The organism is Pseudomonas yamanorum, from assembly GCF_900105735.1.
Classification (GTDB): Bacteria; Pseudomonadota; Gammaproteobacteria; order Pseudomonadales; family Pseudomonadaceae; genus Aquipseudomonas; species Aquipseudomonas yamanorum.
In genome coordinates this window covers 6,315,703-6,777,075 of the sequence record NZ_LT629793.1, presented here as the reverse complement: position 1 = coordinate 6,777,075, position 461,373 = coordinate 6,315,703, and the positions used below count along the sequence as shown (strand labels likewise).

General features: G+C 61.2%; 412 protein-coding genes, 4 pseudogenes and 2 riboswitches (2 of these 418 cut by a window edge). Of the genes and pseudogenes, 197 read left to right on the top strand and 219 right to left on the bottom strand.

The window, feature by feature from the left end; all coding sequences use genetic code 11:
* On the top strand, positions 1-920 hold the 3' portion of the coding sequence (ligD, locus tag BLU46_RS31530; protein WP_093209686.1) for a DNA ligase D. 1,579 nt of this gene lie to the left of the window's left edge; only the last 920 of its 2,499 coding nucleotides appear in the window; the start codon falls outside the window, past its left edge; its stop codon occupies positions 918-920.
* A gap of 18 nt (positions 921-938) precedes the next feature.
* Here the strand turns inward: ligD and lpxO are convergent, their stop codons facing one another.
* On the bottom strand, positions 939-1,838 hold the full coding sequence (gene lpxO / locus BLU46_RS31525; protein ID WP_063033960.1) for a lipid A hydroxylase LpxO: 900 nt from the start codon (positions 1,836-1,838) through the stop codon (positions 939-941).
* A 262-nt stretch (positions 1,839-2,100) separates the two neighbouring features.
* A complete protein-coding gene (locus tag BLU46_RS31520) occupies positions 2,101-3,444 on the bottom strand; it encodes a Wzz/FepE/Etk N-terminal domain-containing protein (RefSeq protein ID WP_063029899.1) in 1,344 nt (447 codons plus the stop codon).
* A gap of 396 nt (positions 3,445-3,840) precedes the next feature.
* Here BLU46_RS31520 and BLU46_RS31515 point away from each other — a divergent pair, with 396 nt between their 5' ends.
* Complete coding sequence (locus tag BLU46_RS31515; RefSeq protein WP_063029898.1) at positions 3,841-4,227, top strand: TIGR03067 domain-containing protein; 387 nt, start codon at positions 3,841-3,843, stop codon at positions 4,225-4,227.
* Between the two features lie 138 nt (positions 4,228-4,365).
* Here the strand turns inward: BLU46_RS31515 and BLU46_RS31510 are convergent, their stop codons facing one another.
* Complete coding sequence (locus tag BLU46_RS31510; protein ID WP_093209683.1) at positions 4,366-5,178, bottom strand: class I SAM-dependent methyltransferase; 813 nt, start codon at positions 5,176-5,178, stop codon at positions 4,366-4,368.
* Between the two features lie 302 nt (positions 5,179-5,480).
* Here BLU46_RS31510 and BLU46_RS31505 point away from each other — a divergent pair, with 302 nt between their 5' ends.
* The 3 genes from BLU46_RS31505 (at position 5,481) to BLU46_RS31495 (ending at position 11,244) form a co-directional block, all read left to right on the top strand.
* Positions 5,481-6,719: an MFS transporter gene (locus BLU46_RS31505; RefSeq protein WP_093209681.1), complete on the top strand. Its 1,239-nt coding sequence runs from the start codon at positions 5,481-5,483 to the stop codon at positions 6,717-6,719.
* A 162-nt stretch (positions 6,720-6,881) separates the two neighbouring features.
* On the top strand, positions 6,882-8,471 hold the full coding sequence (locus BLU46_RS31500) for an ABC-F family ATPase (RefSeq protein ID WP_008436174.1): 1,590 nt from the start codon (positions 6,882-6,884) through the stop codon (positions 8,469-8,471).
* A 1,588-nt stretch (positions 8,472-10,059) separates the two neighbouring features.
* Positions 10,060-11,244: an MFS transporter gene (locus tag BLU46_RS31495; RefSeq protein ID WP_093209678.1), complete on the top strand. Its 1,185-nt coding sequence runs from the start codon at positions 10,060-10,062 to the stop codon at positions 11,242-11,244.
* Here BLU46_RS31495 and BLU46_RS31490 read toward each other — a convergent pair.
* From BLU46_RS31490 to BLU46_RS31480, 3 genes are all read right to left on the bottom strand, one after another.
* Complete coding sequence (locus BLU46_RS31490; protein WP_026077749.1) at positions 11,238-12,275, bottom strand: alpha/beta hydrolase family protein; 1,038 nt, start codon at positions 12,273-12,275, stop codon at positions 11,238-11,240. The genes BLU46_RS31495 and BLU46_RS31490 overlap by 7 nt on opposite strands.
* Before the next feature lie 227 nt (positions 12,276-12,502).
* Positions 12,503-13,114: an FMN-dependent NADH-azoreductase gene (locus tag BLU46_RS31485; protein ID WP_063029889.1), complete on the bottom strand. Its 612-nt coding sequence runs from the start codon at positions 13,112-13,114 to the stop codon at positions 12,503-12,505.
* 120 nt (positions 13,115-13,234) lie between these two features.
* Positions 13,235-14,173, bottom strand: coding sequence for an AraC family transcriptional regulator (locus BLU46_RS31480; RefSeq protein WP_093209676.1), 939 nt, complete (start codon positions 14,171-14,173; stop codon positions 13,235-13,237).
* 157 nt (positions 14,174-14,330) lie between these two features.
* Between BLU46_RS31480 and BLU46_RS31475 the strand changes: the two genes are divergently transcribed.
* Together BLU46_RS31475 and BLU46_RS31470 are read left to right on the top strand one after the other, a co-directional pair.
* Positions 14,331-15,239: a LysR substrate-binding domain-containing protein gene (locus BLU46_RS31475; protein WP_063029885.1), complete on the top strand. Its 909-nt coding sequence runs from the start codon at positions 14,331-14,333 to the stop codon at positions 15,237-15,239.
* Complete coding sequence (locus tag BLU46_RS31470; RefSeq protein WP_063029883.1) at positions 15,236-15,592, top strand: MmcQ/YjbR family DNA-binding protein; 357 nt, start codon at positions 15,236-15,238, stop codon at positions 15,590-15,592. Before BLU46_RS31475 ends, BLU46_RS31470 begins: the two co-directional genes overlap by 4 nt.
* A gap of 133 nt (positions 15,593-15,725) precedes the next feature.
* Here the strand turns inward: BLU46_RS31470 and BLU46_RS31465 are convergent, their stop codons facing one another.
* Positions 15,726-16,865 (bottom strand): M20 aminoacylase family protein, encoded by a 1,140-nt coding sequence (locus BLU46_RS31465; RefSeq protein ID WP_408003257.1) that lies wholly within the window; start codon positions 16,863-16,865, stop codon positions 15,726-15,728.
* Between the two features lie 132 nt (positions 16,866-16,997).
* The gene (locus BLU46_RS31460) at positions 16,998-18,293 is read right to left on the bottom strand and encodes a carboxylesterase family protein (RefSeq protein ID WP_093209671.1); all 1,296 of its coding nucleotides are present in this window, start codon (positions 18,291-18,293) and stop codon (positions 16,998-17,000) included.
* Between the two features lie 82 nt (positions 18,294-18,375).
* On the opposite strand from BLU46_RS31460, the gene BLU46_RS33300 reads away from it, so the two are divergent.
* Positions 18,376-18,597: a hypothetical protein gene (locus BLU46_RS33300; RefSeq protein WP_231988841.1), complete on the top strand. Its 222-nt coding sequence runs from the start codon at positions 18,376-18,378 to the stop codon at positions 18,595-18,597.
* A 212-nt stretch (positions 18,598-18,809) separates the two neighbouring features.
* On the opposite strand, the gene BLU46_RS31450 is transcribed toward BLU46_RS33300, so the two are convergent.
* The 3 genes from BLU46_RS31450 to BLU46_RS31440 form a co-directional block, all read right to left on the bottom strand.
* On the bottom strand, positions 18,810-19,712 hold the full coding sequence (locus BLU46_RS31450) for a HoxN/HupN/NixA family nickel/cobalt transporter (protein ID WP_093209666.1): 903 nt from the start codon (positions 19,710-19,712) through the stop codon (positions 18,810-18,812).
* A gap of 419 nt (positions 19,713-20,131) precedes the next feature.
* Positions 20,132-20,515: a DUF1294 domain-containing protein gene (locus tag BLU46_RS31445; RefSeq protein ID WP_063029875.1), complete on the bottom strand. Its 384-nt coding sequence runs from the start codon at positions 20,513-20,515 to the stop codon at positions 20,132-20,134.
* Positions 20,512-21,342 carry an undecaprenyl-diphosphate phosphatase gene (locus tag BLU46_RS31440; RefSeq protein ID WP_063029873.1) on the bottom strand — a complete coding sequence of 277 codons (831 nt, stop codon included), beginning with the start codon at positions 21,340-21,342 and terminating at the stop codon, positions 20,512-20,514. Before BLU46_RS31440 ends, BLU46_RS31445 begins: the two co-directional genes overlap by 4 nt.
* 229 nt (positions 21,343-21,571) lie before the next feature.
* On the opposite strand from BLU46_RS31440, the pseudogene BLU46_RS33665 reads away from it, so the two are divergent.
* The 6 genes and pseudogenes from BLU46_RS33665 to BLU46_RS31415 form a co-directional block, all read left to right on the top strand.
* A pseudogene (locus tag BLU46_RS33665) lies at positions 21,572-22,351 on the top strand (cache domain-containing protein); the annotation flags it as partial.
* 120 nt (positions 22,352-22,471) lie between these two features.
* A complete protein-coding gene (locus BLU46_RS33660; protein WP_408003280.1) occupies positions 22,472-23,206 on the top strand; it encodes a methyl-accepting chemotaxis protein in 735 nt (244 codons plus the stop codon).
* Between the two features lie 101 nt (positions 23,207-23,307).
* Positions 23,308-23,871, top strand: a complete 564-nt coding sequence (gene pnuC, locus BLU46_RS31430) for a nicotinamide riboside transporter PnuC (RefSeq protein ID WP_063029869.1) — start codon at positions 23,308-23,310, stop codon at positions 23,869-23,871.
* Positions 23,868-24,389, top strand: a complete 522-nt coding sequence (locus BLU46_RS31425) for an AAA family ATPase (RefSeq protein WP_093209660.1) — start codon at positions 23,868-23,870, stop codon at positions 24,387-24,389. Before pnuC ends, BLU46_RS31425 begins: the two co-directional genes overlap by 4 nt.
* 18 nt (positions 24,390-24,407) lie before the next feature.
* Positions 24,408-25,550 (top strand): FAD-dependent oxidoreductase, encoded by a 1,143-nt coding sequence (locus tag BLU46_RS31420; protein ID WP_093209657.1) that lies wholly within the window; start codon positions 24,408-24,410, stop codon positions 25,548-25,550.
* Positions 25,551-25,619: 69 nt separating this feature from the next.
* Positions 25,620-27,137: an FAD-dependent oxidoreductase gene (locus tag BLU46_RS31415; protein ID WP_093209654.1), complete on the top strand. Its 1,518-nt coding sequence runs from the start codon at positions 25,620-25,622 to the stop codon at positions 27,135-27,137.
* Here BLU46_RS31415 and xth read toward each other — a convergent pair.
* Positions 27,134-27,917: pseudogene (gene xth, locus BLU46_RS31410) on the bottom strand (exodeoxyribonuclease III). The gene BLU46_RS31415 and the pseudogene xth sit on opposite strands and share 4 nt — an antisense overlap.
* A gap of 76 nt (positions 27,918-27,993) precedes the next feature.
* Positions 27,994-29,718: a gamma-glutamyltransferase gene (gene ggt / locus BLU46_RS31405; RefSeq protein ID WP_003215346.1), complete on the bottom strand. Its 1,725-nt coding sequence runs from the start codon at positions 29,716-29,718 to the stop codon at positions 27,994-27,996.
* A 153-nt stretch (positions 29,719-29,871) separates the two neighbouring features.
* On the opposite strand from ggt, the gene BLU46_RS31400 reads away from it, so the two are divergent.
* Entirely contained in the window at positions 29,872-30,528 is a 657-nt protein-coding gene (locus tag BLU46_RS31400; RefSeq protein WP_093209652.1) for a TetR/AcrR family transcriptional regulator, read from the top strand.
* 120 nt (positions 30,529-30,648) lie between these two features.
* On the opposite strand, the gene BLU46_RS31395 is transcribed toward BLU46_RS31400, so the two are convergent.
* The 4 genes from BLU46_RS31395 to BLU46_RS31380 all read right to left on the bottom strand — a co-directional run bounded on the left by BLU46_RS31395 (position 30,649) and on the right by BLU46_RS31380 (position 36,668).
* The gene (locus BLU46_RS31395) at positions 30,649-34,185 is read right to left on the bottom strand and encodes a molybdopterin cofactor-binding domain-containing protein (RefSeq protein ID WP_093209650.1); all 3,537 of its coding nucleotides are present in this window, start codon (positions 34,183-34,185) and stop codon (positions 30,649-30,651) included.
* 16 nt (positions 34,186-34,201) lie between these two features.
* A complete protein-coding gene (locus tag BLU46_RS31390) occupies positions 34,202-34,678 on the bottom strand; it encodes a (2Fe-2S)-binding protein (protein WP_093209648.1) in 477 nt (158 codons plus the stop codon).
* A gap of 310 nt (positions 34,679-34,988) precedes the next feature.
* Positions 34,989-35,426 (bottom strand): MarR family winged helix-turn-helix transcriptional regulator, encoded by a 438-nt coding sequence (locus tag BLU46_RS31385; protein WP_063029853.1) that lies wholly within the window; start codon positions 35,424-35,426, stop codon positions 34,989-34,991.
* Positions 35,427-35,615: 189 nt separating this feature from the next.
* Positions 35,616-36,668 (bottom strand): 2,5-dihydroxypyridine 5,6-dioxygenase, encoded by a 1,053-nt coding sequence (locus BLU46_RS31380; RefSeq protein ID WP_093209646.1) that lies wholly within the window; start codon positions 36,666-36,668, stop codon positions 35,616-35,618.
* Positions 36,669-36,976: 308 nt separating this feature from the next.
* Between BLU46_RS31380 and BLU46_RS31375 the strand changes: the two genes are divergently transcribed.
* From BLU46_RS31375 to BLU46_RS31300, 16 genes and pseudogenes are all read left to right on the top strand, one after another.
* Positions 36,977-38,110 carry an FAD-dependent monooxygenase gene (locus BLU46_RS31375; RefSeq protein WP_093209643.1) on the top strand — a complete coding sequence of 378 codons (1,134 nt, stop codon included), beginning with the start codon at positions 36,977-36,979 and terminating at the stop codon, positions 38,108-38,110.
* Positions 38,107-38,916, top strand: a complete 810-nt coding sequence (locus BLU46_RS31370) for an alpha/beta fold hydrolase (protein ID WP_093209640.1) — start codon at positions 38,107-38,109, stop codon at positions 38,914-38,916. Before BLU46_RS31375 ends, BLU46_RS31370 begins: the two co-directional genes overlap by 4 nt.
* Before the next feature lie 11 nt (positions 38,917-38,927).
* A complete protein-coding gene (locus BLU46_RS31365; protein WP_063029845.1) occupies positions 38,928-39,680 on the top strand; it encodes a maleate cis-trans isomerase family protein in 753 nt (250 codons plus the stop codon).
* A 74-nt stretch (positions 39,681-39,754) separates the two neighbouring features.
* Entirely contained in the window at positions 39,755-40,387 is a 633-nt protein-coding gene (locus BLU46_RS31360) for an N-carbamoylsarcosine amidohydrolase (RefSeq protein WP_063029843.1), read from the top strand.
* A gap of 139 nt (positions 40,388-40,526) precedes the next feature.
* The gene (locus tag BLU46_RS31355) at positions 40,527-41,837 is read left to right on the top strand and encodes an MFS transporter (protein WP_063029841.1); all 1,311 of its coding nucleotides are present in this window, start codon (positions 40,527-40,529) and stop codon (positions 41,835-41,837) included.
* A gap of 24 nt (positions 41,838-41,861) precedes the next feature.
* Complete coding sequence (locus BLU46_RS31350; protein WP_093209638.1) at positions 41,862-42,944, top strand: nucleoside hydrolase; 1,083 nt, start codon at positions 41,862-41,864, stop codon at positions 42,942-42,944.
* A gap of 70 nt (positions 42,945-43,014) precedes the next feature.
* Positions 43,015-44,298, top strand: coding sequence for a glycosyltransferase (locus tag BLU46_RS31345; protein ID WP_093209635.1), 1,284 nt, complete (start codon positions 43,015-43,017; stop codon positions 44,296-44,298).
* Positions 44,299-44,371: 73 nt separating this feature from the next.
* Positions 44,372-45,277, top strand: a complete 906-nt coding sequence (locus tag BLU46_RS31340; protein WP_063029835.1) for an AraC family transcriptional regulator — start codon at positions 44,372-44,374, stop codon at positions 45,275-45,277.
* A 329-nt stretch (positions 45,278-45,606) separates the two neighbouring features.
* Positions 45,607-46,917: an ABC transporter substrate-binding protein gene (locus BLU46_RS31335; protein WP_063029833.1), complete on the top strand. Its 1,311-nt coding sequence runs from the start codon at positions 45,607-45,609 to the stop codon at positions 46,915-46,917.
* A gap of 206 nt (positions 46,918-47,123) precedes the next feature.
* Entirely contained in the window at positions 47,124-48,050 is a 927-nt protein-coding gene (locus BLU46_RS31330; RefSeq protein WP_017475596.1) for a carbohydrate ABC transporter permease, read from the top strand.
* Positions 48,051-48,060: 10 nt separating this feature from the next.
* Positions 48,061-48,891, top strand: coding sequence for a carbohydrate ABC transporter permease (locus BLU46_RS31325; protein ID WP_003215312.1), 831 nt, complete (start codon positions 48,061-48,063; stop codon positions 48,889-48,891).
* 37 nt (positions 48,892-48,928) lie between these two features.
* Positions 48,929-50,032, top strand: coding sequence for an ABC transporter ATP-binding protein (locus BLU46_RS31320; protein WP_063029831.1), 1,104 nt, complete (start codon positions 48,929-48,931; stop codon positions 50,030-50,032).
* An 18-nt stretch (positions 50,033-50,050) separates the two neighbouring features.
* A complete protein-coding gene (locus BLU46_RS31315) occupies positions 50,051-51,532 on the top strand; it encodes a mannitol dehydrogenase family protein (RefSeq protein WP_093209632.1) in 1,482 nt (493 codons plus the stop codon).
* A gap of 146 nt (positions 51,533-51,678) precedes the next feature.
* The gene (gene xylB / locus BLU46_RS31310; protein ID WP_093209630.1) at positions 51,679-53,160 is read left to right on the top strand and encodes a xylulokinase; all 1,482 of its coding nucleotides are present in this window, start codon (positions 51,679-51,681) and stop codon (positions 53,158-53,160) included.
* A gap of 12 nt (positions 53,161-53,172) precedes the next feature.
* A complete protein-coding gene (locus BLU46_RS31305) occupies positions 53,173-54,111 on the top strand; it encodes a carbohydrate kinase family protein (protein ID WP_093209627.1) in 939 nt (312 codons plus the stop codon).
* 158 nt (positions 54,112-54,269) lie between these two features.
* Positions 54,270-56,935: pseudogene (locus BLU46_RS31300) on the top strand (autotransporter family protein).
* A 2-nt stretch (positions 56,936-56,937) separates the two neighbouring features.
* Here the strand turns inward: BLU46_RS31300 and aqpZ are convergent.
* Positions 56,938-57,630: an aquaporin Z gene (gene aqpZ, locus BLU46_RS31295; protein ID WP_093209624.1), complete on the bottom strand. Its 693-nt coding sequence runs from the start codon at positions 57,628-57,630 to the stop codon at positions 56,938-56,940.
* A gap of 280 nt (positions 57,631-57,910) precedes the next feature.
* Here aqpZ and BLU46_RS31290 point away from each other — a divergent pair, with 280 nt between their 5' ends.
* Entirely contained in the window at positions 57,911-58,171 is a 261-nt protein-coding gene (locus BLU46_RS31290; RefSeq protein WP_063029819.1) for a DUF2790 domain-containing protein, read from the top strand.
* A gap of 146 nt (positions 58,172-58,317) precedes the next feature.
* A complete protein-coding gene (locus tag BLU46_RS31285) occupies positions 58,318-58,716 on the top strand; it encodes a hypothetical protein (protein ID WP_093209622.1) in 399 nt (132 codons plus the stop codon).
* Here BLU46_RS31285 and BLU46_RS31280 read toward each other — a convergent pair.
* Both BLU46_RS31280 and ilvA read right to left on the bottom strand, forming a co-directional pair.
* Positions 58,713-58,988: a DUF1652 domain-containing protein gene (locus tag BLU46_RS31280; protein ID WP_093209620.1), complete on the bottom strand. Its 276-nt coding sequence runs from the start codon at positions 58,986-58,988 to the stop codon at positions 58,713-58,715. The two genes, BLU46_RS31285 and BLU46_RS31280, sit on opposite strands and share 4 nt — an antisense overlap.
* Before the next feature lie 503 nt (positions 58,989-59,491).
* A complete protein-coding gene (gene ilvA / locus BLU46_RS31275; RefSeq protein WP_093209617.1) occupies positions 59,492-60,511 on the bottom strand; it encodes a threonine ammonia-lyase, biosynthetic in 1,020 nt (339 codons plus the stop codon).
* Between the two features lie 258 nt (positions 60,512-60,769).
* Between ilvA and BLU46_RS31270 the strand changes: the two genes are divergently transcribed.
* Both BLU46_RS31270 and map read left to right on the top strand, forming a co-directional pair.
* Positions 60,770-60,973, top strand: a complete 204-nt coding sequence (locus tag BLU46_RS31270) for a ParD-like family protein (protein ID WP_017475587.1) — start codon at positions 60,770-60,772, stop codon at positions 60,971-60,973.
* The gene (gene map / locus BLU46_RS31265) at positions 60,970-61,725 is read left to right on the top strand and encodes a type I methionyl aminopeptidase (RefSeq protein WP_093209615.1); all 756 of its coding nucleotides are present in this window, start codon (positions 60,970-60,972) and stop codon (positions 61,723-61,725) included. The genes BLU46_RS31270 and map overlap by 4 nt, the downstream gene beginning before the upstream one ends.
* A gap of 135 nt (positions 61,726-61,860) precedes the next feature.
* Here the strand turns inward: map and BLU46_RS31260 are convergent, their stop codons facing one another.
* Together BLU46_RS31260 and BLU46_RS31255 are read right to left on the bottom strand one after the other, a co-directional pair.
* Positions 61,861-62,802 (bottom strand): magnesium transporter CorA family protein, encoded by a 942-nt coding sequence (locus tag BLU46_RS31260; protein ID WP_063029811.1) that lies wholly within the window; start codon positions 62,800-62,802, stop codon positions 61,861-61,863.
* A 6-nt stretch (positions 62,803-62,808) separates the two neighbouring features.
* The gene (locus tag BLU46_RS31255; protein ID WP_063029809.1) at positions 62,809-64,395 is read right to left on the bottom strand and encodes a RimK family protein; all 1,587 of its coding nucleotides are present in this window, start codon (positions 64,393-64,395) and stop codon (positions 62,809-62,811) included.
* Between the two features lie 94 nt (positions 64,396-64,489).
* On the opposite strand from BLU46_RS31255, the gene BLU46_RS31250 reads away from it, so the two are divergent.
* Positions 64,490-65,590, top strand: a complete 1,101-nt coding sequence (locus BLU46_RS31250) for a GNAT family N-acetyltransferase/peptidase C39 family protein (protein ID WP_093209613.1) — start codon at positions 64,490-64,492, stop codon at positions 65,588-65,590.
* Here BLU46_RS31250 and sfnG read toward each other — a convergent pair.
* Entirely contained in the window at positions 65,574-66,665 is a 1,092-nt protein-coding gene (gene sfnG, locus BLU46_RS31245; RefSeq protein ID WP_093209610.1) for a dimethylsulfone monooxygenase SfnG, read from the bottom strand. The two genes, BLU46_RS31250 and sfnG, sit on opposite strands and share 17 nt — an antisense overlap.
* 263 nt (positions 66,666-66,928) lie before the next feature.
* On the opposite strand from sfnG, the gene BLU46_RS31240 reads away from it, so the two are divergent.
* Positions 66,929-68,164, top strand: coding sequence for an acyl-CoA dehydrogenase family protein (locus BLU46_RS31240; protein ID WP_093209607.1), 1,236 nt, complete (start codon positions 66,929-66,931; stop codon positions 68,162-68,164).
* Here BLU46_RS31240 and BLU46_RS31235 read toward each other — a convergent pair.
* Positions 68,161-68,946 carry a sulfite exporter TauE/SafE family protein gene (locus tag BLU46_RS31235; protein ID WP_063029803.1) on the bottom strand — a complete coding sequence of 262 codons (786 nt, stop codon included), beginning with the start codon at positions 68,944-68,946 and terminating at the stop codon, positions 68,161-68,163. The genes BLU46_RS31240 and BLU46_RS31235 overlap by 4 nt on opposite strands.
* Before the next feature lie 82 nt (positions 68,947-69,028).
* Entirely contained in the window at positions 69,029-69,808 is a 780-nt protein-coding gene (locus BLU46_RS31230) for a class I SAM-dependent methyltransferase (RefSeq protein WP_093209604.1), read from the bottom strand.
* Positions 69,809-69,945: 137 nt separating this feature from the next.
* Between BLU46_RS31230 and BLU46_RS31225 the strand changes: the two genes are divergently transcribed.
* From BLU46_RS31225 to BLU46_RS31205, 5 genes are all read left to right on the top strand, one after another.
* Positions 69,946-70,467 (top strand): DUF3455 domain-containing protein, encoded by a 522-nt coding sequence (locus BLU46_RS31225; protein WP_017475578.1) that lies wholly within the window; start codon positions 69,946-69,948, stop codon positions 70,465-70,467.
* A 70-nt stretch (positions 70,468-70,537) separates the two neighbouring features.
* Positions 70,538-71,065, top strand: coding sequence for a sigma-70 family RNA polymerase sigma factor (locus tag BLU46_RS31220; RefSeq protein ID WP_093209601.1), 528 nt, complete (start codon positions 70,538-70,540; stop codon positions 71,063-71,065).
* Positions 71,062-71,745, top strand: a complete 684-nt coding sequence (locus BLU46_RS31215; RefSeq protein WP_093209598.1) for an anti-sigma factor — start codon at positions 71,062-71,064, stop codon at positions 71,743-71,745. The genes BLU46_RS31220 and BLU46_RS31215 overlap by 4 nt, the downstream gene beginning before the upstream one ends.
* 114 nt (positions 71,746-71,859) lie before the next feature.
* Positions 71,860-73,113, top strand: a complete 1,254-nt coding sequence (locus BLU46_RS31210; RefSeq protein ID WP_093209595.1) for a chloride channel protein — start codon at positions 71,860-71,862, stop codon at positions 73,111-73,113.
* 87 nt (positions 73,114-73,200) lie between these two features.
* On the top strand, positions 73,201-73,755 hold the full coding sequence (locus BLU46_RS31205; RefSeq protein ID WP_063029794.1) for a UPF0149 family protein: 555 nt from the start codon (positions 73,201-73,203) through the stop codon (positions 73,753-73,755).
* An 85-nt stretch (positions 73,756-73,840) separates the two neighbouring features.
* Here BLU46_RS31205 and BLU46_RS31200 read toward each other — a convergent pair whose 3' ends face one another.
* Positions 73,841-74,470, bottom strand: coding sequence for a lytic polysaccharide monooxygenase auxiliary activity family 9 protein (locus tag BLU46_RS31200; RefSeq protein WP_063029793.1), 630 nt, complete (start codon positions 74,468-74,470; stop codon positions 73,841-73,843).
* 212 nt (positions 74,471-74,682) lie between these two features.
* On the bottom strand, positions 74,683-75,036 hold the full coding sequence (locus BLU46_RS31195; protein WP_093209593.1) for a DUF1428 domain-containing protein: 354 nt from the start codon (positions 75,034-75,036) through the stop codon (positions 74,683-74,685).
* 174 nt (positions 75,037-75,210) lie between these two features.
* Here BLU46_RS31195 and BLU46_RS31190 point away from each other — a divergent pair, with 174 nt between their 5' ends.
* Complete coding sequence (locus BLU46_RS31190; RefSeq protein WP_093209590.1) at positions 75,211-76,011, top strand: isocitrate lyase/PEP mutase family protein; 801 nt, start codon at positions 75,211-75,213, stop codon at positions 76,009-76,011.
* Here BLU46_RS31190 and BLU46_RS31185 read toward each other — a convergent pair.
* A complete protein-coding gene (locus BLU46_RS31185; RefSeq protein WP_063029787.1) occupies positions 76,008-76,907 on the bottom strand; it encodes a LysR family transcriptional regulator in 900 nt (299 codons plus the stop codon). The genes BLU46_RS31190 and BLU46_RS31185 overlap by 4 nt on opposite strands.
* Positions 76,908-77,021: 114 nt before the next feature.
* Here BLU46_RS31185 and BLU46_RS31180 point away from each other — a divergent pair, with 114 nt between their 5' ends.
* The 5 genes from BLU46_RS31180 to BLU46_RS31160 all read left to right on the top strand — a co-directional run bounded on the left by BLU46_RS31180 (position 77,022) and on the right by BLU46_RS31160 (position 80,981).
* Positions 77,022-77,921, top strand: coding sequence for an NAD-dependent epimerase/dehydratase family protein (locus BLU46_RS31180; protein WP_093209587.1), 900 nt, complete (start codon positions 77,022-77,024; stop codon positions 77,919-77,921).
* Entirely contained in the window at positions 77,918-78,748 is an 831-nt protein-coding gene (locus BLU46_RS31175) for an SDR family NAD(P)-dependent oxidoreductase (RefSeq protein ID WP_172834564.1), read from the top strand. The genes BLU46_RS31180 and BLU46_RS31175 overlap by 4 nt, the downstream gene beginning before the upstream one ends.
* An 11-nt stretch (positions 78,749-78,759) precedes the next feature.
* A complete protein-coding gene (locus tag BLU46_RS31170) occupies positions 78,760-79,218 on the top strand; it encodes a nuclear transport factor 2 family protein (RefSeq protein WP_093209585.1) in 459 nt (152 codons plus the stop codon).
* Between the two features lie 84 nt (positions 79,219-79,302).
* The gene (gene aroA / locus BLU46_RS31165) at positions 79,303-80,559 is read left to right on the top strand and encodes a 3-phosphoshikimate 1-carboxyvinyltransferase (RefSeq protein ID WP_093209582.1); all 1,257 of its coding nucleotides are present in this window, start codon (positions 79,303-79,305) and stop codon (positions 80,557-80,559) included.
* A gap of 32 nt (positions 80,560-80,591) precedes the next feature.
* Positions 80,592-80,981: a hypothetical protein gene (locus BLU46_RS31160; RefSeq protein ID WP_093209579.1), complete on the top strand. Its 390-nt coding sequence runs from the start codon at positions 80,592-80,594 to the stop codon at positions 80,979-80,981.
* Here the strand turns inward: BLU46_RS31160 and BLU46_RS31155 are convergent, their stop codons facing one another.
* Complete coding sequence (locus tag BLU46_RS31155; protein ID WP_063029775.1) at positions 80,982-81,356, bottom strand: tautomerase family protein; 375 nt, start codon at positions 81,354-81,356, stop codon at positions 80,982-80,984. It abuts the gene before it with no gap.
* Positions 81,357-81,394: 38 nt separating this feature from the next.
* A pseudogene (locus tag BLU46_RS31150) lies at positions 81,395-81,502 on the bottom strand (carboxymuconolactone decarboxylase family protein); the annotation flags it as partial.
* A 107-nt stretch (positions 81,503-81,609) separates the two neighbouring features.
* Between BLU46_RS31150 and BLU46_RS31145 the strand changes: the two are divergent.
* Complete coding sequence (locus BLU46_RS31145) at positions 81,610-82,467, top strand: LysR substrate-binding domain-containing protein (RefSeq protein ID WP_093209577.1); 858 nt, start codon at positions 81,610-81,612, stop codon at positions 82,465-82,467.
* Here the strand turns inward: BLU46_RS31145 and BLU46_RS31140 are convergent.
* Complete coding sequence (locus BLU46_RS31140; protein WP_093209575.1) at positions 82,464-83,069, bottom strand: NAD(P)H-dependent oxidoreductase; 606 nt, start codon at positions 83,067-83,069, stop codon at positions 82,464-82,466. The genes BLU46_RS31145 and BLU46_RS31140 overlap by 4 nt on opposite strands.
* A 90-nt stretch (positions 83,070-83,159) precedes the next feature.
* Between BLU46_RS31140 and BLU46_RS31135 the strand changes: the two genes are divergently transcribed.
* Positions 83,160-83,762, top strand: a complete 603-nt coding sequence (locus BLU46_RS31135; RefSeq protein ID WP_063029769.1) for a TetR/AcrR family transcriptional regulator — start codon at positions 83,160-83,162, stop codon at positions 83,760-83,762.
* Here BLU46_RS31135 and BLU46_RS31130 read toward each other — a convergent pair.
* The gene (locus tag BLU46_RS31130) at positions 83,759-84,433 is read right to left on the bottom strand and encodes a GNAT family N-acetyltransferase (RefSeq protein WP_093209572.1); all 675 of its coding nucleotides are present in this window, start codon (positions 84,431-84,433) and stop codon (positions 83,759-83,761) included. The genes BLU46_RS31135 and BLU46_RS31130 overlap by 4 nt on opposite strands.
* Before the next feature lie 112 nt (positions 84,434-84,545).
* The gene (locus tag BLU46_RS31125; protein WP_093209569.1) at positions 84,546-85,436 is read right to left on the bottom strand and encodes a LysR family transcriptional regulator; all 891 of its coding nucleotides are present in this window, start codon (positions 85,434-85,436) and stop codon (positions 84,546-84,548) included.
* A gap of 111 nt (positions 85,437-85,547) precedes the next feature.
* Between BLU46_RS31125 and BLU46_RS31120 the strand changes: the two genes are divergently transcribed.
* The 7 genes from BLU46_RS31120 to BLU46_RS31090 all read left to right on the top strand — a co-directional run bounded on the left by BLU46_RS31120 (position 85,548) and on the right by BLU46_RS31090 (position 93,528).
* Positions 85,548-86,774, top strand: coding sequence for an MFS transporter (locus BLU46_RS31120; protein ID WP_093209567.1), 1,227 nt, complete (start codon positions 85,548-85,550; stop codon positions 86,772-86,774).
* Positions 86,775-86,820: 46 nt separating this feature from the next.
* Positions 86,821-87,531, top strand: coding sequence for a FadR/GntR family transcriptional regulator (locus BLU46_RS31115; RefSeq protein WP_063029761.1), 711 nt, complete (start codon positions 86,821-86,823; stop codon positions 87,529-87,531).
* A 107-nt stretch (positions 87,532-87,638) separates the two neighbouring features.
* Positions 87,639-88,832: an L-2-hydroxyglutarate oxidase gene (gene lhgO, locus BLU46_RS31110; RefSeq protein WP_093209564.1), complete on the top strand. Its 1,194-nt coding sequence runs from the start codon at positions 87,639-87,641 to the stop codon at positions 88,830-88,832.
* Between the two features lie 57 nt (positions 88,833-88,889).
* Entirely contained in the window at positions 88,890-90,215 is a 1,326-nt protein-coding gene (locus BLU46_RS31105) for an MFS transporter (RefSeq protein ID WP_063029757.1), read from the top strand.
* Positions 90,216-90,296: 81 nt separating this feature from the next.
* Positions 90,297-91,151, top strand: a complete 855-nt coding sequence (locus BLU46_RS31100; RefSeq protein ID WP_063029755.1) for a CAP domain-containing protein — start codon at positions 90,297-90,299, stop codon at positions 91,149-91,151.
* Positions 91,152-91,291: 140 nt separating this feature from the next.
* Positions 91,292-91,711: an organic hydroperoxide resistance protein gene (locus BLU46_RS31095; protein WP_093209561.1), complete on the top strand. Its 420-nt coding sequence runs from the start codon at positions 91,292-91,294 to the stop codon at positions 91,709-91,711.
* Between the two features lie 140 nt (positions 91,712-91,851).
* The gene (locus BLU46_RS31090) at positions 91,852-93,528 is read left to right on the top strand and encodes an ATP-binding protein (protein ID WP_063029750.1); all 1,677 of its coding nucleotides are present in this window, start codon (positions 91,852-91,854) and stop codon (positions 93,526-93,528) included.
* A gap of 3 nt (positions 93,529-93,531) precedes the next feature.
* On the opposite strand, the gene BLU46_RS31085 is transcribed toward BLU46_RS31090, so the two are convergent.
* A complete protein-coding gene (locus tag BLU46_RS31085) occupies positions 93,532-94,659 on the bottom strand; it encodes a GGDEF domain-containing protein (RefSeq protein ID WP_063029748.1) in 1,128 nt (375 codons plus the stop codon).
* 150 nt (positions 94,660-94,809) lie between these two features.
* On the opposite strand from BLU46_RS31085, the gene BLU46_RS31080 reads away from it, so the two are divergent.
* Positions 94,810-95,337, top strand: a complete 528-nt coding sequence (locus BLU46_RS31080; RefSeq protein WP_063029746.1) for a GNAT family N-acetyltransferase — start codon at positions 94,810-94,812, stop codon at positions 95,335-95,337.
* On the opposite strand, the gene BLU46_RS31075 is transcribed toward BLU46_RS31080, so the two are convergent.
* Positions 95,334-95,720, bottom strand: a complete 387-nt coding sequence (locus tag BLU46_RS31075; RefSeq protein WP_063029744.1) for a MerR family transcriptional regulator — start codon at positions 95,718-95,720, stop codon at positions 95,334-95,336. The genes BLU46_RS31080 and BLU46_RS31075 overlap by 4 nt on opposite strands.
* A gap of 90 nt (positions 95,721-95,810) precedes the next feature.
* Between BLU46_RS31075 and BLU46_RS31070 the strand changes: the two genes are divergently transcribed.
* The 3 genes from BLU46_RS31070 (at position 95,811) to BLU46_RS31060 (ending at position 98,426) form a co-directional block, all read left to right on the top strand.
* On the top strand, positions 95,811-96,728 hold the full coding sequence (locus BLU46_RS31070; protein WP_093209558.1) for an alpha/beta fold hydrolase: 918 nt from the start codon (positions 95,811-95,813) through the stop codon (positions 96,726-96,728).
* A gap of 136 nt (positions 96,729-96,864) precedes the next feature.
* Positions 96,865-97,917 (top strand): alpha/beta fold hydrolase, encoded by a 1,053-nt coding sequence (locus BLU46_RS31065; protein ID WP_093209555.1) that lies wholly within the window; start codon positions 96,865-96,867, stop codon positions 97,915-97,917.
* Positions 97,917-98,426 (top strand): cytochrome P460 family protein, encoded by a 510-nt coding sequence (locus BLU46_RS31060; protein ID WP_063029738.1) that lies wholly within the window; start codon positions 97,917-97,919, stop codon positions 98,424-98,426. The genes BLU46_RS31065 and BLU46_RS31060 overlap by 1 nt, the downstream gene beginning before the upstream one ends.
* A 152-nt stretch (positions 98,427-98,578) precedes the next feature.
* Here the strand turns inward: BLU46_RS31060 and BLU46_RS31055 are convergent, their stop codons facing one another.
* The 4 genes from BLU46_RS31055 to BLU46_RS31040 form a co-directional block, all read right to left on the bottom strand.
* A complete protein-coding gene (locus BLU46_RS31055) occupies positions 98,579-99,007 on the bottom strand; it encodes a TOBE domain-containing protein (protein WP_063029736.1) in 429 nt (142 codons plus the stop codon).
* 162 nt (positions 99,008-99,169) lie between these two features.
* Positions 99,170-100,579, bottom strand: a complete 1,410-nt coding sequence (locus BLU46_RS31050; protein ID WP_063029734.1) for an OprD family outer membrane porin — start codon at positions 100,577-100,579, stop codon at positions 99,170-99,172.
* Between the two features lie 204 nt (positions 100,580-100,783).
* Positions 100,784-102,193: an amino acid permease gene (locus tag BLU46_RS31045; RefSeq protein WP_093209552.1), complete on the bottom strand. Its 1,410-nt coding sequence runs from the start codon at positions 102,191-102,193 to the stop codon at positions 100,784-100,786.
* Positions 102,194-102,270: 77 nt separating this feature from the next.
* A complete protein-coding gene (locus BLU46_RS31040) occupies positions 102,271-103,305 on the bottom strand; it encodes a histone deacetylase family protein (protein ID WP_093209550.1) in 1,035 nt (344 codons plus the stop codon).
* Between the two features lie 118 nt (positions 103,306-103,423).
* Here BLU46_RS31040 and BLU46_RS31035 point away from each other — a divergent pair, with 118 nt between their 5' ends.
* Positions 103,424-103,930, top strand: coding sequence for an Lrp/AsnC family transcriptional regulator (locus BLU46_RS31035; RefSeq protein ID WP_063029728.1), 507 nt, complete (start codon positions 103,424-103,426; stop codon positions 103,928-103,930).
* Between the two features lie 26 nt (positions 103,931-103,956).
* On the opposite strand, the gene BLU46_RS31030 is transcribed toward BLU46_RS31035, so the two are convergent.
* On the bottom strand, positions 103,957-104,994 hold the full coding sequence (locus BLU46_RS31030; protein ID WP_093209547.1) for an alpha/beta hydrolase family protein: 1,038 nt from the start codon (positions 104,992-104,994) through the stop codon (positions 103,957-103,959).
* A gap of 114 nt (positions 104,995-105,108) precedes the next feature.
* On the opposite strand from BLU46_RS31030, the gene BLU46_RS32955 reads away from it, so the two are divergent.
* Both BLU46_RS32955 and BLU46_RS31025 read left to right on the top strand, forming a co-directional pair.
* Positions 105,109-105,261, top strand: a complete 153-nt coding sequence (locus tag BLU46_RS32955; protein WP_157721320.1) for a hypothetical protein — start codon at positions 105,109-105,111, stop codon at positions 105,259-105,261.
* A 6-nt stretch (positions 105,262-105,267) separates the two neighbouring features.
* Complete coding sequence (locus tag BLU46_RS31025; RefSeq protein WP_017475541.1) at positions 105,268-105,888, top strand: LysE family translocator; 621 nt, start codon at positions 105,268-105,270, stop codon at positions 105,886-105,888.
* A gap of 2 nt (positions 105,889-105,890) precedes the next feature.
* Here BLU46_RS31025 and BLU46_RS31020 read toward each other — a convergent pair whose 3' ends face one another.
* The gene (locus tag BLU46_RS31020) at positions 105,891-106,595 is read right to left on the bottom strand and encodes a CerR family C-terminal domain-containing protein (protein ID WP_017475540.1); all 705 of its coding nucleotides are present in this window, start codon (positions 106,593-106,595) and stop codon (positions 105,891-105,893) included.
* 99 nt (positions 106,596-106,694) lie between these two features.
* On the opposite strand from BLU46_RS31020, the gene BLU46_RS31015 reads away from it, so the two are divergent.
* From BLU46_RS31015 to BLU46_RS31005, 3 genes are read left to right on the top strand one after another with little or no spacing between them, the layout of a single operon-like run.
* The gene (locus tag BLU46_RS31015) at positions 106,695-107,807 is read left to right on the top strand and encodes an HlyD family secretion protein (RefSeq protein ID WP_093209544.1); all 1,113 of its coding nucleotides are present in this window, start codon (positions 106,695-106,697) and stop codon (positions 107,805-107,807) included.
* Positions 107,800-109,380, top strand: coding sequence for a DHA2 family efflux MFS transporter permease subunit (locus BLU46_RS31010; protein WP_093209542.1), 1,581 nt, complete (start codon positions 107,800-107,802; stop codon positions 109,378-109,380). The genes BLU46_RS31015 and BLU46_RS31010 overlap by 8 nt, the downstream gene beginning before the upstream one ends.
* On the top strand, positions 109,377-110,795 hold the full coding sequence (locus tag BLU46_RS31005) for an efflux transporter outer membrane subunit (RefSeq protein ID WP_093209540.1): 1,419 nt from the start codon (positions 109,377-109,379) through the stop codon (positions 110,793-110,795). The genes BLU46_RS31010 and BLU46_RS31005 overlap by 4 nt, the downstream gene beginning before the upstream one ends.
* Positions 110,796-110,925: 130 nt before the next feature.
* Here the strand turns inward: BLU46_RS31005 and BLU46_RS31000 are convergent, their stop codons facing one another.
* From BLU46_RS31000 to BLU46_RS30980, 6 genes are all read right to left on the bottom strand, one after another.
* Positions 110,926-113,121 carry an OsmC domain/YcaO domain-containing protein gene (locus tag BLU46_RS31000; protein ID WP_093209537.1) on the bottom strand — a complete coding sequence of 732 codons (2,196 nt, stop codon included), beginning with the start codon at positions 113,119-113,121 and terminating at the stop codon, positions 110,926-110,928.
* Between the two features lie 101 nt (positions 113,122-113,222).
* Complete coding sequence (locus BLU46_RS30995; protein WP_093209534.1) at positions 113,223-114,029, bottom strand: alpha/beta fold hydrolase; 807 nt, start codon at positions 114,027-114,029, stop codon at positions 113,223-113,225.
* A gap of 128 nt (positions 114,030-114,157) precedes the next feature.
* Entirely contained in the window at positions 114,158-114,469 is a 312-nt protein-coding gene (locus BLU46_RS33295) for a hypothetical protein (RefSeq protein ID WP_231988840.1), read from the bottom strand.
* 111 nt (positions 114,470-114,580) lie between these two features.
* Positions 114,581-114,784 carry a hypothetical protein gene (locus tag BLU46_RS33290; RefSeq protein ID WP_231988839.1) on the bottom strand — a complete coding sequence of 68 codons (204 nt, stop codon included), beginning with the start codon at positions 114,782-114,784 and terminating at the stop codon, positions 114,581-114,583.
* Positions 114,785-114,825: 41 nt separating this feature from the next.
* Positions 114,826-115,158 carry a DUF2388 domain-containing protein gene (locus BLU46_RS30985; RefSeq protein WP_408003256.1) on the bottom strand — a complete coding sequence of 111 codons (333 nt, stop codon included), beginning with the start codon at positions 115,156-115,158 and terminating at the stop codon, positions 114,826-114,828.
* Between the two features lie 81 nt (positions 115,159-115,239).
* The gene (locus tag BLU46_RS30980; RefSeq protein WP_063029709.1) at positions 115,240-116,124 is read right to left on the bottom strand and encodes a LysR family transcriptional regulator; all 885 of its coding nucleotides are present in this window, start codon (positions 116,122-116,124) and stop codon (positions 115,240-115,242) included.
* A 112-nt stretch (positions 116,125-116,236) separates the two neighbouring features.
* On the opposite strand from BLU46_RS30980, the gene argC reads away from it, so the two are divergent.
* The gene (gene argC / locus BLU46_RS30975) at positions 116,237-117,169 is read left to right on the top strand and encodes an N-acetyl-gamma-glutamyl-phosphate reductase (protein ID WP_093209531.1); all 933 of its coding nucleotides are present in this window, start codon (positions 116,237-116,239) and stop codon (positions 117,167-117,169) included.
* On the opposite strand, the gene BLU46_RS30970 is transcribed toward argC, so the two are convergent.
* Positions 117,153-118,283 (bottom strand): epoxide hydrolase family protein, encoded by a 1,131-nt coding sequence (locus BLU46_RS30970; protein ID WP_093209528.1) that lies wholly within the window; start codon positions 118,281-118,283, stop codon positions 117,153-117,155. The genes argC and BLU46_RS30970 overlap by 17 nt on opposite strands.
* A 45-nt stretch (positions 118,284-118,328) precedes the next feature.
* The gene (locus BLU46_RS30965) at positions 118,329-118,700 is read right to left on the bottom strand and encodes a hypothetical protein (RefSeq protein ID WP_063029703.1); all 372 of its coding nucleotides are present in this window, start codon (positions 118,698-118,700) and stop codon (positions 118,329-118,331) included.
* 121 nt (positions 118,701-118,821) lie between these two features.
* Between BLU46_RS30965 and BLU46_RS30960 the strand changes: the two genes are divergently transcribed.
* Positions 118,822-119,367 carry a P-loop NTPase family protein gene (locus BLU46_RS30960; protein ID WP_063029701.1) on the top strand — a complete coding sequence of 182 codons (546 nt, stop codon included), beginning with the start codon at positions 118,822-118,824 and terminating at the stop codon, positions 119,365-119,367.
* Here BLU46_RS30960 and BLU46_RS30955 read toward each other — a convergent pair.
* Positions 119,359-119,922, bottom strand: a complete 564-nt coding sequence (locus BLU46_RS30955) for a recombinase family protein (RefSeq protein ID WP_063029699.1) — start codon at positions 119,920-119,922, stop codon at positions 119,359-119,361. The two genes, BLU46_RS30960 and BLU46_RS30955, sit on opposite strands and share 9 nt — an antisense overlap.
* A 316-nt stretch (positions 119,923-120,238) precedes the next feature.
* On the opposite strand from BLU46_RS30955, the gene BLU46_RS30950 reads away from it, so the two are divergent.
* Both BLU46_RS30950 and BLU46_RS30945 read left to right on the top strand, forming a co-directional pair.
* Positions 120,239-121,306 (top strand): fatty acid desaturase, encoded by a 1,068-nt coding sequence (locus tag BLU46_RS30950; RefSeq protein ID WP_093209526.1) that lies wholly within the window; start codon positions 120,239-120,241, stop codon positions 121,304-121,306.
* A 71-nt stretch (positions 121,307-121,377) separates the two neighbouring features.
* Positions 121,378-122,523 (top strand): serine hydrolase domain-containing protein, encoded by a 1,146-nt coding sequence (locus tag BLU46_RS30945; protein WP_093209524.1) that lies wholly within the window; start codon positions 121,378-121,380, stop codon positions 122,521-122,523.
* Positions 122,524-122,699: 176 nt separating this feature from the next.
* On the opposite strand, the gene BLU46_RS30940 is transcribed toward BLU46_RS30945, so the two are convergent.
* Positions 122,700-123,266 (bottom strand): hypothetical protein, encoded by a 567-nt coding sequence (locus tag BLU46_RS30940; RefSeq protein WP_093209521.1) that lies wholly within the window; start codon positions 123,264-123,266, stop codon positions 122,700-122,702.
* A gap of 240 nt (positions 123,267-123,506) precedes the next feature.
* Here BLU46_RS30940 and BLU46_RS30935 point away from each other — a divergent pair, with 240 nt between their 5' ends.
* Together BLU46_RS30935 and BLU46_RS30930 are read left to right on the top strand one after the other, a co-directional pair.
* Positions 123,507-124,127 (top strand): LysE family translocator, encoded by a 621-nt coding sequence (locus BLU46_RS30935; protein WP_063029691.1) that lies wholly within the window; start codon positions 123,507-123,509, stop codon positions 124,125-124,127.
* Positions 124,128-124,197: 70 nt separating this feature from the next.
* Positions 124,198-125,361, top strand: coding sequence for a GGDEF domain-containing protein (locus BLU46_RS30930; protein ID WP_093209518.1), 1,164 nt, complete (start codon positions 124,198-124,200; stop codon positions 125,359-125,361).
* A 13-nt stretch (positions 125,362-125,374) separates the two neighbouring features.
* Here BLU46_RS30930 and BLU46_RS30925 read toward each other — a convergent pair whose 3' ends face one another.
* Positions 125,375-125,854, bottom strand: a complete 480-nt coding sequence (locus BLU46_RS30925) for a VOC family protein (RefSeq protein WP_093209515.1) — start codon at positions 125,852-125,854, stop codon at positions 125,375-125,377.
* A 106-nt stretch (positions 125,855-125,960) separates the two neighbouring features.
* Here BLU46_RS30925 and BLU46_RS30920 point away from each other — a divergent pair, with 106 nt between their 5' ends.
* Together BLU46_RS30920 and dapA are read left to right on the top strand one after the other, a co-directional pair.
* The gene (locus tag BLU46_RS30920) at positions 125,961-126,929 is read left to right on the top strand and encodes an alpha/beta hydrolase (protein ID WP_063029684.1); all 969 of its coding nucleotides are present in this window, start codon (positions 125,961-125,963) and stop codon (positions 126,927-126,929) included.
* A 292-nt stretch (positions 126,930-127,221) separates the two neighbouring features.
* On the top strand, positions 127,222-128,085 hold the full coding sequence (gene dapA, locus BLU46_RS30915) for a 4-hydroxy-tetrahydrodipicolinate synthase (RefSeq protein ID WP_063029682.1): 864 nt from the start codon (positions 127,222-127,224) through the stop codon (positions 128,083-128,085).
* Between the two features lie 17 nt (positions 128,086-128,102).
* Here dapA and BLU46_RS30910 read toward each other — a convergent pair whose 3' ends face one another.
* Together BLU46_RS30910 and atzF are read right to left on the bottom strand one after the other, a co-directional pair.
* A complete protein-coding gene (locus tag BLU46_RS30910) occupies positions 128,103-128,789 on the bottom strand; it encodes a GntR family transcriptional regulator (RefSeq protein ID WP_093209513.1) in 687 nt (228 codons plus the stop codon).
* Between the two features lie 2 nt (positions 128,790-128,791).
* On the bottom strand, positions 128,792-130,591 hold the full coding sequence (atzF, locus tag BLU46_RS30905) for an allophanate hydrolase (RefSeq protein ID WP_093209510.1): 1,800 nt from the start codon (positions 130,589-130,591) through the stop codon (positions 128,792-128,794).
* A gap of 264 nt (positions 130,592-130,855) precedes the next feature.
* Here atzF and BLU46_RS30900 point away from each other — a divergent pair, with 264 nt between their 5' ends.
* A complete protein-coding gene (locus tag BLU46_RS30900) occupies positions 130,856-132,232 on the top strand; it encodes a pyridoxal-phosphate dependent enzyme (RefSeq protein ID WP_063029676.1) in 1,377 nt (458 codons plus the stop codon).
* Complete coding sequence (locus BLU46_RS30895; protein WP_093209507.1) at positions 132,229-133,395, top strand: cystathionine gamma-synthase; 1,167 nt, start codon at positions 132,229-132,231, stop codon at positions 133,393-133,395. The genes BLU46_RS30900 and BLU46_RS30895 overlap by 4 nt, the downstream gene beginning before the upstream one ends.
* Positions 133,396-133,437: 42 nt before the next feature.
* Here the strand turns inward: BLU46_RS30895 and iolG are convergent, their stop codons facing one another.
* Both iolG and BLU46_RS30885 read right to left on the bottom strand, forming a co-directional pair.
* Entirely contained in the window at positions 133,438-134,442 is a 1,005-nt protein-coding gene (gene iolG / locus BLU46_RS30890; RefSeq protein WP_093209504.1) for an inositol 2-dehydrogenase, read from the bottom strand.
* Between the two features lie 36 nt (positions 134,443-134,478).
* Positions 134,479-135,504 carry a LacI family DNA-binding transcriptional regulator gene (locus BLU46_RS30885; protein ID WP_093209502.1) on the bottom strand — a complete coding sequence of 342 codons (1,026 nt, stop codon included), beginning with the start codon at positions 135,502-135,504 and terminating at the stop codon, positions 134,479-134,481.
* A gap of 123 nt (positions 135,505-135,627) precedes the next feature.
* On the opposite strand from BLU46_RS30885, the gene BLU46_RS30880 reads away from it, so the two are divergent.
* From BLU46_RS30880 to BLU46_RS30870, 3 genes are read left to right on the top strand one after another with little or no spacing between them, the layout of a single operon-like run.
* Complete coding sequence (locus BLU46_RS30880) at positions 135,628-136,473, top strand: SDR family oxidoreductase (RefSeq protein ID WP_063029668.1); 846 nt, start codon at positions 135,628-135,630, stop codon at positions 136,471-136,473.
* Complete coding sequence (locus tag BLU46_RS30875) at positions 136,473-137,615, top strand: phytanoyl-CoA dioxygenase family protein (protein WP_093209499.1); 1,143 nt, start codon at positions 136,473-136,475, stop codon at positions 137,613-137,615. The genes BLU46_RS30880 and BLU46_RS30875 overlap by 1 nt, the downstream gene beginning before the upstream one ends.
* A 47-nt stretch (positions 137,616-137,662) precedes the next feature.
* Positions 137,663-138,586, top strand: coding sequence for a sugar ABC transporter substrate-binding protein (locus BLU46_RS30870; protein ID WP_008436286.1), 924 nt, complete (start codon positions 137,663-137,665; stop codon positions 138,584-138,586).
* Here BLU46_RS30870 and BLU46_RS30865 read toward each other — a convergent pair.
* Both BLU46_RS30865 and BLU46_RS30860 read right to left on the bottom strand, forming a co-directional pair.
* Positions 138,576-138,998 (bottom strand): MAPEG family protein, encoded by a 423-nt coding sequence (locus tag BLU46_RS30865; RefSeq protein WP_093209496.1) that lies wholly within the window; start codon positions 138,996-138,998, stop codon positions 138,576-138,578. The two genes, BLU46_RS30870 and BLU46_RS30865, sit on opposite strands and share 11 nt — an antisense overlap.
* Positions 138,998-139,315, bottom strand: coding sequence for a DUF2834 domain-containing protein (locus tag BLU46_RS30860; RefSeq protein ID WP_093209493.1), 318 nt, complete (start codon positions 139,313-139,315; stop codon positions 138,998-139,000). The genes BLU46_RS30865 and BLU46_RS30860 overlap by 1 nt, the downstream gene beginning before the upstream one ends.
* Positions 139,316-139,431: 116 nt before the next feature.
* On the opposite strand from BLU46_RS30860, the gene BLU46_RS30855 reads away from it, so the two are divergent.
* Positions 139,432-140,241, top strand: coding sequence for a helix-turn-helix domain-containing protein (locus BLU46_RS30855; RefSeq protein WP_172834563.1), 810 nt, complete (start codon positions 139,432-139,434; stop codon positions 140,239-140,241).
* Between the two features lie 18 nt (positions 140,242-140,259).
* Here BLU46_RS30855 and BLU46_RS30850 read toward each other — a convergent pair whose 3' ends face one another.
* Entirely contained in the window at positions 140,260-140,676 is a 417-nt protein-coding gene (locus BLU46_RS30850; RefSeq protein ID WP_003215097.1) for a hypothetical protein, read from the bottom strand.
* 288 nt (positions 140,677-140,964) lie between these two features.
* Here BLU46_RS30850 and BLU46_RS30845 point away from each other — a divergent pair, with 288 nt between their 5' ends.
* Positions 140,965-141,330 (top strand): hypothetical protein, encoded by a 366-nt coding sequence (locus BLU46_RS30845; RefSeq protein ID WP_093209488.1) that lies wholly within the window; start codon positions 140,965-140,967, stop codon positions 141,328-141,330.
* Between the two features lie 6 nt (positions 141,331-141,336).
* Here the strand turns inward: BLU46_RS30845 and BLU46_RS30840 are convergent, their stop codons facing one another.
* Positions 141,337-142,071 (bottom strand): CPBP family intramembrane glutamic endopeptidase, encoded by a 735-nt coding sequence (locus tag BLU46_RS30840; protein ID WP_093209486.1) that lies wholly within the window; start codon positions 142,069-142,071, stop codon positions 141,337-141,339.
* A gap of 6 nt (positions 142,072-142,077) precedes the next feature.
* A complete protein-coding gene (locus BLU46_RS30835) occupies positions 142,078-142,548 on the bottom strand; it encodes a RidA family protein (protein ID WP_093209483.1) in 471 nt (156 codons plus the stop codon).
* Between the two features lie 256 nt (positions 142,549-142,804).
* Between BLU46_RS30835 and BLU46_RS30830 the strand changes: the two genes are divergently transcribed.
* Positions 142,805-143,236, top strand: a complete 432-nt coding sequence (locus BLU46_RS30830; protein WP_063029654.1) for a nuclear transport factor 2 family protein — start codon at positions 142,805-142,807, stop codon at positions 143,234-143,236.
* A gap of 144 nt (positions 143,237-143,380) precedes the next feature.
* Here BLU46_RS30830 and BLU46_RS30825 read toward each other — a convergent pair whose 3' ends face one another.
* Positions 143,381-144,709: an aminotransferase-like domain-containing protein gene (locus BLU46_RS30825; RefSeq protein ID WP_093209481.1), complete on the bottom strand. Its 1,329-nt coding sequence runs from the start codon at positions 144,707-144,709 to the stop codon at positions 143,381-143,383.
* A gap of 91 nt (positions 144,710-144,800) precedes the next feature.
* Between BLU46_RS30825 and BLU46_RS30820 the strand changes: the two genes are divergently transcribed.
* Positions 144,801-145,691, top strand: a complete 891-nt coding sequence (locus tag BLU46_RS30820) for a DMT family transporter (protein ID WP_093209479.1) — start codon at positions 144,801-144,803, stop codon at positions 145,689-145,691.
* Here the strand turns inward: BLU46_RS30820 and BLU46_RS30815 are convergent.
* The gene (locus tag BLU46_RS30815) at positions 145,688-146,842 is read right to left on the bottom strand and encodes an MFS transporter (protein WP_093209475.1); all 1,155 of its coding nucleotides are present in this window, start codon (positions 146,840-146,842) and stop codon (positions 145,688-145,690) included. The two genes, BLU46_RS30820 and BLU46_RS30815, sit on opposite strands and share 4 nt — an antisense overlap.
* 42 nt (positions 146,843-146,884) lie before the next feature.
* The gene (locus BLU46_RS30810; protein WP_093209472.1) at positions 146,885-147,439 is read right to left on the bottom strand and encodes a YceI family protein; all 555 of its coding nucleotides are present in this window, start codon (positions 147,437-147,439) and stop codon (positions 146,885-146,887) included.
* A 118-nt stretch (positions 147,440-147,557) separates the two neighbouring features.
* On the opposite strand from BLU46_RS30810, the gene BLU46_RS30805 reads away from it, so the two are divergent.
* Together BLU46_RS30805 and yghX are read left to right on the top strand one after the other, a co-directional pair.
* Positions 147,558-148,052 (top strand): PaaI family thioesterase, encoded by a 495-nt coding sequence (locus BLU46_RS30805; RefSeq protein ID WP_093209469.1) that lies wholly within the window; start codon positions 147,558-147,560, stop codon positions 148,050-148,052.
* Positions 148,053-148,096: 44 nt separating this feature from the next.
* Positions 148,097-148,984, top strand: coding sequence for a YghX family hydrolase (yghX, locus tag BLU46_RS30800; protein WP_093209466.1), 888 nt, complete (start codon positions 148,097-148,099; stop codon positions 148,982-148,984).
* Between the two features lie 40 nt (positions 148,985-149,024).
* Here the strand turns inward: yghX and phzG are convergent, their stop codons facing one another.
* The 7 genes from phzG to BLU46_RS30765 are packed head-to-tail and all read right to left on the bottom strand — an operon-like array spanning position 149,025 to position 155,312.
* Positions 149,025-149,693 carry a phenazine biosynthesis FMN-dependent oxidase PhzG gene (gene phzG, locus BLU46_RS30795; protein WP_063029642.1) on the bottom strand — a complete coding sequence of 223 codons (669 nt, stop codon included), beginning with the start codon at positions 149,691-149,693 and terminating at the stop codon, positions 149,025-149,027.
* Positions 149,690-150,526, bottom strand: coding sequence for a PhzF family phenazine biosynthesis protein (locus tag BLU46_RS30790; RefSeq protein WP_063029640.1), 837 nt, complete (start codon positions 150,524-150,526; stop codon positions 149,690-149,692). The genes phzG and BLU46_RS30790 overlap by 4 nt, the downstream gene beginning before the upstream one ends.
* Before the next feature lie 2 nt (positions 150,527-150,528).
* Positions 150,529-152,418 carry an anthranilate synthase family protein gene (locus tag BLU46_RS30785; protein ID WP_374106801.1) on the bottom strand — a complete coding sequence of 630 codons (1,890 nt, stop codon included), beginning with the start codon at positions 152,416-152,418 and terminating at the stop codon, positions 150,529-150,531.
* Positions 152,419-152,438: 20 nt separating this feature from the next.
* Entirely contained in the window at positions 152,439-153,062 is a 624-nt protein-coding gene (locus tag BLU46_RS30780) for an isochorismatase family protein (RefSeq protein WP_093209460.1), read from the bottom strand.
* Between the two features lie 15 nt (positions 153,063-153,077).
* The gene (locus BLU46_RS30775) at positions 153,078-154,280 is read right to left on the bottom strand and encodes a 3-deoxy-7-phosphoheptulonate synthase (RefSeq protein ID WP_063029634.1); all 1,203 of its coding nucleotides are present in this window, start codon (positions 154,278-154,280) and stop codon (positions 153,078-153,080) included.
* Positions 154,281-154,303: 23 nt separating this feature from the next.
* A complete protein-coding gene (locus tag BLU46_RS30770; protein ID WP_063029632.1) occupies positions 154,304-154,795 on the bottom strand; it encodes a PhzA/PhzB family protein in 492 nt (163 codons plus the stop codon).
* A gap of 25 nt (positions 154,796-154,820) precedes the next feature.
* Positions 154,821-155,312, bottom strand: a complete 492-nt coding sequence (locus BLU46_RS30765) for a PhzA/PhzB family protein (protein WP_093209457.1) — start codon at positions 155,310-155,312, stop codon at positions 154,821-154,823.
* 432 nt (positions 155,313-155,744) lie between these two features.
* On the opposite strand from BLU46_RS30765, the gene BLU46_RS30760 reads away from it, so the two are divergent.
* Positions 155,745-156,470, top strand: a complete 726-nt coding sequence (locus tag BLU46_RS30760) for an autoinducer binding domain-containing protein (RefSeq protein ID WP_063029628.1) — start codon at positions 155,745-155,747, stop codon at positions 156,468-156,470.
* Between the two features lie 48 nt (positions 156,471-156,518).
* Here BLU46_RS30760 and BLU46_RS30755 read toward each other — a convergent pair whose 3' ends face one another.
* Complete coding sequence (locus tag BLU46_RS30755; protein ID WP_093209454.1) at positions 156,519-157,109, bottom strand: acyl-homoserine-lactone synthase; 591 nt, start codon at positions 157,107-157,109, stop codon at positions 156,519-156,521.
* A 125-nt stretch (positions 157,110-157,234) separates the two neighbouring features.
* Complete coding sequence (locus BLU46_RS30750) at positions 157,235-158,428, bottom strand: DUF2252 family protein (RefSeq protein ID WP_063029623.1); 1,194 nt, start codon at positions 158,426-158,428, stop codon at positions 157,235-157,237.
* 224 nt (positions 158,429-158,652) lie between these two features.
* Here BLU46_RS30750 and BLU46_RS30745 point away from each other — a divergent pair, with 224 nt between their 5' ends.
* The 3 genes from BLU46_RS30745 (at position 158,653) to BLU46_RS30735 (ending at position 162,062) form a co-directional block, all read left to right on the top strand.
* On the top strand, positions 158,653-159,915 hold the full coding sequence (locus tag BLU46_RS30745; protein ID WP_063029621.1) for an aspartate aminotransferase family protein: 1,263 nt from the start codon (positions 158,653-158,655) through the stop codon (positions 159,913-159,915).
* A complete protein-coding gene (locus BLU46_RS30740) occupies positions 159,912-161,414 on the top strand; it encodes an APC family permease (protein ID WP_093209452.1) in 1,503 nt (500 codons plus the stop codon). The genes BLU46_RS30745 and BLU46_RS30740 overlap by 4 nt, the downstream gene beginning before the upstream one ends.
* A 72-nt stretch (positions 161,415-161,486) precedes the next feature.
* Positions 161,487-162,062: a DUF1349 domain-containing protein gene (locus BLU46_RS30735; RefSeq protein ID WP_093209449.1), complete on the top strand. Its 576-nt coding sequence runs from the start codon at positions 161,487-161,489 to the stop codon at positions 162,060-162,062.
* Here BLU46_RS30735 and BLU46_RS30730 read toward each other — a convergent pair whose 3' ends face one another.
* Positions 162,063-162,956, bottom strand: coding sequence for a LysR family transcriptional regulator (locus tag BLU46_RS30730; protein WP_063029615.1), 894 nt, complete (start codon positions 162,954-162,956; stop codon positions 162,063-162,065). It lies immediately after the preceding gene.
* 57 nt (positions 162,957-163,013) lie between these two features.
* On the bottom strand, positions 163,014-163,889 hold the full coding sequence (locus tag BLU46_RS30725; protein ID WP_093209446.1) for a LysR family transcriptional regulator: 876 nt from the start codon (positions 163,887-163,889) through the stop codon (positions 163,014-163,016).
* Between the two features lie 133 nt (positions 163,890-164,022).
* On the opposite strand from BLU46_RS30725, the gene ampC reads away from it, so the two are divergent.
* Positions 164,023-165,177, top strand: a complete 1,155-nt coding sequence (gene ampC, locus BLU46_RS30720; RefSeq protein WP_093209444.1) for a class C beta-lactamase — start codon at positions 164,023-164,025, stop codon at positions 165,175-165,177.
* Between the two features lie 137 nt (positions 165,178-165,314).
* On the opposite strand, the gene dctM is transcribed toward ampC, so the two are convergent.
* The 8 genes from dctM to BLU46_RS30680 all read right to left on the bottom strand — a co-directional run bounded on the left by dctM (position 165,315) and on the right by BLU46_RS30680 (position 174,016).
* Positions 165,315-166,595, bottom strand: coding sequence for a C4-dicarboxylate TRAP transporter large permease protein DctM (dctM, locus tag BLU46_RS30715; RefSeq protein WP_010169752.1), 1,281 nt, complete (start codon positions 166,593-166,595; stop codon positions 165,315-165,317).
* Complete coding sequence (locus BLU46_RS30710; RefSeq protein WP_003215060.1) at positions 166,595-167,227, bottom strand: TRAP transporter small permease; 633 nt, start codon at positions 167,225-167,227, stop codon at positions 166,595-166,597. The genes dctM and BLU46_RS30710 overlap by 1 nt, the downstream gene beginning before the upstream one ends.
* Before the next feature lie 175 nt (positions 167,228-167,402).
* The gene (gene dctP, locus BLU46_RS30705) at positions 167,403-168,386 is read right to left on the bottom strand and encodes a C4-dicarboxylate TRAP substrate-binding protein DctP (RefSeq protein WP_017475173.1); all 984 of its coding nucleotides are present in this window, start codon (positions 168,384-168,386) and stop codon (positions 167,403-167,405) included.
* Between the two features lie 220 nt (positions 168,387-168,606).
* Positions 168,607-169,422 carry an HpcH/HpaI aldolase/citrate lyase family protein gene (locus tag BLU46_RS30700; RefSeq protein ID WP_093209441.1) on the bottom strand — a complete coding sequence of 272 codons (816 nt, stop codon included), beginning with the start codon at positions 169,420-169,422 and terminating at the stop codon, positions 168,607-168,609.
* 14 nt (positions 169,423-169,436) lie between these two features.
* Positions 169,437-170,633, bottom strand: coding sequence for a CaiB/BaiF CoA transferase family protein (locus BLU46_RS30695; RefSeq protein WP_093209438.1), 1,197 nt, complete (start codon positions 170,631-170,633; stop codon positions 169,437-169,439).
* A 9-nt stretch (positions 170,634-170,642) separates the two neighbouring features.
* Positions 170,643-171,992, bottom strand: a complete 1,350-nt coding sequence (locus BLU46_RS30690) for an MmgE/PrpD family protein (RefSeq protein WP_093209435.1) — start codon at positions 171,990-171,992, stop codon at positions 170,643-170,645.
* Between the two features lie 10 nt (positions 171,993-172,002).
* Positions 172,003-173,166 (bottom strand): acyl-CoA dehydrogenase family protein, encoded by a 1,164-nt coding sequence (locus tag BLU46_RS30685; protein WP_087694986.1) that lies wholly within the window; start codon positions 173,164-173,166, stop codon positions 172,003-172,005.
* 31 nt (positions 173,167-173,197) lie between these two features.
* A complete protein-coding gene (locus tag BLU46_RS30680; protein ID WP_093210221.1) occupies positions 173,198-174,016 on the bottom strand; it encodes an FAS1-like dehydratase domain-containing protein in 819 nt (272 codons plus the stop codon).
* Between the two features lie 264 nt (positions 174,017-174,280).
* Between BLU46_RS30680 and BLU46_RS30675 the strand changes: the two genes are divergently transcribed.
* Positions 174,281-175,192: a LysR family transcriptional regulator gene (locus BLU46_RS30675; RefSeq protein WP_008436234.1), complete on the top strand. Its 912-nt coding sequence runs from the start codon at positions 174,281-174,283 to the stop codon at positions 175,190-175,192.
* Positions 175,193-175,226: 34 nt separating this feature from the next.
* Complete coding sequence (locus BLU46_RS30670) at positions 175,227-175,712, top strand: GFA family protein (RefSeq protein WP_093209432.1); 486 nt, start codon at positions 175,227-175,229, stop codon at positions 175,710-175,712.
* 828 nt (positions 175,713-176,540) lie between these two features.
* Here BLU46_RS30670 and BLU46_RS30660 read toward each other — a convergent pair.
* Positions 176,541-177,470 (bottom strand): LysR substrate-binding domain-containing protein, encoded by a 930-nt coding sequence (locus tag BLU46_RS30660; RefSeq protein WP_003218560.1) that lies wholly within the window; start codon positions 177,468-177,470, stop codon positions 176,541-176,543.
* A 280-nt stretch (positions 177,471-177,750) separates the two neighbouring features.
* On the opposite strand from BLU46_RS30660, the gene BLU46_RS30655 reads away from it, so the two are divergent.
* Positions 177,751-178,983 carry an MFS transporter gene (locus tag BLU46_RS30655; RefSeq protein WP_093209429.1) on the top strand — a complete coding sequence of 411 codons (1,233 nt, stop codon included), beginning with the start codon at positions 177,751-177,753 and terminating at the stop codon, positions 178,981-178,983.
* On the opposite strand, the gene BLU46_RS30650 is transcribed toward BLU46_RS30655, so the two are convergent.
* Positions 178,921-179,835 (bottom strand): LysR family transcriptional regulator, encoded by a 915-nt coding sequence (locus BLU46_RS30650; RefSeq protein WP_093209426.1) that lies wholly within the window; start codon positions 179,833-179,835, stop codon positions 178,921-178,923. The genes BLU46_RS30655 and BLU46_RS30650 overlap by 63 nt on opposite strands.
* A 114-nt stretch (positions 179,836-179,949) precedes the next feature.
* Between BLU46_RS30650 and BLU46_RS30645 the strand changes: the two genes are divergently transcribed.
* The 8 genes from BLU46_RS30645 to BLU46_RS30610 all read left to right on the top strand — a co-directional run bounded on the left by BLU46_RS30645 (position 179,950) and on the right by BLU46_RS30610 (position 189,939).
* Positions 179,950-180,831: a HalD/BesD family halogenase gene (locus BLU46_RS30645; RefSeq protein WP_093209423.1), complete on the top strand. Its 882-nt coding sequence runs from the start codon at positions 179,950-179,952 to the stop codon at positions 180,829-180,831.
* 52 nt (positions 180,832-180,883) lie between these two features.
* The gene (locus BLU46_RS30640; RefSeq protein ID WP_093209420.1) at positions 180,884-182,107 is read left to right on the top strand and encodes a M24 family metallopeptidase; all 1,224 of its coding nucleotides are present in this window, start codon (positions 180,884-180,886) and stop codon (positions 182,105-182,107) included.
* A gap of 434 nt (positions 182,108-182,541) precedes the next feature.
* Entirely contained in the window at positions 182,542-184,167 is a 1,626-nt protein-coding gene (locus BLU46_RS30635) for an ABC transporter substrate-binding protein (protein WP_093209417.1), read from the top strand.
* 67 nt (positions 184,168-184,234) lie between these two features.
* Entirely contained in the window at positions 184,235-185,188 is a 954-nt protein-coding gene (locus tag BLU46_RS30630) for an ABC transporter permease (protein ID WP_093209416.1), read from the top strand.
* A complete protein-coding gene (locus BLU46_RS30625; protein WP_063029586.1) occupies positions 185,185-186,021 on the top strand; it encodes an ABC transporter permease in 837 nt (278 codons plus the stop codon). The genes BLU46_RS30630 and BLU46_RS30625 overlap by 4 nt, the downstream gene beginning before the upstream one ends.
* Positions 186,022-186,023: 2 nt before the next feature.
* Positions 186,024-187,661: a dipeptide ABC transporter ATP-binding protein gene (locus BLU46_RS30620; protein WP_093209413.1), complete on the top strand. Its 1,638-nt coding sequence runs from the start codon at positions 186,024-186,026 to the stop codon at positions 187,659-187,661.
* Positions 187,662-187,745: 84 nt separating this feature from the next.
* Positions 187,746-188,915 (top strand): hypothetical protein, encoded by a 1,170-nt coding sequence (locus BLU46_RS30615; RefSeq protein WP_093209411.1) that lies wholly within the window; start codon positions 187,746-187,748, stop codon positions 188,913-188,915.
* 148 nt (positions 188,916-189,063) lie between these two features.
* Positions 189,064-189,939, top strand: a complete 876-nt coding sequence (locus tag BLU46_RS30610) for a LysR substrate-binding domain-containing protein (protein ID WP_093209408.1) — start codon at positions 189,064-189,066, stop codon at positions 189,937-189,939.
* On the opposite strand, the gene BLU46_RS30605 is transcribed toward BLU46_RS30610, so the two are convergent.
* The 5 genes from BLU46_RS30605 to BLU46_RS30585 form a co-directional block, all read right to left on the bottom strand.
* Positions 189,886-191,259 (bottom strand): MFS transporter, encoded by a 1,374-nt coding sequence (locus tag BLU46_RS30605; RefSeq protein WP_093210220.1) that lies wholly within the window; start codon positions 191,257-191,259, stop codon positions 189,886-189,888. The two genes, BLU46_RS30610 and BLU46_RS30605, sit on opposite strands and share 54 nt — an antisense overlap.
* 187 nt (positions 191,260-191,446) lie before the next feature.
* Positions 191,447-192,880, bottom strand: a complete 1,434-nt coding sequence (locus BLU46_RS30600) for an NAD-dependent succinate-semialdehyde dehydrogenase (protein ID WP_063029578.1) — start codon at positions 192,878-192,880, stop codon at positions 191,447-191,449.
* Positions 192,877-193,911 (bottom strand): aldo/keto reductase, encoded by a 1,035-nt coding sequence (locus BLU46_RS30595; protein ID WP_093209405.1) that lies wholly within the window; start codon positions 193,909-193,911, stop codon positions 192,877-192,879. The genes BLU46_RS30600 and BLU46_RS30595 overlap by 4 nt, the downstream gene beginning before the upstream one ends.
* 10 nt (positions 193,912-193,921) lie before the next feature.
* A complete protein-coding gene (gene fae, locus BLU46_RS30590; protein ID WP_093209402.1) occupies positions 193,922-194,434 on the bottom strand; it encodes a formaldehyde-activating enzyme in 513 nt (170 codons plus the stop codon).
* A gap of 104 nt (positions 194,435-194,538) precedes the next feature.
* Complete coding sequence (locus tag BLU46_RS30585; protein WP_093209400.1) at positions 194,539-195,015, bottom strand: GNAT family N-acetyltransferase; 477 nt, start codon at positions 195,013-195,015, stop codon at positions 194,539-194,541.
* Between the two features lie 283 nt (positions 195,016-195,298).
* Between BLU46_RS30585 and BLU46_RS30580 the strand changes: the two genes are divergently transcribed.
* A complete protein-coding gene (locus tag BLU46_RS30580) occupies positions 195,299-196,549 on the top strand; it encodes a ribonucleotide-diphosphate reductase subunit beta (protein WP_008432895.1) in 1,251 nt (416 codons plus the stop codon).
* 44 nt (positions 196,550-196,593) lie between these two features.
* Here BLU46_RS30580 and BLU46_RS30575 read toward each other — a convergent pair whose 3' ends face one another.
* Complete coding sequence (locus BLU46_RS30575; protein WP_093209397.1) at positions 196,594-196,893, bottom strand: putative quinol monooxygenase; 300 nt, start codon at positions 196,891-196,893, stop codon at positions 196,594-196,596.
* Between the two features lie 238 nt (positions 196,894-197,131).
* Between BLU46_RS30575 and BLU46_RS30570 the strand changes: the two genes are divergently transcribed.
* Positions 197,132-197,620 carry a DUF1289 domain-containing protein gene (locus tag BLU46_RS30570; protein WP_093209394.1) on the top strand — a complete coding sequence of 163 codons (489 nt, stop codon included), beginning with the start codon at positions 197,132-197,134 and terminating at the stop codon, positions 197,618-197,620.
* Between the two features lie 122 nt (positions 197,621-197,742).
* On the opposite strand, the gene mdeB is transcribed toward BLU46_RS30570, so the two are convergent.
* Positions 197,743-200,421 (bottom strand): alpha-ketoglutarate dehydrogenase, encoded by a 2,679-nt coding sequence (gene mdeB / locus BLU46_RS30565; RefSeq protein ID WP_093209391.1) that lies wholly within the window; start codon positions 200,419-200,421, stop codon positions 197,743-197,745.
* A gap of 191 nt (positions 200,422-200,612) precedes the next feature.
* On the opposite strand from mdeB, the gene BLU46_RS30560 reads away from it, so the two are divergent.
* From BLU46_RS30560 to BLU46_RS30550, 3 genes are all read left to right on the top strand, one after another.
* Positions 200,613-201,539, top strand: a complete 927-nt coding sequence (locus BLU46_RS30560) for a class I SAM-dependent methyltransferase (RefSeq protein WP_093209388.1) — start codon at positions 200,613-200,615, stop codon at positions 201,537-201,539.
* Positions 201,540-201,689: 150 nt separating this feature from the next.
* On the top strand, positions 201,690-202,406 hold the full coding sequence (gene pcsA, locus BLU46_RS30555; RefSeq protein ID WP_063029564.1) for a phosphatidylcholine synthase: 717 nt from the start codon (positions 201,690-201,692) through the stop codon (positions 202,404-202,406).
* A 288-nt stretch (positions 202,407-202,694) separates the two neighbouring features.
* Positions 202,695-203,474, top strand: a complete 780-nt coding sequence (locus BLU46_RS30550) for a TSUP family transporter (protein WP_093209385.1) — start codon at positions 202,695-202,697, stop codon at positions 203,472-203,474.
* Here the strand turns inward: BLU46_RS30550 and nudC are convergent.
* The 4 genes from nudC to BLU46_RS30530 form a co-directional block, all read right to left on the bottom strand.
* On the bottom strand, positions 203,442-204,275 hold the full coding sequence (gene nudC, locus BLU46_RS30545) for an NAD(+) diphosphatase (RefSeq protein WP_063029560.1): 834 nt from the start codon (positions 204,273-204,275) through the stop codon (positions 203,442-203,444). The two genes, BLU46_RS30550 and nudC, sit on opposite strands and share 33 nt — an antisense overlap.
* Positions 204,276-204,281: 6 nt before the next feature.
* A complete protein-coding gene (locus BLU46_RS30540) occupies positions 204,282-205,094 on the bottom strand; it encodes a crotonase/enoyl-CoA hydratase family protein (protein WP_093209382.1) in 813 nt (270 codons plus the stop codon).
* A gap of 135 nt (positions 205,095-205,229) precedes the next feature.
* Positions 205,230-206,525 (bottom strand): ATP-binding protein, encoded by a 1,296-nt coding sequence (locus tag BLU46_RS30535; RefSeq protein ID WP_093209379.1) that lies wholly within the window; start codon positions 206,523-206,525, stop codon positions 205,230-205,232.
* Between the two features lie 3 nt (positions 206,526-206,528).
* Complete coding sequence (locus tag BLU46_RS30530) at positions 206,529-207,230, bottom strand: response regulator transcription factor (RefSeq protein WP_003214048.1); 702 nt, start codon at positions 207,228-207,230, stop codon at positions 206,529-206,531.
* Positions 207,231-207,535: 305 nt separating this feature from the next.
* Here BLU46_RS30530 and BLU46_RS30525 point away from each other — a divergent pair, with 305 nt between their 5' ends.
* The 7 genes from BLU46_RS30525 (at position 207,536) to BLU46_RS30495 (ending at position 215,561) form a co-directional block, all read left to right on the top strand.
* A complete protein-coding gene (locus BLU46_RS30525; RefSeq protein WP_063033955.1) occupies positions 207,536-208,693 on the top strand; it encodes an efflux RND transporter periplasmic adaptor subunit in 1,158 nt (385 codons plus the stop codon).
* Between the two features lie 17 nt (positions 208,694-208,710).
* On the top strand, positions 208,711-211,809 hold the full coding sequence (locus tag BLU46_RS30520; protein ID WP_093209376.1) for an efflux RND transporter permease subunit: 3,099 nt from the start codon (positions 208,711-208,713) through the stop codon (positions 211,807-211,809).
* Between the two features lie 53 nt (positions 211,810-211,862).
* Positions 211,863-212,504, top strand: coding sequence for a DUF1345 domain-containing protein (locus BLU46_RS30515; protein ID WP_017477410.1), 642 nt, complete (start codon positions 211,863-211,865; stop codon positions 212,502-212,504).
* A 76-nt stretch (positions 212,505-212,580) separates the two neighbouring features.
* Positions 212,581-213,420, top strand: coding sequence for an AraC family transcriptional regulator (locus BLU46_RS30510; RefSeq protein WP_093209373.1), 840 nt, complete (start codon positions 212,581-212,583; stop codon positions 213,418-213,420).
* 54 nt (positions 213,421-213,474) lie between these two features.
* On the top strand, positions 213,475-214,080 hold the full coding sequence (locus BLU46_RS30505; protein ID WP_093209370.1) for a LysE family translocator: 606 nt from the start codon (positions 213,475-213,477) through the stop codon (positions 214,078-214,080).
* Positions 214,081-214,209: 129 nt separating this feature from the next.
* Positions 214,210-215,010, top strand: coding sequence for a hypothetical protein (locus tag BLU46_RS30500; RefSeq protein ID WP_093209367.1), 801 nt, complete (start codon positions 214,210-214,212; stop codon positions 215,008-215,010).
* Between the two features lie 110 nt (positions 215,011-215,120).
* Positions 215,121-215,561 carry a hypothetical protein gene (locus tag BLU46_RS30495; protein WP_093209364.1) on the top strand — a complete coding sequence of 147 codons (441 nt, stop codon included), beginning with the start codon at positions 215,121-215,123 and terminating at the stop codon, positions 215,559-215,561.
* Between the two features lie 62 nt (positions 215,562-215,623).
* On the opposite strand, the gene BLU46_RS30490 is transcribed toward BLU46_RS30495, so the two are convergent.
* From BLU46_RS30490 to BLU46_RS30480, 3 genes are all read right to left on the bottom strand, one after another.
* Positions 215,624-217,879 (bottom strand): autotransporter outer membrane beta-barrel domain-containing protein, encoded by a 2,256-nt coding sequence (locus tag BLU46_RS30490; protein WP_172834562.1) that lies wholly within the window; start codon positions 217,877-217,879, stop codon positions 215,624-215,626.
* Positions 217,880-218,123: 244 nt separating this feature from the next.
* Entirely contained in the window at positions 218,124-220,118 is a 1,995-nt protein-coding gene (locus BLU46_RS30485) for a hypothetical protein (RefSeq protein WP_093209361.1), read from the bottom strand.
* Between the two features lie 166 nt (positions 220,119-220,284).
* Complete coding sequence (locus BLU46_RS30480) at positions 220,285-222,234, bottom strand: hypothetical protein (protein WP_093209358.1); 1,950 nt, start codon at positions 222,232-222,234, stop codon at positions 220,285-220,287.
* A gap of 238 nt (positions 222,235-222,472) precedes the next feature.
* Between BLU46_RS30480 and BLU46_RS30475 the strand changes: the two genes are divergently transcribed.
* The 5 genes from BLU46_RS30475 to BLU46_RS30455 all read left to right on the top strand — a co-directional run bounded on the left by BLU46_RS30475 (position 222,473) and on the right by BLU46_RS30455 (position 227,679).
* Positions 222,473-223,486 (top strand): LacI family DNA-binding transcriptional regulator, encoded by a 1,014-nt coding sequence (locus BLU46_RS30475; RefSeq protein WP_063029540.1) that lies wholly within the window; start codon positions 222,473-222,475, stop codon positions 223,484-223,486.
* Positions 223,487-223,631: 145 nt separating this feature from the next.
* Positions 223,632-224,414, top strand: a complete 783-nt coding sequence (locus BLU46_RS30470) for a sugar phosphate isomerase/epimerase family protein (protein ID WP_093209355.1) — start codon at positions 223,632-223,634, stop codon at positions 224,412-224,414.
* Positions 224,407-225,351, top strand: a complete 945-nt coding sequence (locus BLU46_RS30465; RefSeq protein ID WP_063029538.1) for a sugar kinase — start codon at positions 224,407-224,409, stop codon at positions 225,349-225,351. The genes BLU46_RS30470 and BLU46_RS30465 overlap by 8 nt, the downstream gene beginning before the upstream one ends.
* Positions 225,352-225,406: 55 nt before the next feature.
* Positions 225,407-226,702, top strand: coding sequence for an MFS transporter (locus BLU46_RS30460; RefSeq protein WP_063029537.1), 1,296 nt, complete (start codon positions 225,407-225,409; stop codon positions 226,700-226,702).
* The gene (locus BLU46_RS30455) at positions 226,702-227,679 is read left to right on the top strand and encodes an NAD(P)-dependent oxidoreductase (RefSeq protein ID WP_093209352.1); all 978 of its coding nucleotides are present in this window, start codon (positions 226,702-226,704) and stop codon (positions 227,677-227,679) included. The genes BLU46_RS30460 and BLU46_RS30455 overlap by 1 nt, the downstream gene beginning before the upstream one ends.
* Positions 227,680-227,789: 110 nt before the next feature.
* Here the strand turns inward: BLU46_RS30455 and BLU46_RS30450 are convergent, their stop codons facing one another.
* The gene (locus BLU46_RS30450) at positions 227,790-229,415 is read right to left on the bottom strand and encodes a methyl-accepting chemotaxis protein (protein WP_093209349.1); all 1,626 of its coding nucleotides are present in this window, start codon (positions 229,413-229,415) and stop codon (positions 227,790-227,792) included.
* Positions 229,416-229,650: 235 nt separating this feature from the next.
* Here BLU46_RS30450 and BLU46_RS30445 point away from each other — a divergent pair, with 235 nt between their 5' ends.
* The 3 genes from BLU46_RS30445 to BLU46_RS30435 are packed head-to-tail and all read left to right on the top strand — an operon-like array spanning position 229,651 to position 232,109.
* On the top strand, positions 229,651-231,078 hold the full coding sequence (locus BLU46_RS30445; RefSeq protein WP_093209346.1) for a nucleobase:cation symporter-2 family protein: 1,428 nt from the start codon (positions 229,651-229,653) through the stop codon (positions 231,076-231,078).
* Positions 231,079-231,091: 13 nt separating this feature from the next.
* Positions 231,092-231,553 carry an LEA type 2 family protein gene (locus BLU46_RS30440; RefSeq protein WP_093209342.1) on the top strand — a complete coding sequence of 154 codons (462 nt, stop codon included), beginning with the start codon at positions 231,092-231,094 and terminating at the stop codon, positions 231,551-231,553.
* A gap of 4 nt (positions 231,554-231,557) precedes the next feature.
* On the top strand, positions 231,558-232,109 hold the full coding sequence (locus BLU46_RS30435; protein ID WP_093209334.1) for a GNAT family N-acetyltransferase: 552 nt from the start codon (positions 231,558-231,560) through the stop codon (positions 232,107-232,109).
* An 825-nt stretch (positions 232,110-232,934) separates the two neighbouring features.
* On the opposite strand, the gene BLU46_RS30425 is transcribed toward BLU46_RS30435, so the two are convergent.
* Both BLU46_RS30425 and BLU46_RS30420 read right to left on the bottom strand, forming a co-directional pair.
* Entirely contained in the window at positions 232,935-233,858 is a 924-nt protein-coding gene (locus BLU46_RS30425; protein ID WP_063033954.1) for a carbon-nitrogen hydrolase family protein, read from the bottom strand.
* Between the two features lie 109 nt (positions 233,859-233,967).
* Complete coding sequence (locus BLU46_RS30420) at positions 233,968-234,852, bottom strand: LysR family transcriptional regulator (protein ID WP_063029529.1); 885 nt, start codon at positions 234,850-234,852, stop codon at positions 233,968-233,970.
* 119 nt (positions 234,853-234,971) lie between these two features.
* Here BLU46_RS30420 and BLU46_RS30415 point away from each other — a divergent pair, with 119 nt between their 5' ends.
* From BLU46_RS30415 to BLU46_RS30405, 3 genes are all read left to right on the top strand, one after another.
* A complete protein-coding gene (locus tag BLU46_RS30415) occupies positions 234,972-236,360 on the top strand; it encodes a M20 family metallopeptidase (RefSeq protein WP_093209329.1) in 1,389 nt (462 codons plus the stop codon).
* A gap of 68 nt (positions 236,361-236,428) precedes the next feature.
* The gene (locus BLU46_RS30410; protein ID WP_063029525.1) at positions 236,429-237,718 is read left to right on the top strand and encodes an MFS transporter; all 1,290 of its coding nucleotides are present in this window, start codon (positions 236,429-236,431) and stop codon (positions 237,716-237,718) included.
* A gap of 56 nt (positions 237,719-237,774) precedes the next feature.
* Positions 237,775-238,698 carry a LysR family transcriptional regulator gene (locus BLU46_RS30405; protein ID WP_172834561.1) on the top strand — a complete coding sequence of 308 codons (924 nt, stop codon included), beginning with the start codon at positions 237,775-237,777 and terminating at the stop codon, positions 238,696-238,698.
* Here the strand turns inward: BLU46_RS30405 and BLU46_RS30400 are convergent.
* The gene (locus tag BLU46_RS30400) at positions 238,673-238,924 is read right to left on the bottom strand and encodes a hypothetical protein (protein ID WP_003217960.1); all 252 of its coding nucleotides are present in this window, start codon (positions 238,922-238,924) and stop codon (positions 238,673-238,675) included. The genes BLU46_RS30405 and BLU46_RS30400 overlap by 26 nt on opposite strands.
* Before the next feature lie 175 nt (positions 238,925-239,099).
* Here BLU46_RS30400 and BLU46_RS30395 point away from each other — a divergent pair, with 175 nt between their 5' ends.
* On the top strand, positions 239,100-239,420 hold the full coding sequence (locus BLU46_RS30395; protein ID WP_003217958.1) for a DUF883 family protein: 321 nt from the start codon (positions 239,100-239,102) through the stop codon (positions 239,418-239,420).
* A 40-nt stretch (positions 239,421-239,460) separates the two neighbouring features.
* Here BLU46_RS30395 and BLU46_RS30390 read toward each other — a convergent pair whose 3' ends face one another.
* Positions 239,461-240,498, bottom strand: a complete 1,038-nt coding sequence (locus BLU46_RS30390) for an Ldh family oxidoreductase (RefSeq protein WP_063029522.1) — start codon at positions 240,496-240,498, stop codon at positions 239,461-239,463.
* Positions 240,499-240,668: 170 nt separating this feature from the next.
* Here BLU46_RS30390 and BLU46_RS30385 point away from each other — a divergent pair, with 170 nt between their 5' ends.
* Positions 240,669-245,789 carry a DUF6543 domain-containing protein gene (locus BLU46_RS30385; RefSeq protein ID WP_093209321.1) on the top strand — a complete coding sequence of 1,707 codons (5,121 nt, stop codon included), beginning with the start codon at positions 240,669-240,671 and terminating at the stop codon, positions 245,787-245,789.
* Between the two features lie 41 nt (positions 245,790-245,830).
* On the opposite strand, the gene BLU46_RS30380 is transcribed toward BLU46_RS30385, so the two are convergent.
* Positions 245,831-246,100, bottom strand: a complete 270-nt coding sequence (locus BLU46_RS30380; RefSeq protein ID WP_063029520.1) for a PepSY domain-containing protein — start codon at positions 246,098-246,100, stop codon at positions 245,831-245,833.
* Positions 246,101-246,250: 150 nt separating this feature from the next.
* Between BLU46_RS30380 and BLU46_RS30375 the strand changes: the two genes are divergently transcribed.
* The 7 genes from BLU46_RS30375 (at position 246,251) to BLU46_RS30345 (ending at position 252,247) form a co-directional block, all read left to right on the top strand.
* Entirely contained in the window at positions 246,251-247,246 is a 996-nt protein-coding gene (locus BLU46_RS30375) for a FecR family protein (RefSeq protein WP_063029518.1), read from the top strand.
* 319 nt (positions 247,247-247,565) lie between these two features.
* Positions 247,566-248,012: a hypothetical protein gene (locus BLU46_RS30370; RefSeq protein WP_063029516.1), complete on the top strand. Its 447-nt coding sequence runs from the start codon at positions 247,566-247,568 to the stop codon at positions 248,010-248,012.
* Between the two features lies 1 nt (position 248,013).
* Positions 248,014-248,571, top strand: a complete 558-nt coding sequence (locus BLU46_RS30365; protein ID WP_093209316.1) for an adhesin — start codon at positions 248,014-248,016, stop codon at positions 248,569-248,571.
* Between the two features lie 79 nt (positions 248,572-248,650).
* Positions 248,651-249,355 carry a hypothetical protein gene (locus BLU46_RS30360; protein ID WP_093209312.1) on the top strand — a complete coding sequence of 235 codons (705 nt, stop codon included), beginning with the start codon at positions 248,651-248,653 and terminating at the stop codon, positions 249,353-249,355.
* Positions 249,356-249,416: 61 nt separating this feature from the next.
* Complete coding sequence (locus BLU46_RS30355; RefSeq protein WP_017477050.1) at positions 249,417-250,097, top strand: C39 family peptidase; 681 nt, start codon at positions 249,417-249,419, stop codon at positions 250,095-250,097.
* Between the two features lie 37 nt (positions 250,098-250,134).
* Positions 250,135-250,884 (top strand): hypothetical protein, encoded by a 750-nt coding sequence (locus BLU46_RS30350; protein WP_093209307.1) that lies wholly within the window; start codon positions 250,135-250,137, stop codon positions 250,882-250,884.
* A 49-nt stretch (positions 250,885-250,933) separates the two neighbouring features.
* Positions 250,934-252,247, top strand: coding sequence for a hypothetical protein (locus BLU46_RS30345; protein WP_063029509.1), 1,314 nt, complete (start codon positions 250,934-250,936; stop codon positions 252,245-252,247).
* A gap of 65 nt (positions 252,248-252,312) precedes the next feature.
* Here BLU46_RS30345 and BLU46_RS30340 read toward each other — a convergent pair whose 3' ends face one another.
* Positions 252,313-253,641, bottom strand: a complete 1,329-nt coding sequence (locus BLU46_RS30340; protein WP_063029507.1) for a sigma-54 dependent transcriptional regulator — start codon at positions 253,639-253,641, stop codon at positions 252,313-252,315.
* A 342-nt stretch (positions 253,642-253,983) separates the two neighbouring features.
* Between BLU46_RS30340 and BLU46_RS30335 the strand changes: the two genes are divergently transcribed.
* Positions 253,984-254,244 (top strand): hypothetical protein, encoded by a 261-nt coding sequence (locus BLU46_RS30335; protein ID WP_063029505.1) that lies wholly within the window; start codon positions 253,984-253,986, stop codon positions 254,242-254,244.
* A 137-nt stretch (positions 254,245-254,381) separates the two neighbouring features.
* Here BLU46_RS30335 and BLU46_RS30330 read toward each other — a convergent pair whose 3' ends face one another.
* The 3 genes from BLU46_RS30330 to gnd are packed head-to-tail and all read right to left on the bottom strand — an operon-like array spanning position 254,382 to position 257,730.
* Entirely contained in the window at positions 254,382-255,206 is an 825-nt protein-coding gene (locus BLU46_RS30330) for an HAD family hydrolase (RefSeq protein ID WP_093209303.1), read from the bottom strand.
* Complete coding sequence (zwf, locus tag BLU46_RS30325; RefSeq protein ID WP_093209298.1) at positions 255,203-256,726, bottom strand: glucose-6-phosphate dehydrogenase; 1,524 nt, start codon at positions 256,724-256,726, stop codon at positions 255,203-255,205. The genes BLU46_RS30330 and zwf overlap by 4 nt, the downstream gene beginning before the upstream one ends.
* Positions 256,723-257,730 carry a phosphogluconate dehydrogenase (NAD(+)-dependent, decarboxylating) gene (gnd, locus tag BLU46_RS30320; protein WP_269458737.1) on the bottom strand — a complete coding sequence of 336 codons (1,008 nt, stop codon included), beginning with the start codon at positions 257,728-257,730 and terminating at the stop codon, positions 256,723-256,725. Before gnd ends, zwf begins: the two co-directional genes overlap by 4 nt.
* A gap of 244 nt (positions 257,731-257,974) precedes the next feature.
* Between gnd and BLU46_RS33110 the strand changes: the two genes are divergently transcribed.
* The 4 genes from BLU46_RS33110 to BLU46_RS30305 all read left to right on the top strand — a co-directional run bounded on the left by BLU46_RS33110 (position 257,975) and on the right by BLU46_RS30305 (position 262,823).
* Positions 257,975-258,151, top strand: a complete 177-nt coding sequence (locus tag BLU46_RS33110) for a DUF6026 family protein (protein WP_256124662.1) — start codon at positions 257,975-257,977, stop codon at positions 258,149-258,151.
* Between the two features lie 156 nt (positions 258,152-258,307).
* Positions 258,308-260,050, top strand: a complete 1,743-nt coding sequence (locus BLU46_RS30315) for a phosphoethanolamine transferase CptA (protein WP_063029497.1) — start codon at positions 258,308-258,310, stop codon at positions 260,048-260,050.
* A 157-nt stretch (positions 260,051-260,207) separates the two neighbouring features.
* Complete coding sequence (locus BLU46_RS30310; RefSeq protein WP_093209293.1) at positions 260,208-262,457, top strand: TonB-dependent siderophore receptor; 2,250 nt, start codon at positions 260,208-260,210, stop codon at positions 262,455-262,457.
* Between the two features lie 150 nt (positions 262,458-262,607).
* Positions 262,608-262,823 (top strand): hypothetical protein, encoded by a 216-nt coding sequence (locus BLU46_RS30305; RefSeq protein WP_063029493.1) that lies wholly within the window; start codon positions 262,608-262,610, stop codon positions 262,821-262,823.
* Between the two features lie 97 nt (positions 262,824-262,920).
* Here BLU46_RS30305 and BLU46_RS30300 read toward each other — a convergent pair whose 3' ends face one another.
* From BLU46_RS30300 to BLU46_RS30285, 4 genes are all read right to left on the bottom strand, one after another.
* The gene (locus tag BLU46_RS30300; protein WP_063029491.1) at positions 262,921-263,412 is read right to left on the bottom strand and encodes a GNAT family N-acetyltransferase; all 492 of its coding nucleotides are present in this window, start codon (positions 263,410-263,412) and stop codon (positions 262,921-262,923) included.
* Positions 263,413-263,509: 97 nt separating this feature from the next.
* On the bottom strand, positions 263,510-264,637 hold the full coding sequence (zapE, locus tag BLU46_RS30295) for a cell division protein ZapE (RefSeq protein WP_093209288.1): 1,128 nt from the start codon (positions 264,635-264,637) through the stop codon (positions 263,510-263,512).
* 22 nt (positions 264,638-264,659) lie between these two features.
* The gene (locus tag BLU46_RS30290; protein WP_063029487.1) at positions 264,660-265,001 is read right to left on the bottom strand and encodes a nuclear transport factor 2 family protein; all 342 of its coding nucleotides are present in this window, start codon (positions 264,999-265,001) and stop codon (positions 264,660-264,662) included.
* Between the two features lie 52 nt (positions 265,002-265,053).
* Positions 265,054-265,770, bottom strand: a complete 717-nt coding sequence (locus BLU46_RS30285) for a helix-turn-helix transcriptional regulator (RefSeq protein WP_026077906.1) — start codon at positions 265,768-265,770, stop codon at positions 265,054-265,056.
* A gap of 184 nt (positions 265,771-265,954) precedes the next feature.
* Here BLU46_RS30285 and BLU46_RS30280 point away from each other — a divergent pair, with 184 nt between their 5' ends.
* Positions 265,955-267,010, top strand: coding sequence for an aldo/keto reductase (locus BLU46_RS30280; protein ID WP_093209283.1), 1,056 nt, complete (start codon positions 265,955-265,957; stop codon positions 267,008-267,010).
* Between the two features lie 139 nt (positions 267,011-267,149).
* Here the strand turns inward: BLU46_RS30280 and pepN are convergent, their stop codons facing one another.
* Genes pepN through BLU46_RS30250 form a run of 6 tightly spaced genes read right to left on the bottom strand, consistent with a single transcriptional unit; the run spans position 267,150 to position 273,657 of the window.
* Positions 267,150-269,807 (bottom strand): aminopeptidase N, encoded by a 2,658-nt coding sequence (gene pepN, locus BLU46_RS30275; RefSeq protein WP_093209279.1) that lies wholly within the window; start codon positions 269,805-269,807, stop codon positions 267,150-267,152.
* Positions 269,808-269,820: 13 nt separating this feature from the next.
* The gene (locus BLU46_RS30270) at positions 269,821-270,651 is read right to left on the bottom strand and encodes a DUF2797 domain-containing protein (RefSeq protein ID WP_093209274.1); all 831 of its coding nucleotides are present in this window, start codon (positions 270,649-270,651) and stop codon (positions 269,821-269,823) included.
* Positions 270,648-270,908 (bottom strand): YeaC family protein, encoded by a 261-nt coding sequence (locus BLU46_RS30265; RefSeq protein ID WP_003217900.1) that lies wholly within the window; start codon positions 270,906-270,908, stop codon positions 270,648-270,650. Before BLU46_RS30265 ends, BLU46_RS30270 begins: the two co-directional genes overlap by 4 nt.
* Positions 270,909-270,923: 15 nt before the next feature.
* Entirely contained in the window at positions 270,924-271,799 is an 876-nt protein-coding gene (locus BLU46_RS30260; protein WP_063029480.1) for a rhomboid family intramembrane serine protease, read from the bottom strand.
* The gene (locus tag BLU46_RS30255; protein WP_172834610.1) at positions 271,796-272,770 is read right to left on the bottom strand and encodes a metallophosphoesterase; all 975 of its coding nucleotides are present in this window, start codon (positions 272,768-272,770) and stop codon (positions 271,796-271,798) included. The genes BLU46_RS30260 and BLU46_RS30255 overlap by 4 nt, the downstream gene beginning before the upstream one ends.
* On the bottom strand, positions 272,767-273,657 hold the full coding sequence (locus BLU46_RS30250; protein ID WP_003217892.1) for an NAD(+) kinase: 891 nt from the start codon (positions 273,655-273,657) through the stop codon (positions 272,767-272,769). Before BLU46_RS30250 ends, BLU46_RS30255 begins: the two co-directional genes overlap by 4 nt.
* 144 nt (positions 273,658-273,801) lie before the next feature.
* Between BLU46_RS30250 and BLU46_RS30245 the strand changes: the two genes are divergently transcribed.
* Positions 273,802-274,845, top strand: a complete 1,044-nt coding sequence (locus BLU46_RS30245) for a DUF1853 family protein (RefSeq protein WP_093209270.1) — start codon at positions 273,802-273,804, stop codon at positions 274,843-274,845.
* 39 nt (positions 274,846-274,884) lie between these two features.
* On the opposite strand, the gene BLU46_RS30240 is transcribed toward BLU46_RS30245, so the two are convergent.
* The 5 genes from BLU46_RS30240 to BLU46_RS30220 form a co-directional block, all read right to left on the bottom strand.
* Positions 274,885-275,616, bottom strand: a complete 732-nt coding sequence (locus BLU46_RS30240; protein ID WP_408003255.1) for a vWA domain-containing protein — start codon at positions 275,614-275,616, stop codon at positions 274,885-274,887.
* Complete coding sequence (locus tag BLU46_RS30235; protein WP_093209266.1) at positions 275,541-276,539, bottom strand: ATP-binding protein; 999 nt, start codon at positions 276,537-276,539, stop codon at positions 275,541-275,543. The genes BLU46_RS30240 and BLU46_RS30235 overlap by 76 nt, the downstream gene beginning before the upstream one ends.
* Complete coding sequence (gene cobN, locus BLU46_RS30230) at positions 276,539-280,312, bottom strand: cobaltochelatase subunit CobN (RefSeq protein ID WP_093209261.1); 3,774 nt, start codon at positions 280,310-280,312, stop codon at positions 276,539-276,541. The genes BLU46_RS30235 and cobN overlap by 1 nt, the downstream gene beginning before the upstream one ends.
* 3 nt (positions 280,313-280,315) lie before the next feature.
* On the bottom strand, positions 280,316-281,377 hold the full coding sequence (cobW, locus tag BLU46_RS30225) for a cobalamin biosynthesis protein CobW (protein WP_003217887.1): 1,062 nt from the start codon (positions 281,375-281,377) through the stop codon (positions 280,316-280,318).
* A gap of 93 nt (positions 281,378-281,470) precedes the next feature.
* Positions 281,471-281,672: riboswitch (cobalamin riboswitch) on the bottom strand.
* The gene (locus tag BLU46_RS30220) at positions 281,669-282,187 is read right to left on the bottom strand and encodes a winged helix-turn-helix transcriptional regulator (RefSeq protein WP_063029464.1); all 519 of its coding nucleotides are present in this window, start codon (positions 282,185-282,187) and stop codon (positions 281,669-281,671) included. (Overlaps the previous riboswitch by 4 nt.)
* Before the next feature lie 113 nt (positions 282,188-282,300).
* On the opposite strand from BLU46_RS30220, the gene fabF reads away from it, so the two are divergent.
* The 5 genes from fabF to cobM all read left to right on the top strand — a co-directional run bounded on the left by fabF (position 282,301) and on the right by cobM (position 286,034).
* Positions 282,301-283,569 (top strand): beta-ketoacyl-ACP synthase II, encoded by a 1,269-nt coding sequence (gene fabF, locus BLU46_RS30215; RefSeq protein ID WP_093209256.1) that lies wholly within the window; start codon positions 282,301-282,303, stop codon positions 283,567-283,569.
* Positions 283,570-283,605: 36 nt separating this feature from the next.
* Positions 283,606-283,821: riboswitch (cobalamin riboswitch) on the top strand.
* 95 nt (positions 283,822-283,916) lie between these two features.
* Entirely contained in the window at positions 283,917-284,105 is a 189-nt protein-coding gene (locus tag BLU46_RS30210) for a CbtB domain-containing protein (protein ID WP_003217883.1), read from the top strand.
* Between the two features lie 11 nt (positions 284,106-284,116).
* Entirely contained in the window at positions 284,117-284,815 is a 699-nt protein-coding gene (locus tag BLU46_RS30205; RefSeq protein WP_093209253.1) for a CbtA family protein, read from the top strand.
* Entirely contained in the window at positions 284,812-285,204 is a 393-nt protein-coding gene (locus BLU46_RS30200; protein ID WP_063029458.1) for a cobalamin biosynthesis protein, read from the top strand. The genes BLU46_RS30205 and BLU46_RS30200 overlap by 4 nt, the downstream gene beginning before the upstream one ends.
* 83 nt (positions 285,205-285,287) lie before the next feature.
* The gene (gene cobM, locus BLU46_RS30195) at positions 285,288-286,034 is read left to right on the top strand and encodes a precorrin-4 C(11)-methyltransferase (RefSeq protein ID WP_093209248.1); all 747 of its coding nucleotides are present in this window, start codon (positions 285,288-285,290) and stop codon (positions 286,032-286,034) included.
* Between the two features lie 909 nt (positions 286,035-286,943).
* On the opposite strand, the gene nfuA is transcribed toward cobM, so the two are convergent.
* From nfuA to BLU46_RS30170, 3 genes are all read right to left on the bottom strand, one after another.
* A complete protein-coding gene (gene nfuA / locus BLU46_RS30180; RefSeq protein ID WP_003210817.1) occupies positions 286,944-287,528 on the bottom strand; it encodes a Fe-S biogenesis protein NfuA in 585 nt (194 codons plus the stop codon).
* Between the two features lie 59 nt (positions 287,529-287,587).
* On the bottom strand, positions 287,588-288,610 hold the full coding sequence (locus BLU46_RS30175) for an acyltransferase family protein (RefSeq protein WP_093209239.1): 1,023 nt from the start codon (positions 288,608-288,610) through the stop codon (positions 287,588-287,590).
* Between the two features lie 81 nt (positions 288,611-288,691).
* On the bottom strand, positions 288,692-290,983 hold the full coding sequence (locus tag BLU46_RS30170) for a fatty acid cis/trans isomerase (RefSeq protein ID WP_093209230.1): 2,292 nt from the start codon (positions 290,981-290,983) through the stop codon (positions 288,692-288,694).
* Between the two features lie 164 nt (positions 290,984-291,147).
* Between BLU46_RS30170 and metH the strand changes: the two genes are divergently transcribed.
* On the top strand, positions 291,148-294,858 hold the full coding sequence (metH, locus tag BLU46_RS30165) for a methionine synthase (RefSeq protein WP_093209225.1): 3,711 nt from the start codon (positions 291,148-291,150) through the stop codon (positions 294,856-294,858).
* Positions 294,859-294,897: 39 nt separating this feature from the next.
* On the opposite strand, the gene BLU46_RS30160 is transcribed toward metH, so the two are convergent.
* Positions 294,898-301,530: an NEL-type E3 ubiquitin ligase domain-containing protein gene (locus BLU46_RS30160; RefSeq protein WP_231988838.1), complete on the bottom strand. Its 6,633-nt coding sequence runs from the start codon at positions 301,528-301,530 to the stop codon at positions 294,898-294,900.
* Between the two features lie 141 nt (positions 301,531-301,671).
* Between BLU46_RS30160 and BLU46_RS30155 the strand changes: the two genes are divergently transcribed.
* On the top strand, positions 301,672-301,887 hold the full coding sequence (locus tag BLU46_RS30155; protein ID WP_008432997.1) for a DUF2970 domain-containing protein: 216 nt from the start codon (positions 301,672-301,674) through the stop codon (positions 301,885-301,887).
* 6 nt (positions 301,888-301,893) lie between these two features.
* Here BLU46_RS30155 and BLU46_RS30150 read toward each other — a convergent pair whose 3' ends face one another.
* A complete protein-coding gene (locus BLU46_RS30150) occupies positions 301,894-302,973 on the bottom strand; it encodes an ABC transporter substrate-binding protein (RefSeq protein WP_093209220.1) in 1,080 nt (359 codons plus the stop codon).
* Positions 302,974-303,423: 450 nt separating this feature from the next.
* Here BLU46_RS30150 and BLU46_RS30145 point away from each other — a divergent pair, with 450 nt between their 5' ends.
* Positions 303,424-305,082, top strand: a complete 1,659-nt coding sequence (locus BLU46_RS30145) for a nitrite/sulfite reductase (protein ID WP_093209215.1) — start codon at positions 303,424-303,426, stop codon at positions 305,080-305,082.
* Positions 305,066-305,560 (top strand): DUF934 domain-containing protein, encoded by a 495-nt coding sequence (locus tag BLU46_RS30140; RefSeq protein ID WP_063029443.1) that lies wholly within the window; start codon positions 305,066-305,068, stop codon positions 305,558-305,560. Before BLU46_RS30145 ends, BLU46_RS30140 begins: the two co-directional genes overlap by 17 nt.
* A gap of 45 nt (positions 305,561-305,605) precedes the next feature.
* Here the strand turns inward: BLU46_RS30140 and BLU46_RS30135 are convergent, their stop codons facing one another.
* From BLU46_RS30135 to BLU46_RS30125, 3 genes are all read right to left on the bottom strand, one after another.
* The gene (locus tag BLU46_RS30135) at positions 305,606-307,240 is read right to left on the bottom strand and encodes a SulP family inorganic anion transporter (RefSeq protein ID WP_063029442.1); all 1,635 of its coding nucleotides are present in this window, start codon (positions 307,238-307,240) and stop codon (positions 305,606-305,608) included.
* Entirely contained in the window at positions 307,230-307,847 is a 618-nt protein-coding gene (locus tag BLU46_RS30130; RefSeq protein ID WP_093209210.1) for a ParB-like protein, read from the bottom strand. Before BLU46_RS30130 ends, BLU46_RS30135 begins: the two co-directional genes overlap by 11 nt.
* A 167-nt stretch (positions 307,848-308,014) precedes the next feature.
* Positions 308,015-309,292, bottom strand: a complete 1,278-nt coding sequence (locus BLU46_RS30125) for a serine/threonine transporter (RefSeq protein ID WP_008433015.1) — start codon at positions 309,290-309,292, stop codon at positions 308,015-308,017.
* Between the two features lie 253 nt (positions 309,293-309,545).
* Between BLU46_RS30125 and BLU46_RS30120 the strand changes: the two genes are divergently transcribed.
* From BLU46_RS30120 to BLU46_RS30080, 9 genes are all read left to right on the top strand, one after another.
* Positions 309,546-309,929, top strand: coding sequence for a tautomerase family protein (locus BLU46_RS30120; protein ID WP_063029436.1), 384 nt, complete (start codon positions 309,546-309,548; stop codon positions 309,927-309,929).
* 52 nt (positions 309,930-309,981) lie between these two features.
* Positions 309,982-310,578 carry a TetR/AcrR family transcriptional regulator gene (locus BLU46_RS30115; RefSeq protein WP_093209205.1) on the top strand — a complete coding sequence of 199 codons (597 nt, stop codon included), beginning with the start codon at positions 309,982-309,984 and terminating at the stop codon, positions 310,576-310,578.
* A 215-nt stretch (positions 310,579-310,793) separates the two neighbouring features.
* Complete coding sequence (locus BLU46_RS30110; RefSeq protein ID WP_093209200.1) at positions 310,794-311,330, top strand: cysteine hydrolase family protein; 537 nt, start codon at positions 310,794-310,796, stop codon at positions 311,328-311,330.
* Between the two features lie 131 nt (positions 311,331-311,461).
* Positions 311,462-312,412 (top strand): 2-hydroxyacid dehydrogenase, encoded by a 951-nt coding sequence (locus tag BLU46_RS30105; protein ID WP_093209196.1) that lies wholly within the window; start codon positions 311,462-311,464, stop codon positions 312,410-312,412.
* 90 nt (positions 312,413-312,502) lie between these two features.
* Positions 312,503-314,359 (top strand): pilus assembly protein TadG-related protein, encoded by a 1,857-nt coding sequence (locus tag BLU46_RS30100; RefSeq protein WP_063029428.1) that lies wholly within the window; start codon positions 312,503-312,505, stop codon positions 314,357-314,359.
* A gap of 130 nt (positions 314,360-314,489) precedes the next feature.
* Complete coding sequence (locus BLU46_RS30095; RefSeq protein ID WP_093209192.1) at positions 314,490-315,557, top strand: phosphotransferase family protein; 1,068 nt, start codon at positions 314,490-314,492, stop codon at positions 315,555-315,557.
* Between the two features lie 19 nt (positions 315,558-315,576).
* Entirely contained in the window at positions 315,577-316,344 is a 768-nt protein-coding gene (locus tag BLU46_RS30090; protein WP_093209187.1) for an SDR family oxidoreductase, read from the top strand.
* Between the two features lie 59 nt (positions 316,345-316,403).
* Positions 316,404-317,837 carry a MocR-like pyridoxine biosynthesis transcription factor PdxR gene (gene pdxR, locus BLU46_RS30085; protein WP_093209182.1) on the top strand — a complete coding sequence of 478 codons (1,434 nt, stop codon included), beginning with the start codon at positions 316,404-316,406 and terminating at the stop codon, positions 317,835-317,837.
* Positions 317,838-317,920: 83 nt separating this feature from the next.
* The gene (locus tag BLU46_RS30080; RefSeq protein WP_003210770.1) at positions 317,921-318,322 is read left to right on the top strand and encodes a cupin domain-containing protein; all 402 of its coding nucleotides are present in this window, start codon (positions 317,921-317,923) and stop codon (positions 318,320-318,322) included.
* Positions 318,323-318,395: 73 nt separating this feature from the next.
* Here the strand turns inward: BLU46_RS30080 and BLU46_RS30075 are convergent, their stop codons facing one another.
* Positions 318,396-319,025, bottom strand: coding sequence for a DNA-3-methyladenine glycosylase I (locus BLU46_RS30075; RefSeq protein ID WP_093209177.1), 630 nt, complete (start codon positions 319,023-319,025; stop codon positions 318,396-318,398).
* 232 nt (positions 319,026-319,257) lie between these two features.
* Here BLU46_RS30075 and BLU46_RS30070 point away from each other — a divergent pair, with 232 nt between their 5' ends.
* The 3 genes from BLU46_RS30070 (at position 319,258) to BLU46_RS30060 (ending at position 322,132) form a co-directional block, all read left to right on the top strand.
* Positions 319,258-320,568 (top strand): C4-dicarboxylate transporter DctA, encoded by a 1,311-nt coding sequence (locus tag BLU46_RS30070; RefSeq protein ID WP_093209172.1) that lies wholly within the window; start codon positions 319,258-319,260, stop codon positions 320,566-320,568.
* 158 nt (positions 320,569-320,726) lie between these two features.
* Positions 320,727-321,431 (top strand): FadR/GntR family transcriptional regulator, encoded by a 705-nt coding sequence (locus BLU46_RS30065; RefSeq protein ID WP_063029417.1) that lies wholly within the window; start codon positions 320,727-320,729, stop codon positions 321,429-321,431.
* A gap of 17 nt (positions 321,432-321,448) precedes the next feature.
* The gene (locus BLU46_RS30060) at positions 321,449-322,132 is read left to right on the top strand and encodes a GntR family transcriptional regulator (protein WP_093209168.1); all 684 of its coding nucleotides are present in this window, start codon (positions 321,449-321,451) and stop codon (positions 322,130-322,132) included.
* An 87-nt stretch (positions 322,133-322,219) separates the two neighbouring features.
* Here BLU46_RS30060 and BLU46_RS30055 read toward each other — a convergent pair whose 3' ends face one another.
* Positions 322,220-327,079: an NAD-glutamate dehydrogenase gene (locus tag BLU46_RS30055; RefSeq protein WP_093209156.1), complete on the bottom strand. Its 4,860-nt coding sequence runs from the start codon at positions 327,077-327,079 to the stop codon at positions 322,220-322,222.
* Between the two features lie 469 nt (positions 327,080-327,548).
* Between BLU46_RS30055 and BLU46_RS30050 the strand changes: the two genes are divergently transcribed.
* The 7 genes from BLU46_RS30050 to BLU46_RS30020 all read left to right on the top strand — a co-directional run bounded on the left by BLU46_RS30050 (position 327,549) and on the right by BLU46_RS30020 (position 334,959).
* The gene (locus BLU46_RS30050; protein ID WP_093209152.1) at positions 327,549-327,905 is read left to right on the top strand and encodes a hypothetical protein; all 357 of its coding nucleotides are present in this window, start codon (positions 327,549-327,551) and stop codon (positions 327,903-327,905) included.
* 208 nt (positions 327,906-328,113) lie between these two features.
* Positions 328,114-329,073 (top strand): AAA family ATPase, encoded by a 960-nt coding sequence (locus tag BLU46_RS30045; protein ID WP_003218556.1) that lies wholly within the window; start codon positions 328,114-328,116, stop codon positions 329,071-329,073.
* Positions 329,074-329,078: 5 nt separating this feature from the next.
* Positions 329,079-330,011, top strand: a complete 933-nt coding sequence (locus BLU46_RS30040; RefSeq protein ID WP_003218540.1) for a DUF58 domain-containing protein — start codon at positions 329,079-329,081, stop codon at positions 330,009-330,011.
* A complete protein-coding gene (locus tag BLU46_RS30035) occupies positions 330,008-330,502 on the top strand; it encodes a DUF4381 domain-containing protein (RefSeq protein WP_003218539.1) in 495 nt (164 codons plus the stop codon). The genes BLU46_RS30040 and BLU46_RS30035 overlap by 4 nt, the downstream gene beginning before the upstream one ends.
* Positions 330,495-331,583, top strand: coding sequence for a vWA domain-containing protein (locus BLU46_RS30030; protein ID WP_063029404.1), 1,089 nt, complete (start codon positions 330,495-330,497; stop codon positions 331,581-331,583). The genes BLU46_RS30035 and BLU46_RS30030 overlap by 8 nt, the downstream gene beginning before the upstream one ends.
* Positions 331,580-333,322 (top strand): tetratricopeptide repeat protein, encoded by a 1,743-nt coding sequence (locus BLU46_RS30025; RefSeq protein WP_093209148.1) that lies wholly within the window; start codon positions 331,580-331,582, stop codon positions 333,320-333,322. The genes BLU46_RS30030 and BLU46_RS30025 overlap by 4 nt, the downstream gene beginning before the upstream one ends.
* Positions 333,319-334,959, top strand: coding sequence for a BatD family protein (locus BLU46_RS30020; RefSeq protein ID WP_093209145.1), 1,641 nt, complete (start codon positions 333,319-333,321; stop codon positions 334,957-334,959). Before BLU46_RS30025 ends, BLU46_RS30020 begins: the two co-directional genes overlap by 4 nt.
* Positions 334,960-335,132: 173 nt before the next feature.
* Here the strand turns inward: BLU46_RS30020 and BLU46_RS30015 are convergent, their stop codons facing one another.
* From BLU46_RS30015 to BLU46_RS29990, 6 genes are read right to left on the bottom strand one after another with little or no spacing between them, the layout of a single operon-like run.
* Positions 335,133-336,875, bottom strand: coding sequence for an ABC transporter substrate-binding protein (locus BLU46_RS30015; protein WP_063029401.1), 1,743 nt, complete (start codon positions 336,873-336,875; stop codon positions 335,133-335,135).
* A 35-nt stretch (positions 336,876-336,910) separates the two neighbouring features.
* Positions 336,911-337,183, bottom strand: coding sequence for a DUF2160 domain-containing protein (locus BLU46_RS30010; RefSeq protein WP_010173082.1), 273 nt, complete (start codon positions 337,181-337,183; stop codon positions 336,911-336,913).
* A gap of 10 nt (positions 337,184-337,193) precedes the next feature.
* Positions 337,194-337,994, bottom strand: coding sequence for a carbohydrate ABC transporter permease (locus BLU46_RS30005; protein WP_003218530.1), 801 nt, complete (start codon positions 337,992-337,994; stop codon positions 337,194-337,196).
* A gap of 10 nt (positions 337,995-338,004) precedes the next feature.
* Positions 338,005-338,871, bottom strand: coding sequence for a carbohydrate ABC transporter permease (locus BLU46_RS30000; protein WP_003218527.1), 867 nt, complete (start codon positions 338,869-338,871; stop codon positions 338,005-338,007).
* Entirely contained in the window at positions 338,868-339,965 is a 1,098-nt protein-coding gene (locus BLU46_RS29995) for an ABC transporter ATP-binding protein (RefSeq protein WP_093209140.1), read from the bottom strand. The genes BLU46_RS30000 and BLU46_RS29995 overlap by 4 nt, the downstream gene beginning before the upstream one ends.
* Positions 339,965-341,059, bottom strand: coding sequence for an ABC transporter ATP-binding protein (locus tag BLU46_RS29990; protein WP_003218524.1), 1,095 nt, complete (start codon positions 341,057-341,059; stop codon positions 339,965-339,967). The genes BLU46_RS29995 and BLU46_RS29990 overlap by 1 nt, the downstream gene beginning before the upstream one ends.
* Before the next feature lie 237 nt (positions 341,060-341,296).
* Between BLU46_RS29990 and BLU46_RS29985 the strand changes: the two genes are divergently transcribed.
* Positions 341,297-343,117, top strand: a complete 1,821-nt coding sequence (locus BLU46_RS29985; protein WP_093209136.1) for a sigma-54-dependent Fis family transcriptional regulator — start codon at positions 341,297-341,299, stop codon at positions 343,115-343,117.
* A 147-nt stretch (positions 343,118-343,264) separates the two neighbouring features.
* Here the strand turns inward: BLU46_RS29985 and BLU46_RS29980 are convergent, their stop codons facing one another.
* The 8 genes from BLU46_RS29980 to BLU46_RS29945 form a co-directional block, all read right to left on the bottom strand.
* Positions 343,265-344,797: a sodium:solute symporter family protein gene (locus tag BLU46_RS29980; RefSeq protein WP_093209133.1), complete on the bottom strand. Its 1,533-nt coding sequence runs from the start codon at positions 344,795-344,797 to the stop codon at positions 343,265-343,267.
* Entirely contained in the window at positions 344,794-345,048 is a 255-nt protein-coding gene (locus BLU46_RS29975) for a hypothetical protein (protein WP_017479920.1), read from the bottom strand. Before BLU46_RS29975 ends, BLU46_RS29980 begins: the two co-directional genes overlap by 4 nt.
* Before the next feature lie 130 nt (positions 345,049-345,178).
* Positions 345,179-346,114, bottom strand: a complete 936-nt coding sequence (locus BLU46_RS29970) for a choline kinase family protein (RefSeq protein WP_063029397.1) — start codon at positions 346,112-346,114, stop codon at positions 345,179-345,181.
* Positions 346,111-347,067, bottom strand: a complete 957-nt coding sequence (locus BLU46_RS29965; RefSeq protein WP_093209129.1) for an aminoglycoside phosphotransferase family protein — start codon at positions 347,065-347,067, stop codon at positions 346,111-346,113. The genes BLU46_RS29970 and BLU46_RS29965 overlap by 4 nt, the downstream gene beginning before the upstream one ends.
* An 8-nt stretch (positions 347,068-347,075) precedes the next feature.
* Positions 347,076-348,356 (bottom strand): M20 family metallo-hydrolase, encoded by a 1,281-nt coding sequence (locus BLU46_RS29960; RefSeq protein ID WP_093209125.1) that lies wholly within the window; start codon positions 348,354-348,356, stop codon positions 347,076-347,078.
* Positions 348,334-349,092 (bottom strand): DeoR/GlpR family DNA-binding transcription regulator, encoded by a 759-nt coding sequence (locus BLU46_RS29955; protein ID WP_063029391.1) that lies wholly within the window; start codon positions 349,090-349,092, stop codon positions 348,334-348,336. Before BLU46_RS29955 ends, BLU46_RS29960 begins: the two co-directional genes overlap by 23 nt.
* A gap of 213 nt (positions 349,093-349,305) precedes the next feature.
* Positions 349,306-350,736 carry an amidase gene (locus tag BLU46_RS29950; RefSeq protein WP_172834560.1) on the bottom strand — a complete coding sequence of 477 codons (1,431 nt, stop codon included), beginning with the start codon at positions 350,734-350,736 and terminating at the stop codon, positions 349,306-349,308.
* Between the two features lie 119 nt (positions 350,737-350,855).
* On the bottom strand, positions 350,856-351,293 hold the full coding sequence (locus BLU46_RS29945) for a DUF3995 domain-containing protein (protein ID WP_063029387.1): 438 nt from the start codon (positions 351,291-351,293) through the stop codon (positions 350,856-350,858).
* A 93-nt stretch (positions 351,294-351,386) separates the two neighbouring features.
* Between BLU46_RS29945 and BLU46_RS29940 the strand changes: the two genes are divergently transcribed.
* The gene (locus BLU46_RS29940) at positions 351,387-351,776 is read left to right on the top strand and encodes a DUF2946 domain-containing protein (protein WP_093209121.1); all 390 of its coding nucleotides are present in this window, start codon (positions 351,387-351,389) and stop codon (positions 351,774-351,776) included.
* Between the two features lie 95 nt (positions 351,777-351,871).
* Entirely contained in the window at positions 351,872-353,998 is a 2,127-nt protein-coding gene (locus BLU46_RS29935) for a TonB-dependent receptor (protein ID WP_063029383.1), read from the top strand.
* 156 nt (positions 353,999-354,154) lie between these two features.
* Here BLU46_RS29935 and BLU46_RS29930 read toward each other — a convergent pair whose 3' ends face one another.
* From BLU46_RS29930 to BLU46_RS29920, 3 genes are all read right to left on the bottom strand, one after another.
* A complete protein-coding gene (locus BLU46_RS29930; protein WP_093209117.1) occupies positions 354,155-355,168 on the bottom strand; it encodes an ABC transporter substrate-binding protein in 1,014 nt (337 codons plus the stop codon).
* A 121-nt stretch (positions 355,169-355,289) separates the two neighbouring features.
* Positions 355,290-355,487 carry a hypothetical protein gene (locus tag BLU46_RS29925; protein WP_063029380.1) on the bottom strand — a complete coding sequence of 66 codons (198 nt, stop codon included), beginning with the start codon at positions 355,485-355,487 and terminating at the stop codon, positions 355,290-355,292.
* Entirely contained in the window at positions 355,487-355,936 is a 450-nt protein-coding gene (locus BLU46_RS29920; protein WP_017479909.1) for a hypothetical protein, read from the bottom strand. Before BLU46_RS29920 ends, BLU46_RS29925 begins: the two co-directional genes overlap by 1 nt.
* 414 nt (positions 355,937-356,350) lie before the next feature.
* On the opposite strand from BLU46_RS29920, the gene BLU46_RS29915 reads away from it, so the two are divergent.
* From BLU46_RS29915 to BLU46_RS29905, 3 genes are all read left to right on the top strand, one after another.
* Positions 356,351-356,605: a hypothetical protein gene (locus BLU46_RS29915; RefSeq protein ID WP_063029378.1), complete on the top strand. Its 255-nt coding sequence runs from the start codon at positions 356,351-356,353 to the stop codon at positions 356,603-356,605.
* Between the two features lie 143 nt (positions 356,606-356,748).
* A complete protein-coding gene (locus BLU46_RS29910; protein ID WP_017479907.1) occupies positions 356,749-356,979 on the top strand; it encodes a hypothetical protein in 231 nt (76 codons plus the stop codon).
* A gap of 83 nt (positions 356,980-357,062) precedes the next feature.
* On the top strand, positions 357,063-357,299 hold the full coding sequence (locus tag BLU46_RS29905; RefSeq protein ID WP_017479906.1) for a DUF2789 domain-containing protein: 237 nt from the start codon (positions 357,063-357,065) through the stop codon (positions 357,297-357,299).
* Between the two features lie 4 nt (positions 357,300-357,303).
* On the opposite strand, the gene BLU46_RS29900 is transcribed toward BLU46_RS29905, so the two are convergent.
* The 16 genes from BLU46_RS29900 to BLU46_RS29825 all read right to left on the bottom strand — a co-directional run bounded on the left by BLU46_RS29900 (position 357,304) and on the right by BLU46_RS29825 (position 375,566).
* On the bottom strand, positions 357,304-357,507 hold the full coding sequence (locus tag BLU46_RS29900) for a hypothetical protein (protein ID WP_003214710.1): 204 nt from the start codon (positions 357,505-357,507) through the stop codon (positions 357,304-357,306).
* Positions 357,508-357,632: 125 nt separating this feature from the next.
* The gene (locus BLU46_RS29895; RefSeq protein ID WP_373568928.1) at positions 357,633-358,853 is read right to left on the bottom strand and encodes a methyl-accepting chemotaxis protein; all 1,221 of its coding nucleotides are present in this window, start codon (positions 358,851-358,853) and stop codon (positions 357,633-357,635) included.
* A gap of 547 nt (positions 358,854-359,400) precedes the next feature.
* Positions 359,401-359,805, bottom strand: a complete 405-nt coding sequence (locus tag BLU46_RS29890; protein ID WP_003214706.1) for a TraR/DksA family transcriptional regulator — start codon at positions 359,803-359,805, stop codon at positions 359,401-359,403.
* Positions 359,806-360,226: 421 nt separating this feature from the next.
* A complete protein-coding gene (locus BLU46_RS29885; protein WP_003214704.1) occupies positions 360,227-361,264 on the bottom strand; it encodes an ABC transporter permease in 1,038 nt (345 codons plus the stop codon).
* Positions 361,265-361,324: 60 nt separating this feature from the next.
* Positions 361,325-362,884: a sugar ABC transporter ATP-binding protein gene (locus BLU46_RS29880; protein ID WP_093209108.1), complete on the bottom strand. Its 1,560-nt coding sequence runs from the start codon at positions 362,882-362,884 to the stop codon at positions 361,325-361,327.
* A 63-nt stretch (positions 362,885-362,947) separates the two neighbouring features.
* Positions 362,948-363,883, bottom strand: a complete 936-nt coding sequence (locus BLU46_RS29875) for a sugar ABC transporter substrate-binding protein (protein WP_010173158.1) — start codon at positions 363,881-363,883, stop codon at positions 362,948-362,950.
* Between the two features lie 48 nt (positions 363,884-363,931).
* Positions 363,932-364,111: a hypothetical protein gene (locus BLU46_RS29870; protein WP_093209105.1), complete on the bottom strand. Its 180-nt coding sequence runs from the start codon at positions 364,109-364,111 to the stop codon at positions 363,932-363,934.
* Positions 364,112-364,249: 138 nt separating this feature from the next.
* Positions 364,250-365,290 carry a Gfo/Idh/MocA family protein gene (locus BLU46_RS29865; protein WP_093209101.1) on the bottom strand — a complete coding sequence of 347 codons (1,041 nt, stop codon included), beginning with the start codon at positions 365,288-365,290 and terminating at the stop codon, positions 364,250-364,252.
* Between the two features lie 126 nt (positions 365,291-365,416).
* Entirely contained in the window at positions 365,417-366,277 is an 861-nt protein-coding gene (locus BLU46_RS29860) for a sugar phosphate isomerase/epimerase family protein (protein ID WP_063029368.1), read from the bottom strand.
* Between the two features lie 161 nt (positions 366,278-366,438).
* On the bottom strand, positions 366,439-367,449 hold the full coding sequence (locus tag BLU46_RS29855) for a Gfo/Idh/MocA family protein (RefSeq protein WP_093209097.1): 1,011 nt from the start codon (positions 367,447-367,449) through the stop codon (positions 366,439-366,441).
* Positions 367,450-367,468: 19 nt separating this feature from the next.
* A complete protein-coding gene (gene iolD, locus BLU46_RS29850; RefSeq protein ID WP_093209093.1) occupies positions 367,469-369,400 on the bottom strand; it encodes a 3D-(3,5/4)-trihydroxycyclohexane-1,2-dione acylhydrolase (decyclizing) in 1,932 nt (643 codons plus the stop codon).
* Positions 369,401-369,410: 10 nt separating this feature from the next.
* Positions 369,411-370,226 carry a TIM barrel protein gene (locus BLU46_RS29845; protein ID WP_093209089.1) on the bottom strand — a complete coding sequence of 272 codons (816 nt, stop codon included), beginning with the start codon at positions 370,224-370,226 and terminating at the stop codon, positions 369,411-369,413.
* 28 nt (positions 370,227-370,254) lie between these two features.
* A complete protein-coding gene (locus tag BLU46_RS29840) occupies positions 370,255-371,757 on the bottom strand; it encodes a CoA-acylating methylmalonate-semialdehyde dehydrogenase (RefSeq protein WP_093209085.1) in 1,503 nt (500 codons plus the stop codon).
* Between the two features lie 22 nt (positions 371,758-371,779).
* Positions 371,780-372,574: a 5-deoxy-glucuronate isomerase gene (gene iolB / locus BLU46_RS29835; RefSeq protein WP_003214687.1), complete on the bottom strand. Its 795-nt coding sequence runs from the start codon at positions 372,572-372,574 to the stop codon at positions 371,780-371,782.
* Entirely contained in the window at positions 372,571-373,464 is an 894-nt protein-coding gene (iolE, locus tag BLU46_RS29830; RefSeq protein WP_093209081.1) for a myo-inosose-2 dehydratase, read from the bottom strand. Before iolE ends, iolB begins: the two co-directional genes overlap by 4 nt.
* Before the next feature lie 164 nt (positions 373,465-373,628).
* Positions 373,629-375,566, bottom strand: a complete 1,938-nt coding sequence (locus BLU46_RS29825; protein ID WP_093209078.1) for a bifunctional 5-dehydro-2-deoxygluconokinase/5-dehydro-2-deoxyphosphogluconate aldolase — start codon at positions 375,564-375,566, stop codon at positions 373,629-373,631.
* Positions 375,567-375,870: 304 nt separating this feature from the next.
* Between BLU46_RS29825 and BLU46_RS29820 the strand changes: the two genes are divergently transcribed.
* Positions 375,871-376,767 carry a MurR/RpiR family transcriptional regulator gene (locus BLU46_RS29820; RefSeq protein ID WP_093209074.1) on the top strand — a complete coding sequence of 299 codons (897 nt, stop codon included), beginning with the start codon at positions 375,871-375,873 and terminating at the stop codon, positions 376,765-376,767.
* Positions 376,768-376,909: 142 nt separating this feature from the next.
* Here the strand turns inward: BLU46_RS29820 and BLU46_RS29810 are convergent, their stop codons facing one another.
* From BLU46_RS29810 to BLU46_RS29765, 10 genes are all read right to left on the bottom strand, one after another.
* Positions 376,910-378,613 (bottom strand): AMP-binding protein, encoded by a 1,704-nt coding sequence (locus tag BLU46_RS29810; RefSeq protein ID WP_093209067.1) that lies wholly within the window; start codon positions 378,611-378,613, stop codon positions 376,910-376,912.
* A gap of 31 nt (positions 378,614-378,644) precedes the next feature.
* Positions 378,645-379,943 carry an acetyl-CoA C-acetyltransferase gene (locus BLU46_RS29805; RefSeq protein ID WP_093209063.1) on the bottom strand — a complete coding sequence of 433 codons (1,299 nt, stop codon included), beginning with the start codon at positions 379,941-379,943 and terminating at the stop codon, positions 378,645-378,647.
* Complete coding sequence (locus BLU46_RS29800) at positions 379,940-380,830, bottom strand: MaoC/PaaZ C-terminal domain-containing protein (protein WP_093209059.1); 891 nt, start codon at positions 380,828-380,830, stop codon at positions 379,940-379,942. The genes BLU46_RS29805 and BLU46_RS29800 overlap by 4 nt, the downstream gene beginning before the upstream one ends.
* Positions 380,831-380,833: 3 nt before the next feature.
* On the bottom strand, positions 380,834-382,177 hold the full coding sequence (locus tag BLU46_RS29795; RefSeq protein ID WP_093209055.1) for a 3-oxoacyl-ACP reductase: 1,344 nt from the start codon (positions 382,175-382,177) through the stop codon (positions 380,834-380,836).
* Between the two features lie 159 nt (positions 382,178-382,336).
* Complete coding sequence (locus BLU46_RS29790) at positions 382,337-384,874, bottom strand: acyl-CoA dehydrogenase (protein WP_093209052.1); 2,538 nt, start codon at positions 384,872-384,874, stop codon at positions 382,337-382,339.
* A gap of 288 nt (positions 384,875-385,162) precedes the next feature.
* The gene (locus tag BLU46_RS29785; RefSeq protein WP_017479888.1) at positions 385,163-386,569 is read right to left on the bottom strand and encodes an outer membrane protein transport protein; all 1,407 of its coding nucleotides are present in this window, start codon (positions 386,567-386,569) and stop codon (positions 385,163-385,165) included.
* A 126-nt stretch (positions 386,570-386,695) separates the two neighbouring features.
* A complete protein-coding gene (gene praB, locus BLU46_RS29780; protein ID WP_017479887.1) occupies positions 386,696-387,199 on the bottom strand; it encodes an alkane oxidation protein activator PraB in 504 nt (167 codons plus the stop codon).
* Positions 387,200-387,330: 131 nt separating this feature from the next.
* The gene (gene praA / locus BLU46_RS29775; protein ID WP_017479886.1) at positions 387,331-387,825 is read right to left on the bottom strand and encodes an alkane oxidation protein activator PraA; all 495 of its coding nucleotides are present in this window, start codon (positions 387,823-387,825) and stop codon (positions 387,331-387,333) included.
* 147 nt (positions 387,826-387,972) lie between these two features.
* Positions 387,973-389,253 carry an alkane 1-monooxygenase gene (locus tag BLU46_RS29770; protein ID WP_063029341.1) on the bottom strand — a complete coding sequence of 427 codons (1,281 nt, stop codon included), beginning with the start codon at positions 389,251-389,253 and terminating at the stop codon, positions 387,973-387,975.
* A 318-nt stretch (positions 389,254-389,571) separates the two neighbouring features.
* Positions 389,572-390,570: an alpha/beta fold hydrolase gene (locus BLU46_RS29765; protein ID WP_093209048.1), complete on the bottom strand. Its 999-nt coding sequence runs from the start codon at positions 390,568-390,570 to the stop codon at positions 389,572-389,574.
* 303 nt (positions 390,571-390,873) lie between these two features.
* Between BLU46_RS29765 and BLU46_RS29760 the strand changes: the two genes are divergently transcribed.
* Genes BLU46_RS29760 through BLU46_RS29750 form a run of 3 tightly spaced genes read left to right on the top strand, consistent with a single transcriptional unit; the run spans position 390,874 to position 394,163 of the window.
* Positions 390,874-392,409 carry a flavin-containing monooxygenase gene (locus BLU46_RS29760; RefSeq protein ID WP_093209043.1) on the top strand — a complete coding sequence of 512 codons (1,536 nt, stop codon included), beginning with the start codon at positions 390,874-390,876 and terminating at the stop codon, positions 392,407-392,409.
* Complete coding sequence (locus BLU46_RS29755) at positions 392,406-393,305, top strand: SDR family NAD(P)-dependent oxidoreductase (protein ID WP_093209039.1); 900 nt, start codon at positions 392,406-392,408, stop codon at positions 393,303-393,305. Before BLU46_RS29760 ends, BLU46_RS29755 begins: the two co-directional genes overlap by 4 nt.
* 15 nt (positions 393,306-393,320) lie before the next feature.
* On the top strand, positions 393,321-394,163 hold the full coding sequence (locus tag BLU46_RS29750) for a metal-dependent hydrolase (RefSeq protein ID WP_093209036.1): 843 nt from the start codon (positions 393,321-393,323) through the stop codon (positions 394,161-394,163).
* A gap of 6 nt (positions 394,164-394,169) precedes the next feature.
* Here the strand turns inward: BLU46_RS29750 and BLU46_RS29745 are convergent, their stop codons facing one another.
* On the bottom strand, positions 394,170-394,808 hold the full coding sequence (locus tag BLU46_RS29745; protein ID WP_408003254.1) for a ribonuclease T2 family protein: 639 nt from the start codon (positions 394,806-394,808) through the stop codon (positions 394,170-394,172).
* Between the two features lie 36 nt (positions 394,809-394,844).
* Complete coding sequence (locus tag BLU46_RS29740; protein WP_063029336.1) at positions 394,845-395,825, bottom strand: Gfo/Idh/MocA family protein; 981 nt, start codon at positions 395,823-395,825, stop codon at positions 394,845-394,847.
* A gap of 140 nt (positions 395,826-395,965) precedes the next feature.
* Here BLU46_RS29740 and BLU46_RS29735 point away from each other — a divergent pair, with 140 nt between their 5' ends.
* Positions 395,966-396,328, top strand: coding sequence for an NUDIX hydrolase (locus BLU46_RS29735; protein ID WP_063029335.1), 363 nt, complete (start codon positions 395,966-395,968; stop codon positions 396,326-396,328).
* On the opposite strand, the gene nadE is transcribed toward BLU46_RS29735, so the two are convergent.
* The 3 genes from nadE to BLU46_RS29720 are packed head-to-tail and all read right to left on the bottom strand — an operon-like array spanning position 396,325 to position 399,026.
* On the bottom strand, positions 396,325-397,140 hold the full coding sequence (gene nadE, locus BLU46_RS29730; RefSeq protein WP_093209032.1) for an ammonia-dependent NAD(+) synthetase: 816 nt from the start codon (positions 397,138-397,140) through the stop codon (positions 396,325-396,327). The two genes, BLU46_RS29735 and nadE, sit on opposite strands and share 4 nt — an antisense overlap.
* Before the next feature lies 1 nt (position 397,141).
* Complete coding sequence (gene pncB / locus BLU46_RS29725; protein WP_093209028.1) at positions 397,142-398,368, bottom strand: nicotinate phosphoribosyltransferase; 1,227 nt, start codon at positions 398,366-398,368, stop codon at positions 397,142-397,144.
* Positions 398,369-398,378: 10 nt separating this feature from the next.
* Complete coding sequence (locus tag BLU46_RS29720) at positions 398,379-399,026, bottom strand: nicotinamidase (RefSeq protein ID WP_093209025.1); 648 nt, start codon at positions 399,024-399,026, stop codon at positions 398,379-398,381.
* A 147-nt stretch (positions 399,027-399,173) separates the two neighbouring features.
* On the opposite strand from BLU46_RS29720, the gene BLU46_RS29715 reads away from it, so the two are divergent.
* Positions 399,174-399,881: an NUDIX hydrolase gene (locus BLU46_RS29715; RefSeq protein ID WP_093209021.1), complete on the top strand. Its 708-nt coding sequence runs from the start codon at positions 399,174-399,176 to the stop codon at positions 399,879-399,881.
* A 164-nt stretch (positions 399,882-400,045) separates the two neighbouring features.
* Here BLU46_RS29715 and BLU46_RS29710 read toward each other — a convergent pair whose 3' ends face one another.
* Both BLU46_RS29710 and BLU46_RS29705 read right to left on the bottom strand, forming a co-directional pair.
* On the bottom strand, positions 400,046-400,819 hold the full coding sequence (locus tag BLU46_RS29710; RefSeq protein ID WP_093209017.1) for an L-iditol 2-dehydrogenase: 774 nt from the start codon (positions 400,817-400,819) through the stop codon (positions 400,046-400,048).
* A gap of 22 nt (positions 400,820-400,841) precedes the next feature.
* Positions 400,842-402,152 carry an ABC transporter substrate-binding protein gene (locus tag BLU46_RS29705; RefSeq protein WP_093209013.1) on the bottom strand — a complete coding sequence of 437 codons (1,311 nt, stop codon included), beginning with the start codon at positions 402,150-402,152 and terminating at the stop codon, positions 400,842-400,844.
* A gap of 214 nt (positions 402,153-402,366) precedes the next feature.
* Here BLU46_RS29705 and BLU46_RS29700 point away from each other — a divergent pair, with 214 nt between their 5' ends.
* The gene (locus BLU46_RS29700) at positions 402,367-403,314 is read left to right on the top strand and encodes a helix-turn-helix domain-containing protein (protein ID WP_063029323.1); all 948 of its coding nucleotides are present in this window, start codon (positions 402,367-402,369) and stop codon (positions 403,312-403,314) included.
* On the opposite strand, the gene BLU46_RS29695 is transcribed toward BLU46_RS29700, so the two are convergent.
* Positions 403,284-404,093 (bottom strand): aminoglycoside phosphotransferase family protein, encoded by an 810-nt coding sequence (locus tag BLU46_RS29695; protein ID WP_093209009.1) that lies wholly within the window; start codon positions 404,091-404,093, stop codon positions 403,284-403,286. The two genes, BLU46_RS29700 and BLU46_RS29695, sit on opposite strands and share 31 nt — an antisense overlap.
* A gap of 224 nt (positions 404,094-404,317) precedes the next feature.
* On the opposite strand from BLU46_RS29695, the gene BLU46_RS29690 reads away from it, so the two are divergent.
* Both BLU46_RS29690 and BLU46_RS29685 read left to right on the top strand, forming a co-directional pair.
* Complete coding sequence (locus BLU46_RS29690) at positions 404,318-405,274, top strand: nucleoside-specific channel-forming protein Tsx (protein ID WP_093209005.1); 957 nt, start codon at positions 404,318-404,320, stop codon at positions 405,272-405,274.
* 20 nt (positions 405,275-405,294) lie between these two features.
* Positions 405,295-406,332 carry a purine-nucleoside phosphorylase gene (locus BLU46_RS29685; protein WP_063029317.1) on the top strand — a complete coding sequence of 346 codons (1,038 nt, stop codon included), beginning with the start codon at positions 405,295-405,297 and terminating at the stop codon, positions 406,330-406,332.
* 126 nt (positions 406,333-406,458) lie between these two features.
* Here BLU46_RS29685 and BLU46_RS29680 read toward each other — a convergent pair whose 3' ends face one another.
* From BLU46_RS29680 to BLU46_RS29670, 3 genes are all read right to left on the bottom strand, one after another.
* Positions 406,459-407,418, bottom strand: coding sequence for a quinone oxidoreductase family protein (locus tag BLU46_RS29680; protein ID WP_063029315.1), 960 nt, complete (start codon positions 407,416-407,418; stop codon positions 406,459-406,461).
* A gap of 30 nt (positions 407,419-407,448) precedes the next feature.
* Positions 407,449-407,622 carry a DUF1427 family protein gene (locus BLU46_RS29675; protein ID WP_081253131.1) on the bottom strand — a complete coding sequence of 58 codons (174 nt, stop codon included), beginning with the start codon at positions 407,620-407,622 and terminating at the stop codon, positions 407,449-407,451.
* An 89-nt stretch (positions 407,623-407,711) separates the two neighbouring features.
* Positions 407,712-408,476, bottom strand: a complete 765-nt coding sequence (locus BLU46_RS29670) for an AraC family transcriptional regulator (protein WP_093209001.1) — start codon at positions 408,474-408,476, stop codon at positions 407,712-407,714.
* 116 nt (positions 408,477-408,592) lie between these two features.
* Between BLU46_RS29670 and BLU46_RS29665 the strand changes: the two genes are divergently transcribed.
* Positions 408,593-408,835: a DUF6555 family protein gene (locus BLU46_RS29665; RefSeq protein ID WP_017479865.1), complete on the top strand. Its 243-nt coding sequence runs from the start codon at positions 408,593-408,595 to the stop codon at positions 408,833-408,835.
* A gap of 126 nt (positions 408,836-408,961) precedes the next feature.
* On the opposite strand, the gene BLU46_RS29660 is transcribed toward BLU46_RS29665, so the two are convergent.
* The 3 genes from BLU46_RS29660 to BLU46_RS29650 all read right to left on the bottom strand — a co-directional run bounded on the left by BLU46_RS29660 (position 408,962) and on the right by BLU46_RS29650 (position 410,170).
* Positions 408,962-409,132: a metallothionein gene (locus tag BLU46_RS29660; RefSeq protein WP_008437063.1), complete on the bottom strand. Its 171-nt coding sequence runs from the start codon at positions 409,130-409,132 to the stop codon at positions 408,962-408,964.
* 92 nt (positions 409,133-409,224) lie between these two features.
* Positions 409,225-409,680, bottom strand: coding sequence for a DMT family transporter (locus tag BLU46_RS29655; protein ID WP_003208100.1), 456 nt, complete (start codon positions 409,678-409,680; stop codon positions 409,225-409,227).
* Positions 409,681-409,684: 4 nt separating this feature from the next.
* Positions 409,685-410,170 carry a DMT family transporter gene (locus BLU46_RS29650; RefSeq protein WP_076016275.1) on the bottom strand — a complete coding sequence of 162 codons (486 nt, stop codon included), beginning with the start codon at positions 410,168-410,170 and terminating at the stop codon, positions 409,685-409,687.
* Between the two features lie 118 nt (positions 410,171-410,288).
* Between BLU46_RS29650 and BLU46_RS29645 the strand changes: the two genes are divergently transcribed.
* The 3 genes from BLU46_RS29645 to BLU46_RS29635 all read left to right on the top strand — a co-directional run bounded on the left by BLU46_RS29645 (position 410,289) and on the right by BLU46_RS29635 (position 412,105).
* Positions 410,289-411,221, top strand: coding sequence for a LysR family transcriptional regulator (locus BLU46_RS29645; RefSeq protein WP_017479862.1), 933 nt, complete (start codon positions 410,289-410,291; stop codon positions 411,219-411,221).
* A 138-nt stretch (positions 411,222-411,359) separates the two neighbouring features.
* Entirely contained in the window at positions 411,360-411,731 is a 372-nt protein-coding gene (locus tag BLU46_RS33285) for a type II toxin-antitoxin system Phd/YefM family antitoxin (RefSeq protein WP_231988837.1), read from the top strand.
* Positions 411,728-412,105, top strand: coding sequence for a type II toxin-antitoxin system VapC family toxin (locus BLU46_RS29635; protein WP_063029307.1), 378 nt, complete (start codon positions 411,728-411,730; stop codon positions 412,103-412,105). Before BLU46_RS33285 ends, BLU46_RS29635 begins: the two co-directional genes overlap by 4 nt.
* A 10-nt stretch (positions 412,106-412,115) precedes the next feature.
* On the opposite strand, the gene BLU46_RS29630 is transcribed toward BLU46_RS29635, so the two are convergent.
* On the bottom strand, positions 412,116-413,435 hold the full coding sequence (locus tag BLU46_RS29630) for an Nramp family divalent metal transporter (protein ID WP_093208997.1): 1,320 nt from the start codon (positions 413,433-413,435) through the stop codon (positions 412,116-412,118).
* A 41-nt stretch (positions 413,436-413,476) separates the two neighbouring features.
* Positions 413,477-415,030 (bottom strand): DUF726 domain-containing protein, encoded by a 1,554-nt coding sequence (locus BLU46_RS29625; protein ID WP_093208993.1) that lies wholly within the window; start codon positions 415,028-415,030, stop codon positions 413,477-413,479.
* A 181-nt stretch (positions 415,031-415,211) separates the two neighbouring features.
* On the opposite strand from BLU46_RS29625, the gene BLU46_RS29620 reads away from it, so the two are divergent.
* Positions 415,212-415,613 (top strand): RidA family protein, encoded by a 402-nt coding sequence (locus BLU46_RS29620; protein ID WP_093208988.1) that lies wholly within the window; start codon positions 415,212-415,214, stop codon positions 415,611-415,613.
* On the opposite strand, the gene BLU46_RS29615 is transcribed toward BLU46_RS29620, so the two are convergent.
* The 4 genes from BLU46_RS29615 to BLU46_RS29600 all read right to left on the bottom strand — a co-directional run bounded on the left by BLU46_RS29615 (position 415,603) and on the right by BLU46_RS29600 (position 428,008).
* Complete coding sequence (locus tag BLU46_RS29615) at positions 415,603-416,499, bottom strand: LysR family transcriptional regulator (RefSeq protein ID WP_231988836.1); 897 nt, start codon at positions 416,497-416,499, stop codon at positions 415,603-415,605. The genes BLU46_RS29620 and BLU46_RS29615 overlap by 11 nt on opposite strands.
* Positions 416,500-416,615: 116 nt before the next feature.
* Positions 416,616-416,921 (bottom strand): XRE family transcriptional regulator, encoded by a 306-nt coding sequence (locus tag BLU46_RS29610; RefSeq protein WP_093208979.1) that lies wholly within the window; start codon positions 416,919-416,921, stop codon positions 416,616-416,618.
* Positions 416,914-417,279, bottom strand: coding sequence for a type II toxin-antitoxin system RelE/ParE family toxin (locus tag BLU46_RS29605; protein WP_093208975.1), 366 nt, complete (start codon positions 417,277-417,279; stop codon positions 416,914-416,916). The genes BLU46_RS29610 and BLU46_RS29605 overlap by 8 nt, the downstream gene beginning before the upstream one ends.
* A gap of 166 nt (positions 417,280-417,445) precedes the next feature.
* Positions 417,446-428,008: an autotransporter-associated beta strand repeat-containing protein gene (locus BLU46_RS29600; RefSeq protein ID WP_093208971.1), complete on the bottom strand. Its 10,563-nt coding sequence runs from the start codon at positions 428,006-428,008 to the stop codon at positions 417,446-417,448.
* 284 nt (positions 428,009-428,292) lie between these two features.
* On the opposite strand from BLU46_RS29600, the gene BLU46_RS29595 reads away from it, so the two are divergent.
* Positions 428,293-430,101: a monovalent cation:proton antiporter-2 (CPA2) family protein gene (locus BLU46_RS29595; RefSeq protein WP_093208968.1), complete on the top strand. Its 1,809-nt coding sequence runs from the start codon at positions 428,293-428,295 to the stop codon at positions 430,099-430,101.
* Between the two features lie 72 nt (positions 430,102-430,173).
* Positions 430,174-430,752: a DcrB/PsbP domain-containing protein gene (locus BLU46_RS29590; RefSeq protein WP_063029292.1), complete on the top strand. Its 579-nt coding sequence runs from the start codon at positions 430,174-430,176 to the stop codon at positions 430,750-430,752.
* A 145-nt stretch (positions 430,753-430,897) separates the two neighbouring features.
* Here BLU46_RS29590 and BLU46_RS29585 read toward each other — a convergent pair whose 3' ends face one another.
* From BLU46_RS29585 to BLU46_RS29575, 3 genes are read right to left on the bottom strand one after another with little or no spacing between them, the layout of a single operon-like run.
* Positions 430,898-431,617, bottom strand: coding sequence for an alpha/beta hydrolase (locus BLU46_RS29585; RefSeq protein WP_093210214.1), 720 nt, complete (start codon positions 431,615-431,617; stop codon positions 430,898-430,900).
* A gap of 12 nt (positions 431,618-431,629) precedes the next feature.
* Complete coding sequence (cobF, locus tag BLU46_RS29580) at positions 431,630-432,385, bottom strand: precorrin-6A synthase (deacetylating) (protein WP_003208076.1); 756 nt, start codon at positions 432,383-432,385, stop codon at positions 431,630-431,632.
* 58 nt (positions 432,386-432,443) lie between these two features.
* Positions 432,444-433,007: a histidine phosphatase family protein gene (locus tag BLU46_RS29575; RefSeq protein WP_063029289.1), complete on the bottom strand. Its 564-nt coding sequence runs from the start codon at positions 433,005-433,007 to the stop codon at positions 432,444-432,446.
* Between the two features lie 198 nt (positions 433,008-433,205).
* Here BLU46_RS29575 and BLU46_RS29570 point away from each other — a divergent pair, with 198 nt between their 5' ends.
* Together BLU46_RS29570 and BLU46_RS29565 are read left to right on the top strand one after the other, a co-directional pair.
* Positions 433,206-433,418, top strand: a complete 213-nt coding sequence (locus BLU46_RS29570) for a CbtB domain-containing protein (protein ID WP_063029287.1) — start codon at positions 433,206-433,208, stop codon at positions 433,416-433,418.
* Between the two features lie 15 nt (positions 433,419-433,433).
* Positions 433,434-434,162, top strand: coding sequence for a CbtA family protein (locus tag BLU46_RS29565; protein WP_093208963.1), 729 nt, complete (start codon positions 433,434-433,436; stop codon positions 434,160-434,162).
* A gap of 40 nt (positions 434,163-434,202) precedes the next feature.
* Here BLU46_RS29565 and BLU46_RS29560 read toward each other — a convergent pair whose 3' ends face one another.
* A complete protein-coding gene (locus BLU46_RS29560) occupies positions 434,203-434,757 on the bottom strand; it encodes a DUF4865 family protein (protein ID WP_093208959.1) in 555 nt (184 codons plus the stop codon).
* A 92-nt stretch (positions 434,758-434,849) separates the two neighbouring features.
* On the opposite strand from BLU46_RS29560, the gene BLU46_RS29555 reads away from it, so the two are divergent.
* Positions 434,850-435,716 (top strand): LysR family transcriptional regulator, encoded by an 867-nt coding sequence (locus BLU46_RS29555; RefSeq protein WP_093208954.1) that lies wholly within the window; start codon positions 434,850-434,852, stop codon positions 435,714-435,716.
* Here BLU46_RS29555 and BLU46_RS29550 read toward each other — a convergent pair.
* Positions 435,694-437,787, bottom strand: a complete 2,094-nt coding sequence (locus tag BLU46_RS29550) for an EAL domain-containing protein (RefSeq protein ID WP_063029280.1) — start codon at positions 437,785-437,787, stop codon at positions 435,694-435,696. The two genes, BLU46_RS29555 and BLU46_RS29550, sit on opposite strands and share 23 nt — an antisense overlap.
* Before the next feature lie 247 nt (positions 437,788-438,034).
* On the opposite strand from BLU46_RS29550, the gene BLU46_RS29545 reads away from it, so the two are divergent.
* Positions 438,035-439,351, top strand: coding sequence for a serine hydrolase domain-containing protein (locus BLU46_RS29545; protein ID WP_093208950.1), 1,317 nt, complete (start codon positions 438,035-438,037; stop codon positions 439,349-439,351).
* A gap of 27 nt (positions 439,352-439,378) precedes the next feature.
* Complete coding sequence (locus tag BLU46_RS29540; protein WP_063029276.1) at positions 439,379-439,708, top strand: DUF6388 family protein; 330 nt, start codon at positions 439,379-439,381, stop codon at positions 439,706-439,708.
* Here BLU46_RS29540 and BLU46_RS29535 read toward each other — a convergent pair.
* Genes BLU46_RS29535 through tssA form a run of 16 tightly spaced genes read right to left on the bottom strand, consistent with a single transcriptional unit; the run spans position 439,705 to position 459,610 of the window.
* A complete protein-coding gene (locus BLU46_RS29535) occupies positions 439,705-440,583 on the bottom strand; it encodes a serine/threonine-protein kinase (protein WP_093208945.1) in 879 nt (292 codons plus the stop codon). The two genes, BLU46_RS29540 and BLU46_RS29535, sit on opposite strands and share 4 nt — an antisense overlap.
* Positions 440,580-441,308 (bottom strand): PP2C family protein-serine/threonine phosphatase, encoded by a 729-nt coding sequence (locus tag BLU46_RS29530; RefSeq protein WP_093208940.1) that lies wholly within the window; start codon positions 441,306-441,308, stop codon positions 440,580-440,582. The genes BLU46_RS29535 and BLU46_RS29530 overlap by 4 nt, the downstream gene beginning before the upstream one ends.
* On the bottom strand, positions 441,305-444,694 hold the full coding sequence (tssM, locus tag BLU46_RS29525; protein WP_093208935.1) for a type VI secretion system membrane subunit TssM: 3,390 nt from the start codon (positions 444,692-444,694) through the stop codon (positions 441,305-441,307). Before tssM ends, BLU46_RS29530 begins: the two co-directional genes overlap by 4 nt.
* Before the next feature lie 15 nt (positions 444,695-444,709).
* Positions 444,710-445,570, bottom strand: coding sequence for a type IVB secretion system protein IcmH/DotU (gene icmH, locus BLU46_RS29520; RefSeq protein WP_093208930.1), 861 nt, complete (start codon positions 445,568-445,570; stop codon positions 444,710-444,712).
* Positions 445,571-445,574: 4 nt separating this feature from the next.
* Positions 445,575-446,903 carry a type VI secretion system baseplate subunit TssK gene (tssK, locus tag BLU46_RS29515; protein WP_093208925.1) on the bottom strand — a complete coding sequence of 443 codons (1,329 nt, stop codon included), beginning with the start codon at positions 446,901-446,903 and terminating at the stop codon, positions 445,575-445,577.
* A 1-nt stretch (position 446,904) separates the two neighbouring features.
* Entirely contained in the window at positions 446,905-447,387 is a 483-nt protein-coding gene (gene tssJ / locus BLU46_RS29510; protein ID WP_063029264.1) for a type VI secretion system lipoprotein TssJ, read from the bottom strand.
* A 5-nt stretch (positions 447,388-447,392) separates the two neighbouring features.
* Complete coding sequence (tagH, locus tag BLU46_RS29505) at positions 447,393-448,574, bottom strand: type VI secretion system-associated FHA domain protein TagH (RefSeq protein WP_093208921.1); 1,182 nt, start codon at positions 448,572-448,574, stop codon at positions 447,393-447,395.
* A 17-nt stretch (positions 448,575-448,591) separates the two neighbouring features.
* On the bottom strand, positions 448,592-448,723 hold the full coding sequence (locus BLU46_RS29500; RefSeq protein WP_063029260.1) for a hypothetical protein: 132 nt from the start codon (positions 448,721-448,723) through the stop codon (positions 448,592-448,594).
* Positions 448,724-448,756: 33 nt separating this feature from the next.
* A complete protein-coding gene (locus BLU46_RS29495) occupies positions 448,757-450,289 on the bottom strand; it encodes a sigma-54 interaction domain-containing protein (protein ID WP_093208916.1) in 1,533 nt (510 codons plus the stop codon).
* The gene (gene tssH, locus BLU46_RS29490) at positions 450,289-452,853 is read right to left on the bottom strand and encodes a type VI secretion system ATPase TssH (protein WP_093208912.1); all 2,565 of its coding nucleotides are present in this window, start codon (positions 452,851-452,853) and stop codon (positions 450,289-450,291) included. Before tssH ends, BLU46_RS29495 begins: the two co-directional genes overlap by 1 nt.
* 12 nt (positions 452,854-452,865) lie before the next feature.
* A complete protein-coding gene (gene tssG, locus BLU46_RS29485; RefSeq protein ID WP_093208908.1) occupies positions 452,866-453,873 on the bottom strand; it encodes a type VI secretion system baseplate subunit TssG in 1,008 nt (335 codons plus the stop codon).
* On the bottom strand, positions 453,837-455,612 hold the full coding sequence (gene tssF / locus BLU46_RS29480; protein WP_093208905.1) for a type VI secretion system baseplate subunit TssF: 1,776 nt from the start codon (positions 455,610-455,612) through the stop codon (positions 453,837-453,839). Before tssF ends, tssG begins: the two co-directional genes overlap by 37 nt.
* Positions 455,602-456,027, bottom strand: a complete 426-nt coding sequence (tssE, locus tag BLU46_RS29475) for a type VI secretion system baseplate subunit TssE (protein WP_093208900.1) — start codon at positions 456,025-456,027, stop codon at positions 455,602-455,604. The genes tssF and tssE overlap by 11 nt, the downstream gene beginning before the upstream one ends.
* Complete coding sequence (gene tssC, locus BLU46_RS29470) at positions 456,024-457,499, bottom strand: type VI secretion system contractile sheath large subunit (RefSeq protein WP_063029249.1); 1,476 nt, start codon at positions 457,497-457,499, stop codon at positions 456,024-456,026. Before tssC ends, tssE begins: the two co-directional genes overlap by 4 nt.
* Positions 457,500-457,526: 27 nt before the next feature.
* Positions 457,527-458,024 (bottom strand): type VI secretion system contractile sheath small subunit, encoded by a 498-nt coding sequence (gene tssB, locus BLU46_RS29465; protein WP_093208895.1) that lies wholly within the window; start codon positions 458,022-458,024, stop codon positions 457,527-457,529.
* Between the two features lie 32 nt (positions 458,025-458,056).
* Positions 458,057-459,610, bottom strand: coding sequence for a type VI secretion system protein TssA (gene tssA / locus BLU46_RS29460; RefSeq protein WP_093208890.1), 1,554 nt, complete (start codon positions 459,608-459,610; stop codon positions 458,057-458,059).
* A gap of 476 nt (positions 459,611-460,086) precedes the next feature.
* Here tssA and BLU46_RS29455 point away from each other — a divergent pair, with 476 nt between their 5' ends.
* Positions 460,087-460,602: an Hcp family type VI secretion system effector gene (locus BLU46_RS29455; RefSeq protein WP_093208885.1), complete on the top strand. Its 516-nt coding sequence runs from the start codon at positions 460,087-460,089 to the stop codon at positions 460,600-460,602.
* Positions 460,603-460,657: 55 nt separating this feature from the next.
* Here the strand turns inward: BLU46_RS29455 and BLU46_RS29450 are convergent, their stop codons facing one another.
* A protein-coding gene (locus tag BLU46_RS29450; protein WP_063029243.1) for an aldo/keto reductase crosses the window boundary here: on the bottom strand, positions 460,658-461,373 show its 3' portion. It continues 106 nt past the right edge of the window; 716 of the gene's 822 nt are visible here — the last part of the coding sequence; the start codon falls outside the window, past its right edge; the stop codon is at positions 460,658-460,660.

The window sequence follows — 461,373 nt, the reverse complement described above, 5'->3', positions numbered from 1 at the left end:
CCCGTAAAAAGGCAACTGAGCCCGGTGCCGTGGTCGGGGTCAAGATCACCCATCCCGACCGAGTCATCGACACCCAAAGCGGTACACAGAAACTACAACTGGCGCAGTTCTACGAGGGCATCAGCGAATGGATCCTGCCCTTCTTGCGTAACCGTCCTGTGTCTTTGCTCAGGGCACCGGAAGGCATTGCGGGTGAACAGTTTTTTCAGAAGCACTCCGAACACCTGGCGATCCCGAATGTCAAGCAACTGGATCAGGCCCTGGATCCGGGTCATGCGCGGCTGATGGAAATCGACAGCCCCGCCGCGCTGATCGGTGCGGTGCAAATGGGCACCGTCGAGTTGCACACTTGGGGCGCCACCGCGGACAAAATCGAAACCCCGGACCTGTTTGTGCTCGACCTTGACCCGGACCCGGCCCTGCCATGGAAAAGCATGCTTGAAGCGGCGCAACTAACTCTGTCGGTGCTGGATGAGCTGGGACTTGAAGCGTTCGTCAAGACCAGCGGTGGCAAGGGCCTGCACCTGGTGATACCGCTGGCGCGCAAGGATGACTGGGATACGGTAAAGGCCTTCGCCAAGGCGATTGCCCAGTTCATGACGCAGCAGTTGCCCGAGCGTTTTACCGCGACCTCAGGCCCAAAAAATCGCATCGGCAAGATCTTTATCGATTACCTGCGAAACGCGCGGGGCGCCAGTACGGTGGCGGCCTACTCGGTGCGCGCGCGGCCCGGCCTGCCGGTGTCGGTGCCGGTGAGTCGTGACGAGTTGAAGGGTTTGCACGGCGCCCAGCAATGGACCGTGGCCAACCTGCACAAGCGGTTGCAGAATTTGAAGAAGGACCCGTGGGCGGGTTATGCCAATCGGCAGAAGATCAGCAAGAAGATGTGGGAGAAGCTGGGCGCGCATCCGCCAGGCTGATGCGCTCCCCGGCCAGGTTCAGATCAGGATGAAGATCAGCGCCAAACCGGCGAAGATCGCCCACTTCTCCAGGTAGTAGCGGGTGCGATTGCGCTTTTTCAGCTCTTTGCCCCGCAGACGGATCTTGTACAGGCGGGTAAAGGCACGATTCAGGCCACCGGTCTTGTCCCCGGCATCGTTGGGCGAGCCGGCCGCAGCCATTACGTTGCGGCTGAACCAACGGTTGAACGCCGCCGCCCAGCGATACTTCATCGGGCGTTCGATATCGCAGAACAGAATGATTCGGTTCTGCTCCGTAGTGTTTTCGGCGTAGTGGATGAAGGTCTCATCAAACATCACCGGTTCGCCGTCGCGCCAGTAATAGCTTTCACCGTCAACATTGATGTAGCAGCCCGGGTCATTCGGCGTGTCCAGGCCCAGGTGGTAACGGTAGGAACCGGCATACGGATCGCGATGGCGTACCAACTTGGAACCCGGCGGCAGCTCGGCAAACATCGCAGCCTTGATCGACCCGATGCTTTGCACCAACTCAGTGGTGCGCGGGCACAGCTTCATCGCGGAAGGATGGCTGTCGCCGTACCACTTCAAATAGAAACGCTTCCAGCCCGACTTGAAGAACGAGTTGAATCCCACGTCGTTGTATTGGTCGGAACGCTTGATCTCGCCCGCACGCAGCAAGTTCTGGCCTTCCTGGCGGATCTCCTCCCAATGCTCCTGGAGCGGACTCAAGTCGGGAAAGTCGCTGGGAGCCAGGTACGGCCGGCTGGGCAGTTTGGAGAAGAGGTACAGAAAGCAGTTCACCGGAGCCAGGAAGGTCGAGTGATCGCTGAGCTGGCGGCCCAGCTTGTGCCGCACACGGCCACGCAGATGGACGTAGGCAATGGAGGCAACGTAGAGAGCAACAATGATGAGTTTCAAGGTATTCGTCACAAGTCAGAAGAGAACAGGCTGCTCCTGCGTGCCCACGACGGCCGAGGATTGAAGATGCAGCACCTGAAATCACAATTCACAAACAGGCAACACGACCGGCTGGGTGACAATCCGGTCATGGCCATTGGCAGCTATTTTAGCCACACTTTGTAACCAAAGGTTAATCAAGAATTGTGAAAAGGTGTCCACTGAGTGTGCTGGGAAGCGCGGAAGCGGGCTTGCCAGACGGCAAGCCCGAGGGCAGCCGGCCTTAAACGTGCGGTTCATCATCCTTGCGTGGACGCTGGGAAAGCCGATGGTCATCCAACTGCGAATAGGGCACAGACTCGCGTCGCGCCAAGATAAAATGGCGACCCAGCGCAATCAGCACACCCAGCACCAATCCTCCAACCAGACTCAGCGCAATCACCAAGCCTTTTTTAGGCTTGATCGGGCTCAGCGGCTCTTGGGCGCGTCGGTCAATGGTGACCAGTTTCAGGCCACTCATGTCGATATTAAGGCCCTTCAACCGCGCGACTTCAGCTCGCAATGGTTCAACATCCTGCAAGAAGATGTCTTCATTCCCACGCTTTTTCAGCACTTCCACTTCGCGGTTGACCTGCAACATCTGCAACTCTTTGCCAATTTCTGCAATGCGGCTGTTGGTAAAGTCGTCGTTGGTTCGCGCCTGCAAGGCTGTGCGTTCCGCCTCAAGCGCCTCTGTACCCAGGAAGTACAGCGGGATTTTCTGATTATTGACCTCAGTGCGCATGACTTGATTCGAGCCGCTGCGCGAGGCATCCGCCATAGACGAAGGCGTGGTCGGCGTCTTGATGCCCATCGACTTGGCGATGGAAATGGCCTCGGCCAGCTCCGCCAGCCGATCCGTTCGCTCCATTTTCATCTGTAAGCGCAGGGCGCCCAACTCGTCTTCCAGCTGGGCTCGCTTGAGCCTGTCGGCCTCAAGCAACTTGGCAATCTTCGACTCCTTATCGGTGTCGTAGTTGGCGCGTGCCGCGTCAATCTTGCCCTTGAGTTCGTTCAGGCGGTTATTGACGATCACCTTCAGGTCTGCACCGACCTGGGCACGTTCCATATCAATGGCGTAGTCCACAAAGCCGTTGAGAATAGCCACCCCGTCGATGTCTCTGGGGTACTGCAATTCGAGGCGGATATAACTGCTCAGGGAGTCGGCTTTTTTCGGGTCAGGCAGGATCAGGTTGATGGAGTTTCGGTTGAACTCCTCAAAACTCTGCTCAAGGCTTTGGCCGGATTTCTGGAACGCCTTGAACAGCTCTTCATGGGACTTGAAGAACCCCAGGCGGGCTTCGTAGGAGTCCAGTTGTGCTCCCACTTTGTTCAAGGCATCAGCCGGGGGCAGCTTATAGACTTCGGAACGGTTCAGTGCATCGAGTTCATTGATGGCGGCGGGACGCAGCACGCTACTGACCTGATACTCCCTGGGTGCCAGAAATGCGTAGCCTACCCCCAGGACACCCGCCAGGATCGTACACCCCAGCACTAATTTTTTTTGTCGCCAGATCCCGTGGCACAGTTCAATCAGGTCAATTTCGTCCGATGCCGCATGAGCTTGGAACCGAGGAGTTTTATTCAAAACTGATGCACCTTAAAAAGTCGACAGTCAACGGCCATACCGATTCATGAAATACTGAACAGCCGCTTGAAAATCAGGGACAACGCCCTGCACACGAGACACACGGTCTACCGATGGTCATCGGACCACCCACGTTGCGGAAAAGTCCCACACGACAGGAGATTGTTTTCGCTCAGATACTTAGGTGTCAGTCCCGCTGCGCTGAGCGTAGACGAACTTGTAAGGACACGTTTCCAAATCAGGACATAAAATAGCGCTAAATGCCCGGGATTATTGGGAAATTTCATACGCGTCCGTAAGAAATCAGACAATTCTCACAAAATCGTTTCAGTAGATCCGTCAGACATAGGTAAACCGGCGTCTTGACGATCATTTTTCAACCAAAAAGGAGTTTGTATGACATCTGTTTCAAGAGAGGATTTCCAAGCGCTTCAAGGAGCCTGGGAACAAACGGCACTGGAAGACAGCGGCGTACTCAACCCAGCCGATGAGCACAGCGCACCGGGGGCCATCACCACCATCAGCGGTGACCAGTTCAAAGTAGTAACACCCGACGGCGAGGTGTTACTGGCAGGCAGCTTTACCCTCGATGCCAGCACGGCACCCAAAAGCATTACCTGGATTGATTCGATGGGTGAAGACGCTGGCAAGCAGTTACCCGCGAGTTACCAGCTGGAAGGTGATCACTTCGTGTTTATCGCGGCAGATGAAGGCATGCCCCGCCCTACCCGCTTCAGCACGGGCCCGGGGCAAACCATGCGCACTTTTGTTCGCAGGCCCTGACAAGACGGTACATCCGTCCTTGCGACACGGTTTTCACATGGCCTTCACTTATCGAGCGATAGGGTGGAGGCTACCTACTCCAGTGAACACCTTGGCCCGCCTTCCTCGCGGGCTTTTTTTTGCCTGCGCGGCCGTCAGTCAGCCTGGGCGCTTGATTGCGGTGAGGGTGTAGCACAGAGGCAGTTGCGCGCGCTGGTGTTCATACTGGTCGTAGAGTTCCTCGCGATTGGAGTGCGCGAACTCCTGCAGATGAGTGATCTGTAACCCGGCGGCGATGGCACCGCTGACGATCGCGCCCAAGGTGTGCACGAACCAATAGGAGGCAGCCGCAACACTTTCGGTCTCACCTTCGTAGACGATGGCTTCCTGCTGCACGAAAGGCTCACGTTGAAAGTACGAACTGACCGGCAGCATCGGGTTAGACGCTGTTGGGTCAAACACTTCCAGGAACGGATGGGTTTCGTAAATCACCAGGCTGCCGCCGGGCTTCAAGGTGCTGGCGACATGGGCCATGAACAACGCGATGTCCGGCATCCAGTTCAGCACGCCGATGGTGATCAAGGCGACATCAAAGCGCTCGGTGAGCCCACGGGGGAGATGGTGAATGTCAGCTTCGATGAATTCAGCCTCGTGAGACGAAGCGTCGGCCAGCTCGCGAGCCTGCTGCAGAAAGGCTTCGGACTGATCAATCCCCACCACCGTGCGCGCGCCCAGCCCGAACAGCGACAGGCATTCCCGGCCATTGTTGCAGCCCAGTTGCACCACGTCCTTGCCATCGACACCGACCTTGCGCAGCAATGCGGTCAACGTCGGGTCCAGGCGTGAAAAGCCGGGCTTGGCGACGTCCTCAAGCAAGGCGTTCCAGTTGGCGGTGTTTTTATGCAACCTGGCGGATTCGTTCCAGGCGTCCTTGTTGCTGGAAATAGCCTCTTGGGCTGACAGCATGTCCATTGCGTCTCCAGAATTTTTCAGTCATTGCGACAAAAGAGGTCCGCCCTACACCAAAAGCCTCGCCATCCCTGAACCGGTAAAGAGCCTTCACTGTAGGGCGAACGGACGGAAAATAAGCCAGGCTTATGGGATGTTCAACTGTTAACAATAAAATTCCCTGAAAAAATCCCCACCAGCGCTATATTTCGATGCAATAGGCGCCACTTTGTAAATGTTTGTGCCTGTGCGGCGCCTGCGCCAGAAACTATCCCCTCGTGCCATGGGTCACTATCGCTACCGACCTCTCGCCTGAAGACCGTGCCATGGCCACTCGCTCTGACCTGCGCAGCACACTGTCCCTGGACAGCCTGAACTTCTTCCTGGCGGATGTCCGTGACGGGCTGGGGCCTTACCTGGCGATTTATCTGCTGGCCGTGCACCACTGGGACCCCGCCAGCATCGGGGTGGTCATGACCCTTGCCGGCATTGCGGCGTTGCTCACCCAGACGCCGGCCGGCGCGTTGATTGACCGAACCCGCAGCAAGCGCGCGGTGATTGTGATCGCGGCCCTGTTGGTCACCGCGAGTTGCCTGCTCCTGCCCTTCGTCAGTTCCTTCAGCCTGGTGGCGCTGACCCAGGCAGCCAGTGCAGCAGCAGCCTCGGTGTTCGCGCCAGCCATCTCGGCGATTTCCCTTGGCATTACCGGGCCGCGCGCATTCACCCGCCGCACCGGCCGCAACGAAACCTTCAACCACGCCGGTAACGCGGTGGCCGCCCTGCTCGCTGGCGGGTTCGCCTACCTGTTCGGTCCGGTGGCGGTGTTCTATCTGATGGCGGTCATGGCAGCGGCCAGTGTCATCGCGGTCAGTTGCGTTTCAGCCAAGGCAATCGACCACGAGGTTGCGCGGGGCTTCGACCCTGCCCACAGCGTCGAACACGAACAGCCGTCGGGGATGACCGTGCTTCTGGCAAACAAGCCTTTAATGCTGTTCGCCATCTGCTGCGCCCTGTTTCACTTGGCCAATGCGGCGATGTTGCCGCTGGTCAGCCAAAAGCTGTCCCAGATCAACCTGCAGATGGCCACGCCGCTGACCTCGGCCTGCATCGTCGCGGCCCAGTTGGTGATGGTGCCGGTGGCCTGGCTGGTGGGCGTGAAGGCCGATGTGTGGGGACGCAAGCCGCTGCTGCTCGCCGGCTTCATGATCCTGCCGCTGCGGGGCGTACTGTATACGCTGTCCAGTGATCCCTATTGGCTGGTGGCAGTACAGATGCTCGACGGGGTTGGCGCCGGGGTGTTCGGCGCGCTGTTTCCGGTGATCGTCAAAGACCTCACCCAGGGCACCGGGCGCTTCAATGTCAGCCTGGGGGCGCTGTCCACGGCATTCGGCCTCGGCGCGGCCCTGAGCAGCAGCCTGGCGGGTTTTGTCGTGCAGTGGGCGGGTTACAACGCCGCGTTCCTGACCCTGGCGGGTGTGGCCGCGGTTGCATTGGGGTTGTTGTGGGTGGCGATGCCCGAGACCCAGGCAAATCCATCCTTGCACCGCCATACAACTCCCGCCTGACATATGCGACAATGCGCGCCAAATTCCAACATGCACCCATTTTTCTGCTCAGCGACTGGGCCTCAAGCCTTGATGTCGCTGCCGACGTATGCCCGTTGGCCTGGGCCACAAAATGGGCCCGGCTCACATTAGCGCACTCCAAGCTATTGATAGGTAAAGTAATTGATCTCCACAGCTAACATCACCATGCAGTTCGGCGCCAAGCCGCTATTTGAGAACGTTTCGGTCAAGTTCGGCGCAGGCAACCGCTATGGCCTGATCGGTGCCAACGGTTGCGGCAAGTCGACTTTCATGAAAATCCTCGGTGGCGACCTCGATCCGTCGGGTGGCCAGGTCATGCTCGAGCCGAACGTACGCCTGGGTAAACTGCGCCAGGACCAGTTCGCCTACGAAGAATTCACCGTACTCGACACCGTGATCATGGGTCACGAAGAGCTGTGGAAGGTCAAGGCCGAGCGCGACCGCATTTACTCGCTGCCGGAAATGACCGAAGACGACGGCATGGCCGTGGCCGAGCTGGAAACCGACTTCGCCGAGATGGACGGCTACACCGCCGAATCCCGCGCCGGTGAATTGCTGCTGGGCCTGGGTATCGGCATCGAGCAGCACAATGGCCCGATGAGCGAAGTGTCACCCGGCTGGAAGCTGCGTGTACTGCTGGCCCAGGCGCTGTTTTCCGATCCGGAAGTGTTGCTGCTCGACGAGCCAACCAACCACCTGGACATCAACACCATCCGCTGGCTGGAAAACATCCTGACCCAGCGTAACAGCCTGATGATCATCATCTCTCACGACCGTCACTTCTTGAACAGCGTCTGCACCCACATGGCCGACCTGGACTACGGCGAGCTGCGTCTGTTCCCGGGCAACTACGACGAATACATGACCGTGGCGACCCAGTCCCGCGAGCAGTTGCTGTCGGACAACGCCAAGAAGAAAGCGCAGATCTCCGAGCTGCAATCCTTCGTCAGCCGCTTCTCGGCCAACGCCTCGAAAGCCAAGCAGGCCACTTCCCGCGCCAAGGCGATCGACAAGATCCAGCTGGCCGAAGTCAAGCCATCGAGCCGCGTGAGCCCGTTCATTCGCTTTGACCAGACCAAGAAGCTGCACCGCCAGGCGGTCATCGTTGATCGCATGGCCAAAGGCTTTGACGGCAAGACGCTGTTCAAGGACTTCAGCTTCCAGGTTGAAGCCGGCGAGCGCGTGGCAATCATCGGCCCGAACGGTATCGGCAAGACCACCCTGCTGCGTACCCTGGTCAACGAACTGACCCCGGATGCCGGCACCGTCAAGTGGACCGACGCGGCTGAACTGGGCTACTACGCCCAGGACCACGCTTCGGACTTCGAAGACGAGTCCAACCTGTTCGACTGGATGGGCCGCTGGACCAAGGAAGGCGAACAAGTCGTTCGCGGCACCCTGGGTCGCATGCTGTTCTCCAACGACGAGATCCTGAAGTCGGTGAAGGTGATTTCCGGTGGTGAGCAAGGCCGCATGCTGTTCGGCAAGCTGATCCTGCAAAAGCCGAACGTGCTGATCATGGACGAACCGACCAACCACTTGGACATGGAATCCATCGAGGCGCTGAACCTGGCGCTGGAGAACTATCCGGGTACGCTGATCTTCGTCAGCCATGACCGTGAGTTCGTATCGTCCCTGGCCACTCGCATCATCGAGCTAAGCCCGAGTGGTGTGATCGACTTCAGCGGTACTTATGACGATTACCTGCGTAGTCAGGGTGTGGTTTTCTAAGGACCGCTGGTTGTTTGAAATGCAAAAGCCCCGTCCAGTGTGATGGGGCTTTTTTTGCGGTTGGGATTGGGGATCAAACACCCAACTCCCAGACTTCCCCCGCCCCCTGTGGGAGCCGTCGAGCCCCAGCGAGGCCGCGATGGCGGTGTGTCAGGCAACCTCTTTATCAACCATGCCGCCGCCTTCGCAGCCTCGCTAAAGCTCGACAGCTCTCACATTCGATTTGCGCAACCCGAGTGCTTGCGATCAAACACCTAACCCCCAGACTTCCCCCGCCCCCTGTGGGAGCCGTCGAGCCTCAGCGAGGCCGCGATGGCGGTGTGTCAGGCAACCTCTTTATCAACCATGCCGCCGCCATCGCAGCCTCGCTAAAGCTCGACAGCTCCCACATTTGATTTGTGCAGCCCGAGTGGTTGCGACCGAACACACAATTCCCAGACTTCCCCCAAACCCTGTGGGAGCTGTCGAGCCCTGGCGAGGCTGCGATAGCGGTGTGTCAGGTAACCTCTTTATCAACCATGCCGCCGCCTTCGCAGCCTCGCTAAAGCTCGACAGCTCCCACATTTGATTTGTGCAGCCCGAGTGGTTGCGACCGAACACACAATTCCCAGACTTCCCCCAAACCCTGTGGGAGCTGTCGAGCCCTGGCGAGGCTGCGATAGCGGTGTGTCAGGTAACCTCTTTATCAACCATGCCGCCGCCTTCGCAGCCTCGCTAAAGCTCGACAGCTCCCACATTTGATTTGTGCAGCCCGAGTGGTTGCGACCGAACACACAATTCCCAGACTTCCCCCAAACCCTGTGGGAGCTGTCGAGCCCTGGCGAGGCTGCGATAGCGGTGTGTCAGGTAACCTCTTTATCAACCATGCCGCCGCCTTCGCAGCCTCGCTAAAGCTCGACAGCTCCCACATTTGATTTGTGCAGCCCGAGTGGTTGCGACCGAACACACAATTCCCAGACTTCCCCCAAACCCTGTGGGAGCTGTCGAGCCCTGGCGAGGCTGCGATAGCGGTGTGTCAGGTAACCTCTTTATCAACCATGCCGCCGCCTTCGCAGCCTCGCTAAAGCTCGACAGCTCCCACATTCGATTTGCGCAACCCAAGTACTTGCTACCGAACACACAACTCCCAGACATCCCCCGCCCCCTGTGGGAGCCGTCGAGCCCCAGCGAGGCCGCGATGGCGGTGTGTCAGGCAACCTCTTTATCAACCATGCCGCCGCCTTCGCAGCCTCGCTAAAGCTCGACAGCTCCCACATTTGATTTGTGCAGCCCGAATGGTTGCGACCGAACACACAATTCCCAGACTTCCCCCAAACCCTGTGGGAGCTGTCGAGCCCTGGCGAGGCTGCGATAGCGGTGTATCAGGCGACCTCTTTATCAACCATGCCGCCGCCATCGCAGCCTCGCTGAAGCTCGACAGCTCCCACATTTTACCGTGTCCACTTTAGCCGTCCCGGCCAGGGAGGACTCATGGGTCCAAAGCCGGATAGGCACGCCCCCTCAAACACACCCAATATAGTTAGCCTGCTTCCTTTTACCCCAAGCCCTTGCCATGATGCGCTCACCGCCCGCCCGCGAACGAGTTCCCATGCCTGCCACACAGCCCGCCGCCCCCAGCTCCTTGTCGATCACTCTGCAGATCGTCTCCATCGTCTTCTACACCTTTATCGCGTTTATCTGCATCGGCCTGCCGATTGCGGTGATCCCCGGCTACGTCCACGGCGAACTGGGCTTCAGCGCAGTAATTGCCGGGATAACCATCGGCTCGCAATACCTGGCCACGCTGCTCAGCCGCCCGATGGCCGGACGCATGTCAGACAACGTAGGCACCAAACGCGCCATCGTGCTGGGCTTGAGCGGAATCCTCCTGAGCGGCGTGCTGACGTTTATCGCCATGCTGGTGCAAAGCCTGCCGTTGCTGAGCCTCGGCATCTTGATTGTCGGGCGGCTATTACTGGGGGTTGCGCAGGGCCTGATCGGCGTCGGCACCATCAGTTGGTGCATGGGCGCAGTCGGTGCCGAACACACCGCACGCTCGATCTCCTGGAACGGCATCGCCTCCTACGGCGCAATTGCCATCGGCGCACCGCTTGGGGTCGTGATGGTTGCAGACTACGGCTACACCAGCCTCGGAATCGCCCTCACGGTGCTATCCGCCCTGGGACTGCTGCTGATTCGCAACAAGCCTTCGGTGCCCGTGGTACGCGGCGAGCGGCTGCCCTTCTGGGCGGTCTTCGGACGTATCGCGCCGTTTGGCGCCAGCCTGTGTCTCGCATCGATTGGCTACGGCACCCTCACCACCTTTATCACCCTCTACTACCTGAGCCGAGGCTGGATCGGCGCGGCCTGGTGCCTGACGGTATTTGGCGTGTGCTTTATCCTGTCACGCCTGGTGTTTATCACGGCCATCAACCGCTTCGGCGGCTTCACGGCGGCGATAGCCTGCATGACCATCGAAACCCTGGGGCTGACGCTTCTGTGGCTGGCACCGTCCACCGGCGTGGCCTTGATCGGCGCCGGGCTGACGGGCTTCGGCTTGTCGCTGGTGTACCCGGCGCTGGGGGTGGAGGCGATCAAGCAGGTGCCCAACAGCAGCCGGGGCGCCGGGTTGAGTGCGTATGCGGTGTTTTTTGACCTGGCGCTGGCGATTGCCGGGCCGGTGATGGGCGCGGTGGCGTTGAACCTGGGCTATTCGTGGATCTTCTTCTGCGCCGCCTTGCTCTCCGTCACCGGCCTGGGCCTGACGTTGCTGCTCAAGCGCCGCGCTTACTGATCCGCCGTTTGCAAGCCCGCCCGGGTGGATTGCCCAAGGGTGTGATTGAAGAACCGCCCGGCCTCGGAAATCAGGTCGCGGTGGATGCTTTCACGGTCAACCCCGTCGGCATCGGTGCACATGGCCGGCATCGCGGCCAGTTGGCTCTCATCGCAAGGCGCCATGAACACGAAGTGCCCTGCCCCGGCCAACAGCTTGAAGTCCGGCGGCTCCGGCAGTTTGCGCGCCAGGGCCTCGGCGTTCTTGTCCACGGCCACCAGCTTGTCGCCGTCGCCACTGTAGAGCAGCACCGGTACATGCACGTCCGCCAAGGTGTGGCGGCCAAACATCAGGCTCAGCGGCGCCATCAGCATCAACGCATGAATGCGCGGGTCGGCCTGGGGCTGCAAATCGTCACGGTCGACGATCAACTCGCCCTTGGTGGTGCAGGCGTCGCGGTCTTCGGGGCGTTGTTGGCAGTAACGGCGCAGGCGGTCCAGGTCCGGCTTGGCACCGGCGAGGATCAGCGCGGTTTCGCCGCCGGCCGAATAGCCGATGACACCCACCTGGTCGACGTTGACGAACGGCGACAGCATCGGGTCGCCGAGGGTGGCGGTGATGGCTTCGGAGATCTGGATCGGGCGCCCATACAGGTTGCTCAAGGTCCCCAGGCGGCTGTGGTCCTTGTAGTTGTCGCCAGGGTGCAACACCGCCACCACGACAAACCCCTTACGCGCCAGAGAGGTCGCCAGGTCGTGCAGGGCCAAGGGTGTGCCGGTATTGCCGTGGGACAGCATCAACATCGGAAAACGGCCAATGGCGATTTTAGAATCTTCAGTGGCAGCGATGTGATAAGCGCCCACCTTGGTGATGTGTTCCTGGTCGGTGGACGGATAGAACGCGACGGCCTTCATCGGCTGAAGATCCAGCGGATCGAGAAAAGTCATGCGATGAAAGCCCACACTCCAATGGGGGTGCGGTGCGGGCGCGGCTTGCACTGAAATCAGGCCACCGAGCAGAGAAAGAACCAAGACGGCACAAAGACGCATCATGAGGATGTCCACCTTTGCTGCATAAGCCCGCGTAGCTATTGAAGTATCCATGGTTCAGGCGCTCGGACTGGCAGGGTTTACCCATGCGTGCATAACCTGGGCCAAAGTAGTGACAGCGGGTAAACGAAAAAACTCCGTACTCCGTTCGCTTTTCAGGCGAGCAGAATACAGAGTTTAGGCGCCTCGATTCAGATTGATATCGAGGAACAGCAAAATTTACACAAGTCTTACGCTGCGGCGAACAACTGGTCGCTGATCAATACATGGGCGTCGCTCAGTGCCTTGGTGCGGGCCTCGTCACCATAGGCCAGGCCGTGGGCACGGACGAACTCGATGTCGGTGATCCCGAGGAAACCCAACAGCACGGTCAGGTAGTCTTCGTGGGCTGCGCCCGTCGGCTGGCCCACATGCAAGCCGCCGGAGGTGGAGACAATGATGACTTTCTTGCCGCCACACAGGCCTTCCGGGCCGGCTTCGGTGTAACGGAACGTCTGGCCGGCGACGGCAATGCGGTCGATCCAGGCTTTCAGTTGGGTCGGGATGGTGAAGTTGTACATCGGCGCGGCCAGCACTACGGCGTCTGCTGCCAGGAATTCGGCCAGGGTGGAAGCGCTCAGGTCGGCTTCGTGTTTTTGCACGGCATCGCGCAATTCGGCGGCAGTGCCCAGGGCGCCCAGAGTGACACCGGAGAAGTGGGTGATGGCGTCAGCGGCCAAGTCACGATAAACCACTTCGACACCCGGCTCTGCTGCCTGCCAGGCTTTGACGACACCGGCGCTCAACTGACGGGAAACCGAGTTGTCGCCGAGGATGCTGGAATCGATATGCAACAGTTTCATGGTTCATCTCCAAGTAAGCATCGCCTTTGGCGACGGAATGGAACTAAGCCTACAGATGAATCCAATCAACGATTAGTCGGGCAGAATGCGATTGTTTGTCCCGCTGACAGGACAGTGATCCTAATGTGACGAGACATAGATCGACGCGCTCGTGGGCGGCGGCAACGCGTAGGTACGTTTCATCCAGTCAATCTCTTCATGGGGCGTGCGACCGAAAAACCGCTTGAACTCGCGGCTGAACTGGGAAGCGCTCTCGTACCCCACCCTGGCGCAGGCCGTGGCAGCGCTGATGTCACTCCTCAGCATCAGTAACCGCGCCTGGTGCAAGCGTGTCGACTTCAGGTACTGCATGGGCGAGGTGTCGGTCACCGTACGAAAATGCGCATGAAAACTCGGTACGCTCATCATCGCTTCGTTAGCCAACCCTTCCACGTCCAGGCGCTGGTGGTAACACGCGTGGATCTTGCGAATCGCCCGGGCCACCTTGCCAAACTGACCCTGGAGATTCAATGCAGCCCGCATCGAACCGCCCTGCTCGCCCGTGATAATGCGGTAGTAGATTTCACGCATCAGGGTCGGCCCGAGCACCCGCGCGTCCACTGGCACACTCATCACCTCCAGGAAGCGCAGCAACGACTCACTGAGCTTGTCATCCATCGGCGAGGCGTACATGCCCTTGGGCCTGGCGTCGGGCTGCGGGGCCACCGCGTCGAGCTCCAGCATCAGCTCGGCGGCCAGGTTGAAATCCAGGCGCAAATACACCGCGAGCATTGGCTCTGCTTCGCTGGCCTCGGTTTCCATGGTGAACGGCACCGGCACCGACACCACCAGGTAGTGCTGGGCGTCGTAGACGTAGATGTCTTCCCCCAGGAAACCGCGCTTGCGGCCCTGGCACACGATCACGATACCCGGGTCGTAAAGCACCGGAACCCGCGTCAATGGCCGATTGGAGCGCAGGAAGCGCACGTCATCCAGCGGCGTCAGGTTGTAACCCTCCACGGGCGCCAACTGTCCCATCAGCTCGATGATTCGGCGGGTACGTGGCTGCTCAAGGTTCATTGGAATGCACTGGCCGGGGAAAACCAAAAGGTAACCCGTCGGTGCTTCACTGGCCAGCCAACCGTAGTCGCAAGCTTGCTCACCGCTGTATTTTGGGGTGGATTTGCCGACGTCAGGCGCGGATAGTTCGTCCCATCGACAGGACAATAGGCCGACCATGCAAGATCTGAATGACCTCTACTATTTCGCCAAGGTAGTGGAAGCCGGCGGTTTCGCCGCCGCCGGACGGCTGTTGGGGATCCCCAAGTCGCGGCTGTCGCGGCGCATTGCCGAACTGGAGGAGCGCCTCGGCGCCCGCTTGCTGCAACGCACTACCCGCCAACTGACCCTGACCGCCGTGGGTGAACGCTACCTGCGCCACTGCCAGGCGATGCTGCTGGAGGCGGAAATGGCCGATGAGGCGGTGGCCAGCATGTCCAGCGAACCCCGTGGCAGGCTGCGGGTCAGCAGCCCGGTGGGCTTGGCTCACCAATTCCTGCAAACCGTGGTGGCGGAGTTTCTCACCGCCAACCCGTTGGTGCAGTTGGAGATGAACCTGGTCAACCGCCGCGTCGACCTGGTGGCCGAAGGCATTGATGTGGCCTTGCGCGTGCGCGAACTGGGGGATGAAGACCCGCTGCTCGTCACCAAGCGCCTGCGCCAGGCCCAGACGGCGATTGTTGCCAGCCCCGGCTTTGTGCGTGAGCGGCAGATCAACAGCCTCGAAGACCTCAAGCAATTGCCGGTGCTGGGCGCCCTGGAAGCAGACCGCATGGTGCACTTCCGCATGCTCAGCCCGGAGGGCAACAGTCACGACCTGGTCATGGAAGCCCGATTGGGCATCGACGATTTCCTGGTACGCAAGGCCTGCGCCCTCGCCGGCCTGGGGTTTACAGTGCTGCCGATGATGTATTGCGAAGAGGAATTGGCTAACGGCCAGTTGGTGCAGCTCTTGCCCGAATGGTCATTGCCGGGTGGCTGGTTGCAGGCGGTGTACCCACATCGACGCGGCGTGTTGCCAGCAGTGCGAGCCTGGATCGACCATCTGGATAACGCCTTCAAAGGTTGCGGAGACCGTTTGCTATGAGAATGACCGAAGAACAAGTCGCCACGTTTTGCCTGGGCTTGCCCGGCGCGCGGGAAGACTACAAATGGGGTGGCGTGCGGGTGTTTTCGATTGCCGGCAACAAGATGTTTGCCTTGCAGAATCTGCGGGGAGACTCGCTGGCGTTCAAGGTCGACAAGGAGCTGTTCCTGGGCCATGTGGATCGCCCCGGCATCCACCCGGCGCCGTACCTGGCACGGGCGCAGTGGATCATCATGGAAACGCCCTACCCGCTGGGCGCTGAGGAACTGCGTGGCCTGTTGCAGCGTTCCCACCAGTTGGTGGTGAGCAAGCTGCCCAAGCGCACGCAGGTGGGGCTGAGGCTGGATGACTGATACACAACCCTCAGGCCAAAAAAAGCCACTCTATTGAGTGGCTTTTTTGTATCTGAGGAGGAATCAGCATCCCGTTTCCGCAGCGGGTTGTTACCGTGGTAGCGGCTAAATAAGCACGCCCCCGCATCGACCATTACTCCAGGGGCAAACCTTGCTCCACCAGTGAGGCCAATAAGCCTGCGCCGAGGGGGATGATGCTGTCGTTGAAGTCATAGTGATCATTGTGCAACTGACAGGAACCGGCGCCCTGGCTTGGGCTGCCTCCCTGCCCCAGATAAATATAGGCGCCCGGTCGTTGTTCCAGCATGTATGAAAAGTCTTCGGCCCCCATGGTCAAGGGTTCGTTGCACTTCACGTTTTCCTCGCCTATCAAGCTACGGGCAACCTGGGCGGCGAACAGCGCTTGCTCAGTGTGATTGATGGTCGGCGGATAGCCTCGCTGGTAATCACACGTGGCCGTGGCACCGAATGCGGTGGCGACGCCCTGGGCAATCTCACCAATGCGCCGGTCCAGCAAATCCCGATTGGCCGCCGTAAAGCTGCGGGCAGTTCCACGCATTTTCACCTGTGCCGGAATAACGTTAGAAGCAGTAAGTTGACTGGTTTGCATACTGGCAACTGTCACCACGCCCGCCTCCAGAGGGTGCAGGTTACGGCTGACAATGCTTTGCAGTGCAATGACGATATGGCTCGCGACCACCACCGGGTCAATGGTTTCGTGAGGAATGGCGGCATGGCCACCACGACCGGTCACGATAATGTCGAACGTGTCGGCGGCCGCCTCCACAGGTCCCGGCTGAACTGCGATGACCCCTGCCGGGTAATCCGGATTGTTGTGCAGGGCATAAATCGAATCCACGTTAAATTGTTCGAACAGGCCTTGTTCAATCATCACCTGCGCGCCCCCGCCGCCTTCTTCCGCAGGCTGGAAAATCACCACTGCCGTACCGCGGAACCGGCGCGTCTGCGCCAGGTAGCGGGCTGCGGCCAGCAACATCACGGTGTGCCCGTCGTGCCCACAGCCGTGCATCAGGCCGGGGTGGACCGAGCGGTGCGCAAAGTCGTTGGCCTCGACCATGGGCAGGCAGTCCATGTCCGCCCGCAGGCCAATGCTCCCGCCGGGGCTGGCGCCATGGATGACACCGACAACCCCGGTACCCGCCAGCCCACGGAAAACCTCAATGCCCAACCCCTCAAGAAAGCTTGCGACGATCTGTGAGGTTCGATGCTCGTCAAACCCCAACTCCGGGTGGGCGTGGAGGTCGCGTCTCAAGGCGGTCAGCTCTTCGAGGTCTGGACAGATTGCATCTACTGGGTTTTGTGACATGGACTGGCTCTTCTTATTGGAATAGTCGAACTGCAAATCTACAGGCCGTCAGCGTTAGTTCAAGCCTCAGGTGAGGCATCAGGCGCGTTTGCCGACCCTCCAAATACGCCAAGGTCGCGAAGGTGATGTATCAACTTCCTGGGCTGACGCACTGCGGGCGAACTCAAGCCAAATGGAACGCAGGGCTTTACCCTGAATTTCAAGGTCACTCCATACCGCGCCCTCAAGCATCGGCGCAGTTGACCAGGCACCTTCATCGCCTAACAAAAAGGGCAGTTCAATACAGTGGGCAGCGCCCCAGATAGAGTCGGGTGCTTGCCAGGAGAAGTTGTAGAGATAAACCGGCTGGGTACCGTCAGCCAGCGTGGAAGCCAGCTCTTTTATGCCATCGGTGAACAGCGATTGAGTCAATGCCTTTCCATGCTGGCGCATTGCCAACTTGCGTTGCTCCTTTGACAGGTGTTCCCCGTCCACCACGGGAAGGAACGGCAATGCTTCATCGTCTACCCATCCCATTAATGTCGGTATGCGACAGGCAGACCAGGCCTTTTCCAGTTCAGGCAATCCGGGCAGTGGGTAGCAATCGACAATCGGCCCTACGATCATCACGGACTCGATTTGCGCAGCGGCCTGGGCTTGTGCGGCCAACAACTCTTCTACCGTTGCGCTGAGCGGGTCTTTGCCCAGCAGTGCTGCGAACACGTTACCGAACGCCCTGGCAGTTTTTTGATCCTGGTGGGATCCCATGGGTGGACTTTGCAAAATGGCATGGGCGAACAGTGGACGGTCTTTTCCCATCGCCATCATATAAGCAATCGAATGAGCGCCCGCAGACTGCCCGAATAATGTGATGTTGTTTGGGTTACCCCCCAGTTTTGCGATATGGCGGTTCACCCAGCGAACGGCCTCAATCTGATCCAGCAGCCCCAGGTTGCCCTGGCAGACTCCATCCAGCATCAAGTAGCCGAATACGCCCAACCGATAGCTCACATTGACAACGATAACGTTACCTTCCTGCGCAAGCTTTTCAGCCCCGTACCAGGGCATTCCTCCACCGCCACTGAAGTAGCCACCGCCATGAAACCAGACCATCACCGCACGGTTTTCAACGTTGCCCGCTAGCAAAGTGATATCCAGCAGTAGGCAATCCTCACTCTGCGGCATATCCACCGACGGCTTCCCCATTACCCGCTCCAAACGTGAAGGCAACTGACAGGGGATCTTCGATAAGGTGGACGCCGATCGTAAATCTTCAGGAGGCAAGACCGGCTGTGGAGGCTGAAAACGTTCGGCTTGAGCGTAACGAATACCTGTCAGGCGCGTAATACCCGTATCGGGCAATGAACCTGAACCATTTTTTTCTTTCGACGACATGGAAACTTCCTGTTAGTTGGCGATTAATGAACACAACCGGATAAATATGACCTGACAATGAAACGTGATATAGGTCAGACACATGAATATCGAATTCCAGAGAACTATTTACCGTAACCCGGCTTTGGAGAGATTACATGGATGCTTACTCGAACTTGCTTCTTCAGGTGTTCCACGAAGAAATACTCACACCGTTAGCACTGTCATTCGCCTTAGTCATATTTTTGAACGGTATCGTCAAAAAGGTAAAAAACACCGCCCTGTGGAAAATATCGATACTGCTAACCCTGGGGGCTGGTTTTAATCATTTTCTGGCCTCACGTCTGGTTTATGTTCTATCCCGAACCGTGCATTCAGGCGGCTGGTCCCCCAACAGCCCCTTGCCATTTCAGCCCTTGGGCTCGGATTAAACTGGGTTTGTTCTCCGCGATGCTCGGATGCCTGCTGGCTTTACTTTCGGTGAAAGCCTGGCAGTTCTTGGGTGAAAGAATGCTTAACCCTAAATAGACATTTAAATCAGATATTGGCACGTAGTTGATCGTAGCCACGCACGTAATAATTAACGGCCGAGATCAACCAGCACAGCACAAAGATCCCAATAATCCAGTAGCCAATCTGGCCGAAGTTATCGCTGATGGCGTTGATTGGCGTCCAGATACCACCGGTCAATTCCAGCTTTTCGGAAATCAGGCCCAGGGCTTCAATACCACCGATAAACAGCGCAACGACGACCGAGGCCGCCGTGATGGTGATGTTGTAGTAGAGCTTGCGCACCGGCTTGGAGAAGGCCCAGCCGTAGGCGCCGACCATGACGAAGTTATCCAGCGAATCGATCAGTGCCATGCCCACCGCAAACAGCACCGGGAACACCATGATCGACCACAGGCTGATGCCGTGTGAGGCGCTGGTGGCACTGATGGCCAACAATCCAACTTCCGTAGCGGTGTCAAAACCCAGGCCGAACAGAAAACCTACCGGGTACATGTGCCAGCTCTTGTTGACCAGGTTGAACACTCGGCCAAACAGGCGAGCCATCAGACCGCCGACATCCTGGAACCAGGCCATGTTGTCCTTGAATGCCATCGCGGTGACGGCAATCGCAAAGCATGCCAACACCACGATGGTGGAATGCCCCAACGAGAACCAGGTGCCCACCGCAATAGGCCGTTTGCCTTGTTGCATCAGCTTGCGGATTACGTTGTCGATAGCCGCGATATGGTCGGCATCCACCGCGTGGCGCAGACCGAAGCCGTAAGCCAGTAACGCGGTGCCCATCAGCACCGGGTTGTGGCAGAACTCGATCAACGCCCACGCCCACGCGAGGCCGTTGGCGGCAAGCAGGCCGGTGAGCAAGTAGAGTGCGTGTCGCTTGGTGGTTGCAGGCTCGCAGGTGCTGGATAACGGAGTGATAGCGTTCATTACGGTTTCTTGTTTGGCAGTGAGCGTGCGGGGTTGGCTCAGCGCCAAAGGACTGTGGGGTGACATGCCCGCAGGCACCCACAACCTGCCGTGGAGATCATGGTGACGCAGGGCAAACCGGGCAGCTCTTCGTCCCGTTACAACGTCTTCTGCACCAGCGACGGCACGCGCCGCTCAATGTCCGCCAGCACACTGCGATTGCCGCGCTTCTCAAAACCCAGGCGCAGGTAACCGCTTTTGCCGACCGCCCCACTGGATCGAGGTCGAATGCGCAGTCACTGAATGAACGTTTGGAAACAGCCGAATAATCGGCTGCTAGCGGAGGAGTCTAGGCTGCGGGGGGCACATTTGATCTTGATCGGCTCCCGCGAACCTGTATGGAATTTCCCAAGGATAGATTTTTTCGGGCTAATAGGGCGTTAGAAAATCGATAACAGTGTGCCACCCAGGAACAGCTGATCAATCCAGAACACCTGGTGCAGCAACACGATCAGCCAGAACACCACCTGGTAAGACACCTTGCGCGTCTTGTGGCGGAACACCTGCTGGGCAATCAACGCCCCCGGCCAACCGCCTGCCAGCTCCACGGCGTGCAGGACGTTTTCCGGGGTGCGCCAGCTGTCTTCGCGAGCCTTACGCTTGTCGCTCCAGTACAGCAGGAACGCCACCACGCTGACCACGCCATAGGCCACCAGCGGGATCAGCGAGACCCCGCGGTACCACAGCAGCGCCGAACCAAACAGCGGCGCGGCGCACAGCAGTGCAAACACCAACGCCTTGAAGCGCGGATGCTGGATGATCATGGCTTGACGGCCGACCAGTCGATCCAGCCGAACTGCCAGGTGGCCAGGATCACCAGGCCGAAGGCGATCCGGTACCAGGCAAACGCCGCGTAGCTGTGGCTAGCGATGAACTTGAGCAGCGCCTTGACCGCGATCATCGCGAAGATGAACGAGGTGACAAAGCCGATGGCGAACACCGGCAGGTCATCCGGCTGGAACAGGTGACGGTACTTGTAGCCCGAATACACCGCCGCACCGACCATGGTCGGCATCGCCAGGAAGAACGAGAACTCGGTGGCGGTCTTGCGCGAGAGGCCGAACAACAGGCCGCCAATGATGGTGGCGCCCGAGCGCGAGGTACCCGGGATCATCGCCAGGCACTGGGCGAAGCCAACTTTGATCGCGTCCTTCCAGGTGATGTCGTCGACGGTTTCGGCGTGCACTTCATGCTGGCGACGCTCGGCCCACAACATGATGACGCCGCCCACCACCAACGCCGCCGCCACGGTGATCGGGTTGAACAGGTAGTGTTTGATCAGGTCGGCGAAAATCACCCCCAACACCACCGCCGGCAACACGGCGATGATCAGGTTGACGGTGAAGCGTTGGGCATTGCGCTGGGTCGGCAAGCCGACCACCACGTCGAGGATCTTGCGTCGAAACTCCCACACCACCGCCAGGATCGCGCCCAGCTGGATGATGATATTGAACGCTTCAAAGCGTTCGCCACCAAAGTTGATCAAGTCGGCCACGATAATCTGGTGCCCGGTACTGGAGATCGGCAAAAACTCCGTCAATCCCTCTACAACGCCGAGTATCAGTGCCTGTACGGCGGTCCAAAGATCCATCGATTCCCCCAAAGGTCATGCCCACGGCATGCCTCGTTGATATTTTTTAGACGTTCACTAACGAAGAGTGCGCTGCAAGCACAGCGCAAATAATCAAGGCCGAACTGCGAAAATTCCGTGAAAAATCAGGCAGGACTCAGGTTTTTTGATTCTGGGCCGAAAGCCTATCAGACAAGCCGGAAAAGTCGATGCAGCACCCAAAATTATAAGAACACGGAGTGACAGGACCATGAACAGTTTGCGCAATATGTCTATCAGCCGGCGCCTCTGGCTGATCCTGATCGTCGCCGTGCTGATGCTGCTAACCCTCGGCCTGCTTATGCTCAAGCAGATTCATGGCGACCTGTACCAGGCCAAGAGCGAGCAGACCCAGCGTGTGGTGCAAACCGCCAGCGGGATCCTGACTTATTATCACAGCCTCGAAACCAGCGGCGTCCTGACCCGTGAAGCGGCGCAGAAGCAAGCCTTGAGCGCGGTACGTGGCCTGCGCTACGGCAAGGACGACTACTTCTGGATCAACGACCTCACGCCCGTGATGATCATGCACGCGGCCAACCCCAAGCTCGACGGCCAGAACCTGTCGGCCATCCGTGACCCGGATGGCTTTGCGGTGTTCAATGAGTTCGTGATCCTGGCCAAGGCCAAGGGCGCCGGGATGGTGAATTACCGCTGGCCCAAGCCCGGCGCCGATGCACCGGTGGCCAAGACCTCCTATATCCAGCTGTTCGAACCCTGGGGCTGGATCATCGGGTCCGGCGTGTATGTCGATGACGTGCAAGCGGAATTCCGCGGCCAGGTGTGGAAGGCCTCGATGGTGGGCCTGGTGATCGCCGTAATCATGGCCCTGCTGGTGGTGCTGATTGCCCGCAGTATCGTGCGCCCGTTGCAGCAAGCGGTGAACGCGATGGCCAATATCGCCAGTGGCGAAAGCGACCTGACCCGCACCCTCGACACCCACGGCCAGGACGAGGTCACTCAACTGTCCCGGCACTTCAACAGCTTTACCGCCAAGTTGCGGCAGGTGGTCGGCCAGTTGCAGACCTGCGCCAATGCGTTGGGCCAGTCATCCACCGAACTGGGCAGCAACGCCAGCGACGCCCATGACCGCAGCCAGCAGCAATCGCAGCAGATGGAATTGGTCGCAACCGCGATCAACGAAGTCACCTATGGCGTACAGGACGTGGCCAAGAACGCCGAGCACGCGGCCAGCGAAATGCGCGATGCACAGGTGCAAGCCGAACAGGGCCAGCTCAATATCGACGGCAGCCTGCAACGCATCGACCAGCTCTCCAGCACCATCAGCCAGGCCGTGGACGTGATCCGCACGCTGTCGACTGAAAGCACAGAGATTGGCGGGGTACTCGAAGTGATCCGCTCCATTGCCGACCAGACCAACCTGCTGGCCCTCAACGCCGCCATCGAAGCAGCCCGTGCCGGGGAACAAGGCCGTGGGTTTGCGGTGGTGGCCGATGAAGTGCGGCTGCTGGCCCAGCGTACACAAAAATCCACCGCTGAGATCCAGGCCATGATCGAGCGCCTGCAAGGTCATTCGGAGGCAGCGGTCAAGGTCATCAGCGACAGCCACCAGGCCTCGCAACTGACCATTGAGCAAGCGGGCCAGGCGGGAGCGAGCCTGACTGCCATCGGCCAGGCGCTGCGTAATCTCAATGGCTTGAACGCTTCGATTGCCAGCGCCACGTTGCAGCAGGCGCATGTGGTGGAAGACATCAACCAGAATGTGACGCAGGCGGCTGGTTTGTCCCACAGCACGGCATTGGCGGCGCAGCAGTCCAGCGTGGCCAGTGCGCACTTGAAGGGCCTGAGCGAACAACTCGACAGCCTTCTGCGCCAATTCAAGGTCTGACGCCGATGATCGTTCCCACGCTCCGCGTGGGAACGATCTACCCCCGCGCCCACCACTCTGGTTACAATCACCGCCCTCTTCGACTCCCCCAAGGAACCGCCATGTCCGGGCTTGAACTGTTTGCCGCCGCCCTGGGGGTGATCGCTGTCTGGTTGACGGTTAAACAGAACCCGTGGTGCTGGCCCATCGGCCTGGTGATGGTGCTGCTGTACACCTGGATCTTCTTCGATGTGAAGCTCTATTCCGACATGCTCCTGCAAGTTATCTACGCCGCCCTGCAACTCTACGGCTGGTGGCAGTGGACCCGCGCCGGCGAGGTCAAGCAAGGGCGGCAAGTCACCAGCCTGGGCCTGCAACCGATCCTCCAAGGCCTGGCCGTGGGCGCTCTGGGCAGCCTGTTGCTGGGCGCCGCCATGGCCCACTGGACCGACGCCGCCCAACCCTGGCTGGACGCGGCCCTGACTGGCTTCAGCCTGGTGGCGCAGATGTGGATGGCGCAGAAGCGCGTGCAGTGCTGGCCATTGTGGGTTGCCCTGGATGTGATCTTTGTCGGGCTGTTCCTCTATAAAGGCCTGTACCTCACCGCCGCACTCTATGCCTTGTTCACCGTGATCGCGGTGCAGGGCTGGCGCGAATGGCGCGCCGACCCGGCGTTGCATGCATGAAAGTCGTGGTATTGGCCGGCCCGGAATCCAGCGGTAAAAGCTGGCTGGCCGCGCAGTTGCAGGCGCATTTTGGCGGGGTGATGGTGGGCGAATACGTGCGCCATTTCATCGACCACCACCAGCGCGATACCACCCTGGCCGATATCCCCGACATCGCCCGTGGCCAACTGGCCTGGGAAGACGCCGCGCGCGCCCGGCAGCCAGCGTTGCTGATCCTGGACACCAACCTGCTGACCAACAAGCTGTGGAGCCAGACCCTGTTTGGCGACTGCCCGGCCTGGCTCGACAGCGAACTGCTCGCCCGCCACTACGACTTGCACCTGCTGCTGTCGCCGGAAGACGTGGAGTGGACCGCCGATGGTCAACGCTGCCAGCCGGAGTTTGCCGACCGCCTGGCGTTTTTCCAGGCCAGCCTTGACTGGCTGGAGCAACATCATCAGCCGTTACGGATCATCCGTGGGGATTGGCAAGCGCGCCAGGACCAGGCGTTTTCAGCGGTGGAACAACTGTTGGATTGACCGACGAGGACAGTTTTCATGAATAGCTCATTACGCATTGCCATCGTCGGAGGCGGCCCTGCCGGGCTGACCCTGGCACGGATTCTTACGATCAATGGCTTTACCGCCAGCGTGTTCGAGCGCGAGCGCGGGCCACTGGAACGACCTCAGGGCGGCACCCTGGATTTACACGTTGAATCCGGCCAGCTGGCGCTCAAAAAAGCCGGCCTTGAAGATGCCTTCCACACCATCGCCCGTTATGAAGACCAAGGCTCGCGCCTGATGGATAAACACGCGCGACTGCTGTTTGAAGACCCCAGTCCGGCCGCCGGCGACCGCCCGGAAGTCGACCGCACCGCCTTGCGGCAAATCCTCCTGGATTCGTTGCCTGCTGATTGCGTGAAATGGGACGTCAACGTCAGCGAGATCCGCCAGGCAGGCGACACATGCTGGACCCTGCATCAGGGCGACACCGTCCACGGCCCGTTCGACCTGGTCGTCGGCGCCGACGGGGCCTGGTCGAAAGTGCGCCCCTTGTTGTCGCGCTATCAGCCTCAATACAGCGGGCTGACGTTTATCGAATTCGGGGTTGATGACGTCGACCGCCGCCACCCGGCCCTGGCCACGCTCGTCGGCCAGGGCAAACTGGACGTTTCGGGCGACGCCAGGTTGCTGGTCGTGCAACGCAACGCCAACGCGCATCTGCGCGGCTATGGAATCTTTCGCGTCCCCACTGACTGGGCGGCGCAGCAACTGGACTGGTCTTCGCCACAGACGACCCGGCAATCGCTGCTGGCGCAGTTCGAAGGCTGGCACCCGGACATCCTCGCGCTGCTGCACGCCTCAAACGAGCGCTTTCTGTCCCGGGCCATTTACGCGCTGCCCGTCGGCCATCACTGGGCACACCGCCCAGGCCTGACCCTGATTGGCGATGCCGCACATCTGATGTCACCGTTTGGTGGCGAAGGCGTCAATGCGGCGATGCTCGATGCTGCGGAGCTGGCCCGGCACCTGATCGAAAACAGCACATGCTCCGAGGCGGTAAGGGCCTATGAAACGCAGATGTTCGACCGCATAGAGCCGATCGCCCGTGACAGCGCCGAAGCGGCCGCCACCCAACTCTCCCATGATGATATCGCCCTCTCCCTGGCGCATTTTCGCAGCCACAGCGCGCAAGGCTGAAGACCGGTTATCGGGTCAACGCAGTTCTCCACGCAGGGCACAGGTCAATCCTTAAAAGGAGATTGGCCTATGAACATGCGCATTGTTGCCCGCTTGATCAACTTGCCCGAAGACCGCGGCGTTCGCGTCGAAACCGCCGCCCACAAGCTCCTGCTGGTGCGTTCGGGTAGCCAGGTGCGGGCCTATCAGGCGGAGTGCCCCCACGCCGGGGCGCCTTTGGAGCAAGGCGCAATCTGTGACGGGAGGATCATTTGCCCGTGGCACAAGGCGGCTTTCCGGGTGGATGACGGCCAGGTCTGCGAGCCGCCCGCATTGGTGCAGCTCACGCAATATCCGGTGGAGATTCACGATGGTGTGGTCAGCGTGGGAGACGAAGCGCTGCCCTCTTCATCGGCCCCACAGGCCAAAGACTCCCGCTGCTTTATCGTGATTGGCGCCGGCGCAGCGGGTTCGGCAGCCGTCGCTACCCTGCGCCGCGAAGGCTTCAGCGGCCGCCTGCTGTGGATCGACCAGGAGCAAAATCCTGCCTACGACCGCACTGCCTTGAGCAAATTCGTCATCGCAGGCGAGATGCCGCCCGACGAAACCCCACCGTTGCTGGATGAAGCCAGCTACCGCGACATCCAGATCCACGGCGAAGTCCAAAACCTTGACCCTCACGCCAAATGCCTCCAACTCGTAGACGGTCGCCGCTTCGACTACGACGCGGCGCTGCTGGCCACCGGCGGCGAGGCCAAACCGCTGGATATTCCCGGCACCGTACTGAACAACGTGTTTGTGCTGCGCTCACGGGATGACGCGGCGCGCATCGTCAAGGCAGCGCAACCCGGTAAATGCGCGGTGATCATCGGCGACAGTTTTATCGGCCTGGAGGCTGCTTCAGCGCTACGCAAGCGCGGCTTGACGGTCCAGGTGGTGGGCCGTCACGAGATTCCGCTGGCAGCCCAACTGGGCAAGCGCATCGGTGCGTCACTGCGCCAATTGCATGAGGCCAATGGCGTGATATTCCACAGCGCCAGTGAGCCCGCGCGCCTCGAAGGACACGGGGATGTGACGACGGTCGTGCTGAAAAACGGCCATAGACTGGCCGCAGACCTGGTACTGATGGGCGTCGGCGTGACACCTGCCACCGGTTTTGTTCAGGGGTTGGAAAAGGCCGAGGACCAGTCACTGAAGGCCGAAGCGGATTTGCGGGTCGCACCCGGGCTATGGGCAGCGGGCGATATGGTGACCTTCCCATGGAACGATCAGCCCGTGCGCATCGAACACTGGCGCGTGGCGCAGCAACTCGGGGTGCTGGCGGCGCGCAACATGCTGGGAGCGCAGCAGGCGTATGCCGACGTGCCGTTCTTCTGGACCTATCACTTCGGCAAGACGTTCGAACTGCTGGGCCATCCCCGTCACTGGAATCAACTCCACGTGGAAGGTGACCTGCAGCACCACCACTTCATCGCCCTGCTCTGCCGTGGCGATGAAGTGGAAGCAGTGGTTGCCTGCGAACATCAGCGGGCCATGGCGCTGCTCTCGCAACGCATGAAGCACCCGCTGAAAAAAGCCGAGGTGCTTGAGCTGATCCGCGGGCTCTAACGGGCCTTGCGGGTGCCGAGCTGGATCCAGGTCGGCGCATGGTCGCTGGCATGGGGCTCGTTGCGCACCCACGCATCCACTCCGGCGCCGTTCAGATAAGGCTTGAGCGCCGGATTGAGCAGCAAGTGATCAATTCGCAGGCCGGCGTTTTTCTGCCAGTGCTGGCGGAAATAATCCCAGAAGGTATAGACCTGCTCGTCGGGATACAGATGGCGCAAGGCGTCCGTCCAGCCCTGCTCCAGCAGGCGCTGATAACACTCACGACTTTGCGGCGTCCTTCAGCCAGGAGCGCGGGTTGTAGATATCGAGGTCGGTGGGCACCACATTGAAATCCCCGGCCAGCAACACCGGGTGTTCACTGGATTGCAGGTGCCTGGCGTAGTCGATCAGCCGTTCAAACCACGCCAGTTTGTAGTCGAATTTCGGCCCCGGCTGGGGGTTGTCGTTGGGCAAGTACAGGCAGCCCACCAGAATGCCGTGCACGGCGGCTTCGAGGTAGCGGCTTTGATGGTCGGCGTCATCACCGGGCAAACCCCGGCGGCTTTCCAGCGGTTGCGCGTCGCGGGCCAGAATCGCCACGCCGTTCCATGAGGCCTGGCCCAGGCACAACGCACCGAAGCCGGCGGCGTCAAAGTCGTTGAAGGGAAACAGGCTGTCGGGCGCCTTGAGTTCTTGCAGGCAGACAATGTCCGGCTGTTCCCGCGCCAGCCATTCCAGCAGATTGGGCAGGCGGGCGCGGATGCCATTGATGTTGAAGGTCGCGATCTTCAGCGCTTTCATGGGAAGGGTCCTTCCAGGGCTCTTGGAGTAGAGCCCGGAAGGTGTTCGGTCGTTCCGTTTTCAGGCGCGATTGACCTCAGTAGCCCAACGACAACCCGGTATTGCGCCGTGGGTCGTTGGCCCCATAGAAACGGTTATTGCCCACCGGCTTGCCGTCCAGGGACGGTGCGCCCACCAGGATGGCTGCCAGGTGGTTGGCATCCTGCGGGCCGGCAAACTTGTGGCCCCAGCCTTCGAGGATTTTCTGGGTATCGGGGCTCAGGGCAAAGCGCTCGATATTGGTCGCCTCAGGCAGCCATTGCTGGTGGAAACGCGGGGCGTCCACGGCTTCCTGAATGTTCATCTTGTAGTCGATGACATTGAGGATGGTCAGCAAGGTGGCCGTGATGATGCGGCTGCCACCCGGCGTCCCCACCACCATCACCGCTTTGCCGTCCTTGGTAACGATGGTCGGGCTCATGGACGACAGCGGCGTCTTGCCCGGCGCGATGGCGTTGGCTTCGCCCTGGACCAGGCCGTACATGTTCGGTACGCCGATCTTGGAGGTGAAGTCGTCCATTTCGTCGTTGAGAATCACCCCGGTTTTGCTCGCCATTACACCGGCGCCGAACCAGTCGTTGAGGGTGTAGGTCACCGAGACGGCGTTGCCCCACTTGTCGACGATGGAGTAGTGGGTGGTGTTATTGCCTTCGTGGGGCGAAACCCCGGGCTTGATGTCCTGGGAGATCCCGGCTTTCTGCGGGTCGATGGCGGCGCGCAGTTTGGCGGCGTAGTCCTTGTCCAGCAGGTGCTCGACCGGGTTCTGCACGAAGTCCGGGTCGCCGAGGTAGCTGTTGCGGTCAACGTACGCATGGCGCATGGCCTCAATCTGGTAGTGCAGGCCCTGGGCCGAGTGATAGCCGAGGTCGGCCATCGGGTAACCTTCGAGGATATTCATGATTTCGCAGATGACCACCCCGCCCGAGCTCGGTGGTGGCGCGGACACCACGTGGTAGCCACGGTAGTCACACTCGATGGGCGCCAGTTCGCGGGTCTTGTATTTGTCCAGGTCGGCCTGGGTGATGATGCCTTTGCCCGACTGGCTGGAATCCACAATCGCCTTGGCTACCCAGCCTTTGTAGAAGCCGTCGGTGCCCTTGGCGGAGATTTCCCGCAGGGTTTTCGCCAGGTCTTTCTGCACCAGCTTCTGGCCAACCAGCATCGGCTCGCCACCGTGCAGGAAGATGCCGCGCAGATCTTTGTCTTTCTTGAATTCGTCGGTAGCGGTGTGCAACAGGTCGACATCGCCCTGCTCCAGGGCAAAACCGTCTTCGGCCAGCTTGATCGCCGGGGCGATCACCTGGGCACGCTTTAGGGTGCCGTATTTGCTCAGCGCCAGTTCCATACCCGATACAGTGCCGGGTACGCCGACAGCCAGGTGTCCCTTGGAGCTGAGGTCCGGAACGACGTTGCCGTCCTTGTCCAGGTACATGTCGGCAGTCGCCGCCAGCGGGGCTTTTTCGCGGAAGTCGAGGAAGGTCTTGCGTCCATCGGCCAGTTGCACGGTCATGAAACCGCCGCCGCCCAGGTTGCCGGCCGCCGGGTAGACCACGGCCAGGGCGTAGCCCACCGCCACCGCCGCATCCACCGCATTGCCACCGGCCTTGAGCACATCCACCCCCACATGGGTAGCGAGATGCTGGGCCGTGACCACCATGCCATTTTCGCCAGCCACCGGGGCCTGGGAGGCCGCCTGTACACCGCTGACGGTCAGCACCAACGCGGTGGCAATCAAAGTTCGGGTAAACGGTTGGTATTTCATCCCTGGCTACTCTGCTTATTAGAAGAACTAGAAAGTAATACGTTTCCGATCCAAGCCCCAGCGTTATGCCGCGTTTGTGACAGAGCCTGTCGGTAACGGAATAATGCCCATGCTATATTCCGGGCCTTTACGCTGCGCTGCAGAGGCTTTTCGATGGTGATCAAGAAGACCGGTATCCGCGCCCAGCAAGCCGACCAGACCCGCGCGCGGATTCTCCAGGCGGCGGTCAAGGTCTTCACCCGGGACGGCTATTCCGGCGGGCGTGTGGAAAGCATTTCCCGGGAGGCCGACTCCAACGACCGCATGTTGTATTACTACTTCGGCAGCAAGGAGCACCTGTTTGTGTGTGTGCTGGAGCACACCTATGAGCAGTTCAATAAAGCCGAAAGCAAACTCAAGCTCGACCTGAGTACGCCGGTGCAAGCGTTGCAGGCGTTGGTGGGGTTTATCTGGAATTACTACGTCAAGCATCCCGAGTTTGTGGCGATCCTGAGTATCGAGAACCTGCATAAGGGCAAGCATGCGAAGCAGTCCGGGGAGCTGCGGCGGTTGTCCGGGGAGGCGGTTGGGGTGTTGCGGCCGATTATCGAGGCGGGTCAGGCCCAGGGGCTGTTTCGTGAGGATGTGGACATCAAGCACGTGTATTTGATGATTGCTTCGTTGTGCTACTTCTATAACTCCAACCAGCACACGCTGAGTTCGTTTTTAGGGGAGGATTTGGCGGACAAGAGCCAGCAGCGGGATTGGCTGGGGTTTATCAGTGATCTGGTGTTGCGTGGTGTATGCCTGACACCGCCCATCCAACGGTAGAACCTGGATCTAAATGTGGGAGCGGGCTTGCTCGCGAATGCGGTGTATCAATCAGTACATTTGACGACTGACGAACAGCTTTCGCGAGCAAGCCCGCTCCCACATTTTTGACCGTGTGAATCAATGGGTGCCCGGGTTGGCTCTTAGGTGAGCGACTTTTTGCTCCAAGCTGTCCCATTGCGGTGCATTGGGCGCGAAGCGCCCGCGTAGGTAGGCGGCCAGCTCTGCCACTTGGGTATTCGACAGGCTGTCCTTGAAGCCCGGCATATAGCCCAGGTCCCTGGTCGCCGGAGTGCTGATCCCTTGCAAAATCACCTTGATCAGATTGTCCGGTTCATCGCTGTGCACGTTCGTATTGGTCGCCAGTGACGGGCTGACCCCGAACAGCTTCGGCCCCTGCCCGTCGGCATGGCAGGCTTTGCACGAGCCTTCGAATACCCGCCGCCCGTTGGCATTGGGCACTGTCACAGCCGCCACCACCTGTGCTTCGGCGGCGCCGCTGTCATTCAGCGAGGCCAGGTATACCGCGATCGCGCGGATATCGGTCTTGGGCAGTTTGGCCAGCTCAGTCACCACCGGCCCCATCGGCCCCGTTGCCACCCCATGGGCATCGGAATAACCGGTGCTCAGATAGGTGAACAATTGGTCCTCGGTCCACGGCGTCGGCGCCTTGGACAAGCCATTCAACGCCGGAGCTTCCCAACCATCCACCCTGCCACCCGCGAGGAATGCTTTACCGCCCTTCTCCGCGCCCATCAGGTTGCGCGGCGAGTGGCACGCCGCGCAGTGCCCCAGCCCATTGACCAGATAGGCGCCGCGATTCCATTGCTCACTTCTTTGGGGTTGCACGCTGATTTCCCCTCGGCGCAAAAACAGTGCATTCCACCCGGCCATCAACGGCCGGATATTGAACGGAAACTTCATCGCATTCGGCACCGGTGCCTGGCTGACCGGCGCCTGGGACATCAGGTAGGCGTACAGCGCCTGCATGTCCGCATCGTTGATATTGCGAAACGCGGTATAGGGAAACGCCGGGTACAGGTTGCGCCCGTCACGGCCGATGCCGTCGCGCATCGCCCGCTCGAACGCCGGGTACGACCAGCCGCCAATCCCGGTCTTCTCATCCGGGGTGATGTTGCTGCTGTACAGCGTGCCGAACGGCGTGTGCATGGCCAGCCCGCCGGCATTGGTGGCGCCGCCCGGCGCCGTGTGGCACACCGCACAATCCCCTACCGCCGCGAGCAAACGCCCGCGCTCCAGGGTGGCCTTGGACCAAGTGCCGGCGCTGGGCGGCGCAATCGGGGCGATTTCACTGTGAAACGGCCACGCGGTGGCGGCCATGCCCAGCACCGCGCCAAACGCGGCGAACAACGAGCCGAACAACCATTTGCGGCGCTTCTGCGGCGACTTCGCCGGCTCGCCCAAGGTGCCTGCATTCAGCGCCGCCAGCACGCGCTCGGGGGTAATCGGCAGCTCGCGAAAACGAATCCCGGTGGCGTCGTAGATGGCATTGGCAATCGCCGCCGCGCTGGGTACCGAGGCGGATTCACCGGCGCCCATCGGTGGCTGGTCCTGGCGCGGCATCATCAGCACGTCGATCTGCGGCACTTCAGGGAAGGTCAGGATCGGATAACCGCCCCACTCCTTGCTCGCCACGGTGGACTCTTCGAAGGTCACGCGCTCCTTGAGCACGCGGCTGGTGGACTGGATCACATTGCCGTGAATCTGATGCTGCACCCCCGCCGGGTTGATCATCATCCCCGAGTCATGCCCGATCACCACCCGGGTCACCGAGACATCGCCGGTCTGCTTGTCGATGGCCACATCCGCCACCCAGGCCGCCCACGCTGCGCCGAAACCGGGGAACTTGCTGTGGATATAGCGCGCGTAGGCAAAGCCCCGACCTCGCAGCAGGTGGTCTTCGTTGGCGGTTTGCATCGGCGCCGTGCGCGGTGCCCAGTTGGCCCGCTCGGCGGTGGATTTCACCAGATCGATGGCGCGCTCATCCTTCAGGTAACGCAGGCGGTACTCCACCGGGTCGACCCCGGCGGCGAACGCCAGTTCGTCGATATAGGATTCATGGGCGAAGGTGTTGGGCAACGCTGACACGCCGCGCATCCACGAGGCGCGCACGATCGGCGCCATGTCGTTGATGGTGACGCGCATGTGCTCGATGTCGTAGGGCGGGATTGAGGTGCGGTCGCCCATTTCGAACATCGCCGCCACCGGCTCGACCCGGCCGGTCAGCAGCAGCGCCAAAGTGGGCGCGCCGTTGGACGGGTAGCTGGTTTCAAAGTCATAGGCGGCGATGCTGCCGTCGGCGTTCAGGCCGCCGTCGACCTCCATCAGTTGCGCAGTGCCTTTGGGCTCCCACTGGTGTTCCTGTTCGCGGGTCAGTTGCACACGCACCGGCTTGCCCACGGCGCGGGACAGCAGCAACGCGTCGGCGCATACATCGTCGGCGCAATTGCGGCCGTAGCAGCCGGCCGCCTCCATGCGGATCACGTCGATGGATTCTTCCGGGCACTCCAGCAGCCACGCAAGATCAGCCCGCAGCAGATGCGGGTTCTGGCTGCCGGACCAGACCCGGCTGACCCCGGGCTGATAATCCGCCACGCCGCAAGACGGGCCGATGGAGCCGTGCATCTGGTACGGCCACAGGTAGGTGCGCGGCATGCGCTGACTGGCGGCGGCCAGGGCTTCGTCGACATTGCCTTGGTCGAGCACGGTTCGGCGTACCCGTGGGTTGTCGCGAATCGCCTGCTCCACATCGCTCATGTCCGGCAGTTGGTTATTCCAGGGTTTCCAGTGAACCCGCAGTTCCTGTGCAGCCTTGATCGCCTGTTCTTCACGCAAGGCGACCACACCAACAAAATCACGGATCACCACCACCGCAACAATCCCCGGGATGTGGGCAATGGATGATTCGTCGACGCTCAACAGGCTGTTGCCGACAAAATCACCGCAATCCAGCCCCGCATAAGGTGGGCGGACCACCCGGCCGTGAAGCATGTCCGGCACGCGCATGTCGTGGACGTAGGTCAGCTCGCCAGTGGCCTTGCCCGGGATATCCACTCGTGCTGCGCCCTTGCCCACCAGGCGGTAATCGGCGATGGCTTTAAGCGGTGCGTCGCCGCTGATGCGCAGTTCGTCATGCTCGCCCCTGACCAGTTCGCCATAGGTGGTGGTGCGCCCGTCCTCGGCGGTAATCACCCCCGCGTCGACCTTCAGGCTCTGTGCATTGACCGACCAACGTTGCGCTGCCCGGGTCAGCAGGAAACGCCGGGCTTCGGCCGCGGCATTGCGCAACGGGATCGCGGAGATCTGCAACGTTGCGCTGGCAATGGTCGCGCCCTGGTTCGGCGCCCGTTCGGTGTCGCCCAGCACCATGCGCACCTGCTCCATGGTCAGGTCCAGTTCCTCGGCGACGATCTGCGCCAGGGACGTGCGAATGCCGGTGCCCAGGTCCACGTGCCCGTTAAAGGCGTACACCCGCCCGTCGTCGTTCACCGCGATAAACAGCCCCAGCTCCTTGGGCTTGATCGTCGGCGTGCCGCCTTTGGCCACTGGCCCCGAAGGTGGCAGCACGTCGTCGACGATCAGCAGGACGCCGGCCTTGGCCAGCCATTGGTCGCGGGAAAGGATTGTGTCAGTCATGGTTATCGATCCACGTTCAAGGCGTTTGGCGGGCGGCACGCAGCACCGCGCGGAGGATTTCGATATGGGTGCCGCAGCGGCAGAGGTTGCCCGACAGTTCGCTGCGCACCTCGGCTTCGCTGGGGTTGGGATTGCGGTCGAGCAAGGCCTTGGCGGTCATGATCATGCCGTTGAGGCAGTAGCCACACTGGGCGGCCTGCTCGTCGATAAAAGCCTGTTGCACCGGGTGCGGGGTTTCGCGGGTGCCGAGGCCTTCGAGGGTGACGATGTCGCGGCCCACGGCGCCCGACAGTGGGAAGACGCAGGCGCGTGCAGCCACGCCGTCGATGATTACCGTGCAGGCGCCGCACTCCCCCAGGCCGCAGCCGTATTTGGGGCCGTTGAGTTGCAGGTCATTGCGCAGGATCAGCAACAGCGGGGTGTCGGCCATTGCGCTGACTTCGGTGGTGTGGCCGTTGACCTCAAGCGTTACCGTGATGTGCTGGCTGATCATTCGCTTCGCCCGTTGGGTTTGGTGAAGTGCCCACTACATCAAACAGTCAAAAAAAAGCGTCGCGCACCTGGGGTCTCGCGACACACTTGACTGGTGAAGTGGTTACTACATCAACGTAAAGCAAAAACGGTGCCAGACCATCGTGGCAATAGCATATCCGCCGTAGCAGCTGTCGAGCCTTGGCGAGGCTGCGTGGCGGGCGACGCGGTTTTGTGCCTGGCTCGATAGCGGCGGTGCGGCCGACGCGGTCTTGTGCCTGGCTCGATAACGGCGGTGCAGCCGACGCAGCCTCGCTGGGGCTCGACAGCTGCTACGGGGTTTGGGGGTCGTCGATCATTTTGCGTAGCAGGAACAGTACGGCGACGCGTTCGGCGGGGTTGAGGTTGCTCAAGGTCAGTTCGGTGATGGTGGCGGCGCAAGGCACGGTTTGCTGCACCAGGGCGGCGCCAGAGTCGGACAGGTTGACGACGACTTTGCGTTTGTCCTGGGGATCGGGTTCGAGGGTGATCAGTTCGCGGGCCTTGAGGCGTTCGACGATGCCGCGGATGGTCGCCTGGTCGACGGCGGTAGCCTTGACCAGTTCGGTGAGCGAACTTGCACCGTGATCGCGCAGGGCGCACAGGGTGACGAACTGCACGGCGGTGAGCTGGGAGTCGCCGACGTTCTGCTGGAAGATCGCCAGGTGGCGCTGGTAGGCCTTGCGCAACAGGTGGCCGACTTGCTCGGAGAAAACGTAGGAATCAGGCACGGCGGGCTCGGGAAGGCGGTGGTCGATGGAGTGGCATGATGGCGGGGTTGTGGATTGGACTCAAGGATCTCATTGCCGGAATGCAGTTGAAATGTGGGAGCGGGCTTGCTCGCGAATACGGTGTGTCAGGTGGCGCATGTGTGACTGACATACCGCATTCGCGAGCAAGCCCGCTCCCACATTGGATTTTTAGTGTGCCAGGGAGGCCTTGGGGGCTACGACGTCGCCGGCGATGACGACGGCTTGGTCATCGAGGTAGACGTCGCAATTGCGCAACGGGATGTCCATGTGGCACGGGGTTTTGCGGGTGCCGCCGACTTCGGTGTTCGGGCCGGTGGAGAACAGGAAGTTGCCGTAGAACGCCCGGGCGTCCATGCACATGCCGTCGTTCTTGTCGTGCAGGCCCATCGCCGTCCATTGCGCCCGTGGCTGCAGGCCCCAGCCGATGTGGGAGATGCCGTAAACCTCGGGGTCGTTGAAGTATTTCATGTAGTCGCGCAGGTATTCGGCTTCGAAACCACCGTGGATTTTGGTGATGAAGCCCTTCTCGATCTCCAGGGTGATTTTCTCCCGGGTGTAGGTCTTGAACGGCAGCAGGATGTCGCCGATGTCCAGCACCAGCACGCCTTCGGCGGTTTCTTCGTTGGGCCAGGAGAACAGAAAGCCGCTCGGCCAGTGGTCCCAGCGCCCAGGTTCGTCAGCAAAACCGTATTCGGTGACGGACGGGTATTGCCCCAGCGCTGCGCGGAAATCACTGCCGGCGCGGGATTTGACGTGGATTGAGCGTGCCTTTTTCAGCAGTTCTTCAGCGGCCAGCACCCGTACCTTGTCTTCTTCGGTGGGCAGCATGCGCGCCAGTACTTCCGGGGGCTCTACCGCCAGCAGGATGCGGGTGCCGGTCTTGAGGATCTGTTCCTGCTCCGGCGAGTGCAACAGCATCATGGTGTCGACGATCAGGTCCGCCGCTTCCAGCGCCCGCTGGGCCGCGATATTACCGGTCAGCGCGGTGTCCCCGCAGTAGGCGGTCATGTCATTGCCCATCGCCCGGGGATGGTTGAACGACGGCAACTCCACCGCATACACCTTGGCCCCCAAGCGCTGCGCCGCGTCCATCGCGGCGCGCACGGTGCGCGGGTCGGAGTAATGGCTCTTGAGCACGGCGACGCTCTGGGTCGGGTCGACCTTCGAGAGCTTCAACACGTGTTCGAACATCTGGGTCAGTTCGCAATCACTTACCGGCATTTCCTGTCTCCTCAGCTGCTGCACCAAGATCTTGCAGTGCGCTTCACTCTAGTGCGTTTTTATAGCGTATACACCAATTAAACACGATAAGAACTGATTTCAGGATGGACTGCAAGCGCCAAGCCAAAACGTTACCAATCCACACAATCCCAATGTTATATGGCGATAATCGGTTACAGGGGATCGATATGGCCAAAAATACAATTTTTCAGGCGTGGGCTTTTCATTTGAAAAAATGAGCGTATACACTTTAAAAACCTTGCGGACTGACGCCGCTGGCCATCATTCGAAAAAGAGGACCACGCCCCATGGCAAGCACACAAAAAATCGCAATCGTCGGCGCCGGCCTTGGCGGTGCCGCCGCTGCCACGCTGCTGCAACAGGCAGGGTTCGACGTGAACATCTACGAACAGGCGCCAGAATTTTCGCGCCTGGGTGCCGGGATCCACATGGGCCCCAACATCATGAAAATCTTCCGGCGCATGGGCATTGAAAAGCAGCTGGACCTGATGGGCTCGCACCCCGAGCACTGGTTCAGCCGCGACGGTGAAACCGGTGATTACCTGTCCCGCATTCCCCTGACCGGCTACGGCGCGTCCTACATCACCGTGCACCGCGGCGACCTGCACGCGCTGCAGATGTCCACCCTCAAGCCCGGCACCCTGCACTTCAACAAGCGCCTGGAAACCCTCGAAGAAACCGACACCCAGGTGCGCCTGACCTTCGCCGACGGCGAGGTGACCTACGCCGACATCGTGATCGGTGCCGACGGCATCAACTCGCGTATTCGCGAAGAACTGCTGGGCGCGGAAAAACCGCTGTACAGCGGCTGGGTCGCCCACCGTGCGCTGATCCGTGGCGATCAGTTGGCCAAGTACGACCTGAAGTTCGAAGACTGCATCAAGTGGTGGACCGAGGACCGGCACATGATGGTCTACTACACCACCGGCAGGCGCGACGAGTACTACTACGTCACCGGCGTGCCGCACCCGGAATGGGACTTCCAAGGCGCCTTCGTCGACAGCAGTCGCGAAGAGATGTTCGACGCCTTCAAGGGCTACCACCCCACCGTCCAGGCCCTGATCGAATCCACCGAAAGCGTGACCAAATGGCCGTTGCGCAACCGCAACCCGCTGCCGCTGTGGAGCCGCGGCCGTCTGGTATTGCTGGGGGACGCCTGCCACCCGATGAAACCGCACATGGCCCAGGGCGCCGGCATGGCCATCGAAGACGCGGCGATGCTCACCCGCTGCCTGCAGGAAACCGGCATCAGCGACTACCGCACCGCCTTCGAACTGTATGAAGCCAACCGCAAGGAACGGGCTTCCCGGGTACAAGCCGTGTCCAACGCCAACACCTGGCTGCGCAGCCAGGAAGATCCTGACTGGGTCTACGGCTATGACCTCTACGCCCAGCAGCTGAAATCGGGGGTGGCCGCGTGACCAGTTTTCTCTACGGCGGCAACGTCCAGGCCAATGGCATTCGCCAGCATTACCTGCGCTATGGCGGCAAGGGCCCGGCACTGATCCTGATTCCCGGCATCACCAGCCCGGCGATTACCTGGGGTTTTGTTGCGGAACGCCTGGGCCTGCATTTCGACACCTACGTGCTGGATGTGCGCGGTCGCGGCCTGTCATCCACCGGCCCGGAACTGGACTACAGCGCCGACACCTGCGCCGATGACATTGGTGCCTTCGCCGATGCCCTCAAGCTCGACAGCTATCACCTGGTAGGTCACTCCATGGGCGCGCGGTTTGCGGTGCGCAGTGCGGTGCGCCACCCACGAGGTGTTAACCGTGTGGTGCTGATCGACCCTCCGGTGTCCGGCCCCGGTCGCCGTGAATACCCGAGCAAACTGCCGTGGTACGTCGATTCGATCCGCCAATCGCTGGTGGGCATGGACGCTGAAGCAATGCGCGCCTTCTGCGCCACCTGGACCGAAGAACAATTGCAACTGCGCGCCGAATGGCTGCACACCTGCTACGAGCCGGCCATCGTTCGCGCCTTCAACGACTTCCACACCGTCGACTTCCATCAGGATCTGCCGCACCTGGAGGCCCCTGCCCTGTTAATTGTTGCCGGACGCGGCGGTGTTATTCAGCCCGAAGATGTCGCGGAAGTCCGGCAGTTACAGCCAAGCCTGCTGGTCGCCCATGTCCCGAATGCGGGACACATGATCCCTTGGGACGACCTTGAAGGTTTTTTCAGCGCCTTCGGCGACTTCCTCGGCCAGCCCCTGACTGCATAACGGAGACCATCATGCTCAAGCCTTACCGCATCGGCCAGATCGTGCCGAGTTCCAACACCACCATGGAGACCGAGATCCCGGCGATGCTCAACGCACGCCAGGCGATCCGCCCGGAACGTTTCACCTTTCACTCCAGCCGCATGCGCATGAAGCAAGTGCGCAAGGAAGAACTGGCGGCGATGGACGGCGAGTCCGACCGTTGCGCCATCGAGCTGTCCGACGCCAAGGTCGACGTGCTGGGCTACGCCTGCCTGGTGGCGATCATGGCCATGGGGCTCGGTTACCACCGCAAATCCGAGCAACGCCTGCGCAAGGCCACTGCCGACAACGACGCCAACGCCCCGGTGATCACCAGTGCCGGCGCCTTGATCGAAGGCCTGAAAGTGATGGGCGCCAAGCGCATCGCCATCGTCGCACCGTACATGAAACCCCTCACCGAATTGGTGGTGAACTACATCCGCGAAGAAGGCTTTGACGTGGTGGACTGGCGCGCCCTGGAAATCCCCGACAACCTCGAAGTGGCCCGCCATGACCCGGCCAACCTGCCGGCCATCGTCGCCGGGATGAACCTGGAAGGCGTCGACGTGATCGTGCTGTCGGCCTGCGTACAAATGCAGTCGCTGCCGGTAGTGGCCAAGGTCGAAGCGCAAACCGGCCTGCCGGTACTCACCGCCGCCATCGCCACCACCTACGCCATGCTCAAGGCCCTGGACCTGGAACCCATCGTCCCCGGCGCCGGCGCCCTGCTCTCCGGCGCCTACTAAAAACGCTTTTGTGGCGAGGGAGCTTGCTCCCTCGCCACAGGTTATGTGCACTGTCCATTACCGAGGACTGAAAAATGACCGAACAATCCGCCGATGCCAACTACCAGGGCGTCTGGGGCAACCGAATCGGCTTCGGCAAAAAATCCGCCCTGCTGATGATCGACTTCATGCAAGGCTATACCACCGAAGGCGCGCCACTGTTTGCCCCCGAAGTGCGCATCGCCGTGGCCGAAAGCGTTGAGCTGCTGGCCTGCGCCAGGCGTCACGGAATCAGCGTGGTGCACACCAATATCCGCTACCATCCCGGCCATTTCGCCGACGGCGGTATCTGGGTCAAAAAGGCCCCGGTGATGAAAGACATGGTGGAGGGCAATCCCCTCGCCGCCTTTTGCACCGAGGTCTTGCCCCTGGCCAATGAAGTGGTGATCACCAAACAATACGCCAGTGCGTTTTTCGGCAGCAGCCTGGCCCCGATGCTGCACGCCCAGGGCATCGACACCGTGGTGCTCGCCGGCTGCTCCACCAGCGGCTGCATCCGGGCCACGGCGGTGGATGCGGTGCAACACGGCTTTCGCACCATCGTCGTGCGCGAATGCGTCGGCGACCGTCACCCGGCGCCCCATGAAGCCAACTTGTTTGATATCGACAGCAAGTACGGCGATGTGGTGAGCAAGCAGGAGGCGATGAACAAGTTCAAGGAGCAATAAGGTTTCATAAGAACCGCGCCACAGAGCGCGGTCTTGCACTCTTCTGACACTGCCTTTGGACGTCGCTTTCACAGCACTCCGAAGTGCTGAAAAAAAGCGGCTGTATAAAAACCATAAGTCACCGCCAGGAGACACCCCAATGCCCATTGCGAATGCAGCGCCCGCGACTACGGTCGCCGATCCGGTCAACACGCTCTACCACAAGATCACCTGGAAGCTGATTCCGTTCCTGTGTTTCTGCTACCTGGCAGCCTACCTGGACCGCATCAATATCGGCTTTGCCAAACTGCAGATGCTCGACCAGTTGCACTTCAGCGAAACCGCGTTCGGCCTCGGCGCCGGGCTGTTTTTTGTCGGCTATATCCTCTTCGAAGTCCCGAGCAATCTGATCCTGGAAAAGGTCGGTGCGAAGATCTGGATCGCCCGCATCATGATCACCTGGGGCCTGCTTTCGGCCTGCACCATGCTGGTCACCTCCACCACCCAGTTCTACATCCTGCGGTTCCTGCTGGGCGCCGCCGAAGCCGGGTTCCTGCCGGGCGTGCTGTATTACCTGACCACCTGGTTTCCCACCCATCGCCGGGGGCGGATCATCGCCCTGTTCATGATCGGCCTGCCGTTGTCCAGCGTGATCGGCGGTCCGTTGTCCGGCTGGATCATGGGCCACTTCGACAACATGGGTGGCCTGCGCGGCTGGCAGTGGCTGTTCCTGATCGAAGCGGTGCCCAGCGTATTGCTCGGTGTGTGGACCTTCTGGGCCCTGCCCAATACCTATCAGCAAGCAAAGTGGTTGTCGCCGGAAGAAAAGACCCTGCTGGAAAGCGAACTGCGCAAGGATGACGCCGACGGTGCCGACAGCAAGCACAGCTTCCGCGACGGGTTCTTCAACCTCAAGGTATGGATGCTCGGCGGTATCGACTTCTCGATCCTGCTCAGCGCCTACGCCATGGGCTTCTGGATGCCGACGTTCATCCGCAACGCGGGCATCACCGACACCTTCCACATCGGCATCCTCACCGCGTTGCCCAGCGTGGCCGCACTGCTGGGCATGCTGCTGATCGGCGCCAGCTCCGACAAACACCGCGAACGCCGGTGGCACATCATCGTGCCGTTTTTCATCGGCGCGGCGGCGATGGCCACCAGCACCTTCTTCACCCATAACGTGGTCGCCACCGTAGCCCTGTTTGCGATTGCCTCCGCGGCAATCATCGGTGCGGTGCCGGTGTTTTTCAGCCTGCCGGCGACCTTTCTCAAGGGCACCGCCGCCGCCACCGGGTTTGCCCTGGCCTGCTCGCTGGCAAACATCGCGGGCCTGGTGAGCAATTCGTTGATGGGCGTGGCGATCGACGTCACCGGCAGCAGTGCCGGGGCTTTATGGTTTTTCGCCGGCTGCCTGATTCTCAGCAGCTTCCTGGTCATCGCGTTGCCGGCGAAACTGGTAAACCGTTAACAACAATTCCTGGGGTGAGTCTCCATGCAAGGTTTCATCAAGCGCTGTGCCCTGCTTGTCGCCGTCGGCCTGTGTGCCGGTACGGCGCAGGCCGCAGAAAAGGTGATCTTCGATACCGACTTCAACGTGCTCAACGATGACGGCCAGGCCTTTATCATGCTTGCCCAGCTGCATGGGCAAAAACGCATCGACCTGCTGGGCATGACCCTGGTCAGCGGCAACGCCTGGGTCGACCAGGAACAGGTGGACGCCCTCAAGGCCGTGGAGCGCATGGGCGTGGAAAAGGAAATCGGCGTCTATTCCGGCGCCGCCTACCCGCTGCTGCATGACTACACCACCTATGAGGCGGAAAAAGCCCTGTTCGGTTCCGGCTGGCCGGGCGCATTCAAGAACCCGCGTCCAACCAGCGCATCCCAACTGGTAACCCCGCCGGATGGGCTGGCCACTCACACCCAACTGCGCAAGGAAACCGCCGTCCAGTTCATCGTCGACAGCGTGCGGGCGAACCCCCACGAGGTGACGATTCTGGCGGTCGGCCCACTGACCAACATTGCCCTGGCGATTCGTTCGGCGCCGGACATCGTGCCGTTGATCAAGCGCATCGTATACATGGGCGGCGCCCTGGAAATTCCGGGCAATACTACGCCGGCGGCGGAGTTCAACTGGTGGTTCGACCCGGAGGCCGCGAAGATCGTGTTGCGCTCGCCGATCGAACACGTGATTTTCCCCAACGATGTCTGTGAGAAAGTCACCTTCGACAAGTCGGTGTACCAGCGGGTGATTGCCCACAAAGGCGCAATTGCCGACCTGTATAAACACGAGTTCGGGCCGCTGTTCGACAAGGACCCGGCCTACCACAGCTTCACCTGGGACAGCCTGCCGGCGCTGTTTCTCGTCAGCCCCGAGATCGTCACCGAATCCCGCGAACTGTGGGTGGATGTAGACGCCACCTTCGGCGCCGATTACGGTCGGGCACTGGGCTACCAGAAAGGCGCGCCGGTGGGCACGCAGAAGGCCAAGGTGGTGTTTGCCGTGGACCAGAAGAAGTTCTGGGATGGCTACGTCAACCTGGTGACGTTGCCCACGCCGGTCAACATCTCCCGCTGACTGCGCTGTAACTTGAAGGGCTGTGGTTTAATTGCGCGTTTTGCCCAGCCCTTCAAGGAATCCGTTGTCGATGAATCAGCCCGCCACCAAAGTCCTGGTCATTGGTTACGTCTGGCCAGAGCCCCGCTCCTCGGCAGCCGGCGGGCACATGATGCAGATTCTCGAGAGTTTCCTGGCCCAGGGTTGGGACATTACCTTCAGCAGCCCCGCCACCTCGGGTGAGCACAAGGCCGACTTGCCCGCCCTGGGCGTTCGCGAATGTGCGATCGAGCTGAATAACAGCAGTTTCGACGAATTCATTCAGCAACTTGCCCCGGATATCGTGCTGTTCGACCGTTTCATGATGGAAGAACAGTTCGGCTGGCGCGTAGAGAAATGCTGCCCGAATGCGCTCCGCGTACTCGAAAGCTCCGACCTGCAAAGCCTGCGGGATGCCCGGCACCAGCGCCTCAAGGACTTCCTGAAGACGCAACCCGAGGCTGACGACTTCAGCCCTTTGTTCAGCCAGGACCTGGCCGCCGAATTCACTTACATGGCCGATACCGACCTGGCCAAGCGCGAGATCGCCGCGATCTACCGCTGCGACATCAGCCTGATGATCTCCGATGTGGAAATCCAGTTGCTGACCGAACACTTCAACGTGCCCGCCGCCCTGCTCCACTGGTGCCCGCTGATGGTGATACCGCCCACCGAGGACTTCGCGCCGTTTGAAGACCGCGCGCACTTCCTGAGCATCGGCAACTTTCGCCATGCGCCGAACTGGGATGCGGTGTTGTGGATGAAGAACAGCGTGTGGCCGCTGATCCGCAAGCAACTGCCGGGTGTTCAACTCCACGTGTATGGCGCCTACACGCCGCCCAAGGCCACTGCCCTGCACAACCCGGCCCAAGGCTTCCATGTGATGAACTGGGCCGAAGACGCGTTGCAGGTCATGACTGCCGCGCGCATCTGCCTCGCGCCTCTGCGGTTTGGTGCCGGGATCAAGGGCAAGCTGGCCGACGCGATGCTCTGTGGCACACCGAGCGTCACCACACCAGTGGGTGCCGAAGCCATGGGTGAACCGTGGCCCGGCGTGGTCGAGCACAGCGCCAGTGCGCTGGCGGCGCAAGCGGTTGCGTTGTATCAGGACCAGGAGCGCTGGGCCCAGGCCCAGGAAGACGGTAGGCAATTACTCGCCCGCCGGTACGCTCAGGATCTTCACGGCCCGGCCCTGGTGGCGCGCCTGGAGCAGTGCCGCAGCGAGCTGGCCGAGCACCGCCGCAACAACTTCACCGGCAGCATGCTGCGCCATCACCTGCACAAAAGTACCCAATACATGGCGCAGTGGATCGAGGCGAAAAACCGCAGCCTGTAAACACAGACGCTGGCGAGGTGGCGCGCAAGGGGGCATTATCCTTTTTGCGCCCCCACAATAAAGCGACTGCAGCATGACCCGAGCAGCGAGAATCACCGATCCTTCCTATGAGCTGATGGACGATCACAACGGTCTGTCCATCATCTACCGCCAACACGGCTTCCCGTGCCCGTTGGTGCGCTGGCATTTCCACAAGGAATATGAGCTGCACCTGATCGTCGCCAGCTCCGGCAAGGTGTTTATCGGCGACTACATCGGCAACTTCTACCCGGAAAGCCTGTTCCTCACCGGCCCCAATCTGCCCCACAACTGGATCAGCCAGGTGGCCGAGGACGAAGTGGTGCCCAAGCGAGACATGCTGGTGAACTTCACCGACGAGCTGTTCGACGGCGGCAGCCATATCTTTGCCGAGCTCAAGACCCTGGCGCCGCTGCTGGAACGGGCGCAATACGGCATCGAATTTCGTTGCAAGAAGACCATCGCCCAGGCCATGACCCTGATGCAGCGCATCGAAGACGCCCAGGGCATGGCGCGCCTGGGGCATTTCTTCATCCTGATGGAGGTGCTCAGTGCCTGCGAGGATTACCAACTGCTCTCTGGCGTGACCACCCCGCAACTGGCAGACGAACACAGCATCGACCGCACCAACCGCGCGGTGGACTACATATTTGCCCACTACGCGCGTGAGTTGTCCCTGGAAGAAGTGGCCGAATACCTCGGAATGAAGCCCACCTACTTCTCCCGCGTATTCAAACAAGCCACCGGGCGCACCTTCATCGAATTCGTCAATCGGCTGCGCATCAGCAAGTCCTGTGAGCTGTTGGCCGATGGTGACAAGGCCGTGACCGATGTGTGCTTCGAGTCAGGCTTCAACAACATCTCCAATTTCAACCGCCGCTTCCAGCAGCTCAAGGGCATGACACCGTCCCACTACCGGCGTTTGGCGGTGCAGCGGTTAACCGAGCAGAACCTGGCCTGAAAACCGCAACGCAGGGCTGCTTTACTGTGGGGAGCTGGCTTGCCTGCGATAGCGGCGGATCAGCAATGGCTGAGTTGACTGGCACACCGCGATCGCAGGCAAGTCAGCTCCCACATTGAACCGTGTTCCCGGGAAACCCTACCCGCCTGGTAAACCGTTTCAGTAATTTTCCGATGCAGTGCAAAAAAGTATCAGTAAAAGTGCTCCCAAGGATTTGTCAGCACGTCAATTGAAGGCTGTAATCAACGCACACTCTTCCAGCTGTCGTGGAAGACACAACAACAATAACTGTCCTTCTGCAGCCCCTGGGCGCAGAAATGGAGTGCGCGATGAAGTTCACAGCTAAAGCTCTGCTTGCCTGTACCTGCATGACCCTCAGCGCCGTCAGTCTTGGCGCGCAAACCCTGACCATTGCCACCGTCAACAACAGCGACATGATCCGCATGCAAAAGCTCTCGAAAACCTTCGAGACCGAGCATCCGGAGATCAAGCTGAACTGGGTGGTACTCGAAGAAAACGTCCTGCGCCAACGCCTCACCACCGACATCGCCACCCAGGGCGGACAGTTCGACGTGCTGACCATCGGCATGTACGAAGCTGCACTCTGGGGCGCAAAAGGCTGGCTGGAACCGATGAAGGACCTGCCTGCGTCCTACGACCTGGATGATGTTTTCCCGTCCGTGCGTGACGGCCTTTCCGTCAAGGGTTCGCTGTACGCCCTGCCGTTCTACGCCGAAAGCTCCATCACCTATTACCGCACCGACCTGTTCAAGGACGCCGGGCTGACCATGCCTGAGCACCCCACCTGGACGCAGATCGGCGAGTTCGCCGCCAAACTCACCAACAAGGACAAGGAACAGTACGGCCTGTGCCTGCGGGGCAAAGCCGGTTGGGGCGAGAACATGGCGCTGATCACCACCCTCGCCAACGGCTACGGTGCACGCTGGTTCGATGAGAAGTGGCAGCCGGAATTCAACGGGCCTGAGTGGAAGGACGCGCTGAACTTCTACGTCGACAACATGAAGAAGTCCGGCCCGCCAGGTGCTTCCAGCAACGGTTTCAACGAAAACCTGGCGCTGTTCAACAGCGGCAAGTGCGCGATCTGGGTCGACGCCAGCGTCGCCGGCTCGTTCGTCACCGACAAGACCCAAAGCAAGGTGGCTGACCACGTCGGCTTCACCTTTGCACCCCACGAGAAGACCGACAAAGGGACTTCTTGGCTGTACTCCTGGTCCCTGGGGATTCCAACCAGCTCCAAAGCCAAGGACGCAGCCAAGGTCTTCACCACCTGGGCCACTTCCAAGGAATACAGCCAGTTGGTCGCCAAGACCGACGGGATTGCCAACGTACCGCCAGGTACCCGCACGTCGACCTACAGCGACGAATACATGAAGGCTGCGCCGTTTGCCAAGGTGACGCTGGAATCGCTGAAAGTCGCGAACCCGAAAGATCCGTCGGCCAAGCCGGTGCCGTATGTGGGTATCCAGTTGGTGACCATTCCTGAATTCCAGGCGATTGGTACCCAGGTCGGCAAGTTCTTCTCCAGCGCACTGACCGGTGGCTCCACTGCCGAAAAAGCCCTGGCGGACGCACAGACCTTCACCGAACGCGAAATGAAGCGGGCCGGTTATCCCAAGTAAAGCGGGCACACCCCACTGAATGTGGGAACCCGCTTTTGTGTGAGAGGCTCTTGGTGGGAGCTGGCTTGCCTGCGATGCACACACCTCGGTCTGTCAGTTAAACCGAGGGGATGCCATCGCAGGCAAACCAGCTCCCACACAAGCCAGCTCCCACATCGACCGCGCTCGACGCTCGCTCTGCATGTACCTGACTGGTCCTGATCACCATGAATACCACCACTGCCCAAGTGCAAACCGCTTCGCCGGACAAGCCGCGTAAAAGCCGCCTGATCAATCCAGGCTGGTTCCTCGTCAGCCCCTCGGTGGCCTTGTTGCTGCTGTGGATGATCGTGCCGCTGGGCATGACCCTGTACTTCTCGCTGATTCGCTACAACCTGCTCTACCCCGGCGAAAACCAATTCGTGGGGCTGGAGAACTTCACCTACTTCATCACCGACTCGGGCTTCTTGCCCGGCGCCACCAACACCCTGTTGCTGGTGGGCAGCGTCTTGCTGATCAGCGTGGTGTTTGGCGTACTGATCAGTGCCCTGCTGGAAGCCAGCGAGTTCTTCGGTCGCGGGCTGGTGCGGGTGTTGCTGATTTCACCGTTCTTCATCATGCCCACCGTCGGTGCGCTGATCTGGAAGAACCTGATTTTCCATCCAGTGTCGGGGATCCTCGCCTACGTGTGGAAACTGTTCGGCGCCCAGCCGGTGGACTGGCTGGCCCATTACCCGTTGCTGTCGATCATTATCATTGTGTCCTGGCAGTGGTTGCCCTTCGCGATCCTGTTGCTGATGACCGCCATGCAGTCCCTCGACCAGGAACAGAAGGAAGCCGCCCGCCTCGACGGTGCCGGCGCCATCGCGATCTTCTGGCACCTGACCCTGCCGCACCTGGCGCGCCCGATTGCCGTGGTGGTGATGATCGAAACCATCTTCCTGCTCTCGGTGTTCGCCGAAATCTTCACCACCACCAACGGCGGCCCCGGCTACGCCTCGACCAACCTCGCCTACCTGATCTACAACCAGGCGCTGGTGCAGTTCGACGTGGGCATGGCCTCGGCCGGCGGCTTGATTGCCGTGGTCATCGCCAACATCGCGGCGATCATCCTGGTGCGGATGATCGGCAAAAACCTGACTGACAAGCCTTGAGGGCCGCGCCATGACGCTTCAACAATCCCGCCGCCTGCAAAGCGTGCTGCTCGGCACCCTGGCCTGGGCCATTGCGATCCTGATTTTCTTCCCGATCTTCTGGATGGTGCTGACCAGCTTCAAGACCGAAATCGACGCGTTCGCCACGCCGCCGCAGTTCATCTTCACGCCGACGCTGGAGAACTACCTGCACATCAACGAGCGCAGCAACTACTTCAGCTACGCCTGGAACTCGGTGCTGATCTCCTTCAGCGCCACCGCCCTGTGCCTGCTGATCTCGGTACCGGCCGCCTACTCCATGGCGTTCTACGAGACCAAGCGCACCAAGGGCACGCTGCTGTGGATGCTCTCCACCAAGATGCTGCCGCCGGTGGGCGTGCTGATGCCGATCTACCTGCTGGCCAAAAGCTTCGGCCTGCTGGACACGCGCATCGCGCTGATCATCATCTACACCCTGATCAACCTGCCGATTGTGGTCTGGATGGTTTACACCTACTTCAAGGACATCCCCAAGGACATCCTCGAAGCCGCCCGCCTGGACGGCGCCACCCTGTGGCAGGAAATGGTCCGGGTGCTGCTGCCGATCGCCAAGGGCGGCCTGGCTTCCACGGTGTTGCTGTCGCTGATCCTGTGCTGGAACGAGGCGTTCTGGTCGCTGAACCTGACCTCGTCTAACGCTGCGCCGCTCACCGCGCTGATCGCCTCCTACTCCAGCCCCGAAGGCTTGTTCTGGGCGAAATTGTCTGCCGTGTCGACCCTGGCCTGTGCGCCGATCCTGATCTTTGGCTGGATCAGCCAGAAACAGCTGGTCCGCGGTTTGTCCTTCGGCGCCGTGAAGTAACGGTTCCTTTAAAAATATTTAGAAGCGGAGGCCCATCATGGCCAACCTGAAAATCAAGAATCTGCAAAAAGGCTTCGAAGGTTTCTCCATCATCAAGGGCATCGACCTTGAGGTGAACGATAAGGAATTCGTGGTGTTCGTCGGGCCGTCGGGCTGCGGTAAATCCACCTTGTTGCGCCTGATTGCCGGCCTGGAAGAAGTCACCGAAGGCACCATCGAACTGGATGGCCGCGACATCACTGAGGTCACTCCGGCCAAGCGCGACCTGGCGATGGTGTTCCAGACTTACGCCCTGTACCCGCACATGAGCGTGCGCAAGAACATGTCGTTTGCCCTGGACCTGGCCGGCGTCGACAAGAAGATTGTCGAGAGCAAGGTCAACGAAGCGGCGCGTATCCTGGAGCTGGGCCCTTTGCTGGAGCGCAAGCCGAAGCAGTTGTCCGGTGGCCAGCGTCAGCGTGTCGCCATCGGCCGTGCGATTGTGCGTAACCCGAAGATCTTCCTGTTCGATGAACCCCTGTCCAACCTCGATGCCGCCTTGCGCGTGCAGATGCGCCTGGAGCTTTCGCGCCTGCATAAAGAACTGCAAGCCACCATGATCTACGTGACCCACGACCAGGTCGAAGCCATGACCCTGGCCGACAAGGTGGTGGTGCTCAACAGCGGCCGCGTGGAACAGGTGGGCTCGCCGCTGGAGCTGTATCACCAGCCGGCCAACCTGTTTGTCGCGGGCTTCCTGGGTACGCCGAAAATGGGCTTCCTCAAAGGCAAGATCAACCGCGTGGATGCCCAGAGCTGCGAAGTCGAACTGGACGCCGGCGGCCGCATCAGCCTGCCCCTGAGCAGCGCCACCTTGAGCGTTGGCAGCGCGGTAACCCTGGGCATTCGTCCGGAACACCTGGAAATCGCCACCCCTGGCCAGGCCACCCTGACCGTTACCGCCGATGTCGGCGAGCGCCTGGGCAGCGACACTTTCTGCCACGTCATCACCGCCAGCAAGGAGCCGTTGACCTTGCGGATCCGTGGCGACATGGCCAGCCAGTATGGCGAAACCTTGCAGCTGTACCTGGACCCGACTCAATGCCATCTGTTCGACGCTGACGGTGTTGCCGTGGCCCGTCCACTGCGCGCCGCCGCCTGATTTCGCGAGAATTTCCTGATGAAACTGAACAAGCAAAACCTCACGCAACTGGCGCCTGAAGTGCAACTGCCAGCCTATGCGATTGCCAACACCCGTCAGGGCATCGCGCACATTGGCGTCGGCGGCTTCCACCGCGCGCACCAGGCGTATTACACCGACGCCTTGATGAATACCGGCGTGGGCCTGGACTGGAGCATTTGCGGCGTGGGCCTGCGGACTGAAGACCGCAAGGCCCGAGACGACCTGGCCGGCCAGGACTATCTGTTTACCCTGTATGAACTGGGGGACACCGACGACACCGAAGTGCGTGTGATCGGTTCCATCAGCGACATGCTGCTGGCCGAAGACGGTGCCCAGGCGCTGATCGACAAGCTGGCCAGCCCAGAGATTCGGATTGTCTCGCTGACCATCACCGAAGGCGGCTACTGCATCGACGACAGCAACGGCGAGTTCATGGCCCACCTGCCGCAGATCCAGCACGACCTGGCCAACCCGGGCTCGCCGAAAACCGTGTTCGGCTTTATCTGCGCTGCGTTGACCCAGCGCCGGGCGGCGGGGGTTCCGGCGTTTACCGTGATGTCCTGCGATAACCTGCCCCACAACGGCGCCGTGACCCGCAAGGCGTTGCTGGCCTTTGCCGCGCTGCATGACGCTGAGCTGCATGAGTGGATCAAGGCCAACGTCAGCTTCCCGAACGCCATGGTCGACCGCATCACGCCGATGACCAGCACTGCGCACCGCCTGCAACTGCATGACGAGCACGGCATTGACGACGCCTGGCCGGTGGTCTGCGAACCGTTTGTGCAGTGGGTACTGGAGGACAAGTTCGTCAACGGCCGCCCGGCGTGGGAAACCGTAGGCGTGCAGTTCACCGATGACGTGACGCCGTATGAAGAGATGAAGATCGGCCTGCTCAACGGCAGCCACCTGGCGCTGACGTACCTGGGTTTCCTGAAGGGTTACCGCTTCGTCCACGAAACCATGAACGACCCGTTGTTCGTGGCCTATATGCGCGCCTACATGGACCTGGACGTCACGCCCAACCTGGCACCGGTGCCGGGGATCGACCTGACCGAATACAAGCAGACCCTGGTGGATCGCTTTTCCAACCAGGCGATTGCCGACCAGTTGGAGCGCGTGTGTTCCGATGGTTCGTCGAAGTTTCCCAAGTTCACTGTACCGACCATCAACCGCCTGATTGCCGATGGCCGCGAGACCGAGCGTGCCGCACTGGTGGTGGCCGCGTGGGCGCTGTACTTGAAAGGTGTGGATGAGAATGGCGTGATCTATCGCATCCCGGATCCTCGCGCCGAGTTTTGCCAGGGGCTGGTGACGGAAGATGCGTTGATCAGCAGGCGGCTGCTGGGTGTGGAGGAGATTTTTGGTACAGCTATTCCCAACTCGCCCGAGTTTGTGGCAGCGTTTGAGCGGTGTTTCGAGAGCCTGCAGGATGTGGGTGTGAGCAAAACGCTGGAGCGGCTGCTCGCCAATCTCAACTGACGGAGCCGAATCAAACTGTGGGAGCTGGCTTGCCTGCGATAGCGGTGTATCAGTCACACCATTACTGACTGAACAGGCGCCATCGCAGGCAAGCCAGCTCCCACATTGATCGCATTCCACATCCCTAATGTGCTGAGCGACCTACCATGACCCAGCAAAACCTCTATCTCGGCATCGACTGCGGCACCCAGGGCACCAAGGCCATCGTACTGGACGCCAGCAGCGGCAAAGTCCTGGGCCTGGGCGCCGCCAGCCACACGCTGATCAGCGGTGCCAATGGCCGCCGCGAACAGCACACCCAGGAGTGGCTGGACGCCTTTACCGAAGCCACTCACCGCGCCTTGCAACAGGCTGGCGTGGACGGCCAGGACATCCTCGCCATCGGCGTTTCCGGCCAGCAACACGGCCTGGTACTGCTCGACGACCAGGGCCAGGTGCTGCGCCCCGCCAAACTCTGGTGCGACACCGAAACCGCACCGGAAAACGATCGTCTGTTGCAGCACCTCGGCGGTGAAAGCGGCTCCCTGGAACGCCTCGGCGTGGCCATCGCGCCGGGCTACACCGTGTCCAAGCTGCTGTGGACCCGCGAGCAACACCCGGACGTGTTCGTGCGCATCGCGCATATCCTGCTGCCCCACGACTACCTCAACTACTGGCTCACCGGCCGCGCCTGCGCGGAATACGGCGATGCTTCCGGCACCGGTTATTTCAACGTACGCACCCGGGCATGGGACCTCGCACTGCTGCGCCACATTGATCCCGACGGGCGACTGGAAGCGGCACTGCCCGAATTGATCGAAGCGAATCAAGCCGTGGGCACCATCCTGCCCGCCATCGCCGAACGCCTGGGCATCAACCCGAATGCGCAAGTCTCCAGCGGCGGCGGCGACAACATGATGGGCGCCATCGGCACCGGCAATATCGCCCCCGGCGTGATCACCATGAGCCTGGGTTCATCCGGCACCGTGTATGCCTTTGCCGATCAGGCCAACGTCAGCCCGCAGGCATCGGTCGCGACCTTCTGTTCCTCCAGCGGCGGCTGGCTGCCGTTGATCTGCACCATGAACCTGACCAACGCCACCGGGGTCATCCGCGAGCTGTTCGACCTGGACTTGGCGGCGTTCAACGCGCTGGTGGCCGAGGCGCCGATTGGCGCCGACGGCGTGAGCATGCTGCCGTTCCTCAACGGCGAGCGGGTGCCCGCCCTGCCCCACGCCACCGGCAGCCTGCACGGCTTGACCATGACCAACCTGACCCGCGCCAACCTGTGCCGCGCCGTGGTCGAAGGCACCACCTTCGGCTTGCGCTACGGCCTGGACCTGTTGCGCCAGACCGGTCTGCAAAGCCAGAGCATCCGCCTGATCGGTGGCGGCTCGAAAAGCCCGGTGTGGCGTCAGATGGTCGCGGATATCATGAACACCGAAGTGGTCTGCACCGAACAAAGCGAAGCCGCGGCCCTCGGCGCGGCGATCCAGGCCGCGTGGTGCCAGTCCGGTGAGAGCCTGGCGCAGTTGTGCCAGCGTTGCGTCAGCGTCGACGCGACCAGCCGCACGGTGCCGAATGCCGGCAGCGTCAGTGCCTACCAGCAGGCTTATGAGCGTTATCAACAGCACGTGGCATCCCTTTAAGAGCGAACGAATATGTATTTGGTATGTGGCGAAGCGCTGTTTGATTTTTTCAGCGAGGACGATGCCAGCGGCAAGGCATCCAGGGTCAATTACAAGGCGATTGCCGGCGGCTCGCCGTTTAACGTCGCAGTAGGTTTGCGTCGACTGGGAATCGATGCGGGCTTTTTCGCCGGGATCTCCGACGACTACCTGGGTCGACGCCTGTTGCAGGTGCTCAAGGACGAAGGCGTGGGCGAGGAGTACCTCGTGGAGTTCGCCGCGCCGACCACCCTGGCAATGGTCGCCGTGGGTGCCAACGGTTCACCGCAATACAGCTTTCGCGGTGAAGGTTGCGCCGACCGCCAGTTGCGACTTGAGCATCTACCGGCGTTGGGCGACGAAGTGCGTGGTGTACACATCGGCTCGTTCTCACTGGTGGTGCAGCCGATTGCCGACACGTTGCTGGCCCTGGTGCGCCGGGAAAGTGGCAAGCGCCTGATCAGCCTCGACCCCAACGTACGCCTGAACCCCGAGCCGAACATCGAGCTGTGGCGCGCCCGCGTGGCCGAGCTGGTCAAGCATGCCGACCTGATCAAGGTCAGTGACGAAGACCTGCACCTGCTCTACCCCGGCCAAGCCCCGGAAAGCGTCCTGCAAGGCTGGTTGCAGCACCGTTGCCAACTGGTATTCCTGACCCGTGGCGGCGATGGCGCGACGGTGTTCAGCCGCCAGCACGGCAGCTGGTCGGCGCCAGCGGTCAAGGTCGTCATGGCGGACACGGTAGGGGCTGGCGATACGTTCCAGGCCGCGTTGATTGCCTGGCTGACCGAGCAGCAACTGGACTCGGTGGAAGGCCTGCAACAGCTGACCCGGGAGCAGATCAACAGCATGCTTGCCTTTGCCATCCGTGCTGCGGCACTCACCTGCAGCAAGACCGGGCCGGACCTGCCCTATCGTCGTCAGCTGGACTGACAAATACGCGGCAAAAAAATCAATATGCCACTATGTAAGCCACGTATCACGTGGCTTACAGCCCTGCGGTTATCTGTCCGAAAATTCTGCATTGTGTAAAAAACTGTACTAAACCCAAAAAACATGTGCAGTTTTTATAACAAAAACAGGGCAGATCAATGCGTAATAAACGGACTTTTCAGCCTCGCGCCGTGTTGGCTGTCGGCATCCTCTCACTGCATTACCTGGCCCCCAACAAGCCCTGGCGGCTTGCGTACTCACCCCGGGCCCGGGCAACGATACCTATACCTGCGACAGCGGCAGCAGCCCCACCGGCCTGACCGACCTTACGGGCAATAACACCCTGACCCTGCCTGCAGGCGGCACCGGCACTATCAACGGCAATATCACCTTCGGCGCCGGCACGGATTTCGTCGATATGAACTCCGGGCGCATCGTGGGCAGCATCACCCAGGGCGACGGTGCCGATCGCTTCCAGATCAGCGCGGGGACCGTGACCGGCGCCGTTTCCCAGGGCAACGGCATCGATGATTTCGTGATGAGCGGCGGGCAGATCCAGTCCCTGGCCCAAGGCGATGGCCGCGACACGTTCCTGATGACCGGTGGCACCATCGTCGGTGCTTTTGAGGATGGCGACGTGGCCCGGCAAACCGGTGGCACCATCGGCCGGGTCGACATGAAGCTGGACAACAATATCTATGACATGTCCGGCGGGGCAATCCTCGGTAATCTGGTGACCGCCTTCGGTACAGATACCATCATCGTCTCCGGCGGCAGCATCGGTGGCAATATCAGCACCAGTGGCGGCAACGACAGTATTACCGTGAGTGGCGGCGTCATCAGTGGCGAGATCCGCGCCAGTGTCGGTAATGACACCTTCAACTGGATCAATGGTGGCCAGATCAAGTCCGCCGTGCTGATGGGCGACGGCGACGACACCGCACTGATCAGCGGCCTCAATGAAACCCTGCTCGGCACTACGCCTTCGATTGACGGCGGCCTGGGCAATGACCAACTGACCTTCGACAACACCACTTCCAGCACCGCCGCCCGGTATATCGGGTGGGAAACAGTCAACCTCAACAACAACTCGCGTTTCGACCTGGCCGGCGACTTTTTCCTCGGCGACAGTGCCAGCAATACCGGCACCTTCAACATCGATGGCAGCAGCACCCTGGGCGTGACGCAAGGCAGTATCCGCCCCTACACCGCAGGCGCACTGGCCACCCTGAATAATGCCGGCACCCTCGACATGACCAGCCGCAGCAACAGCGCCACCGATACGTTGACGGTGTACGGCAACTACGTGGGCAACAATGGGCAGCTTTGGTTGCAAACCGTGCTGGGCGACGAGAACTCGGCTACCGACAAACTGGTTGTGTCTGACGGGACCATCAGCGGGCACACACAAATGACCGTGAGCAATCTCGGCGGCCTGGGCGGTCTCACGCAAAACAGCGGGATCGAAGTGGTGCAAGCCCTCAACGGTGCCACCAGCAGCGCCGATGCGTTTGCCCTGAAAGGCTCGGTATCCGCCGGAGCTTATGAGTATCTGCTGTTCAAAGGTGGTGTCACCGCCGGCACGGAAAATAACTGGTACTTGCGTTCGTCGGTGGTCGCCGTGCAGCCACCGGTGGTTCCACCTGTCCCGCCGACGCCACCGGTGGTGGTGCCCGTGCCGCCGATCCCGCCAGTGCCGCCTGTGGTAGCACCGGATGAACCGCCCGTGGAGCCACCGACCTCGCAACCCGTCGCGCCGGTGGAGCCCCCTGCTCCGCCACCCAGCCAGGTCGCGGCCGCCAACTCGCCGGAGTCGGCAGCGAGCAACCCGGTGTTGCCTACCGCCATCGCCGGGGCCGAGCCGATTCCGTTGTATCGCCTGGAGGTGCCGGTGTACTCGGTGGTCGTCCCTGCCGCGCAGTTGATGACGCTTCAGGCCCTGGGCACCTTCCACGACCGCCAGGGCGAACAAAGCCTGCTCAGCGAAACCGGGCCGGTCCCGGCGGGATGGGGCCGTGCCTATGGCAGTGGCTTCAACAAGAGCTGGTCGGGCACGGTATCGCCGAGTTTCGACGGTTCCATCAAGGGCTATCAGGTCGGCCACGACCTCTATGCCTCCGAGACCAGTGGCGGGCAGATCCAGCGTTTCGGCCTGTTTATCGGTCAAAGCCGCCTGCAAGGTGACATCAAGGGCTTTTCAATGGGCTTCCAGGACAACCGCTCCGGGCGGGTGAAGCTGGATGGCGATAACTTCGGCGCCTACTGGACCCTCACCGACCCCAAGGGCTGGTACGTGGACCTGGTAGCCATGGGCACACGCTTGGACGGTGACAGCAAGTCCGACCGTGACGTGAAGATCGACAACAAGGGCCACGCCCTGGCCCTGTCGGCAGAAGCGGGTTACCCGATTACCGTCTCCGAACATTGGGTGGTGGAACCTCAGGTGCAGGTGATCAACCAGCAGATTGACATGGACCACCAGAACGATGGCATCTCGAAGGTTTCATTCGATTCCCAGGACTACTGGACCGGCCGCCTGGGCGCACGCCTGAAGGGGCGTTACCTGGTGCAGAACACCCCGATCGAGCCCTATGTGCGGGCCAACGCCTGGCGTACCTTCGGTGGCAGCGACACGGTGACCTACGACGACGTGGACCGGATTAAAACCGATCACAAGTCATCCACCGCCGACCTCGGCGTGGGCGTTGTCGCCAAGCTGTCGTCCACCGTCAGCGTGTACCTGGCGGCGGACTACAACACCCAACTGGACAGCAATACGCTGGAGGGTTTCAGCGGTAACGCGGGGCTACGCGTGAGCTGGTAGGCTCACGCCTCCCTTGGGCAGGTGACCCCTCGCGCAACGATGGCGCCGATCACCGCGCCCACTGTCGGCGCCACCCAGAACAGCCACAATTGCATCACGTACTCCCCCCCGGCAAATAACGCCGGCCCCGTGCTGCGGGCCGGGTTGACCGAGGTATTGGTGACCGGCATGGTCACCAGGTGAATGAGGGTCAGCGCCAGGCCGATCGCGATGGGCGCGAACCCCGTTGCCGAACCAGGGCCGGTGACGCGCATGATGATGAACACCAAAAAGAACGTCGCTACGGCTTCAACCACCAATGCCGCCAGCAGGCTGTATTGCCCCGGGCTCAACTGACCATAGCCATTGGCGGCGAAAGCGTCGATCTCGAAATCCGGGCGGCCGCTGGCGATCAGCGCCAACACGGCGGCAGCGACTATCGCACCGGCCACCTGGGCGATGATGTAGGGCACTACATCGATGCCGGCCACCCGACGGCCGACCCACAGGCCGATGGTCACCGCCGGATTGAAGTGCGCACCTGAAATGCCGCCCACCGCGTAAGCCATGGTCAACACTGCCAAGCCAGCGGCCAGGGCTACACCGGCAAAGCCAATACCCAACTCCGGGAATGCCGCGGCCAGTATCGCACTGCCACACCCCCCGAAGGTCAGCCAGAACGCTCCGAGAAACTCTGCTGCGATTTTCTTTTGCACACTCAACTCCGCCCTTTTACATGCACCATCCGATGGATGGATCCACAGGCGACGGTAGCAAGCACGAATACCTGGCCCGTATCGGACTATTCCGGATGATGTGAGCGATCTTGCGGATACGCTGAAGATGAAGCTTTTGTCAGTAAAGCCTCACTTAATCGATGGTTAATCCCCCGGGAAGACAGTTGATTCGACCGCACTCGCACGGCTCCAGCCGTTGCCCAGGGCGGCCGCGGCTCATCACGTTGATGCGCCTGCGAACGACTTGCGGAGAAACACCATGAAACTGCGTACGTTAATGCTCGGTGCTGCACTGGCCCTGACGGCTGTAACGGGGATGGCGCAGGCTGACACCGCCCCCGTCGTCACGCCTTATCACTACGGCGAGAAGATGGATGTGCAAAAGGTACTTGCCATGCACGAACCCGACACCAATGTCTGCAAAGTGATCAACGCCGATATCAAGTTCGTGGACAGTCAAGGGAAAGTCCAGGACGTGGGTTATCGCAAACTGTCGGAAGCCTGCGATTGGCAGAACTGATCCCGTGCACTTTGTGGTAGGAGCGAGCTTGCTCGCCAGCGAAACGCGGGAGTTCTGAATTGACGCCGTGACTTTGCGTTCTTCGCGAGCAAGCTCGCTCCTACATGGGTATCCTTGAGCGCTCGTTACGGCTGAAAGGATTCGCCATGCAATTGCACTTCCGTCCCCTCGCTACCTTCACTGCCCTGCTGTGCTTTGCCCTCGCGCTGATCTGGGGTTTGCGCCCGGACCTGCTCCTGTGGGTGTGGAGTGTTGAATACTCCAGTGCCACCGGCCTGGTCGCCCGTCGCAATGCCGCGCTGTTCCTGGCCATCGGCATCATGTTTTACCGCGCCCGCCACTCCCCCCCTGATGCGACACGGCACGCCATGACCTCCGGCTTTGTGATCGGCTGTTTTGTGCTGGCGATGTTGGGGATCAGCGAATGGATCAGCGGCCACGCGGGCCCGGGAATTTTGCTGGCGGTAATCACGGAAACGGCGTTGGGCCTGGCGTTTATCCAGGCCCGCAAGTCTTCACTGATTGAAGCTCAACCGTCCGTTTAATAGAAAGGACGCGCACCGGCTCGTTTGAGGGCCGGGGCATGGGTGTGGGTGTTCTTGAGGTCTTCACGCAACTCGGTAATCAAGTTGCAGATCGCCCGACTGCTGTCGAGCTTGTTCGCGCAAATGCCGGTGACCACCAAGTCGACCCGGTCATGGTCGATCTCGTGATAAACCTTCACCGTCAGCGAGGCGTCTGGCGCCTTGGTGACTTCACAGCGCTTAGGCAGAAAACTTCCTTCAATAATGCCGCGTAGTTCCAGATCCGAAAGCATGGCCGACCTCTCCTTTTATGAGATTGCCAATCGATATTTATCAAAATTCGTACCGCTGGCGACCGCGATGTCACGCTCACCTTTTGCGCCTTGCCAGCCCTGGCAGACGGCTTCACGTAACCAGCCTACTAGGCCCTTTGAAGTTGCGTTGGAACCTTTCCTCATAAGCGACCACATTACTTATATAAGTTACGTGGCAGACCGCTATTACCCCATCCGTTCGGGGTGTTAACCGCTATATTTGTTGCTCATTCAGAGTTGTAACAGGATCTTATAAAGCATTAAACGTGCCGGCAGACGCACAGCTGTGCGCCCTAGAAAAATCGGGGCTTTCGGAAAAAAATACGCCCGCTGGTTCATGCGTCTTGCAACGAGCCTCCATTGGCGTCATGCAAATTGAAAGACAGCTCGTTATAAGTGCCCGCAAAAACTTTTTCCCACCTTAATAGCGGCTATCCAAACGGGTGAATGTAACTAAATTAAACATTCGTTAGATTAAACGTTTAACCTGCCTGGGCGGCCACTCGTTCAGCAACATGCCGCAAACTATCGAAGTTGATATTGGCCCCAGAGTTGATCGCCACCCATGTTTGGCCCTGGATGCCGGTCTTCGCCACATGCTTGCGGATACCGGCCACCGCCAGGGCACCTGAAGGCTCAGTAATCGATCGCGTATCGTCGTAGATCAGCTTGATGGCACTGCACAGCTCGTCATTGCTGACGGTGATCACCTCATCTACGTGGTGCCGACAGATTTCAAAGCCGTAGGCGCCGATCTGGGCCACTGCGGTCCCATCGGCAAAGCTGTCGACACTCGGCAGCACCACCCGACTCCCCGCACGCAAGGCTGCCAGCAGGCAACTGGAGCCTTCGGGCTCGACGCCGATGATGCGCACTTCGGGGCGCAGGTATTTCACGTAGGCCGCGATACCGGCGATCAACCCGCCGCCGCCCACCGGGACGAAGATCGCGTCCAGCGGGCCCTGCTGCTGACGCAGTACTTCCATCCCCACTGTGCCCTGCCCTGCGATCACGTCCGGGTCGTCGAACGGCGAGACAAAGGTGCTGCCCGTAGCCTCGGCCAGTTGCAACGCATGGGCCAGGGCAAACGGAAAGCTCTCCCCTTGCAACACCGCCTCGCCGCCTCGGGAGCGCACCCCCAACACCTTCAGTTCAGGGGTGCTGCAGGGCATGACGATCGTCGCCTTGATCCCCAATTCCCGCGCCGCCAATGCCACGCCCTGGGCATGATTGCCCGCCGACGCGGTGATCACGCCCCGGGCCTTTTGCGCGGCACTGAGCTGCACCAACTTGTTGTAGGCACCACGGATCTTGAAGGAAAAGGTCGGTTGCAGGTCCTCGCGCTTGAGCAGGATCTGATTGCCCAGCAAGGCCGACAGCGCCGGCGCCACCTGCAACGGCGTGCGCACCGCCAGGTCGTAGACCGGGGCGGCCAGGATCTTCTTCACGTAGTGCTCAAGCAATCCCGAATCTTGGGGCTGGCTCGCCGGGCGAGTACTCATGGATGTCTCCTGGGTGTTTACAAGGCCCTGGAGACGGAAAAACAAAACCCGCCTCTAGGGCGGGTTTGGGTGCAGCCGTGCGCTATCCCGCCAAATGAGGAATGGCGGTAATAATGCTTGGCTGGCAACGAAAGGTTTGAAATGTCATGAATCAAAATTAACCGGCGCCATCGGGCAAGTCAATGGCGAAACGCCAGGCTTTACGCGAAGCATACGAAACGTATACGCTTTGTATATCAACCCTGTACAGTGAAGCTCATGGGCATCGTCAAGATCACCGACCAATTGCACGAACAACTCCGTCTGGCCAGCGCCACCATGGACCGTTCCATCAACGCCCAGGCCGAGTTCTGGATCAAGATCGGCCTGCTGGCCGAGCTCAATCCACACCTGGCCTATAACGACCTGATCAACAAGCTGTTGCTGGACAAACCCGACCTGATCCGGGGGCGCGCGCAATGATCAAGACGGCGGAACAACTCGCGGTGATGCGCGAATCCGGCTGTCTGTTGGCCCAGGTGTTTACCATGCTTGACGGCTTTGTCGCCGCCGGCCAGTCGACCCTGGAGATCGACAGCGCCGTCGAAGCCTTCATCCGCAACGACCTGCAATCACGGCCTGCGAGCCTGGGGCAGTACGACTACCCCTTCTGCATCAACACCTCGATCAACGAGGTGGTGTGCCATGGCATGCCGAGCGCCAAGGACGTGCTCAAGGACGGCGACATCGTCAACATCGACATCACTCTGGAAAAAGGCGGCTATATCGCCGACTCCAGCAAAATGTACATGATCGGCAACGTCGCGCCCAAGGCCCGGCGCCTGGTGGAAATGACCTTTGAAGCCATGTGGGCCGGCATCCGCCAGGTCAAGCCCGGCGCGCGCCTGGGGGATATCGGCTACGCCATCCAGAGCCATGCCCAGAGCAACGGCTACAGCGTGGTGCGTGAGTATTGCGGACATGGCATTGGCCGCGAGATGCACGAAGAGCCGCAGATCCTGCACTTCGGCCGCCCCGGTACCGGCCTGGAACTGCGTGAAGGCATGGTGTTTACCATTGAGCCGATGCTCAACCAGGGCAGCGCCAAGGTGCGCAGCTTGAAGGATGGCTGGACGGTGGTGACGCGGGATAACAGCTTGTCGGCGCAGTGGGAACATACCGTGGCGGTGACGCGGGATGGGTTTGAGGTGTTGACGTTACAGCCGGACGTCTGAATGGCGCAAATCCCCTGTGGGAGCGGGCTTGCTCGCGAAAGCGGTGTGACAGTCGCCATCTACAGCGACTGATCCAACGCTTTCGCGAGCAAGCCCGCTCCCACATTTAGACCTCAGTGATATTCAAGATCTTAGTCAAACTGCCTTGTCGCCACTCCCCGCAATCCGCTTCAACCCCAACACCATCAACCCCGCTCCCAGCCCCATCGCCGTCATGAACAATGGGTACGAAATCCACCACGGCGTGCCCGCCGTCATCATGCTGAACTCCGACATCCCGCCTACGCTGGCGATCAGGTTCAACGGCAGGAACACCACGTTGATCAGCGTCAGCTTGCGCAGCAGGTTGTTCATGCTGTTGTTCATCAGGTTGCCCCGGGCATCGATCAGCCCGGAGAACACGTTGGAGTAAATCTCCGCCTGCTTGTAGCACTGGTTGTTCTCGATGATCAGGTCATCGATCAGGCCCAGGGTCTCAGCACTGAAATGCTCCTTTTCCCCATGGTTGCGCAGGCGCGTCAGCACCGCGCCGTTGCTGTGCAGGGCGTTGATGTAATAGATCAGGCTTTCGCTGAGGTTGAACATCTGCATCAGGTGGCGATTGCTCATCGATGCATTGAACTGCTGCTGCAACTCCCGGGCGACCATCTTGATCACCTTCAGGTGGCCCAGGTAGTGGTGGATGTTGTTGAGCAGCAAGTCCAGCAACACATCCAATGGCGTGCGTAATGGCCGGCGGGCGCCCAGCCCGGAAAGCTGGCTGTCGTCGGTGGCGATCACCAGCAACTGGTCCCCGGAAAACAGCAAGCCGCAGGACGCCACTTCAAACACCAGGTTGCCGCCGCCGGAATAGTTCTCCGGGCGCTTCCAGATCAGGAACAGGTTATCGGGGTGGAACTCGATGCGCGACACTTCGTCCGGGTCCAGCGCCGAGGCCAGGGCGTGTTCATCGAGCTTGTAGCAGTCGCGCAGGTACTTGCGCTCGTGGGGGTCAGGATTGCTGAACAGCAAGACATCCCCGCCGTCCCCCAGGCTGTTATACAACTTGCCATCGGCTAATTCAAAGCGCTGGATCATCGCGCGTCACCACACCTGGCCTTGACGCTTCAACTCCAGGCGTCGTACGAACTCCTCCAGTACCAGGGAATACAAGTCGTCTTGCAGGTAGGCATCTTCGATACCGGCGTCCATGTTGGGGTTGTCGTTGACCTCGATCACCACCACCTTGTCGCCGGATTGCTTGAGGTCCACGCCGTACAGGCCGTCGCCGATCAGGTTGGCGGTTTTTACCGCCAGTTCCACTACCGCCTTGGGCGCTTCGTGGACCGCCAGGGTGCGGCACTCGCCGTTGATGTCCTGGCCGATGGCCTTGTGGTTATAGATCTGCCAATGCCCCTTGGACATGAAGTACTGGCAGGCAAAGATCGGTTTGCGGTTGAGGACGCCGATGCGCCAGTCGTACTCGGTGTAGAAAAATTCCTGGGCCAGCAGCAACACAGAATGCTCGAACAATTCGGCGGTGGCCGTCAGCAGCGCTTGCTGGCTTTCGACCTTGATCACGCCGCGGGAGAAACACCCGTCGGGAATCTTCAGCACCAGCGGGAAGCCAAGGCGCTCCCCCACCCGTTCAAAATCTTCGGGTCGCTCCTTGTAGAGAATTTCGGTGGCGGGCATGCCCAGTTGATGGCTTTTCAGCAGGTCGGTGAGGTAGACCTTGTTGGTACAGCGAAGGATCGACGCCGGGTCGTCCATCACCACCAGACCTTCGCTCTCGGCTTTTTTGGCGAAGCGGTAGGTGTGGTTATCGACGCTGGTGGTCTCGCGGATCAGCAAGGCGTCGTATTCGGCCAGGCGGGCGTAGTCCTTGCGTTCGATCAGCTCCACATCGATGCCCAGGCCCTTGCCCACCCGGACGAAATTGTCCAAGGCACGGGCGTTGGATGGCGGCAATTGTTCCTGGGGATCGTGCAGGATCGCCAGGTCGTAGCGGGCCAACCGTCGGGAGCGTGGTTGACGCCAGATCTTGCGGCTGAAGTTATCCAGCGCATTGGCAAATTGATCTTCCTGGTCATCGCGCAACTTGTGCAATACGCCAGACTTGATGCCTTCGATGTGCCAGCCGTTATTCTTGCGAAACTCAACTAACAGGATTGGACAAGGGAAGGCTTCAAACAACTGACGAGCCAAATCCTGCAAGGGTTCAATATTGGTTCGACCAAAATAAAGTGTCAGGGTAAAGCCTTCGGTGTTGCTGTAGAGATGATGACTCAAGGCTTTGTCGAGGGTTTTATCCAGGTCATCCAGGGCCAGGCCGTACAGAGACTTTTTCGTCAGTTCGCTGATGGTGCGCACCGACGGAATTACCTTGTGGCCCCGCGCCTCGGCCAACAGCGAGCAGTAGTAGCCGTGCCCCAGGTACTTGTAGCTGCGGCACAGGTTGATCACCTGCACACGCTTGCCCGTCTCGTTTTCCCGGGTTTGCTCAAGGTATTCCTGGGCGGTGACGATGTCTTCGCTGGGGAAGTACGACGCCCAGTCTTCCTTGCGCTCGACAATAATCACGACTTGACTTGCACTCTTGGGAGGGCTGGAAAAATAACCGCTGGAAGTTATTGTCGCCGCCACTGTTTGCTCGGATACTTCACGCCAATGACCTTGTACCGCTGACATATTGATTGATCCGCTTTAGAGAACTAGACCTTTTCTATTAAGCACGATCTTTTAGAGAAGTCCCGTTTCGTTACGCAACTTTTACGGCGGTCACATGGCTCTTTCCTTTCGCGTTGCAACACCCGATGACGTGCCTGCATTGGTGGCATTGGAACAGCACTGTTTCACCACGGACCGGCTCTCCACCCGCAGCTTCCAGTGGATGGTCAGCCGCGCCCACGGGCAACTGCTGGTGGCGGAAAAAGGCAACGATTTGCTGGGCTACGCCCTGGTGCTGTTCCACCGTGGCACCTCCTTGGCGCGCCTGTATTCCATCGCCATCGCCGAGTCCTCCCGGGGCCTGGGTTTGGGCAAGCAACTGCTGACGCGCATCGAAGCCTGTGCGGTGGAACATGACTGCGCCTACCTGCGCCTGGAAGTGCGCACCGACAACCCCGGCGCCATCGCCCTGTACGAGCGCAACGGCTATCGACGCTTTGCCCTGGTCAACGACTACTACGAAGACCATGCCCCCGCCCTGCGCCTGGAGAAACGCATCCTCCAGCACCAGGACGCGCGAGCCTTGAGCGTGCCCTATTACCAACAGACCACCGACTTCACCTGTGGCGCCGCCAGCCTGCTGATGGCCATGGGCGCCCTGGAACCTGCACGGGTGGCCCAGCGCCGCGAAGAACTGCAGATCTGGCGCGAAGCAACCACCGTGTTCATGACCGCCGGCCACGGCGGTTGCAGCCCCCAGGGCCTGGCACTCGCCGCCTGGCGCCGGGGCTTTCGGGTGCGTATGCAGGTCAATGTCAGTGGGCCGTTGTTTCTCGACGGGGTGCGTGATCAGCATAAAAAAGACGTCATGCGTTTGGTGCACGACGCCTTCGAGGAAGAGTTGGCCTTGAGCGACGTTGAGCAAGTGCTCGGCGGCCCGCTGGATTTACCCCAGGTGCTGCGCGACGGCGGGCAGCCGCTGGTGTTGATCAGCAGCTACCGGCTGACCCGCTCCAAGTCGCCCCATTGGGTGATCGTCACCGACTGCGACGAAGACTTCGTGTACCTGCACGACCCGGACGTGGATCACAGCCAGCATCGCCAACCCATGGACTGCCAGCACCTGCCGGTCAGCCACGGGGAGTTCGAGCGAATGTGCCGGTTCGGCAACAACAAATTGCGGGCGGCGGTGGTGGTGTTCAGGCGACTTGCTTGATCCCGGCCTTGGCTTCCAGCTCGCGCACCAGCGGCAACACGCGCTGGCCGAAGTACTCGACTTCTTCCTGGAAATGCAGGAAGCCAGCCAGCACCAGGTCCACGCCGACCGCCTTCAACGCCACGATGCGCTCGGCGATCTGTTGCGGGGTGCCAATCAGGTTGGTCTTGAAGCCGTCGTTGTATTGCACCAGATCCTCAAAGGTCGACTTGGCCCAGTTGCCCTCGCCTTCCGGCGATGCCTTGCCCGCCTGCTTTGCCGCATCGCCAAATGCGTTGACGGCTTCCGGGTCGGCCTGCTCGATGATTTGCGCGAGCACGGCGCGGGCTTCTTCCTCGGTGTCGCGGGCAATCACAAACGCATTGACCCCGACTTTCACCGAGTGGTTGTTGGCAGCGGCCTTGGCGCGAATGTCGTCCACCTGAGCCTTGATGCCTTCCGGCGTGTTGCCGTTGGTGAAGTACCAGTCCGACACCCGAGCGGCCATGTCCCGCGCGGCCCGTGAACTGCCGCCCTGGAAGATTTCCGGGTGCGGTTCGCCCAGTGGCTTGGGCTTGAGGCTGTAATTGTCGAAGCGGTAGAAATCGCCGCGGAAGGTGAAGTTGTCCTGGGTCCAGATGCCTTTCAAAGCGCGGATAAATTCCTCGGAGCGGCGATAACGCTCGTCGTGCTCCAGCCAGTGTTCGCCGATGGCCTGGAACTCACCCTTGAACCAGCCGCTGACGATATTCACGGCGACGCGGCCGTTGGTGAGTTGGTCGATGGTTGCCAGTTGCTTGGCCGCCAGCGCAGGTTGCCAAGGGCCGGGCAAGATCGCCGCAATTACCTTGAGCTTGGTGGTGGCCGCCAGCAACGCGTGGCTGAACGCGACGGACTCATGCTGGTATTCGGCGCCATAGCCGGCGGTGAAGCGAATCTGCGTCAGAGCGTATTCGAAGCCGGCTTCCTCGGCCAACTGCGCCAGCTTGCGGTTGTAGTCGATGCCCCAGTGGGTGCGCTGTTCGATCTTGCTGACCACCAGGCCCCCGCTGACGTTGGGCACCCAGTAGGCAAATTTAACGGCTTGCTGACTCATCGGACTGTACCTCGTGGATTGGCATGTACAGCGTAGGGAGCAGCAACTGTGCCAGGCACCGTGAGAGGCCCGTCCCAAGTGGCCTGGCGCGCTGAAAAGGGCGAAAAACGACCTGCGGGAAGGTGTCATGGATTGCGGTGGTTTGTCGTTTTGCTGTTGCCGCAGCAACAGTTGGATTCGCCCCGCCCCCGCAAACAGGGCCGTTGGCACCCGGCATGGACCGTGCAACAGCTCCACTGTCCAACTGCCCAGGAGCCGTCCCCATGACCGAACATCACGTGATCAATCCACTGTCCACTGGCGTCGACTATCACGCCCTGGCCGAACGCTTCCGGCCGATTTTCCAGCGCATCGCCGAAGGTGCCGTAGAACGCGAACAAACCCGCGCCCTGCCCTACGAGCCGATCCAGTGGCTCAAGCAAGCCGGCTTTGGCGCGGTGCGGGTGCCCGTGGAGTACGGCGGTGGTGGCGCCTCCCTGCCCCAGCTATTCGAACTGCTGATCGAGCTCGCCGAAGCCGACTCCAACGTGCCCCAGGCCCTGCGCGGGCACTTTGCGTTTGCCGAAGACCGCCTGAATGCCGCACCCGGTGCGGCGCGGGACCTCTGGTTCAAGCGCTTTGTCGACGGCGACATCGTGGGCTGCGCCTGGACCGAAATCGGCAGCGTGGCCATCGGCGATGTTGTCACTAAAGTCAGCCCCGACGGCGATACATGGAAACTCAACGGTGAGAAGTTCTACAGCACCGGCAGTCTGTTTTCCGATTGGATCGATGTCTACGCCCAACGCAGCGACACCGGCGGCGATGTGATTGCCGCCACTCGCACCCGCCAGCCCGGCGTGGTGCAAAGCGATGACTGGGACGGCTTTGGCCAGCGCACCACCGGCAGCGGCACCTCGCGCTTTACCGACGCGGTGGTGGAGGCAGAAAACGTCATCGACTTTGCCACCCGTTTCAAATACCAGACCGCGTTCTACCAGTTGGTACTGCTCGCCACCCTCGCGGGCATCGGTCGCGCGGCCCTCAAGGATGTGGCGCATCAGGTGCGCAGCCGCAAGCGGATCTACAGCCACGGCAATGCGGCCCATGTGAGCCAGGATTCGCAGATTCAGCAAGTAGTGGGCGAAGTCGCGGCGCTGGTGTATGCCGCCGAAGCCAGCGCACTGAAGGCTACCGTCCCTGCGCAGCGGGCTTATGTGGCAAGGTTCGGTGGGGATGATGCGGTGGAGCGCGAAGCCAACGTCGCCGCTGAAATCGAATCAGCCAAGGCGCAGGTGGTGGTCTCGGAACTGATCCAGCGCGCCACCACCGAACTGTTCAACGCGCTGGGGGCGTCGGATGTGCGCCAGGGCAAAGCCCTCGATCGGCACTGGCGCAATGCACGCACGGTGTCGTCCCACAATCCGGTGATCTACAAGGCGCGGATTGTCGGCGACTGGGTGATCAATGGCACCGAGCCGCCGTTTGTATGGCAGATCGGCAATGGGTCGGCGCGTTAAAGTGCCAGCTTGAAGCCGATCATCACCAGCATGAACGCCAGGCAAGGCCGCAATATCCCGTCCGGGACCTTGCCGGCCATGTGGCTGCCGACATAAATCCCCGGCAGCGAGCCCAGCAACAGGAAGCCCAGCAGGGTCCAGTCCATGTTGCCCATGCTCGCGTGGCCGAGGCCTGCCACCAGGGTCAATGGCACGGCATGGGCGATTTCCGTGCCCACCAGGCGCTTGGTGGCCAGGAACGGATACAGGATAAACAGTGCCACGGTGCCCAGGGCGCCGGCGCCGATGGAGGTCAGGGCCACCATGGTGCCGAGGATCGCGCCGGTGACGACGGTCAGCCCATTGAGGTTGCGCGGCGCCATCTTGTAGTCGTCGCCGGCGTGCCGCTGGGCGAAGGCCAACAGCTTGTTCTTGAACAGGATCGCCGTGGCCGTCAGCAGCAACACCACGCCCAGGGACTGCTTGATCACCGCGTTCAAAGCGGCGGGATCAGTGTCCAGGCTCTTGAGGAACCACAAGGTCAGCAACACTGCAGGCACGCTGCCCAGGGTCAACCAGCCAGTGATGGTCCAGTCGATGTTGCGATTCTTGCTGTGAACCAGCACCCCACCCGACTTGGTGATGGCGGCATACAACAGATCGGTGCCCACGGCGGTGGCCGGGTTGATGCCGAACCAGAGCAAGATCGGCGTCATCAACGAGCCACCGCCTACACCGGTCATTCCCACGATAAATCCAACAATCAGGCCAGCAATCGAGAAACCAAAATTACCTACATCCATTACCACTACCTGCGGCCTTATAAAATTCTGGCCGCAGCATAGCGATTTTTCTTATAACGACTTATATCAATACGATCTGACTTTATGCTTTTTTCGTCAGTCGCTGGCTGCAATAGGCCTGGGTCTGGTACGGGAACGCGACGGTCTCACGGCCACGCAAGGCCGGGTGGGTGTTGATCAGAGACTGCAACTGCTCGGTGACCAGCGCCTTTTCCGCCTCCGGCAACGCCGCGATAAAGCTCACGGAGAGGAAGCGATCCATGATCACTTCCTGAGGGCTGCCCACGTGGCTGTAGGGGAAGCAGGTCATTTCGGGGGCGGAAAAATACTCGCCGGTAAACGCCTCGCGCCAACGTCCGGTGTGAAAGCGCGGGGTGTCACCCTCGTAAGGCGTGATGATTTCGGTGATCGCTGCGACCCAGTCAACCGACTCGTCCCGCACGTTCCAGATCAACCCCAGGCGGCCGTCCGGCTTGAGCACCCGGTGAATTTCCGCCAGGGCCGCTTCCGTGGAGAACCAGTGGAACGCTTGGGCACACACCAGCGCATCGGCGGTTGCCGCCTCAAGCGGAATGGCTTCGGCGATGCCCGACAGCAGGCGCACGTTCGGCAGCAGCTTTTTCAACTGCGCGCCCATCGCCTCCACCGGCTCGACCGCAATCAACGTCGGCGCCACGGTATTGAGCAAACGGGTGAACTTGCCGGTGCCCGCGCCCAAGTCGATGACTGTGGAGTGGGAATTGATGTGCAGGGCGTCGGTCAGCCAGCCCGTGAGTTGCCGTGGATAGTCCGGTCGGCCTTGGGCGTAGGTGACGGCCTGAGTAGAGAAACCCTGTTGAGCAGACGTGTGAACACCGGTCATTGCCAATCTCTCCTCTGGTAGTGCGGGGGGCCACAGTGTGCGCCCTTACCGATTTATTTTCTAATCGCTGCATCCGTTTGCGCGTGCCGTGGGTAGTACCGGTAGCAGCGCCTTGCTGCCCTTAAGGAGAGACACCGATGAACGCCAAAGCCCTGTTCTGCGTGACCTGCCTGTTTGCCGCTGCACCGACCGCCTTTGCCCAGACCGGTTTACCCGACAGCATCAAAGTGCCGGACGGTCACAAGGTAGCGATGGAAACCACTGGAGTCGGCGAAATCACTTATGAATGCCGGGACAAGGCCAACGCTGCCGGCCAGACCGAATGGTTTTTCGTCGGGCCCAAGGCCGTGCTCAATGACCGCAGTGGCCAGCAGGTCGGCAGCTACTTCGGCCCGCCGGCCACCTGGCAGGCCAAGGACGGCTCGAAAGTCACCGGCACCCAGTTGGCGGTGGCACCGTCCAGCCCCGGCAACCTGCCCTATCAACTGGTCAAGGCCAACCCAGCCGAAGGCAAGGGGGCGATGAGTGGCGTCGCGTACATTCAACGGGTTGCCCTCAAAGGTGGCGTAGCACCAAGCACCGAATGCACCGCGGCCAACAAGGGCCAGCAGGCAGTGGTGAAGTACCAGGCTGACTACATCTTCTGGGCGGCCAATTAATCAAACTCGTCTACGCTGCTGCGAAAGCGCCCCGGGCTCACCGCCGGGGCCTCCACCTGGAAACCTGTCTTTGCCTGAAACCGATTTTGACTATGAAGCCTGCCTGCTGGCCTGCGCCCGTGGCGAACAACTGGCCTTGCGCGGGCTGTATCAACAGGAAAGCTTCCGGCTGTTGGGAGTTGCCTTGCGCATCGTGCGCGACAAGGCCGTGGCCGAAGACATCGTGCATGACGCCTTTATCAAGATCTGGAAGGGTGCCGCCAGCTTTGACCCGCACAAGGGCTCGGCCCGCGGCTGGGTGTACAGCGTGACTCGGCATTTGGCGCTGAATGCTGTGCGCAGTAGTGGCCGCGAAGTGCCCCTCAGCGAAGAACATGAAAGCGCAGCGCCCACCGACACCTTCGACTATCAAGCGCGCTCGGGGCGGATCTACAGTTGCCTCGAACAACTCGACCCGGCCCGCCGCAATTGCATCCTGCATGCGTATGTAGACGGTTATTCTCACAGCGAAATCGCGCACAAACTCGGCACCCCATTGGGCACCGTGAAAGCGTGGATCAAACGCAGCCTCGCGGCATTGCGTGAGTGCATGGCATGAACAGCATCGAAGAACTGGCCAGCGAATATGTGCTGGGCACCTTGCCCGCCGAACAGCGTGCCGAGGTGGAACAGCGCCTGGCAACCGACACCGCGTTGCGCGCAGCGGTGGACGCCTGGGAGCAGCGCCTGCTGCCATTGACCGAACAGGCTGCGCCCGCAACGCCGTCGGTGTATTTATGGCGACGCATCGAGCGCAGCCTGGGGCATTCGACCAATCACGATTCGCCCGTCTCGTGGTGGAACCGGCTGGCCCTGTGGCGCGGGCTGGCCGGTGCGGGCATCGCGGCAAGCCTGGTATTGGCGACGTTGCTACTGACCCGTACGGCTGCCATCAACCCGACCGCTTATGTGGTGGTGCTGGTCGCCCCGCAAAACCAGGCGCCGGGCTGGGTGATCCAGGCGAGTAATACTCAGGAAATCCAGCTGATTCCACTGGGCGTCATGGAAGTACCGGCAGACAAGACCTTGCAGTTCTGGACCAAGGGCGAAGACTGGCAAGGCCCGGTGTCGCTGGGCTTGGTCAAACCCGGGCAGACGTTATCTGTGCCCCTGGACAAACTCCCGCCACTGGCACCGAACCAGCTGTTTGAGCTGACCCTGGAAAATCCGGGCGGCTCGAAAACCGGCAAGCCGACAGGTCCGATTCAGGCAATCGGCCGGGCGGTTAAAGTAATCTGAACGTAATGCAATGTTGTGGAAGGCCAGTTCGTGCACTGGCATTACATCTCGGGGCTATGGCGTCACCATTGCGCTATAGAATCGGGCTCGAAAACCCGGCTCCCTGGACCCTTCATGCCCTCAAAAACCCGTTCGCTGCTGATTCTCGCCCTCGTCGTCATCTTCACCGGCATCGGCGCCGGCCTGGGCGGCATGCTCCTCGCCTTGCTGCTGCACGGCATCCAGCACCTGGCCTACGGCTACAGCCTCGACAGCCTGATCAGCCATGAAACCTTTCTGCTCGGCGTCACCGCCGCCGCGCCCGAACGCCGGGTGTTGGTACTGATCACCTGCGGCCTGGTGGCCGGTGTGGGTTGGTGGTTGATCTACCGCTATGGCCGCCCGTTGGTGAGCATCAAGCAAGCGGTCTCGGCCGACGCGCCGATCATGCCGCCCAAGACCACCCTCGCCCACGCCGTGCTGCAAATCATCACCGTGGCCCTCGGCTCGCCCTTGGGCCGTGAAGTGGCGCCACGGGAAGTCGGCGCGCTGGCCGCCACCTGGTTGTCACAACGGGCGCGGCTGGCGCCGGACATGCATCGGCTGATCGTCGCCTGCGGCGCGGGTGCCGGGCTGGCGGCGGTGTACAACGTGCCGCTGGGTGGTGCGGTGTTTGTGCTCGAAGTGTTGGTGGGCGTGTTCAGTTGGCCGGCGGCCGTGATTGCCTTGGCCACCTCGGCTATCGGCGCGTCAGTGGCCTGGATCGGCCTGGGGGCAGAGGCGCAATACGTGGTGCCGCACTTTGTGCTCAGCCCTGGCTTGATCGCCTGGGCGCTGGCCTGCGGGCCGGTGTTCGGGTTGGCCGCCTATGGGTTCACCCGCCTGACCGGCGCCGCCCGCAGCAACGCCGCCCGTGGCTGGCGGCTGCCGGTGCTGTCGCTGATCAACTTCACCATCATTGGCGGCCTGGCGATTTTCCTGCCGCAAATCCTCGGCAACGGCAAAGGCCCGGCGCAGTTGGGCTTCGACAACGAGCTGACCATCGCCTTGGCCGCCGTGCTGCTGGTGGTCAAAGTACTGATCACCGCCAGCAGCCTGCGCGCCGGTGCCGAAGGCGGTCTGCTGACCCCGGCGCTGGCCAACGGCGCCCTGCTCGCGATCATCCTCGGTGGCGCCTGGAACCTGCTGTGGCCCGGCGTACCGCTGGGGGCGTTCGCGATCATTGGTGCGGCGGCGTTCCTGGCATCGAGCATGAGCATGCCGTTGACGGCGATTGTGCTGGTGGCGGAATTCACCCGCATCGACCATGACTTCCTGGTGCCGATCATTCTCGCAGTGGCGGGTTCGATGTGCATGAGCAAGCTGTGCGTCCTGTGGGAAAAGCGTTGAAGAAGCTGGATTAAAACCCCGACACGCGCCATCCTCCGCGCTTTAAGCCGCCCCCTCAGCGGCGTTCTACGCACAAAGGATATGCCCATGCACGACCAACCCCTCGCCCCCGCCGATTTCGAGTTCATCGACGAAACCCTGCTCAAGTACGGCGACGACCATTCGGTGCTGAACCTGGCCGAGCTCGACGGCTACTTCACCGCACTGGTTTCAAGCCCCGCGCAGGTGGAGGTTGCCGAATGGTTTCCCGGTATCTTTGGTGGGCAGAACCCGGATTGGGAAAGCCCGGAAGAAGCCGGGCAGTTTCTTGAACTGTGCGTGCGCCATATGAATGCTATTGCCACGCAACTGGCGACCGATGCCCAAGGTTTCAAGGCGCGTTTCGAAGAAACCGAGCACCAGGACCAGCCACTGACCCTGGCGGAAGAATGGTGCTTTGGCTATATCCGTGGCGCCGCCATTGGCAACTGGCCAGAGCTGCCCGCCGAACAGGCCGGGCAACTGGAGAAGATTTCCTGGTGCGCCGAGCAGGACAACTTCGAACTGCCGGCAGACCTGGATGTTGATGCCCATCAGCAACGGGTAGCCGCTATCGAACCGGCCGCCCGCGCGTTGCACGACTACTGGTTGGCCCAGCGCTGATTGAGCGTGTGCTGAACGCAACACCTGTGGCGAGGGAGCTTGCTCCCTCGCCGCATTTATGTTGTTGCTCCAGGTTCAGTTGCCGCTAGTTGAAATCGACGTCAAACGCCTGGTAGAACGCATTGCCAGTGTTGGCTACGATCCACATCAACACCAGCACATGCCGGCCCTTCTTGCCCTTGGGCAATGTCACTTGATGCTCGACCTTGGCCTTCAATTCTGCCGAGTGCTGGTAATACGGCACCTGGGTGTAGAAATCCTCAAAGAAAGGCTTGGCCTCCAGTTGAGCACGGCTGATGCGCTGCTTGGGGTCCCAACCGTCCTTGGTGATCAACCAGCGATAGCCACGGGTCACGTGCGCGGCGGTGTAAGCCCACTGCACCTTGAATACCTGGCCGGCTTCAACATTCAACAACGGCCAGTTAAACGGGGTGTTGAGCTTCTTACCCATTTCTTCGTCGGTGAAGTTCACGCAGTCGCGGGCATCGGTCTTGCCGCCGCTGAGGATGTGCCCGTCGGCGGGGGGCGTGACGCTCTGATCGTCAGTTTCGTAAGGTGCCGGAAACGGGCCGGCGTTGAGGGCCGGGAAGTTCTTGCCGCCTTCCATTTCGTTGACTTGCCAGCTTTCCAGCAGCCCGCGTTCTACCGCCACCGAGCCACGGCTGGCGGGGGTCACGACGCGACCATGCCTGAGTTGAGTCTGGGGTTTGTTCATTTCAGTCACTCCTTGATTGAAGACTTCCCCTCATGGGAAGCGCCTTGAACTTAGCCCACCCCGCCGGGTTGTCTACCCGACGGTTCTGTCAGACAAATCGCGTCATGTCTTTGTTTTGCGGAGTTTTCGTAGCGGTCCTGCATCGGTTCTGTCGTCGGTCCTACCCTGCAACAGGCGATCGGACTACAGCGGCCGTCCGTGAACACCTGGCCTCAGGTGTTCAGGATCATCTCAAATCCGCCATAGATCATCCGCTGCCCATCAAACGGCATCGGATTGGCGTCCGCCTTCAGGCGCGGGTCTTCCATCACCTTGCTCATCCCGGCATCACGCATCTCGCGTGATGGCCACAGGATCCAGGAAAACACCACGGTTTCATCTTCCTTGAGCTTGACCGCCATGGGGAACGAGGTCACCTGCCCTTGGGGCACATCGTCGCCCCAACACTCGACAATATTCAGCGCCCCGTGCTCCTTGAACACCACGGCTGCGGCCTTGGCGTGCCGGATGAATTGTTCGCGGTTTGCGGTGGGCACCGCGATCACACAGCCATCTACGTAAGACATGATCATTCTCCTGACTCGACGGGTTGTTGTGCCTGTAGTCGATCCATCAGGCGCTTAATCGACATCAACGTGGCAAATGTCGACCAGTGGTGTGTTATCGATTGCGATGCCGGGTCGATTCTTGATATGACAGGCGCCTTCAACAACAAAGCCCACCCAAAGGACTGACCCGCCATGACCGCCCACGCTACCGCCTTCCACGCCCTGCACCATGCTCAACTGTTGATCCTGCCCAACGTCGCCGATGCCGGCGGTGCGCGCCTGGTGGCGCAACTGGGCAGCCAGGCCGTCGCCACCAGCAGCGCGGCCGTTGCCTGGACCCACGGCTATAAGGACGGCAATCAGCTGCCGCTGCCGCTGCTGGTCAGCACCGTGCAATCCATCGCCCGGGTGATTGACGTGCCGCTGAGCGTGGACATCGAGGCCGGTTATTCCGACGACCCGGAGCACGTGGGCCGGGTGATCAAGGCCGTAATCGACGCGGGCGCCGTCGGCGTCAATATCGAGGACGGTGCCGGCACCCCTGAACTGCTGGCGCGCAAGATTGAGGTTGCCCGTCGTGTGGCGGACAGCTGTGGCGTGAAGCTGTTTATCAATGCCCGTAGCGACGTGTATTTGAAAGGATTGGCCCCAGAGCCACAGCGCCTTGAAGAACTCCTCAAGCGCGCGGCGTTGTACCAGGGCGCAGGCGCCGACGGGCTGTTTGCCGCCGGCATCCATCTGGAACACGAAATCCGTCAGCTCTGCCAGGCGACCAACTTGCCGGTCAACGTGCTGGCCTGGGCCGGCCTGCCCGCGCCCGAGACGCTGCAAGCCTTGGGCGTACGCCGCCTCACGGCCGGCTCGAGCATCGCCGAATTCCTGTATGGCGCCATGCACAGCCTGGCCGAAGGTTTCCTGCGAACCGGGAAGCTCGATACCCATGAGCTGAAGGCGTTCACCTACGGCGACTTGAATGGCCGCATGCCGGGTTAAGACGTCCCACGTACCAACGGCATATTGGCGACAATAAATTCGATAAACACCCGCAGCTTGGGCGGCACCTGCCGCCCCGACGGCCAGAGCAGGTTGAACTGGCCACCCTCCCAGGTGTAATCCCCAAGCACCTCCACCAGATGCCCGGCCGCCAGCGCCTCGCGCACCACGAAGTCGGCCGCATAAGTCAGGCCTTGGCCTTGCACCGCCAGCTCCATGCGCCCTTCCACCGAATTGCAGATCATCGAGCGCGGCAGCTCAAGCTCCAGCGCTCGCTCGTCGCGGCGCATCTGCCAGGCCTGGAGTTTGCCGGAGGCGGGAAAGCGGAAATGGATGCAGCGATGTGCGTGCAGGTCTTCCGGGCAACGCGGCGTTCCGTTCCGAGCCAGATAATCCGGGGAGCCAACGACCAACATTCGATAAGTGCCCAGCGGACGCGCCGACAGCCCGGAATCCTTCGGCGCACCGCTGCGGATGACCGCGTCGAAACCTTCGGCAATCACGTCTGCCAGACGGTCGTTGAAATCCAGGTCCAGCTGGATCTGCGGGTACAACGCCTGGAACTCGCCGAACATCCTCAGGAACGGCCGGGCAATCATCGGCAGGCCAACCCGCAGCGGTCCCTGGGGCGCGGCAAGGGTTTGCGACAGCTCTTCACCCGCCACTTCCAGCTCCGCCAACACCCGCCGGCAGCGCTCGACAAACTGCGTGCCCTGGGCCGTGAGGGTGATGCTGCGGGTGCTGCGATGGAACAGCCGCACACCAAACTTTGCCTCCAGCCGGGCAATGCTCTTGCTCACCGCCGACGCCGAGATGCCCAGCGCCCTGCCCGCGCCGACAAAACTGCGGGCTTCAGCCGCCGCGACAAACACGCCGATGGCATTCAGGCTTTCCATACGCTCCCCCATTAAGGACTCTGGAGTCCATTCTAAACAGAGCTGAGGCCTGTTTTTCCGCTAATTGTTCACGCCTATGGTGGTGGCTCGTTCCCCAGCCACAGGCTTTTACCCATGAAGATTTTCCTTACCGGTGCCAATGGTTTCGTCGGCGGCAGCGTCGCCCATCACTTGATTGCCCAAGGGCACAGCGTGCGCGGCCTGCTGCGGGACCCGCAGAAAGCCGCACGCCTGCAAGCCCAGGGCATCACTCCAGTGATTGGCAGCCTGGATGATCGCCAATTACTGATCGACGAAGCTCGCCAAGCCGATGCCGTGATCGATGCCGCCAACAGCGACCACGCCGGCGCCGTCGACGCGTTTATCGAGGCGCTGCGGGGCTCCGGCAAACTGCTGATCCACACCAGCGGCTCCAGCATCATCGGCGATGATGCGTTGGGTAATACGCTGTCCGAACACATCTTCGACGAAGACACTCCGTTCATCATCGAGGCCCCCAAGCAAGCCCGTTACGACATCGACCTGCGCATGATGGCTGCCGCCGACCTGGGCATCCGCAGCGTGGTGATCTGTCCGAGCAATATCTATGGCGTAGGCCATGGCCTGACCAATCACAGCTTCCAGCTGCCATTCCTGATGGCCCGCGCCCGGGAAACCGGAGTGATGCGTATTGTTGGGCGTGGGGTTAATCGCTGGTCCAACGTGCACATTGATGACGTTGCGCAATTGTTCCTGCTGGCCGTGGAAAAAGCCCCGGCTGGCGCGTTCTATTTTCTGGAGAACGGTGAAGCATCGTTTATCGATATGGCCGCCGCGCTGGCCAAGCGCATGAACCTGGGCGCGGTGCAGTCATGGCCGGCGGAAGAAGCCGAGCAACATTGGGACGCGATGCACGTGCATTACACCTTCGGCACCAATAGCCGGGTCAAGGCCAAGCGTGCTCGCGCCGAGCTGGGTTGGGCGCCGCGTCACGCTTCGATACTCGACTGGATCGGCAGCGAGATGCCGCTATGAGCCGCGTCTGGATGATTACCGGCAGCGCTGGCGGCCTGGGTGCCGGCATCGCCCGCGCGGCGCTGGTTAACGGCGACCAGGTGGTAGCCACCGACCTTGACGTGGCCCGTCTGGACCAGTCCTACAGCAGCGACCAGGTGATGACCGCCGCGCTGGACATCCGCGATGAGCAACAGGCCCAAACGGTGGTGGCCGCCGCCATCGCACGATTCGGACGCATCGATGTGCTGGTCAATAACGCCGGCTACGGACAGTTCGGGCCTTTCGAGGAAGTCGAACCCGAGGCCATCGAGCGCCAGTTCGCCACCAACGTGTTCGGCACCTTCAATGTCACCCGCGCGGTGCTGCCGGTGATGCGCCGCCAGCGCAGCGGCCACCTGGTGATGATGTCGTCCAATGGCGGCTTCAAGGGCGTGCGTGGGGCCTCGATGTATTCGGCGTCGAAGTTTGCGATTGAAGGGTTCTCCGAAGCCCTCGCCGAGGAAGTCGCCGAGTTCGGCATCCGCCTGACGCTGCTGGAGCCCGGGGCGTTTCGTACTGACTTTCTCGACAGCCGGATGCTCAAGCTTGGCACCCGGGGACTTGAGGATTACGCCGAATTTCGCGCCCGCACGCTGGCGGTCTTCGAGGCTCGTAATCACCGGCAAATCGGCGACCCGGATCGGCTAGGCCTGGCGGTTGTGCAATTGGCGGCTCTGGCAGCACCGCCCTTGCGCTTCGTCGCTGGCAGCGATGCGCTCAGTGTCGTCGAAGCCAAGCTGGACCAGGTTCGCGCCGATCTTGAACGCTGGCGCTCGCTGTCCACCTCCACCGATTTCCCTCAATAAAGGCCTCTGTCATGACCGACCTCATCACCCGCGTAGAACAGCTGGAAACCCGCTTCGCTCTGGAGCGCCTGATCAGTGAGTACGCCCACGCCTTCGACGACCGCGACGAAACGCTGCTGCGCAGCATCTGGCACGACGACGCACGGCTGGACCTCGGTGCCGCGTTTGGCTGCCATGACGGCGTTGCAGCGATCATCGCTTCAGCCCACCTCAACTGGGCAGCCATGCCGCATATGCATCACTGGATGGCCAACCCGCTGATCGACATCAGCGGCGACACCGCCAGCGCGAGGGTTGCGGTGGATTGCCTGTGCACCCATAACGAACTGGGGCAGGTGCAGATCAGCGGTCTTTATCACGACCGGTTCGAACGCCGGCAAGGGCGCTGGGCGTTCAGCGAGCGGCGCTTTGAGCTGCACTTTCTGACGCCGCTGGCAGGCTGGAAGCCGGTGGCGGGGCTTGAGGCGTAGATCCATGCTCGACAAGGGTGGCGTGTTTGGCCGATTATTCGTGTCCGCCAAACGCCACCCGCCTTGAAGCAGGAGCCTTGTACCTTGAGTTCGCAGAAAACCGTGACCGTTACACCGCCCAACTTTCCACTGAACGGCAAGGTAGCGCCCCCCGGCTCCAAATCCATTACCAACCGTGCCCTGCTGCTGGCGGCCCTGGCCAAGGGCACCAGCCGTTTGAGCGGCGCGCTGAAAAGCGATGACACCCGCCACATGTCGGTGGCCCTGCGGCAGATGGGCGTGGTGATCGATGAACCGGACGACACCACGTTCGTCGTCACCAGCGTTGGCAAGCTGCAATTGCCGGCGCAACCGCTGTTCCTCGGCAACGCCGGCACCGCGATGCGCTTTCTCACCGCCGCCGTGGCCACCGTGCAAGGCACCGTGGTGCTGGACGGCGACGCCTACATGCAAAAACGCCCGATCGGCCCGCTGCTGGCGACCCTCGGCCAGAATGGCATCCAGGTCGATAGCCCTACCGGTTGCCCACCCGTGACCGTCCATGGCACTGGCCGCGTGCAAGCCAAGCGTTTCGAGATCGACGGCGGCCTGTCGAGCCAGTATGTATCAGCACTGTTGATGCTGGCGGCGTGCGGCGAAGCCCCCATTGAAGTGGCCCTGACCGGCAAGGACATTGGCGCCCGTGGCTACGTCGACCTGACTCTGGACTGCATGCGCGCCTTCGGTGCCCAGGTGGACATCGTTGATGAAAGCACCTGGCGCGTGGCCCCGACCGGCTACACCGCCCACGATTACCTGATCGAACCTGACGCTTCCGCCGCCACCTACTTGTGGGCTGCCGAAGTGTTGACCGGCGGCCGCATCGACCTCGGTGTCGCCCCGCAGGATTTCACCCAGCCCGATGCCAAGGCCCAGGCAGTGATCGCACAGTTCCCGCAGATGCAGCCGGTAGTCATCGGCTCGCAGATGCAGGACGCAATCCCCACCCTCGCCGTACTGGCCGCGTTCAACAACACGCCGGTACGTTTCACGGAACTGGCCAACCTGCGGGTCAAGGAATGTGATCGGGTGCAGGCACTGCATGACGGCCTGAATGAAATCCGTCCGGGCCTGGCGACCATTGAAGGTGATGACTTGCTGGTGGCCAGCGATCCGGCCCTGGCGGGCACCACGTGCAACGCGCTGATCGACACCCACGCCGACCACCGCATCGCCATGTGCTTTGCCTTGGCGGGCTTGAAGGTCTCGGGGATCAGGATTCAGGACCCGGACTGCGTCGGCAAGACCTATCCTGAGTACTGGAAAGAGCTGGAAAGCCTTGGGGTCCATCTGACGTATTAAGCCGCCGGCGCCGGTAACGGGAGGGAGACTGCATGACGATTCGCCAACCCTGCCCACCCGGCGTCTGCGACTGCAATCGTGAGCAACTGCTCGACGTTCCCGGCGCCGATCCGCGCATCCTGCACCTGACGCGCCAGGAAGAAAAACGCCTGCTCGAACGCCTCGAAAACCTGCAAAGCCTGCCCGACCTGGAGCGCATGCAACAGCTGATGCACCAGCAACTGGGGATTCGCGTGCATGTCGCGCCGGGCCATACGGAAGTGAAGACGATGCGCGGGATTCAGATCGTTATCGATGACTTGCCGGGGTTGTGTCGCAAGACCCGGCAGTCGATTCCGGCAGCGATTCGCAAGGGCATGGAGAAACGGCCGGAGATTGCGTATCGGTTGCTGGATGCTCATGACTTGTTTCGCGAAAGTTGATCAGTTCCCTCTGCCACCTGCAAACGACCACTCATCCGCCGCCGTCGTCGTAATCACCACCATCACATCCTCGGGGCTCAGCCCAATCGCAGCCTCCAGCCGCTCTACCAATACTTGGTAAAACCGCCGTTTTGTCTCGGTATCACGAGGTTTACCGCCCGTGATCGCGATGAGTACATAGTCGTGGCTGCGGGGGCCGCCCAGGTAGTTGGGGTCGATGATCATCTCGCCAATTTCGTGCTGGTGGATCACGTGGAAGCGATCCGCGTCAGGAATCTTGAAGCTTTCAACCAGGGCGTCATGCAATCCCTTTGAAAGCGCTTGCAGATACTCAGGGGATTTCCCACGGTGCAGTGAGATTCGGGCGTAAGGCATGGTGGTTACTCCGCAGGAGGGATGGCTGCCAACAGGTTCAGCGCCGCCACGGTGATCAGGCTGCGCTCCCTGGGCGACAGGCCCTCGCGCTCCCAGATATCGGCAAACAGCACGTCGCGGGTCAGCTCGGTAAATTTGTTGCTCATGGGCTCTCGCTCCGACAATTCAGTTGACGGGCAAAAACTAGCAAGCCAGGATCATTCCGAATATCAGATTTAATGGCACCCACCATCCCGTTTTAATGGACCATTCAATGCGCCGCCCCACCTTCGACCTTGATGTACTGCGCACCTTCGTCACGGGCGTGGAGCTGAACAGCTTTGCCAAAGCGGCGGACCGCCTGGGCCGTTCGACCTCAGCCGTCAGCGCGCAATTAAAGAAACTCGAAGAACAGGTCGGCACGCCGGTGCTGAGCAAATCCGGGCGCGGGCTGGTGCTGACGCCGGTGGGTGAAGCGCTGCTCGGCCACGCCAGGCGGTTGCTGGACCTCAATGACACTGTTTTTAGCAGCCTTAACGAAACCCAAACCGCCGGCACTTTGCGCCTCGGCTTGCAGGAGGATTTTGGCGAGCACGTGCTCAGTGACATCCTTCGACGCTTCGCCAGGTTGTATCCGATGATCAGTCTTGAAGTGCGGATAGGCCGCAATGCCGAGCTGCTGACCCTGATCGACAGCGCGAGCCTGGACCTGGCGCTGACCTGGGAAATCGGTCAGACATCGTCCTGCCGCACCCGCCTGGGGCAGACACCCATGCACTGGATCGGGCCCCGGGACAACCCCCTACTACCGCGCGCCGAAGATGCGCCGCTGCCGCTGGTGATGTTCGAGGCGCCCTGCGTATTGCGCAGCGCGGCCACTGAAGCCCTGGACCGCGCCGGCATTGCCTGGCGCATTGCCTTGACCAGCCCCAGCGTGGGCGGGATCTGGGCGGCGGTCGATGCCGGGCTGGGCGTGACCTTGCGCACCCGCATCGGTTTGCCTGCGCACCTGCGGGTGCTCGACGGCCTGCCGCCGGTGCCGTCCCTTGGCTATGAATTGCATTGCAGCCATCCAGCGCCAGGCGCTGCGGTAGCACAGCTGGCAGCGCTCATACAGAGCAGCCTGGTTTAGGCGGTTTCGCAAGGTTCAAGGGTCACGAACAGTTGTCGCCCCAACTTCGCCACCGTTTCCAGGTGCTGTTCGGCAGCGCCACTTTCCGAGTCCAGTAGCAGCTCGGATGTCAGCACTTTCGCACCGCAGTAATCAAAGATCCCGTGGTCGATTTGCGTACGCATGGCGTTGGCATAGCCGTGGCGTTCAAACACACCTTCGTCCGCCCCGCCGACGCCCAGCAAGTGAACCTGCAAGTGGCCGAGCTTTTTCACCACCTTCGTCTCAAGGCTGTAGTCGATCGCCCAACCGTTGACGAATACCCGGTCGATCCAGCCCTTGAGCAAGGCCGGCATCGACCACCAGAATATCGGGAACACCAGCACCAAGGCGTCGGCGCGGTCCAGACGGGCCTGTTCGGCCAGTACGTCGGCCGGCGGCGTGGCGCGGGTGCGATGCACTTTATGGTCGGCGGCGTTGTAACGCGGGTCGAAACCTTCAGCGGCGAGGTCGGCGATTTCAAAGGTGTGGCCGGCGGCGGTTATGCCGGCGGCGGTCTGTTTGGCGAGGCTGTGGTTCAGGGAGTGTGAGTCATGATGAGCAACAACGATCAGCGCGTGCATAGCGGTGACTCCTTCGGGGTGGCGATGAGAAGGCAAATTGAGTAGGCTTGAGCTAAGTTACCGCTGGTAAGTTACTTTTGGTATATAAGCATGTCAAGCGATCAATCCCCTGCCCCTCGCCGTCGCCTGTCCCGGGATGACCGGTTGCGCCAGTTGCTCGACGTGGCCTGGCAACTGGTGCGAGAAGAAGGCACCGATGCCCTGACCCTGGGGCACCTGGCTGAGTTGGCCGGTGTTACAAAGCCGGTGGTGTATGGCCATTTTGGCGATCGCGCGGGGCTGTTGGCCGCGCTGTATGAAGATTTCGACGCCCGTCAGAACCAAGTGTTTGCCGCCGCGATCGAAGCCAGCGAACCCACCCTGGACGACCGCGCGTGGGTCATCGCCTCGTGCTATGTCGACTGTGTGTTGCTGCAGGGACGTGAAATTCCGGGCGTGATTTCCGCCTTGGCTGGCAGTCCGGAACTGGAGAGCATCAAGCGTGAGTACGACGTGATATTCCTCGGCAAGTGCCGCGATGCCCTCGCCCCTTTTGCCATGGACGGTGTGATAACCCAGGCCGGTTTGAGGGGGATGCTGGGTGCAGCGGAAGCCTTGTCCCATGCCGCAGCGAGCGGGGAAATCAGCGCGCTGGAGGCACAGGAGGAGCTGTTTGCAAGCATCAAGTCGATGGTGAGTCGAGGAGCGCGTTAGCCCAGCCTTGCGTGCACAAACATCCGGGCCTTGTGGGTCATTTGGTCGAAGTGACGATCACGTTGTTTTTCCGCATCGATCATCGCCCGCTTACCGTGTTTTTGCAGGAGATAAGTGTGGATCTGTCGCACCTCCAGCGAGCTGTAGATCGACGCCACATCCAGCAAACCCATCAGACCGTCAGTGCTGTAGTCGCGGGTGTTCATCAGCACCTGGGTACCGCGCACGCCGCGCAGTTGAAAGCCCATGGACTCGAACGCCGGTACCTTCTCTACCGCGCAGGTCAGTTCGGCATGGGGGTAGCGGGCCAGCATGTCCTGCATCATCGCCCGCGCCACGCCTTTGCGCCGATGGCTGGCGTGCACCGCCATGTACGCCACGCCGCACGCCTCGGGATCGTCTTTCACCGGCAGGTACAGCAGGAAGCCGATCACCTGCTCCTGCGCGTCCAGTGCGACGATCAATTCAACCGCAATGCCTTTGGAGCCGCCCAGCGCTTCGAGGTACAGGTGCACTTCGTAGCCGATCGCGTACTGGTAGACGTTGTACAGCAGGTTGCTCGGCGGGATGGCGACCATGCTGATGTCCGTCAGGTTGTCGACCACCATCTGCAGGATCTGCGCGTTGATCGGCTCGGCGCATGGGGTTTCATAATGGGTAAGGCTGAACATTCGAATTCCTGGTGTTTCATTTTAAGGCCCGGCGGATTGTACCTGCTGAAGGGCCGCCGTGGACCCGGAAACACCCATTGTGGCGCTTTCCAAAGGGGTGTCCAGGCTCGGCTCATTGCGCACACACTTCCCGCAGGCAACCGCGCAGCCAGCGATGGGCCAGGTCGGCGTCCAGGCGCGGGTGCCAGAGCATCGACACGGTGAAGTCCGGGAAGGCAAACGGTAGCGCAAAGCGATGGAGGTCGCTGTGCAGGTTGGCGGTATGGCGCTCCGGCACGCTGGCGATCAGGTCGGTGCTGCGGGCTAACGCCAGGGCGGTGGAGAAGCCGGCGACGATGGTTACCACGTCCCGGGTCAGCCCCAGCGCTTCAAGGGTTTGATGGATCTGGCCCTGATCACGACCGCGCCGGGACACGTAGATGTGCTGGCCCTCGGCGAAGCGTTGCGGTGTGACGATGCCTTCGCTCAGCGGGTGCCCTTTGCGCACCACGCCGATAAACCGGTCGCGAAACAGCGCCTGGGTCAGCACCTCGGGGCTGGCGCTGCTGTCGACCACGCCGGTTTCCAAGTCGACGCTGCCGTCGCGCAGCGGCGTACTGCCTTTGTCCGGCTTCTGCACGAAGCGCAACCTCACGCCCGGCGCCTCCCGGGCGATCCGCGTCAACAGCGCCGGGCCGAAGTTTTCAACAAATCCGTCGCTGGTGCGCAAGGTGAAGGTGCGTACCAGTTGACTTAGGTCCAGCGTCGCCGCCGGTCGCAAGACTGCTTCGGCGTCCTGCACCAACTGACTGACCTGTTCGCGCAACGCCAACGCCCGCGGCGTGGGTACCAGGCCGCGTCCAGCACGCACCAGTAACGGATCGCCCGTGGTTTCCCGCAGTCGCGCCAACGCCCGACTCATCGCCGACGGGCTCAGGCGCAAGCGTTGAGCGGCACGGGCGACGCTGCCTTCGGCGAGCAACACATCCAGGGTGACCAGCAGATTGAAATCAGGTGTCGACACGGCAGACCTCACAGGGCGTTTGGCGCACGTATAAAGTGCAAATGCTGCGCCTTCCGCCATGTTAGGTGACGGCGTAGATTTCCGACAGCGGTCAAATCCAGGAGCCTCTTGATGAAATCACCTGCACCCCGTGGCGCCCTCGCCGCCCTGTCGCTGTCCATGTTGCTGGCGTCTTTGGGCACCAGCATCGCCAACGTTGGCCTGCCAAGCCTGGTACAAGCGTTTGACGCATCCTTTCAGGCGGCGCAGTGGGTGGTGCTCGCATACTTGCTGGCGATCACCGCCGTGATCGTCAGCGTCGGGCGACTGGGCGACCTGATGGGCCGCAGCCGCTTGCTACTGGCGGGGTTACTGCTCTTCACCGTGGCCTCGGCCTTGTGCGGCATGGCCCCGTCCCTCGGGCTGTTGATTGCCGCCCGCGCCCTGCAAGGCCTGGGCGCGGCGATCATGATGGCGATGACCATGGCGCTGGTGGGTGAGACCGTCGCCCAGGAGCGTACCGGCCGTGCCATGGGTTTGCTGGGCACGATGTCGGCCATGGGCACCGCGCTGGGGCCAAGCCTTGGCGGGATGTTGATCGCCGGGTTTGGCTGGCGCGCGCTGTTCTTCATCACCGTGCCGCTGGGGTTGCTGACCTTTGCCCTCGCCCGGCGTTATCTGCGCGTCGACCGCCGCGAGCGACAGCCTGCTCAATCCAGGTTCAGTTTCCTGTCGACGCTACGGGATTCGACCCTGAGCGCCGGCCTGGCCATGAGCGCGCTGGTATCGGCGGTGATGATGGCGACACTCGTCGTCGGGCCGTTCTACCTGACCCACGGTGCGGGTCTCGACCCCGCCTGGATGGGCCTGACCATGGCAGTCGGGCCCTGCGTTTCCGCATTGATGGGCGTACCTGCGGGGCGTTTGACCGACCGTTTCGGCAGCGGGCCGATGACGATTGTCGGGCTACTGGCGATGCTGACCGGCTGCCTGTTGCTCGCACTGACGCCACCGAACCTCGGCATTGCCGGGTACATCGGCCCGCTGATTATCCTCACCCTCGGCTACGCCCAGTTTCAGGCCGCCAACAACACCGCAGTGATGAGCGACGTAAAGGCGGACCGCCGTGGCGTGGTCGCTGGCTTGCTCAACCTGTCGCGCAATCTGGGACTGATCGCCGGCGCTTCGGCCTTGGGCGCGGTGTTTGCGCGGGTTTCAGGTAACCTCGCCACGGCCACTCCCGTCGACGTGGGAAGTGGGATGCGAGCCACGTTCGGCGTGGCATTGGCACTGATTGGTGTAGGCCTTTTCCTGGCCCTACGCGCCCGGTTCCGCGTGACGCCTGTCTTGACAAGGTAAAATCGTAACGACTATTGTCTGACAACCTGATTACCAAGGTTTTGCCATGCTTGAGCTCCAGCGCCCTGATTCGCTCGTTATGCGCGTTGTCAGCGCCATTCGTGCAGAAATCGACTCCGGCCAACTGGCGCCCGAAGCGCGCCTGCCCACCGAACAGCAATTGGCTGAACAGCTCAATGTCAGCCGCTCGGTGGTGCGCGAAGCGATTGCCCAGCTCAAGGCTGATGGCGTACTGACTGCGCGGCGTGGCCTGGGCTCATTTATTTCCCAGACCCCGGCCGGCACCGTGTTCCGCTTTCCGGAAAAAAACGGCCGCCGCCCGGACCTCGCGCAAATGTTCGAAGTACGCCTGTGGATCGAAACCCAGGCCGCCTCGATTGCCGCCCAGCGCCGTGATGCCGCTGACCTGCACCGCATGAAAACCGCCCTGCAGGAAATGCACGACAAACGCGCCGACTTTGAAGCCGCCGCCCTGGCCGATGTGGAATTTCATCGCGCCATCGCCGAGGCCAGCAAGAACGACTATTTCGTAGCCTTCCATGACTTCCTCCGAAGCCAACTGGCCAGTGCGCGCAAGACCGCCTGGGAAAACTCTGCCACCCGCTTTGTCAGCGGTTCGGCCGACGCCACCCAGGAACACACCGCGCTGTACCAGGCCATCGTCGACGGCGACGCCCAAGGCGCCGCAGCCTGTGCCGAGGCCCACTTGCGCGCGGCAGCACGGCGTTTGCACCTGGAATTGCCCGCCATCAATTAAACGATCCAAACCCTTTTGAAGCGTGCCTTCGGGCACGCCGTTTTTTTAACAAAACCATTAGTCTGACAACCTGATAAGCAGACTGAAATGCGTAGGTACCTAAAACAATGATTTATGACTTTTGCATCATCGGCGGCGGCATCGTCGGCCTGGCCACCGCGATGGAGTTGCTCAAGCGCCAGCCCAACGCTTCCCTGGTGATCCTGGAAAAGGAAACCCTCCTGGCCAAGCACCAGACCGGCCACAACAGCGGCGTGATCCATGCCGGCATCTACTACGCGCCGGGCAGCCTCAAGGCCGACTTGTGCAAACGGGGCGCCGAAGCCACCAAGCAGTTCTGCACCGAGCACGGGATCAAGTTCGAGGTGTGCGGCAAGTTGCTGGTGGCCTCGACCCCGCTGGAAGTGCAGCGAATGGAAGCCCTGTACGCCCGCTCGCAGCTCAACGGCATGAAGGTCGAACGCCTGGACGCCGACCAGTTGCGCCAGCGCGAACCAAACATCGTCGGGCTGGGCGGGTTGTTTCTCGACGCCACCGGCATCGTCGATTACCGCGAAGTCTGCGAAACCATGGCCCGGGTGATTCGCCGCGCCGGCGGGGAAATCTGCCTGGAGCGCACCGTGACCTCCATCGTCGAAGACACCGACAAAGTCACCGTCAGCACCCGAGGTGAAAGCTGGCAGGCCAAGCACCTGGTGGTGTGTGCAGGTTTGCAATCGGACCGTCTGGCGGTAATGGCCGGGGTCAAGATCGACCACCAGATCATCCCGTTTCGCGGCGAATACTTCCGCCTGCCGGAATCGAAGAACAACATCGTCAACCACCTGATCTATCCGATTCCAGACCCGGAGCTGCCCTTCCTCGGCGTGCACCTGACCCGCATGATCGACGGCAGCGTCACGGTCGGCCCGAATGCGGTACTGGGCCTTGGCCGCGAGAACTACCGCAAGTTCTCAATCAACTGGCGCGATGTGGCGCAGTACGCGAGCTTCCCCGGCTTCTGGAAAACCCTCTGGCAGAACCTCGGTTCAGGCAGCGTCGAGATGAAGAACTCGCTGTTCAAGTCCGGCTACCTGGAGCAATGCCGCAAGTACTGTCCGTCGCTGAACATCGAAGACCTGTTGCCCTACGAAGCCGGCATCCGCGCCCAGGCCGTGATGCGCGACGGCACCCTGGTGCACGACTTTCTGTTCGCCCAGACCCCGCGAATGCTCCACGTGTGCAATGCGCCCTCACCCGCTGCCACCTCCGCAATCCCCATCGGCGCGATGATCGCCGACCGCATGTTCAAGCCCGACTGACACCCGCGACACGCCTCACTTTGACAATAAATATAATGACTCATAAGGAAGTACAGAATGACGGCAACAGCCCGCACCCCGGACGTTGAAACCCCCGAGCAAACCAAGAAACGCCTGCGCAAAGTCGCGGCCGCGACGATCTTCGGCTCGATGCTGGAGTGGTATGACTTTTACCTGTACGCCACCATGGCGGCGATTGTGTTCTCGAAGATCTTCTTCGATAACAGCGACCCGAAGGCCGCCACGCTGATGGCGTTTTCTACCTTTGCCATCGGCTTTATCGCCCGCCCGTTCGGCGGCATTCTGTTTGGCTACCTGGGCGACAAGTTCGGGCGTAAACAAGTGCTGGTGCTGACGTTCTGCATGATGGGCGTGTGCACCACGCTGATCGGCCTGATCCCCAGCTACGCCTCCATCGGCATCTGGGCGCCGATCGTGCTGGTGTTTATCCGCATCATCCAGGGCCTGGGCGCCGGTGCCGAATTGTCCGGCGCGGCGGTCACTTCCTATGAGCACGCCTCGGAAGGCAAGCGCGGCAGCCAGGGTGCGTGGCCGGCGCTGGGCTTGAACCTGGGTTTGCTGCTGTCGTCGCTGACCGTGTACCTGCTGACCATCAACGGCAACGAATTCCTGCTGGCCGGCGGCTGGCGGATTCCGTTCATTTGCAGCATCGCGCTGGTGGGTGTGGGCCTGTGGGTGCGCAACAGCATCCCGGAAACCCCGGAGTTCAAAGAACTGAGCAAGGAAACCGCGAAGGCCAAGGCCTCGCCGCTCAAGGCGCTGTTCAAGAATGACCTCAAGGGTTTGGCCGTGGTGTTCTTCGTGGCGATTGGCTACAACGCCCTGAGCTACATCTTCAAGACCTTTTCCCTGGCGTACCTGACCCAGTTCAAGGGCGTAGATGTGCACGTGACGTCGCTGTCGGTGACCATCGCCAGCCTGATCGCCATCGTCGCCGTGCCGTGCTTCGGCTGGTTGTGCGACAAGTGGAGCAGCAAGACCGTGCTGATGCTCGGCGGCCTGCTGTCGCTGCTGTTTGCCTACCCGTTCCTGGCGCTGCTCAATACCGGTGAGAGCCTGATGATCTACATCGCCATCGGCGTGGGCACCGGCATCCTCGCCCCGATGATGTTCGCGCCCCAGGGTTCGTTCCTGAGCCGGCAGTTCCCGACCCAGACCCGCTCTTCAGGCTTTGGCACCGGGCGTGAAATCGGCACCGCGATCGCAGGTGGCCTCGCGCCATTAGGCGCCTTGTCGATGGTTGCGGCGTCGGCCACCCACTCCACTGATGGCGTTGTGATAATCCTCGCCATCTCATCGCTGCTGGTGGTGGTGTTCGCCCTGTGCGATCAGGGCCGTAAACACTCGGCATTCAAGAACTGAGGCAAAAAGTTCGGACCAACGGGTGCATGGATGCCCCTTCATCGCGCATCATGGGCACTTTCAAGCTCAAGGGAAACGTCCATGCGCGTTCTGTCATTGATGATGGGTCTTACGACGCTGGCCGCCAGTCTGGTGTTTAGCGCCCAGGCGCAGGCGGGTGAAGAAAGCCTGTTGGTCGACTCGATCAATCAATACCGCAGCCAGGTTCAGCGCTGCGGCACTCAGGGTTCCCAGGAATTGCCTCCGCTGGCCAGCGACACGCGTCTGGTGCTGCCGGTCAACAGCGTCGGCGATCTGCAGCAGGCGTTGGCGCGGGCGGCGTACCCGATGGTCAACGTCCAGGCCATCAGCCTGTCGGGGCCCAAGAACGCCGAAGCCGCGATGAAAGCCGTGCGTGAAAGTTTTTGCCGGGTGGTGCTCGACCCGCAATTCATTGATATCGGCGTGAGCAACAGCGGCCAGGACTGGCGCATCGTGCTGGCCCGTCCGCTGTTGACCAGTGGCCTGGGCGAGACCCAGACCGAAGGCAGGAAGGTCCTCGACCTCATCAACGCCGCCCGCCAGCTACCCCACCAGTGTGGCGGCCAGGCCTTTGCCGCCACCACACCCCTGAGCTGGAACGAAGAACTGGCCACCGCCGCCGCCGGCCACGCCCGCAACATGGCCAATGGCAACTTCTTCGATCACCTCGACCACGACGGCCGCACGCCGGGGGACCGGGCTGAACTGGCGGGCTACATCGGCCAGCAGATCGGCGAGAACATCGCCGCCGGCATGGACACCCCGCGCAAAGTGGTCGACGGCTGGCTCGCCAGCCCCGGGCATTGCGCCAACCTGATGAACCCGCAGTTCCGCGAGATGGGCGCCGCCTACGCCATGGACCCGAAAAGTGATGCCGGCATCTACTGGACGGGCTTGTTTGGCGTGCAGCAGTAGCGGTTTGTATCCCAACGTATCTTCGCGCCGAGGCGACACACTGCGAGACGCGGCGCCACTGGCGATGACACATTGCGGATACGCCAGCGCGGTTTCCTGTGCACACCGGCCCGCCCCGGGCCACTCACAAGGAAACCGTCATGTCCCAGAACAGCACCGTGCTCTACACCGGCAAAACCCACACCACTGGCGGCCGTGAAGGCGCGTCCCACAGCGATGACCTGCAACTGGACATCAAGCTGTCGCCGCCCGGTTCCAAGGCAGCTGGCACCAACCCCGAGCAACTGTTTGGTGCCGGCTGGTCCGCCTGCTTCATCGGCGCAATGGGCAAAGCTGCACAAACCCTGCAAATCCGCCTGCCGGCCGACACTGCGGTGAGCGCCGAAGTGGACCTGGTGAACAGCCCGGAAAACGGCTATTACCTGCAAGCCCGCCTGCGGGTCAGCTTGCCGGGTATTGAACATTCGACCGCCCAGGCACTGGTAGACCTTGCCCACCAGACGTGCCCGTACTCCAAGGCCACTCGCGGCAATATCGAGGTTGCGATCAGCGTGGTCTGAAGGCGGTTTGGCGGGTCATTGTCCAGCGCAGGCATTAAAGTGCCATCTAGTGGATAATCCCGCTGAACTGGCTGGGTCCAGGGGTGTCTGTTGCTTGGCATCCCTGCTCAGCAAACCGTGGCAAAGAAGGCGTTCACCGAATGACAAACTGGCTGCAAGGCGGCGGCGAAATGGCCGAACGGGTCCGGCATCACGATTGGGCCAATACCCCACTGGGGCCGCTGGACCAATGGCCAGACGTATTGAAGACCACCGTCGCGCTATGCCTTGCCTCCAGTTTTCCCCAGGCGATCGTCTGGGGGCCTTCGCTGATCACGCTGTACAACGATGGGTTTATCCCGATCCTTGGCGACAAACCCGATGCCCTCGGGCGGCCTTTCAGCCACATCTGGCAGGAAGCCTGGCCCCAAATCAGTCCGTTTGCCGACGCAGCCTTCGCCGGTAAAGCCACTTTTATCGAAAATTACCCGTTGACGATCGAACGGGGCGGCGCGCCGGAGCAGGCGTACTTCACCTTCTGCTACAGCCCGATCCGCGACGTGCAGGGCAAGGTGGTCGGCATGCTCGACACCGTCACCGAAACCACCGCCACCGTTGTCCTGTCGCGACGATTGACCGAGTTGAATGCGAGCCTGGAGCAGCGTGTCAACGAAAGAACTGCCCTGCTGACCCAGACCGAAGCCGCATTACGCCAATCGCAAAAGCTCGAAGCCATCGGCCAGTTGACCGGAGGCGTGGCCCATGACTTCAACAACCTGCTGACCATCATTCGTTCATCCGTCGATTTCCTGCGCCTGCCGAGCCTGTCTGAAGAACGTCGCCAGCGCTACATGAGCGCCGTCACCGACACCGTGGAACGGGCCGGGAAATTGACCAGCCAGTTGCTCGCGTTCGCCCGCCGCCAGCCGCTCAACCCGGAAGTGTTCGATGCGGCCCAGCGGGTCAAGAACATCGGCGAGATGCTCGAGACGGTCACTGGCGCACGGATTCAGGTGCGCGTCGAAATGCCGGGGCAGCCGTGCTACATCCGCGCCGACTCCAGCCAGTTTGAAACCGCACTGATCAATATCGCCCTCAACGCCCGGGACGCCATGAACGGCCAGGGCACCCTGACCCTGCGCCTGGATGCCGAGCAGACACTGCCGAGCATCCGCGGTGACGCCGGCTCACGTCAGGCGTTTATTGCGATCTCCCTCACTGACACCGGCAGCGGGATTCCCGGTGAGACGTTCGAGCGCATCTTCGAACCGTTTTTCACTACCAAGGAAGTCGGCAAGGGCACCGGCCTTGGGCTGTCCCAGGTGTTCGGCTTCGCCAAGCAGTCAGGCGGCAACGTCGATGTGGCCAGCGAGGTCGGCCAAGGCACGGTGTTTACCCTGTACCTGCCGCAAGTGGTGCCCGAAGAGGGCTTCGAGCGCTGCGTCCCCGAGCGGTGTGGCCTGATCGCGGACTGCGCCCAGCGCCATATTCTGGTGGTGGAAGACAACCTGGAAGTGGGCCGTTTTGCCAATCAGATCCTCCAGGACCTGGGCTACCAGACCACCTGGGCCACCAATGCCGAACAGGCCCTGGAGCTGGCCGGTACAGAGGTAAAGGGCTTCGATGCGGTGTTTTCCGATGTGGTGATGCCCGGCATCACCGGCGTGGCGCTGGCCAGGGAACTGCGGCGGCGCAGGCCTGGCTTGCCGGTGGTGCTGACCTCGGGCTACAGCGAGGAGCTGGCAGAAAGCGGCTACGAAGGCCTGGCCTTCCTGCCCAAGCCCTACTCCGCCGACCAGGTCTCACAGGTATTGGCCAAGGCATTGCTCAAAGGCTGAGCCCTATTCGGCCACGGCCACCTGGTTGCGCCCGAGGGCCTTGGCGCGGTACAGCGCCTTGTCTGCGGTGTTCATCAAGCCGTGCAGGTCCTGGTCCACCGCCCGAGCCCAGGCCACGCCGAGGCTCGCGGTCAACCCATGGACCGGCTCGCTGGCCAGCCCTGCGATGGCCTTGATCAACTGTTCGGCGATGTGCCGCCCGGTCTCCAGCGACGTATCCGGCAGCAGCACCGCAAACTCCTCGCCCCCCAGCCGTCCGTAGACATCGGCCTGGCGAAACGACGCGCTGATCACCCCGCCGATCTGCCGCAGCACCTGGTCCCCGGCCTGGTGGCCGTAGGTGTCATTGATGTTTTTGAAGTGATCCATGTCCATCATCAGCGCGCACAACGGCTGCTGGTTATGCCGGCACTGTTCGTAGAGCAACTGCGCATGCTCGAAGAACGCCCGGCGGTTCATCAGCCCGGTAAGCTCGTCGGTTTGTGCGGCGCGGGTGGAGATATTGTGGGCACGTTCCATTTGCCGAGTCAGGCGAAAGGCTTTCTCCAAAGCATCCGACAACTTGCGCGTGGCGCCGCCAACAAACGAAGAGAACACCAGCACCGCCAGCGCCATGCCGACTTGCATCGAGGACGGTTGAAACAGCAGCCACAGGGTGCATGGCAGCAGAACCAGGCCCATAGAGACCAGGGTCATGTAGCGATAGGCCGAATAACAAGAAACGGCGCTGACCGACATGCCCACAGTGAACAACATCACCAGGGCCTGGGAGAGTCGGTCGTCGGTGGGCATCAGCGCGAGTGCACCGATCCCCCAGACCCCGGCTGACAACATCAGCGTCACCCAGTAACGCCGTTCCCAGCGTGCGGGGGTGCGATCACTGTTGGGGCAGCGAAACCAGGCCATGAACATCGACACTCGCAGCAGCGACGTGCCCGCCAGCACCACCAGCCAGACCAGCATTACCGAGTGATCAAAACGTTCCCAGCACAGCCAGCAGAGCATTGCGGCGGCCATATAACTGCCGAACACCGCAGAAAATGATTGGCGAAACAGCTGGTGCAATCGATCTGTTCGTACCTGCTCCTCGATGAAGCAATCCTGGTCCTGCCCACGCCCAAGGCCATTCATTTGGTCCGCCTGATCTTACTGCCGCGACAAAGTGCCATTGTGGCATCCTGCCAGTAGCCCTAACAACTGAATCAAGCGTGCTAGAGCGCCGAAAGCAGGATAAATATAGGTGAACACCTTCTCTCTCGCTCCAAGGACCAGAGCCCATCCATGAATACTCGCCCGATAACCACCTCACGCCTGATTCTCAGGGCCCCGACGGTCGACGATGCGGCCAGTGTATTCGCCATTTATGGCGATCCCGAGACCAACCGCTACAACCCGGCGGGCCCCTTGACCGACCTGGGTCAAGCCGAGGCCGCCCTGGCTCGCTGGCTGAAGCACTGGGCAGAACATGGCTTCGGCCAATGGGCGATTGCGACCCGGGAGGCGCCGGAGTGTGTGATCGGTTTCGGCGGCATCACGTTGTACAAGTACAACGACGTTGAGCGAATCAACCTGGGCTACCGCTTCGCGGTCAGCGCCTGGGGCCAAGGCTACGCGACGGAGCTTGCCAGGGCAGCGTTGCAGTTTGGCTTTGTCGAACTGGACCAGCCGCAGGTGTACGGCGTGGTGCGTCCGGCCCATACAGCCTCGATCAAGGTGCTGGAGAAAATCGGTATGCGGCCCATCGATGAGCTGGACGATGTGCCCGGGCAGGCGCCGAGCCTGGTGTTCGTGGCCACGCGCGCGGATTAATCCAGCGGCGGAATGACCCCGTCAGCCAGGGTTTTAAGCAACCGTGCGCGCCGCAGCTCAAGGTCGGCAATCTGCCGCTCGATCGAGGCCAGTCGTTCCCGCTGGGCAGCGGACGTCTGCGAACACGCGGCAGCCCCTTCGATCATGCGCATGCAGTCAGGGAAACTGCGGATCTCGGCCAGGCTGAAGCCCGTCGCGATCATCCGCTGGATCTGCCGGACCTGCGCCACGGCCGCAGCGGGAAACGTGCGATAGCCATTACTGGCACGGCTGGACGTGAGCAAACCATGCTCATCGTAATGGCGGATCGAACGCACACTCGCGCCGCTCTGCCGCGCAAGTTCGCCGATGCTCAAGGCGCTGGAGGCTTGGGTATTTTTCATCGAAAAAACATAACACGATTTTCCCCCTTGACCCTCACACCAGTGTGAGGGCTGACGCTAGGGCACCGACCCTGAACCGGAGCACCGTTCATGCCCTTTCGTACCCTCACCCGTCGCCTGTGCGCACTGTTGCTGGCAGGCGTGCTGCTTGCCGTATCCGCGGCCGCCCTTGCCCAGACCAACACCTATACCGTTACCGCGCCGGACGGCGTCACCCTGACGGTCCAGGAATCAGGAAACCCCGACGGCCCCACCCTGCTCTTCATTCACGGCTTGCTGGGCAGTCACTTGAACTGGGAAGCGCAGGTAAACAGCCCGCAACTACAACGTTTTCGCATGATCACCTACGACCTGCGCGGCCATGGCCTTTCGAGCAAACCCACCGAAGACGCGGCCTACATCGAAGGCCGTCGCTGGGCGGATGATCTCAATGCGGTGATAACCGCCTCCCATGCCGACAAACCCTTACTGGTCGGCTGGTCGCTTGGCGGCGCAGTGATTTCCAACTACCTGTCCCGGTACGGCGATAGCCAGATTGCGGGCGCGGTGTATGTCGACGGCGTCATTGAGCTTAAGGCGGACCAAATCGTGGCGCATCCCGAGGTGTACCGCGACTTGAACTCGCCAAACCTGAAGACTCATCTGGACACCGTGCGCGAGTTCCTGGCCCTGTGTTTTCACACCCAACCCGACAGCCGCACATTCGAACGCCTGCTGGCCAACGCAGCCATGGCTTCCTGGGACATGCAGCGCGCCGTGCAATCCATGACGGTCGACGCCGCCAAAGGCCTGGGCGGCGCGAAAGTGCCGGTGTTGCTGCTGTATGGCGCCCGCGATGCCCTGGTCCAGGCGGGGCCGGCCATCGCCCGGGCGAAACAGCTCAATCCACAGGTGCACAGTAGGTTGTATGCAAACGCCGGCCATGCACCGTTCGCCGAAGAGCCCGACCGATTCAATCACGACCTGGCAGGTTTCTTCGACGCGCTCCAGGCCAACGCCAATCATTAACCTGCCTTGTATCGCAGTGTGTCCAAACCACTCTGCGATACAAAAGCTTTAACCCAAGGGTTTTCCCGAAACAGGCGGGATACACAACTGCGTTCAACTGTGAGCCAGGCACATCACCCGCCGCTGGAGACTCACCATGCACACACAGTTGAACACCCCGCCCGGTTTCAAACCCCGCCGCCTGATGGGCGCGTCGTTGCTGGCCTTTGCGCTGTTGCAGTTCGGTGCCGTCGGCGTAGCCAGTGCACAGGACACACAAGCACCTGCGGTTGCCAGCGCAAGTGCCCACACCGCGCTTGGCCCGTTGAAGCATGTAAAGGCCGGCTTGCTGGATGTGGCCTACGCCGAAGTCGGCCCGGCCGATGGACCGGTGGTGATCCTGCTGCATGGCTGGCCCTACGACATTGACAGCTACTCCGAAGTAGCGCCGCTGCTGGGCGCCCAGGGCTACCGGGTGTTGGTGCCTTACGCCCGCGGCTATGGCGACACACATTTCCTGTCGGCGAAGACCCTGCGCAACGGCCAGCCGGCCGCACTCGCGGTCGATCTGATCGACTTCATGGATGCACTGAAAGTCAAACACGCGGTGCTCGGCGGCTACGACTGGGGCGCACGCACCGCCGACATCGTCTCCGCGCTGTGGCCGGAGCGGGTCAAGGCGCTGGTGTCGGTCAGCGGCTACCTGATCGGCAACCAGGCTGCCGGCAAGAACCCGCTGCCGCCCAAGGCCGAGCTGCAATGGTGGTACCAGTTCTACTTCGCCACCGACCGCGGCGCCGCCGGCTATGCAAAAAACACCCACGACTTCGCCAAGCTGATCTGGCAGATCGCCTCGCCGAAATGGGCGTTTGACGACGCCACCTTCGACCGCAGCGCCAAAGGCCTGGACAACCCCGACCATGTCGCCGTGTCGATCTTCAACTACCGCTGGCGCCTCGGGCTGGTGCAGGGTGAAAAGAAATACGCAGCGCTGGAGCAAAAACTCGCCACTGCCCCGTCCATCGGCGTGCCCACCATCACCCTGGAAGGCGACGCCAACGGCGCACCGCATCCGGCAGCGGAAGACTACGCCAAGCACTTTACCGGCAAATACGAGTACCGGTTGATCAGCGGCGGCATCGGCCACAACCTGCCGCAGGAAGCACCGCAAGCTTTTGCCAAGGCTGTAATTGATGCGGATCACCTGTGATGAAGCGCCTGCACCTTGCTGCACTCGTCGCTGCAACCGCCGCCGTGGTGGCCACGGCGACCGGGTTCGCCTTTGGCGGCTCTACCACCAGCGAGCCATCGCCGATCTACGGCGTGACGATTCCCGACGGCTACCGCCAATGGGAACTCGTCGCGCCGGCCCAGGAAGCCGACCCGTTGAATGAACTGCGCGTGGTACTGGGCAACAAGGTCGCGCTCAAGGCCTACCGCGACGGTACGCTGCCCTTCCCCGACGGCACCGTGCTGGCCAAGCTGGCGTGGAAACATGTGCAGTCGCCCGAGTTCAAGACCGCGTCGATTCCCGGCGCGGCCACCACCGTGCAGTTCATGGTCAAGGATTCGAAGAAATACGCAGCGACGGGAGGCTGGGGTTTTGGGCGGTTCATCAATGGCAAACCGGTGGACCAGGCGCAGCATGAGACGTGCTTTGCCTGCCACCAGGCGCTGGTGAAGAACCATGATTATGTGTTCACCCGGCTGGCGCCTTAGCGCAATAGCCCTCTCCCACAACAAACGCCGCGGCAACCGGACATCCCGTAGCAGCTGTCGAGCCCGAGCGAGGCTGCGTCGGCGGTGTGTCAGATACACCGCAAACGCAGCCTCGCTCGGGCTCGACAGCTGCTACGTTGTGTGGGGTGTTATCAGGCCGGCACACCCAGGATGATATGGGACGCCTTGATCACCGCCGTGGCACTCACGCCCGGCTTCAAACCCAACTCGGTTACCGCATCGCGGGTCACGATGGAAAACACCTTCGAACCGCCCGCCAATTCGATTACCACCTCAGCATTCACCGCACCGTCATTCACGCTCAGCACCTTGCCTTCCAGGCAGTTGCGGGCCGACAGGCGGATGTCGCTGGATTCAGTCATCAGCATCACCCACGGCGCCTTGATCAGCGCGACCGCTTCCTTGCCTACGGCAATGCCCAGGTTGCGGATGCTTTCCATGGTCACCACCGCCACCAACTGTTCGCCGCCGGGCAGGGTCAACACCACTTCAGCGTTGACCGCGCCGTCCTGGACCTGGCTGACCTGGCCTTTGAATACGTTGCGTGCACTGACTTTCATGGGAACGGTCCTTTTCTTGACTTATAGGTTAGGAATTGCCGCGCATGATCAAACGTAGCGTTGTGTAAAAACAACTATAGCGCCCTGCTCTGCCGGGAATCCCACGCAAAAAAAAGGCCGCCCAATGGGCGGCCTTCAGGTGGAGCGTTTACCGACGACTCATTAAAACAGCGCGTAGGTGTAGTTGAAGATCAGGCGGGTTTGATCCTGGTCGGCAGTGCCGGTGTTGTGGCCGTGGTAGCTACCAGTACGGAAGGTGGTACCGAAGCCTTTCAGCGGGCCTTCCTGCACGACGTAATCAAGACGGAAATCGGTTTCGCGTTCCGACTGATCGCTGCCACCGGCAACCTTGGCCTTGATGTCGCTGCCGTTGAGGTAAGCAATGGACGCTTTCAGGCCAGGCACCAGGGTTCTGAAGTCATACAGATACTGGCCGAAATTGACCTGCTCGCCCGCGCGGGAGAACTGCCCAACCACTGCGTCCGTAAACAGGTAGAAGTCGGAGCCCGCCGCGCCTTGTGCGGTTGGGTCGGCGATGCTGCCCTGGTTGACCCAGACGAAGCCGCCGTCATCGCTCACGCCAATGTGGCCGAGCATCAACTGACTGCCGCCCAACTGGTACGTGAATGCAGCACTGTAGGTTTTGTTGTCGACTTCACCAGCGTGCTTGGCATAGCCGCCGTTGTTGTTGAACGCATAGCCGGCCGAACCGTTTTTACCGTCGCTGGTGCTGTCGAAATAGCGCAGGTCGGTTTTGAACGATTGGTCATTGCCCAACGGCAGTACGTGCACCAGGCCGAAATAGTTCTGTTTGTAGAAGTCTTCCAGGTTGGCGTAGTAGTACTGCAACGTCAGGTTTTTAGCGATGACGTTGTCAGAAGAACCAAACGGCTGGTAGTCAACGCCGCCAAAACGGAAGCTGTCGCTGTCGCGAGTGGCACCGGCAACGCTCAAGCCTGTGGAGTTACTCGATGCACGACCTTCAGCCTTGTTCAGCTCGCCACCGGTGAAGGTGACGTTAGGGATGTCCTTGGAGGTCAGGATACCGCCATCGAACGTTTGCGGCGCTGCGCGGCTATCGTTGGACACCAGGATCGGCAGGATCGGCGCCAAACCACCGCCCACGTGCAATTCAGTCTGGGAAATACGGAATTTAACGTTGCCGGCTGCACGACCGAAGCTGTCAGCAGGCTCGGTGCCGTTGTTCTTCACCGGGAAGAAGCTGTTGCCGTTACCCGACAGGCCATTGCCCGCTGCGTGGCCATCGCCACCGTCGAGACGCAAGGCGCCGAACGCCATCACGTCAAAACCTACCCCGATGGTGCCTTGGGTGTAGCCGGATTTGTAGTCGAAACGCAGTACTTGAGCCGCTTCACGCAGGTCGTTCGCGGTGCCGGAGTGAACGTCGGCGTTGTAGTACATGGTGCGCGAACTGATCGACGAGTGGCTGTCTTCGAGGAAGCCGCTATGGCCGTCACCCGTGCCGAGTGAACCAAGACCAAAACCATCTGCGCTGGCTTGTTGTGCAAGGACAGCCGCCGTGATGGCCAACGCTAATGTAGAGAGTTTCATTTACTGCGCCCCTGTGAACATTATTTTTTTACTGTCCTTCGAGCGAATACCGTTGCGGCCCTGCAAACGCTGCGGATTGTGGCATGGGGTCTATGGCGCAGATTGTGAAATCTTTGTCATGTTGGAATGAAAAAACCGTCATGAAAAGGCCGTAAAAGCCGGCCTTTTCCGAGGGTTGAATGCCGTTGAGTTGTATGACGACCGCTAACGTGCGGTGTGCTGATCAGGCTGGAGTCGGTGGCGAAAATGCGAGAAATGGTAGGCAACCGCCAGCCACATAAACCAGGCAGGCATCACGCAAAGGGCCAGGCGGGTATCTGGGCGAAGTGCCAGCAAGCAAAGTACGAACGCCAGGAAGCCAAGTGAAACCCACGCCAACGGCACGCCACCGGGCATTTTGTAGAGGGATTTTTCATGTAGCTCCGGGCACTTTTTCCGATAGGCAATGTAGGACGCCAGGATAGTCGACCAGGTAAAGATCACCAGAATCGCCGAAACGGTGGAGACGATGGTAAAGGCCGTCATCACTTCCGGGACTATAAACAGCAGCAGCAAGCCAAGCAGCATCAGGAAGGTGGTAAACGCCAGGCTGATAAACGGCACGCTGCTTTTTGATAGCCGTCGGAATATCCCCGGTGCGTCCCCCAGATCCGCCAAACCAAACAACATGCGACTGGCCGAAAACACTCCACTGTTGGCCGAGGAAGCCGCTGACGTCAGCACCACAAAATTCACAATCCCCGCGGCGGCAGGAAAGCCGGCCACCAGGAACAGCTCGACAAACGGACTCTTGCTCGGTGACACCTGCTCCCAGGACGTCACTGCGATGATGCACGCCAGGGCCAGCACATAGAACAGGATGATCCGCAGCGGAATCGAGTTGATCGCCTTGGGCAGCGTCTTCTCCGGCGAGCGGGTTTCCGCCGCCGCCGTGCCAATCAACTCAGTGCCGGCAAACGAAAAGATCGCCATCTGGAATCCGGCAAAGAACCCGAACAAGCCATTGGGAAACGCCGCCTGCTTATCCAGCAAATGATTGAGGGAAGCCGTGACACCGGTGGGTGACACAAACGAGCTGACGATCAATACCACGCTCACGCTGATCAAGGTCACCACGGCGATGATCTTGATGATCGCAAACCAGAACTCCACCTCGCCGAATAACCTCACCGTCAGCACATTCAAGGCAAACAGGGTCAGCAACATCGCTATCGCCGGGATCCAGGCCGGCACGTCCGGGAACCAATACTGGAAAAAGCCCCCGACCACCACCGCATCCCCCACCACCGCCACGCTCCAGCTCAGCCAATACGACCAGCCGAGAAAAAACGCCGCACGCGGCCCCAGGTAGGCACCGGCAAAGTCGGCGAAGCTTTTGAAGTTGAGGTTGGATAACAGCAGCTCGCCCATGGCGCGCATCACAAAATACACAAACAGCCCGATGATCATGTAGATCAGGATGATCGAGGTGCCGGACAGCGCGATGATCTTGCCCGAGCCCATGAACAGGCCGGTGCCAATCGCACCGCCCATGGCCATCAGCTGGATATGCCGGTTGTTGAGGGTGCGTTGCAAAGCAGGCTTTTCAATCAGCCCGGGCGCAGTTGTTTTCATCACAAAACCTCTTGTTATGTTTTTGAGTTTTGGCAGAAAAAAGTCAGGCGGTTTTTATTGTTGGAATGGGGTCGGGATCAGGCGTGTTTGTTCTCGAAACCATGCAGCACGTTGACGGCATTGATGCCGATTTCATCGACCATGTAACCGCCTTCCATCACAAACAGGGTGGGCACGCCGACGCTGGCGATGATCTCGCCAATGCCCAGAAAGTCGCGGCTTTCGAGGAGGAAATGGCTGATGGGATCGTCCTTGAAGGTGTCGACGCCGAGGGAGATCACCAGCACTTCAGGTGAGAACTTTCGCAGTTGGATGCAGGCGTCGAGCAACGCGTCTCTATAGGTGCTCCAACCGGTGTTTTTTGCCAGCGGGTAGTTGAGGTTGAAGCCCTCGCCTGCCCCTGTGCCGCGCTCGGTACTGAAGCCCGAATAGTACGGATACGACACGGACGGTTCGCCATGCAGCGAGACGAACATCACGTCACTGCGGTCGTAGAAAATGTTCTGCGTGCCGTTACCGTGGTGGAAATCCACGTCCAGCACCGCAACACGCTTGGCGCCTTGAGTGATCGCCTGCTGCGCTGCGATGGCCGCGTTATTCAGGTAGCAATAACCGCCCATGTATTCCCGCGCCGCATGGTGGCCCGGTGGACGGCACAAGGCGAAGGCGCTGTTGTGGCCTTCATCGATCAACGCCAGGCCGGTGAGCGCGATATCGGCGCTGGTCTTCACCGCTTCCCAGGTGGCACTGGTGATGGGTGAACCGGCATCCATCGCGAAGAAGCCGAGCTTGCCGTCGATGAATTCCGGCACCTGCTCATTGGCCAGGTCACGCACCGGCCACACCAGCGGCAAGGCGTCGTGGGCACGGCCGATGGCGGTCCATTCAGCCCAGGCGGTTTCCAGGAAAGACACGTAGCGTTCACTGTGGGCGTTGACGTAACAGGCCCGGTCAAACTTGCGCGGGACGATGATATCGCCCAGGCCCACATGCTTGACCCGGTCACGCACGGTGTCGGCCCGGCTGGGTTGTTCGAAGGACGGTTTGAGCACGCCATCCTTGAGTTCGGTGCCATGGTGCAAACGATGAGAATCACTAAAAACAGTCAACATGAAAGACATCCACCCGTGAAAGACAGGTGATTATTTTGTTCTGGCTACGGTGGGCTTTCTTTGCTTTTATGTGCGCCGATGCTAGCGTAATCGGGCATTTTTACCCCAATGAGCCGCCATGAAGAAAAATAAAACCAAACAGGTCGCACTTGACGACACCGATCTCGCCATCCTCGCGTTGCTGCAGGAAGACGCGAGTATCTCCAACGCCGAACTCAGCGAACGCCTGTCCCTTAGCCTCACGCCGTGCTGGAGACGGCGTAAGCGGCTGGAGGAAGAAGGCGTGATCAAGGACTACCAGGCCAACCTCGATCGCAAGATGCTGGGCCTGGAAATCATGGCGTTTGTGCACGTGCGGTTTGCGGTGCATTCCGACCATACGCCGGAAGATTTTGAAGCAGTGATCAAGGAACTGCCGCAGGTGCAGGCGTGCCACAAGATCACTGGGGATGCGGATTATCTGTTGCAGGTGCTGGCGGAGGATCTGGATGCGTACAGCGATTTTGTGGAGAGCGTGTTGCGGCGGCAGTTGGGGATTGCGTCGATTCAGTCGAGTTTGGCGTTGAAGGAGGTGAAGGCGACGAGTCGGGTGGCGATTCCGGCGGCAGACCGGAATCGAACATAACGCCTCGACGCAAAGGCAGCTAACGGCTAGCGCAGGGACTGCTGCAGGAACTCACTGATCAAGCTGATTACCTGCTGCTGAATCTGCGGCTTGGGACGAGCCCCCTTGGCATCCAGGCAGATAAAGCCTTCACCGGGGTCGCTCTGTTCAATCCGCTCCACCGCGCCCGGCTTGCAGAGGGGCAGGAAGCTGAAGTGCGTGGCGTCGCTGATTTCCACGTAGCGCGACGTGGCCTGCGGCAAGCGCTTGGCCAAGTCGGCCGACTCCAGCGCGGCGGGCAATTCCGGGGACGGCGTACCCGCCGCAATCACCAGTGTGGGCCGGTTCAGCGCCGCCAGACTTTCGTCGCTGAAGCCGCGGGCAAAGCCCAGGTCCAGCGAAACGATGGCCTCCACGCGCTTGTCGCTCAAGTCCTCGGCCAGGCGCTGTTTGGCCTGCTCCGTGCGACCCACCTCGATCAGGTCGTACGCCTTGCAAGGGGCGATCTCGGAATGCACCTTGCAGTCCTCGGTAAAGCGCTGTGGGTCGAAGCGTGCGCCGCCAACTTCCATCGCGGTCCAGCCGCCGAGCGAGTGCCCCACCACGGCGATCTTGTGCTCGGCCACCGCGCCAAAGCGTTTTGGCTGTGCGATCACGGCATCAATCACCCGATGGATATCAAGGGGACGTTTCCATAGTTCGGAGGCCGCGGGCTGGGTGCGGTCCTTGCTGGTAGTGCCGGGGTGGTTGGGCGAGGCAACGATGTAACCCTGCCCGGCCAACGCACTGGCGAGCCACGACTGGTTGATCCAGTTGCCGAAAATGCCGTGGGAGATCACCACCAGCGGGTGTTCGCCAGCAGCCGGCGTGGCCTCCTTCAAGGCGGGTGCGCCGACAAACACCGGATTGTCAGCAATCAGTTCTGGTGTGCCGGAAGCATGGGTCGGGTACCACACCGCCACCTGCAACGGCCTGCCGTGCTCAGCGTCGGGAATCACTATTTCCTGGAAGCCGATCCGAACCTCATTGGCCTGGACCAGGGTGGTTACAACCGTCAACAACAGCGCAGCACACAGCGTTTTCATCCTTGAGTTCCCTAAGTGGCTAAGCGCCATATTCTTGCACAGTATCGACAGCCCTGCGTCCATGACAGTAACCTGCTTCACCAATAAGGAAAGCCGCGTATACAGGGAGGCAGCATGGGCATTTGGGATCGTCTGTTTGGCGGGCGCTTTACCATGCCACCGCCCGAGGAAACCGACGCCAGCCATGCCGCCATCATGCGAGAGATGCGCCCTCCCGAATTCGCGCAGCAGAAGCAGATGACGATTTCCAGGGCTTTATCCAGGTAAATATCCATGTCCATCACCGATAACCTGCTGGCCTTTACCTTCGCCGCCACACTGCTGACGCTGACCCCAGGGCTGGACACGGCCCTGGTGCTGCGCACCGCCACCGTCGAGGGCAAGCAACAAGCGCTGCGCGCCACCCTGGGCATCAACGCCGGCTGTTTGTTATGGGGTGCCGCGGTTGCCTTTGGGCTGGGCGCGTTGATTGCCGTGTCCGAGGTGGCCTTCAACGTCTTGAAGTATTGCGGCGCGGCTTACCTGGCCTGGCTGGGCCTGAACATGCTGTTGCGCCCGCGCAGCTCGCTGGCACCCGTCGAGGCCGATGGGAAACCCGGCGCCAACTGGTTTTTGAAGGGCATGATGGGCAACGTGCTCAACCCCAAGATCGGGATTTTCTACGTTTCCTTCCTGCCGCAGTTCATTCCCCAGGGGCATTCCATGGTGGTATGGACGTTCGGCCTGGTCAGCATCCATGTAGTGATCAGCCTGATCTGGTCACTGATACTGATTGGCGCCACGCAGCCTTTGGCCGGTGTGCTGCGACGCGAAAAGGTGATCAAGTGGATGGACCGCACCACCGGCATGATCTTTGTGCTGTTCGCAGCCCGGCTGGCGTTCAGCAAGCGCTGAGGTCAGTGCCGGCCCCGGTGCCGTACCAGGCCTTCGAGGGTGAACCGCGCCTGCATCAGCACCACCTCCCGCACCAACTCCATTTCCTTCTGGTTCACTTCAGTCCAGTTCAAAGCTGATAGCAGCTTGGGTTTCTGCACCCGAAACGCCAGGCCCTGGGTGAACAGCGCCATGGAGTGAATCACCGTGCGCTCGTCGTCAACGGCAAGGCCCGCCAGGCGCGCGATCAGCAGGCGGATCACGTTGGCGATGCGCGCCTTGAAGCGTTCCTCGAAAGCCATGGTCGCGCTTTCGGGGCACAGTCCAGCCTGATGACGATCAAGAAACGCTCGCCACGCAGTAGTCTGGGGACTGTCCTGGATCGTGGAAACCACTGCGCCCAGGATGCCCAATGAGGCTTCGATCAACCCTTGATCATTAGCGCCGTCTTCCGCCAATGCGCTTTCGGCCGCTTCAACAGTGGGCGCCATTTTCCGCCATAACAGCGTGATCAAATGCTCGACGCATTCCAGGTAGACGCCTTCCTTGCCGTCGAAGTAGTACTGGATCGCTGGCGCATTGACCCCGGCGGCATTCGCGATGTCCCGGGTGGACGCACCGTCGTAGCCGCGCTCGCCAAAGACCACGACGGCAGCCTCGACAATACGTGCACGGGTTTCTTCACCCCGCTGATAACCCCCTTCGGCGGCCGGTTTGTGTCGTGCCATGGGTAACTCCATTTTTTTAACGTAACCAAAATATACCAGTTGACAAATTTTCGCGAAAAAACGAATTTATTCCAACTGATATAAAACTGGAGTGACTTGATGTCCGCTGCACCTCCCTCTTCTCAGGTCATTCCTGAAACCACCGTCAACGGCCAACGCGGCAAAGCCCGACGGATTCTGCTGAGTCTCGCCGGCGTGGCGCTGTTGGCCGGGCTGGCGTGGGGCGCCTGGTGGTGGCTCACCGGGCGCTTTATCGAGACCACCGACGACGCTTACCTGCAAGCCGACAGCATCAGCGTCGCCCCCAAAATCAACGGCTACGTAGCCGAGGTGTTGGTGGCGGATAACCAGAACGTGAAGCGCGGCGACGTGCTGGTGCGCCTGGACGCCCGTAAATACCAGGCGGTGAGTGACGAAGCCTCGGCGACGATTGCCGCCCGCGAGGCCGACTTTGCCAAGGCCCAGGCCGACCTGGTGCAACAGGACTCGACCATCGCCGAAGCGCGCGCCCAACTCCAAGGCGCCCAAGCCGACGCCCAGCACGCCCAAACCGAAGTCGCGCGTTATGCCCCCTTGGCGCGTTCCGGTGCCGAGCCGGAAGAGCGCCTGGCGCAGCTCAATAACCAACTCGCCCAAGCCCGCAGCACCGTGGCCGCCAAGCAGGCCGCATTGCGCTCCAGCCAAACCCGCTACGGCACCCTCGAAGCCCAGCTGAAGCAAGCCCAGGCACAACTCGGCGTGGCCAAGGCCAGTGAAGCGCAAAGCCAGCTGGATGTGGACGACGCGGTGATCCGCAGCCCCCTCGACGGTCGCGTGGCTGACCGTGGTGTGCGTGTCGGCCAATACGTGCAGCCGGGCACGCGCCTGTTGACGGTGGTGCCGGTCAGCGCGATCTACCTGACCGCCAACTACAAGGAAACCCAGATCGGCGAGATGCGCGCCGGGCAGACCGTCACCGTGCATGTAGACGCACTGCCCGGCCATGCCATCCAGGGCCATATCGACAGCCTCTCCCCCGGCACCGGCGCGCAGTTCGCGTTGCTGCCGCCGTCGAACGCCACCGGCAACTTCACCAAGATCGTGCAGCGGGTGCCCGTGCGGATTTCCCTGGATGTACCGGATGACGACGTTCGCCAGGCACTGGTACCCGGCTTGTCCGCCACCGTAGAGGTCGACACTCGCACCCACACGGCAGACACCAACCATGGCTGAAGCCATCTTGACCGAGGTGCCCGCGGACAAACCGCGCAACGCCTCGCTGACGGACTGGATCGCGGTCGCCGCCGGCTCGCTGGGGGCGTTGCTGGCGACCCTGGACATCTCGATCACCAACTCGGCACTCCCGCAAATCCAGGGCCAGATCGGCGCAACTGGAACTGAAGGCACGTGGATCGCCACGGGTTACCTGATGTCGGAAATCGTCATGATCCCCCTCGCAGCCTGGCTGACGCGGGTATTCGGCCTGCGCCGATTCCTGATCGGCACCGCGTTGATGTTCACTTTTTTCTCGATGTTCTGTGGCCTGTCTTCAAGCCTCGGCGCGATGATTGCCGGGCGCATCGGCCAGGGCTTTGCCGGCGGCGCAATGATCCCGACTGCGCAGACCATCGTGCGCACCCGCCTCCCCGCCCACCAGTTGGCAATCGGCACCACAATGTTTGGCATGACCGTGATCCTCGGCCCACTGTTGGGCCCGGTGATTGGCGGATGGCTCACGGAAAACATCAACTGGCGCTGGTGCTTCTTCATCAACCTGCCTGTCAGCATCACCTTGATCACCCTGCTGATCACCGGCCTGCCCAGCGAGCGCATGAACCTTCAGCAATTCATCAAGGCCGACTGGCTGGGCATCATTGGCCTGGCCATGGGCTTGAGCTCACTCACCGTGGTGCTGGAAGAAGGCCAGCGTGAACACTGGTTCGACTCGCAGTTGATCATCGGGTTAAGCATCACGATGGTGATCGGTTTCTTCCTGATCGCCGTCGGGCAAGTCCGCTCGAGCACGCCGATCCTGCGCCTGCAACTGGTGCTCAACCGCAGCTTTGGCAGCGTGCTGCTGATTGCCACGGCGGTCGGCGCCGGGTTGTATGGCACGGCGTATCTGGTGCCGCAGTTCCTCGGGATCTTGTCCGGCTACAACGCGCAACAGTCAGGTTCAATCATGCTGCTGTCGGGGATTCCGGCGTTTTTGCTGATGCCGATTCTGCCGAGAATGCTTGGCCGCCTGGACCTCAGGATGATGGTCGGCGTGGGTCTGTTGATGTACTGGGCCAGCTGTTTTCTCGACACCCAGCTCACCGCCCAGAGCGTCGGCCATGATTTTTACTGGTCGCAGATACTGCGGGGCTTCGGGCAGATCCTGGTGATGATGCCCCTCAGTCAGCTGTCCATGCGCTCGGTGGAAACCCGCGATGCGGGCGATGCCGCCGGGCTCTACAACATGTCGCGCAACCTCGGCGGCACATTGGGGCTGGCGCTGCTCGGCGTACTGATGGACCGGCGCAGCCACTTCCATGACGACATGCTGCGCGAAGGCATCCAGGCCAACACCCAGTTGACCCAGGACCAGATGGCGAGCAACACCGCCAGCTACCTGGCGCAAAGCGGCGACCCGTCCACCGCCTCGCTGCAAGCCCTCAGCCACCTGGCCAACGACATCGCCCAACAAGCGGCGGTGATGGCCTATAACGACGCGTTCTACGTGCTGGGACTCGCCATGCTGGCGTGCCTTCCCCTGATCTTCATCCTGAAAAAGCGCGCGGCGCAGGCAGGCCAACGAACATGATTTATCGCTCACTTCCCCTGCTCTTCACCGTCGGGCTGCTGGCAGCCTGTACTGTGGGGCCGGACTACCATGGCGCACCGGATGCCGCGCCAAAAACCCTGGCGGCCGGGCGCTTGCCTCACGCAGGCAGCGAGTCGAGTACGCCGGGTGTCGCCCAATGGTGGCAAGCCCTCGGCGATCCGCAACTCAATCAACTGGTGGCCCAAGCGCTGCAAAACAGCCCCGACATGGCGACCGCCCAGGCCCGACTCAAGCAATCGCGGGCCAGCCTGAGTGGCGCCAATGCCAACGCCCTGCCCAAGGTCACCGGCGATGCGGCGATGCTCAAGCTGCGCTCCCCCGACACCTCGGCGCTGGGTGGCAGCAGTGGCGGCGGTCGCGGGCCATTGAGCCTTTACCTCGCCGGCTTTGATGCCAGCTGGGAAGCCGACCTGTTTGGCGGCACCCGGCGTGCCATCGAGGCGGCCCAGGCGGAAAACGACGCTTCGCAGGCGCAACTGGCCGATGCCCAGGTGCAGTTGGCGGCCGAGGTGGTGCAGACCTACGCCGACCTGCGCGACCAACAGGCACGCCTCGCCCTGGTGGACGCCAGTGTCGACATCGAGCAGCAGGCGCTGGACTTGACCCAGCAACGGCGCAGCCGTGGTGTGGCCTCACAGTTGCAACTGGAGCAGGTACTGACCCAGGCAGAAAATACCCGGGCCCAGCGACTGCCGTTGCAAGCCTCCATTGTCGAGGCCGTGGATCAACTGAACCTGCTCTGCGGCCTGGAACCGGGCGAGCTGGACGCACAGCTCAGCACGCCCCGCGCCCTGCCCGCCATCCCGAGCCAGGTGCCGTTTGCCGACCCGGCGGCGATCCTGAAAGCACGGCCTGACATCCGCGTCGCCGAGCGCCAGCTGGCCTCCAGCAACGCGCAGATCGGCGAGAAAACCGCCGACTGGTTTCCCAAGCTCAGCCTGATGGGTGACTTGTCGTTCTCGGCGGCCGACCCCGGGCACCTGGCGCGCAAGGACAGCGGCACCTGGCTGCTGTTGCCGCGTTTGACCTGGAACGCACTGGATTTCGGCCGGGTGGCGGCCAATGTCAAAGGCGCCGAAGCCGGGCGCGACGAGGCCCTCGCGCATTACAAAAGCGTGGTGTTGAGTGCGTTGCGTGATGCGGATGTGGCGTTGGCCCGGTATGGCAACCAGCGGCAGAACGTGGTGCTGCTGCGTAATGTGGAGTCTTCGGCGGTACGGGCTGCGGACCTGACGCGCCAGCGTTATAAAGCAGGCACGGCGAGCACGCTGGACTGGCTGGATGCGGAACGTACGCGGTATCAGGCGCAGGAAAGCCGGATTTCCGGGGACGCGGCGTTGCTCAAGGACTTTGCGTCGTTGCACAAGGCGCTGGGGTTGGGTTGGACTCTGTAACGCGTCAGGACAACGCTAAACCCTGTGGGAGCTGGCTTGCCTGCGATGGCATCAACTGGGTGTACCAGATACACCGAGTTGCCTGCATCGCAGGCAAGCCAGCTCCCACAAGGGTTCCCTCACTAGCAGGTTAGCGCGCCGTATTGGCCCGCGCCGCGTGCAGCTTCTTGTAGCTGTCGATCAACCGCAGGTGCCGATCCAGCCCTTCCAGCTTCATGCTCGTCGGCGTCAAACCATAGAACCGCACGCTACCATTCACCGACCCTATCGCCGCATCCATCCGCTCGTTGCCAAACATGCGGCGGAAGTTCACTTCGTAGTCCGCCAGTTCCAGGTCTTCGTCCAGTTCCATCTCCAGCACCGCATTCACGGCCTGGTAGAACAAGCCACGCTCGACCGTGTTGTCGTTGTACTGCTGGAACATTTCCACCAGTTCCTTGGCCTCTTCAAACTGCTGCAAGGCCAGGTAAATCAGCAGCTTCAATTCCAGAATCGTCAGCTGACCCCACGCCGTGTTGTCATCAAATTCGATGCCGATCAAGGTGGTAATGTCGGTGTAGTCGTCCAGCTCGCTTTCCACCAGACGCTCAACCAGACCCTTCAATTCAGCCTCATCAAGGCGATGCAGGTTCAGGATGTCTTCGCGGAAAAACAGCGCCTTGTTGGTGTTGTCCCAGATCAGATCGTCGATCGGATAGATCTCCGAATAATCCGGCACCAGGATGCGGCAGGCGGTCGCGCCGATGTGCTCGTACACCGCCATGTACACTTCCTTGCCCATGCCTTCGAGGATGCCAAACAAGGTTGCCGCCTCTTCGGCGTTGGAGTTTTCACCCTGGCCGGAGAAGTCCCATTCGACGAACTCGTAATCCGACTTGGAGCTGAAGAAGCGCCACGACACCACGCCGCTGGAGTCGATGAAGTGCTCGACGAAGTTGTTCGGCTCGGTCACTGCGTGGCCTTCAAACGTCGGCTGCGGCAAGTCATTCAGGCCTTCGAAGCTTCGGCCTTGCAGCAGTTCCGTCAGGCTGCGTTCCAGCGCCACTTCCAGGCTTGGGTGCGCGCCGAACGAAGCAAATACGCCGCCGGTGCGCGGGTTCATCAAGGTGACGCACATCACTGGGAATTCACCGCCCAGGGACGCATCCTTCACCAGTACCGGAAAGCCTTGGGCTTCCAGGCCCTGAATACCGGCCAGGATGCCCGGGAACTTCGCCAGCACTTCCTGCGGTACATCCGGCAGCGCGAATTCGCCTTCGATGATTTCGCGTTTTACCGCACGCTCGAAGATTTCCGACAGGCACTGCACCTGCGCTTCAGCCAAGGTGTTACCGGCACTCATGCCGTTGCTGAGGTACAGGTTCTCGATCAGGTTGGACGGGAAATACACCACCTCGCCGTCGGACTGGCGCACGAACGGCAGCGAAACAATGCCGCGCTCCTCGTTGCCGGAGTTGGTGTCGTACAGGTGCGAGCCACGCAGCTCGCCATCGCGGTTGTAGATATGCAGGCAATGGGCGTCGAGAATCTCCGGCGGCAGTTCGTCCTTGCGGCCGGGCTTGAACCAGCGCTCATCCGGGTAATGCACGAAGGGCGCATTGGCGATGTCTTCGCCCCAGAACTGGTCGTTGTAGAAGAAGTTGCAGTTCAGCCGCTCGATAAACTCGCCCAACGCCGACGCCAGCGCGCCTTCCTTGGTCGCGCCCTTGCCGTTGGTAAAGCACATTGGCGAGTGCGCATCGCGGATATGCAGCGACCACACGTTGGGCACGATATTGCGCCACGAAGCGATTTCAATCTTCATGCCCAGGCCCGCCAGAATGGCCGACATGTTGGCGATGGTTGTTTCCAGCGGCAGGTCCTTGCCCGCGATGTAGGTGCCCGCATCCGACGCCGCGCTTGGCATCAGCAATGCCTGGGCATCGGCATCCAGGTTTTCCACTTCCTCGATCACAAACTCCGGCCCGGCCTGCACCACTTTCTTCACGGTGCAACGGTCGATGGAACGCAGGATGCCCTGGCGGTCTTTATCAGAGATATCCGCCGGCAGCTCTACCTGGATCTTGAAGATCTGGTTGTAGCGGTTTTCCGGGTCGACAATGTTGTTCTGGGACAGGCGAATGTTGTCGGTGGGGATGTTGCGGGTTTCGCAGTACAACTTCACAAAGTAAGCCGCACACAACGCCGACGAAGCCAGGAAGTAATCGAACGGACCCGGGGCCGAGCCATCGCCTTTGTAGCGAATAGGCTGGTCGGCCACCACGGTGAAGTCGTCGAACTTGGCTTCAAGTCGAAGGTTGTCGAGAAAATTGACCTTGATTTCCATGCGGGTTTACCAGAATAGCGAGCAAAATATGGCCGCCATTATCCGGGTTTCGAGGCGTAAGTCTTGTGCTTTCGGGCCTGTCTGATCGCTGGCGGTTGAGATCAGCTGTGCTGAAAGTCCGCAATCTGCTTCCACATCGCGATCGGGTTGGAGTACATCGGGAAGTGCCCGCACTGCGCAATCGGCGCCAGCCGCACGCCCTGCGCCTGGATATGCGCCAGGTACGACAGGTGTGCATTCTGCTCGCCGTACATGAACAGGCGCGGGCATTCCAGGCCGAGGAACTTGCCCATCAGGTCGGCGTTATCGGACAGCTCGACCATGGACTGGAAAATCCCCCGCACCGCACCGGCACGCACCTTGTGCCTCAGGCTCGCCGAATACAGCGCACTGGCGTAGGCCGGTGCCTGGCGAGTGCGCTCGATAAAGGCGCTGAAAAACGCCTCGGGATCATCTGCCGGGTAGTCGACGATCTGCCGGCTGAGGAAGCAGTCTTCCGGCGCGATATTGCCTTCGATATCGACAAAGCTCAGCACCCTGCCCGGGAACTGGTGCGCCAGCATCAGAGCGGTGAGCCCGCCCATGGAGTGGCCTACTAGATGGAAGCGCTCGATGTTGAAGTGGTCAAGCACTTGCGTGGCGGTTTGCAGCAGGAACGGGATTGAGATCTTCGACAGGTCGCCGCACTGGCTTTCACCGCAACCGGGGGCGTCGTAGGCCACAAACGGGTGACCGTCGAATGCAGGTTGCTGGACGATGTCGGCGTAGTCTTCCTTGGTGGAGCCAAAGCCATGCAGGAACACGATTGGCGCCAGGCCGCCCGCGCGGTGGATCGTTGCGATGCTCAACGGCACACCGTCGACCGTCATGGGGAGCTGTGCATGGGTGAACGGTTCGGGTAGGGACATATGGCTGACTCCTTGAAAAAACGACCGCGCCAATCTCAAGGAGATTCAGGTCTGTGTAAATTCCTGAGTCACTAAGGCACTCATAGCCCAATCGTATGATTCAGCGCGTCATGGTCAAGGACAGCGCATTACTTCTTAACCGGCGCATCCCAGCACTCCGGGTTACGTGCGCACACGTTGTATTGTCGGTCCATCAAGGCCATGCGATTGATATGCGCATCGGCAGCGGCGCGCAGCGATTGCTCGCTGGTCTTTATGTAATGCGACTGTCTATCGGCCATGCGGGCGTTCCACTGACGCCGCGTCGGCTCATCCAGCGTCGTGGGCGCCGTGGCCATGACTTGCAGCGTGCGGTCATCCACTCGGCTCAATTCGTCACGATACGTCTGCTCGTACTGCACACGAGCGGCGTCATGCTGGTGATTGAGGTCGTACTGCATCGCTTCAAGGTTTTGTTTGTAGAGTGCCCAGTAACCGTCAGGCAGTGCGCCGCCGTCTGCTTTGCGTAGTTTGGCGATGCGCGCATCGTTATCAGAAGGCGCGAGAACCGGCTATTGCGATGAGATCACCACCGGGTCCTTGACGATGATCTGGTCGATCAGCGCAGTACGGACGCTGGTCTGCGCCAGCGGCTGGCCCAGGGGTTCAAGATCAAAGGGCGCCGCCGGTGCGACAGCAACCTGAGGGTTTGCGCAGCCTGAAAGCAACAGCGCTAAGGCGAGATGGGTAAAAACGAGGACGTTACGAAATGGCATAAGCTCTCCATGAGCAGGTCAAGTTCAGGGTTGAAACGTGTTTACTCAATCACCGCCACCGCCTCGGCAAACTGCGCATCGCTGACATCAGGGTTACCGCCAGCACCGCGAAAATCCCGCAACGCCTGCTCAAAATACGCACCCCGGATCTGGCCCTCGGACCCTACAAACGCCAACGCGTCATTCTTGGCTGAAAGAAAGCTGCCGGGACGGGTGGTCAGTTCCGAAGTCAGCAAGGTGAAGGTGGAGAACTTCAGGAATGACCACCCAAGCGGATCGTCGCCAAAGGAGACACCGTCTTTAGCCTGGGCAACGCTGCAACCGAGCAACAGGCCTAATCCCGCCAACCCGATCACTCCTTGAAAAATCCTCACGCGCGCTTCCTTCCTTGAAATGGCTAGTTACATCGGGGCGCAAGGCTACCCGTCCCGCACGGTACACACAACTTTAAGGCGCTACCCCGCACTCAACCCCCACAACACATCCAGCACATGTTGCGTTGGCCGCTCGATGTCCCCGGCGCGGTGGGCAATCCCCAGTTGGCGCCACAGCAAGGGCTGGATTGGACGCATCACGATCCGGCTGTCAGGCAAAGGCGTGCTCGCTTCATGGGGCAACAACGTAGCGCCATAACCGGCAGCCACCAGGCTTTTGATTGCGTCGTTATAGTTGAGTTGAATACGCGGCGTGGGCTGATGCCCGTCACTGGCGAACCACTCCGAAGTCAGGCGTGAAAGCCGGGTGGTGGTGTCATTCAGAATCAAGGGCTGGGCGGCCAGCCAAGCAGGTGTCACCACCTCCGGGCATTCCCGGCGCGCCGGCAAAAACGCCATGACCGGATCCCGCCGCCAGGGCTCGATGCGCAAACCCTTCACTGGCGCCTGCGGCAGCGCCACCAGGCCAATTTCGAGTGCGCCTTCGGCAAGTTTCTTCAGCGTGTCCTGCGAGGTGAGCACTGCGACCTGCACATCGATGGCTGGGTGGTGTTGGCTCAAGGTCTCGAGGGCTTGCGGCAGCAACTGTGCGATGGCCCCGGTGGAGGCACCCAGCCGCACACGTCCAGCCAGGCCCTGCACCTGCCGCTCCACGTCTTCAAGCGCCTGTTCCGCATCCGCCAACAACCGGCGTGCACGCTCCACCAGGGTTTCGCCAATCGCCGAAGGCTGAACCCGCCCACGGGTACGCGACAACAGCTTGCCGCCCACTCGCGACTCAAGATCAGCAATGTGCAGGCTGACCGTCGGTGGCGCGAGGTTCAGCATTCGGGCCGCCTCGGCGAACGAACCAAGGTCGGCAATCGCCACGAGTGTGCGCAGGCGGTCCAGGCTGATTTCGCGCATGGGTCAATCCTTATTCAGAAAACCTGAACTTCATCGTTTGGAAATTCAACTTTTCCTATCCTAGCGGCTCGCCGAAGATTGGAACACCTGATTTCCTCTGCGAGTGCATCCCATGGCAAATCCTCTTGTATTTATCGACGGCGACCAAGGCACCACCGGGTTGCAGATCCATCAGCGCCTGCGCGACCGCACCGATCTGCAACTGATCACCCTGAGCCCGGAACACCGCAAGGACCCGCAGCAGCGCGCCGAGATGATCAACGCCTGCGACATTGCGATTCTCTGCCTGCCCGACGACGCCGCACGCGACGCCGTCGCCAGCATCCAGAACCCGGCTGTGCGAGTGATCGACGCGAGTTCGGCCCACCGTACTCACCCTGAATGGACCTACGGTTTCGCCGAAATGAGCCCGCAACAGGCGCAACGCATTGCCACGGCGCAGCGAGTCAGCAATCCCGGTTGCTACCCCACCGGAGCGATCGGACTGTTGCGCCCCTTGCTTGAGGCCGGGCTGCTGCCCAAGGACTACCCGACGACCATTCATGCCGTGTCGGGTTATTCCGGCAAGGGCCGCGCCGGGGTGCAGGAACATGAGGGCGCGGATGCTTCACAAGCGCCCGCCTTCCTGGTGTATGGGCTCGGGCTGGCACACAAGCATGTGCCGGAGATTCAGTTGCAAAGCGGGCTGACGGAAAGGCCCATGTTTGTGCCGGCCTACGGGGCGTTCCGCCAGGGCATCGTACTGACCATTCCGCTGCAACTGCGGCTGTTGACCCCGGGCGTGGACGCGACACGCTTGCATGCCTGCCTGACGCAGCACTACAGCGATACGAATCACGTCCAGGTGCTGTCGATGCAGGCCGCCAAAGAACTGACCTACCTCGATCCTCAAGCGCTGAACGGCACGGACGATGTGCGTTTGATCGTGTGTGAAAACTACGAGACGGGCCAGGTCCTGCTGGCGGCGGTGTTCGACAACCTCGGCAAGGGCGCCGCAGGTGCCGCCGTGCAAAACCTGGACTTGATGATCAAGCACAGACCTTAGCAATGAAGGCTCTCAAGTCCGCCAGCACCAACGCCGGCTGCTCCCAGGCCGCAAAGTGACCGCCGGCGGGCATCTCGCTCCAGTGCACGATGTTGAAGGTCTTTTCGGCAAATGAGCGTGGCGGCGGCACGAACACCGGGTCGCGAAAGGCGGCAAATCCGGTTGGCACCTGGATGCGGGTGCCGGCCGGGAATCTCGATGAGCCCTCCAGGCGTTTGCCGTGATACATCCACGTCGCGGTGACCATGGAAGACGGCGCGAGATACAGCATGATGTTGGTGAGCAGTTGCTCTTCGGTAAAGGTGTGCCAGAGGTCCGGGCTGCCGTCAGCGGTCCTGGGCAGATCGGCCCATGTACCGATTTTTTCGAGAATCCAGCCCGCGGCGCCCACCGGGCTATCAGCCAGCGCGACGCCCAGGGTTTGCGGACGGGTTTCCTGCTGGTGGTTGTAGCCGGTTTCCCAGTCGATCAGCACTTTACGCCGGGCGACGAAAGCCTCCTCCTCAGCCGTGGTTGCAACGGTGCCCTTGGCCAGCAGGTCGGCCATATTCAGGTGAATTCCCAATAACGCCTCAGGCCGGTCATGGGCCATCCAGCCCGCGATGCCTGAACCCCAGTCTCCGCCCTGAACGATGAAGCGGGATGGCCCGAACAAACGAACCATCAGCCCGTGCATCAGTTCGGCAGCCCGGCGCGGACCCATTACGCCGGTGATCGGCTTGGAAAACGCAAACCCCGGAAGCGACGGCACGATCACATCGTGTCCGTCAGCCGCCAGCGGCTCAAGCAACGCCTCGAACTCCAGGTACGAACCTGGCCAGCCGTGGAGCAACAGCACCGGCGGCTTGGAACCGTCCCCCCGCACATGGAGGAAATGCAGATGCTCGCCCTCAATTTCGGTGATGAAGTTGGGTAGTTGATTCAGATGTTTTTCGACCTGGCGCCAGTCGTAGGACTCAAGCCAGTAACGGGTCAGGCGCTTGAGGTCGCTGACGCCTACACCCGACTTCCACCCGCCCAGATCGGGAAGTTGGGTCCAATCGTAGGCGGCGACTTTGTCGCGGATGGCGGCAAGACGTTCGTCGGGGATGTTGATGGTGTAGGGCAAGATCATGGGGGGCTCCTGGTGAGTTTCCATGGACGCTGCCAGCGCACTCCATCACGACTCCGGGACTAGCTCGACATAGCTGGACTCCCCGCCGCCCGTCGCGCCTGACAACCAACCCCATACGAAGGCCAGGGTGGTCCGCCCGGTGTGATCAACGCTTACCGTGCCCCGCGACCAACCGGCCAGAATCTCGCCCTCTGTGGTCAGGCACTGATAAAGCAGCTCAATTGTATCGGGCCCTGTGGCGCGCCCGACCTGATTACCCATACGAATCCGACCACCCTGGTAAGTTCCCCAGATGGCATTGGCGTCAACATGGTAATCAAACACGGTGCCTGTACCGGACAGTCCATGGGTGTTGCCCGCTACGACAAATCGGCGATTGTTCAGGCGTTCGCTGATTTGGGAAAAGGCGGTTGGCATATGAAGGCGCTTCCTTGGTCGACAGGGTCCGTTCCCTGGGTGGTCAACCTACCGCATATGGCTTTAACCGGTCATGCAAAACCTGCACAATTGCGGGCTTTTCCGCGACAGGACGCCCCTCATGCAACGCATCGTGATTCTCGGCAATGCCGGCAGCGGAAAATCCACCCTCGCCCGGGCCCTCGGCGAACGTCTGAGCCTGCCCGTGGTGCACCTCGACACCTTGTTCTGGTCGCCCGGCTGGGTCGAGCCCGATGCCGAGCAGTTCCGAACGCGAGTTCGCAACGCAGTCGCACCCGATGGATGGGTCTGCGAGGGCAACTACGCTCGACGCACGTTCGACCTGCGCCTGCCCCGGGCCGACCTGATCATCTGGCTCGACACGCCACGGCTCACCTGCTTCGGCCGGGTGATCCTGCGCAGTGTGCTGAACCGCCCGCGCCCGGACATTCCCGCTGGCTGTACCGAGAAACTCGACCGGGAGTTCCTGACGTTCCTGAAGTACGTGTGGACGTTTGATCGCAGCTACCGACCCAGTATCGAGGCGGTGCGCCTGGCAGCAGGTCCGTTGGTGCCCGTGGTGCACTTGCGCGGTGGCCAACAGATCGCCGAGTTTCTCGACGGTTTGCCCGCAGCATCTCTGCGTCTGAATAAGCCACTAAGTTGATCTCAAGTACCGATAAAGCGTCTGCCGACTGATCTCAAAATCACGTGCCAATTTAGATTTACTTTCTCCAGCACCGGCCCGGTCAATTAGATTTACAACCTGATTGTCAGACAGTTTCTTCTTGCGGCCCTTATACATCCCCCGGACCTTTGCAGTAGCAATGCCTGCCGCTTGTTTTTCCCTCATCGCCGCGCGCTCGAATTCTGCAATCAGCTCCATCACCGCAATGATGGACTCCACAACTTCAAGGCAGTCATGCCGGAAAATCAGGTTTTCGTTCAAGCACTCAAGCGTGACCTGCTTTTCAATCAGCCGGCGAATGAGGGTGCACAGCTGCTCCGTACTGGAGGTGAGCGAGGCCATGCTGTCCACTACCACGGTATCTCCACACTGTAGGTAGCGAAGTAGCCTTTCCTGGCCCGCGGGATTCGCGGCATTGTCTGCCGGCTCATCGCAAAACACGGCATCAAATACATCATCGCTCGTTATTGTCTCTATAGCGCCCTCGGACGCTTGTAGAGAACGCCGAAAATATTTGATGCGATGCAATCTCATGGTGCCTCCTTGGCAATACTTGTACAGAGTCTTTTTATACTTGTACAAACTGTAACTAAATTATCAAACCCTTACACCGATACTTGTAACACTGACCCCACCCAAAATACACAGTTGCAAAGAGTTGAACTTGCCTTATCATTTTGAAGCTTGGAATTCTAACAAGCTTTTCGCAAAAAAGTCGATTTCATATTTCTTGGATGACGCAAGTAATTCAAGCAGGCGAATATGAATAACTACTGTTTTATAGCTCAAACAATTGACTTGACCGGCTTGACGCGGCTGGTAATTTCCCATGCAATCAGAGGATGAATGGATGAAGGTCTTGGAAAACGCCATCGAAATTGATCACCCAACTACCGATCAGGAAAAGATTGATAAGGTAACTCGGAGCATTACGGACCATGGAAACTACCTGCGAAAGCGTTATCCGATCCTGCAGCACCAGAATGCGCTGGGCGCGGGTGTCATGGCGTTCTCCCTGATAGGGATGGTCATTACGGGAGGGCTCTATATAAAGGGTTTTATCCCCGCATGGATGTGTATTCTGGTCAATGCGCTGCTGACTTCGTTCATTCATGAAATCGAACACGACCTGATTCATCGCCTTTATTTTAGAAAACAACCGCTGGCCCATAATGCCATGATGCTCTTCTGCTGGCTGGCACGCCCGGGTATGCCCAGCCCGTGGCTAAGACGTACTCTGCACTTTCATCACCATAAGGAGTCCGGAACTGATTCTGATGTTGAAGCCTGGATCACCACGAGCGGCAGCCCTTGGGGAATACTGCGATTATTGAAACTGGTGGACGGATTTGTATTTGGTTTTCTAAATGCGATTTTTGCCCCGGGATGGCGGCAAAAGGTAAAATTGTTAGGCAAGATTATTCGGCTCAATACACCATTCGGGCTTCTGTATTGGGGGTGCTGGTATGTGTTCCTCGGCTACCACCTGTATGTCTGGTCAGGGTCAATGATTGGGATGGAGGTTCATAGCTCTGCCACGACGCTGGAATTAATGGATATCGTTAATAGCGCAGTAGTTATTCTTATAGCGCCCAATATGATACGGCAGTTCTGCCTATTTTTTATAAGTTCAAACATGCACTATTACGGCGATGTTGCCCCGCGTAACGCATTACAACAAACCCAGGTGATGAACCCTTGGTGGCTGTGGCCCTTCCAGTTGTTCTGTTTCAACTTTGGCAGCACCCACAGCATCCATCACTTCGTGGTGAGAGACCCGTTTTATCTGCGTCAGATGACGGCACCTTATGCTCATAAAGTCATGGCCCAGGCCGGTGTCAGGTTCAATGACTTCGGCACCTACAAGCGAGCGAACCGCTTCTCCGTGGAGCACTCCCAAACTCGGTCTCGTGGGTGAATTCCCCGACAACCATTATCGGTGTTCGGCAAGTATCAAGGGCCACACTTTAAATACGAGGACGTTGAGGTATGAAAGCGCAAGGGATGTGTGCGAAGCAGTTTGAAGCGGTCAAGCAGGCCTTCGAGGACATGTTTGATGATCCGCAGGAACGTGGGGCCGGCCTATGCGTGCAGGTAGGCGCAGAGACCGTTGTCGACCTCTGGGCGGGCATGGCGGATCTGGCAGGCACGAAGCCCTGGACCCGCGATACGCTGGCCAATACCTTTTGCGTTATAAAACCCTACGTCGCGGTGGCCGTCCTGATGTTGGTCGAGGACGGCAAGTTGGAGCTGGATGCGCTCGTGGCCCGTTACTGGCCTGAATTCGCCCAGGGCGGGAAAGCACGGGTCACCTTGCGCCAGGTGATGAACCACACCGCAGGCCTGCCGGCGCTGCGAGCACCCGACCATAACCCCATGATGTATGACTGGGAACATATGCTGCGGGTGCTGGAGGCCGAGCCGCTTTGGTGGGAAGCGGGAACAGACCTGGGGTACGGCACCACCACGTTTGGCTGGATTCTCGGTGAGTTGATTCGTCGGGTGGACGGACGCGATCCCTGTGTGTTTATCCACGAAGAGATTCTGGATCCCCATGAGTTGGACGTGCACCTTGGCGTGGACGAAGAACACTTTCATCGTATCGCGCGTTTCGACAGTGCCACCGGACGGGTCGGTGATCCTTACTCGCAGGCATTGCGAACCGTGGTGAAAAACGAGCCGTCGCATATCGCGACACTCGCCTTCACCAACCCCGGAATGGTGCCCAGACGAACCAGTGACCCGCGCTGGTGGGCCTACCGGCAACCCGCCGTATGTGGACACGGTTCGGCTCACGGCCTGGCCGGTTTCTACAGTGCATTGATGGCAGGAAACTTTATCGGTCCCGAACTGCTTACTGAATTCAGCCGTGAGCACAGTCATGGCATGGATCGAGTATGGATGCGCCCCATGCGTTATGGATTGGGTTGCATGCTCGAGCAGCAACGCGACCCGACGGCTTCCCATGCAATGGGCCCGAACACCTTTGGCCATATCGGGCTTGGTGGCCCGATCAGTTTCGCTGATCCCGAAAAACAAGTGAGCTTCGGTTTTGTCACCACGACTTCGGGCAGCCATTCGATGATTGATCCACGCCCACGCCGACTTTCACCCCTTGTCTATGCGGCGCTTTGAGAGGCAAGGGGCGGATCTGTTCATCTGAGGCTTTCAAGGGGGCGCAATACTGCCGAATGCAACGCAGCAAGTTTGTGGCAAAACACAAGTTGCTGATGGCAAACCGAAACCTTCCCCTCCCGGCCAACAATGAGTCATTGGCTTATGAACGAAGGCTGGTACAACGACGACATGATTTATTTATAAATAAATTTATACGCCTCGATATAAGAACCTATCTTGTTTGAATGGGCAGTCACCCACACTGCATTCATGCCTTTCTTTCTTTGATCGTTGAATTCCGACTGAGTGGTACAAAGCTCAACCCAGCGTTCAGTCTTTAAATCCTTAATCCGCAGACCCGCCTCACAACGACTGAACTTTCCAACGTAGGGCCCCGGAGTCACCAGCTCGTAAGGTGACGCATACTGAACAATGTCGCCGGGCAACAGGTACGTAACGACGTCATAACTGTGCAAGGACAAAATCAGACCCAGGCAAAAACCACCAAAAAAAGATTCTCCAACACGGTTCGGGTTTCTTACAGCCGGACGATAGTAGGTGGCCCTTGCAGCAAAAAAGAGTCCAACCAGACAACCAATGACTATATAGGTCGTCCACTCGGGAATCGATGGCATTAAAACCGTTCGCGTTACAATGCGACCGGCCCAGAGCATATAAGCAATCCATGCTCCAAATACCAGACACACCACCAACAACAAGGTTCTTTTCTTTGATTTGTTTTCAAATGAAGGATATTCCATTCCCTGCCTACTCTATTTTTAATTCCCGGGAAAAGCGCTTCGTGCTTCACGCCAACTTCCTTTACCCGATTGGCATGCCGGGCATATTAACGAATGAGCGTCATGGTGACCGATCTATTTACCCACGACTCACAGACATGGCCAGAGCACCATCGGTTCTACCCATTAGCGCAAATTGTTCAACCGCCTCACATCCCTTATCCTCGTGGCCTTACCTGCCAGCGCCCGCCGGAGCCCCCCATGGACCTCGCCACCCTCACCCTCTTCCTCCCGGCCTGCTTCGCCCTGAACATGGCGCCAGGCCCGAACAACCTGCTGTCCGTGAGCAACTCCACCCGCTACGGCTACCGCACTTCGTGCCTGGCAGGCGTCGGGCGACTGCTGGCCTTTGCCGGGATGATCGCCCTCGCGTCCGCCGGGCTGGCGGTGGTGCTGCAAACCTCGGAGTTGCTGTTCTACGGGATCAAGATCTTGGGGGCGGCGTATCTATTTTATCTGGCGTATCAACTGTGGCGGTCCAATCCGCACCCGGAGGCTGAGTCGACAGCGCCCAAGGCGGGCTTGTGGGCCTTGGCGCGACAGGAGTTCCTGGTGGCCGCCGGCAATCCCAAGGCAATCCTGATTTTTACCGCCTTCCTGCCGCAATTCGTCGACCCGGCACGTCCGATCACGCCGCAATTTGCCCTGCTGGGAGCGATGTTCCTGGCCCTGGAATGGGTCGCCATCAGCGCCTACGCCTATATGGGTTTGCATATGCGCCGCTGGTTCGCGCAGCCTCGGGGCAAGCGGATTTTCAACCGCTGCTGTGCGGGATTGTTGTCGGCCGCCGCGACGGTATTGCTGATGGCGCGCAGGGCCTGAGCACTGCGAAAAACCGGCCAAACCGCTTACAATCGCCGTCTCACCGCAACTCAGGCAGGCCAGTTCGCCCATGGCGCTCGACCCCATCACCATACTGGTCCTCACCATCGCCCTGGCAGGCGCCGCCGCGCTGTACCTGGCGGTCGAGTGGCGCAACGTTCGCGAACCATCACTGCTGTACTGGACCGCCGGTTTCGCCATCATCAGCGTGGGCAGCACCCTGGCGCTGCTGCGGGCCAGCGGCCTGCTGTTGATCGGCATCTGGTTCGCCAACGGGCTGCTGATCACCGCGCATTGGCTGTTCCTGTTGGGCGTTGCGCGTTTTACTCAGGTGCGCCTGTCTCGCGCCTGGTACCTGATCTTCGTGGCCTGGTTTGCCATGCTCCTACTACCGGAAGGACAGTCGTGGTCCAAGGCCATGCTGCTGGCCAACTCGCTGCTGGTTGCTCTGCCGACCCTGCGGGCCAGTTTCCTGCTGCGCCCCCATGGCCGCTCACTCAGCGTGGGCGCGGTGCAGCTGCGTTATGTGCTGCTGGCCCACGGGCTGTTTTATCTGGCCAAGTCGCTGGTGGCGATCGTGCCGGGTACGCTGATCGACCTGACGGCGTTTCGTGGCGAGATCATTCAGGTGTCGCTGGTGGAAGGCGCCATGGCGATCATGCTGATTGCGTTGTCGATGACCGGCACCGAGCGCTATCGCCGTGAGGAACAGATTGCACGATTGGCCGCCCGCGATCCGTTGACGGCGTTGTACAACCGCCGCGCCCTTGAAGTGCGAGCACCAAGCCTGCTGAGCAAGGTCTCGCAGTCCCGGCCAGGTGCCCTGCTGTTGATCGACATCGACAATTTCAAGCTGATCAACGACCTGTACGGCCATACCGCAGGCGACCGGCTTCTGGTGGCGCTGAGCGAGATGATCCGCGCGCAGTTGCCCGATGATTCGCTGGCGGCGCGGTTGGGCGGCGACGAGTTCGTGATCCTGCTTAATGACACCTCGAACGCGCGCATTGTCGCGCTGGGCAGCGTCCTACGTGAAGAGTTTCATCAAACCGCCTCACAGGCGTTCGCCACGCCCGAGGCGGTGACATTGAGCATCGGCGCCAGCCTGTTCGACGCGCCGCCCGCGAGCCTTGCCGCCTTGATCGAGCAAGGCGACGCAGCGCTTTATGAATCCAAGCGCGGTGGACGCAACCGTATTCGTCTGGTGGACCGGACTGCGGTGAGCGCTGATTGACTCAATCGGCGCGTCAACCTTTAAGCGCCGCCTCAATCCCCGCGACATCAATCTTGGTCATTCCCATCATCGCGTCAAACGCCCGCTTGGCTGCTGCAGGGTCGGGATTAGTGATCGCCGCGCTCAGCACCCTCGGGGTAATCTGCCAACGCACGCCCCATTTATCCTGACACCAGCCGCAGACATTTTCCTGGCCGCCATGGCTGACAATTGCGTGCCACAAGCGATCGGTTTCCGCCTGGTCGTCGGTGGCCACCTGGAACGAGAACGCCTCGTTGTGCTGCACGCCAGAGCCGCCGTTCAGCCCCAGGCAAGGAATGCCCATGACCGTGAAATCCACGGTCAGGACATCGCCCTGCTTGCCGGCGGGATAATCACCGGGCGCATGATGGACTGCGGTCACTGCGCTGTCCGGGAAGGTCTTGGCGTAGAAGTTGGCAGCGTCCAATGCGCTGCCGTCGTACCAAAGGCACACCGTGTTTTTGCTGAGCATGAGTGTTCTCCAGCGTGGAGGTTCGGACTTGCAGTGTAGTACCGCTACCGACAAGAATGCGTTCGCGTCCTGACACGCCCCCGCTTTAACCCCAACGGTGCAGATAATGAGTAACGGTGTAAGGATCGACCCGCGAACAGTCCCGGTCCCGCAATCCATCAGCCCCGAGGCCCAGGCGATGTTGCGTCGCTCGGTGAATGACGAGGGCGTACCGCTGAACAGCCTGTACACCCTGCCCGCCGCCGATGACCACGATGGCTGGCGCCGCATGCAAGCCGCAGTCGCCCAACAGTACGCAGCGTCACAGGTGGGACAGACGGCAGAACACGTTGAGACATTCACCGTGGAAGACGCCACCGTGTACCGGGCGACACCGTCATACGGGGCGGAGTTCGCCTATATCGACCTGCACGGCGGCGCGCTGGTGTTCGGCGGCGGCGAAAACGCCCGCCTCGCCGCCGGCAAGCACGCCGACCTGCACAACCTGACCTGCTACGGCGTGGACTACCGCATGCCACCTGACCACCCATACCCGGCGGCACTCGATGACTGCATGGCCACCTACCGGCACGTACTGGCGCATCACACCCCGGACAAGATTGTGATCGGCGGCCGCTCGGCCGGTGGCAACCTCGCCGCCGCCACGGTGCTGCGGGCCCGCGACGAAGGCTTGCCGCTGCCGGCCGCGCTGGTATTGCTGTCCCCCGAAGTGGACCTGACCGAATCGGGCGACAGCTTCCAGGTCAACCGCACCGTCGACGTGGTGTTGCCCAACCCGCTGATGAGCACCAACCTGCTGTACGCCGCTGGCGCGGACTTGTCTCATCCGTACCTGTCGCCTCTGTTTGGAGATTTCGCTGCGGGCTTCCCGCCGACGTTCGTGCAAAGCGGCACCCGCGATCTGTTCCTCTCCAACGCTGTGCGCCTGCATCGCGCACTGCGACGGGCCGAGGTGCCGGTGGATCTGCATATTTTTGAAGCAATGCCCCACGGCGGTTTCATGGGCGCGCCGGAAGACGCAGAACTGTCGGCGGAACAGGTACGTTTCGTGCGCCACTGGCTGAACCGCGCCTGATCGCTGCGAGTTGACACACCCTGTAGTAATCCATAAAGATGAGCGTCTTCTTCAGGGTGTGTCCTCAATGTCTGCAACGACCTTCAACTTTTCCGTCATTGGCTTGATTGCCAAGGCGCAAGGTTGCGTTGCGCACGCCCTCAAATCGAAGAAACAGTCGCTCATGTGACCGGGGCGCGCTGTCCCGTCAGATGAGCTGACAGGACATTGAGCGCGAAGGCCCCCTCCTCTTGCTTACTTCCCTCTGCCCTTCTGACGGTGACGAAATCGGTCAACCATCAGGAGAAAGCGCATGTCATCGTTTCAAGGTATCTGGGTTCCCGTCGTTACACCGTTTCATAACGGCGCCATCGACTTCATTGGCTTGCGCCGCCTGGTCTGCCATCTGCTGGAAAAAGGCGTGGCCGGGATCATGGTCTGCACCACCACCGGCGAAGCCGCCTCGCTGAGCCGCCAGGAGCAGTTGGCGATGCTGGATGCCGTCCTGGAACTCGTACCGCCGCAGCAGGTGGTGATGGGCCTGGCGGGGTATAACCAGATTGAGCTGTTGCAGTTCCAGGCCGAAATCCTGAAGCGCCCGGTGGCCGGTTTGCTGGTGCCGCCGCCGAGCTACATCCGCCCGTCCCAGGCGGGCCTCGAGGCGTTCTTCCGCACTGTGGCCGATGCGTCCAGCGTGCCGATCATTCTGTATGACATCCCCTATCGCACCGGTATAGCCTTCGAACAGGCGACGCTGCTGAACATCGTTGCCCATGAACGAATCGTCGCGATCAAGGATTGCGGCGGCAACCTGGCCAGCACCTTGGCGTTGCTGGCCAGTGGGAAGGTTGATGTGTTGTGTGGCGAGGATGTGCAGATATTCAACGCACTGTGCCTGGGAGCGACCGGGGCGATTGCCGCGTCGGCGCATGTGCGGACCGAGGATTTTGTGACGCTGCATCGGCAGGTTCGCGATCACCAGTTGCTGGCGGCTCGTGAGACGTTTTTCGGCTTGCTGCCGTTGATTCACACAATGTTCGTGGAGCCCAACCCCGCGCCGGTGAAGGCGGCACTGGCGATGGAAGGCTTGATCGGCAGTGAGTTGCGGGCGCCGATGTTGAGGGCGAGTGAGGCGCTGAAAAGCCGGTTGCAACACGTATTAGCCGCGCGGGAATAACCTGTGGCGAGGGCTGCTTATCCTCTCGCCACCGCCAACCGATGCAACGTGATCTTGCGCACCTCCTGCTTGCTCACCTCAATGTGAGTCTTGAGCAGTTGCTGCGCCTGATCGCTTTGCCGTCGCAGGATCGCATCGAGGATGCTTCCGTGCTCCTCATAGGTCGCTGCAATACGCGCTTGCTGAGTGAAATCCAGCCGCCGAATGATGCGGATTTTCTCGGTAATCTCGTAATGCATGCGCGCCATTTCAGCGTTGCCCGTGGCCTGCACCAGCCCGCAGTGGAACGCCTCATCCAGCGCCGAGACGATCTGGGCGTCATCCAGCCGCGCACTTTCGTCGACCTGCCAAATCGCCCCAAGCCCTTCAAGCCCCTGCTCCGCCATGCCACACAAGCGATTGACGGCGGCCAACTCCAGCACGATCCGAACGTCGTAAAGCTCTTCGAAATAGTTGAAGTCGAACGGCCGCACCTGCCAGCCGCTCCTGAAGAACACCTCCAGGTGCCCTTCCCGCTCCAGACGATACAGCGCCTGGCGCACCGGCGTGCGGCTGGCCTGCATGCGTTCGGCCACGTCGCCTTCGCTGAAGCGATCACCCGGTAACAAGCGAAAGTCGAAGATGTCGTCCTTCAACTGCTGGTAGACCCGCTCTGCCAGGCTGTCCGGGCGTTCGCTGGGTTTTCTCGTGGTTGAGAGCTGCATGCCTATTTCCTGCTCGCCATGTAGGCGCGCCAGCCACCGAATTCGGTGATGTCGGTGGCGCCTGCCAGGGCCCAGGGCTCGCAGATAAACCCTTTCACACTGCGCCCGTCCGCCAGGGTCAGGTTGCCGATACCCAGCGGCGCCGGAATCTCCGCGACGAACTCGCCAAAGCGGGCGATCGGCATGTCCCACAGTTCAACGATGATCGAGCGGCCCGAATCATCCTTGACCAGCCCCGGCTTGGGCGGAACCGTGCCAGGCAGCGCATGCAAGCGGTATTGGCTCGCCGTCAGGGTTTGCTCCACCAGCACGGCGTTGCGGCTGGTCAGTTGGAAATTCAGCGGCATCCCGGTGAGGTGCGCGCCCACCACCGCCACCCGCACGCTGCCCGGAGCCTGCCGTGCAGGGGCCGGTTGTGGCAGGTGGCGTTCGGTAGCTCCCAGCGACAGATCGAGGCCGGCCTGCCAACGCTTACCCAGATGCGCCAGGGCGGCGTCGTGCCAGGCAGGCGCAATCAGGGTGATGCCGCACGGCAGGCCATCGCTGCGCAGCCCGGCGGGCACGGCCAGTGCCGAGAGATCGGCCAGGTTGGTGAAGTTGGTGTAGAAACCAAACTGCGAGTTGTAGAGCACCGGCTCCAAGGCCATTTCCGCCAGGGTACGAATCGTCGGCGAGGTCGGCACCAGCAAGGCGTCGAAACCGGCCAGGGTGTCGTTGATGCGGCGGCTCAGTTCGGCGCGCAGGTATTCGGCTTTATAGGCATCGCAGGCGCTGTACTTGTGGCCGTTTTCAACGATGCCACGCACCACCGGGTTGATCGCTTCGGCGTTGCTGGCGAGCATGCCTTCCAATGCCACCGTGCGCTCCGCAACCCAGGAGCCGTAATAGAGCTGCTCGGCGAGTTGCTGGAACGGGCTGAAATCCACCGCCGTGATCTCGGCCCCGAGGGATCGAAACCTGAGCAGCGCCTGTTCGAACACGGCCTGGTTCTGTGCGTCGCCAAAAAACTCCAGGCTGGCCGGCACCGCCAGTTTGATCGTGGCCCCCACCGCTACCGGCGCGGTGTTGGGATTGATGCGTGAATAAGCGTCGTTCCCGTCGTAAGCCGCAGCGACGCCCGCAACCGTCTCGGCATCTTCAACGGTCAGCGCAAACACCGAAATACAGTCCACGGTGCGACAGGCCGGCACCAACCCGGTGTTGGACAGTCGACCTTTGGTCGGTTTCAGCCCGACGATATTGTTGAAGCCCGCCGGTACCCGCCCGGAGCCGGCGGTGTCGGTGCCCAGGGAGAACGCTACCAGGCCACGGGCAACCACCGACGCAGAGCCCGAGCTGGAACCGCCGCTGACATAGTCCGGGTTGAAGCTGTTACCCACCGCGCCGTAGGGCGAGCGTGTACCCACCAGGCCAGTGGCGAACTGATCCAGGTTGGTCTTGCCCATCAAGATCGCCCCGGCCGCCCGCAGCCGGGCCACCACTGATGCATCCGCCTTGGCCGTATAGGCAAACTCAGGACACGCCGCCGTGGTCTCCCAACCTGCCGCATCGATGTTGTCCTTGATGGCAAACGGCACGCCATACAACGGCAACTTGTCGATATCGCCGTCGACCGCCACAAGCCGCTCGGCCAGTTGCGCCAACTGGTCACGCAACTGCTGCGGTTGTACCCGGCTGATCCAGGCGTTGTCGTCGGCGGGAAGCGTGCCCGCCAGGGTCAACAGGATGTCGGGGGTCAGCGCTTGGCTGCGGTAAGCGGCCTGCCATTCGCCAAGGGTCCAGCCAAGTTGTTCGTTGCGCATTGAGGATTCCATCTTGTATCCAAGTTTGGATTTCTTTTAGCAATCGCTGGGCCAATCAGCTGCAAGCCAATGAATACGTGGCGCTGGCAGAAAACCGGCGAATTAGCCGCCCTCAACCGTGCTCCGTGATGAAGCAGCAATGCGCCAAAAAAAGACATTCAGGCGGCCGCCCGGTTGCGAGCGGGTCGATACCGGCCTATGTTCGAAACCATGCTGTAGACGCTGCTGTCCATCCCATACGCCCTTTCCGTAGCAGGTGACGACATGCCCACCGCTTCCCGCCCAGCCGTGCTCGAACTGATCGGCAACACCCCGCTGGTGCGGGTCAGCCGCTTCGATACCGGCCCGTGCACGCTGTTCCTCAAGCTTGAATCCCAGAACCCCGGCGGCTCCATCAAGGACCGCATCGGCCTGGCCATGATCGACGCCGCCGAACGCGACGGCCGCCTTCGCCCCGGTGGCACCATCATCGAAGCCACCGCCGGCAATACCGGCCTCGGCCTGGCGCTGGTGGGCCGCGCCAAAGGTTACCGGGTGGTGTTGGTGGTGCCGGACAAGATGTCCACCGAAAAGGTCTTGCACCTGAAAGCCATGGGCGCCGAGGTGCACATCACCCGCTCCGACGTCGGCAAAGGCCACCCCGAGTATTACCAGGACGTGGCGGCACGGCTGGCCAAGGACATTCCCGATTCGTTCTTCGCCGACCAGTTCAACAACCCGGCCAATCCCCTGGCCCACGAGACCAGCACTGCGCCGGAAATCTGGGCCCAGACCCAGCATGACCTCGACGCCATCGTGGTCGGCGTCGGCTCGGCCGGCACCCTCACCGGCCTGACCCGTTTCTTCAAGCGCGTACAACCCGACCTGGCCATGGTGCTGGCCGACCCGGTCGGCTCGGTGATGGCGGAATACAGCCGCAGCGGTACCATGATCGAACCCGGCTCGTGGGCCGTGGAAGGCATCGGTGAAGACTTCATCCCCTCCATCGCCGACCTCTCCAGCGTGCGCCACGCCTACTCCATCAGCGACGAAGAAAGCTTCGACCACGCCCGCCAGCTGCTGCGGGCCGAAGGCATTCTCGGCGGCTCTTCCACCGGTACCCTGCTCGCCGCCGCCCTGCGCTATTGCCGCGAACAGACCGAGCCCAAGCGCGTCGTCACCTTCGTCTGCGACACCGGCACGCGCTACCTGTCCAAGGTCTACAACGACCAATGGATGAACGATGCCGGCCTGCTCCAATACAAACACTACGGAGACCTGCGCGACCTGATCGCCCGCCGTTTCGAGGACGGCCGGGTGATCAGCGTCGGCCCCGACGACAGCCTGCTCACCGCCTTCCAGCGCATGCGCCTGGCGGACGTGTCGCAATTACCGGTGCTGGTGGACGGCCAAAAACTGGTGGGGGTGCTCGACGAGTCGGACGTATTGCTCGGCCTGCATCAGAACGCCGCGCATTTTTCCATGACCGTGGCCAGCGCCATGACCAATGCTCTTCACACCCTTGCGCCCAGCGCCAGCCTTGCGCAATTGCAGGCCGAACTGGATCGCGGACTGGTGGCAATCATTGCCGACGCCTCGGGCTTTTACGGCCTGATCACCCGCGTCGACCTGCTCAATCACTTACGGAGATCCCTTGCATGACCCAGCACGATAAAAGCGCCTTCGCCACCCGCGTGATCCATGCCGGGCAATCCCCGGACCCGACCACCGGGGCGCTGATGCCGCCGATCTACGCCAACTCCACCTACCTGCAGGAAAGCCCCGGTGTTCACAAAGGCTTCGACTACGGGCGTTCCCACAACCCGACGCGCTTCGCCCTGGAACGCTGCGTGGCCGACCTGGAAGGCGGCACCCAGGCCTTCGCGTTTGCCTCGGGGCTGGCGGCGATTTCCACCGTGCTGGAACTGCTCGACGCCGGTTCCCACGTGGTCTCCGGCAATGACTTGTACGGCGGCACCTTCCGTCTCTTCGACAAAGTGCGCCAACGCAGCGCCGGGCATCGCTTCAGCTTCGTCGACCTGACCGACCTGTCGGCTTTCGAAGCCGCGTTGCAGGACGACACCCGGATGGTCTGGGTCGAAACCCCGAGCAACCCGCTGCTGAGCCTGACCGACCTCAGCGCCATCTCCCGCATCTGCAAGGCCCGGGGCATCCTCTGCGTAGCAGACAACACCTTCGCCAGCCCATGGATCCAGCGCCCGCTGGAGTTGGGTTTCGACATCGTGGTGCACTCCACCACCAAGTACCTCAACGGCCACTCGGATGTGATCGGCGGCATTGCGGTGGTGGGCCAGAATCCTGAACTGGCCGAACGCGTGGGCTTCCTGCAAAACTCCGTGGGTGCGATTGCCGGACCGTTTGATGCGTTCCTGACCCTGCGTGGGGTGAAGACATTGGCGTTGCGCATGGAGCGCCATTGCAGCAATGCGCTGGAACTGGCGACATGGCTGGAGCAACAGCCGCAAGTGGCGCGGGTTTATTACCCAGGCCTGGCATCACACCCGCAGCATGAGCTGGCACGCCGGCAGATGCGTGGGTTTGGCGGGATGATTTCGGTAGACCTGAAAAGCGACCTGGCGGGCGCCACACGCTTCCTGGAAAACGTGAAGATCTTTGCGTTGGCTGAAAGTCTGGGGGGCGTCGAAAGTTTGATTGAGCACCCGGCGATCATGACCCATGCGAGCATCCCGGCAGCGACCCGGGCGCAGCTGGGGATTGGTGATGGGTTGGTGCGGTTATCGGTGGGGGTTGAGGACGTGGAAGACCTGCGGGCGGATCTGGCGCAGGCGTTGGCAAAAATCTAACGCGCAAACTGCCGGAGCGAGCACGCCCGCTCCGGCAACACTTTAAATAGCGTAATTGACCTCAACCATTCGCCCAGTCTTGATGGACTCCAGCGCACAGTCAGCCAAGTGCAACGCATACAGCCCATCGCGCATGTTGGTGGGCAGCGCGCGCCCCGCGCTCAGTGCCTGGATAAACTGCCCCAACTCATTGCGGTAGGCCTCCGCATAACGTTCCAGGAAGAAATGCTGCAACGGCTCCAACGCCTCGGTGTGCTCGTGGTTCCAATGGCGCAAGGTGCTGGGGCGATGGTTATCCGTGAGCAACACCCCATTGGCCCCGGACACCTCAAGTCGCTGGTCATACCCGTAGACCGCCTCCCGACAGCAGTTGATATGGCACTGTTTCCCGGATGCGGTGCGCAGTAGCACCATCACGCTGTCGAAGTCGTCAATCTGCGCCAGGCTCGGGTCTACCAGCCGGCTGGCTATCGCGCTGACTTCGATGGGCTCTTCACCCAGCAGGTGCCGCGCCATGTCGAAGTCATGAATGGTCATGTCCCGCAGGATGCCGCCGGAATGTGCCAGGTAATCCCGTGGCGCCAACCCCGGGTCACGGCTGGTGATGATCACCTGCCGCACAGCACCAATTTGCCCCGCGTCGATGGCCTGGCGCAGGCGCAGCGTGTCGGGATCGAAGCGGCGGTTGAAGCCCAGCATTACTTTGCCGCCCTCGCGCTCCACAGCTTGCGCCGCCGCCCGCGCCTTGGCGAAATTCAGGTCAATGGGCTTCTCGCACAGCACGGCCTTGCCCTGGGACACGGCCGCCAGCAGCAAATCGATATGAGTGTCGGTGGGTGTGCCAATCACCACCGCGTCGATATCGTCCCGACTTAGCACTGCTGCGCAGTCATAGGCCGCCTCGCAACCCAGCTGCGCAGCCAAGCCATCGACGCCCTCCCGCCAGGGGTCGGCGACCACCACCAGAGTGGCATCAGGATGGGCCGCGACATTGGCCGCGTGAATGTTGGCGATGCGCCCTGCACCAAGGACAGCGATACGTAGCATGGTCGAACTCCTGGGATTGTTATTGGGTTTGGAGATTCAGTCCGGCAGGTTGAACGGTGTGACGATCTGTACCTGTGACGGCGCAATCGGCCCAGCCTTCCACAGCCGATGAAATTGCAGGATGTGCAGGAACACATGGCGCGCATCGATCTGCAGGTTGTGATCGATAATCGCGGCGACTTTTTCTTCAGCCAACAGTTGGCGATTCTCTTCGTCGAGGTCGTGAGCAATAAACACGTCCAACGGGCGATCCAGAGCTGCGAAGGCGTCGACAATTGCGCGGTTGCCACCGCCGACGCTGTACACCGCCTTCAGTTCGGGATGCTGCTTCAACGCTTCGGTGACCCGGGCAAACGTTCGGTCATACACGCCGTACCCACCGCTGATATCCAGTACCCGCAGGTGCGTCGCACGGCCGCGCAGCCACATGCGAAAACCCATTTCGCGTTCCTCCTCGCCCCGGAACAATTCGCTGCCAATCACCACCGCCACTTCCTGGGGTTGGGGTGACAGCCAGCGGGAAAGGAGGTACGCGGCGGTTTGTCCGGCGGTGCGGTTATCCATGCCTACGTAGCCGATGCGCTCGCTGTGGGGCAGATCGGTGACCAGGGTCACCACCGGAATACCTGCGGCCGCCAGGTGCTTGACCGCCAGATTCACCGCCGGCTCGTCCGCGGCCTTGAGCACCACACCCTGGCTGCCGGTCTCGAGGCAGCGCAGCAATTGGTCGTGCATCGCCTGAGGCTCGATTTCTTCGAACAAATGAAACCGCGGGGCGATACGAAACGGTGCCAGGCTGCCCAGTTGGGCGGTGATGGCGGCCTGCACCGCCGCACTGAAGCGCTTGGGCGTGTGCATGATCACATCGACATGAAAGGTCCGGCCTACTGCCAGGCCATTTTTTTCCTGGGATTCCAGCTCATCCAGAGCCTGTTCGATACGCCGCCGGGTTTGGGCGTGCACGCTGCCGCGCTCATGCAAGACGCGATCGACCGTCGCCTTGCTGACGCCCGCCTGGGTGGCCAGTTGCTTGATGGAAAAGTGTTTAGCGCGTTCGAGCATGCCGTTGAGCCTGAGGTTTTTTTGAGGTCTTTTTGAGACTCATTGAGGTGACCGCAATGCTAGTCTCAGTTTTGCCCGGCGTCGAGCCCGGCCTTCAAAACAACAAAAACCCAGGAGACCCCGATGCCTTCAACCGACCTCAGCCATACCTTCAAAGGCCAATACTTTGTCGTCACCGGCAGCACCCAGGGGTTGGGTGCTGCCGTCGCCCATACCCTCGCGCGGCGCGGTGCTGCCGGCCTGATCATCTGCGGACGCCGCCCGGACCAGGGCCAGGAGCAAGTACGGCAGTTGGCAGCGCTCGATTGCCGCGCGGTGTTTGTCCAGGCGGACCTGGAACAGATCGGCGACTGCCGCGCCGTGATCGAGGCGGCCCGTGCCCACTTCGGCACCCTCCACGGGCTGATCAACTGCGCCGGGATGTCGGATCGCGGCACCATTCTCGACACCTCCCCCGAACTGTTTGACCGACTGTTTGCGGTCAATGTGAGGGCGCCGTTTTTCCTGATGCAGGAAGCCTTGAAGCTGATGATCAGCCAGAGGGTTGAAGGTGCAGTGGTCAATATCCAGAGTGTCACCGGCCACGGCGGGCAATCGTTCTTGAGTGCCTACGCGGCGTCCAAGGGCGCTCTCGCGATTCTGACCAAAAACGTAGCGTTCAGCGCCCTGCGCAACCGGATTCGGGTCAACGGCTTGAACATCGGCTGGATGGACACACCTCACGAGGATGAAATCCAGCGGCACTACCACGGTGCCGGGGATGGCTGGTTGGAGGCCGCCGAAGCCGCGCAGCCCTTCGGCCGCCTGCTCAAACCTGAAGAGGTGGCCCAGAGCGTGGCATTTCTATTGTCACGCGAGTCGGGAATGATGACCGGCACGGTGATCGACCTGGAGCAAGGCGTCATCGGCTGTGGCGACGGCGGCACCCCACGCCCCGATCAGGCCCTGAGCCTGGTGGAGGGTGCGTGATGCCTGCCTTTGTCAGCGCCGACGCAGTGCAACTGGAAGATTTTCACTCGATCTGTGCCCAGCAGGCGGCTGCCGAGGACTACCCGCACTGCGCCGAAGTGTGCAGCAACATCCCGATCTATCAAGCCCAGGCACTGCGCAACGGCGATCATCACGCCGTGCTGGACGAACTGCATCGCCTGTTCAGCCAGGGGCCGGGAGTGATGGTGGTGCGCCAGGGCTACGCCGACCTGGACGTGGTAGACCGTCACAGCCAGGTATTCGAAGCGATCTTTGCCCAAGAGGCTGCACAAGGTGTGGCCGCCGACCACTTCGCCAAGGCCGGCAGTAACGGACGTATCTGGAACTCATTACAGAAGGCGGCACTACAGTCACCGGCATCCTTTGTCGAATATTACGCCAACCCACTGCTGGGGTTGATCGCACAAGCCTGGCTCGGCCCAGGCTACCAAGTCACGGCCCAGGTCAACGTGGTGCACCCCGGTGGCCAAGCCCAGCAACCGCACCGTGATTATCACCTGGGATTCCAGACCATCGACGTGGTGGAGCGCTTTCCGTTGCCCCTGCACACGCTGTCCCAATACCTCACGCTGCAAGGGGCCGTGGCCCATAGCGACATGCCCCTGGAAACCGGCCCGACCCAACTGCTGCCGTTTTCCCAGCAATACCCGCTGGGCTACCTGGCCTGGAGGCGCACTGAATTCATCGAGTACTTCCAGCAGCATGCAGTGCAATTGCCGCTGAACAAAGGTGACCTGCTGTTCTTCAACCCGGCCCTGTTTCACGCCGCTGGCACCAATCGCACACCGGACCGCCAGCGCATGGCCAACCTGCTGCAAATCTCCTCGGCGTTCGGCAAAACGATGGAGGCTGTGGACCGCGACCGGATGATGCTGGCGCTCTACCCTTGCCTGTTGGAGCGCCTGGCGGACAACGTCATGGATGACGAGGCGCTGCACGCGGTGATCGCCTGCACCGCCGATGGCTATTCCTTTCCCACCAATCTGGATACCGACCCACCCTTACAGGGCCTGGCTCCGCAAACCGGGCAGCAACTGATGTTGCAGGCACTGAACGAACGCTGGCCCTACGAGACCTTTGCCGAACACGTTGCGCAACTACGCGCCAAACGCCAAGGCTGAGGAATGTTTTCAACGTCTTCCAAAACAACAAAAAACGGACTGAAACCATGAAAAAACAGCTGCTGACCTTGCTCCTGACCCTCATCGTTACCCCGCTCGCCCTCGCCGAGACACGCATCGGCGTCAGCATCGCCCAGGTGGACGATGTGTTCCTCGCCCAGATGCGTGACTACATGGCGGCCCACGCCAGGGACCTCACCGACGTGACCCTGCAATTCGAAGACGCCCAAGGCGATGTGGTGCGCCAACTGAACCAGGTGCAGAGCTTTTCTGCCCAAGGCATGGACGCGATTATCGTCAACGCGGTCGACACCGCCGCTACCCAGAAAATGACTGTGAATGCCCAGCAGGCGGGTATCCCGCTGGTGTACGTCAACCGTCGCCCGGACATCCCCGGCTTACCGGCCGGGGTGGGTTATGTCGGCTCGGACGAGATCAAAGCGGGCGAGATTCAGATGCGCTACCTCGCGGAAAAAATGAACGGCAAGGGCAACCTCGCAATCATGCTCGGCTTGCTCTCTAACAACGCCACCCACAACCGCACACAGGGCGTGAAAAACGTACTGAAGGATTACCCCAACATCCATATCGTCGAAGAACAAAGCGCCGACTGGCAGCGCAGCAAGGCCATGGACCTGATGAACAACTGGATCGTCTCGGGCAAGAAAATCGACGCCGTGGCGGCCAATGCCGATGAAATGGCTATCGGTGCCGCGATGGCGATTACCCAGGCCGGTATGCACCCTGGCAAGGACATCCTGGTGGGCGGCAGCGACGGCGGACCCGCCGGCCTGGATGCGATCAAAAAAGATCTATTGGTAGTCACGGCCTATCAGGACAACAAGGGCCAGGCCGTCGGCTCGATTGACCTGGCGCTGAAGATGATCAGGAAGCAGCCCTACACGGCGGAGCTGACCATTCCCTATCAACAGATCACCAAGGACAACTATCAGGCCTTTCTCACCCCTTGATTGTTATCAGCCCAGCGCCAAGCAGACCGGCCAGCCCCGACAAACAGAGCACTCCCACTCCATAAGCGAGGGTGCGCCAGGGCTGGCGGCCGCTCAGATACATCACCGTATGCATCACACGGGCAGCGGTGAACAGACAGAACAACCCCGCGGTAGCGGTGCCTGGCGTTTCCATCGCCAGGCACAGGCCACCCAAAATGAAGAACAACGGAATATTTTCCAGATCATTGGCCCAAGCCTTTTCGGCCCGGGAGACTTGCGGTAACTCCTGGGGATTCGCATCGCGATGGAAGAAAGCTGCATCCTCATGGTTAGTGAATGCACGGTATCTGAGCCGAAAGAAGCCTTGGTAGCAAGAGATCGCCAGCATCTTCAAGAACAGCACCAGTACGCACAGCGCATAAACCTCCATCACCAGCCCCCTGATGGTTCGCGAAACCCGTTGACCACGATATACAGCAGCGGACCGATGGATACGAAAACCGCCGTTACCAGTAAGTAGGGCAACACCGACGCCAGGGATTTGCCCCTGGCCCGCGCATCCCGGTACATCCATACGCCCGCCAAGGCCGCCATCAGATACAAGTCAATCACCACCTGGGCAGTGTCCGGCCTCGATATCAATTCACGTCCGAACGCCATGAGCGATTGATCGGCGATCAGCATCGTGATCAATGTGTACAGGGCAAAAGCCAACAGCCCGGCCAGGGCAATCCAGGGTCTGCGCATGCTCTCCTCCTTGGAGACAACGATTCGGAAAGCTGCACATTAGTGATAACGTCCTCTCCCTCTCAATGACCTCAAAGGTCATCGACACCACCGACCCGCACGGCCAGAGTCAACCCATGAGCAGCCAACCTTTCCCCCGCGCCAACCCCGACACTACCGCCGGCACGCAACTGCGCGTGCTGCGTCGGCACGCCAGATTGAGCCAGCTGGAACTGGCGCTGATCACCGGGGTTTCCCAACGCCACCTGAGCTGCATCGAGACCGGACGCGCCAAGCCGAGCCCGGGCACCTTGCATAATTTGCTGATGGCGCTGGAGGTTCCGCTGGAGCAATGCAACAGCGTGTTCCTCGCCGCCGGCTTCGCCCCGCGTTATGAGGCAACCCCGCTCTCCTCGCCCTCCATGGAGGCCATTCGCGAGGCGATCAGCCATGTGCTCCACGCGAACAATCCTGCGCCGGCGATCGTGCTGGGCAGCCATTGGGAAGTGCTCGCCGCCAACGCCAGTACCCAGGTGCTGTTCGAGCTGGTGGGGATCAAACCGGAGGCGGCTGATGGATTGAATTTGCTGGTCACCCTGCTACAGCCTGGCGGCCTGGGTGATCATTTGATCAACGCTGAAGAAATCCGCACCATCGCCTGGCAACGGGCGACGCGCGAGGCGTTGGGCAACCTCGAACTTGCCAGGCTTCTGGACAGCCTGCCAGCCCCGCAAAGTACCGAAGCCTTGGTTAATGAACCACCGCCACTGGTGCTGACACGCGTCAACTCCCGTGAAGGTGAGCTGAACTTCATGTCGACCTTCACCACCTTCGGCATGCCTCAGGACATCACGGTGACGTCGTTGCGCATCGAGCATTTGATTCCGGCGGATGCGCAGACGTGGCAGGTGATGACCGCGGCGTATGAGCGGTCATTGGTGAGGTAGAAAGCCGCGGCGGGGCCATTAGTTATTTGTCGTATTTTGCCCGCCATAGCTATTGGCGCGGCTCTTGGAGGAGGAGCCGTTGCTGTATTGGGTGTCTTGCCCGCCGTAGCTATTGGAGCGGCTCTTGGCTGAGGTGCCGTCGCTGTATTGAGTGTCTTGCCCACCATAGCTGTTGGAACGGGTCTTGGCCGAGGTGCCGTCGCCGTATTGGATATCCTGCCCGCCATAACTATTGGAGCGGCTCTTGGAGGAAGTACCATCGCTGTATTGGGTGTCTTGCCCACCGTAGCTATTGGCGCGACTCTTGGAAGAGGTGCCATTGTCGTATTCGCAATCGGACCCACCATAACTGTTCGCCCTGCACGTCTCGGCAACCGCTTGGTAAAGCGGCGCAGCCAACAAAACCGTGCCCAGCAAAACGACCTTAAGCTTCATGTTAATTCCTTGTAGAGGTGGCGATACGCTATTACAGACTGGAGATTCTGAACTTAGTTTCCAACGTTCTGAAATGCGCTCGCGCGAGCCGACGTGGCAACCCTTTGCCAGCCCCGGCAACTCCTGGCCTGCGCCCTGCCCCGGCAATACCACCCAGCCCGCGCCGCACAAGGCATGCAGCACATGGCCCGGGTTTTGCTCTGTTGCTGCTACCAATAAGGGAGCGGCACCATGATAGGAAGCACGACAAGTCTGTTAGCGCTGGGACAGAAGGCTTTTACACAATCCATGGAAAACGGCACCCTGCGGGCCGGGAGGATTGAAGTCACCAACGCCACGCCCGAGATCAAGGCCAAGCTGGAAGCCAGCTATCAGGAGCAAGTGCGCTCGACCGCGCAAACCGTTGCCACCGCCAGGGCCAACCCTTCATGGGCGACCTTCGACGATAAAGGCAACGCCGTCGAACTGCCCGATGTCCAGTCACTCAGCAAAAGTGACGCCACCCATGTGGCCAACGGTCTTCAGTACCTGCTCGATATCGGGCGCCTGGACGGCAAGACCGTCACCGCGAAAAATGGCGACCAGTCGACCGATAACATCGCGGTCTACAAGGATTGGCTCCAGGCCCACATCGGCGTGGATGTACAGGCCTGAGACGGCTCACACCATCGGTACGGCAATCAGCAAGATCGCCGTGCCATGGGTGGCCGTCGCCGCCACCACGCCGTAACGCATCCGCACCAGCCCGCAGGCCACGCCTTCAATCAGGGTAAAAGCCAACACTGGCCAGCCCAGTTGCGTCACGCTCAGGGCCAAAAATGAATGGCACGCGGCGAACGCCAGCCCGCTGAGCAACGCCGCACGCAGCGGCCTAACGTGCTGTTCGAGATAGCCCTGCAAGAAGCCGCGAAACAACACCTCTTCCAGCGCATTGGCGCAGTAGGCAAGCACCAGCATGCCCATCAGCCAGGTCCAGTAAGCCGGGATTGCCGCCGGTTCGATGCCTTGATACAGGCGCAATGGCAGGCCAATCAAACTGCCGGCCACCAACCCCACTGCCAGGCCCACAGCGCGATTGCCCTTGAACAGCACCGTCAGTTGCCATAACTCCGGGGCCAAGCGCGCGAGCAGTGCGATCAGCCCAAGGGATAAGCCGCCCAGCGCCGCCAGCACGAAGGGATTGGCCGTGAACTGGATCTGCACCTCGCGGCTCAGCGACCAAATGCCCAACGGCGTCATCGCATCGCGCATCAGCACGAAGGCCAACAGCAGAATAACGATGCGCACGCCCGGCAATGTTTTTGGCGTGAGGCCGAACCACAGGCCGAACAGGATCAGCCCTGGCAGCAGATAAATCCCATAGTGAATCAGCACTGTAAAAGCGTCGGCAATCACTCGGTGTCAGCCCTGTGCTACAGCGATCATGTCGATTTCCACGGCGGCGCCCTTGGGCAGTTGCAGCACGCCCACCGAGGTGCGCGTGTGAGAACCGGCAGTCCCCAGGATCTCGTTCAACAGGTCCGACGCACCGTTGGCCACTTCGCTTTGCTGGTCAAAGTCATCCGCGCTGCGCACGTACACATTGATCTTGAGGATCGCCTTGACCTGATCCAGGGAGCCCAGTGCCTGCTTGAGCAAGCCCAGGCAACGCAATGCGCTGACGCCGGCGGCAATCTGTGCATCGGCCAGGCTTAGGCTTTCGCCGACCTTGCCGGGCAGCACGATCGTGTCACCCACCCGCGGGATCTGGCCGCTGATATAAACGTGATTGCCATCCCTGAGCAGCGGCGTGTAGTTGCCGCCGATCTTGAACTCGTTGAGTTGATAACCCAGGCGCACCATGGCCGCCGCGTACTTTTGATCCGGTGTCATGTTTGTTGTCCCCACTGGCTGTTGCGAATCCACACCATGAAGTCGCCGGCCACAGCATAGCCATGTGCCATTTCCACGGGAAGTGCCGAGCGCTATTTCGCAAGTGATACGACGACCAATACTGACAAACAGCGCTTATATTCTGGCCCACTACAAATTTCACTTTCCTTGATCCCACGAAATACGGCATGGTTGTACGACGACTTAAGCACAACTCCTGAGTCGTCCCAGTACCCACAACAACAAGGAAACACCCATGCAAAACGTCAAGGTTCTGATTGGTTTTCTGTGCCTGTTCAGCGGTTACGCGGCCGCCGCGCCTGCCGCAGCCGACAAGGATGTCGCCGTTGCGGTCGATCACCTGACCCAGGCCATGCTGCACAAGGACATTCCGCAACTGCAGGCCCTCACCGCCAACAACCTCACCTACGGCCATTCCAGCGGCAAGGTCCAGAACAAGCAGGAATTTATCGCCGACATTGAAACCGGCAGAAGCGGCTTCAAGACCCTGGAAATGCAGAAACAGACCATCACCCTCAATGGCGACACCGCCCTGGTGCGCAACCACTTTTCCGCCCAGGCGGTAAACAGTGGCGTCGAGGTGCCTACCGAAATTGAAAACTTCCAGGTCTGGCAGAAGCAGAAAGGCAAATGGCTGCTGATCGGGCGCCAGGCGTACAAATTCTGAGTCCCGCCTGGATCGTTCCCACGCTCTGCGTGGGAATGCATCCGATGACGCTCTGCGTCACTATCGCGCAAATCTACAGCGGGACGCGGAGCGTCCAAGGCGGCATTCCCACGCAGAGCGTGGGAACGATCCGGTAAGCTCGATCTAGTACGCCTCCACCGCCCAGCGCACTTTCAGCAGCGCCTCGCGCAACACCTCCCGGTCCACCGATCCCAGCGCCACTCGCAAGGCATGGGGCACGTGGGCCGAGACGGCAAACGGCTCGGCCGTGGACACCGAGATATTTTCCCGTGCCAGTGCCATGGTGATCTGGTCGGCGCGGGCATCTTCCGGCAAGGGCAGCCACAGAAAATACGAAGACGGATGGCGGATAACGTTCAGCCCCGCCAACACCTCATCGGCCACCGCCTGGCGCGCCTGGGCGTCTTCACGTTTTTGCGCTTCCAGCTGCAGCACCGTGCCGTCGTCGATCCACGCGGCAGCCACCGCAGTCATCACCCCCGGAGTGTTCCAGGTGGTGGCCATGACCGTACGCTCCAGCGCCGCCATCCACGGCTGCGGAGCGGCGACGAAACCCACCCGCAGGCCGGTGGCAACGCTCTTGGACAGCCCCGACACATACACCGTGCGTTCCGGTGCCAGCTCGGCCACAGGCGGCGGCGGGTCCTCAGCTAAAAATGCGTAAGCCGCGTCCTCGATCAGAATCAAATCATGCTGGCGGGCAATCGCCACCAGGTGCTCGCGCTGCTCCCTGCTCATCACCCAGCCCAACGGATTATGCAGGGTCGGCATGCTGTACACGGCGCGTACCGGGCGCCGTGCGCAGAGTTGTTCAAGAAAGGCCAAATCGGGGCCCGTCGCGGTCACCGGGATTGCAACGATTTCCAGGTGCAACGTCTCGGCCAGCACCTTGAACCCCGAATAGGTCAACGCATCCACCGCCACCACATCGCCGGGCTTGAGCAGCGACATCATGGTCACCGCCAGCCCGTGCTGGGCACCGCTGACGATCAATACCTGCTCGGCCTGCACCGTCAACCCATGACTCGCCAGGTGGCGCGCCACCGCCGCCCGTTCGTGCAACCGACCGGCGTGGGGCTGGTAGCGCAGCAGGGCCGACAGGTCGCCGGACAACGCCAACTGACGCAACGCCGTGCGCAGCAGGTCGGTCTGGCCCGGCAGCGACGGGTAGTTGAAGTTGAGATCGATCATGCCCGCCGCTACGGCGATCTGCCCTATGCCCTGCCCCGGCGACAACGCGATTTCCCGCACAAAGGTCCCGCGCCCAGTTTCACCGCTGACCAGGCCCATGGCCTCAAGCTCGGTGTACACCCGGCTGGCCGTGACCAATGCCAGGCCGTGGCTGGCGGCCAACTGGCGGTGGGTCGGCAAACGGGTGCCCGCCGCCAACGTGCCGGAGCGGATATCCCGGGCGAAGGTGTCCACCAATGTCTTGTAGCGGGCGCGGGGCATAAGCGATGTATCCATGACAATTTTTTGATTGTCTCAATGGTGAATCATAGGATGCGGGAGACGCAACTTATCCTTATCGAGCCCGACGCCCATGGAACGCACCACGCACCTCAACACCCAGGAACACAACCCCAGTGGCTGGATCAACGGCTTGATCGGCGTGGTGATCTTCAGCGGCTCGCTGCCCGCCACACGCCTGGCGGTGCTGGAATTTGATCCGGTGTTCCTGACCGTCGCCCGCGCCACCATCGCCGCCCTACTGGGCCTGTGCCTGCTGTGGCTGCTCAAGGAAAAGCGCCCGGCCCGTAGCCAGTTGTTGCCCTTGGCAATCGTCGCGCTGGGCGTGGTGATCGGCTTCCCGCTACTCACCGCCCTGGCGTTGCAGTACGTCACCAGCGCCCACTCCATCGTGTTTGTCGGCTTGCTGCCGCTGGCCACCGCCGTGTTCGGCGTATTGCGTGGCGGCGAGCGGCCCAAGCCGGTGTTCTGGCTGTTTTCGATTCTGGGCAGCCTGCTGGTGGTGGGCTACGCCATCGCCCAGGGCCTGAGCGCCGCGCCTGCCGGAGATTTGCTGATGCTGCTGGCGATACTGGCGTGCGGCCTGGGTTATGCCGAAGGGGCCAAACTTTCGCGCACCCTGGGTGGCTGGCAGGTGATCTGCTGGGCGCTGGTGATCTCGCTGCCGATTGTGGCCCCTCTGACGGCGATCCTCGCGCCAAGCTCTTTCGTTAACATCAGCCTGCCGGCCTGGCTGAGCCTGGCCTATGTGTCGCTGTTCAGCATGCTGATCGGGTTTGTGTTCTGGTACCGCGGGCTGGCCCAGGGCGGCATCGCCGCCGTCGGGCAATTGCAGTTGCTGCAACCGTTTTTCGGCCTGGCACTGGCCGCCACGCTGCTGCATGAACCGGTGAGCCTGGGCATGCTGGTGGTGACGGTCGCGGTGATTGCGTGTGTGGCGGGGGCCAGGAAATTCGCCCGTTAAGGGGCTCTCCTGAGCATCAAGAGCGCGATAAACAGCCCGCCGGCCACACCGACACTGATCATCAAGCCATGGGGGCTGACATAGGACACCGTCGCCCCCGTGGCAATCGGCCCGAGCACACTGCCCAGGGTGTAGAACAGCGCAATCGCAGTCATGGCGGTAGACACCTGATGCTCGGCCACCCGGTCCCCTGCCTCGATCACCGCCAGGGTGTTCATCCCGCCAATCGCGCCGCCCCATACAAAGACGATCAACGTCGACAGCCACGGCAGCCCTTGGCTGAATGGAATCGCCAGGGTGCCCAACAGCACCACCAGGCCACAGATCAGCTGACCGGTCTTGTAGGAGCTTTTGTCGGCCATCCAGCCAATGGGCAGTTGCAGCACGGTGCCGCCAATGCCGAATACCGAAATCAACAACGTCGCCGCCGTGAGTACATAGCCCGCCGAGAGGCTGTAGGCGCCGAGGAAGGACACCGAAGAAGTCTCCGAGAACCCGGCGATAAACGCGCCACACAACGCCACCGGGATCACACTGAACAGTTTCCCGTGACGTTTCTCCACCGGCGTTTTTGGCCGCGAGTCATGCGCCTTCAAGCTCAGTGCCAGCCCGCCAGACAACAGCACGATGGCGGCGCAGGCGTAATAGGGAATCCCACTGTCGACGCCGAACACCACCAGCAGCAATGGCCCGACGGCAATCCCCAGGCCCATCAGGGTTTCGTGCACACCAATGGCCCGACCGCGCTCGCTGTCGGTGGTCACGGAGACGATCCAGGTGTCACAGGCAATCCAGCGCAGAATCAAACCGATACCCAGCACAAAGTTCAGGGCGAACAGCAGCGTCAGTGATTGGGTCAGCGTCATGCCGATCAGCCCCAACACGGTCAGCACAACACTGAGAAGATTGGCCTTGACCAACCCCAGGTGCCCCAACAACCGCGGGACGACCTTGTACAGCAGCAGGATCGCGACCCACGAGGCACTAACAATCACCCCGATTTTCGCCGGGTCCACGCCCTTCTGCTCCAGGGACAGCGACAGCAACGGCGTGATGGTGCCGATTTGCACAATCTGGGACAGCACCGACAGGGTGTTGATGCGGGTCAGGGCCAGCCAGCGTTGCCTGTCGCTGTAAGCAATATCGTCCATGACGTTACCGACCGTTATTCAGAGCCGCCAGAATCTCAGCTCTCAGCGCTCAGGCGCAACCATCTTGAACTTGATGACAATCCCATTGGACACCACGCTGTCCGCCCACTCCCCCGCACCGATCTTGAAGTCGTCGCGCTTGAGCACGAATTCACCGTCGAACACGCCAATGCCGCTCTGCTCCTTGAGCGCCACCTTGACCTCCACCGGCCGGGTCTGGCCCTTGAGGGTCAGGTTGCCGCTGAACAGGTAACGGTTACCGCCCAGGTCAGTGATGTGGGTCGAGGTAAAGGTGCCCACCGGGTAAGTCGTCATGTCGAACCAGCCGGGCTTGGGCAGTTCGGTGTTGGCGTCGTCGCTGCCGGCATTGATGCTCGGCAGTTGGATGGTCAGTACGGTGCTGGCGGCGGCCGGGTTTTGCGTGTCGAAATTCAGGGTCGCCGAATAGCTGCCAAACGTGCCGTACACCTGCTGGCCCATCTGGTCATAGGTGAAGCTGAGGGTGCTGGCCGCCGGATTCACGTCGGTGTATTCCACCGCATACGCGCTGGACAAGGTGCCGAGGGTAAGGAAGGCCGCTAGCAATCGAGGTTTCATGGGATTCTCAACCGGGAATGAACACGCTGTGCACTGCTAACAGCGTAGGTGCTGGATTTATTCACGTGCCTGGCATTAGGCTCGTGCCTCGACGGAACTCAAACAATAAGGAGCCACGATGCCCGCGCTTTCCCTGCAAGACACCACCGCCCCCGAAGGCGTCTGTTATGGCTGCGGCAGCCGCAACCCCCACGGGCTGCACATCAAGAGCCGCTGGGACGCCGACGGCATCCACGTGATCGCCGAGCACCAGCCCGACGCCCAATACTGCGGCTGGCCAGACCTGGTCTACGGCGGCTTGATCGCGATGCTGGTGGACTGTCACTCGAACTGGACCGCCATGGCCTACCACTACCGGGCCGAGCAACGCGAACCCGGCAGCCTGCCGCGTATCGACTGCGTGACCGGCAACCTGGGGATCAAATTCATCAAGCCGACACCGATGGGCGTACCGCTGACCTTGCGCGCGAAAGTCGAAGGTGACGTGGACCGCAAGAGCCGCGTGGTGTGCGAGGTGTACGCCGATGGCGTGCTGACGGCCATTGGCGATTCGGTCTTCGTGCGGGTCGACACCGGGCAATTGGCAGCCGCCGCCCATGGCCGGGAAGCCTGATACTGGTCTACATTCAGTCCCACCGCTAATCGAGGACGCTACCGATGACTCGTCTGACCGCCAAAGATTTCGCCCCTGAACTGCTGGAGCTTTACGACGGCTACGCCCACGGCAAGATCAACCGCCGGGTGTTTCTCGACCGCGCGGCGCTGTTCACCTTTGGCGGGCTGACGGCCTCGGCCCTGCTCGCCGCCCTGAGCCCCAACTACGCGCTGGCCGAGCAGGTGAAATTCACCGACCCGGATATCGTCGCCGACTACATCACCTACCCGTCACCCAAGGGCAACGGCACGGTGCGCGGCTACCTGGTGCGCCCGGCCAAGGCCAGCGGCAAGGTGCCGGCGGTGGTGGTGGTGCATGAGAACCGTGGGCTGAACCCGTATATCGAAGACGTCGCCCGTCGGTTGGCCAAGGCCGGATTCATTGCCCTGGCACCGGATGGCTTGACCTCCGTTGGCGGCTATCCCGGCAACGATGAGAAAGGTGTGGAGCTGCAGCAGAAAGTCGATCCGGAGAAGCTGATGAACGACTTTTTCGCGGCCATCGAATGGTTGATGCACCACGATGCAAGCACTGGCAAGGTGGGGATCACCGGGTTCTGTTATGGCGGCGGCGTGACGAATGCGGCGGCGGTGGCTTATCCGGAGTTGGGTGCGGCGGTGTCGTTTTACGGGCGCCAGCCTGAGGCCAAGGACGTGCCACGGATCAAGGCACCGATCATGTTGCATTACGGTGAGCTGGATACGCGGATCAATGAGGGCTGGCCGGCGTATGAGAAGGCGTTGAAGGCAGCCGGCACGACGTACGAGGCGTTTATCTACAAGGGCGCCAATCACGGTTTTCACAATGATTCGACGCCAAGGTATGACGAGGCGGCGGCGAATCTGGCGTGGGAGCGGACCTTGGGTTGGTTTAAAAAGTATCTGGTCTGAACACACCCTGTCGGGGGGCTGGCACGCCAGCCCCTGCTACTCAGGGCTGCAAACGTCGCACTCTCCAGCCCGTATCACTGCGGTCATACCGCAACCGCTCATGCAGCCGTTCCTGCCCATTCCCCCAAAACTCCAGGGATTCCAGTCGCAACTCAAATACACAATACCCCTCGGGACGCGGCAGCGGGCCTTGAACATCAGCCAGCTCCCTGGCGGCATCGCGCATGGCCTGCACATCTTCCAGCTCTTCACTCTGGCGCGACACCGACGACATCGGATGCGTGGCATACGGGCGCTTGAGCCACGCCTCATCCGCCTTGGCATCCGGCAAGCGCACGGCCTGGCCATTGAGGATGATCTGCTGACTGGTTTCGCGCCAATACAGCACACCCGAAGCCCAGGGGTTGTGGGTCAGTTCACGGCCTTTCTGGCTGCCGGCATGGGTGCTGAACAGCAACCCCGTGTCACTGATCTCACTGATGACCACGATCCGTGTCGAGGGCCGGCCCTGGCTGTCGGCGGTGGCCAGCGCCAGCGCCTTGGGTTCGCGGATGCCCACCCGTCGTGCACGCTCCAGCCAGTTGCGCAGCACGCCCATGGGGTCGGCGGGCAGGGTCTGGTACTCGGGGAACGGGGCATCCAGCGTGCCGGTGAGGGATTCCGACATGCCTTTACCCAACAGCGGTTTGCCTTGTACTGAACTGTTCATAAAACGATGGTCCCCCGTCCGAACGTGACGCCATTCCCCGATACTTCGACGCGTGTCAGTTGATCGGCGCGGCCCTCCGCCCTGGCAAACATCAGTGAAGGGCGGCCGATTTCCACGCCCTGCAAAATCTCCACCTGCTGGCCGAACTCGACCTGGCCATGGCGCGCCAGGTGAATCGCCAGTGGCCCGGCAGCGGAGCCGGTGGCCGCATCCTCGACCACACCATAAGCCGGTGAGAACATCCGGCTGCGCCAGCGCCGTCCCGCGCCGGCAAAACAGTTGATGGCCATGTCGTGGAAGCTGGACAGCGCACGATGGTCTGGGTGCAGGGCCGACAAGGCCTCGATACTCGGCAGACCAACAAACACATGGCGCGGGCCGTTGTGATAGATCTCGATGGGAAAGGTCGATTCACTGATGCCCAAGGCCTTGAGCAATTCGGCGTCGCGGCCCAGGGCCGTCCAGGTCGGTATGGGCTGGTCCATGCTGGCGGCGATCACGCTGCCGTTCTGACGCTCCAGTTCAAAAGCGATGGTGCCCATCTGGGTTTCCAGGTACAGCCGGTGATTATCGGTGTGCGCGCCCAGGGCAATGGCCGTACCCAGTAACGGATGGCCGGCAAAGGGCAGTTCGTTGACCGGGGTGAAAATCCGGATCAGCGCATCACCACCGTTACGTGGCTTGAGCACGAAGGTGGTTTCCGACAGGTTCATCTCTCGGGCGATACGTTGCATTTGCGCGGCCGGCAGATCATCGGCGTCAAAAAACACCGCGACCGGATTGCCTTCCAGCGGGACGCTGGCAAAGGCGTCGATGATGACGTACTTGTGCATGGTTATCTCCCGGCGGCCGAAACGCTGCTGTCGACAGGTGTATGGATGAGCGCGTGCCGCAGCAGGTCGGCGATGATGCGGGGGCCTTCCTGGGTCAGCAGCGACTCGGCATGAAACTGCATGGAGGCAAACGACGGCCCACGCAGGGCATGCACCTCGCCGGTCTCGCTGTCGCGACTGATCTCGACAGTACCGATGCCGTTGATGTCCAGGCGGTCACTTGAACTCTGGGCTGCGAAGGTGTTGTAGAAACCCACCCGCTCGGCGTTGCCGAACAGGTCGATTTGCTTTTGCACGCCCTGGTTGGGTATGGCCTTGCGTTGCAGCTCCAGGCCCAGGCACAGGCTCAACACCTGATGACTCAGGCACACCGCAAGGAACGGCCGCTGCTGGCTGAGCAAGGAGCGGATGGCCACGTGCAAATGGTCGATTTTCGGCAGTTGGACATCGCTCGGGTTGCCAGGGCCAGGGCCCATGATCACCAGGTCGTAGCCGTCGAAACTGTACTCGTCACTGAAGCTGCACACCGTCACCACCAGGCCCAGGGCCCGCAACTGCTTGGCGATCATCGAGGTGAAGGTGTCTTCGGCGTCGACAATCAGCACCCGGCGCCCATTGAAGTCAGCCTGGGTCTGTTGCCGCTGCTGGCTGTCCATCAACCAGAAGTCCGAGACGTAGGCATTGCGGCTGGCCAATGCGGCGCGCACCTGCAGGTGGTTGCCAAAGCGCGAGGGTGCCTGGTTTTTCAGGGCGGCAATCAGGCCGGCGGCCTTGGCCCGGCTTTCAGCAGCTTCGGTCATCGGCTCGGAGTGACGCACGATGGTCGAGCCCACACTGATCCGCACCTGGCCGCGGTTGTCGATGTCGGCGGTGCGAATCAGGATCGCCGAGTCCAGGGAGCGCCCGCCTTTGCCATCGCTGCCGATCAACGCGGCCATGCCGCTGTAGTACGCCCGGCCTTGCGGCTCATAACGCTGGATCACCCGGCAGGCGCTTTCCAGCGGGCTGCCGGTGACGGTCGGGGCGAACAGGGTTTCCCGCAGGATTTCGCGCACATCGCGACGGGTCTTGCCTTCGATGAAGTACTCGGTGTGGGCCAGGTGCGTCATTTCCTTGAGGTAAGGACCGAGGACGTGGCCGCCATCCTCACAAATGCGCGCCATCATTTTCAGCTCTTCGTCGACCACCATGTACAGCTCATCGGCCTCCTTGCGGTCGGCCAGGAAGTCCATGACTTCCGTCAGGCTCGGGCCGGCAGGCGGGTAGCGGTAAGTGCCACTGATGGGGTTCATCACCGCCAGCCCATCCTTGACACTGATGTGGCGCTCGGGAGATGCCCCCACAAAGGTGCGGCTGCCGGTGTGGATGATAAACGTCCAATAGACCCCTTTCTCCCGCACCAGCAGATGACGAAAGAACGACAGCGCACTGGCCGGGCCGTACTCGCTGATCTCCGCCAGAAAGGTGCGTTTGATCACGAAGTTGGCGCCCTCCCCTGAGCCGATTTCATTGGCGATCACCTGGCTGACGATCTCGGCATAGCTTGCGTCGCTGAGGTCGAAGCGTTCGCTGTTCAACTGGATCGGCACGTTGGGCAGCAACTCCAGCAACTGTTCGATGCCGATGGATTGCTGCTCGGTAATGTTCATCGCCAGCAGCGGTGACTGATCGTCCACCGCCTCGAAGCCGCGTTCGGCAATCTGGCGGTAGGGAATCAGCGTCAGTACATCCAGGCGAGGAGCGCCGATCGAGGGCACAGGCAAGTCGATATCGGCCAGGACCTGTGGCTCCGACATCTCGCCAATCAGCACATCCAGCAGCCCGGGGCCGCTGGATTCCGGACGATACAACAGGGCAAACGGCTCGGGCGCCGGTTGCAGGATGCGCTCCATGAGGCGGGCGGCGGCTTGGCTCATAGCACCACCTCGTCGGTGGTGATGACCATGGCACAGCGGCTGGCGGCGTATTCGATGGCCATCCAGTGGTGCTCCTTGCTGAAGTCGGCGATTGCGTCGGCAACGAGGAAGGGCTGGATGTCGTTGGAGTAGGCATCCACCGTGGAAATCAGTACACCGACATGGGCATACACCCCACACAGGATCAACTGGTCGCGCTCGGTGGCGCGCATGCGTTCCAGCAGGTCGGAGTGGAAAAACGCACTGTAGCGCCACTTGGTCAGCAACCAGTCACCGGGCTTGGGCGTCAGGGCGTCGACCACCTCGCGGTCGGTGGGGCTGGCCTTCATGCCGGGGCCCCAGAAGTCTTTGAGCAACCCGCGCTGCTCCTCGCTCATGCTGCCGGGCTGGGCGGTGTAGGCCACCGGCACGCCGTGGTCGACAGCCCACTGACGAATGCGCGCGGAATTACCCACGACGGCTTCACGCAAGGCATCCGGCAAAGGCCGCAGGAAGTAGCGCTGCATGTCATGCACCAACAGCACGGCGCGCTCGGGGTCGATGCGCCATTGCGCGAGGTTGACGGGCAGGTCGCGGGAAGTAGGCAGGGCGTAAGGGACAATCGATGGAATGCCGGTCATGGCGACAAACTCCAGTCAAAGGGAAGCATGGGTGGAGGAAGGCAGGTTTTTCCAGGCCATCACCGCAGTAATGGCTTGCCAGGGGTTCAGGCGTGGGTCGCACAGGCTTTTGTAGTGGCTGGCAACCTGGCTCAGGCCGGCGGCATCGGAGGCGCACTCGCTGACGTCATCGGGGGTGGTTTCCAGGTGCAGGCCGGCAGCCACGCCACCGGCCGAGGTCACGGCATGCTTGAAGGCGGTGATTTCCTCGGTGATGGTCTGCACCATGCGGGTCTTGTTGCCGCAGGGCGCGACGATGGTGTTGCCGTGCATCGGGTCGCTGAGCCAGATGATCTTGTGGCCAGCCAGGCGCACCGCTTCAACCAGCGGCGGCAGGCGATCGGCGACCTTGTGGGCGCCCATGCGGGCAATCAGGGTCAGCCGACCGGGTTCGCGCCTGGGGTCCAGGCGTTCGCACAGGCTCAGTATCTGGTCGTGGGTGATGTCCGGGCCGACCTTGCAGGCCACCGGGTTGAGCACTTCGCTGAGCAGGGCCACGTGAGCGCCGGTCAACTGACGGGTACGCTCGCCGATCCACGGCCAGTGGGTTGAACCGAGAAATACCCGGCCCTGTTCGTCCTGGCGTACTTGCGGCAATTCGTAGTCGAGCACCAGCATCTCATGGCTGGTCCAGGCGGGAGAGCCGCTGAGCTGTTCCTTGCCGGCCGGTTCTTTCCAGCCCAGGTGTTGCATGATGTCCTGCGCGGCGCGATAGCCGCGAACCAGGCGTTGCGCATCATGCTGGCGATGGCCGCAGACCGCCTCGCGGCCGTTGACCATGTCACCGCGATACACCGGCAACTCGACATCGCCGATGCGTTCGCTGTTGTTGGAACGCGGCTTGGCAAACTGCCCGGCAATCCGCCCTACCCGCACCACCGGTTGCTGGGTCACCAGCCGGAACGCTCCGGCGAGGATGTCCAGCACCGCAGCTTTGCGGGCCACATGGCCGGCAGCGCTTTCATCCATGTCCTCAGCGCAGTCACCGGACTGGATGATCATCGCTTCGCCGGCCGCGACCCTGGCCAAGGTGGCACGCAAGACCAGGATGTCTTCGACGCGAATCAGTGACGCGCTGTCCCTGAGGTAGGCCTGCGCGTCATGCAATTGTGAGGGTTCGCTCCATTGAGGCTGCTGGAACGCTTCACAACTTAGAACCCGTTTCAGTAAGTCTTCCATGATGCGATCACTCTCCCAAAGGATTATGTAGGAATGCCTTCACGCTTGATCTGCGGTACTGGAATGCCCAGGGCGCGCAGTTGTTGAAAGACGTTCATGAACTCGCGATTGCGTTTTACCTTGCCGTCTTCCAGCTCGAAAGAATGCAGGAAGTGGTTCTCGTAATACCCTTCCGGGTAACCCGGAAAGAGGATCTTGCCGTGACCATCGCACTCGACCCAAATATGATTGGGGTCATCGGTTTCAAATACTTTTACGTTGTACCACTCCCAATCCGGGAAGCACTTGAGCGACCAAACAGCATGTTCGGCCAACTTGGCTTTGCCACTGATGACAATGGGCGCGCCGGTATCCGTGGTCCATAAACCACCCGAGCCGTCTTCGGTAAACAACTCATGGCGGCGCAGGCGGTCCTGACCTTTGGTACGCATGTATTGCTCGACCGTGGCGCGGTTCTTGCGGCGAAGTTCAGTGGTGTCACTTGCGGTTAGTTGTCGCACGGCATTAGTAGGCATGTTCACTCTCCAATGTTCAGGGGGCTTATGAGGCGGGAATACCTTCACGTTTGATTTTTGGCACGGGAATGCCCAGCGCGCGAAGTTGCTCGAAGGGGTTCATGAACTCACGGTTCTGCGTGATCTTGCCGTTGTCCAGTTCGAAGGAATGGATGTAATGGTTTTCGCAATAACCTTCCGGATAACCGGGCACCCGGGTTTTGCCACGGCCGTCGCTTTCCACCCAGAAGTGGTTGGGATTGTCGGTTTCAAACACCCGGACGTTATGAAACTGCCAGTCTGGAAAGCACTTTTCCAGCCATACCCCAAGGGCGGCGAGTTTGGCATGGCCCTTGAATACAAGGGGTTCGCCGGTTTCTGTGTTCCAGGAGCCGCCACTGCCATTGGGAGTGAACAACTCATGACGCCGCAGGCGATCTTTGCCATGGGTTCGCATGTACTGTTCGACGGTGGCCCGATTTTTTCGGCGAAGTTCAAGCTGATCATTAAAGCCACTAGCGGAAAGCGAAGTAGGCATGGGCAGCGTTCTCCTTAGTTGAATTGATTTTTTGGAAATCAAGTAAATATTTAGTTAATTGCGTACGACGGCATTTACAGATTTTAACTTTTGCGCCTTCGTGGTTGTGTTGCGGGGTGTTGTTTATACACCTGCTTTTCTTGAGGTTGGAACTACCAGATCTTGTAGGGCTCGGGTGAAAGTAAACGGACTGAGATTCGTCGGATGGACTGTTGCATTATTATGAATCGCAAGGCGCATTCGTCGACCGAGCGTCGGCAATGGCCAACCAGCATCGTCAGGCTATCAATGGCCTATGGCTAGTTAGTTGAGTTAGACATAAGAAATCTAGTGCTAGCGCGAAGGCGTCTATGACCGCGCAGTTTTGTGTGTTGACATGAGTTCAGGTTGGTCTAGTCTCACGACTCGTTTCCAACTTTTAAGGTGTTCAAAATGGAATTAGGACAGCTGTTGGGATGGGATGCGTATTTTTACAGTATCTTTGCGCAAACCATGAATATGCAGGAATTTACTGCTGTCGCGTTGCAGGCTTTACGTGAACTACGGTTTGATTTTTTTGCCTATGGCATGTGCAGCGCGACGCCGTTCATGCGCCCCAAGACCTATATGTACAGCAATTATCCCGAGGACTGGATACGGCGATATCAGGCAGCCAACTACGCGACGATCGACCCCACGGTGAAACACAGCAAAGTCTCGTCGGCCCCCATTTTGTGGAGCAATGAGCTATTCCGGAGTTGCCCGCACCTGTGGTCTGAAGCCAACGACTCGAATCTCTGCCACGGCCTGGCACAACCTTCATTCAGCACCCAGGGGCGCGTCGGGGTGTTGAGCCTGGCGCGCAAGGACAACGTCATCAGCCTTCAAGAGTTCGAAGCATTGAAGCCAGTGACCAAAGCGTTTGCCGCCGCAGCCCACGAGAAAATCTCCGAGCTGGAGAGTGACGTTCGTGTGTTCAACACGGATGTGGAATTCAGTGGGCGGGAGTGTGATGTGCTGCGCTGGACCGCAGACGGCAAGACCTCGGAGGAAATTGGCGTGATCATGGGCGTGTGCACCGACACCGTGAATTACCATCACCGCAACATCCAGCGCAAAATCGGCGCCAGCAACCGCGTGCAAGCCGTGTCTTACGCCGTTGCGCTGGGCTATATCTGAGGTTCGTCGATAATCGCCGAGTCGATCAATCGGACGACTCGGCGTGTTTCAAGCGGTCTGTTTCAATAATGCGCCGGACATGAAGGCTGACGGTGGGCAAGCACCGCGGTGGTGTTCACGGTGAGCCGAGAGTTTGATGGCGAGGATTTTTTCGTCTTCGTGCATGGTGACCGGCCCCAGTCGTTCGTAGTTGACCCCGTTGATTTTGTAATAGCGCTCCATCGTGCTGTTGACGATTCCGACGATGGCATCGGCGCCCGCCAGGCTGGCGGTCTTGAGGCTTTTCCAGAACAACGGCATGGCCAATTGCGGTTCGCGGGTGGTGAAGCGTGTCATTTCCCAGATGGCCGGATGCTTGGGCGGTGTCCCTGCGCAGGTATGGCTGAAAACGCCCTCCAGCAGGTTGGGGAGTGTGGTGGGTATCAGGCGGGCGCAGCCGATGATTGCGCAGTGCTCGTTGAACGCCAGCACGTAGCGGGCGTGCTCGGTATCGTATTGATCCCATTCACAACCGGCCTGGTGCGGATGGACAGGCAGTCGCCATCCGAGTTTCTCGACGAATTGTTCGTGCCGAAAGCGGCCTAGCATGAGTTTAAGTTCGTCGCTCATTTCGCTCAGCGTGTGCTCTTCCATGTGCATGGCTGGGAGTTCCTTGGGGCTGGGGGAAGTGCGGTTTTTTATAGAGGACTTGGTCAGCCTTGGCACCTACAAGATCTTGTAGGGTGAGTTGGCATGACCTTCGCCGCTCAACGCCCGCCCGCTGATCAGCGTCTGGCCTGTTCCAGCGCGTACTGCCGGCAGTGGTTGAGATACCCTTCCTCATGGTTCCCCACCAACTGCACCACACTGGTCCATAACCACGACGGCGCATCCAGCTGCTTCGACCGGTTCTCCTGCAACACCGCCATCCAGTCCTTGCGCGTATCCCGGTCCATCTGCCGTGCATGCGCCACGCCGACCACCCGCGCCAGGTACCCGGCCGCGTGCATTGCATCAATCTCGCTCAACTCATCCAGTTCCAGCTTCATGTCCTGGGGCAACAACTCGCGGATAAAAAAACCGTGATCCAGAAACCGCGTCGCCAGCATCCGTTCCCCCAACGCCGGTGACAGGTGCCTGGCGCCCTCCACCACTCGCCGGCCATTATCCCGGGGCATCTTCGCCCGTGCCGCCCGCGGCGCTGCAGCCCCTACCGCTTCCTTGATATCGAGCAGGCAGTATTCCTGATCGTCCTGGTCCCCTACCCCCAACAACACCGCATACCGCAACAACCCGAGGGAGCTGCAACCCTTGACCCAGTACGCCGAGTCCAGCAGCTCAACCTCGTCATCGTTGGATCGGCCTTTGAGCGAAGTCACCAACCGGTGGATTTCATCCGAAGCGCACAACGTCTCAAGCGCTGACTTTTCCGCCCGGGACAACGACCAGAAATGCTTGCCCAACGGAATCGTCGGCCGGGTGTTTTCGATACGTTCGCGGGCCAGGTTCTTCCAGGTGCGCTCCACCGCACTGCGCATCCCGGCCTTGACCTGGGACGGACGCGGTGGTGCCTCGTCGGGCTTGTCCTTAAACGCCTGCGCGTAGCCCACCATCATCTCTTCAAGCATGCGGGCGGTGGTCACCCCCGGCAGGTCCGAACCCCGGGCAGCCGTAGCCAGGGACAGCGCCAGGCGCACCAGGTCATGGGCCGGGTTGCCGATCACTGCCTGGTCAAGGTCGCGGATATGCATGTCGATCCGGCCCTTGGTATCGCCCGTGGGCCCGAGGTTACCGGCGTGGCAGTCGCCGCAGATCCAGATCGCCGGCCCGTGGGGCAAGCGCCGGCCGCGCTGGCTGTGCAGCCACTCATAAAACTGAACCGTACTGCCCCGCACATAAGCGTGGGCGGAGCGCGCCATCTTCAGGTTGCGCAGTTGCGTGAGGTGGGGCATTCGCGAAGAGGGACGCGGAATTTTCATAGAGGTACTCGTCGTGGAGATACGGTAGAGGCTGGCCCGCGACAAATGTTTCATTTTGTTTCAGCGGATTTTATTAATAAGCCACACCAATCAATCCCACTGCAATCGGTCTTTCTATTCCTCCCGTCCCCAGGGCTAGCATCGGGTCAACTCGATGCAGCGAGTCACAACCCTAACTGCACACATCCCCAAACACTGCCGCCCTAACAAAAGAGATAAAGCAGATGAATGAAGTGATGAACACCGCACCCGCCAAGATCAACCTGGTCAAGGCCAGAGGTTCGCTGGTATGGGACGATCAGGGCAAGGAATACATCGACTGTACCGCCCAGGCCTGGTCAAACAACCTGGGGGCCAATGACCCTCGGGTGGTGGAAGCCGCCGTCGCACAATTGCGCGAAATGACCCACATCCGCCCCAATTTTGGTTCACCGGCCCACACCCGGCTGGTGAAGAAGCTGCGGGAAGTCTCCCCAGGTTCCCTCAACCAAATGGGCTTCGCCCTGCATGGCAGCCTCGCCGGTGAAATGGCGATGAAACTGGCCTTCAAGAACCGCCCCGGCGCGCAAAACCTGCTGGTGCTGCAAGACGGCTACCATGGCCGCTCCCTGGCCACCCTCGGTGCCAGTTGGCCGCATCCGAACAACCCGTTCCTGGCAATTCAACCGCGCTTTACTCGCGTGCCGCATCCCAACCCGTACCGCACGCGCCTGGGCATGGATCCGGAAACCGAGTCGCAGCTGTGCCTCGGCCTGCTGGAAGAAACCATCCTCAAAGGCGTCGACGGTGGCGTGGCCGCGGTGATGATGGAACCGATCCAGGGCAATGGCGGGCACATCGAATTTCCCCGTTCCTACTACAAGGGCGTACGCGAGATCTGCGACCGCCTCGGCGTGTTGCTGATTTTTGATGAAGTGCAAACCGGTTTCGGGCGCATGGGCACTATGTTCGCTGCGGACTATTACGACGTGCTGCCGGACATCATCGTGTTCGGCAAAGGTGTCGGCGGCGGCTTCCCGCTGGCCGGGATCCTCGCCGACGACAAGCTCAAATGGTTCGACGAAGGTGAAGAAGCCCTGACCTTCGGCCACTTCCCGGTCTCGCTGGCTGCCGGCTATGCCGCGGTGGAAGCCATCGTCGCCGACAACCTCTGCGAAAAAGCCCGGGACTCCGGCGACTACATCACCGCCCGCCTCAAGGAGATGCAAACCCGCCACCCGCTGATCGGCGACGTGCGCTGCCCAGGGCTGATGGCGTCCATCGAACTGGTCAGGGACCGCACCACCAAGGAACCGGCCTGCCGGGAATCCCAGGAGGTGTATCGTCTTGGGGTGGAGCGCGGCGTATTGTTTGGCGAAAGCCGTTATGCCGGTTTGGGCAACCTGATCAAGGTCAAGCCTGCGCTGGATATCGAACGCCCGTTGCTGGCCAAGGCCCTCGACGTGCTGGACGAGGTGATCGGCATCATCGAGGAGCAACGGCCATGAGCACATTCGTTGAAAACACCGTGACCGCCCCGCCGAATGCCCAGGCCCCGCTGTCCAGCGACGACGCCGACCTCGCCAGCCTCGGCTACGAGCAAAAAATGCACCGCACCATGAGCTCGTTCACCTCGTTTGCCCTGGCCTTTTCCATGGTCTCGATCAACACCGGCGTGGTCACGCTGTTCGCCGACCCGTTCAACCGCGTCGGGGGCATCGGCATCCTCCTGTGGCTGTTGGTGATCCCGCTGGTGTGCTGCATCGTCATGGTCTACTGCCACCTGGCCGGGCGCATTCCGCTCACCGGCTACGCCTACCAATGGTCCAGCCGGTTGGCGGGCAATCACTTCGGCTGGTTTACCGGCTGGGTGGCGTTCACCTCGTTTGTCGCCGGTACAGCCGCCACCTCGGCGGCCATCGGCACGGTGTTCGCACCGGAGATCTGGGCCAACCCGACACAGGGTCAGATCCAGGGCCTGAGCATCGGCGCCACGCTGGTGGTGGGCTTGCTGAATATCTGCGGGATTCGCCTGGCCACCCGGATCAATGACATCGGCGCGATCATCGAAATCATCGGCACGGTACTGCTGGCGATTGCGTTGTTCTTCGGGGTGTTTTTCTTCTTCGAGCACACCCAGGGCGTTGCGATCCTGACCTCCGCGCAACCAGTGAGCGGCGGCACGCTCAGCTTCACCACCATCGCCCTCGCCACCTTGCTGCCCGTCTCGGTACTGCTGGGTTGGGAAGGCGCCGCCGACCTGTCCGAAGAAACCAAGGACCCACGCCGCGCCGCGCCCCGGGCGATGATTCGTGCGGTGCTGGTGTCCAGCGTACTGGGCTTCGTGGTGTTCGCCTTACTGAGCATCGCGATCCCGGGCTCGGTCGGCGAACTGCTCAGCCACAGCGAAAACCCGGTGATCAATATCGTGCGCCTGCAACTGGGCAATGCCGCCGGCGTGGGCATGATCGTGATCGCTTTCGCCTCGATCCTCGCCTGCCTGATCGCCAACATGGCGGTGGCCACGCGCATGACCTTCGCCCTGTCCCGGGACAACATGCTGCCGGGCTCCAAGGTGCTGGCGAAGATCAACCCGCACTTCGGCACGCCGGTCGCCGCCATCGTGCTGATCACCGCCATCGCCGTGCTGCTGAACCTGGCGAGTGGCGGGTTTGTCACGGCGATCTACTCGATGGTCGGCCTGACCTACTACTGCACTTACCTGCTGACGCTGATTGCCGCGTACCTGGCCTATAAAAACGGCCGGATGCCGGGGGCGCCTGCGGGCGTGTTCAGCCTGGGCCGCTGGTTGCTGCCGATGATTATCCTCGGCGGCCTGTGGGCCATCGCGGTGATCCTGACCCTGAGCGTGCCGGAAGAAAGCCACACTGGCGCTATTACTACCGGGGTTACACTCGGCGTGGGCGTGTTGTGGTGGTTGTTTTCACTGCGCACGCGCCTTAACAATGGCACCGCCGGGCCGAGCGGCAAATTGCTCGACCTCTAGCCGCTGATTGCAGCCAAAAGACAAAACCCCGAACACCGGGGTTTTGTCTTGTCACCTCCAAGGAGCTTCCCGATGTTTGAACAGGCCAGCTGGCTCAATCAACCCCAGCATTGGCGCCGAGAAGGCGAGCGACTCAAGGTCCGCACCGATGCCAGTACCGATTTCTGGCGTGAAACCCACTATGGTTTTGTGCGCGACAACGGGCATTTCCTGTTTGTTGAAACCGACGGCGACTTTACCGCCCAAGTCAAAATCCACAGTGAGTTTACCCACCTGTATGACCAGGCCGGGTTGATGGTGCGGGTGGATGAAGCGCATTGGGTGAAGATCGGTGCGGAACTGTCCGACGGTGTGACGCTGTTGAGCAGCGTATTGACTGATGGCGTGTCGGACTGGGCCACCGGGGTGTTCCCAGGGAATCCCGAAGCGTTCTGGATTCGCGTCACGGTGGCCAAGGGCGTGTTGCGTGTGCAGGTGTCGGTGGATGGCGTGAGCTGGCCGTTAGTGCGCCTGGCGCCGTTCCCCGTGGCTGCGTCGTATCAGGTGGGGCCTTATTGCTGCACGCCGGAACGTGGCGGGCTGGAGGTGGAGTTTTCCGAACTGCAGGTGGGTGCACCCAACGGCAAATCCCTGCATGACCTGTCCTGACTAACGCCGGCTGCTCGCCACTTCCATCGCCAACTCGGCAAAGTTGCGCGCCGCCACACTCGGTTGCGGCGGCAACGCCACTGCCACTTCACACATCGGCATATCGCTGATCACCGGGAACGCCAGGCCGGGCCTCGCATAAAAACGTGCAGTGGACAGCGCGGTGATACTGATCCCTCGCTCCGACGCCACCGCCTGCAACTCGGTCTCCACCGTCGAAGCTTCATGGACGATCCGCGCCGGCTGGCCATTGCGGTACGCGTCGGCGGTCCAGAAACTGCGCCACACACCCACCCCCGGCGCGGCAATAATCGGCTCTTCCAACACGTCGTAGATGCTTACGCTGCTCTCCCCGGCCAGCCGATGACTGGACGCCAGGCACGCCACGCAGGGTTCGGTCACCAGGGTGTGCAACTCGATGTCGGCCAGGCCCAGTGGCGGGCGCAGCACCGAGACATCCATGCCCTCGTCGATCCCGGCATGGGGCGAACCGAAGTCATACTCGCGCACCACCAATTCGATCTCCGGGTAGCGCTTGGCGAACACACTGAGGATCTGTGGCATCAGGTCCACACCGGCGCCGATCAGGAAACCAATATTCAAGGAACCGCGCACCCCGCGCGCATGTTCCTGGGCGGTGCGTACCAGGCGGCTTACGCCATTGACGATATCCCGCGCTTCTACCAGCAAGGCCAGGCCCGCCTCGGTCAATGCCACGTTGCGGGTGTTGCGTTGGAACAGTTGTACGTCCAGCAGCGCCTCAAACTGGCGGATAGTCTGGGACAGCGCCGGTTGCGAGACATGCAGGCGGGTCGCGGCACGCACGAAGCTGAGTTCCTCGGCCACCACCACGAAGGCCTTGAGTTGACGGATGTCCACGCCGGAAGTTTGCATTGCAGCCTCTTATGATCAGTGGGCAGACCGAGTGGGAGAATAACCTGTGGCGAGGGACTAGTTCATGGCGATCTCAAGCAACCACGCCTTGAACGCCAGCATTGCCGGTGTCTCGGCCCGGGACTGCAAGCGCGTCAGCCAATAACTGCCGGTGGTGATGCCCACCTCGAACGGCTGCCGGATCACATCCGTCGCCAACTGCCGGCTGAACATCATCGCCGGGGCCAGCGCCACCCCCGCCCCTTGCAGCGCTGCCTCCATCATCGCCAGGGACGAGTCGAAAACGATACTGCGCGGCACCAGCGTGTCAGCCGGCAACCCGGCGGCCTGGAACCACTGCGTCCACTCATCCGCGCGGTAGGACCGCAGCAACGTGTGCTTCAACAGGTCCGCCGGCGTCTGCAATTGCCGAGCGAGTTGCGGCACACACAGTACCGTCAGCGGCGCCTCCAGCAATTGGCACGCCTCGGTGCCGTGCCATGCACCTGCACCAAAGCGAATCGCGTAATCCAGGCCTTCGGCCGCCACATCGACGCGGTTGTTGTTGGTGGACAGGCGCAGGTCGATAAACGGGTAGCGCGCCTGGAAATCCGCAAGCCGCGGCAACAGCCAGCCCACCGCAAAGGTGCCCACCGCGCCCACCGTCAAGACTTCGCGGTAATGCCCGCCTTCAAACTGGCCTAAGGTTTGAGCGATGCGGTCGAAGGATTCCCGCAGCACCGGCAGCAAGGTCTCGCCCTCGCTGGTGAGCATCAGGCCCCGAGGCAGGCGTTTGAACAGCGTGATATTGAGCTGCGCCTCCAGGCTTTTGACCTGGTGACTGACCGCCGCCTGGGTGACGCACAACTCAATCGCCGCCCGGGTAAAACTCAAATGCCGTGCGGAAGCCTCGAAGGCCCGCAGTGCGTTGAGAGGCAAATGGGAACGGAGCATGGCTTGACCCTAATTTTTCTAATGGCTGTTGCGAGATATCATCGTTTGCCGCCGGATCACAAACTGCCTAAATTTGCGGCGCCTGCGCAGGCAACGGTATTCACCCGATCACCTTCATGGAAGTCACGTCATCATGTACACATCCATTTTCCCAACCGTGCGCAAGACCACGATATTCGCCTTATTGCTCGGCGCCGGCAACTGCATGGCCGCCACCGATATTCGCCAGGTGGTCGACAGTACCGTCGAACCCCTGATGCAGCAACAGGACATCGCCGGCCTGTCGGTCGCGGTGATACAGAACGGCAAGGCGCAATACTTTAACTACGGCGTCGCCAACAAGGAGAGCAAGCAGCCCGTCACCGAAAACACCCTGTTTGAAATCGGCTCGGTGAGCAAGACCTTCACCGCCACCCTCGCCGGCTATGCCCTGGCCAACGGCAAGCTGAAACTGTCAGACCCGGCCAGCCAATACCTGCCGGCATTGCGCGGCGACAAGTTTGACCACATCAGCCTTCTCAACCTCGGCACCTACACTGCGGGTGGCTTGCCGCTGCAATTCCCCGAAGAGTCCGACACCACCGGCAAGATGATCAGCTACTACCAGCACTGGAAACCGGATTTCGCCCCCGGCACCCAACGCCTCTACTCCAACCCGAGTATCGGCCTGTTCGGCCACCTGGCAGCACAGAGCCTGGGCAAGCCGTTTGACCGTTTGATGGAGCAGACCCTGCTGCCGAAACTCGGCCTAAAGCACACCTTTATCACCGTGCCCAAGGCGCAAATGAACCTGTACGCCCAAGGTTACGACAAGGCCGGCAAACCAGTGCGCGTCGGCCCTGGCGCCCTGGACGCCGAAGCCTACGGCATCAAGACCAGCACCTCGGACCTGATTCAGTACGTTGAAGTGAACATGCACCCGGCGAAGCTGGAAAAGCCCCTGCAACAGGCGATTGCCGCGACCCACACCGGTTACTACACGGTGGATGGCATGACCCAAGGCCTCGGCTGGGAGATGTACCCCTACCCGATCACGCTGGATGCATTGACTGAAGGCAACTCGGCGCAAATGGCCTTCCAGCCCCACAAGGTCAGCTGGCTGACACCACCGCAAGCGCCCCATGCCGACACGCTGGTGAACAAGACTGGCGCCACCGGTGGCTTTGGCGCCTACGTCGCTTACGTGCCAAGCAAAGGCCTGGGGGTGGTGATCCTGGCGAACAAAAACTACCCAAATGCCGAACGGGTGAAAGTGGCCCATGCGATCCTGAGTGCGATGGATAAATAAGTCCCTGCATAAATCAAATGTGGGAGCCGGGCTTGCCCGCGATGGCGGTGTATCAGTCGGCACCTGTGCTGGCTGACACTCCCTCATCGCGGGCAAGCCCGCTCCCACAGTGTTTTGTGGCGTGATTTGAGTTGTGCTTACATCCCCAACCAGTGCGGCAAGGCCAGGGAGATGAACGGCAGGTAGGTCACCATGATCAGGAACACCAGCAAAATCATCAGCCACGGCAACGCCGCGCGGATGGTCTGCCCCAGCGTCAGCCCGGTCACCGCCGAGGTCACAAACAGGTTCAGCCCCACCGGCGGATGCACCAGGCCAATCTCCATGTTGACCACCATCACAATCCCCAGGTGAATCGGGTCGATCCCCAGCTTCATCGCGATCGGGAAGAAGATCGGCGCCAGGATCAGCACGATCGCCGACGGCTCCATAAAGCTGCCCGCCACCAGCAACACCACGTTGACCATGATCAGGAAACCAATCGGCGTCAGGCCTTCGGAGATCACCCACGCGGTGATTTCCTGGGGGATTTGCTCCGTGGTCAGCACGTGAGCAAAAAGCATGGCGTTGGCGATGATAAACATCAGCATGATCGCCAGGCGCCCGGACTCCAGCAGCACCTTGGGGCAATCCTTGATCTTCATGTCCTTGTAGACAAACAGCGCGACAAACGCCGAGTACACCGCCGCCACCGCCGCCGCTTCGGTCGGGGTGAACATGCCGCTGTAGATACCGCCAAGGATGATCACCAGCAGCAGCAAGCCCCAGAACGCCCGGCGGGCACAGGTCAGCCACTCGCGGAAGGTCGCCCGTGGCTGGGCCGGCAGCTTCTTGATGCGCGCAACGATGTAGATCGCGACCATCAACATCAAGCCCAGCAGCAGGCCCGGAATCACCCCGGCCATGAACAGCTTGCCCACTGAGGTTTCAGTCGCCGCCGAGTACACCACCATCACGATCGACGGCGGAATCAGGATGCCCAGGGTGCCGGCGTTGCAGATGATCCCGGCGCCGAATTCCTTCGGATAACCCGAGCGCACCATGCCCGCCACGGCAATCGACCCCACCGCCGCCACCGTCGCCGGCGATGAGCCCGACAGCGCGGCAAACAGCATGCACGCCAACACCGCCGCAATCGCCAGCCCGCCACGGATATGCCCGACGCAGGCGTTGGCAAAGTCGATCAGCCGTTGCGCCACGCCGCCGGTGGTCATGAACGCACCCGACAACAGGAAGAACGGAATCGCCAGGAAGGTGTAGGCGTCCGAGGTTTCAAACAGCTTGATTGCCAGGGAACTCACCGAGTCCGGGCTGAACATCAGGATCGACACCGCGCCCGACAAACCCAGGGAGATCGCGATGGGCACACCGAGGAACATGAACACGAACAACAGCAAAAACAGACACAGAACGGCCATCAGTGACGCTCCTCATGGCTGCCGGCCAACTTGCTGGCTTCACCGGCTTCGTCGGCCAGGCCCAGCCCGGTTTGGCGGTGGGTGAAGATGCGGTAGAAGATTTCCAGGTAGCGGATGAACACCAGCGCAAAGCCGATGGGCACGATCACCACGATGTCGTCGACATCGATGCCGAACTTGTCGAGGTCTTCGGCGCCGATGTGCGCCGTCGTCACCGCGCTCAGCCACTTGTAGCTGGCGACCATGAACAACCCGGCGTACGCCAGGCAGCACAGGCAAGCGAGCATGCCCAGCAGGCGCTGCACCCGGCGCGGCGTCAGCTTGACCAGGGCATCTACGCCCAAGTGGCCGGCGGTGCGCACGCCGTAGGAGATGCCGAAGAAAATCAGCCAGCCGAACATGGCCTTGGTCAGCGCCACGCTCCAGGTCATGTCCTGGGCCCAGCCCATGGTGTGATCACCCAGGGCGTTGAAGAATCCGCTGCTCCACGCCCACTTATCAGCGAGGGCAAAGAACAGGGTGTAGATGTTGTTGAGCATGACGTAGACAAAAGTCACCAGGGTCATGGCGGCCAGCAGGATGGCGATAAAGCCTTCCTCCAGGTGCTCCCAGACGCGCCTTAGCGTTTGCATGGCAAAACCTCGCGAAACTGGACGGGGATATTCACGACAAGTCACTGACGAAACCGGATCAATGTGGGAGCTGGCTTGCCTGCGATGCGGGCAACTCGGTCTTTCAGGAAGACCGAGGTGATGCCATCGCGGGCAAGCCCGCTCCCACAGGAGTCGGGTTTGTTTCAGCAACCAATTACTGGTTCGACGCGTCGGCCGCCTTGATCAGGTCGGCACCGATTTCACCTTCGAACTTCTGCCACACCGGGCGCATGGCTTCGCGCCACAGCTGGCGTTGCTCGGGGGTCAGTTCGATGATTTCGCTGGTCTTGGCGTCGATGATCTTCTGCTTGGCCGACTGGTTCAGCGCCTCGGCCTGCTTGTTCACCTCGACGGTGACTTCAACCATGATCTGGTCGAGGGTGGTGCGCACATCCGGCGGCAGGCCGTTCCAGAACTTGGCGTTGGTGATCACCATGTAGTCGATCAGGCCATGATTGGACTCGGTGAAGTACTTCTGCACTTCGTTGACCTTCTGGCTTTCATAGTTCGACCAGGTGTTCTCGGTGCCGTTGACGGTGCCGGTCTGCAAGCCCTGGTACACCTCGGCGAAACTCATCTTGCGCGGGTTGGCGCGGATCGCCTTGAACTGCTCTTCCAGCACGCTGGAGGCCTGCACGCGGAACTTCAGGCCACGGGCATCCTTGGGCTCACGCAATGCCTTGTTCGCCGACAACTGCTTGAGGCCGTTGTGCCAATAGGCCAGGCCGAGGATGTTCTTGTCTTGCATGGAGGTCAGCAACGCCTTGCCCTGGGCAGCCTGGAAGCGGTCCACAGCCGCCAGGTCGTTGAACAGGAACGGCAGGTCGTAGATCTGTACTTGCTTGGTGTACTGCTCAAACTTGGCCAGGGATGGCGCCAGCATCTGCACGTCGCCCAGCAGCAGCGCTTCCATTTCCTTGCCGTCGCCGAACAGTGAAGAGTTCGGGTACACCTCGACTTTCACCCGGCCGGGCAAGCGTTCTTCAGCGAGCTTCTTGAACAGCAACGCGCCCTGGCCTTTCGGGGTGTTTTCCGCGACGACGTGGGCGAACTTGATCACAATGGGGTCGGCCGCCTGGGCCAGGCCCGCGGCAAACAAGGTAGCGGCGCAGAACAGCGCCCGAGAAAGCTTGAGCATGGAAAATCACCTTCTTATTGTTGTGTTATAGGGCAAGGTGCCTGATGTCACGCGTATAGAGAATTTCGAATTTTAGATACCTGCGTTCGGCGTGGACGAACGCCGACTTCACAAACAACGGAGATCCAATGTGGGAGCTGGCTTGCCTGCGATGGCGGCGTGTCAGGCAACACATCCTCGGCTGAACTACCGCTATCGCAGGCAAGCCAGCTCCCACACTTTAGAGTTGTGCAGCCAGCAATCTTTGCGCCCGCAGCAACACCGGTGCATCCACCATTTGCCCATCCAGTTGATAGGCCCCGGCCCCATGGGCACCGGCTTCCACCACCCGTTTGGCCCACGCCAAATCTTCGGCGCTGGGGGCCAACGCCTGGTGAATCACCGCCACTTGCTTGGGATGGATACACAGCGCGCCGGCAAAGCCCATTTCATAGGCATGCCGAATCGAGCGGCGCAGGCCTTCGGGGTCGTCGATGGCCGGGTGCACGCCGTCCAGTGGCGCCACCAGCCCGGCGGCGCGGGAATGCACGATCAAGGCAAGGCGGGCCTGGTCCAGGGCAAATTGCGCGGCCGGGGAGCCGCTGCTCAGGTTCAAGTCCAGCGCCAGGTCCAGGCCGCCGAATGACAAGCGCTCCACCAACGGTGCATGGGCGATTTCCGCCACCGCCAGCAAGCCCCGCGCACTCTCGATGATCGGCCAGATGGCTTTGCCCGTTGCCGCCACTACGGCCACCTGGGCCGCGCTTTCAACCTTGGGCAGCAACACCCCCGCCACCCCGGCGTGGGCCTGACAGAACGCTACATCAGCAAAATGCTCGGGGTGCTCCGGCGCATTGATCCGCACCCACACCCGCGCATCCGGCGTCGCCTGCAAAAACACCCCGAGGTTGTCCCGTGCCTGACGCTTGAGCGGCTCTTCCACCGCGTCTTCAAAATCCACAATCACCGCATCGGCGCCACTGGCCAAGGCCTTGGCAAAACGTTCAGGCCGGCTGCCCGGTACAAACAGCGCAGAGCGCACAAGAGAAGTTGGCATCGCTCAATTCCTTATCAGATAACGCCGCGTGCACGCAGGCTGTCGATGGCTTCAGCGGAGTAACCCAACTGGTCGAGAATCCCCTGGCTGTGCTGCCCCAGTCCCGGCACCGCGTCCATGCGCGGGGTAAACGCCGCATTGCGCGCCGGTGGCAGCAACGACGGCAACTTGCCCGCCGGGCTGTCGACTTCGCGCCAACTGTCGCGGGCCTTCAGTTGCGGGTGGTCCCACACGCCTTGCATATCGTTGACCCGGGCGCTGGCGATTTGCGCGTCCTCCAGGCGCTGGATCACGGCTTCGGCACTCATCTGCGCGAAGCGGTCGACGATGATCTGACGCAGCACGTCGCGGTTTTCCGAGCGCTTGAAGTTGGCCGAGAAACGCTCGTCGGTGGCCAGCTCCGGCGTGAGCAGCACCTTGTCGCAAAACGCCGCCCACTCCCGTTCGTTCTGCAAACCGAGCATCACCGTGCCGCCGTCGCCGGTGGGAAACGGCCCATAGGGGTAAATCGTCGAATGCGCCGCACCCGCACGCGGTGGCTGGGGCGCGCCGTCGAAGGCGTAATACATCGGGTAGCCCATCCACTCCACCAGGCTTTCCAGCATGCTGACGTCGATGCGACTGCCCTGCCCGGTTTTGCCCCGCAGCAGCAGCGCCGAGAGGATGCCGCTGTAGGCATACATCCCGGCGGAGATATCGGCGATGGAACAGCCGGCCTTGGCCATCTGGTCCTCACCTGGGCCGCCGGTGACCGAGAGAAAGCCGCCTTCACTCTGGATCAGCAGGTCGTAGGCTTTCTTTTTCTCGTAAGGTCCGCCTTCGCCATAGCCAGAGATGTCGCAGACGATCAGCCGCGGGAAGCGCTCATGCAGCGCCTCGAATGACAAACCCATGCGCGCCGCAGCGCCCGGTGCCAGGTTCTGCACCAGCACGTCGGCGTCGGCCAGCAGGGTTTCCAAGATGTCCCCGGCATCATCGTGTTTGAGGTCCAGGGTCAGGCTTTCCTTGGAGCGGTTGGTCCACACGAAATGCGACGCCAGGCCGCGCACGCGCTCATCGTAGCCTCGGGCAAAGTCACCGGCGCCCGGGCGTTCGATCTTGATCACGCGGGCGCCCAGGTCGGCCAACTGACGGGTGCAGAACGGTGCGGCAATCGCGTGTTCCAGGCTGACGACGGTGATGCCGTCCAACGGTCGTTGATTAGCAGTCATGACGATTCCTTAAAGCCAGTGAGCCAGGGACGTGGCGTTGCGCAGATCCCAGACTTTTTCGATCAGCCCGGTGGTTTGCGCGGGCGTGCGGGCGCCGCTGAATTGGGTCAGGCGCTGGAATTTGTCGGCCAACTCGGCACGGTTCAGGGTGTTGCCGGGATCGCCCTTGGGTTCGTCGATGGCGCCGTGCAAGGTGCGGCCATCGACGGTGGTCACGATGACCCGGCCCAGCCAGCGCTGCGGATAGGCACCGTCGACTTCGGCGTCGAGGGTCATGGAGACCTTGTCGCGAAACGCCGCCACGTCCCCGTCGCTCAGCGCCAGCTCGTGAAACTCGGTCAGCCCGGCCTTGCCATGCACGGCAATCAACCCCAGCACGGTGCCCATGGAAAACTTGGCCTGGTGCACGGTCTGCGGCAGCGTCACCCGGCCCAATACGTCGATGGCGCCTTGGTGAACGCGGGTTTCCACGCGGGTGATGTGCTCATGGCTGATGCCCTCGCGCTGCATCAGGTCCAGCAACGCATCGGCGGCTGGATGGGTGTGGCGGCACGAGGCGTGAAACTTGAACGAGGTTTCCAGCAACGCCCAGCGACTGCCGAGGCGATCCGACAGTTTGCCGGGGTCTGCGTCGGTGGACATGCCCGCCGCCATCCCCTGATCACCTTCCAGAATATTGCGCGCACCGGTCAGCCCGTCCGCCGTCAAATACGCGGCCAACAAACCATCGGCGGCCGCCTTGGCGGTGTGCAGTTGCTTGGAGTCGGCGGCATCCCGCAGGAACTCCCAAAGACCGGCCGCCTGGGTGCCGGCACTGCCCAGCAGGTTGATAAACTGCTCTTGATTGAAGTCGAGCAATTTACCCACCGCGACAGCCGCCGCGAGGGTGCCGACGGTGGCCGTGGTGTGGAAGATCCGGTAGTGGGAACGGCCCATGAATTCACCGATGCGAATCCCGGCTTCGTAACCGGCCACCGAAGCCAACAGCAGTTCGCGACCGGACTTGCCGAGGTCTTGCGCTGCGGCAAATGCAGCAGGAAAGACCACGGTGGCCGGGTGCAAGACGGAGCTGTTGTGCAGGTCGTCCTGCTCCACCAGGTGCGACGACGCACCGTTCACCAGTGCGGCGAAATAGGCACTGCTGCTGCCCCCGTTAACGATGATCTGCGCCGGGCCATTGGCCGGGCCCATCCTGCGGGCATACCGCTCAAACAGCGGAATCGGATGCGCGCCTTGGCTGGCCAGCGCCGAAGCGAGCCAATCGAGGAACAGGTCTTCGGTGCGGGCGAGTACGTCGTCCGGCAACTGCTCGTAATTCAACTCGGCGAGGAACCGGCACAGCGCTTGGGTATGGCTCATGGTCGGGCCCTCAGAAGCTGCGTGGCAGTTCGAGCAAATGCTCGGCCACGTAGGACAGGATCAGGTTGGTAGAAATCGGCGCGACCTGATACAGGCGGGTCTCGCGGAACTTGCGCTCCACGTCGTATTCACAGGCAAACCCGAAGCCGCCGTGGGTTTGCAGGCAGGCGTTGGCGGCTTCCCAGGACGCCTTGGCCGCCAGGTACTTGGCCATGTTCGCGCTGGCCCCGGCGTTGGCGCCGCTGTCGTATTCCTCACAGGCACGCCAGCGCATCAAGTCGGCCGCTTCGATCTCGATATGCGCTTCGGCAATCGGGAACTGCACGCCCTGGTTCTGCCCGATGGGCCGGCCAAACACCACGCGGTCACGGGCATAGGCGCTGGCTTTCTCGATGAACCAGCGGCCGTCACCGATGCACTCGGCAGCAATCAGGGTGCGTTCGGCGTTGAGGCCGTCGAGGATGTAGCGGAAGCCCTTGCCCTCCTCGCCAATCAGGCTGTCCAACGGCAACTCCAGGTTGTCGAAGAACAACTCGTTGGTTTCGTGATTGACCATGTTGGCAATCGGCTGCACGGTCAGACCGTTGCCGATGGCTTCCCGCAGGTCCACCAGGAAGATCGACATGCCTTCGGATTTTTTCTTCACCTCCGCCAGCGGCGTGGTGCGGGCCAGCAGGATCATCAGGTCGGAATGCTGCACCCGCGAGATCCAGACTTTCTGGCCGTTGATCACGTACTTGTCGCCACGCTTGACGGCGGTGGTCTTGATTTTGGTGGTGTCAGTGCCGGTGGTGGGCTCGGTCACCGCCATCGACTGCAGACGCAGTTCGCCGCTGGCGAGCTTGGGCAGGTAGAAGCTTTTCTGCGCTTCGCTGCCGTGGCGCAGCAAGGTGAACATGTTGTACATCTGGCCATGGACGGTGCCGGAGTTGCCGCCACAGCGGTTCACTTCCTCAAGAATCACCGAGGCTTCCGCCAGCCCAAGGCCGGAGCCGCCGTAGGCTTCGGGGATCATTGCCGACAGCCAGCCGGCGTCGGTCAGGGCCTTGACGAAGGCTTCCGGGAAACCTTTTTCCTCATCGACCTTGCGCCAGTAGGCGGCGTCGAATTCGGCGCACAGTGCGCGCACGCCTTCGCGGATGGCATTCAGTTCTTCGTTGTCATTCGGGTTCATTAACGGCTCTCCGCCTGTTGTTCTTGGAGGTTTATTCGAAATGCAGTTCGGCGCGCTGGGCCAGGCCGTCAGCGTTGCCCGCCCACAGTTCGGCCACGCCCGGCGCCGTGATGCGCCCGCCGACTTCAAAGGGTTGCGGGGCAATCAACGGCCGCACGCCGCGATAGGAAAAACGGCGCAACGTGGCCCCAGGGTTCGCCCGACAAAACGCGCGCAGGCTCAAGGTGGCGATCAGCGGACCGTGCACCACCAGCCCCGAATAACCTTCGGTGCCGGTGACATAGGGATAGTCGTAGTGGATGCGGTGGCCGTTGAAGGTCACGGCGCTGTAGCGGAACAGCAGGGTTGGCGTCGGGTCGACCGCTTCGCGCCAGTCACCTTCGGGTAATACGTCACCGCTGCCCTGCTTGGGCGGCGTGGGTTCGCGATAGACGATGTCCTGTTCCTCGCGGATGGCCAGGCGGCCGTCCTGGGAGTAGTCATGGCGCACGGTGACGAACAGCAGCGAGCCGGTGCGGCCGGTTTTTTCTTCCACTTGGGTGATGGTCGAGACACGGGTGGCTGCCTCACCGGCACGCAACCCATGGAAGAACTCGATGCGTCCACCGGCCCACATGCGGTTGCGGTTATCCGCCGGCGGCAGGAACCCGCCACGGGCCGGGTGGCCGTCACCGCCCAGGGCGGATTCGGGCAGCGGGTCCTGGAAAAAGCACCATTGCCACAAGGGCGGAACCGCCTCGCCATCTGCCGGTACCGCTTCGCCGAAGGTCGCGGCGATGCGTTTGAGCAGGTTGTGGCTCAAGTGGTCGTGGGCTGTTTCGCTACGGCCGATCCAGTCTGTGGCGCTCATCAGGTGCATGTCCTCGGGCAGGGAATCTGAGCCGGATCATGCTGGGCCTTGGCCGTTCTGAGAATTTGCATTTCAATAAAGCAGCGTTCGGCTATGCTGAACGCCTTCGCCCATAAAAAGATCTCAAGAACCCGGATGATCAATGTGGGAGCTGGCTTGCCTGCGATAGCGCCCTGTCAGTCAACACTGCTTTGGTTGGCCCACCGCTATCGCAGGCAAGCCAGCTCCCACATGGGTTCTTCGTCGCTGCCCCCGGAGCCTTCCATGCACTTCGATCTGGCTGACTTACGCCTGTTTATCCATATCGCCGAATCCCCCAGCCTGACCCAGGGCGCCAAGCGCGCGTTCCTCTCGCCGGCCGCCGCCAGTGCGCGGATCAAGGCCCTGGAAGGCCAGCTCGACACACGCCTGCTGTACCGCGACAGCCGTGGCGTGGAGATCACCCCGGCGGGCGAACGCCTGTTGCACCATGCGCGGTTGATCATGCGTCAGGTGGATTACCTGAAAAGCGAGTTCACCCAATACGGCATCGATTCGGCCGGGCATATCCGCATTTTTGCCAACACCACCGCCGTGACCGAGTTTCTTCCCGAAGTGCTGGCCGGATTCCTGTCACAGCGTCCCGGCGTGACCGTGGACCTTCAGGAGCGGCTGTCACGGGACATCGTGCGGGGTGTACTCGACGGTACCAGCGACATGGGTATCATTGCCGGCCCAGTGGAAGCGTCGGGGTTGCAGGTGCTGCATTTCAGCACCGACCATCTGGTGCTGACGGTGCCCGTGGGGCATCCGCTGGCGGGCCTGCCTTCGGTGACGCTGGAGCAAACCCTGGCCTACCAACATATCGGGTTGCATGACGGCAGCACGTTGCTGAGTTTCCTGCGTGAGCATGTGGAGCGGTTGGGCAAGCATCTGTCGTTGCGGATCCAGATGTCGAGTTTCGAGGCTATCTGCCGGATGGTTGAGGCTGGCGTCGGGATCGGCATCATTCCAGAGTCGGCGGCGGTGCGGCACAGCCGGACCATGCAGTTGGTGACGGTCAAGCTGGATGAGGTTTGGGCTGTACGCGAGCGCAGTATTCTGGTGCGGGAGCTGGAGGCGTTGCCCGGCACCATTCGTGCGTTGATCGCGACGTTGATGCCCGAGATGGAACCGCCTCGGTTGCCGGGCGCCTAAGCTAACGTTCACCTTTTGCGAAGGAGATCTGGTCATGCAGCTTGAAGGTTCCTGCCATTGCGGCGCGGTTACGTTCAGTCTTGAGAGTGCTCATCCCTACCCCTATCAGCGGTGTTATTGCTCGATTTGTCGCAAGACCCAAGGGGGTGGTGGGTATGCGATCAATCTTGGGGGGGATGCCAAGAGCCTGAGGGTGCGGGGGCGTAAGTTGATTTCGATTTATCACGCGCGGATGAAGGGGCCGGGGGATAGTCGGGCGCATGCGAGTACGGCTGAGCGGCATTTTTGCTCGCAGTGTGGGTCGGGCTTGTGGTTGTTCAGTCCGGAGTGGCCGGAGTTGATTCATCCGTTTGCTTCGGCGATTGATACGCCGCTGCCGGTGCCGCCGGAGCATACGCATTTGATGTTGGGGTCGAAGGCGCCTTGGGTTGAGGTGAGTGTTCGGCCGGGGGATCTGGAGTTTGATGAGTATCCAGAGGAGTCGATTGCCCAGTGGCATGGGCGGTTGGGGCTGGGTTGATGGGTGTATATCCGTTATTTAGGTAACGGCCGCTATTGGTTCCGCCCTTACGGCGGCTCACTTTTGAACAGCGCAAAAGTAAGCAAAACGCTCTTGCCCCACCACTCGGCACCTCGCCCAGGCTCGGTGTGCCCTCACTCCGGCTTTGGACCGTGGGCCGCCGTCATGGGCCATCCCTGGCCCAGGACGGCTAACCTGGCGTCCTGCCAGGTTACCCACGCTCCAAAGCCTGCGTTCGGCCAGCGTGGTTTAACGGGGCGCCTAAGATCAAAATCAAGATCAACAGCAAGAGCACAGCGGCCTACCGGCCGGCTTGAGTGTTAAAAAAAAAATCAAAAGCTAAAGCGGGCACAGTCAAATGTGGGAGCTGGCTTGCCTGCGATGGCATCGCCTCGGTGTGTCTGATGTACCGAGGTGTCTGCATCGCAGGCAAGCCAGCTCCCACAGAAAAACAGAGCTGCTTTCGCTCTGGCTTTTGATCTGGCTTTTAACACTCAAGCCGGCCGGTAGGCCGCTGTGCTCTGCTTTTGATCTGCTTTTGATTTTGATCTGCAGGCCCCGTTAACCACGATGGCCGCAAGTAGGCACGGTGGAGCGGGTAAATCGGCAGGGATGCCGATTTAGCCGCGCCGGGCCATGGATGGCCCGTCGCGGCGGCCCGCGGAAGCGTGCCGGAGTGCGGGCATGCCGAGCCCAAGCGAGGCACCGAGTGGTGGGGCAAAGACCTTTTGGTTACTTTTGGGGCGTTTGCCAAAAGTAACCCGCTGTAAGAGCGGAACCATAAGCGGCCGTTACCGCAGCAATGGATATGTACACAAGCCCCACTCCTCACCCAGCCGCCAAAGAAGGCTCCAACTGCCGCTGAGCCAACCAAATCTCCTCCTGCAACCACTGCGCAAACACCTGCAACTGCGGCGTATCCGTCTGCTCCGGCCGGGTCACCAACCAATACGACTGATGCCCCTCCACATGCACATTCAACACCTGCGTCAACTGCCCACTGGCCAACTCCGAAGCCACCATATGCCAATCCGCAATGGTAATCCCCAACCCATCGATCGCCGCCCGAATCGCCAAATCCAGCAGGTCAAACTCATACCCACCCTCAATATCCACCCCACTGATCCGCGCCGCATCCAGCCAATGCTTCCAGGTCAAATACCGCTGGTCCTCCCGCGCCAGCACATGCAGCAACGTCATGCGATTCAGATCAATCCCGTCACTCCACTCCCGGGCATACAACGACGGCGCACACACCGCGATATGCCGCTCCTGAATCAACAACGAGCTGTCCAACCCATCCCACTCCCCATCGCCAAACCGAATCGCGCAATCGAGGGTGCTGGTCTCCGCCAGGCTGTCCTGCAACCGCGTGGTAATGCTCAGCTCCAGCTCCGGATGCTGCTCACGCAAACGCCCCAACCGCGGCATCAACCAACGATTGGTAAACGTCGGCGGCGCGTTGATGTGCAAGCGATTGGCATGGGACTTCTGCTGGATACTGCGCACCGTCAGCTCGATCTTGTCGAACGATTGGTGCAAGGCCCGTAGCAACACGCGCCCGGCACTGGTCAATTCCAGGTGGTGGTGGCGACGCTCCAGCAGGGCCTCGCCCAACTGTTCTTCAAGCTGGCGCACCTGGCGACTGACCGCACTCTGCGTCACGTTCAACAGCTCGGCAGCCCGGGTAAAACTGCCGGTGCTGCCGGCGACTTCGAAAGCTTTAAGGGCGTTGAGACCGGGCATTTTGCGTTTCATGGACGACACTCGGGAGCACAGGGGAAATAACCCGCACAACATACCTTTTTGTATCGGGTCAGCGGTAGCGCCCTGGGTTGACGGCGCATTAATCGCCCCAGGCACCGAATGTGTCGTTTATCGATGTATCCCGTCGCTCACGCATAAATAGCATGCGAATAACGCATGCACACTAAGACAATTAAGCATTGGTCGCCGCCAAACGATAAACGCTAGTCTGCCGATGTACTTCTTATAACTTCGCCTCTCTCTTTCGCGATTAACTTGTCGAGTCGTGGCCATGTCCAGCGCATCCGTTTCATCCCGGCGAAATATGGGTTTACTGGCCCTTGTCTTTACCGCCTGCAACGCCACCACCCACGGTTTCAGTGTGTTTCTGTATTCGGCGCTGTTGCCGCAGATTCGCCTGGGGTTTGAGCTCAGCTATAGCCAGGCCGCGTTGATCGCCGCGCTGTTGCAGCTGTTCTATATGGGTGCCTCGATTGCCAGCGGCCTCGCGGCGGCGTGGATCAGCCCGCGCAATATGGTGCGCCTGACCATCGTCCTCAGCCCCGCCCTGCTGGCCCTGGCCGTGGCCACGCCGTGGGTATTGCCGTTTGCGCTGTGCCTGGCGCTGGTGTCGGCCTGTGCGGTGTCGAACTGGAACGCGATTTCAGCCCTGGCCCAAGAGGTGATCCCGGCCACTCACCGCAGCCGGGTACTGGGGCTGGCGTCGTCGGGGTCGGCGTTTGCTCTGTGTTTGAACGGCCTATTGATCGCGCTGTTGCAAGGGTTGTCCCTGCGGCAGTTCTGGCTGATCTGCGCCGGTTTGACGCTGGTTGTCACGCTGCTGACCTTATGGACATTGGCCCCGCTCAAGGAACCGGCGCCACGGGAAGTCAAGGCGCCTGCGCTGAGTCAGGTGCTGCACCAGTGGCTGAAGCTGTGTGTGGCGCAACCGGTGGCGATGCAGATCGTCTTGCTCAGCGCGTTTATCGGCGCCATCAGCGGGCCGTTCCTGAACTTCCTTTCGGCGTTTGTCAGCGAGCAGTTGCAGGCCAGCGCCTCGGTCACCGGGTCGATGTGGACGTTGATCGGCATAGGCGGCGTCATCGGTGGCTTGCTGCTGGGTACGCTGGCAGACCGTTGGGGTGCGTTGCGGGTGATGGCCCTGAGTATCGGCGCGTTTGGCCTCGGCATGCTCGGCTTGCTCGGGCATCCCAGCCTGTTGCTGAGCTGGCTGGCGGCCGGGCTGTTCGCGCTGTTTTATTTCCCGTGCTGGGGCCTGATGGCCGCTTACGTCGGCGCCCGCCTCAGCCCGGTGCAGAGCCTGCAGGTGGTGAGCCTGAGCATGGTCAGCTACGGCCTGGCGAGCGCTACCGGCAATGCGCTGTGCGGCTGGCTGCTGCAAGTCACCGGCGAGTTTGCGGTGGTGCACGGCTGGATCGTGGCCTGGGTGCTGGCCAGCCTGTTATTGCTGAAGCGCATGGCCCATCGACAAACTGCCGAGGCGCTGGCTGCCCAGATGCCCTGAGTGGCCCAATTGCCGGCGCAGAATCTCCACCAGCGCATCCACTTCCGGCACCTGGCAACCGGCTGAGCGCCAGAACATCAGGCGTGCCGGCGCAATCGGCGGGAAACCCTGGCGCTCGTCCAGAATCTGCCAGTCGGGTGGCACCAGGCGGCGCGCCATCACACCGACCGACAGCCCCTGCTCGATCGCAATCGCAATGCCCCGCGGACTCTGGCTGGTGTAGACCACCTGCCACGAGCGCCCGGACTGAGCCAGCGCCTGCACCGCATTCGCACGAAACGCACAGCCCTCGGCATACACCGCCAGCGGCACCGACTGGCGCCCCACGCAGCTCCAGCTGGGCGCCGCCACCCACACCAGCGGCTCGTCGCACAGGTATTCCCCAGCCTGCAAACCGGCGTGTTCCACCCCCAACACCAGGTCCAGCTCGCCCCGTTGCAGGCGCCCCACCAAGGCCGTGGACATCTCGCAGCACACGTCGGGCCGTACCTGGGCGAACTGCGCCTGGAAGTCCTTGAGCATCCCGCCCAGGCAATACTCGGCGTAGTCCTCGGGCATGCCGAGGTGGATGCACACCTGTTCATTGGGCAATTGCGCGGCGCTGACGGCTTCGCTGTGCAGCTTGAGGATCTGCCGGGCGTAGATCAAAAAGGTTTCGCCACCAGGGGTCAGGCCCACCGAGCGGCTGGTGCGGCGGATCAGCGGCGTGCCGACGATGTCTTCCAGGCGCTGCAGGCTCTGGCTGACGGTGGATTGAGTCTTGTGCAGGCGCTCGGCGGCGGCCGAGAAACCCTGGCACTCGATAATTGCCACAAACACTTTAAGCAGGGTGCCATCCAGTTCGCCCGACATAACTATCGCCCTCCCCGATGGATTCGATCACAACTTGTAATTTCCACTTTGCACCTCGTTCAGCAACTATCGGGTCAGCCAAAAAACACCAACTGATAGTTCCGGGAGTCTTGCATGAGCCTTCAACTTGCTGACGCTGAAGTGGGCGATATCAGCGACATTATTAATACCGAGCTGTATCCCATACATGATTCGGGCCATGTTCAATTACAGGCCCTGATCGAACACGCCCGGGCCGAACTGGCCGAAGACGGTTGCTGCCTGCTGAAGAACTTCCTGCGCCCCGCCGCGCTGGAACAGGCACGCCTGGAAGGCCTGGCGCTGTCGGGCAAGACGTTCTATTCGGTGCGCAAGGTCAATGCCTACTTCACCGAAGATGACGCTTCCCTGCCCCAGGATGACCCGCGCCGTACGTTCATGGAGCGCACCAGCGGTTTTGTGACCCGCGACATGATTGCCCCGGACGCGATCATCCACCGGCTGTACGTATCGCCGATGATGAAACGCTTTATCGGCGCCTGCCTCGATGAGCCGGAAATCTACGAATACGCCGACCCGTTCGCGGGGCTGGTGATCAACGTGATGCCCGACGGCACCGAGCAGCCCTGGCACTTCGATACCAATGAATTCATCGTCAGCATGATGACCCAGAAGCCCGAGGCCGGCGGCCTGTTCGAGTACGCGCCGATGATTCGCTCACGTTCCCAGGAGAACCTCGGCGCAGTGGGCAAGGTGGTACGCGGCGAAGACCGTTCGCGGGTAAAGGAACTGGAACTCAACCCCGGCGACTTGCAGATCTTCAAGGGGCGTTTTTCGGTGCACCGCGTCACCCGTGTCGAAGGCGCCACCGAGCGCAACACGGCGATCTTCGCCTACTCCGAAAAGCCCGGAATCATCGGCCGCGCCCAGCGCACCAAGCAGCTTTACGGACGCCTGTCCGAAGCCCATCTGCAAGCCGAACGCAACCTGGTCCGCAGCGACCAGTTGCTCGACTGATTCACCCTCTCAAAAAACTAAAAAACCGTCTTTGCCCTGCGAGGAACACCCCATGAGTCTGTCCGGCCCCAACCGCAACCCCGCCGATTGCGAACCTACCTATGACGAGATCCAGCAGATCCAGCTGGACCGCTTGCAACGGGTACGCAACGAACTGAAAAAACGCGACTACGCCGCCTGCGTGCTGTTCGACCCCACCCACATGCGCTACGCCACCGGCTCGCGCAACATGCAGGTGTACTCGGCGCGCAACCCGGCTCGCTATGCGTTTATCCCGGCCGAAGGCCCGGTGGTGGTGTTCGAATTCGGCGGTTGCCTGCACCTGGCCGAAACCCTCAACACCGTCGATGAAGTGCGCCCGGCCAAGGCCATCTCCTATTACTTCTGCGAAAGTTTCCTGGGCAATGTCACCGCCGACTGGGCCGCCGAAATCGACGAACTGGTGCGTCAATGCGGCGGCGGCAAACGCATCGCCATTGAGAGCGCCACCTCGGCCGCGGCCTTCGAACTGCAAAAGCTCGGCTATCACATATTCGATGCCCAGGAACCGCTGGAACGTGCGCGCTGCATCAAGGTGCCGAACGAACTCAAGATGATCCGCGCCAGCCTGCGTGCCACCGAAGCCGGGGTGCGGCTGATGGAAAGCAAGCTCACCCCCGGCATCAGCGAGAACGAACTGTGGTCGCACCTGCACCAGCACGTGATCGCCACCGACGGTGATTATGTCGAGACCCGCCTACTGTCTTCAGGGCCCCGTACCAACCCTTGGTTCCAGGAATGCAGCACACGGCCCATCGAGGCCGGCGACCTGGTGGCGCTGGACACTGACGTGGTCGGGCGTTTCGGCTATTACGCCGACTTTTCACGGACCTTCCTCTGCGGGGAACAGGCCGCCACCGCCAAGCAGCAGGAGCTGTACAAGCTGGCCTACGAACAGGTGCAGACCAATATGGAAATGCTCAAGGCCGGGCGCAGTTTCAAGGAGTACGCGGAACTGGCCTGGAAGATTCCCGAGCATTACAAAAACAACCGTTACTTCGCCCTGGTGCACGGGGTGGGCATGACCGGTGAATACCCCTACGTGGTGCACCGCGAAGACATTGATGCCCTGGGCTACGACGGTGTGTTCGAAGCCGGCATGACCATCTGCGTGGAAAGCTACATCGGCCACGATGACGGCGGCGAAGGGGTCAAGCTGGAAGAGCAGATCTACATCCACGAACACGGCATCGAGTTGCTCTCCGATTACCCGTTCGACCTGCGCTTGTTGCGCTAACCCCCAGGATACAAACACCCCCGTAGCAGCTGTCGAGCCTTGGCGAGGCTGCGCAGCGGTGTATCAGGCAAACCGCAAACGCAGCCTCGCCAAGGCTCGACAGCTGCTACGCATGAGTGAGTTTGGGCCATACGCATGAATGGCCTTAGATCGATGGGTGGGCTTGGGATCGGTGAGTAACATGCGTTTATAGAACGTTCCAACGCAGAATTTGTCGTTTGTCGATCTTTGCGCAAATGACAAAACTGCGGGCATCTCTAATAAAAACAACATGAGAGCTGCCCTATGTCCCGTCCCATTGCCACCCTCCCGACTTCGTTGCGCCTTGTTCTTCTGCCGGCTTCACAGCGGTCACGCTCGCGCCTGCCCGGCGCTCGCCACTGACCCTTGCGGTTCAACAAAAAAACGCACATTCGCAAGTACCGGAGAGGCTTATGAAAGAGTTGACTACCCTGGACGGCACCGCGCCGCATCCAGCCGTAAATGATCTGTGTGCCCAAGTGCGAAGCGGCGAAATCAACCGCCGCCAATTCCTGCGCACCGCCGCGCTGCTGGGCATCACCGTCGCCAGCGCCAGCACCTTTCTCGGCTCCGCACTGCTGGGCAATGACGCCCAGGCCGCCGAGCCGCGCCAGGGCGGCAGCCTGCGGTTTGCCTGCGCGATCCAGGAAATCCAGGACCCGATGCTCATCACCTGGATCGAAGCCTCGAACCTGTTGCGCAACTCGGTGGAATACCTGACCTGGGTCGACGCTGACAACATCACCCACCCGTATCTCGCCGAGAGTTGGAGCCCGTCGGAAGACCTCACCACCTGGACCTTCAACCTGCGCCAGAACGTGAAGTGGAGCAACGGCGACACCTTCAACGTCGACGACGTGCAGCACAATATCGAACGCTGGATTGCCGCCGACTCCAAGTCGGTGAATCGCACCGCATTCCAGGACATCAAGGCCTTCGAGAAAGTCAGCGAATTCCAGTTCCGCCTGGTGCTCAAGCGGCCAATCCTGGCGATCCCGGAAATGCTCAATGCCTTCACCTGCGCCATCGTGCACCGCAGCTTCAAGGCCGGTGACGACTGGGCGAAAAACCCGCTGGGTACCGGGCCGTTCAAGCTGGTGTCGTTCGCGGTGAACAAGCAGGCGACTTTCGCCAAGCGCGCCGATTATTGGGGCAAGCCGGCCAACCTCGACGAACTGCGCTACGTCGACATGGGCACCGACGTATCCACTCACCTCGCCGCCCTGCAAGCCGGGCAAGTGGACGTGCTGTACCGCGTAACCGTGGCCGAGCTGGACCTGGCCAAGCGTTTGCCCGGTGCACAGTTGCTCACCTGCAAATCCGCGCAAACCGTGGTGATGCGCATGGCCTGCGACCAGAAGCCCTTCACCGATCTGCGCATCCGCAAGGCCGTGGTGCTGTGCGCCGACAACGCGCAGATGCTGAAGATCGCTTATCGCGGCATGGGCACCCTTGGCGAAGACCATCATGTGGCGCCCTCCCACCCCGAATATTTCCCGCTGCCCAAGCGCAACCGCGACGTGGCGGCGGCGAAGCAGCTGCTGGCCGAGGCCGGCTTCCCGAACGGCATCGACATCGACCTGATCGTCGGCAATACCCAAGGCCGTTATGAGCAGGACTGCGCGCAGATCCTGCAACAGAACTGCCTGGAAGCCGGGATCCGCATCAATCTCAAAGTGATCCCCGCTGCACAGTACTGGCCGATCTGGGACAAGGCCGCCTTCAGCCTGACCTACTGGGCCCATCGTCCGCTCGGGGTCATGTCCCTTGAGCTGGCCTACCGTGGCGGTGGTGCCTGGAACGAAAGCCATTACAGCGACCCGGCGTTCGATGCCGCGCTGGACAAAGCCATGGGCATCATCGACCCGAAACAGCGCGCCGTGGCGATGGAAGATGTCGAACGCATCCTGCAGGACGCCTGCGTGATCGTGCAGCCGTTCTGGGGTGACAAGTTCACCGCCGTGAGCAAAAAGGTCCAGGGCTTCGAGGTGCACCCTTCCGACTTCTACCCGATGGACAGTGTGTGGATGAGCGCTTGATTCAAGCGCGCCCTGCTTCCTGCCCGCATTCGGGCAGGCATCCCTTGAACAGTCGGAGCATGCACCCATGGCTCATTTTCTGATGCGCAAGTTGCTGGCGCTGGTGGCGACCCTGCTGTCGGTGTCATTGATCGTGTTCCTGGCCCTGGAACTGAACATCGAAGACGTGGCGATCAACGTCCTCGGCCCCTACTCCGCCGCCGACCAGCGCGCGGCGTGGCTGGTGGAACACGGCTACAACCAACCCTTTGTGTGGCGCTACCTGGTGTGGCTCAAGGATTTTGTCAGCGGCGACTGGGGCACCTCGGTGTACTTTCGCGAATCGGTGATCAAGCTGCTGCTGCCGAACCTCGCGCAAACCCTGACCCTGGCCGGCCTGGCCTTGCTGGTGATGGTGCCGGTGGCGTTGACCCTGGGCGTGCTCGCCGGGATTCGCCAGGGCTCGGTACTGGACCGCCTCGTGTCGTTTCTGTCGATTGTCACCACCTCGATTCCCGACTTTGCCAGCGCGGTATTCGTCTCGGCGATCTTTGTGTTCTGGCTCAATTGGCTGCCCGGCGTCAGCAGCATGAGCGAGGGTTTCAGTGCGGTGGAACTGGTGCTGCCCTTGATGGTGCTATGCCTGTTCGGCATCGGCTACCTGGCGCGCATCACCCGCGCTTCGATGGTGGAAGTGATGCAGGCGCCGTACATCCGCACCGCGCGGCTCAAGGGCGCATCGACCTCGCGCATCGTGCTGCGCCATGCCCTGCGCAATGTGCTGATCGCGCCAGTCACGGTGATCATGCTGTACATCCCGTGGCTGCTGTCGAACGTGATCGTGGTGGAGGTGTTCTTCGCCTACAAGGGCTTCGGCTCGCTGCTGTACACCGCCTCGCTTAACCACGACGTGTACCTGATCGAGGCCTGCGCGATGGTCAGTGCCGTGGTGGTGGGCATCACCAAGATCTTCTCGGACCTGGCCTACACCTGGCTCAACCCGCGCATCACCCTGCGTAGCCTTGGCGGAGGTTCCCAATGAATGTCCTGCAATCCTTTAAACATCCCTTGGCGCTGCTCGGCCTGCTGCTGGTGGGCGGCTGGGTACTGATTGCGCTGTTTGCGCCGTGGATCGCGCCCCATGATCCGCTGGAAAGCTTCACGCCCTTGCTCACGCCAATGACCGCAGGCGACAACGGCCAGAGCTTCTTGCTGGGCACCGACATGATCGGCCGCGACATTCTTTCGCGGCTGATCTGGGGCACCCGTACCGTGTTGTTCTGGTCGATTCTCGCCACCCTCACCGCCTTTGCCGTCGGCATCGCAATGGGCCTGTGCGCCGGTTACTTCAATGGCTGGGTCGACAGTGTGCTGTCGTATGTAGCGGACACGGTGCTGTCGTTCCCGGTGCTGGTGTTGTACATCGTGATCATCATCGCCCTCGGTGCTTCGGCGCTGAATATCCTGATTGCGGTGACCTTCACCAGCGCGCCGGCGATCTTCCGGATCATGCGCGCCCTGACCATCGACATCCGCTCGCGAGACTACGTGCTCAGCGCCATCACCCAGGGCGAAGGATCGCTGCGGATCATGCTGGTGGAAATCCTGCCCAACTGCGGCGGGCCGTTGATTGTCGATTTCTGCCTGCGCATCGGCTACACCGCGATCATGATCGGCGCCCTGGGTTTCCTCGGCCTCGGCCTGCCACCACCGACACCGGACTGGGGCGGCATGATCAACGACGGCCGCGCCATGGCCATCGCGTTCCCGCACCTGGTGATCTTCCCGTGCATCGCCATCTCCACCCTGATGCTGGGCCTGAGCCTGTTGGCGGACGGCCTGGATGAACACGCCCAGAAAGGCGCAAGGAGTTGAGCATGAACCCCACACAAGTGCTGCGGGTGCAGAACCTGTCCATCGAACTGCCCGCCGGTGCCGACCGCGGCCATGCGGTGCAGGGCATCAGCCTGGAGGTGCGCAAGGGTGAAACCCTGTGCGTGATCGGTGAGTCCGGCTCGGGCAAGTCCGTGCTGTCGGCGGCGATCATGGGCGACTACGCCAAGGGTTTGCGGCATACCGAAGGCGTGATCGACTTTCTCGGCGATGACATGTGTACCCTCGATGAGGAACGTTTGCGCCAGTTGCGGGGCAACCGCATCGCGATGATTTTCCAGGAGCCGATGGCGGCGCTGAACCCGGCGATCCGCATCGGCAAGCAAGTGGAAGAGATCTTCGATATTCACGCGCCGCAGATGCCTGCCGCTGAACGTCGCGAGCGCATGCTGGCGCTGCTGGAATCGACGCAACTGCCGGACCCGCCACGCATCGCCAACAGCTTTCCCCATCAACTGTCCGGCGGCCAATGCCAGCGGGTGGTGATTGCCATGGCCCTGGCAATGAACCCGGATTTGCTGATCGCCGACGAACCTACCACGGCGCTGGATGTGACCACTCAGGCGCAAGTACTGAAGCTGGTGCGTGAACTGCGCGGTCGCGGGCAACACGGCATTCTGTTTATCACCCATGACTTCGGCGTGGTGGCGCAGATTGCCGACCGTATCGCGGTGCTGGAAGGTGGCCGGCTGGTGGAAATCGGCGAGCGCGACCAGGTGCTGAACGCCCCGGCCCACGCCTACACCCGCAAGCTGATTGCGGCGGTGCCGGCGCTGCATCCAGAGCTGCACAAACCGAGTGCCGACGGCGACCTGGCGTTGCGCATCGAGAACCTGACCAAGACCTACACCGTCGGCGGCAGCTCGGTAGCTGCGTTGCGCAATGTCTCGCTGCAACTGCCTCGGGGCAAGACGCTGGCGATTGTGGGCGAGTCGGGCTCGGGGAAAAGTACATTGGTGAAAGCGGCGATCCGCCTGGTGGACAGCGACAGTGGCCATGTGTGGGTCGGCGACACCGACTTCCTGGCTCTGCGCGGCTCGGCGCTGGCGGCCAATCGGCGGCGGATCCAGATGATTTTCCAGGACCCGTATGGCTCCCTCAATCCTCGGCATCGGGTGGGTGACATCATCGCCCGTGCGGCGCAACTGCGTGGGTTGTCGGCCAAGGATGCGTGGGCCGAAGCCGGTGATTTGCTGGAACAAGTGGGACTCAAGCGCGACGCCCTCAAGCGCAAGCCCCGGCAGTTCTCCGGCGGCCAGCGCCAGCGCATCGGCATCGCCCGCGCCCTGGCGATGCGCCCGGAAGTGTTGATCGCCGACGAGAGCGTGTCGGCCCTGGATGTCTCGGTGCAGAAACAGGTGCTGGAGCTGTTGGCGGAACTGCAACAGCGCCTGAACCTGAGCATCCTGTTCATCACCCACGACCTGCGGGTGGCGGCGCAGATCAGCGACTACATCGCGGTGATGCGCCAGGGTGAAGTCGTGGAATACGGCACTGCCGAGCAAGTGCTGCTGCGCCCCCGGAATACTTACACCCAGACCTTGCTGGCGGCCGCCCCCGGCGCCTCGGAGCTGCCCGCCGCCGGCCCGCCGCTGCGGCTGATTCGCCCGCAAGCGCACTGAGCCAACCCTTTACCCCGCGTCGCAGCGTTCGCTGCGGCAAGGGGCTGCTGTTGCCAAAAAATAACCAATAACGAGAGCAAAACCATGCGACCAACCCTTCGTTACATCGCCCTGGTCCCTGTGCTCGGCGCCCTTGCGGCACCGGCCATGGCCGTGCAAGTCACCGACAACCTGGACCTCGGCGGCGCCATACGCGCCCGTTGGGACTACGACCCGGATCGCGGCATCCAGAAGTTCGGCCTGGATACCGCGTTCCTCAGCGCCAAGTACAACTCCGACACCTGGATCGGCGAGGCGCAGTACCGGTTCTACGGGCGCTCCTACCCGTACCAGTACACCAAGAACTACGGCGATATCCAGTTCGCCAAGTTCGCCTGGGTGGGCTACAAATTCAACCCCGACCAGCAGGTGCAAGTGGGCCTTAACACCGTGCCGTTTGGTTTGCAGCCGTACTTCGGCAGCACTTTCTACGAGACCCTGGGTAACGTCATCGGCCTGGAAGATGTGCAGCAGGTGGGCGCCAAGTACATCCAGCAAAGCGGCGACTGGAACATCCAGGCCGGTTACTACCTGCGCCCCGCGTGGCAAGGCAAAGGCACGAGCAAGGGCGTGACCTATTCCAGCGTGATCTCCGAGGCCGACAGCTACGTGGGCGACGGCAGCAATAACCAGGAACGCAATACCGTGGTGGTGCGGGTGGCCAAGGCCATGGACCTGGGTGGTTGGAAATCGGAAGTGGGGCTTTCCGGCCTGACCTCCACCCTGGAGAACAAGGACACCAACGACGATGGCCGGCGCAACGCGGTGGCGATCCACTACCTGGGCAAGAACGGGCCATGGGGCGTGCAATTGCAGGCGGCACGCCAGCAGATGTCGCCACGCAACCCCGGCACCGACAGTGTGGTGACGTTGGGCGGGTACGACGGCACCTTCAACGTGGCCAGCCGGGGTAATCTGTATGTGGCGGACTTGAGCTACGACGTGGGCGGCAAGTACCTGTTTGACCAGATCAGCGGCGTGAAGCTGTATGCCAACTACAGTGCGTTTGATAAATCCGAGGATCAGTTCAAGACGTCGCAGCGGGTGATTTTGGGAACGTCGTTTTCGGTCAGTAAATTGTGGGTAGCGACGGAGTGGTTGATCGGCAAGAATGATCCGTATATTGGCGGGAGCAGCTATACCGAGAGCCTGGGGGCTGGGGGGAGTAACCAGTGGGAGAATCAGTTATATATGAACATTGGGTACTACTTCTGACTTAAGATCTCCAGCGTTTTAACTGGCCTTATCGCAGGCAAGCCAGCTCCCACATTTGATCGGCGCCGAGGTCAAAATGTGGGAGCTGGCTTGCCTGCGATAGCGTCAGTACTGACACCATAAAAACAACAGGTGTGGAATCCATTTCATGCGCCAACTGCCCGCCCTCAACATGCTCCGCGTCTTCGAAGAAGTCGCCCGCCACCGCAGCTTCAGCCAGGCCGCCGTGGGCCTCAACGTCACCCAAGGCGCCGTCAGCCGCCAGATCAAACAACTGGAAGACTACCTCGGCGTCGCCCTCTTCATCCGCACGCCCCAGGGCCTGTCCCTGACCGAAGCCGGCTTCGCCCTCTCCCCGCACTTGAGCGATGCCTTCGACCATATCGAACGCGCCCTCCACGCCGTACGCGTGCCCAACCTGCGCCAGCGCCTGCGCATTGTCGCCCCGCCGACCTGGGCCACCCGCTGGCTGTCCGCCCACCTGCGCAGGTTTTGCGAGCGCTACCCGGATATCAACCTCAGCGTCACCCACCAGAGCAGCCACGCGAGCCTGGCGGAAATCGACTGCCAGATCCGCTTCGGCCTGGAACCGTCCACGCATTGCAGCAGTGAACTGTTGGTCATGGAACGCCACATCGCCGTCGCCAGCCCGGAACTGTTCAGCGACGGTCAGCCACCTGACCTGCGGCGCTTTCCCCTGCTGCACATCCTGCATGACGGCAAGCGCTTGAAGGTTTGGGAGAACTGGCTGGCGGCCATGGGCCGGGAGGACATCGATGCGGACCAGGGCCTGGAATTCAGCACCCTGGACCAGGTGATCCACACCGCACTGGCCGGCGGTGGGTTGGCGGTGATCGACCGGCAGATGATCGAGCGCGAACTGGCGAATGGCAGCCTGCTGCCGATCACCCCGGTGGAGGTGATCGGCCCCTATGGCTATTGGCTGGATGTGGCGAGTGACAAGCAGGGTTTATCCAAGGTGCGCTTGTTTACGCAGTGGTTGAACCGGGTGAGCAATCCCTGACACCGGTGCTTCGGCCTTGCACGCCTGGCTCAAGGTCAACGCCTTGGTTTCCGGCGCCCAGGCCCAGGAGATGATCGCCCCCAGCACCAGGATAGCGGCGAGGATGCCCATGGTCGGGCTCAGGCCGATCCCGGCCACACTCACCGGCAACAGGAAGGTACTCACCGCCGAACCCAGGCGGCTGACTGCCGTGGCGAGGCCAATCCCGCTGGCCCGCACTTCAGTCGGAAAACTCTCAGCCGGGAACACGCCCACCAGGTTGCTCACGGCCGACAGCACGAGAGTGAACACCCCGAACGTCAGCACCATCAACCACGCCATGCTCCCCGGCAATACCGCCAGCAGGAACAGCGCTGCCGCCAGGATGATGAACGAGTTGATCAGGAACCCGCGCCGGGAGAACTTCACGGTGCACCAGATGCCGATCAAGGCGCCGATAATCAGCAGCAAATTAAGCAGCAACTCGGTGCCAAAGCCTTCAGCGAGGCCCATCTTCTGCAGGATCGACGGCAGGAAGGTGTAGATGGCGAAGTACGGCATCACGATGCACACGAAGAACAGGCAGTTGAACGCGGTGCGCTTGCGGTATTCGCGGCTGAACAGCACGCCGTAGCCGGAGCGGGTTTGCGTCGACGGTTCTTCATCGAGTACCACGTGTTCGCCGAGGTGTTTTTTGACGATAGCCCGAGCTTCGGCAATCCGGCCTTTGTTGACCAGCCAGCGCGGCGACTCGGGGGTGCCGATGCGGGCGATCAGGATCAGCCCGGCGGGGATCGCCGACGAGGCCAGCATCCAGCGCCAGGCGTCATCGCCCAGGCTGAGCATGGCGGTGCCGACAAAGGTCGCGGCCACGTAGCCAACGGTCCAGACCACGCTGAAGGAGCCGAGCAGCACACCGCGATGCTTCTTCGGCGAGAACTCGGCGAGCATCGCGTGACCGACGCTGAAATCGCCGCCCAGGCCGATGCCGATCAACACGCGGCAGAGGAGCAGCCCCATGGCGGTTTCGGCATAGAACTGCATCACCGAGGCCACGGTGATCAGGACGAAGCTGACCAGGAAGATTTTCTGCCGGCCGAGGGTGTCGGAGATCCAGCCAAAAAACAGGCTGCCCATAAACAGCCCGATCAGGGCCGAAGCGCCGATCAAGCCTTGCCAGAAGGCGTCCAAGTGCATCTGTGGGCTGAGCAAGGTGAAGGCAATGCCGATCAGGCCGAGGATATAGCCGTCGGTGAAGTGGGCGCCGAAGGTCAGGCCGGCGATTTTAAGGTGGAAGCGACCGATGGGCAGGTCGTCGATCTTGATGGATGGGGTGGACATGGTGTTCTCCATATTTTTGTTCTTGACGGAGTAACAGCGGGCAAGCCGATGGTGATGTGTGGGCTTTTTTGTGGGAGCTGGCTTGCCTGCGATGGCGGTGGGTCAGTTGGATCATGGGGGGCTGGCAGACCGCTATCGCAGGCAAGCCAGCTCCCACATTGGATCGGTGTTGTTTGGATGAATGGGGTCAGAGGCCGCCCATCAACAGGTATTTGATCTCCAGGTAATCCTCCAGGCCGTACTTGGAACCTTCACGCCCCAGCCCCGACTCCTTGATCCCGCCAAACGGCGCAACTTCGGTGGAGATGATCCCTTCGTTGATCCCGACCATACCCGCTTCCAGACCTTCGGCCATGCGCCATACGCGGCCGATGTCGCGGCTGTAGAAGTAGGCCGACAAGCCAAACGGCGTGTCATTCGCCCGTTGCAGCACTTCGGCTTCATCTGTAAAGCGGAAGCAGGCCGCCACCGGGCCGAAGGTTTCTTCCTGGGCAATCAGCATCTCGCCGTGGGCTTCGGTGAGGATGGTCGGTTCGAAGAACGTCCCACCCAACGCATGCCGACGGCCGCCGCACAGCAGCTTGGCGCCTTTCTCCAGGGCATCGCCAACGTGAGCTTCGACCTTGGCCAGGGCCGCGGCGTTGATCAGCGGGCCTTGTTCGGTTTCGCCCTCCAGGGCGCTGCCGACGCGCATCGCGGAGACCGCTTCGGCCAGCTTGCGGGTGAACGCATCGTACACACCGTCCTGGATGAAGAAGCGGTTGACGCAGACGCAGGTCTGACCGGTGTTGCGGAATTTGGAAGCCATGGCGCCTTTGACGGCGGCGTCCAGGTCGGCATCGTCAAACACGATAAACGGCGCGTTGCCGCCCAATTCCAAGGAGACCTTTTTCAGGGTGTCGGCCGCCTGGCGCATCAGCAGCTTGCCGGTGCGGGTGGAGCCAGTGAAGGACAGCTTGCGCACAATGCTGGAGGCTTGCAGTGCGCCACCGATGGCCACGGCATCGCCGGACACGATGTTGAACACGCCGGCGGGAATCCCGGCCTGTTCCGCCAACACCGCCAGGGCAAAGGCCGACAACGGGGTTTCTTCCGACGGTTTGAGAATCATCGTGCACCCCGCCGCCAGCGCCGGGCCGACCTTGCGGGTGACCATGGCCAGCGGGAAGTTCCACGGGGTGATCGCCGCGACCACGCCAATCGCTTCCTTGGTCACGATGATCCGCGCATCGGCCTTGTGGCTCGGGATCACGTCGCCATAGGCGCGCTTGGCTTCTTCGGCGAACCACTCCAGGAAGCTCGCGGCGTAGACCACTTCGCCCATGGCTTCGGCCAGCGGCTTGCCCTGTTCGAGGCTGAGCAGGTGGGCCAGGTCTTTCTGGTTGCTCAGCATCAAGTCGCTCCAGCGCTTGAGGCGCTGGCTGCGTTCCTTGGCGGTGAGCTTGCGCCAGGCCGGCAACGCACGGTTGGCGGCGGCGATGGCCAGGTTGGTTTCCTCGGCTCCGGCGCGTTGCACCTCGGCGATCTGCGCGCCATTGGCCGGGTTGAGCACCGGGTAAACCGGCCCACCGCTGGACCATTGGCCATCGATGAAATTGCCTGTGCGAATCAGCGGGTTCATGCCACGGCCTCTATCAGGTTAAAGCGGTCCAGGCCCGGACGGGCGCTGCGCAGGATGCGTTTGCCGGCGGTGTAGTCGTTGATCACATCGCACGGCGTGTAGTTGCGTTCCAGCTCGTGCAGTTCTTCGGCATCCAATTGGGTGTCGAGGGCTGCAAGCGCGCTATCAAATTGCGCGGTGGTGTCGGCGCCCACCAGCATCACGTCCACACCCGGGTGGTTGGCTACCCACGCCTGGGCGATCTGCGCGTTGGACACGCCACGGGCACGGGCCACGCGTTGCACCGAGTGGGCGATATCGAACGACGCCTGGTCGCTGTACATCTGCTGGGTAAAGAAGTCGGTCTGGTTGCGGGTCGACTGCACTTCACCGGTGAGCAAGCCACGGGCCAGCGGGCTGAACACCGAGACGCCCAGGCCCTGGTCGCGGCAGAACGGGATCATCTCGCGCTCTTCTTCGCGGTAGGCACAGTTCAGTTGCAGTTGCATGTTGATCGGCTTGACCCAGCCATTGCGTTCGCAAGCCATGAGGATTTTTGCCAGTTGCCCGGTGAGCATGGTGGATACGCCGATGTAGCGCGCCTTGCCGGAACGCACGATGTCGTTGAGGGCGCCCATGGTTTCTTCCACCGGGGTGTTCACGTCGAAGTAATGCAGCATGAACACGTCGACGTAATCCATGCCCAGGCGACTCAGGGAGGCGTCGATGCTGTCCATGATGTGCTTGCGCGAATGGCCGCTGGCGTTGATGCCGCTGCGGGTGCCGTAGCCGACCTTGGTGGTGACCACGATGTCTTCACGGCGCGCAACGCGCTTGAGGATGCGCCCTACCACTTCTTCGCCGACGCCTGCGGAATAGAAGTCTGCCAGGTCGATGAAGTTGACGCCGTTGTCCAGGGCGTGGGCGACGATGGGTTCGCTTTGCTTCTCATCGAAGATCCACGGTTTCCAGTCCGGGGTGCCCATGTTCATGGTGCCCAGGCACAGGCGCGAGACTTGCAGGCCGGAGTTGCCCAAACGAATGTATTGCATGGGGGTGTCCTCAGGCTTTTGGCGCGTAGAAAGGGTTGCTGATGTGGTTGACCACGTCTGCCAGTTGCGCGGTGTGGGGCAAGCCTGTGAGGGCGGCGCGGATCGCGGTGCGGCAGGCGTTGTAGTTGTTCAGGTAGACCGCATCCAGGTCATCGCAGGCCGAGTTGACCCAATTGGCGGTGACGATGGCCCACTCGTCCTCGGCTTCCGGCGGCAGGGTGCCGTCGAGCAAGGCTTCGAGCACCGCCTTGGCGATCCCGGCCTGGGACGCGCCCCAGGTGGCATTGCCGTGCAAGTCGCTGCCGATGGCGGCCTTGTTGACGTAGAGGGTCATGGGTTTGACCGGCATGTTCGGCTGGGCAATCACCATGAACGGGCAATGGCCCTGGCTTGGCGATGCGAGGCTGGTGGCGAACGCCTGGCCGGCCGGGCCGTTGCGTGGGCCGATCAGGATGTTGATGTGGGCAGCATTGACGCCTGGGCCTTCGAAGCCTTCGCCGATGTACAGATCAAGTGCTTTCATTTCGCAAACGCTCTTTTTTGTTATGGGGAGCTGGTTGGCGAATTTTTAGCACTGGCCCGGGTGGCGGCCGTAACCATTAAAAGTCATGGGGGTGTGAGTTTTTCTCATGCCCCCTGGAAAGCACGCTCCATCTTGATGATCTCAATGGAGACCGGACTGTTGCCCCGGCTGAAGGTGCCCTCGCCAATCTTGCGAAAGCCGAAAGCAGCGTAGAATTTTTCGGCGGTGAGGGTTGCTTCGAGGTACGCCTTGGGATGGCCGGCGGCTTCAATATGCTGAAGGGCCTCGCGCAGCAATCGGGCACCAACGCCCTGCCCCGCGGCTTCACCCCGGACAAACAGTTTGCTGACTTCATGGCCGTCGATTTCCACGAAGCCCTGAAGCGTATCGGTGCAGGCCAGCCAGAAGTTGCCGGCGATGATCGCTTCGCGATAGGTCTCGGGCGAGCGGCCGTCGAGCCACATGTTGATCTGGTCCGGGCCGTAATCGGCGTTGCAGAGGTTTTCGACGGAGTTTTTATGCACCTGGAAAATGCCCTCGGCGTCTTCCAGACGGGCGGCGCGGATCAGCAGATTGTTCATTCCCTTGAGGTCCTGATTGGAGTCAATGATCCCGGCCTTTATAGCTGACCCACGTCATGCCAGCCACTCAAGACCGTACATCTTGTGCGTTGACCATCGTTGTTACACCCCATATAGTGTGCCCACAAACACAGACAACCACTACATAGTGTGCAAGAACGCTGAATGCCGACCACACTGTGAGCTGTATTTCAATGCCTTGAAGCCTGCAAAACGCACATTTTTGAACACGCTGGGTGAATCGAAGCCCACGCCGTCAAACGGACCACGAAGGAGCAATTCAATGCTGAGTTGGGATGAAGCAGATCAACCAGACACCGGTGACGTAGTCATCCGAGGCGCCAACGCCGGCCACGCCACCGAAGCCAACATGGATCGCCTCGACGGTGCCGGCGCTGCCGCTGCCCTTGAAGCACGTAACGTGACCGCCAGCGACTCCGCCGCGATCATCCGCGCCAAGGCCGCCCTCGACAAACTCGACGTCGCCGAAGGCCTCGCCGAGCTGGAAGGTTCCGCCGCCCGCGTCGCCGTTGACGAAAAGCGCATGATCAACTGCCGCGCCGACCTCAACCAACTCGTGCCGTTCAAGTACGACTGGGCCTGGCAGAAGTACCTCGACGGCTGCGCCAACCACTGGATGCCGCAAGAGGTCAACATGACCGCCGACATCGCGCTGTGGAAAAACCCTGAAGGCCTGACCGACGACGAACGCCGCATCGTGATGCGCAACCTCGGCTTCTTCTCCACCGCTGACTCCCTGGTTGCCAACAACCTGGTACTGGCTGTTTACCGCCTGATCACCAACCCGGAGTGCCGCCAGTACATCCTGCGCCAGGCCTTCGAAGAAGCGATCCACACCCACGCCTACCAGTACTGCATCGAATCGCTGGCCATGGATGAAGGCGAGATCTTCAACATGTACCACGAGATTCCATCGGTCGCGAAGAAAGCGGCTTGGGGCTTGAAGTACACCCGTTCGATCTCCGATCCGAAGTTCGAAACCGGCACCGTCGAGACCGACAAAGAATTGCTGCGTAACCTGGTCGCGTACTACTGCGTCCTGGAAGGCATCTTCTTCTACTGCGGCTTCACCCAGATTTTGTCCATGGGCCGTCGCAACAAAATGACCGGCGTGGCCGAACAGTTCCAGTACATCCTGCGGGATGAGTCGATGCACCTGAACTTCGGCATCGATGTGATCAACCAGATCAAAATCGAAAACCCGCATTTGTGGGATGCCGAGATGAAGGAAGAAGCGACCCAGATGATCCTGCAAGGGACTCAGCTGGAAATCGAATACGCGCGTGACACCATGCCACGTGGGGTGTTGGGGATGAATGCGGCGATGATGGAGGACTACCTCAAGTTCATCGCCAACCGTCGTCTGTCGCAGATTGGTTTGAAAGAAGAATACCCAGGCACCACCAACCCGTTCCCGTGGATGAGCGAAATCATGGACTTGAAGAAAGAGAAGAATTTCTTTGAGACCCGTGTGATCGAGTACCAGACCGGCGGCGCGCTGAGCTGGGACTGACAACCTGGCCTCTGGGCCGCTGAACGGCGGCCCAGGGGCAATGTTCAGTGCGAGACTTGCTCAAGAAATATCAGCTTCAATGGCTCGCTGAGCAAATCATCCGCCGTTGCGGCAAACCGCTGAAAGTACGGCGTCGCAAAATGCGCATCGAGTGCCGCCTGGTCCTTGAAGGCTTCGCGCATGTAGAACGTGCCGGGTTCGTCCCGCAGTTCAAACAGCACATAGTCAAGGTTCCCGGGTTCCGTCCGCGTAGGCTCCACCAGCGACAACAAGCCGTCCTTGAGCGCCTGTTGTTTACCGGGTTTGGCCTTGAGGACTGCGATCGATACCAGTGGCGTGTTCATGACGGTAACTCCGTTAGAAGGCGGGCTTGCGGATACGCTGCTCGCGACAGCAATCATCACTGCGCAGAGCCAGTATCCCAGGGGTTTCAGGGTGGTTTTCATGATGGGTACTCCGTGTGGAATGCGACCATCTTTACTCGCTCAGCCACAAAGAAGAACCGACAAAACGCGCTAACACTTTCATCCCCGGATTGAAAATGAACCCACGTTTTCTTGATTAGAAAAGCAGTCGTTATTTATGCCCAATCAAACCATCAAGACACCCTGCGTCGGCCTGTGCTCCACCGTCTACGGAGACCTGGTGTGCCGGGGTTGCAAGCGTTACCACCATGAAGTGATTCAGTGGAACGGCTACAACGCCGAGGAGAAACAGGCGGTGTGGTTGCGCCTGGAACACCTGCTGGTGCAGGTGATGACCAGCAAGCTGCAGGTGCTGGACCCGCAGCGTTTGCGCCAGCAACTGGAAGACCGCAAGATCCGGTTTGTGCCCCACCAGTCGCCGTATTGCTGGGCGTACCAGTTGATTGCCCGGGGCGCGCGGGTGATTTCGAAGCTGGATGCGTATGGGTTGGCGCTGTTGCCGGAGTTTCGCGAGCGAAGTCTGGCAGATTTGCGGGATGCGATTGATCGGGAGTTTTTTCTGTTGTCCGAGGCGCATTACGAGCGGTACATCGCGCCGGGGTTTCTGCGGGAGTCGTTTGGGGCGCCGTTGATAGCCACGCTCTAAGCCGCACCACGAAAAAATGTGGGAGCTGGCTTGCCTGCGATGGCGGTGTATCAGTCACAAAAGATGCAAGCTGACCCGCCGCTATCGCAGGCAAGCCAGCTCCCACATTTGATCTTCTTCGCTCAGGAGGCCCAAGACGGCTCGCGATCGGTCTGCAACGCGTACCGCTCGATCGCCTGCTGACACACTCCCCGCTCCAGACTCCCCTGCTCCACCAACGCTGTCAGTGCCGCCAGCACAATGTGATGCCGGTCCACCTCAAAGAAATCCCGCAATGCCGCCCGGGTATCGCTGCGACCAAAACCATCCGTCCCCAGCACGGTGTACGCCGAATCCACGTACGACCCAATCATCTGCGGCACCGCCCTTACATAGTCAGAAACCGCCACCACCGGCGCGCCCTTTGGCAAACAGGCCGCCAGATGGCTGTGCCGCACCGGCTGTTGCGGATGCAGGCGATTCCAGCGTTCCACTTCCCGGGCGTCTCGGGCCAGTTCGCTGAAGCTGGTGACACTGAAGACTTCAGCTTCAATCTGCCAATCGTCCGCCAGCAATTGCGCCGCTGCCTGGGCTTCACGCACCAGCGTGCCCGAGCCGAGCAAGCGAACCTTGCCATCGGGCTGCCCGCTAAGCCGGTACATGCCTTTGATGATTGCCGCTTCGACACCTTCCGGCAGGCTCGGCTGCGGGTAGTTTTCGTTCATCAGGGTCACGTAGTAGAACTCGTCCACATCGTGCTCCAGCATCTGGCGCATGCCGTGGTCGAGGATCACCGCAAATTCACCGGCAAACGCCGGGTCGTAGGCGCGGCAATTGGGCACGGTGGCAGCGGTCAGGTGGCTGCTGCCATCCTGGTGCTGCAAGCCTTCGCCGCCCAGGGTGGTGCGCCCGGCGGTGGCGCCCAGCAGGAAGCCACGGGCACGCTGGTCGGCGGCGGCCCAGATCAGGTCGCCGACGCGCTGGAAACCGAACATCGAGTAGTAGATGTAAAACGGCAGCATCCGCAGGCCATGCACCGAATAGCTGGTGGCCGCCGCTACCCAGGAGCTGATGGCGCTGGCTTCGCTGATGCCTTCTTCAAGGATCTGCCCGTCGGTGGCCTCGCGGTAGCTGAGGATCGAGCCAATGTCTTCCGGCTCGTAGCGCTGGCCGACACTGGAATAGATGCCGATCTGCTTGAACAGGTTGGCCATGCCGAAGGTGCGCGCCTCATCGGCGACGATGGGCACGATGCGCGGGCCGAGGGCCTTGTCCTTGAGCAGGTTGGTGAGCATGCGCACAAAGGCCATGGTGGTGGACATTTCCTTGCCGTTCGCCTGGGTAGCAAACGCAGCGTAACCCGACACTGGCGGAACGTTCACCGCAGGCGCCTGCTGGCTACGGCTCGGCACATACCCGCCGAGGGTGGCACGGCGCTGGTGCAAGTAGCGCATTTCGAGGCTGTCTTCGGCCGGCTTGTAGAAGCTCAGGGACTCGGTCTGCTCATCCGACAGCGGCAACTGGAAGCGATTGCGGAAGGCGATCAAGGCATCGCGGTCGAGCTTCTTCTGCTGGTGAGTGGTCATCTTGCCCTGCCCGGCCTCGCCCATGCCGAAGCCCTTTTTGGTCTGGGCCAGGATCACCGTCGGCTTGCCAGTGACCCGGCGTGCGGCGTGATAGGCGGCATGGATCTTGACCATGTCATGGCCGCCGCGCTTGAGGCGGTCGATCTGCTCGTCGCTCATGCCTTCAACCAGTTTGGACAGCGCCTCGCTTTGGCCGAAGAAGTGTTCGCGGTTGTACGCGCCGTCCTTGGCGGCGAAGGTCTGGAGCTGTCCGTCCACGGTCTGCGACAACGTACGTACCAGCGAGCCGTCGGTGTCCTTGGCCAGCAAGGCATCCCAGTCCGAGCCCCAGACCAGCTTGATCACGTTCCAGCCGGCACCGGCGAACAAGGCTTCCAACTCGTCGATAATTCGCCCGTTGCCCCGCACCGGGCCGTCGAGCCGTTGCAGGTTGCAGTTGACCACCCAGGTCAGGTTATCCAGGCCTTCACGGGCAGCCAGGGTCAGGGCCGACATGCTTTCCGGCTCGTCCATCTCGCCATCGCCAAATACACCCCATACGTGGCGGTCGGTGGTGTCCTGCAAACCGCGATGCTGCAGGTAGCGCATAAACCGCGCCTGGAAAATCGAACTGATGGGACCAATGCCCATGGAGCCGGTGGGAAATTGCCAGAAGTCCGGCATCAACCACGGATGGGGATAGCTGGACAGGCCACGGGCGCCTGCCTTGCCGGCGCCGATTTCCTGGCGATAGTGGGCCAGGTCAGCCTCGCTCAGGCGGCCTTCAAGGAAGGCGCGGGCATAGATGCCCGGGGCGGAGTGCGGCTGGTAGAACACCAGGTCGCCGCCGAAACTGTCGTTGCGGGCACGGAAAAAGTGGTTGAAGCCCACTTCGAACAAATCGGCCGCGCTGGCGTAGCTGGCGATATGCCCGCCCAGCTCGCCATAGGCCTGGTTGGCGCGTACCACCATGGCCAGCGCGTTCCAGCGCACCACCGAGGCCAGGCGCTCTTCGGTGGCCAGGTCGCCGGAGAACGGCGGTTGCTGCTCCACGGCGATGCTGTTGATATAGGGCGTGCCGTGCCGGGGTTTCCAGGCGATGTGCGGCGCGCCGCCGGCCTCCGCCAGCATGTCGAGGATCTCTCGCGCCCGCTCCGGTCCCGCGTTGGCCACCAGGGAGGCCAGGGCATCGCGCCATTCGGCCAGTTCTTCCTGGTCCATCGCTGTCTGACTCACTGCACTCGCGAAACCGTTCATGGGCACCTCCGGGCTTTTTTTCCAGTTTATGTCGGCGCCAGGGGATTTTTTGACTGTTATACGCAGCCTCTCGCAGCCTTTTGAGCACAAATCACTGCCAATCGACCAATTCAAAGCACGTTGTGCTTGAAGCCCCGAAAACCCCGCAATTGTGTTTAAAATGCCGCCCGCTCAATGACCGACGCTGCCCGATGAACCCAGACGCACTCGCCACCCTGCACACCCATTTGCTGAACGCACTGCAAACTGTCCCTGCCGAAACCCGGCGCCTGTTCCACGGGCGTGGCCGCTGCTGGCCTGGCCTGGAGCAATTGACGGTGGATTGGCTGCAAGGGGTGGTGCTGGTCTCGCTGTTCAAGGAGCCCGGGGCCGCCGAACTTGAGGCCTTGAAGCAGATGCTGGTGCAGATCGACTGGTCGTCCTACGGCGCTCACACCGTGGCACTGCAACACCGTTACCTGCCGCAAAGCACCACCGAGTGGCTGCTGGGCGAGGCCGTTGACGAACTGACCATCACCGAGGGCGGGCTGCGTTACCTGATCGACCTGGGCAAAAAACAGAACAGCGGGCTGTTCCTCGACATGCGTTATGGCCGCAACTGGGTGCGTGAACAGGCTCAAGGCCTGCGGGTGTTGAACCTGTTCGCCTACACCTGCGGGTTTTCCGTGGCCGCCATCGAAGGCGGCGCCGAGCATGTGGTGAACCTGGACATGGCCCGTGGCGCACTGAGCCGTGGTCGCGACAATCACCGCCTGAACGGCCATGACCTGAGCAAGGTGACCTTCCTCGGCCACGACCTGTTCAAGTCCTGGGCCAAGGTCACCAACTGTGGCCCGTACGACCTGGTAATCATCGACCCGCCCTCGTTCCAGAAAGGCAGTTTCCTGCTGACCAAAGACTACCAGCGCGTACTGCGCCGCCTGCCGGATTTGCTCACGGCTCAAGGCACAGTACTGGCGTGCATGAACGACCCGGCGTTCGGCGAAGACTTCCTGATCGACGGCGTAACCCGCGAAGCGCCTGGCCTGCGCTTTGAGCAGCGGCTGGAAAACCCGCCGGAATTTCCCGATATCGACCCGCAAAGCGGCTTAAAAGCGTTGGTGTTTCGCCAAGGCTGATGCCGAAACGTCCTACGCTTGCTACGCTTACCATTACGCCGGGTGGTGAACCTTATCCCACCCTTCCCGGTCGATACCTGCACACTCTGGCCAGATTCGACGGTGTTACCCCGTCGGCTGCCCTGTTTCACCATTTTGGAGAACGCCCCTGTGATATCGACCCTGCATGTAGCCCGTCTCAAGGCCTGGGGCGCCCACGGTTTTACCGCGACCGGCGTAGTACTGGCCTTCCTGGCCACCCTGGCACTGCTCGACAACCAGCCCAAGGCCTGCCTGTTGTGGCTGGGCCTGGCCCTGATCGTGGACGGGGTGGACGGCTCCCTCGCGCGACGAGTGAACGTGCAAACGGTGCTGCCAAGCTTCGACGGCTCGGTATTGGACCTGGTGATTGATTACCTGACGTACGTGTTTATTCCGGCGTTGTTTATCTATCGCTATATCGCCCTGCCGGACTTCACCCCGTTGTTTACGGTGTCGGTGATTCTGGTGTCGTCGCTGTTCTGCTTCTGCAACGTCAACATGAAGAGCAAGGACAATTACTTCCAGGGCTTCCCCGCCGCCTGGAACGTGGTCGCGCTGTGCGTCTACATCATCCAGCCGGATGCCTGGATCACCTTGCTCACCGTGATCGTCCTGGCGCTGTTGACCGTCACGCCGATGAAGTTCCTGCACCCGTTCCGGGTCAAGCGCTTCATGCCGCTCAATATCGCAGTGACCACTATCTGGTTGCTGTGCAGCCTGCTGCTGGTGATCGATTTCCCGTACACCAATCGCCTGACCCTGGGCCTGTGGTTGCTGATGTCGGCGTACTTCCTGGGGATTTGCATCTGGCGTACCGCACTGGAGTGGGTCGAAACACATAAATAGCCAAGCGGGCACGGTTGAAATGTGGGAGCGGGCTTGCTCGCGAATGCGCAGTGTCAGTCACCGGATAGAGTGGCTGATCCACCGCATTCGCGAGCAAGCCCGCTCCCACATTGGGAATTCATCCCGTGACGCTCTGCGTCACCCTTGCGGCAGCAGGACGCGGAGCGTCCAATACGGCATTCCCACGCAGAGCGTGGGAACGATCATAGTCGCAGGCCCACACGCTAATCGGTAAGATACCGGCCTTTCGCGCAGCCCTTGCTGCGCCTTGCCGACTAAGTCTTGCCCATGCCCTTCGAACTCAGCGTTGACCTCACCACCCTGGCGATCCTCGCCGTGGTTGCCTTTATCGCCGGTTTCATCGACGCCATCGCCGGCGGTGGCGGCCTGCTCACCACGCCTGCCCTGCTGACTGCCGGCATGCCGCCCCACCTGGTGCTGGGCACCAACAAACTCAGCTCCACCTTCGGCTCGGCCACCGCCAGCTTTACCTTCTACCGGCGCAAGCTGTTTCATCCGCGCCAGTGGGTGCATGCCATCGTCGGCACGCTGATCGGCGCACTCACCGGCGCCGTCGTCGCCCATTACCTGCCCGCCGAAACCCTGAACAAGATGCTCCCGGTGATTGTGTTCGGCTGCGGTTTGTATTTGCTGTTCGGCGGCACGCCCAAGGCGGCGCTGGATAACGACGCGCCGATCAAGAAGAAATGGCAATCCACCCAAGGCTTCGGCCTGGGCTTCTACGATGGCGTGGCCGGCCCCGGCACCGGGGCCTTCTGGACCGTGAGCACCATGCTGTTGCACCCCATCGACCTGGTAAAGGCCAGTGGCGTGGCGCGCAGCATGAACTTCGTCAGCAACGCGGCGGCGCTGACGGTGTTCATTTTCAATGGCTCGGTGGACTGGATTGTCGGCCTGTGCATGGGCATATCGGTGATGTGCGGCGCGTTCTTTGGCGCACGCAGCGCCATCAGCGGCGGCGCCAAGTTCATTCGCCCGGTGTTCATCACCGTCGTGCTCGGCCTGACGGTGCGCCTAGCCTGGCAGCACTGGTTCAGCGTGGCCTAAGCGACGGGCCAGGTAGAGGTCGATCAGGTAGCGCGCAATCGAGCGGGACGCCGGCAACGGCGGCAGCTCATGGATATTGAACCACTGCGCGTCTTCGATCTCGTCGGCCTGGGGCACGATGTCGCCGCCGGCGTACTCGGCGTGAAAGCCCAGCATCATCGAGTGCGGGAACGGCCAGCACTGGCTGCCCATGTACTGGATGTTCCTGACCTCCACCTGCACTTCTTCACGCACTTCGCGAATCAGGCAGTCCTCGGCCGACTCACCCGGCTCGGCAAACCCCGCCAGGGTGCTGTAGACGCCTGTGACAAAGCGCGGCGAACGGGCCAGCAGGATCTCGTCGCCACGGGTCACCAGCACGATCATGCTCGGCGAGATACGCGGGTAGCTGCGCAGGTCACAGGCCTGGCAGAACATCGCCCGCTCCCGTGGCACCTGCACCATCGCCTGGCCGCAGCTGCCGCAGAAGCGGTGTTCACGGGCCCAGGTGCCGATTTGCGCGGCGTAGCCGAGAACTTTGTACAGCGTGTGGTCGCCTTGCAGCATGAACGCCCGCAGGCCCTGCCAGCCGCAACCCGGTACATCGGCTGGGCTATTGAGCTCCAGCAGGTACACCGGCTCGCCGTCCAGATGGCCGATGCCGTGCTCGGCAAACACCGAGAGGTCCTGGCGCTTGAGCCATTCCCGGGGAAACAGCGGGCCGTTCTGGTCGTGTAAAAAGCCTTCACGGCTGCGGGCCACGGCCCAGCCGCCCGGGGCGTCGTTGTCCAGCAGCGTTGTGGTAATCCAGCCTGGGGTCATGTTCAGTCAATCCACGAAGTCGGGTTTCTGCTTGCTCATATGGGCCGCGATGGCCACGCGCAGGTCGTTGGATTGCAACATAGCTGAGTTCCAGGTGGCAACGTATTCCAGGCCGTCATTGATCGTGTGGTCGCGCATGTAGCTGATCATCGCCTTGGTGCCGGTGACCGCGATCGGGGATTTGGCAGCAATTTCCCGGGCGATGTCCATCACGCCGGCCAGCAGGCTCTGGTGATCGCTGTACACGCGATTCACCAGGCCGATGCTGCGGGCCTCTTCGGCACCGAACTGGCGGCCGGTGTAGGCCAGCTCGCGCAGCATGCCGTCGCCGACGATGCGCGGCAGGCGTTGCAGGGTGCCGACGTCGGCGGCCATGCCGATATCGATTTCCTTGATGGAGAATTGCGCGTCTTCGGCGGCGTAGCGCATGTCACAGGCGCTGATCAGGTCGATGGCGCCGCCGATGCAGTAGCCGTGGATCGCGGCGAGTACCGGCTTGCGGCAGGTGTCGACGGCGTTGAAGGAAGCTTGCAGTTCGAGGATCTTGCGCCGCAGCAGACGCGCGTTACGGCCTACGTCCTTGCCGAATTCGTTGGCCACCGAGGCCAGCATCATCAGGTCGATGCCGGAGGAGAAATGCTTGCCGGCGCCACTGATGACTACGGCACGCACCGCGTCGGTGTCTTCGACCCATTGGAAGATGTCGATGATCTCGGTCCAGAACGCTGCGTTCATCGCGTTGATCTTTTCCGGGCGGTTGAGCTGCACATGGGCGACGTTGCCGCTGAGTTCGACGACAAAGGCTTGGTATTCGGACATGGCAGTGATCCTTGACTGGCGGCTGGAATAAGGGCCGAACTATATCAAGGGTGTGTGACGGCAGGTAAGGCTGTGCATGCGCCAAAAGCGGGACTGAAGACCGATGAAGCTCCCACAATGGTTTTGTGGTGTTCTTCAGCTCGGCAGCCAGAGCCGGAACCGGGCGCCGCCCAACGGCGAGGCTTCTGCCGTAAGGGTTCCGCCCTGGGCCTCCAGCGCCCGCCGGCTGATGGCCAAGCCCAGTCCAAACCCGCCAGTGGCGCGGTCACGGCTGCGGTCCAGCCGGTAGAACGGCTCGAAGATCCGCTCCCGCTGATCGACCGGAATACCAATGCCGTCATCGTCCACCCAGATCTCACAGCCCTTGGGGCACACCTTCACGCCTACCTGAATCCGCCGCTCGCAATAGCGCATGGCGTTGCGCAGCAGGTTTTGCAGTGCCCGGGCGGTCAGGCGCGGGTCCAGGGTGAAGCGCTCCACCGCGCAATCCAGCACCACATCCATCACGATATCCGGGTTTTCCAGCTCGTCGTCGACGCTGCCCAGGATGCTGTCGATGAACTCATCCAGCACCACTTCCACCTGCTCGGGTGTTTGCGCCGGGTTTTGCAGGCGGCTGTAAGACAGCAGCTCCAGCACCAGCTCGTCCAGCTCACGAATGTGCGCCACCAGCCCTTGCAGGCGCTCGCGGCTGGCCGCAGGTAGGTCGTCGGACAGCGCCAGGGCCAGGCCGAAGTCCAGGCGGGTCAGTGGCGTACGCAGTTCATGGGAGACCGCATTGAGCAAATCACGCTGTTGATTGAGCAACTGTTCGATGTCGTTGGCCATGGTGTCGAACACCGCCGCCAGGCTGCCGATGTTGGAGCTGGGGGGGATTTTTGTGCGGGCCGTAAGGTTGCCTTGCCCCAGTTGCGCGGCGGTGTTTTTCAGGCGTTCCAGGTCGCGCCAGTGGGGCCGTAGCCAGAACAGCAGGCACGCCAGCAGCGCCGCGCCGATCAGCACGTTCATGCTCCAGTACAACAGGTTCATGTCCAGCGGGTCCGGCGGGACCGAGACCTTGACCACCAGCTGGTCGTCCAGGGGTGAACTGACGTCGTCCGCCCAGCCCCACTCCCCCAGGCGCACCACCATCTGGTCCTTTTCGAGCAGGCGCTGCTCTTCCGGGGTGTAGCTGGCGTCCTGGATGCGCAGCAGTTGCACCTTGAGCGGGGCAAAATCCGCCGACAGGCGCACGGTGACATTGGCCCACTGCTCCACCGGCACCCGCTGGTATTCCTTGACGATCAGGCTTTGCATTCCCCGGGACTGCTCGATGTTGTAGCTCATGTAACGGTGTTCAAACAGCTGGATCACCGCCCGCGGAACCAGGTAGATCGCGGCGGCGAAGGTGACGATGGTGATCAGGTACAGCCGAATCAGGACGCGAAACATGGCTCAGCATTCCCACTCGGAACGGCTGAACAGGTAGCCCTTGCCCCATACCGTCTTGATCTTGCGCGCCTCGCCTGCGTGGTCGTCGAACTTGCGCCGCAGCTTGGAGATCGCCACGTCCACCGAGCGGTCGGTGCCGTTGAATTCGATGCCTCGCAAGCGTTGCAGGATCTGGTCGCGGCTGAGCACTTCGCCGGCGTGCCGGGCCAGCACCACCAGCAGGTTGTATTCACCGCTGGACAGCTCAACCGGCTGGTCGCGCCAGGTCACGGTGCGTTCCGACAAGTCGATGCACAGATTGCCCATCAGGATCTGGTCGTTGGCCACCTGGGGTTCGGTGAGGCTGCTGCGGCGCAGCAGGGTCCGTACACGGGCCAGCAATACCCGGGGCTCGCAGGGTTTGGTGACGTAGTCGTCGGCGCCCATTTCCAGGCCGAGCACCTGGTCGTGGCTGTCGTCCCGAGCGGTAAGCATCAGGATCGGCAGCGTGGCCGAGTCGGCCCGCAGCAACCGGCAGACTTGCAGGCCGTCGAGGCCCGGCAGCATCAGGTCGAGGATCACCAGGTCCGGTGGATTGAGCCGCGCGCGCTCACGCACATGGTCGCCACGGCTGAGCACGCTGACGTGATAGCCGTTGCGTTCCAGATAACTGGCGATTAATTCGGAGAGCGCGGCGTCGTCTTCCACCAGAAGAATGTTGGGCATGGTATTTCCAAATAATACAATTTCTGAGTAGTACGCAAATCCAATGTGGGAGCGGGCTTGCTCGCGAAAGCGGTGTGTCAGGCGCCGTATGCGTTAACTGAAACACGGCTTTCGCGAGCAAGCCCGCTCCCACATTTGATCTTCGGTGTCAGGAAGATCGTGTAAGGTTCGGCGGTTATGAAGGATATACGCCCGCGTGCATCTGTGGGCCGCACCTTACATTTCTTCACACACCACCTACAGAGCTTCACAGCACTGTGGCGGGGGCGACCGTAGGATGCGCCAGTCAATATTGGGATATGAGCATGTCGAAGAATCTGTTTGCGCCGTTTTGCCTGTTGGCCCTGACACTGGCGCTGAGCGCGTGTGGCAAGTCGGCGGACGAAGCTGCCGAGGCACCGCTGGCCAAGGTGCGGATCGAAACCCTTGAAGCCAAGCCCCTGTCCATCACCAGCGAACTGAGCGGGCGCATTGCCGCGCCGCGCATCGCCGAAGTGCGCGCCCGGGTGGCCGGCGTGGTGTTGCAGCGGGTGTTCAAGGAAGGTCACGACGTGAAACAGGGCGATGTGCTGTTCCGGATTGATCCGGCGCCGTTCAAGGCCGACCTCGACAGCGCCCAGGCCAGCCTGCGCAAGGCCGAGGCCAATGCGTTCCAGGCACGCCTGCAAGAGCAGCGCTACAGCCAACTGGTGGAAGGCAACGCCATCAGCGGCCAGGAATACGACAACGCCCGCGCCGCCGCCCGGCAAACCGCAGCCGATGTGGCCGCCAACCAGGCCGCCGTACAGCGGGCCAAGTTGAACCTGGGCTATGCCACGGTCACCGCGCCGATTTCCGGGCGCATCGGCCGCGCGCTGGTGACCGAAGGCGCCCTGGTGGGCCAGAACGAAGCCACGCCGATGGCGCTGATCCAGCAACTGGACCCGATCCATGCCGACCTGACCCAATCCACCCGCGAGCTGAACGACCTGCGCCGGGCCTTTCGCGCCGGGCACTTGAAGCAAGTCGGCCAGGACCAGGCCAAGGCCACGCTGATCCAGGATGACGGCAGCCTGTACCCGCTGCCGGGCAAGTTGCTGTTCGCCGAGATCAGCGTCGACCCGGGCACCGGGCAGATCATCTTGCGCAGCGAATTCCCCAATCCGGACCTCGACCTGCTGCCCGGCAGCTTTATTCGCGTACGCCTGGAGCAAGCCGTCGACCAGCAAGGCATCAGCGTGCCGCAGCGGGCGATCACCCGCGACAGCGCCGGGATTCCGATGGTGTTGCTGCTGGACGCCGAGCAAACCGTGAGCCAGCAACCGGTGGAACTGGGCTCGGTGGTCAATGACCGCTGGGTGGTCAACAGCGGCCTCAAGGCTGGTGACCGTATCGTCGTCGAAGGCCTGCAACACGCCCGCCCTGGCGAAAAAGTCCAGGTTGACGACAGCCCCGCGCCCATCGCCCAGGCATCCGGCCAGTAAGAAAGGGATAGTTCACAATGCCGCAGTTCTTTATTGACCGCCCGATCTTCGCCTGGGTGGTCGCCCTGTTTATCCTGCTGGCCGGCGCCCTCGCCATCCCGCAGTTGCCGGTGGCGCAGTACCCCAACGTCGCGCCGCCGAAAGTCGAGATCTACGCCGTGTACCCGGGTGCCTCTGCGCAAACCCTGGACGAAAGCGTGGTCAGCCTGATCGAGCAAGAGCTTAACGGCGCCGATCACCTGCTGTATTTCGAATCCCAGAGCAGCCTCGGTTCGGCCACCATCACCGCGACCTTCCAGCCGGGCACCGACCCGGAGATGGCCCAGGTTGACGTGCAAAACCGTCTCAAGGCCGTGGAGCCGCGTCTGCCCCAAGCCGTGACGCAGCAAGGCTTGCAGGTGGAGAAAGTTTCCGCCGGCTTCCTGCTGCTGGTCACCCTGACCTCCAGCGACGGCAAGCTCGATGACGTGGCGCTCAGCGATTACCTGGCGCGCAACGTGATGAACGAACTCAAGCGCCTGGACGGCGTGGGCAAGGCCCAGCTGTACGGCGCCGAGCGCGCAATGCGAATCTGGATCGACCCGCAGAAGCTGATCGGTTTCAACCTGACCCCCGCGGACGTCAACGCGGCCATCGCGGCGCAGAACGCCCAGGTGTCGGCGGGCAGCATTGGTGATTTGCCGGGTACCAAGACCCAGGAAATCACCGCGTCGATCCTGGTGAAAGGCCAGCTGTCGACCCCGGCTGAATTTGCCTACATCGTGCTCAAGGCCAATCCGGACGGTTCAACCGTGCGCGTCGGTGACGTGGCACGGGTGGAAATCGGCAGCCAGGAATACCAGTTCTCCACCCGCCTGAACGGCAAGCCGTCCACCGCCGTCAGCGTGCAACTGTCGCCCGGTGCCAACGCCTTGAGCACCGCGACCCTGGTGCGGGCGAAGATGGACGAACTGGCGCGCTACTTCCCGGCCAACGTCGAGTACAAGATCCCGTACGACACTTCGCCGTTCGTGAAGGTCTCGATCACCAAGGTGGTGTATACCCTGGGCGAGGCGATGTTGCTGGTGTTTGCGGTGATGTTCCTGTTCCTGCAAAACATCCGCTACACGCTGATCCCGACGCTGGTGGTGCCGATCGCCTTGATGGGTACCTTTGCGACGATGCTGTTGCTGGGCTTCTCGATCAACGTGCTGACCATGTTCGGCATGGTGCTGGCCATCGGTATCCTCGTGGACGATGCGATTGTGGTGGTGGAGAACGTCGAGCGGATCATGGTCACCGAGGGCCTGTCGCCCAAAGAGGCTACGCGCAAGGCCATGGGCCAGATTACCGGGGCGATTGTCGGCATCACGCTGGTGCTGGTGGCGGTGTTCCTGCCGATGGCGTTCATGCCGGGTTCGGTGGGCGTGATCTATCAGCAGTTCTCGTTGTCGATGGCCACCTCGATCCTGTTCTCGGCGTTCCTCGCCCTGACCTTGACCCCGGCCCTGTGCGCCACCTTGCTCAAGCCGATTGCCAAGGGCGAGCACCATGAGAAAGGCGGCTTCTTCGGCTGGTTCAACCGGCGCTTCGAGCAGTTCACCGACCGCTATGAAGGCTGGGTGGCCTACGCCCTCAAGCGCAGTGGCCGCTACCTGCTGATCTATCTGGTGCTGGTGGTGGGTCTTGGGGTGTTGTTCGCCCGCCTGCCCTCCTCCTTCCTGCCGGTGGAAGACCAGGGCTACACCATCACCGACATCCAACTGCCGCCGGGTGCGAGCAAGAACCGCACGGTGCAGGTGGCCGAGCAGATCGAGGCGCATAACGCCGGCGAGCCGGGTGTGGGCGATACCACGATGATCATGGGCTTCAGCTTCTCCGGCTCGGGGCAGAACGCAGCGCTGGCATTTACCACGCTCAAGGATTGGTCGGAACGCAGCAGCAAGGATTCCGCCGCCGCCATTGCAGACCGTGCCAACGCGGCCTTTACCGAGCTGAAGGACGCGATTGCCTATGCGATTTTGCCGCCGCCGGTGGATGGCCTGGGCACCTCGAGTGGTTTCGAGTTCCGCCTGCAAGACCGGGGTGGCGTGGGCCATGCCGCATTGATGGAGGCCCGTACCGAACTGCTGGCCGCCGCCGAGAAAAGCCCGATCCTGGCCAACGTGCGTGAAAGCGCCCTGGCCGAGGCGCCTCAGGTGCAGCTGGAAGTTGACCGCAAGCAAGCCAACGCCCTGGGCATTTCCTTTGCCGACATCGGCAACGTGCTGTCCTCGGCCATCGGCTCGGCGTATATCAACGACTTCCCCAACCAGGGCCGCATGCAGCGGGTGGTGGTGCAGGCCGAAGGTGATCAGCGTAGCCAGGTGGCGGACCTGATGAAAATCCATGTGCGCAACAACGCCGGGAAGATGGTGCCGCTGTCGGCCTTCGTCGAAGCGCGCTGGATCCAGGGCCCTGCCCAGTTGACGCGTTATAACGGCTATCCGGCCATCGCGATTTCCGGTGAATCGGCGCCGGGCCACAGTACGGGCGAGGCGATGGAAGAGATTCAGCGCCTGGTCAGCCAGTTGCCTGCGGGCCTCGGCCAGGAATGGACTGGCCTGTCGTTGCAGGAGCGCTTGTCCGGCTCCCAGGCACCGCTGTTGCTCGGCTTGTCGCTGCTGATCGTGTTCCTGTGCCTGGCGGCCTTGTATGAGAGTTGGTCGATTCCGACCTCGGTGTTGCTGGTGGTGCCCCTCGGCGTGCTCGGCGCGGTATTGGCCGTGAGCTTGCGCGGGATGCCCAACGATGTGTTCTTCAAGGTCGGCCTGATTACCATCATCGGCCTGTCGGCAAAGAACGCGATCCTGATCATCGAGTTCGCCAAGGACCTGTATGACCAGGGCGAAGACCTGATCGATGCCACGCTCAAGGCTGCACGCCTGCGTCTGCGGCCGATCATCATGACGTCCCTGGCGTTCATCCTCGGCGTGGTGCCTCTGGCGATCGCCACCGGTGCCAGCTCGGCGAGCCAGCAGGCGATCGGCACCGGGGTGATCGGCGGGATGGTTACCGCGACGCTGGCAGTGGTGTTTGTGCCGGTGTTCTTCGTGGTGGTGATGAAGCTGGTGAAAAAGCGCCACAAAGACAGCTGAACAAAGGACTCAGGTGGGCTAAGGTAACGCAAACCCTGGCCCATCGAGTTCCCATGCCCTTCCTCGCCCGCACCCACCCTCGCCTGTCCACCGCCGCCGTATTGGGCCTGGCGGTGGGCCTCCTGGCTCCGGCCGATACGATCATCAGCAAAATCCTCATCGGCTGGAACGCAGGCGTCTGGACCTACCTGGTGCTGATGCTCTGGCTGACCAGCCACTCCCGCGCCGACGATGTAAAACGCATCGCCGAGATCGAGGACGAGAACGCCGGCCTGGTGCTGTTCATGGTGTGCATCGCGGCGATTGCCAGCCTGGCGACCATCACCTTGAACCTGGTGGGCACCAAGGACCTGAGCGATAGCCAACGCCTGTTGCACTACGGCTTTACCGGCCTGACGGTGGTGGGCTCATGGTTGCTGATCGGGGTGATTTTCAGCGTGCACTACGCGCGGCTGTATTACACCTGGGACGGCCCGGAGCCGGCGTTGCGTTTTGCCGAGGATTTGCGCACTCCCAATTACTGGGACTTCCTGTACTTCTCGTTCACCATCGGCGTGGCGGTGCAAACCGCGGATGTCGGGGTTGCCACGCGCACCATGCGCAAGGTGGTGCTGGGGCAATCGTTGATCGGATTTCTGTTCAATACGGCGATTCTGGGGTTCTCGATCAACATTGCCGCCGGGCTGTTTGGTTGAGCTGCACAAAACTTCTAGACGAGCGCCCGCCCGGGCGCGCTAACTGGCGACAACGTTTACCTGTCATCGGTGCTTTATGACCGCCCATAACTGGATCGACCTGTCCCAGGACGCCGACACCGGCATCGAGACCCTGCGTGCGCATTTCGAGGGCCATGCCTACGATCCGCACTGGCACGACAGCTACCTGGTGGGCGTCACGGAGCAAGGCGTGCAGCAATTCAATTGCCGCAGCACCCGGCACCAAAGCACCCCCGGCAAGGTATTTCTGCTGGAGCCAGGGGAAATCCATGATGGCCACGCCCCCACCGAAGCCGGGTTTACCTACCGCATGCTGTACCTCGACCCGCAGTGGTTGCAGCGGGAAGTGGCGGCGGTGTTCGAGGAAGCCCCGGCCAACAGTCAGCTGGGGTTTGCCACCACCCTTGCCAGCGATCCTCGCCTGGCGCTTGCCACCAGCCAGGCGTTTCAAAGCCTGCACGACGGCGAGCTGCGCATCGTGCGCCAACACGCCCTCGACTACTTGCTGGAACGCCTGACCGGCCAGTTGCACTGGCGCCAGCGCTATCACCAGGACCCGCGCCTGCCTCTGGTGGCCCATAAGGCCCGCGAGTACCTGCACGCCCATCTGCATCAGGACGTCGGCATGGATGAGTTGGCCCTGGCAACCGGCGTAGACCGCTTCCGCCTGACCCGTGCCTTCAAGAGCGCCTTCGGCCTGCCGCCCCATGCCTATCTGGTGCAACTGCGCCTGGCCCGTGCCCGCCATTTGCTGGCCAAGGGCGAACAACCTGCCGAGGTCGCCAGCAGCCTGGGCTTTGCAGACCAAAGCCATTTGGGCCGCTGGTTTGTGCGGGCCTATGGCATGACACCGGCGGCGTACCGCAAGCGCTGCTCAAATCTTCCAGACAGGTAGCGGGCCGCTTGTGAAGATCGACTCCATTGCCTTGCTGATTGGAGTCACACCACTATGTTCCCTACCCTGCTGCCCTTTCTGTTATTCGCCTTCGTCGCCTCCATCACCCCCGGCCCGACCAATATCCTGGTGTTGAGCAACAGCGCGCGTTATGGGCTCAAGGCTGCATTGCCTATCGTATTGGGTGCTTGTATGGGCGCGGCGGGGATTGTGTTGCTGGTGGGCTCGGGCGTGGGCCAGTCGCTGGCGCAATTGCCCAGAGTGCAGGCCGCGATGCAATGGGTGGGCGTGGCCTGGCTCAGCTATCTGGCCTGGCAGATCTTCCGCGCCCCGGCCGAAGCCATCGACCCGAACACCCCGCAAAAACGCCTGGGCCTGGCGGGTGCCGCCAGCCTGCAATTGATCAACCCCAAGACCTGGATGATGGCCCTGGCGGTGGTCAGTGTGTTTGCTGGCAACGGTGAGGCGCGCCAGAGCCATGTGCTGTACCTGTCGTTGGCGTTTTTTATGATTTCGTTGCCGTGCCTGGGGGTGTGGGCTCTGCTGGGGGTGGGGTCGAGCCGGGTGTTTCGCTCGATCAAGGCCATGCGGCGTTTTAACCAAGGCATGGCGTTGCTGTTGTTCGGCTCCGCCTGGCTGAGCGTTTTAGCGGTGGCATAGAAAAGGCGACGAATGGCGAGCAAACCTGTGAATTCTGACAGTTGTGGGCAAGGCGTTAATGGCGCTGAATAAAGCCACTTGTCAAAAAGCACGGGCCAGGCCGGGTATCAGGACCTGCGGGAGCACGCCATGTCACCACCCGTTCCGTTAAATAAGAACCTGATCCTGAATGGAAACTTTATCGACCATGGAACCCACTGGACAGCCACCGCAACACTTCCCGGCAGGGTGGATTTTTCCCAACGCAGTTGCATCGTCAGAACTCAAGGAACGGCCGAGCAAACGGTGCGGGTGGTTGACGCAACGGCCTATACCCTCAGCCTGTTTACGCTGATTACTTACAGAGGTACCGGCTCCATAACAGTGGTTTTTCAGCCTTCGGGGGTGAATGAGTCAATATCGATGTCCGGCAATCAAGGCTGGTTGCGTCAGTCATTAACGTTCACGCCTCCCACAGGCACTGTCAGCGCAACCGTGCAATTGACAGGAACGTCGGGGGACGTCTGGTTCGATAACGTCAGGCTGGTGGAGGAAGAAGGCACGACCATACCGATTGAGTTGATCCGTAACGGGGACTTCTCACGTAACAGCGATGAATGGACTTCGTCACCGCCGCCCAATTTGGCGACCTTCCACGATCAACGGTGTCAGCTGAATCTCGGCGCTTATATCGAGCAGGACATCAGGGTCGTTCCCGGGCAGGCGCTTGTCTTCTCTATCGATGCGCAAACGCCAACCGGCGGCCATGGGCTTGTAAAGTTTCATATAGCCCCCGATCACGTACCTGAGCTCGAGTTACGCGGAGAGGGAGGCTGGGACACATACACCTACTTATTCACCACCCCCGCCGGGGTTCATGACATGACGCTGCAAATACAGGGCATTACTTTTCTGGTCGTCGACAATATTTCAATAAAAGCAATGGAATGAAAGCGCGTGCAAACGAGGCAAACGTAGACCGTCGTATTTAACAGGCTTGTCCCAAGTGGGTAATGATCCCATCACAGGACATTTATTGACGATAGCGGGAGACTATAACCATGAGTACTGCAACTGCATCTGCGGTAAGTGAAAACAGCCGATCCACTGCCCAAGTTTACTTCCAGGGAACGATCGCGACTCAGGCGTTCAAGGACGACTTCCCCAAACATGAACTCAAATCCGATTATTGGTGGGTTGAGGCCACTCAGCGGGATTTAGGCATTGGCAACCGCCGGCGAATCGTTGTTTTCAAGTATCTGGCGGATCGGGAAACATTGCCCTCCGGCCGGTACACCCTGAGGCCCGACGAACCCGACGAGCGTTTTTCGGTTATTTATATGGAGCTCAATGACGCGCCACCTCCCGCTTATACAGCCGAGCGCGGCACGATCGAGTTTATCCATAACGAGCAAACCAACCATGTCAGTGGTGCCTTGGACGTTTACTACGTTGACGTCGGCGGGCAGGAGCAGCGTATGCAAATCCTGTTCAATGTTTGACCCACAAAAAATGCCCCGGAAACCGGGGCATTTTTTTATCACTTGATCCAGGGCATTGTTGATTACCAGCTATAACGCACGCCCACGTTGGCACCCCAGGGCTGATCAATACGCTTGCCTTTCGCATGTTCAAAGTCGGCATGCAACTGCAGGTTCTGGGACAAGGACACCGCAACCCCCGCACCGAATTCCGCACGGCTGCCCGAGAGATCGTTATTGAACGCCTGGTTATTCACCGACACCTTGTTGTTCTTGGCAAATTCATGAGCGACCGCACCGCGCAAGTAAGGCTGTACAACGCTACCGCTATCGAGCACAAAATCACGGCCGACAGTCACCCCCAATTTACCCAGGACCGAGTGGGTGTGATCGCCCTTGGCCTGCATCCCGTTGTCCAGTTGGTAGCTCTTGCCCTTGGCAGTCATCACCGACGCTTGGGCAAACGGTTCAACGAAGAACCCATCATCCAACCTGATATTACGCCCGACCTCTGCCGAAACACCCAAGGCATTAGTAGCGTAGTCACCCTTAGCCTGTGTGCCATCGCTCAACCCCACCTTGGAGTCATTGCGCAGGTGGTTCACCTTGGCCACACCGTCAAAGTAGTAGCCACTGTCTTCATCCATCCAGGTGGCGTAGGCACCAACGTAGTAACTTTTGATAGTGCCCGACGTTCCACGGCCAACATCCAGATCTGATTCACTATGACCGGCCATGACCCCCAACAGCCATGGACTGTCCGTCACCGGCATATCCGCACCGAGGGAAAAACCGCGTTGCGATTGCGTGTAGCCATTGCCTGCACCGCCTTTCGCCTCGTACTTGTTGCCATAACTGCGGACCCATCCGCCGGACTCGGCACCGTTGTGACGCAATTCACCCATACGGCTACGCAGAGAGGACAGCTCGCCATACCACACAGTCGGTGCGGCATTGAACAGCGCCAGTACCGAGCGGGTGCCAGGGCTGATGACCCGCGACGACGGGTCGAGGAACCAGTCATTGCCGTCTTGCTTGAGCCCATAGGACCACGCCCCCACATCGACCGCACCGCCTACCAGCGAAAACTGCGCATCACCGCCACCGGTATGCACAATACGCACCTCACTCGCACTGACCGGCTCGACGCCGCTGCTGGATAGCAGCAATTGATGGTTGCCGCTGGCGGAACCCGTGATGTTGAGGAAGTCGGTCAAGCCCCGAGCAAAATCGGTGCCCATCACAAACGTGCCGTTACCGGACAGGCTGGCCAGGTCCAACTGGTAAAAGGCGTCACTCGCACCAAACCTGATCATCCCGTCCGACAGGTTCAATGCGCCGACCTGGCTGTTGCCGGTCATGTCCCACAGCGACTGGCTACCGATACTCAACGACGAAACATTTTCCAGGCGACCGGTCAACGCGGCGCGGTTCTGCAAGTCCAGGTGTGTGATACTGCCCGACTCAACAATCACGTTGCCCATCAGTTGGCTGTTGTCGACCCGTACCGTGGCCGAAGACCCATCCTTGACCTCAAGGAGGTTGCCGTTGCCACCGGACAGTGTCGAGCCATTGAGCACCTCAATCGTTGCATTGGCCCCTCTACCCGATAGACCTCTCACCACAATCGCCGCACCGGTTTCGCCGGTCACGTGGGTATTGTCCAGTACCAAGCTATTGGCAAGCACACTACGGGGTTCATTCGTCAGGACTACACCATTGAGGCCGCCTGTGATGACACTTTGGCGGGCATGGGCCTCTGCGCCCTGCAACTGCAAACCGAAACTGCCAGCGTCTATACCCTGCAGGATGCTGCGGTCCAGGTTCAGCACGCTATGGCCTCCGACCACCGCGCCACCGGTAGCCCCGGAAACCACGCTGTCATTGACGGTCGCGCTGGAACCCACGGTGGAGCCTGAGAAACGATTGACCACCAACCCATGGTAGTCGGCACTGGAAATCACGCTGCCATTGATCAACGCATTACTGCTGTACAGCGTGATACCCGAATTGAAATCACCCTGCGCCACAACGCGACTGGAGTCCACATTGACGTTCGAGCCCGCCTGCGCAACAACGGTGCCGAGGACGGTACTCGACTCGCTCAGGTTCAGGTTGGAGCGGGCGGCATAGACGCTCTCGGTGCGTCCCTCTATCACGTTGAGCGTGGCATTTTCCAACGTATAGCTGTCGAGCACGTCGTGAAAGTCAATGGTCTCGGTTCGATTTTCGATCAGCCTTGCCTGAGCGTGCGGGGCGAGAGCCAACAATGATGCAATCGACGCGACTTTAACCACGACGGCCAAAGGATTTAACTTAAAAAGAGACTGGGTAATCATGATCACTCACTCGTTGAACAGGCGTTCCATCACAGAAAAATTCGGCCTGTTTCGAATGCAGTGGAAACTGGCCAGTTACGGCCCGCAAAATTACCGATGAGCGCTAACGATAGATGTAGGAATTATCTGAACACCCTAAGGAAAACCGCGTATCAATGGCGGGAATGGAGAAACGCAACGACGCAAGGAAGCTCATGACAGGTGAAAACCAAAGGGCGCCTAAGCGCCCTTTGGACAACACGTATTACGCGTCATCCTCCCCGAGAACCGGCAGTTCCTCGCAGTACAGCGGCGGCGTAGCCCGGTTTGCGAACAGCGTCCTTGTAAAGCCCTTCTCAGACGGCTCCTCAACGCCATTCACCGTCGCAAAGTATTGAATGGTGACTGAGTTGCGCCCGGCAGGCCTGATGACGGTGGTGTAAGGCTCAATCGTCAGGAAGAAACCATTTGAAACCATATCCGGTGTCAACGGGTCCGAGTCGAACGGTACAGGATCCCCCAATGGCATAGTGCCGGCGTCGTCGCTGCACACCTGCCATTCCAGGCGGACGACAGCGCCATTCTGGAAGTAGGTGGTATTGCCCGGCACTCTGACACGTGCGGAAAAGCTGAACGGATTCAGGTCCGTACAGGCCATACTCGCACCAGCCTTGACGAAAGTCGGCTTCTCCATGACGACTACGTTGGCCTCGACCACGACATTCTGGGAACGAGATCGCTGGAGGTTGTCATTGACGTCCCAGCTCAAGGTATAGAACACCGGAATCGTGCCATTGCCAACCTCCTTGATGATTGACCAAGGCACGGTGAGGGTAACGGTGTCTCCACCGGTTTCGCCATCCAGCTCGGTTGGATCGAAGGGGTGCGCAAAACTGCCCCAATAACCGGTAATGGTGATACCGGGTACCGGCGGAGGAACCTCCCACAGCACGATCTCGACGGTCGCGTCGTTACCGAAATCGCCCGGCAGCAAACGGTTTTCCTCGTCGGGGTCACTGCCGTACACGGTCACCAGGTTGAGCCGAGAGTTTTCCGGGTCTGGCGTCGGGTCGGGGCCGGGGCCGGAAAGATCCACCTTGATGGTTAGCGTGGGCGCGGGGTATTCGTTGCCGTTACGATCAACCACGTAATCGATAACCGTGTCCTCCTCCCCGGTGCCGGCACCATACACGTCGAAGATGATATCGGTATCAACCGGCAGCCTTAGAGGAAACGGCGTGTAATCCCTGACGTTGAAGCGCCCCACGCTTTCGCCGCCCCAGGTGAGGTCAATGACATCCAGCTCCTCTCGCGCATTGGCGTACTGAAGAATTTCCACCGTCACGCCACCGGGCTCGTGAGCATCCGCCAGATCAATCAGCCCGTCAGCCGGCAACAGCGCCAACGGCACCCTCGCCTGCAAAGGATCAGGAACCCCCACCAAGTTCAGCCGGACGGGGCGGGGAACAGATTCCCTGCTTTTGTTACCGGCCAGGTCTGTCAGGATATAAAACAAATAGTAGGCGCCCGCTTCCAGCACTTCGATCCGGTCCCATGGAATAACAAACTCAAGGCTATCTTCCACCGGCACTGTGTCGATCGGTGTAGCAAGCTGCGATGAGGAATACTCCGAGAAATAGACGGTGATCGTGTCACCGTCTGCTCGACCATAGTTCTCGTAATTCGGGTAGGTGCAAACCAATCCCTCATCATGCTCGTCTACATAGAGTTCGTCGATTTCCGGCCCCAGGTCTGTCGGTAATAAAGGAGCAAACGGATGGATATCGTGCTCTTCATCGTCGTCGACATTGAATTTATAGGGTGCCGTCAGATCCACCGCCAATGGCGCGGTGTCTGACTGCGTAGGGAGACTGCCTTCATACAAGATATAGGCAATTTCATACTGCCCCTCATTCAGGCGGGAGGCAGGAATATCCTTTTCAATAATGTCGCCCACATTGATTGCACCGGCTCCCGAATAGCGAAGCGTATACAGAGGTGCTCCCCAATTTGTCACACCGCTATCACGCATCACCAATTCCAGCCGGGCTTCTATAGCAGGTACTTCAAGCGACGGGGCTACAAACGTAACGGGAAGATTTCTTCTTGAAGCCGCTGCCGAGATCAGCCCGTCTGCGTTTAGCGAGCTGAACGTCGGCGCCTCAAACTCAAAAATACCGCCCCCATACTTGGAGACATACTCTCGATTGAGTTTTCGAGAGGCAAGCGCGGCCTGTTGCTTTTTATTAAAGATAGTCATCTACGTTCTCCATAAGCGAATTATTAACGCCGGTTACCACTTCAATGTCACAGACGAAACGAGAAATCGCTCGCCTTGAACCGAATAGTTGGCCCCGCCTCTAAAACACTTGAGACCACTATCGAAGCTCAACTTTATGACTGGGCTGACTCACAAGCTCGCCAGGCTAGTCCTGCTCCCCATCTTCGTCAGGACCGCAATAACGCCCACTGGAATAGCGCTGATCAATCTTGACTTGCCGCTCTCGTGCCCGGCCTATGATCCTGGTGCCACGGAGCACTTCGTAAGACACCAGTGCCGAACTCCCCACGCTTGCCGGATTGTCCGACCGTATGGGTTTTATCTTTTCTTCATAGTTATCTTGCTTAAATACATAGCCGTTCTCCACTTCTTCCGCCGAAAGGAAATGCAGCAAAGAGTCTTCGGTCCCCTCAATGGGGCCGGTAAAAAACCCCTCATAACCCTGCCAACTCAACGTGACCGCATCGCCCTCCCTGAACTGTGTATTTGCCGCAATTTCCACGGGGATATGGTCCCACATGGGGGGCACAGTCTGACAATTTACCCACACATCTGGAGTTGCACTGGGAAACCGAACTTGTGTAAGACTCAATATAGGAACCACGGCCACTGTTACGATGGTGAAGTTGGCCAATTGTTCATTAACGCCATTAGAGGTTGTGTAATAAACAGGCATTCTGTCGTCATTGCCTGCCCCCATAATCACACTCCACGGAATATCACTGAACTCGACAATACTGCCTTCCTCATCCCCCTTACTTACATCCACCGTATAGTGTGCAACCGGCACAGTGTTAATGGGAAAGTTCCCCCAATACAACGTCAACTCTTCGCCATCCCGAGGCCGGTGGTACAACGGAACACTGGCGTAAATACGCTGATCCTGATCACGTATATCAATATGGTTCTCTGTCGTGGAACCCTCGCCCCAGACCATCACGGCAGGCAGATCGAGATTCAGCAGTTGCGGTGCACCGCTGTGGTCTTGCCCCGCCACCGTGAAGTTCCATTTGATCATCGTCGGTGGGCTGGGAAGGGTGGGGAGCGTTCCACCGGCGCGAGTAATGGAATACGTGGCAACCCCGGAAGCTGGCCCCGCCCCCTGGGCAATCAACGTTTCCCAAGGAATTCGGACATCAAAGGGCAACTCTGTGACCCGCTGTGGCGATAACGTTGTAGAACCCCATGTCACCGTGACATGGTCATCCTCCTGCCAATTGTCGTACAGCACCTTCCCCACAACCCCAAGGCGCGCATCCTGGCGATCAATCAAGCCGTTAACCATCGCCGGAATGACCAGTGGCTGGAGGTCGGAGGGCGACGCGTCCAGGTTCACAACGACCGTTATCTGGTTTGATCGCGGCCCCGCGTTACCGGAACGATCGCGCAACACAATATGCATGTATTGAAGACCGTTTGGATAAAGGCGAAACAAATCCCCAGGGATGGAAAAAACCAACGGTTCAGTTTCAGTAGGAAAGTCAAAAAACCCATCAGGCGTATTCCGGTCGTGTGGTGGTGTCACATTCGAAAGGTAATACTCAACCCGGTCCCACGCGCGACGGCCGGTGTAAAAGGGTACCCGCATGTTCACAGTCGGGTTCTCAGCCAGATAATCCTCATCGATGAGACTCACGGGAAATTCAGGCCCCTGGGGGGAGATATTATTGTTGGGGGGCGTACGGTCCAGCACTAACACGCGCGTTGGTGAGGGGGTGGGCAAGTTGCCCTGTTCAAGCACCTCATAGCTCAGCAACACGGTGCCGTCGTTCTCCAGATACCGTCGCTCGACTGGAATACGCAGTGGAAAAAGATCTGGATCAATCGGGCCATTGAACCGCCGGCGCAAGAGCGGCTCCCCCTCACTACCACTACGCCGCCAATGAACGACCAGGATGTCGAAACTCCCAGCAGGCGCGGACTCTGGCCAAAGCTCCTCGATGACCACCTCCATATCGGAATCAAGGTACTCGCGTGGGATATACCCCTCGAGGATGGGGGGTACGGCATCATCAAGGATAGGCACCTTGATCTCGGAAAATGACAAAATATTGCTTCTAGAGACACGTCTGCGACGAGCGTTGGAAGTGTTCATATAAATGTCCTGCCGACGATGCACTGGGAGATGCCCTTGGCAAGGATTAAGCACCCAAATACCACGCTTGGGTACTGTCAAAACTAACAGGTAGGCATGGCCGCTCGTCGGTTTCGACACCTGTGTCGGCGCCGCATTGGCTTGACGGATCTTCTGAGTTGGTGTTTCCTGAAACCGGTTTCAGACATCCTTGCCGGTGCTTGATGACCTCCAACTCCAATAAGAAAGGCCCTGCACCGTGACCTCTTTTTCCGCCGCCCAACGCAGCCGCGTGACCATGCTTGACGTAGCCGAACGTGCCGGTGTGTCCAAGGCCAGCGTTTCGCGCTTTATCGGCGACGACCGCGCCCTGCTCTCCGACGCCATCGCCCTGCGCATCGAGCAGGCCATCGATGACCTCGGCTACCGCCCCAACCAGATGGCCCGCGGCCTGAAACGCGGGCGCACCCGTCTGATCGGCATGCTGGTGGCCGACATCCGCAACCCCTATTCGATTGCCGTGATGCATGGCGTGGAAACTGCCTGCCGCCAGCACGGCTACAGCCTGGTGGTGTGCAACACCGACCGCGATGACGAGCAGGAGCGCCAGCACCTGGCCGCCCTGCGTGCCTACAACATCGAAGGGTTGATCGTGAACACCCTCGGCCATCACCTCGACCAATTGCTGGAGCTGCAACGGGAAATGCCCCTGGTGCTGGTGGACCGCAAGGTCGAGCCGCTGCACAGCGACCTGGTGGGGCTGGATAACCCGGTGGCGGTGCGCATGGCCGTTGAGCACCTTGAACAGCAAGGCTATCGCGAGCTGCTGTTGGTGACTGAAGCCACCGACGGCACCAGCTCGCGGCTGGAACGCCTGGACAGTTTCAAGGCAGAGATTGCCAGCCGTCCGATGTTGACCGGCGCGGTACTGGAGTTGGACGGCAAACTGGAACAGCGTCTGCGAAAGTTTCTAGCCAAATCCGGCCCCAAGGCGTTGTTCTGCGCCAACGGAATCGCGGCACTGGCGTGTACCCGTGCATTGAAAAATCTAGGCTGCGACCTGTTTGCGGACGTGGGCCTGATCGCCCTGGATGACCTCGACTGGTACCCGCTGGTGGGCAACGGCATCACCGCCCTCGCCCAGCCCACCGAGGCCATCGGCGCCAAGGCCTTCGACTGTTTGCTCAAGCGTTTGCGCGGCGATACCGAGCCGACGCGCACCCTGGATTTCTTGCCGCAACTGATCATTCGAGGCTCCACCAGGCGCCCGTAGCAGCTGTCGAGCCCGGGCGAGGCTGCGTTTGCGATGTGTCAGGTACACCGCCAACGCAGCCTCGCCCGGGCTCGACAGCTGCTACGGCTGGTTCAATTCAACATTTTGCGAATAAAAATGAAACCGGTTTCAGAGGTCCACAACAATGCATAAATACCCCGTCTCCATCAGCCTTTCCAGCTATGGCGCCGACCTGGTCCGCCAGCAGGGCCAGCTGAGTTTCGTCTCGGTGCTGGCCGCCGCTGGCGCGCAACGTATCGAATGGCGCGAAGAACTGCTGACCACCGAACAACCGCTGGAACTGGCGCAAGCCGCGGCCGATCAAGGCCTGGAATGCGTGTTCTCCTCGCCCCTGGAACTCTGGGTGGCCGGCCGCTCGCAACCCAACGCCGAACTGGCCGCCACCCTCGACCGCGCCCAGGCGTTTGGCGCTGGCTGGCTGAAAGTCTCCCTCGGCTATTTCACCGACACCAACGACCTGGACAGCTTGAGCGCCCTGCTCAATCGGCATCCGGTCAAGCTGCTGGTGGAGAACGACCAGACCCTGCACGGCGGGCGCATCGAGCCGATGCAGCGTTTTTTCAACGAAGTCGAACGCCTGGCCGTGCCGGTAAAAATGACCTTCGATATCGGCAACTGGCAGTGGCAGGACCAATCCGCGACCACCGCCGCGCGCCTGCTGGGCCGGCATGTGGACTACCTGCACTGCAAGGCCGTGGCCCGGCGCGCCGACGGCAAGCTGGTGGCCCTGCCGCCGGGCGCCGCCGACCTGCATCTGTGGGAACAACTGCTCAAGCTCATGACTCAAGGTATTACCCGGGCCGTGGAATTTCCGCTGCAAGGTGATGATCTGGTGCAGGTCACCGCGCAGCAGGTCGCCGCCCTCGCCGTCCTTGGCCAGCCCCGCGTGGAGAACGCCCATGTCTGAGATCGATATCCTGTCGTTTGGTGAAACCATGGCGATGTTTGTCGCCGAACAGACCGGCGACCTGGCCCAGGTCGCGCAGTTTCACAAACGCATTGCTGGCGCCGACAGCAACGTCGCCATCGGCCTGTCGCGCCTGGGTTTCAATGTGGCGTGGCTAAGCCGCGTGGGCGCCGACTCCCTCGGGCGCTTTGTGGTGGACACCTTGCAGAACGAAGGCCTGGACTGCGGGCATGTGGCGGTCGACCCGCTGCACCCCACGGGTTTTCAACTCAAGTCCCGCGAAGAGGCCGGCGACGATCCGCAGGTGGAGTACTTCCGCCGTGGCTCAGCCGCCAGTTACCTGTCTGTCGAGGCGATCAAGCCCGAGCTGTTGCAAGCCCGCCACCTGCACGCCACGGGCATCCCGCCGGCACTGTCGGACGCCACTCGCGAGCTGTCGCGCCAGTTGATGACGCAAATGCGCGAGGCTGGCCGCAGCGTGTCCTTCGACCCGAACCTGCGTCCGTCCCTGTGGGCAAACGAGCAACGCATGATCAGCGAAATCAACGCCCTCGCCTGCCTGGCGGATTGGGTGTTGCCGGGATTGAGCGAAGGCCGTTTGCTCACCGGTTTTGAAGACCCGGCCGACATCGCCGCGTTCTACCTCGACCAAGGCGTGGAAGCCGTGGCCATCAAGCTCGGCCCCCACGGCGCGTATTACCGCACACAACTGGACCAGGGTTTCGTCGCCGCCGTACCCGTGGCCAAGGTGGTCGATACGGTCGGCGCCGGCGATGGTTTTGCGGTAGGCATGATCAGCGCGTTGTTGGAAAACCTCAGCTTTGCCGAGGCCGTGCAGCGCGGTAACTGGATCGGTAGCCGCGCGGTACAGAGCCGTGGCGACATGGAAGGCTTGCCGTTCAGGACCGATCTGCCCCACACCCAGAAAGCCGGTTAGTCCGCATCACCCAGTTACCTGTTGCCACAACTACAACAAGCTCAGGAGCAACCTTATGGAACCGTTGAAACTCGCCACCCGCCGTTGGTGGTACATCATGCCCATCGTGTTTATCACCTACAGCCTGGCGTACCTGGATCGCGCCAACTACGGCTTCGCCGCCGCCTCCGGGATGGCCGAAGACCTGATGATCACCCCGGGCATGTCGTCGCTGCTCGGCGCGCTGTTCTTCCTCGGCTACTTTTTCTTCCAGGTGCCGGGGGCGATCTACGCGCAGAAGCGCAGCGTCAAGAAGCTGATTTTCGTCAGCCTGATCCTCTGGGGCGGCCTGGCCACCCTGACCGGCATGGTGTCCAACGCCTACATGCTGATCGTGATCCGCTTCATGCTCGGGGTGGTGGAAGCCGCCGTGATGCCGGCGATGCTGGTGTACCTGTGCCACTGGTTCACCCGCGCGGAACGCTCCCGGGCCAACACCTTCCTGATCCTCGGCAACCCGGTGACCATGATGTGGATGTCGGTGGTCTCGGGCTATCTGGTGCAGCATTTCAGCTGGCGCTGGATGTTTATCATCGAAGGCTTGCCGGCGGTGATCTGGGCGTTTATCTGGTGGAAGTTGGCGGATGAAAAACCGGCCGATGCCAAATGGCTGAGCGCCCAGCATAAAAAAGACCTGGAAACCGCCCTCGCCGAAGAACAGGTGGGTATCAAGGCGGTGAAGAACTACGCCGAAGCCTTTCGCTCGCCCAAGGTGATCATCCTCGCGCTGCAGTTTTTCTGCTGGAGCATTGGCGTGTATGGCTTCGTGCTGTGGCTGCCGTCGATCCTCAAGGCCGGTTTGAAAATGGACATGGTCGAGGCCGGCTGGCTGTCTGCGCTGCCATATCTGGCGGCGGTGATCGGCATGCTGGTGGTGTCCTGGGGCTCGGACAAACTGCAAAAGCGCAAACGCTTTGTGTGGCCGCCGCTGTTGATCGCTTCCATCGCGTTTTATGCGTCCTACGTGCTGGGCGCCGAACACTTCTGGTGGTCATACACCCTGCTGGTAATCGCCGGGGCGTGCATGTATGCGCCGTACGGGCCGTTTTTCGCAATCGTCCCCGAGATCCTTCCGGCCAACGTCGCCGGCGGCGCCATGGCGCTGATCAACAGCATGGGCGCCCTCGGATCGTTCGGCGGTTCGTATCTGGTGGGCTACCTCAACAGCAGCACCGGATCGCCCGGGGCCTCGTACCTGTTGATGAGCGGTGCGCTGCTGGTGTCGGTGGTGTTGACGATCTTTCTCAAGCCAGGCGCCAGTGACCGCGAGCGCGCCCCGCTGCATTCTCTTGAATTGAAGGTAAAGACCTGATGAAAAAGTCTGTCGTGCTCTACAAGAAACTCTCTGCGCCGCTGATGGCCCGCCTGCATGAACAGGCCGAGGTCACGCTGATCGAGGCGCTGGATGAAAGCGGCCTGGCCAAACTGCGTGAGGCCTTGCCTACGGCCCAAGGGTTGCTCGGTGCCAGCCTGCGCCTGGATGCGAAACTGCTGGATCTGGCACCGAAGCTTGAGGCCGTGGCCAGCGTGTCCGTCGGCGTCGACAACTACGACATCGACTACCTGACCGGGCGCGGCATCCTGCTCAGCAACACCCCCGACGTACTGACGGAAACCACCGCTGATACCGGCTTCGCGCTGATCCTCGCCACTGCCCGGCGCGTGGTGGAACTGGCCAATATGGTGCGCGCCGGCAACTGGAACCAGAACATCGGCCCACTGCATTTTGGCAGCGACGTGCACGGCAAGACCCTGGGCATTATCGGCATGGGGCGTATTGGCGAAGCCTTGGCCCAGCGTGGGCACTTCGGGTTTGGCATGCCGGTGATCTACCACAGTCACTCGCCAAAACCTGCAGTGGAGCAACGTTTTGACGCGCAATACCGCAGCCTGCCGGACCTGCTCCGGGAAGCCGACTTTGTGTGCCTGACCTTGCCGCTGACGGCTGAAACCGAAGGTTTGATTGGCGCTGAAGAGTTCGCGCTGATGGGCCCGGAGACGATCTTTATCAACATCTCCCGAGGCAAGGTGGTGGACGAGCCGGCGCTGATCGAGGCGTTGCAACAGCGCACTATTCGCGCGGCGGGACTGGACGTGTTTGTGCGCGAGCCGTTGCAGCATGATTCGCCGTTGCTGCGCTTGAGCAATGTGGTGGCGACACCGCACATCGGTTCAGCGACTTATGAGACGCGGGAGGCGATGGCCAAGTGCGCGGTGGACAATCTGCTGGCGGCGCTGGCGGGTGAGAAGCCGAAGAATCTGGTGAATCCGGCGGCCTGGAAACACTGATTACCGTGGGAGCTGGCTTGCCTGCGATAGCATCACCCCGGTGTACCTGATGTACCGAGGCGTCCGCATCGCAGGCAAGCCAGCTCTCACATTTTTGATCGCATTTCAGATCAGATGACGAACCTGGCCACCATCCCGTTCAAATCCACCGCCAGTCTCGACAGCTCATGGCTGGCAGCTGAAGTCTGGTTGGCACCCGCCGCCGACTGGGTCGCCAGGTCGCGGATGTTCACCAGGTTGCGGTCCACTTCGCGGGACACCTGTGCCTGTTCTTCCGACGCACTGGCGATCACCAGGTTGCGCTCGTTGATCAGGCTGATGGACTGGGTAATCTGCTCCAGGGCCACGCCGGCGGCACGTGCCATTTCCAGGGTGCTTTGGGTGCGCTGGTTGCTCTGCTGCATGGACTGCACGGCTTCACCCGTACCACTCTGAATGCCAGCGACCATTTTTTCGATTTCCTGGGTCGATTGTGCCGTGCGATGGGCCAGGGCTCGCACTTCATCCGCCACCACCGCAAAACCCCGCCCGGCTTCACCGGCACGTGCCGCTTCAATCGCCGCGTTGAGGGCCAACAGGTTGGTCTGCTCGGCAATCGCGCGAATCACGTCCAGTACCTTGCCAATGTCACGGCCTTGAGTAGCCAGGCCCTCGATCAGCACCGAGGTGTTTTGCACGTCCTGGGTCATGGTCTGGATCGCACCCACGGTTTCCACTACCCGGTCGCGCCCTTCCCGTGCAGCCTGGTTGGATTGGCTGGAAGCCTCGGAGGTGGACACCGCGTTGCGCGCCACTTCTTCCACGGCGGCGGTCATTTCGTTGACCGCGGTGGCGGCCTGGTCGATTTCGTTGTTTTGCTGTTGCAAGCCTTTGGAAGCTTCTTCGGTGACGGCGCTGAGTTCTTCCGCGGCGGAGGCCAACTGCGTGGCCGAGCCGGCGATGTGCTGGATGGTCTGGCGCAGGTTGTTCTGCATCGCGGCCAAGGCGCCGAGCAGGCGCGCTGGTTCGTCCTTTCCGTCGACTTCAATGAGTTTGGTCAGGTTGCCACCGGCGATGGTTTCGGCAGCTTCAACGGCTTTTTGCAACGGGGTAACGATGCTGCGGGTCAGCAGCCAGGCCAGCAGCACAGTCATCAGTGCAGCGACCACAGCCACCGCGATGATGCCGGTGATTGCGTTCTGGTAACTGTCGCCCGCTTCAAGCGAAGCGACCTTGGCGCCTGCACTGTTGATGGCAATCAGCTTGTTCAACTGTTCGCCCATCAAGTCGGTACCGTCCTTGATACGCGAGTTGATCAGTTTGAGCATGTCATCGGTTTTGTTCTGGCGCGACAGCTCGATCATTTCCTGCTGGGCCACCAGGTAGGCGTCCAGGGTGCTGGCAAACTGTTTATAAAGTGCCGCCTCTTCGCCTTCGGCCGGCAACGCTGCATAAGCTGTCTGGGCCTGGCGCACCTTGTCGGTCAACACGCCCATGCGTGTCTGGGCCTCTTGCAAGCCGGCGGGGTCACGGTTGACCAGTACACGGAAAGACAGGATGCGCAAACGCAGGACGTTTTCCGTCATCACCCCCAGGAAACCGACGCTGGGCAGCTCATTGGTTTCCATCTCCGTGGTGGCCTGGTGAATCACGGCCATCCGGTTGACCGCAAACACTCCCAGGACAACGACGAGTAACGCAATGAAGGCAAAACCGAGAAAAGCTCGAGGTGCGATATTCAGGTTACGAAGGGACATAGGGGGCGCTCTTAGAAGTAGTGGCTGCGAGCATCCCTGCCGCGACACGGTCAGTGGGCGTCAACGCGCCGCTCTGACCGGCTGGCGCCACTGTTGTAATAGGTATGTGGGCCTATAAACGGTATCGGCCGACTTGAGGATTTAATGGGGGATGTTTCGAAATATTTTTTCACACTTCTGACAACTGGCACTTTCTGGCATCCTGCGCCTCCTTTTTCCTACCCGGGCCCGTATTTTGTCTGACACTCAAACCCCTCGCCCCCGTTATAAATCCGACCTGATCTACGGCCTCGACGACCGCCCCCACTTCAGCGCGGCGATATTCGCCGCCCTGCAGCATGTGCTGGCCAGCTTTGTCGGCATCATCACTCCGACGTTGATCGTCGGCGGCGTGCTGGGCCTGGAAAGCGAAGTGCCGTACTTGGTGAGCATGGCGCTGTTTGTGTCGGGCCTCGGCACCTTTGTGCAAGCCCGCAAGTTCGGCCCGGTGGGTTCGGGCCTGCTGTGCCTGCAAGGCACCAGTTTTTCGTTTATCAGCGTGATCCTGAGCGCCGGTTTCATGGTCAAGGCCCGGGGCGGCGGCACCGATGAGATCCTGTCGACGATCTTCGGCATCTGCTTCTTCGCAGCGTTTATCGAAGTGGTGCTCAGCCAGTTCATCGGCAAGCTGCGCAAGCTGATTACCCCGGTGGTCACCGGCACCATCATCACCTTGATGGGTTTGTCGCTGATCAAGGTGGCGGTCACCGACATGGCCGGCGGCTATGGCGCCAGCGACCTGGGCGCCGCCGGCAACATGGGCCTGGCAGCGCTGGTGTTGCTGACCATCGTAGTGCTCAACCGCTTCAATAACCCGTTCCTGCGCCTGGGTTCGATCGTGATCGGCCTGACCCTCGGCTTTGTGGTGGCCTGGTGGATGGGCCGTGTCGACCTGGCCGCCCTGCCCCAACTGCCGATGATCAGCGTGCCGGTGCCGTTCAAATACGGTTTTTCGTTCGACTGGGTAGCGTTTATCCCGGTGGCGGTGATCTTCCTGATTTCCCCGCTGGAAGCCGCCGGTGACCTGACGGCCAACTCGATGATTTCCCAACAGCCGGTCAAGGGCCCGCTGTACATCAAGCGCATCAAATCCGGCCTGCTGGCCGACGGCCTCAACTCGGTGATGGCGGCCACCTTCAACAGCCTGCCCATGGTGACCTTCGCCCAGAACAACGGCGTGATCCAGTTGACCGGCGTGGCCAGCCGTTACGTAGCGTACTTCATTGCCGGGCTGCTGGTGCTGTTGGGCCTGTTCCCGATGATCGGCGCAGTGTTGCAACTGATGCCCAAGCCGGTGCTGGGCGGCGCCACCCTGATCATGTTCGGCACCGTGGCCGTGGCCGGGATCAAGATCCTTGCCGAAGCCGGCCTGCACCGGCGCAATGTGCTGATCGTGGCAATCTCCCTGGGGATGGGCCTGGGCGTGGCGGCAGTCCCGGAAGTACTGCGCGAGCTGCCCAAGGCCCTGCACAACATCTTCGAGTCGCCGATCACCGTGGGTGCGTTCTGCGCTATCGTGCTGAACATCTTCCTGCCTGAGGAGTTCATAGAACTGGAAGAAGATGAATTTGATCCGGAAGCCTCCACCCTCAAAGTGATGCAGGACCCGGACGTCACGCAATAGGAGAACCCGTTTTATGCGCAAGCTCATGGTTTTGTCACTGCTGCTACTCACCCTGAGCGCGTGCGCGCTGTTCCCCAACCGCGACCCGGTGAACATCAACGTGGTGGGCATCGAGCCGCTGCAAAGCCAGGACCTGGAAGTGCGTTTCGCGGTGAAGCTGCGGGTGCAGAACCCGAATGAAACCGCCATCGACTACAGCGGCGTGGCCCTGGATCTGGAGGTCAATGGCCGGCCGCTGGCGTCCGGGGTGAGTGACCAAGGGGGTTCGATCCAACGTTTTTCGGAGACGGTGCTGACGGTGCCGGTGAGTGTTTCGGCGTTTTCCGTGTTGCGTCAGACCCTTGGCTTGAGCCAGACCCAGAGTTTGAATAACCTGCCCTACGTGTTGCGCGGGAAACTCGCGGGTGGCCTGTTCGGCACCATGCGCTTTGTGGATCGCGGGACCCTGGACTTTCCCAACACTGCCACTTGGTAACGACATGGATGTGCAACCTACGCTGTATACCGAACGCCTGATCCTCAGGCCGCTGACGCTGGAGGATGCCGAGGGTGTCCAGCAGGAGTTTGCGCACTGGGAAGTGGTGCGTTATCTGAATGCTCAGGTGCCTTGGCCGTACCCGGCGGATGGTGCGCGCAGCTATCTGGAGCATGTCGCGTTGCCGGCCATGGCGCGGGGGGAGGAATGGCATTGGTCGATCCGCCTGAAGAGCGCGCCGGAGGTGTTGATTGGTAATGTCAGCCTGATGGATGAGGTGGATAACAACCGGGGCTTTTGGCTGGCGCCGCAGTGGCAGGGCCAGGGGTTGATGGCCGAGGCCAGTGCGGCGGTGACTGAGTATTGGTTTGAGGTGCTGGAGCGGCCCGTGATGCGCGTGCCCAAGGCGGCGCCGAACGTGGCGTCTCGCAGGATTTCCGAGCGGACGGGGATGCGGTTGGTCAGGACGGATGAGGGGCAATTTGTGGCTGGGAGTTTGCCCAAGGATATCTGGGAGATTACTCGGGAGGAGTGGCTGGAGGGGCGGCGGGGCTGAGGTGGGTTTTGGGTGTATATCCGTTATTTAGGTAACGGCCGCCTAGGGTTCCGCTCTTACAGCGGCTCACTTTTGAAAAGCGCAAAAGTAAGCAAAACGCTCTTGCCCCACCACTCGGCACCTCGCCTAGGCTCGGTGTGCCCTCACTCCGGCTTTGGACCGTGGGCCGCCGCGATGGGCCATCCTTGGCCCAGCGCGGCTAACCCGGCGTCCTGCCGGGTTACCCACGCTCCAAAGCCTGCGTTCGGCCAGCGTGGTTTAACGGGGCGCCTAAGATCAAGATCAACAGCAAGAGCACAGCGGCCTCCCGGCCGGCTTGAGTGTTAAAAGCAAAGGCACAAGCCAAATCAAAAGCGGGCACGGTCAAATGTGGGAGCTGGCTTGCCTGCGATGGCATCAACTGGGTGTACCTGATGCACCGAGGTGTCTGCATCGCAGGCAAGCCAGCTCCCACAGAAAAGCAGAGCTGCATCAGCATCAGATTTGGCTTTCGCTCTGGCTTTTGATCTGGCTTTTAACACTCAAGCCGGCCGGTAGGCCGCTGTGCTTTTGCTTTTGATCTTGATCTGACTGCCCCAATAAGCCCGAGGCCGAACGCAGGCAGTGCGGAGCGGGTAAACCGGCAGGACGCCGGTTTAGCCGCGCTGGGCCATGGATGGCCCATCGCGGCGGCCCGCGGAGCAATGCCGGAGTGAGGGAACACCGAGCCTAAGCGAGGTGCCGACAGGCGGGGCAGAGCCCTTTGCTTACTTTGGGGCTTTTCCAAAGTGAGCCGCTGTAAGAGCGGAACCATAAGCCGCCGTTACCGAAGAAACGGATATGTACTCAACCCAAAAACCGCACACCGGGCTTAGCACGCTCATCCACCGTCAATTCGAAAATATCCGGCCGGGCATAGTGCCCAACCACATCATAGTCATACCGCGCCCGCACCAAATCATCCGTATCAATCCGCGCCACCAGCAACCCCGCCCCACCGAGCAATGGCCCGGCAAGAATGTCCCCCATGGGCCCGACAATCACACTGCCCCCCGCGATCAAAGGCCGATCCACCGGCCAGTTCGCAATCTCCACGCCCAACGCTTGGGGTGACGCCTGCACCTGACACGCACTCACCACAAAACACCGCCCCTCGTGCGCAATATGTCGCATGCTCACCTGCCACATTTCCCGCTCATCCACCGTCGGTGCACACCACACTTCCACGCCCTTGGCGTACATCGCCGTACGCAACAACGGCATCATGTTCTCCCAGCACACCGCGCCACCGATGCGCCCTACCGCCGCGTCAATCACCGGCAACGTCGAACCATCACCCTTGCCCCAGATCAGCCGCTCAGTGCCGGTAGGCATCAATTTGCGATGCTTGGCCACCAACCCGCCCGCCGGCTCGAAATACAGCACCGTGCAATACAGCGTGCTGCCACTGCGCTCGATCACGCCCAACACCAGGCTGGCCCCGGTGCGCGCCGACAAACCGGCCAGCGCTTCGGTCTCCACACCCGGCACATCAATCGCATTGGCAAAATAACGGGCAAAGGCTTCACGCCCCTCAGGCAGGCGATAACCCAGTTGGGTGCCGAAACCTTCACCCTTGGGATACCCCCCGAGCAACGCTTCTGGCATCACCACCAGTTGCGCACCGCTGCGCAGGATTTCGTCCTCGTAGGACAGGATCTGTTCCAGGGTCTCAGCCTTGCCACCCGGCAAGGAACCGATTTGCAGCGCAGCCACGGTAGAAACAGGCATCACGATCACTCCGAATCAATGGGGGTTGCCCATTCTCCGGCCAGCGCCAATCATGAATAAAGCCCACTTCGCTGCTAACTGATATGAGCCAGATAAATATCATCACCCTTCAAGTCAGATCTTTCAGGGATCCGATCAGGGTTTCGATAAACAGCTCCAGGGCCACCGGTAAAGCGCGCTTGGGCATGGTCAGGACTTGAATCGACCGGTCCGAAAACTGCGGGTTCGACAGCGCAACGGACGTCAGGTCGTCGCTTCCATTCGCCCGATGACTGATCGCCCCACCAAACGCGATGGTGTCCGTGTGGCGAACGAACTCATGGATGGCGCCCGAATAATTGCAGGTCATCACGTGGTTAAACGACAGCCCTTCCATCTGGCAAACCAGGTCGAACAATTGCCGCTGGGTAGAGCCTTTTGGCGTCAGCGCCAACGGGTAAGGTGACAGCGACCGAAGAGGCACCTGCTTGAGCGTCGCCAATGGATGTCCCACCCGCATTACCGCGCGGATCGGTGAGCGGCTGGAATGCCGGACTTCAACACCGTCGATAGGCTCGGTACTGAATACCAACCCCACATCGGCTTCGCCGCGCCTCACTTTATCCGCGCAGTCGTGGGGCGACATCACTTCCAGCACATACTGGAAAGCGGGATTTTGCTGGTAATGCCGGATCAGCACCTGAGGCAGGAAGTAGCGGGACAGTCCCTCGGTGGACACCAGCCGTACTACTTTCGCCCCGGGATAATCACCCGCCCGTAGCTCCGACAGCAGGCTTTGTTCCTCCAGCGAGGCACGTCGTGCGTGGTCGGCCAAGGCGTTGCCGGCAGCGGTTGGCTGCATGCCCCTTGGCCGGCGCTCAAACAGTGGCACCCCGATGGTTTCTTCCAGCAGCGATATCTGTCGGCTCACAGCACTGGACGCAATGTGCAAGCGTTCGCCGGCAGCGGCCAGCGATCCTGTATCGAACACGGCCAGGAAATAACGATAATCCACAGTTTGATTCCTTCACCAAAGCATCTATTTATTAGAAGGCAAACGTCAAAAAACAGCAATATACAGACCGGTACGTGACTTCTATATTGGATTGAATCTCAGCCCGCACCGGAACGGTCATGTCCAAGCAACAAGCGCTCGCGAATGTTCGTCAGTACCTGGCCGACGGCCATTTTGAAGCCGATTTACGTCGCCGGATCGCCATTCGCAGCGAAAGCCAGAACCCCGGCCAAGCAGACGAACTGACGCGGTATCTGCGACAGGAAATACAACCCGCGCTGATCGCAATGGGCTTCGAATGCCAGTGGCTCGACAACCCCTCGGGCGCAGGGCCGATGCTGTTCGCATCACGCCACGAAGGGGCTGATTTGCCGACGGTTTTGACGTATGGACATGGCGACGTAGTGCTGGGGTATGACGAGCAATGGCGGGCGGGGCTCAGCCCTTGGGCGTTGACCGTAGAAGGTGACCGTTGGTATGGCCGCGGCACCGCGGACAACAAGGGCCAGCACAGCATCAACCTGACTGCCCTCGAACACGTCATCAAGCAACGCGAGGGGCGTTTGGGCTTCAACGTTAAAGTGCTGTTCGAAACCGGCGAAGAATGCGGTTCTCCCGGGCTGCGGGAGGTTTGCACAACGCACCAGGCGCTGTTGCAGGCCGATGTATTCATCGCCTCGGACGGGCCGCGCTTGAACGACAGCCGCCCGACGATATTCCTGGGCTCCAGAGGTTCTGCGCTGTTTTCCCTTGAAGTCAATGCGCGCGACAAGGGCCTTCACTCCGGCAACTGGGGCGGCGTGATGTCCAACCCCGCCGTGGTACTGGCCAATGCCCTGGCCAGCCTGGTGGACAAGAACGGCCGTATTCGCTGCCGAACGCTGGTGCCTGGCGCCATACCCGACTCAGTCCGCGAAGCCATCCGCGACCTGGGTATCGATCAGAATTCCCTGGGCCGTCCTTTGGATGTGCACTGGGGCGAGCCCGACTTGACCCTGGGCGAGCGACTCTTCGGCTGGAATACCGTGGAGATCCTGGCGTTTACCGCAGGCAATCCAGCCAAACCGGTCAACGCCATTCCACCCCGCGCCATTGCGCATTGCCAGTTGCGCTTTGTGGTCGGCACAGACTGGCAAAACCTGCAAACGCTGCTGCGCCAACACTTGGACGCCAAGGGTTTTCAACAGGTCGATATCGTGATTGACCGTTGCACACCCGCCAGCCGACTGGACCCCGATAACCCGTGGGTGCGCTTCGCCAAGCAGTCGATTGCCGACGTCACCCACCGGCCTATCGCCGTGTTACCGAACCTTGCGGGCACCCTGCCCAACGATATATTCGCTGACATCTTGGGTTTGCCCACCTTGTGGATACCCCACTCCTACCCCGGCTGTTCACAACATGCTCCGGATGAGCATCTGCTGGGCTCGGTAGTCCTCGAAGGGCTGCAAATCATGACCTCGCTTTTCTGGGACCTGGGTCACCTCGCCCCCGTCAAACCACAATAAAAAAATCGGGGTCCGCTCGACCCTTTTTATCTGCCGCTCACCCCCTTATAAAATCAGGAGCGTCAAGCATGTCAGCGTTATCGTCCCCCACCGTTTCAGCCACGGTTGCAAAGGCAACTCCCCTTTGGAAACCCGTCGGCGCGGCCTTGATCGGGAATACCCTTGAATGGTTTGATCTGTCGGTGTACGCCTATTTTGCGCTGACCATCAGCAAGGTATTTTTCCCGGCCGCCGACCCGGCCGTCTCGCTGTTTCTTGCCTTTGCGACCTTCGGCCTTTCGTTTCTGATTCGGCCATTGGGTGCGGCCGTGCTCGGTTCCTATGCCGACCGGGAGGGACGCAAGAAAGCGTTGACGCTGTCCATCATGCTGATGCTGATAGGGACTGCGATGATCGCGGTGATGCCCAGCTATGCAGCCATCGGGATAATTGCGCCAATTGGTATTCTGTTGGCCCGTCTGCTCCAAGGCTTCTCGGCAGGTGGTGAATTTGGCAGTTCCACCGCCTTCATGATGGAACACGCACCGCAAAAGACCCGCAATTTTGTCGCAAGCCTGCAGTTTGCAAGCCAGGGCTTCGGCGTGGTCATCGCCTCATTGTTCGGCTACTTTTTGACCACCAACCTGAATGATCAACAGATGTTCGACTGGGGTTGGCGCGTGCCATTTTTCTTCGGCCTGATCCTCGCCCCGGTGGGCCTGTACATACGGCGCACGGTGGATGAGTCGCCCGACTTCAAGGAAAGCCAACCGGGCTCCCGGCCGTTGCGGGAGGTGCTGCTCTCGCAGAAGACCTTGTTGCTTGTGGCGATGGGCGTGCTGATCGTGTCGACGGCGTCCAACTTCATGATCAAGTACATGCCGTCTTATGCCTCGACCACCTTGGACATTCCCCAATCCACAGGCTTTCTGGCCACGCTGTCGGGCGGGCTCATCCTGACCGTGGTGACGCCGGTGGTGGGGTTCATCACCGGTTATGTCAGCCGGATCAAAATCATGTTGTGGGCGTCGAGCATCTACATCCTCGCAATCTTTCCGGCATTCGCCTGGCTCAACAGAGTACCGAGCGCCACCTCGTTGTTATTGGTGGTGTCGATGATGGCGTTGATCAAGGCCGTTTACTTCGCACCGTTGGCATCACTGATGGCCGATGTGTTTCCTGTCCGCACCCGAGTCACTGGGATGTCACTGAGCTACAACTTGGCCGTGACGATCTTCGGTGGCTTTGCTCCGGTGATTGCAACCGGGCTGATCGCGCTGACCGGCTCGCAGCTGGCGCCGAGCTTTTACCTGATAGCGGCGGCAGCCCTCAGCATTGGCGCGCTCGTGGTGGCAAAGAGAACGTTGCGGCTGGTGTAGCACCTGTCGAGACGTTATATATTCGGGACATATCCACGTCACATGATATGAACCCAATGAATATCGCCAACGTTGATCTCAACCTGCTGAAAACCTTCGAGGCCCTGCACGACGAATCCAGCGCCAGCCGCGCCGCCCTGCGCCTTGGCGTCACGCAGTCGGCGATCAGTGCGGCGTTGCGCCGTCTGCGCGAGGTGTATGGCGACCAATTGTTCGTGCGCACCGGTCGAGGCCTGGCGCCGACCTTGCGCGCCAACCAGTTGAAACCGGTGATCAGCGAAGCCCTGGATCGTTGCCGCCAAAGCCTGGCGATGGTCGACCCCCAGGGCAGCCAGTATCAGGGCCGTTCGGTGGTCGTGGGGTTATCGGATGATTTCGAGATCGCCTACGGCCGCCGGCTGATTGAAGAGATCGCCCGGCGTGCGCCAAAGCTGCGGCTGATTTTCCGCCAGACCCACAGCCAGATCGTTGCCAGCGCCCTGCTCGACCGCAGCCTGGACCTGGCGATCACTGCCGGCGGGTTTGCCGAGCGCCGGTTGAGCCGCCAGGTGCTGGGGGAAGGCCATTATGCGTGCCTGGTGGACCCCGCCAGCCTGGCGCCGGGGCAACAGGCTATCGACCTCGACGAGTTCGTCAGGCGTGAACATCTCTTGGTGTCATCCGGCGGGTTCATCGGGATTACCGACGAGGGCCTGGCCGCGCAGGGGCTGAGCCGGCACGTCGGCGCCTCAACCACACACTTCGCGGCGCTGCCGTTTCTGCTCAAGGGCAGCCAGGCGGTGGCAACGATTCCCGGGCATGCGGCCCAGGCCATCGCGCAGATGACCGGGCTGAAGGTACTGCCCTGCCCGCTGGCGTTGCCGCGATACCCGGTGGAGCTGGGCTGGCGCACCCAAGTGCAACTCGATCCGTTGCTGCTTAAGGTGCGCGAGGCGATCGTCGCCTGCTTTGCGCTTATTTCGCCGCCATCAGGCGATTGACTTCACTGCGCACCATGTTCGAGAACTCCGGCGGTGACATGCCGTCCAGTTCCGCACGCACCCATTCGGCCCATTTGCCCTTGCGCTTGGCGCGCTCGCCAAACAGGCGGGCGGCCTCGCCCTTGGCTTTGCCCAGGTTGCTTTGCCACAGGTCGTAGAGACGGGACTTTTCATCTTCCAGCGCGGCGCGCTCGGCAAGGGGCTTGTTGGCCAGATTGAAGCTCATGTTGAATTACCTGCTGCACAAATAGGTGACATCTTACACTGTAGGTCGAAATTTCCTGGCCTGGATTTCACCTAAGCTGACCGTAGGAAAAAAACTGCAACTTTTGCCTGCTTCAAACACTCCATTCTTCATCAAGCGCATTCATTGCCACATTCACCCGCAAGGAGTTAACCCAATGGCCCGCAAATCTGCCGCCCAAGCCGTCGAAGACCAAATCAAGGATCAAGCCTTCAGTGAACTGACCGCGCTGATCGAAGAATCGGACAAGCTGCTCAAAAGCAGCGCGTCACTGGTGGGGGAAGAAGGTGAAACCCTGCGTGAACAGGTCGCCATCAAGCTCAAGCAAGCCTTGGACTCGGTGTCCAACGTGCGCGAGCGCAGCAAGCCGGTGGTGGACGCCACCGAAACCTATATCGGTGGCCATCCATGGCAGACCGTAGCGATTTCCGCCGGGTTTGGCCTGGTGGTCGGCCTGTTGCTGGGCCGCCGCAACTGATCTGATGTAACGGCTGCGCCCTCCCCGGGCGCAGCTCGCTTCAGGCCTGTGCCAACACCCGCAACCGACTCAACTCCTGCGTTTCGATCTCAATCCCGCCTGACAGCGACTTCGCCCGTGTGCGATGGCGCCGATCCCCCGGCAAACGCCGCAACCCTGCCGCATGCATCTGTCGCACCAATTCCTGGCTGCGCTCGGCGAAGCTTTGCCCGGCGGTCTTGCTCGGGTCGATCACGATCAGCAACTGGCCGGTCCACGGTGTACGGGCGCCGGGGTGATCGGACCAGTTGAACTCAAACGAGAAGTTACCGCCCGTGAGGGCTGCCGCCAGCAACTCGACCATCATCGACAGGGCCGAACCCTTGTGCCCGCCAAACGGCAACAGCGCGCCGCCTTCGAGGATCGCCTTGGGGTCCTGGGTCGGCTGGCCGAGGCTGTCCACCCCCATACCGGGTGGCAGGCGTTCGCCCTTGCGTGCGGCAATCTGTACATCGCCGTGGGCAATGGCGCTGGTGGCCAGGTCAAACACGATGGGCAGGCCATCGGCGCGGGGCGCGGCGAAGGCAATGGGGTTGGTGCCGAACAGTGGGCGGTCGGCGCCGTGGGGCACCACGCAGGTCATGCTGTTGACCACGCTCAGGGCCACCAGGCCTTCTTCGGCGAAGGGCTCGACATCCGGCCAAAGTGCCGCGAAGTGGTGGGAGTTATGGATGGCCAACAGGGCAATCCCGGCACTGCGGGCCTTTTCCACCAACAACGGGCGGGCGGCTTGCAGCGCGGGTTGGGCGAAGCCATTACCGGCATCCACCCGTACAAACCCGCTGGCCACATCCTCGACCACCGGCACGGCCTTGCCGTTGACCCAGCCACTGGCGAGGGTCGAGACGTAACCGGGAATACGGAATACACCGTGGCTGTGGGCGCCGTCGCGCTCGGCGCTGGCGCAGTTCTCGGCCAGCACTTGGGCCACTTCGGCCGAGGTGCCATGGCGCACGAATACCTGGCGCAGCAGGTCGGTCAATTGCGCAAAACTGAGTCGCTCTGATGAAGACTCGACATCCAAAGGCGATGCAGACATCTGAAGCTCCCGTTTAATTATTGGAATGGGCAACAGCGTACAAGAATCGGTCCGTCGATTAGACAGGGTTTGCCCCATGGCTGTCGACAGGGAGTGCCAGACATATCTAGCCCCTCGTGGCGTCAGGCCTGGGTAGGTTGCAGACACGCAACTCTTCAAGGATCAGGATGATGAGCCACACCCCACTCCCGTATTTTTTCCCCGAAGCCATGCGTGTGGGCTGGAGGGCACTGGCCCGTGAGCGCCAGCTGAACATCGACAGCAGGGATATCGAGTTCCTCGGCAAGGTGTTTTTTGCCAGCGATGCAGGCCGTCGCCAACAGTCGCCGTCAATGATCGCGCAGCGCATCTGGTTGAATAAAAACACCGTCAATGCCGTCGAACTGGCCGGCAGCTTCATGATGAGTTCCACCAGCGCCTACCCACATGCCTGGCTCTACACCCCGTACGGCGGCCTGGAAAAATTCGACAGCCCCACCCACGTGCTTGCAGCGTTGACCCAGCGCTTGAAAATCCCGGCCGACACCCCGCGACTGCTGTGTTTCCTGCCCTTGCAACAACAGGCATCGCAAGTGCTGGACAACCACCTGGTGCTTACACCGGAGGCGATGCTCGATGACGTGTTTGGTGAACAGGAGAAAACCCTCAAGCGCTATCAGGCGGTCAATCGCCAGGCGCTGCTGGCGGAGTTGAAACAGTTGCCGTCATTGGGCGCCCTGCTTTCAAACCTGCTTGAAAGCATCTGCCGCCCACTCTTCCCCGGACTCGCCCCCAGCGAAGCCCATGTCAGTTTTTTCGCCAGGCAACCCGCCGGGCACACGATGCCGCGCTGGCTAGACTCGCTGCCACTCAATGACGCTGTGCTGTTGTATTACCGTGAGCAAGCCTGGCCAGCCGGGCAAACCCGGGTGTTTTTCCATCCCAAGCGGCCTGAGGACGTCAATGACCCTGAACGCAAGGCCCGCGACACGCAACGCTGGGAAAGCGTGATCAAGCAAGCGGCCGGCCAACTGATCCCGTTCCTGCACAGTGCACTGGAGACGTTCTGGAACACCGAGATCACTCCGGGCGTCTCGCGTCGGGCCTGGTTCGCCCAGGCCATGGCCGCCAACGCGCGCCTGGATCTGCTGTTCAAGCGCCAGCAATCCATCATCAGTCCAGAGCAAAGCCAGGTCTTGGCAGCGCTGTACTCATCTCAAGCGCCTCTAGGCGGCCAGACACTGCACGTGGAGAACGTGAAGATCTGGGAGCAGCCGGCCAACGCCGTCGAGCTGGCCAGCACCTTGATGATCGGTAACTCGCAGACCTTTCTCTACACCCCCGACAAGGGTTTGCAAGTACTCGGAACCTACGACGACCTGATGGACACCCTCAAAGCCATGGTCAAAGCGCCAGGGTACGAAGACGACCTCTACAACCTGATGTCTCTCGAGGAGCGGGCGTTGTTTGTCGGGTTCAAGACGCCGCAGTTTTCCGGCACTCCCATCGCCGGCAATCTGTTTGAGCAAGTGCTCGAAGCCATCATCGGCAAGCAGCAACAGAACCTTCGCTATGCGCTCGATCTGTACCGGCGCACCCGCGCCGGTATTGAACCCTCGGCCTTGCTCGACTACGCGCTGGACGTGCGGTACATGATCGACAGCCACCTCCCGGGCCTGGATACCGCGGGACGCTGGACGCCTCATTCGGTACTGGCCGACCCGACCCGCCCGGTGTCACTGGCCGGCGACCGGGCCGCTCTGCTGCACAAGCAGTTGGCCAACATCCGGGACACACTGGCAGCCCAGGTGCACGCCCAGCCCACGCTGGCCAACACCGTCAATCAGGCACTCACCTTGGAGTTCAACCGCCGGCGCCTGACTGGCCAGGACCCCGAGAAGATCTACGTCAATCGATACGCCGCCGGCGCAAGCGCGACTCAGGCCACTGAGCCCTTGGAAAGCCAGAGCCTGCGCAGTTACTTTCTTGCGCGCCTGATACAGGGGCGCGGGCCAATTCCGCAAACGCCACACTACGGCCTTTACGCCAATCAGGGCAGTGGGCTCGTCACACCGCTGACCGGCCTCGACATCTCGCAAGCCAACGCAGTTCTCGATGCCGCACTGATCAAGTTTCATAACTACAACATTGCTGATATTCCTCGCGAACACCTGGAACAGCTCAAGGCGCCGATGGCCCATGCCATGGCGGTGGCGATCCAGGGCGAAGCCAGGCTCAGGCGCCTCAACAACAGCCTGGACGCCCGTGATGAGTCAATCGTGCAAACGGTGTTTGATCTTCAACACCCTGATCGCCACCGGCGCCAGGGCCTGGGCGGATTCATTCCGGATGCCTATGCGTTGACCGTCGAACCCGAGGGCCTGACGCAACGGGTGCCCCTGGCCCATTGCCTGATGCTCACCGAGCGCGGCGGCCTGGACCCGTCCCACTCAGGCCGGGCCGTGCTGTGGACTCCGGCGCGCGGCCTGGAGAGTTTCGCCAACGTCAGCCAATTGCAGACAGAACTGCAACGGCGACTGGCTGCCCCGGACCTTCGCAGGCAGCTACTGGCCAATCTCGACCCGCGCTATCTCAAGCCGCACCAGGCCTGCCCACTCGGTCAGTTCATGCTGATCAACGGCGCGGTCGCGCAAGACCGCCAGCAGTCCTGGATTGATCACTACAGGGGGCAACGGGCCCACTGCCTCAGCCTGACGTTATCGGGGGACGCCTTGCTGAAGCGTCTCGGCGAGCTGGAAAAGGCCTTGCCGGCCAACGACCTGGGCCATGCCTCACAAATCGCCCAGACCTTCATGGCGCAACAATCACTGCCCGCCTGGTTGGGGATGGCGTCGGTCAGCCAACAGCGTCGCCATGTCGAAATCCTTGAGCAATACCGCCATAGCCTCACGGGCGACAAAGACTACCTGGACGATTTCCTGTCGCTGCCACAGTACGTTGGCAGCAAGCTCGGCGAGCTGTTGCAGGCCTATGACGTACGCCCCCAAGACGTCTACATCCTCCCCAAGCTGGTATTGGCCGGCCAGCGACAGAACCTGGTGGACTACGCCCTCAATCACGTCAGCCAGCAAGCTGCTGCATTCGATGTCGAGTCTGCGGCTGCTGGCCTGACACCTGCTGTGGTGCGCCAGATCCTCGCGCGCCTGCCCCTCAAGCAAGACCACCAGGCTTGCCTGGCCGAAAAGCTTACGCCGGGCAAGCCAGGTGCCGAAGCACGGGAACAGCGATTTATCCGGCAACTGCCCTGGCAGTTGCTGCAAAACGCCCATGCGCTGAGCCTGCAGGAACTGCTGTCACCCGCGGGCTTGAGCCTGGTCGAACAAGTCCTCGACATGCCGGATGCAATCGCCCGTGCAGCGGTCAACGGCGCAACCTCGACGGTCCGTCCCCTGGAGTTGATCGCCACGACGGGCGCTCGCACCATCAAGGCTCTTGGGGTCTACCTGATTAACGCCGCCGAAAAGGCGCCCCTGGTGATGTATGCACCTTACGGTCCGCAGCAGGCGTTCCAGGAATTCGAAAACGAGGCGGCTCTAATCCGTCGGCTTAACCTGCCCGGCCCGTTGCAGGACTGGGTGATCGGCCGCCTGCCAGAGGCTGAGCGAGCCACGTATAAAAACCTTTGGGCCAGCACGGTCGGGAGAACCTCGGAAATCATCCTGGCGGACAATCCGATCAAGGGCCACGCGCTCAAGCAGTTGTACCGCGACAACATTCAGTTGATTTCGAGCCTGTTTGAACAGCAAAACCAGGCCAATGGCCGGTCAGCCTGGGACACCCTCAAGGCATTGTTTACCCATGGCCTGCAACAGGCGCAGGCGTTGCTACCGGGCAAGCTGATGGTGCCGTTGGTGATCTGGCAAAGCTACACACTGTTCAAGGCCTCTGCCGAAGACTTGCAGCAACATCTATGGCGCGACGCGCTGCAACGCTTTATTCGCGGTGTCGCGCAAATGGCCTCAATACGTACATTGATGGATGAACCACCGACACCAGGCACCGCCCCGCCGCAGCCCGCGCCGACACAAACAGCCAGAGCCTGGCAAGACATCGATATCACCGCCCAAGCCCGGACCCGGCTGCAAGCATACGAAGCCAACGACATCAGCCTCGATAACCTGACGGCAGGCAACTCGGGGGTCTACACAGCGACAGACAATCGGCATTACCTGCCTTGCGCAGGCAAGGTCTATCGAGCCAAACCGGTTGATGGCCATTGGCGGCTTTTCAGTGCACGGTCCAAAGGGCCCTATGTGCGCCTGGATGCCGAGCGCAAATGGACTCTGGACCTGGGCGCCTCGGTTCGCCGCCATGGCCCTGGCTGGAGTGCCATGATGGAACGCCGGGAAGTGAGGGCAGAGGTGGACCGGGTGATGAATGTCGAAGCTCGAGGCCTGAGCGAAATTCGGCGTATTTCGCCCCTCAGGGCCCAGGCGATCGTCGAGGCACTGGACCTGGCTACCTTCTACCTGCACAACTGCCAGCAGAACCTGAAACTGCTCGACCATCAGTACCCGCCCGTGACCCGGGTGCATCGCTTCATCAACCGCTTCTTCGGCATCCCGATAGACGCCGACACCGGCCCGGCCAAATTTCCGGCAGTCCTCGCGCAAAAGCTCATGGACACGGTGACCGCCATCCTCGATGAGGCGCTGGAACCGGCACTCTACTCGCTCAACTCCCGGCGTTTCGTCTCCGGCGCGCATATCGCCGAACCCGAACGGCATTGGGCGTTTACCATCGACGGGGACCCGGATCGTCGCATCTATCTCACCGAAAACTTCTTCAACCCGCCCACAGCCGATTTCGAAGGGCACCTGATCAATCACTTCGATCAAAGAGCCCATGCCCGTGCGACTACGTTGATTCATGAGTTGACCCATATCGTGAGCAACACCGCCGACGTCGCCTACCTCAATTCCACATCGCCTTTTTCCGACCTGATCGAAGTACAAACCCAAGCCGGGCGCGATCTTCGGGACTGGCTGCGCAACGTGCAGGAGAATGCGTACTCGATCAGTACGCCTATCGGGCAATTGTTCAAATCATCGGACGCGTGGGGGGCTACCGGGTCTGATCTGGGAACCGATCCGGAAGATGACTACATCAAGCAGCAGATTCTTGCCACGACCGGAGGCGTGGACTTGAGCAATGCACGGGGAATTTTCAAAACCAACCTGACTCGGCGGTTCAACACACAGATGGATAACGCTGACTCATTGACCTTGCTGATCACAACGTTGGGACGACAACTGGACGCCGTGCCCTCGATTGCCGAAGGCACGCCGTAAGCTACGGGTGCAGGCTACACGCCTGCACCCAGTCAGCTCATTCAGTCTTTCTGATCACGCAACACATTGCCCGACTCACCGTCGATGCGGAACTCATAGACGACGCCATCGGCCTTGCGTCCCTCACCTTCCCAGTAGCCGTCGTTATCGGCTTCGATCTTGTAGATCTCGACGTAGCCGGCTTTGGTCTTGGCGGTCTCGATGGCTTTTTCAATGGTGATCCAGCCTGCGCCTGGTTTGTCCGCGAGGGCGGCTCCAGCACTGAACAAGGCGGTGGTTGCGACAATGGCGGCTAAGGTTTTCTTAAGCATTTTCGTGCTCCATTAGGGATTGAGTGTTAGCTGTCCTGATTTTTAGGGCCTTGCAGACGAGAATTAGTTCCAATTGATGTGCATTCGCCATGATGGTTGTTCTCGCCGTCCTGCTGTGGAGGTTAGAATGTGCGAAATCAGGATGAGTTAATGACAGATAAGTCCCTATCAGAAGCCGAATATGACGCCATCACCGATGCCGCTGCGCACTGGTGCATGCGTCTGCATGCCAGCGATTGCACGACGGCCGAGCGTCGGGCCTTCGAACAGTGGCACGATGCGCATCCACTGCATGCCTTCGAATACGCGGCGATGCTGGAAATCTGGGACGTTGCCGATCACCTGCCCCGCAGCGAACCGGCCCCTGCCGTGGTGCGACTCCAGCCTCGCCGCCGTTTAAGCAACTACGCAGTAGCGGCGGCGATATGCCTGGTGGCCTTGCCACTGGCGGCCTTCACCGGCTGGGAAGCCGGTTGGTTGCCCAGCGCCTATAAGCATTACGAAACCGAAAACAGCCTGCGCCAGGTCACCCTCGATGATGGCAGCCAGGTTGAGCTGAACCTGGGTACCGAGCTGGTCTACAGCCATTACAAAGACCAGCGCCGGGTCACCCTGAAAAAGGGTGAGGCTTTTTTCAACGTCAGCCATGACCCGCAACACCCCTTCATTGTCCACGCCGGCGACGGTCAGGTTCGGGTGACCGGCACTCAGTTCAACGTGTGGAAATACGAAGACCATGTGCGGGTCATGCTGCTGGAAGGCTCGGTGCTGGTGAGCAGCGATGACGCCCACAGCGGCCTACGCCTGTCGCCCGGGATGCAGGCCAGCTACAACCGTGGCGACGCCAGCCCCCTGGCCCAGCCAATTGCCCCGGGCGACACGGCCCTGGCCTGGCGTGAAGGCAAGCTGATCCTCGACAACCTGGCCCTGGCCGACGCGTTGCCGTTGATCAACCGCTACCTGAGCAAACCGGTGATGCTGGCCGACGCCGGCACCGGCGCGATCCGTATTGGTGGCATCTACAACATCAACGAGGTGTCCAACCTCGTCCCCTCCCTGCCCAAGGTCCTGCCGGTCTACCTGACCCAGAACCAGGACGGCAACCCCGTACTCAATTCGATTCCGCGTAAAACACCAAAGGGCTGACCCTGGAGACAGGGCGTATGCCCTCCTCCACGGACGTTCTCTGCCTGGAACTGTCCACTTTTGAAACACTTGCACCGGCTGAGCTGACAGCCGGCTGCGGGCTGCCAGGTTTATGGCGGCCGGTGTTTCATTCCTGAGACAGCTGCCGAGCGAGTTGAACGCGGGCCGGGTGTCTCACCGTTGAAACACATCTCGCCGGCCTTTCTTTTTCAGCACCTCCAATCCTTTGAATTAATTAACAAAACAAAAAGCGGCACAGCTCCTGCTCTCTTCCTGACAACGCTGTTTAGGGTCAGCGCCAAGAATAAGGAATGCCGTCGTGAAGACACTTAATCCAGGCTCATTGAGCCTCCTGCTGATCAGCTGTGTACTGAGTACCAGCGTGAGCCTCCCAGTGCTCGCGGCAGGCGACGGCGTGATCGTGATTCAACGCACCGTCCACGGCCACATGGCCGGCCGCTCTGCCGGCGTTGACCCCAACCCCACTACCGTGAACGCCAACCCGGCTCCCCAGATCCTGCGGGCCACCAGCGAGCTGAGCGACAACGACTACGCCAACATCAGCAGCGGCTCCAGCATCACTCGCGCCATCCTGCCTGGCGGCAACCTGCCCGGCCTGACCAACAACGGTGGCGGCGCGGGTCTCGGTGGTGGTGCAGCGGCCGGTCATGGCGGCGGCTCCAGTCTCTCCGGCCAGATCAACGGCTCAATCTCCCGTGGCATGGCGCCCCTGAACAACATCGGCAGCCTGATGGGGGGCCAATGAGATGAAATATTCCTGGTTATTCCTCGCGATCCTGGGCTGCTCGGCCGCCATGGCTGACAACAGCGCAGTGATCGACAACTCCGGCAAGCAATACAACGGCGTCGTCTCGATCAACCAGGCGGCCGGCGATCAGCAGCAACAACTCAACAGCCGCGCCATTTCAACAGGCACTAACACCCAGGCTGGCGGCTCGATCAGCCAGACCCTCGGCGGCGCACCAGCCGACCGCTCCCAGAGCGCCAAAGTAGCGATCCAGGGCAACTCTTTCAGCAATGGCAACGGTGTGCTGGGCGTCAACCAGTCGGCCGGGGCCAACAACCAGATGATCAATGCCGTGCGGATCAGCGTAAACGCTGGCCCGCAAAGCATCGACGACAGCGCCATGTCGCAACAGAACGTGGCGCTATCACCAAACTCAGGGTTCACCTCTACCACTGGCAGCCGCCAGGTCGTCACAAGCGACCAGGCCTTCACCGGCAGCCGTGGAGTGGTACAGGTGAATCAGAGTGCCGGGGTGGGGAACCGCATGGCTAACGCCCTGAACGTACAGATCCAATGATTCATTGGAGCTTGAAGCTGGACCGTACCAACACTTAACCAACTAATTAGAAGCAAGGGGAAATACCATGAAAACTACAATGGCTCTTAAACCACTGGCCTTCGCTCTCGCTGCAATCGTCGCCAGTGCCGCACACGCCGGTGGCTATCACCACCCTCAACCTGCTCCTACCTCGGTAGTGGCAGCGGTTTCCGATGCACAGTCGACCAGCAGCAACAAAGTGCTCAATCTCGGCACTCAGAACAACGCATCGGCCAACAACTCGTTGAACGGCAGCAGCGGCAACGCCCAGGCCAACATCGCCGCCGGCGACGGCAACCAACAAGATAACCAGACAGCCATTGCCGCCGGCGATGCAGCTACCGTGTTTGCCCTGGGCACCATTACCCAAGACAACCACAACAACACCTCGATCCAGGTGGCTACCCACAACAACGCGTCGCTCAACAACTCGGCCAACGGCAGCTCCGGCAACCTGGGTGTGAACGCTGCGTCGGGTAACTTCAACCAACAGAAAAACCAACTGGCAATTGCTACTGCCAGTGGTGCCGCCGCCGCTGCATCGAGCAACACCACTCAAACCAGCGTCGACAACACCTTCCTCAATACCGTGGCTACTCAGTCCGGCCACTGGGGCAGCAGCACCTACCTGCCTGTCGTGAACAACGCCAGCGCCAACAACTCGCTTAATGGCTCTTCGGGCAACCTGGGCGCCAACATTGCTGCAGGCGTGGGCAATCAACAGGGCAACACCACTGTGATTTCCTCCGGCGTACGTTTCTGATGCAACGGGGCCTTGGCAACAAGGCCCCTTTTTATTCCAGTGTCCACCAGGCCATTCGATCATGCGGATCATCGCCCTCACCCTCCTGTTATTGCTCACCGGCCCGACTTGGGCGGGGCAAATGGCGATTGCTGCCATGCCCGGCGGTGGCGTGATCTTCAAGAAGGTCGAGAGCATCCGTGAACGCAAGTTCGCCAACCTGGTGGAACAGAAAACCGATTTCAGCTGCGGTGCCGCCGCCCTGGCCACCATCCTGCGCCAGGCCTACTGGATGGATGTGGATGAAGACCACATCATCAAAGGCATGCTGGTCAACGCCGATCAGGACCTGGTCCGCACCCAGGGTTTCTCCATGCTGGACATGAAGCGTTACCTGGAAAGCATCGGCATGCGCGCCCGGGGTTACCGGATCAACGCCGACACACTGCTCACGGTGAAAATCCCGGTGGTGGTGCTGCTGGAGATCCGTGGCTACAAGCACTTCGTGGTGATGCAGCGTGCCGACAAGGACTGGGTCTACATCGGCGACCCGGTATTGGGTCACAAACGCTATGCCAAGGACGACTTCGTCAAAGGCTGGAATGGCATCGTCTTCGCCGTACTGGGCGAAGGCTATGACAAAACCAACGTGCTGCTTGACCCGCCCACACCGCTGACCGCCAAAAACAGAATCAATGAGTTCAGTCCGGTTCGGGACAGTGAGTTGATGGACTTCGGTTTTATCCAGAGCGACTTCTTCTAGAAGCGCAATAAGGAGCAGGACGCTCCAGGAGCAAACGATGAACACTTACCGTTGGCTGACGGTCATGTGCCTGGCAGCCTCAATGCCCGCTTACGCGTCATCGGTGTTCAAGCCGATTGAAATAAGGGACTCGGAACTGGCCGACTTGCGCGGCCGCTACGTCATGCCGGGGCGGATCATCAGCTTTGGCATCGTGATGAGCAGCACCTGGACCAATGCCGCCGGCGACAGCGTGACCGGCTCGGCCAGCATGAACGTCAACGCGTCGACCGTCACCCCGCAGTTTTATGTGCAGGTAACCGACAGCCCCACCAAAGTCTCGCCCAATCAACCCAATGGCACCGGTACGGTGGTCGGTGGCGCAGGCCTGGGCAGTGGCCAGGGCGTGACCCAAAGCGTGCGCGCCGCTGGCGATGGCAACACCGCCAGCAATAACGTGAATATCCATGTGAACCAGAACGGCTTGTCACCGGCCAATATCGTGCAATCCGGGCAAGCGCTGGTGGCTGGCCAATCGGTCACCGGCAGCACCGGCGCCGGCCAGGTCACGGTATCGGCCGCCAATGGCGGGCTGCAAATGGCGATCCTGGCCAACAACAACCAGGGCAACTCGTTGCAGCAGATCGGCGCTGGCAATGTCTTGCAAGGCACGGTTTTGCAGGGTAACAGCAACTTTGTGAGCAACATGACGCAGCTCAATGTGGTGCTGGGCAACAACGGTTTGAACAATTTGGGTCAGAACCTAAACCTGAATCAGCTCAAGGGCCTTCGCCCTAACGGATATTGAACTACGCTGTGCCTCGACACTTGCGCATTAGAAAGGGACGGCTTATTTCATGCATCGATCGCTATCGCTCCGGGCTGTAATTTGTTTAAGCACGCTCCTGCCCGCATCCATGTTGTATGCAGCGCCGGACGCCGACATCGACACATTGAAAAAGGAATTGCTGGAACTCAAGCAACGCTACGAAGTGCAGCAAAAAGCACTGGCGGTGCTGGAACAACGGGTACGCCAGGTTGAAGAACAGCCGGCGGCCCCGCCGCCGAAACGCCTGGCCAAATCCCCGGCAGATTTCCAGAAAGGCGGCACCACCGTGGCGGGCAACACGCCTGGCGTCGGCGCGGCTGCGGCCTCGGGCGGTGCAGCCGGTGGCGCATCCTACGGCCAGTCCCTCAAGGACGATTCAGCCCCGGCGCAAAGCGTGAGCAACCTGTATAACGAAGCCAGCGGATTCTTTGGCAACGGCAAGTTCAGCTTCGAAACCGGCGTGACCTATTCCCGTTATGACGCGCGCCAGTTGACCCTCAACGGCTTTTTGGCGCTGGACTCGATCTTCCTCGGCAACATCAACCTGGACCGGATCAAGTCCGATAACTGGACCGTCGACCTCACGGGCCGCTATAACCTCGACAACCGTTGGCAGTTCGACGTGAACGTGCCGGTGGTATACCGCGAGTCAACCTACCAGTCCGGCGGTGCCAACGGCGGCAGCGGCACGGCGACCTCGGAACAATCGGTCACGCGTAATCCAACCATTGGTGACGTCAACTTCGGGATTGCCTACAAGTTCCTCGACGAGAGCGTCAACCTGCCGGATGCGGTGGTATCGGTGCGGGTCAAGGCGCCCACCGGCGAAGACCCGTTTGGCATCAAGCTGATCCAGTCGCCGAGCAACACCAACCTTTATGTGCCGGAAAACCTGCCGACCGGCAACGGTGTGTGGTCGATCACGCCGGGGATTTCGCTGGTCAAGACCTTCGACCCTGCCGTGCTGTTTGGCTCGCTGTCGTATACCCATAACATCGAGGACTCGTTCAGCGATATCAGCTCCAACCCTGTCGAGAAAGTCCCCGGCAAGGTACAGCTGGGCGACAGCTTCCAGATCGGCGCAGGCGTGGCGTTTGCGTTGAACGAGAAGATGAGTATGTCGTTCTCGGTGTCCGACCTGGTGCAACGCAAGAGTAAGCTCAAGCCGGATGGCGGCGACTGGCAGTCGGTGGTTTCCAGCGACGCCAACGCGGGTTACTTCAACGTGGGCATGACGATTGCGGCGACCGACAACCTGACGATCGTGCCGAACCTGGCCATCGGGATCACGCCGGATGCGCCTTCGTTCAGCTTCAGCCTGAAGTTCCCGTACTACTTTTAAGGCGTGACAACGGGAAAAGCCCCGCAACGATAAAGGTCGTTGCGGGGCTTTTCGGTTTACCCGCCCTAGCGGATCTGGTGTTTGTGCAGCAACCGGTAGAACGTCGGCCGGGAAACCCCCAGCACACGGGCCGCGACACTCAGGTTGTCGCTATGCCGGTTGAGCACATCGCACAGCGCCTGACGTTCGGCACGGTGCTTGTAATCTTCCAGTGTAGCCATCGGCAGCGCGATTGCCTGCTGGCTTTGCAGTCCCAGATCAACGGCTTCGATTTGCCGCCCTTCAGCCAGTACCAGGCCACGCCGCACGCGGTTGGCCAACTCCCGCACATTGCCCGGCCAACCGTGCTCGCCCATGGCCACCAGCGCGTCTTCACTGAAGCTGCGGGGACGCCGGCCGGTTTCCTGGCTGTAGAAGTGTGAGAAATGGTTGGCCAGCATCGCCACGTCACCATGGCGCTCGCGCAACGGCGCAGTCACCACTTGCAGGACGTTAAGCCGGTAATACAAGTCTTCCCGAAAGGCGCCCTTTGCCACCGCGGCTTCCAGGTCAACGTGGGTGGCTGCCAATACCCGCACATCCACCGGAATCGGTTGGCTGCCGCCGACGCGCTCGATCTGTTTTTCCTGGAGAAAACGCAGCAGGTTGGCTTGCAGCTCCATGGGCAAGTCGCCGATTTCATCGAGAAACAACGTGCCACCATGCGCCGCCTCGATCCGCCCGATCTTGCGCTGATGGGCACCGGTAAAGGCGCCCTTCTCATGGCCAAACAGTTCGGACTGGATCAGGTGCTCGGGGATCGCCCCGCAATTGATCGCCACAAACGGTTTGGCGTGGCGCTGGGATTGGCGATGCAGTGTGCGGGCGACGAGTTCCTTACCGGTGCCGCTGTCGCCGCGAATCAACACCGGGGACTCGGTCGGCGCCAGTTTGGCGAGCAGTTTGCGCAGTTCGCGAATGGGGCGGCTGTCGCCCAGCAATTCATGTTCCGGCTGGCCGGCAGGCGCGTTGTTGCCCTTGCCCCGCAGGCGCGCCATGCCAAAGGCGCGGCCCAGGGTGACCTGCACCCGGGACACATCGAACGGCAAGGTATGGAAGTCGAAGAACCACTCGCAGACAAAATCGCCGACATTCTGCAGGCGCAGCACTTCCTGGTTAAGCACGGCAATCCACTCGGTGCCGCTGCGGCTGATCAGCTCCTTGACCGCTTCAGGCCGCTCCAGATGGAACGGCTGCAGGCGCAACAATCCCACGTCGCAGGAGCGCTCGCCCACCGACTCGAGGGCACAGCTGTCCACGTCCCACCCCGCGGTGCGCAAACCCGGTAATAGCCCGTGGCAGTCATCACAGGGATCGACCACAAGCAGACGGCGCGGCGCAGGTGCAACAATCATGACTATTCCTTGGCGTCAAAATCGTTAAAGTTATTCAAAAACAGTTATTTGGAAAGCCTGCTGGCAACACTAGCAAGATTTTGACGCTACCTTTGTACCCATTCGTTATAAGCCGCACACAAACCTGCCCTTTTCCAACAGTCGGGTGCGGTCAAATGTCGCGGCGTAACTTTCATGAGGCTTTCAACATAGCCCCTTACATGACTTTAATCAGGGAAAGTTAAAAAATCTTCTTCTAACATGTGACCCGTACCCGGTGATCGTGCATCAGTACAAGTAACCAGTCGTTAGGCACGCCCAACCAACGACTTCACTTGAATGGGCATTTAGAGAGAAGACCCCATGAACGCCCCGCTCCGCATCAACGAAGCTCTTTTGATCGCAGACCGTGCTTTCCAGCCCTTTCAATGTGTGGCCTGGCACGACGGCAACGGCGCCCTGAGCCTGAGCGTCATCGACCGCACCAATACCCGTATCGGTAGCAAGCAGCTGTCTTCCAGCACTTATTCCGACCCGGCACAGCTCGAGGACTTGCTGTTGCAGGCCCGCGCTGAACTCGATAAAGATGGCTATCAGTTGCAATCCTGGGCAATGCCCAAGTAACTGAAACTCGTGCGGGGCGGCACCAGAAAGTGTGCCGCTGGGCTGCGCAGTATATTGACCAGTAATAACACGAGTAGATAGTCAGCTATGCAAGTTGCAACTTTGCATAGCTGACTACTTATTAGTGGGGTTGCCAATCAATCGGCCGAGAGAATAAACCGCTCTATGGCTTCCGCCGCACCGTCATCGACATTACTGCCGGTTACGACGCTGGCCTGGCGCTTGACCACTTCTTCGGCCTGGCCCATGGCAATCGACAGCCCCGCCACGTGAAACATAGCCGGGTCGTTGCCGCCATCGCCGATGGCCGCCGTCTGTTCCAGCGGCACACCGAGGTGCGCCGCGAGGGTCTTCAAGGCTTCGCCCTTGTTGGCCTTCATCGCGGTCACATCCAGGAACACCGGCTGCGAGCGGGACACCTGCGCCAGCCCCTCGACTCTCGGCTGCAACTGCGCCTCAAGCTCGACCAACAACTGGGTATTGGTACTGGCCGCCACAATCTTGTCGACCCGATCCAGAAACGGCTCGAAGCTCTCCACGACGATGGCTGGATAGCCCAGGCCATGTTCCTCGCGAACCGCCATCGGCCCGCCAGGATCGCGGCGCAGCCAGTCGCCGTCGGCAAACAGCCAGACTTCTACGTCCGGCTGCGGCGTAAATAAAGCCAATGCCACCAGCGCCGCTTCTGCCGGCAAGTGATGCGCCACCAGAATACTGCCGTCGGGATTGACCAGCGTGCCGCCATTAAAGCCGGCAATGGGCACATCGATGCCCAGTGCTTCGACCTGCTGACGCATGGCCTTGGGCGGTCGCCCGCTGGCCAGGCTGAAAAACACCCCGGCCGCGCGCAAGGCGCGAACCGTATCAATGGTGCGTTGGCTGAGGCTGTGATCCGGATGTAGCAACGTGCCGTCCATATCACTCAACACAAAGCGGATGGGTTGACTCGGCAAGTCACTCATCCGAGGCTGTGCCAGGTACGGCCATCGCGGGCCAAGAGTGCATCGGCTGCCGCCGGACCATCTTCGCCTGCCTTGTAGGCCTGGATCCCGTCATCCTGTTTCCACGCATCGAGGAATGGCTGCACCGCACGCCAGCCGTTTTCGATGTTGTCAGCGCGTTGAAACAAGGTCTGGTCGCCGGTCATGCAGTCGTAGATCAAGGTTTCGTAACCCGTCGACGGCTGCATCTCGAAGAAGTCCTTGTAGGCAAAACCCAGCTCCACATTGGCCATGTCCAGGGCCGGCCCAGGCTTTTTCGCCAGCAGGTCGAACCACATGCCTTCGTTCGGCTGGATCTGGATCTTCAGGTACGTCGGCCTGAGTTCATCGACCTCGGTATCACGGAACTGCGCGTAAGGCGCCGGCTTGAAGCAGATGATGATCTCGGTGTCGCGGATGCTCATGCGCTTGCCGGTGCGCAGGTAAAACGGCACACCCACCCAGCGCCAGTTGTCGATCATCACCTTGAGGGCGACGAAGGTCTCGGTGCTGCTGTCGGGCGCAACGTTGGCCTCTTCACGGTAACCCGGCAGTTGCTTGCCGGCGACTTCACCGGCGGTGTACTGACCGCGCACCGAGTTGGCCCGTGCGTCTTCCAGCGACCAGGGCCGTATGGCTCCGATCACCTTGGCCTTCTCGCCCCGCACCGCATCGGCGCCAAAGGCGGCTGGCGGTTCCATGGCGACCATCGCCAGCAATTGGAACAGGTGATTGGGCACCATGTCCCGCAACGTGCCGGTGTGCTCGAAGAAGCTGCCACGGGTTTCCACGCCGACGGTCTCGGCGGCGGTGATTTGCACGTGGTCAATGTAGTGGTTGTTCCAGAACGCCTCGAACAGCACGTTGGAAAAACGGCTGATCAAGATGTTCTGGACGGTTTCCTTGCCCAGGTAATGGTCGATGCGATAGATCTGCTTTTCGCTCATCACTTTGAGCAGGCAGGCGTTCAGCGCTTCGGCGGTGGCGAGGTCCGAGCCGAAAGGCTTTTCGATCACCACCCGGCGGAACGCCTCCGGGGTTTCTTCGAGCAAGCCGGCAGCGCCGAGGCGCTGCACCACTTCGGCGAAGAAACGCGGCGCAGTCGCCAGGTAGAACACCGCGTTGCCGGTGCCACTGTCAGCGATCTTCTTGCCGATGTCGGCATAGGTGCCGTCGTCGAGGAAGTCACCCTCGACGTAGCTGATGCCCTTGGCCAACTGAGCCCACAATTGCGGGTCCAGGCCGTCATCGCCGTTGCCCTTGACCTTGCTGGCGGCCTCGGTGCGAATGAAGTCCTCGAGTTTCTTGGCGAAATCGGCGTCGCTGATGGCGTTGTGATCAACGCCCACGATGCGCAAGCCGTTACCCAGCAGTCCATCACGACTGAGGTTGTACAGCGCCGGCATCAGCAGGCGCTTGACCAAATCACCATGGGCACCAAACAGAAACAGTGTGGTGGGCGGAGCGGGTTCGGCCTTGGGTTTCTTGCCGTTGGCGGTCATTTTTTGGGAGTCTCCACATGGCCGCCAAAGCCGAAGCGCATGGCAGAAAGCATTTTGTCGCCATAAGTACTTTGCTGGCGGGAGCGGAAGCGCGCGAACAGCGAGTTCGACAGCACCGGTACCGGTACCGATTGCTCCATGGCGGCTTCGATGGTCCAGCGGCCTTCGCCACTGTCGGCGACCGAGCCGGAATAACCGTCGAGCTTCGGATCGGTGGCCAGGGCGTCGGCAGTCAGGTCCAGCAGCCAGGACGACACCACACTGCCACGCCGCCAGACTTCGGCGATGTCGGCAACGTTGAGGTCGAAGCGCTGGTCTTCCGGCAGGTTTTCCGAGTTCTTGGTCTTGAGGATGTCGAACCCTTCGGCGAAGGCCTGCATCATCCCGTACTCGATGCCGTTGTGGATCATCTTGACGAAGTGCCCGGAACCGGCAGGCCCCGCGTGGATGTAGCCGCGCTCGGCACGGCTGTCAGCTGCAGCAGAACGGTCCTTGGTGCGCGGGATGGTACCCAGGCCCGGCGCCAGGCTTTCGAAGATCGGGTCCAGCAGCTTAACGGTCTCGGCATCGCCGCCGATCATCATGCAGTAGCCGCGCTCCAGGCCCCAGACACCGCCGGAGGTGCCGACGTCGACGTAGTGCAGGCCTTTTTCCGACAAGGCCTTGGCCCGGCGGATGTCATCCTTATAGAAGGTGTTGCCGCCGTCGATGATCACATCACCGTCTTCCAACAGATGGCTCAATTCTTCAATGGTGTTTTCGGTCGGGTCGCCTGCCGGCAGCATCACCCAGATCGCCCGAGGCTTTTGCAGCCCGGCCACCAGGCCTGCCAGGTCAGCGACGCCCGTGGCGCCCTCGCCTGCCAGACCTTTTACGAATGCTTCATTGCGGTCGTAAACCACGGTGGTATGCCCATTGAGCATCAGGCGCCGCGCAATGTTGCCACCCATGCGGCCTAGTCCAATAATCCCCAGTTGCATGTGCTGATGCTCCTTACTACGAATAAATGTGTGTCACAGTTTATAGCGCAATGAGGCTAATGAGGGTTAGTCCAGAGCGGATTGGCATAGTTTCATGACAAAAAGTGGCCATCCTTTAGCCTTCAGTGGGTTAAAAGTCACAACGACCATCAAAAATAAAAAAGTTCCCTTCACTTAAAAAAGAATTCAGAATTGCCCCGACTGTTGCCGAGGGCCTCGAATCAAGCGCTCTGGCACCGCGATACACCGGCTATTTGCGAGGTAAGCAATGAGCACTGCACACATGACCCGTCCGCCCCAGACCCTCTATGTCACCATTCGCCGCGATGAATTGCGCCAGTTGAAAGACGAGCGCGATCAACTGCAGCAGGAAGTCATGCGTCTGCGCTCGCACTTGCAGGGCCAGCTCAATCAGCCGTCCGGCACCCAGCCCGCCGTTTGCTGAACGTGAGCTGAACGAACCGTTCAGGAATAACTCACGAAGTTTTCACATCCTCATCCCGATACTCCCGCCGAATCGGGCCGCGCCACGTGCGCTGGCCCTCTGTTGACGTGCATCCCTGCGCGTTGACACTGAAAAATTATCGGGTTGGAGCGCTGGATGGCGATGTTCAAACGCAGCACTACGTCTGCGAAAGGTTTTGATTGGGCCGGCCTCGGCTGGATGTTCCTGTTCTTCTGGTATTTCTCGGGCATTACCCAACTGCTGATCCAACTGACCGGCACCTCCGGCTTCAGCGGTTTCCGCCAGGCATTTTTCATGAGCGCCCTGTGGCTGGCGCCGATGCTGTTGTTCCCGCGGCGCGCGCGCCTGGTGGCAGGCTTGATTGGCGTGGTGCTGTGGGCCTGTTCCATGGCCAGCCTGGGTTATTTCTTCATCTACCAGCAGGAATTCTCCCAAAGCGTCATCTTCATCATGTTCGAGTCGAACATCTCTGAAGCGGGCGAGTACGCCACCCAATACTTTGCCTGGTGGATCGTGCTGGCGTTCATTGCTCACACCGCCATGGCCGTTTTCCTGTGGACCCGCGTACGCCCGGTGTACCTGCCGCGCGGCCAGGCCATGCTGGCGGCTGCCGCAATCGTGATTGCCATCGTCGGTTACCCGCTGGTCAAGCAGATCGCCAAGAGCGAGACCATGGAACTGGCCATCGACCGCTTTGAAACCCGCATCGAGCCGGCAGTGCCATGGCAGATGATCGTCGCCTACCGCCGCTACACCGAACAACTGGATAACATGCAAGGCATGCTCACCAGCGCCAGCAAGATCCCGCCCTTGACCAACCTCAAAGACAGCATGGCCGGCCAGCCGTCGACCCTGGTGCTGGTGATCGGCGAGTCCACCAACCGCCAGCGCATGAGCCTGTATGGCTACCCGCGCAACACCACGCCGGAGCTGGACAAGCTGCGGGACCAACTCGCGGTGTTCGACAACGTCATCACCCCGCGCCCGTACACCATCGAGGCGCTGCAACAGGTGCTGACCTTCGCCGACGAAGAAAACCCGGACCTGTACCTCAAGACGCCGTCCATCGTCAGCGTGATGAAGCAGGCCGGCTACAAGACCTTCTGGATCACCAACCAGCAGACCATGACCAAGCGCAACACCATGCTCACGACCTTTTCCGAACAGGCCGACGAGCAGGTGTACCTGAACAACAACCGTAACCAGAATGCGCGCCAGTACGACGGCGATGTGCTGGAGCCTTTTGCCAAAGCGATGTCCGACACCGCCGAGCGCAAATTCATCGTGGTGCACCTGCTGGGTACCCACATGAGCTACCAGTACCGCTACCCGCCGACCTTCGACAAGTTCACCGACCGCCAAGGCGTGCCCGACGCGATCAGCGACGCGCAGCTGCCGACCTACAACAGCTACGACAACGCAGTGCTGTACAACGACTTCGTGGTGTCGAGCCTGATCAAGGACTATGCCAAGACTGACCCCAACGGCTTCCTGCTGTACCTGTCCGACCACGGTGAAGACGTGTTCGACTCGGCCGGCCACACCACCCTGGGCCGCAACGAAGGCAAGCCGACGGCGCCGATGTACACCATTCCGTTCATGGCCTACGCATCGCCCAAGTGGCGTGAAAGCCATGACTGGAGTTTTGCCGGTGACTTGCAGCGTCCCTACACCAGCTCGCAGCTGATCCATACCTGGGCCGACATGGCAGGGTTGAGCTTCGATGAACTGGACCACAGCAAGAGCCTGGTCAGCGACAGCTTCAAGCCCCGGCCGCGGCTGATTGGCGATCCGTATGCACGCCAGCAAAAACCGCTGATTGATTTCAGCCTGATCAAGCCCAAGCAAACCGACGCCGCCAACGTGGTCGTCAAGTAGCTTGAATCCCTCCGGGTTTCATCCGCGCAATGCGGTGAAACCCGACTTGGCCGCCAGCGCCAAGATAATAATTATTCTCGTTTATCGCTAAAGTTCCCCGCCTCCTTTCGTCTTTGAGCCAATGGCATTTTTCATAGACGACAAGGAGTTCGCCGCGATGTTCGCGCCTATTACCCGTTCCATGACCTTGACCCTGGGCCTCTTCAGCGTGGTGCTGAGCCCGGACCTGCTGGCTGAAAACGACCCCGACCAGGAATCGCAAGCGCCGGCCAAAGCCCTGGAACTGGGCAGCACCCGCATCACCGCCGACAGCCTTGGCGCCAACACCGAACACACCGGTGCCTACACCACAGGCTCAATGAGCACCGCCACCAAGTTGAACCTGTCCATCAAGGAAACCCCACAATCGGTCTCGGTGATCACCCGCCAACAGATGGACGACTTCAACCTCAACACCCTGACCGAAGTGATGCGCCAGACCACCGGCGTGGTGGTGCAGCACCTGGACTCCGACCGGGTGGACTACTCCTCACGCGGCTACGGCATCACCAATTTCCAGATTGACGGCATGCTCAACACCTTCGGCCGCATGAAGTCCGATGCCGACACCATCATCTACGACCGGGTCGAAGTGGTACGCGGCGCCACCGGCCTGACCACCGGCGCCGGTGATCCGTCGGCCACGGTCAACATGGTACGCAAACGCCCGACCGCCCAGTGGCAGGCCAAGACGGGTGTCAGCGGCGCCTCCCATGACAATTACTACAGCTACCTGGACGTTGGCGGCCCCCTGGCATTTGACGGGCGCCTGCGCGGCCGTACGGTGCTTGCCTACCGCGACAGCCAGTCCTATCGCGACAACTACGCGCTGCAACGGGAAGTCGGCTACGGCATCCTCGAAGGCGACCTCACCGACGACACGGTGCTGGCGGTGGGCTTCGATTACCAGAACAAGCACGTGCAGGGCACCGCGTGGGGCACCTTGCCCTACTGGAACAGCGACGGCAGCAAAGCCAAGCTGCCCCGCTCCGCCAACATCGCGGCTCATTGGAGTTCCTGGCCGCTGAAAGACGAAACCACCTTCGCCACCCTCGACCACCGACTGGCCGGTGATTGGCACCTGAAGGCGGCCTACACCCACCGCGAAAGCGACACGGACGGCAAGGTTTACTACGGCGGCTCAGGCTTTCCCAACGCCGACCGCAGCGGCATGACAGCCTGGACCAGCCACATGCTCGGCACGTCGAAAATGGATGTGGTGGACTTGAACCTGGCTGGCTCCTATTCCCTGCTGGGTCGTGAGCACGAATTGATGGTGGGTTACGGCGAGTCCGAACAGCGCGATTCTTCGCCACACCTGCGCGACGGTCCGGTGCCGAAGAATTACACCAGCATCGACGACTGGAAACACATGGGCGGGATCGGCAAATTCCCCGACGCCAATACCGGCCTCAAGGGCGAACAAGGCAGCACTCGGCAAAAGGCCGGCTACCTGGCCACCCGCCTGAGCCTGACTGACCGCTTGCATGCTGTATTGGGCAGCCGTTATGGCAGTTGGGAGATCGAGAGCACCACGTACAACTACGATCAGGACACCGACCAGTTCCTCGGCACCTCAAAATCCAGCCAGACCCACAACGACATGTGGACGCCCTACGCCGGCCTGCTCTACGACTTGACCCCGGAGTACACCGTCTACGCCAGCTACACCGATATCTTCAACCCGCAAGAGCAGCGTGACGCCGGCAAGCAATACCTGGAGCCGGTGGTGGGCAGCAACTATGAAGTGGGCATCAAGGGCAGCCTGCTGGAAGAACGCCTGAACCTGGCGGCCGCGTATTTCTGGAGCAAGCAGGACAACGTCGCGGAACTGGACAGTTCGACGCCACCGGATCCAGATACCGGCGAGCAGTTCTTCGCGTCGGGCGGCAAAGGCAACAAAGTGCAGGGCTTCGAGATAGAGGTTTCCGGAGAGGTTCGCCCCGACTGGAACCTGACCGCCGGCTACACCTACACCCACTCCCTCAACGGCGACAAGCAGCGCAATAACACCCACCTGCCGCTGAACCTGCTGCGGGTGTCCACGGCCTATCGCCTGCCCGGCGAATGGCATGCGCTGACAGTAGGCGGCGCGGTGAATTGGCAGAGTGATTTCTACGACTTTGCCTATCGCCCCGTGGGCAGGGACTCCAGTGGAACGTTGATCAGGGAGCAGGCCCGAATCACTCAGCAGGCCTATACCGTGGTCAACCTGATGTCCCGCTATGAGTTCGATGACCACTTGTCAGCATCAATTAATATCAACAACCTATTTGATAAAAAATATTACGAGCGTGTCGGCTTTTATAACGGCGTGTATTGGGGAGACCCGCGCTCCATCAGCCTTGCATTGGATTGGAAGCTCTGAATTCATCATTGCGAAAGAGTGGAAGTTAACGAAATCGTTAACTTTCGGTCAGCGCGAGGTTAACCCTTACTTAATATCATTGGCTCACAGTCTCCCCATCCCGCCGCTGATGACAACGCGCGGACCCAACACACTTACTGAGACACTGCCATGAAATTTTCGACTGTTATCCTTGCCGGCCTGATGACCATGACTTCCGTAGCCGCCTTTGCAGAAGGCGGATCAGAGCGCTCGAAGGAGTTCTACAACAACTTCACCTTCGTTCAGGAACAGACTCACGGTGCTGCCCAGCAAACCGCAATGGCTGACGGCAAGACTGCAAAACCTGCCACTGCCGATCAAACTACCGCGACCCCTAACACCTGATTTACCCGTAACACCCTGTGCTATTCCGCTCTGATAGCTAAGGTTTATTTGGCGCCACTTGCTGGCGCCTTTTTTCCTTTAATTAAATAAACATTAATTAAAGCGGTTTACTCCAAAACAACATGCGGCCATGCTCTGCATCAAATACCGCATCGCCGAATCCAAACTTTCGATAAGCCGACTGCGCCACGCCATTGCCTTCAAGCACCTCGAGGGTGATCTTGCAGCAGCCGCGCTGACGAGCAATTTCCTCGACCTTTTGCAGCATCTTCTGACTCAACCCCAGGCCGCGAAATTTATCCATCACCACCACGTCGTGCACGTTGACCAGCGGACGGCAAGCAAAGGTGGAAAACCCTTCAAAGCAGTTCACCAGACCCGCCGGCGTGCCGCCGACAAAGGCCAGCACGCTGAACGCATGGGCACGCTTGGCCAACTCCGCCGGCAGTTGCTGCAAACGGTCGGCCGGCAAGCTTTGGCCACCGCCCATGGGATCTTCGGCGTAATGATTGAGCACCAGGCCAATGGCCTCGGCGTGTACCGGATTGGTGTAGCTGGCTTGCAGCACCAGGATGTCTGCGGTGTCCATTTCCTTCCTCGTTAACGGTGCAACAGGGACTCGGTCCCCATAAAAGGGCTCGATTGTAAGCATGGAGCAGGCATTAGATGAAGGAGATTAACTACATTTACCCGCGTGAAAGCGCGCCAGGCTCGCCAAACCGCGCCAGCTGCATCTCCTGCAGGCGGCTCAGAGTGCGGCGAAATGGAAACTCCAGGTAGCCCTCGGTATAGAGGCTTTCCAAGGGTACCTTGGCCTCGATATACAGCGGCACCTTGCGGTCGTAGCACTCGTCCACCAGGGCGATGAACCGCCGGACGCTGTCGTCATGCACCGACAGTTCCGGCAGCTCCCGATCACCGGCGTCCACCCGTTCGGCAGCGTCTTCGGTGCCACGGGCGATTCGTCCCGGACGCTTTTGTGCGCTTAGATTCGGCACCTCGCCGAGCAAAATGGCCTTGAACCGATCACACAGCAGCATGAAATCCATGGCGGCCAACGGCTGTTCGCATAGATCGGCATAACGACACCACAGCACCGTCTCACTGGACTGCACCGCCACGATGGAGCGGTAGCCGACCGCAACCGGCGCGCTGCTCACCGCCTGCCCATGGCTCAACTGGCGAAACACCTCGGCCAACGCCCCAGGCTGATCCACCCAATAACGCTGCAGCGCGGTCCCTGGATGCAGGCGATGATCTTCCCCGCCATCCACTGCCACCACCCGCATATGCCGTTTGATGGCCTCGATTCCCGGCAGGAAACGATCGCGATTGAAGCCATCGGCGTACAGCTGGTCCGGTGGCTGGTTGGACGTGCAGACCATCACCACGCCTTCCTCGAACATCACTTGAAACAGCCGGCCGAGAATGATCGCGTCACCAATGTCATTGACGAACAGCTCATCAAAACACAGCACCCGCACTTCCCGGCTCAGTTCACGGGCCAGGGCCTGCAAGGGGTCGTGGGTGCCCGTCAGTTGGAACGAGCGCTGGTGCACCCAGCCCATGAAGTGATGAAAATGCTGGCGCCGCGCTGGAACTCGCAGGCTTTGGTAGAACTGGTCCATCAGCCAGGTCTTACCCCGACCGACCGGGCCCCACAGGTACACCCCGGTGATAGGCCCATGCCCGTGATGCAGGGCCTGATGGCAGTCTTGCAGGGCTTGCACCGCCTCACGCTGGGCGTCGTCGGGGACGAAACCCTGTTCGGTGATGGCGTGCTGGTAGGCGGCGAGTGGCGAGTCGAAAGTCATGCTCGGCAGTATGCCATGACGGCTACAGGGAAATATCCAATCGGGAAATCTTGCCTTGCTCGTTGAGGCGGAAGGTATAGCGCAGCTCCAGTGGGCTGCCGGGAAAGCTGCCGGTGATCAGGTTGCTGACCAGCACCTTGCCGGTGCGGTGCTGCACATTCAGCACCTGGACCTTGGGCTGGTAGCGGCGCCCGGTGTCTTCCATCCAACGCGCAATGGCGGCGGTACCGACCTGGTGCTCGCCTTCATCGAACACGTTGGCATCTTCGGCAAAACAGTCGGCGACCAAGGATGTGTCGCCGGCATTCGCAGCGGCAATGTAGGTCGCAATCGCCGGGGCCAGCTCGGGGGTGGGTTGGGACATGGTGACAGCTCCTTGTTAGTGATTTATGGAGCCATGCTAAAGCAGCGTTGTGTCAGTTCTTGTCAGGAGTGAACGGCCCGGATTCGTTCTGTTCCATCAGCTTGCGCCAGCCCCGTAGCCAGTCGCTGCGCCGCCCCGGATAACGCTCGCCGTGAAGGCTGGCGGCGGCCACGCGGTCGGTACGGAAGGTGCGATAGGCCCCACGCAATTCGCACCACGCGACGATCACCCGCACTTCGTTGAGAAAGCCCAGGGCAAGGGGCCAGATCAGGCGCTGGCTGGCGGTCTGGCTGGCATCGGCGTAATCGATGTGCAGCTTGGCCTGGCCGCGAATGGCCTCGCGAAACACATTCAACGGCACGCGGTTTTCCGGGTAGCCGAACCCTGGCGGGCCCGGCAGCAAGGTGGGATTGCGCAACGCTTCCTGGGCCGCAGGATCAAGCACGTCAGCAATCTTCGCCAGGGCATTCGCCGCCGCCTGGCTCAGTACGTCATCACCGCGCTGATCGACATACCGCAAGCCCAGCACGATGGCTTCGGTCTCGTCGGCGTTGAGCATCAGCGGCGGCAGGAACAGACCCGCACGCAGCACATAACCCACGCCCGCCTCGCCATAGATCGGCGCGCCCAACGCCGTCAGCTCGGCGATGTCGCGGTACAGCGTACGTTCGGAAATCTCCAATTCCGCCGCCAGCACGGCGGCCGTCACGGGGCGCTTCTTGCCCCGCAGGACTTGCAACAAGGTCAGCAGACGACTGGTACGCGACACGTTGATCACGCTCGAAAAAAGGAAGGTGGCGAAGCTTAGCAGAGGCCTCTGTCAGAAAGTGTCAGGAGCAGACGCCCTGCCCTTCAACGGCAAAAAAAGCCGCTTGACGAAAAATATGACTCACATCATATTAAATAGATGTTGCAAAACATTTAAATCAAACCACAGCGTCAGGAGTTCTCGTATGCGCAATAAAGTCTTTGGCCGTCGCAGCGGCCTGCGGGTTTCAGAGCTGGCCCTGGGTACCGCCAACTTCGGTACAGGCTGGGGCCACGGCGCCGAGCGTGAAGAATCCAAGCGGATTTACGACGGCTACCTTGAGGCCGGCGGTAATTTCCTCGATACCGCCAACGGCTACCAGTTCGGCCAATCGGAAGTGCTGCTCGGCGAGTTCATTGCGTCGGAACGCGACCGCCTGGTGATCGCCAGCAAGTACACCTTGCGCACCCAGCCTCAGGACGAAGGCACCCTCAAGCTCGGCAATAACCGCAAGAACATGGTGCGCGCCGTCGAAGAAAGCCTGAAACGCCTGAACACCGATCACATCGACCTGTTCTGGGCGCATATCAGCGACAACGTCACGCCGATGGAAGAGATCCTGCGGGGGTTTGATGACCTGGTGCGCGCCGGCAAGATCCACTACGCCGGGCTGTCCAACTTCCCTGCCTGGCGCATTGCCCGCGCCGACCTGCTCGCCGAAGTGCGCGGCTTTGCGCCGCTGGTAGCGATCCAGACCGAATACAGCCTGGCCGAGCGCACCGCCGACCGTGAGCTGCTGCCCATGGCTGAAGCCCTGGGTCTGGCCGCCACGTTGTGGTCACCGCTGGGGGGTGGTTTTCTCACTGGAAAATATCGCAACAGCCAGGAGGATACTCGCGCCAGCAAGCTGGGGATTCTGGTTCACGCGGAAAAAAGTGCTCGGGAAACGGCAGTGCTCGACACCTTGCTGGCCGTCGCTGGTGAACTGGACGCCACGCCGACGCACATTGCCATCGCCTGGCTGCGGGAAAAAGCCCGTCGCTCCACCACCGCGCTGATTCCGATTCTGGGCCCGCGCACCCGCGAACAGCTGGATGGCACCCTGGGCGCTTTGAGTGTGCAACTCTCGGCTGAGCAAGTGGCCCGCCTGGACGTTGCCAGCACGATACCGCTGGGGGTGCCCCACGAGATGATCGCGGAGCGTTTCCCGCGCTATACCGACGAAGACGCTCTAGACCTGCGCTGGCCGCCGGTTATCTAAAAACACTTGCTCCCGCTGGACCAGGCTGGCGCTCCAGTGCGTAGCGCTCCCAAGATTTTGGGGCCGCTACGCAGCCCGGCGGGAGCAAGCTCCCTCGCCACATAGACAATGCTCAGCCTTGAGAAAACGGCGGTCTCAGTTACGCAAGGCTCTTGCTCACCACCTCAAACACATCGCTGGACAGCTCGCCCGAAGCGCGAATCCGCTCCAGCTCACCTTTCATCAACGCCTGCCGCGCGCTGTCGTACTTGCGCCAGCGGGTCAACGGCGCCAACTGCCGCGAAGCAATCTGCGGGTTGAAGCCGTTCAACTGGATCACCAGGTCGGCCAGGAACCGATAACCCGAACCATCCGCCGCGTGGAAGTTGATCAGGTTCTGCCCGGCAAACGCGCCCACCAGTGCCCGCACCTTGTTCGGGTTCTTGATGTTGAACGCCGGGTGCTGCATCAACGCCTTGACCCGCTCCAGCGCGCCCGGCAAACCACTGCCCGCCTGCACGCTGAACCACTGGTCCATGACCAGCGGGTTGTCCTTGAAGTTCTCGGCAAACACCGCGAGGGCCTTGGCCTTCTCTTCTTCGAACGGCGAGTTGACCAGAACCGCCAAGGTCGTCAGGCGCTCGGTCATGTTGTCGCACGCGTCGAACTGCTCAAGGGTCGCCGCCAGCACTTCCGGCTTGCCGCTGAGCATCAGGTACGACAGCGCGATGTTCTGCAAGGCGCGACGGGCGAAGTGTTCCGCCTCGGCCACGTACGGGGTTTTCTTCGACAGGTCGCGATTGGCCTGGTAGCGCAGCCACAAACCTTCGAACAGGCGATCCGCCAGTTGCTTGCGGGCGAACTCCCGGGCCACGTGGATGGCCTCGACGTCCGCCACTTCGCTGATTTCAGTCAGGTAGGCTTCGCTCGGCAGCGACAGCATTTCCGCAACCATCGCCTGGTCCAGGCTTTCATCACTCAACACGCTGCGCAGTGCGGTGATCAGGCGTTGATCCAGCACCAGTGCCTTGCCCTGCTGATGTTGGGCGATCAGCTCCTGCAACACCTGCACCGACAGTTGCTGGCCGGCGTCCCAGCGATTGAATCCATCGCTGTCGTGCTGCATCAGGAACATCAACTGGTCGCGGTTGTACGGGAAGCTCAGTTTCACCGGCGCCGAGAAGCCTCGCAGCAGAGACGGCAGCGGGTGTTCGGCAATATCTACAAAGGTAAAGGTCTGTTCGGCTTCGGTCACCGAGATCACCCGGGAGGTGGCGCCCGCAACGGCTTCACCGGCCAGGCGCAAGGCGATACCCGCGCCCTTGTTGTCCAGCAGGCCCAGTTCAACCGGAATCACGAACGGCAGTTTCTCTACTTTGTCCGGGGTTTCCGGGCAGCTTTGACGGAAGGTCAGGCTGTAGGTTTTAGCCGCCGCGTCGTAGGACTCGCTCACTGCCAGGCGTGGTGTACCGGCTTGGCTGTACCAGCGCTTGAACTGGGTCAGGTCGGCGCCGTTGGCGTCTTCCATGGCCTTGATAAAGTCGTCGCAGGTCACAGCCTGACCGTCGTGGCGTTCGAAGTACAGGTCGCTGCCCTTGCGGAAGCCTTCGGCGCCGAGCAAGGTCTGGATCATGCGGACCACTTCCGAGCCCTTTTCGTACACGGTCAGGGTGTAGAAGTTGGAGATTTCGATAAAGCCGTCCGGGCGTACCGCGTGGGCCATCGGCCCAGCATCTTCGGCGAACTGGTGCGTGCGCAGGTAGGCCACGTCCTGGATACGCTTGACGGTGGCCGAGTTCATGTCGGCAGAGAACTGCGAATCACGGAACACCGTGAAACCTTCCTTCAGCGACAGCTGGAACCAGTCGCGGCAGGTCACGCGGTTGCCCGACCAGTTGTGGAAATACTCGTGGGCGACGATCGCCTCGACACGCTGGTGCGCGGCGTCGGTGGCGGTTTCGGCGCGGGCCAGCACCGCGCTGGAGTTGAAGATGTTGAGGCCCTTGTTCTCCATGGCGCCCATGTTGAAGTCGTTGACCGCGACGATCATAAAAATATCGAGGTCGTACTCGCGGCCATAGGCTTCTTCGTCCCAGCGCATGGACTTCTTCAGGCTGTTCATGGCGTGCTGGCACTTGTCGATGTTTTCCGGCTCGACATAGATGCGCAGCGCCACGGTGCGCTCGGTCATGGTGGTGAAGGTGTCTTCGACGCACCACAAATCACCGGCCACCAGTGCGAACAGGTAAGCCGGTTTCTTGAATGGGTCTTCCCAGGTCGCCCAGTGCCGGCCGTCTTCGCCAGGGCCGGAAGCAATCGGGTTGCCGTTGGACAGCAGCACCGGGTAGCTGTGCTGCTCGGCGATCACCGTGGTGGTGAACACGCTCATCACGTCCGGGCGGTCGAGGTAATAAGTGATCTTGCGGAAACCTTCGGCCTCGCACTGGGTGCAGAACATGCCGCCGGATTTGTACAGGCCTTCCAGGGCGGTGTTGGTTTCCGGGTGGATCTTCACCGTGGTGTCGAGGGTGAAGGTTGCGCTGGTGGGGTGCACGGTCAGGTGGCTGTCGCTCAACTGGTAGTCGGCGTCGGTCAGTTCCTGGTCGGAGAGGTTTACCGACAGCAGCTCCAACTGCTGCCCGTCCAGCACCAGCGGGGGCAGGCCGGCGCCGCGCTCGGGGTTGCGGCGCATCACCAGCTGCGCGTGGACCAGGCTATGATCCTCGAACAACTCGAAGGTCAGGTGCGTCTCGTCGATCAGGTAGTCCGGCGCCTGATAGTCCTTCAGGTAAATCATCTTCGGCTGTTCGGTGCGCATGTCTGTCGTCCTTCTACTGATGCACGGCGAGCTGGTAGGCCGTGTATTTACGAATGTTGATCACGCCGGTATCGAAGATCAGGTATTGGCCCTTGATCCCCATCAGCGTGCCTTCGGCAATCGGGTTCTTGTCCAGGTTGAAGCTGACAATCTTGGTCGGATACTGCTCGATCGGGTAGCGGATTTGGATCGGTTCGATGTCGGTCACCGGTTGGATGGCCTGCAAGCCAAAGCGTTCCTGCAAACCGAGCATGCCTTCGGCACAGCTGGCGAACAGTTCGTCGCGCACCTGCGCAAGGTCGACTGCCGGGGCATCGCCCTTGAGCAGCGCGCGCCAGTTGGTCTTGTCAGCCACCTGGCTGCGGAACAGATCTTCGACGAAGCCCGACTGCTGGCGCGTGGCGACCCGCATGATCGGCAGCGCCTGGCTGGCGCCCTGGTCGAGCCAGCGGGTCGGCAACTGGCTGGCGCGAGTGATGCCGACCTTGATCCCCGACGAATTCGCCAGGTACACCACGTGGTCGGTCATGCAGAATTTTTCACCCCAGGCCGGATCGCGGCAGGTGCCGGCGTCGTAATGGCAGCGCTCGGGGCTCATGATGCACAGGTCGCACTGGGCCAGTTTGGTCATGCACGGGTAGCAGTAACCCTGGCTGAAACTGGTCTTGGTCTTGCGACCGCAATGGGTGCAATGGATCGCACCGAGGTATTCCAGGCGCACGGTGGTGCCGATCAACGGGTTGACCGGCACCTCGATGTCCCCCAGACGAAACGCGTATTGAACGGTCGGCTCACCCAACTGCGCCGACATCTTGCTGACTGCACCACGGCCAATCTCAATCAATGGATGGCATCCGACTTGAACAGGATGTTCGGCACCGGCGCCGACTTCGAGGCGCATTCCTGCGGGCCCATGTAGCCGGTGCGCTGGTCTTCCGGCAGGTTCTGCAGTTCCCAGGCGATCACCGCCTGCAACGACAGTTCACGCTGCTCGGCGGTGAGCTTGCGGCCATCGGACCACTTGCCGATTTCCACGGCGAGCTTGAGGCTCTCGTAGATGTCCGGGGTGATGTTTTCGATCATTTCGACAAAAGAGGACATAAGACTCTTCCTTAACTAAATAGGAGACATTTTGCGGCGGCTGTACAAGCCACCCAACAAACCGGTCAGGCAACCCATCACCAGGCCACCCACGTGGGCCGCGTTGGCGATTTCGCCGAAACCGATCATCGAAACCAGGCCCGACAGGCACAGCACCAACCACACCAGCATCATCACCAGCACCCCGCGAGGCAGGCGATACGCCGGGTTCGGCGACAACAACTGATAGATCCAGCAATGCCCGAGCAAGCCGTACAGCACCCCGGACAACCCGCCAAACAGGCCGGGACCACCAAAATAGTATTGAGCGTAGTTCGACACCAGGCTGAACAACAGGGTCAGGCCCAGCAGGTTGATACTGCCCTGGCGCAACTCGATACGCCGTCCCAGTTCCCAGTACCACATGCCGTTCATGGCCAGGTGCAGGATGCCGAAGTGGATCAGCATCGGCGTGACCAGGCGCCACCACTGCCCTGATGCGAGACTGTCGGCCAGCGGCGTGAAGTGCAGGTACTCACCCGACACGCTGAACGGCAGGAACGTCAGCCAGCTCATGGCTTGCAGGTTATCCCCCAGCAACGTAACGGCGCCGACGATGATGCTCAGCAGCAGGATAAGTCCGGTCACCGGGCTGTGGCGCAACTGCTGGACAAAACCGGGACGTTTGGCCGTCGCCGCCTGCTCGGGAATGTCCAGTTGCTGGTCCGGGTCACCGGCCGGAAAGCGTTGGTACAAGACCTTCACATCTTCGCTGATGGAATCGGGCACCCACAGCACCTGTTCCCCGGCTTCTTCGCTGACGCGGTGGGGCACTTGCATGCGTTGCAGAAGCTTGACGAAACCACTCAAATCCACTGCCAGCGGCAGGCGTAATACAGCCACGGTACTCATGTAATAACCTCAGGACGCTCGACATCGACCCAAACAAATTTACGCGGGTCCAGGCGGGTCTCCTGATCCAGCCGGTAAGCCACCAACTTGCCGTAAAGCACCGCGCTGTAGTCCAGGCAGGCCAGGTTCGGACGGATCGGCGCCGGTTTGCCGCTGCGCCAGTAGTGACCGACGAACAGCAACGGCTCGTCGACGCCGTAGCGCAGCAGGGAATTTTTCTCGGTGGACGACAGCGGCGTGGCGGCCACCGGTTCCGGCAGCGCATCAGGCTGGAACACGATGTCGCCGTAGGTTTTCGGGTCGTCTTCCCAGAACTTGGTACGGAAGAACGAGCGCGTCAGGCCGTCGCCGCCGGTCAGGGTCAGGCCATCCGGCAGGCGCATGTCGGTGCCGCGCAGCAGGCGGTCGAAGGCGTTGCTGGCGAAACTGCCGGGCACGGCGGCGGCTTGCAGGAAGTGCTGGTCGATGCAGCCGTCCGGGAAATGCGCGCGCAGGGGTTCGATAAAGCCGTTGTCCCAGCAAGCGTGCACCACGCGGAATCGTCCGGCATCGACAAACAGCGGCATGTCGTAGAACCAGCCGAGGAAGTCGTGCCAATCTGCCGGGTGCTGCTCGAACTGGGTCAGGGTTTCATGGATCAAGCGCGCATGGCGTGGCGTGTGCTCACGCACGAACTGCTTGCCGCTGCCGGGGGGTGCGGGCGTGCTCCAGCCCAGGGCGTTGAACTCATGGTTGCCCATGATGCACAGCGCCTGGCCGGCCTCGGTCATGTCGTGGACGATATGCAGCGCCTCGCGAATGCGCGGGCCACGGTCGATGATATCGCCGAGGAACACGGCCATTCGCGACGGATGCCGCCAGGTGCCGCCCTGCTTGTGGTAACCCAACCGGTCGAGCAAGTGCTCAAGGGTATGAGCGCAACCGTGCACGTCACCAATCAGGTCGTAGCTACGCGCGGGATCGAGCATCAGTCGCCTCCACCCCCCAAGCGGCTGCCCCAGCCCAGCTTGGTGCGGCACACTTCGTAGTAGTTGTGGTCCAGCGGGTGGATCAACCGCAACTTCTGTGCCTTTTTGCTCACGGTGATGGTGTCACCGGGGGCGCAGGTGAAATGGTTCTGCCCGTCGCAGGAGACTTGCGGGTAGATCTGCATGTCTTTGGACACCACGATTTTCAACTCACTGTTGCCGTCGACCACGATAGGTCTGCTGGACAACATATGGGGGTACATCGGCACGATCACAATGGCATCCAGCTTGGGATGCATGATCGGCCCGCCGGCTGACAGCGCGTAGGCCGTGGACCCGGTAGGCGTGGCGACGATCAGGCCGTCGGCCTTCTGGCTGCACACGAACTGGCCGTCGATGTACAGCTCGAACTCGATCATCCGCGTCGACTTGCCGGGGTGCAGCACCACGTCATTGAGGGCGTCACCCTGGCCGATGGCTTCGCCATGGCGGCGCACTTCGGCTTGCAGCAGGAAGCGGTTTTCCACCAGGTAATGGCCGTCCAGCACCTTGGCCACTTCGACTTCCAGCTCGTCGGGGCGAATATCGGTGAGGAAGCCCAGGCTCCCGCGGTTGATCCCCAGCACCGGCACGTTATGCCGCGCCAGCGCACGGGCGGCGCCCAACAGGCTGCCGTCGCCGCCCACCACGATAACCATGTCGCAGACTTCACCGAGCATCTTGCGCGACGAGGTTTGCAGGCCGTGGCCGGGGAGGATTTCAGCGATGGTGTCTTCGAGGATCACATGCAGGTGGCGCTCGAGCAGAAACTTTTTCAGCCGGCGGACGGTGTCCAGCACCTGGGTACTGCCCAGACGACCGATAATGCCGATATTGCGAAATTGCTCCATGGGGCTCCTGCGGGGTTCGGGTTCTGGCAAAAAAGAACGATTATGGGCGAAAGCCGGCGTTACACAAAATCCTTTGTCGCCGCAAACCCCAGACGACAACGGTTCTCAGCCCCCTTCCCGGCTGTAAAAGGCTATGCTCGGACCATGACTCTGTTCCCTGATTTACAGCACCTGCCCCGCCAACTGCGTCACCCCGAGGTGCGCGACCTCGCGTGGGTGATGCTCGCCCCGCCGATGCTTGAGCAGACACCCTGGCCGCAACGCCACCCGCTGACCGGCAGCGACTGGGTGCAGGCCCCGCATTTGCTGGAACACTGGCTGCGCCAGCTGGACCAAGACAGCAGCGCCTTGCTGCATTGGCTGAGCCAGGCACGTACCCGTCGGCTGGGGCTGTATTACGAACGGCTGTGGCAATTCGCCGTGCAGCATGCGCCGGGCGTGGAATTGCTGGCGGCCAACCTGCCGATCCGCCAGGCCGGGCATACCCTGGGCGAGCTGGACATGCTGCTGCGTGACCGTGATGGTGTGCATCACCTGGAACTGGCGATCAAACTTTATCTCGGGCCCCAGGACGGCGACGGCCGGGACACCGCGCAATGGCTGGGCCCGGGCTGTCATGACCGGCTCGACCGCAAGCTGGCCCATCTGGCGCAGCATCAATTGCCGATTTCCGCACGGCCGGAAAGCCGCGAAATACTGGCGGCGCTGGATATCCAGAGATTTGATGCCCATTTGTGGCTGGGCGGGTATTTGCTCTACCCATGGCCTGGCATGGCGCAAGCGCCGGTGGGCGCGCATCCGCAGCACCTGAATGGCCGCTGGCTGCATCAGCGTGATTGGTCGAGGTTTATCGAGCAAAGCCCCGCCGGTCGCTGGCAACCGCTACCCCGCCATGCGTGGCTGGCACCGGCGCACTACCCGGCGGATGAAGCTTGGGATGCGGCCCGGATGCAGCACTGGCTAACCGAACTGGACCCCATGGCGCCCGCGCAATTGCTGGTGCGCCTGGTGGAAAACAGCGAAGGAGAATGGGAAGAAGCCGAACGGCTGTTCCTGGTGGCGGATCTATGGCCGAACGTACCCGGCACCCCCGTGGCCGCTGCCGAGCGCCAGCGAGGCTGCGTCGGCAGCACCGCAATTGCCGAGTCATCCTCCATCACCGAGTCGCGCCCGACGCAGCCTCGCTGACGCTCGACAGCTGCTACGGACGGATTTGCGGGGGGGGGCTTACAGGTGATCGATGTGCCGATAATCCACCTGCAGCCCGGTAGCCAGCGCTTTCGCGCGCCCCAAGCGGATCGGGCCGCGCTCGATGTCCACCAGCAAGCCCGGGCAGTCCAGCTGCGGCAGCCCTGCCACATCTTTCAGCCGTCCATCGGTGATCACCAGCAACCGCTGCTGCTCCACCGGGTAACGCTTGCGACGAGCCGCCAACCAGTGCCCCGCTTCGTTCAGCGCCGCCAACAATGGCGTGCCGCCGCCTGCACCGAGCCCATCAAGCCAATGACCCAGCCCTTTTGCCGCCTTTAATCCCTGCACCTGCCACTTTGGCGATTGACCACTTGCAGTGAGCAACGCCATGCGCGCCCGCTGTCGATAGGCATCGTCGAACAACTGGGCCAGTAACCCCTTGGCATCGCTCAGCGCCTGATGCCGCCGGGTGGACGCCGAAGCATCGACAATCACCAGCCACAGCTCATGGGGCGTGCGGCTGCGCAGTTGATACAGCAGGTCTTCACGGCGTTGCGGCCGCCCGCCGAGCAAGGTACCCGGCCAGTTGATCGAACCTTCGGCCGCGCTGCGCGCCTGGCCTCGCCGGCCCTTGTCCAGTCGACCCGCCTTGGGCCGCGCATCCGCCCCCGCTGGAGGCCTGGGGCGGATGCCTAGGGCTTTTTTGGCCAGGTGGGCACGTCCCGGCGAGCCCCCGTGGTCAGCGCAGGCGCGGGCATGTCGCCCCATTGGCCCTGGCATTCTGTTGAATCATTGGGCTTGGCTGATTGACCGCCTGCAGGCGGAGTAGCAGGCGGTGATTGCTCCCGGCGCCGGTGACGCAGGGCAAACTCCGCAACGGCTTCGATATCTTCCTCGCCGATGGCCGTCGCACCCCGCCAGGCGGCATGGGCACGGGCGCCGCGCAGCCAGACCAGGTCGGCGCGCAGGCCATCGACGCCCGCAGCAAAACAACGTTCGGTGATCTGCGCCAGCGCCTGGTCATCCAGCGGGATGCTATCCAGCAACGCGCGGGCCTGTGTGCAGCGCTCACGCAACGCGGCCTGCTGGTCGGCCCAGTGCCCGTAGAAACCCTGAGGGTCACTGTCGAAATCCAGGCGGCGACGAATGATCTGCCCCCGCTCAGCCGGCTGGGTGTGCCCGCTCAGCGCTACGTTGAAACCAAACCGGTCGAGCAATTGCGGGCGCAACTCGCCCTCTTCCGGGTTCATGGTGCCAATCAGCACGAAGCGCGCCGAATGCCGGTGGGAAATCCCGTCGCGCTCGATCAGGTTGGTGCCGCTGGCGGCCACGTCCAGCAGCAGGTCCACCAGATGATCGGGCAGTAAATTGACTTCATCGACATAGAGCACACCGCCGTCGGCCTTGGCCAGTACGCCGGGGGAAAACTGCGCGCGGCCTTCGCCTAGCGCCGCGTCCAGGTCGAGGGTGCCCACTAGACGCTCTTCGGTAGCGCCCAACGGCAGCGTAACGAACTGGCCGCTGGCGAGCAGGTCCGCCAGGCCACGGGCCAGGGTGGACTTGGCCATGCCGCGCGGGCCTTCAATCAGCACGCCGCCGATTTTCGGGTCGATGGCGGTCAGGCACAGGGCCAGTTTCAAGTCGTCGGCACCGACAACGGCGGACAGCGGGAAATGCGGGAGGTCGGTCATCAACTGCCTTCTTCTATATCCAACAACAGATTTTCCAACGCTTCGCGGTACGCCCCGGGTTCCTGCCACATGCCGCGCTGCTGGGCTTCGAGCATGCGCTCGGTCATGTCCCGCAGGGCATCCGGGTTGTGCTGCTGCACAAAGGCGCGGGTGTCCGGGTCCAGCAAGTAGGCATCCGCCAGCAACGCGTATTGATGATCGTCGATCAACGCCGTGGTGGCGTCGAACGCGAACAGATTGTCCACGGTGGCTGCCATCTCGAAAGCGCCTTTGTAGCCGTGGCGCTTCACCCCTTCAATCCACTTCGGATTGGCCGCCCGGGCACGAATCACCCGGTTCAACTCTTCCTTTAGCGTGCGGATCTTCGGCAGGTCCGGCTGGCTGTGGTCACCATGATAACTGGCGGCCTTGTCGCAGCTCAGGGTTTCCACGGCGGCGAGCATGCCGCCCTGAAATTGGTAGTAGTCATTGGAGTCGAGCAGGTCATGCTCGCGGTTGTCCTGGTTCTGCAACACCGCCTGCACCTGGCTCAAGCGCTGGGCAAACTGTTCACGGGCGGCGGTGCCTTCGTCGGAGCCGCCATAGGCGTAGCCGCCCCAGTTCAGGTAAACCTCGGCCAGGTCTTCGCGGCTCTGCCACAAGCGCCCGTCAATCGCGCCCTGCACGCCGGCGCCGTAGGCCCCGGGCTTGGCGCCGAAGATCCGCCAACCGGCCTGTTTCGCCGCCGCTTCCTCGTCCAGGCCCGACAGGCGCAACGCTTCGCGCTCGCTGCGCACCTTGGCGGCCAGTGGGTTCAGGTCGTCGGGCTCGTCCAGCGCCGCCACGGCTTGCACCGCCGCGTCGAACAGCCGGATCAGGTTGGCGAACGCATCGCGGAAGAAGCCCGACACGCGCAAGGTCACATCGACACGTGGCCGGTCCAGCAGACTGATGGGCAGGATTTCAAAGTCATCCACCCGCTGGCTGCCCGTGGCCCATACCGGGCGCACGCCCATCAGTGCCATGGCCTGGGCAATGTCGTCGCCGCCGGTGCGCATGGTGGCAGTGCCCCACACCGACAGGCCGAGCTGGCGCAAGTGGTCGCCATGATCCTGCAGGTGACGCTCAAGAATCAGGTTCGCCGACTGGAAGCCGATGCGCCAAGCGGTGGTAGTGGGCAGGTTGCGCACATCCACCGAGAAAAAATTGCGACCGGTAGGCAACACGTCCAGGCGGCCCCGGCTCGGCGCACCGCTGGGCCCGGCCGGGACGAACCGCCCGCTCAATGCATCCAGCAACCCGCGCATTTCCGCCGGGCCGCAAGCATCCAGGCGGGGCGCGACGACGATGCGCAGGCTCTCGATCACCGACTTGACGTCTTCCCAGCCGGGCTCTTCAAGCTGTTCCACCGCACCTTCCAGCGCCTGCTCGATCAGGCGCGCGGCATACAGCTCCAAGCGTTCACGGGTGTCGCCGGCGGTACGCCACAATTGCGTGTCGATATCCTGCAACACCAATGGACGACGCCCGGTCCACGGCTCGGCCAAGGCGCAATCCAGCGGATCGAAACCCAGCTCGAAAGCCTTGGCCAATACCCGCAGCAGACTCGATTGCGGCCCGCGCCCATCGCCACGCGGAATACGCAGCAAGGCCAGCAAGGTGTCGATGCGCAACCGGCCCTCGGGCGACTCACCAAAGATGTGCAGGCCATCGCGAATCTGCGACTCCTTCAAGTCACACAGGTAAGTGTCCAGGCGCGGCAGCCAGATCGCCGCGTCGGCGTCGCTGTCGAGGTTCTCGTCCAGGGCCAGTTCCTGGTCGATACGGGTTTCCCGCACCAGCTTGAGGATGTCCTTTTGCAGCTCGCGGGCCCTTCGTGGGTCGAGCAATTGCGCTTCGTAATACTCGTCGGCCAGCAGCTCCAGGTCGCGCAACGGGCCGTAGGTTTCGGCGCGGGTCAGCGGCGGCATCAGATGGTCGATGATCACGGCCTGGGTGCGGCGCTTGGCCTGGGCGCCCTCGCCCGGGTCGTTGACGATAAACGGGTAGATATTCGGCAGCGGCCCCAGCAATGCGTCCGGCCAGCAGTTTTCGGAAAGCCCGACGCCCTTGCCCGGCAGCCACTCCAGGTTGCCGTGCTTGCCGACGTGGATCACGCCGTGGGCGCTGTAGGTCTGGCGCAACCAGAAGTAGAACGCCAAGTAACCGTGGGGCGGCACCAGGTCCGGGTCGTGATAAACGGCACTGGCGTCGACCTGGTAACCCCGGGCCGGCTGGATGCCGACGAAGGTCAGGCCGAAACGCAGGCCGGCAATCATCATGCGGCCGTCGCGGAACATCGGATCGGTATGAGGTGTGCCCCAGCGTGCCAAAACCGCTTGGCGGTTAGACTCGGGCAAGCGGTTGAACATCGCTTCGTAGTCGTCGAGCGCCAGGCTTTGGTGACACGGACGCAGGTCGAGGCTGTCCAGGTCGTTGCTGACACCGCCCAACAGTTCCTGGATCAGCGCGGTACCGCTTTGCGGCAACACGTCCGGCAGCGGATAACCTTCAGTCTTTAATGCACGCAAGATGTTCAGCGCGGCGGCTGGGGTGTCGAGCCCCACGCCATTGCCGATACGCCCATCCCGGGTCGGGTAGTTGGCGAGGATCAGCGCGATGCGCTTTTCGCCATTCGGCACCCGCGCCAGCTCCACCCAACGCCGTGCCAGTTCGGCGACGAAGTCCATGCGCTCCGGCTGTGCGCGATAGCACACCACATCCGACTGGCTGCGCTCGCTGCGCCAGGCCAGGTCTTTGAAGCTGATGGGCCGGCTGATGATGCGCCCGTCCAGTTCCGGCAACGCGATGTGCATCGCCAGGTCCCGGGGGCCGAGGCCTTGCTCGCTGGCCTGCCAGCCGGGCTCGTTGTCCTGGGCGCAAATCGCCTGGATCACCGGAATATTGCGGCGAAACGGCCGCAAGTGCGGGGCTTCGGGGCTGGATTGGGCAAAGCCGGTGGTGTTCAGAATCACCGAGGCGTGCACTTCGTCCAACAAGTCCTCGACCACCGTCAGGCAGCCTGGCTCTTTCAAACTGGCCACCGCCATCGGCAGCGGGTTAAGACCCGCCGCCTGCAAGCGTTGGCAAAAAACATCGATAAAGCCGGTGTTGGCCGCCTGCAAATGGGAGCGGTAGAACAGCACCGCGGCCACCGGAAAATCAGCTTGCCAGTCAGCCTGCCAATCGTTGAGACGGGCATTTGCTTTACGCGGGTGATAAATCGCCGTGCGCGGCAGGGTTTGCGGCTCGCTCCAGGCGTAATCGCGGCCAAGATAGCCCGCAGCCAGGCAGCGATAGAAATCCAGCGCATTACCCAAGCCACCCTGGCGCAGGAAGTGCCAGAGCCGGTCACGCTCCTCGGCACCCACGGTGCTGAGACCGCTGAGTTCCGGGTCCGGGCGATCATCCCCCGGCACCAGAATCAGCTGCACTCCACGCTCGGCCAATTCCACCAAGCGCTCGATACCGTAGCGCCAATAACCGATGCCGCCGTGCAGCGAAATCAGGATGACCTTGGCGTGACGCAGTACCTCATCCACATACAGGTCGACCGAGGCATGGTTCTGCACCTGCATCGGGTTGGCCAGCCGCAGGCTCGGGTAATCCTCGGGCAACTGCTGGGCCGCTTCGGCCAGCAACGCCAGGCTGGAATCACCGCTGCACAGGATTACCAGCTCGGCGGGAGTCTGTCCAAGGTCGGCAATGTTGTCATCCGAAACGAAACCGCCGGGCTGGGTCCTGAGCAGGTGCATGGGTTAAACGCTGAGGGCGGCGCGCAGTTGCGCTTCAAGCAAGGCGGCGTCCAGTTCCTGGCCGATCAGCACCAAGTGCGTGGCGCGGGGCTCATCGGCGCGCCAGGCGCGGTCGAAGTGCTTGTCAAAACGGGTGCCCACGCCCTGGATCAGCAGGCGCATCGGTTTGTTCGGGATCGCCGCAAAACCCTTGACCCGCAGGATGCCGTGCTTGACCACCAGTTGGGTCAGGGCGTCCAGCAGCAGGCTTTCGTCAGCCTGGGGCAGTTCGATGGAGATGGAATCGAAGGCGTCGTGATCGTGGTCGTCTTCACCTTCGTGATGATGATCGTGATGGCTGTGGCGACCGTCGATATGTTCTTCGGAGCCCGCGCCCAGGCCGATCAACACGTCCAGCGGCAGGCGACCGCTGCTGGCTTCGATGATTTTGACCGCCGGCGGCAGTTCTTCAGCCACTTCCAGGCGCACACGGGCCAGGTCTTCAGGGCTGATCAGGTCGGACTTGTTGAGGATCACCAGGTCGGCGCTGGCCAGTTGGTCGGCGAACAGCTCGTGCAGCGGCGATTCATGGTCCAGGTTCGGGTCGAGCTTGCGCTGGGCGTCGACCTGGTCCGGGAAGGCGGCGAACGTGCCGGCGGCCACGGCCGGGCTGTCGACCACGGTGATCACGGCGTCAACGGTGCAGGCACTGCGGATTTCCGGCCACTGGAACGCCTGGACCAAGGGTTTTGGCAGGGCCAGGCCCGAGGTTTCGATGAGGATATGGTCGAGGTCGCCGCGACGGGCCACCAGTTCGCGCATCACCGGGAAGAACTCTTCCTGGACCGTGCAGCACAGGCAGCCATTGGCCAATTCGTAGACGCGGCCGTTGGCTTCTTCTTCGGTGCAGCCGATGGAGCATTGCTTGAGGATTTCACCGTCAATGCCCAGCTCACCGAACTCGTTGACGATCACCGCGATACGGCGCCCCTGGGCGTTATCCAGCATGTGGCGCAGCAAGGTAGTCTTGCCCGAGCCGAGGAAGCCGGTAACGATGGTGACGGGGAGTTTGGCCAGTGTTTTCATCGGATGCCCTTTGGGGCGGGCATACGGGACGAGTGGCCCTGCGCGGGTGCGCAGAAGCAGAATTCGCCACCGGATCACCCCGCCCGGTTGAAGTAGAAAATCGGTTGCGAGGCAGGTCTCCTGGCTTGGGGCTTGCCGGCGGTGAGGCCGGCGCTGGCTGCGCCTTCCCGCCTTGTTCAGGCAGTGGCGTGGCAGTCAGATAAACCCTTTACAGTTGCGGGGGCAGCCGCGGCATTGACCGCGTTCCCTTCTTAGCTTCGGCCTGGGCCGAAGAACCTCGAAGGTGCAAGGCTACGCAGTGCGCGGGGACGGGTCAATGTCCGAGCGTTTGGCGCGAAGCAGCGCCAGGCGCTCCAGCATGCCCTCGCTGGCAGCAGGCCCGGCTTGAACGCTGCATTGCTCGACGGACACGCGCACACCGTCGGCGTCCACCACCGCCACTTCCACCGGGCGCCGGGTTTCCCGGTCAACCAATTGCAGGCTTTCGCCTTCGTTGGCGAAATGGCGGTTGCCCCAACCGACGAACGCCATAATCACCACCCGGAAATCCTCGCCGACCGGCGTCGGCACGTACTCGAAACGTGGCGGCCGCTCGCTGTATTGCCGGCGCTCCAACAGCCCCGCGTCCACCAGGCTGTTGAGCCGGCGAGTCAGCATGTTCGGAGCGATTCCCAGGCTCTGTGAAAACTCGTCAAAGCGCCGCAAACCTTGCAGCGCGTCGCGCATGATCAGGATGCTCCACCACTCGCCTACCCGTTCCACTCCACGGGCTACCGGGCATTCGGCATTCACCAGCGACTTACGTTGCATTGCAGTTCCTCTATGGGGCGGCCCCGGAAATTTAAGCTATCGAATGTTACTTTCATAATGATAGCTTCGTCTATGCAATGCTACCAACCTGAAATTTGCGGAGCTAAGCGATCATGAGTAAGCGAATTGTTGTGACCGGCATGGGTGCAGTGACCCCGCTGGCAACCGGCGTGGAACAGACCTGGAAACGCCTGCTGGCCGGTGAATCCGGGATTCGCAGGCTACCCGAGGCATTGGTCGGCGACCTGGCAATCAGCATCGGCGGCCAAGTGCTCGACCGCACCCAGGACCCTGAAGCCGGCTTTGACCCCGACACTGTCATCCCGGCCAAGGAACAACGCAAGATGGACCGGTTCATCGTGTTTGCCCTGGCAGCCGCGCAAGAGGCCCTGGCCCAGGCTGGCTGGAGTCCGCAGACGCCATCGCAGCAAGAACGTACCGCGACAATCATCGCCTCCGGCGTGGGTGGTTTTCCCGCGATTGCCGAGGCCGTTCGTACGGCTGACAGCAAAGGGCCACGCCGCCTGTCGCCGTTCACGATCCCGTCATTCCTCGGCAACATGGCAGCCGGGCATGTGTCGATCCAGCACCAACTGAAAGGCCCGCTCGGCTCCCCCGTCACCGCTTGCGCCGCCGGCGTACAGGCGATTGGTGATGCCGCTCGGATGATCCGCGCAGGGGAAATCGATATCGCCGTGTGTGGCGGCGCCGAAGCCTGCATCCACCGGGTCAGCCTCGGCGGTTTTGCCGCAGCACGTGCACTGTCCAGCGATTACAACGACACGCCGGCATTGGCTTCCCGCCCATTTGATCAAGGCCGAGATGGATTTGTGATGGGCGAAGGTGCCGGGATATTGGTGATCGAGGAGCTGGAGCATGCACTGGCTCGCGGGGCCACGCCTATCGCCGAGCTGGTGGGCTACGGTACCAGCGCCGACGCCTATCACATGACTTCAGGGCCGGAAGATGGCTCCGGTGCGCGCCGGGCGATGGAATTGGCGATTGCGCAAGCGGGGATCAGCGCCGCACAGATCCAGCATTTGAACGCCCATGCCACGTCGACACCCGTAGGTGACAACGGCGAACTGGCGGCGATCAATACGCTGTTCGGTGCAAATGCCAGCGTCGCGATCAGCGCCACCAAGTCGGCGACCGGCCATCTGTTGGGCGCAGCGGGCGGGATCGAGGCGATCTTCACTGTGCTCGCCCTGCGCGATCAGATTGCCCCGGCGACCCTCAACCTGGACAACCCGGACCCCGCTGCCGAAGGGCTGGATATGGTCCGAGGTCAAGCCCGGCCGCTGCCGATTGAATACGCGATATCCAATGGATTCGGATTTGGTGGCGTGAATGCCAGTGTGTTGTTCAAACGCTGGAGTTAACGCGGCGATTTGACGTCCATCGCCCGCCCATGCTCTCCTACACATCTTGTTTCGGGTGCCCTTCACAGGGTGAAACGGGAAACCGGTGAGTCATGTTCCTTTACTCAAGGGCGTGACGAGTCCGGTGCTGCCCCCGCAACGGTAAGCGAGTGAAGCGTCAAATCCACTGTGCCTCCAGGGCATGGGAAGGTGATGCTTTCAAGGCCCAGGCCCCTCGCAAGCCCGGAGACCGGCCCGAAAAAATCAGATAACAAACCCGCGGTGGGCGGGCGCTGTTCAGAACCCTGCGTGCCTGGCTCGCGGGGTTTTCATGCGCTCGTGCACCCTGAACCCTGAAGGGACGCGCCATGTCGATCATCAGCAGCACCGCCTCTACCGCCAGCACCACCGCCACCCTGAGCCAACGCCTGACCGCCGCTATCGGCGCGTCGATCCTCGGCGCGTGCCTGGTGTATTTCGCCGGTTTCTCGCACATCGAAGCGGTGCACAACGCCGCCCACGATACCCGCCACAGCGCCGCGTTCCCGTGCCACTGAGACCTGCCGACATGATCAAGCGTATTGCCCAAACCGCAGGTTTCACCGGTCTTCTGGCCGCCTTGCTGCTGACCTTGCTGCAAAGCTTCTGGGTTGCCCCACTGATTCTGCAGGCGGAAACCTTCGAAAAAGCCCCCGTGGCCACCGAAGTGCATGAGCATGCCGGCGCTGCAGCCCACAGCCACGACGCCGAAGCCTGGGAGCCGGAAGATGGCTGGCAGCGCGTGCTGTCGACCACAGGCGGTAACCTGGTGGTTGCCGTGGGCTTTGCCCTGATGCTTGCCGGCCTGTACACCCTGCGTGCACCGACCCGTACGGCTCAAGGCCTGCTGTGGGGTCTGGCCGGTTACGCCACCTTTGTGTTGGCGCCAACCCTGGGTTTGCCGCCTGAATTGCCGGGCACGGCTGCCGCAGACTTGGCACAACGGCAGATCTGGTGGATCGGCACTGCCGGCTCCACCGCTGCCGGTATCGCGCTGATCGTGTTCGGTCGCAACTGGTTGCTGAAAGTCCTGGGCGTGGCGATCCTGACGGTCCCGCATGTGATTGGTGCGCCACAGCCGGAGGTCCACTCGATGCTGGCACCGGAAGCCCTGGAAGCTCAGTTCAAGGTTGCCTCGCAGTTGACCAACATTGCCTTCTGGCTGGCGCTGGGCTTGATCAGTGCGTGGCTGTTTCGCCGTAACCGTGATGGTCAGTATTCGGCATGATCCTGGCGGTGGGCCTGGGTTGCCAGCGGGGTTGTTCTGTCGACGCCCTGCTTGAGCTGTTCAATGCCGCCCTCGCCGAGGGTGGCATTGAACGTCAGCGCATCACTGCGTTGGCCAGTCTTGATCGCAAACAGGATGAGCCGGGGTTGCTGGCGCTGGCTCAGGTTCTGGAGTTGCCGTTGGTGTTTTTCAGTGCGGCGCAATTGGCGTCTTATGAAGATCGATTGAGCCATAAGTCTGAGACGGTTTTTGCTTATACCGGCTGCTACGGCATCGCGGAAAGTGCCGCCCTGGCCCTCGCAGAACACCTGTCCCAAGGCCCTGCTACCCTGCTGGTCACCCGCAAAAAAACCGCCCAGGCCACCTTTGCATTGGCTTGCGCCGGCTGAATTCCCGATAATCGTCAGCTTTGATCATGAGCAATCTTCATCTGGAGGGCTGCTCGCGTGCTTTTTTTCACAGGAATGAATCCATGACTGTCTTTTTCATCGGCGCCGGTCCAGGTGACCCGGAACTGATCACCGTCAAGGGGCAGCGGCTGATTCGCAGTTGCCCGGTGATTATCTATGCCGGTTCGCTGGTGCCGGCGGCGGTGCTTGAGGGGCATCAGGCGGAGCTGGTGGTTAACAGTGCGGAGCTGCATCTGGAGCAGATCATTGGGCTGATCAAGACGGCCCATGAGAAAGGCCAGGATGTGGCGCGGGTGCATTCCGGGGATCCGAGTTTGTACGGGGCGATTGGGGAGCAGATTCGGCTGTTGCGGGAGCTGGGGATTGGGTTTCAGATCATTCCTGGGGTTACGGCAGTGGCGGCGTGTGCGGCGTTGTTGGAGGCTGAGCTGACGTTGCCGGACATTGCGCAGAGTGTGATTTTGACGCGGTATGCGGATAAGACGGCGATGCCTGAGGGTGAGGCGTTCAGTAGTTTGGCGCAGCATGGGACGACCATGGCGATTCATCTGGGGGTGAATCATCTGGAGAGGATCGTGGCTGAGTTGGTGCCTCACTATGGGGAGGATTGTCCGATTGCCGTGGTGCATCGGGCGACCTGGCCGGATCAGGATTGGGCCATTGGTACGCTGGCGGATATTGCCGGGAAGGTGGCGGCCAAGGGGTTTCGGCGTACGGCGTTGATTGTCGTGGGTCGGGTTTTGGCCAGTGACGGTTTTGGTGAGTCGTCGTTGTATCGCGCGGGGCATGCGCATCTGTATCGGCCCTGAGGGGGGTGGTGATGGTGTACATATCCGTTATTTAGGTAACGGCCACCTAGGGTTCCGCTCTTACAGCGGCTCACTTTTGAACAGCGCAAAAGTAAGCAAAACGCTCTTGCCCCACCACTCGGCACCTCGCCTAGGCTCGGTGTGCCCTCACTCCGGCTTTGGACCGTGGGCCGCCGTCATGGGCCATCCTTGGCCCAGGACGGCTAACCCGGCGTCCTGCCGGGTTACCCACGCTCCAAAGCCTGCGTTCGGCCAGCGTGGTTTAACGGGGCGCCTAAGATCAAGATCAAAAGCAGATCAAGGGCACAGCGGCCTACCGGCCGGCTTGAGTGTTGAAGAGCAAAATCAAAAGCTAAAGCGGGCACGGTCAAATGTGGGAGCTGGCTTGCCTGCGATAGCATCAACTGGGTGTACCTGATGCACCGAGTTGTCTGCATCGCAGGCAAGCCAGCTCCCACAGAAAAGCAGCGCCACCCCGCCCGTAGCAGCTGTCGAGCGCCAGCGAAGCTGCGTGCTTTTGATCTGCTTTTGATTTTGATCTGCGGGCCCCGTTAACCACGATGGCCGCAAGTAGGCACGGTGGAGCGGGTAAATCGGCAGGGATGCCGATTTAGCCGCGCCGGGCCATGGATGGCCCGTCGCGGCGACCCGCGGAATCGTGCCGGAGTGCGGGCATGCCGAGCCTAAGCGAGGCACCGAGTGGTGGGGCAAAGACCTTTTGGTTACTTTTGGGGCGTTTGCCAAAAGTGACCCGCTGTAAGAGCGGAACCCTAAGTGGCCGTTACCGCAGCAACGGATATGTACACAAACCCCCAACCTAAAATCTCACAAACACCACGCAACCCGCTGATTCAAAATAAAAAACGGCGCTCACGAGGCGCCGTTTTTCCACATCAGCAGCGAACACCCTTAGTAGTAGGCGTTTTCTTTCTGCGTATGGTCAGTCACATCCCGCACACCCTTAAGCTCCGGAACCCGCTCAAGCAGCGTACGCTCAATCCCCTCACGCAAGGTCACGTCCGCCTGGCCACAGCCCTGGCAACCGCCACCAAACTTCAACACAGCAATACCATCATCCACCACATCAATCAGGCTCACCTGACCACCGTGGCTGGCCAGCCCGGGATTGATCTCGGTCTGCAGGTAATAGTTGATGCGCTCGTTAATCGGGCTATCCGCATTAACGTTCGGCACCTTGGCGTTCGGCGCCTTGATGGTCAGTTGGCCACCCATACGATCAGTGGCGTAGTCAACCACCGCATCGTCAAGGAAAGCTTCGCTGAACGCATCGATATACGCCGTGAAGCTTTTCAGCCCCAACGCCGTATCTTCAGGTTTTTCTTCTCCCGGCTTGCAGTAGGCAATGCACGTCTCTGCGTACTGGGTGCCGGGCTGGGTGATAAAGACGCGGATCCCGATGCCCGGGGTGTTCTGCTTCGACAGCAGATCAGCCAGGTAATCGTGGGCGGCGTCGGTAATGGTAATAGCGGTCATGGAAACTCCTCGCAGGCTTGCCGGCAGTTTACGCCAAATTATTACCGAGGTACAAAGTCCTAGTATTTTTGTCGGAAAAGAACCAACCGTTCGTCGCCATCGAACCAGCCTTTGAGCCGACGATAACTGCCCTTTTCCAACCAGTGATAGCTGGCCAACGACCCAAGGGCGATCAACACCACGCACACGCCGAGCATCACGTAGGCATTGACCCCATAACGCTGGGCGACAAAACCGCCGGCGGACAACACCAGCACGTGCATCAGATAGACCGAATAAGAACAATCCCCCATCACCTTGAGCAGGCGGCTGCGCTCGAAATAGCGTTCCATCGAGATACAGGCCACCACCAGCACCGCACTCGGCAAGCCCCAGGTCAGGGCGCGAGGTGATGCCGGCCAGTGATAAATCGCCAGCAGCGCACCGGCAATACCCGCCAGGGGCAGCCACAGGCCGGGGCGAATCCAGCCCTTGCGGTACAGCATGCCGATGCCAATTCCCAGCAAGAACTCGTACACGATGTCCGAACGATAGAAATCGCTGATCCAGCCAAACGACGTCCACGCCTGGCATACCGCGAACAACAACGCGCCCACCACCAGCACCCGCCACTGCCGGCGGAACAGCAACGCCCAGGCAAACAGCACGTAGAAGAGCATTTCGTAGTTCAGGGTCCAACCGACATTCAACGTCGGATACACCCCATAACCGCCGGGATTTTCGGAGGGTATGAACAGCAAGGACATCAACACATGGGCCGCATCGACACTCTGGTCCGGCAACACCGGCCGCGCAAACACCACCAGCAGCGCCATCAATAGCGTGTAGAACCAGTACGCCGGCACGATCCGCAATAAGCGATACACCAGGAATCGCCAGGGCGGCAGCTGTTTGTTCTCGGTGGAAAGGAAGATCACCAGACCACTAATCACGAAGAACACATCCACGCCCGCCGCGCCCTTGTCGACAAACAGATGCCCCAGCGCCGAATCGGCCTGGAAGCCAAAGAAAATCTGCATGAAGTGATGACCCACCACGGTCCAGGCCGCCAGGGCGCGCAGTGCCTGTACTGAAATCAACATAGTCGACCCGCTCTCCCAACCCTCGACACCGGTTATTCAGGTGTCTCTGGCTTGGGACAGCCGTCGACGGTCAAAGGTCGATCAAAGATTCTCGTAGCGATTCATGTCCAGCACGCCCTCTTCCAGCGGCGTGGTTTCGTGGAGGTACTGCGACAGGTCGTGGAAGTACTGCCAGAACTGCGGATGGCTGCGGCGGATGCCCCAACGGTCGACAATCTTCTCGAAGCGATTGGCGTCCTTGCCATTCTCCATGGCAGCGACAAACTCCGGCACCTGCTCCGCCGGGATGTTGAACATGAAGTTCGGATAGCTGCTCAGCACCCCGGGATAAATGGTCACGGTGTCCAGGCCCGGCTGATACCGATAGGCCTCACCGAGCATAAAGGCGACGTTGCTATGGGCGCGGTTGCGCAACAGGCTGTACATCTCACGTTTGCCGCTGCGGGTTTCGATGCGCAGCATGGTCGCTTCCGGCAACAGGTCGATCACCTTGAGCCCCGCCGCCGGGCGGTTGGTCAGGCGGCTCAGGGCCTGTTCGGCGTCCTGCAGCGCCGGGTCGATGCCGGGACGCGAGCAATAGGCGCTGATGCAACGGTTGATCGGGTCCGGGCTGGCGTTCAGGTCGCCGTAACGGGCCAGCAACTGGTTGGCGAAGTCGCGCTTGGGGTCCTTTTCATCGAGCTTGAGGCCCGTGGGCTTGTCATCGTCGATGGCTTCATAGTCCATCCACAGCTTGACCTTGCCGCTGTTCTGGTACCAATCGTCGAGGAAGTCATCCCGCGAGTCCGCCGGCATCAAGCGCAGGAAGTTCTGTTCGGCGCCGTTGCGGATCAGGTCGAAATACAAGCGCGTCTGGGCTTGATGGGAAACGTTGCCGAACACATCGAAATTCACCGCCAACTGGTAATAGGTGCGCTCCAGCAGCGGATAGTCGAACAACCACATCGTTTGCGGTACTTCGCCAATCAACCCCTTGGTCACCGAGGCGCTGTCAAAGTGGCGGAAGATGCTCAGCAAGGCGTTATCGTTGCCCGCCCACAGGGAAGCCCAGCTCGGCGGCGGCAGGTCGGCATAGCTGTCTCGGCGCAGCGCTTCGTATTCGTTGCGCTTGTCGCGGTATTTAAGCCACAGGCTGAGCACGCTGCCCACATCATCAATCTGCCCCGGCATCGCCAGCAACGGCGTGGCCTGGCCGCGGTAGCGGGCATCGGTGATGTACAGGTCGTGGTCAGGGTCCTGGAACAGGGTCCAGAAGTTGTCGCGGATCACATCCGTGGCGATCTGGCCCCGGCAGACCGGCCCGCGAATAAAGGTACGCACGAAGTATTCGGCGTTATCCAGCATGAACTGGTAGCGCGCCTTGGCCGGAATCGCCTCGAAGGTCTCGAACGGGTTGGCCCGCCGGCCCGGTCCGTAGCCCGGCAACGCGTTCACCTGCCAGTCATCGGTGTAGAACAGCGACTTGATCCGGGCCATTTTCTCGGCGCTGAACGGATAGGTGATGTGGGTCTTGTGCACGATCACCCCCTGCACCGGCCAAAGGCGGTAATACACCTGGGTACCTGGGTCGTCGTTGGGGCGACGGGTGTTGATCAGGTCGATCGGCTGCCCGCTCGGGGTGCGCGAGCGTACCCACTGGAAGAAATGCCCCGGCTCGCCGCCTTCAAAGTAGATGTGGGCGAGGAACAGGTGCTCGAACAACCAGCGCGCCACCAGGCTTTCCCGGGCGCCGGGCTGATTGAACAGGTTTTCCCACTGCTGCACCTGCAAAGCTTCCTTGGCACTTGGGGCCAGGCCTTGTTCGTCGATAGGTGCGCCGGAGGCCAGCCAGCGTTGCAGGGTCTGGTACTGCTGGTCGGTCAGGCCGGTGACGGCCAGGGGCATGCCTTCCTTCGGGTGGTTACCTGCGTAGGCGTTGAACTCCCCCGGCATCGGGCAGGTGTTTTCGCGGTTCAGGCCCAGCACGATGTCGTCGGGCAGCTTGGCGTTGGGCGCAAGCGGCGCGGTATGTCCCAGTTCCAGCATGCGCGCCATCAGTGCGGCCTGGCTGCCCTGGGCATCGAGTACCGAGTAGAAACCCTTCCGCTGCCAGGCGGCCTTGCCGGAGGCGTCATAAAACAAACGCGTCGGTTGGCTGGCCTGGCTGCGTTCGCCGTCATATACCGGCACTTTGGTCGCGCCACGTGCGGCGCCTTCGGCACTGCCGAGGTTGAGCTGGCAGGCCGAGTCATAGCAGGCGTGGCAGGCCACGCACTTCTCGGTGAAGATCGGCTGAATATCACGGGTATAAGAGATCGCCGGGGCGGGACCTTCTGCCTGTGCGGTAATAGCGACCAGCGCAAAAACGGCGCTGACGATGAGGCGAAGTGACATGTTCCCGGTCCCGATTCAATGCGTACGGTGAAAAACCTGGCGATTCTACCGATGTAACACGCCCGACAACATGAGCGATATTCATGCAAACCCGGCACATGCTCTAAAAGCGCACAGGTTTGTTATGATCTTCGCCCTCCGTAATACCTGACCAGAGTAGTCCCATGCCCGATCGTAGCGCTCGTCTGCAAGCCCTCCACCAAGCCCTCAAGGAACGCATCCTGATCCTCGACGGCGGCATGGGCACGATGATCCAGAGCTATAAGCTGGAAGAGCAAGACTACCGTGGCAAACGCTTCGCCGACTGGCCGAGCGACGTCAAGGGCAATAACGACCTGCTGGTGATCACCCGTCCGGACGTGATCGGCGGCATCGAAAAAGCCTACCTGGATGCCGGCGCCGACATCCTGGAAACCAACACCTTCAACGCCACGCGCATTTCCATGGCCGACTACGGCATGGAAGACCTGGCCTACGAATTAAACGTAGAAGGCGCGCGCCTGGCGCGCAAGATCGCCGACGCCAAGACCCTGGAAAACCCGGCCAAGCCGCGTTTCGTCGCCGGCGTGCTCGGTCCGACCAGCCGTACCTGCTCGCTGTCGCCCGATGTGAACAACCCCGGCTACCGCAACGTGACCTTCGATGAGCTGGTGGAAAACTACACCGAAGCCACCAAGGGCCTGATCGAGGGCGGCGCCGACCTGATCCTGATCGAAACCATTTTCGACACCCTCAACGCCAAGGCTGCGATCTTCGCCGTACAGGGCGTGTTCGAGGAACTGAACGTCGAACTGCCGATCATGATCTCCGGCACCATCACCGACGCCTCCGGCCGTACCCTGTCGGGCCAGACCACCGAAGCGTTCTGGAACTCGGTCAGCCACGCCAAGCCGCTGTCCGTGGGCCTGAACTGCGCACTGGGTGCGAGCGAGTTGCGTCCGTACCTGGAAGAGCTGTCGAACAAGGCCAACACCCACGTTTCCGCGCACCCGAACGCCGGCCTGCCCAACGAATTCGGCGAGTATGACGAACTGCCGTCGGAAACCGCGAAGGTCATCGAAGAATTCGCCCAGAGCGGCTTCCTGAACATCGTCGGTGGTTGCTGCGGCACCACGCCGGGCCACATTGAAGCCATCGCCAAGGCCGTGGCCGGTTACGCACCGCGCCCGATCCCGGACATTCCGAAGGCCTGCCGCCTGTCGGGCCTGGAACCGTTCACCATTGATCGCAGCTCGTTGTTCGTCAACGTCGGCGAGCGGACCAACATCACCGGTTCCGCCCGCTTCGCCCGTTTGATCCGTGAAGACAACTACACCGAAGCCCTGGAAGTCGCCCTGCAGCAGGTGGAAGCCGGAGCCCAGGTGATCGACATCAACATGGACGAAGGCATGCTGGATTCGAAGAAGGCCATGGTGACCTTCCTCAATCTGATTGCCGGCGAGCCGGACATCTCCCGCGTACCGATCATGATCGACTCCTCCAAGTGGGAAGTGATCGAAGCCGGCCTGAAATGCATCCAGGGCAAGGGCATCGTCAACTCCATCAGCATGAAGGAAGGCGTGGAACAGTTCATTCATCACGCCAAGCTGTGCAAGCGCTACGGGGCGGCGGTGGTGGTAATGGCGTTCGACGAAGCCGGTCAGGCCGACACCGAAGCGCGCAAGAAAGAAATCTGCAAACGCTCCTACGACATCCTGGTGAATGAGGTCGGCTTCCCGCCGGAAGACATCATCTTCGACCCGAACATCTTCGCGGTCGCCACCGGTATCGAAGAGCACAACAACTACGCCGTCGACTTCATCAATGCCTGTGCCTACATCCGCGACGAGCTGCCGTATGCGCTGACCTCCGGCGGCGTGTCCAACGTGTCGTTCTCGTTCCGTGGCAACAACCCGGTGCGTGAAGCGATCCACTCGGTGTTCCTGCTGTACGCGATCCGTAACGGCCTGACGATGGGTATCGTCAACGCCGGCCAGCTGGAGATCTACGACCAGATCCCGGCCGAGCTGCGTGACGCGGTGGAAGACGTGGTGCTCAACCGCACCCCGGAAGGCACCGACGCCCTCCTCGCCATTGCCGACAAGTACAAAGGCGACGGCAGCGTCAAGGAAGCCGAGACCGAAGAATGGCGCGGCTGGGAAGTCAACAAGCGCCTGGAACACGCGCTGGTCAAGGGCATCACCACTCACATCGTCGAAGACACCGAGGAATCCCGGCAGTCGTTCGCGCGCCCGATCGAGGTGATCGAAGGCCCGCTGATGTCCGGCATGAACATCGTCGGCGACCTGTTCGGCGCCGGCAAAATGTTCCTGCCTCAGGTGGTGAAATCCGCCCGGGTGATGAAGCAAGCCGTGGCCCACTTGATTCCGTTCATCGAGCTGGAAAAAGGCGACAAGCCGGAAGCCAAGGGCAAGATCCTGATGGCCACGGTGAAGGGCGACGTGCACGACATCGGCAAGAACATTGTCGGCGTGGTGCTGGGTTGCAACGGCTATGACATCGTCGACCTGGGCGTGATGGTCCCGGCCGAGAAAATCCTGCAAGTGGCCAAGGAACAGAAGTGCGACATCATCGGCCTGTCGGGTCTGATCACGCCGTCCCTGGACGAGATGGTGCACGTTGCCCGCGAGATGCAGCGCCAGGATTTCCACCTGCCGCTGATGATCGGTGGCGCCACCACTTCCAAGGCCCACACGGCGGTGAAGATCGAGCCGAAGTACAGCAATGACGCGGTGATCTACGTCACCGACGCCTCCCGCGCCGTGGGCGTGGCGACGCAGTTGCTGTCCAAGGAATTGAAGCCGGCGTTCGTTGAAAAAACCCGCCTGGAATACATCGACGTGCGCGAGCGCACCTCCAACCGCAGCGCCCGCACCGAGCGCCTGAGCTACCCGGCCGCCATCGCCAAGAAGCCACAGTTCGACTGGAGCAGCTACACGCCAGTCAAGCCGACGTTTACCGGTGCCCGGGTGCTGGACAATATCGACCTCAACGTCCTGGCCGAGTACATCGACTGGACACCGTTCTTTATTTCCTGGGACCTGGCCGGAAAATTCCCGCGCATCCTCACTGACGAAGTGGTGGGTGAAGCGGCGACGGCGCTGTACGCCGACGCACAGGAAATGCTCAAGAAGCTGATCGATGAAAAACTCATCAGCGCCCGCGCCGTGTTCGGTTTCTGGCCGACCAACCAGGTGCAGGACGATGACCTGGAAGTCTACGGCGACGATGGCCAGCCGATTGCCAAGCTGCACCACCTGCGCCAGCAGATCATCAAGACCGACGGCAAGCCGAACTTCTCCCTGGCCGACTTCGTCGCGCCCAAGGACAGCGGCGTGACTGACTACATCGGTGGCTTTATCACCACCGCCGGCATCGGTGCCGAAGAAGTCGCCAAGGCCTACCAGGACGCCGGCGACGACTACAACTCGATCATGGTCAAGGCCCTGGCCGACCGCCTGGCCGAGGCTTGCGCCGAGTGGCTGCACCAGCAGGTGCGTAAAGAGCACTGGGGCTACGCCAAGGATGAAGTGCTGGATAACGACGCGCTGATCAAGGAGCTGTACAGCGGCATCCGCCCTGCCCCGGGTTACCCGGCGTGCCCGGATCACACCGAGAAAGCCCAGTTGTTCCAACTGCTGGACCCTGAAGCCCGCGAGATGCACGCGGGCCGCAGCGGCGTGTTCCTGACCGAGCACTACGCGATGTTCCCGGCAGCGGCCGTCAGCGGCTGGTACTTCGCTCACCCGCAGGCGCAGTACTTCGCGGTGGGCAAGATCGACAAGGACCAAGTCGCCAGCTACACCGCCCGCAAGGACCAGGACCTGAGCGTGACCGAACGCTGGCTGGCGCCGAACCTGGGTTACGACAACTGATACGCGGCAGGCCCGCTTCCGGGCCTGCCACGCTGCGTCTTATAGCCCCAGCGTCGCTCTCTCCTGTACGGACAGGCGAATCAGCAGGGCCTGGCGTTGCTCAGTCCTTTGCCTGGCCAATACCACGGCTTCTGCCTCGTACTGCGCACCAAACTCCGGATAACGATCCTCAAGGGCTTCAGCCTTGAGGGCCTGGGCTTGTGCCAGCGTCGTAAAGTCGGTCGCGTATTGCTTCTGCAAGTAATCGACCCAGTACTGGCGCGCGATCAGATCGTCGGTGAACGCCTCGGTCACCTCCCTCGCGATGATGCTCGCGTAGGCCTGGTCGATATCGGCCTGTTTCACTTGGGAAAGGTTGCGGTACAGCATGCCGGACGGCTGGCGCGGCAACTCCAGGCGTTGGGCCAGGCCGATGCGATAGGCCAGGCGAATTTCCGCCGGGTCAACACTGGGCTTGAGGCTGATCACGCGGCTGGCGGTGGCTTCAGTCTGTTCCAGGCGGATCATGCTTCTGGCCAGCTTGAACAGCGCCGCGCCTTCTTTCCCGGGCTCCACGGTTTCCAGGGCCTTGAACTCATAGGCACTGACTTCAAGGTCGCTGAACAGCAGGATCCAGCCGTCACCGCAGGTCGCGTTGATCCGCATGCCGCGAGCCTTGCCGAACAGTTGCTCGCGCAACGCCGGACGTTGCTCGGCGGCCTCCAGCACCTCCCATACCCGGCGCGTCAACTCAGGGCGGTCGGTGATGAAGTCCTGGGCGTTTTTCAGCTGGGAAATGATGTAGAAGAAATCCTCACTGTCGTCAGCGCTCTTGAGCGACTCCCAGACCGCGTGCTTGCTGGAATCGGCCGCCACGCCAGCAAACCATTGGGCTTTCTGTGCCTCGGGCGTCAGCAGCTCCGGATGCAGCTCACCGCTCAGCTCCGCTTCCTCGCGACTGGCATTGCGCAGGAAGACATCGAGTTGGTCATTAATTTGCTCCCGGGTATAACCCAGGCCAAAACCCGTTTCATCCAGGAACTCGCTCAACCGCTCGAACGCGCGCTCTTCCAGCCCGTTGTCCGTCAGGTTGGTGTTGCTCATCAGGAGGTTGTGCCGAGGCAACAGGGCATCGTCCGGGATGGTCTCGATCTGGTTATTGCTGAGGTCGAGTGTGCGCAGGCGGGGCAGTTCCAATACCCCCGTCGGCCACTCCTCCAGGACGTTATTGTGCAGGTCCAGGTTTGTCAGCCCGTGCAGGCCGCTGACGTCCAGGTTGGCCAGGGTGTTCTCGCCAAGGTCGAGCCATTCCAGTGCAGTTAACGGACCAAGCAGTGTCTGTAGCTCCACGGCGTCGCGCAAATCATTGTAGGTGGCTTCGAGGTGAGTCAGCGCCGTGTATCGGTTGATCACCTCCGGCAGGTGCGCCAGGCCGTTTTTATTGAGCATAAGCCAACGCAGGTGAGGAAAACTGCCCAGGAACCCATTGGAACCCTGCTCCGTCAGCTTCACCTCAGTGAGGTCGAGCACGCTGACGTGGCTCATTGACGCAGGCAACGCCGGCAGGTCGCCCACATACAGCCCGGACAGGTCCAGTACCTCGCGCCCGTCCACCGGCGGCAACTCGGGCCGGGCACGCAAGTTGTGGCGCCAGCTCTGAAGAATCCTGTCGGCCGCGCGCCGACGGTTGATGGCACTGACCCAGCCACCACTTTCGCGATAACCCTCGATGTCGATCCAACTGTTCAACGCGCTGCTCAGGCGCTGATGTTCGCTGTGTAGCTGCACCAGGCGCGTGTCGATGGCGGTGGCGCCGAGCCCGGCGGCTTGCCATTCCACGATGCGCTCCACCGCCTCGGCACTGTCAAGTGAAGGGTCCAACTGTTGCAGGCGTGCTGCCGGAGTGAGCCGCGCTTGCGCGCCGACGTTCTCGACCTGCAGCGGCAACAGCAACTGGCCGGGGTCGTCCGTCACCCGGACCGGGAAATATTCCGGATCGCCGCCGGTCCTGCCGATGCTCAACTGCGTTTGAGGAATGCCCAATGGCTTGTGCAGGTAGATATTCGGCCCCACCAGCGGCAGTAACTCAACGTCAACCCCCAATGGGTTTTCACGGAACGTGCGTTGCGCAAAGACCTGGATGTCGGCGCAGGTTCTTGGGGTAAGTCGGCAACCCCGCAGGTTGCTCTTGAGCATCAGTGCGTCGTGGCCGGTGAGTGCCTGGGGCGGCACGCGGGTGATTGCGCTGTAGCTCAGGTCAAGGCTTTCCAGCACGGGCAAGTCCAGCACGCCCAGGGGCCAGTCCGTGATACCGGTGTGGCTGAGGTTCAAGCGGCGCAAGGCGTTGAGGCCACGCACATCCAGGCTCATCACGCGATTGTATTGCAAGTCCAGTGTTTCAAGGGTGGTCAGGCGGCTCAAGCGTTGCTGGATGGCCGGGGTGACGTTCAGTTGGTTGTGGGAAAGATCCAACTGACGCAGGGCGGTGAAGTCATCCAGCGCCGAAGGCAACTGCACCAGGTTGCCGCTACTGAGGTTCAACTCTTCAATGGTGCGGAATGCACCGAGAAAGTCGTTCAGCGTCTCAATGGAAACCTGGGTGCCACTCAGGTTTACCTGCTTCACATGGGCGAACGCCGGCGCCGGTAATCTCGGCAAGTCGCCGAGCACGCCACCTGACAGGTTCAGCGTGGTAGTCGAAAGGTTGGAACGGGTCGATCGGCCCGACAGCGCAAAACGCGGCCCCAGGCCTTCGCGCCAACAATCCAGGAGCCGCTCGGCGGCGCGCTGGCGGTAAAAAGCGTCCACCTGTCGCCGGTCAACCCGCAGTTCCCGGGCTGCCCAAGCCTCCAGGTCCTGGCTCAAGGAAAGCTGTTCGTCCAGCAACTGATGGGTGCGGGCCAGCATCTGCTCAACGCTCATGCCCTGCTGCCGTAACTGCAACACGACGTCTACGCCAAATCCCCAGCGCACATTTTTCAGCCGGTCCATCACACCCTCACAGTACCCCTCCGCCAGGGTTTGTTCATTGAGCAGGTGCGCCGGATTACCCCGCACATGTTCGTACACCGCCATAAATTCCCGGCGCTCAAACGCGGCCCACCTGAGGTTCAAACCGCGCCACAGGCGGTCATGCCCGGCGAGCATCGAGGTGGGCACCGAGCGAATGTTTGTTCGCCACAGGTCGAGCCTCTCAAGGTGCTCAAGTGACGTCACCCCCTGTGGCCACTCCTGCACCGAGCCCTCCATGCGCAGCACGCGCAAGTGCGTGAAGGCGCTGACGTCCAGGCTTTGCGAAACGCCCTCGACTGTCAGGTTCTGCAAACGCTCCATTCCCCCCAGGCGCTGCATGAACGCCGCGGGATAGGCCATATCCCGGCCGCTTAATGTCAACTGGGTAAGCCCGGTAAAGCGGTTCAGTCCGCCGACCAACTCAATGCCTGGCGTTGCCTCAAGGAGCACATCAAGGCGTTGCACGCGGGAAAACTGCTCAGCCAGCCTTGCACCCTGCTCACCCGATAACACCTCGGCTCGCACACTCAGCGAGTGCACATGGGAAAAGTCTGCGCTCAGCCGCGGAAGGTCCGTCACGCTGCCCAGCGACAGGGTGCTCAGGGGAGGCAGCTCGCGGTAAATGCCCTGGCGCCAGCAACCGATGATGTCGGCCGCTGCCCGTTGTTGCTGGCTGGCCCCGCCCGCCTGCCCGGCAGCAGCGGCGGTCCACTGATCAAGTTCTTCCTGCAACAGGTCAAACTCACGTTGGCGGTTTCCCAACAGGGTGAAGACCTGCTGGGCGCTTTCACCGGCCTGCAATCGGCTCAGGACGAACTGGCTGGCCTGTCCGCCGTTGAGGTTGGGATAGAGCGCCTGCACCCTCGCCGTCAGCGATGCATCCACTTCAAAGCTTTTGCCCCGACCGCTCAAAGGGTAACCCAGGACGCCCCCCGCCCCCGTCAACACGGGTCGCGAACGCGGTGCGCGCAGGCCGAGCACATTGAACATTTGGCTACGGCGGCGGGTGGCATAACCGGCCACCGCTTGTTGCAGTTCCCGGTCCAGGGTCGGCAAGGGCATCCCCAAGCCAGGTCGTGCCGCAGCGGGGATCGCATGCACGACCGATTGGAAGAAATTGCGCCGTCCAGTGGTCCGGCTGTTCAGCGCGACACCGCGCTCGTCGTAGGCCTGGAAGGTTTCGCCCTGCTTGACCAGGTATCTGCGCAGCGGGGCATCTTGCGGACCAATGCTGTCCAGCAATGGACCTTCGACAGCTTGAAACCGCACTTCCAGGCGCAGGTCAGTCGGCCATCCCGGCAAGTGTTGCAGGCAGTGCAGGGCCAGGCGGTCAGTGTCGACGCCAGCGTCAGCCTGACGATGCAACCCCCTCAGGGCACGGCTCAGGCGACCTTGTTGCACCGCACGGCGAGCGGCGTTATCCAGGCGCGCCGAGGTCCCGCGCTGACTGCGCAGTTGCAGGCGCTCCTGTTCGCTGGCGGTATCAAGGATTTCCCGGATGGCTCGCCTCGACAACCCGGGGAAGCGCCGTTGCAGCACCGCCTCTTCGCCAGCCAGCGGCGCCGTATCCGCCACTGGCTGGCTGCGGAACTGCTCAAGGGTATCGGCCAGCAAGGCGGGCAGCGGCCTGCCTTCGATATACGTCTTGCGTAACACGTGATCCTGGACCCCACTGATATCCCCGATAATACCCAGGGTCGTATCAGAGAATTCTTCAGTGGCAGGCCCCAGTCGTCGTAACAGGGTCAGGCGGTCCCATTTGAAAGGCTGCTCATGCGCATGCCGCCAGGCACCGGCGTTGTTGTGTTCAAGGATCGGTTGATAAGCCTCGGGATTATCCGGGTGTTTGATCCGCCACTTGCGGATTCGGCTGTCGAAGCCTTTTTCATGCAGGTTTTCACCGATACGCACGTAAATCTTGCCGCCTGTCTCGTACTGGCCCTGGGCATTGGGCTTGAGGGCCGGGTCCAGCACGACTTCGCTGCGGTACGGCGCCAGGTCCGGCTTCCAGAGGCGGGCCTCACCGCTGGGCAGTTTGACCGGTACCAGGCCATCCACCCATCGGGACACCTGGATCTTCGGCGCGCGGCTGGCCAGGGCCGTCGATCCGCCGAGGGCGGCCATGAATGCCACGTTCAGCGCCACCGATTCCAAATGCCCCCAGGCGGCATCCATGTCGCCTTCCTTCCACGACTCGATGCCATGGTAGACCTCCAGGCCCAGCTGCACCGCCGTGACCGCCAGCATCACCTCCCCCAGGCCAGGCACGACAAAGGCCGCCACGTTCAACACATTCAAACCAATACTCAGCCAATGTTCGTGGCGTTCCTGGGCAGCCTTGCGATCCGCCTCGGCGGTGGGTACGGCGAGCGTTCTGGCGTTATCTTTCAGACGTTGCAGGTGGTTGTCATAGAGCGCTCCGAACAGCTCGCCACTGATCAAGGTTTCGCGGCGGGTCAGGTCGATGTGCGTGTCGTAGACCTGCTCCTTGTAACCTCTGGAATTCCACTTATAGGTAAACAGCTTGGTTTTCAGCCGCTGCAGGAAAGCAGGCGCCTCGCCTTGCGGCACCAAGCTGGCGAACAGCCGTTGATAGGCTGGCGAGCGCAGTTGGGTTGCCAGGTCCGCCTCGAACGCCTTCATCGACGGGTATTCCTTGAGCGGGTACAACGGCGCACCGGGGATCCAGGCCACCAGCCGCTGGTCGGCCGCGGCAGGGACCAGCAAGTCCCCGAGCGAGGCGCCGGGCAACAATGCGGTGGCCAGGCCCAACTGCTGCCGCGCCTCTGCGATCGCGCCGACGCCCGGCCCGATCAGCACGACTTCACCCACCTTGCAGCCGAGAATCGCCAATTGGCTGCAGGCGACAGGCTTGCCATCCCACTGCGGCCGTTCGGTACCGGCCAGCAAGGCGTTGAGCATGGCATAGGCACTGTCGCTGATTTCGCTCTTCATCCGCGCCGTGTGCAGCCTGACGGCCAGCAGTTTCTTTTGCGCGTCGATCATCTGCTCGCGCACCACGGCCTTGGTGCCCGCGTCCTCGAACACTTGTTGCAAATGCGCCTGGTATTGCTGGCCCAGGTCCAGCTGGCGGCAGAGTGCGGCAAACTGGTCCGGGGTGATGGCGAGCTTTTCACGGTAGCGATAGCGGGCGCGGCGTGAATGGTCGGGCAATATTTCACCGTAATACTCGGTGAACAAAGCCCCTTCGGGGGCCAGTGCGCTGGTTTGCTCAAGGGCAATATCGGCAAAGTCTTCATTGCCTTCAAAGTTGAGCAATGCCGCCTGCAACAGCGAATGCTGTTGCGGCACCTCGCGGTAGCGCAGGTAGTGCAACTGGTGTTGGTGGACGTCCGGTACCTCACCGAACCGGTTGCGCCAGGCCTCTTCCAGCAGCGGCTGGGCGAACTCGGTGATGCCCTTGAGGCCGTCGAGAGTCTTGGCCAGTCGTTCATGGGCGCGTCGACTGGCCAGCTGGCTGTCGGCGAATGCCTGGCGCAGCCCCGCAGGCGCGTTACTGAGCCAGGCAGGTGGTGCATCCTCGGAGACGCGCCCGGGCAGCAGGCCCGGCTTCAAGCGCCGGATGTCCGCAGCCGCGCTGCGGGCAATCCAGCCGGGCAAGCTGTTCTTGATCAATGCGGTGTGTAGCCCCTGTTCTGCCGGGGCGGGTAAGGTAGGCATGCGCTCGTTCCTGATGACTCTGTTAAGGAGTCCCAGTACAGCGAACGGGCCAACCGCCAGGGCGGTAGATAGCTACAGCCGATGTTTTGCGGGAACTTGGCTATCCTCATCCATGGGTTTGATCCCTACCGCGAGGCCTTTATGGACGATTCCAACAACAAGCCGCCGACTTTCTGGCAGATGCTTCACAGCGTGATGGCAGCCGCCTTCGGGGTGCAGAGCGGGAAGAATCGCGCCCGCGACTTTACCCATGGCAAGCCCAGCCACTTTGTCATCCTGGGTATTGTGTTTACCGCTGTGTTTGCCTTGACCCTGTTTGGCATCGTCAAGCTGGTGCTGCACTTGGCCGGTGTTTGAACCCGGTCAAGGCATCAGCAGTTGCAGGCTGAACGGGTAGCGATAGGTGGCGGGCTTGCCCTGGGCTGACAGCGCGCGAAAATCGACGCCGTAGTCCTCGCGCCCCTGCATCTCTAAAAGGCGCGTGGCTTGTGGCGGATCAATCAATCGAAAGAGCCCGAGCTTACGCTCGCGCCCACCGTACTGCGCCATGCCCAGCCCCCGGGCATCGTCATGCAGCACCACCATCGCCCAACCGCCAAGGGTGAAATGCCCAGCCACCAGCACACTCAGGCGTCCCTCAAGGCGCGCCTGCAACGCTTCTGGCGAACTGTTGACCGCGCTGAACAACACGTCCGTGCCCGGCGTGCGGCCACTGCCTGTGAGTGCATCCATTGCCCCCAGCGCCATTTCATCGTTGGCCGACCACACCAGTGCGGTCTGCGGGTAGCGTTTGAATAACTGCGTGGCCTGGTCGAAAGCGCGCTGGCGGCTCCACTCGCCATACACCAACTGGCGCAGGCGCACCTCTGGATGATCCGCCAGGGCGCGCTGCAAACCTTGCTCGCGCAGTTGGGCGGCGGGAGTGGTCTTGGCTCCGGAGAACGCGATCAGGTCGAGGGTTTGGTCGGGGGCGACAGGCCCATGCAGGCGCAACAACTGGGTGAGCATCAAGTAGCCCGCCTGCTCGTCGTCGGCGACCATGCTGCCGATCCAGTTGGGGTATTTGCCCGCGTCCAGCAGTTGAGTCTGGTCCGCGGTCAGCGCGTTGTTGACAATCAGCAGCTTGACCCCGCTGCCTTGGGACAGGCGCAAGATCTGTGGGGCGATGTACTGCTCGTTGACCAGCACCAGGTAGTCCGGACGCTCGCTGCCTTGCAGGGCTTCACGGGCCTGCACCAGCGTGGCCTCAGGGTTGCGCTCGGAATAGCGCACACGCAAATCCAGGCCGAGGTCCCTGGCGGCGGCCTGCATGAATTGCGCGTAGCTGACCCAGAAGGTCTCGGTCGAATTGCCAGGGTTGAGAAACACCACCGACGTCGCCTGGGCGATGGCCCAGAACGGCATGCTCAGCACCAGCAAACACTTGCAGAGAACCTTCAACATTGTTGCCTGAGCCCTTCGGAATGACGACCCATGATAATGGCATGGGGCCGGTCAATCTCGGTTAATTGCCGATTGTCGGACAACTCAGCTCGGGCAACACCCTTTATTGATGGCTGACCCAGAACACGGCAGTGGAAACCACCAGAATAATCAAGAACAGAATGGCCCAGGCATCGACACTGCTGTCACTTTTGCGGGCTTTGGTCGGATTGCTCATAGCATCGCCTCTTGTCGGTTTTATAGGTGATTGCACAAAGACACGAGCACAGTAAAGATCATGATTGCCCGCATGACAAATGTGGGTATCACGATAACCGTTCTCATTAGGCGATTTGGTTATTTGCATATACTCAAACATCACTTTTGCGCATAAACGCAAACTGGTATCGTGCGCCGGCTCCGTTGGGAGTGCGCGGCCGTGCGCGCAGATTTGCCGAGAACAGGACCTATATGTACGTATACGACGAATACGATCAGCGCATCATCGAGGACCGCGTCAAGCAGTTCCGTGATCAGACCCGACGCTATCTGGCAGGTGAACTGAGCGAAGAAGAGTTCCGCCCTCTGCGCCTGCAAAATGGCCTTTATGTTCAGCGCTTTGCGCCGATGCTGCGGGTTGCCGTGCCTTATGGCCAACTGACTTCCCGTCAGACGCGCATGATGGCCAAGATTGCCCGCGACTTCGACAAGGGCTATGCCCACATCAGTACCCGCCAGAACGTGCAGTTCAACTGGCCGGCCCTGGAAGACGTGCCGGACATCCTGGCTGAATTGGCCACCGTGCAGATGCACGCCATTCAGACCAGTGGTAACTGCCTGCGCAACGTGACCACCGACCAATTCGCCGGCGTTGCCGCTGACGAGCTGATCGACCCACGCCCGTGGTGTGAGATCGTCCGTCAATGGACCACCTTCCACCCGGAATTCGCCTACCTGCCGCGCAAGTTCAAGATCGCCATCAATGGCTCGACCTCGGACCGCGCCGCCATCGAAGTGCACGATATCGGCCTGGAGCCGGTGCATAACGCCGCTGGCGAGTTGGGCTTCCGTGTGCTCGTCGGCGGTGGCCTCGGCCGTACGCCGGTGGTCGGCGCGTTCATCAACGAATTTCTGCCGTGGCAGGACCTGTTGAGCTACCTCGACGCGATCCTGCGGGTCTACAACCGCTACGGCCGTCGTGACAACAAGTACAAGGCCCGGATCAAGATCCTGGTAAAAGCGCTGACCCCTGAGGTGTTTGCCCAGAAGGTCGACGCCGAGATGGAACACTTGCGCGGCGGCCAGACCACCCTGACCGAAGCCGAAGTGCACCGCGTCGCCAAACACTTCGTCGATCCGGACTACAAGACCCTGAGCAATCAGGACGCCGCGTTGGCCGAGCTCGACCAGCAGCACCCGGGTTTCGCCCGCTGGCGCACCCGCAACACCCTGGCCCACAAAAAGCCGGGCTATGTGGCCGTGACCCTGTCGCTGAAACCTACCGGTGTTGCTCCGGGCGATATCACCGACAAGCAACTGGACGGTGTCGCCGACCTCGCCGAACGCTACAGCTTCGGCCAACTGCGCACCTCCCACGAGCAGAACATCATCCTCGCCGACGTCGAGCAGTCCCAACTGTTCACCCTATGGGGCGAGCTGCGCGAGCAGGGTTTTGCCACGCCGAACATCGGCCTGCTGACCGACATCATCTGCTGCCCGGGCGGCGATTTCTGCTCCCTGGCCAACGCCAAGTCGATCCCGATTGCCGAATCGATCCAGCGCCGTTTCGACGACCTGGATTACCTGTTCGACATCGGCGAACTGGACCTGAACATCTCCGGTTGCATGAACGCCTGTGGTCACCACCACGTCGGCCACATCGGCATCCTGGGCGTGGACAAGAAAGGCGAAGAATTCTACCAAGTGTCCCTGGGCGGCAGCGCCAGCCGCGATGCGAGCCTGGGCAAGATCCTCGGCCCGTCCTTCGCCCAGGAAGCCATGCCTGACGTGATCGGCAAGCTGATCGACGTATACGTTGAACAGCGCACCGAAGATGAGCGTTTCATCGACACCTACCAGCGCATCGGCATTGACCTGTTCAAGGAGCGCGTCTATGCAGCGAATCATTAAGAACAACGAAGTCGTCGACGAAACCTGGCACCTGCTGCCCAAGGACGCGAGCTTCGATGGCATCTCCAACTGCGACGACCTGATCGTGCCGCTGGCCCTGTGGCGCGAGCACGCTCACGCCCTCAAGGCCCGCGACGGCGGCCTGGGCGTGTGGCTGGACGCCGATGAAGAAGCCGAAGAGATCGGTGAGGACGTGGAGCACTTCCAGGTCATTGCCCTGAACTTCCCGGCCTTCACCGACGGTCGCAACTACTCCAACGCCCGCCTGCTGCGTGACCGTTATGGTTACAAAGGCGAGCTGCGGGCGATTGGCGATGTGCTGCGCGACCAGTTGTTCTACCTGCGCCGCTGCGGGTTCGATGCCTTCGCCTTGCGCGCAGACAAAGACCCGTATGAAGCGCTGGAAAGCCTCAAGGATTTCTCGGTGACGTACCAGGCCGCGACGGATGAACCGTTGCCATTGTTCCGCCGCCGTTAAGCCTCGCGCCAATAAAAAGCCCCGACCCGTCGGGGCTTTTTGCATTCAGGCGGCGGGCTGCAATGCGAGTTGCACCGCACCATCAACACTCAACCCACTGATCAGCACCTGCGGTGCACACGCCTCTGGCAATGTCTGCAACACCTCCTGCGCCTCATGGCGTACGCGGGCCAGCACCAGGCACTTGCCCTCCCCTTGCACTTGTACGAAAAACGCCTGCAATGCCTCGATACTGGTGCCGTCCAGGTCCGGTGATTCTTCCAGGCTGAGCACCACCGTGTGCACCGGTAACGTAGCGTGCCGCATCAGGCTCAACACCGCCCCCAGCACCCGCTCGGCATTCGCGAAGAACAGCGCCTCACTGGGCCGAACGATCAGCACACCGGAAATCCGTTCGGCGCTCGGGTGATGCAGCAAGTCGACAAAATCATGCCCACCGTCAATGCGCCCCAACTCGCGGACATCCGCCGACGACATCTGGCGCAACATCAACACCACGCTGATCCCGACCGCCACCAGCAGGCCATCCAGCACGCCGAGCACCAACACCGCCGCTACCGCGCAAATCACTAGCAACCGGTCGCGCCGCCAGGAGAAATAGCGGCCCAGGGGCTGCAGGCTCAAGCCACGGCCCAAGGCATAAATGACGATGGCGGCAAGCACCGGCTCCGGCGTCAATGCCACCAGGGGCAGCACTGTCAGTACGATCGCCAACACCACCAATGCCGCCACGGCGCCCGCCAGCCGGGAGTTGGCTCCCGCCGCCTCGTTGGCCGACGTCGCGGAATAACCGGCGCCAGTGGGCATGCCCTGGAACAGCCCGGACAACAGGTTGGCCGCCCCCAGCGCCAGCAAGTCACGGTTGGATGACACGCGATCACCGTGCTTGAGGGCGAACGCGCTGATGGAGCCGTAGGACTCGGCGTAAAGAATCATCACCATGGCAAACGCCAATTCCCCCAGGCGCAGCCAGTCGGCGAACGGCAACACCGGAAGGTGCGCGAACTCCAGGCGCAGGTCGATCACACCGATCAACGCCACGCCATGGGCCTGTAAATCCAGCCACTGGCCGGCGGCAATCCCGAGGATCACCACCAGTAGTCCGCCGGGCAGACGCTTGATTCGCGCGCATAGCCAGAGCAGGAGCAACGCGACACCCGCTACGGCAGCGGCGGCCCAGTTCCAGCGCGGCAGTTGCTCCAGGAGTTGGGGCAGAAAGCGAATCAGGTTGTTATCGGTCAGGTGCACCCCCACCACGCTGGCCAACTGCTTGAGGATGATGGTCAGCGCCAGGCCAAAGGCAAAGCCACGCAACACGGGCTTGGCGATAAACGAAGTCAACCCGCCCAGCTTGAGCAACCCGGCCAACAGGAAAAACGCCCCGGTCACCAATACCAGGCCCATTGCCAGGCTCAGCCTGAGTGCCGGGTCGCCCCCGGCCAACGTCGCCGTAGCGGCCGCCAGCACCGCCGCCGAGGATGACGTGGCGGAGACAATCGCGAAGCGGCTGGTGCCGAACAGGCCGTAGCACAGCAACCCGGCGAACAAGGCGATCACCCCTGCCTGGGGCGGCAATGCCGCGATGCTGGAATAGGCCACGGCCTCGGGCAGCAGCAAGCCGGCGATAGACAGGCCGGCCAACAAATCCTGGACGCGGTTCTGTCGGGTTTCAGTGGTCAATCGGGCCTACCCATCCTGGCAAGTAACGGGCTTCCTGGCTGCGGGCCAGGGTCATGGCCTTGCCCATCAACTTGGGGCTCAGGTCGCCGATCAGGTCGCTGCCAATGCGGCTGCGGAAAAAGTCGGCCCAGAGAAACTCGCTGAAAGGCGCGGCGTCCTTGGCGTAGCCGCCAGCGGTACGCAGCAGGCCCGCAAGGCTGCGGTAGGGATCGTCCTGCAGTTCCGTAATCCGTCGGGGAATCGCGTCGTAGGAGCGACGAATACCCCGCGCATCATAAGGATGTACCCATTGGTTGAAGGTCATGACGTTCCAGAACGTAGTGCGCTCGACAAACGACAGGTCCTTGAGCACCAGCAACGACACGCTCTTGACCTCTTCCTGCAACAACGCCAGGCCGAAGTGATGATGGTCGGTGATGTAGTAACGCTCGTCCGGCCCAATCACACAGGGAAACCAGTGCTGGTCGAGTGCAGCCGCGCGCTCCTTGCGCTTGAGCTTTTTCCAGGCCTCGCGCTTGGTCGCGACCTCGGCGAGGCCCACCGTCAATTGGGTGGGGTGCAGCTTTTCCAGCTTGCCGGTGATCAACTGCGGGCGGGCGCGAGCCATGACAACCTCCAGGTAAGAATTCGACGTGCCCTGTCAGACACCCGCGACAAGCTTAGCCGTGATTGCCTGCCTGGCGTTGATACTTATCAGCCCCTTAGGGTTTGCAGGCACAAAAAAGGCCGACTCGCCTGATGGGCGAGTCGGCCTTGCTCACAACGACCTGCGTATCAGGACATCAGCGAGTAAATCAACGCGGTGATCGCCACCAGGCCGACCGCCGTCACAAACACGTTGGACGCCTGGCCACGGTACTTGGCCATCGCCGGCACCTTGCGGATCGCGTACATCGGCATCAGGAACAGGATCGACGCAATGATCGGCCCGCCCAGGGTCTCGATCATGCCGAGGATGCTCGGGTTGAGGGTAGCGACGATCCAGCACACCACCAACATGAAGGCGGCCGTCATGCGGTCCAGGGTCTTGGCAGCCGGGCGGCGACCGCTTTTGAGCACCAGGCCCTTGAGGCCTTCGCTGGCGCCGATGTAGTGGCCCAGGAACGACTTGGCAATCGCCACAAACGCAATCAGCGGCGCGGCGAATTCGATGGTCGGGTTGCTGAAGTGGTTCGCCAGGTACGACAGGATCGACAGGTTCTGCGCCTTGGCTTCGGCCAGTTGGGCCGGCGACAGGGTCAGGACGCAGCTGAACACGAAGAACAGCACCATCACCACCATCAGGATGTGCGCCCGCGACAGGATCTGCGAGCTGCGTTCCTCGGCGTGTTCACCGTACTGGCGCTTCTGGTCCACCGCAAAGGCCGAGATGATCGGCGAGTGGTTGAACGAGAACACCATCACCGGAATCGCCAGCCACAGGGTGTGCAGCAGCGCCGACGGGGCCGGCACGGTACTCGCGGTGCTGAGGATGCCGCCGTTCCAGTGCGGCACCAGGTACACGGCGAGGAACAGCAAGGCAACGATAAACGGATACACCATCAGGCTCATGGCCTTGACGATCACCTGCTCGCCGCAACGCACCACGGCCAGCAGGCCGAGGATCAGCACCAGCGACAGGATCGCCCGCGGCGGCGGCGCGATGTGCAGTTGATGCTCCATGAAGCTGCCGACGGTGTTGGTCAGCGCCACGCTGTAGATCAGCAGGATCGGGAAGATCGCGAAGAAGTACAGCAAGGTGATCGCGGCACCGGCCTTGAGGCCGAAGTGTTCCTCGACCACGTCGGTGATGTCCGAGCCTTCACGGCCCGAGAGTACAAAGCGGGTCAGGCCACGGTGCGCGAAGAACGTCATCGGGAACGCCAGCAGCGCGAGGATCACCAACGGCCAGAAACCGCCAAGGCCCGCGTTGATCGGCAGGAACAAGGTGCCGGCGCCGATGGCCGTACCGAACAGGCCGAGCATCCAGGTGGTGTCCTGGCGGCTCCAGCTTGTGAGGGTTGCAGGTGTCGTTGCGTAGCGTTCGTCGACGCTATTGGCCTGATCATTCATCCGTTCGGATCTCCGCATTCACTCAGTCGGGACGAGTCAGAAAAACCTGACAGGCAGCGCCACGACCGAAACAGGGGCGCGATTGTCCGGGATTCGCTTGAAGAAGCAAAGACTTAGCTGAGGAATGGTTGTGCGCAGCAGATGATTGGAGAGGTTTGATGAGCAGTGTTTTTTAGATTTCGTTAAAAATCTATTTTATAAATTCCGGCTGTCATGTATTTTCAATGCCACGCCCCTCACTGGAATCACCGCCATGCCCATCGTGCGCATCGACCTTCGGAAAAACCCCGACGTCACCTACGCCAAGCGCGTCGGCGTGCTGATCTACAACGCCATGCACACGGCCATTGGCGTGCCTGAACACGACAATTTCCAGATCCTCACCGAGCACGATGAACACCACTTCATCTATGACCCCGAGTACCTGGGCATCCAGCGCAGTGACAACCTGGTGATTATCCAGATCACCCTGAACGAAGGCCGCAGCACCGAGCAGAAAAAGCTGTTGTACAAGACCATCGCCGAGAGCTTGAACCGTGAACTGGCGGTGCGCCTGGAAGACGTGTTTATCAGCCTGGTGGAAGTCAAGAAGGAAAACTGGTCGTTCGGCAACGGGATTGCGCAGTACGCCAGTTAAACGTTTTATGATGCCGTCCCCCCCTGCCACCACCTGATTCAGAGAGCCCTCGATGCCACGCGTGTCCCGCAAACAAGCCGAACTCAATCGCGAAATCATCGTCGAGGCCGCCACGCGGCTGTTTCGCGAGCGGGGCATCCATGGCATCAGCGTGTCGGACGTGATGGCGGCTGCCGGGCTGACCCATGGCGGTTTCTACGGGCACTTCGAGTCCCGCGAGGCGCTGGCCACCGAAGCCTGCAACCGGGCGTTCGAACAGTCGAGCCTGCGCTGGCAGGCCAGGGTCGAGCAAAGTCCGGATCCCGAGACCGCCCGCCTGGCATTGATTGATCCCTACCTCACGGCAGTCAATCGTGATAACCCCGGAGACAGTTGCCCGGTGGCGGCCTTCGCCGGGGAAATGTGCCACGAAGCTGCCGACAGCGCGTTGCAGCGCACTTTCATCCGCGGTCTCGAAGAGTCGATGGGGATCCTGGGCGCCACCCAGGCCACCGGGACCCCCGAAGGTGACCGGCAGGCTGCCATGGCCCAGTACGCAATGATGGTCGGTGCCATGACCCTGGCCCGTGCGACTAAAGGCAGCGGCCTGTCTGATGAATTCCTGGAAGCTGCCAGAAATCTGCTGATCCCGGAAAAAAACCTCGGCTGACGCGTTGACAGCCAAACGCCACCGCCAGCATGATCGGCCCATGAACATTTTTCAGCTGGCCCTCACCCGCACCACCACCACGACCGCTTCCGGCGGGTCGTGTGGTAGCTGTGAGTGGCGCACAATCTAAGCCACCCGGTTTTACCCAAGGCCCCGCCAGTAATGGACGGGGCCTTTTTATTGCTCCGCCCATGGCAACCACAAGGAGCAGTAACATGCCTGACATCAAGCGCCCCGCCCTGCTGGTCATCGATATGCAGACCGGTCTCTACGACGGCCCGGAAAAACCCTACGAGCGCCAGCGCGTACTCGACAGCATCAACCAGTTGATTCAGCGCGCCAGGCACGCTGGCGTGCCGGTTTTCGCTGCACGTCACACCGGCCCTGCGGGCTCGCCCATCGAGTTGGGCAGCCCGCTCTGGCAGCTATGGCCAGCGCTGGAGGTTGATGGGGCTCGCGACACGGTTTTCAACAAAACCCGGCCCAGCTGTTTTCTCGGCACCGAGCTGGCGCAGCAACTGGCGGCGGCGCAGGTGAATGAGCTGGTGATCGTCGGGATGAAAACCCAGTACTGCATCGACACAACCTGCCGGGTGGCCGTCGAACTGGGGTTCTCGGTGCTGCTGCCGGAGGATGCCCATACTTGCATGGACACTCCGGCGTTATCGGCCGCATCGATTATCGAGCACCACAACGCGACCTTGGCCGGGGCATTTGTGCGGCGCGTGAAGGCGGAAGATATCGGCTTTTAACCTCCCACTTGGAACGCCCGCCGGAGTATCAATCCCCGGCGGGCGTCGGATTTTTCTTCGCCTGACGCGGGATTCATTCGGAAAAAATGTCGCATACTGAAGCCATCAAACCCTTCAGGAAGAGCCCTCGCATGCCCGTTACCGTTCTGGTCCTGGTTGAAACCATCAACGACTACCTGCCGATCATCGAAGGCAATGGCTTTCATGTGATTCTCGCGCCGACCCCGGCCGAACGCGCCAAGGCCATCAAGACCCATGGCGGGCAGATCCAGGCGGTGCTGACCCGTGGCCCGCTGGGCCTGTACGCCGAGGAAATCGCCGCGCTGCCGCAACTGGAGATCATCTGCGTGATCGGCGCCGGGTATGAACACGTGGACCTGCAAGCCGCCAGCAACCGTGGAATCGTGGTCACCAATGGCGCCGGGGTGAATGCACCGTCGGTGGCGGACCATGCCATGGCCCTGCTGCTGTCCCTGGTGCGGGACATTCCCCGAGCAGACGCGGCAATACGGCGCAGCGAATGGCCCAAGATCATGCGCCCGTCCCTGGCCGGTAAACAGCTGGGCATTCTTGGCCTGGGGGCCGTCGGCCTGGAGATCGCCAAGCGCGCGGCCCTGGGTTTCGGCATGGAGGTGAGTTACCACAATCGCCAGCCCCGCGATGATGTGGACTACACCTACTGCGCCACCGCCGTGGAACTGGCGCGGGCCTCGGACTTCCTGATCCTCGCAACGCCAGGCGGCGCCAGCACGCGGCATTTGATCGACCGCCAGGCCCTCGACGCGCTGGGGCCCAACGGTTTCCTGGTGAACATCGGCCGTGGCAGCGTGGTGGTCACCACCGACCTGATTGCCGCCCTGGAACAACGGCGCATCGGCGGCGCGGCACTGGATGTGTTCGACGATGAACCCAACGTGCCCGATGCGCTCAAGCGCCTCAGCAACACCGTACTCACGCCCCACGTCGCCGGCCTGTCGCCGGAAGCCGCCCACGACACCGTGCAGCGCGTGGCGGACAACCTGCTGGAATACTTCGCCGGCCGCCCTGTACTGACACCCGTGACATTGCCACCCAAAAAATAGTAGCCAATAGCCAGCAACCATCCAAATCCTGACTACACTGCTTGCGGGGATGCTCAGGACGTCGGCACTGGACCGGCAAAGGAACGCAGGATGGTTTGCCATGGACTCGGCCCGGCCCGGCAACGCGGCGCAATAGGACTGATGGGCGCGATGACTCTCGGCATCGCCCTGCTGTTTATGTTGTTGGTAGTCGATAGCGGCCGGCTGTACCTGGAGAAGCGCAAGCTGCAACGGGTTGCCGACACCGCGGCACTGGAAGTGGTGACCCGCGGCGGCGCCTGCGTCTCCCCGAACACCAACGCCGTGCAATTCGCGATTCAAAGCGCGACCCGCAATGACTTCCCGATCGACGACAACCGCACCCTGGCCACCGCCTGTGGCACCCTGGTCACCGGGGCTGACTTCATACGCACCTTCAGCCCCAACCCCTCCAAGGCCGATGCGATCCAGGTCATCGCCACCCATCGCGTTGTCACCAGTATCGCCAACGGCCTGTTCATGCTGTTCTCCCCTGGCCCTTTCGAACCGACCATCCGGTTGCAGGCCGTGGCCGTGGCCGCCGTCCCCGCACCACCGGTGGCAACGCTGACCATTCGCAGCACGCTCTTGACCGTGGACAGCACCAAGTCCGCAGCGCTCAACGCGCTGATCGGCGGCCTGCTGGGGGGCAAATTGCAACTCAACGCGGTGGGCTGGGAGGGGTTGATCAACACCAACATCAGCCTGCTCAGTTATCTCGACGCCCTGGCCATCCGGCTGAATGTCAGCGCCGGCAATTACGACGAACTGCTCAAGACCGACGCCAGCGTCGGCGACTTGATCCAGGCCGCGATTGACGTACTCAAGCTGGGGAGCGATGCGGTCAAGGTGGTGATCAACAACCTGGAGGCGATCAAGCTGATTGCACCCGGCACCAAGATCCTGCACCTGGGGGACCTGTTGACCATCCAGAACGGCACCGACAAGAGCGCCCTCGACGTTAAGCTGCAACTGTTCAACCTGATCCAGGGGTTTGTGCAACTGTCGAACAAGTACAACGCCGTGGCGGTGGAGCTGCCGGTGGATGTACTGGGGTTACTGAACATCACGGTCAAGACCAAGGTCATTGAACCGGCGCAGATATCCGCCATCGGCAACCCGAAGCTGATCGCCACCCAGCCGATCTACGTCAGGACCGCACAAGTCAGGACCCTGATCTCCGTGAACTTGCCCGTGGTCGGCGTGCTGAACGATGTGGTGGGCGGGGTGACAGGCCTGCTGGGGTTATTGCTCGGCAGCTCCCTGGACGCGAAAATCGGCACCCAACTCGACGTGGCCCTGGAAGCGGCCAGTGGCAGTAGCGAGGTGACCGGCTTTCGCTGCAACGGGCCGACGGACAAATCGTTGTCGGTGGTGGGTACCACTTCGGCCGTGCGGTTGATGGTCGGCCAGATCGATCCGAAAAACCTGTTTTCCTCCACCGCCCCGCTGAGCGTCGACGAGTTTCCATTGCTCGACCTGGGCATACAAACCTGCAGCAAGGGCGCCTGTGACCCTCGGCAACCCTATGCCGTCGGCGGCATCAGCCTGCGAGTCGACAGCAGCGTGGCCAAGACCACCAGGAACCACACCTATATGTCGCCGCCCGAGGTGAAGCAGCCCCCTGACTACTTCAGCTTCAGTTCCAGTAACGTGGTAGGCAGCTTGAGCAACACCCTCAGTGGCATCCAGTTGATCAATCATCCACCCACACAAGGCGGGCTCTTGGGGTTGGTGCTGAATTTGGTGGTCGGCCTGGTGACGGGTGTTCTCAATCTCCTCACCAGCATTATCTCAGGCGTGCTCAGCCCGCTCCTCGACCCATTGGTCAACAACCTGCTGACCGGCCTGGGCGTGGACCTGGCAAAAGTCGAAATCGGTGCCAACCTGTCCTGCAACCCCAGCGGGCGCGCAATTCTGGTGATCTGAGCACATCAAGCCCGCTGATCATCGGCCAACACGCTAACCTATTAAGCCGCCCCAACCTTGTGGCTGGGCGGCCGCGCGCATTAGATTAGCCAATAGTCCAAGGCCTTAAGAATAAGCAGAAGGGATAAGCATGGCGCTTAATGACCAATCGACCCAGATTCGCCCCGGCGAAGAACTTGATGCCAGCCTCATCGATCCCTACCTCAAGGCCCATATCCCGGGCTTGAGCGGCAACGTCAAAATCAGCCAGTTCCCGGGTGGTGCCTCGAACCTGACGTACCTGCTGGAATACCCCGGCCAGGAATTCGTGCTGCGTCGCCCGCCCTTTGGCCACAAGGCCAAGTCCGCCCACGACATGGGCCGCGAATACCGGATTCTCAACCAGCTCAAGGACGGTTTCCCGTATTGCCCCAAGGCCTACGTGCATTGCACCGACGAGTCGGTGATCGGTGCCGAGTTCTACGTGATGGAGCGGGTCAACGGGATCATCCTGCGCTCGGACCTGCCGCCGGAACTGGGCCTGGACGCGACGAAAACCGAAGCCTTGTGCAAAAGCTTTATCGACAAATTCGTCGAGCTGCATCAGGTCGACTACAGCGCCTGCGGCCTGGCCGACCTGGGCAAGCCTGAAGGTTATGTGGAGCGGCAGATTCGCGGCTGGAGCGACCGTTACGAAAAGGCCCTGACCCCTGACGCGCCGAGCTGGGAAGCTGTGCGTGCCTGGCTCAACGACAAGATGCCTGCCGACCACCCCACCTCGAGCATCGTCCACAACGACTACCGCTTCGACAACGTGATCCTCGACCCGCATAACCCGATGCAGATCATCGGCGTGCTGGACTGGGAGCTGACCACCCTCGGCGACCCGCTGATGGACCTGGGCAACACCCTCGCCTACTGGATCGAAGCGGCCGACCCGGCGCCGGTGCAACTGATGCGCCGCCAGCCGAGCAACGCCCCTGGCATGCTCACCCGCCGCCAGTTCGTCGACTACTACGCCGAACGCTCCGGAATCCAGATAGACAATTTCGACTTCTACTACACCTATGGCCTGTTCCGCCTGGCCGGCATCGTGCAGCAGATCTACTACCGCTTCTTCCATGGCCAGACCCAGGACAAACGCTTTGCGCAGTTCATTCACATGAACAAGCTGCTGGAGCAGATGAGCCTGAACGTCATCAAACAGTCTTCCCTCTGACCCTCTTCAAGGAAAAACCATGTCCAAGACCCAACTGTTCGACCTCGACGGCAAGATCGCTTTCGTTTCCGGCGCCAGCCGCGGTATCGGTGAAGCCATCGCCAAGTTGCTGGCCCAGCAAGGCGCCCACGTGATCGTGTCGAGCCGCAAGCTCGACGGCTGCCAGCACGTGGCCGACGCGATCATCGCCGACGGCGGCAAGGCCACCGCCATTGCTTGCCATATCGGCGAAATGGAACAGATCACGAACGTGTTTGCCGCGATCCGCGAACAGTTCGGTCGCCTGGATATCCTGGTCAACAACGCCGCCACCAACCCGCAATTCTGCAACGTGCTGGACACCGACCTGGGCGCGTTCCAGAAGACCGTCGACGTGAACATTCGCGGCTACTTCTTCATGTCCGTGGAAGCCGGCAAGCTGATGCGCGAAAACGGCGGCGGCAGCATCATCAACGTGGCCTCGATCAACGGGATCTCGCCGGGTGTGTTCCAGGGCATCTACTCGGTGACCAAGGCCGCCGTGATCAACATGACCAAAGTCTTCGCCAAGGAATGCGCGCCGTTCGGCATTCGCTGCAACGCGCTGCTGCCGGGCCTGACCGACACCAAATTCGCCTCGGCGCTGGTGAAGAACGACTCGATCCTGAAAATGGCCCTGGCGCAGATCCCCCTCAAGCGCGTGGCCGACCCGAGCGAGATGGCCGGCGCGGTGCTGTACCTGGCCAGCGATGCGTCGAGCTACACCACCGGTGTGTCGTTGAATGTGGACGGTGGTTTCCTGTCCTGATTCGGCTGGCGGGTGACTTGCGGTAATCTTGCGGGTGATTGCTTGCCTCTGGATGAAACATGGAACTGCACGTCGTTATCAAGGGCCGCAAGGACCTGGCCGAACAGCTTTACCAGCAACTGCGCACGGCCATTGAGTCGGGACAACTGGTGGCCGGGTCGCAATTGCCTCCCAGCCGCCTGCTGGCCCTGCAACTGGGCGTGTCGCGCAAGACAGTCTCAGACACCTACGCGGCGCTGACCTACGAAGGGTTGTTGGTCGGCAAGATCGGCCGTGGCACGTTCGTCAACGCCTGGGCCACGCGCCGCGAACACCTGCAAAGTGCCGCCGACCTGGCCTGCGCCGCCAACCTCGCCAAATGGCAGGCCCTTCCCGCGCCCATGGGTCACCCCAACCGTGAAACCCGCCCGAGCCGGGACTTTATCGGCGGCGCCACGGCCCGCAGCCAGTTCCCCCAGGATGAATGGCGGCGCTGCACCCTCGACGCCTTGCGCCGTATCTCGCAGGACAGCGGCTTCTACAGCCGGCCGGAAGGCTTGCCGGCCCTGCGCAGTGCAATCGCCGGGCATATCGCATTTTCCCGTGGGGTCAGGTGCAGTGAAGACGACATCGTAGTCACCAACGGCGCCCAGCAGGCACTCGACCTGATCGCCCGCGTGGTGCTGGAACCGGGCACCGTCGTCGCCATGGAAGACCCCGGCTACCCCCCGGTGCGACTGATGTTCGACGCCATGGGGGCGACCGTGGTGGGCGTGCCGGTGGACGAGCACGGCCTGCGGGTCGACTTGATTCCCGACGGCACGCGGCTGATCTACGTGACCCCGTCCCATCAATTCCCCCTGGGCATGCCCATGAGCGTGCCGCGCCGTGAGGCGTTGCTGGCACGTGCGCTGGCGCTGGGCGCCATCGTGATCGAGGATGACTACGACAGCGAATTCCGCTATGAGGGCCGCCCCACCGACTCTTTGCAAAGCATGGACACCCGCGGCGTGGTCGCCTACGTCGGGACCTTCTCGAAAACCCTGCTGCCGGAGTTGCGCCTGGGCTACACGGTGTTGCCGCCGGCGATTTTCGGCGCGGTGCTCAAGGCCAAGCAGCTGACCGACCAGCACAGCTCCACCCTGCCGCAATGGGCCCTGGCCAAGTTCATCAGCGAAGGCTACCTGCTCAAGCACATTCGGCGCTGCCATGGGGTGTATACCGGACGCCGGGAACGGATTCTGCAGCGCCTGGCGGGGGACCTCTCGCCGTGGTTCAACGTGGTCCCCACCGTGGCCGGGTTCCATCTGGCCGCACTGTGCAAGGTGCCGGTGAATATTCCACAGCTCATCCAACGGGCGAGGGAGGCCGACGTGGGACTCTATCCGCTGAGCGTGTTTTTCCACGACACACCGGTACGCGAGGGGCTGAAGATCGGGTTTGGCGCGATCGAAACCCTGGACATTGACCCGGCGCTGGACGTGATGCGGGATATCCTGCGACAGATTGGCTGAGGGAATTTCCGCCGGATTGGCTATTGGTCAAATCCGAATCGGGGCCTAGGGTGAACGGGTCTCGACTCACTCGGAGCCTCACCATGAAAGTACTGCTCGGCACCACCCTGCTGCTGGCCTCGTTAAGCGCTTTTGCCCACGACCCGGTGTACAACCAGGAAAAGATCAACGTGTTGCAGGAACACGCCCTGGCCAACGTCCCCGGCAAGAAAACCGTGATGCTCACCGTGGATTATGCGCCGGGCCAGGCCACCGTGCCCCACAGCCACACCGGCACTGCCGTGGCCTACGTGCTGGAAGGTGCAATCACCTCGCGGGTCAACGATGAGAAGGCGATCACCTACAAGGTCGGCCAATCGTTCTACGAACCCGCTGGCTCGCGGCACTTTGAATCGAGCAATGCCAGCCAGACCCAACCGGCCAAATTGCTGGTGGTGATGGTGATGGACGACAAGGCCGACGTACTCACGCCGCTGCCACACTAACCCGCGCCACCGCCCTCTCCTGTGGGAGCTGGTTTGCCTGCTCCCACAGTTTTAACCGCGCACAGTCAGTGGCTCAGGGTCGTTTGAAGTGGTGGCGCAGGTGTTCGATTCGAAGCCGGCAGGCACAGCCTTCAAGATGATCGTTGACCATGCCCATCGCCTGCATGAACGCATACATGGTGGTCGGCCCCACGTAGCTCCAGCCGCGTTTTTTCAGTGCCTTGGACAAGCGTGTTGAAGCGGCCGAGGTCGGGTTGGCCGTCCAGTATGCCAGGTCGACCTGCGCCGGGCGCTCGTCGGCGGACGGTTCAAACGACCACAGCCACGCCGCCAGCGATCCGGTTTCATCCACCAGCTCACAGGCCCGCCGGGCGTTGTTGATGGTGGAGACGATCTTGGCGCGATTACGCACAATGCCCGGGTCGGCCATCAAGCGGTCGATATCCTGTTCGGTGTACTGCGCCACCCGGCGAAAATCAAAGCCCTCGAACGCCCGGCGAAACGCCTCGCGCTTGCGCAGGATGGTGATCCACGCCATGCCCGCCTGAAAACCCTCCAGGCAAATCTTCTCGTACAGCGCAATGTCATCAGCCACCGGCACGCCCCATTCATGGTCGTGGTAATCGGGGTATTCCGCTGCTGCCGTGCGCCATGTGCAGCGCGTCAGGCCGTTCTCATCCGTCGTCAGTCCCGGGATATCCATAGCTCACCTGTTTGCCCAAGCTGCGGATGATAAGCGAAAAAAATTTCCCGCCGCCAACCGCTCAAGCACAGACCTTACATACCCACTGGTCAGACCGGGACCGGCGATCCACGTAATATTTACTTGCGACTTGAAAAAATCCGAGCGTAGACTGGCCCCGCACTGGACATACCGGTCAGACCACAACAATTAAGCCCTGGACCCACCAGGGCACCGAATAGAGATCCTTCCCATGCTCAGATGGTGCTCGCGTTCGATTTTCCTGCAAGTCGTGATTGGCCTGGTGATCGGCATAATCTGCGGCCTCACCCTCCCCGAATTCTCCTCGCAACTCAAACCCCTGGGTGACGGCTTTATCAAGCTGATCAAAATGCTGATTGGCCTGATCGTATTCTGCGTGGTGGTCAGCGGTATTTCCGGCGCCGGCGACTTGAAGAAAGTCGGACGCATCGGCCTCAAGTCGGTGATCTACTTCGAAGCACTGACCACCGTGGCCCTGGTGATCGGCCTGATCATGGCCTTCAGCACCGGGATCGGCACGGGCGCCAATATCCACCTGGAACAACTGTCGTCTGCCGGCTTGAATGAACTGGCCGACAAAGGCCAGCACATCAAGGGCACCAGCCAGTTCCTGATGGACCTGATCCCCAACTCGGTGATCGGCGCCTTCGCGGACAACAACGTGTTGCAAGTGCTGTTGTTCTCCGTGTTGTTCGGCAGCGCACTGAACCTGGTGGGCGAAGCTGCTTCCGGGATCTCACGGTTGATCAACGAGTTGAGCCACGTGATCTTCCGCATCATGGGCATGATCGTGCGCCTCGCACCCATCGGCGTGTTCGGCGCCATCGCCTTCACCACCAGCACTTATGGCCTGGACTCCTTGCAACACCTGGGCAGCCTGGTGGGCCTGTTCTACCTCACCTGCTTCCTGTTCGTCGCGGTGATTCTCGGCCTGGTGATGCGCCTTTCGGGCCTGCGGATGATGCCGCTGCTCAAGTACCTGCGGGAAGAACTGTTGATCGTGATGGGCACTGCCTCCTCCGACGCAGTGTTGCCCCAGATCATGCGTAAACTGGAGCACCTCGGGATTGGCAGCTCCACCGTGGGCCTGGTGATTCCGACGGGGTACTCGTTCAACCTCGACGGTTTCTCGATCTACCTGACCCTGGCCATCGTGTTTATCGCCAACGCCACCGGCACACCGCTGTCGATGACCGACCTGCTGACCATCCTGCTGGTGTCGCTGATCACCTCCAAGGGCGCCCACGGGATTCCGGGCTCGGCACTGGTGATTCTGGCGGCGACACTGACCGCAATCCCGGCCATTCCCGTGGTGGGCCTGGTGCTGGTGTTGGCGGTGGACTGGTTCATGGGCATTGGCCGGGCGCTGACCAACCTGATCGGCAACTGCGTCGCCACCGTGGCCATCGCCCGCTGGGAAAAAGACATCGATATCCAGCGCGCCAACAAGGTGCTGGACGGGCAACAAGGGTATGCCTTCCAGGCCAAGAAGCCGGTCTTGCCGGCGCACCAGGAGTTCTAAGACAACACAAATCCAATGTGGGAGCTGGCTTGCCTGCGATGGCGGTGTATCAGTAAATGATGGGGTGGCTGACACATCGCCATCGCAGGCAAGCCAGCTCCCACAATAGACCTTCGCTGGATTCACTACCGTATTTGCAACTTCAAGGAGACGTAGACGTGATCAGCACCTCAACCGTCGTCAATTCAGTGGTAGAAAAACTGCGCGCCGCCCTGGCGAGGGGTCAGTGGCGGCGCGGCGAGATGCTGCCCGGCCAGCGTGAACTGGCCGAGCAAATGGGCATCAGCCGCCCAAGCCTGCGCGAAGCAGTGATCGTGCTCGAAACCCTCGGCCTGGTGCGCTCCATGCCCGGCAAGGGCGTGGTGGTGCTGGAAACCACCCTCAGCGAATCCCAGGCCCAGGACAGCGGCGTGGCCGATGCCAGCCTCGAAGACATCCTGCAACTGCGATACACCCTCGAGCCGTTTATCGTAGGTTTAGTGGCGCAATCCATCAGCAGCAAGGAAGTCGGGCAACTACGCCTGACCCTGATGGACATGCGCGAAGCCCTCGACGCCGGCGACAGCGAAGCCGGGATGAACGCTTACATCGCGTTCCACGAAGAACTGTTCGCCCTGACCTCCAACCCGATCTTCCAGAACGTGGTGCAACAGACCAGCAACGCCCTCAAGCAAAGCGCCCAGGTGCTGCGCAACTCCCCCGAACACCTGGCGGAACGCTTGCAGGAAAACGACGCCGTGGTGCGCGCGATCCGCAACAAAAACAGCGCCCTGGCCAGCGCCGAAATGCGCCGGCACATCCTGCAGGAAGGCTTGCGCATGGGCATTCGCTTGAACATCCCGGATGACCATCTGGGTAGCTGACTTCCAGGAGACCGCGCATGACCGCTCACGCCCTGCACCCCCCTTTCCCCTTTACGCCGTTGCGCCTGGTGGGCAAGCCGAAACTCTCGGTGGACGACATCTACCCGGCGTTGTTCGACGCCATTCTCGAGCAACGCATCGCCCCCGCCAGCCGTTTTACCGAGGAGAGCCTCGGGCAAAGTTTTGGCGTCAGCCGCAGCGTGATTCGCCGAGTGCTGGCGCGGCTTTCGCACCAGCAAGTGATCATCCTGCGGCCCAACCATCGGGCCCAGGTGGCGGCACCGGATGCACAACGGACCCAGCAGATTCTCGAGGCGCGACGCCTGACGGAAATCACCGTGGTGCAGTTGGCGTGTGCCCAGGCGAAACCGGCGCAGATTCGCCAACTGCGGGAGTTGATCGCACGGGAGCGCGACTGCATCGAGCGTGACGAACGTGGCCCGGCGATTCGCCTTTCCGGGGAATTTCACCTGCAACTGGCGGCGATTGCGGGTAACGCCCCGCTGGCACAATTTCTCAACAGCCTGGTGCCGCTCACCTCATTGGCGATTGCGCAGTTTGAGGCCAAGGCTTGCACGTATTGCGCATGGCAGGAACACATGGCGATTGTGGATGCGGTGGAGCAAGGCGATGCCGGCAAAGCCGTAGCCTTAATGACTCAACATCTGGACCATCTGGAAGCCAAGCTCCTTATCACGTAGCAGCTGTCGAGCCTGTAAATGGCGCACACAAAAAAGCCCGGTATCTTTCGATACCGGGCTTTTTGTTTTAACGCTCAGTCAGACCCATTACAGCACCGACTGGCCGCTCATCGCCAGGTCCAGCAACTCACGGTTGGCTACCGCGTACATGGCGTAGTCCGTACCGACCGCAGCACGAATCTCCACCATCATCGCGCGCCAGCGCTCCACCATGCTCGCGTTCTGCTCAAGCCATAGCGCCACGCGGGCTTCCATGTCTTCTGGCGCATCGGCCATTTGCAGAACCTTGATGGTGATCGCCCGTTGCTGCCAGTCCACGTCGTCGCGGAAGGCTTCGCGGGCCTGGGCCTGCCAGTTGTTGCCCACCGGCAGATCGCTGATCTGCTGCAGGTACCACGGCAAGTCCAGGGCGCTGCCCACGGCAAAGTACGCCTTGGCCACGTCCGCCGCGCTCTGACCGGTCACGTCAGCGGCTTCGATGATCGGCAGCAAGGTGTACAGGTGGGTAGTGCCTGCCACCATGCGCGCCAACAGCTCCGGCACACCGGCTTCGACATAGGCCTGGTAACGGTTCTGCCAGCCTTCGCGGGTCGGACCTTCCAGCAGTTCGTCGAGCTTGAGGCCCAACGCCGCCAGGTGCGGACCGAAGTGCGCGACGTCACGGGCAGCATCCTGCTCGTTGCGACGGCTGCGCAGGAACCAGCGTGTGGCACGGCGGCCCAGGCGCATCAGTTCGTCCATCAACGCCAGTTGCACTTCAGCCGAAACCTGGTGGTCCAGGGCTTCGATCTGACGGAACCAGTGCGGGAGGTGGAAGATGTCACGCACGATCACGTAAGCACCGGCCACGTTCGCCGGGCTCATGCCGGTGGACTCTTTCAACCGCTGAACAAAGGTGATGCCCATGTGGTTGACCAGGTCGTTGGCGATCTGGGTGCTGACGATCTCGCGCTTCAGACGATGGCGACGCATGGCTTCGGAGAACTTCGCCACCAGGCTCGGCGGGAACGCGGTCTCCATGTCGCGGGTCAGGTAGTCGTCATCCGGTACCAGGGACTTGAGCAACGCTTCCTTGAGGTCGATCTTGCTGTAGGAGATCAGTACCGACAGCTCCGGACGGGTCAGGCCCTTGCCGGTGGCGGCACGCTCGGTCAGTTGATCTTCCGAAGGCAGGTACTCGATGGCGCGGTCCAGCTTGCCACGGCTTTCCAGGTCGCTCATCAGGCGCTTGTACTCGGCCGCTCGCTCGAAGGCTTTGCGGGCAGCCAGGGACAGGGCCTGGGTTTGCTTGTAGTTGTTGCCCAACACCAGGCTGCCGACTTCGTCGGTCATGCTCGCCAGCAACTGGTTGCGCTGCTTGTCGGTCATGTCGCCGGCCTGCACCACTTCGTTGAGCAGGATCTTGATGTTCACTTCGTGGTCGGAGCAATCCACACCACCGGCGTTGTCGATGAAGTCGGTGTTGGAACCGCCGCCATTGAGGCCGAATTCCACACGACCCAATTGGGTCATGCCGAGGTTACCGCCCTCGCCCACCACCTTGCAGCGCAACTCGTTGCCGTTGACGCGCAGGGCGTCGTTGGCCTTGTCGCCCACATCGGCGTGGCTTTCGGTGCTGGCCTTGACGTAAGTACCGATACCGCCGTTCCACAACAGGTCCACCGGCGCCTTGAGCAAGGCGTTCAGCAGTTCGGTCGGGGTCAGCTTGTCGGCCTGGATGTCGAAGCGTTCTTTCATCTGCGGCGAGATGGCAATGCTCTTCGCGCTGCGCGAGAAGATACCGCCACCTTCCGACATGATGCTGGTGTCGTAGTCGGTCCAGGCCGAGCGCGGCAGGTCGAACAGGCGCTGACGTTCAGCGAAACTGTTGGCCGGGTTCGGGTTTGGATCGATGAAGATGTGCAGGTGGTTGAAGGCCGCGACCAGTTGCAGCTTGTCGGACATCAACAGGCCGTTGCCGAACACGTCGCCGGCCATGTCGCCCACGCCCACTACGGTGATGCTGTCTTGCTGGACGTTGATGCCGCGCTCACGGAAGTGACGCTGCACACCCACCCAGGCACCCTTGGCGGTGATGCCCATTTTCTTGTGGTCGTAACCGGCAGAACCGCCGGAAGCGAACGCGTCACCCAGCCAGAAGCCGTAATCGATGGCGATGCCGTTGGCGATGTCGGAGAAGGTCGCAGTGCCCTTGTCCGCTGCTACTACCAGGTACGGGTCATCGTTGTCGTGGCGCACCACGTTCAACGGAGGCACCAGGACGCCGTCTTTCAGGTTGTCGGTGATGTCCAGCAGGCCGGAAATGAAGATGCGGTAGCAGGCGATGCCCTCGGCCGCGATCTCGTCCCGGCTGCCGCCCAATGGCAGACGACGCGGCAGGAAGCCGCCCTTGGCGCCCACCGGCACGATCACCGAGTTTTTCACTTGCTGGGCTTTTACCAGGCCCAATACTTCAGTGCGGAAGTCTTCTTCACGGTCGGACCAGCGCAGGCCACCGCGAGCGACGTTACCAAAGCGCAGGTGCACGCCTTCAACCCGTGGCGAGTAAACGAAGATTTCAAACTTCGGCACCGGCTTCGGCAATTCTGGAATGGCGTGCGGGTTGAACTTGAAGCTGAAGTACGACTTGTTCTGACCGTTGGCATCCGCCTGGTAGAAGTTGGTCCGCAAGGTAGCCTTGATCAGGTCCAGGTAGCGACGCAGGATGCGGTCTTCGTTGAGCACCTGAACGTCGTCCAGGGCCGTGAGAATCGCTTGCTCCAGACGTTGCTGCTTGTCTTCCAGGTCTTCGGCCGTCAGCTTGCGCGCCAGGTAGAAGCGGGTCTTGAACAACCGGGTCAACTCGCGGGCGATGTCGGTGTGGTTGTTCAGGGTGCTGGCGATGTAACCCAGGTCGAAGCCCAGGCGAATCTGCTTCAGGTAACGGGCGTAGGCTCGCAGCAGCGCCACATCGCGCCAAGGCAGGCCGGCGGTCAGCACCAGGCGGTTGAACGCATCGTTCTCGGCATCGCCATTGACGATGTGCACGAACGCGTCCTGCAGGGTGTCGTTGAGCTGCTGGATATCGAGGTTCAGGCCTTCGGCGGCGGTGAACGCGAAATCGTGAATCCAGAACTCGCGGCCATTGGCATGACGCAGGCGGTACGGGAACTCACCCAGTACACGCAGGCCGAGGTTTTCCAGGATCGGCAGTACGTCGGACAGTGCCAGCGGGGTGTCGGCGTGATACAGCTTGCAGTGCAACTCGCGCTGACCGGAAACCTGGCCCAATGGCTGGTAGAAGCTCATTACCAACGGGTTGGCTTCGGTGAGGCTGAGCAAGTGCTGCATGTCGACCACGGCCGAATGCGCCGCAAAACGCTCGCGATAGCCGGCCGGGAAGCCTTTCGGGAAGTCCGCCAGCACGTTGGTGCCGTGGGCTTCGCCGAAGCTTTCCACCACCAGGCTGGAGTAGTCGTCCTGCCAGCTGCGGCAGGCCTGCACCACTTCTTTTTCCAGTTGCAGCGGGTCGATGTCCAGGCGGTTCTTCGGGTCTACCCGCAGGATCAGCTGGACGCGAGCCAGTACCGACTCGGAGAAGAAAGTCCAGAACTCGCAGTCCGAGGCTTTCAGGCGATCCATCAGGACTTGCTGGATCTTCTGGCGCACCTCGGTGGAATAGATGTCCCGCGGCACATAAGCCAGGCAGTAGCAGAAGCGACCGTACGGGTCTTTGCGCAGGAACACGCGGATCTTGTTGCGTTCCTGGATCTGCACGATCGACATCACGGTGCTGAACAGCTCGTCCACCGGGGTCTGGAACAGATCATCACGGGGCAGTACCTCGACCACCTGGGCCAGTTCCTTGCCCAAGTGCGCCTTGGCCTGGAAGCCCGAACGACGTTCGATTTCCGCAACCTTGCGACGGATGTAAGGAATCACTCGCACGCTTTCGCCGTACACCGAGGAGGTGTAGAGGCCCATGAAGCGGCATTCCTTGACGACCTTGCCGTCGGCATCGATCTGGCGGATCGACACATAGTCCGGGTAGGCCGGGCGGTGTACGCGGCTTGGGTGAGCAGCCTTGGCGAACGACAGCACAGCCGGCTCACGCAGGTAGTTCACTGCGTAGTCTTCGATGCGCAGGTCATCGGCCGTCAGGCCCGGGCGCAGCAGCTTGGTCAGACCGAGGAACGAGTGGGTGTCATATTCGATATGACCGCCATCCGCCTCGTCACGTACCACAAACTCTTCATAGCCGAGGAAGGTGAAGTGGTTGCCTACTAACCACTCCAGGAAGCTTTTGATCTCGGCTTTCTCTTCGCCGTCGATCACATAAGAGCTGGCGTCGATACCGGCCAGCAGCTCCTGGACCTTGGCTTTCATCGGTTCGAAATCGGCGACTGCAACGCGCACTTCGCCCAGTACCTGCTCAAGCTCCTTGCTCAGGACACTCAGCTCGGCGGCGTTGGCGCAACGGTCGATTTCCAGGTACATCAGCGATTCTTGCTGAACGTCTTCGCCCTGGGTGCCTTTCGGCAGGATTTCCAGCAACTCGCCCTTCTTGCCACGACGCACGCTGAGCACGGTGGTTTGCAGGGTATGGATGCTGTAGCCACGACGGTTCAGCTCGGTGCGTACCGAGTCCACCAGGAATGGCAGGTCGTGGTGCAGCACTTCGACCGCGGTGTGGGTCGATTGCCAGCCATGACGTTCGTAATCGGGGTTGTAGACCCGCACTTGCGGTTGGTTGTGATCAAAGCGCTCAAGCAGGCGCCAGGCAGACAGGGTGCAACCGGCCAGGTCGGACAAGCGACGCTGGGTCAGTTCATCCAGGGAAATAATGCCGAAAAATTGTTCAGCGAACAGCGCCACTTGTGGCAGTGCCTGTTCACTGATGTGCTGCGCCAGTGCCGCTTGCAGTTGGTGCTGGAAGTCGGCTTTGCTGGCTGCGGTGAAGAACGCCATCTGTGGTACTCCGCTTGGGCTTGTTATTGATGGAAGCGTCGCGTGTTATCCCCTTGCGGGGAGACCGTCAGCTCTGTTCGCGGTCTACAGTAACGAATTCAGAGTGACAGGTGGGTGAAGCTGGACAAGACAATGAGGTCACATTCAACTTCCATAAGATGCGCACCTTGCCAGGTGACGGTACGACGGGCAGGTCAGACTCCCGGCAGGGCACATCCGTTGCGCAGCTTAACGAGTGTAGGAAGCAGGCTGCTTGCGACGCTGCGACATATTCGGTCATCGGCACGCTGCTGGCGGGTTGCGACTTGGGCAACCGGGTGTTTTTCAGAGAAATCCCGGGGCGCCGAGTATCGGAAATGACTGATGTAGCCCGCCAGGTCATGCCAAAAGGTCTGACACACGATGCAGCACAAAATTCGCCGCAATGGCACAATTGCCCTGCTTCGCCCTCCCCCAGACAGGATTAACCATGCCATTGCAACTCACCACCGCCCACCTGATCGTCAACCCGTGCGATGACGAAGAAGACAACATGGCCATGCTCTGCTGCCACGGCGACAAGGGCGAGATGTTCATGGTGACCCGTTATCCGGATGAGGACGAGGTGGAGATCACCTGGGATTACGAGCCGTCGACCCTGGACGGGTTGAAGATCACCCTGAGTGCCACGACGTTGCTCGTGGAGATTGGCGCAGCGGATGCCGATGCGTTGGGCGGCAGCGATCATCTGGAAATCAGCCACGGCACCGCAGAGTCGGACCTGGCCGAAGTGGAAGAAACCTTGCAGAACATTCTCAAGGGCACCGGGACCTATATCCGGGCCTAGCTGCCAAACCCGCACAATGTGGCGAGGGAGCTTGCTCCCTCACCACAAAGGCAGGCGTCTATCGGAAAAAACCTCGGAAATTTCCCACATTTCCCAAAAAATACCCCCCGCGCCGTTAGTCGCCACCCCCTCCGATGCATTAAAGTAACGCCCCCAGGCCTGGCATTTTTCGCAATGCCCAGTCTCACCCCTCCAGGAACCGTCATCGATGGAACATCGTGAAGCGCTGCTTGCGCTGCGAACCTTTCTTTCAACGCAGATTCTCGGCCAGGAAAAACTCATCGAGCGCTTGCTCATTGCCCTGCTCGCCGATGGCCATATGCTGGTTGAAGGCGCTCCCGGCCTGGCCAAGACCAAGGCTATCAAGGAGCTTGCCGAAGGGATCGAGGCACAGTTCCATCGCATCCAGTTCACCCCCGACCTGCTGCCCGCCGACATCACCGGCACCGAGATCTATCGCCCGGAAACCGGCAGTTTCGTGTTCCAGCAAGGTCCGATCTTCCACAACCTGGTGCTGGCGGACGAAATCAACCGGGCCCCGGCCAAGGTGCAGTCGGCATTGCTCGAAGCCATGGCCGAGCGCCAGGTCAGCGTGGGGCGCAGCACTTACGAGTTGTCGCCGTTGTTCCTGGTGATGGCCACGCAAAACCCCATCGAGCAGGAAGGCACCTACCCGCTGCCTGAAGCCCAGCTCGACCGGTTCCTGATGCACGTGAAAATCGGCTTCCCGGACGCCGCTGTCGAGCGCCGCATCCTGCAGCAGGCCCGTGGCGAAGCGCTAAACGGCGAGACCAAGCCCGAGCGCCGGGTCAGCCAGCAGGCGATTTTCGCCGCGCGCAAGGAAATCCTCGGCCTGTACATGGCTGACGCGGTGGAGGAATACCTGGTGCAACTGGTGATGGCCACCCGCACCCCGGCCAAGTTCGACCCGGAAATGGCCGAGTGGATTGCCTATGGCGCCAGCCCCCGCGGCTCGATTGCCCTGGACCGCTGCGCCCGGGCCCACGCCTGGTTGGCCGGTCGCGATTTCGTCAGCCCGGAAGACATCCAGGCGGTGCTGTTCGACGTGCTGCGTCACCGCATCATCCTGTCGTTCGAAGCTGAAGCCGCCGGCATCGACCAGGACCGCGTGGTGCAACGCATTCTCGACGTCGTTGCCGTCGCTTGACGCCCATGAACGCTGGCGATGGAACCCGTGTCACCTTGAGCGAATTGATCGAGATGCGCCATCGCGTCCGAGAAGTGCAGTTGTTTTCCACGCCGAGCCAGCGCAGCCCGCTGATCGGCCTGCACCACTCGAAACTGCGCGGGCGCGGGGTCGACTTCGATCAGGTGCGGGTCTACCAGGCCGGCGACGATGTACGTACCATCGACTGGCGCGTCACCGCACGCACCCAGGAGCCCCACACCAAACTGTTCCATGAAGAGCGCGAACGACCGATCTTCATCATGGTGGAGCAAAGCTGCCGGCTGTTTTTCGGCTCGGGGCAGATGTTCAAGTCGGTGCTGGCGGCCCAGGCGGCGAGCCTGATCGGCTGGGCGGCACTGGGCCATAACGACCGGGTCGGCGGACTGGTGTTCGGCGACAGCGAGCACTACGAAATCAAACCCCGGCGCAGCAAGCAAAGCCTGCTGCAACTGCTCAACCGTCTGGTACGGGTCAACCAGAGCCTCAATACCGAGCGCCGCCCGGAAGCCGACGCCCTCGGCATGGCCTTGCGCCGTGCCCGGGAAGTATTGCGCCCGGGCAGCCTGGTCATTGTGATCTGCGACGAGCGCGCCCTGACTGAAGGCGCCGAGCAACAGCTGAGCCTGTTGTCGCGGCATTGCGACCTGCTGCTGTTGCCGGTGTCCGACCCGCTGGACCACGCCCTGCCCGCCGCCGGGCTGCTGCGCTTCGCCGAGCGCGGCGCCCAGCTGGAACTGGACACCCTGAATTTCGACCTGCGCCAAGCCTACAAAGCCCAGGCCGAAGCCCGCAGCGCACGCTGGGAATTGCTCGCGCAAAAGCTGCGGGTGCTGTTGATGCCCTTGAGTACCCAGGGTGAAATGGTCGAGCAACTGCGCGAATACCTGAACCCGCAACGCCCGGTTAAAAAGCAATGAGCAGCCTCGACCAACTGCAACCCCTGATCGCCCCGCCCGTGATCGGCTTCTGGCCGCCGGCGCCGGGCTGGTGGCTGTTGCTGCTGATCATCCCGCTGGCGGGTTGGGGCCTGTGGTGGCTGCGCCGCTTCCTGCCGGCCAAGCGCCCGCTGGCCCGTGCCGAGCAGCCCCTGGACCCGCTGCGCATCGCCGCCCTCGCCGAACTGGCCCTGATGCCCAAGCCGTACGACGGCGCGCCGGCCGGTGCCTGGCTGCAACAACTCAACGGCCTGCTCAAACGCCTGTGCCGCAATGACTACCCCTACAGCCAGAGCCACACCCTCAACGGCCGCAAGTGGCTGGCGTTCCTCGACAACCGCTGCCCCGCTGCCGGACTGACCCGCTGGATGGTGCTGGTGGAAGGCGCCTACAAGCCCGAATGCAAACTCGACGACAAGGCCATCGCCGGGCTGACCCAAGCGGTCGACACCTGGATTCGCAAACATGTTTGAGTTCGCCTGGCCGTGGATCTTTGCCCTGTTGCCACTGCCGTGGTTGCTGCGCCTCATCCTGCCGGTGGCCGACAGTGGCGAACCGGCGCTGAAAGTCAGCTTCCTCAGCGACCTCGAAGGCCTGGCCCGCCGCCGCGCGCGGGTCAACCTGCCGGGATGGCGCCAGCAAGCGCCGTTCGTGTTCCTGTGGCTGCTGCTGTTGACCGCCGCCGCACGCCCGGAATGGCTGGGCGAGCCGCTGCCCATTGCTGCCAGCGGCCGTGATTTGCTGGTGGCCGTGGACGTCTCTGGCTCGATGGACTTCCCCGATATGCAGTGGCAAGACGAAGACGTCAGTCGCCTGAGCCTGGTCAAGCACCTGCTGGGGGATTTCCTGGAAGGCCGCGAAGGTGACCGCGTGGGACTTATCCTGTTCGGCAGCCAGGCTTATCTGCAAGCACCGCTGACCTTTGACCGACGCACCGTACGCACCTGGCTGGATGAAGCACGAATCGGCATCGCCGGCAAAAACACCGCGATTGGCGACGCCATCGGCCTGGCCCTCAAGCGCCTGCGCCAGCGTCCGGCCCAAAGCCGGGTGCTGATCCTGGTCACCGACGGCGCCAACAATGCCGGCGAAATCGACCCGCTGACCGCCGCCCGCCTGGCCGCCGAAGAAGGCGTGAAAATCTACCCGATCGGCATCGGCGCAGACCCCGAGGAAACCGGTTCCCTGGGCGTCCTCGGCGTCAACCCAAGCCTGGATCTTGACGAACCGGCCCTCAAGGCCATCGCCGAGGCCACCGGCGGCCGCTACTTCCGCGCCCGCGACGGCAACGAACTGCTAAAGGTCAAGGAAACCCTCGACCAGCTTGAGCCCGTGGCCCAGCAACCGACTCAGGCGCGCCCCGCCCAGGCGTTGTACAGCGCGCCGCTGGCCTTGGCGCTGATCCTCAGCATGCTGCTGGTGATCCAGGAACGCTGGCCCGATAACGCCTTGCAACGGCTGTTCAACAAACTGTCCAGCAAGGGCCGTTTCCTGCAACCCAATCCTGAATGGCGCGAACGCCTGAAACGCCTGCGTTTGCGGAGGCGTCGATGATCGCCTTGTGGCCGCACTGGTTCCGCCCCTGGTGGCTGTTGCTGTTGCCGCTGCTCGGCTGGTTGCTGTGGCAGTTGTGGCACCGCCAGAAACGCGCCGGGCGCTGGCAGATGATTCTGCCTCCGGCGTTCCATGCCGCCTTGCTCAGCGGTGGCAGTGGCCGCGAAAGCAAATCACCGTGGGTGGTGCTCGGCATCGCCTGGCTGCTAGCCGTGCTGGCGTTGCTCGGCCCGAGCTGGCAGCGCGTCGAGCAGCCCAGTCAGAAACCCTCCGACCCACTGGTGGTGTTGCTGGAACTGACCCCGGAAATGCTCGCCACCGACAGCCCGCCCAGCCGTCTCGAACAGGCGCGGCGCAAGCTGTTCGACTTGCTCCAGGCCCGCAGCGATGCGCAGACCGCCATCGTGGTCTACGCCGGCAGCGCCCACACGCTGGTGCCGCTGTCCGACGACCTGGCCACCAGCCATAACCTGCTGGAAGCCCTGCGCCCCTCGATCATGCCCGAGCCCGGCCACCGCGCAGACCTGGCGGTGGAAAAAGCCCTGAGTCTGCTCAAGCATGGCGGCCTCGGCCAGGGCCGACTGCTGCTGATCGGCTCGTCGCTGTCCAAGCAGGAGCGCCAGGGCATTCGCCTGCAGTTGCAAAGCAACCAGGCGCCGAGCTTGTCGATCCTCGGCATCGGCAGCCGTGAAGGCACCCCGGTGACCCAGGAAAGCGGCGAATTCCTCAAGGACGCCCAAGGCGCAATTCTCGTACCGCGTCTCGACAGCCCGACCCTCAAGGCCTTCGCCAGCGAAATGGGCGGCCTCTACCGCCAGGCACGCCTGGACGACAAGGACCTGCGCCACCTCGGGATGCTGGACGGCCCGCAAAGCCTGCGCAATGACGGCCAACTGCTGCACCTCGACACCTGGGCCGATCAGGGTTACTGGCTGCTCTTGCCGCTGTTGCTGCTGGCCGCCTGCGCCGGGCGCCGTGGCTGGCTGTTCTTCTTGCCGCTGCTGCTGTTGGGCGCGCCGCAGCCCAGCTATGCCTTCGACTTCCAGGACCTGTGGTTGCGCCCCGACCAACAGGGCCAACTGCTGCTGAAGAAAAAACGCCCGGCCGAAGCGGCCGAACATTTCGAAGACCCGCAATGGCAAGGCGTCGCACTGTATGAAGCGGGCAACTATGCCGAAGCCGCCAAACGGTTTGCCGAGGGCAGCGACGCCTATTCCCACTACAATCGAGGCAATGCCCTGGCCAAAAGCGGCGAGCTGGAAGCGGCGATCGACGCCTACGAACAAGCCCTCGAAGCCCAGCCCGACTTGCAGCCGGCGCTGAAGAACAAAGCGCTGGTGGAAAGCCTGATGCAGCAGGAACCGGAAAAAACCGAGCCGGCCAAACCGGCAAAAAACGAGGATGACGAAACCACGCAACCCGGCCAGACTGCGCAACCGGGCGCCAGCAGCCAGACCGCCACCGGTGGCGAGCAGACGTCCCAAGGCCAGGGCCAGCCCGGCGCGACCGACACGCAAACCGGGGCCACGCCCCACACCGGCAGCAACGAGGTCCCCGGCAGCGAGTTGGGTGATGAGCAAACCACCACCCCGCCCCTGCGCCCCGCAAACGGCAACATTGAAGACGAACAGCGCCAGGCCCTGGAACAATGGCTGCGGCAGATCCCGGACAACCCCGGCGAGCTGCTGCGACGCAAATTCTGGTACGAACAGCAACAACATCAGGACAAGACTCGATGAACCGCTGCACCGCCCTTCTTCTCACCCTCGCGTTGTGGGCCAGCCAGGCCCAGGCAGCCGGCCTGGTGGCCAGTGTCGACCGCAGCCGCATCAATTCCGGGGAGACGGTGGAACTGACGGTGGAGTCCAACGACGTCACACTGTTCGGCAAACCGGACCTGGCGCCCCTGGACCCGCTGTTTGAAGTGAGCGGCACACGCCAGATCAACCAGCTCACCACCCTGGGCGGCGACAACCACGCCACCACCCGCTGGATCATCACCCTGCTGCCCAAAGAGAACGGCACCGTGGTGATTCCGCCCTTGCAGATCGGCGAACTCAAGACCCAGCCGATCACCCTGCAAGTGGTGGAGACCGTCAGCCAGAACACCGAGGCCCAACTGGCCCCGGTGTTCATCGAAACCAACCTCGACCAGGACAGTGTCTACGTCCAGGCCCAGGCGCTGCTGACCGTGCGCGTCTACCACTCGGTGTCGCTGTACGACGACAGCAGCCTCACGCCGTTGCAGGTGGACGATACACGCATCGAACAATTGGGCGAATCGCGCACCTACGAGAAAGTCATCAACGGCATACGCCATGGCGTGATCGAAACCCGCTATGCGATCTACCCGCAGCACAGCGGCACGTTGACTATTCCGGCGCAGACATTCAGCGCCACCCTGGTGGAGCCGCGGCCCGCCCAGGACAACAACCCCCAAGGCTCCAAACCCGGCAAACTGATCCACGTCAGCTCGCCGGAGCTGTCCCTGACGGTCAAGGCCAAGCCGGCAATGTACCCGGCCGACGCTCCCTGGCTGCCGGCACGCAGCCTGACGCTGATGGAAAGCTGGAACCCCGAGCCCGATCACGTACAGGTCGGCGACTCCCTGACCCGCAGCCTGACCTTGAAAGCCGAAGGCCTGGCCGGCGCGCAACTGCCGCCGCTGGCGCTGAGCGACATCCCGGGCCTGCGCCGCTATCCGGACCAGCCAGTGCTGAGCAACCAGAACAACGACCGTGGCCTGATCGGCAGTCGCGAAGATCGCGAAGCCCTGGTGCCCAACCGTGTCGGCGCACTGGAATTACCAGCGGTGGAAGTGGTGTGGTGGAACACCCACGAAGACCACTTGGAACGCACCAGCCTGCCGGCGCGCACCCTGCAAGTGGCGACCAATCCGAGCCTGATCGTGGACACGCCGGCCAGCCCAACGGTGATCACCGCGCCGGACAATGACAGCCTGTGGATCTGGCAACTGACCAGCCTGATCCTGGCCTGCACCACCCTGCTGGGCTTCGGTTTGTGGTGGCGTGCACGCTGGCAGCCGGCGATTTTGCGCGCCGCGCAAACCGGCCCGAGCCCGCGTACCTTGCTGGACGACCTCAAGCGGGCAAGCCAGGCCAATGACCCGCAGGCCACGCGTCAGGCACTGGATGCCTGGGCGCGACAGCAGCCGGAAACCCTGGCGGACATGGCCGCGCGGTTTGTGCCGCTGTCAGATGCGTTGGACGGGTTGAACGGCGCGCTGTACAGCGAGAGCGGGCAGTATTGGCAGGGTGAGGAATTGTGGCGGGCGGTGAAGGCGATTCCGATGGCGGAGCGTGAGCAGGACCCTGCGGGGGATAGCACCAGCTTGCCGCCGCTGTATCCCAAGTAGCCCCCCCTTTTACAAACACCCTAAAACCAAAGTTGGAACCGGGCTTATGTGGGAGCTGGCTTGCCTGCGATGGCATCACCGCGGTCTGACTGACAGACCGAGGTGCCTGCATCGCGGGCAAGCCCGGCTCCCACACAAACCGGGTTCCCACCTTTTGATCTGCTGCGTCGGGGTTACTTGCGCGCCGCCTCCCACGACTTCAGCAACTCGTTATAACTGACGGTTTCGCCCTGTGGCTTCTCATTCGCCAACTTAGGCTTCGGCGCACCCGGCTGGTCAAACCAGTATTGCGCGTCCCGTTCCTCGTTCATTTTCGGCCCGCAAATCGGCTGCACCTTGGAGCGTTCCAGGCGCGTCATGATCGCGTCCTGATCCTTGGCCAAGCCATCCAGCGCCTGCTGCGGCGTCTTCTCTCCGCTGGCCGCTTCCGAAATATGGCTCCACCACAATTGCGCCAACCGTGGATAGTCCGGCACGTTGGTGCCGGTCGGGGTCCACTCCACGCGGGCCGGGCTGCGGTAGAACTCCACCAACCCGCCGAGTTTCGGCGCCAGGTCGGTCATGGCCTGGGAGTTGATGTCGGACTCACGAATCGGTGTCAGGCCCACGATGGTTTTCTTCAGCGACACGGTTTTCGAGGTCACGAACTGCGCGTACAGCCAAGCCGCCAGCTTCTGCTTCTCGGGCGTCGACTTGAGGAAGGTCCAGGAACCCACGTCCTGATACCCCTTCTTCATGCCCTTTTCCCAATAAGGCCCGACGGGTGATGGCGCCATGCGCCACTTCGGCGTGCCATCGGCGTTCACCACCGGCAGGCCCGGCTTGGTCATGTCGGCGGTAAACGCGGTGTACCAGAAGATCTGCTGGGCGATGTTGCCCTGGGACGGCACGGGGCCGGACTCGGAGAAGGTCATGCCCGCCGCTTCCGGTGGCGCGTAGGCCTTCATCCAGTCCACGTATTTCTGCGTGGCAAAGACCGCCGCCGGGCCGTTGGTGTCGCCCCCACGGGTCACACTGGAGCCCACCGGATGGCAGTCCTCCACGCGAATGCCCCACTCGTCCACCGGCAAGCCGTTGGGCAGGCCTTTGTCGCCGCCACCGGCCATGGAGAACCAGGCATCGGTGAAACGCCAGCCCAGGGACGGGTCTTTCTTGCCGTAGTCCATGTGCCCGTAGACGCGTTTGCCGTCGATTTCCTTGACGTCTTCGCTGAAGAATTTGGCGATGTCTTCATAGGCTGACCAGTTCACCGGCACGCCCAGTTCATAGCCGTATTTTTCCTTGAACTTGGCTTTCAGGTCCGCCCGCTCAAACCAGTCGGCGCGGAACCAGTACAGGTTGGCGAACTGCTGGTCGGGCAATTGGTAGATCTTGCCGTCCGGCGCGGTGGTGAACGAGAGACCGATGAAGTCCTTGATGTCCAGGGTCGGCGAAGTGAAGTTCTTGCCTTCGTTGGCCATCAGGTCGGTGATGGATTCTGTCTTGCCGTAGCGAAAGTGCGTACCGATCAAGTCGGAATCGTTGACCCAACCGTCATAGATATTCTTGTCGGACTGCATCTGGGTTTGCAGCTTCTCCACCACGTCGCCTTCCTGCAGCAGGTCGTGGGTCAGCTTGATCCCGGTAATTTCGCTGAAGGCCTTGGCCAGCACCTTGGACTCGTATTCGTGGGTGGTGAGGGTTTCCGACACCACGTTGATCTTCATCCCACGAAACGGCTCCGCGGCCTTGATAAACCACTTCAGCTCTTCGAGTTGCTGGGCTTCGGTGAGGGTCGACGGTTTGAACTCACTGCCGATCCATTTTTTCGCAGCGTCTTCATAAGCATCCGCCCAGGCCGCAGCACTGAGCCCGCTGAGCGCCAGCACGGCCGCCAATGAAATGCTATGTCGCAGCTTATTGTTTTTATCGAACATAGAGACCTCCTGGTTTTGGGGTTCAAAAGGGGCAGCTAGCCCCAACGCATCACAGACAACAGCCACACCAGAGACAGCGCGGACGCCACCCAGATGCTCCAGCCGGTTACGCCGATCACCAACAAATGAAGGTAGGCGCTGCCGAGAAGACCGATAAACAAGCGATCACCACGGGTGGTGCTGATCGGTAACAAACCACGCCGGGGGATACTCGGCGAACGCAATTCCCAGGTCGTCATGCCCACCAGCAGCAGGCCGATCGCGGCAAAGAACAGTGCAGTCGGGGTGGTCCAGGCCATCCATTCCATCATCGACTCCTCAGACCCGGCCCAGGGCAAAGCCCTTGGCCACGTGGTTGCGAACAAACCAGATCACCAGCATGCCCGGCAGGATGGTCAACACCCCCGCCGCCGCCAGTACGCCCCAGTCGATGCCGGAGGCCGACACCGTCCGGGTCATCACCGCCGCAATCGGCTTGGCGTTCACCGAGGTCAGCGTGCGCGCCAGCAAGAGTTCGACCCATGAAAACATGAAGCAGAAAAATGCGGTGACGCCGATCCCCGAGCCAATCAGCGGGATGAAGATCTTCACGAAAAACTTCGGGAAGCTGTACCCATCGATGTAGGCCGTTTCGTCGATCTCCTTGGGTACACCGGACATGAAGCCTTCGAGAATCCACACCGCCAGCGGCACGTTGAACAGGCAATGGGCCAGGGCCACCGCGATGTGCGTATCGAACAAGCCAATGGAGGAATACAGCTGAAAAAACGGCAGCAAAAACACCGCTGGTGGCGCCATGCGGTTGGTCAGCAGCCAGAAGAACAGGTGCTTGTCGCCGAGAAAGCGGTAGCGCGAAAACGCGTAGGCCGCCGGCAGCGCCACACTCAGGGAAATCACCGTGTTGAGGCTGACGTAGTACAGCGAGTTGAGGTAGCCGGTGTACCAGCTCGGGTCAGTGAAAATCACCTTGTAGTTGGCAAAGGTAAAGTCCTGGGGAAACAGGGTCAGGCCGCCGAGGATTTCGGTGTTGCTCTTGAAGGACATGTTCAGCAGCCAGTAGATCGGCACCAGCAGGAACAGGATGTAGACCAGCAGCGGGATCAGCTTGCGCTTGCTCATGTTGGCGGCCTCAGCGGTTGGCGTCGGAGTGGGTCATGGCGGTGTAGAACAGCCAGGACACCAACAGGATGATCAGGAAGTACACCAGGGAGAACGCCGCCGCCGGGCCCAGGTCGAATTGGCCTACGGCCATCTGGGTAAGCGTCTGACTGAGGAAGGTGGTGGCATTCCCCGGCCCGCCGCCCGTCAGCACAAACGGCTCGGTGTAGATCATGAAACTGTCCATGAAGCGCAGCATCACCGCGATCAGCAGCACGCTTTTCAGCTTTGGCAGCTGGATATGTCGGAATACCGCCCAACTTGACGCCCGATCAATCCGCGCCGCCTGGTAGTACACATCCGGGATCGCCCGCAGCCCCGAGAAACACAGCAGCGCCACCAGGGACGTCCAGTGCCACACGTCCATCACCAGCACCGTGACCCAGGCGTCCATGGTGTTGGCGGCGTAGTTGTAGCTGATGCCCATCGCGTTGAGCGTGGAACCCATCAGGCCAATGTCGGCACGCCCAAAGATCTGCCAGATGGTACCGACCACGTTCCATGGGATCAGCAGTGGAATCGCCATCACGATCAATACCAGCGACGACCAGCGGCCCTTGGTGGGCATGGTCAGGGCGATGGCGATGCCCAGCGGAATCTCGATCAACAGCACACAGGCGGAGTAGATGAACTGACGCAGCAGCGAGTCATGCAGGCGTGGGTCCAGCAGCACCTGTTTGTACCAGTCAGCGCCGACGAAGTAGCGACTGGATTGGTCGAAGATGTCCTGCACCGAGTAGTTGACCACGGTCATCATCGGGATCACCGCGCTGAAGGCCACCAGCAGGAACACCGGCAATACCAGCCACCAGGCCTTGTTGTTTTGCACCTTGTTCATGGCTGCACCTCCAGCAAGTAGTCGTCGGCATACACCATCAGCCACTGCCCCGGAAAGCTGATGGACGCCTGGCCCTCGGGCACTGGTTTGTCTTCGGCCAGGCGCACTTTCAACGGGGCGCCGTCGAGGTTGAGGGTCATGATCTTGTAGGTGCCGAGGTCTTCGACATGGGTGACTTGCGCCTGTAGCGCGTCGGGATTGTGCTCATCCCACACATGGATAAATTCCGGGCGGATGCCGACCTGCAGCTTCTTGTAGGGGGTTTCGCCAATGCGCTGCTGTAACGCCTCGGACAACGCCAGGTGTGTCCCGGCAAAGCGCACACCGCCCGCCTCTGCCTGCACCTCAATCAGATTCATCCCAGGGCTGCCGATGAAATAGCCAACAAAGGTGTGACTGGGCCGCTCGAACAACTCCCGGGGCGTGCCGAACTGCACGATCTGCCCGCCGTACATCACCGCGATCTTGTCGGCGAAGGTCGAGGCTTCCAGTTGGTCATGGGTCACGTAGACCATGGTGATATTGAACTGCTCGTGGATCTGCTTGAGCTTGCGCCGCAGCTTCCACTTCAGGTGCGGGTCGATCACCGTCAGCGGTTCGTCGAACAGGATCGCCGAAACGTCATCCCGCACCAGCCCGCGGCCCATGGAGACTTTCTGTTTTTCATCGGCGGTGAGATTGCGGGCTTTTTTACCCAGCAGGTTCTGCAGGTCGAGCACCTCGGCAATTTCCTGCACCTTGCTGTGAATCTTCGCCTCGGCCATGCCCTGGTTTCGCAAGGGAAAGGCCAGGTTATCGAACACGGTCATGGTGTCGTACACCACAGGGAACTGGAACACCTGGGCGATGTTGCGTTTTTCCGGGGTCAACTCGTTGACCACCTTGGTGTCGAACAGCACCTGGCCTTCGGACGGGCTGAGCAGGCCGGAGATGATGTTGAGCAAGGTCGACTTGCCGCAGCCCGACGGCCCGAGCAAGGCATAGGCGCCACCCTGCTCCCAGACGTGGTTCATCTCGCGAATCGCGTAGTCCTCGGGGCCGTTTGGCTTGGAGCTGTAGCTGTGGGCCAGGTTCTGCAAATGGATCTCGGCCATCAGGCAACCCTCGCGACACGTCGGCCGGGGGCCTGAACCAAACGTCCCTGGCCATCGAACACAAACAATTTGTGGGTAGGGATATAGATGCGGATCGGCGCGTCGACGTCGTACTCGTGCACCCCGGGCAAGTGCAGCACCAGCAGGAAGTGTTCGCTGCGCACGTGCAGGAAGGTTTCCGAGCCGCTGATCTCGGCGACTTCCACGGTCACTGCCAGCTCCAGGTCATCGTCGTTGCTCGGTACCAGGCTGATATGGCTGGGACGCACGCCAAAGCGAAACTCGCCTTCACCGATGGGTCGCAAGTCGACGTTCAGCGGGAAGTGCACGAAGTTGGCGAAGCTCACTTCATTGCCGCTGATACGCCCGGGCATCAGGTTGATCGGCGGCTCGGAAAACAGCTCGGCCGCCAGCACGGTTTGCGGCTGGTGATAGACCTCGGCCGCCTTGCCGCTCTGGATCACCCGGCCCTCATGCAGAATCGTGGTGGTGCCGCCCAGGGCCAAGGCTTCGTTGGGTTCGGTGGTGGCGTAGATCGCGATGGTGTGGCGCGCCTTGAACAGCTCACGCATTTCCTGGCGCAGTTCTTCCCGCAGTTTGTAGTCCAGGTTCACCAGGGGTTCATCGAACAGAATCAGCTCGGCGTCCTTGACCAGCGCCCGGGCCATGGCGGTGCGTTGCTGCTGGCCGCCGGAGAGTTCCAGGGGGTGACGCTGGAGGAATTTCTCGATGCGCAGCATTTTTGCGGTTTCAAGGACTTTGCTCTGGATCTGCTCGGCAGAGACTCCGGCCTGGCGCAGCGGCGAGGCGATGTTCTCGAACACAGTCATGGTCGGGTAGTTGATGAACTGCTGATAGACCATCGACACATTGCGCAGGCGCACCGGCTTCTGGGTGACGTCCACGCCATTCATCAGGATGCGCCCGCTGTCGGGCTTGTCCAGGCCGGCCATCAGGCGCATCAGGCTGGTCTTGCCGGACAGGGTACGGCCCAGCAATACATTGAAGGAACCGGCTTCGAAACGCAGGTTGGCGTCGTCGATCCAGGTTTGGCCTTCGACAACGCGAGTGACGTGCTCCAGGGTCAATGACATGACACGACCTTTTTATTATTGGAATGGTTCTGGCAAGAGCACAGAGCGAGTTCCGTGCCAACAACCCAAAACCCAGGCCGGTCAACGGGTTAGACAAAAAGGCGATGGGCCCCTGAACAGAAATGAACAGGTCAACCTGAACAACTGAACAACCGCCGGGTTGACAATGAACAGTTCTGAACAACACTGAACGGGCCTTCCGCACCCCAGAACAACAATAAAGCAAGGGTCACCGCCATGAGCACACCGCTGGCGCACGATGCCATCATCCAGGACTCCTGGCGCCGCTGCCGGGCCTATGGCCTGGATCACCAGAGCACGCCGAGCTTCGACCAACTGCCCGCAGACGGCGTCAGCCAATTGCTCGAAAGCCAGCATTCCCTCGTGCAGACCACCCACCAGGAAGTGCTGCCCTACTACGAAAACATTCTCAGCAATTCCAACTGCCTGATCATGCTTGCCGACAACCAGGGCCAGGTGCTGACTTCGTGGGGCACCCAACGTTTTATCGAACCCAAGCTGGCCCATGGTTTCAGCGCCGGCGCCAGCTGGATGGAGCGTTCCAGCGGCACCAACGCCATCGGCACCGCCCTGGCCTGTGCCCAGGCAGTGCATATCGAACACGACGAACACTTCCTCAAGGCCAACCGTTTCATGACCGGCTCGGCAGCGCCGATCTTCGATGCGCAGCGGGAAATCATCGCGGTGCTGGATGTGTCCAGCGACAGCTACCTGCCGCCCTCCCACACCCTGGGCATGGTCAAGATGATGAGCCAGACCGTCGAGAACCGGCTGATCCTCAACCTGTTTCGCGGTGAGCATTTCCAGCTGACGTTCAATACCGGGTTGAACAATCTCGACAGCCAATGGGCCGGGCTGCTGATTTTTGATGAAAGCGGCCAGGTACTGTCGGCCAATCGCCGGGCTGACAACCTGCTGGGCATCAGCCTGTCGCGGGTGTTGATCGACAGCCTGTTCAAGGTGTCGCTGCTGGAACTGCTCAACCAGCCCGAAGGCCTGCCCTTCTCGCTGCAAGCCGCCGGGCGCAACCGTTTCCAATGCCTGCTGAAACGGCCGAAACAGGCGCCAGTGCAGGCTCGCGTGTTTGTGGAAACGAAAAAGCCCAGCGAATCCGGCCCCACGGCCATCAGTCTCAAGACCCTGCACTTCGGCGATGCCCGCGTGGAAAAGGCCGTGCGTCAGGCCGAGCGCCTGCTGGAAAAGGACATTCCGTTGCTGATCCATGGCGAAACCGGCGTCGGCAAGGAAGTGTTCGTCAAAGCCCTGCACCAGGCCAGTTCCCGCAGCCAACAAGCATTTATCGCCGTCAACTGCGCAGCGATCCCCGCCGAACTGGTGGAGTCGGAACTGTTCGGCTACGAAAAAGGCGCGTTCACCGGCGCCAACCAGAAAGGCAGTATCGGGCTGATCCGCAAGGCAGATAAAGGCACGCTGTTCCTCGACGAGATCGGCGACATGCCGCTGCCGACCCAGGCCCGGCTGTTGCGGGTGTTGCAGGAACGCTGTGTTCAGCCTGTAGGCAGCAGCGAGTTGTACCCGGTGGATTTGCGGATCATCTCCGCCACCAACCGCTCGCTGCGCGAACAGGTACAGCTCGGGCGTTTTCGCGAAGACCTGTATTACCGAATCGGTGGCCTGACCCTGGAGCTGCCGCCGCTACGGGAGCGCACGGATAAACAGGCGTTGTTCAAGCAGCTGTGGCAACAGCATCGCGAGCCGACGCAGTGGGCCGGATTGAGTAACGAGGTACTGGCCTTGTTTGAACAGCATCCGTGGCCGGGCAATCTACGCCAGGTGAGCAGCGTGTTGCAGGTGGCGCTGGCCATGGCGGAAGAGCTGCCGATTCGGGTGGAACATTTGCCGGATGATTTTTTTGTGGATTTGAATGGGCTGGTGCCAGAGCCAGCCGGTGAGAAGCTGGACGACAGCATGGACCTTGCCCAGCGGTTGAAGGCGGCGGGCGGTAATATTTCTCACCTGGCCAGGGAGCTCGGCGTCAGCCGCAATACCCTGTACAAGCGACTGCGGCAAAACTAGGACTCTGATCAGGAACACGGTTAAAACTGTGGGAGCTGGCTTGCCTGCGATAGCGGAGTGTCAGTCAACATCTCTGCCACTGATACATCGCTATCGCAGGCAAGCCAGCTCCCACAGTTGATCTTCATTGGTTTTTGAGAGGTGGGCTCAGTTCAGGACCGGCGTCGCCCCCATCGGCACTTTACGACCCGGCGCCGCCATCTCAAACAACTGCTCCACCCGCGCACTCTCCTCCGCGCTCGGCTTGATCGCCAGTGCACACGCCACAAAAATCCCCGCATTGACCACCAACCCGACGATCCCGCTGGTCAACGACCCCAGCCCGGGAATGTCGTCCGGGTACATCGTCGTCAGCACGATCGCCACCACAATCCCCGCTAGCATCCCGGCAATCGCGCCTTCCTTGTTGCCGCGGCGGCTGAAGATCCCGAAGAACAGCGGCACCGCCAACTGGATAATCCCCTGGTAGGAAATCTGCGCCAGCAATTGCAGCCGCGCGTAATCAAAGGTCAGGTACGCCAGCACCGAGGCGGCGACGATAAACACCACCATCCCGGACTTGGCCAGCAGCGTCAGTTGCCGGTCGGTACGCGGAGTGTTCCAGGTGGCCAGGTCGTTGGCGAACTGAGTGCCGCATACCTGCACGCAGCCGTCGACGTGGCCGATGCTCGCCGCCAGTACGATGACGATGGCCAGCGCCAGCATCCACGGCCCGCCGATGTCGAACAGTGACAGGAACCAGCCTTGTTGCGGGTGCGCGATGACGTTCGGGTCCTGGCTGATGGCCGCGGCAAACAGCATCAGAATCCCGTAGAAACCACCCACCAGCAGGATCGTGTACAGCGTGCCTTTCTTCACCGCCTTCACACCGCTGGCGGTGTAGATGCGCTGGAAGCTCATGGGCCAGCACATCGAGCCGATCACCCCGGTGAAGATCAGGCTGAACATATACAGCGGGCCATAGCCGGTGCCGCTGGCGCCGGGAATCAGCAACATCTTGGCCGGCAGGTGCGACAGGTTGGAGAACGACGCCTGATCGCCGAACAGCAGGAACACACACAGCACCGCACACACGACATAGGCGATCAGGCCCTGGAACATATCGGTCATGATCAGCCCGCGCATGCCCATGCTCACGGTCCAGTACTGGCGCACCAGCACTACCACTACGCCGGCGATCAGGCAGGTGGTGACGCCCCAGCGGCCGAAGCTGGCGAACTGGAACAGCATCGCCAAGGCCTGGATGCCCATCACCACCCACGGGAACACCGAGATGATGCCGATGATCGAGGCGACGCGCTTGACCACCGGGCTGTTGAAGCGCATGCCGAGCAAGTCCGGCTGGGTGCGCAGGTTGAAACGCTGGCCCCATGTCCAGGCGCGGCGGGCCATCAGGTACATCGCCGTCACGCCAAGGGTGGCGTAGACCATGCCGTAGAAGCCCAGGGCGCCGCCGATGGTCAGGGCGAAAAACGCGGTAAAGGTCGAGCCCGGCCACCAGGAGTTGGTGTAACACATGGCGATGTACCACGGCCCATAGGAGCGCCCGCCTACGGCGTAGTCGGAAAAACTCGTGCTCTCGCGGTTGGTGGCGTACAGCACGGCGATCATCCCGGCCAGAAACAGGCCGATAACGCCGAAGGTGATAAAGAGGTGGGCATCGCTGGTGGTGCTGATCATTGCGCATCCCCCTCTTCGGGAATTTCGCCGGCCTTCAGCTCGGCGACGTACAACGCCCACAGGCCAAGGCCTGCGAGGACGGCAATGGCGATCCAGTAGAAGATCGGCAACGGAATGCCCAGTACCAACGCGGTACTGCCGCTCACGCTCAAATAGAACGGCGGGAATAAGGCGAGCATCAGCAACAGGAAAAAGTACACACCGAAAATTTGGCTTTTCAGGCGTCCGGGTGGCGCGTTATCGGATTTCATGAGTCGGGTGCTCCTTGAATTTGTGGATCGTTTTTTTGTGTGATCAAACAAAAATCAAGCAGTGAAAACGCAGGCACCAATCAGCGCCCAAGTGACTTCATTCAATGCATTATTGTTGTACGGCGCAGGCTCAAGCCTGTCTTAGCCAGGTTTCCCATTGCGAATCGTTGATGATGCTGCGGGCACGCATGTGCTTCCAGGTGCCGTATTTGTAGAAGTCGAAATCCAGCTGCGACACCGCGTGCTGCACCATCGCCCAGGTCGACCATTTGATATCCGCCAGGGCCTTGTGCAATTTGATGCGTGCCAGGTTCTGCGGAGTAACCTGGCCGAAGTAGTCTTCGATCAGGGCCAGCTCCATTTCATCGGTGAAAAACATTTCGCCGAACCACAGCGCCAGTTCGTAATGCCGGTCGTTGTTGGAGGCGTATTCAAAATCCACCAGGCGAATCTGCCGACGGTCGTTGAGCATGAAATTACCCGCCAGGGTGTCGTTCATGCACGGCGCCAAATCCATGCCGGAGGCTTGCAGCACGCCCCGGGCGCGGTCGCATTGGCGGCGCAGCCACGCGTCGTCGGCGGGCTTGCAGCCGTTGAGTTGCTCCACCTGGCGCTGGTGCTCGGCGATCATGTCGAACACGGTTTTGGTCTGCACCAACGGCGGCTGGTCGTTGAAGGCCTTGAGGGCGTGCAGCGCGTTATGACGCACGTCGCGGTCGAGGAAGTCATGGTTGGAGGAGGCACGCCAGCCTTCCATGAACTCGAAGACTTCCACGCCAAACTCTTCAAGAAAGGCAAACACCGGCGCGCCATAGCCGGTTTGCGCGGCCTTGAGGCTGGCGTCGTGGGCCGTGCGACGGTCAATAAACATCTCGGTGCCCACCCCCGGCACCTTGAAGAAATACGCGGTGTCGACCCCGGCCACTTCCACCCGCCAGTTGGTGTTGGAAATCCCGCCGCTGACCGGTTCATAACGAATGCCGCTGCCGCCCCAACTGGCAACCCCGCGCACCGCCGCTTCCAGCTGACACTCTTGTGGCGTACACGCCTCACCTAACGCTTTCATGCCTGCCCCTCCTGTACCTGACGTAGCCAACCTTCAAACCGTGGGTCTTGCAGACTCTGGCGGCAACGCAACAGCGTCCATTGCCCAACCTTGGAGAACTCCAACGGCCGCGCCGAGGTGGCGCCGACCCAGAGGCCCCACAGGGTCCAGTACCAATCGTTGATCAAGGCGTACAAGCGACAGCGGGCATAATCGCCTTCACGGCATTCGCCGGCCCAGGCATGGATGCCTTCGCGCCAATCGCTTTCAAAGACATACAGCTCGTTGAGGCTGATGGCCACGTCGTACCAGGGATCGCCGCAGCCAGCGTAGTCGAAGTCGATCAGTTGCAAGGCGCCGTCGGGGCCGATCATCACGTTGCTCGCCACGCCGTCGCCGTGCAGCGGTACCGAGTCGCTGGCGCTCAATTGCAAGGAGGTCCAGGCCAGGTCAATGCAGGTGCTGATCCAGGCGTGGTCAATAGGCAGGGCCACGCTGTAGCGCACGCACAGCTCGCGCAGGTGCTGGATATCTTGCAGCGGCGAGCGGGTGAAGCCCGGCGAGGTGCCGGCGTGCAGTTGTTTCTTCAGGGCCCAGAGCGCTTGCAGACGCTGGGGCTGCATCAATTCGTCGAGGCGTGCCCAGCGCCATTCGTTGGCGGGCAAGGCATCCAGCAGTAACACGCCGGCCGCCGCATCCACCAGGCGCACGCCGGGCGTCACGTCGCAATCCGCCGCCAGTTGGGTGGCGCGGGCGGTGCGTTCGATGTCGATCAGCGCGCGCATGTCGTCATGCAAGACTTTGGCGTAACACCGCCCCCATGGCGCGGTGACGGTATAGCCGGTCCACTCGGTGGCCAGCCGCACCGGCGAGGCAATCCCGGCGGCGCCCTCTTCGATCACCACATGGGCGGACAAACCGGCGGCCTCCAGGGCGCCCAGCAGCCGTGACTTTGCTTGCAAACGACTCGACATGGCAGACCTCAGCGGTAGGCGTTGGGGGTGGAACAGGCGCGGTGCAACAACGCGGTCAGCATGTGCAAACCGTTGCGCATGTCCTCCTCGGTGGTGAACTCCGCTTCGTTATGGGACACGCCATTGCTGCTTGGGATAAACAGCAGGCACACCGGGTAATGCCGGCTCAGGCTGATGGCGTCGTGGCCTGAGACGGTGACGCTGTTGCCGATGGGCAAGCCCAGTTGCTGGCCAACACTGTAGGCCAGTTCGGAAAAGCCGTGGTGCAGGTGGGTCGGTTCACGCAGTGCGCGACTTTCGATGCTGTAGTCCGTAGACGTGGCGCTGGCGGTGGCCTTGAGACTGGCGTCCAGGCGCTCACCGGCGGCGGCCAGCAACTCCGTGTCCGGGGAGCGGTACTCGACGTGCAGCGTTACACGGGAGGGCACCACGTTGGGGGAATTGGGGTAAATCTCCAGGCGCCCCACCGAGCTGTGCAGTTGTGCCCCGTGCAGGTCGGCTTCGGCCCGCACAGCGGTGATCGCGTGGGCGGCGGCCAGCAAGGCATCCTTGCGCGCGGTCATGGGCGTAGGGCCAGTGTGGTTCTGTTCGCCGATAAAACGAATCCGTTGCTTGAGGGCCGCCCAGGTGTCGCGGACCACACCGATGGCCAGGCCGTCGCGCTCAAGGCCGTCACCTTGTTCGACGTGGATCTCCACGTAACCGGCAACGTTCAGTTCCACCCGGCCCTCCCCCAGATAACCGATCTGTTGCAGCGCATGCTTGAGGCTGATGCCGTCGCCATCGCGGCAGGCCCAGGCGTCTTGCAGCGACAGGTCGCCGGTAAACACGCTACTGCCGATCAGGCTGGGCTGGAAGCGCGCGCCCTCCTCGTTGGTCCAGTTCACCACCGCCAGGTTGCACGCCGGCACTTCGCCGCGCTCGCGCAACTGCCGGGCAACGCTGGCCACCGCGACCGCGCCAGCCAACACACCGTAGACGCCATCAAAACGCCCGGCGCTCGGCTGGCTGTCCAGGTGCGAGCCACACAGCACGTAGGGCGCGTCTGGGTTAAAGGTCATCAAACCGAACAGGTTACCCACTGCATCCACGCGCACTTCAAAGCCGCGTTCGGCCAGCCAGGCCGCGAACAAGTCGCGCACAGCGCCGTCTTCGGCCGAGGCCGCCAGGCGATGCAGCCCACCGGCCTGAGTCGCGCCGATGGCTGAGGTATCGCGGAACAGCGCCTCGAAGGTTGCAAGGTCCTGTTCACTGGGCGACAGCAACTCAGGGGTAAAGGACGTCGACATGGGCTTGCTCCAGGCGGGTCGCAAAATCGCCGGACGGCGCACGATTGGTGACCAGGGTCGTGACGGCGCTGAACGGCAGCGTATTGATAAAGGTGCGGTGGCCGAACTTGGCGTCGTCGGCCAGGATCACGCTGCGCAGGCTGTGTTTGGTCAGCTCTCGGCGCAGCAGCGCCTCGGGTTCCTGGTAGTCCATGAACCCCAGCTCCAGGTCGACAGCGCCGATGCCCATGAAGGCAATGTCGTAGTGGAACTGTCGGACGAATTCCAGGGTGTGGGCGCCAATCAGCGCGTTGTCGTTGCGGCGTACATCGCCAGGCACCACCAGCACCTGGTTGGCGCTTTGTTCGGTGATCAGGCGGGCGATGTCCAGGGAGTTGGTGACGATGCGCAACTGGCTGAACCCAATCAGTTGCTGGGCCAGGGCCAAGGTCGAGGTGCCGGTGTCGAGAAACAGCACCATGCCTTCGCTCACCAGCTTCGCCGCGCACACCGCGATGCGCGTCTTGGCCTGGGGCTTGATGCGGCTGCGCACTTGCAGCGGCTGTTCTTCGTTGAGCCGCGGCAGGATCGCGCCACCGTGGATACGCCGCAGCTTGCCGGCTTCTTCCAGGTACTTGAAGTCGCGGCGGATGGTTTCTTCGGAGACGAACAGCGTCTGCGCAAGGTCCGACGCCTTGACGCGCTGGTGTTGGGTGAGCAGGAGCATGATTTCGTCGAGACGTGGCTGGTTGAGCATAAAAGAGGTATTCCAGGGCAGGTTCAGGCGGGCGGTATTGCGCGACCCACGGCGAGACGCGGCGCAAGCCGGTCCAGCAGGGAGCATAGAGCGTAATACGGCCATGGACAGGGTCACGGGGTACCTCTCACTCATCAGGGTGTGAAAGGGCAGGACAACACAAAGCGTTTATCACGGGCGGGCTTCTGTTGAGCTCACTCCGGGTGCAATCAATCAGGGATTCAGCATCGGGGGAAGGTGCTGATCCCACGGGGCGATGGCTTCCACGGCTGCGCAGAATTGCAGCACCTGGGCATCGGCAAAACGCCGGCCGATCACCTGCAAGCCAATCGGCAAACCGCACGGGCTAAAGCCACAGGGCAGGCTGGCGGCGGGGTTGCCGGTGATATTGAACGGGTAGGTAAACGGCGTCCAGCGTGCCCAGGGCACTGCGCCCTCCTCCCCTGGCCAGCCCTCGGGGGCAACCCGGTCGGCGGCGAACGGCAGAATCGGCATCGTCGGCATCAGCAACACGTCGTAGTCGTTAAACAACGCGTGTACCTGATTGGCGAACAGTGCACGTTGTTGCACGGCCTTGAGGTAGGCCGCCAAGTCGTAATCGGCGGAACGTTTGATCAGTGCGGCGAAGCCTGGGTCCAGTTGGTCGAGGCGATCGGCCAGGGATTTGCCGTAGGCGATCCCGCGCCCGCCAACCCACAGGGTTTCGAAGGTGGCCAGCGGGTCTTGCCAGTCCAGGGTCAGGGTGGTGACCGTAGCCGGCAGCTCGTCGGCGAGGTAATGCACCGCCGCTTCCACGGTAGCGGCAATGACCGGGTCCACGGGCGTCTCGAACAAGGTCGGGCAGTACGCCACACGCAAAGGACCCAACGGCTGGTCGCAGCGCGACAGGTAGGACTCGGTCGGCGCGGGCAAAGCCTGGTGATCCAATGGGTCGGGCCCAGAGAGGATATCGAAGAGCAACGCACTGTCGCGCACGGTGCGGGTGATCGGGCCAGCGTGGCTGAGCATCTCAGTGGCGGACCAGGGCCAGGTGGGGATGCGCCCGAGGGAGCCTTTAAGGGCGAATGCACCGCAGAAGGCACCGGGGATACGCACCGAACCGCCGCCATCGGAGCCCAGCGTAGCCGGGACCATACGTGCCGCCACGGCGATGGCCGAGCCGGAGCTGGAGCCGCCGCTGGTGAGTTGTGGGTTCCACGGGTTGCGGCCGTTGCCGAAGACCCGGGAGGTGCTGGCGCCGGTCCAGCCGAATTCGGTGGTAGCGGTCTTGCCGAGGATGATCGCGCCGGCCTCTTTGAGGCGGCGGATGATCGGGGCGTCTTGTGTGGGGACGTTGTCCAGGCCGGTGAGCGAACCGCGAGTGGTGCGCAGGTTGGCGGTGGAGAACAGGTCTTTGATGCCGAAGGGGATGCCGTGGAGCGGACCGCGAAACTGGTTGGCCTGTGCTTCGGCGGTCAGGATTTTCGCCTGCTCCAGCGCGGATTCGGTGTAGACGTCGCCAAAGGCATTCAATGTGGAATTGTGGGTTTTGATGGCTTCGAGGCTTTGCTCGACCAATTGCACGGGGGTGAGTGTGCCTTGGCGGATACGGTCGGCCGCGTCTAGCACGCTGGGCATAAAGGACGACGAGGCATCTGTGTTCATTGAGTATCCTGGGACGTCTACGAAAAGTCCATGGGTACGTCAATAAACGCCTCGCGGTGGGCGAGTGTCAAGTTGGATTTGTTGCTTATGTGGTTTTTGTGGTTTTATTTTTTAGCCTGTCAACTCCACGCTACCACCAACAACCCCGCCCCCAACACCAGACACAGCGGCGAGTAAAAAAACGTATCCAGCCGCGCAAACCGCGACCCGCCGACCTTCTTGAAAAAACCCACCAGCTCCGAATCCCCAATCGCCCGGGCAAACATCACCAGTGCCACTGCACTGATCCCCCACTGCAACGCATGGTTGGGCACCGGCTCGAAATACAGCCCGGCCCGCAGACACACCAACACCGCAATCGCCACCAACCCCACGCCCACCAACAGCGTCCCCAGTGCCGACGGCTTGAACGCGGGCCGTGGGCCGCTGGCGAACTCACCCGGCAGCTGCGGAATGGCTGCGGTAACGCCCAATTTGCCACCGGCTGCCCAGTACAAATGCACCAGGCTGATGAAGCCAAAAACCCCGACAATCCATCGCGCGACAAAAAAGCTCATGGCTGGATATCCTTCGAAAAGTCCGGAAGAGGATAGCCCTCTTGAGATTTTTTGCAGGCAATTCGTCGGCGGCTGATGATAAAGTGCCGCCCCATGAAACTCGCCCGTACCGACTGCTCGCTCATTGCCTGGATGCTCTACTGCTGCGTCCTGTTCAATGTGTTCGCCTGCAGCATTGGTCATGGGCAAATGGTCGGGATGCAGCTCAATGGCATCGGCGGCCAGTTCTGTACGGTGGACCCGCGCACCCAGGCCCCGGCGCCTTACAAGTCCACCGATGAATCCCTGCCCACGCTCTCGAAGGCCTTCGGTTGCCCGCTGTGCTCCACCGGCGGCATGGGCCCGGCGCTCAACTCCAGCCTCAATGTGGCGGTGCTGCCGCAACCCCATGCGCCGCCGCCGGCCATCGTTGCCAGCGCTGACGTTCCTGCCCGCTTCACCTGGCCTGCGGCTAATCCGCGCGCCCCGCCCGCCCTCGCCTGATACCTGCGCTTTTTTGATTGGCCCATGCGGCTGCCTCCAGCGGGAGTGCGGACGGCTGTGGGTTGTTTTCAAGCCATGTTTTTCAGGATTCAACCATGAAACATTTACCCCTTCTGGCGGGCCTGTTCGGCTGCCTGCCTGTCAGCACCTGGGCGATTGAGCTGGCACCGACCACCATTGATGGCGAGCAACCCGGCGATGCCGGCCTGGCCCTGGATCAGTCCAGCGGCATGGCCTCGCGCCTGGGGCTGAGCGTGCGGGAAACTCCGGCGTCCATCAGCATTGCCAATCGCAATGACATCGAGCGCCGAGGCGCCAAGACGTTTCAGGACGCGGCCAATACCCTGCCCGGGGTCAACGCCAGCGCGCCGCCGGGGTTTGGCGGTTTTATCTCTTATCGGGGTTTCACCAGCAGCCAGATTACCCAGATGTTCAATGGCGTCGCGGTGTCCGGCGGCCTGGCTCGCCCGGTGGATGCGTGGATTTATGACCGGGTCGAATTGGTCGGTGGCCCCTCTTCGCTGATCAACGGTGCCGGTTCCGTCGGTGGTTCACTGAACTACGTGACCAAGCTGGCCACCCGTGAGGAACAAGCCGCCGAAGGGCAACTGACGTATGGCAGCTACGACACCGCCGGGATGGCCTTCGGCCTGAACCACGCCCTGACCGAGCCGGGCGCCGACGTCCAGCATTACGCGCGCCTGGACGTGAGCCGCAACACCAACCACACCTATATCGATCGCCAACAGCGCGATGCCTGGAGCGTGGCGTTTTCCCTGCTGAGTGACTTCACCCCGAACCTGTCCCACACCCTGGCCCTGGAATACCAGGACGAACACGAAGACAGCCCCTACTGGGGCACGCCGGTGCTCAACCCGAAGTCCGGCGAGTTGAAGATCGACAAGCACAACCGCTTCAACAACTACAACGTGGCCGACGGCCGTTATGAGCAACGCACAATCTGGGTGCGCTCGATCATCGACTACCGGATCAACGACAGCACCACCCTGAAAAACACCCTCTATCACCTCGACAGCCAGCGCGACTATCGCAACCTGGAAACCTACCAGTACAACGCCGATAACAGCGCGGTGAATCGCTCGACGGCCTATCAGGTGCGACATCAGGGTGAGCAGAACGGCAACCAGTTCGAGCTGCGCCATGACGACACGTTCTTCGGCTTGAGCACGACCTGGTCGGGCGGCTTTGAGTACAAGGTCAACAGCACCACCAACAACCCGTTGAACGTATCCGCCAAAAACACGGTGGATCCGAACAACTACGATCCAGGGCATTTCTATGATCTTCCCGGCACCAAGCCCGGCTTCGACCCGGACAAGACCAACGCCGTCACCACCAAGGCGTTGTTCGTCGAAAACCGCCTGGGCCTGACCGACAAACTGTCGCTGCTCACGGGCCTGCGCTACGACGCGATTGACCTTGAAGTCACCAACCACCGGGACATCACTGCCAGCAATCCCCGGCACGTCAAGCGCAGCTGGGAGCCGGTGACCGGGCGCATCGGCCTGACGTATCAGTTCATTCCACAAGCCAATGTCTACGTGCAATACAGCACCGCCGCCGAACAGCCGAGCAGCACCACCCAGGTGTTCGACGTGTCCACCGGCAAACAGTGGGAAGTGGGCAGCAAGTTCGACTACCTCGACGGTCGCGGTTCGGCCACCGTCGCTGCCTACAGGATCGAACGGAAGGACTTCGCCGTCACCGACCCGCAGGACCCGACCAACAGCATTCCGGTGGGCGCGCAGACGTCCAAGGGTATCGAACTGGCCAATTCGTTGCGGGTCACGCCCAAGCTATTGCTGGAGGGCAACTACGCCTGGGTCGATGCCGAGTACGAGGACTTCAACGAGAAAACTGCCAGCGGCGCCGTGGTGTCGCGCAAGGGCAACACGCCGACCAATGTGCCCAGGCAAGTGGGTAATTTGTGGCTGACTTATGACTTTGCGGAGGATTGGCAAGGGGGTGTGGATGCACGGTATGTGGCGTCAGTGTACGCCGACAATGCCAACACCCTGACGGTGCCGGCGTATACCTTGTTTGGGACGTTTTTGACCTACAAGGTGGATCAGCACACCTCCGTGACGGGTCGGGTGCGCAACCTGACCAATGAGGTGTATGCCGAGTTTGCCCATGTGTCGCCGGCGTATTACCTCGGGTCGCCGAGGACGTTTGAGCTGGCGGTGCAGACGAAGTTCTAAAGCCCGGCAAGTTCCAAGGCAAGAATGAGATCAGTGTGGGAGCGGGCTTGCTCGCGAATGCGGTGTGCCAGTCACTGCATCTGGCGACTGACACACCGCGCTCGCGAGCAAGCCCGCTCCCACATTTTTGATCTCAATCGGGCTGTTATATCGGTGTTACTTCAGGCTGGCTTCGACCTTCTGGGCCACATCCTCAGTCAGCCACGCCTTCCAGACTTCCGGATGATCCTTGAGAAACGCCTGGGCAACTTCACGTGGCTGGCTGTGCTTCTCGCTCATCTCGGCCAGCGCCTTGTTCAACGGTTCGATCGGAAAGTCGACCTTGGCGAAGAACTCGGCGATCTGCGGATGCTCTTTCTGGAACGGTGTGGACACACCAATGCTCAGTTTGGAAGCCAGGGAACGTGTAGGTTTCGGGTCAGGATTGTCTGCATCGGTCAGCGTCTTCCACGCCTCGGCATCAAATGGCGGCTCTTCCAGCTGGATCAGTTTGTAGCGCCCCATCAGCGGCGTAGGTGACCAGTAATAGAACAGCACCGGTTTGCCCCGGCGGATCGACGAGGCAATCTCGGCGTCCAGCGCGGCACCCGAGCCACTGCGGAAATTCACGTAGCTGTCATCAAGCCCGTAGGCCTTGAGCTTTTGTTTGTTGACCACTTCCGAGGTCCAGCCAATCGGGCTGTTGAGGAAACGGCCCTTGCTCGGCGCTTCCGGGTCCTTGAACACGTCCTTGTAACGCGCCAGGTCCTTCACGCTGCGCAGTTCCGGCGCCAGGGGCTTGATGCCTTTGGCAGGGTCGCCCTTGACCACGTACTCCGGCACCCACCAGCCTTCGGTGGCGCCCTTGACGATATCCCCAAGGCCCACCACTTTGCCTTCAGCCTCGGCCTTGACCCACACCGGGCTGCGGCCGGCCCATTCTTCGCCGATCACCTGGATGTCGTTTTTCGCCAGGGCGGTTTCCAGGGTAATGGTGGTGCCGGGCAAGGTGTCGGTGGGCAGGTCATAGCCTTTTTCGACAATCACCCGCAGCACCTCGGTGATCAGGCTGCCACTTTCCCAGTTCAGGTCTGCAAAATGAATCGGCGCCTGGGCGGCCGAGACCGGCAGCGACGCCGACAGACTCAGGGTCGTCAGCGAGGCCGCCAACAGCGCTCGAATTCCTTTCATGCTTTGCACCTCATGCCTACAGCCATAGCGAATGGCTTTGCTGTTACACCGCGAAGCCTCTGAATACTTAAGTCAACTCAACTGTAGTAGAGGTTCCGGCAAACATGGCATGTCGCAGCTTTTACGGCGGATTGTTCAGCCGCTGCAACTCACGGCGCACCATGCTGGCGAATTCGGCGGGCTTGAGTTCATACAACTGGCCGGCGACCCAGTTCAACCAGGCGCCCTGCAACTCGGACTTGCGGGCAAACAATTGAGCCGCCCTGGCTTGCGCATCGAGCAGGTGCTGCTCGTGGAACTGCGCCCTACCCTGGCTCATTACTCGCTGGCCTTGAAGGTCACGAGTTCACCCTTGCGCCATTTGGCGGCCTTGCCGGTGACGGCCTTCAGGGTTTTGGTCAAGCCTTCTACCAGTTGCTCATTGGCGGCGAACACCAACATCACACTGTGGCCTTCCTTGAACACGATGCCCTGGCCTTCGGTCGAGGACACAAAGGCGTAATCGCCCAGGCCATACACCGTCAACTTGATATCGCGAAACTTCAGCTCGAACTTGCCGCCTTCGCGACTGGGCAATACAGCCGCCCGGAAATGATCACCGACCTTGAGTTCCAGGCGTGGCTTGTCGTCCACCACCAGCGCCGATTCGGTATCGATCTCGGCGATGTAGATACCTTCAGGTGTCTGCTCAGTGATGTAGACGAAACGGGATTGAAACTGCTTGACCAACTTTGCGCGCAAATCACCCAGCACGAATAACGCGTGCATATCCAGATTACTGACTGCCAAGGAAACGCCCCCACATCAAAAGGGTGCTGTCCGCCCAAGCGGGCAACACAAAAAAACGGCCGAAACGGCACGATCACACAACACATCCACTGAAAAAAACTGAAGAAGATCACGCTGCCAAGCCATAAGACTAGTACAGGCGTGCCCGACGCACCTTACGCAGGTCGCCAGGCGTTGCAGGAAATCACAGGTTTAACGACCAGAGAACACTGGCCGACCCACTTCAGACAATAACCTTTTAAAAATGCAGTTTTCCGACATCCAACACAGAAACTAATGCCTTGGATGGAACCGGACGCCGGTTGCTGACGACAATACTAAAACAGCACCACGGGTCAAAACCACCCGAAATACTGCAAACGGGTCCGCAACTTCAATCGACAGGAGCTGATTATGCAACGACCTCAACCGATTGCCACACCCTCGAACACGGGCTCATCTTTTCTGGATGACGGCCAATTCTACTCCCTAAGCGCCCACGACGGTGGCCTGCATTCGGCGCTCTATCGGGTGTTGCCCGCCGGCAGGAACTTCTTCCATATTCTTGAAGTGCCCAGCGGGCGCGTCAAAGGCTTTCGCAGTGGCCATAGCGAGGCTTGCGAACTGGCCAGGCAATTGGAAGCCATCCTCTGCGCCACCCAAGGCTGAACGCCTGGGTTGTCGTTTCGTCATCTGGTTGACTTTACTGCGCCGCCAGCGCGTAACAACTGCCATACTGGTCCGTCCATTGAGATTTGTCCCCTTGCGGTTCAGGTTTCATCAGCGCAATCACCTCCAAGGGAAGGCTATACGTGACGGAATTTGATATTGGCGAATTTTTCATCCATGGCGAAGCCAGGGAAGTAGACGGTGAGTTCCAGGCCGTGATTGTGATGCGGGCCAAGGCTCCCCTGACCACCGTAACGACCCACCAGGTAGAAAAGGACCGCTGGTTCAAAACCGTAGACGCTGCCCACACCGCTGCCAAGGATGCCGCCAAAGCCCTTAAGGCCGCCGTCGATTCAGGCGCGCTGACTTCCTGATTACCCGGCGCGAAAATCCGATCGAACTCTGCCCCGCCACAACCCTCCCATGCATACGATGATCAGCCCGCATGGAGAACGATATGGAAGCGCCGACTTACACCCTCGAAGACCTGTTTGAACAACTTGGACTGGAATCGTCCCCCGAGGCGATTGACGCCTTTATCGGCGAACACACCCTGCCCAATGACGTAAAGCTGATTGACGCGGATTTCTGGTCACCGCAACAAGCCCAATTTCTCAAAGATGAACTGCGTGAAGACGCAGTCTGGGCAATTGCGGTCGATGAGTTGAACCAGCGCCTGCACCAGCCACGCTGACCTTTCAATGCAGGCTGTCTGACTGCTCCAGGTGCAACAGCGCCTCCCAGGCAGCCCTGCACTCTTCGGCTTCATCGCGGCTGGCAAATGCCGTGCCGCGCTGCTCACCGTTAAGCAACACCACCCAACAGGCCTTCTGCCCCAACGCACGCAGGGTGGGCGGTACGCCACTGCCAATCATCACAGCCACATCGACTTTGGTTTGCATGGAACGCCTCCAGAGAATTAGTTAGCTGGCTAACAATGTTCGCCATGCTACGGTTTTCCTCCAGTTGGAAAAAGCTATCCCCGGAATAGCTCCCTTGCATAACCTGCAACAATCGCCTCGCTGAGTCAGCGCCCCTCGGGTTTATAGCCCAGGCGCAAGCCGCCCCAGTGCCGGCCATTGACCGTGATCGGCACCGACAAGTCGTGCATCAACTCACCGGTATCGCGGGTGTAGGTCTGCAACAACACTGCCTGCTGGTGGCTGCCGCAGCGGATCCCGGTGCGATCTTCAAACTTGCGCTTGGTGCGGTTCTGTACCGCGTCCACCTGGGCATCGCCGGTCAACGTTTGGGAAAACACCTTGTTGTGGGTCGGCACATAACCCTGTGGCGTGCAGGCAATCGCGAACACCAGTCCTTCATGCCGAAGCAACAAGGCTTCCTGGATCGCCGGCAGTACCTGGTCGGTGTAGCCATCAAAGCGCGTGTGGTACTTGCTGGGTTGAGTATTGGGAATGGGGGTGTAGTGGCGGTCGAACAGGTCATCGAGGCTGATGCGGTTTTGCAGGACGTCCGCTTCAAACTGCGCGGCGATCCGGCTCGCCCCTTCGCGGGCGAGGTCATAGATACGCTGGTGATAGTCGTCCAGGCCGACCTCGGCGAGGCGCTCGCTGATGGTTTCGGCCTGCCCTTCCATTTGTACGGCGGCAGCGGCCAACTGTTGGGTTTGCTGGTCGCTGACGGTCAAGTCGCTACGCATCTGCTCCACCGCATGGAACAGGCTGTCGAGTTGGTCGCGGTTAGTGTCCGTGCCTTGGGCGATCTCGTTGACCTGGCCCTCCACGTTCGCCGCCAGGGTGGCGATGCTGTCCAGTTGCTCCCCGGCGTGCTCTACCTGTTCGACACCGGATTGCAGATCCGCCGACAACTGCCGGATCTGCTCCACCACCTGGGCGGTGCGCTGCTGGATATCCGCCACCATCACCCCGACTTCATCGGTCGCCGTGGCGGTTCGCCCGGCCAGGCCACGCACTTCGTCGGCGACGACCGCAAACCCACGACCATGTTCACCGGCCCGCGCGGCTTCAATCGCCGCGTTCAAGGCCAACAGGTTGGTCTGGCTGGCAATCGACTGAATCACCAGGGTGACACGCTGGATTTCTTCGCTGCGCTGGCTCAAGGCCTCGATCAATTGGCGACTGTCATTGGCGCGCTGGCTGAGCTGGTGCATGCGGGTGATGGATTGCGCCAGTACCTCACGCCCTTCGGTACTGCGTTGATGAGCCTGGCTGGCAGCGCCGAGGGCCTGGCGGCTCAGCTCCGAGGTGATTTTCTCGGTGCCGATCATCACTTCGGCACTGCTGACGATCTGCTTCGCCGCGCCTAATTGTGATTGCAGCCTGGCCGCCAGTTGCTTGACCGAATAGGCCACGCCGGCAGCAGACAATGCGTTATGGCTGGTGGTGTAGGACAGGTCGCGGGTCAGCTCGCCGATCGCATCGGTGGCTTCGGAAGGTGCGGCGCTGGGGGTGCGATGTGTCAGGCGGGGTAGCCAGATCAGTAGCAGGGCGACCGGCAGGCACAGGTAAATCGACAGTTGGGCGAACGCCAGGCCCAGCAGCAACAGCACCAGGGCGGTACTTTGCAGGAGCGGCGTCAACCAGCCGGGCAACTGTCGCGTCACCGGAGGGGGTGACACTGCTGCGCCCATGAGAGATCCGTCTCCAGCCATGTTCGTTACCCCGCTGCTTGTCGTTATTGTGACTGCATTAGACGCCACTACGTAGCCATTATCCATGGGCCTTTAGTGGGGGGCTTGCAGCAGATCAATAAACGGGGGGAACCAGCTGTTTTCTGCTGGGAACCGGGTAACCCGGCTCCAGCAGTTCACCGCATCAGGCTTGACGCTGGTGCTTGTCGATTTGCTCGTGGCGCTCTTGCGCTTCGATGCAGTACTTGGTGGTCGGGCTGATCAGCAGGCGTTTGAGGCCGATAGGCTCGCCGCTGTCATCGCACCAGCCGAAGGAGTCTTCCTTGATACGGCCCAGGGCCTGCTCAAGTTGCGGCAGCATGCGCTGGTCGCGGTCGATGGCATTCACCAGCCAGGTGCGTTCTTCTTCGACAGACGCGGCATCAGCCGGGTCAGCCGGGGTGTCCAGGCTTTCAATGGCGATGCGGTTCTGCTCGATGCGCTCGTGGTGTTCCACTTTCATGTCTTGCAACAACTTCTCGAAAAAAGCGTGCTGCTCGGCATTCATGTAGTCATCCGCCGGCATGGCCAGCAACTTTTCCTTTGTCATTGATTTCTCTATAAAAAATACGTGCATTAAGGCGAATAAGGGAGCGTTCCGGCCGACCTCTGCAGGTCTCGGAAAGGCGCCGTCCATTTCAAGCGCCACCCGGCACTCAATTTACGAGGGGCGGCAGTCTAAGGCCGACTTGAGGGCTCAGCAACTGAAATGACAGGCATTTTTTCCAAGATAACCCGCAAAGGCACCAGGACGGGCTCGGCGAACGGTCATCGGAGTGCGTTTATAGCAAGAAATTCAGTGTTGTGGAGCTATATAGAAGACAAACGGTTAAACGTTGGTGGCAAAACGCCTATGTGGGAGCCGGGCTTGCCCGCGATGCAAGCGACTCGATCTGACAGATTGACCGAGTTGATGCTATCGCAGGCAAGCCAGCTCCCACATTTTGATCTGTGTAAACCTCAGGACCGCGTTAGCGCTTGAGTTTGCGCTTGTTGCGATACTGGTCGATCACCACCGCCACCACGATGATCAGACCCTTAATGATGTCCTGGATGTACGCATCCACGCCGACGAAGGTAAACCCGCTGGCCATCACCCCGAGGATCAGCGCGCCGATCACGGTGCCGGTGATGCGCCCTACCCCGCCCGCCAGGCTGGTGCCGCCGATCACCGCGGCGGCAATCGCGTCCAGCTCATAGGACATGCCCATGCCCGCCTGCCCGGTGGCTGCCCGTGCCGACGCCACTACACCGGCCAGGCCCGCCAGCAAGCCGGCGATGCTGTAGACGATGATCAGGTGGCGCTTGACGTTGATGCCCGAGGTGCGCGCCGCCTGCATGTTGCCGCCGATGGCGTAGGTGTATTTGCCGTACTTGGTGTAGCGCAGGGCGATATGGAAGATCACCGCCACCACCAGGAAGATCACCACCGGCATCGCGCCGTGGCCGATGGCCGTGTAGGAGTCCGAGAGCATGCTCACCGGCTGGCCTTCGGTGTAGTAACGCGCCAGGCCACGGGCCGAGACCATCATGCCGAGGGTCGCAATAAACGGTGGAATCCCGGTGACCGCAATAATGCTGCCGTTGATGGCCCCCGCCAGCAGCCCCACACCCAGCCCCATCGCCACCGGTATCCACACCGGCAGGTCAGTCAGGGACGGAAACACCGCACGGGAAAAGTCGGAAGTCTGCGCCAGACTGGCGGCGATCATCGCCGACAAGGCCAGCACCGAGCCCGAGGACAAATCAATCCCGGTGGTGATGATCACCTGAGTCACGCCAATTGCCAGCAGGCCGATGATCGACACTTGCAGGATCATCAACACCAGGCGCTGGGAGTTCATCAGGAAGCTCTGATCGCGCACGATCCAGCCGAACAACTCAAACACCAGGCCGATGCCAATCAGCACCAGCAGGATGCTCAGCTCGGTGGGCATGCGTCGACGGTGTTTGACCGGCGCCGCGGCGGGCTTCTTTTCCTCGGGTTTGCTTTCCAGTATCGCGTTCATAACCACTCACCTTTTTTTATCGCGTTGCGCCGGCCACAACGGGCCGGTGCCGTCTGTTCGTTAGTGGACCGCCGTCATACCGGAAGCCAGTTGCATGACTTTTTCCTGGGTCGCGTCGGCGCGGTCCAGGGTGCCCATCAGTTCGCCTTCGTGCATCACCATCACCCGGTCGCTCATGCCCAGCACCTCCGGCAGCTCCGAGGAAATCATGATCACGGCCATGCCTTCGCTGGCCAGGTAGGAAATCAGCCGGTAGATCTCGGCCTTGGCGCCCACGTCGATACCGCGGGTGGGTTCGTCGAGGATCAGCAGCCGTGGGTTGGTCATCAGCCAGCGGGCCAACAGGGCCTTTTGCTGGTTGCCACCGGACAAGGTGTCGATGCACTGCTCCAGGGACGGGGTTTTCACCCGCAGCTTGGTGCACATGTCTTCGCACAGGGCACGCAGGGCTTTTTGCTGGATAAAGCCGTTGCCCGAGTAATGCGGCAGCACGGCCATCTCCATGTTTTCCAGCACCGACAGGCAGGGGAACAGGCCGCTGAGCTTGCGGTCTTCGGTCAGCAGCGCGAAGCCCTTCTCGATGGCCATGTGCGGGTCGGTGATGCGCACGGTCTTGCCGTCCAGCTGGATTTCGCCGCCGGAGCTTGGGGTGATGCCGAAAATGGTTTCCGCCACGTTGGTCCGCCCGGACCCCATCAACCCGGCGATGCCGAGAATCTCCCCGGCGTGCAGGTCAAACGACACGCCCTGGAATACCCCGTCCAGGCGCAGGTCGCGCACCGACAGCAGCAGATCGCCGATGGGCTTGTCCCGCACCGGGAACAGCTGGCTCAGCTCACGCCCCACCATCATCGAGATCAGGCTGTCGCTGTCCATACTGTCGGCCCGCTGCAGGCCGATATAGGCGCCATCGCGGAACACCGCCACTTCATCGGCGATGGCGAACACTTCGTTCATTTTATGGGTGATGTAGATGATGCCTTTGCCCTGGGACTTGAGGTCGGCAATGATCGAAAACAGGTGGGCCACTTCCTTGTCGGTAATGGCCGAGGTCGGTTCATCCATGATCAGGATGTCGGAGTCGTAGGACACGGCCTTGGCAATCTCGACCATCTGCCGCTCGGCGATGCTCAGGTTGCCGACGTGCTCTTCCGGGTCGAGGTTGATCCGCAGCCGCGCCAGCAATTCGGCGGTGCAGCGGTGCATTTCCCGGTGGTTGACCATGTGCAGGCCGTTGAGCTGTTCGCGGCCGATCCAGATATTCTCGGCGATGCTCATGTGGGGCATCAGGTTGAGTTCCTGGTGGATCATCGCGATCCCGGCCTTCTGCGCCGCCAACGGTGTTTCGAATTTGATCGGCTTGCCACGCAAGCGGATTTCACCGGCGTCGGGCTGATAGATGCCGGCGATGATCTTCATCAGCGTCGACTTGCCCGCACCGTTCTCGCCCATCAGCGCCAGCACCGAGCCGGGGCGCACCCGCAGCTGCACATCGGCCAGGGCCACGACGCCGGGAAAGCCTTTGCTGATATTGGAAATCTCCAGCAGGTAGGGCTCGATCAGCCCGTCGGGCTGAGGGCCCGGCAGCGGGGCTTGCGAAGCAGTCGCTTGAGCAAACATATCGGGTACTCCGTCAGCAGGGCCGCCGTGGCTGCCCTGCCGGTTTATTGTTGTTATTAAGGGCTACTTGAAGTCTTTGACGTTGTCCGGGGTGATCAGCTTGAACGGGATCACCACGTTCTGCTCGACCGGCTCGTGCCTGGCCATCTTGCGCGCCGCTTCCACCGAACCTACGGCCTGGCCGTTGGCGTCCTGGAAGGCCGACGCGGCCATGTCGCCCTTGGTAATCGCGTTCAAACCGTCCGGCGTGCCATCCACCCCGGCGATCAACACGGTGCCCGGCTTGGTGCCCGCCGACTTCAACGCCATGGACGCACCGATGGCCATCTCGTCGTTGTTGGCCAGCACCGCGTTGAATTCACGGCCCTGGGTCAACCAGTCGTTGACCAGGGTCATGCCCTTGTCACGCAGCCAGATGCCGGTCTGTTCCTGCTCGATCTTGATGTCCGGGTATTTGGCCAGAACTTCCTTAACACCCTTGGTGCGGTTGGTGGTGGAGTTGTTCGCCAGGTCACCCAACAGGATCACGATCTTGCCCTTGCCGCCGAGCTTTTCGGCGATGTACTGCATTTGCAGGCGACCCGCCTCGACGTCATTGGAGGTCACGGCCACGATGCCTTTGGGCAGATCCGTCTGGTCGGGACGACGGTTGACGTACACCAGCGGAATGCCCGCTGCGAGGGCCGCTTTACTGATATTGGCGGTAGACGCCGTGTCGACCGGGTTGACGATGATGGCGTCGACTTTCTGGCTGATAAAGTTCTCGACCTGGCTCAGCTGCTTGACCACGTCGGCGCGGGCGTCTTCGAACTGCAGCTGCACGCCGTCACCCTTTGGGTAGGACTTGGCTTGCTTGTCCATGTCCTCACGCAGGTAAGTCAGGAAGGTGTCATCGAACGCCGACATGCTCACGCCCACCTTGATATCGGCTGCCGTGGCGAAACCACTGGCGAGCATCATGGACAGGGCCAGCGCGGTAAAACGGATCGGGGTCTTCATGAACGGTCTGTCTCCAATTTCTTGTTGGTTTTGTGGACGTTGCGTTTTTCAGAGCGAAGCGGTCGGCAGTCGAATGATCGGCGCCCCCGGAATGCAGCACACCAGGGAGCCCTTGCTTTCGACGCACAGGACATTCAGGAGGGAGAAGTAAAACGGCCGGGCGCGGGGCAGACCGCGAGGCTTGAGGGCAGGACGTAAAACTCGCAGTACAGCGTTGAAGATTTTCATCTGACGGTACCTGGTTGTTTTGATCTTGTTTTTGTCGAGTCGCCCGAATCGAGTCCGAACGTACTTTATGCAACCTGGAAATGACTTTATTGGAAAATAATTTCCATATCAACCTGTTTTAGAATTTTATTCTATTTTTCATCTGTGCGGCTCCACAGCCGCCATTTCCACCACCTGCTGACGCTCGGCACTCAGGCGTGCCGCGTCCAGTACACGGGTGGTTGCCAAGGCATCCAGGACGTTCACCGGCAACTCGCCATGGCCTTCCACGGCGCTTTGCAGCTGACTGTAGAACTGATTCCAACGGCCCTTTTCCGACGGCACCCGCTCACGATCCGGACCTTGCTCGAACCAGCCCCAGCGTCGGTGCTCTTCGGCGCCCCAGTGCTCGCCTTCGGTTTTCGGGGTCTTGCCGGCCAGCAGCGCGTCTTCCTGACCGTCCAGCCCTTCGACGGTGTAACAACCGGCGGTGCCATTTACCCGAAAACGCGGGGCCTGGCTGTTTTGCAGGGCGCTGCCCCACAGGTGCGAAATCACCCCGTTGGCGTGGGTCAGCGATACAAAGAAGCCGTGATCCACGTTGGGCTCATCGGCGGTGTAGTGCAACTGGGCGAAGACCCGCTCCACCGGGCCGAACAGCTGCATGGCCTGGTCCACCAGATGGCTGCCCAGGTCCCGCAGGAAACCGCCGCCGCTGGCATTGCCCACGGAGTCTGGGTTGTAGCGCTCCACCCGGGATTCAAAGCGGGTAATGGTGCCCAGGGCGCCGGCATCGATCAGCTTGCGCAGGGTCAGGAAATCCGAATCCCAGCGCCGGTTCTGATAGACGCTGAGCAGCACGCCCTGGCGCTCGGCGGCGGTAATCAAGGCCTGGGCCTGTTCGGCGTTGCTGGCGAAGGGTTTGTCGCTGACCACCGCCACCCCGTGCTCGATGGCCTCCAGCACCAGGGCCGGACGGCCCTTGAGGGTGGTGGAGATCACCAGCACGTCGACACCGGCCTCGGTGATCTGCCCGATACTGTCGAAGGCTTTCACACCGGGGTGATCCGTCGCCAGTTGCTGGCGACGTTCGGGTGACCGCGTCACCACGCCGACAAAGGTCGCCCCTGGCAGGCTGGCTATCAGGGGTGCATGAAATACACGGCCGCCTTTGCCGTATCCAACCAGTCCGATTCGCATGGGTCGATTCCTTGATCGTTCCCACGCTCTGCGTGGGAATGTAGCCCGTGACGCTCTGCGTCACATTAAGAGCGGACGCGGAGCGTCCAGCGAGGCGTTCCCACGCAGAGCGTGGGAACGATCTATCTAACAGCAAAGTTCGCGGGTGACCCGCTCCAGCATCATCCGATTGGACTCATCCGGCCGGTCTTCCCAGGCAAACACCGAGACCGTGGCGATGCCGTCGAACTTGATTTCCCGCAGGGTGCCGAAAAACGCCTCCCAGTTGACCTCGCCTTGGCCGATGTCCAGGTGCTGGTGCACGGTGGCGGTGACGCCAGGCGGGTTGACGATGTAGCGCAGGTTGGACGAAGCGCGGTGGTTGTAGGTGTCGGCGATGATCAAGTGGCTGAGTTTGGAACCTGCGTACTTGAGCATCGAGGCGATATCGCCCTTGCCGTCGTCATAGAAGAACGTGTGCGGCGCGGCGTAGAGGTAGTTGATCCAGTCGCGGTCGAGGCCGCGAATGATGTCTACCGACTCGTTGTTGCGCTCGCAGAAGTCGTACGGGTGGGCCTGGATATCCAGCTTGACGCCTTCGCGTTCGAACTCCGGCATCAGCTCGTCCATGGAGCGCATGAACTGGTTCTCGCACACCAGCGGGTTGTCGGACTGGCCGGTGAATTCGGTATTGACCAGCTCGCAGTCCATTTCCACGGCGATCTGGATCGCGCGTTTCCAGTTGCGTACGGCGGCAACCCGCAGGCCTTCGTCGGCGGCGGCCCAGTGGTACATGGGCAGCAGGGATGAGAGTTGCACGCCGGCATCGCTCAAGGCCTTGCGAAACTCCTTGATGCGCGCCCGGTCGACCCGGGCCGCCTTGTAGAACGGCAGGAAGTCTTCACGGGGTGAGAGTTCGATGTGCTGGTAGCCGAGCTCGGCGGCCTTGTCGACCATTTGGCCGAGGGGCAGGTGGCGGTACATGTAGGGGTCTAATGCGATGCGCATGTTAGAAGCTCTCCCGAATCTGAGGGTGGAACCCGATCAAATGTGGGAGCTGGCTTGCCTGCGATGACGGCGGCATATTCAACATCACTGTCGCCTGATACACCGCTATCGCAGGCAAGCCAGCTCCCACACTGGCCGGGTTCCTCCAGTGGAACAGGTGGTTAGCCGTAAAAATGCGGACGGGGTGGCAGCCCCACTTTCACAATCTGCCCACTGTTCTGCGCCTCAATGCACGCATCCGCCGCCACCGCCGCCGCAAAACCATCCCACGCCGACGGCCCACCCACTTGCCCTGCCCTCACACCGTCGATAAACGCTTGCAACTCGACGTCATACGCCGCGATAAACCGGTCTTTCCAATCCATCAGAATTGCATTCGACAGCTTGGCCTCACTGCGCATCTGCACCTGGGACGGCTCCGGCAATTTCGCAATACCGGTCTCCCCCACCACTTCACACTGAATGTCGTAGCCGTACTGGCAGTTCACAAACACTTCCACATCAATCCGCGTGCCCTTGGCGGTTTCCAGCAGCACGATCTGCGGGTCACGCAGATGAGCCAGCGCCTTGCTCGATTTACGCGGGAACACCACTTGCACCGACACATAGTCATCGGCCAGCAACCAGCGCAACACATCCAGCTCGTGGATCAGGGTGTCGGTGATCGCCATGTCGGTCTTGTAGTTTTCACCCACCCTCGGGTTACGGTGCGCGCAGTGCAGCATCAACGGCTCGCCGATCTGGCCGCTGTCGATCACGGCTTTCAAGGCGCGATAGCCTTGGTCATAGGGACGCATGAAACCCACCTGCACCAAGCGCTTGCCGTGGGCCACTTCGGCCTCGACGATCTTGCGGCAGCCTTCGGCAGTCACCGCCAGCGGCTTCTCGCAGAACACCGGCTTGCCGGCCGCAATCGCCGCCAGCACGAACTCTTCGTGGCTCGGGCCCCAGGAGGTCACCAGCACCGCTTCAACTTGCGGCGAGTTGATCAGCGCGTGGCCGTCCGGGTAGACCTCGGCGGTGAGTTTCAGGTCCGAGACGACCTTGGCAGCCTGCTCAAGGTTGATGTCGGTCACGGCCACCACCTGGCTGTTGAGCAGGGTCTGGCTGCAACGACGAATATGATCCTGGCCAATGGCGCCAGTACCGATAACTCCAAGCTTCAACGACATGAAAACACTCCTCTTGTTATTAGTACTGCCGAGCCTTGGCCAGGCGTTCATTGAGTTGTTTGGCCACCGCATCGGTGCGCGCGCTGGTGGACACCTGCGCCACACCGACGCGCCACCACGACAGGTATTTGTGGATCATGGTTTTCGGCAGGACCTTGATATCAATCAGCGTCGACACCGTTTGCGTGCGCGCATCGGCCAGCGCCGCCTGTAATTGCTCCACGGTGTTGACCTTGTAGGTCTTGCAGCCATAGGCCGCCGCGCTCATGGCGAAGTCCACCGGGACGAAACCGCCGTCGAGCTTGCCGGTCTCGGGGTTGCGAAAGCGGAACTCGGTGCCGAAGCTGTCCATGCCGTGTTCCATCTGCAAATTGTTGATGCAGCCAAAGGTCATGTTGTCCAGCAGCACCACGTTGATCTTGCGCCGCTCCTGGATCGAGGTGGCCAGCTCCGAGTGCAGCATCATGTAGGAACCGTCGCCCACCAGTGCGTACACCTCGCGCTCGGGCTCGGCCAGCTTCACGCCCAATGCGGCGTTGACCTCGTAACCCATGCACGAATAACCGTATTCGACGTGGTAGGTGTTCACGCCCTTGCTGCGCCAGCTGCGCTGCAGGTCACCCGGCAGGCTGCCGGCGGCGGCGACGATGATCGCGTCGTCGGCCAGGGTTTCGTTGAGCACACCGAGTACGCGGCTTTGGGTCAGGCAGGAACCGGTCAATTCGATGAATTCGCGCAGCACCGCCGGGTCCATGTGGTCGTTGATTTCCGGGACGAAGTTTTCAGTCTGGTATTCAGCCTGGTAGATGCGGTCGACCTCGACGTCCAACTGCGCCTTGGCATCCCGTGGTTGATCGCCCCAGCTGGACCGGTAGTCGCCCAAAGCCTCAGCCAAGGCTTCCAGGCCGACCTTGGCATCCGCCAGCAGCTGCACGCCATCGAGTTTCAGTGCGTCGCAGGGGCTGATGTTCAGGTTGAGAAACTGCACCTCGGGATACTTGAACAGCGACTTCGACGAGGTGGTGAAATCGGTATAGCGCGTGCCGATGCCGATGATCAGGTCGGCTTCCGGTGCCAGCAGGTTTGCCGCCAGGCAGCCGGTTTCACCGAGGCCGCCGAGGTTCAGCGGATGGCTTGAAACCACCGCACTCTTGCCCGCTTGGGTTTCCGCGAACGGAATGTCGAAGCGCTCGGCGAAGGCTTGCAGCGCGGCATTCGCGCCGGAGTATTTGACCCCGCCGCCACACACGATCAGCGGTTTACGCTTGCCCTTGAACGCCGCCACGGCATCCCCCAGCATCGCTTCGGTCGCCGGGCGCCGGTCGATCCGGTGTACGCGCTTTTGCAGGAAGTAGTCCGGGTAATCCCAGGCTTCGCCCTGTACATCCTGTGGCAGGGCCAGGGTCACGGCGCCGGTTTCCGCAGGGTCGGTGAGCACGCGCATGGCGTGGATCGCCGCCGTCATCAGCTGTTCCGGGCGGTTGATGCGGTCCCAGTATTTGCTGACGGCACGAAAGGCGTCGTTGGTGCTGATGCTCAAGTCGTGGAACTGCTCGATCTGTTGCAGCACCGGATCGGGCTGGCGACTGGCGTACACATCACCGGGCAACAGCAGCAGCGGAATCCGGTTGGCGGTCGCGGTCGCCGCGGCAGTCAACATATTCGCCGCGCCCGGCCCTACCGAAGAGGAACACGCATAGATCTTGCGGCGCAGGTGCTGCTTGGCAAAACCAATCGCCGCGTGGGCCATGCCTTGCTCGTTGCGACCCTGATGCACCACCAGGTCGCCGCTGTCCTGTTCCAGGGCCTGGCCCAGGCCCAGCACATTGCCGTGGCCGAAAATCGTAAAGATACCGGCGACAAATTTGCTCTGCACACCGTCGACTTCGATGTACTGGTTATCCAGAAACTTCACCAGGGCCTGGGCCATGGTCAATCGGGTTGTGGTCATGGGGTGCCCCTTATCGTTTCTGCAGGTGGGCGATACTCGCCCCCAACGCCTGCCTGATATCCGCCAGGCCGTGCACGCTTTCGGCGAACGGTTCGAACGACAAGTAACCGCTGTAGCCGGTGCTGAGCAGCGTGTCGATCTGCGCGGCATTGCCGAGGATATCGCCCTCGCCCACCAGCACGCGGTGACCGTCGCGGATCGTGTTCAGCGGCGCGTCGGCGTCTTCCACACCGGAGATGTGCACCAGCCCGGTCAGTTCGGGAAAGAACTCATGTTCGCTGGCCAGGTGGTGGTGGAAGGTGTCGTGCACCACGCGGAACACATCCAGGCCACCGATGGCCTTGATCGCATCCACTGCCACGCGCTTGCGGCGCAGGGAGCATTCTTCAAACCCCAGGGGTTCGACAAAACCGAGAATCCCGTATTCCCGCAGGATCGGCGCCAGTTCACTCAATGCAGTGCGCAAACCGGCTGCGCGCTGGGCTTCGTTGCGCGGGTCGGCGCGGTCGTTCAACGGGCACATCACCAACGCCTGCGCACCGCTTTCGTTGGCATAGACGGCCAACTTGATGGCCTGGGCGCGGCGCTCGTCATTCCATACATCAAACGGGTACAACGCGTTGATCGACAGCACGGTGATGCCGTGCACCGCGCACAGTTCGCGCACGCGGCTGGCGGGAGTGCCGTCTTCAATCTCGATGCCCTTGAGGTCGTTACGGATCTCGATGGCGTCGCATTTCAGGGTCACCGCCAGCTGGATAAAGTCCGGCAGGGAAAGGCTGGGGGCGACCATGCGGTTCAGGGCAAAACGTAGAGGCGACTTCATTATTGTTGTGCTCCACACTCGAAAAAAATTACTTGGCGGTTGGCATGCTGAATTCAGGGCCCTTGGCGATGCTGTCGGGCCAGCGTTGCATCACGCTTTTGTAGCGGCTGTAGAAACGAATGCCTTCTTCGCCGTAGGCATGGTGGTCGCCGAACAGCGAGCGCTTCCAGCCACCAAACGAATGCCAGGCCATCGGCACCGGAATCGGCACGTTGATGCCGACCATGCCGACCTTGATGGTGCGGGCAAAGGCACGGGCGATGCCGCCGTCACTGGTGAAACACGACACGCCGTTGCCGAACTCGTGGGCGTTGATCAAGGCGACGGCGCTGGCAAAATCCGCCACCCGCACGATGCCCAGCACCGGCCCGAAAATCTCTTGCTGGTAGATGCTCATCTCGGTGGTGACGTTATCGAACAAGGTCGCGCCGACGAAGAAACCACCCTCCGCGCCTGGCACCTTGAAGCCACGACCGTCGACAATCAGCTTCGCGCCCTGGGCCACGCCCTGGTCGATAAAACCTTCGACCTTGGCCTTGTGTTCAGCGGTGACCAGCGGGCCCATCTCGCTGTCTTTCTGCAGGCCGTTGCCGACCTTCAACTGGTCGATACGCGGCAGCAGTTTTTCGATCAGATGGTCACCGACATCGCCCACCACCACGGCAATCGAAATCGCCATGCAACGCTCGCCGGCCGAGCCGTAAGCCGCGCCGATCAGGGCGTCGGCCGCCTGATCCAGGTCGGCGTCGGGCATCACGATCATATGGTTCTTCGCCCCGCCCAATGCCTGCACACGCTTGCCGCGCTGGGTGGCCTGCTGGTGGATGTACTCGGCAATCGGGGTGGAACCGACGAACGAAATCGCCTCGATATCCGGGTGCTGCAACAGGCCGTCTACCGCGTTCTTGTCACCCTGCACCACGTTGAACACACCGTCGGGCAGGCCGGCTTCGGTCAGCAGGCGGGCCATCAGCAAACTGGCGGAGGGGTCGCGCTCGGACGGCTTGAGGATGAAGCAGTTACCGGTGGCCAGTGCCAGCGGGATCATCCACAACGGCACCATCACCGGGAAGTTGAACGGGGTGATGCCGGCGCACACCCCCAGTGGCTGGCGCAGGTTCCAGTTGTCGATGCCGCCGCCGATGTTGTCGCTGAAATCGGTTTTCAAAAGATTCGGCGCGCCACAGGCGTACTCGACAATCTCGATGCCGCGAGTGACTTCGCCCTTGGCATCGGAGAACACCTTGCCGTGTTCGCGGCTGATGATTTCGGCCAGTTCGTCATGGTGCTGGTCGAGCAGTTCCTTGAATTTGAACAACACCCGCGACCGGCGCAGGGACGATTGCTCGGACCACGCCGGGAAGGCTTTGAGTGCCGACGCGACGGCTTCATCGACGGTCTTCTGGCTGGCCAACCCGACGCGGGCCTGGACTTCGCCCGTGGCCGGGTTGAACACATTGCTGAAGCGCTCGCTACTGCTGTCCTGCACCTGGCCGTTGATGTAATGGCCGATTACCGGGGCGTTGCTCATTATTGTTCTCCGTCGAAAGTGCTTAAAGATCCAGCAGCCAGCTGTGCTGCGGGTCGTTATGGAAGTGCCAGGCGCGCTTGGGGCCGGCCATCACGTTCAGGTAGTAAGACTCGTAGCCATACGGCACGCTGACCGGGTGATACCCCTTGGGCACCACCACCAGGTCGCTGTTTTCCACGGCCATGGCCTGGTCGATGCTGCGGTCGTCGGTGTAGACCCGCTGGAACACAAAGCCCTGGGGCGGGTTGATCTGGTGGTAATAGGTTTCTTCGAGAAAGCTCTGGTGCGGCAAGTCGTCGGTGTCGTGCTTGTGGGGCGGGTAGCTCGACGAGTGACCGGAGGGCGTGCGCACTTCCACCACCAGCAGCGAATGGGCGGGTTCGCTGTCGGGCAGGATGTCGCACACATAGCGGGTATTGGCGCCCTTGCCGCGTACGCTGCGCTTGCATTGCTCGGGGCGGATCAGGCGGGGGGCCAGGCCGGCGTCGGTAGAGCCGGGAGCGGCGCAGACGGCGATTTGTACGTCGCTCAACGCGGTGACCTGGGCGTCGGTGCCTGGCGGCAAATAAGCGGCAAAGGGGGATTTGTCTTCGAATACCGAGTGGCGATCACCGAGGTTTTCCCAGTTGAAGCCTTCGCCCTGAATCGTCACCCGGCCGCTGAGCAGCACCAGGCACAGCTCTTTATCACCGGCCGTCACGGGCAGGGTTTCGCCCAGGCTCAGGCGGTAGGCGGCAAACCCTACATATTCCAGGCGCCCTTCTTCCAGGGCGACCATGGTTTGCCCGCGTTTGCTGCTTTTGACCAACAGGCTCATTGTCCAATCCTCTCGCTGAGAAGCGCGCGCAGCGTGTCGTAGCCTTTCTTCGCATAGATGTAGCTCGGCGCCACGGCAGGATCCTGTTCCGCCTCCACCACCAGCCAGCCCTTGTAATTGGCGGCCAGCAGCACGTCCAGCAGCTCGGCGAAGTCGATATCACCGTCGCCGGGCACGGTGAAGGTGCCGTTGACGATGCAGTCCGGGAAGCTCCACATCTGGTTGCGCGCCAGTTGCACCACCAGCTTGCGTACGTCCTTGAAGTGCACGTGGCAGATGCGGTCGATGTGTTTGCGCAGCACCTCGATCGGTTCGCCGCCGCCCATGTAGCAGTGGCCCGAGTCGAACAGCAGGCCGACTTCCGGGCCGGTGCGGCGCATCAGTTGGTCGATGTCGTCCGGGGATTCGACGTAGGCGCCCATATGGTGGTGGTACGCCAGGCGCACGCCTTGGGACAGGGTGAAGCGCGCCAGTTCGGTGAGTTTATCGGCGTACTCCTGCCAGGCCTGTTCGCTGTGGAAACGCGGGCGTTCCATCAGGCGTACCGGTGAACCCTGGATCGAGTCGGCGACTTCGCCGTACACCAACACGCTGGCGCCGTTTTCGCGCAGCAGTTCGACATGGCTGGCGATGGCCTCGATTTCTTCCGCCACCGAGCGCCGGGCCAGGCGGCTGGAGTACCAGCCGGAGACCAGTGCCAGGTCATACGGGCGCAACACATCACCGACGCCCTTGGCGTCCTTGGGGAATTTACCGTTGAGTTCGAAACCTTCGTAGCCGATGTCCTTGCCTTCGCTGAGGGCCGTGCTCAACGGCGTTTCGCCGCCCAGGGCCGGCAGGTCGTCGTTGCTCCAGGAGATCGGGTTGATGCCAATTCGGATAGCGGGCATGGCTGCACCTATTATTGTTTTTCAGAGTGACCTGAGATCTGCTTTATGTGGGAGCTGGCTTGCCTGCGATGCGGGCGACTCGGTCTAACAGGTGTACCGAGGTGATGCCATCGCAGGCAAGCCAGCTCCCACATTTGATTGCATTCCAATTCAACGACCGGGGTTTAACTTCGAGCACTGCGCCAGGCATTGATCAGTTGTTCGAATATGCCTTGGGCTTGTTGAATCAACCCCTCATCGTCGATCTCCCCCGCCAGCCAGGCACGGCTTGGCTCCTGGAAAATCGTGCGGCCCACGGCGAAACCGCGGCAGGTCTGGCTCTGGCTGGCTTGCTGGAAGCCATCGGCCAGGCATTCGGCGGAAGCATTCAGGCCCAGCAGCACCACGCCCCGGCAGTAGGGGTCGCGTTCCTGGATCAGTTCGTCGAGCTTTTTCCAGTCTGCGGCCGACTGCGCCTCAATCTTCCACCACGCCGGGTAAATGCCCAGGTTGTACAGGCGCTTGAGGCTGCGGTAGAGCACGTCGGGATAGGTGGACGGATGGTCCTTGGGCGGCACGATTTCCAGCAGCAATTCATGGCCGCTGACCAGGGACGCCTGGTACAGGCTCTTGAGTTGTGCTTCCTGTTCCAGGCGCAGCAGCGGCTCGTCGTCAGGATGGAACTGCACCAGGCACTTGATGATTTGCTCCTGGGGCCAGGCAATCAGGTTGCTGCCCACCGAGCGGCCGTGTTCAAAGGCCAGCGGCCGTGAGTTCTGGACTTCCACCGGACGGGCGATCCACCAGCCACGACCGCTGGCAGCGTTCAGCGCGTCCTGGCCGAAGCGTTGGTCAGCCAGAACCCCCACATCGGCTTCGACGCCCTGCTCCGCCAGTTTGCTTTCAACCCGTTCCACGGCCTGGATAAACAGTTGCTTGAGGGCGCTGATGCGCGCCGGGTCCTGGCCGCCTTTTTGGGCGAGTTCCACCAACTGCCAGCGGTGGTCGAAGGCAAAGACAAACAGCTGCTTCCAGACTTTGCGCGGCACACTGACCTGGTGCAGTCGTTGCAGCACCGCGTCCTGATCCGGACGGGTAATCGGCACCGGGCTGTTGAACAGGTAATCGAGTTCGGCACGGGTCGGCATCGCCGGTGCGCAGGCGTGGCGCGACACCACCAGGCCGCCGCAGGCATTCGCCAACTGGCAGCAGCGCTCGTCGCTGGCGTCTTCAAGCCAGCCACTGAGGAAGCCGGACATGAAGGCATCACCGGCGCCCAGGACGTTGAGCACTTCCACCCGCACGCCAGGGTAGATGGCGCCGTCTTCGAGGCGGGCCGGGATGTCACCGTGGATCACCGTGCAGCCCTGCGGGCCGAGCTTGACCACCAGGGTTGCGCAAGTCAGGCCACGTACCGTGCGCAGTGCCGTGAGCAAATCTTCGCTGCCACCAGCAATCAGGAATTCTTCTTCAGTACCGACGATCAGATCGAAGCGCGGGAGGATTTTCTGCACGTGCTGGCTGACATTCTGGTCGGCGACAAACCGCGTTTCACCGTCGGCCTTGCCGGCCAGGCCCCAGAGTACCGGGCGGTAGTCGATGTCGAGCACGCGTTTGACGTTGTGCTGCTCGGCGTAGTCCAGGGCCTGGATGCTGGCCTTGTACACGCCGTCGGTGGAGAAGTGAGTGCCGGTGATCAGCAGCGCCTTGCTGGAGGCAATGAAGGCTTCGCTGATGTCTTCGGCGCGCAGGGCCATGTCGGCGCAGTTCTCGCGGTAGAACACCAGCGGAAAGGTTTCGCGGTCCTTGAGGCCCAGCAGCACCAGAGCGGTGAGGCGTTCCGGGTCGACCTTGATGCCGCTGACATCGCAACCTTCACGGGCCAGGGACTCCAGCAGGAAACGCCCCATATGGTCGTCCCCCACCCGGCTCAACATCGCGGACTTGAGCCCCAGCCGCGCGGTGCCGAACGCGATGTTGGCGGAGGAACCGCCGAGGTACTTGGCGAAGCTTGAGACATCCTCCAGCCGTGCACCCACTTGTTGTGCGTAAAGGTCGACGCCCAGGCGTCCCAGGCAAATCAGATCCAATTGACGCCCACTGGCAAAACGAGTCTGGCCCATGCTGGCTCCTGTTATTTTTATCAGCCTGCGTGTGCCGTCGTGGTGGCGGCATACGCTCTTGGTGCAAGCAGACTAGAACGTCTGGCGGCGCCAATCAATATTTATTCTATAAATATTTTTCGTGGAATATATTTTCCAATACGCCATCATCGGCGTGTTCCAGCCACGGTGCATCGTTTCAGCCGTACCGTGGGGCGGGATGCCGAGGTATTTTTTTGCGCCTACCCTGTAGACTTGCGCACATCGACTTATTGGTCAGGGGCGACTGAACGCGCCCTATAAGAACAAGCCAGAAGGATTCCCTATGTCCCAGAGCGCCCCGGAAGACGCACTCGTCAGCCCGCCGCTGAACGCCGAGCGGCTGTTGCAGCTGATCACCGATGAATACGAGAGCCTGCCCCGCCAGCTCAAGCGCATCGCCAGCTACATGAGCCAGCAGAGCGACCGGATCATGGTCGACCGCATCAGCGACATCGCCCGTGAATGCGAAGTGCACCCGTCGGCCATCGTGCGGTTTTCCCAGCGTTTCGGGTTCAGTGGCTTCAGTGAAATGCAGGCGCTGTTCCGCGAGGCCTACACCCACAAGACCACGCCGGTGCAGAACTACCAGCAACGCATCCGCAGCATGATCGCCAACAAGTCGCAGAAAGCCAGCGGCGGCGACCTGGCGCGCGAATGTGTGAACGCCACGCTGTCCGGCATCGAGCGCCTGGGGCTAGAGCTGGATGACGCGGCGTTTGAAAAGGCCGTGGACCTGGTGGTGAATGCCGACAATATCTACGTGGTGGGCGTGCGCCGTTCGTTCGCCGTGGCGGATTACCTGGTGTACAACCTGCAGCACACCAACAAGCGGATTCATTTGGTGTCGGGGCTGGGCGGCAGTTATCGCGAGCAGATGCGCAGTGTGCGGGCGAATGACTTGGTGATTGCCATCAGCTTTACTCCCTATGGCAAGGAAACCCAGCACTGCCTGCGGATTGCCCAGCACCATCAGGCCAAGACGTTGATTATTACGGACAGCAACCTGTCGCCCCTGGCCAAGCGGGCGAGCACGGTGTTGCTGGTGAATGAGGGCTCGTCGTTTGCGTTCAGATCACTGAGTGCGACGCTGTGCCTGTGCCAGGCGTTGTTTATTGCCGTGGCGTATCGGCTGGAATTGAAGGTCGATGAGATTCATGAGCAGGTGGGGTTCGACGACTGACGGCGACCTTTCAGCCACCAAAGATCAAATGTGGGAGCGGGCTTGCTCGCGAATGCGGTGGAACAGTCGATGGAGATGTTGACTGACAGACCGCATTCGCGAGCAAGCCCGCTCCCACATTTTTGATCGTGTTCACTCGGGCTTAGCGCAGTGCCCTTCGCAGCACCTTGCCCACCGTCGTCTTGGGCAACTCCTGCGTACGAAACTCCACAAACCGCGGCACCTTGTACCCCGTCAAATATTCCCGGCAATGGGCCAGGATCTGTTCCTGGGTCAAACTCGGGTCCTTACGCACCACGATGATTTTCACCCGCTCGCCGGTCACGCCATCCTCCACGCCAATCGCCGCCACTTCCGCCACGCCGGGATGCAACGCCACCACGTCTTCAATTTCGTTGGGGTACACGTTAAACCCGGACACCAGGATCATGTCTTTCTTGCGGTCCACCAGGCGGATGAAGCCCTGCTCATTCATCACCCCGATGTCCCCGGTAGACAGCCACCCGTCGGCATCCAGCACCTCGGCGGTTTCCGCCGGGCGTTTCCAGTAACCCTGCATCACCTGCGGTCCGCGTACCTGCAGTTCACCCTGCTCGCCCAGCTCCGCCAGTTCACCGTCCTCACGAACAAACCGCACCCAGGTCGACGGCAGCGGCACGCCGATGCTGCCGGTGAATTCCATCTCGCGCATGCGTGAGATGTCGATGGGGCTGATGCTCACCACCGGCGAGCACTCGGTGAGGCCGTAGCCTTCGATGATCGGTAAGCCGGTGACTTCCTTCCAGCGCTTGGCCACGGCGGTGTGGGTGGCCATGCCGCCGGCGATCACCATGCGCAGGTCGGAAAAGTCCCTGGCGCAGAATTCCTTGTTTTCCAGCAGGCCATTGAACAGCGTGTTCACCCCGGCAATCCCGTTGAAACGCTCCTTGCGCAGGATCATCTGCACCCGTTTCACGTCCCGCGGGTTGGCGATCAGGATGTTGCGCCCGCCCAGGCACATGAACATCAGGCAGTTCACCGTCAGGGAAAAGATGTGGTACAGCGGCAGCAGCGTGACGTTGGTTTCCTGCCGGTTCTGGTCCAACTGATCACCCACCCACGCCTTGGCCTGCAACAGGTTGGCGATGATGTTGCGATGGCTGAGCATCACGCCCTTGGCGTCGCCGGTGGTGCCGCCGGTGTATTGCAGGAAGGCGAGGTCTTCGCGGTTCATCGGCACGGCCAAATGGGTCTGGCCGCGTCCCTGTTTCAATACCTGGTTGAAGCGCACGGCGCCCGGCAGGTTGAAGCGCGGGACCTGCTTCTGCACGCTGCGCAGGATGAAGTTCATCGCCGCGCCCTTGAAGGTGCCCAGCAGATCGCCGATGGCGGCAATCACCACACGTTTGACGGTGCTGGCCGCGACCACCTTCTCCAGGGTGTGGGCGAAGTTTTCGAAGATCACAAGGGTCTCCGCTCCGCTGTCCTTGAGCAAATGCTGCAGCTCCCGGGCGGTGTACAGCGGGTTGACGTTGACCACCACGGCGCCCGCGAGGATCGTGCCCAGCAGGCAGATCGGGTACTGCAAGCAGTTGGGCATCATCAGCGCCACCCGGTCGCCCTTCTTCACGCCCTGGGCTTGCAGCCACGCGGCAAAGGCGATGCCCTGCACCTCCCAGTCGGCATAGGTCATCTCGGTGCCGATGCTGACGTAGGCTACGCGTTCACTGAATTTGTGCAGGTGCTCCAAGAACACCTCGCGCAACGACGGGTAGTCCTCGATGCCTGCGTCGATGTCTGCCGGTACGCCGGGCAGGTAAGCGTTCAACCAGAGGCGTTCGGTCTGTTCCAGGCTTACAGCGTTCATGGCAGTCTCCTTGTTGTTTTTATGGTGGGAACTACTTTTCGACGATAGCGGTAATGCCCAACCCACCCGCCGCGCAGATCGATATCAAGCCTCGGCCGCCGCCCCGCTGGTGGATGGCCTTGGCCAGTGCTGCGAGCTGCCGGCCGCCAGTGGCAGCGAACGGGTGACCGCAGCCGAGGGAGCCGCCGTTGACGTTCATTTTGGCGCGGTCGATGCTGCCCAGCGGCGCCTCGAGGCCCAGGCGGTCGCGGCAATAGTCCGGGTCTTCCCAGGCCTTGAGGGTGCACAGCACCTGGGCGGCGAAGGCTTCGTGGATCTCGAACAGGTCGAAGTCGGCAAACGTCAGGCCTTCGCGCTTGAGCATGCGTGGCACGGCGTAGGCCGGGGCCATCAGCAGGCCTTCGGTGCCGTCGACGAAATTCACCGCTGCGGTTTCACCGGTTCGCAAATAAGCCAAAACCGGCAAGCCACGTTCGGCGGCCCATTCCTCGCTGGCCAGCAGCACCACCGAGGCGCCATCGGTCAGGGGCGTGGAGTTGCCGGCGGTGAGCGTGCCGTTCTGGCGGTCGTAGGCCGGGGACAGGCCGGCGAGTTTCTCCAGGCTGGTGTCGGCCCGCAGGTTGTTGTCCCGGGCCAGGCCGCGATACGGGCTGATCAAATCGTCGAAGAAACCCTGCTTGTAGGCCGCGTCCAACCGTTGGTGGCTGGTGAGGGTCAGTTCGTCCTGGGCCAGGCGCTTGATCTGCCAACGCTTGGCCATTTCTTCACAGTGTTCACCCATGGACAGGCCAGTACGCGGTTCGCCATTGCGCGGCAGCAGCGGCTTGAAGAACATCGACGGACGCACACCCATCAAGGCCTTCAACTTGGCGCCGGTGCCCTTGGCGCGGTTGGCTGAAAGCAACGTGCGGCGCAGGGACTCGTTGATGCCGATGGGCGCGTCAGAGGTGGTGTCGGAACCGCCGGCAATGCCCACTTCGATCTGCCCGAGGGCGATCTTGTTCGCCACCAGCAACGCCGCTTCCAGGCCCGTGCCGCAGGCTTGTTGCAGGTCGTAGGCCGGGGTTTCGGGAGAGAGCGTGGTGGACAGCAGGCTTTCCCGGGCCAGGTTGAAATCCCGGGAATGCTTGATCACCGCACCGGCGGCAAACTCGCCCAGGCGCAGGCCGTGAAGGTTGTAGCGATCCACCAGGCCTTGCAGGGCGGCGACCAGCAAATCCTGGTTGCTGTCCTGGGCATACACCGTATTGGAACGGGCGAACGGAATGCGGTTGCCGCCGATAATCGCCACGCGGCGGGTCGGGGCCGGGTTGAAGCTGTAGTCACTCATCGAGGGTTCTCATTCCAGATAAACAGCCCACGCATATGGGGTTTGTCACCGGCGAAATTACGCACTTCAAACTCACGGCGCGGGCCGGTTGGCGGGACGTTCCACAAGGCGACCTGGCCGGGCAGGAAGATCGGCAACTTGAAGTCGCAGTGGGCTTCGGCCTGCTCCAGTCCACCCGGCGGTTGCTGGGCGGCCAGTGCGCGGCCAAGGGTCCACATGCCGTGGGCGATGGCCCGGCGAAAGCCGAAGAGTTTGGCGCCGATCACCGAGGTATGAATCGGATTGAAATCCCCCGAGACCTTGGCGAAACGACGCCCGAGGTCGGCCGGCAGCACCCAGCGTTGGGTGCGCAGCAAACCCTCTTCCTGCAACGGCAGCACGTCGTCCCACGGTTCGCCGACCGGGTCTTTTACGTCACGGCGCAGGTACAGGCTGTCGCTCTCCCACACCAGGGTGCCCGCACTGTAGGCACGGGTGGCGATGCTCAAGGCCTGGCCCTTGGGATGGGCCACCCAGCGCTCGCAATACACTTCGAGCCGCAGGGCCTGGCCCTCCTCGAGCCGTTGATGCTGGCGGATGCGATTGGCCAAATGCACCATGCCGCTGGCCGGGTACGGGAAGCTCGGCCGGGTCAGCAGCATCAGGTGCAGCGGGAACGCCAGCACATGGGGATAGGACAGCGGCACGCCTTGCTCGCGGCGGAAACCGCAGGCCCGACCGTAGGCCGCAATTCCCTGGGCAGACAGCTCAACGGCCGAACGCACCAGGCGGTCTTTCGGTAACGTCGGCGCCCCTTCCACCTTGGGTTTGCGCAGGGCCAGGACCCCGTCCAGCAGCAGCCGCGAACGTGATGGCGGTGGGTCAATAATCTGCGTCACATAGTCCATAGGTCAGGCTCCCAACAGGCTTTGGCCGCAGACCCGCACCACCTGGCCATTGACCCCGCCGGACGCCGGATGCGCCAGCCAGGCAATGGTTTCCGCCACGTCGATGGGTTGCCCGCCCTGGGACATGGAATTCATCCGCCGCCCTGCTTCGCGAATCATCAGCGGGATCTTCGCGGTCATCTGGGTCTCGATAAAACCGGGGGCCACCGCATTCACCGTCACCTGCTGCGCCGCCGCTAGCGGTGCCAGGCCTTGTACCAGGCCGATCACCCCGGCCTTGGAGGTGGCGTAGTTGCTTTGCCCGAGGTTGCCGGCAATGCCGGAAATCGACGAGACACACACGATCCGCCCACCTGGGTTCAGGCCTTGGCTTTCCAGCAAGGCAGTGCTCAGGTGCAGCGGCGCTTCCAGGTTGACCGCCAGTACGCTGCGCCACGCCGCTTCGGTCATCTTGGCGATGGTCTTGTCGCGGGTGATCCCGGCGTTGTGCACCACCACGTCGAATGCGCCGTGTTGGCTGACATGGGCTTGCAACTGCTGCGTAGCGTCAGTGGCGGTGATGTCCAGCGCCAGTGCCGTACCACCGACACTGCTGGCCGCTTGTTGCAATGATTCCTGGGCCTGGGGCACATCCACGCAGACCACCTGCGCACCGTCACGGGCCAGCACCTGAGCGATTGCCAGGCCGATGCCACGGGATGCGCCGGTGACCAGGGCACGGCGGCCGCCGAGGGGTTTGTCCCAATTGATTTCGGCTTGGGTGTCGACCGGTTTCTCAAGGCGTACCACCTGCCCCGAGACATAGGCCGAGCGCCGCGACAGGAAGAACCGCAGGCTGCTTTCCAGCGCACCTTCGGCACCCGGTGCGACGTAGATCAACTGCACGGTGATCGCCCGGCGCAGCTCCTTGGCCAGTGAGCGCACCAACCCTTCAAGGGCGCGTTGAGCGATGGCCTGCGGCAAGTCCTTGCACAGCTCCGGCGCGGTGCCCAGCACCACCACCCGGGCGTGTTGGCCCAGGCGCTTGGCGTTGGCGTGAAAGAATTCGTAGAGCTCGTCCAGTTGCTTGAGGTCGGCGATGGCGCTGGCGTCGAACACCGCGCCCTGGACCTTGACTGTAGAGGGCGCCTTGAGGGTCGCGGCGGTGGCGGGCACCGTGTCGGTGGCACTGAAGATGCGCTGGATCTCAGCAGCCAGGCGCCCTGCCCCGGCCACGATCACCGGGTTGGCCAGGCCGTGTTGGCCGCTGCGATGGCGTTGCAGCGCCAGGGGTTGCGGCAGGCCCGCAGTCTGCGCCAGCCAGCGGCCCCAAGGGGAATTGACGAACGAGAGGTAGCTGTCACTCATGGATAAATTCACTCACAACACGGTGTTGCCATGGAAACCCGATCCCTGTGGGAGCTGGCTTGCCTGCGATTGCGGTGTGTCAGCCAACACATCTGGCACTGAACCAACGCTATCGCAGGCAAGCCAGCTCTCACATTGACCGTGTTCCCCCAGTTCCAATCAGTTGACCGGCGCGTTTTCGCTTTGATTGGCGCGGCGCCTGGCGGTCGGTTTGGCGGCCTGTTCCAGCGCCTGTTGGCGCTGTTGCAAGGCTTCCAGCAAGCCGAAGTCCTGCGGGAAGTCGTCCACCTGGATCGCGTGATCGCCGTATTCCACATAACGCGCCAGCAAGCTGTCTTCGTCGTCGCTGATCAGGTCCAACGCCCGTGCCTTGACCCGCCACGGGGTAAACGCAGTGCCGGAAATCGGCATCGGTTCGATCAGGCCTTGCTTGATCGCGCCCTTGAGCCGCGCCTCGATCAGTTCCACCTGTGGCAACAGGCGGAAGCCCAGTTCGCCATAAGCCAGTTTGTCGATTTCCGGCCGCGGGATGTAGGAATTGCCCAGCAAGCGGTCACGGGTTTCCCCCGGCACTTGCACCAGTTCCGCCACTTGCGCCAGCAGGCGATCCGATGGTTTGCGCAGGGGAATGCCAAACGGGAAGGTCAAGCCACGCACCACCGTCGCTGCGGCTTTCGACGGATAGTTGTCGAGCACTTCAGCCAGGGCTTCATGGGCCCGCAGCAACGCGTCCTGAGCCGCCCAATGCACCAGCGGCAGATCTGCCTGGGGCCGGCCATCATCTTCAAAGCGCTTGAGCACGCAGGACAGGATGTACAGCTGGGACAGAATGTCCCCCAACCGCCCGGTGATACTTTCCTTGCGCTTGAGGGCACCGCCCAGCACGCCCATGGAAATATCCGAGATCAACGCCAGCACCACCGACAGCCGATTGGCCTGGCGGTAGTAGGACGCCAGCGCCGGATCGGTCTTGCCCGGCACCGAAATCAAGCGCCCGCCCGTCAGCGAATGCACCGCTGCGCGTACGGTATTGGCCAGCACAAAGCTCAGATGGCCGAACATCGCGCTGTCGAAATCCACCAGGGCCTTGCGCCGGTCGGTGTTGCGCGCCGCTTCCATCTCGCGGAACACATAGGGATGGCAACGAATCAGGCCCTGGCCGTAGATGATCAGGCAGCGGGTCATGATGTTCGCGCCTTCCACCGTGATGGCGATGGGGCTTTGCTGGTAGGCCCGAGCGAGGAAGTTGTTGGGGCCCATGCAGATGCCCTTGCCGGCGACGATGTCCATGCCGTCGTTGACGATGATCCGCGCGCGCTCGGTGACGTGGTATTTGGCGATGGCCGAGATCACCGACGGTTTTTCACCGGCATCCAGTGACGCCACTGAAACCTTGCGCACCGCATCGCAGGCATACAGATGCCCGGCCATACGTGCCAATGGTGCTTGTACGCCTTCGAACTTGCCGATGGGCAGGCCGAATTGTTTGCGCATCGCCGCATAAGCGGTGGTGCCGCGCACGGCCACCTTGCCCAGGCCGACGTTGGCCGACGGCAGGGAAATCGCCCGGCCAGCCGCCAGGCACTCCATCAACATGCGCCAGCCGTTGCCCACTTGTTCGCGGCCACCGATGACCCATTCCAGCGGGATGAACACATCCTTGCCGGTGGTTGGGCCGTTCTGGAATACCGCGTTGAGTGGCCAGTGACGCCGGCCGCTGTTCACGCCCGGATGGGTGGTCGGGATCAACGCACAGGTGATGCCCAGGGAGCCGGGCTGGCCGAGCAAACCGTCCGGGTCTTCGGCGCGGAATGCCAGGCCGAGCACGGTGGCGATTGGGCCGAGGGTGATGTAGCGCTTGTCCCAGGTCACGCGGAAACCCAACACTTCCTCACCTTCGTGCAGGCCTTTGCAAACGACGCCCAGGTCTGGAATGGCCCCGGCGTCGGAGCCGGCATACGGGCTGGTCAGGGCAAAGCACGGGATGTCTTCGCCACGGGCCAGGCGTGGCAGGTAATAGTTGCGCTGGGCGTCGGTGCCGTAGTGCAGCAGCAGTTCTGCCGGGCCCAGGGAGTTGGGCACCATCACCGAAATCGCCGCCGCCGAGCAACGGGTCGAGAGCTTCATCACCACTTGCGAATGCGCATAGTGGGAGAAGCCTTTGCCGCCGTACTGCTTGGGAATGATCATGCCGAGGAAGCCGGCATCCTTGGTGTACTGCCAGCCTTCGGGGGACATGTCCTGCCAGACCTGGGTGGTTTCCCAGTCGTTGGACATGTCGCACAGGGTCTCCACTTCGTTGTCGAGGAAAGCCTGTTCTTCAGCGCTGAGGCTGGCCGGTGCGGCTTGCAGCAGGCGCTCCCAGCGCGGTTTGCCGCTGAACAGCTCGGCGTCCCACCACACGGTGCCGGATTCGATGGCGGCGCGCTCGGTGTCGGACATCGCCGGCATGATGCTGCGGAAAAGGCCCAGGGCCTTGCTGGTCAACAGCGCGCGGCGCAGGGGTTTGATCGTCAGCAGCAGCGCGGGCAATAGCACCAGCACCGCCACCACACTGGCGCCGAAACCGGCGACCACGTTGAACAGGTAACCGACCGCCAGCCAGACCAGGCCGGCACCCAGCCAGAGGGTGGCAGCGGCTTGTCGATACGCCAGGGCAATCGCTGCTGCGAGTCCCGCCAATAACCAGATAACCATGGGGATACCTCTACTCAATTCAGGGTACGGCCAACGCCCAAGCAGATCGGAATGACCTGTGACGTAAAGCCACACTACAAACTTGAAAAGATAAATTCAAATTTTGTTTTGAAATTTTTATTTAATGCTTGGGCGAAAAAATAGCGGCTGAATGAATCAGCCGTTCAGGTCAGTGAAAAAGGGATCGGAACGGGTCGCGTGGGCGACCCGTCGATGCAATACCGGTGTGAGATGTGCAGAAAGATGCGCTGACTGCAGGCTGACACCGACACACGCCACAACGGTGGATCAGAACTCGTAGGAGATCGCCATACTGACTACGTCCCCATAGGCGTCCGCCTTGCCATCCAGGGTGGCTGCCCCCAGACGATCCTGGTTGTGGGTTTGCAGCTTGGCTTTTTCCACGAATTGGTGGGAGTAGGAACCGTCGATACCCAACCCCGGAATCGCACGAACTTTGTAGCCAAAGCCCAGGGATGTGAAGATCCGGTCACCATCCGGGATGCGTGGGTCACGGGTGGAGTTACGGGTCGGCGTCTGGTCCGTGGCCACACCGGCGCGCACAGTGAGATCGTTGGTGAGTTTATAGTCACCGCCGAGGGAGACCATCCAGGCGTCCTTGTAGTTATAAGGAATCGACACAATCTGGTTGCCGTCAGACTTCAAGGTCAGCGCCTTGAATGACGACCATTGGGTCCACATGACACTGGCACCCAGGCTGAAACGATCACTGAACTGGTGAACCCAGTCGATGGTGGCGTTGGCCGGGACATCAAGTTGTGTGCTGGCGTTGGCACCGTTGAGCTTCAGGTCCAGACCTGGGTAGGCAAGGCCTGGGAGACCGCCCTCGATCAGCGACTGGCTCAAGGGGTCAGCGTAGATATTGTATTTGCCCTCCAGCTTGTTCTTGATCTTGGCGTGGTAGGCAAGGCCCAAGGTATCTTTGTCTGTAGGCTTCCAGGCCAGGCCGCCAAACCAGCCGACGGAGGTATTGTCCACCTTGACGCGAATCAGCGAGTGGCCTACGCCGGAAGGAAACTGAAGTCCGATCGGAGACACGGCCGCGGCGGAATACAGGTCTATGTTCTGACTGACGAAGCCTTTGGTATGTTGAACAATTGCACCGCCGCCAATGGAAAACTGATCATTCACCTTGAACGACAGCGCGCCCGTCAGGCCAACGGTTTCAATGCGCGTGTCGACGGCAAAATCTCGTCCAATCCAGTCGGAATCCCATGTAGTACGTGCACCCATGGGAACCACCTGGCTCAGACCAAAGGCGAAGCGATCGCCAATCGGCATCACCGCAAATCCGGTCGGTACCCAAGCGGTGAAGCCGCCCTGCCCGCCTTTGTTGTCATTGGGCGTGCCGGCCAGCGTATCCGGGTCTACCAGCTGCGGCGCATTGCCGGCGTAGTCCTTTTCGGTGCCTTTGTATTTGATGTTGATCCGCGCATAGTTGACGGTGAGCTCGGCGACGTTACGATCGATAAAGGCCATGGCCGCCGGGTTGTTGAACGCCGCGGATGGATCGTTCTGAAACAGCGAGCCACCCCCGAAGGCACGGCCCCAGCCTTGGGCACCATAGGTCGGAGTCGCGAAGCCGCCGGCCTGGACCGACCCTGCCGCGGCCATGAGCCCGCCCAACAATGCCAGGCCGAGAAACGCTTGAGCCTGTTGTTTCTTATTATTCATGCTCCACTCCTTATTATTTTTTCCATCACGGGCGTTAACCCCGATCGGGCTTACCTCGACAGGTGCCTCTGACGAGGCACCTGTTTATTTCAACGTGTGATCATCACGTCTTGCGCGGAGCGGTACTTATGGCGAAATGACGAATGCTGGGTTCGGTGTTGCAGTCAGCGCGGTGATGGTGCAAGACCCAACTGCCTGTTGTGTCGCAATACTCAGGAGGTTGGAGCCGTTGTTCCAGGTCACTGCAATTGGCACGGCGGCCGATGCACAGTTAGAGACAACCGAGAAGTTCACCGATACGGTACCGGTGTAACTTGGGTTGGCACCGGCGGTCACTTGCAGTTTCCATGGCAGGTTCAGCAGTTTTGGAACACCGCACAGAGGGTTGCTGCCATTGACGGTCGCACTGTTGATCTGAGCGTAGGTACCATCAGCCGCCACTTGGCCGGAAAACGCAATATTGCAAGTTACAGGCTGTTGCAGCGACGCCGGCGACTTCACAGTAATGCTGCCGGTAGTTGCGAAGGGCGAACCCGCCGGAGCAATGGTATAGGCCGCATTGGCCATCGAAGCTGCGCCGAAGCACAACGCAAACGAACCTACACAAACGAGGGTTTTCAAGCTTTTCATTGTTTTTCCTCACATGTTATGGCGAGTCAATTCGCCAGGGGTAATGGCCATGATCGAGAGGTCACGGTGAATCTGCAGAACTTCCCTTTCCAGCCAAATTTCAATTCGATTACCGTTACAACGCCTAACTGTTACTCAACAACTTTAAAAGTCGGCGGCATCTTGATCGACACCGTTTTAATCGTGCAGTCTTCGCCGATCGGCACATTGGCCGCTTCTAACTTGCCAGTGGCGTTATCCCAAGTTCCATCGGCGGTAGAAGGCCCGCATTTACCGCCCAACCCAAAGGCGTGCACATCGACGGCAATCTTCGACATCGAGCCGCTCTTGGTATCTTTAGCCACCAATACCCACGGCAAGTTGATCGCTTCCACCCGGCTGCACTTGAGGCCGCCGTCGAATTCAACTTTGTCGACATTCACCGACGAGCCATCCGCCGCCACTTTGCCGGCGACCTTGATGGTGCAGTCCGCGCTGATCAGCGCGCCCTTGGAAAAGCTGATGGGGCCCTGGGCAGTAAACGCACTGCCGGCGGGTTCGATACGGGCGGCCTGGGCCTGGTGGTAAACAATCAGGCCCAGGGCGGCCAATACAATGTGCGTCGTGAACTTGGCAGGGTTTTGCATGGTGTACGTCCTTCCCTTAATTTTATTTTTGTTCGGGTCAAACAACTGTCTTGCAACTAAGCCGTACTCGAAACCGGTAAAGCCTGGGCGATGAGAACCTGCGCGATACACAGATCCCGAGTACGCCCTACAACTGACTGATTTACGTTAGAAGGGTCTGGTGGTGTTGCTGTACTTCTCCAGGTACTTCAAACGTTGTGACGGTTGAAGATTAGTCAGGGTGATATCCCCGGCATAGTGATTAAGGACTCGGTGATCCATGCGTCGTCGCCACAAGTACGGTACATAAGCCCAGACAATCATGCTGGCATAACCGTAGGGCAGTTGCGGCGATTCATCAAAGTGACGCAGGGACTGATAACTTCTGGTTGGGTTGGCGTGATGGTCAGAGTGGCGCTGTAGTTGGAACAGAAAGATATTGGTCACAATCCGGTTGCTGTTCCACGAATGCCGTGGCGAGCAGCGCTCATAACGACCGTTGGGCAACTTCTGGCGCTTGAGACCGTAATGCTCGACGTAGTTCACCACTTCCAGCAGCGAGAAACCGTAGATGCCCTGGATGATCAGGAACGGAATCACTGCCGCGCCCAGCCACGCAATCATCGCGCCCCACAACACCACACTGTACATCCAGGCGCTGAGTACGCCGTTCTTCCAGTGCCAGGCCGGCAGGCCGAGTTTGCGCAGGCGCTCACGTTCCAGGTTCCATGCCGAGCGGGCGCTGAACCACACCGAGCGTGGCAGGAAGGCCCAGAAGCTCTCCCCCAACCGCGAACTGGCCGGATCTTCCGGAGTGGCGACACGTACGTGGTGGCCACGGTTGTGTTCGGTGTAGAAGTGCCCGTAGAAGGTCGGCGCCAGGGTGATCTTGGCCAGGATGACTTCCAGCAGGCGCGGCTTGTGCCCCAGTTCATGGGCCGTGTTGATGGCGATGCCGGTGGCGGCGCCGGTGGACATCGCCATGCCCAGGTAGGTGAACCAGCTGATTTCGCCGTGCAGTTGGGTGCGAGCGGTGATGAACGCGGCGGTCTTGGCCAGCCAGCTCGACGGGTCCAGGGTGGCGGTAGCGTGCAGCAGACCGCCGCCGATGATCCAGTCGATGCCACCGGCCGCCAGCCACCCGGTGATCACCACCGAGGAGATGACAAACAGCACGCCGGTGTAGACGATCCAGCGGTAGTAGCTTTGGGATTCAAGGTTGCTGACGGCGGATTCCGGCGGGTTGCTGACGTCTTCACCCAGCAGGCCGTCGATTAATGGGATCAGGCCGAAGATCACCAGTACGCCAACCCACCACAGCTGTTGCACACCGGTGGAGATGGCCAGGGCGCCAGAGAGCAAAGGGGTTGCCAGGGGCATAATGCCGAGCCACCACAGGTGGCGTTTGCCGTCGGTCCAGACGTTCGGGGCAGCCAGGGTCTGATTCATGGCAACCTCCGTACGCGGCAGGTGGGCAGGGAGCAAAAATCAACACTAGACAGGTACACGGAGCGATGACTGCTCCGAGAATTCAACCATGCGATAAAAGGCGTTTTTTTCATTATTTTATTCGCTCTTAGGCATTTCAAAAATTGTTTCAAATTAGACATTGAAATAATTTTTTTAAATAAATAGCGCGGAATCGTTAGGTCGTCAACTAAATTCTTGAACCCTTTTGAACGTGACCGGGCAGTCTCTTTTTCAGCCGCTTGGTCAGGTGTCTAGGGCAAGCATTGACGGCGTGGAACCGCGAGTTCAGTCGCACAATTATTTGCTCGCCACGGCAAATGGCGGATGCAAAATCGTGGCGCTTTCCGGTGGCCGGACACGCTTGGCCACCTGCTCGACCAGGGCCGCGACACGCTCGGTAGCCGTTATCGGCAACATATGCCCGCGCCCTTCCACCAACTGCAGCTTGAGGCCCGGCACCCGGCTGGCCAGGGCCTGACCGTGTTTGCGGAAGTCCAGCACCTTGTCTTGCGCGCCATAGATCAACCCGATGGGCAGGGTCAATTGCGGGTAGCGCTTGACCATGTCCGGCAGGAAATCGTTGACCAGGTTGATCTCGGTGGAGGCGGCATAGAAGTTGTCGGGCCGCATGCCAAGCAATCCTCCGCCGCGGGTGGCGAAGTCTTCCGGAGCGGGGTCGGGGGCGAACACGCCCTTGACCACCGAGCCTTTCGTCAGCAGGCCTATAGGCATGGTCAGGGTGTGGGCCATGTAGCGCCGCAACCATCCCGGACGTATCGCCAAGGACATAAACACCAGCGGCAGCATGCGCTGGGGATGGGTGAGCGGCGCCACCAGGATCAATCCGGACACCGCGTGGGGATGGTCCAGCGCCAGCGCCAGGGAAATCGCCCCGCCGAGGGAATGCCCCAGCACCAACGGCTTATCCAGGTCCAGAGTCTTGATAAAGCTCGCGACTTGCCGGGCCTGGCCAGGCAGGTCGGCGGCCGTCCCGGCATGCCGGGTGGAATAGCCCGAACCCGGACGATCCAGGGTGATCACCCGAAAGTGCTCACGCAATTGGGCAGACAAGGCATACGTCAGGTTGCGACTGCTGCCCATCAGCCCGTGGATCATCACCAGCGGCGGGCCCTTGCCCTCGTCTACATAATGAAAGCGCTCGCCGTTGATCTCCAGAAAGCGCCCGTTGATCGGAACAGCGGCTTCTATACGCCGTGTCATCCGGGCACTGAAGCCCCACAACACTACGCTTAACCCTACAAACACACCCGCAGCGACAACCCATTCGACAGCCATAGCTCGGTCCTCTGCATCCCTGCGTTGCTGGCGGCCCGACCGGTATTGGTCAAGACCTCAGCCATCGTCCACCCCTGGACCTAACTGCGTGCGTAAAAGCTCTCGTCCGTCGGATAAGTCGCACTTGAGGAACTGGGTCGTAGCCTAGACGATATTTTCAGGTAGATTATTTAAAATCTTTTTTAAAATAAATAATTCAATTTTTCTTTGCAATGGTGTTCTATCTAAAAAGCCAAAACAAAAACAAGGAGCACATCCGATGTCGAAACCCGTAAGGCGCCACCGGCCCACGAGGGACAGCCTATGAATGCCCATGACACCGTCGACATCGCCATCATCGGTTCCGGATTTGCCGGCCTGTGCATGGCGATCAAACTCAAGGAAGCCGGGTTCAACGACTTCTTTGTCGCCGAGCAGGCCGATGCCCTTGGCGGCACCTGGCGCGATAACCACTACCCCGGCTGCGCCTGCGACGTGCAATCCCATGTCTATTCATTTTCCTTTGCACCCAACCCGGACTGGACGCGGCAATTTGCGCCCCAGGCGGAGATTCGCGCCTATCTGGAACAGTGCGCCCAACGCTTCGAGCTGGCGCCGTTCCTGCGCTTTGGCATGGGGCTGGAGCAGGCGGTGTTTGATGAGGTGCAACAGCGTTGGAGCCTGAGTTTCAGCAATGGCCGCCAGGTCAGCGCGCGGGTGCTGGTATCCGGAATGGGTGGCTTGTCGCGCCCGGCGCTGCCGGACATTCCCGGCCTGGACAGCTTCAAGGGCAAGCGCTTCCACTCCCAGCAGTGGGACCACGAGTATTCATTGAAGGGCAAACGCGTGGCGGTGATCGGCACTGGCGCCAGTGCCATTCAGTTCGTGCCGCAGATCGCGCCACAGGTGGCCCATCTGGACCTGTTCCAGCGCACCCCGCCGTGGATCATGCCCAAGCCCGACCGGCCGATTTCACGCGTCGAGCGCTGGGCTTTCAAACACCTGCCGTTCACTCAGCGCCTGGTGCGCGGTGCGTTCTATTGGGCGCTGGAAGGCCGCGTGGTGGGCTTTGCCCTGCACCCGCGCCTGATGAAAATGGTGCAGAAAATCGCCGTGCGCCACCTGCACAAACAAGTGGCCCGCCCTTCCCTGCGCAAGACCCTGACGCCGGACTACACCATCGGCTGCAAGCGCGTGTTGATCTCCAACGACTACTACCCGGCCCTGTCGCGCAGTAACGTGCAGGTGGTGACCGACAACGTGCAGCGCATTGAGGCCGACGGGGTTGTCACCGCCGACGGCATCAAGCACCCGGCCGATTGCATTATCTTCGGCACCGGTTTCCAGGCCACCGATCCCCTGCCCCGCAACTGCATCATCGGCCGCCACGGCATCGACCTGATGGACACCTGGCAAGACGGTGCCCATGCCTACCTGGGCACGACAGTGCCGGGTTATCCGAACCTGTTCCTGATCGTTGGCCCCAACACCGGGCTGGGGCATAACTCGATGATTTTGATGATCGAGGCCCAGGTCACCTACATCCTCGATGCCTTGCAACAAATGCAGCGCCATCGCATCGCCACGGTGGACGTCAAGCCAACGGTAGAGTTGGCCTACAACGCCAGGCTGCAGGAAAAACTCAACGGCACCATCTGGTCCACCGGCGGCTGCAAGAGCTGGTACCTGGACCCGCGCACCGGCAAGAACACCACGCTGTGGCCCGGCTCCACCTGGCGCTTCAAGCAGGTCACCCGGCACTTCGCCCTCAAGGACTACGTCGCCAATCTGGTGCCGGTACCTTCCACCCCGCGCTCGGCCGCAAATCCCCACACCACCGCAGAAGGGAGCCTGTCATGAAGTCATTCAACGGCCGCGTGGCGGCCATCACCGGCGCGGCGTCAGGCATGGGCCGCGCGTTGGCCCTGGCGTTGGCGCGTGAAGGCTGCCACTTGGCGCTGGCGGATAAAAACAGCCAGGGCCTGGAGCAGACCGTCGCACTGATCAAGGCCCAGGTGCTTGCGCCAGTGCTGGTGACCTCGCAGGTGCTGGACGTTTCCGACCGCCAGGCGGTGGAAGAGTGGGCGGCCCGCTGCGCCGCGGAGCATGGCCAGATCAATATGATCTTCAACAACGCCGGCGTCGCGCTGTCCAGCACCGTCGAAGGCGTGGATTACAGCGACCTGGAATGGATCGTCGGGATCAACTTCTGGGGCGTGGTCTACGGCACCAAGGCCTTCCTGCCTTACCTCAAGGCCAGCGGCGACGGCCATGTGATCAACACCTCCAGCGTGTTCGGCCTGTTCGCCCAGCCGGGCATGAGCGGCTACAACGCCACCAAGTTCGCCGTGCGTGGCTTTACCGAATCCCTGCGCCAGGAACTCGACTTGCAAAAAAGCGGGGTCTCGGCCACCTGCGTGCATCCCGGCGGGATCCGCACCGACATCTGCCGCAGCAGCCGGATCGACGCCAACATGACCGGCTTTCTGATCCACAGCGAACAGCAGGCCCGGGCCGACTTTGAAAAGCTGTTCATTACCGACGCCGACCAGGCCGCCAAAGTGATCCTGAGCGGAGTCCGCAAAAACAAACGCCGCGTGCTGATCGGCCGCGACGCCTACTTCCTGGACCTGCTGGCCCGCTGCCTGCCGGCCGCCTATCAAGCGCTGGTGGTGTTCGCCAGCAAACGCATGGCGCCGAAACAACGCAGTGCGCCCTCGCCCGTCCTTGAAACCAACGAAGAGCACCGTCTCTGAACTGGAGTACCGACCATGCTGCCGATTCGCCGCGACCTCCGTTTTGCCCTGCCGGCCGAACGCATCAAGAACTGGCATGAACAAGGCCCGTTCATCACGCACTTTTTCAACGCGCTGTCGCTGCTGTTTCCCCAGGGTGAACTGTTCTTCATGGACAGCGTGCGCCACTACCGCCAGCGCATCGAAGACCCGGAACTGAAGAAGGAAATCCAGGGTTTCATCGGCCAGGAAGCCATGCACAGCCGCGAGCACGTGGCCTACAACGACCTGCTGCAAGCCGCCGGACTGCCCGCGCATACCCTGGATCGCCGGCTGAAGATGATCCTCGACGCGCAAAAGAAATACATGCCCGCCTCCTTCAACCTGGCGGTGACCATTGCCCTGGAGCATTACACCGCGATGCTCGCGGAAATCCTCCTCAGCGATCCCTCGCGGTTCGGTGACTCGGTCAAGGGGTACCAACAGATGTGGTACTGGCATGCCCTGGAGGAAACCGAGCACAAGGCGGTGGCGTTTGATGTGTGGAACAGCGTGATCAAGCCCGGGCCCAAACGTTATTTGCTACGCACCGGGACCATGCTGACCACCACGCTGCTGTTCTGGGTGGTGGTCTTTGATTTTCACCTGCGCCTGCTGTTTGCCGACCGGCGTTCGGGTGGGCATGTGAAGGGTTTCTGGCGGATGCTCAAGTTTCTTTACGGGCCCAAGGGTGTGTTCCCGCGCATGGCGCTGCCCTGGTTGCATTACTTCAAGCCCGGGTTTCATCCCTGGGACCATGACAACCGGGCACGCCTGGCGGGCATTGACCGTTTGGTGGAAGAGATCGAGCAGGCCCATAACGGTTATGGGCCCGCTTGAATCCGCTTAACGCTGGGTCGGGATGCGAATGTCGCCATCCCGGCACTGGCTCTTGACGCTACGCGGGCAGCCGGCGAATGCCAGGTCCTTGGTCAGGCACACCCGCACTTCGGTCAGCACCGCGCCCTTGCAGATCACTGCAAGGCCGTGGTTGCCCATGGCCGGGTTGCTCTCGCGAAACAGCGCTTCGATGTCCCGCGCGCCCAGGCCGCTTGGGACATTGAAGGGCTCAAGCTGCTGCGGGATCTTGACCACGCCCAGTGCCGCGTCGGTCTTGTCCAGGTAGGCTGACGCCTCAAGCCCACTGCAGGTACCGTGCTTGGCCCATTCATGCCTGAGCAGTCTGGGCGACGGGAACAGCGTCCTGCCCTGGGCGAAGTCCGCATCCGACAAGCGCGACTGCGGCTCACACGACGCCGGCCAGCCGCCCTTCGCGTACTGCGGCCACAGCCCATGCAGGACAAACCCGTAGCCCTTGCCCGAACACTGCTGGTCGTCCGGGTGCGTCAGGCAGAAGGTCGGCGACCAGGACAGCGACAACACATAAAAATCAAACTCCCCGGCTTGCCCCTGGGCCCGCGGCGCTGCCGTCGCGGCCCCGGCCAATGCCAGGCAAAGCACAATCCAGGCTGCTTTCATTTTCATCCGTTCATTCCTTAAAAAGACAAAATCAAAGCACCGCTAGACCGCCAGGTTGGGGTTACGTTGTAGCACCCGGTCCATGACCCGGTCGGTCTTCAACGCCTCGATCGCCAGCGCCGGGTGCTTGCTCTCGCCGCGAATATGCGCGTTCATCCCCAGTACGTGATGCCACTGGATATGCGCATGGTTGGGAACCTCCAGCACCTCGCTGGTCTCGCCCTCAAGCCGCAACGGCGCCTCATCGAACACCGAGAACGTGATGCGGCCCTTGCTGCCGATCAACTCCACCAAGTCCTCGCGACGGTCGGCGACAAAGTTCCAGCAGCCCATGCCCAACGCGCCCGAGGCGAAGGTCCAGCAGGCGGTGACGGCATCTTCGGCGGCGTAGCGCCCGGCCTGGCGCGCGGTAAACCCGGCCACATCGACGATATCCCCGACAAGGTACTGGAACAGGTCAAAACCGTGGCTGGCCAAGTCGGCAAAATACCCGCCGCCGGCAATCGCCGGGTCGGTGCGCCAGTTGGCACTGCTGGCATCGTCTTCTGACGGCGGCTTGCACAGGGTCCAGGTCAGATGACGCAACTCGCCGATGCGCCCGTCCTGCAGCCAGTCCCGCACCTGCTGGAAGCGCGGCAGGGAACGCCGGTAATAAGAGACAAACAGGTGCAGCCCGGCCTGTTCGAAGGTGCGTTGCATCAGCGCGCTTTGCTCGGCATTCAGTGACATGGGCTTCTCGACGCAGCAATGCTTACCGGCAGCGGCCACCATCAGGCTGTATTCGAGGTGGCTGTCGGGTGGCGTGGCGATGTAGACCGCGTCCACTTCCGGGTCGTCAATCAGCGCCTGGGCGTCGGTGTAGAACCGGGCAATGCCATGGCGTGCCGCATAATCGCGCACGGCTTCCTCGCGGCGCCCCATCACAGCCACCAGCGCCGAACCTGGCGCTTTGTAGAAGGCGGGTCCACTCTTGAGTTCAGTGACACTGCCACAGCCGATCATGCCCCAGCGTACGGTGTTCATCTGCATCTCCTTCAGGTGAGTTTTTTCGATGGGGCAGTATCGGTGTTTTCCGGCCCCCTCTCCACCCTGCCGGAGAAAGACTCAGCATGACAATTGCATTACACTTTTATGACAATCATCCAGCTGCGGGGGCACAGACGATGAAAATAAGGGCCACGGTGATTTGCGAGCACGACGGGCACATCCTGTTCGTGCGTAAAGCCCGATCGAAATGGGCACTGCCCGGCGGCAAGGTCGAGCGCGATGAGCGCCCGGCAGGTGCTGCCGCACGAGAACTGGAAGAGGAAACCGGGCTGAACGTGGACGGTTTGCTGTTATTGCAGGAGCTGAAGGCCAGCGACACCCTGCACCATGTGTTCGAGGCGTCGGTGGTGAATATCGACGAAGCCCGGCCGCTGAGCGAAATCAAGGAATGCCAGTGGCATCCCTACACGCGCCTGGAAGACCTGGATACCACCCAGGCCACCCAGCAAATCGTCAAATCCTTCCTGCGCCGCCTCTAGTCGGGAACGAACGGCAGCGCGCGCTTGTGGGCCGTCTTGAGGTAGGCGCTCTCGACAATCGCCCTCACCCGCTCACTGATCGACTCGCCCATCAGATAGCTGTCGATCTCGTCATAACTGCAACCATACGCCAGCTCATCCAGCTTGCCCGGGGCCAGCTCTTCCAGGTCAGCGGTCGGTGCCTTGGCCACCAAGTGGCGTGGCCCGCCAAGGGCGCTGGCCAGCAGGCGCACCTGGGTCTTGGTCAGCCCTGAGAGCGGCGCCAGGTCGCAGGCGCCGTCACCGAACTTGGTGAAAAACCCCATCAACGCCTCTGCGCCGTGGTCGGTGCCCACCACCAGGCCATTGTGCAAATTCGCTACGGCGTACTGCGCCATCATCCGCGCCCGGGCCTTGACGTTGCCCTTGATAAAGTCGATGCGTTCAGCACTGGCCTGCCCGGCAGACAGGCTGCCCATCAGCCCGTCGACGCAGGCGGCAATGTTCAGCGTCTCGATCTGGTCCGGTGCGATAAATTCCAGGGAGGCCTGGGCGTCGCGTTCGTCCGCCTGGGTTTTATAGGGCAGGCGCATGGCAATAAAGCGCGCCTCGTAGTCCTCGTTGCGCAATTGCTCCACCGCCAACTGGCACAGGCGCCCGGCGGTGAGTGAGTCGACGCCGCCGCTGATGCCCAGCACTAATGCGTGGCAGCCGGACTGGCGCAAAGTGCCCTTGATGAAGTCGATGCGCCGTTGCAGTTCAGCGCCCTCGCCACCCTTGCCGAGCAGCCGGTTGATCTTCAGTTCTTGTGCGATACGTGCCTGAGTATCCATGTCACATCCCCAGTTGCGAATTGACGTTGCCGACGTTGAACACCTGCGCCGCATACTGCAGGAACGAGGCGTCTTCGCAGACGTTCTTGATCGGGTCATCGGAGAATTTCACCACCGGCTCGCCGTGCACCCGCACCAGTTTCATCACGATGCTCAGCGGCTCCACTCCCTCGACATCACAGGCCAGGCTGGTGCCCATGCCAAAGCCGAACTTGGCCTTGCCCCGCACGTGCCGCAGGATCGGCAGGCATTTCTCGAAATTCAGGCCATCGGAGAACATCAGGTCCTTGGTCATCGGGTCGATGCACAGCTCCTTGTAGCGGGCCAACACCTTGTCGGCCCAGACGATCGGGTCACCGGAGTCCTGGCGCAAACCGTCGTACAGCTTGGCAAAGTACAGGTCGAAATCCTTGAGGAAAAAGTCGGTGCTGATGCAGTCGGTCAGGGCGATACCCAAGCGCCCACGGTATTCGCGCACCCAGTTTTCCAGCGCCGCGTTCTGGCTTTCCCGCAGCCGGCCCAGTTGCTGGTGCACCATCAGCCATTGGTGGGCCATGGTGCCGATCAGCGGCAAGTCGAATTCGTAGGCCAGGTGCGCGTTGCTGGTGCCGATGAACTGGCCGGGAAAGTCGCGGCGCATGATGTCGACCACTTCGCGCTGGGCCTTGAACGACAACCGACGGCGGGTGGAAAAGTCCGAGACGCGAAGGTCCGCCAACTCGTCGCGGGTGAGATTCTTCTCCAGCCAGTCGAACTTCTGGTAGAGCTTGCGGGTGACGTCTTCGAGGGTCACGTCGGGGTATTTGGCGCGGTTGCGCAGTTCGCTGACCAGGGCCAATACCGGCTGTTCGAACATGATGCAGTGCAGCATCGGGCCAACCACGCGGATGTTCAGTTGGCCGTCGACTTCACTGACGTGGATATAGCGCAGGTTGAAGCGGAACAGGCCCAGGAAACGCTCGAAATCCGGGGTCAGGTATTCCCGGCGCTGGTTGAACAGAAAGCGCAGTTCACCTTCGCGCATGTTGAGGCCGGCGAGTTTTTCCAGCTCGGCCCGCAGCTCGGGAATCAGGTGCCCGAGTTTCTCTTTGGAGCGGACGATGAACTGGTATTCCACATCGACATTCGGGTGCTGGTGCAGCACGGCCTGCATCATGGTGAAGGTGTAGTAGTCGGTGTCCAGCAAGCCCTGGATCACGCTGTTCTCGTAGTCGTATGCACTTTCCATGAGGTACTCCTTAACGCGCGGCCATCGCGGCCAGTTCTTCCCGATTGCGGGTAATGACGACGCCTACTTGTTGCAGGTGGTGGACCGCCTGCACACCGCCCTCCTCACTGATGCCGCGGCATGCCGGCAGGTGCAGGATCACTTCGAAACCTGCCTGCAGCAGTTGCAGGGCGGTGGTCTTGACGCAGTAGTCCAGCGCCAGACCGCCGACGATCACGCGCCGGATGCCCTGGGAGTAGAGGTATTCGATGACGCCGGTGGAGAGTTTGTCGTGGAGGTCGTGGTAGCAGGCGCCGTAGGGGTGCAGGTCGGGCTCGACGCCTTTCCAGATGAAGTAGTCGTAGTCATAAGGTGTGGGCAATTCGTCCAGCAGGGTGAAACCCTCGGTGCCCGGCACACAGTGGGCAACCCAGGTGACATCGGCATGCACCAGCCCGGTGGGTTTCAGCATGTCGCTGTGGTGTTGCACCACCCAGGGCGCGTGCGAGGTGTGGGCGTCCTTGCTGCCGACACGGCGTCCGGCGAGGCTGGCCATGTAATTGAGCTCGGCGCCGATCTCGTCACCGCCGGCGACCGGCAATTCATTGGGGCACAGTGGCGTGAAGCTCTTCTGGGCGTCGACGTCGAATGAGGCGATAGCGTTTTTAGAGACGGTCATCTGCGTGTTCTCCTGTGGCCTGGACACAAAAGTACACGTCATGTACTTTCATAGCAAGAAACATTTATTTACCTATGCTGGATCGAGTACACGACATCGCCGCTTGATCCGTTAGACTGTGCCCCACCGCTGCCAACAGGACCCGACATGCCAGACCACGCCCCACCCCTTAGCGCCTACCTGCACACCGTGGACTTGTGCGTGCTGTTCTATTGTCGTGCCTCCGGGGAGTTGAAGATCCTGCTCAACCAGCGCGAAGCCGAGCCATTCGCCGGACACTGGGCGTTGCCGGGCGTGGTGGTGAATGGCGGCGTGCAAGATCTGAGCCTTCAGGATGCCGTGGAACGGTTGCGGGCCAGTGACAAGGTCGGCCTGGCGCTGGCCTGGTGCGAGCAGGTGGGTACGGTGGGTGATGCGTTTCGTGATCCGCGCTGCTGGTCTTCGTCGACCTATTACCTGGCGATCGTGGCTGATGAAGTGACGCTGGCCGGGCATCAGCGCTGGTTCTCGCTGGAGGCGGTGGCGGCAGGCGCGGTCAAGTTGCCGTTCGATCACAACGGGATTGTGGCGGCGGTACAGGAAAGACTGTTTTCCAAGTCGTTGTACAGCAGCTTGCCGTTGATGTTTTTGGGCAATGAGTTCAGTGCACCGGAGGCGACTACGATCTTCTCGCTGGTGCTGGCGCGGCCGGTGCTGAAGACCAGTATTCGCCAGCGGTTGCTGAAGTTGACTGAGGCCGGTTTCTTGCAGGAGACGGGCCGCAAGAAGCATGGCGAAGGCGGACGGCCGCAGGCGACAGTGGAGAACCTGAAGCCTGGCGCGGTGTACTTCTTTGATCGCAGCTTTGCCGAATAAGACCAAGCCCCCTTCCCTGAGCAATGAAGATCAAACTGTGGGAGCGGGCTTGCTCGCGAATGCGGTATATCAGTCAGCATATCCAGCGACTGACACTCCGCATTCGCGAGCAAGCCCGCTCCCACATTTTTTGATCTGCGGTGGTTCAAGGAGATGCGTCCGGCTCAATTCATCCAGTTGCCGCCGTCGACATTGTAGGTCTGGGCAACCACGTAATCGGCCTCTTTGGACGCGAGGAAAACCGCCATCCCGGTGAGGTCTTCCGCCGTGCCCATCCTCCCAAACGGCACCTCGGCCCCCACGCGTTTTTTCTTCTCGCCCAGCGGCAGCCCTTCGTGCTTGGCAAACATCGCGTCCACCCCGTCCCAATGCTCACCGTCCACCACACCCGGTGCGATGGCGTTCACGTTGATCCCTTGCTTGATCAGATTCAGCCCCGCCGACTGCGTGAGGCTGATCACCGCCGCCTTGGTCGCGCAGTAAACCGCCACCAGCGCTTCACCCCGGCGCCCGGCCTGGCTGGCCATGTTGATGATCTTGCCGCCATACCCCTGTTTGATCATCTGCCTGGCAGCCGCCTGTAAGGTAAACAGCGTACCGGCGACGTTGATCGAGAACAGCCGGTCGAAGCTGTCGCGGGTGATGTCGGTGATGGGTGCCAGGTCGAACAAGGCGGCGTTGTTGATCAGGATGTCGAGCTTGCCGGCCTGCGCCACCACGGCGGCGATCGCGGCGTCGATGGACGCCTGGTCGGTGACATCCATCGCCACCGCGTAGGCCTTCGGGCCCAGCTCCGTGGCGGTAACCCGGGCCCGTTCCAGGTTGATATCGGCGATGGCGACGGTGGCGCCTTCGTTGATGTAGGCCTGGGCAAACGCCCGGCCAATGCCTCGGGCGCTGCCGGTGACCAGCGCGCTTTTACCTTCCAGTCGTTTCATGAATGCAGTGTCCCTGAGGTGGTTATTTCGGGTAGCCGGCGCGTTTCATTTCGCGCTCGGTGGTGGACTGCGCCTCGGCCAGTGCCTTGTCGACGGTCATGCCGCCGGTGAGCGCTGCCGAAAACAGCTTGCCCACCGAGGTGCCGATGGCCTGGAACTCGGGGATCGTCACGTATTGGATGCCCACGTACGGCACGGGTTTGGCCGACGGGTGCGCCGGGTCGGCGTGTTGCATCATCTGCAAGGTCACCTTGGCAAAAGGCGCGGCGGCCAGGTAGGCCGCGTTGTAGGTGGACTGGCGCGTGCCCGGCGGGACGTTGGTGATGCCCTCCTTGTCCGCCACCAGCTGGATGTATTCCTTGGAGGTGGCCCAGGTGATGAAGGCTTTGGCGGCGTCCTTGTGCTTGGAGGTGGCCGGGATCGCCAGGGACCAGGCGTACAGCCACGACGAGCCCTTGTCGGTGACTTCGGTAGGCGCGGCGGCAAAGCCCACGCTGTCGGCGACTTTGCTTTGGGTTTTGTCGGTGGTAAACGAGCCGGCCACGCTGGCGTCGACCCAGATCGCGCATTTGCCGCTGTTGAACAGCGCCAGGGTTTCGTTGAAACCATTGCTGGAGACGCCCGGCGGGCCGTAGTTCTTTAGGGTGCTGACGTAGAAGTTTGCCGCCGCGGTCCATTCCGGGCTGGTCAGCTCGGGTTTCCATTGCTCGTCAAACCAGCGCGCACCAAAGGCGTTGGCCATGGTGCTCAGCAGCGCGACGTTTTCACCCCAGCCAGCCTTGCCCCGCAGGCACATGCCGTATTGGTCCTTGGTGGGCTGGTGTAGCTTGGCGGCGAACTCGCCCAGTTGGGTCCAGGTTGGATGTTCCGGCATCGTCAGGCCGGCCTGCTTGAACAGGTCGGTGCGGTAATAAGTCACGGTGCTTTCGCCGTAGAACGGCAAGGCGTAGAGGGTGTTGTTCACCGACAGCCCCTGGCGCACTGCGGGGAAGATGTCTTCCACGTCGTAATCGGCGGGCAGCGGCGTGATCGGCTCCAGCCAATGCTTGGCGCCCCATAGCGGGGTTTCGTAGGTGCCAATGGTCAGCACGTCGAATTGGCCGCCCTGGGTCGCGATGTCGGTGGTGAGGCGCTGGCGCAGCACATTTTCTTCGAGCACCACCCAATTGAGCTTCACCTCGGGGTGCTGCTGTTCGAACACCTTGGACAGGCGTTGCATGCGGATCATGTCACTGTTGTTGACCGTGGCGATGGTCACGGTTTCGGCCGCATGGGCGGCCATCGCGAGTGTGAGGCCGGAGAGCAGGAACAGCGCTTTCGGTATCTTGAACATGGCGGTTTCCACTTATTGTTTTTGTTGTTGACGGCCCGATTACAGCAGCTTGCCCTGGGCCGGACAAACGACTGACGGATGCCCGGCTGATACTTTTTTAACCGCACCGCCAAGATCAAAAAAGTATCAGTGGCGGGCAAAACCCGGGGTAGCGGCTACTTGGACAAAGGGCGTATTTTGGTGCCATTCCAAAAAGCCCAGAAGGGCCAAGCCCATGCCAGCCAGCCGATCCGCCCTTTTCGAGCAGCGCCCCGCCGAGCTGGAAGTGATTCTCGCCGAGCCCGAGCATGGCTTTCGCTGGTACGAACATGACTATCCGTTCGAACTCGCCCGCTGGAACCATCACCCCGAATTCGAAATCCACCTGATCCGCCAGGGAAGCGGCAAGCTGGTGGCGGGTGACTATATCGGTGCGTTTGGCGCCGGCCATGTCGCGCTGATCGGCCCCGACCTGCCCCACGACTGGATCGGCGACCTGGCCCCGGGCGAATACCTGACGGGGCGCGATGTGGTGTTGCAGTTCGACGGTGCGGCGCTGCTGGCCCTGCGCAACACGCTGCCTGAGCTGGGCGACCTGCAAGGCCTGTTTGACCGGGCCCGGCGCGGCCTGGAGTTCACCGGCGAGACGGCACTGAAGGCCGCGCAACTCCTCGAATCCATCGGCCCCGCCCAGGGGCTGGCGCGCCTGATTCTGTTCATCCAGTTGCTGCACACCTTGATGCAGGCACCTTCCGGGGAAGCCCATTGCCTGGCCAGTGCCTGTTACACGCCAAGCTTGGACGCCCGCAGTTCGGAGCGCATTCACAAGGCTTTCGACTACCTGATGACGGAATTGACCGGCGACCTGCGGCTGTCGGTGATCGCCCAGCGCCTGGACATGAGCGAGCCGGGCTTCTCGCGGTTCTTCAAGCGCGTTACCGGCCACGGTTTTATCGACCTGATGCGCAAGTTCCGGGTGCAGCGCGCCTGCCGACTGTTGCTGCAAAGCGAAATGTCGGTGGCCGATATCTGCTTTGAAGTGGGCTACGCCAACCTCTCCAATTTCAACCGGCACTTTCGCATCGAGATGAACCAGACACCCAGCGAGTATCGCAGGGAGACGGCGATGTACCTGTTCAACCGCAACGGTGATCAGGCGCTGCCGTTTACCAAGGCGCACTGAGCCAGGCGTGCCACTTCCAGCTCCCTATCGGCGCGGTGTCGCTGGTCATCCTCCAGAAACCACGCCGCCGACAAGCCGGCGTGCGCCACCACCCATTGCAACAGGCGCTGGCGCTCCAGGCCCGCGGCACCGGCGATGATCTCGACCTGGCGTGCAAATCGCGCCGGATCGGTGCAAGTGGGCAAATCCGGATTGCAGATCAAATTCGCGTAGTCATAGCCGCGCTCGCCGGCCACCCGCTTGGGATCAATCGCCAGCCAGCCCCGGGGGCCGAAATCGAGGATGTTGTCGTGGTGCACATCACCGTGCAGCACCACCGGTTCCTGAGGTGAAGCCAGCAGGCTGCGGGCCGTGGCGGCACACTCGCGTATCCGCCCGCCTTTGCCCTCAGCGGCGAGCCACAGGGAGCGGAACCAGTGCTCCAATGAGTGCAAGCCCGCCGGTGGCGACGGGCGCGGGGCATGCAACAACGCCACGGTGGCGCAGGCAATGCGGCTGGCTTCATCGTCCTGGCCGTTGAGGGCCATGTGCATCAGCGAACCCGGGCCTGTTGCGCGCTCCATCAGCACCGCATCGCCGTCATGCAAAAACACTCGGGCAGCGCCCTCGCCGGCCCACCAGGTCATCAACTCGCCGCCGAGCTTTTCCTCAGGCTCGCGGGCGATCTTGAGCATCGCCGGCTGCCCGTCCCAGCGCACCGGCAGCAGGTCGCTGCCGGGGGTGATGATGGCGTCACCCTCGGGTGTCAGGTTCCAGCGTTTCAAATAGTGATCGAACATCGGACGACTCCCAGTGCGAGGTCCCGCAGGATGCCACAGTCGCGTTCATCAGCTCCGTTACGTTTCTGACCATAAGGCCGACTAAATCGCACTTTTCTCAATTCCTTCATGCAATTGACACAAATTGGTACAACCTGTGCAAACGTTTGCGGAACGAACCTGGACACCAGGTTCACCTCAACCCGAGGAATCGGGCCACAACCGCGTAAGAACAGGGATTTTCAATGCAACCCACTTCCAGACGGCCCGTGTCGGCCACCCCTTTTGCTGTTTCCCTGCTACTGGCTACCGTTACGGGAGTACTCAGCGCACCCATTTTGGCGCAGGAAAAACCCTCCGATGACTCAGCACAGGGCGAAACCCTGGCCCCGGAAGCCAGCCCCTCAAAAAAAGGCGTGTACCTGTCGGACTGGTTCAATCAGGACCTGACGGTGATCGGCAGCAAAGACATCAGCTTCGGCCCCAAACCCGCGGATGACGTGTACCTGGAGTACGAATACTTCGGCCGCAAGGGCCCGTTCGAACTGTATGGCTACGTCGACATCCCGAAGATCTTCGGCATCGGCAACAGCAATGACAAAGGTGCGTGGGACCACGGTTCCCCGGTGTTCATGGAGCACGAGCCGCGTATCTCCATCGACTATCTCGCCGGCCGCAGCCTGGCCATCGGCCCGTTCAAGGAATGGTATGTAGCGTTTGACTGGATCTACGACCACGGCAGCAACAAGGACAACCGCGCCAACACCTTGTACAGCGGCCTGGGCACCGACATCGAGACCCACTCGCGGGTCAACCTGTCGGCCAACTTCTACGGCCGTTACCAGTGGGAAAACTACGGCGCCAGCAACGAGTATTCGTGGGACGGCTACCGTGCACAGATGAAATACATCGTGCCCATCGGCAGCTTCGACAATGGTGCGTCGCTGACCTATATCGGCTTCACCAACTACGATTTCGGCTCGGACCTGCACAAAGACAACCCTGCGCGCACCGCCAACGCCCTGGTTGCAACAAACGTGCTGTTGTATTCGTTCACTCACCTGCGTTTCACCCTGGTCGGCCGTTACTTCCACAACGGCGGTAACTGGGAAGACGGCAGCGAGCTGAACTTTGGCGACGGTAATTTCCGCGCCCGCTCCAACGGCTGGGGTTACTACGCCGGCGTGGGCTATCAATTCTGAGTGTGAGCAAGGAGCAGTAGATGAAGACCTTTACCCGCCTTTCAATCGCCATCGGCCTGGCCGCCGGGGCGCTGTTGCCGCAGGTCGTGCTGGCCGATGCACCGGCCCCGATCAAGCCCAAGGTGATGCTGATCACCATGTTTGCCCCCGAGGCGCAGAACTGGATCGACCGCCTGGAGCTCAAGCAGGAAGTGCGTGTGCCGGGCTTGTCGGCCGAATATCCGGTGATCCGCTGCAACACTCAGGACGTTTGCCTGCTGGTCACCGGCATGGGCCAGACCAACGCCGCCGCCTCGACCCTGGCACTGGCGTTGTCGCCCAAATTCGATCTGCGCCAAAGCTACTTCCTGATTGCCGGGATTGCCGGGATCAACCCGCACCACGGCACCATCGGCACCGCCGCGTGGGCGCATTACCTGGTGGAATTCGGTACCCAGTGGGAACTGGATTCACGGGACGCGCCGAAGGATTGGCCGACCGGCTATATCGGCATCAATACCAAGGGGCCGAACGAGAAGCCGCCACTGGACTACAAGACCGAAGTGTTCGAGCTCAATCCCAAGCTGCAAGCCAAAGCGTTTGCGCTGTCGCAGAAAGTCGAGCTCAGTGAAAGCAAGGAGTCCACGGCCTGGCGCAAACACTATCCGTATGCGCCGGCCAATCAGCCGCCGCAGGTCACCCAGTGCGATACCCTGGCGGGCAATACCTGGTTCTCCGGGACTCGTCTGAGTGAGCGCGCCGAGGTCTGGACCAAGCTGCTGACGGACAATAAGGGCGTGTACTGCACCACCCAGCAGGAAGACAACTCCACCTACGAAGCGTTGCTGCGCGCCAGCCGTGAAGGGTTGGTGGATATCAAGCGGTTGGCGGTGGTGCGGGCAGGTTCCGACTTTGATCGGCCGTACCCGGGCTACAGCGAAGTGGACAACCTGTTGAAGTACGCGGACCAGGGCGGTTTTGTGCCGGCGCTGGAAAACCTGTACCGCACCGGTAATCCGCTGGTACAGGCGATTCTGAAGAACTGGTCGGCGTGGGAAAAAGGCGTTCCCGAAGCCTGAATAAAGATCAAATGTGGGAGCGGGCTTGCTCGCGAAAGCGGTGGATCAGTGCCGAATGTATTGGCTGACACACCGTATTCGCGAGCAAGCCCGCTCCCACACAAGCCCGCGCCCACAATGAGCGGGTCAGGGCAGGAAGATAATCTTGTCTGCACTGCCCTGGTTCACTTCCTCAAAGCACTTCACACCGTCGGCCAGCGACACTTCCCGCAAACCGGTCGGCAGCGGCAGCAAATCCTCATCGAAGAACCGCCCGAATTGCTCCAGCATTACGGCGCATTGCTCGCAGTTGTAGAGCAACGAATTGATCCCCACCACCGAACCACCCTTGCGGTACAACGCGAGGGCCGGCAGTTGCACGTGCCCGTCCACCGGCGCGGCAATGATTGCGATACGGCCAAAAGGTGCCAGGGCCGCCACCGCGGCCGGCAGCCAGAAACCGGTGGTGTCAAAGATCACATCGGCGCCCGTACCGAACAGCGCGTTGACCTGCCCTCCCAGCGCTTCCGGCTGGCCCAGTAAAAGCCCCTCGAAACCCTGATCGCGCAAGGCCTCGACCTGTTCCGGCCGACGCACGGCCCCGAGCACCTGGGCCCCACGGATTTTCGCCAGGGCCAAAGCCGCACTGCCTACGGCACCGTTGGCACCAATCACCAGCAAACGCGTGCCTTTAGTTACACCACTGCGCTCAAGGGCGTCCCACGCCGTGGTGTACGGCACGCCGAGACTGGCGGCCTGGGCAAAGCTCAAATGGCTGGGCTTGTGCGCCACGCCCTTGGCCGACACGGTGAGGTACTGGGCGTGGGAACCGTCAGCGAAAAAGCCCAGGTCGCGACCGGTGCCCCAGACTTCCTGGCCCACCAGTGCCTGCGGGCCGTCCACCACCACCCCGGCAAAGTCCCGCCCGGGAATGCGTGGCAACGTGGTGTAGGGAAAACGCCCGAGCACGTTCTTCACATCGCTGGGGTTCAACCCGGCGGCCTTGATCTGCACCAGGACTTCACCCGCTGCCGGCACCGGGGTGGCGACGTCGACGTAAGCGAGGGCAGCGAGATCGCCGGTGGCGGAAAATTGCAGTGCTTTCATGGCCAATATCCATCGAGGTTAAAAAGGGTTTCAGGAGAACCAGGCGCTGAACATTTGCCGGCCCATGGGCCAGAGCTTCTCGCCCATCAACATGCCCATCAGCCCGACCAGGGCGATGGCGGGAGGCGCGGGCGAGCGAAAGTCCAGGGCACCGTAAATCACGCCGACCAACAGGCCGATGGCCAGCGAAATCAGGTAATTCATGGAACACTCCGCAGCAAGGGTTGATGCGGTCAGTGTAGGGAAGCCAAATCCGAAGCATCGGCCAACTGCTTCAGGATTTCGGCCAAGCCTCAGACGGGATACTGCGACGGCGCCATCCCCAGTTCGCGGCGAAACATGTCGCTGAAACTGCTCGGCGAATACCCCAGGGAACGGGCGATAGCGCTGACCGGCTGGCCCTGGATCAACTCGGCCACGGCAGTGGCCAACTGCACATGGCGGCGCCACTCGGCAAAGCCCATGCCCAGACTGTTCTGAAACAGCCGGGCCAGGGTACGTACGCTGGCACCGGCCGCTTCGGCGTGCTGTTCGAAAGGAATGTCCAGGGAAGGCGACGCCATCACCGCCTGGCAGGCACTCGTCAGGCGTCGGTCGGCGCCCACGGGCAAGGCAATGCGGATCGGCGAGCGCCGGGCCCGTTGCAGTTCCAGCAAGGCCAGGCCGACCACGGCCTCGTAGTAGACCTGGTCACCCTGGTCGCCCTGCTCCACCAGCGCCACGATCAGTTCGCGCAGCAGCCCGCCGACCTCGATCACTTGCACCTGACTGTCCAAGGTCGCCGCCAGCGCCGGGCGCAGGTAGATGTTGCGCATCTGCAAGTCCGACACCACACGAATCCCGTGCTCGACACCTGGCGGCAGCCACACCGCGCGCTGGGGCGGCACCACCAGCGCTTCCTGGGGTGTCTCGACCCACATCACGCCGCTCATGGCGTAAAGCAACTGGCCCCAATCGTGCTGATGGGGCTCGACGTACAACCCGCGTGGGTAGGTACGCGCCAAGGGTTGCACGGGGACGGCGTGGTTGCTGAGGTCGGGCGGCGCGGCAAGGGCCATGGAGGGCACATCATTCAGGGCTGGAGAGCCATGATAAGACCTGCGGCGGATAATCCGAGTGAATTTTTACCGCGTCAGGAGGGTCACTTAAAGACACAGGGAGGGTTAACGGATCCATGACTAACGCAAAACTTTTCGTGATCGACTACACGCTGCATGGCCAGCCCAAGTCGTTCATCATCCGTCTGGAAAAACTCGACAACGCCGAAGCCTGGCATTGGGCAAGCTGCGATGCCGGCGTAGGCCGTATCGGGCGCTTTGCCCGGGAGCAGGTGAAGAAGACGAGCCAGCCGCAGGCCGAGAAATTCGGCATCGAAAACGTGCAGTGGCGCCGCTCGGATGCGCGCCCCACCGCCTGAAAACCGCTTGAAACCTGTAGGAGCGAGCTTGCTCGCGAAGGTCGTTAACGATAACGCGGGGCATCTGGTGCCCCGCGCCGCTCTCAGGTTTTTCGCGAGCAAGCTCGCTCCTACAGGTCGTCCGCGTTAGCCATGTGCCGACTTGGCACACTCGCACCCGGTCGCAGAAGCACAAGGCTCACCATGGGCATGATGCTCGGCGCAGCCTTGGCAGCAATACCCCTTGCCATCCTTCATCACCGCGTTTTTCCCCAACTGACAATTGCAGTGGGGGCAGGCGCATGTTTTCTCTTGCATGATCAGACTCCTGTTTCGTGGTCGTCCAGATGCGGCGAACGCCGGCACCTCAAGCAGTGACTACAGGCAATCATTCAAGGTTCAAAGGCCCTTCAGTCAGCCCGACGAGCGTTGCTGCGATACATGAACACCAGGGCCAGCGCCAGGCAAAGCATCGCCACGATCCGGCTGCCGGACAGTTCGATCGCCGGGTTCCCCAGCCAGCCAAAGTTGTCGATCAACATACCCATGCCCAACTGCCCGACAATCACCGCCACCGTCGCCACCGCCGTGCCGACAATCGGTACCGCGCCAACCATCACCATCATGTACACCACCCCGAACAACGCCCCGGTCAGTTGCCACTTCGGCACGTCCAGCAGGCTGACTGCATGGGCTGGCTCGAAGAACAGAATCAGCAACCCGGTACTGATCGCGCCCACCACAAAGGTCAGCAGACTGCTGCGCAATACGCCCACCGCCTGTCCGAGGCGGCCGTTGATAGCGGCCTGCACACTCAACACCGCACCGGCGGCCACCACCAACACCAACAACAGAATCAGATTCATCGCCTTAACCTCGTGCAATCAGAACAAGTGCCACCACAATCAACGCCAGTGCAATCCAGCGCTCAACGTTGACCCGCTTGCGGGCAGTGCCAAACCAGCCGAAGTGGTCGATCAACACGCTCTTGCCTACCTGGCCCGACAAAATCGCAATCATGGTCATCGCGATGCCGATATGTGGCGTAGCCAGGGTCAACACCACCACGTACATCGGCCCCAGGAAGCCGCCAATCAGTTGCCAGCGCGGCAGATCGGTCAACGCCGGGCCCTTTTGTGGACCGCTGAACAGCAACAGCAAAAACAGGATCGCCGAGCCGACGCCGAAGATGCTCAAGGTCGCCCACAAGTGCCCCACCTGCACACCCAGCGGGCCCAGCAAGCCGGCCTCAACCGACAAACCCATGCCGGCGAAAATCACCAGCGGCAACAGCAACAACCGAAGAAACGTCTTGGGCCTGGCCTGAGCCACACCCGCCACTGAAGAAGCCTGCATACATCACCTGCGCGTTAGAGAGAGGAACAATGGCGTGCATTATCCGGTGGCGCTGCTGTGCGATAAATGGGAGCATGCCGACAACACCTTTGCGCAATGCGCACAGCATGGAGTCATGATGCAGGGCTTGAACGAACTGAGTTTCAAGGCGCTTCGCCTGTTTGTCGCAGTACTGGACTACGGCAGTTTCTCCGAAGTCGCACGCCGTGAAGGGCTGGCACCCTCCTCCATTTCCCGGCAAATCCAGTTGATGGAGCAAGCCCTTGGCCAACAGTTGCTGTACCGCCACACCCGTGCGGTCAGCCCTACCGAAGCCGGGCGCCTGCTTGGGCATCATGCGCGGTTGATGCTGGAGCAACTGGAAGTCGCCGGCCAGGCATTGCAGGAACAGGAAAGCGAACCCAGCGGCCTGGTGCGTATCAATGCGCCGATGGTGTTTGGCCAGCGCCATCTCTCGCCGTGGCTTGGGGAGTTGTGCAGGCGTTATCCGAAGCTGCAACTGGATATCCAGCAAACCGACACCTACGTCGACCCGCTGCAAGACGGCACCGACCTGCTGTTTCGCATCGGCGTGCTGAACGATTCCGGCATGCAAGCGCGAATCTTCGCCCCGCAGCGCTTCCGCCTTGCGGCCAGCCCCGGCTACCTGGAACGTTTCGGTACGCCGCGCCATCCGGACGAACTGGTGAACCACCAGTGCCTGGCCTACAAGGGTGTCACCGGCCAACAACGCTGGTTCTTCCGCCGCGACCAGGACGACTGGACGTCCTACAGCGTCAAGGGCCCGATCACCGGCAACCACGCCGACACTCTGACCCACGCCGCCGAGCAAGGCCTGGGGCTGGTGGTGTTTCCATCTTGGTTGATCGGCGAAGGGCTGCGTGCCGGCACGCTGCAGGCGGTGCTGACCGACTACGAAGTGGCGACGACCCTGGAGCCGCAACAGATTGCGGCGCTGTGGCCGGGCAGTCGGCGGCTGTCGTTGAAGGTGCGGACGGTGATCGACTACTTCGTCGAGTGTTTTGGGGCAGTGCCGTACTGGGACCGTTGAGTAACCGTGGGAAACTATTCGGCCCGCACTGTCGGGAAAAGTCCCCCCTTAAGTAAGTCCGATCTGATTTTCCAAAACATGGGTCAAAAACCTCTTGCTCTCGGGCAGACTTCGACGAATTCCTTGAGGAGAGACGTCATGGATGCCAGTCATTACCCGTTCGGAAACCTACAATCGTCCCCGCAAAAATCACCTTCCACCAGCAGTCGGTTGATCTTTGCCTGCTTACGAAATTTTGGCTATATTTGGCCAAAACCTCGGGAAGACCAAATGATTACCGTACCGTTGGGTGAAGCAAAAAATAATTTATCAAAATTGGTCGATGATGCCGCCGCCGGCCAAATCATCACCATAGCCAAGCATGGGCGCGCGATGGCTCGCCTTGTTCCTGTCGGGAAACCGACAGGCCGGCGAATCGGCGCAATGAAGGGCAAACTGGTGGTGCCGGATGACTTTGATGCGCCATTGCCAGACGACATGCTGGATGCGTTTGAGGGAAACCACCCATGAGAATACTGCTGGATACCCATATCCTGCTTTGGGCCCTGAGCGATGATCCAAAACTGTCAGCAAAGGCCCGAAAACTGATCGAGAACGCAGCAGAAATTTACGTCAGCGCCGCCACATTCTGGGAACTGGCGATAAAGGTCGGGCTCGGGAAGCTCAACGTCAACCTGGACGAAATTCGCGAATACTGCCTGGAAAGCGGCTACGTGGAACTGCCCATAACCCCGGAGCATGCCATCGCGGTCAAGGACCTTGAACACCATCACAGGGACCCGTTTGATCGGCTCATCATTGCGACGGCTATTATTGAGCCGATGAAGTTAGTGACCGCGGACCCGATAGTGGCGAAATACACATCATTGGCCGTCTTGACGTAAATCACTTCGCTCAAAACAACCACTGCCCGATCAGCCAGGCATTCGCCCCGCTGATCACCACAAACAAACTCCAAGCCAACAGACGCGTCGGCACACTGTTCACGAACGGCCCCATCAGGCGCTTGTCCCCCGTCATGCGGATCAGCGGGTACAACGCAAATGGCAACTGCAGGCTCAATACCACCTGGCTGAGGATCAACAGCTTGCCGATGGCATCGTCGCCCATCAGCCACACACCGAGGAACGCCGGGATCAGCGCCAGGCCACGGGTAATCAGGCGTCGCTGCCAGCAGGGGATGCGCAGGTTGAGATAACCTTCCATGATCACTTGCCCGGCGATGGTGCCGGTGAACGTGGAGCTCTGGCCGGAAGCCAACAGCGCAACACCGAACAGCACACTGGCGAAGGCGCCACCGACCAGTGGGTCGAGCAGGTGATAAGCGTCCTGGATTTCCACCACGTCGGTGTGGCCGGTCTGGTGGAACGCGGCGGCGGCCAGTATCAGGATCGCCGCATTGACCAGCAGTGCCAGGGCCAGGGAACCGATGGTGTCGATACGCGCCAGTTTCACCGCGTCCTGGCGACTGGCCAAATCCTTGCCGAACAGGCGGGTTTGCACGATAGAGGTATGCAGGTACAGGTTATGGGGCATCACCGTGGCCCCCAGAATTCCGATGGCCAGGTACAGCGGTGCGGCATCGCTGATGGCGGACAGCGACGGGGTGAACCCACGGAACACATCCGGCCAGTAAGGCTTGATCAGCACCAGTTCGATGAAGAAACACACGCCGATGGTCGCCACTAACGCCAGCATGATCGCTTCCAGCCGGCGGAAACCACGATTTTGCAAGGCCAGGATCAGCAACGTATCAAAGGCGGTGATGACAATCCCGGTGGTCAGCGACACCCCCAGCAACAGGTGAAACGCCAGGGCGCAGCCGAGGACTTCGGCGAGGTCGGTGGCAATGATCGAGACTTCCGCGAGGATCCACTGCACGAATGACGAGCGCCGGCTGTAACGCTCGCGGCTCAGCTGCGCGAGGTCCTTGCCGGTGGCGATACCCAGCCGCGAGCACAAACACTGCACCGCCATCCCCGCCAGGCTCGCCAGCAACACCACAAACAACAGGTTGTAGCCGTAGCGCGAACCGGCCTCGATGGCGGTGGCCCAGTTGCCCGGGTCCATGTAGCCGATGGAGATCAGCAAACCGGGGCCGGCGAACTTCAGCACGCGCTTGAAAAACGACGCACGGGGATCAACGACGATGGAACCGGCGACTTCCGGCGGGCAGAACGGTGCAGTAGCGATTTTGGGCAGGCTGAATTTCACGCGGGGTACCAGGCTTTCACACAAGACGTGAACGCAGCTTATCAGTCAGACGCGACGGTACGCATCACCGTCTCCCGGGGCAGATCAAATGCCTCTACCACCTGGACCACCAGATCCATCTCCTGGTTCAGTGCCTCACGCTCCAGACGCTCGCGAATCACCCCGATCACCAGCACCGCCAGGGTGGTGATGGAATATGCCGGGCCGGAAAACGCCCGCACGCCGGAGACCAGCAGCATCGCCGCCGCCAGCGCCTGCCCTACCACAGGAATGGCCGTGGCCGCGCCCCGGCGCAGGATAAACCCGGTCAACCCGGCCAACGCAGTGCCGCTCAGGGCGGTGGTGGCGGAACGTCCGACATCGAAACGACTGAAAAAGCCCTGCTCCTTTTGCGCCGCAGCCTGCAGTTCCGCCTCGAACACTTGCCGATCGGCCTGGCTGAGCTTGTCCTTGTATTGCTCGATCAGCCGCTCGGCGACCTGCAGTTCCAGATCCGCCAGGGCCACCTTCTCGATCGGTTCATCAAACTTGATACCCACCCGCTGCGCGACGTCCTGGGCGATTTCGCGATAGCTCACGCCATGCCCCCGGGCCAGGTTCATAAAGGTATCGCCGCCCATGCGCTGCAACTCGATGGCCAGCTTCAAGGGTTCGCGCACTGTGGCGTCGATCGAGGAACTGCGCTTTTGCGCCATCAGCTCAGCGAAGAACTTCAACTCCTCCGGCCGCGCCTGCACCAGCAGCGGGAACAGGTCGACATCCTCTTCGGCAAAGCGCACTTCAGGGCTACGCTGATCGGCGCGGATCATGCCCCGGCGCTCCTGCAGCAGGTCGGTGTACTGCACCACCGTTTTCAATTGAGGCCAGTAAGCGGCATGGTCGAAAGTGGCCAGGTGCACATTTGCGACCTTGGCCTTGAGCGCGGGTGTCAGCGGGATGGCATAACGGCCGATACAACGCTCGGTGTCGGGCTTGAGCGCCAGCGCCCAATCCTTGCTCGAATGGCAGTTGATCACCCGTCCCTTGAGCGGCGCCGACACCAGGTCCCAAGGGCTGGACGTACAAATCGCGCCGCCCATCAGCAACAGGTTGTTCAGCGGCAATTCACGCGCCACTTCGGGGCTGGCCAGCAGGCTCTTGACCAGGAGCCGCGCGCCCAGGGAATGGCCGATCAGGTTGATCTGCCGCACCTTGATCGACTCGCCGTGCAGGTAATTGGCCAACTCGGGCAGCAGACTTTTGGCGACCTCATCCACCCGCGCCTCGACGCTTTTATAGTGGTCGAGGAAATAGGCAATCGCCTTGCCCACCCCGATGGTCGCCGCACCCAGGGCGCCACCGCCGAGCATCGAAGCGATCACATCCTTGAACGGTGCAAACAGGTTTTCCAGGAAGTGCCCCGCCGGCCAGAACAGCATCAGGTTGGTAGAGCCTTCGATGGTTGCCAGCTGCCGGGAGAAGTTGCCCAGTTGCTGCTGGTTGAAGAACGCCGAATAACCGTGCACGTAGAGATTGAGCACCTCCCCTTGGGGCTCGCCACACAACACAAACGTGGGCTTGCGGGTACGGTGCATTTCATCCCACTGGTGTTGCATGTGGCGGTGACTCCTGGCGACGACGGAGGGCGATAGTAACAAAGGGCGGGCTGCGGGAATGTGAAAAACTGATACTCGGACTATCCATATTCCTGCACAGTGATGACAGAAAACGTGGATTTTGTTCGCAGATTCAGTCCATTAACCTTTGTCGGGTCAACCACTGAAACCGAGGAACACCATGAGCAAGCCCGAATTTTTCATCACACCCGGTTACGGCGACATTGCACGGGAAACCCTGCATTACGCCCAGGCCGTAAAAATCGGAAACCGTGTCGAAACCTCGGGCCAGGGCGGCTGGGATGACCAGTTTCAGATTCCCGAATCCCTCACTGACGAGATCGCCCTGGCCTTTCACAACCTGGATCGCACCCTGGCAGAAGCAGGTGCCGGCTGGGAGCATGTGATCCACGTCAACTCCTACCACGTGGGCGGTTTTCCTCCCGAGGTGAACGAGCAGATGGTCAAGTGGTACCGCCATTACATGCCCAATCACGCGCCGATCTGGACCGAACTGGGGGTGGAGGCCCTGGGACTGCCAGCGATGCGTATTGAAATCCGCGTGACGGCGATTATTGCCTGACGCCGAACCGCTCGATCACCCAGTCGATAAACACCTTCAGCCGGGCGTTCTGATGTCGATTGGGTGGGTAGATGATGTGCAACGGGGCGGCGGGCCGAGTCCAGTCCGCCAGCACCGGGACGAGTTGGCCAGTCTCGACGTAGTAATCAACGATGGACTTGAAATGCTGTCCGACGCCCAGGCCAGCGAGCAGCATTTCCTTGAGGCCATTGCCTTCGTTGGTCGAAAAGGCGCACTGGCCTACTTCGTATCGAGTGGTGCCTTGCTCGAAAATCAACGGTTCCGGCTTGCCCGATCCGGCAAAAAAATAGCCGGCCTTGAGGTGATTCTTTTCGAGGTCTTCAGGAGATGCGGGCGTGCCCATGCGTTCAAGGTAGCCGGGCGCGGCGCAAGTGACGTACTCCAGGTCCGCAACCTTGCGGCCGATCATGGCCATATCATCCAGCTTGCCGACCCGCAGCACGCAATCCACACCCTCCCCCACGATATTCACGGCGCGGTCGCTGATGCCCAGGGCGATTGTGATGTCGGGGTACTCGCGATGAAAATCCACCAGCGCAGGTATCAACAGGCAATTGGCAAAGGACGCCGGCGCATCCACCTTCAGGTGACCACTGGGCTTGAGCTTCTGCCCGCGCAGGGCGTTGTCCAGTTCATCCAGCTCGGCCACCAGGCAAAGCGCGTGGTTGTAGTATTCCAACCCTTCCGGCGTCGCCGCCAACGCACGGGTGGTGCGGTGCATCAGCTTGACGCCAAGGTGCTTCTCCAGGTCGGTGATGAGTTTGCTGACGGTGGAGCGCGGCAGCGCCAACTGGTCGGAGGCGCGGCTGAAGGCGCCGGTTTCGACGACGCGGACGAAGGCACGCATGGCGAGGAGTTGGTTCATGGTGATGGCCGATAGGGCGAGAATGCCAAGTATTGTCTATAAAGCTGCACAATGGCGACAGGTATTCAGATCACAAAAAGCCCGGCACATAGCCGGGCGTTGACGGAGAAAATCACTCAATTGGCAAAGTTTTCGATCTTTACCTGGCCATCAGGAAACGTGGCGACAATTTCCAGCTCCCCTCCCATGGCGCGAATGTAGTTACGCAGCGTGCTGATATACATGTCGGTGCGACGCTCCATTTTGGACACTGCCGCCTGGTTGATATTCAGCGCCTTGGCCAACGTGTCCTGGCTCATCTGTTGCGCCTTGCGCAGTTCATGCAGAGGCATTTCTTTAAGGTGCTGCTGGAGGATGCGCTCTGCATCGGCCCGAGCTTGCGGTGTCATGCGAGCCTGAAGCTCACTGAATTTTTTAGCCATGGTGACGGCCCTCTTTACGCAGGGTTTCCAAATGTTCGTCATACAAGGTCTCAGCCAGCGGGACGTATTCGTCATACCAGCGGCCTCGTCCTGTTTTGTCCCCGCCTATCAGCAATAAGGCACACCGGCGTGGATCAAATGCGTACAGCACCCGATAAGGTCGCCCCGCGTGCTGTATCCGCAGTGCTCGCAGGTTGCCATGCCGCGCCCCCTTGATATCACTGCTGTGGGGAAACCCCAGGCCTGGCCCCAAAAAGCCCAGCAAATCCATGCTGGCCGATACCGAGGACTGCTCCTTCGTATCCAGTTCGCCCCACCAGCCGCCAAACTCATCCGTATATTCAACGTCCCAACTCATGCAAATATTCCATCCATGGAATATAAACTCAAGTGCATAACTGTAGAAGCCTGAGGGGCGCACAGCCTCCCGTTTTCCCCGGAAAAATGTTTGCAGGTTTTTCCCGCACAATTATCCGCCCATAAAAAAACCGCCCTTTCGGGCGGTTGAAGAGACTCGGTCTTGATCAGAAACCGAGGGAGAAACTGATGGTCATCGCATGGTCCTTGTCGTTGCGCGAGACCTGGCCGGAGTAGCCCAGGCCCAGCTTGCCGTTGGGGCTGATCTGATAGTCGATGCCGGCTTCCAGCACGGCGCTGTCCTTGGCAATCGGCACACCTTGGGTACTGAATGAAGTTCCACCGCCGTTGATAAAGCTCAGGTCCGCATCCGGCTTGGTATCACCGAAGGCATGACGCCAGCCGATGCTGCCCCGCGGTGTGATTTTCGAGCCGTTGCCCAAAGTGATGGTCTGGCCGGCACGCAGGCCCAGGGTGGAGAAGGTGACGTCTTGATCGGCATCACCGCGCAGGGCTGCCGAGCCGCCCTTCTCCTTGATGGTGTCGCTATCGTAGTTGACGTAGGCCAGGCCGGCGAACGGTTCCAGGGCGACGCTGCCGGTTTGAATGGTGTAGCCGACTTCACCGAACACTTGCGCGCTGCGCGCCTTGTAGTCGGCCTTCAGGCGTTGACCCACACCACCCACCGCTACGTCGCGCTTGCTCTCGATGTCGTGCCAGCTGTAGGCCACGCCCATCCGTGCGGCGAACGCTTCCTGCTGGTACGCGGTGTAGGCCATCAGGTGATAGCTGTCGACGTCGGCGCTGGAGTTGCGGTGCTTGGCGTCGAGGTCGCTGCGGGTGTAACCGGCGGCAACACCGGCGCGCCAGGCGTCATCCAGTTGTTTATCGGTACCCAGCAGGAAGCCACTGAGGTTGCGATCCAGGTTGGCGGTGTTGCTGTCGCCGCCCATATGCCCCCAGGTGCCCAGCACACGTGCCCAGCCGACCATTTCGCCTTGGCAACCGGCGCTGCTCAGCTGGTTTTCGCTCGGTGCCAGGCTGCTGCGGGGATCGTCCTTACGGTAGCAGCCGGGTTGGCGCAGGCGCTCATTGACCGCATCACGGATGTAACGCGAGTCTTCGAGCAAGGCGCTGGCGGTACTGGCGTGGATTTCCCCCGACAGGTTGTCGAACGCGGCGCGAGCCCCGGCGACGCTGCCGTTGAGCAGTGCGTTTTGCACCGCCGCACCGCCCACCGCTGCGCCACTGCCCAGTGCTGCCGCTACCGCCCGCTGATTGCCGGTGGCCGCCACGCTGGCGTAGCTGACATTATTGCGGCTGACCGCCAGCGCAACCTGGTTCGGGCTGTAGCTGAGCGCGGTATTGAGGAACGCCAGGTTCTCAAGGTTGGTGGTAGCGAACGTTCCGGTGACCCCGCCGTCGGCGGTCAACAAGGTGTAGGTAGTTGGCCCGGCATACGGCGCCAGGTTGACCACATTCAGCGTGCCCGCCAGGTCCGCCGTGCCGCCTACCGCCAGGGCCCCGGCAGCCGATGGGGTGATAACCAGGTTCAGCGCGCCATCGGTGGCGTTGGTGAAGTTGCCGGCGACGCTCAGCTTGCCACTGTCCGGGGCCACCGCACCGTGGTTGACCAGCGAACCAACGCTGCCATTGCCCGTCAGCCCGGCACCGTTAGCCACGGTGACCTGCCCACCGAACACTGCATTTGGATTGGCCGCGTTGCCGACTTGCAACACGCCCTGATCCACCGCCACCGTCCCGCTGAACGGCTGGTTGCCGGTCAGCAGCAGCGTACCCGCACCTTGCTTGACCAGCGCACCGGTACCGCTGAGCACTCCGTTGAATTGGCCGCTGCTCAGTTGCGTGAACAGCAAGCGCGCGTTGTTGCGGATATTGCCCCGCAGGCTGGTGGTGTTACCGGCCAAGGTCCCGCCACTGACGGTGGTGCCGCCGGTGTAAGTATTGGCGCCCGTCAGCACCAAGGTACCGGCATCCAGCTTGTTGATGCCGCCCGTGCCCACCAGCGGCGCATCGATCTGCGTGGTCACGCCAGCGTTGACCCGTGCTGCGGCCAAGCTGCCGTCCGGCGCATTGGTCGGGCTCAGGCTGCCGCCTGCACCGGCCACCAGCGAGTAGCCCGGATCGAGGAACTGCAGACCGGTGAAGCCCTGATTACCCTCCACTGTCACGGTCCCGCCCTGCCCGCCAAACACTGCGAACTGGTTGGTTGACGCCTGGCCCTGGGTGCCGTTCGGATCGGTCCAGTTGGTGCCCGGGCCCCACATCCCGCTGCCGCCGGTGATCGTGCCGTCAGGATTGGTGGTGCCGCCGTTCCAGAACTGGACTTGCCCCGGCGTGGTTTGCACCAGCAGGTTGACCTGATTGGCCAGCGCGGTTTGCAAGGTCAGCGCGCCCGGCAGGATGCCCGAAGGCAGCGTGCCGTAAGCCAGGCCGTTGTCGGTCAGGCTGCCGCCGTAGCGGAACAGTTGGTAAACCCCGGTGCCGAAGCCGCCGGCGTCGGTGACGTTCAGCGTGCCGTCCAGGGTCAGGTTGCCGGCCACATTCACCACCGAGGTAGAAGCGCCCGGCGCGCCGAGGCTGAAGTCCAGGTTGGTCCCCGACGACAAGTTGAGACCGCCTACCGACAACGGGGTGCCGCCAGTGCCTGCGGTCAGGGTCGAGCCGTTCGCCAGGGTGACCGTACCCGCCAGTTGGCCCGAACCGCCCAGGGAGGCGCCACTGCCCACCAGCACATTGGCGCTGTTCAACGTGCCATTGACCAACAGGCCGCCGGCGTTGACGTTGGTATCGCCGGTAAAGGTGTTGTTGCCACTGAGCAGCAGGTCGCCGGTACCGTTTTTGTTCAGCACGCCGGCGCCAGTGAGGTTGCCGGTGTAGGTGCCATCCGCCGCCTGTTCGAAGGTCAGGGTCGCATTGTTGGCGATCGCGCCCTGCAGGCTGCTGGTGTCACCCGAAGTGATACCGCCGTTCAAGGTGGTGCCGCCGCTGTAGGTGTTGGCACCGGTGAGCAGTAGTGAACCATTGCCGTTTTTCACCAGGCTGCCAGTGCCACTGATGACGCCACCGAGGGTGGTGTCTTGAGTGCCCGCGAGGCCCAGTTGCGCACCGAGGTTGATCCCATTATTGAGCTGCAACGCCGCCGTGCTGTCGAGTACTGAATTGCCGGTAACACCCAGGGCACCACTGCCCAAGGCATTGTTATTGCCGAGGATCAGCGTGCCTGCCGCCAACTGCGTCCCGCCGCTGAAGGTGTTGTTGCCATTGAGGGTCAGGCTGGCCGCACCGTTCTTGACCAGGCTGCCGCTGCCACTGACCACACCGCCCAGGGTCAAGGCGTTGGACCCGGCGACATTCAAGGCGCCGTTCACAACCACCGCGTTAGCCAGGTTGACCGCCGTGTTGCTGTCCAGCGCGGTGCCGTTGGCCGTCGTCAATACGCCGGTGCCGAGTGCGCTGTCATTGCCCACCACCAGCTTGCCGCCATTGAGGGCAGTGCCGCCGGTGTAGCCGTTGGTGCCATTGAGTACCAAGGTGCCGGTGTCGTACTTGCCCAGCGTGCCGGCGCCGTTGATGGCCACGCCGATGGTGGCAGTGTTGTCAGGGTCGACACGAATCGCCGCATTCCCGGTGCCGCCATTGACCAGGTTCAACGCGCCCGCCGTGCCGTCCACCAGGCTGTAGCCGTCGGTGGCGAACTGCAGGCCGGTGATGCTTTGCGTACCGTTGACCGTGACCGTGCCCGCCGTGCCCTGGAACACCGCGAAACTGTTGCCCCAGGCCTGATTGACAGTACCGTCCACATTGGTCCAGTTGGTCGTACCGGTGCCCCAGGTGCCGCTGCCGCCGTGAACGGTGCCGTCGCCCACCAGTTGGCCGCCGTCCCAGAACTGCACAGTGGTGTTCGGTGCCGTCACCAGCAGGTTGACCTGATTACCGACTGCCGTCTGCACCTGCAGATCCCCCGGCGTCACGCTGCCGGGCACCGCGCCGATCACCAGGCCGTTGTCGGTCAAGCCGCCGGTGTAGTTGATGATGCGATACACACCACTGCCAAAGCCGCCGATGTCGCTGACGTTGAGGTTGCCGTCCAGGGTCAGGTTACCGCCGACATTGATCAGCGCATTACCGCCACCGACGACCGGTGTACCCAGCCCGACATCCAGGTTGGAGTTACCCGACAACACCAGCGAGCCCACCGACAAGGTACTGCCGGTCGAGCCTGCCAGGTGCCCGCCATCGGCCACGGTGACGGCGCCGCCAAGGCTGCCGGTGCCCGTGAGCGTCGCGCCGCTGTTGACCGCGACATTACCGCTGGCCAGGGAGCCGCTGAGATTCAGGGTGCCACCGTTGACGCTGGTGTCGCCGGTCAGGGTGTTGATGCCGCTGAGGGTCAAGGTACCGGTACCGAGTTTGTTCAGTTGCCCACCACCGTCGAGTACCCCGTCAAAGGTACTGCTCTGGTTGCCGCCACCCAGGCTGAGGATATTGCCGCCGCCGATCAGTGCGGTGCCGTTGCCGGTCAGGCTGCCAAGGCTGGCAGAAGCCCCGAGATTGAGCTGGGTACCGGCACCCAGGTTCAAGCCGGCGTTATTGCCGAGCGCCGTCGCACTGGTGGTGGTCAGGCTACCGCCGAGTACATTGAAATTGCCGCTGAAGGTGTTGTTGCCGCCAAGGGTCAGGTCGGCTGCGCCATTTTTGGTCAGGGTGCCAGCGCCATCCAACACGCCGCCCAAGGTCAGGTTGTTGGTGCCGGTCACACTCAGGTTGTCGTTGACCGTGACGTTGTTGGCCAGCACCAGCGCCGAACTGTTGTCCAGCGTCGAAGGCCCGGCCACGGTCAAGGTGCCTGAGCCGAGTGCCGCTGCACCGCCGAGAGTCAAGGTACCGGCGTTCAGCGTGGTGCCGCCGGTATAGGTATTGGTGCCATTGAGCGTCAGGTTCGCCGCGCCGTTTTTACTCACGCCGCCTGCCCCGCTGGTCACGCCGCCGAGGGTCAGGTCATTGCTGCCGGTAACGCCCAGATTGGCGTTCAGGGCGATGTTATTGGCCAGGCTCAACGCCGTGTTGCTGTCCAGGTTCGAAGCGCCTGCCACCGTCAAGTTACCCAGGCCCAGCGCCGAAGTGTTCCCCGCCGTCAGGGTCCCGGCGTTCAAGGTGATTCCACCGAGGAAACCATTGGCGCCATTCAGGACCAGATTGGCCGCGCCGTTTTTGGTCAGGCTGCCGGCGCCGTTGAGAGCGCCACCGAGGGTCAGGTCGGCCGTGCCGCCGACCCCGAGGTTACCGGCCAGGTTGATCGCGTTGTTCACGCTCACTGCAGTGGCCGCATCCAGCGTGGTGCCGTTGGCGGCATTGAGTGTGGCGCTGCCCAGTGCCGAATTCGACGCCAGGATCAGCCCGCCCGCGTTCAGCGCAACCGGACCGAGGAAGGCATTGTTGCCACCGAGGGTCAGGTTAGCCGCGCCGTTTTTGATCAAGCCACCGACGCCGCCAATCACGCCATTGAGGGTCAGCGCATTGCTGCCGCCAACCGTCAAGTTGCCGAGCAGGCTCACTCCATTCGCCAGGGACACGGCGGTGTTGCTGTCCAGCGTGGTGCCGGACGAAGTGCTTAATTGTCCGCTGCCAAGGGCCGTGTTGCTGCCCACCACCAATGTCCCGCCTTGAAGCTCGGTGCCTCCGGTGTAGCTGTTGGCGCCATTGAGCACGAGGGTGCCACTGTCGAGTTTGGCCAGGGTGCCACTGCCGTCAATCCCCACACCGATGGTCGCGGTGGAACCCGGGTCAACACGAATCGCGGTGTTGCCACCGGTGCCGTTCACCGCCGTCAACTGCCCTGCCGCGCCGCTCACCAGGTTGTAGCCATCGGTCACGAATTGCAGCCCCGTGAACGATTGTCCGCCCACCACCGTGACGGTGCCGGCTGCCCCCTGAAACACGCCGAAGTCGGCAGCCCATGGCTGGTTGACCAGGCCATTGACCGAGGTCCAGTTGGTGCCGCCAGCCGTCCAGCTGCCGGTGCCGCCGTCCACCACGCCGTTGGCGATAGTCTGGCTGCCATCCCAGAAGCGGATATTGGCGTTCGGCGCCGCCACCAGTACGTTCACCTGATTGCCCACCGAGGTTTGCACCACCAGGTCGCCGAGGCCGAAGCCCACCGGCACGCCAGTGACATTCAGGCCCAGGTCGGTCAGCGCCCCGGTGTAGTTGATCAAGCGATACACCCCGACGCCGAAGCCACCGGCATCGGTGACGTTCAGGTTGCCATCGAGGGTCAGGTTGCCGCCAACGTTGAGCAACGAGGTGGTGGACGGTGCGCCAAGCGCTACGTCCAGGTTGCCGCTGCCGGCCATCACCAGCGAACCGGCCGACAGCGTATTGCCGCTGCTCAAGGCCAGGTGGCCGCCATTGTTGACGTTCAGCGCACCCAGTACCGAGCCGGTGCCGGTGAAAGTCGCGCCGGTATTGACGTTGACATTGGCACTGCCCAGCGAACCGCTGAGGTTCAAGGTGCCTGCGTTGACGTTGGTGTCGCCGGTGAGGCCATTGATGCCGGTCAGGTTCAGGGTGCCGGTGCCGACCTTGGCCAGGGCGCCGCTGCCACTCAGGCCGCCGTCAAAGGTGCTGGTGGAATTGAGGCCGCCCACCGACAGGGTGTTGCTTGCGCTGACCTGCACATCACCGCTGCCGGCAAGGGTTGCCAGGCTGGCATCGCTGCCCATGATCAGCGACGCGCCTGCGCTGACATTGGCGCCGGAGGTATTGCCCAGTGCGCCGGTACTGGCAGTAGTGACGCTGCCGGAAAGGATGTTCAAGGCGCCGGTAAAGGTGTTGGTGCCGCTGAGCGTCAGGTCTGCCAAGCCATTTTTGTTCAGGGCGCCAGCGCCGCTGATCACGCCGCCGAGCGCCAGATTGTTATTGCCGGCCACGTTCAAATCAGCGTTGAGGATGATCCCATTGTTCAGGGTCAGCGCCGTGCTGTTGTCCAGTGTGGAGGTGCCTCCCACGGTCAGGCTACCGCTGCCCAGCGCCGCACCGTTACCCAGCGTCAGGGTACCGGCGTTGAGGGTGCTGCCGCCGCTGTAGGTATTGATGCCGTTGAGGGTCAGATTAGCCGCACCGTTCTTGATCAACTGACCGGTGCCCCCGATAAGGCCGCCCAGTGTCAGGCCTTGAGTGCCGCCGACGGTGAGGTCGGCATTCAGGGCAATGCTGTTGGTCAGTGCTACCGGGGCATTGCTGTCCAGCGTCGCCGCGCCGTTGACTGCCAGGCTGCCGGTGCCGAGGGCCGCATTATTGCCGACGGTCAGCGTGCCGGCGTTCAACGAGGTGCCGTCGATAAACGTATTGACGCCGTTAAGGATCAGGTTGGCTGTGCCGTTTTTCACCAGGTTGCCGTTGCCGCTGATGACGCCGCCCAAGGTCAGATCCGCCGTACCGCCGATCGTCAGCGGGCCGGTCATGCCGATCTGGTTGCTCAGGCTGACGGCGGTGCTGGCGTCCAAACTGGTGTTGGCGGCGGTGGTCAACGCACCGCTGCCCAAGGCGTTGTTGGCGCCGACAATGATCTTGCCGGTGTTGAGCGTCGTACCGCCCTGGTAGTTGTTGCTGCCGTTGAGGGTCAGGTCGGCCGCGCCGTTCTTGATCAAACCACCGATGCCGCTGACGTTGCCGCCGAGGGTCAGCGCATTGCTGCCAGCGAGGGTCAGGATGCCACCGAGGTTGACGGCATTGCCCAGGGTGGCGGCGGTGTTGGCGTCCAGGGTGGTGCCGTTGGACGCGTTCAGCGCGCCAGTGCCCAACGCGGTATTGGCGCCGACAATCAAGGTCCCGGCATTCAGCGCCGTGGTGCCGGTGTAGGTGTTGTTGCCATTGAGGGTCAGGCTCGAGGCGCCGGTCTTGATCAGGCCGCCCGCGCCGGCGATCACACCACCGAGGGTCAACGGGTTGGCCCCGCCGGCGGTCAGGTTGGCATTGAGGTTGATCGCATTGCCCAGGGACAACGCGCCAGTGCTGTCGAGGCTACTGGCGCCGCCCACCGTCAATGCCCCAGTGCCCAGTGCCGTGGCATTGCCCAGGGTCAGGCTGCCGGCGTTCAGGGTCGTGCCGCCCTGGTAGGTGTTGGCGCCGTTGAGGGTCAGGTTGGCCGCGCCGTTCTTGATCAGTTGGTTGGCGCCACTGAGCACGCCGCCCAGGGTCAAGGCGTTGCTGCCCGCCACGCTCAAGTCGGCGTTTAATGCGATGTTGTTGGCCAGGGTCACGTTGGCGCTGCTGTCCAGCGAGGCCGCACCCGCGACGGTCAGGTCACCGACGCCCAAGGCCGCGTTATTACCGGCGGTCAGCGTGCCCGCGTTGAGAGTTACGCCGTTGAGGAAAGTGTTGGCACCGTTGAGGACCAGGTTGGCCGCGCCGTTTTTGGTCAGGCCGCCGCTGCCCGCAACGACGCCCCCAAGGGTCAGGCCGGCGGTCCCGCCAATGTTCAGGTTGCCGGTTACGCCGACGCCATTGGTCAGGGAAACATTAGTGCTTGCGTCCAGCGTGGTGCCGTCGGCCGTGTTCAAAATGCCGCCTGCACCCAGCGCCGTATTGGAGCCGACGATCAGCGAACCGGCATTGAGCATGGTGTTGCCGGTGTAGGTATTGGCGCCACCGAGGGTCAACGCCGCAGTGCCGTTCTTGATCAGGCCGGCCGCTCCGCTGATTGCGCCTGTGAGGCCCAGGGCCTGAGTGCCGCCGATGGTCAAGTCCGCCGCCATGAACACCGTGTTGGCCAGTATCACCGCCGTGGTGGCATCCAGGGTCGTGCTGGCGGCCGTGTTCAGGGCGCCGGTGCCCAGTGCATTGTTGTTGCCCACCAGCAGCGTGCCGGCGTTGAGCGTGGTAGAGCCGCTCTGGGTGTTGTTGCCTGTCACCGTCAGGGTCGAGGCGCCATTCTTGGTAATCCCTCCCACACCCGAGATCACACCCCCAAGGGTCAGTGCGTTGCTGCCGACCGTGGCCAGGTTGGCGTTGAGGATGATGTTGTTGTTCAGGGTGACATTGGCGCCGGTATCAAGATTGGCGCCGCCATTGACGTTCAGTACACCGGTACCCAGTGCGTTGTTATTACCTAATACCAACGTGCCGGTGTTCAGGTTAGAAGGGCCTGTAAAGGCCGTGTTGTTGCCATTTAGCGTCAGGGTGCCGCTGCCACTCTTGCTGAGCCCACCCGCCCCGTTGATCACGCCTCCCAGGGTCAAGGACCCGGCTCCGGTAGCCGTCATGGCACCGTTGAGGGTGATGAGGTTGTTCAGGCTGATGGTGCCCGGCGCACTCAACGACGCCGAACCCGCGAATGTCACAGAGCCGGTGCTGAAGGCTTGATTGTTGAGGACCTGAACCGAGCCGCCATTGATCGTGGTATTGCCGGCATAGGTATTGGCACCACTGAGGCTCAACTGCCCGGTACCGGCCTTGGTCAAACCACCACTCCCGGAGATCACGCCTCCCAGCGTCGAACCATTGGCCCCCTGAACCGTCAACCCGCCGCTGCCCAGGGAAATCAGGTTATTGAGGGTCAACCCGGCGTTGCTGGCCTGGATCACCCCGCCATTGGACGTCAGCACGCCCGTGCCGAACGACTGGGCGCTGTTGAACGACGCAACGCCACCGTTGAGGGTTGTGCTGCCGCTGACAAGCGGCCCTTGCAAGGTCCAGGTACCGCTGTTGACCGTCAGGTTGTTGAAGTTCACGTAGTTGGCGCTGGACGCCGTGCCCGCACCGCTCGTGCCACCGCCCACACCAATGGTGTTTTGCAGGATCAAAGAGTTGCTGCCCCCGGCCCCGCCATCAACTTGCCCGGTGGGCGCAAACGTCAGGTTCACGCCGATCAGGCCACCGAGGCCGAGCCCCACCCCGCCACCATTGGTGATGGTCGAACCGGTCACGGCGGTAAATGTGTTGCTGCTGGCCGCCCCCATGGAGACGCCACCGGAGATCGTCCCGGTGTTGATGAACGTGTTGCCGGTGCTGGACGTTTCGAAGGCCACACGTCCGGTCAGGGTGCCGTTGTTGACCATGTTGACCTGCGAGCCACCCTGCACCGCTACCACCGGCGTATCCGAAGAGAACAGCGTCAAGTTGAGCAACGCGTTCGAGCCGATAGTGCCGTTGTTGGTGATATTGGTGACGCCACCCGCACCGTTGACGACATTCATCGCCATGCCGGCGAGGCTCGTCAGGTTCAACCCGAGCACATCCCCAGTGCCCCTGATGATCCCGGTGAGGGTGTTGTTGATAGTGACGTTACTCGCCGCCGTATTCCCCAGCGTCACACCACCGCTCAACACAGTCACGAGGCCAAGCAGCGCCGGGTCGATGGTGCCGGAGTTATTGAGGGTCAGGTTATTGCCCGTGAGGTTGAGCACCTGGCCACCCAGGGTCGCGTTCATCTGCGCGCCGCTGTTGACGTTAACCGTCAGGCCGTTGACCGCACTGGCAAAGGTGTTCAAGAACAGCGGCAAACTCGGCACGCCGGTACAGGTGACCGTGGCGCCTGCCGTGGGACTTGCCGGCGAACAAGCAGCCATCGCCTGCGGGCTCGCCAAGCCTAGAACCAGGCCGGCAATACCGAGGCGAATAGCAAGATTAAGAGGAGAAATACGAGGTACAGCGGCAGCAGCAAGTCTTCTTTCCACGTGAAACTCCTTGTGGTCAAAGCCTTTCATCCATGAATGCGTAGAAGCCCCAAATACAGATCCAAACACGCATCGACGTCGAAATACCTGACCGTGGTGACAACTGATCCTGTTTGTCACAACGTTAGCCGCGTGCATAAAACTCGTTGAAATAAATGGTATTAATACTTTGGCGAGTGCCGCCCAGAAACCGGACGACGTCCAATGAACGCGGAGTTGAACGCTCTGAGCCGCGCAAAAATTCAGATTTCACCACGCAAAAAAGCGCTCTAATAACGCCCTGTTGATTCAGCAAAACGATCCTGGAGTCCCCAATGCCCCATGAAGGCAACCTGTTACAAGCGGCGGTTGTATTCCTGTTCGCTGCCGTATTGACCGTGCCCTTGGCCAAGCGCCTGCAGTTGGGTGCCGTGTTGGGTTATTTGCTGGCCGGCGTGATCATCGGCCCCTCGGTGCTGGGGCTGGTGGGCAACCCACAAAGCGTCAGCCAGTTCTCCGAACTGGGGGTGGTGTTGCTGCTGTTCATCATCGGCCTGGAGTTGTCACCGAAGCGCTTGTGGGTGATGCGCAAGGCGGTGTTTGGTGTCGGCCTGGCGCAGGTGTTGCTGACGGGCACGGTGATTGGTGTGGTAGCGCTGTTCCTGTTTGGCCAGTCATGGAACAGTGCGATTGTGCTGGGCCTTGGCCTGGCACTCTCCTCCACCGCCTTCGGCCTGCAAAGCCTGGCCGAGCGCAAGGAGCTTAACCAGCCCCACGGGCGCCTGGCCTTTGCCATCCTGCTGTTCCAAGACATCGCGGCCATCCCGCTGATCGCCATGGTGCCGCTGCTCGCCGGCAGCGATCACCCCGCCACCACCTCCCAAGGCCTGCAGCATGGCCTGGAAGTACTGGGCAGCATCGCCGTGGTGATCATCGGCGGGCGCTATCTGCTGCGGCCGGTGTTTCGCATCGTCGCCAAGACCGGGCTGCGGGAAGTGTCCACGGCCACCGCGTTGCTGGTAGTGATCGGCACGGCATGGCTGATGGAGCTGGTGGGCGTGTCCATGGCCCTCGGCGCCTTCCTCGCCGGGTTGCTGTTGGCAGACTCCGAATACCGGCATGAGCTGGAATCGCAGATCGAACCGTTCAAGGGCCTGCTGCTGGGCCTGTTTTTTATCAGCGTGGGCATGGGCGCCAATATCAGCCTGTTGTTCAGTGCGCCGGTAATCGTGCTGGGTCTGACCCTGCTGCTGATCGCCATCAAATTGCCGCTGCTGTTTTGCGTGGGCCGACTGGCCGGTGACCTGAACCGTGAAAGCGCGCTGCGCCTGGGTGTGGTGCTGGCGGCCGGCGGTGAGTTTGCCTTCGTGGTGTTCAAGATCGGCCGCGACCAGGGCCTGTTCGAACCGCACCTCTACGACATCCTGGTGCTGACCATCACCCTGTCCATGGCCCTGACCCCATTGCTGCTGTTGCTCTGCCCGAAGCTCTTCAAGCCCAAGGTCAAGCCGGTGGAAGTGCCCGAGGAATACCGCGCCATCGAAAGCGATGCACCCCGGGTGGTGATCGCCGGGATGGGCCGTATGGGGCAGATCGTGGCGCGGATCCTGCGGGCGCAAAACATCTCGTTTATCGCCCTCGACACCTCGGTGGAAACCATCGAGCTGACCCGCAGTTTCGGCGGCATGCCGGTGTTCTACGGCGACCCCCAGCGCCCGGAAATCCTCCACGCGGCGAAAGTCGACCAGGCTGAATTCTTCGTGATCGCCATGGACGACCCCGAAATCAATATCAAGACCGCCGAGCTGGTGCGCAGCCTCTACCCGCACATGAAGATCATCGCCCGCGCCCGTAACCGCCAGCACGTACATCGCCTGGTGGACCTCGACGCGTCACCGGTGCGCGAGACGTTTTACTCCAGCCTGGAAATGAGCCGCCGCACCCTGGTGGGCCTTGGTTTGACCCAGGCCCAGGCCGATGCGCGCATCAGCCGTTTCAAAAACCACGACCTGCAACTGCTGGCCGCTCAGCACGCGGTGTATGACGACGCGGCCAAGGTGATGCAATCGGCCCAGGAAGCCCGGACGGAACTGGCACGGCTGTTTGAGATGGACCGACTCGAGGAAGAGTCCGACAAGGTGTAAGGATGGAGATGAACGATCTTGCGAAATTTCTGACAGAATACGGCGCAATTTCGTTCATCCCTGGAGAGCTTCATGGCCACCCTCAGCAAGACCGCAGCCCTCTTGGCCCTCGCGCTGGCCGCCGGCTTCGGCGCCAGCCAAGTCCTCGCCGCCAGCAAGCCTGCGGCGCAGAAAACCGCCACCCAGACCATCTCCACCCTGGACGGCAAGTTCAGCTTCAACCTGCCCAAGTCCTACCAGGCCGACCCACTGCCGGCCGGTGATGCCGAACACGGCACGGCAGGCGCCAGCGGCACGATGTACAGCGACCAGGCCACCAAAAGCGTGATTTTTGTGGTTGAGAAACCGAGTGTCGCCGGCCTGATCAAGGACAACGACCCGCAGTTCCTCGACGGCGCCGTGGCGGATTTCGTCAAGGAACAAAGCGCGGCCCTGCCGGACTTCAAGAAAGGCGCCGAGAAGAAACTCACCGTCAAGGGCCTGGCCCTGCGCCAGGTCGACAGCACTGCGACCATGGGCGGTGGCAAGACGCTGAGCTCCACTTTCCTCACGGGCTCCGGCAGCCACCAGTTGGTGGTGCAGGCCATTTCCCGGGCGGATGATGAAGCCGGTCATGCACTGTTGGTGAAGCAGATTATTGGCGGTAAGTAACCCGATTTACCTGACAATGAAAATCTAAATGTGGGAGCTGGCTTGCCTGCGATAGCGATTGACCAGTCACTGCTTCAGGCAACTGATACACCGCTATCGCAGGCAAGCCAGCTCCCACATTTTTATCGCATTCACATCACCGGACTCAGCGCAGGCTCTTTTCCAGCCACTGCTTCAAGTCCAGCAACTCCGCCTCACCGATGGTATGAATCATCCCCGGGTAACCGTGGAATTCCGGCGTGAGGCCAAGCCCCTGCAACACCTCGTTGGCCCGCGTTGCCGAGTAGTAAGGCAGCGCCTGGTCCAGCGTCCCGTGCCCAATGAAAATCGCCAACTTGCCCAGGCGCGCATCCGGCTTGAGTTCGGCCTTGAGTACCGGCAGCAGGCTGCCGCTCAACGCCGCAATCCCGCGCAGGGTTTCGGGATGCCTTAGCCCGACTTCGTACGACATGATCGCGCCCTGGCTGAACCCCACCAGAAACACCCGATCACTTTGGGTGTGATACTTAGTGGTGGCCTGGGCGACGAAGTCTTCGATCAGCTTGGCGCTGCTCTGCAAATCGGCGGTCTCGCCATCAAAGTCGCCATCGCCCGGCTTCTTGCGAAACCAGCGATAGCCACCCCCCTCCACCGACATCGGTGCCCGTGCAGACAGGTAGGTCCAGGTCGAGGGCAAGCGGTCCTTGAGCCCGAACAAGTCTGCCTCGTCACTGCCATAACCGTGCAGGAAGATCACCAGCGGCTCGTTGCGTGCATCGCTTTGGGTCTGTTCCAGGTAAGGCAGCGGCAGGTCGGTGTGCAATACGTCTTCGGCCTGTGCGGCGCCGGTAAACAGCGCCACCGTCAGGGCAATCAGTTTGAGCATGAGCATCAACCTCTAGGGTTTGCGCAACAAATAGGTATCCATGATCCAGCCATTGGCCTGACGCGCCGCCTTGCGCACACGTTCAATCTCTTCGGCAACCTCAGCCACTTTGCCGCTGATCAGGATTTCATCCGGTGTGCCCAGGTAGGCGCCCCAGTAGATATCCAGGTCCTGATCGGCCACGGTGCGGTAGGAATCTTCGGCGTCGAGCATGACAACCAGGGTGTCGGCATCACTCGCCTGCCCCGCCGCCAACCGGCGGCCGGTGGTGATTTCGATGGAGCGACCGATGCGGTTCAGCGGCACTTTGTGCTGCGCCGCCAACGCCTGGACGCTGGTGATCCCGGGGATCACTTCAAATTCAAATTCGCAGCTGCCGCTGGCGAGGATCGCCTGCAGGATACGAATGGTACTGTCGTACAGTGCGGGGTCGCCCCAGGCCAGGAATGCGCCCACTTCGCCGTCGGCCATTTCTTCATTGATCATCCGTTCGAAGGTCTGCTGCTTGTCGCGGTTCAGGTCCTTCACGGCGGTGGTGTAGTCGATATCGCCACGCACCCGCTCGGGGCAATCGGCCTCGACAAAGCGGTAGGCGTGATCGGTGATGTAGGTCTCGCAGATTTCCCGGCGCAGGTCGATCAGCTTGTCCTTGCTCTGGCCCTTGTCCATCAGGAAAAACACGTCGGTGCGGTTGAGCGCCTTGACCGCCTGCATCGTGATGTAGTCGGGGTTGCCGGCGCCAATGCCGATGATCAGGATGCGTTTCATGGGAAAGTCTTCATGGGTGGTCTCGGTGCGGGGAACGGATTTTGCCATGTTCGGGACGTCAGGCGTGAGTTTCCAGGCGCAGGCGCCAACGGCCATTGAAGCGCAACTCGGTGGATGACAGCGGCTCCACGTCGATCAGGTTGAACATCGCGGGCGGGCATTGCATGACATGCAGCAGCGCTGCGCGGATCACAAATGGATGCGTCACCGCCACGACATGCCCCGGGGATTGCTCAAGGGACTGCAACCACTGCCCTACCCGCTCACACAGTTGCACTACCGACTCGCCGCCGTGGGGCGCCGAGGTGCTGTCGGTCAACCAGGCCTGAAGCGCTTCGGGTTCGGCTTGCTGAACCTCCTCGATCGCCAACCCTTGCCAGCGGCCGAAATCACAATCGCGCAGGGCTGTTTCAACCAAAGCATCGTCGGCAAACAGCGCCGCGGTCTGCCGGGTCCGCGCCTCCGGGCCGCACAGCACCCGGGGTGCACGCTTGAAGCGTTGCGCCTGGGAAAGCGCCGCCTGCTGCCAGCCTATCTCCACCGACTCATCCAGCGCAAAGCGTGCCTGTTTCTGGGCACGGGTGCTGGCGTGGGCAACAAGGGTCAAACGGGTGGCCTGCATGACAAATCGCTCTGGTTTTAAGGGGCAGTCAGCGTAGACTTGCGAAGTTGTTTCAACATGTTTCAACTATTCTGCAACAGGAAGCCGGTTCAATGCCGGCGCGGTCGCGCCACTGTATTCGGCCTTTTAGCCGTAAGCCAGACCCTGTTTCAGCCAACTCGCTATCCATTTCGGGACGCGTCATCCCTGGAGGTTCTCATGGCTTATACCGCTGTAACTGGCTCCGACGTTTCAATACCGTCCATTCCCCTGAGCGAAATCCTGCCCTGGGCGATCTTCGGCGGCCTGCTGCTGTTGCTCGCGATTTACTTCGTCGGCGCCGAGCAGGGCGCGACGGCCGTGTTCAAAGGCATGTACGTGCATGAGTTTGTGCATGACGGTCGCCACCTGCTGGGTTTCCCCTGCCATTGATTGGAGCGTGACGACATGACAGGGCATTTACTCGTTCGCGGGATGCTGGTGGGCCTGCTCGCCGGCATCCTGGCCTTCGGCTTCGCCAAGACTTTTGGTGAGCCGCAGATCGACAAGGCCATCGCCTTCGAAGATCAGATGGCACAGATGCGCGGCGACGCGCCGGAAGAAGAACTGGTGAGCCGCGAAGTACAAAGCACCTTCGGCCTGTTCACCGGCGTGGTGGTGTACAGCGTCTCCCTGGGTGGCATTTTCGCCCTGGTGTTCGCCTACTCCCTGGGCCGCATCGGCAAGGTCGGTCCCCGTGGCTTGGCAGCGCTGCTGGCATTGGCGGCGTTTGTGACGATCATCGTGGTACCGGGGTTGAAGTATCCGGCCAACCCGCCATCGGTGGGCGACCCCGCCACCATCGCGCAACGCACCAAGCTGTTCTTCCTGATGCTGCTGGTGTCGGTGGCGGCTGCGGTGATTGCGATCAACGCGGCGCGCAAGCTGATTGCCAGCCGTGGCCTATGGGCAGGCGCGATCCTCGGTGTGGCGCTGTATATCGTGATCGTGTCGGTGGCCGGCAGCTTGTTCCCGGCCATCAACGAAGTGCCGGAACAATTCTCGGCAGTGTTGCTGTGGAAATTCCGCGTGGCCTCCCTGGGGATTCAACTGGTACTGTGGACCACCCTGGGCCTGGTGTTCGGCGCCGTGGCCGAGCGCAAGCTGAGCCAGCCTCGGGCGCGTCTCAACTCCTGACGGTACAGGTAGCCGCCGACAAATCGGCGGCTACCGGCATTCACACCCCGGGCCGCGCCAGATAGAACACCTCGTAGCCGTTGCCCGGATGGTTCACATCCAGCGCCTTGGCCGACAAGGTAATTCGCACCAGCTTCCACGCCTGCACATCCAGCGCCAGAAACACCGCGAAGTTATCGCTGGTGTCTGCAATCTGCTGATTGCGGGCTTTTTCGGTTGCGAGGATTTGCCCACGGTCCGCGCTTGGCTCCAGCGCCCACTCCTCCCGATACAGGCTCAAGGCGTCTTGCGCCGGACCTCGCTGCACATCCAGCGGTAACCAGGACTCAATGTGCGGCTGGCCAAAACTGTCGAGGACCTTCTGGAAGCGCTCGCCGAGCAAGAAATCCGCAGCCTGCAAAGGATCCGACCACAGATAAACCGACGAATACAGGTTATTCACCCCCGGCCCCTGCCCTCTCTCCTGGGCGATAAACGCCTTGAACAGCAAACCCTCGGCATGATCCCACAACGGCCCCAGGCGAGCGGCCCGCTCACGGATGACACCCATGTCGTAATCGGCTGGCAAGCGGTGTGAATACTGTTTGGCAAACATCATGGCGCTCCTGTTCAGATGAGTGCCCAGCTTGCGCAGCGGCCATGATTTCAGCAAGATATCACCGGATATAGGTATGATAAGGAACTGAAATGACCGACGCACTCAAGCCGCTGGATATCGACACCGTGCACGCCTTCGTCCTGGTCGCCGATTTCACCAGTTTTACCCGCGCGGCCCAGGCACTGGATACATCACAGGCAGCCATCAGCCTCAAGCTCAAGCGCCTGGAAGAACGCCTCGGTTATCGCCTGCTGGTGCGCACACCACGGCATGTCCGTCTGTCGCCCCAGGGCGAGCAGTTCATCGTCGCCGCGCGCGCGCTGCTCAATGCCCACGAACGGGCGTTGGGTGACATGGGCAACGGCGCACCACGAAGGCTGGTGATTGGCATCAGCGACCACGTGGCCGGCCCCGATCTGCCGCTGTGGCTCAGCCGCCTGGCCGCCTATGACCCGCTGGTGATCCTGGAGGTGCGGATTGCTTCGTCCCGCGACCTGGTGGCGGCGTTCGACCGCAACGAACTGGACGCGGTGATCGTGCGCAACGAAGGCGACCGCCAGGACGGCGAAGTATTGGTGGTGGAGCGCTTTGGCTGGTTCGCCGCACCGACCTGGCAGCACACCGCCGGTACACCGTTGCGCATGGCAACCATGGCCTCGCCCTGCGGCGTGCGACACTTGGCGGTGCGCGCGCTGGATGAGGCGCGGATCGACTGGACCGAAGTGTTTGTCGGCGGCGGCGTAATGGCGGTGGGTGCGGCAGTCAGCGCCGGCCTGGGTGTGGCGGCGCTGGCCCGGCGAGTGGCGCCGGCGGGCGCCGTGGACGTCAGCGAACAGTACGGATTACCGGCGTTACCCGTCAGTGAAATCGTGCTGCACAGCCGCATCAGCGACGGCCGCTCCCGCGAGACATTACGTGCGTTGAGCGCAACCTTCAGAGGGGTTCTGGAGCGTTAGATTGCATCTGGGTGTATCGCCCGCGCACGAACCGCTCCAGTTCATCGCCCGGCAACGCCTTGCTGAAATACCAGCCCTGGATGATCAGCTCCGAGCCCGACTGCAAAAACGCCAGTTGCTCGGCGGTTTCCACGCCTTCCACCACCACCCCAAGGTTCAGCGCCTCACAGAATCGCAGCATCCCGGTCAACACCTGGGCGCCCTTTGGATCATGCTGGGCCACCACGAAACTGCGATCGATCTTGATGAAATCCACCGGGAACTGATGCAGATAACTCAGCGCTGAAAACCCGGTCCCGAAGTCATCGATGTAAACCTTGGCGCCAATGGCCTGCAGCTTCTCGATCATCTGCCGGGTGCCCTGAATATCCCCCACCAACGCATCCTCAGTGATCTCCACCGACACCTGCCCATGGGCCTGGGCCAGTATCTCCACCAGCCGGTCACCATAGGCCGGGGTGGTCAGCGTGGCGCTGGAGATATTGATCGTCATCGGTAAGGTAAAACCGACCTTCCGCCACTTTTGATACTGGCGCACAGCCTGGGACGCCACCCACACATCCACATCGGGCATCAACCTGGCGTTGGCCAGCCATTGCAGGAACTCCCAGGGCGAATGCACCGTGCCCTCGGCATCCCGCGCACGCATCAACGCCTCGCAACCGGTGCACAGCCCGGTCAGGGTCGAAATCTGCGGTTGGAATTCGAGGTAAAACTCATAATCGCTGATCTGCTGGATATGGCTCAACTCGCTGACCTGGCGTGCCTGGGCCTTATGGGACGCCATTACCGGGTCCAGTTCCAGCAAGCGGCCCTTTTCTTCGAGGCCGCGAAAGGTCATGTCCAGCGACTTCAAATACACCGTGCCGCCTTCCGTGGCCTGGCGATTGATCGCCCGCACATAGGGCGCGTAAATCAGCATGCCAACCCCCAGCAACACCACCTGCAGTAACACCGCCGCGAGGTCGCCGTGGGTGCTCAAATAGGCGTTTAACAATACCGGCGCGGTGAACGGCACACTCACCACCGCAGGCGACACCCAGCCAATCTGCACCACCATCAGCGCCAGCATTGCGTTGAATGCCGGCACCACCAGAAAGGGAATGAACAGGCGCGGGTTGAGGATGATCGGCAAGCCAAACAACAACACTTCACTGACATTGAACAACGACAGCGGCAGGCTGGCTATCGCCACCAATCGCATGGACCGGCTCTTGGAAAACAGCAGGATCGCCAGCAGCAAGCACAATGCGCCACCCGAGCCACCGATAAACGCGAAGCTGCCCAGCAAGCCGCCATTCAGTAAATACTTGACCGGCTCGCCCGCCGCCACTGCGGCGTTGTTGAGCGCGACAGCCTGATCCAGTACATCAAACAACGGCTGCATGGCGTAGACCCCATGGATCCCGAAAAACCACAGCAGTGAATTCATCAGGGTCACAAACAGACCGCTGCCATAGGGCGTTTCCAGTGCATCGAGTACCTGCGGGCCCTGAAGCTGCGCCACCTGCGGAATCTGCAACAGCAACGACAGCAAGAGCACCAGCACGAGCGCCGTGATCGCCCCCGGCACCACCATGTTGATGGTGCCCTTGAGGTTGTGCCCCACCAGGTCTTCGTTGATCAACCGGGTCCAGCGACGCCGATGCAGCCAGGCGATGGCGGGCACATTGATCAACGGCGAGGCGATGGCGATGAACAGCACGAAGGTCGCCGAAGCACGGGGGAAATCCCGCAGCACAAAGGTGGCGATCACCACGTGGGCCAGGCACAGGAACGCCACCGGTAGCTGCGGCAGGCGGTGCTGGATAGCAAGCATGTAACCGATGGAGGCGGCCACCAGCAGCGGGATCACCGAACTGATCTGGTTGTGCAGCCCCGCGAGGAAGGCCACCCACTGAGGGTCGAAGCCCAGCACACGGGCGCATTCGGACAGGATCAGGAAACCGGCCGACACCAGCAGGCATGGCAGGATCCACAACAACCCCTCACGTATGGCCCGCAACGACTCGGTGCTGGCCAAGGCCGCCAGCCGCTGGGTGAAGAAAAGCTTGAACAGCGTTTGCGCCATCACCTGTCCCTCTGCACATAGCACTCGGTCCCTGATGCCAAGGTCGCAAAAACACCTGAGCCGTTGCCTTTATCGATAAGGTAACGCTACACGCCCTGATACCGCGAACGAAAGGCTTTTGCCGCCAGCGGCGCAATTATTCAGATTCGTCCCGGGGCACTGCTGCTTGTCGATTGCCTCCGGTTGGCCCATCCTTCGGCGCACTGGCTGTCGTAAAAAGCGACACTCCCTCGAACGGACTCGACTGATGCTGCGAATTGCCCTCCTGCTCACCTGCGCGCTGCTCGGCCTCATCAGCCCCTTGGCCAGCGCTGCCAGCCCGACCTTCCCGGATGCACAAGCCAGCGACCCGGCCAAGCTGCAATGGATGGTCGGCGCACCGCCGCCGGCAGATCGCACCGTACGCTTTGAAGACGGCAGCTATTTCCGCTTCCCGGCCATGCGCTGGAGTGTCGCCCACTTTCGCCAATTGATGCCCACGGTGAACGTCTCCCGCGGGCTGGGTGCGCCGCTGGCGTTGCCACGCAAACTCGATCCGGGACTCGATGCAATCCCCGTGCAGCCCGTGGGTGCCACCCAGCCGTTGGGCTGGCGCCAGACTCTGGACGCCACCTACACCGATGGCATCGTGGTGATGCATCGCGGTACGGTGGTGTATGAGCGTTATTTCGGGGTGCTCAAGGACGACGGGCAACACGCGGCCATGTCGGTCACCAAATCAGTGATCGGCACCCTGGGCGCGATGCTGGTGGCCGATGGCACCCTCGACCCACAGAAAAAGATCGTCGACTACGTGCCCGAACTGGGCCGCTCCGCCTTTGGCAGCGCCACCCTGCGCCAGGTGCTGGACATGACCACCGCCCTGGACTACAGCGAAGACTATGCCGATCCCAACGCCGAAGTCTGGGCCCACGCCCAGGCCGGCAACCCGCTGCCCAAACCCAAGGACTACACCGGGCCGCGCAGCTACTACGAGTTCCTGCAAACCGTAAAACAGCGCGGCGAACACGGGCGCGCCTTCGGCTACAAGACCGTCAATACCGACGTGCTGGGCTGGGTGATCGCCCGCGCGACCGGGCGCAATGTGGCGCAACTGCTCAGCGAACGCATCTGGAGCCGGCTCGGCGCCGAACAGGACGCCTACTTCACCGTCGATTCCATCGGCACACCGTTTGCCGGTGGTGGCCTGAACACCGGGCTACGGGACCTGGCCCGTTTTGCTGAAATGCTGCGCAACGGCGGGCAGTTCAACGGCCAGCAGATCGTGCCCGAGAGTGTGGTCAAGGCTATTCGCCAAGGCGGCGACAAGCAGGCGTTCGCCCAGGCCGGTTATGGCCAATTGAAGGGTTGGAGCTATCGCAACATGTGGTGGGTAACCCACAATCCCGACGGTGCCTTCATGGCCCGTGGGGTGCATGGCCAGAGCATCTATATCGACCCCAAGGCCGAGATGGTGATTGTTCGTTATGCCTCGCATCCGGTGGCGGGCAATGCTGCCAATGATGGGGTGACGTTGCCGGCCTATGAGGCCATGGCGACTTTTTTGATGACCAAGCCAGACTGACCGTCTCGCTTAACGTGGAGTAAACCTTTGTCCCAACCCGGCGAAAACCACCAGCTAGCCCTGGACCGATTCTTGAGCGAACACCCGGCCCTGGCGGCGGAACTGAATACGTTGAACCCCTTGGCGGCCCAGGCCAAGGGGGAAACCATGGAGCAGTACCGCGCCGAACGCCTGCATGAAGCCTTCGAGGCAGAAGCCGAGCAACAAGGCCTGTTTGCCTGGGAGCTGACGCTGAAACTGACGGCGCATTCACCCGCGGAGTTCGAGGCCCAGCGCCTTGAAGTGCACAAGGAAGTGGCGCAAATGGCAGGCCTGAGCTGGGCGGAATATTGCCAGTTGCATGACTTGCCCGCTTAGAACCAGCGGCTAAAGCCCTGGCGGGTATCGCCGATCACCGCACGTAATTCATCCAGGGTGATTGTTCTGCGTTCAGGTTCGATCGCCAACGCCGTGCGTAACGCTCGCCAGCAATGGCGAGGCAGTTGCCCGGGCCGGGCCGGTCGGTCACTGGAGTGGCGCCGGCCTTGTGCCAATTCGTAAAGCACACAGGCCACTGCATACAGATCGGCACTGGCCGACAGCGCTCCGCCAGCCAGCAACTCTGGCGCGGCGTACATCGGTGTCCAGGCATTGAAACGACTGCGACTCAAGCCTGGGGACCCCGCCGGGGCCTGTCCGCACGCCTGCCCCAGGCCGAAATCGAACAAACGCAACCCGCCCTCTCCCACCATGACATTGGAGGGTTTCACATCGCCGTGCAGCACACCCTGTTGATGGCTATGACGCAACGCATCGAGCAATTGCACGGCGATGCCTTGCAACTCGCGCCAGGGTAAACCTTCAGGACACTCCAGCAGCAGCCGGTCCAGGGTCATGCCCTGAAGCAGCTCCATAGTGAAGAAGGCGATCTGACAGGGGGCGTCCACTTCAAACGAAAATACACGCACCACCTGCTCATGGCGAAGGCTGCGGGTCAGGGCGAACTCGTTGTACAGCAGCACGTGGGCATCCGCAGATTCACGGATGGTTTCACCCAGCACTTTGATCGCCACACTGGAACGCGACTCACCAAACTGTTCGTATAGCAGGTCCCGGGCGCGATAAACCACGCCCATGCCGCCGGCACCCAGCACGCGCTCGATAAGGTATCGTCCGGCCAGTAATTCGGGGACGCCGTCACGCGGTGGGTTTGTCGTGGCCTCGGCAAAGGCAAAGTGGGTCATGTCGTTCATGACTGCACGACCACAGCGGTCAGGTTATCGCGGGCGGCACCGCGCAATACGCCTGCAAACAGTTGGTCCAGGACCCTCCGTGGGTCTCCCAGGCTCAACGCCTGCCCCAGCTCGCCATGGCTAAGCGCCTGGTACAGGCCGTCACTGCACAGCAGAAAGACATCCCCTGCCACAGTCCCAAGTTCCAATACCTGCGGCCTCAACGGATCACGCGAGCCAATGGCGCGGGTCAACGCCCGTGCATCGGGATGCGCCCTGGCCTGCTCCAGGCTCACCCGCTGATCAATTAACTGTTCGAACAGCGAGTGATCCCGCGACAGCTGGTACAGCGTCTGCGCTCGCCACAGATAACAGCGGCTGTCACCGGCCCAGATACACGCGGCGCGATCGCCCTGAAGCAGCAATGCCACGACCGTGCTCCCCATGGTGCGATCACCGCCATGGTCGGTGACCGTCAACTCCTCACCCAACCGCCGATTGAGCCATTGCAGGCAACGGCGGGTCGCCTCGACCCGGTCGTCCAGGCTTCCCTGGCCAGGCAATAACGCCAGGCTATCGACCACCAGTTGGCTGGCGACATCCCCGGCCTGATGCCCGCCCATCCCGTCTGCCACGGCCCAGCAGCCCTGCCGGGGACAATCGAGAAAGGCATCCTCATTGCGCGACCTGAGCTTGCCACGGTCCGTACGGCCAGCGCTGCGCCAGCGATCCGGACATCGGTTCACAGCTGCTCCGGGAGGCGAAAGGTACGCCACTGCGTCATCTGAAACGGGTTGGGAGTGCGCCGGCTGGTCAGCAGATAGTTGGCGCGCAAGCCTGCCAGGTCGGCCTTGAGGATCAATACATCCTGCCCGCTGGAGGCCTCGCTTTGCATCAGGTCGAACAAGCGGAACAGCGACCAGGCCCCGGCATTCTTTTCGAGGCCCAACGGCCGTTCGCTGCCCCGCTCCAGCACCAGGCTGCTGCGACCATTTTCAGCCTCGGTTGGCCATTGCATCGCCATGGGCACAATCGGCCCGTGCCGGTACTCCATCTGCTGACCGCCCAGACGCAAGACCGCGCGACTCACCGAAGGGTCCAGACTGTAGGGCGCGAGCGTGAAACGAACCTGCAAGTCCGCCGGTTCATCGGCAAAAAAACCGCGCCTGATCACCTGCGCTTTCCCGTGCTGGTCGAGCAACGTCCGGGATATGGGCAAGCTGCGCCCATCCAGGCTGCGCAGCCTGTAGCGTCCCGCATCACCGCTGACAAACGGCCTTAGGTAGCTGTCAAAAAATCGCGCCATGATCCCCTCAGGCTTGAAGAACTCCTGAAAATCGTTGAGGGAAACATCGCTGCTGGCGTGGGCATTGAACGGATAACGTTGCTTGATCGCCTTGGCGTAAAAACCATATACCTCGCTCTGATAACGCTGGTTCACATGCCGATAGGCTTGGTCGAGCAGGCCGCGCCAATGCTCGTCGGCCAGGCTTTCGAACCAACCCGCCAGGGGCAGTGGCAAACGGGCGGCAACGTTGCGCAGGTTACCCAGCGCATCCTGCTGCCCCTGGGTCCGCCGCTTGACCATCTCGAAGGCGACAGGCTCCGGCGAACCTTCGCGATTCAAGGTCGCCAATTGCAGGTGCAAGTCGTTGAGCGCCTGCAGCACCTGGGTCAACTCGGTGCCCGGATTCTCGTGGCTGTCCAGCAACTGGTGCAAGGGCTCGAAGCGACGCTGCAGGGCACGCCGTGCAGTATCGGGCAAGGGATTGGCCAGCCCGACTGCGGTCTGCACCTGCGCTACCGAAGGGCCTGGCAGTTTGGCAGCCAGGTCATCCAGGCGTTCATTGGCCGACGGCAAGCGGGTGTTGTCACGAACCTGTTGTAACAACTGCACCAATGGAGACTGGGCTGACGTCAGGCTGGCGAGCTGCTCGGCGCCCTGCCTGGAATTGTCAATCTCGCGCAGGCGAACCCGCCCAATCGCCTCGCTCCAAGCCTCGGCATACTCGCTGAAGTAGCGCTGTTCAAGCTCCACCATCAACCGCCGCAGGTCCATGATGCTCAGGTCGGCCCCCTCCCCCAACACCCAGTTGTCCTGGACAATGGTGTTCACCAGGCGCGCGCCCTGAGTTTCGAAATACCGCAGGTACTTGCGGGTATAAAAACCTGGAATGGGCTGGTCGTCATCGGCAAACACCACCCCGTTTGCAAGCCGCAACGGTTCCAGGCCGCGGGCTTGTTCACGCAGCACGCGATGCACCACATCGACCAGCGATTCGCCCCGCAACACGTGGCGCGCGTGAGCCACCAACTCATCATCGAGCGCGTGCACGAACGGCTGTTCAAGCAAGCGCGCGAAGTGTTCATTCAAACGACTCTGCATGGAGGGCTCACCGGCAAAACGCAAAGACCAATGCCCGGCCACCCGCTCACGCAGCCAACCGACGTCTCGACGCTCCCGCAGGTTGAGCATCAGGTAGGCCCGAAGGTTGTCCTGCAGCCGCTCACGATCTTCCAGGCTGCCGCGAATCTGCTCTTGCAGCATCTCGCTGACCTGGGGCAGCAGCCATTGGCTCAAGGCGTGCTCATAGGCCTGTTCCAGCACTGGACGACTGATATTGCCTTGATACAAACCCACCCGTTCAATCAGCCTGGCGTTGCCCTGCACAGGAAAGACCCGCGTGGCCGCCAGGCGGCTGTCCAGCAGCGGCAGGAATGCCTGGGTCGCATCCGATCCGGGCTGCACCGGCGCGGGATGTCGCGCCAGGTCCCGCAGTTGCTCCAGGCGTTGATGGTTGGAAGAGTAACTATGGGTCCAAAGCAGGCCCGCCCCCCCGACCACCACTAACGCGCTGAGGACCAGCAAACCCTGGCGCCAGCGGATTCGACGCTGCTCCTCGCTATCGAGGCCCGCCAGATCGGCTTGCGCCAGAATCACCCGACTGAACAGGCCCTGGATAAAGTGCGGGCGAGACTCAAGGGGTTGCGGGCCACCTTCTGCGCTGGTCAAGTAGAAACCACGAAAGCCGTTGGTGTGTTGATAACGCGGGCCGCAGAAAGCAACGTCGATGTAGAGGCTCAGACGTTCGCCAATCCGAGCCGCCTGATGGGGAAAGTCGAGCATCCGGCCGCGCAGGTCAACGTTGCGCTCCTGATGCAGGCGCTGCACCAGTTCACCGCTCAAGCGCTGAAGCAGCGCTTCAAACGCCTGGCGTACCTGGCCAGTATCAATACCGCCCTTGCCTGACGCGAGACATTCACCAAGCACCGCGTCACTGCCCTCGCCCAGCGGGCGGTCGAAGAACGCCGCAAATCCCTGCAGCCGATCGGCCTGGGTCACCACCAGGTAAATCGGCACATCCACATGCAACGTCTGCCGGATCTCCAGCAGCCGACTCTGGACGGCCCGCGCGTCATTCTCCAGATCTCGCTCATTGCCATGGAGCAACGTCTCCATCGACAGCGCCACCACCACACCATTGAGAGGGCCGGTTCGGCGCCGCGCCTTGAGCAGGCCCAGCAGTGTCGACCAGCCTGCGCCATCCACCTGGCTGTCTGGCTGGGTGACATAGCGGCCAGACGTGTCGAGTAACACCCCGTCTTCGGCGAAATGCCATTCACAGTCACGTGTGCCGCCGCCATCCGCCTTCGCCATCGGCTCGCCGCGATCCTGGAGCAACTGCACGCCACTGGCCGCCAACATCCGGGACTTGCCACTGCCTTCCTTGCCAATCAGCAAATACCACGGCAATGCATTGCGCCAACGCAAGCTGCGTTCGCCATAAATCCTGGAGTTTTTCAGGGTGTGCAGGGCGTCCTTGAACCGACCGCGCAGGTGCCGCTGCTCGTTTTCAACCCGCCCTTTTCGTGGGTTCGGCTCAACACCGTCGACGGACCCTTGCCGGGCCATGCGGCGCCAATTGGCATAGACCATCGCCAGGCCCCACAACAAAAACAGGCCGCTGATCGTCAGCAAGCGCGCCGCCGCTGCTTGCCAGAATCGATAGTCATCGACGGCCAATAATGGCCCGAGGAACCACACGGCCATCGCGACCGCGAACACCAGCAACAGGCTCCACACCCAAATCCTGCCCAGCACGGTGCCCGCGCTCCTGAAGAATGCGTTCATGTGTTGCTCCCTGCGTTAGAGGGGCGTCCGGGTAATATCCGGCGCCACGAGTTGATACGGTTGCAGCACGGTCTCGCGATGCTGGCCCAGTACCCAGACAAATCCCGCATACAGGGTCAACAGGCTGGCGATGACAAACACCGCAATCCAGGTGGCCGGCACGACCCTCAGTCGTTTCTGGCGAGGCTGCTCCGGCCTGGGTGTCGGCGCGCAGGCCGGCGGGGAGTCGCCCCGCACATGCCGGATCTGCCGATACAGCGCGTCTCGAATCTGCTCAAGCTGCAACAACCCACGCTCCATGACCCGGTATTTGCCCTCGAACCCGAGTGACAGGCACAGGTACATCAGTTCCAGCATCGCCAGGTGCTTGATGGGGTCCCTCGACATGCGCTCAAGCAGCTGGAAAAACTTCTCGCCGCCGAAGGTTTCGTTGTGAAAACTGCTCAGCAGGCTCATCTTCGACCAATCGCTCTGGCTGCCCCATGAGGTGGTGACCACAGCTTCGTCGATCACGCTGCACAGCACATACCGCGCCGCCATCACCTCACTGCTCTGCGCTCCGTCGTGCCGGGCCCGCGTCTCGAACAGCGTGACCGCGCAGGACAGCCGTTCGTTGAGCGCGCGCAGGCTTTCCTGAGCGGTGCTGCCCTTAAGCCGGACGACCTCGGATAACAACGCCCACGCAGGTGCTACCAGCGTATTCAAGCCAACGTTGAAGTGCTCCACGCCCTGCAAGCGGGCGGCGTAAATCATCCGGTCTTCCAATTGCTCGAAACGCGGTGGCGATGCGAAGTCGGTTAGCGGCCCCTGCGCCGGCCCGCGCCCCTGTCGATCGAGCAGGACAGTTTTTTCATCCTGCGGGTATTCCCTGTCCATGGTCTCAGTTCCTGATGGCCCAGAATTTCAGTTCCAGCTCGGCAAATTCGCCGCTGACGTGGAAGGCAAAACCTCCCGACTGTTTCAACTGCTCGATGTCCCGGGCACCGAGTTCGAGCATGAAATAGGTTTTTGCGGCATGAAACGGTATCTGCCGGGGAGCCACCGGCAGCGGCTTGACCTTGATGCCCGCCAGATGCAGGTTGACCAACTCGCGAATCCGCTCTACGGGGCCAACCTTGAGGTGCGCCGGAAGCCGGTGGCGCAGCTCCTCGGCGTCACAATGGGCACTGGCGGCCAGAATGAAGGTCGCTGAACCCAACAGGTTGAGATCACTTACCGGGCACACCAATATCCCGTACTGACGAGGCTGCAGCGCCAGCTCAATGGCATGCTGTTCAAGCACCATGGACAGCAGGCTGCGAATCGGCTCCATCAATCCGCGAAAGCTGGCGCTCTGATCACTGTGCCGGTAATGCCCCTCGAAGTGCGCGCGCTTGCTGTCGCTGGCAAACGTCGCGAGCTCACCCAGGATCGTCAGCAATGTTCGATACAGCGCTTCAGGGCTGACCTGACCCAGGCCCAGGTAGTGACGCAAGACCAGTTCGGTGCGGTTGATCAGTTGCAGCATCAGGAAGTCACCGACTTCCGCTCCGGCGGCGGTGCCGTTGGCGCGGATCCGCTCGGCGATGGCATCCCCCCGGCAAGCAAGCAGGCTGATCACCTCCTTGAGGCACGACAGCAGGTAACTGGAGCCCTGCAGGTGAATGAAGGTCGGGCTAAAATCGGCATCCAGGCTGACGCCCTCCTCGGTGCAACTGAGTACTTGGGCAATCTTGAGTTTCACGTAGTGCTGGTCGCTGATTTGCTCCCCCAGCAGCAGGCGAAAATCCAGCTGTCCGCAATTTATCTGACGACAGGAATCTTCTCCGGCGTTGGAATCGCTGACGCCTACCGAAAGGGTCTTGTAGCGCGCGAGCACATCGACCTGCTCGGGTCGACGGGCCTCAACGCAGTTACTTGTGGCCAGCGGCAAGGCCAGGTAAATCGCCTGTTTTCCGGTATTCACCGGAACCTCCAGCACCAGCGATTCCATGGCCCCGCCCAGTTCGAACAGGCTGCCATCCGGCAATATGCCGCTGGCCTGACTGACAACGACCTTGCCCATATTGAGATATTGCACATCGATTTCCAGGGCCAGGAAACCCCAGCCGTGGGGGCACAACAACTGAGTGCGGCGCTTGAGTTGCTGGTCGTGGTAACGATCGTTTTGCTGAAAATGCTGAGGGCGCAACAACATGCCTTCCTGCCAGATGACTTTTTGGCTGCGCATGTCAGTCGCCCGCCTTGGCAGGTTGCGGGCTCACCAACCGAATACCGGCTTGATCCAGGACCAGTTCGGCGCGCGTCAATCGCTGCGCAGTCACCGGCAACACATAACGCCATTGCGAGTGGGGTAAATCACGGTAGGCCGCCAGCACACCGACATAGCGACTGCCTGGCTCGAGGCTGAGCTTGAGCGTGGAGTGATCGCCTGGGCGCAACTCCAGCTCTTCGAGGTTCACCAGGTCTTTGGGCAAAGTGTGCTCTGCATGGCCGTAAAGGCTGAAAAAGTCTGCATTCTCAAAAGCCACGGGGTGCCGCAGCTCCATCAGGTGCACCACGATCGGCGATGGTCGGCCATGGAGATCGGGGTTGACCCGCTCGCTGGCGGTCAGTGTCAGGTCCACCTTGGTCAGCTTCGAAAAGGGTGACAGGGAACAACCACCCAGCAACGCCATTACAGCGCACAACAATGCAACGGTGACTCGGGACATGAAGATCATCCTGGATAACGGTGAAGGGTTGAAATCAGACGAATCTGCTCCTCATAGGCCTTGGTGAAGTCGCTGCCCAGCAGGCCCTCACTCAAGTGCTCGTCCTTGATCAGCGCCTGGTAGTGGCGCTGATACGCGCGCCAGCGCCCGCCACACCGGGAAATCAACGGGGGCTTCGCCTGACGTTCGAAACACAGGAGCAACTGACCCGGAGCAAAGGCGGCCAACGTTCCGCGTACCGCCGCGCGGCAGGCCACCAGCAAAGCCACCTGGTGGGCCTGCATGTCGCGATAGGCTCGTGTAACGAACATCTCGGCAGACACCTGCCCCAACTGCCCCGCCCCCAACAGCAATCCCAAGGCCGTGCTGGCGTCGACGCTGTCTTTAAGCGGATCGGGACTCCGGAGCGACATCTGGGTCAGTGGGAGTTTCAACTCGAGTTTGAGCTCGTTGCGGGTACTCAGGCTCTGTTGCAACCCTTCCGTCATTTGTCTGAGCAGCCCCGCCGCCTTGATCGCCAACACCTCTCTTCCCGGCTCATCGAGAGCGTCCAGGTCGATACCCAGAGCCTGCGCAAACGCTGACCAAAATGGCGCTGAGCCTTGACTGGGAAGTGGCGGTGGCAAGCTCGGCCCAACCCGCGGGGCAGGTTCCACAAGTTCGGGAACCGTCAGATGATCCCTGTCCGCCGCTGCGTGGTCCGTCCACCGCAACGCCTCGTGATTGGCCATGGTCAGGGCGGTCAACTCTTGCGACTCGTCCTGAAGCTGCAGTTCCCTGGCCAGTCTCCGTACCGGATCCAGCTCCAGAAATGCATCATCGGGAATCAGCGTGTGTAATCCGTCCTGGCCCGGCACCGTCGCCGGACTGACCAGTCGCGCACGAATATTCAGCGGCCCCAGCTGAAATACCGTGCCGTCCTCTATCGGATGCTCCTGCCCCTCCCGCAGACGATCGCCGCTGCCTGCCAGGCGGGTTCCGTTACTGCTGATGTCCGCCAGGAAGTACCGTCCGTCACGATAGCTGACCACCGCGTGACGACTGGAAACCTGGCGACTGCCATCAGGGAGGGTCCAATCACAACCGGCCCCACGACCTATGACGCCGCCAACACCCTTAAAGGTTTTGCGCAGGTCCGGCGCTGACCCTTCTTGCCCCGCAGGGCATACCTCAAACACTAGTTGCATGTGGAACTCCCCCGCGCTCACTGGCCACGACCGATGGACCGTGGATCACCCAGCGGGCGATAGTCGCCGTCGTCAAAGACATGGTTGGTGTTACAGCCACTCAGCAAAAACAACACAAGCACCAGGGCTTGCCACTGACTAACAGGCATCAGATATCTCCCGGAATTTGAGGGGCGCGCCATTCAGCACTCCCCCTTGACGTCGCCAAAGGGAATGTCCAGACGTGCAAGACGGTACTGCAGCGTGCGTCGCGCGAGCCCCAGCTCACGGGCCGTGCGCGTTCGATTACCACGGTTTTTGCGCAGGCAGTCGATCAGCACAACCCGTTCGACCCGCTCCATGCGCTGGCGCAGTGTCGAGTCAACAGCCGGTGCAGTCGGGCTTGACGACAGCGACAAATGCGGGGGCAGGATGACTTCGTCGTCACACAGCAGCACCGCCCGCTCCACCATGCATTTGAGTTCGCGCACATTGCCGGGGAAGCTGTGGCTCGACAGATGATCCAGCGCCGCACTCGACCAGCCCACCGGCGCCCGACCCAGCATTGCGCAGGCCTTGTCGGCGAAATGCCGTGCCAGTTGCAACACATCACCGTCCCGTTGGCGTAGCGCCGGCAACTCGATGGGAAACTGCGCCAACCGGTAATAAAGATCTTCGCGGAAGCTGCCTTCGGCCACCATGCGGGTGAGGTCCCGGTGAGTCGCCGCGAGGATCCGTACATCGACCTTGTGGGCCGTATTGGCACCCAACGGGCGAATTTCGCCTTCCTGTAGCACCCGCAGTAATTTGGCTTGCAGTGACAGCGGCATGTCACCGATTTCGTCGAGCAGCAGCGTGCCGCCATGGGCGGTGTCAAACAAACCGGCGTAGTCTCTTTCGGCACCGGTGAACGCGCCTTTGCGGTAACCGAACAATTCACTTTCGAGCAAGCCTTCGGGAAACGCAGCGCAGTTTTGCACCACAAATGCCTTGTTGCTGCGCGGTCCGGCGGCATGAATGGCCCGTGCGACCACTTCTTTACCCGTGCCGGTCTCGCCCCGGAGCAATACGGTGTAGGGGCTATGCACGACCTTACCGATCAGACGGCACGTCTCGTCCATCGCGGTGCTGTTTCCTATCAAGCCATAGGCGCTGGCACCCGGGGTGTTGCGAGCCACTTTCAACGCGCTTGGAGCCCGGCGCATTCGACGCAACATGGCCAGCTGACTCAAGGCAAAACGGCCGAATTGGCCCAGCGAGGTGCCGTAACCGGCCAGTTCCGTCCTGCGCTGACTGGCACACAACAACATTCCGCATACCTGCTGGTGCTCCCCAAGCAGTGGCACGCACAGCAGTGATTGCCAGGGTGATGCGACCACCGGTAGAAACCCTGTGTCATACAGGCTGCTACGCAGCTCAGTGAGGCTGAGTACACGGCTCTGTTCCAGAACGTATTGCAACAGTTGCTCGTTCTTGAAGTCCGCTCCCGGGTTCGCGACGTCACCGGGCGGCAACACACCCGGCAGGTACTGGGCAACCAGATCCAGGCGGCCGGTGGTTTGATCGAGCAGGTACAACTGGCTCAGTTCACACCCGCTCAACTGTGCGGCGCCTGCTGCAAAGTCCTCGGCCAATGTCGATTCGTCGCTATCGATACCTAATCGGGTAAACCATCCCAGCAAGGCATCGGCGTAATCCAGCGGGTTGGGCAACTGAGTAAACAGATTGTCCGCCATCAGCTGAACTCGCAGAGGAGAGTGCTGTTGGAATCAAGGCTGACATGGACACACTGCAGAGACTTGCCAACGGCCATAGCATCCAGCAGTTGATCCACCACCTGCGGCAGCAGATTTGCCTCGATCCATTGATCGATAAACCGCGCACCACTCTCACCGTGGCTACAGCGCTCGGCCATATGTTCGACCAGTTCCTCTGCGTGACTGAAGGCCAGCTTGCGCTGAAGCAGGCGCGTCCCCAGGCGCTGAAGTTTGTTCTCGATCAGTTGGTGCAGCACCACGCCCGCTATCGGGTAGTACGGGACCACGCGCATACGGGCCAGCAATGCCGGTTTGAAATGAGCAGTCAGCACCGGCCGAATAGCGGCGTGCAGCACCTCGACATCCGGTCGCTGTCCGTCGGCGCACAGCTCAGTGATACGTTGGCCGCCCAGATTGGAAGTCATCAGGATCAGGGTGTTGCGAAAATCGATTTCACGCCCTTCGCCGTCATTGGCTACGCCTTTGTCGAACACTTGGTAAAACAGGTTCAAGACATCCGGGTCGGCCTTCTCGACCTCGTCGAGCAGCACCACCGAGTAGGGCTTCTGTCGCACGGCCTCCGTCAGTACGCCGCCCTCTCCATAGCCGACGTAGCCGGGCGGTGCTCCGATCAATCGGGACAGGGAATGTTTCTCCTGGTACTCAGACATATTGATCGTGGTGACAAACCGCTCACCGCCGTACAACAAGTCAGCCAGGGCGTGGGCCGTTTCTGTCTTGCCAACCCCGCTGGGGCCCACCAACAGGAATACACCTACGGGAGCGTTCGGCCTGTTCACGCCGGCCGCGACGGCCCGCAGGCAGCGATCCAGAACCTGCACAGCGCACTCCTGACCGAGGATGCGGCGGCGCAAATCCTCGGCAAAGTTCAAGACCTTCGCGCTGTGTTCACGGGCCAGTTGTTCCGGTGGAATACCAGTCCAGGCACTGACCACCTGTGCCACCAACCGTGGGCACACTTCAAAGCTGACCCACCGCTGTTCGGGCTGGATGGCCTGCAACGCTTGATGGTTTTCGGCCAGTAGCCGCTCAAGGACCTCAATGTTTTCGCCGCTGCTTCGGGCTCCGACCAGTTCCTGGCGCAATGAGAGTACCTTCTCGGCCAGGTCGCGCTGGTGGGTCCAGCGTTGTTCACGCTGTGACTGTGCGGCCTCGACTTCTTCCAGGCGCAGTGTGAGTTGCTGCAGGGCCTGTTCATCGATGGCCAATCCCGCGTCGGCGTCCCGACGCATAGCGAGTTGCTGCCGCGTGCCCTCGGTCAGCTCGGCGCGCAGCTGCTGCAGCTCCTCCGGTGCCGTGACCAGGCTGATACGCACCCGGGCACACGCGGTGTCCAAGACGTCCACGGCCTTGTCAGGCAACTGGCGGCCCGCCAGATAGTGAGCACTCAGGTGTGCGGCAGCGACCACCGCATCATCACGCACGTAAACACCGTGACTGGCCTCATACACCGGGGCCACCCCACGCACAATCGTCACCGCCTCCTCTACTGTCGGCTCGCGCACCTGTACCGGCTGGAAACGCCGCGCCAACGCAGGGTCTTTCTCGAAGTATTTCTTGTGCTCCGACCAAGTCGTGGCGGCGATGGTACGCAGTTCACCGCGTGCCAGCGCCGGCTTAAGCAGGTTCGCAGCATCGGAACTGCCGGCTTGGCCGCCTGCGCCAACCAGGGTGTGGGCCTCGTCGATAAACAGGATGATCGGTTGCAGCGAGGCGTTGACCTCGTCGATCAATCCTTTCAAGCGGCGCTCGAACTCGCCCTTGATGCTGGCACCGGCTTGCAGCAAGCCCATATCCAGGGTCAGCAGACGCACGCCCCTGAGCACCTCTGGCACTTGCGCGCTCACGATTCGCAGGGCCAGGCCCTCGACTATCGCGGTTTTTCCGACTCCCGCCTCGCCCACCAGAATGGGGTTGTTCTTGCGCCGCCGCGCAAGGGTATCGATCATTTGCCGGATTTCGTTATCGCGACAGAGTACGGGGTCGAGTTTTCCGTCAAGAGCCTGGCGAGTCAGGTCATGAGTAAAGCGCTCCAGTAATGAACTCCCCCCTTCAGATGGAGGCGTCCGAGGGTTTTCGCTCAAGAGAAAACCGAGCACGCGCTGTGCATCAAGCTTGCTCAACACCGCCTGATAACGGCTACCCGCGTGCTGCAACGGATTGCGCAACAAGGCGAGCAACAAGGCACCGTGTTCCACTTCGCTTCGCCCCAGCTCCAGATGGGCGACCAGTAACGCTTGTTGCAACCATTGCACCAAAGCGCTTGAAAACACCGGATTACGGGAGGCGCTCTGGTCGGTCCGGGGTTGCAGCACCGCATGCAGTTCGCCGACATCCACACCCGCATCCTGCAGCGCACGCATCAGTACACCGCCGGGATATTCCAGGAGCGTCAACAGCAGGTCCTCCACCAAGACCTCGCTGCCGCCGCGCGTGACACACCGTTCGGCGCAGCGCTCCAAGTCGCACCGCGTGGGCGCGGTCAATACCTGGATAAGTTGTTGCAGGTCCACGTTCATCATATTCATCAATCCCTAATGAGTTTTACTGGCCAAGGTGACCACGCCGTCAGCTCGCTCATGCCCCAGCCAACTGGTCCAGCCCAAGCGGCAGACATTGCGCTCACCAATGTGCAACGGCCGAACCTCTCCCTCTGCCAACACCAATCGCACGTCGTACTCCAAGGGGTCCCGGACGGCGAAACGCACCAGTGCGCACAACGGCTCATAACCTGCTCCGGTGGGCAAAAAATCATGAAATCGCTCCCAGCCCAGTGCCAGCACATGGACCCTGAACATCCCGCTGCGGTCGAGAATTCGGTCCCCCAGCACCAGGTCAGAACCCAGCGTGCTATAGCTGCGACCCAGGTCATTACGCTGCTCCTGGTCAATCACCACCGTGCGCTTGACCCATTGCTCGATAACCAGCCGGCTGTGCTTGAAGTAATAACGCAACACGGTCTCGATCAGTGCGGCGGAGTGCGCACGCAGACTGAGCAGTCCCAGGTAGGGCAGCAGGCGCTTCCAGTTCAGTTGAGCGGTGCTGCGAATCGCGCTGCCGCCCAGGCCTACCAACGCGAACATCTGCTCTGAAAATGGATCGCAGGCACCCGTTTGAAAGCGCGCCTGATAACGGTATTTTCGCCAGATCGGCACCAGCAACCGGTGCAGGCGATGGTGAAAAAGATCCAGGAAATCACGCGTCGAATTACCCCCTGATACTTCGGCAAAAGCTTGCTCGCCATAGAACGCCGGCAGCGGTGAGCCTGTACCAAAAAGCCCCAGCACATTGAGACGAAGGCGTGCCCGCAACTGGCCGTGCTCGACAAAAAACTCCACCCGGTCAATGTCGTTGCCGGGAAACCCAAAGCCTGGATTGGCCTGGAACTCCAACTGGTCGTACAGCGCCTCCTCGTCAAGGGAGGGGTGCGCTTCACGCAACCGCTCGATGATCTGCGCGACCGCCTGAAACACCGAGTACTCGCGAATCTCACGGGACAGTGCGGTTAAAGCAGGGGCTGCTGGCCCATCCGGGGTGGCCATAGGTACACGTCTCCTTGTGTGCTGATGACTCGCAGTTCGTGGTACGAGTTGAGGCTGGCGTAAAGCGCGAAAAACTCATTGAGCACCGAGGCAAAGACAAACACGTCGCCCTCCCCCAGGTAGCCTTCTGGATTGATGGTGAGATCAACCCGCAAGCCGCGAAATGGCAGGCCTCGGTGCAACCGGTCCACCGGCTGGTGACTGATCGACTGGAGTGCACCGAGCCTTATCCGGCTAACCTTCTCCACCTGGCGGTCGTGATAACGCGGCAGATCATAGGTTTCGAGGATCACTCTCAAGGCGTTGATATCGGTCAATGACAAATAGTTGAGCGACATATTGCTGATCAGTCGCCACAGGAAGTCGCTGTCCAGAGGGGGCGCAAAACTGGGTGTTGCCGCTGTGAGGTTGCGAAACGAAAGAAACTCGGGCGTCTGCTCGCAGGCCTGGTTGATATCTCCCACTTGCAGCCGGCGTGGCAGGTCGTGATTGGTGCAGGTCAGCTCGACCGACAGGGTTTCCTGATCATGCCCCTGGCGTTGGTCGAAGCTCAGCCAGGTGTCCATTCCGGTATGTTGCAGTGATGGTCGCAGGCGAACACCATAGCTGGGCGACCCGCTGCCAAAATCGTGCTCAAACGACTCGAACGGTGCATATTCCTGATAACCCAGGCCACCCGGCCGCCATCCTGTGACTTTGTCGACGGAAAATATGCCGCAGTTGCCCCGGGTGTATTCGCCCGGCAACAGCAGGTATTCGTCCTGCCTGCCGTCAAGGCGTATTGGCACGCTATCGTGCTTGAACAGATTGACGATGGGCGTGCAATACAACTTCACGTTGTCCAGGCTCGGCGTCAGTCGCTCAAGGCCGCGGCCACGCATGTTGAAGCGCAGCGCCAGGCCATGTACCTGTTTGAGCAGGTCAAAGGGCAACCCGTTGAGCACGTCGAGACCACCTACATCGACAAACAGGTATTTTTCGGGAAAGGCGAAATACTCCTGCAAATGGCGATAGCCGCGAAAGGTATTCAAAGGATAAGGAATCAGTGCCTCTTCCTCGGAAAAGCCCACTGGACTGATCTCGCTACTGGACAGACGCAATGAGATAGCCAAGCCGTCAGCGCCGATAACCGGCTGCCCATTCCCGTCCAAAGGCCGTAACTCAAACCCGTCCAAGTGACGCAACAGGCCAAGGTAGAGCGCCTGGCTGACGGGCAGCTCTCCCGCGAGATGCAGACGCAGGCAGCCCAGTGCCAACTCACTGAAGTTACCCTCTGCCGTCATTTCCAGACGCAGGCACAGCAACGCATCCTCGCCCTGTACCGAGTACTCCAAGGCGGCCAAATGCAGCGGTAAAACCTGTGTCGGGTAACAGGTACGAAAACGGCAACGTTCACCGTTGATCGCGATGCTTTCCACCGGTGTATCCCGCTCGACCCTGATGGCAGGCCCTGATCGCTTGATCGGGTCAAACTGCAGCATGCTGAACGCCGGCAGCGGTCGCATGTAGTTGGGCCACAGCAAATGCATCAACGAGTGACTCAACTCCGGCAGTTGATCATCGAGCTTCTGACGCAAGCGCCCGGTGAGGAACGCAAAACCCTCCAGCAACCGCTCCACATCCGGGTCATTGCCGGCGGCCCCAAGAAACGGTGCGAGTGCCGGGTTTCGCTCACAGAAGCGCCGCCCCAACTGCCGCAACGCACTCAGCTCGCCCTGGTAATAGCGGTTAAACGACATCCGGTTTGACCTCAACCTGTGCGCCGGGAGCCAGGCTTGCGCAAAAGGCGACCGTTTGCGTCAGGCCACCGACCTCCATCGCACCCTCGATGGAAAACGCCAGGGCCAACGGGTCACGGTCCTGAGGTATCGCCCTGACACATACATCCTTCAGACGTGGTTCATAGGCCTGGATGGAGCGCTCAATCAGGAAACGGGCCTGGCTCAACGCGTCATGCAGACTGAGCCGCATGTCATTCAGATCAGGCAACCCGTAGTCCGGTAGCGTCTGTACGCTGCCCACACGGGTGCTGAGCATGTTCGCCAGATGGCTCGCCACGGACTCCACGATGCAGCCTTGTGGGCTACGTCCCACGCCGGAATCCAGACGTTCGAAAAGGCTGCGGTTTTGGGTCATCACGTGGCTGCGACTCATTCTTTATCGAGCTTGCCGACGAGAGACAGGGTGAAGTCCGCCCCCATGTACTTGAAGTGCGGGCGAACGCTCAGGTTGACGCGATACCAGCCGGGCTCCCCGTCGACATCGCTGACCACAATGCGTGCTGCCCGGAGCGGGCGTCGTCCACGCACTTCGGCGCTGGGGTTATCCTGATCGGCAATGTATTGGCGAATCCACTTGTTGAGTTCCAGTTCGAGGTCGGTGCGCTCCTTCGACGATCCCAGCTGTTCGCGCTGCAGCACCTTGAGGTAGTGAGCCAGACGATTGACGATCATCATGTAAGGCAGCTGGGTGCCAAGCCGGTAGTTCAGCTCCGCGACCTTGCCCTCGGCGCTGATGCCAAAGGACTTGGGTTTCTGCACCGAGCTGGCGGAGAAGAACGCCGCATTGTCGCTGCCCTTGCGCATGGTCAAGGCGATAAAGCCCTCTTGCGCCAGCTCGTATTCCCGCCGGTCGGATACCAGCACCTCGGTGGGGATCTTGGTTTCGATCTCGCCCATGCTGTGAAAGTGATGCAGCGGCAAGTCCTCCACCGCGCCACCACTTTGCGGGCCGATAATGTTCGGGCACCAGCGAAACCGGGCGAAGCTGTCCGTCAAGCGGGTGGCAAAGGCATACGCCGTGTTGCCCCACAGATAGTGCTCGTGGCTGTTGGCGACATTTTCCTGGTAGGCGAAGGTCTTGACCGGGGAATCAATGGGATCGTAAGGCGTACGCAGCAGAAAGCGCGGCACTGTGAGCCCGATGTAACGGGCATCTTCGCTCTGGCGAAAGCTCTGCCATTTGGCAAACTGCGGCCCTTGGAAGTGGTCTTTCAGATCCTTGAGGTCAGGTAGGCCGGTGAAGCTCTCAAGGCCAAAGAAACCTGGGCCAGCCGCCGCGATGAAGGGTGCATGGGCCATGCAGGCCACATTGGAAACGTACTGCATCAACCTGACGTCGGGCGCACTGGGGGAAAGGAAATAATTGGCGATGATTGCCCCGACGGGCTGACCGCCGAACTGACCGTATTCGGCACTGTAAATATGCTTGTAGAGCCCGGACTGGGTAACTTCCGGCGAGTCCTCGAAGTCATCCAGCAGGTCCTGTCGAGAGACGCTCAGCAGTTCGATCTTGATGTTTTCACGAAAATCGGTGCGATCAACCAACAACTGCAGGCCGCGCCATGATGACTCCAATGACTGGAAATCGGGATGGTGGAGGATTTCATCCATTTGCTGGCTAAGTCTTGCATCAATCTCGGCAATCATCCGGTCAACCAGGCGCTTCTTGACCGGCTCGTCCCTGTTCTGCGGTTTGATCAGCTCCTCGATAAATGCCGACACCCCGCGCTTTGCGATGCCATAGGCTTCGTCGTCGGCGCTGAGACGGGTCTGGGCAATGATGTTGTCGAGAATGCTGCATTCATCCATTGCGCGAGCATGCAACGGGCTTTGGCTGGTAGTCATAGTGTCAGTGTCCTTTTACTGAGGGAGTCATGCGGCGGGGCTACCCAGCCCCAATTCAGCCAATACCCGGGTGCGGGACTCGTCATCGGCAAGCGCGTTTTCAATCGCCTTTCGAAAGCTCGGCGTGTTGCCCAGCGGCCCCTTGAGCGCCACGAGTGCATCACGCAGCTCCATGAGTTTTTTCAGCTCGGGTATTTGCTCAACCAGGTGTGCCGGATTGAAGTCCTTCATCGAATTGATCCTGACCTGGATCGCCAGCTCATCAAGCTCGGCAGAGTCCTGGAGCCGATTGGGGACGCTCAAGGTCAAGCTCAAGGCTTGCTTGGCCAACACCTCGTCAAAGGTGTTCTTGTCGATCCCTACGGGCTTGCGGTCTTCGAGTTGGCGTGGGTCTGCACGCTGGGTGAAGTCGCCAAGCACCAGCAGTTTCAACGGCAGCTCCAGCTCTTCCTGCGCAGTACCGACGGCGGGTTTGAACGTGATATTGATGCGTTCCTTGGGGGCTACCGAACCTTCTTTCGCCATGGTGTTTCTCCTTTTTCGGGTGGCTCGAAAGCCTATTCAAGTACCGCTTCAAGATCGAAGTGGCACAGCCTGCGATGGACATCTTCCTTGCGCTCACGCACAGAGTGGCTTTGCGGCAACACGTCACAACAGCCATGCAGGAGTTGCAGCACCTCAACCGCCAATTCAGGCTCCCAGCGCTGCAAGCCTGACTGCTGCAGTTCGTGGTCCAGGTGGTCAAGCTGGACTTTGGCAAGGTCATGCTTGCCCGCCAGCACAGACAACCTGGCGAGGCCAAGCCGCCAATGAAATCGGGCACGCTCACCTGTGGCGGTTTGCATGCTTTGCTTGAGAGATTGAACGGCCGCCTTGAATCCGTCCTTGCGCAGCACGGGCACGACGTCGTGCAACGCTTTGTCCCAAGGCGCAGCCTGGGCATCAAGTGCCGACCGGGCTGGCACCGGACTTTGCAAATGGCGGACAACCTGAGTGTTGATCCAGCCCCGGGTAACGGAGTCAGCGAATGGCGTTCCATCGTGAAAGCGCAACTGCACGAGGCCAGGCAAACGCTGGAGCAACAAGGCGAAGTGCACTTCCAGCTCGGTCATGGCCAAATCGGCCTGAAGTGTCTGCAGGCACTCCCATAACCTGTACAAGCCGTCAAACCAGAAAGGTGCGCAGGCCAGGCTGGCCTCAAGTTCCAACAACAGGTCGGCGTGTTGCCCTTGGGCAAAGCGCTCCTGGTAGCGCTTGAGCTTGTCCGGCGCCGGGCCTCGCAAAGGCGTGACCTGTTCGTTGTCACATTCCGGGAGGCTGGTGATCGTCAGCCAGGTCAACGTTCGGTTCAGACGCAGCGCGCGCAGGTCAGTGGCATTCTGGCGCTGCCACCAGGCAGACAAAGGCCGGGCATTCTCTTGCAGCGCACGCAGCAGCTTATGGGCGTCCTTTTCGTTATCCACCACAGGCTCGGGGGCCAGCTGTTGAGTCGCCACCGGCCTGACCTGGTCGCTTACCCCTGCGATACCGTTTGGCGGGGAGTCACTCACGGTGGCCTGCTGCAACCCGTCCGAGAGCCGCCTGCGAATCGGCAGTAACGATGGCGCCTCGTCGCCGAGATGCTGGGTCAATAGTTCATCCAGCCGGGTCAGGTGTTCGAGCATGCAGTGGAACAGGGAGCGCTGCTCCTTGAACGGAAGATGTTGCCCAAGCGCCTGCTCAAGGCGCGGAACCAGCCAGCCAAATGCGGCACTGCGGGTACGCAGTTTGACCGGGTACACGACCGCCCAATGATGCTCACAGAGGTAGCGCAGCAATCCGAGGCCTGCGAGCAATCCTGGAAAGGACTCACGCTGATGCAATGCCCAGGTCAACCAGACAGCAACCCGCAAGTCCTTGGACTGGTGGCGTAACAGAGCCTCGCCTTTTTCCACTACCCATTGCCAGTCAGGCTGGCTGTTACCGTGTATGGAATGCGTCTTGCCCAGTTCGGTTTCAAGTGCCTCATATTCAGTGGAAAAACGCATATCCGCGCCCGCATAACTCACTGTCGAGTTGGGTGCCTGCGCAAGTTTCAGGTAATAATCGGAAAGCCTGTCTGAATAAACCATTATTGGCTGCACTTTACTTCCTGGACATGTTCAGCTAACTAACGGCAATTTAAGCGCACATTAGAACACTGTTTTAAGTTCATCTTCCCGGCGGGAAGAGCACGAACCTTATCCATGCAAAAAGCTTTGTTCAAGCCACGAAACGGCTGTTAAGGAATTTCCTACAAAAATAAAAAATTCGCCGGTGCGCAACAGTTTGCACAATCAGAACAACACGCACGCTTATGTTTAATGTAGACCCTGCGGATAAGCCGCCTATCAGTACGCTGCAACTAACTGCACACCGCTGCGCAAACAAATACAAATAACTTCAGTTCCAAACCGACATCACCTCTTAAAAAACAAACCAATAAAACCTTAACCCCCTGATTTCATTAGCTCTTGAACTTTCCGGCACGCTTCTTGATATCGAGCATTACCCAGCCGGCAAATCAGCCGACTGGGGCGACCTCATTTATCAGGCAAGGAAACCAGTTATGCCAACACCCGCGTATCTCTCCATCACCGGCACCAAGCAAGGCTTGATTACGGCAAGCACATTCACCCAGGACTCGGTCGGCAACATCTATCAGGAAGGCCACGAAAACCAGATTCTGGTGCAGGGGTTCCAGCATCAGGTGATCATTCCCCGTGATCCACAGTCCGGCCAGCCCACCGGCCAGCGAGTGCACAAGCCCCTGATGATCAGCAAGGTATTCGATAAGTCTTCGCCACTGCTGTTCAACGCATTGACCTCCGGGGAAATGGTCAAGTGCCGCCTTGAGTGGTACCGCACCTCTTCAGTCGGCACCCAGGAGCACTACTTCACCATCGAGCTGGAGGACGCGATTCTGGTGGACATCCAGTCACGGATGCCCAACTGCCAGGACCCGAACAATTCGCACTTCACACATCTGGAGGATGTGTATTTCGCTTACCGGAAAATCCTCTGGACCCATAAGGTATGCGGCACCTCAGGCCATGATGACTGGCGCAACCCGGTAGCTGGCTAAGCACCCACCGAAACAGAAACGGCAAAGCCATGGATGGCGCCGTTTCTGTCGGCTACTAGACCATCGCCAGCGGATGCTTGCGCTTCGGCGCACCAAAAACCCGATCAATCGCATCCAAGTCGTGCTCATCCAGCACCAGCTTTGCCGCTGCGGCATTGAGCCGGATATGCTCGGGCGTCACAGCTTTGGGAATGGCGATCACACCGTCCTGGCGCAAGACCCAGGCCAGGGAAACCTGGGCGGGTGTGACCTCGTGTCGACGGGCAATTTGCTTGAGGGTCGGGCTGGCCAACAGCTCGCCACCCTGGGCGATGGGACAGTAGGCCATCAATGGCAAATTATGTTGCTGCCACCACGGCAGCAGGTCGAATTCGATACCGCGCTCTTCAATGTTGTAGAGCACCTGATTGGTGGCGCAGGCCGGGGACGCCAGTTCCTGCAGGTCGGCCACATCAAAGTTGGACACGCCCCAACGACCGATCTTGCCCGCCTCACGCAAGCGTTCGAAGGCTTCCACCGTTTCTTCAAGGGGGTATTGCCCACGCCAATGCAGCAGATACAGGTCGATGTAGTCGGTGCCCAGGCGCTGGAGGCTGGCCTCACATGCCTGTGGAACACCTTTACGGCTGGCATTGTGCGGGTACACCTTGCTGACCAGGAACACCTGGTCACGTTTACCGCGAATCGCTTCGCCGACGACTTCTTCGGCGCCGCCTTCGCCATACATTTCAGCGGTATCGATCAGGGTCATGCCCTCATCAATGCCCAGTT

Bases quoted from the DNA above. Each gene is read 5' to 3' on its own strand.
- BLU46_RS29760 (WP_093209043.1), top strand. From the start codon at position 390,874: ATGAATGCCCATGACACCGTCGACATCGCCATCATCGGTTCCGGATTT.
- BLU46_RS29620 (WP_093208988.1), top strand. From the start codon at position 415,212: ATGAGCAAGCCCGAATTTTTCATCACACCCGGTTACGGCGACATTGCA.
- tssA (WP_093208890.1), bottom strand. From the start codon at position 459,610: ATGGTTTATTCAGACAGGCTTTCCGATTATTACCTGAAACTTGCGCAG.
- BLU46_RS30075 (WP_093209177.1), bottom strand. From the start codon at position 319,025: ATGGATATCCCGGGACTGACGACGGATGAGAACGGCCTGACGCGCTGC.
- ggt (WP_003215346.1), bottom strand. From the start codon at position 29,718: ATGAAATACCAACCGTTTACCCGAACTTTGATTGCCACCGCGTTGGTG.
- BLU46_RS31445 (WP_063029875.1), bottom strand. From the start codon at position 20,515: ATGATCATCCAGCATCCGCGCTTCAAGGCGTTGGTGTTTGCACTGCTG.
- BLU46_RS29930 (WP_093209117.1), bottom strand. From the start codon at position 355,168: ATGAAAGGAATTCGAGCGCTGTTGGCGGCCTCGCTGACGACCCTGAGT.
- BLU46_RS29880 (WP_093209108.1), bottom strand. From the start codon at position 362,884: ATGTTTGCTCAAGCGACTGCTTCGCAAGCCCCGCTGCCGGGCCCTCAG.
- BLU46_RS30935 (WP_063029691.1), top strand. From the start codon at position 123,507: ATGGACCTCGCCACCCTCACCCTCTTCCTCCCGGCCTGCTTCGCCCTG.
- BLU46_RS30095 (WP_093209192.1), top strand. From the start codon at position 314,490: ATGGCGCTTAATGACCAATCGACCCAGATTCGCCCCGGCGAAGAACTT.
- tssM (WP_093208935.1), bottom strand. From the start codon at position 444,694: ATGAACGCATTCTTCAGGAGCGCGGGCACCGTGCTGGGCAGGATTTGG.
- BLU46_RS29970 (WP_063029397.1), bottom strand. From the start codon at position 346,114: ATGAAAGCGTTAGGTGAGGCGTGTACGCCACAAGAGTGTCAGCTGGAA.
- BLU46_RS30265 (WP_003217900.1), bottom strand. From the start codon at position 270,908: ATGTCCTCTTTTGTCGAAATGATCGAAAACATCACCCCGGACATCTAC.
- BLU46_RS30040 (WP_003218540.1), top strand. From the start codon at position 329,079: ATGAACGCTGGCGATGGAACCCGTGTCACCTTGAGCGAATTGATCGAG.
- BLU46_RS30485 (WP_093209361.1), bottom strand. From the start codon at position 220,118: ATGACTATCTTTAATAAAAAGCAACAGGCCGCGCTTGCCTCTCGAAAA.
- BLU46_RS31375 (WP_093209643.1), top strand. From the start codon at position 36,977: ATGGCAAGCACACAAAAAATCGCAATCGTCGGCGCCGGCCTTGGCGGT.
- BLU46_RS30450 (WP_093209349.1), bottom strand. From the start codon at position 229,415: ATGTCCCTTCGTAACCTGAATATCGCACCTCGAGCTTTTCTCGGTTTT.
- BLU46_RS31215 (WP_093209598.1), top strand. From the start codon at position 71,062: ATGAACAGCATCGAAGAACTGGCCAGCGAATATGTGCTGGGCACCTTG.
- BLU46_RS31415 (WP_093209654.1), top strand. From the start codon at position 25,620: ATGAACATGCGCATTGTTGCCCGCTTGATCAACTTGCCCGAAGACCGC.
- BLU46_RS30580 (WP_008432895.1), top strand. From the start codon at position 195,299: ATGCTGAGTTGGGATGAAGCAGATCAACCAGACACCGGTGACGTAGTC.
- BLU46_RS29805 (WP_093209063.1), bottom strand. From the start codon at position 379,943: ATGAGTGACTACAGCTTCAACCCGGCCCCGACCCGCCGCGTGGCGATT.
- BLU46_RS30670 (WP_093209432.1), top strand. From the start codon at position 175,227: ATGCAGCTTGAAGGTTCCTGCCATTGCGGCGCGGTTACGTTCAGTCTT.
- BLU46_RS30035 (WP_003218539.1), top strand. From the start codon at position 330,008: ATGAGCAGCCTCGACCAACTGCAACCCCTGATCGCCCCGCCCGTGATC.
- BLU46_RS33285 (WP_231988837.1), top strand. From the start codon at position 411,360: ATGGATGCCAGTCATTACCCGTTCGGAAACCTACAATCGTCCCCGCAA.
- xylB (WP_093209630.1), top strand. From the start codon at position 51,679: ATGACCCAGCAAAACCTCTATCTCGGCATCGACTGCGGCACCCAGGGC.
- BLU46_RS29665 (WP_017479865.1), top strand. From the start codon at position 408,593: ATGACTAACGCAAAACTTTTCGTGATCGACTACACGCTGCATGGCCAG.
- BLU46_RS31015 (WP_093209544.1), top strand. From the start codon at position 106,695: ATGTCCGCTGCACCTCCCTCTTCTCAGGTCATTCCTGAAACCACCGTC.
- BLU46_RS29945 (WP_063029387.1), bottom strand. From the start codon at position 351,293: ATGAGCTTTTTTGTCGCGCGATGGATTGTCGGGGTTTTTGGCTTCATC.
- BLU46_RS30335 (WP_063029505.1), top strand. From the start codon at position 253,984: ATGAACGCCCCGCTCCGCATCAACGAAGCTCTTTTGATCGCAGACCGT.
- BLU46_RS31105 (WP_063029757.1), top strand. From the start codon at position 88,890: ATGACGGCAACAGCCCGCACCCCGGACGTTGAAACCCCCGAGCAAACC.
- BLU46_RS29995 (WP_093209140.1), bottom strand. From the start codon at position 339,965: ATGGCCGAGATCCATTTGCAGAACCTGGCCCACAGCTACAGCTCCAAG.
- cobN (WP_093209261.1), bottom strand. From the start codon at position 280,312: ATGCACCTGCTCAGGACCCAGCCCGGCGGTTTCGTTTCGGATGACAAC.
- BLU46_RS30950 (WP_093209526.1), top strand. From the start codon at position 120,239: ATGAAGGTCTTGGAAAACGCCATCGAAATTGATCACCCAACTACCGAT.
- BLU46_RS30605 (WP_093210220.1), bottom strand. From the start codon at position 191,259: ATGTCCACCCCATCCATCAAGATCGACGACCTGCCCATCGGTCGCTTC.
- BLU46_RS30435 (WP_093209334.1), top strand. From the start codon at position 231,558: ATGGATGTGCAACCTACGCTGTATACCGAACGCCTGATCCTCAGGCCG.
- BLU46_RS30210 (WP_003217883.1), top strand. From the start codon at position 283,917: ATGTCGATCATCAGCAGCACCGCCTCTACCGCCAGCACCACCGCCACC.
- BLU46_RS31320 (WP_063029831.1), top strand. From the start codon at position 48,929: ATGGCCAACCTGAAAATCAAGAATCTGCAAAAAGGCTTCGAAGGTTTC.
- BLU46_RS29860 (WP_063029368.1), bottom strand. From the start codon at position 366,277: ATGCGCATCGCATTAGACCCCTACATGTACCGCCACCTGCCCCTCGGC.
- BLU46_RS30100 (WP_063029428.1), top strand. From the start codon at position 312,503: ATGGTTTGCCATGGACTCGGCCCGGCCCGGCAACGCGGCGCAATAGGA.
- fabF (WP_093209256.1), top strand. From the start codon at position 282,301: ATGAGTAAGCGAATTGTTGTGACCGGCATGGGTGCAGTGACCCCGCTG.
- BLU46_RS30415 (WP_093209329.1), top strand. From the start codon at position 234,972: ATGTCCAAGCAACAAGCGCTCGCGAATGTTCGTCAGTACCTGGCCGAC.
- BLU46_RS31200 (WP_063029793.1), bottom strand. From the start codon at position 74,470: ATGAACAAACCCCAGACTCAACTCAGGCATGGTCGCGTCGTGACCCCC.
- BLU46_RS31335 (WP_063029833.1), top strand. From the start codon at position 45,607: ATGAAGTTCACAGCTAAAGCTCTGCTTGCCTGTACCTGCATGACCCTC.
- map (WP_093209615.1), top strand. From the start codon at position 60,970: ATGATCAAGACGGCGGAACAACTCGCGGTGATGCGCGAATCCGGCTGT.
- BLU46_RS30625 (WP_063029586.1), top strand. From the start codon at position 185,185: ATGAATGTCCTGCAATCCTTTAAACATCCCTTGGCGCTGCTCGGCCTG.
- BLU46_RS30765 (WP_093209457.1), bottom strand. From the start codon at position 155,312: ATGCCTACTTCGCTTTCCGCTAGTGGCTTTAATGATCAGCTTGAACTT.
- BLU46_RS30735 (WP_093209449.1), top strand. From the start codon at position 161,487: ATGTTTGAACAGGCCAGCTGGCTCAATCAACCCCAGCATTGGCGCCGA.
- BLU46_RS31340 (WP_063029835.1), top strand. From the start codon at position 44,372: ATGACCCGAGCAGCGAGAATCACCGATCCTTCCTATGAGCTGATGGAC.
- BLU46_RS30660 (WP_003218560.1), bottom strand. From the start codon at position 177,470: ATGAAACGCAAAATGCCCGGTCTCAACGCCCTTAAAGCTTTCGAAGTC.
- BLU46_RS30350 (WP_093209307.1), top strand. From the start codon at position 250,135: ATGAACACTTACCGTTGGCTGACGGTCATGTGCCTGGCAGCCTCAATG.
- BLU46_RS31235 (WP_063029803.1), bottom strand. From the start codon at position 68,946: ATGGATGTAGGTAATTTTGGTTTCTCGATTGCTGGCCTGATTGTTGGA.
- BLU46_RS29595 (WP_093208968.1), top strand. From the start codon at position 428,293: ATGCCCCATGAAGGCAACCTGTTACAAGCGGCGGTTGTATTCCTGTTC.
- BLU46_RS30525 (WP_063033955.1), top strand. From the start codon at position 207,536: ATGTCGAAGAATCTGTTTGCGCCGTTTTGCCTGTTGGCCCTGACACTG.
- BLU46_RS31355 (WP_063029841.1), top strand. From the start codon at position 40,527: ATGCCCATTGCGAATGCAGCGCCCGCGACTACGGTCGCCGATCCGGTC.
- yghX (WP_093209466.1), top strand. From the start codon at position 148,097: ATGACTCGTCTGACCGCCAAAGATTTCGCCCCTGAACTGCTGGAGCTT.
- BLU46_RS30145 (WP_093209215.1), top strand. From the start codon at position 303,424: ATGTACGTATACGACGAATACGATCAGCGCATCATCGAGGACCGCGTC.
- BLU46_RS30560 (WP_093209388.1), top strand. From the start codon at position 200,613: ATGAACCCAGACGCACTCGCCACCCTGCACACCCATTTGCTGAACGCA.
- BLU46_RS30740 (WP_093209452.1), top strand. From the start codon at position 159,912: ATGAGCACATTCGTTGAAAACACCGTGACCGCCCCGCCGAATGCCCAG.
- BLU46_RS30010 (WP_010173082.1), bottom strand. From the start codon at position 337,183: ATGGAATGGATGGCCTGGACCACCCCGACTGCACTGTTCTTTGCCGCG.
- BLU46_RS30005 (WP_003218530.1), bottom strand. From the start codon at position 337,994: ATGAGCAAGCGCAAGCTGATCCCGCTGCTGGTCTACATCCTGTTCCTG.
- BLU46_RS31030 (WP_093209547.1), bottom strand. From the start codon at position 104,994: ATGAAAACGCTGTGTGCTGCGCTGTTGTTGACGGTTGTAACCACCCTG.
- BLU46_RS31285 (WP_093209622.1), top strand. From the start codon at position 58,318: ATGCAATTGCACTTCCGTCCCCTCGCTACCTTCACTGCCCTGCTGTGC.
- BLU46_RS31005 (WP_093209540.1), top strand. From the start codon at position 109,377: ATGATTTATCGCTCACTTCCCCTGCTCTTCACCGTCGGGCTGCTGGCA.
- BLU46_RS31350 (WP_093209638.1), top strand. From the start codon at position 41,862: ATGCAAGGTTTCATCAAGCGCTGTGCCCTGCTTGTCGCCGTCGGCCTG.
- BLU46_RS29690 (WP_093209005.1), top strand. From the start codon at position 404,318: ATGCAACCCACTTCCAGACGGCCCGTGTCGGCCACCCCTTTTGCTGTT.
- BLU46_RS30150 (WP_093209220.1), bottom strand. From the start codon at position 302,973: ATGTTGAAGGTTCTCTGCAAGTGTTTGCTGGTGCTGAGCATGCCGTTC.
- BLU46_RS29865 (WP_093209101.1), bottom strand. From the start codon at position 365,290: ATGCGAATCGGACTGGTTGGATACGGCAAAGGCGGCCGTGTATTTCAT.
- BLU46_RS30965 (WP_063029703.1), bottom strand. From the start codon at position 118,700: ATGCCAACCGCCTTTTCCCAAATCAGCGAACGCCTGAACAATCGCCGA.
- BLU46_RS30550 (WP_093209385.1), top strand. From the start codon at position 202,695: ATGCCCTTCGAACTCAGCGTTGACCTCACCACCCTGGCGATCCTCGCC.
- BLU46_RS31045 (WP_093209552.1), bottom strand. From the start codon at position 102,193: ATGAAAACAACTGCGCCCGGGCTGATTGAAAAGCCTGCTTTGCAACGC.
- BLU46_RS30020 (WP_093209145.1), top strand. From the start codon at position 333,319: ATGAACCGCTGCACCGCCCTTCTTCTCACCCTCGCGTTGTGGGCCAGC.
- BLU46_RS30460 (WP_063029537.1), top strand. From the start codon at position 225,407: ATGGAACCGTTGAAACTCGCCACCCGCCGTTGGTGGTACATCATGCCC.
- BLU46_RS30240 (WP_408003255.1), bottom strand. From the start codon at position 275,616: ATGGGGCGACATGCCCGCGCCTGCGCTGACCACGGGGGCTCGCCGGGA.
- pncB (WP_093209028.1), bottom strand. From the start codon at position 398,368: ATGGAAAGTGCATACGACTACGAGAACAGCGTGATCCAGGGCTTGCTG.
- BLU46_RS30330 (WP_093209303.1), bottom strand. From the start codon at position 255,206: ATGAGTGACTTGCCGAGTCAACCCATCCGCTTTGTGTTGAGTGATATG.
- BLU46_RS31000 (WP_093209537.1), bottom strand. From the start codon at position 113,121: ATGGAAATCAAGGTCAATTTTCTCGACAACCTTCGACTTGAAGCCAAG.
- BLU46_RS31210 (WP_093209595.1), top strand. From the start codon at position 71,860: ATGCCCTCAAAAACCCGTTCGCTGCTGATTCTCGCCCTCGTCGTCATC.
- BLU46_RS31055 (WP_063029736.1), bottom strand. From the start codon at position 99,007: ATGAAAGTCAGTGCACGCAACGTATTCAAAGGCCAGGTCAGCCAGGTC.
- BLU46_RS29915 (WP_063029378.1), top strand. From the start codon at position 356,351: ATGCAACGACCTCAACCGATTGCCACACCCTCGAACACGGGCTCATCT.
- tagH (WP_093208921.1), bottom strand. From the start codon at position 448,574: ATGCAACTAGTGTTTGAGGTATGCCCTGCGGGGCAAGAAGGGTCAGCG.
- BLU46_RS29590 (WP_063029292.1), top strand. From the start codon at position 430,174: ATGGCCACCCTCAGCAAGACCGCAGCCCTCTTGGCCCTCGCGCTGGCC.
- BLU46_RS30845 (WP_093209488.1), top strand. From the start codon at position 140,965: ATGGAAAACGGCACCCTGCGGGCCGGGAGGATTGAAGTCACCAACGCC.
- BLU46_RS31360 (WP_063029843.1), top strand. From the start codon at position 39,755: ATGACCGAACAATCCGCCGATGCCAACTACCAGGGCGTCTGGGGCAAC.
- BLU46_RS31390 (WP_093209648.1), bottom strand. From the start codon at position 34,678: ATGATCAGCCAGCACATCACGGTAACGCTTGAGGTCAACGGCCACACC.
- BLU46_RS29735 (WP_063029335.1), top strand. From the start codon at position 395,966: ATGAAAATAAGGGCCACGGTGATTTGCGAGCACGACGGGCACATCCTG.
- BLU46_RS30575 (WP_093209397.1), bottom strand. From the start codon at position 196,893: ATGAACACGCCACTGGTATCGATCGCAGTCCTCAAGGCCAAACCCGGT.
- BLU46_RS31185 (WP_063029787.1), bottom strand. From the start codon at position 76,907: ATGGAAAGCCTGAATGCCATCGGCGTGTTTGTCGCGGCGGCTGAAGCC.
- nudC (WP_063029560.1), bottom strand. From the start codon at position 204,275: ATGACCCCAGGCTGGATTACCACAACGCTGCTGGACAACGACGCCCCG.
- BLU46_RS31330 (WP_017475596.1), top strand. From the start codon at position 47,124: ATGAATACCACCACTGCCCAAGTGCAAACCGCTTCGCCGGACAAGCCG.
- BLU46_RS30500 (WP_093209367.1), top strand. From the start codon at position 214,210: ATGTCACCACCCGTTCCGTTAAATAAGAACCTGATCCTGAATGGAAAC.
- BLU46_RS30570 (WP_093209394.1), top strand. From the start codon at position 197,132: ATGCCCAATCAAACCATCAAGACACCCTGCGTCGGCCTGTGCTCCACC.
- BLU46_RS30080 (WP_003210770.1), top strand. From the start codon at position 317,921: ATGAAAGTACTGCTCGGCACCACCCTGCTGCTGGCCTCGTTAAGCGCT.
- BLU46_RS30000 (WP_003218527.1), bottom strand. From the start codon at position 338,871: ATGAACAAGGTGCAAAACAACAAGGCCTGGTGGCTGGTATTGCCGGTG.
- BLU46_RS30875 (WP_093209499.1), top strand. From the start codon at position 136,473: ATGCCTGCCTTTGTCAGCGCCGACGCAGTGCAACTGGAAGATTTTCAC.
- BLU46_RS30895 (WP_093209507.1), top strand. From the start codon at position 132,229: ATGACCCAGCACGATAAAAGCGCCTTCGCCACCCGCGTGATCCATGCC.
- BLU46_RS30860 (WP_093209493.1), bottom strand. From the start codon at position 139,315: ATGCGCAGACCCTGGATTGCCCTGGCCGGGCTGTTGGCTTTTGCCCTG.
- pepN (WP_093209279.1), bottom strand. From the start codon at position 269,807: ATGCGCACCGAACAGCCGAAGATGATTTACCTGAAGGACTATCAGGCG.
- BLU46_RS30585 (WP_093209400.1), bottom strand. From the start codon at position 195,015: ATGAACAATCTGCTGATCCGCGCCGCCCGTCTGGAAGACGCCGAGGGC.
- BLU46_RS31075 (WP_063029744.1), bottom strand. From the start codon at position 95,720: ATGAAAAATACCCAAGCCTCCAGCGCCTTGAGCATCGGCGAACTTGCG.
- ilvA (WP_093209617.1), bottom strand. From the start codon at position 60,511: ATGAGTACTCGCCCGGCGAGCCAGCCCCAAGATTCGGGATTGCTTGAG.
- BLU46_RS33290 (WP_231988839.1), bottom strand. From the start codon at position 114,784: ATGCCATTTCGTAACGTCCTCGTTTTTACCCATCTCGCCTTAGCGCTG.
- BLU46_RS31280 (WP_093209620.1), bottom strand. From the start codon at position 58,988: ATGCTTTCGGATCTGGAACTACGCGGCATTATTGAAGGAAGTTTTCTG.
- BLU46_RS29670 (WP_093209001.1), bottom strand. From the start codon at position 408,476: ATGGCCCTTGCCGCGCCGCCCGACCTCAGCAACCACGCCGTCCCCGTG.
- BLU46_RS30920 (WP_063029684.1), top strand. From the start codon at position 125,961: ATGAGTAACGGTGTAAGGATCGACCCGCGAACAGTCCCGGTCCCGCAA.
- phzG (WP_063029642.1), bottom strand. From the start codon at position 149,693: ATGAACAGTTCAGTACAAGGCAAACCGCTGTTGGGTAAAGGCATGTCG.
- BLU46_RS30175 (WP_093209239.1), bottom strand. From the start codon at position 288,610: ATGTTGATTTCAGTACAGGCACTGCGCGCCCTGGCGGCCTGGACCGTG.
- tssF (WP_093208905.1), bottom strand. From the start codon at position 455,612: ATGTCGTTTAACCGCTATTACCAGGGCGAGCTGAGTGCGTTGCGGCAG.
- BLU46_RS29685 (WP_063029317.1), top strand. From the start codon at position 405,295: ATGAAGACCTTTACCCGCCTTTCAATCGCCATCGGCCTGGCCGCCGGG.
- BLU46_RS29940 (WP_093209121.1), top strand. From the start codon at position 351,387: ATGAAACTCGCCCGTACCGACTGCTCGCTCATTGCCTGGATGCTCTAC.
- BLU46_RS29720 (WP_093209025.1), bottom strand. From the start codon at position 399,026: ATGACCGTCTCTAAAAACGCTATCGCCTCATTCGACGTCGACGCCCAG.
- BLU46_RS29550 (WP_063029280.1), bottom strand. From the start codon at position 437,787: ATGGCGCAAACGCTGTTCAAGCTTTTCTTCACCCAGCGGCTGGCGGCC.
- BLU46_RS30055 (WP_093209156.1), bottom strand. From the start codon at position 327,079: ATGGCGTTCTTCACCGCAGCCAGCAAAGCCGACTTCCAGCACCAACTG.
- BLU46_RS30865 (WP_093209496.1), bottom strand. From the start codon at position 138,998: ATGGAGGTTTATGCGCTGTGCGTACTGGTGCTGTTCTTGAAGATGCTG.
- BLU46_RS30770 (WP_063029632.1), bottom strand. From the start codon at position 154,795: ATGCCTACTAATGCCGTGCGACAACTAACCGCAAGTGACACCACTGAA.
- BLU46_RS30505 (WP_093209370.1), top strand. From the start codon at position 213,475: ATGTTCCCTACCCTGCTGCCCTTTCTGTTATTCGCCTTCGTCGCCTCC.
- BLU46_RS30760 (WP_063029628.1), top strand. From the start codon at position 155,745: ATGGAATTAGGACAGCTGTTGGGATGGGATGCGTATTTTTACAGTATC.
- BLU46_RS29600 (WP_093208971.1), bottom strand. From the start codon at position 428,008: ATGAAAGGCTTTGACCACAAGGAGTTTCACGTGGAAAGAAGACTTGCT.
- BLU46_RS30490 (WP_172834562.1), bottom strand. From the start codon at position 217,879: ATGATTACCCAGTCTCTTTTTAAGTTAAATCCTTTGGCCGTCGTGGTT.
- BLU46_RS31170 (WP_093209585.1), top strand. From the start codon at position 78,760: ATGACCGACCTCATCACCCGCGTAGAACAGCTGGAAACCCGCTTCGCT.
- pdxR (WP_093209182.1), top strand. From the start codon at position 316,404: ATGGAACTGCACGTCGTTATCAAGGGCCGCAAGGACCTGGCCGAACAG.
- BLU46_RS29870 (WP_093209105.1), bottom strand. From the start codon at position 364,111: ATGAAAATCTTCAACGCTGTACTGCGAGTTTTACGTCCTGCCCTCAAG.
- BLU46_RS31095 (WP_093209561.1), top strand. From the start codon at position 91,292: ATGTCCCAGAACAGCACCGTGCTCTACACCGGCAAAACCCACACCACT.
- BLU46_RS30650 (WP_093209426.1), bottom strand. From the start codon at position 179,835: ATGTCGGGCGAACTGGATGGCACCCTGCTTAAAGTGTTTGTGGCAATT.
- BLU46_RS29770 (WP_063029341.1), bottom strand. From the start codon at position 389,253: ATGAATCAGACCCTGGCTGCCCCGAACGTCTGGACCGACGGCAAACGC.
- BLU46_RS31115 (WP_063029761.1), top strand. From the start codon at position 86,821: ATGCTTGAGCTCCAGCGCCCTGATTCGCTCGTTATGCGCGTTGTCAGC.
- BLU46_RS30280 (WP_093209283.1), top strand. From the start codon at position 265,955: ATGCGCAATAAAGTCTTTGGCCGTCGCAGCGGCCTGCGGGTTTCAGAG.
- BLU46_RS30615 (WP_093209411.1), top strand. From the start codon at position 187,746: ATGCGACCAACCCTTCGTTACATCGCCCTGGTCCCTGTGCTCGGCGCC.
- iolG (WP_093209504.1), bottom strand. From the start codon at position 134,442: ATGCTACGTATCGCTGTCCTTGGTGCAGGGCGCATCGCCAACATTCAC.
- BLU46_RS30695 (WP_093209438.1), bottom strand. From the start codon at position 170,633: ATGACTGCTAATCAACGACCGTTGGACGGCATCACCGTCGTCAGCCTG.
- BLU46_RS30780 (WP_093209460.1), bottom strand. From the start codon at position 153,062: ATGACCGGCATTCCATCGATTGTCCCTTACGCCCTGCCTACTTCCCGC.
- BLU46_RS30955 (WP_063029699.1), bottom strand. From the start codon at position 119,922: ATGAGATTGCATCGCATCAAATATTTTCGGCGTTCTCTACAAGCGTCC.
- BLU46_RS29795 (WP_093209055.1), bottom strand. From the start codon at position 382,177: ATGAGTGACAGCTACCTCTCGTTCGTCAATTCCCCTTGGGGCCGCTGG.
- BLU46_RS31495 (WP_093209678.1), top strand. From the start codon at position 10,060: ATGCCTGCCACACAGCCCGCCGCCCCCAGCTCCTTGTCGATCACTCTG.
- BLU46_RS29975 (WP_017479920.1), bottom strand. From the start codon at position 345,048: ATGAAATCCGATAACGCGCCACCCGGACGCCTGAAAAGCCAAATTTTC.
- BLU46_RS30025 (WP_093209148.1), top strand. From the start codon at position 331,580: ATGATCGCCTTGTGGCCGCACTGGTTCCGCCCCTGGTGGCTGTTGCTG.
- BLU46_RS29570 (WP_063029287.1), top strand. From the start codon at position 433,206: ATGGCTTATACCGCTGTAACTGGCTCCGACGTTTCAATACCGTCCATT.
- BLU46_RS29455 (WP_093208885.1), top strand. From the start codon at position 460,087: ATGCCAACACCCGCGTATCTCTCCATCACCGGCACCAAGCAAGGCTTG.
- BLU46_RS31205 (WP_063029794.1), top strand. From the start codon at position 73,201: ATGCACGACCAACCCCTCGCCCCCGCCGATTTCGAGTTCATCGACGAA.
- atzF (WP_093209510.1), bottom strand. From the start codon at position 130,591: ATGCGCAACGAACAACTTGGCTGGACCCTTGGCGAATGGCAGGCCGCT.
- BLU46_RS31085 (WP_063029748.1), bottom strand. From the start codon at position 94,659: ATGAATGGCCTTGGGCGTGGGCAGGACCAGGATTGCTTCATCGAGGAG.
- BLU46_RS30750 (WP_063029623.1), bottom strand. From the start codon at position 158,428: ATGAAAATTCCGCGTCCCTCTTCGCGAATGCCCCACCTCACGCAACTG.
- dapA (WP_063029682.1), top strand. From the start codon at position 127,222: ATGTCATCGTTTCAAGGTATCTGGGTTCCCGTCGTTACACCGTTTCAT.
- BLU46_RS31130 (WP_093209572.1), bottom strand. From the start codon at position 84,433: ATGTTCAGCCTTACCCATTATGAAACCCCATGCGCCGAGCCGATCAAC.
- BLU46_RS29955 (WP_063029391.1), bottom strand. From the start codon at position 349,092: ATGCTCAACCAGCCACGTCTCGACGAAATCATGCTCCTGCTCACCCAA.
- BLU46_RS31230 (WP_093209604.1), bottom strand. From the start codon at position 69,808: ATGACCGGTGTTCACACGTCTGCTCAACAGGGTTTCTCTACTCAGGCC.
- BLU46_RS29820 (WP_093209074.1), top strand. From the start codon at position 375,871: ATGTCCCAGAGCGCCCCGGAAGACGCACTCGTCAGCCCGCCGCTGAAC.
- BLU46_RS30900 (WP_063029676.1), top strand. From the start codon at position 130,856: ATGCCCACCGCTTCCCGCCCAGCCGTGCTCGAACTGATCGGCAACACC.
- BLU46_RS29740 (WP_063029336.1), bottom strand. From the start codon at position 395,825: ATGAACACCGTACGCTGGGGCATGATCGGCTGTGGCAGTGTCACTGAA.
- BLU46_RS31420 (WP_093209657.1), top strand. From the start codon at position 24,408: ATGAATAGCTCATTACGCATTGCCATCGTCGGAGGCGGCCCTGCCGGG.
- BLU46_RS29785 (WP_017479888.1), bottom strand. From the start codon at position 386,569: ATGAATAATAAGAAACAACAGGCTCAAGCGTTTCTCGGCCTGGCATTG.
- BLU46_RS29495 (WP_093208916.1), bottom strand. From the start codon at position 450,289: ATGGCGGACAATCTGTTTACTCAGTTGCCCAACCCGCTGGATTACGCC.
- tssB (WP_093208895.1), bottom strand. From the start codon at position 458,024: ATGGCGAAAGAAGGTTCGGTAGCCCCCAAGGAACGCATCAATATCACG.
- BLU46_RS30820 (WP_093209479.1), top strand. From the start codon at position 144,801: ATGGAACGCACCACGCACCTCAACACCCAGGAACACAACCCCAGTGGC.
- BLU46_RS30685 (WP_087694986.1), bottom strand. From the start codon at position 173,166: ATGAACCCGAATGACAACGAAGAACTGAATGCCATCCGCGAAGGCGTG.
- BLU46_RS29950 (WP_172834560.1), bottom strand. From the start codon at position 350,736: ATGAACACAGATGCCTCGTCGTCCTTTATGCCCAGCGTGCTAGACGCG.
- BLU46_RS31325 (WP_003215312.1), top strand. From the start codon at position 48,061: ATGACGCTTCAACAATCCCGCCGCCTGCAAAGCGTGCTGCTCGGCACC.
- BLU46_RS29810 (WP_093209067.1), bottom strand. From the start codon at position 378,613: ATGAACGCTGTAAGCCTGGAACAGACCGAACGCCTCTGGTTGAACGCT.
- BLU46_RS31345 (WP_093209635.1), top strand. From the start codon at position 43,015: ATGAATCAGCCCGCCACCAAAGTCCTGGTCATTGGTTACGTCTGGCCA.
- BLU46_RS30725 (WP_093209446.1), bottom strand. From the start codon at position 163,889: ATGCTCCGTTCCCATTTGCCTCTCAACGCACTGCGGGCCTTCGAGGCT.
- BLU46_RS30110 (WP_093209200.1), top strand. From the start codon at position 310,794: ATGCCTGACATCAAGCGCCCCGCCCTGCTGGTCATCGATATGCAGACC.
- BLU46_RS29635 (WP_063029307.1), top strand. From the start codon at position 411,728: ATGAGAATACTGCTGGATACCCATATCCTGCTTTGGGCCCTGAGCGAT.
- BLU46_RS29745 (WP_408003254.1), bottom strand. From the start codon at position 394,808: ATGAAAATGAAAGCAGCCTGGATTGTGCTTTGCCTGGCATTGGCCGGG.
- BLU46_RS31515 (WP_063029898.1), top strand. From the start codon at position 3,841: ATGACATCTGTTTCAAGAGAGGATTTCCAAGCGCTTCAAGGAGCCTGG.
- BLU46_RS30700 (WP_093209441.1), bottom strand. From the start codon at position 169,422: ATGCCAACTTCTCTTGTGCGCTCTGCGCTGTTTGTACCGGGCAGCCGG.
- BLU46_RS31475 (WP_063029885.1), top strand. From the start codon at position 14,331: ATGCAAGATCTGAATGACCTCTACTATTTCGCCAAGGTAGTGGAAGCC.
- BLU46_RS29545 (WP_093208950.1), top strand. From the start codon at position 438,035: ATGCTGCGAATTGCCCTCCTGCTCACCTGCGCGCTGCTCGGCCTCATC.
- tssK (WP_093208925.1), bottom strand. From the start codon at position 446,903: ATGCGCAGCCAAAAAGTCATCTGGCAGGAAGGCATGTTGTTGCGCCCT.
- BLU46_RS29695 (WP_093209009.1), bottom strand. From the start codon at position 404,093: ATGTTCGATCACTATTTGAAACGCTGGAACCTGACACCCGAGGGTGAC.
- BLU46_RS30440 (WP_093209342.1), top strand. From the start codon at position 231,092: ATGCGCAAGCTCATGGTTTTGTCACTGCTGCTACTCACCCTGAGCGCG.
- BLU46_RS30540 (WP_093209382.1), bottom strand. From the start codon at position 205,094: ATGTCCGAATACCAAGCCTTTGTCGTCGAACTCAGCGGCAACGTCGCC.
- BLU46_RS33660 (WP_408003280.1), top strand. From the start codon at position 22,472: ATGGAATTGGTCGCAACCGCGATCAACGAAGTCACCTATGGCGTACAG.
- BLU46_RS31155 (WP_063029775.1), bottom strand. From the start codon at position 81,356: ATGCCTTACGCCCGAATCTCACTGCACCGTGGGAAATCCCCTGAGTAT.
- BLU46_RS30530 (WP_003214048.1), bottom strand. From the start codon at position 207,230: ATGCCCAACATTCTTCTGGTGGAAGACGACGCCGCGCTCTCCGAATTA.
- BLU46_RS29790 (WP_093209052.1), bottom strand. From the start codon at position 384,874: ATGGTTATCTGGTTATTGGCGGGACTCGCAGCAGCGATTGCCCTGGCG.
- BLU46_RS30925 (WP_093209515.1), bottom strand. From the start codon at position 125,854: ATGCTCAGCAAAAACACGGTGTGCCTTTGGTACGACGGCAGCGCATTG.
- BLU46_RS30730 (WP_063029615.1), bottom strand. From the start codon at position 162,956: ATGCAAACTTCCGGCGTGGACATCCGTCAACTCAAGGCCTTCGTGGTG.
- BLU46_RS30400 (WP_003217960.1), bottom strand. From the start codon at position 238,924: ATGAGCTTCAATCTGGCCAACAAGCCCCTTGCCGAGCGCGCCGCGCTG.
- BLU46_RS30680 (WP_093210221.1), bottom strand. From the start codon at position 174,016: ATGAGCGCCACAGACTGGATCGGCCGTAGCGAAACAGCCCACGACCAC.
- BLU46_RS33295 (WP_231988840.1), bottom strand. From the start codon at position 114,469: ATGCAGTACGACCTCAATCACCAGCATGACGCCGCTCGTGTGCAGTAC.
- BLU46_RS29500 (WP_063029260.1), bottom strand. From the start codon at position 448,723: ATGCCTGTTAGTCAGTGGCAAGCCCTGGTGCTTGTGTTGTTTTTGCTG.
- BLU46_RS30340 (WP_063029507.1), bottom strand. From the start codon at position 253,641: ATGATTGTTGCACCTGCGCCGCGCCGTCTGCTTGTGGTCGATCCCTGT.
- BLU46_RS29920 (WP_017479909.1), bottom strand. From the start codon at position 355,936: ATGCACGCGTTATTCGTGCTGGGTGATTTGCGCGCAAAGTTGGTCAAG.
- BLU46_RS31180 (WP_093209587.1), top strand. From the start codon at position 77,022: ATGAAGATTTTCCTTACCGGTGCCAATGGTTTCGTCGGCGGCAGCGTC.
- BLU46_RS31050 (WP_063029734.1), bottom strand. From the start codon at position 100,579: ATGAAACTCTCTACATTAGCGTTGGCCATCACGGCGGCTGTCCTTGCA.
- ampC (WP_093209444.1), top strand. From the start codon at position 164,023: ATGTACACATCCATTTTCCCAACCGTGCGCAAGACCACGATATTCGCC.
- BLU46_RS31470 (WP_063029883.1), top strand. From the start codon at position 15,236: ATGAGAATGACCGAAGAACAAGTCGCCACGTTTTGCCTGGGCTTGCCC.
- BLU46_RS31480 (WP_093209676.1), bottom strand. From the start codon at position 14,173: ATGAACCTTGAGCAGCCACGTACCCGCCGAATCATCGAGCTGATGGGA.
- iolD (WP_093209093.1), bottom strand. From the start codon at position 369,400: ATGACCACAACCCGATTGACCATGGCCCAGGCCCTGGTGAAGTTTCTG.
- BLU46_RS30360 (WP_093209312.1), top strand. From the start codon at position 248,651: ATGGCTCTTAAACCACTGGCCTTCGCTCTCGCTGCAATCGTCGCCAGT.
- BLU46_RS30880 (WP_063029668.1), top strand. From the start codon at position 135,628: ATGCCTTCAACCGACCTCAGCCATACCTTCAAAGGCCAATACTTTGTC.
- BLU46_RS31240 (WP_093209607.1), top strand. From the start codon at position 66,929: ATGACCGAACATCACGTGATCAATCCACTGTCCACTGGCGTCGACTAT.
- BLU46_RS31225 (WP_017475578.1), top strand. From the start codon at position 69,946: ATGAACGCCAAAGCCCTGTTCTGCGTGACCTGCCTGTTTGCCGCTGCA.
- BLU46_RS30470 (WP_093209355.1), top strand. From the start codon at position 223,632: ATGCATAAATACCCCGTCTCCATCAGCCTTTCCAGCTATGGCGCCGAC.
- BLU46_RS30205 (WP_093209253.1), top strand. From the start codon at position 284,117: ATGATCAAGCGTATTGCCCAAACCGCAGGTTTCACCGGTCTTCTGGCC.
- lhgO (WP_093209564.1), top strand. From the start codon at position 87,639: ATGATTTATGACTTTTGCATCATCGGCGGCGGCATCGTCGGCCTGGCC.
- BLU46_RS31395 (WP_093209650.1), bottom strand. From the start codon at position 34,185: ATGACTGACACAATCCTTTCCCGCGACCAATGGCTGGCCAAGGCCGGC.
- BLU46_RS29605 (WP_093208975.1), bottom strand. From the start codon at position 417,279: ATGAGTTGGGACGTTGAATATACGGATGAGTTTGGCGGCTGGTGGGGC.
- BLU46_RS31140 (WP_093209575.1), bottom strand. From the start codon at position 83,069: ATGCACGCGCTGATCGTTGTTGCTCATCATGACTCACACTCCCTGAAC.
- BLU46_RS30645 (WP_093209423.1), top strand. From the start codon at position 179,950: ATGAGCCTTCAACTTGCTGACGCTGAAGTGGGCGATATCAGCGACATT.
- BLU46_RS30125 (WP_008433015.1), bottom strand. From the start codon at position 309,292: ATGAATGATCAGGCCAATAGCGTCGACGAACGCTACGCAACGACACCT.
- BLU46_RS29615 (WP_231988836.1), bottom strand. From the start codon at position 416,499: ATGAACCAACTCCTCGCCATGCGTGCCTTCGTCCGCGTCGTCGAAACC.
- zapE (WP_093209288.1), bottom strand. From the start codon at position 264,637: ATGACTTTCGACTCGCCACTCGCCGCCTACCAGCACGCCATCACCGAA.
- cobF (WP_003208076.1), bottom strand. From the start codon at position 432,385: ATGAAACGCATCCTGATCATCGGCATTGGCGCCGGCAACCCCGACTAC.
- icmH (WP_093208930.1), bottom strand. From the start codon at position 445,570: ATGGACAGGGAATACCCGCAGGATGAAAAAACTGTCCTGCTCGATCGA.
- BLU46_RS32955 (WP_157721320.1), top strand. From the start codon at position 105,109: ATGGGCATTTGGGATCGTCTGTTTGGCGGGCGCTTTACCATGCCACCG.
- BLU46_RS31145 (WP_093209577.1), top strand. From the start codon at position 81,610: ATGCGCCGCCCCACCTTCGACCTTGATGTACTGCGCACCTTCGTCACG.
- BLU46_RS29875 (WP_010173158.1), bottom strand. From the start codon at position 363,883: ATGAAGACCCCGATCCGTTTTACCGCGCTGGCCCTGTCCATGATGCTC.
- tssC (WP_063029249.1), bottom strand. From the start codon at position 457,499: ATGACTACCAGCCAAAGCCCGTTGCATGCTCGCGCAATGGATGAATGC.
- BLU46_RS30825 (WP_093209481.1), bottom strand. From the start codon at position 144,709: ATGCCCCGCGCCCGCTACAAGACATTGGTGGACACCTTCGCCCGGGAT.
- iolE (WP_093209081.1), bottom strand. From the start codon at position 373,464: ATGCCCGCTATCCGAATTGGCATCAACCCGATCTCCTGGAGCAACGAC.
- BLU46_RS29965 (WP_093209129.1), bottom strand. From the start codon at position 347,067: ATGTCGAGTCGTTTGCAAGCAAAGTCACGGCTGCTGGGCGCCCTGGAG.
- BLU46_RS29935 (WP_063029383.1), top strand. From the start codon at position 351,872: ATGAAACATTTACCCCTTCTGGCGGGCCTGTTCGGCTGCCTGCCTGTC.
- BLU46_RS30940 (WP_093209521.1), bottom strand. From the start codon at position 123,266: ATGGAATATCCTTCATTTGAAAACAAATCAAAGAAAAGAACCTTGTTG.
- BLU46_RS30885 (WP_093209502.1), bottom strand. From the start codon at position 135,504: ATGCTCGAACGCGCTAAACACTTTTCCATCAAGCAACTGGCCACCCAG.
- cobM (WP_093209248.1), top strand. From the start codon at position 285,288: ATGACTGTCTTTTTCATCGGCGCCGGTCCAGGTGACCCGGAACTGATC.
- BLU46_RS31425 (WP_093209660.1), top strand. From the start codon at position 23,868: ATGAAAGTCGTGGTATTGGCCGGCCCGGAATCCAGCGGTAAAAGCTGG.
- cobW (WP_003217887.1), bottom strand. From the start codon at position 281,377: ATGAAAACACTGGCCAAACTCCCCGTCACCATCGTTACCGGCTTCCTC.
- BLU46_RS30300 (WP_063029491.1), bottom strand. From the start codon at position 263,412: ATGGACACCGCAGACATCCTGGTGCTGCAAGCCAGCTACACCAATCCG.
- BLU46_RS30980 (WP_063029709.1), bottom strand. From the start codon at position 116,124: ATGCGCGAAATCAGCCTGGACCGCCTGCGCACACTCGTGGCGATTGCC.
- BLU46_RS30995 (WP_093209534.1), bottom strand. From the start codon at position 114,029: ATGTCCCTACCCGAACCGTTCACCCATGCACAGCTCCCCATGACGGTC.
- pnuC (WP_063029869.1), top strand. From the start codon at position 23,308: ATGTCCGGGCTTGAACTGTTTGCCGCCGCCCTGGGGGTGATCGCTGTC.
- praB (WP_017479887.1), bottom strand. From the start codon at position 387,199: ATGAAAAGCTTGAAAACCCTCGTTTGTGTAGGTTCGTTTGCGTTGTGC.
- BLU46_RS30480 (WP_093209358.1), bottom strand. From the start codon at position 222,234: ATGAACACTTCCAACGCTCGTCGCAGACGTGTCTCTAGAAGCAATATT.
- BLU46_RS29645 (WP_017479862.1), top strand. From the start codon at position 410,289: ATGCAGGGCTTGAACGAACTGAGTTTCAAGGCGCTTCGCCTGTTTGTC.
- BLU46_RS30775 (WP_063029634.1), bottom strand. From the start codon at position 154,280: ATGGAAGACTTACTGAAACGGGTTCTAAGTTGTGAAGCGTTCCAGCAG.
- BLU46_RS29755 (WP_093209039.1), top strand. From the start codon at position 392,406: ATGAAGTCATTCAACGGCCGCGTGGCGGCCATCACCGGCGCGGCGTCA.
- BLU46_RS31365 (WP_063029845.1), top strand. From the start codon at position 38,928: ATGCTCAAGCCTTACCGCATCGGCCAGATCGTGCCGAGTTCCAACACC.
- BLU46_RS30410 (WP_063029525.1), top strand. From the start codon at position 236,429: ATGTCAGCGTTATCGTCCCCCACCGTTTCAGCCACGGTTGCAAAGGCA.
- BLU46_RS30630 (WP_093209416.1), top strand. From the start codon at position 184,235: ATGGCTCATTTTCTGATGCGCAAGTTGCTGGCGCTGGTGGCGACCCTG.
- BLU46_RS29660 (WP_008437063.1), bottom strand. From the start codon at position 409,132: ATGCAAGAGAAAACATGCGCCTGCCCCCACTGCAATTGTCAGTTGGGG.
- BLU46_RS30425 (WP_063033954.1), bottom strand. From the start codon at position 233,858: ATGCCTGTTTCTACCGTGGCTGCGCTGCAAATCGGTTCCTTGCCGGGT.
- BLU46_RS31440 (WP_063029873.1), bottom strand. From the start codon at position 21,342: ATGGATCTTTGGACCGCCGTACAGGCACTGATACTCGGCGTTGTAGAG.
- BLU46_RS30305 (WP_063029493.1), top strand. From the start codon at position 262,608: ATGAAATTTTCGACTGTTATCCTTGCCGGCCTGATGACCATGACTTCC.
- BLU46_RS30745 (WP_063029621.1), top strand. From the start codon at position 158,653: ATGAATGAAGTGATGAACACCGCACCCGCCAAGATCAACCTGGTCAAG.
- BLU46_RS30115 (WP_093209205.1), top strand. From the start codon at position 309,982: ATGCCACGCGTGTCCCGCAAACAAGCCGAACTCAATCGCGAAATCATC.
- argC (WP_093209531.1), top strand. From the start codon at position 116,237: ATGGCAAATCCTCTTGTATTTATCGACGGCGACCAAGGCACCACCGGG.
- BLU46_RS29985 (WP_093209136.1), top strand. From the start codon at position 341,297: ATGAGCACACCGCTGGCGCACGATGCCATCATCCAGGACTCCTGGCGC.
- BLU46_RS30380 (WP_063029520.1), bottom strand. From the start codon at position 246,100: ATGCTTAAGAAAACCTTAGCCGCCATTGTCGCAACCACCGCCTTGTTC.
- BLU46_RS31505 (WP_093209681.1), top strand. From the start codon at position 5,481: ATGGCCACTCGCTCTGACCTGCGCAGCACACTGTCCCTGGACAGCCTG.
- BLU46_RS29900 (WP_003214710.1), bottom strand. From the start codon at position 357,507: ATGCAAACCAAAGTCGATGTGGCTGTGATGATTGGCAGTGGCGTACCG.
- tssH (WP_093208912.1), bottom strand. From the start codon at position 452,853: ATGATGAACGTGGACCTGCAACAACTTATCCAGGTATTGACCGCGCCC.
- BLU46_RS30315 (WP_063029497.1), top strand. From the start codon at position 258,308: ATGGCGATGTTCAAACGCAGCACTACGTCTGCGAAAGGTTTTGATTGG.
- BLU46_RS30850 (WP_003215097.1), bottom strand. From the start codon at position 140,676: ATGAAGCTTAAGGTCGTTTTGCTGGGCACGGTTTTGTTGGCTGCGCCG.
- BLU46_RS30050 (WP_093209152.1), top strand. From the start codon at position 327,549: ATGCCATTGCAACTCACCACCGCCCACCTGATCGTCAACCCGTGCGAT.
- BLU46_RS30250 (WP_003217892.1), bottom strand. From the start codon at position 273,657: ATGGAGCAATTTCGCAATATCGGCATTATCGGTCGTCTGGGCAGTACC.
- tssE (WP_093208900.1), bottom strand. From the start codon at position 456,027: ATGAGTCGCAGCCACGTGATGACCCAAAACCGCAGCCTTTTCGAACGT.
- tssG (WP_093208908.1), bottom strand. From the start codon at position 453,873: ATGGCCACCCCGGATGGGCCAGCAGCCCCTGCTTTAACCGCACTGTCC.
- BLU46_RS29800 (WP_093209059.1), bottom strand. From the start codon at position 380,830: ATGGACTATGTGACGCAGATTATTGACCCACCGCCATCACGTTCGCGG.
- BLU46_RS30105 (WP_093209196.1), top strand. From the start codon at position 311,462: ATGCCCGTTACCGTTCTGGTCCTGGTTGAAACCATCAACGACTACCTG.
- dctM (WP_010169752.1), bottom strand. From the start codon at position 166,595: ATGGCCGTTCTGTGTCTGTTTTTGCTGTTGTTCGTGTTCATGTTCCTC.
- BLU46_RS31010 (WP_093209542.1), top strand. From the start codon at position 107,800: ATGGCTGAAGCCATCTTGACCGAGGTGCCCGCGGACAAACCGCGCAAC.
- BLU46_RS31080 (WP_063029746.1), top strand. From the start codon at position 94,810: ATGAATACTCGCCCGATAACCACCTCACGCCTGATTCTCAGGGCCCCG.
- BLU46_RS30405 (WP_172834561.1), top strand. From the start codon at position 237,775: ATGAATATCGCCAACGTTGATCTCAACCTGCTGAAAACCTTCGAGGCC.
- BLU46_RS30945 (WP_093209524.1), top strand. From the start codon at position 121,378: ATGAAAGCGCAAGGGATGTGTGCGAAGCAGTTTGAAGCGGTCAAGCAG.
- BLU46_RS29585 (WP_093210214.1), bottom strand. From the start codon at position 431,617: ATGCTCAAACTGATTGCCCTGACGGTGGCGCTGTTTACCGGCGCCGCA.
- BLU46_RS29960 (WP_093209125.1), bottom strand. From the start codon at position 348,356: ATGTCGACGTCCTTTACCCCTGAGTTGCTGTCGCCCAGTGAACAGGAC.
- BLU46_RS30520 (WP_093209376.1), top strand. From the start codon at position 208,711: ATGCCGCAGTTCTTTATTGACCGCCCGATCTTCGCCTGGGTGGTCGCC.
- BLU46_RS30815 (WP_093209475.1), bottom strand. From the start codon at position 146,842: ATGGACGATATTGCTTACAGCGACAGGCAACGCTGGCTGGCCCTGACC.
- praA (WP_017479886.1), bottom strand. From the start codon at position 387,825: ATGCAAAACCCTGCCAAGTTCACGACGCACATTGTATTGGCCGCCCTG.
- BLU46_RS30910 (WP_093209513.1), bottom strand. From the start codon at position 128,789: ATGCAGCTCTCAACCACGAGAAAACCCAGCGAACGCCCGGACAGCCTG.
- BLU46_RS30310 (WP_093209293.1), top strand. From the start codon at position 260,208: ATGTTCGCGCCTATTACCCGTTCCATGACCTTGACCCTGGGCCTCTTC.
- BLU46_RS29845 (WP_093209089.1), bottom strand. From the start codon at position 370,226: ATGAAGTCGCCTCTACGTTTTGCCCTGAACCGCATGGTCGCCCCCAGC.
- BLU46_RS31020 (WP_017475540.1), bottom strand. From the start codon at position 106,595: ATGGCACGACACAAACCGGCCGCCGAAGGGGGTTATCAGCGGGGTGAA.
- BLU46_RS30200 (WP_063029458.1), top strand. From the start codon at position 284,812: ATGATCCTGGCGGTGGGCCTGGGTTGCCAGCGGGGTTGTTCTGTCGAC.
- BLU46_RS29890 (WP_003214706.1), bottom strand. From the start codon at position 359,805: ATGACAAAGGAAAAGTTGCTGGCCATGCCGGCGGATGACTACATGAAT.
- BLU46_RS30640 (WP_093209420.1), top strand. From the start codon at position 180,884: ATGAGTCTGTCCGGCCCCAACCGCAACCCCGCCGATTGCGAACCTACC.
- BLU46_RS29705 (WP_093209013.1), bottom strand. From the start codon at position 402,152: ATGTTCAAGATACCGAAAGCGCTGTTCCTGCTCTCCGGCCTCACACTC.
- BLU46_RS31260 (WP_063029811.1), bottom strand. From the start codon at position 62,802: ATGATCCAGCGCTTTGAATTAGCCGATGGCAAGTTGTATAACAGCCTG.
- BLU46_RS30030 (WP_063029404.1), top strand. From the start codon at position 330,495: ATGTTTGAGTTCGCCTGGCCGTGGATCTTTGCCCTGTTGCCACTGCCG.
- BLU46_RS31060 (WP_063029738.1), top strand. From the start codon at position 97,917: ATGAAGCGCCTGCACCTTGCTGCACTCGTCGCTGCAACCGCCGCCGTG.
- BLU46_RS31380 (WP_093209646.1), bottom strand. From the start codon at position 36,668: ATGCCGGTAAGTGATTGCGAACTGACCCAGATGTTCGAACACGTGTTG.
- BLU46_RS31040 (WP_093209550.1), bottom strand. From the start codon at position 103,305: ATGTTGACTGTTTTTAGTGATTCTCATCGTTTGCACCATGGCACCGAA.
- BLU46_RS30710 (WP_003215060.1), bottom strand. From the start codon at position 167,227: ATGCAAACGCTAAGGCGCGTCTGGGAGCACCTGGAGGAAGGCTTTATC.
- BLU46_RS29885 (WP_003214704.1), bottom strand. From the start codon at position 361,264: ATGAACGCGATACTGGAAAGCAAACCCGAGGAAAAGAAGCCCGCCGCG.
- BLU46_RS31175 (WP_172834564.1), top strand. From the start codon at position 77,918: ATGAGCCGCGTCTGGATGATTACCGGCAGCGCTGGCGGCCTGGGTGCC.
- BLU46_RS30160 (WP_231988838.1), bottom strand. From the start codon at position 301,530: ATGCCTACCTTACCCGCCCCGGCAGAACAGGGGCTACACACCGCATTG.
- BLU46_RS31065 (WP_093209555.1), top strand. From the start codon at position 96,865: ATGCACACACAGTTGAACACCCCGCCCGGTTTCAAACCCCGCCGCCTG.
- BLU46_RS31100 (WP_063029755.1), top strand. From the start codon at position 90,297: ATGCGCGTTCTGTCATTGATGATGGGTCTTACGACGCTGGCCGCCAGT.
- BLU46_RS31090 (WP_063029750.1), top strand. From the start codon at position 91,852: ATGACAAACTGGCTGCAAGGCGGCGGCGAAATGGCCGAACGGGTCCGG.
- BLU46_RS30130 (WP_093209210.1), bottom strand. From the start codon at position 307,847: ATGGCTCGCGCCCGCCCGCAGTTGATCACCGGCAAGCTGGAAAAGCTG.
- BLU46_RS30375 (WP_063029518.1), top strand. From the start codon at position 246,251: ATGACAGATAAGTCCCTATCAGAAGCCGAATATGACGCCATCACCGAT.
- BLU46_RS31070 (WP_093209558.1), top strand. From the start codon at position 95,811: ATGCCCTTTCGTACCCTCACCCGTCGCCTGTGCGCACTGTTGCTGGCA.
- BLU46_RS31120 (WP_093209567.1), top strand. From the start codon at position 85,548: ATGAAATCACCTGCACCCCGTGGCGCCCTCGCCGCCCTGTCGCTGTCC.
- BLU46_RS31160 (WP_093209579.1), top strand. From the start codon at position 80,592: ATGACGATTCGCCAACCCTGCCCACCCGGCGTCTGCGACTGCAATCGT.
- BLU46_RS31485 (WP_063029889.1), bottom strand. From the start codon at position 13,114: ATGAAACTGTTGCATATCGATTCCAGCATCCTCGGCGACAACTCGGTT.
- BLU46_RS29610 (WP_093208979.1), bottom strand. From the start codon at position 416,921: ATGGCTAAAAAATTCAGTGAGCTTCAGGCTCGCATGACACCGCAAGCT.
- BLU46_RS31400 (WP_093209652.1), top strand. From the start codon at position 29,872: ATGGTGATCAAGAAGACCGGTATCCGCGCCCAGCAAGCCGACCAGACC.
- BLU46_RS31510 (WP_093209683.1), bottom strand. From the start codon at position 5,178: ATGGACATGCTGTCAGCCCAAGAGGCTATTTCCAGCAACAAGGACGCC.
- BLU46_RS29855 (WP_093209097.1), bottom strand. From the start codon at position 367,449: ATGTCGTTGAAGCTTGGAGTTATCGGTACTGGCGCCATTGGCCAGGAT.
- BLU46_RS30960 (WP_063029701.1), top strand. From the start codon at position 118,822: ATGCAACGCATCGTGATTCTCGGCAATGCCGGCAGCGGAAAATCCACC.
- BLU46_RS30610 (WP_093209408.1), top strand. From the start codon at position 189,064: ATGCGCCAACTGCCCGCCCTCAACATGCTCCGCGTCTTCGAAGAAGTC.
- tssJ (WP_063029264.1), bottom strand. From the start codon at position 447,387: ATGTCCCGAGTCACCGTTGCATTGTTGTGCGCTGTAATGGCGTTGCTG.
- dctP (WP_017475173.1), bottom strand. From the start codon at position 168,386: ATGCTCAAGCTTTCTCGGGCGCTGTTCTGCGCCGCTACCTTGTTTGCC.
- BLU46_RS29555 (WP_093208954.1), top strand. From the start codon at position 434,850: ATGACCGACGCACTCAAGCCGCTGGATATCGACACCGTGCACGCCTTC.
- BLU46_RS31250 (WP_093209613.1), top strand. From the start codon at position 64,490: ATGGCTCTTTCCTTTCGCGTTGCAACACCCGATGACGTGCCTGCATTG.
- BLU46_RS31450 (WP_093209666.1), bottom strand. From the start codon at position 19,712: ATGAACGCTATCACTCCGTTATCCAGCACCTGCGAGCCTGCAACCACC.
- BLU46_RS30515 (WP_017477410.1), top strand. From the start codon at position 211,863: ATGCCCTTCCTCGCCCGCACCCACCCTCGCCTGTCCACCGCCGCCGTA.
- BLU46_RS30635 (WP_093209417.1), top strand. From the start codon at position 182,542: ATGAAAGAGTTGACTACCCTGGACGGCACCGCGCCGCATCCAGCCGTA.
- BLU46_RS31305 (WP_093209627.1), top strand. From the start codon at position 53,173: ATGTATTTGGTATGTGGCGAAGCGCTGTTTGATTTTTTCAGCGAGGAC.
- BLU46_RS30260 (WP_063029480.1), bottom strand. From the start codon at position 271,799: ATGAGTACCGTGGCTGTATTACGCCTGCCGCTGGCAGTGGATTTGAGT.
- BLU46_RS30855 (WP_172834563.1), top strand. From the start codon at position 139,432: ATGAGCAGCCAACCTTTCCCCCGCGCCAACCCCGACACTACCGCCGGC.
- BLU46_RS30870 (WP_008436286.1), top strand. From the start codon at position 137,663: ATGAAAAAACAGCTGCTGACCTTGCTCCTGACCCTCATCGTTACCCCG.
- iolB (WP_003214687.1), bottom strand. From the start codon at position 372,574: ATGAGCCTGTTGGTCAAAAGCAGCAAACGCGGGCAAACCATGGTCGCC.
- BLU46_RS30365 (WP_093209316.1), top strand. From the start codon at position 248,014: ATGAAATATTCCTGGTTATTCCTCGCGATCCTGGGCTGCTCGGCCGCC.
- BLU46_RS30090 (WP_093209187.1), top strand. From the start codon at position 315,577: ATGTCCAAGACCCAACTGTTCGACCTCGACGGCAAGATCGCTTTCGTT.
- BLU46_RS31190 (WP_093209590.1), top strand. From the start codon at position 75,211: ATGACCGCCCACGCTACCGCCTTCCACGCCCTGCACCATGCTCAACTG.
- BLU46_RS30755 (WP_093209454.1), bottom strand. From the start codon at position 157,109: ATGCACATGGAAGAGCACACGCTGAGCGAAATGAGCGACGAACTTAAA.
- BLU46_RS30785 (WP_374106801.1), bottom strand. From the start codon at position 152,418: ATGGAGCGCATCCTGCAACCGGCGCCCGAGCCGTTTGCCCTGTTGTAT.
- BLU46_RS30600 (WP_063029578.1), bottom strand. From the start codon at position 192,880: ATGAACCCGCTGATTCGCACAGGCAATTTCATCGATGGCCAATGGTCC.
- BLU46_RS29765 (WP_093209048.1), bottom strand. From the start codon at position 390,570: ATGGCTGTCGAATGGGTTGTCGCTGCGGGTGTGTTTGTAGGGTTAAGC.
- BLU46_RS31270 (WP_017475587.1), top strand. From the start codon at position 60,770: ATGGGCATCGTCAAGATCACCGACCAATTGCACGAACAACTCCGTCTG.
- BLU46_RS29565 (WP_093208963.1), top strand. From the start codon at position 433,434: ATGACAGGGCATTTACTCGTTCGCGGGATGCTGGTGGGCCTGCTCGCC.
- BLU46_RS31025 (WP_017475541.1), top strand. From the start codon at position 105,268: ATGTCCATCACCGATAACCTGCTGGCCTTTACCTTCGCCGCCACACTG.
- BLU46_RS29625 (WP_093208993.1), bottom strand. From the start codon at position 415,030: ATGCAACACCAGTGGGATGAAATGCACCGTACCCGCAAGCCCACGTTT.
- nfuA (WP_003210817.1), bottom strand. From the start codon at position 287,528: ATGACCGCTATTACCATTACCGACGCCGCCCACGATTACCTGGCTGAT.
- BLU46_RS29980 (WP_093209133.1), bottom strand. From the start codon at position 344,797: ATGATCAGCACCACCAGCGATGCCCACCTCTTTATCACCTTCGGCGTT.
- BLU46_RS31490 (WP_026077749.1), bottom strand. From the start codon at position 12,275: ATGATGCGTCTTTGTGCCGTCTTGGTTCTTTCTCTGCTCGGTGGCCTG.
- BLU46_RS30385 (WP_093209321.1), top strand. From the start codon at position 240,669: ATGAGCCACACCCCACTCCCGTATTTTTTCCCCGAAGCCATGCGTGTG.
- BLU46_RS29560 (WP_093208959.1), bottom strand. From the start codon at position 434,757: ATGTTTGCCAAACAGTATTCACACCGCTTGCCAGCCGATTACGACATG.
- BLU46_RS30290 (WP_063029487.1), bottom strand. From the start codon at position 265,001: ATGTCCCAACCCACCCCCGAGCTGGCCCCGGCGATTGCGACCTACATT.
- BLU46_RS30060 (WP_093209168.1), top strand. From the start codon at position 321,449: ATGACCGCTCACGCCCTGCACCCCCCTTTCCCCTTTACGCCGTTGCGC.
- fae (WP_093209402.1), bottom strand. From the start codon at position 194,434: ATGAAAGCACTTGATCTGTACATCGGCGAAGGCTTCGAAGGCCCAGGC.
- BLU46_RS30345 (WP_063029509.1), top strand. From the start codon at position 250,934: ATGCATCGATCGCTATCGCTCCGGGCTGTAATTTGTTTAAGCACGCTC.
- BLU46_RS31035 (WP_063029728.1), top strand. From the start codon at position 103,424: ATGAAGAAAAATAAAACCAAACAGGTCGCACTTGACGACACCGATCTC.
- BLU46_RS30930 (WP_093209518.1), top strand. From the start codon at position 124,198: ATGGCGCTCGACCCCATCACCATACTGGTCCTCACCATCGCCCTGGCA.
- metH (WP_093209225.1), top strand. From the start codon at position 291,148: ATGCCCGATCGTAGCGCTCGTCTGCAAGCCCTCCACCAAGCCCTCAAG.
- BLU46_RS30235 (WP_093209266.1), bottom strand. From the start codon at position 276,539: ATGACCGACCTCCCGCATTTCCCGCTGTCCGCCGTTGTCGGTGCCGAC.
- BLU46_RS29990 (WP_003218524.1), bottom strand. From the start codon at position 341,059: ATGTCATTGACCCTGGAGCACGTCACTCGCGTTGTCGAAGGCCAAACC.
- BLU46_RS31255 (WP_063029809.1), bottom strand. From the start codon at position 64,395: ATGTCAGCGGTACAAGGTCATTGGCGTGAAGTATCCGAGCAAACAGTG.
- BLU46_RS30015 (WP_063029401.1), bottom strand. From the start codon at position 336,875: ATGTTCGATAAAAACAATAAGCTGCGACATAGCATTTCATTGGCGGCC.
- BLU46_RS30495 (WP_093209364.1), top strand. From the start codon at position 215,121: ATGAGTACTGCAACTGCATCTGCGGTAAGTGAAAACAGCCGATCCACT.
- BLU46_RS30510 (WP_093209373.1), top strand. From the start codon at position 212,581: ATGACCGCCCATAACTGGATCGACCTGTCCCAGGACGCCGACACCGGC.
- BLU46_RS30070 (WP_093209172.1), top strand. From the start codon at position 319,258: ATGCTCAGATGGTGCTCGCGTTCGATTTTCCTGCAAGTCGTGATTGGC.
- BLU46_RS30355 (WP_017477050.1), top strand. From the start codon at position 249,417: ATGCGGATCATCGCCCTCACCCTCCTGTTATTGCTCACCGGCCCGACT.
- BLU46_RS29710 (WP_093209017.1), bottom strand. From the start codon at position 400,819: ATGAAACGACTGGAAGGTAAAAGCGCGCTGGTCACCGGCAGCGCCCGA.
- BLU46_RS30170 (WP_093209230.1), bottom strand. From the start codon at position 290,983: ATGTCACTTCGCCTCATCGTCAGCGCCGTTTTTGCGCTGGTCGCTATT.
- BLU46_RS30970 (WP_093209528.1), bottom strand. From the start codon at position 118,283: ATGATCTTGCCCTACACCATCAACATCCCCGACGAACGTCTTGCCGCC.
- BLU46_RS30675 (WP_008436234.1), top strand. From the start codon at position 174,281: ATGCACTTCGATCTGGCTGACTTACGCCTGTTTATCCATATCGCCGAA.
- BLU46_RS29840 (WP_093209085.1), bottom strand. From the start codon at position 371,757: ATGAGCAACGCCCCGGTAATCGGCCATTACATCAACGGCCAGGTGCAG.
- BLU46_RS29750 (WP_093209036.1), top strand. From the start codon at position 393,321: ATGCTGCCGATTCGCCGCGACCTCCGTTTTGCCCTGCCGGCCGAACGC.
- BLU46_RS30245 (WP_093209270.1), top strand. From the start codon at position 273,802: ATGACTCTGTTCCCTGATTTACAGCACCTGCCCCGCCAACTGCGTCAC.
- BLU46_RS31195 (WP_093209593.1), bottom strand. From the start codon at position 75,036: ATGTCTTACGTAGATGGCTGTGTGATCGCGGTGCCCACCGCAAACCGC.
- BLU46_RS31135 (WP_063029769.1), top strand. From the start codon at position 83,160: ATGTCAAGCGATCAATCCCCTGCCCCTCGCCGTCGCCTGTCCCGGGAT.
- BLU46_RS29895 (WP_373568928.1), bottom strand. From the start codon at position 358,853: ATGATCGGCACCGAGAAAATCACCTCGGAGCTGAGCCGCCAGGCCCTC.
- sfnG (WP_093209610.1), bottom strand. From the start codon at position 66,665: ATGAGTCAGCAAGCCGTTAAATTTGCCTACTGGGTGCCCAACGTCAGC.
- BLU46_RS30620 (WP_093209413.1), top strand. From the start codon at position 186,024: ATGAACCCCACACAAGTGCTGCGGGTGCAGAACCTGTCCATCGAACTG.
- zwf (WP_093209298.1), bottom strand. From the start codon at position 256,726: ATGACCGCCAACGGCAAGAAACCCAAGGCCGAACCCGCTCCGCCCACC.
- mdeB (WP_093209391.1), bottom strand. From the start codon at position 200,421: ATGAACGGTTTCGCGAGTGCAGTGAGTCAGACAGCGATGGACCAGGAA.
- BLU46_RS30140 (WP_063029443.1), top strand. From the start codon at position 305,066: ATGCAGCGAATCATTAAGAACAACGAAGTCGTCGACGAAACCTGGCAC.
- BLU46_RS30220 (WP_063029464.1), bottom strand. From the start codon at position 282,187: ATGCAACGTAAGTCGCTGGTGAATGCCGAATGCCCGGTAGCCCGTGGA.
- BLU46_RS29925 (WP_063029380.1), bottom strand. From the start codon at position 355,487: ATGAGCCAGGGTAGGGCGCAGTTCCACGAGCAGCACCTGCTCGATGCG.
- BLU46_RS30155 (WP_008432997.1), top strand. From the start codon at position 301,672: ATGGACGATTCCAACAACAAGCCGCCGACTTTCTGGCAGATGCTTCAC.
- BLU46_RS29825 (WP_093209078.1), bottom strand. From the start codon at position 375,566: ATGGGCCAGACTCGTTTTGCCAGTGGGCGTCAATTGGATCTGATTTGC.
- BLU46_RS29715 (WP_093209021.1), top strand. From the start codon at position 399,174: ATGCCAGACCACGCCCCACCCCTTAGCGCCTACCTGCACACCGTGGAC.
- BLU46_RS30455 (WP_093209352.1), top strand. From the start codon at position 226,702: ATGAAAAAGTCTGTCGTGCTCTACAAGAAACTCTCTGCGCCGCTGATG.
- BLU46_RS29700 (WP_063029323.1), top strand. From the start codon at position 402,367: ATGCCAGCCAGCCGATCCGCCCTTTTCGAGCAGCGCCCCGCCGAGCTG.
- BLU46_RS30830 (WP_063029654.1), top strand. From the start codon at position 142,805: ATGCAAAACGTCAAGGTTCTGATTGGTTTTCTGTGCCTGTTCAGCGGT.
- BLU46_RS30535 (WP_093209379.1), bottom strand. From the start codon at position 206,525: ATGTTTCGCGTCCTGATTCGGCTGTACCTGATCACCATCGTCACCTTC.
- BLU46_RS33300 (WP_231988841.1), top strand. From the start codon at position 18,376: ATGAATATCGAATTCCAGAGAACTATTTACCGTAACCCGGCTTTGGAG.
- BLU46_RS30835 (WP_093209483.1), bottom strand. From the start codon at position 142,548: ATGACACCGGATCAAAAGTACGCGGCGGCCATGGTGCGCCTGGGTTAT.
- BLU46_RS29905 (WP_017479906.1), top strand. From the start codon at position 357,063: ATGGAAGCGCCGACTTACACCCTCGAAGACCTGTTTGAACAACTTGGA.
- BLU46_RS31290 (WP_063029819.1), top strand. From the start codon at position 57,911: ATGAAACTGCGTACGTTAATGCTCGGTGCTGCACTGGCCCTGACGGCT.
- BLU46_RS29675 (WP_081253131.1), bottom strand. From the start codon at position 407,622: ATGAATTACCTGATTTCGCTGGCCATCGGCCTGTTGGTCGGCGTGATT.
- BLU46_RS30690 (WP_093209435.1), bottom strand. From the start codon at position 171,992: ATGAGCCATACCCAAGCGCTGTGCCGGTTCCTCGCCGAGTTGAATTAC.
- nadE (WP_093209032.1), bottom strand. From the start codon at position 397,140: ATGGATACTCAGGCACGTATCGCACAAGAACTGAAGATCAACCGGCTG.
- BLU46_RS29575 (WP_063029289.1), bottom strand. From the start codon at position 433,007: ATGCAGGCCACCCGTTTGACCCTTGTTGCCCACGCCAGCACCCGTGCC.
- BLU46_RS30805 (WP_093209469.1), top strand. From the start codon at position 147,558: ATGCCCGCGCTTTCCCTGCAAGACACCACCGCCCCCGAAGGCGTCTGT.
- BLU46_RS29680 (WP_063029315.1), bottom strand. From the start codon at position 407,418: ATGAAAGCACTGCAATTTTCCGCCACCGGCGATCTCGCTGCCCTCGCT.
- BLU46_RS30395 (WP_003217958.1), top strand. From the start codon at position 239,100: ATGGCCCGCAAATCTGCCGCCCAAGCCGTCGAAGACCAAATCAAGGAT.
- BLU46_RS30595 (WP_093209405.1), bottom strand. From the start codon at position 193,911: ATGCAATACATTCGTTTGGGCAACTCCGGCCTGCAAGTCTCGCGCCTG.
- BLU46_RS33110 (WP_256124662.1), top strand. From the start codon at position 257,975: ATGAGCACTGCACACATGACCCGTCCGCCCCAGACCCTCTATGTCACC.
- BLU46_RS30390 (WP_063029522.1), bottom strand. From the start codon at position 240,498: ATGTCTGCATCGCCTTTGGATGTCGAGTCTTCATCAGAGCGACTCAGT.
- BLU46_RS30655 (WP_093209429.1), top strand. From the start codon at position 177,751: ATGTCCAGCGCATCCGTTTCATCCCGGCGAAATATGGGTTTACTGGCC.
- BLU46_RS30120 (WP_063029436.1), top strand. From the start codon at position 309,546: ATGCCCATCGTGCGCATCGACCTTCGGAAAAACCCCGACGTCACCTAC.
- BLU46_RS29535 (WP_093208945.1), bottom strand. From the start codon at position 440,583: ATGAACGACATGACCCACTTTGCCTTTGCCGAGGCCACGACAAACCCA.
- BLU46_RS29655 (WP_003208100.1), bottom strand. From the start codon at position 409,680: ATGAATCTGATTCTGTTGTTGGTGTTGGTGGTGGCCGCCGGTGCGGTG.
- BLU46_RS30045 (WP_003218556.1), top strand. From the start codon at position 328,114: ATGGAACATCGTGAAGCGCTGCTTGCGCTGCGAACCTTTCTTTCAACG.
- BLU46_RS30810 (WP_093209472.1), bottom strand. From the start codon at position 147,439: ATGAAACCTCGATTGCTAGCGGCCTTCCTTACCCTCGGCACCTTGTCC.
- BLU46_RS29650 (WP_076016275.1), bottom strand. From the start codon at position 410,170: ATGCAGGCTTCTTCAGTGGCGGGTGTGGCTCAGGCCAGGCCCAAGACG.
- BLU46_RS31460 (WP_093209671.1), bottom strand. From the start codon at position 18,293: ATGTCGTCGAAAGAAAAAAATGGTTCAGGTTCATTGCCCGATACGGGT.
- BLU46_RS30465 (WP_063029538.1), top strand. From the start codon at position 224,407: ATGTCTGAGATCGATATCCTGTCGTTTGGTGAAACCATGGCGATGTTT.
- BLU46_RS30790 (WP_063029640.1), bottom strand. From the start codon at position 150,526: ATGCACAAGTACGTCATCATCGACGCCTTTGCCAGCGTCCCGCTGGAA.
- BLU46_RS31315 (WP_093209632.1), top strand. From the start codon at position 50,051: ATGAAACTGAACAAGCAAAACCTCACGCAACTGGCGCCTGAAGTGCAA.